This is a genomic window from Bradyrhizobium sp. USDA 327 (assembly GCF_041262065.1).
GTDB classification, from domain to species: Bacteria; Pseudomonadota; Alphaproteobacteria; order Rhizobiales; family Xanthobacteraceae; genus Bradyrhizobium; species Bradyrhizobium liaoningense.
This window is the reverse complement of sequence record NZ_JBGCCW010000001.1, coordinates 3,769,268-4,208,891: the sequence shown is the minus strand read 5'-3', so window position 1 is coordinate 4,208,891 and position 439,624 is coordinate 3,769,268. Positions and strand designations below refer to the sequence as shown.

Annotated in this window: 459 protein-coding genes, 7 tRNA genes, 5 pseudogenes and 2 riboswitches (1 of these 473 only partly in view); of the genes and pseudogenes, 265 read left to right on the top strand and 206 right to left on the bottom strand. The window is 64.4% G+C overall.

The genetic code is table 11. The features are described from left to right. The 3 genes in view from ntrB to cynS are tightly spaced (at most 14 nt apart) and all read left to right on the top strand, a layout consistent with a single transcriptional unit that may run on beyond the window. Positions 1-595, top strand: partial view of a nitrate ABC transporter permease gene (gene ntrB / locus ABIA42_RS19760; protein WP_271533005.1) — the 3' portion only. The gene continues 245 nt to the left of window position 1, outside the view; 595 of the gene's 840 nt are visible here — the last part of the coding sequence; its start codon lies beyond the left edge, outside the window; its stop codon occupies positions 593-595. Between the two features lie 5 nt (positions 596-600). Next, on the top strand, positions 601-1,524 hold the full coding sequence (locus tag ABIA42_RS19755) for an ABC transporter ATP-binding protein (RefSeq protein WP_239625000.1): 924 nt from the start codon (positions 601-603) through the stop codon (positions 1,522-1,524). Positions 1,525-1,538: 14 nt separating this feature from the next. Then, positions 1,539-2,027 (top strand): cyanase, encoded by a 489-nt coding sequence (gene cynS / locus ABIA42_RS19750; RefSeq protein WP_370122135.1) that lies wholly within the window; start codon positions 1,539-1,541, stop codon positions 2,025-2,027. Here the strand turns inward: cynS and ABIA42_RS19745 are convergent. Next, the gene (locus ABIA42_RS19745) at positions 2,014-2,841 is read right to left on the bottom strand and encodes an oxaloacetate decarboxylase (protein ID WP_370122138.1); all 828 of its coding nucleotides are present in this window, start codon (positions 2,839-2,841) and stop codon (positions 2,014-2,016) included. The two genes, cynS and ABIA42_RS19745, sit on opposite strands and share 14 nt — an antisense overlap. A gap of 105 nt (positions 2,842-2,946) precedes the next feature. Here ABIA42_RS19745 and ABIA42_RS19740 point away from each other — a divergent pair, with 105 nt between their 5' ends. Next, positions 2,947-3,915 carry a LysR family transcriptional regulator gene (locus tag ABIA42_RS19740; RefSeq protein WP_370122141.1) on the top strand — a complete coding sequence of 323 codons (969 nt, stop codon included), beginning with the start codon at positions 2,947-2,949 and terminating at the stop codon, positions 3,913-3,915. 5 nt (positions 3,916-3,920) lie between these two features. On the opposite strand, the gene ABIA42_RS19735 is transcribed toward ABIA42_RS19740, so the two are convergent. Continuing rightward, complete coding sequence (locus ABIA42_RS19735; RefSeq protein WP_271532996.1) at positions 3,921-4,244, bottom strand: DUF1476 domain-containing protein; 324 nt, start codon at positions 4,242-4,244, stop codon at positions 3,921-3,923. Positions 4,245-4,567: 323 nt separating this feature from the next. On the opposite strand from ABIA42_RS19735, the gene purC reads away from it, so the two are divergent. Together purC and purS are read left to right on the top strand one after the other, a co-directional pair. Then, the gene (gene purC / locus ABIA42_RS19730; protein ID WP_173015815.1) at positions 4,568-5,335 is read left to right on the top strand and encodes a phosphoribosylaminoimidazolesuccinocarboxamide synthase; all 768 of its coding nucleotides are present in this window, start codon (positions 4,568-4,570) and stop codon (positions 5,333-5,335) included. A 14-nt stretch (positions 5,336-5,349) separates the two neighbouring features. Beyond that, positions 5,350-5,592 (top strand): phosphoribosylformylglycinamidine synthase subunit PurS, encoded by a 243-nt coding sequence (purS, locus tag ABIA42_RS19725; protein WP_100176665.1) that lies wholly within the window; start codon positions 5,350-5,352, stop codon positions 5,590-5,592. A 10-nt stretch (positions 5,593-5,602) separates the two neighbouring features. Here the strand turns inward: purS and ABIA42_RS19720 are convergent, their stop codons facing one another. Further along, positions 5,603-6,619, bottom strand: a complete 1,017-nt coding sequence (locus tag ABIA42_RS19720; RefSeq protein WP_271532992.1) for a magnesium and cobalt transport protein CorA — start codon at positions 6,617-6,619, stop codon at positions 5,603-5,605. 169 nt (positions 6,620-6,788) lie between these two features. Between ABIA42_RS19720 and purQ the strand changes: the two genes are divergently transcribed. Next, positions 6,789-7,490: a phosphoribosylformylglycinamidine synthase subunit PurQ gene (gene purQ / locus ABIA42_RS19715; protein ID WP_197967337.1), complete on the top strand. Its 702-nt coding sequence runs from the start codon at positions 6,789-6,791 to the stop codon at positions 7,488-7,490. After that, a complete protein-coding gene (locus tag ABIA42_RS19710; RefSeq protein ID WP_370122147.1) occupies positions 7,487-8,464 on the top strand; it encodes a tripartite tricarboxylate transporter substrate binding protein BugD in 978 nt (325 codons plus the stop codon). Before purQ ends, ABIA42_RS19710 begins: the two co-directional genes overlap by 4 nt. A 12-nt stretch (positions 8,465-8,476) precedes the next feature. Here ABIA42_RS19710 and ABIA42_RS19705 read toward each other — a convergent pair whose 3' ends face one another. Then, positions 8,477-9,442 carry a DMT family transporter gene (locus ABIA42_RS19705; protein WP_271532985.1) on the bottom strand — a complete coding sequence of 322 codons (966 nt, stop codon included), beginning with the start codon at positions 9,440-9,442 and terminating at the stop codon, positions 8,477-8,479. A 76-nt stretch (positions 9,443-9,518) separates the two neighbouring features. Continuing rightward, positions 9,519-9,998, bottom strand: a complete 480-nt coding sequence (locus ABIA42_RS19700) for a PaaI family thioesterase (protein ID WP_370122150.1) — start codon at positions 9,996-9,998, stop codon at positions 9,519-9,521. 187 nt (positions 9,999-10,185) lie between these two features. On the opposite strand from ABIA42_RS19700, the gene purL reads away from it, so the two are divergent. After that, the gene (gene purL, locus ABIA42_RS19695; RefSeq protein ID WP_271532981.1) at positions 10,186-12,396 is read left to right on the top strand and encodes a phosphoribosylformylglycinamidine synthase subunit PurL; all 2,211 of its coding nucleotides are present in this window, start codon (positions 10,186-10,188) and stop codon (positions 12,394-12,396) included. Between the two features lie 119 nt (positions 12,397-12,515). Here the strand turns inward: purL and ABIA42_RS19690 are convergent, their stop codons facing one another. Continuing rightward, a complete protein-coding gene (locus ABIA42_RS19690; protein WP_271532979.1) occupies positions 12,516-13,703 on the bottom strand; it encodes an acyltransferase in 1,188 nt (395 codons plus the stop codon). Positions 13,704-13,881: 178 nt separating this feature from the next. Between ABIA42_RS19690 and ABIA42_RS19685 the strand changes: the two genes are divergently transcribed. Then, positions 13,882-14,055, top strand: coding sequence for a DUF1328 domain-containing protein (locus tag ABIA42_RS19685; RefSeq protein WP_061883064.1), 174 nt, complete (start codon positions 13,882-13,884; stop codon positions 14,053-14,055). A 136-nt stretch (positions 14,056-14,191) separates the two neighbouring features. Here ABIA42_RS19685 and ABIA42_RS19680 read toward each other — a convergent pair whose 3' ends face one another. Continuing rightward, positions 14,192-14,551 (bottom strand): DUF427 domain-containing protein, encoded by a 360-nt coding sequence (locus ABIA42_RS19680; RefSeq protein WP_271532977.1) that lies wholly within the window; start codon positions 14,549-14,551, stop codon positions 14,192-14,194. 214 nt (positions 14,552-14,765) lie between these two features. Here ABIA42_RS19680 and ABIA42_RS19675 point away from each other — a divergent pair, with 214 nt between their 5' ends. After that, positions 14,766-15,002 (top strand): BolA/IbaG family iron-sulfur metabolism protein, encoded by a 237-nt coding sequence (locus ABIA42_RS19675; protein ID WP_008139419.1) that lies wholly within the window; start codon positions 14,766-14,768, stop codon positions 15,000-15,002. 24 nt (positions 15,003-15,026) lie between these two features. Further along, positions 15,027-16,220 (top strand): low temperature requirement protein A, encoded by a 1,194-nt coding sequence (locus tag ABIA42_RS19670; RefSeq protein ID WP_370122157.1) that lies wholly within the window; start codon positions 15,027-15,029, stop codon positions 16,218-16,220. Between the two features lie 9 nt (positions 16,221-16,229). Here the strand turns inward: ABIA42_RS19670 and egtD are convergent, their stop codons facing one another. Together egtD and egtB are read right to left on the bottom strand one after the other, a co-directional pair. After that, entirely contained in the window at positions 16,230-17,201 is a 972-nt protein-coding gene (egtD, locus tag ABIA42_RS19665; RefSeq protein ID WP_370122160.1) for an L-histidine N(alpha)-methyltransferase, read from the bottom strand. 134 nt (positions 17,202-17,335) lie between these two features. After that, positions 17,336-18,634: an ergothioneine biosynthesis protein EgtB gene (gene egtB, locus ABIA42_RS19660; RefSeq protein WP_370122162.1), complete on the bottom strand. Its 1,299-nt coding sequence runs from the start codon at positions 18,632-18,634 to the stop codon at positions 17,336-17,338. Between the two features lie 238 nt (positions 18,635-18,872). On the opposite strand from egtB, the gene grxD reads away from it, so the two are divergent. The 3 genes from grxD (at position 18,873) to ABIA42_RS19645 (ending at position 21,147) form a co-directional block, all read left to right on the top strand. Next, positions 18,873-19,199, top strand: coding sequence for a Grx4 family monothiol glutaredoxin (grxD, locus tag ABIA42_RS19655; protein WP_271532970.1), 327 nt, complete (start codon positions 18,873-18,875; stop codon positions 19,197-19,199). Between the two features lie 4 nt (positions 19,200-19,203). After that, a complete protein-coding gene (locus tag ABIA42_RS19650) occupies positions 19,204-19,773 on the top strand; it encodes an O-acetyl-ADP-ribose deacetylase (RefSeq protein ID WP_370122165.1) in 570 nt (189 codons plus the stop codon). 111 nt (positions 19,774-19,884) lie between these two features. Beyond that, complete coding sequence (locus tag ABIA42_RS19645; RefSeq protein ID WP_370122168.1) at positions 19,885-21,147, top strand: serine hydrolase domain-containing protein; 1,263 nt, start codon at positions 19,885-19,887, stop codon at positions 21,145-21,147. On the opposite strand, the gene ABIA42_RS19640 is transcribed toward ABIA42_RS19645, so the two are convergent. The 9 genes from ABIA42_RS19640 to ABIA42_RS19600 form a co-directional block, all read right to left on the bottom strand. Further along, complete coding sequence (locus tag ABIA42_RS19640; protein WP_370122171.1) at positions 21,148-22,215, bottom strand: low specificity L-threonine aldolase; 1,068 nt, start codon at positions 22,213-22,215, stop codon at positions 21,148-21,150. A gap of 12 nt (positions 22,216-22,227) precedes the next feature. After that, positions 22,228-22,524: a type II toxin-antitoxin system RelE/ParE family toxin gene (locus tag ABIA42_RS19635; protein WP_370143814.1), complete on the bottom strand. Its 297-nt coding sequence runs from the start codon at positions 22,522-22,524 to the stop codon at positions 22,228-22,230. Next, positions 22,517-22,732: a hypothetical protein gene (locus ABIA42_RS19630; protein ID WP_271532961.1), complete on the bottom strand. Its 216-nt coding sequence runs from the start codon at positions 22,730-22,732 to the stop codon at positions 22,517-22,519. The genes ABIA42_RS19635 and ABIA42_RS19630 overlap by 8 nt, the downstream gene beginning before the upstream one ends. 68 nt (positions 22,733-22,800) lie before the next feature. Beyond that, on the bottom strand, positions 22,801-23,418 hold the full coding sequence (gene rpsD, locus ABIA42_RS19625; RefSeq protein WP_028181912.1) for a 30S ribosomal protein S4: 618 nt from the start codon (positions 23,416-23,418) through the stop codon (positions 22,801-22,803). A 280-nt stretch (positions 23,419-23,698) separates the two neighbouring features. Continuing rightward, a complete protein-coding gene (locus ABIA42_RS19620) occupies positions 23,699-24,466 on the bottom strand; it encodes an acyltransferase (RefSeq protein ID WP_271532959.1) in 768 nt (255 codons plus the stop codon). A 315-nt stretch (positions 24,467-24,781) separates the two neighbouring features. Continuing rightward, a complete protein-coding gene (locus ABIA42_RS19615) occupies positions 24,782-25,555 on the bottom strand; it encodes an HpcH/HpaI aldolase/citrate lyase family protein (protein ID WP_370122179.1) in 774 nt (257 codons plus the stop codon). 61 nt (positions 25,556-25,616) lie between these two features. Further along, positions 25,617-26,414 carry a glutamate racemase gene (murI, locus tag ABIA42_RS19610; RefSeq protein ID WP_239624961.1) on the bottom strand — a complete coding sequence of 266 codons (798 nt, stop codon included), beginning with the start codon at positions 26,412-26,414 and terminating at the stop codon, positions 25,617-25,619. Between the two features lie 109 nt (positions 26,415-26,523). Beyond that, positions 26,524-27,330 carry a Crp/Fnr family transcriptional regulator gene (locus ABIA42_RS19605; RefSeq protein WP_370122182.1) on the bottom strand — a complete coding sequence of 269 codons (807 nt, stop codon included), beginning with the start codon at positions 27,328-27,330 and terminating at the stop codon, positions 26,524-26,526. 254 nt (positions 27,331-27,584) lie between these two features. Then, positions 27,585-28,667 carry a preprotein translocase subunit SecD gene (locus ABIA42_RS19600; protein ID WP_370122185.1) on the bottom strand — a complete coding sequence of 361 codons (1,083 nt, stop codon included), beginning with the start codon at positions 28,665-28,667 and terminating at the stop codon, positions 27,585-27,587. Positions 28,668-28,895: 228 nt separating this feature from the next. Here ABIA42_RS19600 and ABIA42_RS19595 point away from each other — a divergent pair, with 228 nt between their 5' ends. Beyond that, positions 28,896-30,803, top strand: coding sequence for an acyl-CoA synthetase (locus ABIA42_RS19595; RefSeq protein ID WP_370122188.1), 1,908 nt, complete (start codon positions 28,896-28,898; stop codon positions 30,801-30,803). 120 nt (positions 30,804-30,923) lie between these two features. Here the strand turns inward: ABIA42_RS19595 and ABIA42_RS19590 are convergent, their stop codons facing one another. After that, the gene (locus ABIA42_RS19590; RefSeq protein ID WP_370122191.1) at positions 30,924-32,096 is read right to left on the bottom strand and encodes a M20 aminoacylase family protein; all 1,173 of its coding nucleotides are present in this window, start codon (positions 32,094-32,096) and stop codon (positions 30,924-30,926) included. A gap of 114 nt (positions 32,097-32,210) precedes the next feature. Next, entirely contained in the window at positions 32,211-33,518 is a 1,308-nt protein-coding gene (gene purB, locus ABIA42_RS19585; protein ID WP_370122194.1) for an adenylosuccinate lyase, read from the bottom strand. A 581-nt stretch (positions 33,519-34,099) separates the two neighbouring features. Between purB and ABIA42_RS19580 the strand changes: the two genes are divergently transcribed. Then, positions 34,100-34,687 carry a TetR family transcriptional regulator gene (locus tag ABIA42_RS19580; RefSeq protein ID WP_370122197.1) on the top strand — a complete coding sequence of 196 codons (588 nt, stop codon included), beginning with the start codon at positions 34,100-34,102 and terminating at the stop codon, positions 34,685-34,687. Positions 34,688-34,822: 135 nt separating this feature from the next. On the opposite strand, the gene ABIA42_RS19575 is transcribed toward ABIA42_RS19580, so the two are convergent. From ABIA42_RS19575 to ABIA42_RS19565, 3 genes are all read right to left on the bottom strand, one after another. Then, positions 34,823-35,128 (bottom strand): hypothetical protein, encoded by a 306-nt coding sequence (locus ABIA42_RS19575; RefSeq protein ID WP_370122200.1) that lies wholly within the window; start codon positions 35,126-35,128, stop codon positions 34,823-34,825. A gap of 110 nt (positions 35,129-35,238) precedes the next feature. After that, a complete protein-coding gene (locus ABIA42_RS19570) occupies positions 35,239-35,892 on the bottom strand; it encodes a response regulator transcription factor (protein ID WP_028180416.1) in 654 nt (217 codons plus the stop codon). 7 nt (positions 35,893-35,899) lie between these two features. Next, positions 35,900-37,267, bottom strand: a complete 1,368-nt coding sequence (locus tag ABIA42_RS19565) for a sensor histidine kinase (RefSeq protein ID WP_370122204.1) — start codon at positions 37,265-37,267, stop codon at positions 35,900-35,902. Positions 37,268-37,466: 199 nt separating this feature from the next. Between ABIA42_RS19565 and ABIA42_RS19560 the strand changes: the two genes are divergently transcribed. The 5 genes from ABIA42_RS19560 (at position 37,467) to ABIA42_RS19540 (ending at position 41,806) form a co-directional block, all read left to right on the top strand. Next, positions 37,467-38,237 (top strand): MotA/TolQ/ExbB proton channel family protein, encoded by a 771-nt coding sequence (locus ABIA42_RS19560; RefSeq protein ID WP_370122207.1) that lies wholly within the window; start codon positions 37,467-37,469, stop codon positions 38,235-38,237. Beyond that, positions 38,234-38,905 carry a hypothetical protein gene (locus ABIA42_RS19555; protein WP_271532935.1) on the top strand — a complete coding sequence of 224 codons (672 nt, stop codon included), beginning with the start codon at positions 38,234-38,236 and terminating at the stop codon, positions 38,903-38,905. Before ABIA42_RS19560 ends, ABIA42_RS19555 begins: the two co-directional genes overlap by 4 nt. Beyond that, entirely contained in the window at positions 38,898-39,503 is a 606-nt protein-coding gene (locus tag ABIA42_RS19550) for a hypothetical protein (protein ID WP_271532933.1), read from the top strand. The genes ABIA42_RS19555 and ABIA42_RS19550 overlap by 8 nt, the downstream gene beginning before the upstream one ends. A gap of 117 nt (positions 39,504-39,620) precedes the next feature. Beyond that, complete coding sequence (locus ABIA42_RS19545; RefSeq protein ID WP_370122211.1) at positions 39,621-40,361, top strand: metallophosphoesterase; 741 nt, start codon at positions 39,621-39,623, stop codon at positions 40,359-40,361. Between the two features lie 5 nt (positions 40,362-40,366). Then, the gene (locus ABIA42_RS19540) at positions 40,367-41,806 is read left to right on the top strand and encodes a serine/threonine protein kinase (protein ID WP_370122214.1); all 1,440 of its coding nucleotides are present in this window, start codon (positions 40,367-40,369) and stop codon (positions 41,804-41,806) included. 26 nt (positions 41,807-41,832) lie between these two features. Here ABIA42_RS19540 and ABIA42_RS19535 read toward each other — a convergent pair whose 3' ends face one another. The 5 genes from ABIA42_RS19535 to rpe all read right to left on the bottom strand — a co-directional run bounded on the left by ABIA42_RS19535 (position 41,833) and on the right by rpe (position 43,802). Continuing rightward, the gene (locus tag ABIA42_RS19535) at positions 41,833-42,015 is read right to left on the bottom strand and encodes a hypothetical protein (RefSeq protein WP_131871275.1); all 183 of its coding nucleotides are present in this window, start codon (positions 42,013-42,015) and stop codon (positions 41,833-41,835) included. 25 nt (positions 42,016-42,040) lie between these two features. Continuing rightward, a complete protein-coding gene (locus tag ABIA42_RS19530) occupies positions 42,041-42,220 on the bottom strand; it encodes a hypothetical protein (protein WP_271532925.1) in 180 nt (59 codons plus the stop codon). A 4-nt stretch (positions 42,221-42,224) separates the two neighbouring features. Beyond that, a complete protein-coding gene (locus tag ABIA42_RS19525; RefSeq protein ID WP_271532923.1) occupies positions 42,225-42,359 on the bottom strand; it encodes a hypothetical protein in 135 nt (44 codons plus the stop codon). A gap of 131 nt (positions 42,360-42,490) precedes the next feature. Next, positions 42,491-43,051, bottom strand: coding sequence for a hypothetical protein (locus tag ABIA42_RS19520; protein WP_370122218.1), 561 nt, complete (start codon positions 43,049-43,051; stop codon positions 42,491-42,493). A gap of 49 nt (positions 43,052-43,100) precedes the next feature. Beyond that, complete coding sequence (gene rpe / locus ABIA42_RS19515; protein ID WP_271532919.1) at positions 43,101-43,802, bottom strand: ribulose-phosphate 3-epimerase; 702 nt, start codon at positions 43,800-43,802, stop codon at positions 43,101-43,103. Positions 43,803-44,052: 250 nt separating this feature from the next. On the opposite strand from rpe, the gene ABIA42_RS19510 reads away from it, so the two are divergent. Beyond that, positions 44,053-44,838: an EF-hand domain-containing protein gene (locus ABIA42_RS19510; protein WP_370122223.1), complete on the top strand. Its 786-nt coding sequence runs from the start codon at positions 44,053-44,055 to the stop codon at positions 44,836-44,838. Between the two features lie 13 nt (positions 44,839-44,851). On the opposite strand, the gene ABIA42_RS19505 is transcribed toward ABIA42_RS19510, so the two are convergent. Genes ABIA42_RS19505 through ABIA42_RS19495 form a run of 3 tightly spaced genes read right to left on the bottom strand, consistent with a single transcriptional unit; the run spans position 44,852 to position 48,999 of the window. Continuing rightward, positions 44,852-45,064, bottom strand: coding sequence for a KTSC domain-containing protein (locus ABIA42_RS19505; protein WP_131871270.1), 213 nt, complete (start codon positions 45,062-45,064; stop codon positions 44,852-44,854). A 55-nt stretch (positions 45,065-45,119) separates the two neighbouring features. Then, positions 45,120-46,115 carry a P1 family peptidase gene (locus ABIA42_RS19500; RefSeq protein ID WP_370122227.1) on the bottom strand — a complete coding sequence of 332 codons (996 nt, stop codon included), beginning with the start codon at positions 46,113-46,115 and terminating at the stop codon, positions 45,120-45,122. 58 nt (positions 46,116-46,173) lie between these two features. Further along, the gene (locus ABIA42_RS19495) at positions 46,174-48,999 is read right to left on the bottom strand and encodes a PAS domain S-box protein (protein WP_370122230.1); all 2,826 of its coding nucleotides are present in this window, start codon (positions 48,997-48,999) and stop codon (positions 46,174-46,176) included. A gap of 237 nt (positions 49,000-49,236) precedes the next feature. Between ABIA42_RS19495 and ABIA42_RS19490 the strand changes: the two genes are divergently transcribed. Continuing rightward, the gene (locus tag ABIA42_RS19490; protein ID WP_271532909.1) at positions 49,237-49,623 is read left to right on the top strand and encodes a response regulator; all 387 of its coding nucleotides are present in this window, start codon (positions 49,237-49,239) and stop codon (positions 49,621-49,623) included. 83 nt (positions 49,624-49,706) lie between these two features. Here the strand turns inward: ABIA42_RS19490 and ABIA42_RS19485 are convergent, their stop codons facing one another. The 5 genes from ABIA42_RS19485 to ABIA42_RS19465 all read right to left on the bottom strand — a co-directional run bounded on the left by ABIA42_RS19485 (position 49,707) and on the right by ABIA42_RS19465 (position 54,799). Next, positions 49,707-50,825: a branched-chain amino acid ABC transporter substrate-binding protein gene (locus ABIA42_RS19485; protein ID WP_370122233.1), complete on the bottom strand. Its 1,119-nt coding sequence runs from the start codon at positions 50,823-50,825 to the stop codon at positions 49,707-49,709. 157 nt (positions 50,826-50,982) lie between these two features. Beyond that, the gene (locus tag ABIA42_RS19480) at positions 50,983-51,726 is read right to left on the bottom strand and encodes an ABC transporter ATP-binding protein (RefSeq protein WP_370122236.1); all 744 of its coding nucleotides are present in this window, start codon (positions 51,724-51,726) and stop codon (positions 50,983-50,985) included. Further along, positions 51,723-52,556: an ABC transporter ATP-binding protein gene (locus tag ABIA42_RS19475; protein ID WP_370122239.1), complete on the bottom strand. Its 834-nt coding sequence runs from the start codon at positions 52,554-52,556 to the stop codon at positions 51,723-51,725. Before ABIA42_RS19475 ends, ABIA42_RS19480 begins: the two co-directional genes overlap by 4 nt. Further along, entirely contained in the window at positions 52,553-53,854 is a 1,302-nt protein-coding gene (gene livM, locus ABIA42_RS19470) for a high-affinity branched-chain amino acid ABC transporter permease LivM (protein ID WP_370122242.1), read from the bottom strand. The genes ABIA42_RS19475 and livM overlap by 4 nt, the downstream gene beginning before the upstream one ends. A 27-nt stretch (positions 53,855-53,881) precedes the next feature. Then, positions 53,882-54,799 (bottom strand): branched-chain amino acid ABC transporter permease LivH, encoded by a 918-nt coding sequence (locus ABIA42_RS19465; protein WP_370122245.1) that lies wholly within the window; start codon positions 54,797-54,799, stop codon positions 53,882-53,884. Between the two features lie 292 nt (positions 54,800-55,091). On the opposite strand from ABIA42_RS19465, the gene ABIA42_RS19460 reads away from it, so the two are divergent. Both ABIA42_RS19460 and ABIA42_RS19455 read left to right on the top strand, forming a co-directional pair. Continuing rightward, positions 55,092-55,277, top strand: coding sequence for a hypothetical protein (locus tag ABIA42_RS19460; protein ID WP_063195310.1), 186 nt, complete (start codon positions 55,092-55,094; stop codon positions 55,275-55,277). Between the two features lie 201 nt (positions 55,278-55,478). After that, the gene (locus tag ABIA42_RS19455; protein WP_370157153.1) at positions 55,479-55,991 is read left to right on the top strand and encodes a hypothetical protein; all 513 of its coding nucleotides are present in this window, start codon (positions 55,479-55,481) and stop codon (positions 55,989-55,991) included. Here ABIA42_RS19455 and ABIA42_RS19450 read toward each other — a convergent pair. The 3 genes from ABIA42_RS19450 to ABIA42_RS19440 all read right to left on the bottom strand — a co-directional run bounded on the left by ABIA42_RS19450 (position 55,981) and on the right by ABIA42_RS19440 (position 58,666). Beyond that, the gene (locus ABIA42_RS19450) at positions 55,981-56,373 is read right to left on the bottom strand and encodes a carboxymuconolactone decarboxylase family protein (protein ID WP_271532893.1); all 393 of its coding nucleotides are present in this window, start codon (positions 56,371-56,373) and stop codon (positions 55,981-55,983) included. The two genes, ABIA42_RS19455 and ABIA42_RS19450, sit on opposite strands and share 11 nt — an antisense overlap. Before the next feature lie 127 nt (positions 56,374-56,500). Continuing rightward, positions 56,501-57,283 carry a 3-oxoadipate enol-lactonase gene (pcaD, locus tag ABIA42_RS19445; RefSeq protein WP_370122251.1) on the bottom strand — a complete coding sequence of 261 codons (783 nt, stop codon included), beginning with the start codon at positions 57,281-57,283 and terminating at the stop codon, positions 56,501-56,503. 27 nt (positions 57,284-57,310) lie between these two features. After that, complete coding sequence (locus ABIA42_RS19440) at positions 57,311-58,666, bottom strand: 3-carboxy-cis,cis-muconate cycloisomerase (RefSeq protein WP_370122254.1); 1,356 nt, start codon at positions 58,664-58,666, stop codon at positions 57,311-57,313. A 171-nt stretch (positions 58,667-58,837) separates the two neighbouring features. Between ABIA42_RS19440 and ABIA42_RS19435 the strand changes: the two genes are divergently transcribed. From ABIA42_RS19435 to ABIA42_RS19380, 12 genes are all read left to right on the top strand, one after another. Further along, positions 58,838-59,284: a carbon monoxide dehydrogenase subunit G gene (locus ABIA42_RS19435; protein WP_028179269.1), complete on the top strand. Its 447-nt coding sequence runs from the start codon at positions 58,838-58,840 to the stop codon at positions 59,282-59,284. A 133-nt stretch (positions 59,285-59,417) separates the two neighbouring features. Beyond that, positions 59,418-59,903, top strand: a complete 486-nt coding sequence (locus ABIA42_RS19430; RefSeq protein WP_028137319.1) for a (2Fe-2S)-binding protein — start codon at positions 59,418-59,420, stop codon at positions 59,901-59,903. A 27-nt stretch (positions 59,904-59,930) separates the two neighbouring features. After that, on the top strand, positions 59,931-60,737 hold the full coding sequence (locus ABIA42_RS19425; protein ID WP_271532885.1) for a xanthine dehydrogenase family protein subunit M: 807 nt from the start codon (positions 59,931-59,933) through the stop codon (positions 60,735-60,737). A 62-nt stretch (positions 60,738-60,799) separates the two neighbouring features. Then, positions 60,800-61,723, top strand: coding sequence for a MoxR family ATPase (locus tag ABIA42_RS19420; RefSeq protein WP_271532883.1), 924 nt, complete (start codon positions 60,800-60,802; stop codon positions 61,721-61,723). A 137-nt stretch (positions 61,724-61,860) separates the two neighbouring features. Next, on the top strand, positions 61,861-63,063 hold the full coding sequence (locus ABIA42_RS19415) for a VWA domain-containing protein (RefSeq protein WP_370122259.1): 1,203 nt from the start codon (positions 61,861-61,863) through the stop codon (positions 63,061-63,063). 10 nt (positions 63,064-63,073) lie between these two features. Beyond that, complete coding sequence (locus ABIA42_RS19410; RefSeq protein ID WP_007602422.1) at positions 63,074-63,397, top strand: XdhC family protein; 324 nt, start codon at positions 63,074-63,076, stop codon at positions 63,395-63,397. Positions 63,398-63,399: 2 nt separating this feature from the next. Next, positions 63,400-64,101: an XdhC family protein gene (locus ABIA42_RS19405; protein WP_271532869.1), complete on the top strand. Its 702-nt coding sequence runs from the start codon at positions 63,400-63,402 to the stop codon at positions 64,099-64,101. Next, on the top strand, positions 64,098-65,702 hold the full coding sequence (locus ABIA42_RS19400; protein WP_370122263.1) for an NTP transferase domain-containing protein: 1,605 nt from the start codon (positions 64,098-64,100) through the stop codon (positions 65,700-65,702). The genes ABIA42_RS19405 and ABIA42_RS19400 overlap by 4 nt, the downstream gene beginning before the upstream one ends. 198 nt (positions 65,703-65,900) lie before the next feature. Continuing rightward, complete coding sequence (locus ABIA42_RS19395; RefSeq protein ID WP_271532865.1) at positions 65,901-66,290, top strand: DUF4189 domain-containing protein; 390 nt, start codon at positions 65,901-65,903, stop codon at positions 66,288-66,290. A gap of 74 nt (positions 66,291-66,364) precedes the next feature. After that, a complete protein-coding gene (locus tag ABIA42_RS19390) occupies positions 66,365-66,775 on the top strand; it encodes a DUF2000 family protein (protein ID WP_028179262.1) in 411 nt (136 codons plus the stop codon). A 137-nt stretch (positions 66,776-66,912) separates the two neighbouring features. Then, positions 66,913-67,938 (top strand): alcohol dehydrogenase AdhP, encoded by a 1,026-nt coding sequence (gene adhP / locus ABIA42_RS19385; RefSeq protein WP_271532861.1) that lies wholly within the window; start codon positions 66,913-66,915, stop codon positions 67,936-67,938. Positions 67,939-67,957: 19 nt separating this feature from the next. Further along, complete coding sequence (locus ABIA42_RS19380; protein ID WP_271532859.1) at positions 67,958-69,238, top strand: alpha-glucosidase/alpha-galactosidase; 1,281 nt, start codon at positions 67,958-67,960, stop codon at positions 69,236-69,238. Positions 69,239-69,270: 32 nt separating this feature from the next. On the opposite strand, the gene ABIA42_RS19375 is transcribed toward ABIA42_RS19380, so the two are convergent. The 3 genes from ABIA42_RS19375 to ABIA42_RS19365 are packed head-to-tail and all read right to left on the bottom strand — an operon-like array spanning position 69,271 to position 70,493. Continuing rightward, the gene (locus ABIA42_RS19375; RefSeq protein WP_370122268.1) at positions 69,271-69,684 is read right to left on the bottom strand and encodes a GFA family protein; all 414 of its coding nucleotides are present in this window, start codon (positions 69,682-69,684) and stop codon (positions 69,271-69,273) included. Between the two features lie 15 nt (positions 69,685-69,699). After that, complete coding sequence (locus ABIA42_RS19370; protein WP_271532855.1) at positions 69,700-70,161, bottom strand: SRPBCC domain-containing protein; 462 nt, start codon at positions 70,159-70,161, stop codon at positions 69,700-69,702. Then, positions 70,158-70,493 carry a helix-turn-helix transcriptional regulator gene (locus tag ABIA42_RS19365; protein ID WP_011088398.1) on the bottom strand — a complete coding sequence of 112 codons (336 nt, stop codon included), beginning with the start codon at positions 70,491-70,493 and terminating at the stop codon, positions 70,158-70,160. Before ABIA42_RS19365 ends, ABIA42_RS19370 begins: the two co-directional genes overlap by 4 nt. Before the next feature lie 108 nt (positions 70,494-70,601). On the opposite strand from ABIA42_RS19365, the gene ABIA42_RS19360 reads away from it, so the two are divergent. The 6 genes from ABIA42_RS19360 to ABIA42_RS19335 all read left to right on the top strand — a co-directional run bounded on the left by ABIA42_RS19360 (position 70,602) and on the right by ABIA42_RS19335 (position 76,780). Continuing rightward, a complete protein-coding gene (locus tag ABIA42_RS19360; RefSeq protein ID WP_271532853.1) occupies positions 70,602-71,297 on the top strand; it encodes a TetR/AcrR family transcriptional regulator in 696 nt (231 codons plus the stop codon). After that, on the top strand, positions 71,294-72,211 hold the full coding sequence (locus tag ABIA42_RS19355) for an HlyD family secretion protein (protein WP_370143813.1): 918 nt from the start codon (positions 71,294-71,296) through the stop codon (positions 72,209-72,211). Before ABIA42_RS19360 ends, ABIA42_RS19355 begins: the two co-directional genes overlap by 4 nt. Beyond that, positions 72,208-73,140, top strand: coding sequence for an ABC transporter ATP-binding protein (locus tag ABIA42_RS19350; protein WP_370122273.1), 933 nt, complete (start codon positions 72,208-72,210; stop codon positions 73,138-73,140). The genes ABIA42_RS19355 and ABIA42_RS19350 overlap by 4 nt, the downstream gene beginning before the upstream one ends. Beyond that, positions 73,137-74,300 carry an ABC transporter permease gene (locus ABIA42_RS19345; protein WP_271532846.1) on the top strand — a complete coding sequence of 388 codons (1,164 nt, stop codon included), beginning with the start codon at positions 73,137-73,139 and terminating at the stop codon, positions 74,298-74,300. Before ABIA42_RS19350 ends, ABIA42_RS19345 begins: the two co-directional genes overlap by 4 nt. Positions 74,301-74,405: 105 nt before the next feature. Next, positions 74,406-75,713: an adenylate/guanylate cyclase domain-containing protein gene (locus tag ABIA42_RS19340; protein ID WP_271533709.1), complete on the top strand. Its 1,308-nt coding sequence runs from the start codon at positions 74,406-74,408 to the stop codon at positions 75,711-75,713. Positions 75,714-75,865: 152 nt separating this feature from the next. After that, on the top strand, positions 75,866-76,780 hold the full coding sequence (locus ABIA42_RS19335) for a PhzF family phenazine biosynthesis protein (protein ID WP_271532844.1): 915 nt from the start codon (positions 75,866-75,868) through the stop codon (positions 76,778-76,780). A gap of 146 nt (positions 76,781-76,926) precedes the next feature. Here ABIA42_RS19335 and ABIA42_RS19330 read toward each other — a convergent pair whose 3' ends face one another. Together ABIA42_RS19330 and ABIA42_RS19325 are read right to left on the bottom strand one after the other, a co-directional pair. After that, positions 76,927-77,388: a DUF488 family protein gene (locus ABIA42_RS19330; RefSeq protein ID WP_271532842.1), complete on the bottom strand. Its 462-nt coding sequence runs from the start codon at positions 77,386-77,388 to the stop codon at positions 76,927-76,929. 154 nt (positions 77,389-77,542) lie between these two features. Beyond that, positions 77,543-78,364 (bottom strand): DUF72 domain-containing protein, encoded by an 822-nt coding sequence (locus ABIA42_RS19325; RefSeq protein WP_271532840.1) that lies wholly within the window; start codon positions 78,362-78,364, stop codon positions 77,543-77,545. A gap of 114 nt (positions 78,365-78,478) precedes the next feature. Here ABIA42_RS19325 and ABIA42_RS19320 point away from each other — a divergent pair, with 114 nt between their 5' ends. From ABIA42_RS19320 to ABIA42_RS19305, 4 genes are all read left to right on the top strand, one after another. Beyond that, entirely contained in the window at positions 78,479-78,859 is a 381-nt protein-coding gene (locus tag ABIA42_RS19320; RefSeq protein WP_271532838.1) for a hypothetical protein, read from the top strand. A gap of 142 nt (positions 78,860-79,001) precedes the next feature. After that, entirely contained in the window at positions 79,002-79,205 is a 204-nt protein-coding gene (locus tag ABIA42_RS19315; RefSeq protein ID WP_271532836.1) for a hypothetical protein, read from the top strand. A 238-nt stretch (positions 79,206-79,443) separates the two neighbouring features. Next, the gene (locus ABIA42_RS19310; RefSeq protein WP_271532834.1) at positions 79,444-80,577 is read left to right on the top strand and encodes a glycosyltransferase family 2 protein; all 1,134 of its coding nucleotides are present in this window, start codon (positions 79,444-79,446) and stop codon (positions 80,575-80,577) included. A 6-nt stretch (positions 80,578-80,583) separates the two neighbouring features. After that, positions 80,584-82,086 (top strand): glycosyltransferase family 39 protein, encoded by a 1,503-nt coding sequence (locus ABIA42_RS19305; RefSeq protein ID WP_370122281.1) that lies wholly within the window; start codon positions 80,584-80,586, stop codon positions 82,084-82,086. Between the two features lie 191 nt (positions 82,087-82,277). Here the strand turns inward: ABIA42_RS19305 and ABIA42_RS19300 are convergent, their stop codons facing one another. Both ABIA42_RS19300 and ABIA42_RS19295 read right to left on the bottom strand, forming a co-directional pair. Continuing rightward, entirely contained in the window at positions 82,278-84,167 is a 1,890-nt protein-coding gene (locus ABIA42_RS19300; protein WP_271532830.1) for a CHASE2 domain-containing protein, read from the bottom strand. Positions 84,168-84,222: 55 nt separating this feature from the next. Beyond that, on the bottom strand, positions 84,223-84,747 hold the full coding sequence (locus tag ABIA42_RS19295; protein WP_271532828.1) for a FecR domain-containing protein: 525 nt from the start codon (positions 84,745-84,747) through the stop codon (positions 84,223-84,225). A gap of 607 nt (positions 84,748-85,354) precedes the next feature. Between ABIA42_RS19295 and ABIA42_RS19290 the strand changes: the two genes are divergently transcribed. Continuing rightward, positions 85,355-86,443, top strand: a complete 1,089-nt coding sequence (locus ABIA42_RS19290) for a tlde1 domain-containing protein (RefSeq protein WP_271532826.1) — start codon at positions 85,355-85,357, stop codon at positions 86,441-86,443. 7 nt (positions 86,444-86,450) lie between these two features. Here the strand turns inward: ABIA42_RS19290 and ABIA42_RS19285 are convergent, their stop codons facing one another. Continuing rightward, a complete protein-coding gene (locus tag ABIA42_RS19285) occupies positions 86,451-87,080 on the bottom strand; it encodes a glutathione binding-like protein (protein ID WP_370122286.1) in 630 nt (209 codons plus the stop codon). Positions 87,081-87,091: 11 nt separating this feature from the next. Further along, positions 87,092-87,685 carry a cysteine hydrolase family protein gene (locus tag ABIA42_RS19280; protein WP_370122289.1) on the bottom strand — a complete coding sequence of 198 codons (594 nt, stop codon included), beginning with the start codon at positions 87,683-87,685 and terminating at the stop codon, positions 87,092-87,094. Between the two features lie 129 nt (positions 87,686-87,814). Between ABIA42_RS19280 and ABIA42_RS19275 the strand changes: the two genes are divergently transcribed. Beyond that, positions 87,815-88,654, top strand: coding sequence for a LysR family transcriptional regulator (locus ABIA42_RS19275; RefSeq protein ID WP_271532821.1), 840 nt, complete (start codon positions 87,815-87,817; stop codon positions 88,652-88,654). Between the two features lie 137 nt (positions 88,655-88,791). Continuing rightward, positions 88,792-89,541, top strand: a complete 750-nt coding sequence (lepB, locus tag ABIA42_RS19270) for a signal peptidase I (RefSeq protein ID WP_271532819.1) — start codon at positions 88,792-88,794, stop codon at positions 89,539-89,541. 61 nt (positions 89,542-89,602) lie between these two features. On the opposite strand, the gene ABIA42_RS19265 is transcribed toward lepB, so the two are convergent. The 3 genes from ABIA42_RS19265 to groES all read right to left on the bottom strand — a co-directional run bounded on the left by ABIA42_RS19265 (position 89,603) and on the right by groES (position 92,045). After that, positions 89,603-89,890: a GIY-YIG nuclease family protein gene (locus tag ABIA42_RS19265; RefSeq protein WP_271532817.1), complete on the bottom strand. Its 288-nt coding sequence runs from the start codon at positions 89,888-89,890 to the stop codon at positions 89,603-89,605. A 154-nt stretch (positions 89,891-90,044) separates the two neighbouring features. Then, positions 90,045-91,685 carry a chaperonin GroEL gene (gene groL, locus ABIA42_RS19260; RefSeq protein ID WP_035696468.1) on the bottom strand — a complete coding sequence of 547 codons (1,641 nt, stop codon included), beginning with the start codon at positions 91,683-91,685 and terminating at the stop codon, positions 90,045-90,047. A 45-nt stretch (positions 91,686-91,730) separates the two neighbouring features. Beyond that, positions 91,731-92,045 (bottom strand): co-chaperone GroES, encoded by a 315-nt coding sequence (groES, locus tag ABIA42_RS19255; RefSeq protein ID WP_024340799.1) that lies wholly within the window; start codon positions 92,043-92,045, stop codon positions 91,731-91,733. A gap of 376 nt (positions 92,046-92,421) precedes the next feature. On the opposite strand from groES, the gene ABIA42_RS19250 reads away from it, so the two are divergent. Further along, positions 92,422-92,709, top strand: coding sequence for an usg protein (locus tag ABIA42_RS19250; RefSeq protein WP_028177340.1), 288 nt, complete (start codon positions 92,422-92,424; stop codon positions 92,707-92,709). 8 nt (positions 92,710-92,717) lie between these two features. Here ABIA42_RS19250 and ABIA42_RS19245 read toward each other — a convergent pair whose 3' ends face one another. Beyond that, the gene (locus ABIA42_RS19245) at positions 92,718-94,847 is read right to left on the bottom strand and encodes a tetratricopeptide repeat protein (RefSeq protein ID WP_370122297.1); all 2,130 of its coding nucleotides are present in this window, start codon (positions 94,845-94,847) and stop codon (positions 92,718-92,720) included. A gap of 219 nt (positions 94,848-95,066) precedes the next feature. On the opposite strand from ABIA42_RS19245, the gene ABIA42_RS19240 reads away from it, so the two are divergent. Next, positions 95,067-95,594, top strand: coding sequence for a cupin domain-containing protein (locus ABIA42_RS19240; RefSeq protein WP_370122300.1), 528 nt, complete (start codon positions 95,067-95,069; stop codon positions 95,592-95,594). 396 nt (positions 95,595-95,990) lie between these two features. After that, on the top strand, positions 95,991-96,677 hold the full coding sequence (locus ABIA42_RS19235; RefSeq protein ID WP_370122303.1) for a hypothetical protein: 687 nt from the start codon (positions 95,991-95,993) through the stop codon (positions 96,675-96,677). A gap of 26 nt (positions 96,678-96,703) precedes the next feature. Here the strand turns inward: ABIA42_RS19235 and ABIA42_RS19230 are convergent. Then, positions 96,704-97,450: pseudogene (locus ABIA42_RS19230) on the bottom strand (IS5 family transposase). Positions 97,451-97,702: 252 nt separating this feature from the next. On the opposite strand from ABIA42_RS19230, the gene ABIA42_RS19225 reads away from it, so the two are divergent. Then, positions 97,703-98,152 carry an SgcJ/EcaC family oxidoreductase gene (locus ABIA42_RS19225; RefSeq protein ID WP_271532807.1) on the top strand — a complete coding sequence of 150 codons (450 nt, stop codon included), beginning with the start codon at positions 97,703-97,705 and terminating at the stop codon, positions 98,150-98,152. 236 nt (positions 98,153-98,388) lie between these two features. Here ABIA42_RS19225 and ABIA42_RS19220 read toward each other — a convergent pair whose 3' ends face one another. Beyond that, positions 98,389-99,639: a NupC/NupG family nucleoside CNT transporter gene (locus ABIA42_RS19220; RefSeq protein WP_370122307.1), complete on the bottom strand. Its 1,251-nt coding sequence runs from the start codon at positions 99,637-99,639 to the stop codon at positions 98,389-98,391. A 344-nt stretch (positions 99,640-99,983) separates the two neighbouring features. Here ABIA42_RS19220 and ABIA42_RS19215 point away from each other — a divergent pair, with 344 nt between their 5' ends. Next, positions 99,984-101,267 (top strand): hypothetical protein, encoded by a 1,284-nt coding sequence (locus ABIA42_RS19215; protein WP_370122311.1) that lies wholly within the window; start codon positions 99,984-99,986, stop codon positions 101,265-101,267. On the opposite strand, the gene ABIA42_RS19210 is transcribed toward ABIA42_RS19215, so the two are convergent. From ABIA42_RS19210 to ABIA42_RS19185, 6 genes are all read right to left on the bottom strand, one after another. Next, positions 101,264-102,022, bottom strand: coding sequence for an SDR family oxidoreductase (locus ABIA42_RS19210; protein WP_319330426.1), 759 nt, complete (start codon positions 102,020-102,022; stop codon positions 101,264-101,266). The two genes, ABIA42_RS19215 and ABIA42_RS19210, sit on opposite strands and share 4 nt — an antisense overlap. A 26-nt stretch (positions 102,023-102,048) precedes the next feature. Then, the gene (locus ABIA42_RS19205) at positions 102,049-102,807 is read right to left on the bottom strand and encodes a proteasome-type protease (RefSeq protein ID WP_035678903.1); all 759 of its coding nucleotides are present in this window, start codon (positions 102,805-102,807) and stop codon (positions 102,049-102,051) included. A gap of 137 nt (positions 102,808-102,944) precedes the next feature. Next, positions 102,945-103,352, bottom strand: coding sequence for a carboxymuconolactone decarboxylase family protein (locus ABIA42_RS19200; protein ID WP_370122316.1), 408 nt, complete (start codon positions 103,350-103,352; stop codon positions 102,945-102,947). A gap of 67 nt (positions 103,353-103,419) precedes the next feature. Beyond that, positions 103,420-104,268, bottom strand: coding sequence for a transglutaminase domain-containing protein (locus tag ABIA42_RS19195; protein ID WP_370122319.1), 849 nt, complete (start codon positions 104,266-104,268; stop codon positions 103,420-103,422). Between the two features lie 118 nt (positions 104,269-104,386). Then, positions 104,387-105,331 carry an alpha-E domain-containing protein gene (locus ABIA42_RS19190; RefSeq protein WP_028177332.1) on the bottom strand — a complete coding sequence of 315 codons (945 nt, stop codon included), beginning with the start codon at positions 105,329-105,331 and terminating at the stop codon, positions 104,387-104,389. Positions 105,332-105,335: 4 nt separating this feature from the next. Further along, positions 105,336-106,754 (bottom strand): circularly permuted type 2 ATP-grasp protein, encoded by a 1,419-nt coding sequence (locus tag ABIA42_RS19185; RefSeq protein WP_028177331.1) that lies wholly within the window; start codon positions 106,752-106,754, stop codon positions 105,336-105,338. 282 nt (positions 106,755-107,036) lie between these two features. Between ABIA42_RS19185 and ABIA42_RS19180 the strand changes: the two genes are divergently transcribed. The 4 genes from ABIA42_RS19180 to ABIA42_RS19165 all read left to right on the top strand — a co-directional run bounded on the left by ABIA42_RS19180 (position 107,037) and on the right by ABIA42_RS19165 (position 109,532). Further along, positions 107,037-107,774, top strand: coding sequence for a molybdopterin-binding protein (locus ABIA42_RS19180; RefSeq protein ID WP_271532795.1), 738 nt, complete (start codon positions 107,037-107,039; stop codon positions 107,772-107,774). A gap of 121 nt (positions 107,775-107,895) precedes the next feature. Then, positions 107,896-108,423, top strand: a complete 528-nt coding sequence (gene gpt / locus ABIA42_RS19175; RefSeq protein ID WP_271532793.1) for a xanthine phosphoribosyltransferase — start codon at positions 107,896-107,898, stop codon at positions 108,421-108,423. A 110-nt stretch (positions 108,424-108,533) separates the two neighbouring features. Beyond that, positions 108,534-109,151, top strand: a complete 618-nt coding sequence (locus tag ABIA42_RS19170) for a hypothetical protein (protein ID WP_370122325.1) — start codon at positions 108,534-108,536, stop codon at positions 109,149-109,151. A gap of 9 nt (positions 109,152-109,160) precedes the next feature. After that, the gene (locus ABIA42_RS19165; protein WP_370122328.1) at positions 109,161-109,532 is read left to right on the top strand and encodes a hypothetical protein; all 372 of its coding nucleotides are present in this window, start codon (positions 109,161-109,163) and stop codon (positions 109,530-109,532) included. Positions 109,533-109,537: 5 nt separating this feature from the next. On the opposite strand, the gene ABIA42_RS19160 is transcribed toward ABIA42_RS19165, so the two are convergent. Next, positions 109,538-110,560 (bottom strand): methionine synthase, encoded by a 1,023-nt coding sequence (locus tag ABIA42_RS19160; protein WP_271532786.1) that lies wholly within the window; start codon positions 110,558-110,560, stop codon positions 109,538-109,540. Positions 110,561-110,694: 134 nt separating this feature from the next. Here ABIA42_RS19160 and ABIA42_RS19155 point away from each other — a divergent pair, with 134 nt between their 5' ends. The 3 genes from ABIA42_RS19155 to ABIA42_RS19145 all read left to right on the top strand — a co-directional run bounded on the left by ABIA42_RS19155 (position 110,695) and on the right by ABIA42_RS19145 (position 113,116). Beyond that, entirely contained in the window at positions 110,695-111,396 is a 702-nt protein-coding gene (locus tag ABIA42_RS19155; protein ID WP_370122333.1) for a glutathione S-transferase N-terminal domain-containing protein, read from the top strand. 134 nt (positions 111,397-111,530) lie between these two features. Beyond that, positions 111,531-112,139, top strand: coding sequence for a 2-hydroxychromene-2-carboxylate isomerase (locus ABIA42_RS19150; RefSeq protein WP_370122336.1), 609 nt, complete (start codon positions 111,531-111,533; stop codon positions 112,137-112,139). Continuing rightward, positions 112,139-113,116: an NADPH:quinone oxidoreductase family protein gene (locus tag ABIA42_RS19145; protein ID WP_370122339.1), complete on the top strand. Its 978-nt coding sequence runs from the start codon at positions 112,139-112,141 to the stop codon at positions 113,114-113,116. Before ABIA42_RS19150 ends, ABIA42_RS19145 begins: the two co-directional genes overlap by 1 nt. Positions 113,117-113,219: 103 nt before the next feature. On the opposite strand, the gene ABIA42_RS19140 is transcribed toward ABIA42_RS19145, so the two are convergent. The 9 genes from ABIA42_RS19140 to ABIA42_RS19100 all read right to left on the bottom strand — a co-directional run bounded on the left by ABIA42_RS19140 (position 113,220) and on the right by ABIA42_RS19100 (position 125,407). Then, positions 113,220-114,110 (bottom strand): crotonase/enoyl-CoA hydratase family protein, encoded by an 891-nt coding sequence (locus ABIA42_RS19140; protein ID WP_271532777.1) that lies wholly within the window; start codon positions 114,108-114,110, stop codon positions 113,220-113,222. A 302-nt stretch (positions 114,111-114,412) separates the two neighbouring features. After that, positions 114,413-115,834, bottom strand: a complete 1,422-nt coding sequence (locus ABIA42_RS19135; RefSeq protein ID WP_271532775.1) for an amidase — start codon at positions 115,832-115,834, stop codon at positions 114,413-114,415. Beyond that, positions 115,827-116,999, bottom strand: coding sequence for a M20 aminoacylase family protein (locus ABIA42_RS19130; RefSeq protein WP_197967681.1), 1,173 nt, complete (start codon positions 116,997-116,999; stop codon positions 115,827-115,829). Before ABIA42_RS19130 ends, ABIA42_RS19135 begins: the two co-directional genes overlap by 8 nt. A gap of 13 nt (positions 117,000-117,012) precedes the next feature. After that, positions 117,013-118,518, bottom strand: a complete 1,506-nt coding sequence (locus ABIA42_RS19125) for a M81 family metallopeptidase (protein WP_370122344.1) — start codon at positions 118,516-118,518, stop codon at positions 117,013-117,015. Between the two features lie 235 nt (positions 118,519-118,753). Continuing rightward, a complete protein-coding gene (locus ABIA42_RS19120) occupies positions 118,754-120,403 on the bottom strand; it encodes an ABC transporter ATP-binding protein (protein WP_271532771.1) in 1,650 nt (549 codons plus the stop codon). Between the two features lie 67 nt (positions 120,404-120,470). Next, entirely contained in the window at positions 120,471-121,358 is an 888-nt protein-coding gene (locus ABIA42_RS19115) for an ABC transporter permease (RefSeq protein ID WP_271532769.1), read from the bottom strand. 19 nt (positions 121,359-121,377) lie between these two features. Then, positions 121,378-122,319 carry an ABC transporter permease gene (locus ABIA42_RS19110; RefSeq protein ID WP_271532767.1) on the bottom strand — a complete coding sequence of 314 codons (942 nt, stop codon included), beginning with the start codon at positions 122,317-122,319 and terminating at the stop codon, positions 121,378-121,380. Positions 122,320-122,497: 178 nt separating this feature from the next. Further along, complete coding sequence (locus tag ABIA42_RS19105) at positions 122,498-123,799, bottom strand: D-amino acid dehydrogenase (RefSeq protein WP_370122349.1); 1,302 nt, start codon at positions 123,797-123,799, stop codon at positions 122,498-122,500. A 69-nt stretch (positions 123,800-123,868) separates the two neighbouring features. Beyond that, positions 123,869-123,987: riboswitch (glycine riboswitch) on the bottom strand. A 3-nt stretch (positions 123,988-123,990) separates the two neighbouring features. Continuing rightward, a riboswitch (glycine riboswitch) is annotated at positions 123,991-124,095 on the bottom strand. Between the two features lie 181 nt (positions 124,096-124,276). After that, on the bottom strand, positions 124,277-125,407 hold the full coding sequence (locus ABIA42_RS19100; protein ID WP_271532747.1) for a M20/M25/M40 family metallo-hydrolase: 1,131 nt from the start codon (positions 125,405-125,407) through the stop codon (positions 124,277-124,279). Between the two features lie 269 nt (positions 125,408-125,676). Here ABIA42_RS19100 and ABIA42_RS19095 point away from each other — a divergent pair, with 269 nt between their 5' ends. Together ABIA42_RS19095 and ABIA42_RS19090 are read left to right on the top strand one after the other, a co-directional pair. Next, on the top strand, positions 125,677-127,284 hold the full coding sequence (locus ABIA42_RS19095; RefSeq protein ID WP_271532745.1) for an ABC transporter substrate-binding protein: 1,608 nt from the start codon (positions 125,677-125,679) through the stop codon (positions 127,282-127,284). Positions 127,285-127,380: 96 nt separating this feature from the next. Then, entirely contained in the window at positions 127,381-128,988 is a 1,608-nt protein-coding gene (locus tag ABIA42_RS19090) for an ABC transporter substrate-binding protein (RefSeq protein ID WP_370122354.1), read from the top strand. Between the two features lie 348 nt (positions 128,989-129,336). Here the strand turns inward: ABIA42_RS19090 and ABIA42_RS19085 are convergent, their stop codons facing one another. After that, the gene (locus tag ABIA42_RS19085; protein ID WP_370122357.1) at positions 129,337-130,584 is read right to left on the bottom strand and encodes a multidrug effflux MFS transporter; all 1,248 of its coding nucleotides are present in this window, start codon (positions 130,582-130,584) and stop codon (positions 129,337-129,339) included. A gap of 137 nt (positions 130,585-130,721) precedes the next feature. After that, positions 130,722-131,303, bottom strand: a complete 582-nt coding sequence (locus ABIA42_RS19080; protein ID WP_370122359.1) for a TetR/AcrR family transcriptional regulator — start codon at positions 131,301-131,303, stop codon at positions 130,722-130,724. Between the two features lie 89 nt (positions 131,304-131,392). Between ABIA42_RS19080 and ABIA42_RS19075 the strand changes: the two genes are divergently transcribed. After that, positions 131,393-132,184: a crotonase/enoyl-CoA hydratase family protein gene (locus ABIA42_RS19075; RefSeq protein ID WP_370122361.1), complete on the top strand. Its 792-nt coding sequence runs from the start codon at positions 131,393-131,395 to the stop codon at positions 132,182-132,184. A 173-nt stretch (positions 132,185-132,357) separates the two neighbouring features. Here the strand turns inward: ABIA42_RS19075 and ABIA42_RS19070 are convergent. Next, a tRNA-Leu gene (locus ABIA42_RS19070) sits at positions 132,358-132,446 on the bottom strand. A 174-nt stretch (positions 132,447-132,620) separates the two neighbouring features. Between ABIA42_RS19070 and ABIA42_RS19065 the strand changes: the two genes are divergently transcribed. Beyond that, positions 132,621-133,037 (top strand): twin-arginine translocation pathway signal, encoded by a 417-nt coding sequence (locus ABIA42_RS19065; RefSeq protein ID WP_271532736.1) that lies wholly within the window; start codon positions 132,621-132,623, stop codon positions 133,035-133,037. A 33-nt stretch (positions 133,038-133,070) separates the two neighbouring features. Here the strand turns inward: ABIA42_RS19065 and ABIA42_RS19060 are convergent. Next, positions 133,071-134,271 (bottom strand): annotated as a pseudogene (locus tag ABIA42_RS19060) (FAD-dependent monooxygenase). 19 nt (positions 134,272-134,290) lie between these two features. Next, positions 134,291-134,536, bottom strand: coding sequence for a zinc-finger domain-containing protein (locus ABIA42_RS19055; protein WP_007602543.1), 246 nt, complete (start codon positions 134,534-134,536; stop codon positions 134,291-134,293). A 311-nt stretch (positions 134,537-134,847) separates the two neighbouring features. On the opposite strand from ABIA42_RS19055, the gene ABIA42_RS19050 reads away from it, so the two are divergent. Next, complete coding sequence (locus ABIA42_RS19050; protein WP_370122371.1) at positions 134,848-135,984, top strand: hypothetical protein; 1,137 nt, start codon at positions 134,848-134,850, stop codon at positions 135,982-135,984. Between the two features lie 116 nt (positions 135,985-136,100). After that, positions 136,101-136,856: an alpha/beta fold hydrolase gene (locus ABIA42_RS19045; RefSeq protein WP_370122374.1), complete on the top strand. Its 756-nt coding sequence runs from the start codon at positions 136,101-136,103 to the stop codon at positions 136,854-136,856. A 93-nt stretch (positions 136,857-136,949) separates the two neighbouring features. Here ABIA42_RS19045 and ABIA42_RS19040 read toward each other — a convergent pair whose 3' ends face one another. After that, positions 136,950-137,885 carry a LysR family transcriptional regulator gene (locus ABIA42_RS19040; RefSeq protein WP_271532728.1) on the bottom strand — a complete coding sequence of 312 codons (936 nt, stop codon included), beginning with the start codon at positions 137,883-137,885 and terminating at the stop codon, positions 136,950-136,952. Positions 137,886-137,993: 108 nt separating this feature from the next. Here ABIA42_RS19040 and ABIA42_RS19035 point away from each other — a divergent pair, with 108 nt between their 5' ends. Beyond that, positions 137,994-138,407 (top strand): hypothetical protein, encoded by a 414-nt coding sequence (locus ABIA42_RS19035; RefSeq protein WP_370122377.1) that lies wholly within the window; start codon positions 137,994-137,996, stop codon positions 138,405-138,407. A 240-nt stretch (positions 138,408-138,647) separates the two neighbouring features. Here the strand turns inward: ABIA42_RS19035 and ABIA42_RS19030 are convergent, their stop codons facing one another. The 3 genes from ABIA42_RS19030 to ABIA42_RS19020 all read right to left on the bottom strand — a co-directional run bounded on the left by ABIA42_RS19030 (position 138,648) and on the right by ABIA42_RS19020 (position 142,270). Then, complete coding sequence (locus tag ABIA42_RS19030; protein ID WP_370122380.1) at positions 138,648-139,685, bottom strand: cytochrome-c peroxidase; 1,038 nt, start codon at positions 139,683-139,685, stop codon at positions 138,648-138,650. A 100-nt stretch (positions 139,686-139,785) separates the two neighbouring features. Next, positions 139,786-140,505 (bottom strand): cytochrome b/b6 domain-containing protein, encoded by a 720-nt coding sequence (locus tag ABIA42_RS19025; protein WP_370157196.1) that lies wholly within the window; start codon positions 140,503-140,505, stop codon positions 139,786-139,788. Positions 140,506-140,833: 328 nt separating this feature from the next. Beyond that, entirely contained in the window at positions 140,834-142,270 is a 1,437-nt protein-coding gene (locus ABIA42_RS19020) for a hypothetical protein (RefSeq protein WP_370122386.1), read from the bottom strand. 279 nt (positions 142,271-142,549) lie between these two features. Between ABIA42_RS19020 and cysE the strand changes: the two genes are divergently transcribed. Then, positions 142,550-143,374, top strand: coding sequence for a serine O-acetyltransferase (cysE, locus tag ABIA42_RS19015; protein ID WP_028180886.1), 825 nt, complete (start codon positions 142,550-142,552; stop codon positions 143,372-143,374). A gap of 134 nt (positions 143,375-143,508) precedes the next feature. After that, on the top strand, positions 143,509-143,727 hold the full coding sequence (locus ABIA42_RS19010) for a DUF3126 family protein (protein ID WP_007602550.1): 219 nt from the start codon (positions 143,509-143,511) through the stop codon (positions 143,725-143,727). A gap of 26 nt (positions 143,728-143,753) precedes the next feature. Here ABIA42_RS19010 and ABIA42_RS19005 read toward each other — a convergent pair whose 3' ends face one another. The 3 genes from ABIA42_RS19005 to ABIA42_RS18995 are packed head-to-tail and all read right to left on the bottom strand — an operon-like array spanning position 143,754 to position 147,501. Next, positions 143,754-145,070, bottom strand: a complete 1,317-nt coding sequence (locus ABIA42_RS19005; RefSeq protein WP_370122389.1) for an FAD-dependent oxidoreductase — start codon at positions 145,068-145,070, stop codon at positions 143,754-143,756. Beyond that, positions 145,067-145,372 (bottom strand): 4Fe-4S dicluster domain-containing protein, encoded by a 306-nt coding sequence (locus ABIA42_RS19000; RefSeq protein WP_319330481.1) that lies wholly within the window; start codon positions 145,370-145,372, stop codon positions 145,067-145,069. Before ABIA42_RS19000 ends, ABIA42_RS19005 begins: the two co-directional genes overlap by 4 nt. Before the next feature lie 2 nt (positions 145,373-145,374). Next, positions 145,375-147,501: a molybdopterin-dependent oxidoreductase gene (locus tag ABIA42_RS18995; RefSeq protein WP_370122393.1), complete on the bottom strand. Its 2,127-nt coding sequence runs from the start codon at positions 147,499-147,501 to the stop codon at positions 145,375-145,377. A gap of 195 nt (positions 147,502-147,696) precedes the next feature. Here ABIA42_RS18995 and ABIA42_RS18990 point away from each other — a divergent pair, with 195 nt between their 5' ends. Next, a complete protein-coding gene (locus ABIA42_RS18990; RefSeq protein WP_370122396.1) occupies positions 147,697-148,596 on the top strand; it encodes a helix-turn-helix domain-containing protein in 900 nt (299 codons plus the stop codon). 224 nt (positions 148,597-148,820) lie between these two features. Here the strand turns inward: ABIA42_RS18990 and ABIA42_RS18985 are convergent, their stop codons facing one another. Next, on the bottom strand, positions 148,821-149,528 hold the full coding sequence (locus ABIA42_RS18985; RefSeq protein WP_370122399.1) for a hypothetical protein: 708 nt from the start codon (positions 149,526-149,528) through the stop codon (positions 148,821-148,823). Positions 149,529-149,749: 221 nt separating this feature from the next. Between ABIA42_RS18985 and ABIA42_RS18980 the strand changes: the two genes are divergently transcribed. The 4 genes from ABIA42_RS18980 to ABIA42_RS18965 all read left to right on the top strand — a co-directional run bounded on the left by ABIA42_RS18980 (position 149,750) and on the right by ABIA42_RS18965 (position 151,696). Further along, positions 149,750-150,079: a hypothetical protein gene (locus tag ABIA42_RS18980; protein ID WP_370122402.1), complete on the top strand. Its 330-nt coding sequence runs from the start codon at positions 149,750-149,752 to the stop codon at positions 150,077-150,079. Between the two features lie 79 nt (positions 150,080-150,158). Then, the gene (locus ABIA42_RS18975; RefSeq protein ID WP_370122405.1) at positions 150,159-150,689 is read left to right on the top strand and encodes a gamma carbonic anhydrase family protein; all 531 of its coding nucleotides are present in this window, start codon (positions 150,159-150,161) and stop codon (positions 150,687-150,689) included. A 169-nt stretch (positions 150,690-150,858) separates the two neighbouring features. Continuing rightward, on the top strand, positions 150,859-151,197 hold the full coding sequence (locus tag ABIA42_RS18970; protein WP_370122408.1) for a hypothetical protein: 339 nt from the start codon (positions 150,859-150,861) through the stop codon (positions 151,195-151,197). Positions 151,198-151,300: 103 nt separating this feature from the next. Continuing rightward, a complete protein-coding gene (locus ABIA42_RS18965; protein ID WP_370122411.1) occupies positions 151,301-151,696 on the top strand; it encodes a hypothetical protein in 396 nt (131 codons plus the stop codon). Positions 151,697-151,876: 180 nt separating this feature from the next. Here ABIA42_RS18965 and ABIA42_RS18960 read toward each other — a convergent pair whose 3' ends face one another. The 6 genes from ABIA42_RS18960 to ABIA42_RS18935 form a co-directional block, all read right to left on the bottom strand. Then, positions 151,877-152,371 carry a hypothetical protein gene (locus ABIA42_RS18960; RefSeq protein WP_271532700.1) on the bottom strand — a complete coding sequence of 165 codons (495 nt, stop codon included), beginning with the start codon at positions 152,369-152,371 and terminating at the stop codon, positions 151,877-151,879. Positions 152,372-152,734: 363 nt separating this feature from the next. Beyond that, positions 152,735-153,466: an aspartate/glutamate racemase family protein gene (locus ABIA42_RS18955; protein WP_370124039.1), complete on the bottom strand. Its 732-nt coding sequence runs from the start codon at positions 153,464-153,466 to the stop codon at positions 152,735-152,737. 20 nt (positions 153,467-153,486) lie between these two features. After that, on the bottom strand, positions 153,487-154,365 hold the full coding sequence (locus tag ABIA42_RS18950) for an ABC transporter permease (protein ID WP_035676823.1): 879 nt from the start codon (positions 154,363-154,365) through the stop codon (positions 153,487-153,489). Between the two features lie 3 nt (positions 154,366-154,368). Then, positions 154,369-155,322: an ABC transporter permease gene (locus ABIA42_RS18945; protein WP_370122416.1), complete on the bottom strand. Its 954-nt coding sequence runs from the start codon at positions 155,320-155,322 to the stop codon at positions 154,369-154,371. Between the two features lie 5 nt (positions 155,323-155,327). Beyond that, positions 155,328-156,617: a PotD/PotF family extracellular solute-binding protein gene (locus ABIA42_RS18940; RefSeq protein ID WP_370122419.1), complete on the bottom strand. Its 1,290-nt coding sequence runs from the start codon at positions 156,615-156,617 to the stop codon at positions 155,328-155,330. 41 nt (positions 156,618-156,658) lie between these two features. After that, positions 156,659-157,645, bottom strand: coding sequence for an ABC transporter ATP-binding protein (locus ABIA42_RS18935; RefSeq protein ID WP_370122422.1), 987 nt, complete (start codon positions 157,643-157,645; stop codon positions 156,659-156,661). 255 nt (positions 157,646-157,900) lie between these two features. Between ABIA42_RS18935 and ABIA42_RS18930 the strand changes: the two genes are divergently transcribed. Continuing rightward, entirely contained in the window at positions 157,901-158,608 is a 708-nt protein-coding gene (locus ABIA42_RS18930; RefSeq protein WP_370122425.1) for a GntR family transcriptional regulator, read from the top strand. Between the two features lie 12 nt (positions 158,609-158,620). Here the strand turns inward: ABIA42_RS18930 and ABIA42_RS18925 are convergent, their stop codons facing one another. After that, positions 158,621-159,340 carry a TetR/AcrR family transcriptional regulator gene (locus ABIA42_RS18925; RefSeq protein WP_370122428.1) on the bottom strand — a complete coding sequence of 240 codons (720 nt, stop codon included), beginning with the start codon at positions 159,338-159,340 and terminating at the stop codon, positions 158,621-158,623. 188 nt (positions 159,341-159,528) lie between these two features. On the opposite strand from ABIA42_RS18925, the gene ABIA42_RS18920 reads away from it, so the two are divergent. The 3 genes from ABIA42_RS18920 (at position 159,529) to ABIA42_RS18910 (ending at position 165,252) form a co-directional block, all read left to right on the top strand. After that, complete coding sequence (locus ABIA42_RS18920) at positions 159,529-161,016, top strand: efflux transporter outer membrane subunit (RefSeq protein ID WP_370124042.1); 1,488 nt, start codon at positions 159,529-159,531, stop codon at positions 161,014-161,016. After that, complete coding sequence (locus ABIA42_RS18915) at positions 161,013-162,128, top strand: efflux RND transporter periplasmic adaptor subunit (RefSeq protein WP_370122431.1); 1,116 nt, start codon at positions 161,013-161,015, stop codon at positions 162,126-162,128. Before ABIA42_RS18920 ends, ABIA42_RS18915 begins: the two co-directional genes overlap by 4 nt. 61 nt (positions 162,129-162,189) lie before the next feature. Then, positions 162,190-165,252: an efflux RND transporter permease subunit gene (locus ABIA42_RS18910; RefSeq protein ID WP_370122434.1), complete on the top strand. Its 3,063-nt coding sequence runs from the start codon at positions 162,190-162,192 to the stop codon at positions 165,250-165,252. Between the two features lie 108 nt (positions 165,253-165,360). Here ABIA42_RS18910 and ABIA42_RS18905 read toward each other — a convergent pair whose 3' ends face one another. From ABIA42_RS18905 to ABIA42_RS18895, 3 genes are all read right to left on the bottom strand, one after another. Next, a complete protein-coding gene (locus tag ABIA42_RS18905) occupies positions 165,361-165,987 on the bottom strand; it encodes a transglutaminase-like cysteine peptidase (protein ID WP_271532683.1) in 627 nt (208 codons plus the stop codon). 331 nt (positions 165,988-166,318) lie between these two features. Beyond that, on the bottom strand, positions 166,319-166,930 hold the full coding sequence (locus ABIA42_RS18900) for a PilZ domain-containing protein (protein WP_024340745.1): 612 nt from the start codon (positions 166,928-166,930) through the stop codon (positions 166,319-166,321). Positions 166,931-167,146: 216 nt separating this feature from the next. Then, complete coding sequence (locus tag ABIA42_RS18895) at positions 167,147-167,662, bottom strand: nuclear transport factor 2 family protein (protein ID WP_370122439.1); 516 nt, start codon at positions 167,660-167,662, stop codon at positions 167,147-167,149. An 85-nt stretch (positions 167,663-167,747) separates the two neighbouring features. Here ABIA42_RS18895 and ABIA42_RS18890 point away from each other — a divergent pair, with 85 nt between their 5' ends. From ABIA42_RS18890 to ABIA42_RS18880, 3 genes are all read left to right on the top strand, one after another. After that, on the top strand, positions 167,748-168,899 hold the full coding sequence (locus tag ABIA42_RS18890) for a zinc-binding dehydrogenase (RefSeq protein ID WP_370124045.1): 1,152 nt from the start codon (positions 167,748-167,750) through the stop codon (positions 168,897-168,899). Between the two features lie 230 nt (positions 168,900-169,129). Further along, complete coding sequence (locus tag ABIA42_RS18885) at positions 169,130-170,869, top strand: serine hydrolase (protein WP_370122442.1); 1,740 nt, start codon at positions 169,130-169,132, stop codon at positions 170,867-170,869. 14 nt (positions 170,870-170,883) lie between these two features. After that, entirely contained in the window at positions 170,884-171,297 is a 414-nt protein-coding gene (locus ABIA42_RS18880; protein ID WP_370122445.1) for a VOC family protein, read from the top strand. A 33-nt stretch (positions 171,298-171,330) separates the two neighbouring features. Here ABIA42_RS18880 and ABIA42_RS18875 read toward each other — a convergent pair whose 3' ends face one another. Then, on the bottom strand, positions 171,331-171,684 hold the full coding sequence (locus ABIA42_RS18875) for a cupin domain-containing protein (protein ID WP_370124048.1): 354 nt from the start codon (positions 171,682-171,684) through the stop codon (positions 171,331-171,333). Between the two features lie 542 nt (positions 171,685-172,226). Here ABIA42_RS18875 and ABIA42_RS18870 point away from each other — a divergent pair. Further along, positions 172,227-174,164 (top strand): DEAD/DEAH box helicase, encoded by a 1,938-nt coding sequence (locus ABIA42_RS18870; protein WP_370122447.1) that lies wholly within the window; start codon positions 172,227-172,229, stop codon positions 174,162-174,164. 78 nt (positions 174,165-174,242) lie between these two features. Here ABIA42_RS18870 and ABIA42_RS18865 read toward each other — a convergent pair whose 3' ends face one another. Together ABIA42_RS18865 and ABIA42_RS18860 are read right to left on the bottom strand one after the other, a co-directional pair. Then, the gene (locus ABIA42_RS18865) at positions 174,243-174,536 is read right to left on the bottom strand and encodes a hypothetical protein (RefSeq protein WP_370122449.1); all 294 of its coding nucleotides are present in this window, start codon (positions 174,534-174,536) and stop codon (positions 174,243-174,245) included. 126 nt (positions 174,537-174,662) lie between these two features. Continuing rightward, positions 174,663-175,169, bottom strand: a complete 507-nt coding sequence (locus ABIA42_RS18860; protein WP_370122453.1) for a GNAT family N-acetyltransferase — start codon at positions 175,167-175,169, stop codon at positions 174,663-174,665. A gap of 145 nt (positions 175,170-175,314) precedes the next feature. Between ABIA42_RS18860 and ABIA42_RS18855 the strand changes: the two genes are divergently transcribed. Next, positions 175,315-175,701: a hypothetical protein gene (locus ABIA42_RS18855; RefSeq protein WP_370122456.1), complete on the top strand. Its 387-nt coding sequence runs from the start codon at positions 175,315-175,317 to the stop codon at positions 175,699-175,701. A 64-nt stretch (positions 175,702-175,765) separates the two neighbouring features. On the opposite strand, the gene ABIA42_RS18850 is transcribed toward ABIA42_RS18855, so the two are convergent. Then, positions 175,766-176,899 (bottom strand): DJ-1/PfpI family protein, encoded by a 1,134-nt coding sequence (locus tag ABIA42_RS18850; protein ID WP_370122459.1) that lies wholly within the window; start codon positions 176,897-176,899, stop codon positions 175,766-175,768. A gap of 120 nt (positions 176,900-177,019) precedes the next feature. Continuing rightward, the gene (locus tag ABIA42_RS18845) at positions 177,020-177,574 is read right to left on the bottom strand and encodes a PAS domain-containing protein (protein WP_370122462.1); all 555 of its coding nucleotides are present in this window, start codon (positions 177,572-177,574) and stop codon (positions 177,020-177,022) included. 454 nt (positions 177,575-178,028) lie between these two features. Here ABIA42_RS18845 and ABIA42_RS18840 point away from each other — a divergent pair, with 454 nt between their 5' ends. Together ABIA42_RS18840 and ABIA42_RS18835 are read left to right on the top strand one after the other, a co-directional pair. After that, positions 178,029-178,835: a rhomboid family intramembrane serine protease gene (locus ABIA42_RS18840; protein WP_271532658.1), complete on the top strand. Its 807-nt coding sequence runs from the start codon at positions 178,029-178,031 to the stop codon at positions 178,833-178,835. Between the two features lie 191 nt (positions 178,836-179,026). Beyond that, positions 179,027-179,455 carry a CBS domain-containing protein gene (locus ABIA42_RS18835; protein ID WP_370122465.1) on the top strand — a complete coding sequence of 143 codons (429 nt, stop codon included), beginning with the start codon at positions 179,027-179,029 and terminating at the stop codon, positions 179,453-179,455. 18 nt (positions 179,456-179,473) lie between these two features. On the opposite strand, the gene ABIA42_RS18830 is transcribed toward ABIA42_RS18835, so the two are convergent. Continuing rightward, complete coding sequence (locus tag ABIA42_RS18830; protein WP_370122468.1) at positions 179,474-180,493, bottom strand: patatin-like phospholipase family protein; 1,020 nt, start codon at positions 180,491-180,493, stop codon at positions 179,474-179,476. Between the two features lie 251 nt (positions 180,494-180,744). Here ABIA42_RS18830 and ABIA42_RS18825 point away from each other — a divergent pair, with 251 nt between their 5' ends. Together ABIA42_RS18825 and ABIA42_RS18820 are read left to right on the top strand one after the other, a co-directional pair. After that, positions 180,745-181,818: a hypothetical protein gene (locus ABIA42_RS18825; RefSeq protein WP_370122471.1), complete on the top strand. Its 1,074-nt coding sequence runs from the start codon at positions 180,745-180,747 to the stop codon at positions 181,816-181,818. A 422-nt stretch (positions 181,819-182,240) separates the two neighbouring features. Then, positions 182,241-182,480: a hypothetical protein gene (locus tag ABIA42_RS18820; RefSeq protein WP_271532652.1), complete on the top strand. Its 240-nt coding sequence runs from the start codon at positions 182,241-182,243 to the stop codon at positions 182,478-182,480. A 13-nt stretch (positions 182,481-182,493) separates the two neighbouring features. Here the strand turns inward: ABIA42_RS18820 and ABIA42_RS18815 are convergent. Beyond that, positions 182,494-183,499: pseudogene (locus ABIA42_RS18815) on the bottom strand (zinc-dependent alcohol dehydrogenase family protein). 103 nt (positions 183,500-183,602) lie between these two features. On the opposite strand from ABIA42_RS18815, the gene ABIA42_RS18810 reads away from it, so the two are divergent. Both ABIA42_RS18810 and ABIA42_RS18805 read left to right on the top strand, forming a co-directional pair. Further along, entirely contained in the window at positions 183,603-184,463 is an 861-nt protein-coding gene (locus ABIA42_RS18810; RefSeq protein WP_271533703.1) for a LysR family transcriptional regulator, read from the top strand. 1,051 nt (positions 184,464-185,514) lie between these two features. Continuing rightward, entirely contained in the window at positions 185,515-187,977 is a 2,463-nt protein-coding gene (locus tag ABIA42_RS18805; RefSeq protein WP_370122476.1) for a putative bifunctional diguanylate cyclase/phosphodiesterase, read from the top strand. On the opposite strand, the gene ABIA42_RS18800 is transcribed toward ABIA42_RS18805, so the two are convergent. The 3 genes from ABIA42_RS18800 to thrS all read right to left on the bottom strand — a co-directional run bounded on the left by ABIA42_RS18800 (position 187,963) and on the right by thrS (position 191,994). Next, positions 187,963-189,231 carry a serine hydrolase domain-containing protein gene (locus ABIA42_RS18800; RefSeq protein ID WP_370122479.1) on the bottom strand — a complete coding sequence of 423 codons (1,269 nt, stop codon included), beginning with the start codon at positions 189,229-189,231 and terminating at the stop codon, positions 187,963-187,965. The genes ABIA42_RS18805 and ABIA42_RS18800 overlap by 15 nt on opposite strands. Positions 189,232-189,295: 64 nt before the next feature. Beyond that, positions 189,296-189,859, bottom strand: coding sequence for a nitroreductase (locus tag ABIA42_RS18795; RefSeq protein WP_271532644.1), 564 nt, complete (start codon positions 189,857-189,859; stop codon positions 189,296-189,298). Between the two features lie 92 nt (positions 189,860-189,951). Beyond that, entirely contained in the window at positions 189,952-191,994 is a 2,043-nt protein-coding gene (thrS, locus tag ABIA42_RS18790) for a threonine--tRNA ligase (RefSeq protein ID WP_370122483.1), read from the bottom strand. 185 nt (positions 191,995-192,179) lie between these two features. On the opposite strand from thrS, the gene ABIA42_RS18785 reads away from it, so the two are divergent. Beyond that, on the top strand, positions 192,180-193,355 hold the full coding sequence (locus ABIA42_RS18785; RefSeq protein ID WP_370122486.1) for an MFS transporter: 1,176 nt from the start codon (positions 192,180-192,182) through the stop codon (positions 193,353-193,355). Between the two features lie 90 nt (positions 193,356-193,445). Continuing rightward, the gene (locus ABIA42_RS18780; RefSeq protein ID WP_271532638.1) at positions 193,446-193,823 is read left to right on the top strand and encodes a hypothetical protein; all 378 of its coding nucleotides are present in this window, start codon (positions 193,446-193,448) and stop codon (positions 193,821-193,823) included. Positions 193,824-193,871: 48 nt separating this feature from the next. On the opposite strand, the gene ABIA42_RS18775 is transcribed toward ABIA42_RS18780, so the two are convergent. Continuing rightward, positions 193,872-195,203 carry an alpha/beta hydrolase gene (locus tag ABIA42_RS18775; RefSeq protein WP_370122489.1) on the bottom strand — a complete coding sequence of 444 codons (1,332 nt, stop codon included), beginning with the start codon at positions 195,201-195,203 and terminating at the stop codon, positions 193,872-193,874. 327 nt (positions 195,204-195,530) lie between these two features. On the opposite strand from ABIA42_RS18775, the gene ABIA42_RS18770 reads away from it, so the two are divergent. Next, on the top strand, positions 195,531-196,898 hold the full coding sequence (locus ABIA42_RS18770) for an APC family permease (protein ID WP_370122492.1): 1,368 nt from the start codon (positions 195,531-195,533) through the stop codon (positions 196,896-196,898). Between the two features lie 2 nt (positions 196,899-196,900). Next, the gene (locus ABIA42_RS18765) at positions 196,901-198,115 is read left to right on the top strand and encodes a hypothetical protein (protein WP_370122494.1); all 1,215 of its coding nucleotides are present in this window, start codon (positions 196,901-196,903) and stop codon (positions 198,113-198,115) included. A 21-nt stretch (positions 198,116-198,136) separates the two neighbouring features. Here the strand turns inward: ABIA42_RS18765 and ABIA42_RS18760 are convergent, their stop codons facing one another. Next, positions 198,137-198,694 carry a helix-turn-helix domain-containing protein gene (locus ABIA42_RS18760; protein ID WP_131871146.1) on the bottom strand — a complete coding sequence of 186 codons (558 nt, stop codon included), beginning with the start codon at positions 198,692-198,694 and terminating at the stop codon, positions 198,137-198,139. A gap of 355 nt (positions 198,695-199,049) precedes the next feature. Between ABIA42_RS18760 and ABIA42_RS18755 the strand changes: the two genes are divergently transcribed. Genes ABIA42_RS18755 through ABIA42_RS18745 form a run of 3 tightly spaced genes read left to right on the top strand, consistent with a single transcriptional unit; the run spans position 199,050 to position 201,888 of the window. After that, positions 199,050-200,363 carry an MFS transporter gene (locus tag ABIA42_RS18755; protein WP_370122498.1) on the top strand — a complete coding sequence of 438 codons (1,314 nt, stop codon included), beginning with the start codon at positions 199,050-199,052 and terminating at the stop codon, positions 200,361-200,363. 50 nt (positions 200,364-200,413) lie between these two features. Further along, positions 200,414-200,935: an MOSC domain-containing protein gene (locus ABIA42_RS18750; protein ID WP_370122501.1), complete on the top strand. Its 522-nt coding sequence runs from the start codon at positions 200,414-200,416 to the stop codon at positions 200,933-200,935. Further along, positions 200,932-201,888: a 2Fe-2S iron-sulfur cluster-binding protein gene (locus ABIA42_RS18745; RefSeq protein ID WP_370122504.1), complete on the top strand. Its 957-nt coding sequence runs from the start codon at positions 200,932-200,934 to the stop codon at positions 201,886-201,888. Before ABIA42_RS18750 ends, ABIA42_RS18745 begins: the two co-directional genes overlap by 4 nt. Position 201,889: 1 nt before the next feature. On the opposite strand, the gene ABIA42_RS18740 is transcribed toward ABIA42_RS18745, so the two are convergent. Next, entirely contained in the window at positions 201,890-202,096 is a 207-nt protein-coding gene (locus tag ABIA42_RS18740; RefSeq protein WP_028180055.1) for a hypothetical protein, read from the bottom strand. A 91-nt stretch (positions 202,097-202,187) separates the two neighbouring features. Beyond that, entirely contained in the window at positions 202,188-202,520 is a 333-nt protein-coding gene (gene yidD, locus ABIA42_RS18735; protein WP_370122508.1) for a membrane protein insertion efficiency factor YidD, read from the bottom strand. A gap of 229 nt (positions 202,521-202,749) precedes the next feature. On the opposite strand from yidD, the gene ABIA42_RS18730 reads away from it, so the two are divergent. Further along, entirely contained in the window at positions 202,750-203,649 is a 900-nt protein-coding gene (locus ABIA42_RS18730) for a hypothetical protein (protein WP_370122511.1), read from the top strand. Between the two features lie 114 nt (positions 203,650-203,763). On the opposite strand, the gene ABIA42_RS18725 is transcribed toward ABIA42_RS18730, so the two are convergent. Continuing rightward, positions 203,764-204,219, bottom strand: coding sequence for an iron-sulfur cluster assembly scaffold protein (locus ABIA42_RS18725; protein WP_370122514.1), 456 nt, complete (start codon positions 204,217-204,219; stop codon positions 203,764-203,766). Between the two features lie 241 nt (positions 204,220-204,460). On the opposite strand from ABIA42_RS18725, the gene folE reads away from it, so the two are divergent. The 4 genes from folE (at position 204,461) to ABIA42_RS18705 (ending at position 208,296) form a co-directional block, all read left to right on the top strand. Continuing rightward, positions 204,461-205,150: a GTP cyclohydrolase I FolE gene (gene folE / locus ABIA42_RS18720; protein ID WP_370122517.1), complete on the top strand. Its 690-nt coding sequence runs from the start codon at positions 204,461-204,463 to the stop codon at positions 205,148-205,150. A gap of 27 nt (positions 205,151-205,177) precedes the next feature. Then, entirely contained in the window at positions 205,178-205,600 is a 423-nt protein-coding gene (gene hisI, locus ABIA42_RS18715) for a phosphoribosyl-AMP cyclohydrolase (protein ID WP_271532619.1), read from the top strand. 215 nt (positions 205,601-205,815) lie between these two features. After that, complete coding sequence (locus ABIA42_RS18710; RefSeq protein ID WP_370122520.1) at positions 205,816-206,835, top strand: lytic transglycosylase domain-containing protein; 1,020 nt, start codon at positions 205,816-205,818, stop codon at positions 206,833-206,835. Positions 206,836-207,120: 285 nt separating this feature from the next. Beyond that, entirely contained in the window at positions 207,121-208,296 is a 1,176-nt protein-coding gene (locus tag ABIA42_RS18705; protein WP_370122523.1) for a DUF2336 domain-containing protein, read from the top strand. Positions 208,297-208,389: 93 nt separating this feature from the next. On the opposite strand, the gene ABIA42_RS18700 is transcribed toward ABIA42_RS18705, so the two are convergent. The 3 genes from ABIA42_RS18700 to ABIA42_RS18690 all read right to left on the bottom strand — a co-directional run bounded on the left by ABIA42_RS18700 (position 208,390) and on the right by ABIA42_RS18690 (position 210,420). Beyond that, positions 208,390-208,968, bottom strand: coding sequence for an Hpt domain-containing protein (locus ABIA42_RS18700; RefSeq protein ID WP_028180048.1), 579 nt, complete (start codon positions 208,966-208,968; stop codon positions 208,390-208,392). 28 nt (positions 208,969-208,996) lie between these two features. Further along, positions 208,997-209,542, bottom strand: a complete 546-nt coding sequence (locus ABIA42_RS18695; protein WP_008549760.1) for a response regulator — start codon at positions 209,540-209,542, stop codon at positions 208,997-208,999. Between the two features lie 98 nt (positions 209,543-209,640). Beyond that, positions 209,641-210,420 (bottom strand): NAD kinase, encoded by a 780-nt coding sequence (locus ABIA42_RS18690; RefSeq protein ID WP_370122526.1) that lies wholly within the window; start codon positions 210,418-210,420, stop codon positions 209,641-209,643. A gap of 238 nt (positions 210,421-210,658) precedes the next feature. Here ABIA42_RS18690 and ABIA42_RS18685 point away from each other — a divergent pair, with 238 nt between their 5' ends. Next, the gene (locus tag ABIA42_RS18685) at positions 210,659-212,227 is read left to right on the top strand and encodes a S10 family peptidase (protein ID WP_370122529.1); all 1,569 of its coding nucleotides are present in this window, start codon (positions 210,659-210,661) and stop codon (positions 212,225-212,227) included. A 40-nt stretch (positions 212,228-212,267) separates the two neighbouring features. Here the strand turns inward: ABIA42_RS18685 and ABIA42_RS18680 are convergent, their stop codons facing one another. Continuing rightward, positions 212,268-213,659 (bottom strand): serine hydrolase domain-containing protein, encoded by a 1,392-nt coding sequence (locus ABIA42_RS18680; protein WP_370122532.1) that lies wholly within the window; start codon positions 213,657-213,659, stop codon positions 212,268-212,270. Positions 213,660-213,766: 107 nt separating this feature from the next. Further along, the gene (locus ABIA42_RS18675; RefSeq protein ID WP_271532605.1) at positions 213,767-214,309 is read right to left on the bottom strand and encodes a lipopolysaccharide assembly protein LapB; all 543 of its coding nucleotides are present in this window, start codon (positions 214,307-214,309) and stop codon (positions 213,767-213,769) included. A 249-nt stretch (positions 214,310-214,558) separates the two neighbouring features. Here ABIA42_RS18675 and ABIA42_RS18670 point away from each other — a divergent pair, with 249 nt between their 5' ends. From ABIA42_RS18670 to ABIA42_RS18655, 4 genes are all read left to right on the top strand, one after another. Continuing rightward, complete coding sequence (locus tag ABIA42_RS18670; RefSeq protein WP_370122536.1) at positions 214,559-214,942, top strand: His-rich protein BRANT; 384 nt, start codon at positions 214,559-214,561, stop codon at positions 214,940-214,942. Positions 214,943-215,174: 232 nt separating this feature from the next. Further along, entirely contained in the window at positions 215,175-215,570 is a 396-nt protein-coding gene (locus ABIA42_RS18665; RefSeq protein ID WP_271533701.1) for a hypothetical protein, read from the top strand. 285 nt (positions 215,571-215,855) lie between these two features. Beyond that, on the top strand, positions 215,856-216,563 hold the full coding sequence (locus ABIA42_RS18660) for an outer membrane protein (protein WP_370122539.1): 708 nt from the start codon (positions 215,856-215,858) through the stop codon (positions 216,561-216,563). A gap of 244 nt (positions 216,564-216,807) precedes the next feature. Next, positions 216,808-217,050 (top strand): DUF6719 family protein, encoded by a 243-nt coding sequence (locus tag ABIA42_RS18655; protein WP_124157539.1) that lies wholly within the window; start codon positions 216,808-216,810, stop codon positions 217,048-217,050. 27 nt (positions 217,051-217,077) lie between these two features. Here ABIA42_RS18655 and ABIA42_RS18650 read toward each other — a convergent pair whose 3' ends face one another. Together ABIA42_RS18650 and ABIA42_RS18645 are read right to left on the bottom strand one after the other, a co-directional pair. Then, positions 217,078-217,332 (bottom strand): hypothetical protein, encoded by a 255-nt coding sequence (locus ABIA42_RS18650; protein ID WP_271532596.1) that lies wholly within the window; start codon positions 217,330-217,332, stop codon positions 217,078-217,080. 300 nt (positions 217,333-217,632) lie between these two features. Then, the gene (locus tag ABIA42_RS18645; RefSeq protein ID WP_370124052.1) at positions 217,633-217,947 is read right to left on the bottom strand and encodes a hypothetical protein; all 315 of its coding nucleotides are present in this window, start codon (positions 217,945-217,947) and stop codon (positions 217,633-217,635) included. On the opposite strand from ABIA42_RS18645, the gene ABIA42_RS18640 reads away from it, so the two are divergent. Next, positions 217,868-218,272 carry a hypothetical protein gene (locus ABIA42_RS18640; protein WP_370124113.1) on the top strand — a complete coding sequence of 135 codons (405 nt, stop codon included), beginning with the start codon at positions 217,868-217,870 and terminating at the stop codon, positions 218,270-218,272. The two genes, ABIA42_RS18645 and ABIA42_RS18640, sit on opposite strands and share 80 nt — an antisense overlap. A 3-nt stretch (positions 218,273-218,275) precedes the next feature. Here ABIA42_RS18640 and ABIA42_RS18635 read toward each other — a convergent pair whose 3' ends face one another. Beyond that, positions 218,276-218,503 carry a hypothetical protein gene (locus ABIA42_RS18635; RefSeq protein ID WP_194393277.1) on the bottom strand — a complete coding sequence of 76 codons (228 nt, stop codon included), beginning with the start codon at positions 218,501-218,503 and terminating at the stop codon, positions 218,276-218,278. 300 nt (positions 218,504-218,803) lie between these two features. Between ABIA42_RS18635 and ABIA42_RS18630 the strand changes: the two genes are divergently transcribed. Together ABIA42_RS18630 and ABIA42_RS18625 are read left to right on the top strand one after the other, a co-directional pair. Further along, positions 218,804-218,941 (top strand): hypothetical protein, encoded by a 138-nt coding sequence (locus ABIA42_RS18630; protein ID WP_271532590.1) that lies wholly within the window; start codon positions 218,804-218,806, stop codon positions 218,939-218,941. 73 nt (positions 218,942-219,014) lie between these two features. Then, complete coding sequence (locus ABIA42_RS18625; protein WP_370122544.1) at positions 219,015-219,728, top strand: class I SAM-dependent methyltransferase; 714 nt, start codon at positions 219,015-219,017, stop codon at positions 219,726-219,728. Positions 219,729-219,769: 41 nt separating this feature from the next. Here the strand turns inward: ABIA42_RS18625 and ABIA42_RS18620 are convergent. Next, positions 219,770-219,844 (bottom strand) — tRNA-Thr (locus ABIA42_RS18620). Positions 219,845-220,005: 161 nt separating this feature from the next. After that, on the bottom strand, positions 220,006-220,479 hold the full coding sequence (locus tag ABIA42_RS18615; protein WP_194393281.1) for a hypothetical protein: 474 nt from the start codon (positions 220,477-220,479) through the stop codon (positions 220,006-220,008). 282 nt (positions 220,480-220,761) lie between these two features. Here ABIA42_RS18615 and ABIA42_RS18610 point away from each other — a divergent pair, with 282 nt between their 5' ends. Both ABIA42_RS18610 and ABIA42_RS18605 read left to right on the top strand, forming a co-directional pair. Continuing rightward, a complete protein-coding gene (locus tag ABIA42_RS18610) occupies positions 220,762-221,247 on the top strand; it encodes a hypothetical protein (RefSeq protein WP_370122548.1) in 486 nt (161 codons plus the stop codon). Positions 221,248-221,291: 44 nt separating this feature from the next. Next, positions 221,292-221,798, top strand: a complete 507-nt coding sequence (locus ABIA42_RS18605) for a hypothetical protein (protein ID WP_370122551.1) — start codon at positions 221,292-221,294, stop codon at positions 221,796-221,798. 165 nt (positions 221,799-221,963) lie between these two features. On the opposite strand, the gene rlmB is transcribed toward ABIA42_RS18605, so the two are convergent. After that, positions 221,964-222,794 carry a 23S rRNA (guanosine(2251)-2'-O)-methyltransferase RlmB gene (gene rlmB / locus ABIA42_RS18600; protein ID WP_370122553.1) on the bottom strand — a complete coding sequence of 277 codons (831 nt, stop codon included), beginning with the start codon at positions 222,792-222,794 and terminating at the stop codon, positions 221,964-221,966. A 207-nt stretch (positions 222,795-223,001) separates the two neighbouring features. Between rlmB and ABIA42_RS18595 the strand changes: the two genes are divergently transcribed. After that, a tRNA-Tyr gene (locus ABIA42_RS18595) sits at positions 223,002-223,087 on the top strand. A gap of 121 nt (positions 223,088-223,208) precedes the next feature. Here the strand turns inward: ABIA42_RS18595 and ABIA42_RS18590 are convergent. Together ABIA42_RS18590 and ABIA42_RS18585 are read right to left on the bottom strand one after the other, a co-directional pair. After that, positions 223,209-224,240, bottom strand: a pseudogene (locus ABIA42_RS18590) (LLM class flavin-dependent oxidoreductase). A 93-nt stretch (positions 224,241-224,333) separates the two neighbouring features. Next, positions 224,334-226,391, bottom strand: a complete 2,058-nt coding sequence (locus ABIA42_RS18585) for an ATP-dependent helicase (protein ID WP_370122556.1) — start codon at positions 226,389-226,391, stop codon at positions 224,334-224,336. Between the two features lie 124 nt (positions 226,392-226,515). Between ABIA42_RS18585 and ABIA42_RS18580 the strand changes: the two genes are divergently transcribed. Beyond that, on the top strand, positions 226,516-227,106 hold the full coding sequence (locus ABIA42_RS18580) for a TMEM175 family protein (RefSeq protein ID WP_370124055.1): 591 nt from the start codon (positions 226,516-226,518) through the stop codon (positions 227,104-227,106). Between the two features lie 128 nt (positions 227,107-227,234). Here ABIA42_RS18580 and ABIA42_RS18575 read toward each other — a convergent pair whose 3' ends face one another. Then, positions 227,235-227,615, bottom strand: coding sequence for a YciI family protein (locus ABIA42_RS18575; RefSeq protein WP_061880604.1), 381 nt, complete (start codon positions 227,613-227,615; stop codon positions 227,235-227,237). 192 nt (positions 227,616-227,807) lie between these two features. On the opposite strand from ABIA42_RS18575, the gene ABIA42_RS18570 reads away from it, so the two are divergent. The 5 genes from ABIA42_RS18570 to ABIA42_RS18550 all read left to right on the top strand — a co-directional run bounded on the left by ABIA42_RS18570 (position 227,808) and on the right by ABIA42_RS18550 (position 230,070). Further along, positions 227,808-227,993, top strand: a complete 186-nt coding sequence (locus tag ABIA42_RS18570) for a hypothetical protein (RefSeq protein WP_370122560.1) — start codon at positions 227,808-227,810, stop codon at positions 227,991-227,993. 26 nt (positions 227,994-228,019) lie between these two features. Continuing rightward, complete coding sequence (locus tag ABIA42_RS18565; RefSeq protein WP_370122563.1) at positions 228,020-228,223, top strand: hypothetical protein; 204 nt, start codon at positions 228,020-228,022, stop codon at positions 228,221-228,223. 332 nt (positions 228,224-228,555) lie between these two features. Then, on the top strand, positions 228,556-229,542 hold the full coding sequence (locus ABIA42_RS18560; protein ID WP_370122566.1) for a phosphoadenosine phosphosulfate reductase family protein: 987 nt from the start codon (positions 228,556-228,558) through the stop codon (positions 229,540-229,542). Positions 229,543-229,551: 9 nt separating this feature from the next. Continuing rightward, positions 229,552-229,875, top strand: coding sequence for a hypothetical protein (locus tag ABIA42_RS18555; protein ID WP_370122569.1), 324 nt, complete (start codon positions 229,552-229,554; stop codon positions 229,873-229,875). Between the two features lie 21 nt (positions 229,876-229,896). Beyond that, complete coding sequence (locus tag ABIA42_RS18550) at positions 229,897-230,070, top strand: hypothetical protein (protein ID WP_370122572.1); 174 nt, start codon at positions 229,897-229,899, stop codon at positions 230,068-230,070. On the opposite strand, the gene ABIA42_RS18545 is transcribed toward ABIA42_RS18550, so the two are convergent. Next, on the bottom strand, positions 230,048-231,130 hold the full coding sequence (locus ABIA42_RS18545) for a helix-turn-helix domain-containing protein (RefSeq protein ID WP_370122575.1): 1,083 nt from the start codon (positions 231,128-231,130) through the stop codon (positions 230,048-230,050). The genes ABIA42_RS18550 and ABIA42_RS18545 overlap by 23 nt on opposite strands. A gap of 435 nt (positions 231,131-231,565) precedes the next feature. On the opposite strand from ABIA42_RS18545, the gene ABIA42_RS18540 reads away from it, so the two are divergent. Continuing rightward, positions 231,566-231,639 (top strand) — tRNA-Gly (locus ABIA42_RS18540). A gap of 190 nt (positions 231,640-231,829) precedes the next feature. On the opposite strand, the gene ABIA42_RS18535 is transcribed toward ABIA42_RS18540, so the two are convergent. Beyond that, positions 231,830-232,744: a LysR family transcriptional regulator gene (locus ABIA42_RS18535; protein ID WP_370122578.1), complete on the bottom strand. Its 915-nt coding sequence runs from the start codon at positions 232,742-232,744 to the stop codon at positions 231,830-231,832. A 100-nt stretch (positions 232,745-232,844) separates the two neighbouring features. On the opposite strand from ABIA42_RS18535, the gene ABIA42_RS18530 reads away from it, so the two are divergent. The 4 genes from ABIA42_RS18530 to ABIA42_RS18515 are packed head-to-tail and all read left to right on the top strand — an operon-like array spanning position 232,845 to position 238,319. Further along, the gene (locus ABIA42_RS18530) at positions 232,845-234,083 is read left to right on the top strand and encodes an NAD(P)/FAD-dependent oxidoreductase (RefSeq protein ID WP_370122581.1); all 1,239 of its coding nucleotides are present in this window, start codon (positions 232,845-232,847) and stop codon (positions 234,081-234,083) included. Beyond that, positions 234,080-235,702 carry a hydantoinase/oxoprolinase family protein gene (locus ABIA42_RS18525; RefSeq protein ID WP_370122584.1) on the top strand — a complete coding sequence of 541 codons (1,623 nt, stop codon included), beginning with the start codon at positions 234,080-234,082 and terminating at the stop codon, positions 235,700-235,702. The genes ABIA42_RS18530 and ABIA42_RS18525 overlap by 4 nt, the downstream gene beginning before the upstream one ends. Next, positions 235,699-237,336 carry a hydantoinase B/oxoprolinase family protein gene (locus ABIA42_RS18520; protein ID WP_370122587.1) on the top strand — a complete coding sequence of 546 codons (1,638 nt, stop codon included), beginning with the start codon at positions 235,699-235,701 and terminating at the stop codon, positions 237,334-237,336. Before ABIA42_RS18525 ends, ABIA42_RS18520 begins: the two co-directional genes overlap by 4 nt. Further along, positions 237,333-238,319 carry a Bug family tripartite tricarboxylate transporter substrate binding protein gene (locus ABIA42_RS18515; protein WP_370122590.1) on the top strand — a complete coding sequence of 329 codons (987 nt, stop codon included), beginning with the start codon at positions 237,333-237,335 and terminating at the stop codon, positions 238,317-238,319. The genes ABIA42_RS18520 and ABIA42_RS18515 overlap by 4 nt, the downstream gene beginning before the upstream one ends. Before the next feature lie 540 nt (positions 238,320-238,859). On the opposite strand, the gene ABIA42_RS18510 is transcribed toward ABIA42_RS18515, so the two are convergent. From ABIA42_RS18510 to ABIA42_RS18500, 3 genes are read right to left on the bottom strand one after another with little or no spacing between them, the layout of a single operon-like run. Beyond that, positions 238,860-241,496, bottom strand: coding sequence for a cation-translocating P-type ATPase (locus ABIA42_RS18510; RefSeq protein WP_370143828.1), 2,637 nt, complete (start codon positions 241,494-241,496; stop codon positions 238,860-238,862). Between the two features lie 39 nt (positions 241,497-241,535). Further along, complete coding sequence (locus tag ABIA42_RS18505; RefSeq protein ID WP_370122596.1) at positions 241,536-242,819, bottom strand: MgtC/SapB family protein; 1,284 nt, start codon at positions 242,817-242,819, stop codon at positions 241,536-241,538. Beyond that, positions 242,816-242,995 carry a hypothetical protein gene (locus tag ABIA42_RS18500; RefSeq protein WP_370122599.1) on the bottom strand — a complete coding sequence of 60 codons (180 nt, stop codon included), beginning with the start codon at positions 242,993-242,995 and terminating at the stop codon, positions 242,816-242,818. The genes ABIA42_RS18505 and ABIA42_RS18500 overlap by 4 nt, the downstream gene beginning before the upstream one ends. A 484-nt stretch (positions 242,996-243,479) precedes the next feature. Between ABIA42_RS18500 and ABIA42_RS18495 the strand changes: the two are divergent. From ABIA42_RS18495 to ABIA42_RS18475, 5 genes and pseudogenes are all read left to right on the top strand, one after another. After that, a pseudogene (locus ABIA42_RS18495) lies at positions 243,480-243,683 on the top strand (universal stress protein); the annotation flags it as partial. 46 nt (positions 243,684-243,729) lie between these two features. Further along, positions 243,730-244,467 (top strand): ABC transporter ATP-binding protein, encoded by a 738-nt coding sequence (locus ABIA42_RS18490; protein WP_271532553.1) that lies wholly within the window; start codon positions 243,730-243,732, stop codon positions 244,465-244,467. Continuing rightward, entirely contained in the window at positions 244,464-246,827 is a 2,364-nt protein-coding gene (locus ABIA42_RS18485; RefSeq protein ID WP_370122602.1) for an ABC transporter permease, read from the top strand. Before ABIA42_RS18490 ends, ABIA42_RS18485 begins: the two co-directional genes overlap by 4 nt. 2 nt (positions 246,828-246,829) lie before the next feature. Continuing rightward, positions 246,830-248,029, top strand: a complete 1,200-nt coding sequence (locus ABIA42_RS18480) for an HlyD family efflux transporter periplasmic adaptor subunit (RefSeq protein WP_271532550.1) — start codon at positions 246,830-246,832, stop codon at positions 248,027-248,029. A 240-nt stretch (positions 248,030-248,269) separates the two neighbouring features. After that, positions 248,270-250,564 (top strand): heavy metal translocating P-type ATPase, encoded by a 2,295-nt coding sequence (locus ABIA42_RS18475; protein ID WP_370124058.1) that lies wholly within the window; start codon positions 248,270-248,272, stop codon positions 250,562-250,564. On the opposite strand, the gene ABIA42_RS18470 is transcribed toward ABIA42_RS18475, so the two are convergent. The 4 genes from ABIA42_RS18470 to ABIA42_RS18455 all read right to left on the bottom strand — a co-directional run bounded on the left by ABIA42_RS18470 (position 250,561) and on the right by ABIA42_RS18455 (position 252,703). Then, complete coding sequence (locus ABIA42_RS18470; protein ID WP_370122606.1) at positions 250,561-251,178, bottom strand: hypothetical protein; 618 nt, start codon at positions 251,176-251,178, stop codon at positions 250,561-250,563. The two genes, ABIA42_RS18475 and ABIA42_RS18470, sit on opposite strands and share 4 nt — an antisense overlap. Before the next feature lie 6 nt (positions 251,179-251,184). Further along, the gene (locus ABIA42_RS18465; RefSeq protein WP_370157151.1) at positions 251,185-251,385 is read right to left on the bottom strand and encodes a hypothetical protein; all 201 of its coding nucleotides are present in this window, start codon (positions 251,383-251,385) and stop codon (positions 251,185-251,187) included. A 197-nt stretch (positions 251,386-251,582) separates the two neighbouring features. Continuing rightward, positions 251,583-251,819, bottom strand: coding sequence for a hypothetical protein (locus tag ABIA42_RS18460; RefSeq protein WP_028182355.1), 237 nt, complete (start codon positions 251,817-251,819; stop codon positions 251,583-251,585). A gap of 317 nt (positions 251,820-252,136) precedes the next feature. Next, positions 252,137-252,703 carry a hypothetical protein gene (locus tag ABIA42_RS18455; protein ID WP_370122609.1) on the bottom strand — a complete coding sequence of 189 codons (567 nt, stop codon included), beginning with the start codon at positions 252,701-252,703 and terminating at the stop codon, positions 252,137-252,139. 72 nt (positions 252,704-252,775) lie between these two features. Between ABIA42_RS18455 and ABIA42_RS18450 the strand changes: the two genes are divergently transcribed. Then, positions 252,776-253,117 carry a response regulator gene (locus ABIA42_RS18450; protein WP_271532540.1) on the top strand — a complete coding sequence of 114 codons (342 nt, stop codon included), beginning with the start codon at positions 252,776-252,778 and terminating at the stop codon, positions 253,115-253,117. A gap of 178 nt (positions 253,118-253,295) precedes the next feature. Here ABIA42_RS18450 and ABIA42_RS18445 read toward each other — a convergent pair whose 3' ends face one another. From ABIA42_RS18445 to ABIA42_RS18435, 3 genes are all read right to left on the bottom strand, one after another. Then, positions 253,296-253,724 (bottom strand): universal stress protein, encoded by a 429-nt coding sequence (locus ABIA42_RS18445; protein ID WP_271532538.1) that lies wholly within the window; start codon positions 253,722-253,724, stop codon positions 253,296-253,298. Positions 253,725-254,037: 313 nt separating this feature from the next. Further along, complete coding sequence (locus ABIA42_RS18440) at positions 254,038-254,703, bottom strand: dienelactone hydrolase family protein (protein WP_370122612.1); 666 nt, start codon at positions 254,701-254,703, stop codon at positions 254,038-254,040. Between the two features lie 18 nt (positions 254,704-254,721). Then, positions 254,722-255,150 carry a DUF2267 domain-containing protein gene (locus tag ABIA42_RS18435; protein WP_271532534.1) on the bottom strand — a complete coding sequence of 143 codons (429 nt, stop codon included), beginning with the start codon at positions 255,148-255,150 and terminating at the stop codon, positions 254,722-254,724. Positions 255,151-255,323: 173 nt separating this feature from the next. On the opposite strand from ABIA42_RS18435, the gene ABIA42_RS18430 reads away from it, so the two are divergent. Then, positions 255,324-255,890 carry an HPF/RaiA family ribosome-associated protein gene (locus tag ABIA42_RS18430; protein WP_271532532.1) on the top strand — a complete coding sequence of 189 codons (567 nt, stop codon included), beginning with the start codon at positions 255,324-255,326 and terminating at the stop codon, positions 255,888-255,890. Positions 255,891-255,917: 27 nt separating this feature from the next. Beyond that, positions 255,918-256,946: a ribose-phosphate diphosphokinase gene (locus ABIA42_RS18425; protein ID WP_370122616.1), complete on the top strand. Its 1,029-nt coding sequence runs from the start codon at positions 255,918-255,920 to the stop codon at positions 256,944-256,946. A 16-nt stretch (positions 256,947-256,962) separates the two neighbouring features. On the opposite strand, the gene ABIA42_RS18420 is transcribed toward ABIA42_RS18425, so the two are convergent. After that, positions 256,963-257,838, bottom strand: coding sequence for a hypothetical protein (locus ABIA42_RS18420; protein WP_370122619.1), 876 nt, complete (start codon positions 257,836-257,838; stop codon positions 256,963-256,965). Between the two features lie 293 nt (positions 257,839-258,131). Between ABIA42_RS18420 and ABIA42_RS18415 the strand changes: the two genes are divergently transcribed. The 11 genes from ABIA42_RS18415 to ABIA42_RS18365 all read left to right on the top strand — a co-directional run bounded on the left by ABIA42_RS18415 (position 258,132) and on the right by ABIA42_RS18365 (position 267,900). Next, entirely contained in the window at positions 258,132-258,797 is a 666-nt protein-coding gene (locus ABIA42_RS18415) for a phosphoribosyltransferase (protein WP_370122622.1), read from the top strand. After that, positions 258,794-260,176 (top strand): nicotinate phosphoribosyltransferase, encoded by a 1,383-nt coding sequence (locus ABIA42_RS18410; RefSeq protein WP_370122625.1) that lies wholly within the window; start codon positions 258,794-258,796, stop codon positions 260,174-260,176. The genes ABIA42_RS18415 and ABIA42_RS18410 overlap by 4 nt, the downstream gene beginning before the upstream one ends. A gap of 81 nt (positions 260,177-260,257) precedes the next feature. Continuing rightward, positions 260,258-261,970, top strand: a complete 1,713-nt coding sequence (gene polX, locus ABIA42_RS18405) for a DNA polymerase/3'-5' exonuclease PolX (protein WP_370122628.1) — start codon at positions 260,258-260,260, stop codon at positions 261,968-261,970. Positions 261,971-262,098: 128 nt separating this feature from the next. Beyond that, positions 262,099-262,272: a hypothetical protein gene (locus tag ABIA42_RS18400; RefSeq protein WP_246790101.1), complete on the top strand. Its 174-nt coding sequence runs from the start codon at positions 262,099-262,101 to the stop codon at positions 262,270-262,272. A 272-nt stretch (positions 262,273-262,544) separates the two neighbouring features. Then, on the top strand, positions 262,545-262,997 hold the full coding sequence (locus ABIA42_RS18395) for a DUF2231 domain-containing protein (protein ID WP_028181119.1): 453 nt from the start codon (positions 262,545-262,547) through the stop codon (positions 262,995-262,997). After that, a complete protein-coding gene (locus ABIA42_RS18390) occupies positions 262,994-264,328 on the top strand; it encodes a sorbosone dehydrogenase family protein (protein WP_370122633.1) in 1,335 nt (444 codons plus the stop codon). Before ABIA42_RS18395 ends, ABIA42_RS18390 begins: the two co-directional genes overlap by 4 nt. A 26-nt stretch (positions 264,329-264,354) precedes the next feature. Then, on the top strand, positions 264,355-264,558 hold the full coding sequence (locus ABIA42_RS18385; protein ID WP_061030115.1) for a hypothetical protein: 204 nt from the start codon (positions 264,355-264,357) through the stop codon (positions 264,556-264,558). 42 nt (positions 264,559-264,600) lie between these two features. Beyond that, the gene (locus ABIA42_RS18380; protein WP_271532511.1) at positions 264,601-264,771 is read left to right on the top strand and encodes a hypothetical protein; all 171 of its coding nucleotides are present in this window, start codon (positions 264,601-264,603) and stop codon (positions 264,769-264,771) included. A 120-nt stretch (positions 264,772-264,891) separates the two neighbouring features. Then, entirely contained in the window at positions 264,892-266,097 is a 1,206-nt protein-coding gene (locus tag ABIA42_RS18375) for an MFS transporter (protein ID WP_271532509.1), read from the top strand. Between the two features lie 180 nt (positions 266,098-266,277). Beyond that, on the top strand, positions 266,278-267,507 hold the full coding sequence (locus ABIA42_RS18370) for a CaiB/BaiF CoA-transferase family protein (protein ID WP_271532507.1): 1,230 nt from the start codon (positions 266,278-266,280) through the stop codon (positions 267,505-267,507). Between the two features lie 177 nt (positions 267,508-267,684). After that, the gene (locus tag ABIA42_RS18365) at positions 267,685-267,900 is read left to right on the top strand and encodes a hypothetical protein (protein WP_271532505.1); all 216 of its coding nucleotides are present in this window, start codon (positions 267,685-267,687) and stop codon (positions 267,898-267,900) included. 86 nt (positions 267,901-267,986) lie between these two features. On the opposite strand, the gene ABIA42_RS18360 is transcribed toward ABIA42_RS18365, so the two are convergent. Beyond that, a complete protein-coding gene (locus ABIA42_RS18360) occupies positions 267,987-268,652 on the bottom strand; it encodes a TetR/AcrR family transcriptional regulator (protein ID WP_370122639.1) in 666 nt (221 codons plus the stop codon). Positions 268,653-268,866: 214 nt separating this feature from the next. On the opposite strand from ABIA42_RS18360, the gene ABIA42_RS18355 reads away from it, so the two are divergent. From ABIA42_RS18355 to ABIA42_RS18340, 4 genes are all read left to right on the top strand, one after another. After that, positions 268,867-270,102: an acyl-CoA dehydrogenase family protein gene (locus tag ABIA42_RS18355; RefSeq protein ID WP_370122642.1), complete on the top strand. Its 1,236-nt coding sequence runs from the start codon at positions 268,867-268,869 to the stop codon at positions 270,100-270,102. Positions 270,103-270,242: 140 nt separating this feature from the next. Then, the gene (locus ABIA42_RS18350) at positions 270,243-271,301 is read left to right on the top strand and encodes a phosphotransferase family protein (protein WP_370122645.1); all 1,059 of its coding nucleotides are present in this window, start codon (positions 270,243-270,245) and stop codon (positions 271,299-271,301) included. Positions 271,302-271,703: 402 nt separating this feature from the next. Then, positions 271,704-272,045, top strand: a complete 342-nt coding sequence (locus tag ABIA42_RS18345) for an NIPSNAP family protein (protein WP_271532498.1) — start codon at positions 271,704-271,706, stop codon at positions 272,043-272,045. Between the two features lie 21 nt (positions 272,046-272,066). After that, entirely contained in the window at positions 272,067-272,693 is a 627-nt protein-coding gene (locus ABIA42_RS18340) for a LysE family translocator (RefSeq protein ID WP_370122651.1), read from the top strand. A gap of 73 nt (positions 272,694-272,766) precedes the next feature. Here the strand turns inward: ABIA42_RS18340 and ABIA42_RS18335 are convergent, their stop codons facing one another. The 3 genes from ABIA42_RS18335 to ABIA42_RS18325 all read right to left on the bottom strand — a co-directional run bounded on the left by ABIA42_RS18335 (position 272,767) and on the right by ABIA42_RS18325 (position 276,165). Continuing rightward, the gene (locus ABIA42_RS18335; RefSeq protein WP_370122653.1) at positions 272,767-273,117 is read right to left on the bottom strand and encodes an immunity 8 family protein; all 351 of its coding nucleotides are present in this window, start codon (positions 273,115-273,117) and stop codon (positions 272,767-272,769) included. A 127-nt stretch (positions 273,118-273,244) separates the two neighbouring features. After that, the gene (gene argE / locus ABIA42_RS18330) at positions 273,245-274,417 is read right to left on the bottom strand and encodes an acetylornithine deacetylase (RefSeq protein ID WP_370122656.1); all 1,173 of its coding nucleotides are present in this window, start codon (positions 274,415-274,417) and stop codon (positions 273,245-273,247) included. 962 nt (positions 274,418-275,379) lie between these two features. Further along, positions 275,380-276,165: an SDR family NAD(P)-dependent oxidoreductase gene (locus tag ABIA42_RS18325; protein WP_028182362.1), complete on the bottom strand. Its 786-nt coding sequence runs from the start codon at positions 276,163-276,165 to the stop codon at positions 275,380-275,382. A 133-nt stretch (positions 276,166-276,298) separates the two neighbouring features. Here ABIA42_RS18325 and ABIA42_RS18320 point away from each other — a divergent pair, with 133 nt between their 5' ends. Both ABIA42_RS18320 and ABIA42_RS18315 read left to right on the top strand, forming a co-directional pair. Next, positions 276,299-276,997, top strand: coding sequence for a histidine phosphatase family protein (locus tag ABIA42_RS18320; RefSeq protein WP_271532491.1), 699 nt, complete (start codon positions 276,299-276,301; stop codon positions 276,995-276,997). Positions 276,998-277,063: 66 nt separating this feature from the next. Further along, positions 277,064-277,831: an SDR family NAD(P)-dependent oxidoreductase gene (locus ABIA42_RS18315; protein WP_025037031.1), complete on the top strand. Its 768-nt coding sequence runs from the start codon at positions 277,064-277,066 to the stop codon at positions 277,829-277,831. A gap of 207 nt (positions 277,832-278,038) precedes the next feature. Here ABIA42_RS18315 and ABIA42_RS18310 read toward each other — a convergent pair whose 3' ends face one another. Beyond that, positions 278,039-279,274 carry a serine hydrolase domain-containing protein gene (locus tag ABIA42_RS18310; RefSeq protein WP_370122661.1) on the bottom strand — a complete coding sequence of 412 codons (1,236 nt, stop codon included), beginning with the start codon at positions 279,272-279,274 and terminating at the stop codon, positions 278,039-278,041. Between the two features lie 148 nt (positions 279,275-279,422). Here ABIA42_RS18310 and ABIA42_RS18305 point away from each other — a divergent pair. Further along, a tRNA-Trp gene (locus ABIA42_RS18305) sits at positions 279,423-279,498 on the top strand. A gap of 118 nt (positions 279,499-279,616) precedes the next feature. On the opposite strand, the gene ABIA42_RS18300 is transcribed toward ABIA42_RS18305, so the two are convergent. Then, on the bottom strand, positions 279,617-280,378 hold the full coding sequence (locus ABIA42_RS18300) for a glycosyltransferase family 2 protein (protein WP_370122664.1): 762 nt from the start codon (positions 280,376-280,378) through the stop codon (positions 279,617-279,619). 87 nt (positions 280,379-280,465) lie between these two features. Between ABIA42_RS18300 and ABIA42_RS18295 the strand changes: the two genes are divergently transcribed. The 46 genes from ABIA42_RS18295 (at position 280,466) to ABIA42_RS18070 (ending at position 322,331) form a co-directional block, all read left to right on the top strand. Beyond that, a complete protein-coding gene (locus tag ABIA42_RS18295) occupies positions 280,466-281,662 on the top strand; it encodes a methyltransferase domain-containing protein (protein ID WP_370122667.1) in 1,197 nt (398 codons plus the stop codon). 343 nt (positions 281,663-282,005) lie between these two features. Beyond that, positions 282,006-282,197 (top strand): preprotein translocase subunit SecE, encoded by a 192-nt coding sequence (gene secE / locus ABIA42_RS18290; protein ID WP_007611620.1) that lies wholly within the window; start codon positions 282,006-282,008, stop codon positions 282,195-282,197. Further along, positions 282,197-282,751 (top strand): transcription termination/antitermination protein NusG, encoded by a 555-nt coding sequence (nusG, locus tag ABIA42_RS18285; RefSeq protein WP_028146088.1) that lies wholly within the window; start codon positions 282,197-282,199, stop codon positions 282,749-282,751. Before secE ends, nusG begins: the two co-directional genes overlap by 1 nt. A gap of 134 nt (positions 282,752-282,885) precedes the next feature. After that, complete coding sequence (gene rplK / locus ABIA42_RS18280) at positions 282,886-283,314, top strand: 50S ribosomal protein L11 (protein WP_008136439.1); 429 nt, start codon at positions 282,886-282,888, stop codon at positions 283,312-283,314. A 6-nt stretch (positions 283,315-283,320) separates the two neighbouring features. Then, positions 283,321-284,013 carry a 50S ribosomal protein L1 gene (gene rplA / locus ABIA42_RS18275; RefSeq protein ID WP_370122673.1) on the top strand — a complete coding sequence of 231 codons (693 nt, stop codon included), beginning with the start codon at positions 283,321-283,323 and terminating at the stop codon, positions 284,011-284,013. A 90-nt stretch (positions 284,014-284,103) separates the two neighbouring features. Next, entirely contained in the window at positions 284,104-285,057 is a 954-nt protein-coding gene (locus ABIA42_RS18270) for a 2-hydroxyacid dehydrogenase (protein WP_370122676.1), read from the top strand. A gap of 586 nt (positions 285,058-285,643) precedes the next feature. Further along, the gene (rplJ, locus tag ABIA42_RS18265; protein ID WP_036041495.1) at positions 285,644-286,162 is read left to right on the top strand and encodes a 50S ribosomal protein L10; all 519 of its coding nucleotides are present in this window, start codon (positions 285,644-285,646) and stop codon (positions 286,160-286,162) included. A gap of 54 nt (positions 286,163-286,216) precedes the next feature. Then, positions 286,217-286,594 (top strand): 50S ribosomal protein L7/L12, encoded by a 378-nt coding sequence (rplL, locus tag ABIA42_RS18260; RefSeq protein WP_024342440.1) that lies wholly within the window; start codon positions 286,217-286,219, stop codon positions 286,592-286,594. A 482-nt stretch (positions 286,595-287,076) separates the two neighbouring features. Further along, positions 287,077-291,201 (top strand): DNA-directed RNA polymerase subunit beta, encoded by a 4,125-nt coding sequence (gene rpoB, locus ABIA42_RS18255; RefSeq protein ID WP_027574048.1) that lies wholly within the window; start codon positions 287,077-287,079, stop codon positions 291,199-291,201. 128 nt (positions 291,202-291,329) lie between these two features. Next, positions 291,330-295,526 (top strand): DNA-directed RNA polymerase subunit beta', encoded by a 4,197-nt coding sequence (rpoC, locus tag ABIA42_RS18250; RefSeq protein WP_028177961.1) that lies wholly within the window; start codon positions 291,330-291,332, stop codon positions 295,524-295,526. Between the two features lie 194 nt (positions 295,527-295,720). Further along, on the top strand, positions 295,721-297,775 hold the full coding sequence (locus ABIA42_RS18245) for an FAD-dependent oxidoreductase (protein ID WP_370122680.1): 2,055 nt from the start codon (positions 295,721-295,723) through the stop codon (positions 297,773-297,775). 133 nt (positions 297,776-297,908) lie between these two features. Further along, positions 297,909-299,915, top strand: a complete 2,007-nt coding sequence (locus tag ABIA42_RS18240) for an ABC transporter ATP-binding protein (RefSeq protein WP_370122682.1) — start codon at positions 297,909-297,911, stop codon at positions 299,913-299,915. 852 nt (positions 299,916-300,767) lie between these two features. After that, positions 300,768-301,139, top strand: a complete 372-nt coding sequence (rpsL, locus tag ABIA42_RS18235) for a 30S ribosomal protein S12 (RefSeq protein WP_007603006.1) — start codon at positions 300,768-300,770, stop codon at positions 301,137-301,139. Between the two features lie 15 nt (positions 301,140-301,154). Then, positions 301,155-301,625, top strand: a complete 471-nt coding sequence (gene rpsG / locus ABIA42_RS18230) for a 30S ribosomal protein S7 (protein WP_194393362.1) — start codon at positions 301,155-301,157, stop codon at positions 301,623-301,625. A gap of 33 nt (positions 301,626-301,658) precedes the next feature. After that, entirely contained in the window at positions 301,659-303,731 is a 2,073-nt protein-coding gene (fusA, locus tag ABIA42_RS18225) for an elongation factor G (protein ID WP_028177964.1), read from the top strand. A 40-nt stretch (positions 303,732-303,771) separates the two neighbouring features. Further along, positions 303,772-304,962: an elongation factor Tu gene (tuf, locus tag ABIA42_RS18220; RefSeq protein ID WP_028177965.1), complete on the top strand. Its 1,191-nt coding sequence runs from the start codon at positions 303,772-303,774 to the stop codon at positions 304,960-304,962. Positions 304,963-305,047: 85 nt separating this feature from the next. Further along, the gene (gene rpsJ / locus ABIA42_RS18215) at positions 305,048-305,356 is read left to right on the top strand and encodes a 30S ribosomal protein S10 (protein ID WP_002712302.1); all 309 of its coding nucleotides are present in this window, start codon (positions 305,048-305,050) and stop codon (positions 305,354-305,356) included. A gap of 98 nt (positions 305,357-305,454) precedes the next feature. Beyond that, the gene (gene rplC / locus ABIA42_RS18210; protein ID WP_024342448.1) at positions 305,455-306,168 is read left to right on the top strand and encodes a 50S ribosomal protein L3; all 714 of its coding nucleotides are present in this window, start codon (positions 305,455-305,457) and stop codon (positions 306,166-306,168) included. A 1-nt stretch (position 306,169) separates the two neighbouring features. Next, the gene (gene rplD / locus ABIA42_RS18205; protein WP_035709574.1) at positions 306,170-306,790 is read left to right on the top strand and encodes a 50S ribosomal protein L4; all 621 of its coding nucleotides are present in this window, start codon (positions 306,170-306,172) and stop codon (positions 306,788-306,790) included. Beyond that, positions 306,787-307,089, top strand: a complete 303-nt coding sequence (locus ABIA42_RS18200; RefSeq protein WP_007603019.1) for a 50S ribosomal protein L23 — start codon at positions 306,787-306,789, stop codon at positions 307,087-307,089. Before rplD ends, ABIA42_RS18200 begins: the two co-directional genes overlap by 4 nt. A 12-nt stretch (positions 307,090-307,101) precedes the next feature. Further along, the gene (gene rplB / locus ABIA42_RS18195) at positions 307,102-307,935 is read left to right on the top strand and encodes a 50S ribosomal protein L2 (RefSeq protein ID WP_092294147.1); all 834 of its coding nucleotides are present in this window, start codon (positions 307,102-307,104) and stop codon (positions 307,933-307,935) included. Positions 307,936-307,947: 12 nt separating this feature from the next. Next, positions 307,948-308,226 (top strand): 30S ribosomal protein S19, encoded by a 279-nt coding sequence (gene rpsS / locus ABIA42_RS18190; protein WP_008136357.1) that lies wholly within the window; start codon positions 307,948-307,950, stop codon positions 308,224-308,226. A gap of 10 nt (positions 308,227-308,236) precedes the next feature. Further along, positions 308,237-308,623: a 50S ribosomal protein L22 gene (gene rplV, locus ABIA42_RS18185; RefSeq protein ID WP_024342451.1), complete on the top strand. Its 387-nt coding sequence runs from the start codon at positions 308,237-308,239 to the stop codon at positions 308,621-308,623. 17 nt (positions 308,624-308,640) lie between these two features. Continuing rightward, positions 308,641-309,363, top strand: a complete 723-nt coding sequence (gene rpsC / locus ABIA42_RS18180; RefSeq protein WP_028177968.1) for a 30S ribosomal protein S3 — start codon at positions 308,641-308,643, stop codon at positions 309,361-309,363. 30 nt (positions 309,364-309,393) lie between these two features. Beyond that, positions 309,394-309,807 carry a 50S ribosomal protein L16 gene (gene rplP / locus ABIA42_RS18175; protein ID WP_008136349.1) on the top strand — a complete coding sequence of 138 codons (414 nt, stop codon included), beginning with the start codon at positions 309,394-309,396 and terminating at the stop codon, positions 309,805-309,807. 5 nt (positions 309,808-309,812) lie between these two features. Then, positions 309,813-310,019, top strand: coding sequence for a 50S ribosomal protein L29 (gene rpmC / locus ABIA42_RS18170; RefSeq protein WP_011088144.1), 207 nt, complete (start codon positions 309,813-309,815; stop codon positions 310,017-310,019). 13 nt (positions 310,020-310,032) lie between these two features. Continuing rightward, entirely contained in the window at positions 310,033-310,281 is a 249-nt protein-coding gene (gene rpsQ, locus ABIA42_RS18165) for a 30S ribosomal protein S17 (protein WP_028177969.1), read from the top strand. A gap of 84 nt (positions 310,282-310,365) precedes the next feature. Continuing rightward, positions 310,366-310,734: a 50S ribosomal protein L14 gene (gene rplN / locus ABIA42_RS18160; protein ID WP_007603030.1), complete on the top strand. Its 369-nt coding sequence runs from the start codon at positions 310,366-310,368 to the stop codon at positions 310,732-310,734. Further along, positions 310,734-311,048, top strand: a complete 315-nt coding sequence (rplX, locus tag ABIA42_RS18155) for a 50S ribosomal protein L24 (protein ID WP_028177970.1) — start codon at positions 310,734-310,736, stop codon at positions 311,046-311,048. The genes rplN and rplX overlap by 1 nt, the downstream gene beginning before the upstream one ends. Continuing rightward, a complete protein-coding gene (rplE, locus tag ABIA42_RS18150) occupies positions 311,041-311,598 on the top strand; it encodes a 50S ribosomal protein L5 (protein ID WP_018647250.1) in 558 nt (185 codons plus the stop codon). The genes rplX and rplE overlap by 8 nt, the downstream gene beginning before the upstream one ends. Positions 311,599-311,644: 46 nt before the next feature. After that, positions 311,645-311,950 carry a 30S ribosomal protein S14 gene (gene rpsN, locus ABIA42_RS18145; protein WP_035673563.1) on the top strand — a complete coding sequence of 102 codons (306 nt, stop codon included), beginning with the start codon at positions 311,645-311,647 and terminating at the stop codon, positions 311,948-311,950. A gap of 14 nt (positions 311,951-311,964) precedes the next feature. After that, complete coding sequence (gene rpsH, locus ABIA42_RS18140) at positions 311,965-312,363, top strand: 30S ribosomal protein S8 (RefSeq protein WP_027554158.1); 399 nt, start codon at positions 311,965-311,967, stop codon at positions 312,361-312,363. Positions 312,364-312,379: 16 nt separating this feature from the next. Then, a complete protein-coding gene (gene rplF, locus ABIA42_RS18135) occupies positions 312,380-312,913 on the top strand; it encodes a 50S ribosomal protein L6 (RefSeq protein ID WP_028177973.1) in 534 nt (177 codons plus the stop codon). An 11-nt stretch (positions 312,914-312,924) separates the two neighbouring features. Further along, on the top strand, positions 312,925-313,287 hold the full coding sequence (rplR, locus tag ABIA42_RS18130) for a 50S ribosomal protein L18 (protein ID WP_024342458.1): 363 nt from the start codon (positions 312,925-312,927) through the stop codon (positions 313,285-313,287). Positions 313,288-313,334: 47 nt separating this feature from the next. Then, entirely contained in the window at positions 313,335-313,931 is a 597-nt protein-coding gene (rpsE, locus tag ABIA42_RS18125) for a 30S ribosomal protein S5 (protein WP_014494507.1), read from the top strand. Positions 313,932-313,956: 25 nt separating this feature from the next. Beyond that, a complete protein-coding gene (rpmD, locus tag ABIA42_RS18120; protein WP_027554162.1) occupies positions 313,957-314,151 on the top strand; it encodes a 50S ribosomal protein L30 in 195 nt (64 codons plus the stop codon). Positions 314,152-314,226: 75 nt separating this feature from the next. Further along, a complete protein-coding gene (gene rplO / locus ABIA42_RS18115) occupies positions 314,227-314,712 on the top strand; it encodes a 50S ribosomal protein L15 (protein WP_271532407.1) in 486 nt (161 codons plus the stop codon). 148 nt (positions 314,713-314,860) lie between these two features. Then, entirely contained in the window at positions 314,861-316,192 is a 1,332-nt protein-coding gene (gene secY, locus ABIA42_RS18110) for a preprotein translocase subunit SecY (RefSeq protein ID WP_271532405.1), read from the top strand. Then, entirely contained in the window at positions 316,189-317,400 is a 1,212-nt protein-coding gene (locus tag ABIA42_RS18105; protein WP_271532404.1) for a preprotein translocase subunit SecY, read from the top strand. The genes secY and ABIA42_RS18105 overlap by 4 nt, the downstream gene beginning before the upstream one ends. Beyond that, a complete protein-coding gene (locus ABIA42_RS18100; protein ID WP_370122702.1) occupies positions 317,397-318,287 on the top strand; it encodes an adenylate kinase in 891 nt (296 codons plus the stop codon). Before ABIA42_RS18105 ends, ABIA42_RS18100 begins: the two co-directional genes overlap by 4 nt. A 185-nt stretch (positions 318,288-318,472) precedes the next feature. Further along, positions 318,473-318,841 carry a 30S ribosomal protein S13 gene (rpsM, locus tag ABIA42_RS18095; protein WP_028137012.1) on the top strand — a complete coding sequence of 123 codons (369 nt, stop codon included), beginning with the start codon at positions 318,473-318,475 and terminating at the stop codon, positions 318,839-318,841. 131 nt (positions 318,842-318,972) lie between these two features. Continuing rightward, positions 318,973-319,362 (top strand): 30S ribosomal protein S11, encoded by a 390-nt coding sequence (gene rpsK / locus ABIA42_RS18090; RefSeq protein ID WP_007603045.1) that lies wholly within the window; start codon positions 318,973-318,975, stop codon positions 319,360-319,362. A gap of 112 nt (positions 319,363-319,474) precedes the next feature. Next, on the top strand, positions 319,475-320,506 hold the full coding sequence (locus ABIA42_RS18085) for a DNA-directed RNA polymerase subunit alpha (protein WP_124157683.1): 1,032 nt from the start codon (positions 319,475-319,477) through the stop codon (positions 320,504-320,506). Between the two features lie 147 nt (positions 320,507-320,653). Next, a complete protein-coding gene (gene rplQ, locus ABIA42_RS18080) occupies positions 320,654-321,070 on the top strand; it encodes a 50S ribosomal protein L17 (protein WP_063682058.1) in 417 nt (138 codons plus the stop codon). Between the two features lie 168 nt (positions 321,071-321,238). Further along, entirely contained in the window at positions 321,239-322,027 is a 789-nt protein-coding gene (locus ABIA42_RS18075; RefSeq protein WP_271532396.1) for an SDR family NAD(P)-dependent oxidoreductase, read from the top strand. Positions 322,028-322,037: 10 nt separating this feature from the next. Then, complete coding sequence (locus ABIA42_RS18070; protein WP_370122708.1) at positions 322,038-322,331, top strand: DUF1330 domain-containing protein; 294 nt, start codon at positions 322,038-322,040, stop codon at positions 322,329-322,331. Positions 322,332-322,438: 107 nt separating this feature from the next. On the opposite strand, the gene ABIA42_RS18065 is transcribed toward ABIA42_RS18070, so the two are convergent. Next, positions 322,439-323,452, bottom strand: a complete 1,014-nt coding sequence (locus tag ABIA42_RS18065) for a zinc-binding alcohol dehydrogenase family protein (RefSeq protein WP_271532392.1) — start codon at positions 323,450-323,452, stop codon at positions 322,439-322,441. A 121-nt stretch (positions 323,453-323,573) separates the two neighbouring features. Between ABIA42_RS18065 and ABIA42_RS18060 the strand changes: the two genes are divergently transcribed. Beyond that, on the top strand, positions 323,574-323,951 hold the full coding sequence (locus tag ABIA42_RS18060; RefSeq protein ID WP_271532390.1) for a helix-turn-helix domain-containing protein: 378 nt from the start codon (positions 323,574-323,576) through the stop codon (positions 323,949-323,951). A gap of 43 nt (positions 323,952-323,994) precedes the next feature. Here the strand turns inward: ABIA42_RS18060 and ABIA42_RS18055 are convergent, their stop codons facing one another. Beyond that, positions 323,995-325,596: an OprO/OprP family phosphate-selective porin gene (locus ABIA42_RS18055; RefSeq protein ID WP_370122713.1), complete on the bottom strand. Its 1,602-nt coding sequence runs from the start codon at positions 325,594-325,596 to the stop codon at positions 323,995-323,997. Positions 325,597-325,906: 310 nt separating this feature from the next. On the opposite strand from ABIA42_RS18055, the gene ABIA42_RS18050 reads away from it, so the two are divergent. From ABIA42_RS18050 to blaOXA, 8 genes are all read left to right on the top strand, one after another. After that, positions 325,907-327,313 carry a DegQ family serine endoprotease gene (locus ABIA42_RS18050; RefSeq protein WP_271532386.1) on the top strand — a complete coding sequence of 469 codons (1,407 nt, stop codon included), beginning with the start codon at positions 325,907-325,909 and terminating at the stop codon, positions 327,311-327,313. Then, entirely contained in the window at positions 327,310-328,647 is a 1,338-nt protein-coding gene (locus ABIA42_RS18045; protein ID WP_370122717.1) for a replication-associated recombination protein A, read from the top strand. The genes ABIA42_RS18050 and ABIA42_RS18045 overlap by 4 nt, the downstream gene beginning before the upstream one ends. 52 nt (positions 328,648-328,699) lie before the next feature. Beyond that, the gene (locus ABIA42_RS18040; protein WP_271532379.1) at positions 328,700-329,914 is read left to right on the top strand and encodes an RluA family pseudouridine synthase; all 1,215 of its coding nucleotides are present in this window, start codon (positions 328,700-328,702) and stop codon (positions 329,912-329,914) included. A 69-nt stretch (positions 329,915-329,983) separates the two neighbouring features. Next, the gene (locus ABIA42_RS18035; protein ID WP_370122721.1) at positions 329,984-330,256 is read left to right on the top strand and encodes a hypothetical protein; all 273 of its coding nucleotides are present in this window, start codon (positions 329,984-329,986) and stop codon (positions 330,254-330,256) included. 135 nt (positions 330,257-330,391) lie between these two features. Beyond that, positions 330,392-331,186 (top strand): ATP12 family chaperone protein, encoded by a 795-nt coding sequence (locus ABIA42_RS18030; RefSeq protein WP_370122724.1) that lies wholly within the window; start codon positions 330,392-330,394, stop codon positions 331,184-331,186. A 54-nt stretch (positions 331,187-331,240) separates the two neighbouring features. Then, positions 331,241-332,812: a flagellar hook-length control protein FliK gene (locus ABIA42_RS18025; protein WP_370122727.1), complete on the top strand. Its 1,572-nt coding sequence runs from the start codon at positions 331,241-331,243 to the stop codon at positions 332,810-332,812. Further along, positions 332,809-333,072 (top strand): EscU/YscU/HrcU family type III secretion system export apparatus switch protein, encoded by a 264-nt coding sequence (locus tag ABIA42_RS18020; RefSeq protein WP_319327145.1) that lies wholly within the window; start codon positions 332,809-332,811, stop codon positions 333,070-333,072. The genes ABIA42_RS18025 and ABIA42_RS18020 overlap by 4 nt, the downstream gene beginning before the upstream one ends. Positions 333,073-333,145: 73 nt before the next feature. Continuing rightward, positions 333,146-333,964 carry a class D beta-lactamase gene (blaOXA, locus tag ABIA42_RS18015; protein ID WP_370122730.1) on the top strand — a complete coding sequence of 273 codons (819 nt, stop codon included), beginning with the start codon at positions 333,146-333,148 and terminating at the stop codon, positions 333,962-333,964. Between the two features lie 246 nt (positions 333,965-334,210). Here the strand turns inward: blaOXA and ABIA42_RS18010 are convergent, their stop codons facing one another. Further along, a complete protein-coding gene (locus ABIA42_RS18010; protein ID WP_370122732.1) occupies positions 334,211-334,615 on the bottom strand; it encodes a DUF4260 domain-containing protein in 405 nt (134 codons plus the stop codon). A 148-nt stretch (positions 334,616-334,763) separates the two neighbouring features. Here ABIA42_RS18010 and ABIA42_RS18005 point away from each other — a divergent pair, with 148 nt between their 5' ends. Beyond that, positions 334,764-336,296 (top strand): acyl-CoA carboxylase subunit beta, encoded by a 1,533-nt coding sequence (locus ABIA42_RS18005; RefSeq protein WP_028182322.1) that lies wholly within the window; start codon positions 334,764-334,766, stop codon positions 336,294-336,296. Between the two features lie 111 nt (positions 336,297-336,407). Next, complete coding sequence (locus tag ABIA42_RS18000) at positions 336,408-336,755, top strand: hypothetical protein (protein WP_370122736.1); 348 nt, start codon at positions 336,408-336,410, stop codon at positions 336,753-336,755. A gap of 21 nt (positions 336,756-336,776) precedes the next feature. Here ABIA42_RS18000 and ABIA42_RS17995 read toward each other — a convergent pair whose 3' ends face one another. Further along, positions 336,777-336,929: a hypothetical protein gene (locus ABIA42_RS17995; protein WP_370122739.1), complete on the bottom strand. Its 153-nt coding sequence runs from the start codon at positions 336,927-336,929 to the stop codon at positions 336,777-336,779. 95 nt (positions 336,930-337,024) lie between these two features. Next, positions 337,025-337,678: a glutathione S-transferase family protein gene (locus tag ABIA42_RS17990; protein WP_370122742.1), complete on the bottom strand. Its 654-nt coding sequence runs from the start codon at positions 337,676-337,678 to the stop codon at positions 337,025-337,027. Between the two features lie 123 nt (positions 337,679-337,801). Here ABIA42_RS17990 and ABIA42_RS17985 point away from each other — a divergent pair, with 123 nt between their 5' ends. Together ABIA42_RS17985 and ABIA42_RS17980 are read left to right on the top strand one after the other, a co-directional pair. After that, on the top strand, positions 337,802-338,116 hold the full coding sequence (locus tag ABIA42_RS17985; RefSeq protein WP_271532357.1) for a hypothetical protein: 315 nt from the start codon (positions 337,802-337,804) through the stop codon (positions 338,114-338,116). A gap of 112 nt (positions 338,117-338,228) precedes the next feature. Continuing rightward, positions 338,229-338,513, top strand: coding sequence for a twin-arginine translocation signal domain-containing protein (locus ABIA42_RS17980; protein WP_271533694.1), 285 nt, complete (start codon positions 338,229-338,231; stop codon positions 338,511-338,513). Positions 338,514-338,676: 163 nt separating this feature from the next. On the opposite strand, the gene ABIA42_RS17975 is transcribed toward ABIA42_RS17980, so the two are convergent. The 3 genes from ABIA42_RS17975 to ABIA42_RS17965 all read right to left on the bottom strand — a co-directional run bounded on the left by ABIA42_RS17975 (position 338,677) and on the right by ABIA42_RS17965 (position 341,020). Beyond that, positions 338,677-338,928 carry a GCG_CRPN prefix-to-repeats domain-containing protein gene (locus ABIA42_RS17975; protein ID WP_271532354.1) on the bottom strand — a complete coding sequence of 84 codons (252 nt, stop codon included), beginning with the start codon at positions 338,926-338,928 and terminating at the stop codon, positions 338,677-338,679. 188 nt (positions 338,929-339,116) lie between these two features. After that, the gene (locus tag ABIA42_RS17970) at positions 339,117-340,127 is read right to left on the bottom strand and encodes an alpha/beta fold hydrolase (protein WP_370122747.1); all 1,011 of its coding nucleotides are present in this window, start codon (positions 340,125-340,127) and stop codon (positions 339,117-339,119) included. A 194-nt stretch (positions 340,128-340,321) separates the two neighbouring features. Next, complete coding sequence (locus ABIA42_RS17965; protein WP_370122750.1) at positions 340,322-341,020, bottom strand: metalloregulator ArsR/SmtB family transcription factor; 699 nt, start codon at positions 341,018-341,020, stop codon at positions 340,322-340,324. A 71-nt stretch (positions 341,021-341,091) separates the two neighbouring features. Here ABIA42_RS17965 and ABIA42_RS17960 point away from each other — a divergent pair, with 71 nt between their 5' ends. From ABIA42_RS17960 to ABIA42_RS17945, 4 genes are all read left to right on the top strand, one after another. After that, positions 341,092-341,400: an NIPSNAP family protein gene (locus tag ABIA42_RS17960; protein ID WP_370122753.1), complete on the top strand. Its 309-nt coding sequence runs from the start codon at positions 341,092-341,094 to the stop codon at positions 341,398-341,400. A gap of 24 nt (positions 341,401-341,424) precedes the next feature. Further along, complete coding sequence (locus tag ABIA42_RS17955) at positions 341,425-341,775, top strand: antibiotic biosynthesis monooxygenase (protein ID WP_028178598.1); 351 nt, start codon at positions 341,425-341,427, stop codon at positions 341,773-341,775. A gap of 51 nt (positions 341,776-341,826) precedes the next feature. Beyond that, positions 341,827-342,636, top strand: a complete 810-nt coding sequence (locus tag ABIA42_RS17950) for an oxaloacetate decarboxylase (protein ID WP_370122757.1) — start codon at positions 341,827-341,829, stop codon at positions 342,634-342,636. Between the two features lie 213 nt (positions 342,637-342,849). Continuing rightward, positions 342,850-343,863 (top strand): IS5 family transposase, encoded by a 1,014-nt coding sequence (locus tag ABIA42_RS17945; protein WP_370113545.1) that lies wholly within the window; start codon positions 342,850-342,852, stop codon positions 343,861-343,863. A 252-nt stretch (positions 343,864-344,115) separates the two neighbouring features. Here ABIA42_RS17945 and ABIA42_RS17940 read toward each other — a convergent pair whose 3' ends face one another. Then, the gene (locus tag ABIA42_RS17940) at positions 344,116-344,541 is read right to left on the bottom strand and encodes a hypothetical protein (protein ID WP_370122760.1); all 426 of its coding nucleotides are present in this window, start codon (positions 344,539-344,541) and stop codon (positions 344,116-344,118) included. Between the two features lie 166 nt (positions 344,542-344,707). Here ABIA42_RS17940 and ABIA42_RS17935 point away from each other — a divergent pair, with 166 nt between their 5' ends. Next, positions 344,708-345,352, top strand: a complete 645-nt coding sequence (locus ABIA42_RS17935; RefSeq protein ID WP_370122763.1) for a trimeric intracellular cation channel family protein — start codon at positions 344,708-344,710, stop codon at positions 345,350-345,352. 173 nt (positions 345,353-345,525) lie between these two features. Here the strand turns inward: ABIA42_RS17935 and ABIA42_RS17930 are convergent, their stop codons facing one another. Continuing rightward, a complete protein-coding gene (locus ABIA42_RS17930) occupies positions 345,526-346,737 on the bottom strand; it encodes a cytochrome c (protein WP_370122766.1) in 1,212 nt (403 codons plus the stop codon). Positions 346,738-347,028: 291 nt separating this feature from the next. Between ABIA42_RS17930 and ABIA42_RS17925 the strand changes: the two genes are divergently transcribed. From ABIA42_RS17925 to ABIA42_RS17885, 9 genes are all read left to right on the top strand, one after another. Continuing rightward, on the top strand, positions 347,029-350,520 hold the full coding sequence (locus tag ABIA42_RS17925) for an indolepyruvate ferredoxin oxidoreductase family protein (RefSeq protein ID WP_370122769.1): 3,492 nt from the start codon (positions 347,029-347,031) through the stop codon (positions 350,518-350,520). 478 nt (positions 350,521-350,998) lie between these two features. Continuing rightward, positions 350,999-352,156 carry a thiolase domain-containing protein gene (locus tag ABIA42_RS17920; RefSeq protein ID WP_271532336.1) on the top strand — a complete coding sequence of 386 codons (1,158 nt, stop codon included), beginning with the start codon at positions 350,999-351,001 and terminating at the stop codon, positions 352,154-352,156. Beyond that, on the top strand, positions 352,156-352,545 hold the full coding sequence (locus ABIA42_RS17915; protein ID WP_370122773.1) for a Zn-ribbon domain-containing OB-fold protein: 390 nt from the start codon (positions 352,156-352,158) through the stop codon (positions 352,543-352,545). Before ABIA42_RS17920 ends, ABIA42_RS17915 begins: the two co-directional genes overlap by 1 nt. Positions 352,546-352,744: 199 nt before the next feature. Further along, positions 352,745-353,605, top strand: coding sequence for a MaoC/PaaZ C-terminal domain-containing protein (locus tag ABIA42_RS17910; protein ID WP_370122776.1), 861 nt, complete (start codon positions 352,745-352,747; stop codon positions 353,603-353,605). 152 nt (positions 353,606-353,757) lie between these two features. Next, positions 353,758-354,636 (top strand): SDR family oxidoreductase, encoded by an 879-nt coding sequence (locus ABIA42_RS17905; RefSeq protein ID WP_370122779.1) that lies wholly within the window; start codon positions 353,758-353,760, stop codon positions 354,634-354,636. A gap of 131 nt (positions 354,637-354,767) precedes the next feature. Further along, positions 354,768-355,721: a dihydrodipicolinate synthase family protein gene (locus ABIA42_RS17900; RefSeq protein ID WP_370122782.1), complete on the top strand. Its 954-nt coding sequence runs from the start codon at positions 354,768-354,770 to the stop codon at positions 355,719-355,721. 4 nt (positions 355,722-355,725) lie between these two features. Further along, on the top strand, positions 355,726-356,523 hold the full coding sequence (locus ABIA42_RS17895) for an NUDIX hydrolase (RefSeq protein WP_370122784.1): 798 nt from the start codon (positions 355,726-355,728) through the stop codon (positions 356,521-356,523). Between the two features lie 79 nt (positions 356,524-356,602). Then, on the top strand, positions 356,603-357,517 hold the full coding sequence (locus ABIA42_RS17890) for a DMT family transporter (RefSeq protein ID WP_370122787.1): 915 nt from the start codon (positions 356,603-356,605) through the stop codon (positions 357,515-357,517). Positions 357,518-357,640: 123 nt separating this feature from the next. Then, on the top strand, positions 357,641-360,328 hold the full coding sequence (locus ABIA42_RS17885; protein ID WP_370122790.1) for a PAS domain S-box protein: 2,688 nt from the start codon (positions 357,641-357,643) through the stop codon (positions 360,326-360,328). On the opposite strand, the gene ABIA42_RS17880 is transcribed toward ABIA42_RS17885, so the two are convergent. Next, positions 360,329-360,682, bottom strand: coding sequence for a GrlR family regulatory protein (locus ABIA42_RS17880; RefSeq protein ID WP_028178611.1), 354 nt, complete (start codon positions 360,680-360,682; stop codon positions 360,329-360,331). A gap of 261 nt (positions 360,683-360,943) precedes the next feature. On the opposite strand from ABIA42_RS17880, the gene ABIA42_RS17875 reads away from it, so the two are divergent. Beyond that, positions 360,944-361,441, top strand: a complete 498-nt coding sequence (locus tag ABIA42_RS17875; protein WP_271532324.1) for a hypothetical protein — start codon at positions 360,944-360,946, stop codon at positions 361,439-361,441. A 54-nt stretch (positions 361,442-361,495) separates the two neighbouring features. On the opposite strand, the gene ABIA42_RS17870 is transcribed toward ABIA42_RS17875, so the two are convergent. After that, positions 361,496-361,882 (bottom strand): VOC family protein, encoded by a 387-nt coding sequence (locus ABIA42_RS17870; protein WP_370122795.1) that lies wholly within the window; start codon positions 361,880-361,882, stop codon positions 361,496-361,498. A 179-nt stretch (positions 361,883-362,061) separates the two neighbouring features. Here ABIA42_RS17870 and ABIA42_RS17865 point away from each other — a divergent pair, with 179 nt between their 5' ends. From ABIA42_RS17865 to ABIA42_RS17855, 3 genes are all read left to right on the top strand, one after another. After that, positions 362,062-362,634, top strand: a complete 573-nt coding sequence (locus tag ABIA42_RS17865) for a hypothetical protein (protein WP_370122798.1) — start codon at positions 362,062-362,064, stop codon at positions 362,632-362,634. Between the two features lie 160 nt (positions 362,635-362,794). After that, the gene (locus tag ABIA42_RS17860) at positions 362,795-363,316 is read left to right on the top strand and encodes a hypothetical protein (RefSeq protein ID WP_370122800.1); all 522 of its coding nucleotides are present in this window, start codon (positions 362,795-362,797) and stop codon (positions 363,314-363,316) included. 150 nt (positions 363,317-363,466) lie between these two features. Further along, a tRNA-Arg gene (locus ABIA42_RS17855) sits at positions 363,467-363,543 on the top strand. A 73-nt stretch (positions 363,544-363,616) separates the two neighbouring features. Here the strand turns inward: ABIA42_RS17855 and ABIA42_RS17850 are convergent. Both ABIA42_RS17850 and ABIA42_RS17845 read right to left on the bottom strand, forming a co-directional pair. Next, the gene (locus tag ABIA42_RS17850) at positions 363,617-364,582 is read right to left on the bottom strand and encodes a helix-turn-helix domain-containing protein (RefSeq protein WP_370122803.1); all 966 of its coding nucleotides are present in this window, start codon (positions 364,580-364,582) and stop codon (positions 363,617-363,619) included. Between the two features lie 361 nt (positions 364,583-364,943). Further along, positions 364,944-365,222: a hypothetical protein gene (locus ABIA42_RS17845; protein WP_370122806.1), complete on the bottom strand. Its 279-nt coding sequence runs from the start codon at positions 365,220-365,222 to the stop codon at positions 364,944-364,946. Positions 365,223-365,487: 265 nt separating this feature from the next. Between ABIA42_RS17845 and ABIA42_RS17840 the strand changes: the two genes are divergently transcribed. Then, the gene (locus ABIA42_RS17840; protein WP_271529579.1) at positions 365,488-365,898 is read left to right on the top strand and encodes a DUF3775 domain-containing protein; all 411 of its coding nucleotides are present in this window, start codon (positions 365,488-365,490) and stop codon (positions 365,896-365,898) included. A gap of 39 nt (positions 365,899-365,937) precedes the next feature. Then, positions 365,938-366,399: a host attachment protein gene (locus ABIA42_RS17835; RefSeq protein ID WP_370122809.1), complete on the top strand. Its 462-nt coding sequence runs from the start codon at positions 365,938-365,940 to the stop codon at positions 366,397-366,399. 25 nt (positions 366,400-366,424) lie between these two features. On the opposite strand, the gene ABIA42_RS17830 is transcribed toward ABIA42_RS17835, so the two are convergent. Then, the gene (locus tag ABIA42_RS17830) at positions 366,425-366,688 is read right to left on the bottom strand and encodes a hypothetical protein (protein ID WP_271529560.1); all 264 of its coding nucleotides are present in this window, start codon (positions 366,686-366,688) and stop codon (positions 366,425-366,427) included. A gap of 301 nt (positions 366,689-366,989) precedes the next feature. On the opposite strand from ABIA42_RS17830, the gene ABIA42_RS17825 reads away from it, so the two are divergent. Both ABIA42_RS17825 and ABIA42_RS17820 read left to right on the top strand, forming a co-directional pair. Beyond that, positions 366,990-367,436 carry a hypothetical protein gene (locus tag ABIA42_RS17825; RefSeq protein ID WP_028178621.1) on the top strand — a complete coding sequence of 149 codons (447 nt, stop codon included), beginning with the start codon at positions 366,990-366,992 and terminating at the stop codon, positions 367,434-367,436. A 97-nt stretch (positions 367,437-367,533) separates the two neighbouring features. Next, the gene (locus ABIA42_RS17820; RefSeq protein WP_271529559.1) at positions 367,534-368,406 is read left to right on the top strand and encodes a DMT family transporter; all 873 of its coding nucleotides are present in this window, start codon (positions 367,534-367,536) and stop codon (positions 368,404-368,406) included. A 232-nt stretch (positions 368,407-368,638) separates the two neighbouring features. Here ABIA42_RS17820 and ABIA42_RS17815 read toward each other — a convergent pair whose 3' ends face one another. The 3 genes from ABIA42_RS17815 to ABIA42_RS17805 all read right to left on the bottom strand — a co-directional run bounded on the left by ABIA42_RS17815 (position 368,639) and on the right by ABIA42_RS17805 (position 371,216). Continuing rightward, positions 368,639-368,932 carry a histone gene (locus ABIA42_RS17815; protein ID WP_370122813.1) on the bottom strand — a complete coding sequence of 98 codons (294 nt, stop codon included), beginning with the start codon at positions 368,930-368,932 and terminating at the stop codon, positions 368,639-368,641. A 66-nt stretch (positions 368,933-368,998) separates the two neighbouring features. Continuing rightward, on the bottom strand, positions 368,999-370,438 hold the full coding sequence (locus ABIA42_RS17810) for a deoxyribodipyrimidine photo-lyase (protein ID WP_370143807.1): 1,440 nt from the start codon (positions 370,436-370,438) through the stop codon (positions 368,999-369,001). A gap of 118 nt (positions 370,439-370,556) precedes the next feature. Next, positions 370,557-371,216 (bottom strand): peroxiredoxin, encoded by a 660-nt coding sequence (locus ABIA42_RS17805; protein ID WP_370122818.1) that lies wholly within the window; start codon positions 371,214-371,216, stop codon positions 370,557-370,559. A 392-nt stretch (positions 371,217-371,608) separates the two neighbouring features. Between ABIA42_RS17805 and ABIA42_RS17800 the strand changes: the two genes are divergently transcribed. Beyond that, positions 371,609-372,193 (top strand): hypothetical protein, encoded by a 585-nt coding sequence (locus ABIA42_RS17800; RefSeq protein WP_370122821.1) that lies wholly within the window; start codon positions 371,609-371,611, stop codon positions 372,191-372,193. Between the two features lie 55 nt (positions 372,194-372,248). Here ABIA42_RS17800 and ABIA42_RS17795 read toward each other — a convergent pair whose 3' ends face one another. Together ABIA42_RS17795 and ABIA42_RS17790 are read right to left on the bottom strand one after the other, a co-directional pair. Next, positions 372,249-374,102 (bottom strand): alkaline phosphatase family protein, encoded by a 1,854-nt coding sequence (locus ABIA42_RS17795; RefSeq protein WP_370122824.1) that lies wholly within the window; start codon positions 374,100-374,102, stop codon positions 372,249-372,251. Positions 374,103-375,248: 1,146 nt separating this feature from the next. Next, a complete protein-coding gene (locus ABIA42_RS17790) occupies positions 375,249-375,530 on the bottom strand; it encodes a hypothetical protein (protein ID WP_370122827.1) in 282 nt (93 codons plus the stop codon). Positions 375,531-375,815: 285 nt separating this feature from the next. Here ABIA42_RS17790 and ABIA42_RS17785 point away from each other — a divergent pair, with 285 nt between their 5' ends. Further along, positions 375,816-376,262, top strand: coding sequence for a hypothetical protein (locus ABIA42_RS17785; protein WP_370122830.1), 447 nt, complete (start codon positions 375,816-375,818; stop codon positions 376,260-376,262). A gap of 92 nt (positions 376,263-376,354) precedes the next feature. Here the strand turns inward: ABIA42_RS17785 and ABIA42_RS17780 are convergent, their stop codons facing one another. After that, positions 376,355-377,197, bottom strand: a complete 843-nt coding sequence (locus tag ABIA42_RS17780) for a GNAT family N-acetyltransferase (RefSeq protein ID WP_370122833.1) — start codon at positions 377,195-377,197, stop codon at positions 376,355-376,357. A 114-nt stretch (positions 377,198-377,311) separates the two neighbouring features. Between ABIA42_RS17780 and ABIA42_RS17775 the strand changes: the two genes are divergently transcribed. The 3 genes from ABIA42_RS17775 to ABIA42_RS17765 all read left to right on the top strand — a co-directional run bounded on the left by ABIA42_RS17775 (position 377,312) and on the right by ABIA42_RS17765 (position 378,980). Continuing rightward, positions 377,312-378,016, top strand: a complete 705-nt coding sequence (locus ABIA42_RS17775; protein ID WP_370122836.1) for an SDR family oxidoreductase — start codon at positions 377,312-377,314, stop codon at positions 378,014-378,016. Between the two features lie 83 nt (positions 378,017-378,099). Then, positions 378,100-378,489, top strand: coding sequence for an ArsR/SmtB family transcription factor (locus tag ABIA42_RS17770; RefSeq protein ID WP_370122838.1), 390 nt, complete (start codon positions 378,100-378,102; stop codon positions 378,487-378,489). Then, positions 378,489-378,980, top strand: coding sequence for an SRPBCC family protein (locus ABIA42_RS17765; protein ID WP_370122840.1), 492 nt, complete (start codon positions 378,489-378,491; stop codon positions 378,978-378,980). The genes ABIA42_RS17770 and ABIA42_RS17765 overlap by 1 nt, the downstream gene beginning before the upstream one ends. Positions 378,981-379,049: 69 nt before the next feature. Here the strand turns inward: ABIA42_RS17765 and ABIA42_RS17760 are convergent, their stop codons facing one another. Genes ABIA42_RS17760 through ABIA42_RS17745 form a run of 4 tightly spaced genes read right to left on the bottom strand, consistent with a single transcriptional unit; the run spans position 379,050 to position 383,418 of the window. After that, the gene (locus ABIA42_RS17760) at positions 379,050-380,270 is read right to left on the bottom strand and encodes an ABC transporter substrate-binding protein (RefSeq protein WP_370122843.1); all 1,221 of its coding nucleotides are present in this window, start codon (positions 380,268-380,270) and stop codon (positions 379,050-379,052) included. A gap of 21 nt (positions 380,271-380,291) precedes the next feature. Further along, positions 380,292-381,278 (bottom strand): Bug family tripartite tricarboxylate transporter substrate binding protein, encoded by a 987-nt coding sequence (locus ABIA42_RS17755; protein WP_370122846.1) that lies wholly within the window; start codon positions 381,276-381,278, stop codon positions 380,292-380,294. Positions 381,279-381,332: 54 nt separating this feature from the next. Further along, on the bottom strand, positions 381,333-382,529 hold the full coding sequence (locus tag ABIA42_RS17750) for a CaiB/BaiF CoA transferase family protein (RefSeq protein WP_370122849.1): 1,197 nt from the start codon (positions 382,527-382,529) through the stop codon (positions 381,333-381,335). Position 382,530: 1 nt separating this feature from the next. Further along, complete coding sequence (locus ABIA42_RS17745) at positions 382,531-383,418, bottom strand: IclR family transcriptional regulator (RefSeq protein WP_370122852.1); 888 nt, start codon at positions 383,416-383,418, stop codon at positions 382,531-382,533. Positions 383,419-383,631: 213 nt separating this feature from the next. Here ABIA42_RS17745 and ABIA42_RS17740 point away from each other — a divergent pair, with 213 nt between their 5' ends. Further along, entirely contained in the window at positions 383,632-384,474 is an 843-nt protein-coding gene (locus ABIA42_RS17740; protein ID WP_370122855.1) for a hypothetical protein, read from the top strand. A 3-nt stretch (positions 384,475-384,477) separates the two neighbouring features. Here the strand turns inward: ABIA42_RS17740 and ABIA42_RS17735 are convergent, their stop codons facing one another. From ABIA42_RS17735 to ABIA42_RS17725, 3 genes are read right to left on the bottom strand one after another with little or no spacing between them, the layout of a single operon-like run. Next, on the bottom strand, positions 384,478-385,689 hold the full coding sequence (locus ABIA42_RS17735) for an ABC transporter substrate-binding protein (protein WP_370122858.1): 1,212 nt from the start codon (positions 385,687-385,689) through the stop codon (positions 384,478-384,480). Between the two features lie 41 nt (positions 385,690-385,730). Further along, positions 385,731-386,582 (bottom strand): fumarylacetoacetate hydrolase family protein, encoded by an 852-nt coding sequence (locus ABIA42_RS17730; protein WP_370122861.1) that lies wholly within the window; start codon positions 386,580-386,582, stop codon positions 385,731-385,733. A gap of 23 nt (positions 386,583-386,605) precedes the next feature. Further along, positions 386,606-388,114 (bottom strand): bifunctional 3-(3-hydroxy-phenyl)propionate/3-hydroxycinnamic acid hydroxylase, encoded by a 1,509-nt coding sequence (locus ABIA42_RS17725; protein ID WP_370122864.1) that lies wholly within the window; start codon positions 388,112-388,114, stop codon positions 386,606-386,608. Between the two features lie 174 nt (positions 388,115-388,288). Here ABIA42_RS17725 and ABIA42_RS17720 point away from each other — a divergent pair, with 174 nt between their 5' ends. Together ABIA42_RS17720 and ABIA42_RS17715 are read left to right on the top strand one after the other, a co-directional pair. Continuing rightward, positions 388,289-389,476, top strand: a complete 1,188-nt coding sequence (locus ABIA42_RS17720) for an ABC transporter substrate-binding protein (RefSeq protein WP_271529538.1) — start codon at positions 388,289-388,291, stop codon at positions 389,474-389,476. Positions 389,477-389,510: 34 nt separating this feature from the next. Continuing rightward, complete coding sequence (locus ABIA42_RS17715) at positions 389,511-390,689, top strand: cytochrome P450 (protein ID WP_370122873.1); 1,179 nt, start codon at positions 389,511-389,513, stop codon at positions 390,687-390,689. On the opposite strand, the gene ABIA42_RS17710 is transcribed toward ABIA42_RS17715, so the two are convergent. Further along, complete coding sequence (locus ABIA42_RS17710) at positions 390,686-391,477, bottom strand: DNA-binding transcriptional regulator (protein ID WP_028180324.1); 792 nt, start codon at positions 391,475-391,477, stop codon at positions 390,686-390,688. The genes ABIA42_RS17715 and ABIA42_RS17710 overlap by 4 nt on opposite strands. Before the next feature lie 146 nt (positions 391,478-391,623). On the opposite strand from ABIA42_RS17710, the gene ABIA42_RS17705 reads away from it, so the two are divergent. Both ABIA42_RS17705 and ABIA42_RS17700 read left to right on the top strand, forming a co-directional pair. Further along, positions 391,624-392,607, top strand: a complete 984-nt coding sequence (locus tag ABIA42_RS17705; RefSeq protein WP_370122877.1) for a VOC family protein — start codon at positions 391,624-391,626, stop codon at positions 392,605-392,607. Between the two features lie 37 nt (positions 392,608-392,644). Then, positions 392,645-393,607: an MBL fold metallo-hydrolase gene (locus tag ABIA42_RS17700; RefSeq protein WP_370122880.1), complete on the top strand. Its 963-nt coding sequence runs from the start codon at positions 392,645-392,647 to the stop codon at positions 393,605-393,607. A gap of 11 nt (positions 393,608-393,618) precedes the next feature. On the opposite strand, the gene ABIA42_RS17695 is transcribed toward ABIA42_RS17700, so the two are convergent. Continuing rightward, positions 393,619-394,266, bottom strand: coding sequence for a response regulator transcription factor (locus ABIA42_RS17695; protein WP_271529533.1), 648 nt, complete (start codon positions 394,264-394,266; stop codon positions 393,619-393,621). Further along, positions 394,263-395,645: a sensor histidine kinase gene (locus tag ABIA42_RS17690; protein WP_271529532.1), complete on the bottom strand. Its 1,383-nt coding sequence runs from the start codon at positions 395,643-395,645 to the stop codon at positions 394,263-394,265. Before ABIA42_RS17690 ends, ABIA42_RS17695 begins: the two co-directional genes overlap by 4 nt. Before the next feature lie 192 nt (positions 395,646-395,837). Between ABIA42_RS17690 and ABIA42_RS17685 the strand changes: the two genes are divergently transcribed. Beyond that, complete coding sequence (locus tag ABIA42_RS17685) at positions 395,838-396,704, top strand: DUF2380 domain-containing protein (RefSeq protein WP_370122884.1); 867 nt, start codon at positions 395,838-395,840, stop codon at positions 396,702-396,704. Positions 396,705-396,710: 6 nt separating this feature from the next. Here the strand turns inward: ABIA42_RS17685 and ABIA42_RS17680 are convergent, their stop codons facing one another. From ABIA42_RS17680 to ABIA42_RS17670, 3 genes are read right to left on the bottom strand one after another with little or no spacing between them, the layout of a single operon-like run. Further along, the gene (locus ABIA42_RS17680) at positions 396,711-397,742 is read right to left on the bottom strand and encodes an L-idonate 5-dehydrogenase (protein WP_271529530.1); all 1,032 of its coding nucleotides are present in this window, start codon (positions 397,740-397,742) and stop codon (positions 396,711-396,713) included. Between the two features lie 20 nt (positions 397,743-397,762). Beyond that, the gene (locus ABIA42_RS17675) at positions 397,763-398,530 is read right to left on the bottom strand and encodes a glucose 1-dehydrogenase (RefSeq protein ID WP_271529529.1); all 768 of its coding nucleotides are present in this window, start codon (positions 398,528-398,530) and stop codon (positions 397,763-397,765) included. 12 nt (positions 398,531-398,542) lie between these two features. Further along, a complete protein-coding gene (locus tag ABIA42_RS17670) occupies positions 398,543-399,742 on the bottom strand; it encodes a mandelate racemase/muconate lactonizing enzyme family protein (RefSeq protein WP_370122889.1) in 1,200 nt (399 codons plus the stop codon). A gap of 177 nt (positions 399,743-399,919) precedes the next feature. Here ABIA42_RS17670 and ABIA42_RS17665 point away from each other — a divergent pair, with 177 nt between their 5' ends. Together ABIA42_RS17665 and ABIA42_RS17660 are read left to right on the top strand one after the other, a co-directional pair. Further along, positions 399,920-400,687: a GntR family transcriptional regulator gene (locus ABIA42_RS17665; protein WP_271529527.1), complete on the top strand. Its 768-nt coding sequence runs from the start codon at positions 399,920-399,922 to the stop codon at positions 400,685-400,687. Positions 400,688-400,713: 26 nt separating this feature from the next. Then, positions 400,714-402,078: an MFS transporter gene (locus ABIA42_RS17660; RefSeq protein ID WP_028177361.1), complete on the top strand. Its 1,365-nt coding sequence runs from the start codon at positions 400,714-400,716 to the stop codon at positions 402,076-402,078. 48 nt (positions 402,079-402,126) lie between these two features. Here the strand turns inward: ABIA42_RS17660 and ABIA42_RS17655 are convergent, their stop codons facing one another. The 4 genes from ABIA42_RS17655 to ABIA42_RS17640 all read right to left on the bottom strand — a co-directional run bounded on the left by ABIA42_RS17655 (position 402,127) and on the right by ABIA42_RS17640 (position 407,599). Then, entirely contained in the window at positions 402,127-402,363 is a 237-nt protein-coding gene (locus tag ABIA42_RS17655) for a hypothetical protein (RefSeq protein WP_028177362.1), read from the bottom strand. Between the two features lie 121 nt (positions 402,364-402,484). Next, complete coding sequence (locus tag ABIA42_RS17650; RefSeq protein WP_271529526.1) at positions 402,485-403,735, bottom strand: arsenic transporter; 1,251 nt, start codon at positions 403,733-403,735, stop codon at positions 402,485-402,487. A 26-nt stretch (positions 403,736-403,761) separates the two neighbouring features. Beyond that, a complete protein-coding gene (locus ABIA42_RS17645) occupies positions 403,762-405,045 on the bottom strand; it encodes an MFS transporter (protein WP_370122894.1) in 1,284 nt (427 codons plus the stop codon). 76 nt (positions 405,046-405,121) lie between these two features. After that, positions 405,122-407,599, bottom strand: a complete 2,478-nt coding sequence (locus tag ABIA42_RS17640; RefSeq protein ID WP_271529524.1) for a PAS domain S-box protein — start codon at positions 407,597-407,599, stop codon at positions 405,122-405,124. Between the two features lie 215 nt (positions 407,600-407,814). Between ABIA42_RS17640 and ABIA42_RS17635 the strand changes: the two genes are divergently transcribed. The 4 genes from ABIA42_RS17635 to ABIA42_RS17620 all read left to right on the top strand — a co-directional run bounded on the left by ABIA42_RS17635 (position 407,815) and on the right by ABIA42_RS17620 (position 412,396). Beyond that, a complete protein-coding gene (locus tag ABIA42_RS17635) occupies positions 407,815-408,906 on the top strand; it encodes a putative zinc-binding metallopeptidase (protein WP_370122897.1) in 1,092 nt (363 codons plus the stop codon). A gap of 165 nt (positions 408,907-409,071) precedes the next feature. Continuing rightward, positions 409,072-411,087 (top strand): acetyl/propionyl/methylcrotonyl-CoA carboxylase subunit alpha, encoded by a 2,016-nt coding sequence (locus ABIA42_RS17630; RefSeq protein WP_271529522.1) that lies wholly within the window; start codon positions 409,072-409,074, stop codon positions 411,085-411,087. Positions 411,088-411,233: 146 nt separating this feature from the next. Next, entirely contained in the window at positions 411,234-412,100 is an 867-nt protein-coding gene (locus ABIA42_RS17625) for an oxaloacetate decarboxylase (protein ID WP_370122900.1), read from the top strand. Then, entirely contained in the window at positions 412,097-412,396 is a 300-nt protein-coding gene (locus ABIA42_RS17620) for an acylphosphatase (RefSeq protein ID WP_035675193.1), read from the top strand. Before ABIA42_RS17625 ends, ABIA42_RS17620 begins: the two co-directional genes overlap by 4 nt. A gap of 140 nt (positions 412,397-412,536) precedes the next feature. Here ABIA42_RS17620 and ABIA42_RS17615 read toward each other — a convergent pair whose 3' ends face one another. Beyond that, positions 412,537-414,054, bottom strand: a complete 1,518-nt coding sequence (locus ABIA42_RS17615) for an ATP-binding protein (RefSeq protein WP_370122903.1) — start codon at positions 414,052-414,054, stop codon at positions 412,537-412,539. A gap of 124 nt (positions 414,055-414,178) precedes the next feature. Further along, positions 414,179-415,033, bottom strand: a complete 855-nt coding sequence (locus tag ABIA42_RS17610; protein WP_271529519.1) for a LysR family transcriptional regulator — start codon at positions 415,031-415,033, stop codon at positions 414,179-414,181. Positions 415,034-415,147: 114 nt separating this feature from the next. Between ABIA42_RS17610 and ABIA42_RS17605 the strand changes: the two genes are divergently transcribed. After that, positions 415,148-415,570, top strand: a complete 423-nt coding sequence (locus ABIA42_RS17605; protein WP_271529518.1) for a 4-oxalocrotonate tautomerase family protein — start codon at positions 415,148-415,150, stop codon at positions 415,568-415,570. Between the two features lie 43 nt (positions 415,571-415,613). On the opposite strand, the gene ABIA42_RS17600 is transcribed toward ABIA42_RS17605, so the two are convergent. Together ABIA42_RS17600 and lipB are read right to left on the bottom strand one after the other, a co-directional pair. Further along, the gene (locus ABIA42_RS17600; RefSeq protein ID WP_370122907.1) at positions 415,614-416,327 is read right to left on the bottom strand and encodes a DNA helicase; all 714 of its coding nucleotides are present in this window, start codon (positions 416,325-416,327) and stop codon (positions 415,614-415,616) included. A 186-nt stretch (positions 416,328-416,513) separates the two neighbouring features. Then, entirely contained in the window at positions 416,514-417,263 is a 750-nt protein-coding gene (lipB, locus tag ABIA42_RS17595) for a lipoyl(octanoyl) transferase LipB (RefSeq protein WP_271529516.1), read from the bottom strand. Between the two features lie 68 nt (positions 417,264-417,331). On the opposite strand from lipB, the gene ABIA42_RS17590 reads away from it, so the two are divergent. The 3 genes from ABIA42_RS17590 (at position 417,332) to ABIA42_RS17580 (ending at position 419,358) form a co-directional block, all read left to right on the top strand. Then, a complete protein-coding gene (locus ABIA42_RS17590) occupies positions 417,332-417,574 on the top strand; it encodes a FliM/FliN family flagellar motor switch protein (protein WP_028177375.1) in 243 nt (80 codons plus the stop codon). 204 nt (positions 417,575-417,778) lie between these two features. Further along, positions 417,779-417,863: transfer RNA gene (locus ABIA42_RS17585), tRNA-Leu, on the top strand. Between the two features lie 139 nt (positions 417,864-418,002). Next, entirely contained in the window at positions 418,003-419,358 is a 1,356-nt protein-coding gene (locus ABIA42_RS17580; protein WP_304500828.1) for a DUF6538 domain-containing protein, read from the top strand. Here the strand turns inward: ABIA42_RS17580 and ABIA42_RS17575 are convergent. The 10 genes from ABIA42_RS17575 to ABIA42_RS17530 form a co-directional block, all read right to left on the bottom strand. Next, entirely contained in the window at positions 419,348-419,575 is a 228-nt protein-coding gene (locus ABIA42_RS17575) for a hypothetical protein (RefSeq protein ID WP_247314844.1), read from the bottom strand. The two genes, ABIA42_RS17580 and ABIA42_RS17575, sit on opposite strands and share 11 nt — an antisense overlap. After that, on the bottom strand, positions 419,572-420,078 hold the full coding sequence (locus ABIA42_RS17570; protein WP_304500827.1) for a hypothetical protein: 507 nt from the start codon (positions 420,076-420,078) through the stop codon (positions 419,572-419,574). Before ABIA42_RS17570 ends, ABIA42_RS17575 begins: the two co-directional genes overlap by 4 nt. After that, on the bottom strand, positions 420,071-420,289 hold the full coding sequence (locus tag ABIA42_RS17565) for a hypothetical protein (protein ID WP_304500826.1): 219 nt from the start codon (positions 420,287-420,289) through the stop codon (positions 420,071-420,073). The genes ABIA42_RS17570 and ABIA42_RS17565 overlap by 8 nt, the downstream gene beginning before the upstream one ends. Further along, positions 420,286-420,438: a hypothetical protein gene (locus ABIA42_RS17560; protein ID WP_304500825.1), complete on the bottom strand. Its 153-nt coding sequence runs from the start codon at positions 420,436-420,438 to the stop codon at positions 420,286-420,288. The genes ABIA42_RS17565 and ABIA42_RS17560 overlap by 4 nt, the downstream gene beginning before the upstream one ends. Next, positions 420,438-420,650, bottom strand: a complete 213-nt coding sequence (locus ABIA42_RS17555; RefSeq protein WP_304500824.1) for a hypothetical protein — start codon at positions 420,648-420,650, stop codon at positions 420,438-420,440. The genes ABIA42_RS17560 and ABIA42_RS17555 overlap by 1 nt, the downstream gene beginning before the upstream one ends. Further along, positions 420,637-421,128: a hypothetical protein gene (locus ABIA42_RS17550; RefSeq protein ID WP_304500823.1), complete on the bottom strand. Its 492-nt coding sequence runs from the start codon at positions 421,126-421,128 to the stop codon at positions 420,637-420,639. Before ABIA42_RS17550 ends, ABIA42_RS17555 begins: the two co-directional genes overlap by 14 nt. After that, positions 421,121-422,275: a DNA-directed DNA polymerase gene (locus ABIA42_RS17545; protein ID WP_304500822.1), complete on the bottom strand. Its 1,155-nt coding sequence runs from the start codon at positions 422,273-422,275 to the stop codon at positions 421,121-421,123. The genes ABIA42_RS17550 and ABIA42_RS17545 overlap by 8 nt, the downstream gene beginning before the upstream one ends. Then, on the bottom strand, positions 422,272-422,550 hold the full coding sequence (locus ABIA42_RS17540) for a hypothetical protein (RefSeq protein WP_304500821.1): 279 nt from the start codon (positions 422,548-422,550) through the stop codon (positions 422,272-422,274). The genes ABIA42_RS17545 and ABIA42_RS17540 overlap by 4 nt, the downstream gene beginning before the upstream one ends. Continuing rightward, entirely contained in the window at positions 422,543-422,944 is a 402-nt protein-coding gene (locus ABIA42_RS17535) for a hypothetical protein (protein ID WP_304500820.1), read from the bottom strand. Before ABIA42_RS17535 ends, ABIA42_RS17540 begins: the two co-directional genes overlap by 8 nt. Positions 422,945-423,044: 100 nt before the next feature. After that, a complete protein-coding gene (locus ABIA42_RS17530) occupies positions 423,045-423,743 on the bottom strand; it encodes an XRE family transcriptional regulator (protein WP_304500819.1) in 699 nt (232 codons plus the stop codon). 266 nt (positions 423,744-424,009) lie between these two features. Between ABIA42_RS17530 and ABIA42_RS17525 the strand changes: the two genes are divergently transcribed. From ABIA42_RS17525 to ABIA42_RS17480, 10 genes are all read left to right on the top strand, one after another. Beyond that, a complete protein-coding gene (locus ABIA42_RS17525) occupies positions 424,010-424,381 on the top strand; it encodes a helix-turn-helix domain-containing protein (protein ID WP_247314831.1) in 372 nt (123 codons plus the stop codon). Positions 424,382-424,393: 12 nt separating this feature from the next. After that, on the top strand, positions 424,394-425,176 hold the full coding sequence (locus ABIA42_RS17520) for an ATP-binding protein (RefSeq protein WP_208087364.1): 783 nt from the start codon (positions 424,394-424,396) through the stop codon (positions 425,174-425,176). Positions 425,177-425,219: 43 nt separating this feature from the next. Continuing rightward, positions 425,220-425,810: a DUF669 domain-containing protein gene (locus ABIA42_RS17515; protein ID WP_304500817.1), complete on the top strand. Its 591-nt coding sequence runs from the start codon at positions 425,220-425,222 to the stop codon at positions 425,808-425,810. A 102-nt stretch (positions 425,811-425,912) separates the two neighbouring features. Continuing rightward, complete coding sequence (locus ABIA42_RS17510; protein WP_370122923.1) at positions 425,913-427,025, top strand: hypothetical protein; 1,113 nt, start codon at positions 425,913-425,915, stop codon at positions 427,023-427,025. Between the two features lie 5 nt (positions 427,026-427,030). Further along, positions 427,031-427,288, top strand: a complete 258-nt coding sequence (locus ABIA42_RS17505; RefSeq protein WP_304500815.1) for a hypothetical protein — start codon at positions 427,031-427,033, stop codon at positions 427,286-427,288. Next, positions 427,285-427,920: an MT-A70 family methyltransferase gene (locus ABIA42_RS17500; protein WP_211433770.1), complete on the top strand. Its 636-nt coding sequence runs from the start codon at positions 427,285-427,287 to the stop codon at positions 427,918-427,920. The genes ABIA42_RS17505 and ABIA42_RS17500 overlap by 4 nt, the downstream gene beginning before the upstream one ends. Next, on the top strand, positions 427,920-429,869 hold the full coding sequence (locus ABIA42_RS17495) for a DEAD/DEAH box helicase (RefSeq protein WP_370122926.1): 1,950 nt from the start codon (positions 427,920-427,922) through the stop codon (positions 429,867-429,869). The genes ABIA42_RS17500 and ABIA42_RS17495 overlap by 1 nt, the downstream gene beginning before the upstream one ends. A gap of 11 nt (positions 429,870-429,880) precedes the next feature. After that, positions 429,881-430,147 (top strand): hypothetical protein, encoded by a 267-nt coding sequence (locus ABIA42_RS17490; RefSeq protein ID WP_035675166.1) that lies wholly within the window; start codon positions 429,881-429,883, stop codon positions 430,145-430,147. Beyond that, positions 430,134-430,484 carry a DUF6511 domain-containing protein gene (locus tag ABIA42_RS17485; RefSeq protein WP_370122929.1) on the top strand — a complete coding sequence of 117 codons (351 nt, stop codon included), beginning with the start codon at positions 430,134-430,136 and terminating at the stop codon, positions 430,482-430,484. The genes ABIA42_RS17490 and ABIA42_RS17485 overlap by 14 nt, the downstream gene beginning before the upstream one ends. Positions 430,485-430,496: 12 nt before the next feature. Continuing rightward, positions 430,497-433,004, top strand: coding sequence for a bifunctional DNA primase/polymerase (locus ABIA42_RS17480; RefSeq protein WP_370157148.1), 2,508 nt, complete (start codon positions 430,497-430,499; stop codon positions 433,002-433,004). Between the two features lie 16 nt (positions 433,005-433,020). Here the strand turns inward: ABIA42_RS17480 and ABIA42_RS17475 are convergent, their stop codons facing one another. From ABIA42_RS17475 to ABIA42_RS17415, 13 genes are all read right to left on the bottom strand, one after another. Further along, positions 433,021-433,230 (bottom strand): hypothetical protein, encoded by a 210-nt coding sequence (locus ABIA42_RS17475; RefSeq protein ID WP_166342954.1) that lies wholly within the window; start codon positions 433,228-433,230, stop codon positions 433,021-433,023. A gap of 52 nt (positions 433,231-433,282) precedes the next feature. After that, positions 433,283-433,585, bottom strand: a complete 303-nt coding sequence (locus tag ABIA42_RS17470) for a hypothetical protein (protein ID WP_253586914.1) — start codon at positions 433,583-433,585, stop codon at positions 433,283-433,285. An 18-nt stretch (positions 433,586-433,603) separates the two neighbouring features. After that, a complete protein-coding gene (locus ABIA42_RS17465) occupies positions 433,604-433,855 on the bottom strand; it encodes a hypothetical protein (protein ID WP_060910677.1) in 252 nt (83 codons plus the stop codon). A gap of 107 nt (positions 433,856-433,962) precedes the next feature. Beyond that, positions 433,963-434,379, bottom strand: coding sequence for a hypothetical protein (locus tag ABIA42_RS17460; RefSeq protein WP_028153911.1), 417 nt, complete (start codon positions 434,377-434,379; stop codon positions 433,963-433,965). A 138-nt stretch (positions 434,380-434,517) separates the two neighbouring features. Continuing rightward, positions 434,518-434,928 (bottom strand): lytic transglycosylase domain-containing protein, encoded by a 411-nt coding sequence (locus ABIA42_RS17455; protein ID WP_049832012.1) that lies wholly within the window; start codon positions 434,926-434,928, stop codon positions 434,518-434,520. 12 nt (positions 434,929-434,940) lie between these two features. Then, positions 434,941-435,288, bottom strand: coding sequence for an HNH endonuclease signature motif containing protein (locus ABIA42_RS17450; RefSeq protein WP_028153910.1), 348 nt, complete (start codon positions 435,286-435,288; stop codon positions 434,941-434,943). A gap of 10 nt (positions 435,289-435,298) precedes the next feature. Next, positions 435,299-435,505 carry a hypothetical protein gene (locus tag ABIA42_RS17445; RefSeq protein ID WP_038945745.1) on the bottom strand — a complete coding sequence of 69 codons (207 nt, stop codon included), beginning with the start codon at positions 435,503-435,505 and terminating at the stop codon, positions 435,299-435,301. Then, positions 435,505-435,756 (bottom strand): hypothetical protein, encoded by a 252-nt coding sequence (locus tag ABIA42_RS17440; RefSeq protein WP_038945744.1) that lies wholly within the window; start codon positions 435,754-435,756, stop codon positions 435,505-435,507. Before ABIA42_RS17440 ends, ABIA42_RS17445 begins: the two co-directional genes overlap by 1 nt. Next, entirely contained in the window at positions 435,743-436,000 is a 258-nt protein-coding gene (locus ABIA42_RS17435) for a hypothetical protein (protein ID WP_166342202.1), read from the bottom strand. Before ABIA42_RS17435 ends, ABIA42_RS17440 begins: the two co-directional genes overlap by 14 nt. Continuing rightward, positions 435,997-436,233: a hypothetical protein gene (locus ABIA42_RS17430; RefSeq protein WP_166342201.1), complete on the bottom strand. Its 237-nt coding sequence runs from the start codon at positions 436,231-436,233 to the stop codon at positions 435,997-435,999. Before ABIA42_RS17430 ends, ABIA42_RS17435 begins: the two co-directional genes overlap by 4 nt. A 1-nt stretch (position 436,234) precedes the next feature. Continuing rightward, the gene (locus ABIA42_RS17425; protein WP_370122943.1) at positions 436,235-436,972 is read right to left on the bottom strand and encodes a hypothetical protein; all 738 of its coding nucleotides are present in this window, start codon (positions 436,970-436,972) and stop codon (positions 436,235-436,237) included. A 44-nt stretch (positions 436,973-437,016) separates the two neighbouring features. After that, positions 437,017-437,292, bottom strand: coding sequence for a hypothetical protein (locus ABIA42_RS17420; protein WP_247314804.1), 276 nt, complete (start codon positions 437,290-437,292; stop codon positions 437,017-437,019). A gap of 11 nt (positions 437,293-437,303) precedes the next feature. Then, entirely contained in the window at positions 437,304-437,690 is a 387-nt protein-coding gene (locus ABIA42_RS17415) for a hypothetical protein (protein ID WP_370122947.1), read from the bottom strand. A gap of 496 nt (positions 437,691-438,186) precedes the next feature. On the opposite strand from ABIA42_RS17415, the gene ABIA42_RS17410 reads away from it, so the two are divergent. Next, positions 438,187-439,053 carry a hypothetical protein gene (locus ABIA42_RS17410; RefSeq protein ID WP_370122950.1) on the top strand — a complete coding sequence of 289 codons (867 nt, stop codon included), beginning with the start codon at positions 438,187-438,189 and terminating at the stop codon, positions 439,051-439,053. The last annotated feature ends 571 nt before the right edge of the window (positions 439,054-439,624 follow it).

Sequence of the window (439,624 nt, the reverse complement as noted above, 5' to 3'; positions counted from 1 at the left end):
GGGGCTCGGAATCCAGCTCGGCTATTCGATCGCGCGGGTCGGCACCGGCTATCTGCTGGCGGTGCTGGTCGCGATTCCGCTCGGCTTCCTGATCGGCATGTCGCCGCTGCTCAGCAAGGCGCTCGATCCCTTCATCCAGGTGCTGAAGCCGATCTCGCCGCTGGCCTGGATGCCGCTCGCGCTCTACACCATCAAGGACTCCTCGGTCTCGGCGATCTTCGTCATCTTCATCTGCTCGATCTGGCCGATGCTGCTCAACACCGTCTTCGGGGTTGCGAGCGTGCGCAAGGAATGGATCAACGTCGCGCGGACGCTGGAGGTCGGGACCGTCAGGCGCGCCTTCACGGTGATCCTGCCGGCGGCGGCGCCGACGATCCTGACCGGCATGCGCATCTCGATCGGCATCGCCTGGCTCGTGATCGTCGCCGCCGAGATGCTCGTCGGCGGCACCGGCATCGGCTATTTCGTCTGGAACGAGTGGAATAATTTGTCGATCACCAACGTCATCATCGCGATCCTGCTGATCGGGGTCGTCGGCATGCTGCTCGACCAGATCCTCGCGCGCTTCACGCGCATGGTCACGTTTCCGGAGTAGGGCAAGTGACCGACAAATTCGTCTCCATCGAAGGCATCGCTAAGCGTTATCCCGGTGCGGGCGGCGCCACGACGACCGTGTTCGAAAACCTGTGGCTTTCGATGGCGCGCGGCGAGTTCTGTTGCGTGATCGGCCATTCCGGCTGCGGCAAGACCACCGTGCTCAACATCCTCGCCGGCCTCGATGCGCCGAGCGAGGGCGCCGTCATCGTCGACGGTCAGGCGATTTCAGGCACCAGCCTGGACCGCGCCGTGATCTTCCAGAGCCACGCGCTGCTGCCCTGGCGCACCGTGCTCGGCAACGTCGCCTATGCCGTCAGCTCGAAATGGCGGAGCTGGGATCGTGCCAAGGTGAGGGCGCATGCGCAGACCTTCATCGATCTCGTTGGTCTCACCGGCTCCGAGCACAAGCGCCCTTCGGAACTGTCGGGCGGCATGAAGCAGCGCGTCGGCATCGCGCGGGCGCTGTCGATCACGCCGAAGATGATGCTGATGGACGAGCCGTTCTCGGCGCTGGACGCGCTGACGCGCGGCACGCTCCAGGACGAGGTCCGGCGCATCTGCCTGGAGACCGGGCAGACCGCGTTCATGATCACCCATGACGTCGACGAGGCGATCTATCTCGCCGACAAGATTTTCCTGATGACCAACGGTCCCGGCGCGGTGCTGGCCGAGGTGGTCGAGAACCCGCTGCCGCGGGATCGCGGCCGCACCGATCTGCACCGCCATCCGCTCTACTACGCCTTGCGCAACCACATCATCGATTTCCTGGTGACGCGCAGCAAGACCTTTGCCGCCGAGACACCCGATCACGATCCACGCAACGTGCCGATGGTGCACATCGGCAAGCCCGGATTGACGATCGCCTCGAACGGCGAGGAGCCACGCCAGACCTGGACCCCCGGGACCAGTCCCGGACTGACCGCCTGACACGGAGACCCCTGATGAAACGCGAAGACCTCACCGAAAAGCTGCTCGACATCAAGCGCGAGAAAGGCTGGAGCTGGAAGCACATCTGCGAGCAGATCGGCGGCTATTCCGAAGTGCTGATCGTCGGCGCGATCCTCGGCCAGATGAAATTGACGAAGCCGCAGGCCGCCAATGCCGGCGAGTTCTTCGGCCTATCGAAGGCCGAAGTTGCGATGCTCAACGAGGTGCCGATGCGCGGCACCGGCACGCCGATGCCGCCGACCGATCCGCTGATCTACCGCTTCTACGAGATGGTGATGGTGAACGGCCCGGCCTGGAAGGCACTGATCGAGGAGGAGTTCGGCGACGGCATCATGTCGGCAATCGACTTCGACATGGGAATCGAACGCGTCGCCAACCCGAAGGGCGACCGCGTCAAGATCACCATGAGCGGCAAGTTCCTGCCGTACAAATATTACGGCGCCAGCGGCAACGTGCCGGAATACGGTTTCAAGGAGGGCTGACCGCGGCGAAGGCGGCGCGCAACTCGCCGACCGCGGCCATCTCGCGGACATAGGTGAAGGATCCCTTGTCCTTCATCTCGCGCGCGCAGGTCATGAACGCGGCGAGCGCGTAGCGCGACATTGCCCCGCCGACGCTGATGCGCCTGACGCCGGCGGCGGACAATTGCGCAACCGTCAGCGTCGGATCGGCAAAGCCCATCACGTGGTTGAAGGGCTTGCCGAGCGAGGAGACGACCGTCCGGATCGTGGCGATATCGTACAGGCCGGGCGCATACAGGACATCGGCGCCCGCGGCCTGGAAGGCCTGCAGGCGGCGGATCGTGTCGTCGACGTCCTTGCGGCCGTGCAGGAAATTCTCGGCCCGCGCCGTCAGCGTGAACGGAATTGGCAGCGCACGCGCCACTTCCACCGCGGCCTGGACGCGCTCGACGGCATGGGAAAAGTCGTAGATGGGGCGATCGCGGTCGCCGCTGAAATCCTCGATCGAGCCGCCGACCGCGCCAGCCTCGGCGGCCCGCTGCATCGCTTCGGCGGCGCGCTTCGGCTCGTCTGCGCCGCAATTCTCGAGGTCCACGCTGACCGGCAGGTCGGTGGCTTCGACGATTGCGCGCGCGTTGGCGAGGATGACATCGAGACTGACGCCCCTGCTGCCGAGCATGTTGGCCACCCCGAGGCTCGTGGTCGCCAGGGCCTCGAAGCCCATCGCCGCGAGCAGCTTGGCCGTACCGGCATCCCACGGATTGGGAATGATGAAGGCCCCGGGTCGCTCGTGCAGGGCGCGAAACGCCGTTGCCTTGTCCAACTGGCTCGTCATGGCTGATCTCCCTGCTGTCGGTCCAGGCAGCCTTAGGAGCATTCTCGCCATCCGCCAAATTTGTTATTCTTTCCGGGATCATCAGCTTTTTGCATGAGCCTCGGGATGGACAGCGACGCCCTCAACACCTTTCTGACCATTCATCGCAGGGGTGGGATCTCGAATGCCGCGAAATTCCTGCATCGCTCGCAGCCGGCGATCTCGCGCCGTATTTCCTTGCTGGAGCAGGAGCTCGGCGTGCCGCTGTTCGAGCGGGTGGCAGGCCGCACGCGGCTCAGCGATGCCGGGCGCGTGCTGATCCCTTACGCCGAGCGCGCGGTTGCCGCGGCGCAGGACGCCGAGCAGGCGATACGCGCGTTGACCAAGCAGAATTCGGGGCCGGTTTCGCTGGCCGTGACCGGCACGCTTGCCGACGGCCGCCTGTCGACCATCATGAAGCGGTTTGCCAAAGAGAATCCGTCCGTCGCGCTGACCTTGCGGACGGCGACCAGTATCGAGGTCAGCGATCTCATCCGGCGCGGCGAGGCCACGATCGGCCTGCGCTACAACACCGACCGCTCCGGCGATCTCGCCTGCGAGCTGGTGCTGCGCGAGGCGCTGCAGGTCGTCTGTGCGCCCGATCATCCGCTGGCCGGACGGCGCGTGAAGCGCCTCGCCGAGCTTCACGGCGAACGCTGGATCGCCTTCCCGGAGACGCGCGGGCGTCGCGAGATCGCCGCGGCTCACGTGTTCGCGCTGTTTCTCACGCAGGGGCTCGGCGACGTGGAGTGGACGGCCGTGGACAGCCTCACCGCGCAGAAGCGGCTCGTGGAGTCGGGCTTTGGCCTCGCGCTATTGGCGCGAAGCCACGTGGCGGAGGAGTTGCGTGCGGCCTCGATCGCGACGATCGCCGTAGGCGATCTTGCCGCGGACCAGGACATCGTCCTTGTCACGCGTCGCGGCGGCTTTCTGAGCGCTGCCGCAGAGCGCCTGCTCGAGACCATCCGCCGCAACTATGCCGGGCTGGATGTCTCGACTACGCCCACAAAGAAATCGCCGGCGCGCAAGGGCATTGCGCGCCGGCGTGTGGGCTGAAGCGATTACTTCCCCGCCTTCACCTCGGTGGCCGCCACCGCGAGCAGTTCGCTCATCTTGGCGCGAATCGCCTGCTCGGTGACCGCGACGTTCTTGGCGGCGAAATCGGCCGTGATCTTGCGCAGGACGTCGGCATCGCCGGCCTCCTCGAAATCCGACGCGACCACCTCCTTGGCATAGGCGGTGGCGGCATCACCGGTGATGCCGAGCTTTTCCGCCGCCCACAGGCCGAGCAGCCGGTTGCGGCGGGCCTCCGCCTTGAACTTCTGCTCCTCGTCGAGGGCGAACTTCTTCTCGAAACCTTCTTGGCGCTTGTCGAACTCGCTCATGCCTTGTTCCAAATCCCCTGCTGAATGGCGCGGGAGCCTTCCGTTGCGGCGACCCGGCTGCATGCCTACATAGATAGCACGAATCGGCAAAACAACGGGCCGTTAAGCCGCAGGCAAGATGGTATAAGTTGGCGCCGGACGGCCGGATCGATTGTGCTGGGACAGCCAATCGGATAGGTTGCCTGAAGGCTTGGTTCCCGTTCTGTTTCCAAGGGTTTATAGATGGGTTCCCAGCCGTTCACGGCAGCTCCGCTGTGGGTCGTAATCCTAGTCAACCGGAGCACACCAAATTCATGGATTTCAACAAAACACGGTACATCCCCATGAGCCGTCGGCGTCGCATTTATGAAGGCAAGGCAAAGGTTCTTTACGAAGGTCCGGAGCCCGGTACCCTGATCCAGCACTTCAAGGACGATGCCACCGCGTTCAATGCGAAAAAGCATCAGGTGATCGAGGGCAAGGGTGTCCTCAACAACCGGATCTCGGAGTACCTGTTTCAGCACCTCAACGACATCGGGGTGCCGACCCATTTCATCCGCCGGCTCAACATGCGCGAGCAGCTGATTCGCGAGGTCGAGATCGTGCCGCTCGAGGTGGTGGTGCGGAACGTCGCCGCCGGCTCGCTGTCGCAGCGCCTGGGCATCGAGGAGGGCACGCAGCTGCCCCGTTCGATCATCGAATTCTACTACAAGAACGACCAGCTCAACGACCCCATGGTGTCGGAAGAGCACATCACCGCCTTCGGCTGGGCGACGCCGCAGGAGATCGACGACATCATGGCGCTCGCCATCCGCGTCAACGATTTCCTCACCGGCCTCTTCCTCGGGATCGGCATCCGCCTCGTCGACTTCAAGATGGAGTGCGGGCGCCTGTTCGAGAACGAGATGATGCGCATCATCGTCGCTGACGAGATTTCGCCGGATAGCTGCCGTCTGTGGGACATCAAGTCGAACGAGAAGCTCGACAAGGATCGTTTCCGCAGGGATCTCGGCGGCCTGCTCGAGGCCTATACCGAGGTCGCAAAGCGTCTCGGCATCCTCATGGAGAACGAGCGTCCGCAGGGCTCCGGCCCGGTGCTGGTGAAGAGCTGAGAGAGGATTTTGACGTGAAGGCACGTGTCACCGTTACCTTGAAGACGGGCATCCTCGATCCGCAAGGCAAGGCCATCGAAGGCGCGCTGAAGTCGCTCGGCGTCGACGGTGTCGCCAGCGTCCGCCAGGGCAAGGTGTTCGACATCGAGCTCGCCGCTGCCGACAAGGCCAAGGCCGAAGCCGCGCTGAAGGAAGCCGCCGACAAGCTGCTGGCGAACACCGTGATCGAGAATTATCGGGTGGAGCTGCTCGGGTGAGCAGGATGGCTCACAGCCACCCGACGCTGCGAAAACGCCAGTAGAGGGAGCCGCATGCCGTCAGCATCACGCCGAGCAGCATGTAGTAGCCGTACTCCCATTCCAGCTCCGGCATGTGCTTGAAGTTCATGCCGTAGATGCCGGCGAGCGCGGTCGGGATCGCGATGATCGCAAGCCACGAGGCGAGCTTCTTGGACACCGCCGTCTCCTGGGCCTGGCCGACCAGGAGGCTGGCCTCGAAGGCGAAGGCCAGCACCTCGCGCATGGAATCGATGCGCTCCTGGATGTTCCTGACGTGGTCGGTGACGTCGCGAAACAGCGGCTGCATGGCCTGCCGCACCATCGACAGCTCGTCATGCTCCAGACGGCGGCAGACCTCCACCAGCGGGCCAATCGCGGTCCTGAGCCGCAGCAGGTCGCGGCGCAGCATGTAGAGCCGCTCGATCTGCGCCTTGCTGAGGGGCTTGGAGAGCACGTCGTCCTCGATGCCCTCGACCTCCTCGTGGATGCTCTCGAGCACGGGCGAGTAATTGTCGACGATGAAATCGAGGATGGCGTAGAGGATGTAGTCCTCGCCGCGGGCGAGCGCCCGCGGGCAGCTCTCGCAGCGTTCGCGCACCGGTGTGTAGGACGTCGAAGCCCCGTGGCGCACCGAGACCAGATAGCCCTCGCCCACGAAGATGTGCGTCTCGCCAAAAGCGATCCGGCCCTCGATCAATTGCGCGGTGCGCGCCACGATGAACAGGGCCTCGCCATATTGCTCGATCTTGGGCCGCTGATGGGCGTGATTGGCGTCCTCGATCGCGAGCTCGTGCAGGTCGAACTGCTTCTGTACGGCGCCGAGCAGCGTCATGTCCGGCTCGTGCAGGCCGATCCAGACCACGTGGCCGGGCTTGGCCCGCCAGCTCGAGGCCTCGCTGATGGCGATATTGGCGACGCGCCGGCCGTCGACATAGGCGCCGGCGGCGACGACGCCCTCGGTGGACACCGGCTCGGAGGGGGATGTGGGCAGCGACGGGACGTTCATGGCTTCAATCCCGGGCAAAGCGACTGGCCGATCGGCATGCGACTATCGCCTGTGTACAAGGCGCTCGACCGAGGCTAGCACTGGTAAAATCCCCGTCAAATGGTTATGTCTCTTCACGAATTGGCCCTTCGGCCAGCCCCGATTCCCGCCCACCGTCGGAACCTCTGTCATGAAAGCCGCCATCCTCGTCTTTCCCGGAATCAACCGCGAGCGCGACATGGCGCGTGCGTTGAGGCTGATCTCGGGCAGCGAGCCCGCGATGGTGTGGCACGCCGAGACGTCGCTGCCGGCGGGCACTGATCTCGTGGTGGTGCCGGGCGGATTTTCCTACGGTGACTATCTGCGCTGTGGTGCGATTGCGGCGCGGGCCCCGGTGATGGATGCGGTGCGCGACTATGCCGCCAACGGCGGGCTCGTGCTCGGCGTCTGCAACGGTTTTCAGATCCTCTGTGAATCCGGCCTGCTGCCGGGCGTGTTGATGCGCAACGCGCGGCTGAAATTCATCTGCCATGACGTGCATCTGCGCGTCGAGCGTTCCGACACGCCGTTCACCCGTGGCTACAATGCCGGGCAGGTGATCCGCGTGCCGGTCGCCCATGGCGAAGGCAATTACGAGGCGGACGAAGAGACCATCAAGCGGCTCGAAGGCGAGGGGCGGGTGCTCTATCGTTATTGTTCGCCTGAAGGTGTGGTCGACGAGGCCCACAACATCAACGGCGCGGCGCACTCCATCGCCGGCATCGTCAACGACAAGGGCAACGTGCTCGGCATGATGCCGCATCCGGAAAACCACGTCGAAGACATCATGGGCTGCACCGACGGCCGCGGCCTGTTCGCCGGCCTGGTCCAGCACCTGGAAAAGGCTGCGTGATTTCGTTCGTGCTGAAGCGGCTGTCGGCCGCCGTTATTGTGCTCGCGAGCATTTCGTCGACCGCCGCATGGACACAGGATTTCCCGAAACGTCCGATCACCATGATCGTGCCGTTCGCGGCTGGGGGCACCTCGGACGTGATCGCGCGCACGGTCGCCGAGCAGATGGGCATCGCCCTCGGCCAGACCATCGTGATCGAAAACGTTGCCGGTGCGGGCGGTTCGACCGCGCTGGCGCGCGCCTCCCGCGCCGAGCCCGACGGTTACACCGTTGCGATCGGCAATGCCGGGACCAACGCCGCGACCTACACGATCTATCCAAAGCTGCCGTTCACGCCTGAATCCTTCGTGCCGATCGCCATGGTGGCGAAGACGTTCGGCATCATCGCGGTCCGCAAGGATTTTCCGGCGAAGGACCTCAAGGAGTTCATCGCCTACGCCAAGGCCAATCCGGGTAAGATCAATCTCGGCCATGCCGGCGTCGGCTCCTCGAACTATCTGATCTGCAAGAGCTTCGTGACCGCCGCCGGGATCGACGTGACGCTGGTCGGCTATCGCGGCGCCGCGCCTGCGCTGACCGATGCCGTCGGCAGCCAGATCGACGGCGTCTGCGATGCGGCGGCTTCCGTCTCGCAGTCGATCAACGAGAAATTGGTGAAGGGTCTGGTGGTCGGCTCGACCGTGCGGCTCGCCACGCTGCCGGATCTGCCGACCTCTGCCGAAGCGGGCCTGCCCGAATTCGAGGCACAGGGCTGGAACGGCCTGTTCGCGCCCAAGGGCACGCCGCCGGCAATCATCGCCAAGCTGAATGCCGCTGCACGCACGGCTGTGGAAACCGACGCCGTGAAGAAGCGCTTCGCCGACCTCTCGACCGTTACGCCCGATTCCGACGAGCACGCGCCCGAAGTGCTGCAGAAGCTCGTGACGCGCGACGTCGAAAAATATCGGAAGATGCTGGCCGACGACGGTAAATAGTAGCGTCTCGCGCTACCTCAGCTTCAGCTTCTCCGCCGGCACCGTCATGGCCGCAACGCCGGCCATGACCAGCAGCAGGCCCAGCGCCAGGTTCGACGGCACGCTCTCGCCGAGCAGCAGCACGGAGAGGCCGACGCCGATCGGGATGCGCAAATAGCCTTGCGCGTTGGTCGTCAGCGTGCCGAGCCGGCCGAGGCAGACGTAGAACAGCATCAGGCCCAATGCGCTGGAGATGATGCCCATGACGATGGTGGCGACAATCGCCGTCGGCGTCGGGTGCAGCGTCCAGGGCTGGTCGATGAGCAGCGAGGGCGGCAGCAGCACAAGGCCGCCGAACAGCAGCGAGCCGGCGGCCACCACCATCGGGTCGTACTCGGAGAGGCGGAGGCCGAAGATGGTCGCGCAGGCAAAGGAGATCGTGGCAAGAAGGATCGCGATCTCCGCCACGATCTCGCTGCCAAGGCCATGCAGGGCATCGAGCCCGACGATCGCGACGGTGCCGGCAAGCCCCAAAACCGCGCCGGCGAGCTTGAGCAGCGTCGCCGGCTCGTGCCGCGTGATCAGCGAGGTGATCAGGAAGGCGAAGATCGGCGTCGTCGAGGCCAGCACCACCGTGTTCGAGGCCGGCACATATTGCTGCGACCAGGTGATGATCAGGAACGGGAAGGTCGAGTTGATCAACTGCTGGGTCGCGAACAGCTTCCAGGCTTTCGCGTCGGTCGGGATCCTGACGCCGCGCATCCACAGGATCGCGAACAGGAAGGCGGCCGCGATCAGCGAGCGCGCCGAGATGAAGGTGATGGGCGGGATTGTATCCAGCGCCAGCTTCGCCAGCGGATAGGTCGAGCTCCAGCAGCAGGCTAGTGCCAGCAGCAGCGCGTAGTCGCGCCAGCTGCGCGCGCCGGTGGCGGCCACGGACGGCAACGGCGTCGATGCGGATGCCGCCGCGCGACCCGCCTCCGATGTGCTCTGCGGCACCTTTTGCTTGCTCCCCGGCGCGAACGCGCTTGCCGGGAAGTCTGGGCGAGGGCGCGCGAAAAGGGAAGCCGCCGAGCTATGCGTTTGGCTGAGGGAGCGCCTTCCGCTTCATCCGCTTGATCGTGCCGGAAAAGGTGAGCAGCACGCGCTCGGCGGACGTCATCTTGCCGCGCAGGAAGATCAGCGAGCCGCCGGCGCGGGTGACCTCGCCGGTGCATTCGATCAGCTCGCCCTCGCGTGCCGCGTCGAGGAATTCGCAGGCGAAGTTGGTCGTCACCGCCCGGCTGTCCAGGACATGGGTGGCGATCGCAAACAGGGAGTAGTCGGCAAAGGCCATGTAGCAGCCGCCATGGACGTTCCCGGAGCCGTTGAGGTGCTTCTTCTCGACCCGGAAGGCGCTGCGGACGCTGCCGTCCGCCTCGATCCGGTGCCAGAACGGGCCGACATGGGACTCGAAACTGTCGCGAATCCAGGTCCGCCAGCCCACAAATTCGCCCTCGGTGGCGACGTGGAGGTCGGGGCGGCGGGGCGGGGGTGCTTTGGTCAATTCGTGCAAAGGAAATCAGGCCTTCAATTGCGGGTCTTGAGCCCTTAAATCCGATCCGTCCGTGCCGTGCAATTCCCGTTCCCGCGGGGCCCCCGGCGCAAAACGTGGGACAGCGGGAAAATGCGCCATAAAGGACTTTTCGAAGCCGTCCGATGTTCCTAAGAACGGCCAAACCGCCGCCGAAAGCCCCGAATCCATGAAGAATGAACCCAAGATCACCCCCGAACTGGTTGCCGCCCACGGGCTCAAGCCCGACGAATATGAGCGCATCCTGAAGCTGATCGGGCGGGAGCCGACCTTCACCGAGCTCGGCATCTTCTCGGCGATGTGGAACGAGCATTGCTCGTACAAGTCCTCGCGCATCCATTTGCGCGGCTTGCCGACCAAGGCGCCCTGGGTGATCCAGGGGCCCGGCGAGAACGCCGGCGTGATCGACATCGGCGACGGCCAGGCCGTCGTCTTCAAGATGGAGAGCCACAACCACCCGAGCTACATCGAGCCCTATCAGGGCGCGACCACCGGCGTCGGCGGCATTTTGCGCGATGTGTTCACGATGGGCGCGCGGCCGATCGCCTGCCTCAATGCGCTCAGCTTCGGCGCGCCCGAGCATGCCAAGACCCGGCACCTCGTCTCCGGCGTGGTGGCCGGCGTCGGCGGCTACGGCAATTCCTTCGGCGTGCCGACCGTCGGCGGCCAGGTGCGCTTCCACACCCGCTATGACGGCAACATCCTCGTCAACGCAATGGCCGTCGGCCTCGCCGATGCCGACAAGATCTTCTATGCGGCCGCCTCCGGCGTGAACATGCCGATCGTCTATCTGGGCTCCAAGACCGGCCGCGACGGCATCCACGGCGCCTCGATGGCCTCGGCCGAATTCGACGACAAGTCCGAGGAGAAGCGGCCGACCGTGCAGGTCGGCGATCCCTTCGCCGAGAAGCTGCTGCTGGAAGCCTGCCTCGAGATCATGGAGAAGGGCTGCGTCATCGCGATCCAGGACATGGGCGCGGCGGGCCTGACCTGCTCGGCGGTGGAGATGGGCGCCAAGGGCGATCTCGGCGTCGACCTCGATCTCGATGCGGTGCCGACCCGCGAGACCGGCATGAGCGCCTATGAGATGATGCTCTCGGAAAGCCAGGAGCGCATGCTCATGGTACTCAAGCCCGAGAAGGAAAAGGAAGCCGAGGCGATCTTCAAGAAGTGGGGCCTCGACTTCGCCGTGGTCGGCTACACCACGCCGAGCAAGCGTTTCGTGGTCAAGCATGGCGGCGACGTGATGGCCGATCTGCCGATCAAGGAGCTCGGCGACGAGGCGCCGGTCTATGACCGCCCGCATGTCCCCTCCGCCGCGCTGCCGGTCGTGCACGCCCGCGACGTGTCGGCGCCGATGGGCCTCGGGCCTGCGCTGGAGAAGCTGATCGGCACGCCCGACATGTGCTCCAAGCGCTGGGTCTGGGAGCAGTACGACCACGTCATTCTCGGCAACACCATGCAGCGCCCCGGCGGTGATGCCGCCGTGGTGCGCGTGCAGGACGGGCCGAAAGGCCTGGCGCTGACCGTCGACGTCACGCCGCGCTATTGCGAGGCCGACCCGTTCGAGGGCGGCAAGCAGGCCGTCGCGGAAGCCTGGCGCAACATCACCGCGGTCGGCGGCAAGCCGCTCGCGATCACCGACAATCTCAACTTCGGCAATCCTGAGCGGCCCGAGATCATGGGCCAGTTCGTCGGCTGCCTGAAGGGCATCTCGGAAGCCTGCCGCACGCTCGACTTCCCGGTCGTCTCCGGCAACGTCTCGCTCTACAACGAGACCAACGGCCGCGCGATCCTGCCGACGCCCTCGATCGGCGGCGTCGGCCTGCTCGACGATTTCACCAAGTCAGCTTCGCTCGCCTTCAAGGCCGAGGGCGAGGCAATCCTGTTGGTCGGCGAGACCCATGGCTGGCTCGGCCAGTCGGTCTACCTGCGCGACATCTGCGGTCGCGAGGAGGGCGCGCCGCCGCCGGTCGATCTCGCCTCCGAGAAGCGCAACGGCGATTGCGTGCGCGGCATGATCCATGCGGGCACCGCGACTGCCGTGCACGACCTCTCCGACGGCGGCCTCCTGATCGCGCTTGCCGAGATGGCGATGGCGGGCGGCATCGGCGCAAAACTGCTCGCGGCGCCGACCGCGCTGGTGCCGCAGGCCTATTGGTTCGGCGAGGACCAGGCGCGCTATCTCGTCACCGTGCCGGAAGCGGAAGCCGGCCGCGTGCTCGCCAAGATGCGTGGCTGCGAAGTGCCGTGCGTGCGGATCGGCACCACCGGGGGCGATGCGATCGCGATCGCGGGCGAAGCGCCGGTTGCGATCGACACGCTGCGCAAGTCGTTCGAACGCTGGCTGCCGGAATATATGGGCGGCAAGGCGGCCTGAGACGGCGCGACATTCTCCGTCATTGCGAGGAGCCGTAGCCCGGATGAGCGAAGCGATATCCGGGTCTTTGTCGACATGTTTTCCCGGATGTCGCTACGCTCATCCGGGCTACGAATTACCTACAGCACGTGCGAGGCCCCCGGAATCTTCCGCAAGCCCGCCGTCACACCCCAGCTCAGGATCACCGTGAGCACGAAGCCGACCGCGGCCTTGACGATCGCAGGCAGGCTGTAGTCGTACAGCGCGTACTGGATCCACAGCGCGATCGGGTAATGCACCAGGAACATGCCATAGGCATCGGCCTGCATGCGGTCGAGCAGGTTCGGCCCCGGCGCTTTCGAATGCAGGAAGAAGGCGAGGATCGCGAGCATGATCGAGGCCGAGAACAGCACGAAGAACGTGCCGTAGAACACATCGTACCAGGGCGGCAGCGGATCGGGATTACCGAGAATCTCGCGCTTGATGTAGATCATGCCCCACATCAGGCAGTAGGGGACCAGCGTGATGATGACCCACTGCCAGCGGCTGTTCGGCAGCTGGCCCTCGGCGCCGAGGATGCCGTGATCGAGGTTCGCGGCACCGACGCTGGCGCCGATGAAGAAATAGGCGAAGTAGAGCAGGACACGGCTCGCCTGCACCGAGAACGGCCCGAACTCGAACCATTCGTTGACGCCGTAATAGACCAGCGCCGGAACGTAGGCGACCAAGCTGACGACGGCGAGCAGCAGCCAGAAGGCGGCCGGCTGTTCAAACCCACGCAGCGAGACGCGATTGACCGGATCGACCAGATGCGCCGAGACCCGGTAGAGCAGGCTTGCGATCAGGTCGAAGGCGAGCAGGACCCACACGAACCAGACCGGGCCGCTGGGCCACGGGCCTGATGTCACCGTCTTCCACCAGAACGCGGCGAAGGTCAGCTCGGGCTCCTGCCGCAGCGCGATCGCGTAATAGGCGAGCGGGATGACGGTGAGGGCGGCGATCACGAATGGCAGCCCCAGCCGCAACAGGCGGTCGCGCAGAAACACCGATGGCGCCTTCCGCTCGATGCCCGGCCAGGTGAACAGTCCCGACAGGAAGAAGAACATCGCCATGAAGAAGCTGTCGGTGGCGAGCACGATGATGTCGAAGCCGATCCAGGAGGTCGGATCGGTGTGGCCGAAATAGGTGTAGGGAATGACGGCGTGATGCAGCAGCACCACCAGCGTCAGGAAGGTGCGGGCGCGGTCGAGCGACAAATTGCGCGCCTTGCTCATTGGCGCGGCGTGAGCCTCCGCGCCCATTCTCGCTGAATGTGACACCGTGATCATGGCCGCCCCGATAGCGCTTCTGTCCCGGAGGGACTGTGCCGCCGGGAACCTGATTCAGCAAGGGTCAGAGCCTTCCCGGGCTCTGATGCGGTTAGGAACCAGTTCCGCATAGCGCAGTTAGCATCCGCGAAAAGGGCTTGAGGGGCCGCGAAGGGCGGCAGCAATTTCGGAGCTGGCCATGACGATCCTGAAATGGGCGTTGATCTTCCTGCTTGTCTCGATCGTGGCCGGCGTGCTCGGCTTCACCGACATTTCGGCCGCCTCCGCCGATATCGCCCGCTTCCTGTTCTACGTCTTTGTCGTGATCTTCCTCGTCCTGCTGATACTGGGACTCACGATCTTCAGGGCGTAGCCGCGCTTGCGTCAGCACCCGCAGTCGTCGTGCCCGGGGCTTGACCCGGGCATCCACGTCTTCGGTATCGCGACTATCAAACAAACGTGGCTGGCCGGGACAAGCCCGGCCATGTCGGCACGAGCCGGCGTGGAAACTACCCCACTTCTTCGATCTTCACCTTGTCCGGATAGAAGGCAAGATGCCCGGCAATCTCGGTCATGGCGGGGAAGGGCGTCTCATAGGTCCAGATTGCGTTGTCCAGCGTCTTGCCGTCGGCCTTGACGCTGAAATAGCTCGCGTCCCCCTTGTACGGGCAGTGGGTGACACGGTCGGTGCGCTCCAGCAGGGCCATCTTGGTGTCCTCTCGTGGCACATATTGCACCGCCGGATATTTGGCCTCCTTCAGGGTCAGCGCCTTGCTGGTCTCGGCGATGACGATGTCGCCGGCAGTCACCCGGACGCGCCGGGGATTTGGGGTGATGGTGATGGGGTGGTCGGGCCCTGGAAGCTTCATGATTTCACGCCTTTTCGATCAATCTGCCGCGCGCGGCACTTTGTCGTGCCTTTATCCTGATGGGATCACGGATATAGTGCCGGAAGGCGTGACGGAGAAGGCCGTTCACGCTAAGTTTGCGCTTGCCGGCGAGGGGACCCCGGCAGCGATTCGAACGCTTGGACCAGAAACGCTTGGACCAGAAAACGCTTGGACCAGAAGGAGCGAGACCCGAATGCCCATGGACGCCCACGATATCGAGGCGATGATCAAGGCAGCGATCCCCGATGCCGAGGTGACCATCCGTGACCTCGCCGGCGACGGCGACCACTATGCCGCGACCGTGATCTCGGAATCCTTCCGCGGCAAGTCGCGCGTCCAGCAGCACCAGATCGTCTACCAGTCCCTGCAGGGCCAGATGGGGGGCGTCCTGCACGCGCTGGCGCTGCAAACCGGTGTGCCCGGCACCTGACCTGATCGTGCCACGGGGGCGATGATGGCTGCGGACAATCCTCGCGGCGCGATGTTTCGCGTTATCGTACCGAGCCAGCACAGCCGCGTCACCTTTGTCGAGCTGTTCTTCGACCTCGTCTTCGTCTTTGCCGTCACGCAAATCTCGCACTCGCTGCTGCATCATTTCACGCCGATCGGCGCGGTGCACGTCGCGGTGCTGTTTCTCGCGGTGTGGTGGGTGTGGGTCTACACCGCCTGGGTCACCAACTGGCTCAATCCCGAACTGACGCCGGTCCGCCTCCTGCTCTTTTCGATGATGCTGGGCGGCCTCGTGCTGTCGACGACGATCCCGACCGCGTTCGAGGGGCGCGGCCTGTGGTTCGCGATTGCCTACGCGAGCATGCAGGTCGGACGTACCGCATTCTGGCTGTTCGCAACGCCGCGGCATCGAACGGCCGTGCGGCACAACGCGATCCGCATCCTGACGTGGTTGTCGATCTCCGCGGTCCTGTGGATCGCAGGCGGTCTGTCCGAGGGAGATACGCGGCTATGGCTGTGGATCGCGGCGGTGACATGGGAATACATCTCGCCGGCGGCACGCTTCTGGATTCCGAAGCTCGGGTTTTCCTCGCTCGAGGCGTGGGCCGTCGAAGGCGGCCACATGGCCGAGCGCTGCGCGCTGTTCGTCATCATCGCGCTGGGCGAAGCCGTCGTCGTCAACGGCGCCACCTTCGCCGAGCTCGAGTGGACCGCGAACAATATCCTGGCCTTCGTCTCGGCGCTGGTCGGCGCCATCGCAATGTGGTGGATCTATTTTCACAAGGGCGCGGAGGCCGGAGCCGAGCGCATCTCGAAGTCCGCCGAATCCGGCCGCCTGGCCCGGCTCGCCTACACCTATCTGCACACGCCGATCGTCGCCGGCATCATCCTGACCGCGGTCTCGGACGAGCTGGTGCTGAAGCACCCGACCGGCCATTCCGACACCCGCACCATCGTGAGCACGGTCGGTGGCCCACTGGTGTTCCTGGTCGGCACCATTCTTTTCAAGTACGCGATCCGCGGCTTCCTCCAGCTCTCGCACGGGATCGGCATCATCCTGCTGCTGGTGCTGTGGTGGTTCGCAGCCGACCTCTCGCCGCTGTGGCTGTCGGTCGCCACCACGATGATCCTGATCGTCGTGGCGGTGTGGGAGTCGGTGTCGCTGGGATCCGAGGCGGAAGAAGCGGCGGAGCATTGAGCCCCGGCGTTACTCCGCCACCTCGAGCGCGTGCACCGAGAACATGTTCGCCGCGTCCATCCAGCTCTCGCGAACGCGCCAGCCCGCGCCCTGCGCCAGCGCGGCGAAGCGCTCGATGCTGTATTTGTAGCTGTTCTCGGTGTGGATGCTCTCGCCCGGGCGGAACGAGAAGCTGGTGCCGAGCAGGCGCACGGTCTGGCTCTTCTTGCTGATCAGGTGCATCTCGATCCGGTGCCGCTCGCGATTGTAGATCGCGCGATGGGTGAAGGCGGAGAGATCGAAATTGCCGCCGAGCTCGCGATTGATGCGTACCAGCACATTCAGGTTGAAGCGCGCGGTGACGCCGGCGGCGTCGTTGTAGGCGTCAAAGAGGATCCGCTCGTCCTTCTCGAGATCGGCGCCGATGATCATCTGCGCGCCCTTGCCGAGTATCCTGCGGGCGCTCCTCAGGAAGGCCTGGGCCTCTTGCGGCTCGAAATTGCCGATGGTCGAACCGGGGAAGAAGCCGACCTTCGGCATGGATGCAACCTGCTTGGGCAGCTCGAACGGCGTGGTGAAGTCGGCGGCGACCGGATAGATGCCGAGCGTCGGGAAATCCCGCTTCAGCCCGTTCGCTTGCGCCTTCAGGAAGTCGCCAGAGATATCGACGGGGACATAGGCCGCGAACCTGCAATGATTAAGCAGCAGGCGGACCTTCGTGGTCGCGCCGGCGCCGAACTCGACGAGCGCCGCGTGCTCCGGAATGATGTCTGCGATCTCGCCGCCGCGCTCTCTCAGGATCGCAAGCTCTGTGCGCGTCGGATAATATTCCGGCAGGCGCGTGATCGCCTCGAACAGCTCCGATCCCGTCGCGTCATAGAAGTATTTCGGCGACAGCTTTTTCGGCTGCTGCGAGAGGTCCTCGATGGCCTCGCGGGCAAAGGCGGTGGTCTGCTCGTCGGGAAGATGGGCCTCGGCCAAAGCGCTGGCGTGCACATTCATGATACTCTCCTGAACGCGCTGTCCGGCGCGCATTGATCGTCGGATGAACCTGAAGCGCGATGAGGCCGCGCTTCAGGCTGTTGTTTGAGCATGACCTTTTCGGGAAACCGCTGCACACCTCTCCGGATCATGCTCTAGTCGTAATCGGCGAGCCGCAGTCCGGTGAACTGCCAGCGATGGTGCGGATAGAAGAAGTTGCGATAGGTGATACGGCTGTGGCCTTGCGGAGTTGCAAGCGAGGAGCCGCGCAGCACCAGCTGGTTGACCATGAACTTGCCATTGTACTCGCCGAGCGCGCCTTCGACGGCGCGGTAACCGGGGTAGGGTGAGTAAGAGCTGCGGGTCCATTGCCAGACGAGGCCGAAGGCGTCGTTGAGCTGGCCGGCGCGGGCCGCGACCTCCCATTCCATCTCGGTCGGCAGGTGTTTTCCGGACCAGCGCGCGAAGGCGTCGGCCTCATAGTAGCTGATGTGGCAGACAGGCGCGTCCGGATCGACCGGCTTGAGGCCGGCCAGCGTCATCACATGCCACTGGCCATCGACCTCGCGCCAATGGCCAGGCGCCTGCCAGTCCTCTCTGCTTGCCGCGGCAAAACCGTCCATCAGCCACAGCGTTGCGCTCCGATAGCCGCCGTCGTGCATGAAGGCGAGCCACTCGCCGTTGGTGACGAGGTTGCGTGCGATTCTGACGGGGCCAACGAGGGCGCGGTGCGCCGGCTTCTCGTTGTCGAAATGGAAGCTGTCGTCGACATGGCCGACGGTGTGGATGCCCTCGTTCAGTGCCAGCCAATCCACGCCGCCGCGGGTGGAAGCCGGAAAGCGCCAGTCCGGATCGTAGGCCGGCGAGACCGGATTCTGTGCGAAGGCATGCAGGATGTCGGTGAACATCAATTCCTGATGCTGCTGCTCGTGGTTGAGCCCGACCTCGACCAGGGGCGCGATCTCGCGAAGCTTGTCCGCACCGGCCCCACGGAAGAATTCGACGACGGCCGCATCGACATGGCGGCGATAGGCGCCGACCTGGTCGGCGCTCGGCCGGGTGATGTCGCCGCGATGATTGCGGGCATGTCGCGGACCGGCGCTGACGTAATAGGAATTGAACAGGAACGCGAAATCGGGGTGGAAGGGCCGGTAGCCCGCAACGTGCTCGCCGAGCAGGAATTGCTCCCAGAACCAGGTGGTATGGGCCCGGTGCCATTTGGTCGGGCTGGCATCGGGCATGGACTGGATCTGCTGGTCCTCTGGTGACAGAGGCGCGGCCCGCCGTTCGGTCTCATTGCGGATGGTAAGAAACGCCGCTTCCAGCCGCTGGGCGAGGTCGTCCGGATGGGAGGACCGTGACGAAAGCTGGGGGGCGGCCGTAGCTGAGGCTTGTTTCGTCACGTTTTTCTCCAGACAGGACAAGAGAACGTTGTTCGCGCGACCCGGTTCCATAACGAGGGTTCGTCCTAGATAGGGGCTCCGTTACGGTATGAAAGTCCTCTGCGGCGATGATATTGATGTCATCAGCCTATGGACCTGTTGGGCTCTGCACGGCCGCAAGGGGGCCTGTCGCCGCCATTTTACTTTGGATGCACAACGGTTTGGGCTACATATATGAGTAGGTATCGGGTTAAATCGGTCGAGCCGGCCCGAAATGACTGGTGAGGGCTCGGCCCAGAAGGACATGGATATGAGCATCGAGGAATTCATCGCCAACGAAGTGAAGTCGAACGACGTGGTCCTGTTCATGAAGGGCACGCCGCAATTTCCGCAGTGCGGATTCTCCGGCCAGGTCGTCCAGATCCTCGATCATCTCGGCGTCGGCTATAAAGGCCTCAACGTCCTCGAATCCGCCGAACTGCGCAACGGCATCAAGACCTTCTCCAACTGGCCGACCATTCCGCAGCTCTACGTGAAGGGCGAGTTCGTCGGCGGCTGCGACATCATCCGCGAGATGTTCCAGGCCGGCGAGTTGCAGCAGCTCTTCTCCGAAAAGGGCGTCGTCGTCGCGGCCTAAGGGCGTGACCGTGCTCTCGCGCCGGATTGGCGACGCGGAGCTCGACGTCGTCGTTGCCGACATCACGACACTGAGCGTTGATGCCATCGTCAACGCCGCCAACACGTCGCTCCTTGGCGGGGGCGGCGTGGACGGTGCGATCCATCGGGCGGCCGGGCCCGAGCTCGTCGCCGAATGTCGCATGCTCCACGGCTGCAAGACGGGTGACGCGAAGATCACCAGGGGTTATCGGCTCAGGGCCGCACATGTGATCCACACCGTCGGTCCGGTGTGGAATGACGGCACGCTCGGCGAGGACGATCTGCTCGCCTCCTGTTATCGCCGATCGATGGAGCTGTGCGGCAAGCACAAGCTGACCTCGGTGGCATTCCCCGCGATTTCGACCGGCATTTTCCGCTTTCCTGCCGACCGGGCGGCCGATATCGCGGTGCGCACGACGATCGAAGCGCTCGCTGCTGCGCCGTCCGTTGCTCGCGTGGTGTTCTGCTGCTTCGCCGAGCCTGGCGCCGAACTCCATGCCGAGGCGCTTGCGCGATATGGCGGCCCCGGCAAGATCGCCGGTGCCATTTCGTGATCGACCCGAGGCGGGACAAGTTCCTCGTCCTCCTGAAGCAGATCCCGACCGAGCGCCAGCGCGTGCAGCGAACATTGAAGCAGTTGATTTATGAAGCCATGGAGAAATGACATGCGTGGGCGCCGCGCGTTCATCGCGGGGCTCGTTCTTCTCGTCGGGGTCGTCGGTGCGAAGGCCGGCTCCGAGGGACGCACTGCCCGCACGCTCTCCACGGAAGGGCTGGCGAAGGTTTCCGACTACATCCGGAACGAGGTCGCTGCCGGCAAGATTCCCGGCGCCATCCTGCTGCTCCAGCAACACGGCAAGCCCGTCTACTACGAGAATTTCGGCGTTCGCGATGTCGGCACCCAGATATCGATGAGCGCGGATACGATCTTCCGCCTCTATTCGATGTCGAAGCCGATCACATCAGTCGTGGCGATGATGCTCGTCGAGGAAGGCAGGCTTTCGCTCGACGATCCCGTGTCCAAATACATTCCGGTCTTTGCCGGCATGAAGGTGGGCATTGAGAGGAAAGCAGCGGACGGCAGGGTTTCGCTGATGCTGGAGCCGCAGCAGCGTCCGATCACGATCAAGGACCTCTTGCGCCACACAGCGGGGCTGCCTTACGGCTTTCGTGGCGGTGGACTGGTGCGTGAGGTCCATGCTGCGGCGGACCTCTTCAACAGCGATCTTTCCAATGCCGAGTTCGTTGCGAAGCTCGCCACGCTGCCGCTCGCCGAGCAGCCTGGCACGGTGTGGACCTACGGTTTTGCCACCGACGTGCTCGGCCGCGTCGTCGAGGTGGTCTCGGGCAAGACGCTGCTCCAGTTCGAGAAGGAGCGGCTGCTCGATCCGCTCGGCATGACCGACACTGCATTCTACGTTGCCGATCCCGCCAGGTTTGCACGTATCGCCGAGCCGATGCCGGAGGACCGCAGCATCAGCCCGACCACCGAGGTCCGCGACATCAGGCGGTCCGCGAGATGGGAATCGGGCGGCGCCGGCATGGTCGGCACGATCGGCGACTACGCCCGTTTCGCGCAGATGCTGCTGAATGGCGGCACTTATGAGGGCCGTCGCTATCTGAAGCCCGAGACCATTGCGCTGATGGCTTCGGACCACATCGGACCCGAGACGAAGATCGCACGCGACCGGATGTACTATCCGGGGGAAAGCTCAGGCTTCGGCCTCGGCTTCGCGGTGCGCACCTCGGTGCCGCCGGGCACCTCATGGCCGCTCGGCGAATATCGCTGGGACGGCGTTGCCGGCACGTTCTTCTTCATCGATCCCGAAGACGATCTGTTCGGGATCTTCATGGCGCAGACGCCGTCGCAGCGCGGCCGGATTCAACTCGAGCTGAAGACGCTGATCTATCAGGCGATGGGGCGGTGATCAGGCGCGGCGCACGATCTCGCGCACGTATCCGATCGTTTCCTCGATCTGGCTCGCATTGACGTCGAGATGGGTGCAGGCGCGGATGCGGCCGTCCATCATCGCGAGCGTCACGCCGCGCTGACGGAGCGCGGTGACCATCTTGTCGCCGGGAATGCCGGCGCCATCGGGCCTGAAGAACACCAGATTGGTCTCGGGCTCCTGCACCTCGATGCCTGAGATCTGCGACAGCCCGCGAGCGAGCGCCCGCGCATTGGCGTGGTCGTCGGCCAGGCGCTCGACGTGATGGTCGAGCGCGTAGATGCAGGCCGCCGCGCAGATCCCGGCCTGCCGCATCGAGCCGCCGAGGCGCTGCTTCCATTGCCAGACCGCGTCGATGAAGCCGCGCGAGCCCGCGAGCACGCCGCCGATCGGCGCACCGAGGCCCTTCGAGAAGTCGATCCAGGCCGAATCCCAGCCCGCGGTCATGTCGCGCGGGGAGATGCCGCTTGCCACGGTGGCGTTGAGCAGGCGTGCGCCGTCCATGTGGGTGACGAGGCCGTGTTGCCTGGCGATCGCGACGATCTCGTCGAGCGCGGTCTTCTTCCAGATCGTGCCGCCGCCGATATTGGCGGTCTGCTCGACGCTGACGACGGTCTGTGGTGGCTGGTACCGCGTGCGCGGGTGCAGCGCCTTGCGAAGAGTTTCCGGCGTGAACTGGCCGCCCTCGCCCTTGAGCTGCGTGACCTGGAAACCGCCGATCGCCGCATGCGCGCCGCCCTCGCGCGCGATGATGTGCGCGGTCTCATGGGCGAGGATCTCGTCGCCGGGACGGCAATGCACCAGCGTCGCGGTGACGTTGCACATCGTGCCCGAGGGCATGTAGACCGCAGCTTCCTTGCCGAGCAGATCGGCCACGCGCTCGCACAGCGTATTGACGGTCGGATCGTCGCCGACCTGCTCGTCGCCGACCTCCGCCCGCGCCATCGCCTCGCGCATCGCGGCCGTCGGCCTGGTCTGCGTGTCCGACAGCAGATTGATGCGGACAGGTGGCGCCTTGGGATCGATCGGGGGAGGGGTGTAGAGCATGGCTGGTCTCGTCTAGTCGAACAGTTGCGGCCTGATGTCTTGTGCGCCGTGGAGAATGGCGCGGATTTCGACGTGGTCGGATTGCACCGTGTAGAAAATCAGATGTGATTGAAAGCGGAAACGTCGATAGCCAACGGCGAGTTCATCCACTTGTTGGCCAATGAGAGGGAAATCGGCGAGAAGCCCGAAGGAGCGGATCAGACCTGCATAGTAAGCCTCGGCCTGATATTTGCCGAACCGGCTCTCGGTGAAGTCGTAGATGTCGATCAGATCGGCTCGGGTACGCTCCGATAACCGGTACTCAGCCATGGCGGCGTTGAGCAACGCGTTGGCGTGCGGCAGCCAGGATGTCGTCCGGCGTGTCCGAGGTGAACTCGTTGCAATCGGGCTGCGCGAACAGCGCTTGATATCGGCGGACCTGTTCGTCGCGGGACAGCTTGGCCCACGCCTCAAGCTCCGCCTCGCTAGGCGTGGCGGATGGGGTGATTTTGGCGAGCTGGTCGGTCGTCCGGGACATCGACAGCACGTTACCACAACAAAAAGGCCCCGGATACCGGGGCCTTTGAATGTCGATCTGCCGAATGATCAGCGCGAATAGAATTCGACGACCAGATGCGGCTCCATCTGCACCGGGAACGGCACGTCGGAGAGGTTGGGGATGCGGATGTACTTCGCCGTCATCTTGCCGTGGTCCACTTCGAGATAGTCGGGCGTGTCGCGCTCGGGCAGCTGGCTGGCTTCGAGCACGTGGGCGAGCTGCTTGGAGGCTTCCTTGACCTCGACCACGTCGCCGACCTTGAGCTGATAGCTCGAGATGTTGACCTTGCGGCCGTTCACCTTGACGTGGCCGTGGTTGATGAACTGGCGGGCAGCGAAGATCGTGGAGACGAACTTGGCGCGGTATACGACCGCGTCGAGACGACGCTCGAGCAGGCCGATCAGGTTCTCGCCGGTGTCACCCTTGAGGCGGCTCGCCTCGACATAGATGCCGTGGAACTGACGCTCGGAGATGTTGGCGTAGTAGCCCTTCAGCTTCTGCTTGGCGCGCAGCTGCACGCCGAAGTCGGAGAGCTTGCCCTTGCGGCGCTGGCCGTGCTGGCCGGGGCCATATTCGCGGCGGTTCACGGGGCTCTTCGGGCGGCCCCAGATGTTCTGGCCCATACGGCGATCGATCTTGTACTTCGCCTCACTGCGCTTAGTCATCGCGTCCTCTTCGGTTGCATGGTTTGAGGAAACGCGCCCTCCTGTGTGACGGGCTTGGCCCGGCACCGACAGGTCCGATCCCCAAAGCTTAAGGGATTTGACCACGGGTCGCGAAACGCTTCGCGGGCCGAAATCGGCCCGCGAGCAGGCGGCTTTTAGGGGAGTTTGGGGCTGGCTGTCAATTCTTTAGCCGTCATTCCGGAGCGCCCGCAGGTCGGACTCGGAATCTTGAGATCCCGGGTTCGGTGCTGCGCACCACCCCGGGATGACCGCCGCGCCTTCAGGTCCCGACCGCGCGGATCGGTTTGGGGCCGGCCGCCCGCAATTCGGCAGCGATTTCAGTGTTCAGGACCTGCTCCAGCCGGGTCAGGACCCGGGCGATCGGGGCGGCGTCGGTGACCCGGTGGTCCCAGCGGATCACGACATGGATGGTCTGGTCGGGCTCGACGACCCCATAGCTGACGATATAGGGGCCCGGCGTGATGGGGTGGAGCTCGCCGCCGCCATAGGCGGCCACCGAACTCACCCCGAAGCTGCCGAACCAATTGCCCCGCTGGCGGCCGAAATTCAGACCGATGGCCCACGACAGCCGCCGGAGCGGTAGCGGCAGGCGGGTCGCCCGCATGATTTTGCGGAACATGGGGACGTCAGCGATCGGTGCTGTCTTGCCGCGTCGGATCTCGGCATCGATTGCGGCCAGCGACAGGGCCTCTGGGGCTGCGATTCGCTGCGGCATTACGCATTCCTCGCCGGCCTCGACCCGAGCAATCGCCACCAGCGCCACGCTCTTCGGCAGCTCATACAGGGCTGGCCAAGGCCATTTGGTGTAGACGGTGCGCAGGATCGGTTCGTCTCGGGCAACCAGGGCAAAGGCTTTGACGAATGTCGCAGCCCAGCCGGCGGGCGCGGTTGCGCCTGTGCGGGCCTCCAGCAGGGGGCGGATATTGAGCGAACGGGAGAGCGAAACGAAGGGCACGCCCATCGAAGCGTGCATGAGGTCGCAGATCAGGCGGCGCGGTAGCGAAATGGTTCTGGGCGTCCCGCGCATCGCTCTATGGTTCCTGCGGATAAGATTAAAATATGTGCAACGAGCGGATCGTCCGCTCGCCGCGTGCTCTTAGCATGAACCAACCGGCTTGCGACCGATCGGTTCGTCGTTTCAGGGCTCCGGCGAAGCCAGCGGTTTGGCCAACGACGTAAATATCTAATATTTTCAATTATTTGTCGCCGCAGGCATGGCCTTTTGAGGCAAGGCAAGCAGAGGACAGCGCGAGCAAGGTCTTCTTGAGCATGTTCCCTCTGAACTGCGGACCCTGGCAGCGCCGCGGTTCCCGGCAAGTCTGGCCACACGCGTTGCGGCGATTCAGCGCTTGATGCCCTCGAAAGCCGCCATGATGCCGCGCTGGAACAGCGACCAGTCGAAGCCGAGCGCGATCGCGCGGTAGCCGCGGTCGATCAGCCGGTTCGCCTGGTCGGCGGTGCGCGCCACGCCCCCGATCGGCACGCCGCTTCTGAGGATTCCGGCCTCGGCGCGCGCGATCAGTTCGAGCAACTCTGGATCGTCCATCTGGCCGCGCTTGTTGATGGAGGTGGCGAGATCGCCGGGGCCGATCACGGCGACGTCGATGCCCGGCGTCACCATGATCTCATCAATGCGATTGACCGCGTCGACATGCTCGATGGTGATCATGCAGATCATCTCGTCATCGGCGCTCGCCATGTAGTCCGGCATCGACTGGCCCCAGCGGAACGGGGCGTGGAACGGACCCCAGAGCCGGTCCCCGCGCGGCGGGTAGCGCACGCTACGCACCGCCTTCTCGGCTTCGGCGGGCGTGGTGATCATCGGGAAGTTGATGCCGAAGGCGCCGATGTCCATCGGGGCCTTCGCGAGCCACGGCTCGTTTGCGGCGATCCGCACCATGGGGGTGCAGGGCGTGCCGGTCGTGGCGGCGATCATCGCATGCGCTTCGGTCAAGCCGATCGGCCCGTGCTCGAGATCGACGATGATCCAGTCGAGCGAGCGCGCCATGATCTGCACGGTCTGCACGCTCGGGATCGTCGCAATGGCGCCGAAGGCGGGGCGGCCCTCGCGCCACAATTGGCGGAGGCGGTTGAGCGGCGTGGTCGGGATCGACATGGAGAAGCCTGCGGGCAGGTGACGATGGCGAAGCCTAGCAGCGCCCGGTTTTGGCGCAAAGTCAGGCCAGCGCGCGCCCGCCGAAGAACGGCGTCAGCGTGGCCGACAGGCCGTGCGCGCGGTTCGAGGTGAAGATCATCTCGGCGCCCGACTGCGCGAGTGCGCCGATCCGCGGGCCAAGCAGATCGGAGACGCGGCGGGCGATCGCCGGGGCCGGATCGATCCAGTCGACCGGCCAGGGTGCGAGCCGCCTCAGCCGATCGAGCAGCAGCGGATAATGCGTGCAGGCGAGCACCACCGTGTCGGTGCGCGATGTCGCGTCGGCGGGATCGCCGACGAAGCACGGGGCGAGTTCGGCGGCGAGGGCCTCGTCGCTGACCGGCGCGCCGCGGAGCTCAGCTTCGGCCAGCGACGCAAGCTCGGGCGAGCCGACCAGCGTCACCTCGCAGCCTTGCGCGAAATCGCGGATCAGCGCCTTCGTGTATTCCCGCTTCACCGTTCCCTTGGTGCCGAGCACCGAGACGCGGCGGGTCCTCGACTGCGCGCAGGCCGGCTTGATCGCCGGCACCGTGCCGACGAAGGGCAGGGAATACGCGGCGCGCAAGTGAGACAGGACCAGGGTGGAGGCCGTGTTGCAGGCAATGACGACGAGGTCGGGATCATGCGTGCCGATCAACTCGCCCATCAGCGGCACCACGCGCGCGATGATCTCAGCCTCGTCATGGTGCCCATAGGGGAAGAAGGCGTCGTCGGCGACATAGACGTAATGGGCACCCGGGCGCGCGGCCACGACCTCACGGAGCACCGTGAGCCCGCCAAGGCCGGAATCAAACACCAGGATGGTCTCAGAATTGGTCACGCCGATACCCTAGCCCGTCATGGTTACCATTCGGTTTTTAGGGCGATTTTGCGGCGGGGCCCCGCAAAGTCCCGGACGGAGGGCCGACGTCGCGTGTCCCGCGCGGCGGTCATGCGATCCTGTTCGTCGTCGCCGCGCGCTCCGCCGCCAGCTGCTTCTGCAGGCGATCGATGTTTTGCAAGAGGCGCTGGCTGGTCAGCACCAGGAAATAGTAGCCGAACTGCGGGTCCTGGAAGTAGATCTCGAGCAGCCGGTCATAGGTGATCGTCAGCACCTGGCCGTCTTCGATGCATTCGACCGTCCCCGTGCGCCGGTTGTCCGGCGTGAGGAAGCCGAGCTCGCCCATCAGCGCTCCCGGCCCGATCTCGACGTTGATCTCCTTGACCAGGAACTTGCCGGTGACCGTGAGGAACATCTCCTTCGCGGGATCGCGCAGCTTGAACAGCGTGTCGCCGCGCCGATATTTGCGCTCGGTCATGAACGGCTTGAGCCATTCGATCGACATGTCGCCTTCGGCCGCATGGCGCGCCTTCTTGACCAGCTTGAGCATCTGCCGCAGGCGCAGGGCGTTGATCGGAAGCAGCAGGAGATACAGGAGGAACGTCGCAACGTTGGCGGAGAGCGCGCCGAAGACGGCGAAGAACCCGCAGCCGATCATGTTGGCGACACGTAGCGGCACCATCGTCCGCATCAAGAGCGTCGCGACGAAGAATCCGGCGCCGACCGCGGCGAACAGATTGGCCAGCGTGATGTTCTGGACAAAGATCTCCAGCAGCCGATTGAAGATCGCGTCGTAGGTGACGTTGTTCGGGTCGAGGCCCATCTGGATCAGGATCTTGGCGATCCTGAGGTTGTCGGTTGCCGCATCGAGAATGCGGTCGAGGATCGACGAAATGTCTGCGCTGCCGGACGGCATGATCTGGTCCTCGCGTAAGGCCTTCAATCCTGGTCGGCACCCGTATAGCCGAAATCGAATGACGACCGCTTGAATGACGCTTCCGGCCGTCATGCTGCAAGAGGCAAATTTTAGCGTGATCGGGCGTTTCGGCAATTGCCCGTTGGTTGCGCGCCTGGCCGCGGCGTGGCCGTGATTCGGGGGTGTCGTGCGGGCTGCGGCATCGCGGACCGGCCGGGATGCCGATGCGGCCCGGGCGTGGCGCGACCTGTCGCTTAAGGCTTGGTGGCGGGCTGCACGACCTGCTGCTCGACGAGGCCGAGGCGCCCTGGCAGCGAGCCGGCGCGCAGCAGCATCGCGACGCTGTTGGCCTCTTCCAGGGTGAAGTTGCCGGCGATCTGGCCCGAGCCGCCGGTGATCGGCTCGCGGATCACGGGAGCGGAGATCACCTTGTCGTCGAGCACGATGGCAAAGGGCTTCCCGACGTTCTCCGCAGTGATGTGGGCGAAGCGCCGCGTGCCGCGGCCGTTGAAACGGAACGATGCAATTGGCTCCTTCGTGTCGCTCGTAAATCCCGGGCCGGCATAGCTGATGTCGTCGCCCTCGAGCGCGCTGTCCCTGGCGACGAGATAGGGAAGCCTGTCCTTGAAGCCGAGCAGGACTTCGGTGCCTGCCGGAGGCGCGCCGGATTGCGCCTGCTCCGCGGACATCGAGAGGTCGATCAGGCGGAATCCGACCTTGACCTTCCTGGCGAAGATCGCGGTGACATGCTCGGGCTCCATCACGCCGGGCAGGAAGATGCGGATGCGGTCCGTCCCATCGGGTTGAACGCTGGCAAGCTTGACGCCGGCGTCCTTGAGGCGCTGCTCGATCATGGCGATGGAATCTTCGACGAGGTCGCGCAGCCGCTCGGCGGATGCGGCATCGGTCGGTGCAAGCCTGATCAGACCGTCTCCGCCATCAGTCACGGTGAACGCATGCGCCGGCAGTCCCTCGGCCGCCGACGCGAGTTTGCGCGTGAGCTGTTCGCGACCCTTCGCGTCCGCGATCTTCACGTCGACGCCGCCGTCGCGGATCGCAAGGCCGGAGAAGGCGATCCGTCCCTCGCGCAGGGTCTTGTAGACATCGTCGCGCAGATCCGTGACGGCCGCCGCCCGCAAGCCGTCGGTGTCTACCTTGTAGACGATGCGGGACCCGCCCAGCTTCTCCATCTTGTCGGCGACGAAGGCTGCGATTTTGGCCCGCATCTTGTCGAACTGGGTGTCCGCGCCGAGAGTGGCAGAGGGCAGAGCGATTGCGAATACCGTCGCGAACGCGGCGATCAGCCGCGTGATGCGATTCCGCAGGGGCGTCGTCATGATCACCTCAAGTCTTGCGGCAGGACGCTGGCGAGCGAATTCAGTGCCAGTTCTTGGTCCCCGCATCAGCCGCAGAGGTTCAAGCGCCACAGCCGGTAGGCAATGGACGAACGCTCAATCATCCATCATTCTGTCCGCGCTCGGCCGGCCATCGGCCGAGGCCTCGCCGAACCAAGATGTCAGAAGATACGGGGGCGGGGACATGCATCTGAGGGAGGACGGAATTTCATGGCGGGCATCCACGCGCTCGATCGGTTCATCGGCAACGACTATCCGGATCTTTTGACGGACGAGGAGGTCCGGGCGTTCGAGCAGGTCCCTTACGCCGACCGCGTCGCGGCCGAGAGCACCTATGACGCGATCAGGTTAGGTGCGGCGCGCAATCCCGACGGGCCGGCGCTCCAGTTCCTGCAAAACGCCGATCCCGCCGACACGCCCGTCGTGGTCACCTATCGCGATTTCATCGCGCGCGTCACGCAGGCGGCCAACATGTTTCACGCCCTCGGCGTCGAGAAGGGCGACGTCATCAGCTTCATGTTGCCGCTGGTGCCCGATGCCTTCGTCACGCTGTTCGGTGCGGAGGCCGCCGGCATTGCCAATCCCGTCAATCCGCTGCTCGAGCCACACCAGATCGCCGAGATCCTGGAGGCCGCGAACACCAGGATCCTGGTAGCGCTCGGACCGATGCCGGGTACCGACATCTGGCAGAAGGTCGAGCAGATCCGCCCGCAGCTCAAGCACCTGAAGGCCGTCGTGCAGGTGTTCGGCGGCGGCGATCCGGCGAACGGGGTTTTTGCCTTCGGCGACCTGATCAAGCAGCAGCCGGCGGACCGGCTCGTCAGCGGACGCCAGATTCTGGGCAGCGACATCGCTGCTTATTTCCATACCGGCGGCACCACCGGCACGCCAAAGCTGGTGCGGCACACGCATGCCAACCAAGTCTATCAGGCCTGGGCGCTCAATCTGTTGTTGAAGGGGAAGCCCGGCGCCAATCTGCTGTTCGGCATGCCGCTGTTTCATGTCGGTGGATCGCTGACACAGGTGCTGACGACGCTGTCGAGCGGGGGCTCGCTGGTCGTGCTGTCGCCGAGTGGCTGGCGCAATCCGAATGCGGTGAAGAACATCTGGCAGCTGGTCGAGCGCTACAGGCCCGAAGCGCTGTCGAGCGTGCCGACGGTGCTTGCCGCCACGCTCGCGGTGCCGCCGGGCAACGCGGATATATCGAGCCTGAAATATGCGGCAGGTGGCGGCTCGGCGATTCCGGTCGCGGTCGGCTCGGCGATTCAGGAGAAGCTGAAGCTGCCGGTGGTCGAGGTCTATGGCATGACCGAGACCTCGAGCGTGCACACGCTGGCCTATCCGTCGCGGCCGATCCGGCTCGGCTCGGTCGGCCTTCCCATGCCTTATGCGCGCGTGCGCATCGTGCAGCTCGATTCCGAGGGACGCCTGATCCGCGACTGCGCGACCGACGAGATCGGCGTCGTCATCATGGCCGGGCCGGGCGTGTTCGGCGGCTATCTCAATGACGAGCACAACAAGGGTGCTTTCGTCGACGAGGTCTGGGTCAACTCCGGCGATCTCGGCCGGCTCGATGCCGACGGCTATCTCTGGATCACCGGCCGCGCCAAGGATCTCGTGATCCGTGGCGGCCACAACATCGATCCGGCGCCGATCGAGGAGATCATGTTCCGTCACCCCGCGGTGGGCTTCGCCGCGGTGGTCGGCCAGCCCGATGCCTATGCCGGCGAGCTGCCGGTGGGCTACGTTCAGCTGAAGCCAGGCGCCAAGGTCGAGCCGGGCGAGCTGGAAGCGTGGGTGCGGGAGCGCACGCCGGAGCGCGCCGCCGTCCCGGTGCAGGTCATTCCGATCGATCCGATGCCGGTGACGGGTGTCGGAAAGGTGTTCAAGCCGCAGCTGCGCTGGGACGCGGCGCAGCGCGTGTTCACCAAGGTGCTGGCGCCGCTGGTCGAGCGCGGCATCGATTGCAAGGTGAAGGTCGGCGCCCATGGCAGCCACGGCTCGATCGCAACCGTGACGCTGACGGGATTGCCGCCGGACCAGCGCGAGATGATCGCTGGCGAAGTGCACACGCTGCTCGCGCCGTTCGTGATGCGGCACGAAGTGGTGCAGGTGTAGACGCTTGCGTCGAATCGTAGCCCGGATGAGCGAAGCGATATCCGGGACTATGAGACTACCCGGTGTGGCTTCCCGGGTGTCGCATCGCTCACCCGGGCTACAAGCGCAGCGATTGCGGTCTTAACCCGCCGGCATCCGCGTTTCGACGAGGCGCGCCCAGAACGACGCGCCATGGCCGAGGATGTTGTCGTTGAAGATGTAACCCGGGTGGTGGCACTCGTTGCCGTCGCCCATGCCGACAAGCACCATTGCGCCGGGGCGTGCTTCCAGCATGAACGAGAAGTCCTCGGCACCCATCATCGGGATGAACTTGTCGTTGACGCGATCAGTGCCGACGATGTCGCGAGCGACGTCGGCGGCAAGGCCGGCCTCGCGGGCATGGTTCATCGTCACCGGATACATCCGCGAGTACTTCGTCTCGGCCGAGCCGCCATAGGCGCGGGCGATGCTGTCGGCGACTTCGCCGATGCGGCGTTCGACGAGATCGCGCACCTCGGGGTCGAGCGTGCGCACGGTGCCGCCGAGCTCGGCGACCTCCGGGATGATGTTGAAGGCGGTGCCGGAATGGAATTGCGTGATCGAGATGACCGCCGACTTCAGCGGGTCGACGTTGCGCGCGACGATCGATTGCAGCGCGCCCACGATCTGCGAGCCGATCAGCACGCTGTCGACGGATTTGTGCGGGCCTGCGCCGGCATGTCCGCCCTTGCCGCGGACGGTGATCTGGATGTTGTCGGAGGACGCGAGCATCGCGCCGGGCGTGGTCGCGAAATGACCCTCGGGCAGGCCCGGCATGTTGTGCATGCCGTAGACCTCCTGGATGTTCCAGCGCGTCATCAGCCCGTCCTCGACCATCGCCTTGCCGCCGCCGCCACCTTCCTCGGCGGGCTGGAAGATCATGATCGCGGTGCCGTCGAAATTGCGCGTCTCGGCGAGATATTTGGCAGCGCCCAGCAGCATGGCGGTGTGGCCGTCATGCCCGCATGCGTGCATCTTGCCGGGGACCTTGGAGGCATAAGGTACGCCCGACGTCTCCATGATCGGCAGCGCGTCCATGTCGGCGCGCAGGCCGATGGTCTTGCCGGAGCCCGACTTGCGGCCGCGGATCACGCCGACCACGCCGGTGCGGCCGACGCCCGTCACCACCTCGTCGCAGCCGAACTCGCGAAGCTTGTCCGCGACGATGCCGGCGGTGCGGTGGACTTCGTAGAGCAACTCGGGGTTTTCGTGGAAGTCATGGCGCCAGGCGGCCATTTCGTCGGAGAGGGCGGCAACGCGGTTGACGATGGGCATGGGGTGGGATCCGTTTTTGATTGATTGTAGCCCGGATGAGCGAAGCGCCATCCGGGATCTTTCGGAGAAATTTCCCGGGTATCGCTGCGCTCACCCGGGCTATGAAAGCGACGCTCAGCTCTCGCCGAACACGCGCTTGAAGATCGTGTCGACGTGCTTGAGGTGATAGCCGAGGTCGAACTGTTCCTCGATCTCGGCGTCGGTGAGATACTTCTTCACCTCGGTGTCCTTCTTCAGGAGCTGGAGGAAGTCGCCTTCGCCGCGCCAGACCGGCATGGCGTTGCGCTGCACGAGCTTGTAGGCGTCCTCGCGGCTCGCGCCCTTCTGCGTCAGCGCCAGCAGCACGCGCTGCGAATGCACGAGGCCGCCGAGGCGGTCGAGGTTCTTCTGCATGTTGGTGGGGTAGACCAGCAGCTTGTCGATCAGCCCGGCGAGGCGCACCAGCGCGAAGTCGAGCGTCACGGTGGCGTCGGGGCCCATCATCCGCTCGGCCGAGGAGTGCGAGATGTCGCGCTCGTGCCAGAGCACGACGTTCTCCAGGGCCGGCGTCACATAGGCCCGCACCATGCGCGAGAGGCCGGTGAGGTTCTCCGACAGCACCGGGTTGCGCTTGTGCGGCATCGCGGACGAGCCCTTCTGCCCCTCCGAGAAGAACTCTTCGGCCTCCAGCACCTCGGTGCGCTGCATGTGGCGGATCTCCACGGCGATCCGCTCGATCGAGGATGCGATCACGCCAAGCGTCGAGAAATACATGGCATGACGGTCGCGCGGGATCACCTGCGTCGAGATCGGCTCCGGCACGAGCCCCATGGCTTTCGCGACATGCTCTTCGACGCGCGGATCGATCTGCGCGAAAGTGCCGACCGCGCCGGAGATGGCGCAGGTCGCGACCTCCTTGCGCGCCGCGATCAGGCGCTCCTTGGCGCGCGTGAATTCGGCATAGGCATAGGCGAGCTTGAGGCCGAAGGTGACAGGCTCGGCGTGGATACCGTGGCTGCGGCCGATGGTCGGCGTCATCTTGTGCTCGAAAGCGCGCTTCTTGAGCGCGGCCAGCACCTTGTCGAGGTCGGCGAGCAAGAGGTCGGCGGCGCGGGTGAGCTGGACGTTGAGGCAGGTGTCGAGCACGTCGGAGGAGGTCATGCCCTGGTGCACGAAGCGCGCCTCGGGACCGACGATCTCGGCGAGGTGGGTGAGAAAGGCGATGACGTCGTGCTTGGTCTCGCGCTCGATCTCGTCGATGCGGGCGACGTCGAATGTGGCGTTCTTGGCCTTGGCCCAGACCGTTTTGGCGGCCTCCTTGGGGATGGTTCCGAGCTCGGCGAGCGCGTCCGCCGCATGCGCCTCGATCTCGAACCAGATCTTGAACCGGGTCTGCGGCTCCCAGATCGAGGCCATTTCCGGGCGGGTGTAGCGGGGGATCATCTGACGGCTCCAACAAGGTAGGCGGGCGGCCCAAGGGGGCTGTGCCGGCCAAAATGTTTTTTACGCCGTGATTTAGCAGAGCGGGGAGGCCTAAACAAACGGCCGGCGCAAGGTAGCGGGGGATGATTGGGCCGAGCAGGCAGCCAGCACCAAGGTTCAGCTGGCAGCGGTCTCCGGGAGGCGGCCGTCCCGGCCGCAGAAATCAGCGGTCAATCACGGATCATTGACTGACAGATATTGAAATCTGTCAGCGAGACGTGTATATCCGTTTCCGGACGCTCCAATTGGGCGTCCCGCGATAACCCCCGGGGAGCCCGACATCCGAAACAAGCTCGGATCGGAGGGCGGATCGAAGAACGGGGACCGCGGACGAATGGAGACTTACGACAATGACGACCGAAATCCTCAACTTCACCGGCGTGATTGGGCAATGGCTCAATTTGCTGGTGGCGCGCCAGATCGCGGCGCAGGCTGCAAAACTGCCTCATTAAGGCATAGGCTTTCCGAACGACCGGCAAGGGCGCTTCGGAAGCAGCCCTACTGCCGGGTAACTGAGCCCCAAACGGGAACATGGTGCTGGCATGAATGAAGCCGTTGTCTTGACGCCGGAGCGGATCCTCGAAGTCACCGAGGACGTGCTCAGGCGCTACGGACTTGCCAAGGCCACCGTGGTCGACGTTGCCCGTGCGCTCGATGTGAGCCACGGCAGCGTCTATCGCCATTTCCCCAGCAAGGCCTCGCTGCGCGAGGCCGTTGCCAAACGCTGGCTGGACCGCATCGACGCGCCGTTGCTGGCGGTCGCCAACGAGCAGGGGCCGGCGCCCGACAGGCTCGACCGCTGGCTGCGCACGCTGTTCGCAGCCAAGCGTTCGCGTGTGCTCGACGATCCCGAGATGTTCGAGACCTACCTGACGCTGGCACGCGAGGCCTGCGCGGCCGTCAAATGTCACAAGGACACCATGATCGACCAGATCGCCGCGATCCTGACCGATGGCGTGAAGCAGGACGAATTCGCCGTGGGCGACGTCAAGGCAACCGCGCGCGCGATCTTCGATGCGACCGTCCGCTTCCACCATCCGGCCCATGCCGACGAGTGGAAGGACGCTGATCTCTCCGCGCGCGTCGATGCGATGCTGGCTCTGCTGCTGCGCGGGCTGCGGAAGGCCTAAGGCGCGATGCGATCGGGATGAATCGTCATCCGCTTTAGGTTGTTGTTTAAGCATGATCTTTTCGGAGAACCGCTGCGCACCTTTCCGGATCATGCTTCAAGGCCGCAAGTCCCATTCAATCCCGGCTGCGGCCAATCAACCTTTCGCCTTTTGGAGAGCGGCGCCATCGCGAAGCGAGGGCGAGGAAGCCGAATGTTTTCGCGTGTGGAAGGCAGGATCGGAGGATGGCACGACCGGTGGGCTATGCGGGTATACATTGACTGCGATCTCGACGGCGTCCTTTGACCGCTTTCGAAGGCGGTAGAACGTCAGCTCCTGATCGAACATGGGGCAGCGAAAGTGGACGACGGCTGTGTCCGGCAGGCGGCAAAGTTCGTCGATGAGCTCGCCTACTGTGATGATCGGGGGATGGTCGACTGCTTTGTGGTGACCCTTACTCATGACCCTTACTCCTTCTCTGGCGTACTAACCGGAGCCGGATCGGCTCCGTTCCAATTTCGTTCAGCAGATTGAGAAGCTTCAAGGGACAAGGCAGTGCGGCAGCCCGGCTGCTAGATTCTCGTCAGCCCACAGGTCGCGGCCAGCCGCACCAGTTGCGCATCCGTACGCGCGCCGGTCTTGGTCTTGATCAGATAGTGATAGTTCTGCACCGTCTTGACGCTGAGATTGAGATGCGTCGCGATCTGCTCGGTGGTGGCGCCGCCGGCGAATTGGCGCAGGATCTCGATCTCGCGCTCACCCAGCTGGTCCAGCGCCGAATCCCTCGGCGACAGGCTGTCCTCGGCCAGAATATGCGCGATGTCGTCGCTCATGGCGCGCTCACCGCGCGCCACGCTGCGGATGGCGTGCACAACCGCGGACGGCTCGCTGCTCTTGGTGACGAAGCCGGAGGCTCCGGCGCCGAAGGCGGCCTTCACCAGCACGGCTTCGTTGTGCATGGTGAAGACGAGGATCCGCGCCCGCGGGCTGCGCGCGCGGATGTTGCGGATCGCCTCCAGCCCGCTCGCGCCGGGCATCGAGATATCGAGCACGACGACGTCGGGGTCATGCGCCTTGAACGCGCTGTAGGCGTCCGCGGCGTTGTCGGCCTCCGCCACGACATGCAGATCGCCCTGGCTTTCCAGCACGCGCCGATAGCCCTGCCGGACGATCGGGTGGTCGTCGACCAGCAGCACGGAGATGCCTGTTGCTGCAACCTCGCTCATCCCGGCCTCACGCAGCGAGCGGGATGGTGGCGGCAACGCTGAGGCCGCCGCGCGCCGGCAGGATCGACAGCGATCCGCCGGCCGCCGTGACGCGCTCGCGGATGCCCGTCAGGCCGAAACCGGCCGACTGCGCGACACGGGCCGCGTCGCCGCCGCCGTCGTCCTCGACGCGGATCAGCAGCGCATCGTCTTCGCCGGCACGGCGTTCGACGCGCAGGCTGATCTCGCGCGCCACGCCGTGACGCAGCGCGTTGGTCAGGCATTCCTGTGCCACGCGATAGGCTGTGTTGGCAGCCGAACCGCTGATGTCGGTGAGGTCACCCCTGAGATCGAGCTGGATCGTCGGCCGCGCCGCGCTCTGCGAGCGCCAGCTGTCGACGAGATTGACGAGGCTTGCCTCGAGCCCGAGCTCCTCGGGCAGCGGATTGCGCAGACGCTTCAGTGCATCGCGGAGCGAGGCCATCAGATGATGGGTGGCCTGCGAGATCATGCGCGCATCCTGAGCGATTCCCGTGCTGTTGTCCTTCGTGCTCGCTGTTTCGATTGTGTTGGCGAAGGCGAGGATGGCGGAGAGATTCTGCCCGAACTCGTCGTGCAGCTCGCGGGCGAGGGCGCGGCGCTCGTCGTCGCGGATTTCGATCAGGCGCCGCGTCAGGGCGGCGCGCTGCTCGGTGGCTTCCTCCAGCCGGTTGCCGAGCGCGCCGACGGCGCTGCCGATCATCGCCAGCTCCATCGAGCGGAAGCGCGGCAGTTTCGTGCGATATTGACCGCGCGCCATGCGCTGCAAGGCGGTCACGATCGTGCGCGCCGGCGCCAGCGCATGTGCGATCGCGAGCGAGGCCAGCAGCGCAATTGCCGCCGCCATGAGCAGCGCGACATCGATCACATTGAGGATGTACTCCCAGGCCAGCGAGACGGCCGCCGCGCCGTCCGGCGTCGCAACCACCGTGCCGGCAGAAGCGGCGCGGGGGCTGACGGGCCGGATGACCTCGGCGTGGCTGCCGAGGAAGGTGGGCACAATGGCGGCGAACCAGCGCGGCGGCGCCTTGCCCAGCCCCTCGCTCTGGCCGCAGAGCGGCTTCTCGAATGCCACGGCCGGCTGGAACTCGACGCAGACGCCGGGCGAGATCAGCTTCACCGTCTCCAGCGTGCGCCAGTCCGGAACCGGCAGGAGATGCTCGCGCGCTCTGCTGCTGCGCAACAAGAGCTCGCGCCAATACAGCGCCTGGAGCGCCTGCGCGACGCGCTGCGCCGACGCCGCGGTCGCCCGATCGACGCTGCGATAGGCGTCGAAGGTGGCCCACACGGTCGCGGCTCCGAGGCAGAGCACAACGATGAGCAGCAGACGGGCGACAAGCTGAAGCACGAGGCGCATGCGATCACCCCCGACGTTTGGTAAGGTCAGCCTAACAACGCCGCCGCGTCTTGCCAATTGCAGGGGTGGGCCGGATTGCAGCTCGGGCAAATTTCCCAAGCCGGATTGGGCATGGGTCTTTGGACCTGAAACGGCGGCTTTGATCTATTCGGTGGGGACACGCTGCAGGCCAGTGCCTGCAATCCAGGAGCGGTGCAGCATGAGTTCGATCACGATTGGACCGATCGCGGGGACTGCGACCGACCCGTCCGAGCGCAGTGCGCTCCTGTTCTGGATGATCTTCACCGGGCTCTCGATCTTCGCCGTCGTGCTGCTGTGGCGCTTCGGCCTGATCCACCTGATGCTGACCTCGGACCGGACCTACATTTCCAGCGTGATCGCGCTGCTTTATGTCCTCACCTGCGGCCATTGCTTCCTGCGCACGCGGGCGATTGCGCGTGAAGGCGCGGCGGCGCGGCGCTGCCGGGCGGTGCTGGCGGCGCCGGACGGCAGCAAGGCGCTGGATGCGAGCGCGGCGGAGCTGCCGCGCGGCCTCGTGCGCGACCACATCCAGAGCCTGGTGACGAAAGCCGCGGCGCAGGACTACCGGCCGGTCGACCAGACGCTGCTGTTGCGAAATCTCGCCGATCGGTTGCGCGGCTCCAACGGCTTCGGTGCTTTCGTCTCCGACACGCTGATGAAGCTCGGCCTGCTCGGCACCATCATCGGCTTCATCATCATGCTGGCGCCGATCGCGGGGCTGGATGCCGCCGACAAGGTCGCGATGCGCTCCTCGATGGGCTTGATGAGCGACGGCATGGCGGTCGCGATGTACACCACACTGGCCGGCCTCGTCGGCTCGATCCTGGTCCGCATCCAGTACTACATGCTCGACGCCGCGACCCAGCGGGTGTTCTCGGATGCGGTGCTGCTGACGGAGACCTATGTGACGCCGGTGCTGGAGCGCAAAGGTTCCGGTGCGCCGTCATGATGGATGATTTCGGTCTCTATCCGCGCGAGGAGCCGTTCGATCCCCTGGGCGTGATGCTGTTCAAGGCGCTCCAGGTGATCGCGTTCCTGTTCTTCCTGGCGCTGCTCGCTGTCTCGCCGGACGCCAAGGAAGGCAAGATCGACTCCAAGGCTGAGTTCATCATCACGATGGACTGGCCGGACAATCATCCGGACGATCTCGACCTCTTCGTGCAGGATCCGGCCGGCAACATCGCCTGGTATCGCCACCGCGAGGCCGGTTTCCTCACGCTCGACCGCGACGATCGCGGCGGAGCCAATGATTTCATCATCGTCAACGGCAAGAAGATCGCCTCGCCCATCCGCGAGGAGATCGTCACCGTGCGCGGCATCGTCGCCGGCGAATACACCGTCAACATCTCGCATTTCCAGGCAACGACCGGCGAGCCTGTGACAGCGAGCGTGAAGGTGCAGAAGCTCAACCCGACAGCGCAGGTGATCTTCGACAACAAGCTCGCGCTCAACCATACCGGCGACGAGAAGACCGCGGTGCGGTTTCGGCTCGATGCCGAGGGCAAGGTCATCAATGTCGACCAGCGGCCGAAATCGCTGATGGAGACGTTCCGCAACGTGCGCGCCAACGGAGCCGATATCGATCCCAAGACCGGCGTGAGGATGCGCCGTGAGTAGTCTGCAGACGGTCATCCTCAGCCTCTCGGTCGCCTATGCCGTGATCGGCGCGCTGCTGCTGGTGGTGCTGGTCTATGCGCGGCTGCACTGGTCGCTGAAGGCTGTCGCCGTGGTCGTCACCAGCGCCTTCTATGTCGTCAGCTTCACCGAAATGCGGGGACTGCTCGGCTGGGCCAGCTCCGACAGGATGCCTGCCGCCTTCAAGCTGCTCCAGGCCCGCATCGTCGAGCCGCATTCGCTGGAGGGCGATCCCGGCTCGATCTATCTGTGGGTCGAGGCGCTTGACGAGGACAATCGCCCGAGCGGCATCCCCCGGGCCTTCCGGGTGCCGTACGACGACAGGCTGGCCGACAAGACCCATGCAGCGCAGAACGAGATCGCGGCCGGTCATCCTCAAGGCGGACGCGCCGCGGATTTCGGCGGCGGCGACGGCAGCCTGATCGACATGGTCAGGGAATATGTAACGCCGAAGACGATCCTCGAGACCAGCGGCGGCGATTCATCGACGGGCGAATTCAACGCGCCGCCGGCCGGTGCGCAGGGCGCCGTGTTCACCCCGCTGCCGCCGCCCCGGATGCCGCCCAAGGACGAGCAATAGGCTCTTCACCGGCAGCGCGAGGCACGCTGGTAAACGGCGCGTCGCTGGCGCATGGTCTTGATCTCCCTCAATTTGGCCTTATCGGCTTTCAATATCAGTTCGAGGGGTGGAGGGTGCGTGCTGCTAGCTGTCTTCTCGGATATCCACGGCAACCGGCAGGCGTTTGAGGCTTGCCTGAAGATCGCCCGTGCGAAGGGCGCGGAGCGCTTCGTCTTGCTCGGCGATTTCGTCGGTTATGGCGCCGATCCGGAATGGGTGGTGGATACCGCGATGGAGCTCGTTGCGCAGGGCGCCGTCGCCGTGCGCGGCAATCATGACCAGGCGGTCAATTCCTCGGCCGAGACCATGAACGCCGAGGCGCAGATCGCGATCGAATGGACCCGCGGCCGGCTCGACACCGCGCAACGGCGGTTCCTGGCTGAGTTGCCGATGCTGGTGGAGGACAGCGACCGCCTGTTCGTGCACTCCGAAGCCTCTCATCCCCAGCGCTGGCACTATGTCCGCTCGACGGTGGACGCCGCCAAGAGCCTGATCGCGACGTCCGCCCATGTCACGTTCTGCGGCCACATCCATCGCCCCGCGCTCTATTCGATGTCGGTGACGGCCAAGATGACGAGCTTCGTGCCAAAGACCGACGTCCCCGTGCAGCTCCTGCGCGGACGGCAATGGCTCGCCGTGCTCGGTTCGGTCGGCCAGCCTCGCGACGGCGATCCCTCGGCGTCCTTCGTGCTGTTCGACACGGTCTCATGCCAGATCACCTATTGCCGCGCACCCTATGACGTCGCGACCGCGGCAAGCAGGATACGCGACAACGGACTGCCGCCCTGGCTGGCCGACAGGCTGTCGCAGGGGCGCTGACCGCGATGCCGAAACCCCTGGTCAAGTCAGGCGCGGAGATCGACGGTTACACCATCGGTGAATGCGTGCATGCCGGCGGCATGGCGACGCTGTGGAGCGTCACCCATCCGGGCATCGACGTGCCCCTGCTGATGAAGATCCCGCGGGTGTCGGAGGGCGAGGACCCCGCCGCGATCGTCTCCTTCGAGATGGAGATGATGATCCTGCCGCGGCTCGCGGGTCCGCACGTGCCGGCCTGCTTCGGCACCGGCGATTTCGCCCACCAGGCCTATGTCGTGATCGAGCGCATCCCAGGCGCCACGCTCTACAAGCGGCTCCCTGACCTGCCGCTGCCTTATGACGAGGCGCGGCAGCTCGTCGCCAAGATCGCGACTGCGCTTGCTGATTTACACCGGCAGAACGTCATCCATCACGATATCAAGCCGAGCAGCATCATGTTCCGCGATTCCGGCGAGGCGGTGCTGATCGACTACGGGCTGTCGCATCACAACCACCTGCCGGACCTCCTGCAGGAGGAATTCCGCCTGCCTTACGGCACCGCGCCCTACATGGCACCCGAGCGGCTGTCAGGGGTGCGCGACGATCCGCGCAGCGACCTGTTCTCGCTCGGCGTACTGCTGTATTTCTTCACGACCGGCGAGCGGCCGTTCGGCGAGGGCGAGACGCTGCGCGCGATGCGGCGCCGGCTCTGGCGCGACCCGCATCCGCCGCGCAAGATCCGCGCGGATTATCCGCCGTGGCTTCAGGAGGTGGTGTTGCGGTGTCTCGAGATCGAGCCGGTGTGGCGCTACCCGACGGCGTCCCAGCTCGCCTTCGATCTCGCCTATCCGGACCAGGTCAAGCTCACCGCGCGCTCGGAGCGGGTGAAACGTGATCCCCTCAGCGTCGCCTGGCGGCGTCGTTTCAATCTTGGCGCCATGGCGCCGCGCGCGAAATCGGATGTCGCGGCCCAGATCGCTTCGAGCCCGATCCTGGCTGTCGCGCTCGACACAGTGGAGGGCGCAGCGGAGCTGAACGAGGCGCTGCGCGTGACCACCGAGCGCATCCTCGCCACCTTGCCGTCGGCGCGGCTCGCCTGCGTCAACGTGCTCAAGCTGAGCCGGATTGCGATCGACCGGACGCTGGACGAGCAGGGCTCCAACAAGCATATCGACCGCCTCGTCGCGCTCAGGCATTGGGCGACGCCGCTCAAGCTGGATGAGAGCCGGCTGTCGGCTCATGTGCTGGAGTCGGTCGATCCCGCCGCCGCGATCCTGGAATTCGCCGAGGCCAACCAAGTCGACCACGTCATCATCGGCGCACGGCAGAGCTCGTTCAGGCGCATGCTGCTCGGCAGTGTCTCGGCCAAGGTGGCCGCGGAAGCGAGCTGCACCGTCACCGTGGTGCGGCCGCAGCGGCTGGCTGGCAATGGCGGCGGCTCAGATGCCGGCGACAGGGCGGGATAGCCCGCCTGGCGTCTTGCGGGTTTGGATCAGGCCGCGTGGGCGGAGCGCTTGCGGCGGATGGGCCAGGAGAATTCCGGGCCGGGTTCGCCGTGATCCGCGCCGCCGCCAAAATACTGGATGATCTCGCGGCAAGGCTCGCAACTGAACAGGTTACGCGACGCGGACGCCTTGGTCATTTCCTTCAGGCAGTTCGGGCAATGCGGCTTCATCAGTATCGAGTCCAATCCAGAATCTTCAATGCCGGTTCGGTGACCGGAGCGGGTAGTCCAGGTCCGACGTTTCCTCTCCCGGATCGTCCCGCATCTCGCCTTCGGCGAGTTCGAGCCGACCGAAGAAGTAGTCGAGGCCCGGATGCGGACGACGCGGGATACGGCACCTGCGCTTCGGCTGGCGCTTCACGAGCGCGAATTGCACGGCGTCAGATCCGGTTGCGACGGACGCCGCGCGCCGAACGTGCCGGGACCTGCACCGGTCCGGTCGAAGGGCCGAACAGAACAAACGCACTGAAACCAAGCCACAACGCCACGCCAGTCCAGACCAGGGTCGTCGTCATGATGTGCTCCCGTGAAAAACAGGCAGGAACCACTAGCAGTGATTTGCGCGAATCAGGGAAGTCCGGAGGAGTACGGAACGAGGTTGCAATTTTCAGCAATTGCCCACTGCAGCGCCTGGAGGCGCTCCAGTTTATTGCGCGGGCGACCGCCGCACTTTTCCGGCGCGTGCGCCCTCGAGGATATCCCGGATGCGCGGAGCGTTTCGAACACAGCGAAACCCGTAGCGGCCGGTGTAGTCGGTATCGGGCGAACGGGTCGATCGCCCTGATGCGAAGTTGAGGTGGCCGGCGCCGCCGCCGATGTCGAGGATTTCGAACGCAATGTCCATCGCCCGGAACGGCGTCTGGCTGACGGTCCGTCTGCCCCAGGCCGTTCGCAGGATCAGCGCGCGGCGATCGGTGATCACATAGAGCGTCTGCAGGTCGTGCAGCAGCATCACCAGCGGAGCCGCAACCATCGCAACTCCGAGCATCATGAGAGGTTGGGCCGCTTGGTCGATCCAATCGTTCCTGACGGCGACGGCGGTCAGCAATAGCCAGGGGAATCCCATCCACCACAGAAATCGCCACATGATCATCCGGGCAACGCCGTCGGGCTGGTCCTGCCAGACCACCTGCTCACCGTCCTGCAAGGTCTCGGCGAGCAGGCGCCGCAAGCCTGCCAGGAAGGGAGTGGCACGGATCTCATCCATTCCCATTGGTCGCTGCGGCCATAAGGCCGGTTCGGCGCGCGAATGGAGGTCAGATGGCCTCGCCGCGGGCTCCCAGCGCGGCGTTGCGGATCGCGGCGATGTTGGCCTTGTAGGCGTCCTGCGTGCCGCCCCTGAACACGGAAGTGCCGGCGACGAAGGCGTTGGCGCCGGCCGCCGCGAGCGCGCCGGCAACGTCGGGGCCGACGCCGCCGTCGACCTCGATGTCGATCGGACGGCCCGCCGTCATCGCGCGGATGTCGCGGATCTTGCCGATCGCCGAGGGGATGAAAGCCTGGCCGCCGAAGCCGGGATTGACCGACATCACCAGCACGAGGTCGACGAGGTCGAGGACGTATTCGAGCGCGCTGATCGGCGTCGCCGGATTGAGCGAGACGCCCGCCTTCTTGCCGAGCGCGCGGATCGCCTGCAGCGAGCGGTGCAGGTGGGGACCTGCCTCCGCATGCACGGTGATGTGGTCGCAGCCGGCTTTCGCGAAAGCCTCGAGATAGGGGTCGCAGGGCGAGATCATCAGATGCGCGTCGAAGATCTTCTGCGTGTGGGGACGCATCGCCTTGATGATATCAGGACCGTAGGAGATGTTCGGAACGAAGTGCCCGTCCATCACGTCGAGATGGATCCAGTCGGCGCCGGCGGCATCCACCGCGCGCACCTCCTCGCCGAGCTTGGAGAAGTCCGAGGCCAGGATCGAGGGCGCGATGGCCAGGGGGCGGGGGGCGAAGGCTTGGGTCATGGCGCGTTTTCCCGTGGCGGCCGTGAAAGATGGCCTCGCCTAACATGGGCCTCCGTGGCGGGCAATGCAGGGAAGGCGTGCTTCCTGTGGGCGGAAATTTCTGCCGCGGCCGGCACGAATTGCCGGTGTTCCACGGCGGCGCCAAGCGTGGCGGAGGCGGATTTCATTGAGCTTTTCACGATGGCACGACGCTTGCTGACGTCAGCCCGGAACATTGGCCGCGGCATGCCGCATCGGTTGGAGTTGTGCAATGTTGTTAGCCCTTGGTGCGGTATCGAGTGCGCTCGGCGCGATCCAGTCGCTGACGAACTCGAAATCGTCCTCATCGACGCAGAAGACGGGATCGACGCAAGGCGCGACCAATCCGTTCGCGATCGACAGCGGCAGCAGCACGACCACTGGCGCCACCTCGTCGGTCAATTCGGGCAGATATCCGCAGATCTCGCCGGAGACGATGAACGCGCTGTTCGCGGCGCAGGGCCAGTCGACGGACACGAGCGGCGCGACCAGCTCATCCTCGACTGGGTCGGCTTCTTCGACATCGAAGAGTCCCGAGGATGCGCTGAAGGACCTGTTCTCGCAGATCGATGGCGACGGTGACGGCAAGATCACCAAGTCCGAGTTCGAGGACGCCCTCGGCGCGGGCGGCACCAATCTGGCCAAGGCCGACGAGGTGTTCTCGAAGATGGACGCGAATGCGGATGGCGACATCAATCTCGGAGAGATGACGAAGGCGCTGCGGGGCGGCCACGGCGATCACGCGCAGGGCGCCGGCGGCTCGGGCGGTGGTTCGGACTCCTCGTCGCAATCCGGCGGCGGCTCGACGTCGACCACGACGACCAATGCCGATGGCTCGACCACCACCACCGTCACCTATGCCGACGGCTTCAAGATGTCGACCAACGTGCCTGGCGCCTCCAGCAGTTCGAATGCCAACGGCGGCGGCAATTCGCCTTATGACTGGTTCGGGCAGATGATGCAGCGTCAGGCGCAGGCTTCGGCGGGGTCGGCTTCATCAATGTCGATGAGCGTGTAAGCGCGCCCCAACGCTAACCCGCATATTCGTGCGTGATGTCACGATAGACATAACGGTCGCGGATCTCGCGATTGAAGAACGTCCCTTTTGAGCGCGCTTGACTGAATGCAGCGGCGGCCTCGGGCGGAACGTCCTCGTAGAGGTAGATCCTTCCGCTGACGAAAGTCACCTTCAGCTCGCGCGTGCCTGGCGCATATCGAAAGAAGCGGATCACGGACGACGGCATGGCGGAACACCTCGGTCCGCCGGGACAACGCCGTGTCCGCGGTTTCGTTTCTCGCCTAGCCGAACTTGTCCTTCCACGCCGGCAGTGCACCGGGGAACGGCAGCGCGGTCGCGCTGTACACGCCGCTTGCGATCGCGCGTGCGACCACGTTGGCGGCGACCATGCCGAGCTCGGTGAGCTCCACCAGCGGCTCGATCGGCTTCTCGCAAGTGGCCGCGGCGAACAGCACGTCGCCGTCGAGCGGGGCGTGCACCGGATAGATCGCGCGGGCAAATCCGGTCTGCGCGATCATCGCGAGCCGCTTGGCCTGCGCCTTGCTCAGAATCGCGTCGGTGACGACGAGGCCGATCGTGGTGTTCTCACGCTCGCTCGCGGCCGGCCCGCCCTTGATGCGCATCGCCAGCATGTCGGGCGTGAACGCAGGCGGCAGACCCCGTCCGCCGAACTCGCCGTTCTCCTCGAACGGCGCGGCCCAGAACCAGGGACCGTTGCCGACGGTGACGCTGCCGACCGCGTTCACCACCATGATCGCGGCGACCCTGACGCCGTTCGCCGTGACGGCCGACGCCGAGCCGATCCCGCCCTTGAAGGTGGCGGTGGTCGCACCCAGGCCCGCACCGACGCTGCCGAGCGCGAAGTCGGTGCCGGCGGAGGCGGCGGCGGCATAGCCGAGATCGCGATAGGGCGAGAAGCGGCCCCAGGCCTTGTCGCCGCCGTTGAGCAGGTCGAACACGATCGCGCCCGGAACGAGGGGGACCACGGCGTCCCGGACCCTGAAGCCGCGGCCCTGTTCGGCGAGCCAGGCCTGCACGCCGCCGCCGGCATCGAGGCCGAAGGCGGAGCCACCGGAGAGCGCGATCGCATCGACCCGCTCGACGGTATTGGCGACGTCGAGCAGCGAGGCCTCGCGCGTACCTGGTCCGCCGCCGCGGACGTCGATCGCCGCGACGGCCGGCTGGTCGAAAATGATGGCGGTCGTGCCGGAGGCCACTTCCGTATTCTCGGCATGGCCGACCCGGACGCCGGCGATATCGGTGAGAAGGTTTTTCAAGACGGCCTCGTCGTTGAGAGCATTTCGCGATCTGCGATAGCGCAGCGATGCCGCAGGCTCAACCGGCGAGCGCGGTCCTGAGCATCTTGGCGAGCTCCGACTTGCGGTAGGGCTTGACCAGCAGCAGCACGCCGGAATCGAGCCGGCCATGATGGACGATGGCATTTTCGGTGTAGCCCGAGGTGAACAACGTCTTCAGGTCGGGGCGACGCCGGGCCGCTTCGTCAGCAAGCTGGCGGCCGTTCATGTTCCCGGGCATGATGATGTCGGTGAAGAGCAGGTCGATGGTCTCGTCGCTGTCGATGATATTGAGCGCCTCGGCGCCGTTGGCAGCCTCGAGCGCGGTATAGCCGAGGCTCTTGACCTGCGTCACGACATACTGCCGCACCAGCGCATCGTCCTCGACGATCAGGATCTTCTCGTCGCCGCCGGCGATGGGCGCGTTCTGGAGCGCCTCGAACTCGGTCTCCTGCACCCCGGTCGAGCGCGGCAGGTAGATCTTCACGCTCGTGCCGTGGCCTTCCTCGCTGTAGATCTTGATGTGGCCGCCCGACTGCTTGACGAAGCCGAACACCATGCTCAAGCCGAGGCCAGTGCCCTTGCCGACCTCCTTGGTGGTGAAGAAGGGATCGAACACCCGGTCGATCAGCTCCGCCGGGATCCCGCTGCCAGTGTCGCTGACCGCAATCATCACATAATTGCCGGCAGCGACGTCGGGGTTCATGCTGGCATAGCCGTCGTCGAGGAAGATGTTGCGGGTCTCCAGCACCAGGGTGCCGCCATCGGGCATGGCGTCGCGCGCGTTCAGCGCGAGATTGAGGATCGCGGTGGACAGCTGGCCCGGGTCGACCAGCGTCGGCCAGGCATCCTCGGTGAGCTGCGGCATGATGGTGATCTGCTCGCCGAGCGTCGGATGCAGCAGCTTGGCGGCTTCGAGCGCCAGCGCATTGACGTCGATCTCGCGCGGCTGGAGCGGCTGCTTGCGGGCGAAGGCGAGCAGATGCCTGGTCAGCTGCGCGCCGCGCTCGGCGGCATCGTCGATCAGCTTGGTGATGGCGGCAAGCTCGGGCCGGTCGGCGACCGCATCGCCGAGAATGCCGATCGTGCCCGTGATGACGGTCAGCACGTTGTTGAAGTCGTGGGCGACGCCGCCGGTCAACTGCCCGATCGAATCCATCTTCTGGATCTGCCTGAGCTGGGCTTCGGCGGCCTGCTTGTCGGTGAGGTCGCGGCCGATGAAGTAATGGCGCTTCACCGGCTCGGACCAGCTGCCCATCCAGTTCAGCGTGACCTCGTGACCGTCGTAATGGTAGTAGCGCGCCTCGAAGCCGCGCTTGACCGCGCCGCGACGGGCTGCGCGCATCTCGTTTCGCGTCCTCTCGAGATCGTCGGGATGGATGAACTCGGTCGCGCTGTGCCCGACCATGTCCTCGGGGTTGTAGCCGAGAATGTTCTTCACGCTCGGGCTGACCTGGACGAAATTGCCATAGCCGTCGGTGACCAGGATCAGGTCCTGCGACGTCTCGAAGATGCGCTGGCGTTCTTCGGTCTCCCGGCGCAGCTTCTCTCTCGCCTGCTTCTCTTCGGTAATGTCGTGGGCGATCTTGGAGGCGCCGATGATCTCTCCCTCATCGGTCCGCAGCGGTGTAACGTTGAGGACGACGTCGAGCGGGCGGCCGTCTTTCCGGATCCGGATCGTCTCGAGCTGGGCGATCGACTCATTGCTGGCGATCCGGTTGAGGATGCTCCTGACCTCGCCCTTGAGATCCGGCGGCACGATGATGTCGATCGGCTTGCCGATGGCCTCGGCAGCGGAATAGCCGAAAAGATGTTCGGCGGCCTTGTTCCAGCCGGTGATGATGCCATCGAGCGATTTCGTGATGATGGCATCGTTGGACGACTCGACGACTGCGCCGTACAGCGCGAGGCGCTTGCCGTAATAGTCGCGTTCCGAGGCCGATTGCTGGCGCAGCCTGCCGACGAGGCCCACCGTATGGGCCTGGAGGCGGACATTCTCGATGAGAAGCACTGCGAGCACGAAGGTCGCCGCAGCGATGCCGTAGAGCCGTCCGGCATAGAAGCCGAGATCGAAGCGCGCGACGTTGACGATCGCCGACAGCGCGATGTCGAACAGCCAGGCGCACATGACCACCATGAGCCAGATGTCGATCACCGTATGCGGCTTGCGGAACCAGAGCGAGACCAGTGCGGCAAAGCTCAACGACCACACGAAGGACACAACTCCGATCATGGTTGGCGTGTACCGGCCGTCGCGCAACAGGACCGGCAGCAGATCGTGTTGCGCGGTCACGATCCAGGTGAAGACCGCTATCGCTGCGATGACGCCGAGCACGCTGGCGTAAATCGCCCGGCTTGCCGCGCCGCGGATCCGGGGGCCACCGTCCTTTTCCTTCAGCCAGGCATAACCCATCACGCACAGCGGAAAGATGGCGTGCCAGATCATGTAGAGCCAGACCGTGGTCTGCCGGCCCGCGCCGAAGAGCCCGGCGGGTGCGAACAGTCCGGGGAAGGTGAGGGCATGAACCAGCGCCGCCGCGGCGGTGAAGAGATAGCCGGTCGCGAGCCACAGCAGCGCGCGGGTCCGCAAGATCGCAAACTGCGACAGCAGCAGCACCGCCGTGACGATGTCGCTCACGGCGAGCGCCGATTGATAACTCGCGACGAAGGCCGGCACCGGCAGGAGCGGGGTACCTGCGAAGGGCACGGCCGCTGCGAACAGGAGCGAGGACACGCCGACGATCGTCGACGCTGCGGTGCGGTCGGCCGAAGTGGCCGGCAGGGTCGAGAGAAATGTGCTCCGGTCGACCGTCGCAGGCACATCCACCTCTCGCGGGTTGGTCTTGAGCTGGTCGGGTTTGAGCATCTCCGCACGTCTCATTCGGCCGGCAGTCCGTTCATGGTAGCGGTTCTGGGCGCGGATCGTGAACAGGACCGCCCACGACTCAACCAAAGGTTACAGCTTTCTTAATCTCGGTGGGAACACGGAATAGGACTTGGGTAAGGTGCCCTTTACTGAGGTGATGCCACAATGCCCCTCCGCCGCGGCGGGTTCCAGGTTTGAACCTGGCGATTCTGATCTCGATACCGGGAGTTGTTCCCCATGCCCCGCGTTCTCATCATCGACGACCAGAAGGACGTCCGTGCGATGGTCGCGATCGTGCTTCGGGTCAATCATTTCGAGGTCGTGGAGGCCGAAAGCGGCGCGGCGGGGCTGAAGGCCTTCGCGGAAAGCCCCTTTGACGCGGCGATCGTCGACATTTTTCTCGGCGACACCAGCGGCGCCGACGTCATCGCGACCCTGCGCGAGCGAGCACCGACGCTCCCCATCATTGCGGTCTCCGGGATGACGGCGCTCGACTTCGTGGACCAATCGCCCCACCTCGCCAACGTGGTCTGCCTGCAAAAGCCGTTTCGGCCGAACGATCTGCTGCAGGCCTTGCGGAAGGCCCAGGCCACGGCCGGCGGCAAGCTGGCCGCAGCCGTCTGATCCTGCCGCAAGAAGAAACGCCCCGGGCTAGGCCGGGGCGCGGTGATGATTGGATGGCGGTCTAAAGGCCCCGGCAAGCGCGCTCAGGTGCCGTTGCCGCTGATCTCGGCGTAGCCGCCCTTGGCGTCCCATTTGTAGACGACGTAGTCGATCTGCTTGATGTCGCCCTTGGAGTCATATTCGACCGGGCCGATCACGGTGTCCCACTTGCCGGCTTTCATCGCCGCCATGACCTTCTTGGCGTCGGTCGTGCCGGCCTTCTTGGCCGCCTGCGACCAAACCTGCATCGCCGCATAGGTGTAGAGGGTGTAGCCTTCAGGGTCGATGTTCTTGGCCTTGAATGCCTCGACGATCTTCTTCGCGGTCGGCTTGTTGCGCGGGTCGGGGCCGAAGGTGAACAGCGTGCCTTCGCCCGCGGGGCCGGTGATGGAGGCGTACTCCTTGTCGGCGAGCGCGTCGCCGGCCATCAGCACGGTCTTGAGGCCCTGGTCCCGCATCTGGCGCAGGATCAGGCCGCTCTCCTGATGATAGCCGCCGACATAGACGAGGTCGATGTTGTCGCGCTTCAGGCGGGAGACGATCGCGTTGAAGTCCTTGTCGCCCTTGTTGTAGGACTCGTACATCTTCTCGGTGACGCCGGCCTTGTTGAGCGCCTTCTTGGTCTCGTCGGCAAGACCCTTGCCGTAGGTGGTCTTGTCGTTGAGAATCGCGATGTTCTTGCCCTTGTAGTTCTTGGCGATGTACTGCGCGGCGATCAGGCCCTGCTGATCGTCACGGCCGCAGACGCGAGCCACGTTCCAGAGCTTGCGCTCGGTGAACAGCGGGTTGGTCGAGGCCGGCGTGATCTGGAGCACGTTGCCGTCGGCATAGGCTTCCGAAGCCGGGATCGACGACGACGAGCAATAGTGCCCGGCCACGAACGGGATTTTCGCGCCGGCGATCTTCTCGGCGATCGAGCGCGCCTGTTTCGGGTCGCAAGCGTCGTCTTCGACGGAGAGCGCGAGCTTCTTGCCGTTGACGCCGCCGGCGGCATTGATATCGACGACGGCCATCTCGGCGCCGTTCTTCATCTGGCGGCCGAAGGCGGACTCGCCGCCGGTCATCGGGCCTGCGACTGCGACGGTGACATCCTGCGCGAATGCCGCGCCCGAGAGCGCGATCGATGCGCCGAATGCCAGACCGATGAGCTTCAGTGATTTCATGAGATACCTCGCGGGTGGTCGCCTGTGGAAGTTGCCGGGATGCCCGGTTCAAACCGGCGCCATTCTTGAATGAATTCGAGGAGAAGTCACCGGCAAAATACGGGCATTTGCGGAGATATCTCGCCACATTCGGCCGCACTTGTCGGTCTTGGCTCGGTCAGCCGTGGCGGCCGCCTTCCAGATAGGCGGCGCGAATCTCCGGGCGCTGCAGCAATTCGGTACCGGTCCCGGCCAAGGTGATCAGGCCATTGACCATGACGTAACCGCGATGGGCGAGCTTGAGCGCATGGTTGGCGTTCTGCTCGACGATCAGGACGGTCAGACCGTCCTGCCGATTCAGGGTCCGGATCGCATCGAAGATCTGGCGTGCGATCAGCGGTGCGAGGCCAAGCGAGGGCTCGTCGAGCAGGAGCAGGCGGGGGCGGCTCATCAGCGCGCGGCCGATGGCCAGCATCTGCTGCTCGCCGCCGGACAGGGTTCCACCGCGCTGGGCATAGCGTTCCTTCAGCCGCGGAAACAGCGCGAACACGCGTTGCAGCGTCGCCTCGCGTTCGGCGTCGGTGCATTCGGTCGAGTCCGCGCCCATCTGAAGATTCTCCGCAACGCTCATGCGCGGGAAGATGCGGCGGCCCTCCGGCGATTGCGCGATGCGCAAATGCGCGATCTCGTGGGTGGGAACGTCGGTGATGTCACGGCCTTCATAGAGGATCTGGCCGGCGCGGGCGCGCGGCTTGCCGAAGATCGTCATCATCAACGTCGACTTGCCGGCGCCGTTGGCGCCGATCAGCGCGACGATCTCGCCGGCATTGATCTCGATGTCGACGCCCTTCAGCGCCTCGATCTTGCCGTAGGCGGCGCGAAGAGCGCGGATCGCGAGCAGGGGAGTGGGCGCCGATGTCACGTCCCGTTCTCCATCACGGCCACGGCCTCGTCCTCGTCGGCGCCGAGATAGGCGGCGATCACCTTCGGATCGTCGCGGACCTCGCGCGGCGTGCCTTCCGCGATCTTCACGCCATGGTCCATCACTACGATGTGGTCGGAGATCTCCATCACCACCGACATGTCGTGCTCGATCAGCAGGATCGAGGTGCCGAGCTCGTCCCGGATCGAGAGCAGGAGCTCGCTCAGGGCAGCGCTCTCGCGCGCGTTGAGACCGGCCGCGGGTTCGTCCAGGCACAACAGGGCGGGCTCGGTGCACATTGCGCGCGCGATTTCCAGCCGGCGCTGGTCGCCATAGGCGAAATTGCCGGCGGCGTCATCGGCGCGGTCGAGCAAATTGACCCGCTTGAGCCAGTCGGTGGCCAGATCGATCGCGCGCTTTTCGGCGTCACGGTAGGCAGGAACGCCAAGGAGGCCGAGAAGGGTCAAGCCGGAGGCGCGCATCAGCGCGTTGTGCTGCGCTACCATCAGGTTCTCCAGCGCGGTCATGCCGGGAAACAGGCGGATGTTCTGGAAGGTGCGCGCGACCTTGGCCTGCTTGGCGATGCGGAAATCGTTCAGCCGCTCCAGCGCCATCACCCTGCCGTCGTCGTGGGTGAGGCGAATGGTGCCGCCGCTCGGCTTGTAGAACCCGGTGATGCAGTTGAAGACCGTGGTCTTGCCGGCGCCGTTCGGCCCGATCAGCGCGGTGATCTTCTTCCGCTCCGCCGAAAATGACAGGTCCTGCACGGCAACGATGCCGCCGAAGCGCATGGCGAGCCGGTCGACGCTGAGAATCTGGTCAGCGCTCATCCGTGCCCTTCCTTGACGAGGTCGGACGAGATCGCCTTCGCCTTTCTCAGATACACGGTGGGTGCGCGATGGCCGATCAGGCCGCGCGGCCGCCAAATCATGATCAGCACCATCGACATGCCGAACACGAGCATGCGGTAGGTCTCGAGGCCGCGGAACAGCTCGAAGCCGCCGATCATGGCGAGCGCGGCAAGCGCCACGCCGAGCTGCGAGCCCATGCCACCGAGAACGACGATGGCGAGCACCAGCGCCGATTCCTGGAAGGTGAAGGATTCCGGGCTGATGAAGCCCTGGCGGGTGGCGAAGAACGCGCCGGCGAAGCCGCCGAACATGGCGCCGGTCGCAAAGGCCGTGAGCTTGGTGGTCGTGGTGTTGATGCCGAGCGCGCGGCAGGCGACCTCATCCTCGCGCAAGGCTTCCCAGGCCCGACCGATCGGCAGTCGGCGCAGCCGGATCGTCACCCAGTTGGTGAGGAGCGCCAGCGCCAGGATCAGGTAGAACAGGAAGACGATGCGGTGGGTCGGCGAATACTCGATGCCGAGCCTGGCGGCGAGCCCTTCGTCGCTGTTGTCGAGCGGGATGCCGAAGAAGGAGGGGCGAGGGATGCCGGAGACGCCGTTCGGACCGCCGGTCAGCTCCTGCCAGTTGATGATGACGAGGCGGATGATCTCGCCAAAGGCGAGCGTCACGATGGCGAGGTAGTCGCCGCGCAGGCGTAGCACGGGGAAGCCGAGCAGCACGCCCCAAAACGCGGCGAGGATGCCTGCGAGCGGCAGGCAGATCCAGAACGACCAGCCGAAATTGGTGGCGAGCAGTCCGTAGGAATAGGCGCCGACCGCATAAAAGGCGACGTAGCCGAGATCGAGCAGACCGGCGAGCCCGACCACCACGTTCAACCCCCAGCCCAGCATCACATAGGTGAGCACGAGGATCGCGAGGTCGAGGATGTAACGCTGGTCATAGAAGATGACCGGCACCAGCACCGTAAAGATCAGAAGTGCCGGCGCGAGGTAGCGGCCGATAAAGGACATGCCGCTCTGCACGGCTGGTGGCACCAGCTTCTCGGCGCCGGTCGGGCCGATCCATTGCCGCAGCAGCTCGATCACGATCGAGCCGCCGAACACCGCCCCGACGAGGGAGGCGAGTTCGCCGAAGCGAGTCCAGTAGGTGAGCTGGCCGTCGGAGCCCGCCTCGGTGCGGATACCGACCATCAATGAGAACAGCACCAGCGCGATCAGCGCGTTGATGAAAGCCGTCTTCAGGAGGGAGGCGATGCCCGTTGCGGGTTTTGCCGTCATGGTCGAGGGAGCTGCCACGCGTGACCGTCAGACTTTTTCGACTTCGGGACGACCGAGCAGGCCGGTCGGCATGAAGATCAGCACGACGATCAAAATCGAGAACGCCGCGACGTCCTTGTATTCGACCGAGAAATAGGCCGACCAGAACGTCTCGATCAGGCCGATCGCAAGCCCTCCGAGCATGGCGCCGGGCAATGAGCCGATGCCGCCGAGCACGGCAGCGGTGAACGCCTTGATGCCGGCGACGAAGCCCATGAAGAAGTCGACGAGGCCGTAATAGAGCAGGTACATCAGGCCGGCCACCGCAGCGAGCGCGGCGCCGATCACGAAGGTCATGGAGATGGTGCGGTCGACGTCGACGCCGAGCAGGGCCGCCATGGTCTGGTCCTGCTCGCAGGCGCGCATGTCGCGCCCGAGCCGGGTGCGGGAGACCAGCCAGGTGAAGATCGCCAGCAGCATGATGGTCGTGACGACCACCATGATCTGGATGTTGGAGAGCTGGATCACGAAGCCGTCCGCGCTCTCGTGCAGCGTGTAGCCGCCGGTGATGAAGGGCGGGATCGGCTTGACGCGCGCGCCTTGCGCCACCTGCGAATAGTTGGTGAGCACGAAGGACATGCCGATTGCCGACAGCATCGGAGCGAGCCGGAAGGAGTGGCGCAGGGGCCGGTAGGCGATGCGCTCGATGGTCCAGCCATAGAGCGCGGTGATCGCCATCGAGACCAGCAGCACGACGAGCAGGATCACGGGGATGGCGGTCAGCCCGAACGAGATCAGGATCACGAAGGTGATCAGGGCAATGAAGCCGCCGATCATGAAGACGTCGCCATGGGCGAAGTTGATCATGCCGACGATGCCGTAGACCATCGTGTAGCCGATCGCGATCAGGCCGTAGATCGAGCCCAGGACGAGACCGTTGATGAGCTGCTGGGCGAAATAATCCATGGGCTGCCGTTTACCAAACCTGACGCCGCTCAAAGGGAGCTATTCGAGAGAGAGGTCTAGAGTTTCTTCTCGGGCCCCGGCAGCCCTTGAGCATTCTTCAGGTTTTGTAACAGGAGGGAACTGGCGGCCGCAACTAGCGAAGCCGCGGCAGACGGGCTTGTACAAGGGTCATTTCGTTACGACTGTCGTCTTTTCCGGTTCCGCAACTGCGAGGAACCGGGTTCCCTCAGGCAACCAAAGTGGATGCCCGCCGTTGTCTCAGCTCTGACGTCCAACAAGGGAGTTTCCCGAAATGACGAAGCAGCAGAACCAGAATCCGGGCCAGCAGAGTCAAAACCCCGGCCAGCAGCGCCCAGGTCAACAGCCCGGGCAGCAGCAGGGCGGCGGCCAGAAACCCGGACAGCAGCAGCAGAACGACCCGATGCGCCAAGGCGATCGTCCAGGCCAGCAACAGGGCGGCCAGCGCGGTCAGGAATAGCGAGTTTGGGAGCCCAGGAGTGAGGAGGCCCTGCCGAGAGGCGGGGCTTCCCTTTTGCCACCCAAGTCCCTAGCACAGTTCCCCGTCCCCAGGGCAGTTAAGGTAAACAAAGAGTTTAAATTGCCGCCACGGTCTGATGCGAGTTAGCTCGGCGAAGCCGCGGCCTTTTCGTCGAAGGCCGGCAAACAGGCGGGAAGCGGCATGTTCGGGAATTGGCGGATCGGTTCGGTCAACGGCGCGCTGCTGGCGGCCTATTTCATTCCGGCCTGGGCGATGGTTGCCTTCAACATCATTGTCGCCCCGGTGCACGGCCTCTACGAGCGCCCGAGCGTTGCGGTCGCGCTGTTCCTGAGCGACCATCTCCAGATGGCGGGGATGGACACGGTGCGCGCCGCCTGGCTGCTTGCGCTGGGCCGGCTGACGGTCGTGGCGTTCTTTGCGATCTACCTCGTGCTGCTCTGCATTCCCCGAATCCGCAAGAACGGCGGCAGCGACGAGGCGCTCGGCATTGCGCTGGCGATCGGCAGCCTGATCTCGTTTGCCAGCATGGTGATGGCCTCGAAGGTCGGCGAGATGGCCGCGCTCCGGCTGCATGCCACCGAGCTCCTGCTCTTGCTCGGCGCCGCGATCGTGGTGGTGATCGAGAAGCCGGCGGCAGCGCCGAAGACGTCGGAGATCGCCGCGCCGCCAAGCCTTGAGCCCGCTAGGTCTTGAGCAGGCCTAGCTCCTGCACAATCGCTGAGGCTTCCTTGACGGCGTGGTTCACCGCCGGCACGCCGCAATAGATCGCCTGCTGAAGCAGGATTTCCTTGATGTCATCAGGCGTGAAGCCGCCCTCGGCGAGCGCCGCACGCACGTGCAGGCGAAATTCGTCCCATTGCCCGAGCGCGACCATGGTGCCGATCACCAGCACGCGCCGCGTGCGCTCGTCGAAATGCGGCCGCGTCCAGATCTCGCCCCAGGCGTAGCGCGTGATCATGTCCTGGAAGTCGGTGTTGAAGGCATTGCGGTTCGCGATCGACTTGTCGACCCAGGCATTGCCGAGCACCTTGCGGCGCACGGTCATGCCGGCATCGCGGCGCTTCTGGTCGTCCATGTGTTTCCTCCGAATGAGTCATTCCGGGGCGCCTCGAAGAGGCGAACCCGGAATCTCGAGGTTGCGAATGCCGATCGAGATTCCGGGTTCGATGCTGCGCATCGCCCCGGAATGACGAAGGTCGTTGCTAACGCTGCGTCAAAAATCCCACCACCGCATCGGTGAATGCATGCGGCTGCTCGACGTTGGAAATGTGCGCGGCGTCGATGATGGTCATGCTGGCGCCGGGAATGTTCGAGCGGATCAACTCGCCCGCCGAGATCGGCGTCGCCTGGTCGTGGCGGCCGGCGATCACGAGCGTCGGGCTCTTGATCCTCGGCAGCAACTCACGCTGGTCGAGCGTCGACAGCGCCTCGCAGCAGGCAAGATAACCCTCGACCGGCGAGGCGAGCAGCATCGACTTCATCCTCGCGGTGATCTCAGGCTCGCGCTCGCGGAAATCCTGGGTGAGCCAGCCCGCGATCACGGCGTCCGCGACTGCGGCGATGCCGCCCTTCTTCACGGCGTCGATGCGTTCGAGCCATCTGGTCGGCTCGGCATAATAGCAGGAGGTGTTGGCGAGGATGAGCTTGCCGAACCTTTCAGGCGCGTTGGCGCCGAGCCATTGCCCAACCATGCCGCCCATCGACAGGCCGCACCAATGAACTTTCTCGATGTTGAGATCGTCGAGGATCGCCAGCACGTCGCGGCCGAAACGCTCCATCGTGTAGGGGCCGGGCGGAACGCCGGACTTGCCATGGCCGCGGCGGTCGTAGCGGATGACGCGGAACACCTGCGTCAGCGCCTTCATCTGCGGCTCCCACATCTGAAGCGTGCAGCCCAGCGAATTGGACAGCATCAAGGTGGGCCCGCCGTCGCGGCCCTCGACGGAGACGTTGAGCAGGCAACCGTCGGCATCGATCATGGGCATGCGGCGTCTCCGTCGTATTTGCGGTTCTTATTCGCGGTCGAGGCTGTCGAGCAGCCGGTCGATCAGGGCTTGGGAGGCCCCTTGATAGGCCATCGGCTCGAACAATGCCGCAATTTTTTCCGGCGAAAGGTGCGCGGTCACCTGCGTATCGGCCGACAGCACCTCACGCAGATGCTTCCTCTCGGCGACCGCGCGCCTGCTCGCGGCCTCGATCAGATGATGCGCGTCGCCCTTGCCGATCTTTTCGGCCAGCGCGAAGGTGACCGCCTCGGCCATGATCAGTCCCTGCGTCGCATCGAGATTGCTGCGCATGCGCGCCGCATCGACCTCGAGACCCTCGGCGATGTCGACGATCGCCGCAAGCGCGCCGGAGGTGACCAGCATCAGTTGCGGCAGCGTCGGCCATTCCGCGTGCCAGGGGCCGGCGCTGCGCTCGTGATCCTGCACCTGCGCGGCAAAAATCGTGGCGGCGAGCTGCGGCGCCATGGTGGCGGCGCCCAGCGCGCTCGCGGCGGCGACCGGGTTGCGCTTGTGCGGCATGGTCGAGGAGCCGCCGCGGCCCTCGCCGGCGGGCTCGAAGGCTTCGGCGACGTCGGTCTGCATCAGCAGCGAGACGTCGCGCGCGATCTTGCCGCAGCTGCCGGCGAGAATCGCGAGGCAGGATGCAGCCTCGGCGATGCGGTCGCGATGGGTGTGCCAGGGCGCCTCCGGCAGCGGCAGGTCGAGCTCCTGCGCCAGCCGTTCGGCAACCGCGATCCCCCTGTCGCCGAGCGCGGCGAGCGTGCCGGCGGCACCGCCGAATTGCAGCGCCAGGCCCTCGCGGGAGAGCCGCCGCAGGCGGCAGCGGGCGCGGGCAAGGCTTGCGGCATATTCAGCCGCCTTCAGCCCGAACGGCATCGGCAGCGCATGCTGGAGCCAGGTCCGCGCCACCATCGCGGTGTTGCGATGGCTGCGCGCCAGTGCGGCAAAGCCCTTGATGGCGCGGCTGAGGTCGACATCCAATGCATCGATGCCGGCACGAAGCGTCAGCATCGTCGCGGTGTCGATAACGTCCTGGCTGGTCGCGCCCCAATGCACGTAGCGCGCGGCCTCCGCGTCGGTCTTGCCGACATGGGCGGTCAGCATCTTGACCAGGGGAATCGCGAGATTTCCCGATCGCGTCGCGGCCTCGGCCAGTGCGGCCATGTCGAAGCAATCGGCCTTGCACGCGGCCTCAATTGGACCGATGGCGGATGCCGGAATCACAGCCGTGGCGGCCTCGGCGCGTGCCAGGGCTGCCTCGAAATCGAGCATGTTCTGCAGGGTAGACCGGTCGTCGCAGACCGCGCGCATGGCGGCGCTCGACAGCATCGGCGCGAGCAGGGGGGAGAGGGATGTGCTCATCTTGCGCGCGACCTAATCATCATGGCCCGGCTGTGCCAATCCCCAACCGGCTCCACACGTTTTTTTGCAGTTGCGAATATGCATTGCACGTGACCCGGCCCCGCCCTTTCCTTTGCCGCGCCGCTGCGTTACTTGATCAGCACTATAGTTATCCGACCCGGGAGGCACCTCATGGCCATGACGATGAACGGCGAAGTCCAGCTTGCGGCGCCGCGCGAGGCCGTGTGGGCCAAGCTCAACGACCCCGAGGTGCTGAAGGTCTGCATCCCCGGCTGCGAGGAGCTGGAGAAGACCGACGACGGCGGCTTCCGCGCAACGGCTAAAATGAAGGTCGGCCCGGTGTCGGCGCGCTTCAAGGGCAAGGTCACGCTGTCCGATCTCGACCCGCCGAATGGTTACAAGATCTCCGGTGAGGGCGAGGGCGGGGTGGCCGGATTCGCCAAGGGCGGCGCGGTGGTCAAGCTCGCGGAGAAGGACGGCGGCACGCTGCTGTCGTACGATGTCGAGGCGCAGATCGGCGGCAAGTTGGCGCAGCTCGGCCAGCGCCTCATCAACGGCACCGCCAAGAAACTGGCCGACGAATTTTTCGCGAACTTCGCCAAGGCGGTACAAGGCTGACACCTATCGCTTTCGGCATGGCGCCTTGCGTTCCGGGCGATGTTGCCCCCGGGCATATTGGCCCATATGATGGGCTGGAATAATTATAAGAACCGCTTCGACGGCCCCGTCGGGGCGCTGATAGAGAGTGCTTATGGCAAAAATCTCCCTCATCGTGAACGGCAATCCTGTGACGGCCAATGTCGATCCACGCACGCTTCTGGTGCAGTTTCTGCGCGAGAATCTGAAGCTGACCGGCACCCATGTCGGCTGCGACACCTCGCAGTGCGGCGCCTGCGTCGTGCATCTCGACGGCAAGGCCGTGAAGTCCTGCACCACGCTTGCGGTGATGGCCGATGGCCACGAGGTCAAGACGATCGAGGGACTGGCCGCCGACGGCGCGCCGCTGCATCCGATGCAGGAGGCCTTTCGCGAACACCATGGCCTGCAGTGCGGCTTCTGCACGCCGGGCATGATCATGACCGCGATCGACATCGTGCACCGCAAGGGCCACGAACTCGACGACCACACGATTCGCGAGGAGCTCGAAGGCAATCTCTGCCGCTGCACGGGCTATCAGAACATCGTCGCTTCGATTTCCGCCGGCGCAAAGGCGATGGCGAAATCCGACCTCGCGTAACGCGCATCCCGCGATCAGGACATCCAGATGTACGAATTCAAATATCATCGCCCTGGGACGGTTCGCCAGGCGGCCAACCTCCTGGTGAAGAACGAAGACGCCAAGGTGATCGCCGGCGGCCACACGCTGATTCCCGTCATGAAGCAGCGCCTCGCAAGCCCCCCGCATCTGGTCGACCTCTCCCATATCGAGGGGCTCAACGCGATCGAGATGAAGGGCCGCGCGCTGGTGATCGGCGCCACCGCCAGGCACGCCGAGGTCGCGACCTCCGCCATCGTCGGTGAGGCGATCCCGGCGCTGGCGAACCTTGCGAGCCAGATCGGCGATCCTGCCGTGCGCCACAAGGGTACGATCGGCGGCTCGCTCGCCAACAACGATCCGACCGCCGACTATCCGGCCGCGGTGCTCGCGCTCGGCGCCACCATCGTCACCAACAAGCGCCGCCTGAAGGCCGAAGAGTTCTTCCAGGGCCTGTTCACCACGGCGCTCGAAGCCGACGAGATCATCACCAAGGTGATGTTTCCGTTGCCGAAAAAGGCAGCCTACATCAAGTTCCGCAACCAGGCCTCTCGTTACGCGCTGGTCGGCGTGTTCGTGGCGCGGCGTCCTTCGGATGTGCGCGTTGCCGTTACCGGTGCCGGCTCCGAAGGCGTGTTCCGCGTCACCGCATTCGAGGAGGCCCTGAAGAAGCGCTTCGCCTCGAAGGCGCTGGAAGGCATCGCGGTGCCGGCGGAAGGTCTCAACAGCGATATCCACGGCAGCGCCGAATACCGCGCGCACCTCATCGGGGTGCTGACGCGGCGTGCCGTCGATGCCGCCAACGCCAAGGCGTGAGGTGACCTCACGCATCGGCCCCGAACATGTCCCGATGAGGGCGTAGTAAGACTGGCTTTCTCATGACTTCAACGCCCAATTCGTCCGGTGCTTTGCCGGCATCGGTCGATGCGATGCTCGAACTTCTGACGTCGCGGGGCTACCTCGCCGAGCGGTCGCTTGCGACGGTGACCTACCTCGCCTTGCGCATGGGCCGGCCGCTGTTCCTGGAGGGCGAGGCCGGCGTCGGCAAGACCGAGATCGCCAAGGTGCTCTCGGCGGCGCTGGGGCGGAAGCTGATCCGCCTCCAATGCTATGAAGGCCTCGACGTCTCCTCCGCGGTCTACGAGTGGAACAGCGCCGCGCAGATGATCGCGATCCGGATGGCGGAAGCCGCCGGCGATACCGATCGCGACCAGCTCTCGAGCGATATCTTCGCCGACCGCTACATGATCAAGCGGCCGCTGCTTCAGGCGCTGGAGCCCGACGTCGCCGGTCCGCCGGTGCTGCTGATCGACGAGCTCGACCGCGCCGACGAGGCGTTCGAGGCCTACCTGCTCGAAATCCTCAGCGACTTCCAGGTGACCATCCCCGAATTCGGCACCGTGAAGGCGCCGCATCCGCCGATCGTCATCATCACCTCCAACCGTACCCGCGAGATCCACGACGCGCTGAAGCGGCGCTGCCTCTATCACTGGGTGGATTATCCTGCCGCCGAGCGTGAGCTTGCGATCGTCAAGATGCGCGTGCCCGGCATCTCCGCCAAGCTCTCGCAGCAGGTCGTGCGCTTCGTGCAGGCGCTGCGCAACCAGGATTTCTACAAGTCGCCGGGTGTCGCCGAGACCATCGACTGGGCGACCGCCCTGTCCGAGCTCGATGCCCGGTCGCTGACCCCGCAAGTGGTCGGCGACACGCTGGGTGCGCTGCTGAAGTATCAGGACGACATCACCCGGATGCAGGGCGATGCCTTGCAGAAGGTGCTGAAGGAAGCCACGAGCGAGAATTGACGCGCGTGCGTCATGACTAACTCGTCATTCCGGGGCGCGTCAGCGCGAGCCCGGAATCCATAACCACGATCGGGAGTATGGATTCCGGGCTCGCGCCAAGAGGCGCGCTCCGGAATGACGACCGAGAGTGTGGACCCATGGCCATCAACCACCTTGCCCCGGAGCAGACCGAGCAGTTCGCCGACAACATCGTCGGCTTCGCCCGCGCGTTGCGTGCCGCCGGCATTCCCGTCGGGCCGGGTGCGGTGATCGACGCCATGAATGCGCTCGAGGTGATCGACATCGGCAACCGCGCCGACGTCTTCACGACGCTGGAGGCGATCTTCGTCAAGCGTCACGAGCATGCGCTGATCTTCAAGCAGGCCTTCAACCTGTTCTTCCGCGCCTCGGAACAATGGAAGCACATGCTGGATTCGGTGCCGCTGCCGGAGCAGGCCAAGAAGAAGCCGCAGGCGGGCGCGCGCCGCGTGCAGGAGGCGATGTCGCAGCCGCGGATGACGGAGACGCCGCAGCACCAGGAGCAGGATCTGCGCCTGTCGGTCTCCGACAAGGAGATCCTTCAGAAGAAGGATTTCGCGCAGATGAGCGCGGCCGAGATCGCCGAGGCGCTCCGCGCCGTCGAGCGGATGCACCTGCCGCAGGCGGAGCTTCTGACGCGCCGGCGCCAGCCCGACCCCCGGGGCCTGCGGCTCGACCTGCGCCGCACGCTCCGCGCATCGCTCCGCACCGGCGGCGACATCATCGACATCCATCGCCTCGGGCGGGTCCAGAAGCCGGCGCCGATCGTCGCGCTGCTCGATATCTCGGGCTCAATGAGCGAGTACACCCGCCTGTTCCTGCACTTCCTCCACGCCATCACCGACGCGCGCAAGCGCGTCTCGGTGTTCCTGTTCGGCACCCGTCTGACCAATGTCAGCCGCGCGCTGCGCCAGCGCGACCCCGACGAGGCGCTGGCGAGCTGCTCGGCCTCGGTCGAGGACTGGGCCGGCGGCACCCGGATCTCGGCCTCGCTGCACAACTTCAACAAATTGTGGGCGCGGCGCGTGCTGAGCCAGGGCGCCATCGTGCTGCTGATTTCCGACGGGCTGGAGCGGGAGGCCGATTCCAAGCTGGCCTTCGAGATGGACCGGCTGCACCGGTCCTGCCGCCGGCTGATCTGGCTCAACCCGCTGTTGAGGTTCGGCGGTTTCGAGGCCAAGGCGCAGGGCATCAAAATGATGCTTCCCCACGTTGACGAATTCCGCCCGGTACATAATTTGAGTTCGATCCAGGAGCTGATCACGACGCTCTCCGGGCCGCTGCCGCCGCATCACCGCAGCCTGATCCGCTCCGCAGCTTGAGAGGCACCCAATGCTCGATCGCGACGAGGATATCCTGAAGGCGGCGGAGGACTGGCAGAAGGCCGGTCGTGGCGTCGCGCTCGCCACCGTTGTGGAGACCTGGGGTTCGGCGCCGCGCCCGGCGGGCTCGAGCCTCGTCATCAACGACGAGGGCACCTTCCTCGGCTCGGTCTCCGGCGGCTGCGTCGAGGGCGCCGTGGTGACCGAGGCCATGGACGTGATCCAGAGCGGCAAGCCGAGGATGCTGGAGTTCGGCGTGGCCGACGAGACCGCCTGGAATGTCGGGCTGTCCTGCGGCGGCACCATCCGCGTCTTCGTCGAGAAGGTCGGTTAGTCGTGAAGCTCGCAATCCTGCACGAACTCAATGCCGAGCGCGCCGCGCGCCGGCCGGTGATCCTGGTGACCGACACCGAGAGCGGCGAGCAGCGGCTGGTGAAGGCGAAGGATTTTGCCAGGGATCCCTTGCGCACCGAGCTGGAGAAGCAGCTTCGCATGGGCAAGAGCGCCAGTGTCGAGGCTGGCGGCAAGAAGCTGTTCCTCAACGTCTACGCGCCGACGGCAAAGCTCGTCATCGTCGGCGCGGTCCATATCAGCCAGGCGCTGGCGCCGCTGGCGCGCTCGCTCGGCTACGACGTGACTGTCGTCGATCCACGCACGGCCTTCGCAAGCCCCGAGCGCTTCCCGGACATTCCGCTGATCGCCGAATGGCCCGACACGGCGCTGCCGCCGCTCAACGTCGATGCCTACACCGCCTTCGTCGCGGTAACGCACGATCCCAAGATTGACGATCCCGCGCTGCTGCACGCCTTCGAGCGCAACTGCTTCTATATCGGCGCGCTCGGCTCGCGAAAGACGCATGCCAAGCGTGCCGACCGGTTGCGGGCGCAGGGCGCCAAGGAAAGCGACATCGCGCGCATCCACGCGCCCATTGGCCTTCCGATCGGCGCGGTCTCTCCATCCGAGATCGCGGTGGCGATCATGGCCGAGATCACCGCCGTGCTTCGGCTGCCTCCAAAAGAAAAAGAAGAAGCGGCATGAAGTTTGGACCGGCGAGCCCGAGGGATGCGATCGGCGGGGTGACCGTCCACACCCTGCGTCAGGGACCGCTGGTGCTGAAGAAAGGCACGACGATCGGCGCCGCCGAGGTCGAGGCGCTGGAGCGTGCCGGTATCAAGGACATCGTCGTGGTGCGGATGGAGGCGGGTGACGTCTCCGAGGACGTTGCGGCCGCCAGCATCGCGCTCGCCATCGGCGGCGAGGGTATTCATGTCGAGCGCGCCTTCACCGGCCGTGCCAATCTGTTTGCCGCGCAGCCCGGCGTGCTGGTGATCGACCGCGCTGCGGTCGACCGCATCAACAATGTCGACGAGGCCATCACCTTCGCGACGCTCACCGCCTACAAGCCGGTGGTCGAGGGCGAGATGGTCGGCACCGTCAAGATCATCCCGTTCGGCGTCGAGGGCGTTTTGCGAGATGCGGCAGTGAAGGCCGCCGGCAAGGACGTCCTTAAGATCGCCCCTTACGTGATCAAGCGCGTCGGCATCGTCTCGACGCTGCTACCGGGCCTGTCCTCCAAGGTGATCGACAAGACCCTGCGCGTCACCGCCGAGCGCCTCGCGCCGGCCGGCGCCAGCATCATTGCCGAGCGGCGTGTCCCGCATGAGGAGCAGGCGCTGTCGGCCGCGATCAAGGACTTGCTCGGCCTTGGTGCCGAGCTCGTCATCGTGTTCGGCGCCTCTGCGATCGCCGATCGCCGCGACGTGATCCCCGCGGCCGTTACCGGCATCGGCGGCGAGATCGAGCATTTCGGCATGCCGGTCGATCCCGGCAATCTGCTGCTGATCGCCCGCGCCGGCGGCGTCCCGGTGCTGGGCGCGCCGGGTTGTGCGCGCTCGCCGGTCGAGAACGGATTTGACTGGGTCTTGATGCGGCTCCTCGCCGGCATCAAGGTGACACGGTCCGAGCTGATGGGGATGGGAGTCGGCGGTCTCCTGATGGAAATCGTGACGCGGCCGCAGCCGCGCGCAAAGCCGGAGACGGAGGGCAACAGCCAGGTCGCGGCCATCGTGCTCGCGGCGGGCCGTTCGACCCGCATGGGCGGCCCGAACAAGCTGCTCGCCGAGCTCGACGGCAAGAAGCTGGTGCGCCTTGCGACCGAGCAGGCGCTGGCCTCGAAAGCATCGGAGGTGATCGTCGTGACCGGGCACCAGGCCGAGCTGGTCGAGCAGGCTTTGCAGGGCCTGAACGTGAAATTCGTCCGCAATCCGGATTTCGCCGGCGGCATCGCCAGCTCGGTCAAGGCGGGCATCGCAGCCGTGCCGGAGACCTGCGGCGGCGCCGTGGTGTGCCTCGGCGACATGCCGCTGATCGATGCCGGCCTGATCGACCGCCTCATCGACAGCTTTGCGCCCGACCGCGGCAATCTCATCGTCGTGCCCGTCAGCGAAGGCCGCCGCGGCAATCCCGTGCTGTGGTCGCGCCGCTTCTTCAAGGAACTGATGACGCTCGACGGCGACGTCGGCGCGCGCCACCTGATCGCCAGGCATGCCGAGGCGGTGGCCGAAGTGCCCGTCGACGGCGAGAGCGCCTTCCTCGACATCGACACGCCGCAGGCGCTGGAAGCGGCAAGACGCGGATGAGGGCGCCGTAGGGTGGATTAGCCGAAGGCGTAATCCACCACTGTATTTCTCTGCGGAAACAAACAGAGGTGGATTACGCTGCGCTAATCCACCCTACGCCACTTCCCAAGCCCACCAATTTTCAACCACCCGTTCACCATCTGGAAACGACCGCCGCTTAGAGTCGCCTCCACCTGCCTTGGGGGGAGGGGTTTTTCCATGGCTTCGAACGTCGTCGCGCGCCGTTGCGCGATGTTTTTCTTTGCGCTGTCCGTCTGTGTCACCGGTGCCCGTTACATCACCGAAGCCCATGCCGCCGGCGCCTTTGCGGTCGGTAAGTGCGGCGCTTATGGCCAGGCCTATGACTATGGCCACGAGCACGAGGCCCGCGCCGCGGCGCAGAAGCAGTGCAAGGGCGATTGCACCACGGTGACGATGAAGCGCGCCTGTGCCGCGATGTCGGTCGATATGACAAATCCCTGCGGCGCCTATGGCTATGCCGTCAAGCCGAAGATCTCGGCCTCGCTCAATGCCGCCACGCGCGAATGCTACAAGTACGGCGGCAAGGAATGCGTGATCCGCGCCTGGGCCTGCGACGCCAAGGGTTGATTCCATCCATCCCTCTTGCTGTCATTCCGGGGCGATGCGTAGCATCGAACCCGGAATGACAGCTAGGGATATCCATGCAGTTCGACACCAAGATCGCGGTCGTGATCCGCACCGATCTCCAAACCTGGCAGAAGCTCAACGTCGCGTCCTTTCTCACCAGCGGCATCGCCGCGGCATTTCCGGACTGCATCGGCGAAGCCTATGAAGACGCCTCGGGGACGAAGTATCACGCGCTGATCGGCCAGCCGATCCTGATCTATGGCGCCGACGGTCCGGCGTTGTCGCGAGCGCTGGACCGCGCGCTCACTCGGAACGTTACGCCGGCCGTCTATACCGAGGACATGTTCAAGACCACGCACGATGCCGCCAACCGCGAGGCGGTGAGGGCGGTCGCGCGCACCGAGCTCAATCTCGTCGGCATCGCCATGCGCGCGGAGCGCAAGGTGATCGACAAGATCGTCGACGGCCTGAAGTTCCATAGCTGACATTCAGCTGCGGAAGTCCTGTCACCGCGCTGTCATGACGGCAGCACGCTGCGCAACGATTGGGCGGTTTGACCCGGATCAAGTGCCGGCCGCGCGAGGCCGCTACTCTGCCATTCGCAATGCGAAGGAGCAGAGATATGCCGACCATGAAAGCCGCAATCGTCAAACAGTTCGGCAAGCCGCTGGTGATCGAGGACGTGCCGGTGCCGCAGCCCGGTCCCGGCGAGGTCCTGGTCAAGGTGAAGGCCTGCGGCGTCTGCCATACCGATCTGCACGCAGCCTCCGGCGACTGGCCGGTAAAGCCGGTGCCACCCTTCATCCCAGGCCATGAGGTCGCCGGCATCGTCGCCGCGCTGGGGCCCGGCGTGAAGAATCTCAAGGTCGGCGACGCCGTCGGCGTCGCCTGGCTGCATGATGCCTGCATGGCCTGCGAATATTGCGAGACCGGCTGGGAAACGTTGTGCGAGCACCAGCACAATACCGGCTACAGCGTGAACGGCGGCTTCGCCGAATATGTCATCGCCTCGGCCGCCTTCGCCGCGAAGCTGCCGGCGACGGTCGATTTCGCTGCCATCGCGCCGATCCTGTGCGCCGGCGTCACCACCTACAAGGGATTGAAGGAGACCGAAGCCAGGCCCGGCGAGTGGGTGGTGATCTCAGGCGTCGGCGGGCTGGGTCATGTCGCGATCCAGTACGCCAAGGCGATGGGGCTCAAGGTCGTCGCGGTCGACATTGCCGAGGACAAGCTCGCGCTTGCACGTGAGGCTGGCGCCGATCTCGCGGTCGATGCGCTCGCAGCTGGCGCTGTGGACAAGGTGCTGGCGGCGACCGGGGGCGGCGCCCACGGCGTGCTGGTGACGGCTGTCTCGACTGCCGCGTTCGCGCAGGCGCTGAAGATGGTGCGCCGCAAGGGCACCGTCAGCCTCGTCGGCCTGCCGCCGGGCGAATTCCCGACGCCGATCTTCGACGTCGTGCTCAAGCGCATCACCGTGCGCGGCTCCATCGTCGGTACGAGGCGCGACCTCGACGAAGCCATCGCGTTTGCCGCCGACGGCAAGGTGAAGGCCGAGGTGGCCAAGGTGCCGCTCGCGGAGATCAACCACGTCTTCGATCGGATGAAGGCCGGCAAGATCGAGGGCCGCATGGTGCTCGACTTCAGCTAGCCTCCCGAAGGAGCAGAGCATGGTCCGGCCAACGAAGATCGTCTTTCTCGGCGCGAGCAGCGCGTCCTTTGGGATGAGCATGTTCCGGGACCTGTTCTCGACCCGCGATCTGGCCGGTTCAACACTGGTCCTCGTCGGACGAAACGTCGACCGGCTCGGCCGGTCGATGCGGCTCGCGAAACTGCTCAACGAGAGATCCGGCGCCGGTTATGCCATCGAGGCCACGACGGATTGGCGCGCGGCGCTCGACGGGGCGGAGTTCGTCGTGCACTCCACCGCCATCGATCGCAATCGGCTGTGGCGGCTCGATTTCGAGATTCCGCGCAAATTTGGCATCCATCATACGCTGGGCGAGAATGGTGGGCCCGGCGGTTTGTTCTTCACGCTGCGCACCTTGCCGGTGGTCTTCGACTTCGTGCGCGAGATGGAGCTCCGCTGCCCGCGTGCGACCTTCATCAACTTCTCCAATCCGGAAAGCCGCATCATCCTGGCGCTCGGGCGCTACAGCAGGATTCGCAGCGTCGGCCTCTGCCACGGAATATTCCTTGCCCGCGGCGATGTCGCCCGAATCCTGGGGATGCCGGAAAGCCGGGTGGATGTGTGGGGCGCGGGCCTCAATCACTTCCAATGTCTGACCGAAATTCGGGATCGCGAGACGGGTGAGGACCTCTATCCGCTGTTGCGTGAGAAGGAGCGGGATTTCGATCCCACCTTCTCACCCCTGACGCGCAAGCTGTTGCATGCCTTCGGCTACTGGCTCGGCTGCGGCGACGGTCACGTCGGCGAGTATCTCTCGTTCGGCTGGGAGGCCGGCGAGGGTGGCTACAACTTTGACTGGGACGAGAGCGAACGCGCGAAACTGACGCGGATAATTGATGACGTGCTCGCCGGTCGTGCCGATGTGCCGGACTGGTGGTCGGTGCCGTCGGGGGAACGCGCGATCGGCATCATCGCCGCCATCGTTCATAACCGCAAGCAACTCATCGAATCCGCCGTCGTCCACAATCGACAGGTGATCCCGAACCTGCCGGCCGATGCCGCGGTCGAGGTGCCGGTGGTGGTAGATGCCGCGGGCATCCATCCTGTCTCGCTCGGGCCGCTGCCCGATGGCGTGGCCAAGCTGATGACGACCCAGGTTCAGGTTCAGCAGATGGCGGTGGAGGCGGCGATGCATGCCTCGAAGGAAATGGCGCTGCAAGCGCTGCTGCTCGACCCCGTCATCCATTCCGAGCAGGCCGCGCGCGGCCTGCTCGAGGAGTTGTGGGAGATCAACCGACCTTATATCCGGCCATGCATCTGAGCGACCGACCGCCGCCACTAGCGCGCCGTGCCTTACCCCGGCGGCATGCCCGCAAATTTTGTCAGGTCGGGGTCGAGACGATCCCAGCCGTGACCGCGCGCGGCGAAAGTGACTGCCTGCGGCCTGTAGCGGGCGGGTTCGTCGAGGCTTGCCGCCCGGATCGTGAAGACGTCGGGCTGTGCTGCGAAGGTCATGTAGACAGGCACGCCGCATTGCGTGCAGAAGCCGCGCGTCTTCACGTTGCCGCTGTCGGCGACCATGTCCCAATGCTTCGCTTCGCCGGTCAGCGTGACGCCGGCGCGCGCGAAGGTCGCGTACGAGCCGTGGCCGCTGCCGCTTTCCCGCTGGCAGTCCCGGCACTGGCAGTGATTGCTGAACAGCGGCTCGCCGGTGATCGAATAGCGGATCGCGCCGCAGGCGCAGCCGCCGGTATAGGGCTTTTCCATCGCGATATCTCCCTTTCACTCTTCGCCGCTGATTTCGTCGAGCTTGCGGACGACCTTCTTCCAGCCGCCGCTCATGACCGTGTAGGCCGACTCGTTCCTCGGCAGGACGAAGCCCGCATGGACCAGGCGGATCCGCGTGCCGGCCTCGACCGGGGTGAGGGACCACGTCACGATGGTGTCGAGCGGTGCGCCATAGCCGGTGTTGCGCTCGTCGCCGCCCTTCCAGGCGTAGACGAGGCGGCGGTTTGCTACGACCTCCAGAACCCGGCAATGGATCACGCCGTCCCAGTTGCCGCCCGGCGTGGTCTGGAACGTGAAGCTATTGCCTTCGACGGCCTCGAAGCCGGTCGGCTGCATCAGCCAGCGCGCGATCAATTGGGCGCTGGTCAGCGCCTTCCAGATGGTCTCGGGCGTGTGAGGGAAGACCTCGTCGATGACGATGTCCCTTGTTTCGGCTTTCAACGCGGCAGCACTCACGGATCGATCTCCTTCAAGAGGTCACGCAGGTTCTGGAAACGCTCGCGCCAGAAGACGCCGTAATGATCCATCCAGGTCACCAGCGGTTCGAGGCCTTGCGGTGCGGCGCGGTAATAGACGTTGCGGCCCTCTGCGCGCTCGGCGACGAGACCGGCCTGCTTGAGGGACTTCAGGTGTTGCGAGATCGCGCCCTGAGTGACCCCGCTGCCGCGCGTCAGCTCGGCGACGCTGATCTCCTTGCTCTCGAACACGCGCTCGAACACGGCGCGCCGTGTCGGGTCGGCGAGGGCGCGCATCACGGTGGTGACGGGGTTTGGGGCGGCTTCGATCATGCCGATCGATTAGCATTCGCTAATGCATTAGTCAATACTAATTTAATCTCAGGCGTGCGGTTGCTCGCCTTGCTTGACTATGACTGACCAGTCAGTCATATATTTCGAATGACCAGGAAACCGACCAAAGCCGCCTTGCCGCCAGCAACTCGCGCCAGTGCCAAGGGCCCTGTGCCTGCTCGCAGCGAAGAGGTGCCTGCCTCGAACCGTGCGACGCGCGCGGCGGAGCGGCGTGCGGCGATCGTGGAAGCGGCGATGGAGGAATTCATCGCGCGCGGGTTTGCGGCGACGCGGCTCGACGACATCGCCAAGCGCGCCGGCGTGGCGAAGGGGACGATCTACCTGCACTTCAAGGACAAGGAATCGATGTTCGAGGAGCTGGTGCGTATCGTCATCGTTCCTGTGGTCGCACGGCTGACTACGCTGCCGCCGCCGGCGGGCTCGGTGCGCGACCTGATCGAGGCTTTCGCAAGCAACTTCCTGAACGAGGTGATCGGCACGAGGCGTGGCGATCTGGTGCGCCTGATCGTGGCGGAGGGCCCGCGCTTTCCGTCCGTGGCCGACTTCTACTACCGGGAGGTCGTCTCGCGCGGGGTCGCCGCCATGCGCGCGCTGATCGAGCTCGGCATCGCCCGCGGCGAGATCCGGCAGAAGGACCTCGCGCGCTATCCGCAGATCCTGGTCGCACCCGCGATGATCGCGGTGATCTGGCAGAGCCTGTTTGCGCGGCACGCGCCGCTGGACGCGCAAGAGATGCTGCGTGTCCATCTCGATTTGATTTTTGGCGAACGGAGCACGACATGACGTCGTCGCACACCATCTCTCACCTCATCCTGAGGAGCGCGGAACGCGCGTCTCGAAGGATGCAGGCCCGGCTGTGGCTCCTCGCCCTTCGAGACGCTGCTTCGCAGCTCCTCAGGGTGAGGGATCGACAGCACAATCTGCCGCGCCTCGGTACGATCGTGGCGCTGGTCCTCGCAATCTCGCTTGCCGGGTGCACGGAGAAGCGCGATCCCGGCTTCCAGGGCTGGGTCGAGGCCGACATGATCTTCGTCAGCCCGGACGAAGCGGGGCGGGTCACCAAGCTCAACGTCCGCGAAGGCGAAGAGGTCAAGGTCGGCGATGCCCTCTATTCCGTCGACGACGATCTCCAGCGCGCCGATCTCAATCAGAACAAGGCGACGCTGGCGAACGCGCAGCAGACCTATGACCGGGCGTCCTCGCTGAGCAGGACCGGCTCGGGCACGCAGGCCAATCTCGATTCCGCCGTGTCGGCCTTGCGCGTCGCGGAAGCGCGGGTGGCGACGTCCGAGACGCGGATGGCGCGACGCAAGGGCTTTGCGCCCGTCGCCGGCACCATCCAGCAGATCTATTTTCGCGAGGGCGAGATGGTGGGGGCGCAGCGGCCGGTGCTGTCGATCATGCCGCCCGGCAACATGAAGCTGCGTTTCTTCGTGCCGGAGACCGAATTGCCGAAGCTCGCGATCGGCGACACGGTGCGCGTCTCGTGCGACAATTGCGCGGCCGACCTCATCGCAAAGATCTACTTCATCGCGACCTCGGCCGAATACACCCCGCCTGTCATCTACAGCCTCGATGAGCGCAACAAGCTCGTCTATCTGATCCAGGCGCGGCCCTCTCGTCCCGATGCCTTGCGCGTGGGACAGCCGATCGACGTCTATCTCAATCCGAAGACACCCGTGGCGGACAAGCGATGAGCAGCGGCAACGACATCGCGATCGACGTCAAAGGCCTGACTAAATCGTTCGGCGGCCGCGAGGTCGTGCACGATCTGTCGATGCAGGTGAAGCGCGGCTCGATCTACGGCTTCCTCGGACCCAACGGCTCGGGCAAGACCACGACCATCCGCATCCTCTGCGGGCTGCTCACGCCTGACAGCGGCGAGGGCACCTGCCTCGGCTATGACATCCGTCGCGATGCCGAGAAGATCAAGCGCCAGGTCGGCTACATGACCCAGCGCTTCAGCCTGTACCAGGATCTTTCGGTGCGCGAGAACCTCGAATTCGTCGCGCGGCTCTATGGCGTCACCGACGCGCGCGGCGCCGCACGCGACATGATCAGGCGGCTCGGGCTCTCAGGGCGCGAGGAGCAGCTTGCGGGCGAGCTCTCCGGCGGCTGGAAGCAGCGGCTGGCGCTGGGGGCCTGCACGCTGCCCAATCCACAATTATTGCTGCTCGACGAGCCCACCGCTGGCGTCGATCCCAAGGCGCGGCGCGATTTCTGGAACGAGATCCACGCACTCGCCGCCGAAGGCCTCACGGTGCTGGTCTCGACCCATTACATGGACGAGGCCGAGCGCTGCCACGAGATCGCCTACATCGCCTACGGCTATCTGCTGGCGCACGGCACGGTGGAAGAGGTGATCGCGAAATCCGCGCTGACGACCTACACCGTCACCGGCGAAGGACTGAACGAGCTTGCGGCCGCGCTCACGGGCAAGCCCGGGATCGACATGGTGGCGCCGTTCGGCAGCTCACTGCATGTTTCCGGCCGCGACGTCGCGGCACTCGAAGACAGCATAGCGCCCTGGCGCGAGAAGGACGGATTGCGCTGGCAGAAGTCGCAACCGTCGCTCGAAGACGTGTTCATCGAGCTGATGGGGCGCTCCAGGGACAATTTCCAATGAGCGCAGTCGACCATCGCGCACCCCGACGCGAAATCCGCGAGCGCTTCGGCTTTCTGCGGCGCTCCTATGCGATGCTGGTCAAGGAGTTCATCCAGCTCAAGCGCGATCGCGTTTCGTTCGCGATGATCGTGATGTTGCCCGTGATGCAGCTGATGCTGTTCGGCTATGCCATCAACACCACGCCGCGCCATCTGCCGAGCGCCGTGCTGCTCCAGGAGGACTCCGATCTCGCCCGCTCGATCCTGAAGGCACTGGAGAACACCGCCTATTTCCGCTTCCTCTATGAAGTGCACGACGTCGACGACTTCGACAACCTGCTGAAATCCGGCAAGGTGCTGTTCGGCGTCGAGATCCCGCGCGGCTTCGAGCGGGCCGTGCGGCGCGGTGACAAGCCGGCGCTGCTGGTCGCCGCCGACGCCACGGACCCGGTCGCAGCGAGCGCGGCGATCGGTTCGCTCGGCATGGTCGTGCAGACCGCGCTCAAGCACGATCTCTACATCGGCGATCCCCCGGAGATGCCGTTCGAGATCCGCGCGCACGCGCGCTACAATCCGGCCGCGGTGTCCAGCCTCAACATCGTGCCGGGGCTGGTCGGCACCATTCTGACCATGACCATGCTGATCTTTACCGCGCTGTCGGTTACGCGCGAGGTCGAGCGCGGCACAATGGAGAGCCTGCTGTCGATGCCGATCAAGCCGGTCGAGGTGATGCTCGGCAAGATCGTCCCTTACGTGCTGGTCGGCTTCGTCCAGGCCTTCCTGATCATCAGCATTGGCGTCGGCCTGTTCGGCGTACCCGTGCTCGGCAACCTCGTCCTGCTGGCGCTGCTCTCGACGCTGTTCATCACCACCAATCTGTCGATCGGCTACACCATATCGACACTGGTGCAGAACCAGCTCCAGGCGATGCAGATGTCGATGATGTTCTTCCTGCCCAGCATCTTGCTCTCCGGCTTCATGTTCCCGTTCGCGGGCATGCCGGCGTGGGCGCAATATCTCGGCGAGGGTCTGCCGCTGACCCACTATCTGCGCATCGTCCGCGCCATCATGCTGAAGGGCGCGACCATGCAGAACCTGCACTTCGACACGCTGGCGCTGGCGGCCCTGATGCTGCTCGCCATGACCATCGCCGTGACGCGCTTCCGTCGTACGCTGGATTGAGGCAAACTGCCCTGTGACGTCATTCCGGGGCGCACGAAGTGCGAACCCGGAATCTCGAGATTCCGGGTTCACGCTGCGCGTGCCCCGGAATGACAAGGGGGGATGATGGTTCGTTTTGCGAGCAGGAAGACACGGCAGCATGCAGTGCTCTCGAAGGATTTCGAGCGCGAGCTGACGCGGGAAGTGCTGCGCACCGAGCTGTTGCGGGTGCGGGCGCTGATCCTGACGGGGTGCGTCATGATGTTGTTCCTCACCGTGATCTATTTGCTCGATCCCACCGTGGTGAACCGGGTCTGGCGCGGGACGGAAGGGATCATCCAGGTCTACGGCCTTCTCCTCTGCTTCATCCTGTTCGAGGTCTGGGTCCACACCCAGATCAGGAAGAATCTCCGCCTCGATCGCGACCTGCCGGTGATCAGGCGCTATATCGGCACGCTGATCGAGACATCGCTGCCGACCGTCATCCTCATCCTGCAGATCCGGTCCATGGGCCCGAGCCAGGCTCTCGGTTTCGCAGTACCGCTCATGTACTTCATCTTCATCATCCTCTCGACCCTGCGGCTTGATTTCTGGCTTTCCACATTCACGGGTCTCGTGGCTGCCGCCGGGCTTCTGGCGGCCGCGCTGTACTACAACTTGACGAGCGAGACCGGCGAGCCCCTGATCTACTTCCACGCGGTGCGCAGCGTGGTCATCCTGATCTGCGGCGTGCTGGCGGGTGCCGTCGGAGCGCAATTGCGGCGGCAATTCGCCGCGAGTATCGCGGCAGCGACCGCGCGCGACCGCGTGACGAACCTGTTCGGGCAGCACGTCTCCCCCCAGGTGGTGGAGCGGCTGATGGCCGCCGGAGCCAGCGCGGGCGGCGATCTCCGCCGTGTCGCGGTGATGTTCGTCGATTTCCGCGGCTTCACCGCCGGCGCGCAGTCGCGCACCCCGCAGGAGGTGGTCGATCGGCTCGACGGCGCCTTTGCGGTCCTGGTCGACATCCTCGACCGTCATGGCGGCATCGTGAACAAGTTCTTGGGCGACGGCTTTCTGGCGTTGTTCGGCGCGCCGCTGGAGGCCTCCGACGCTGTACAGCGGGCGGTCGCCGCCGGCCGCGAGATGCTGACCGCCATGGACCGCATCAACGCACAGACGAGTTGGCCGCTTCGCATCGGCATCGGCATCCATTTCGGCGAGGTCGTTGCCGGCAATATCGGCTCGCCCCGGCGCAAGGAATACACCGTCATCGGCGATACCGTGAACTTCGCCTCGCGCCTGGAGGCGCTGAACAAGGAGTTCGGTTCGCAGCTCCTGATCTCCGCATCCGTGCGTGAGGCGCTGGGTGACGACGGCAGCGACGCCGTCGCGCTCGGTGAAGTCGAAGTGCGCGGCTACGTGCAGAAGATGCAGGTGTTTCAGCTGGGGTAGCGCGCATCATGCGTCGCCGCACGCAGGTCTCTTCCATCATCGGCGATTGCTCCGATTGCTCCGAATTTTGGGGCATGACGAGCGAGGCGGCCGGCTTGTAGAGTGCCGGCGAAGCGGCCGGTCGCGGCCGTCACTTGCATGAGGAAGAGACGATGCAGCGCCGCTACGTCACCGTCGACGTGTTCACCGACCGCGCCTTCGGCGGCAACCAGCTCGCCGTGGTGCTCGATGCCGGCGGGCTCACGACCGCGCAGATGCAGTCGATCGCCACCGAGTTTAACTATTCCGAGACGACCTTCGTGCTGCCGCCGCGCGACAAGGCCAACGACGCCGAGGTGCGCATCTTCACCCCGGTTCGGGAGCTGCCGTTTGCGGGCCATCCCAATGTCGGCACGGCCTTCGTGCTGGCAACGATCGCGAAAGAGTCGAAGCCGCGGCTGCTGTTCGAGGAAAAGGCCGGTCTGGTCCCGGTCGATATCGTGCGGGAGCAGGGCAGGGTGATCAGCGCCGAGCTCACCGCGCCACAGAAACTGGCGAGGCTTGCGCAGCTGTCCGCAGCCGACGTCGCCGCCTGCATTTCCCTGGCGGCGGATGACATCAAGACCGATCATCATGCGCCGCAAGTCGTCGGCGTCGGAACGCCGTTCGTGGTGGCGGAGGTGGGATCGCGCGAAGCCGTGCGCAGGGCCAAGCCCGAGGCGGCAGCGTTTGGCCGGATGCTCCCGCGCGACGGCGCTTTCTCGGTCTACTTCTACACGCGCGATGTTCCGGCAGCGGAGGCGCCCTGCGAGCGTCAGGCGCGGATGTTCTTTCCCGGCGCAAGCGGCCTGATCGAAGACCCCGCCACGGGCAGCGCGACGGTCGCGGCCGCCGCGCTGTTCGCCGATCTCGATCCCACGCGTGACGGCGAATTGAAGCTCACCATCGGCCAGGGCTTTGACATGGGCCGTCCGAGCATGCTTCTCACCCGCGTGCGCAAGCAGGACGGCAAGATCGTCTCCGCCCATGTCGGCGGAAGTTGCGTGCAGATGATGGAGGGGACGTTGAGGCTGGAGGGGGAGGGCTGAGGCTCTATCAGCTCGTCATTCCGGGGCAGCGCGTAGCGCTGAGCCCGGAATCCATCGGGCAGCAGAGAGGGTGAAGGAATGGATTCTCAGGTGCGCAATTGCGCACCGTAGCTCGCGCTGCGCGCGCCCCGGAATGACGGCGACGGCTACACCTGCCGTCCCGCCAAATTCCTCACCGTCACCCCGTCGCGCTCCTCGATGATCTCCGCGATCATCTGTCGGTGGCAGTGGGTGTGGTCGCGCTCGTAGCAGAGCAGGCAGACGGGGCCCGCCTTCTTCACCAGCGCCGAGAGCTCGTCCATCTCTTCCCGCGCCTGCGGCGTTTTCAGGTGCTTTGCGTAGATTTTCTCCAGCACGTCGTACTGCCCGCTGCGGGCGGCGAGGCGACCCTCTTTCGGCGTGCCGAGCGCGGCGAGATGGACATAGGCGATGCCGCGCTCGTCGAGGCCTGCCGAAAGCTGCTTCTTGGAAAAGCCCGGCCGGCGCGATGACGTCACCGCGCGCACGTCGACCACGAGCTTGACGCCGGCCTCTTCCAGTTCGTCCAGCACGGCCTTGGGCGGCGTCTGCTCATAGCCGATGGTGAAGAGCTTCCTCGCCTTTGCCATGGGGACTCCTCAGGTCACGACACGGGAGGTCGTCATGCCCGGGCTTGTCCCGGGCATCCACGTTCTTCGTGCCGCGCGGCAAGTCGTGGATGGCCGGGACAAGCCCGGCCATGACGTGAGGAAGCCTTGGTGCTCCCAATTGGCCATCGCCCGCTCAGCTCACCCGCGCGATCAGTTCCATGGCGCCGGCCGGGGCGCGCACCTTGCCCTCGTGGATGACATAGGCGAACACGTCCCGCGGCTCCTTCGTCGGCTTGCCCGTGTCAACCTTCGGAAGGTCGTCGGGTTCACCGCCCGAAGCCCAGTCCTGGAGGCGCTTGGCCCAGGCATCGAGCTGCTTCGGCGGATAGCAGGTCTTGATCTCGTCATTGCCCTTCTGGAGCCGCGCATAGACGAAATCGCCGGCGACGTCTGCGATGGCCGGATATTTGCCGTGCTCGGCGAACACGACGGGCGTCTCGAACTCGCGGATCAGCGCGACGAAGTCCGGCGTGCAGAAGCTGTCATGGCGCACTTCCACGACATGGCGCAGCGCGCGCCCTTCGAGCTTGCGCGGCAAGAGCTCCAGGAACTTGCCGAAATCGGCGCCGTCAAACTTCTTCGTCGGCGCGAACTGCCACAGCACCGGCCCGAGATGGTCGCCGAGTTCAAGCACACCGGAATCATAGAACCGCTTGATGGAATCGCCGGCCTCGGCCAGCACGCGGCGGTTGGTGGCGAAGCGCGGTCCCTTCACCGAGAACACGAAACCATCGGGAACTTCGCTCGCCCATTTGCGAAAGCTCTCCGGCTTCTGCGAACCGTAATAGGTGCCGTTGATTTCGATCGAGGTCAGCTTCGAGGCGGCATAGGACAGCTCCTTCGCCTGCGCCAGCTTCTCCGGATAGAACACGCCGCGCCAGGGCTCGAAGGTCCAGCCGCCGATGCCGATGAAGATGTTGCCGGATTTTTTTGACGCGGTTTTTGCTTTGGCCACGGAATTTCTCGCATCGACGGGGAGGGACCCCATCCTAGTCAAACCAGTTGTGATTGGCCAGTTGGCTCGGCCCGTCTAAGCTTGCGCCCGGACCCGCGAAAAAAGGAGAACGAGATGCGGATGCTGTCGGTGGGAGCCGCGCTCGTCATGATGACATCTGCTGCCATGACATGGCCCGCTTTGGCCGATGACGACGACGCGAGAAGCGCACAGAAGCTCGCCCAGCAGGGCCGCGACGATTACTGGCATTGCCTGGCGCGGGAATATTCGCGCGACTCCAATCAAGGCCTGTCGGAGCAGGATTTCGGCCGCTCGGTTGCGGGCGCCTGTCCATCGGAGCGGCAATATTACCGGGTCGCGTTGCTCGACTATCTCACCACGCAGTATCCGAACATCGATGCTGGCGCTCATCTCGCCACCGCGAACAGGGCGGTGGAGGCGGCGCAGAAGGACATCGTGACAGCCTTCGTCAAGCACCGACCGCCCGCCAGATAAGAAGTGGCGAATAGCGAAGGACGTAAGGCCGGTTTCCTCATTCGCTACTCCCCATTCGCTATTCGCCCCCTTTCGGCACCTCTTCCGGCCGCGCGCTCATCCATGGTATCACTCGCCGCATCTGGAGCAGGGATGGACTTGCATGTCGTCTGAGTCGATGGGGGGCATTCTGGGGGCGATCGTCGCAGCGATCGTGCTCGCGGTTGCCGTCGTGTTTGGGCCGATCGGCCAGTACGGCAAGCCGGCCAGGCCGGCGAAGGTCGAGCCGGCCCCTGCGGCGGCACCGGCCGCCCCCGCCGCGCCCGCGCCGCGCGGCCCGATAATCCGGGACGTGCCCAACCAATAGGGCACGAAACTGGGTTTCCGCCCCTTGCGAAGCGCTTCTGCCGTTCCCATCTAGCCTGTAACGGCGACGTTGAGCGAAGAACTCCGTTGCTGGGACGACCTTGGAATAGCTCAGGCCTGCGCCGGATGTACGCGCGGTCTGCCGTTCCGGGGTCGTTGGCATTTTAGGGCCCCTTTTCGGCCGTTCCCCAGAGACCCCGGCTTGGCAGCGCAGGACGCGGCGGATATACGCTGCCGTCATGAACGAAGCGATCAGACCCGGCGCCGACATCCCGCCGCAGGCTCAAGAGGGGCCGGAACTGTCGGTCATCGTCCCGACCTTCAACGAGCGCGACAACGTCACGGTGCTGTACCGGCGGCTGGAGGCGACGCTCGCCAATATCGCGTGGGAAGTCGTGTTCGTCGACGACAACTCCCCCGACGGCACTTGGGACGTCGTGCGCGCGCTGGCGCAGCGCGACAGCCGCGTGCGCTGTGTCCGCCGCATCGGCCGTCGCGGCCTCTCGGGCGCCTGTATCGAAGGCATCCTCGCCTCGAGCGCTCCCTATGTGGCGGTGATCGATGCCGACCTCCAGCACGACGAGACGCAGCTGCCGAAGATGCTGCTGCTCCTCGCCAGCGATCAGGCCGACCTCGTGGTCGGCAGCCGCTACATCGAGGGCTACAAGAGCGAAGGCTTCAACAAGCAGCGCGCCGGAGCCAGTGCGCTCGCGACCGAGGTCGCCAGGAAGATGCTGCGGGTCGAGATCGCCGACCCCATGAGCGGCTTCTTCATGATCCGCCGCGACCGTTTCGAGCAGCTCGCGCCAAAGCTCTCCGTGCACGGCTTCAAGATCCTGCTCGACGTCGTCGCGAGCGCGCACGGCAGCTTGCGCGCCGTCGAGATCCCCTACACTTTCGGTGCCCGCCAGCACGGCGAGAGCAAGCTCGATTCCATGGTCGCACTCGACTTCCTCGGTCTCGTGCTGGCCAAGCTGACCAACGACATCGTCTCGTTGCGCTTCATCCTGTTCGCCATGGTCGGCGGCATCGGCCTCGTGGTGCACTTGACCACGCTGTTCATCGCGCTTCAGCTGTTCAAGGCGCCGTTCCCAGAGGCGCAGGCCGCCGGCGCCATCGTCGCCATGACCAGCAATTTCATCCTCAACAACTTCCTCACCTATCGCGACCAGCGGCTGAAGGGTTTTGCGCTGCTGCGCGGCCTGATCGCGTTCTACATCGTGTGCAGCGTCGGCCTGCTCGCCAATGTCGGCGTCGCCTTCTCGGTTTACGACCAGGAGCCGATCTGGTGGCTGGCCGGCATGGCCGGCGCGCTGATGGGCGTGGTGTGGAACTACGCGATGTCCGGACTGTTCGTCTGGCGCAAGAAATAGCACGCGATGGGCGAGGCCGACGCGCGGATCGTCCGCAACACCGTGCTGTTGATTCTCGCGCTGATCGGATTGCGGCTCGTTGCGGCGGCGTTCACGCCGATCACGTTCGACGAAGCCTATTACTGGATGTGGTCGAAGAATCTGGCGGGCGGTTATTACGACCACCCGCCGATGGTCGCCTATGTGATCCGCGCCGGCACCATGATCGCGGGGGATACCGAGCTCGGCGTCCGCCTCGTCTCGATCCTGCTGGCGCTGCCGATGAGCTATGCGGTCTATCGCTCTGCCGCGATCCTGTTCGGCGGCGTGCGCGTGGCTGCGACCAGCGCCATCCTGCTCAACGTGACGCTGCTGGCCTCCGTCGGCACGCTGATCGTCACGCCCGATGCGCCGCTGCTGGTCGCCTCCAGCTTCGTGCTGTTCTTCCTCGCCAAGGTCCTGGAGACCGGCCGGGGCGCCTGGTGGCTCGCGGTCGGTGCGGCGGTCGGGGCGGCACTGCTGTCGAAATATACCGCGATGTTCTTTGGACCGGCGATCCTGATCTGGCTCGCGTCCGTGCCGAAGCTCAGGCGCTGGTTTCTCTCGCCCTGGCCCTATCTCGGCGGCCTCGTTGCCTTGGCGCTGTTCTCGCCGGTGATCCTGTGGAATGCGGACCATCAATGGGTCTCGTTCGCAAAGCAGCTCGGCCGTGCCAGGATCGAGGACTTCCGCCCCGTCTTCATCGCCGAGCTGATCCCGACCCAGATCGCGTTCGCGACGCCGCTGGTCTTCATTCTCGGCGCGATGGGCCTGCACGCGCTGACCTGGCAGCGCGCCGGCGCGCTGGCCTCGCGCGTGCTGATCGAGACGATGTTTTGGACCATCGTTGCCTACTTCGTCTGGCATTCGCTGCATGCCCGCGTCGAAGCCAACTGGTTCGCGCCGGTCTATCCGCCTTTCGTCATCGCCGCGGCGGCCGCCGCCAACCTCGTGCAGTGGAAGCCACGCCAGCGGCGCCTGGTCGATTTCTGCCTGCGGTGGGCGGCGCCAACGGGCATCGTGATGTTTGCAGCCCTGATCGTGCAGGCCAATACCGGCTGGCTGTCCGGATATCGCCGCGATGCCACGGTGCGCAGCGTCGGTGTCGGCTGGCGCGAGCTTGCCGCCGAGATCGAAACGGTGCGCGCGCGCAGTGGCGCGACCTGTGTGCTGGCGCAGGACTACGGCACCACGGGCTGGCTCGCGTTCTATCTGCCGCGCGGCACCTGCGTTGCGCAGCAGACCCAGCGCATCCGCTGGGTCAACATGCCCGAGCCCGATCCCAGGCTGCTCGCCGGCAAGCTGCTCTATGTCGACGAGCTGCGCGCAGGAGGCCATCCCGCCCTCAACGCTCTCTTTGCGCAGGTGACGCAGATCGCGCAATTGCAGCGCAAGCGCGGGCCGCTCGTGGTCGAGACCTACGGCATCGATCTGCTCGAGGGCGCCAAGGACGAGGTGCTGGATCGCTCGCCGCCGCCGGAAGCGCGGTAAGCCCTACTGTCCCCCCATCGTCGTCCCGGCGAACGCCGGGACCCATACCCCCAGGGAGAAGTTTGGCGAAGGCTGTTCGTGGCGGTTTTTCAGTTCGGTACGGCAACCTGCGCTCATCGATAGATCACGCGGTATGGGTCCCCGCATCCGCGGGGACGACGGCGGAGTGTTGGGCCGATGGCAATGGCTATTCAGTCGATCACCTCGGCCTTGGCCGCGGTCTCCTTGGGCGTGTCGTGGTCGCGCCAGAACCAGACCGTCACGATGCCGGAGCGGCCGCGGACCTGGGCGAGCAGGGGCCCGGACAGGACGCCGTCGGGAGCGCCGCTGAAATCGGCAGTGTCCAGCAGCGTATCGCTCAGCGCGAGCTGCGCATCGTTCTGGGCGGCAATCTCCATCAGACGGCTTGCGACATTGACGGTATCGCCTGTCGCCGTGATGTGCTGATGGCTTTCGCCGAGCCGGGACGCGACGATCGGGCCGCGATGCGCGCCGATCTTGAAACCGAGCTGACATACGATCGCCGGCGGCAGCGAAGCGATCCAGCGTTCGAGGCCGCGATGCAGATCGATCGCGCATTTCAGAGCGCGCGCCGCGTCGTCGGGCATCGCGCGCGGCAGCCCGAACAGGATCATCGCGCCGTCGCCGAGAAAGCCGGTGATCATGCCGCCGGAAGCGATCGCGGCCTTGTCGATCAGTGCATGAAACGCCTTCAGAAGATTCCTGAGTTCGTCCGGATCAGTCCGCTCGCTCAGCCCGGTGAAGCCGGAGAGATCGACGAAGACCACGGCTGCATCCTGCCGGACGGGCTTCGACAGGAAGTTCGGATCTCGCGCCAGCCACTCCTGCAGCGCCGGGGCCTGGAATTGCGCAAGCGACCTGCTCTTGGCGGCAAAATATTGCGTGCGGCGGCCTCCGGCCCACAGCTGCACGCCGGCAAAGACCGCAACCGGCGGCATTGCCGCGGCGAGCGTGGTTGCGGCGTTCAGCCAGACACCGTGCGTGAACGCGAACAGGTTGACCCCGGCCCAGGCGATCATCAACGCGGCCGCCGTCATGATGCCCAGCGCGCTACGCCGCCAGGCGAGCAGCCCGACCAGCAGCATCGGCAGCAGGATCGCAGTGAGCGCGTCGGCAATGCGGACCCTGCGGTCGCGCACCATGGCGTCGCCGGCGACGAGATGCGTGATCGCGGTCGAGACCACCTCGACCCCGGGCATCAGGGAATCGAAGGGCGTCGGATAGAAGTCGCCGCCGCCGGCGACCGAGGCGCCGATCACGACGATCCGGTTCTCGATCGCCGCGCGATCGAGCGTGCCGTCGAAAATGCTCTGTGCGCTGACGGTACGGATCGTGCGGCGCGGGCCGTAATAGGTGATCGGCAATGCCAGATCGCCGTCGGTCGGCACCGCGCGATCGCCCAGCATGAGATGGTCCGGCGCGACCGTCAGCGGCTCGTCGAGCGCGCGGGCCGCGACGCGCAAGGGGAACGACAGCTCGACCTTGTCGCGCGTCCGGAACAGCATCGGCACCGATAGTGGTGAGCCCGATTGTCCTGTCGCGACGTTGACGACGCCGACCTCGGCATGTTCGGCGAACGCGGGCAACGGCTGCAGGAAGCGCTCAGCCTGCGGCAGAACGGCGAGGGGACCTTCGCTGCTCGGATCCACGGTTTCGCTGGCGGTGGGGAAGATCGCCGCCGCGGCGAGCACCATGGGACCGGTGGCGAGCGTGCTGGCGAGCGTGGCATCGCCGATCGCAGCGCTGCGATCGACGAGCAGGAGATCGATCCCGACGACCTTCGGCTTGAACTGCACGATGGTGTCGACGACACGGGCGAGATCGGCGCGCGGCAGCGGATAGCTGCCGCCGCGCTTCACCACGGTGTCGTCGATCGCGACGATGGTGACGAGATCGGGTGGACGCCGCACGCCGCGGGCTTGCGTCCGCCAATCCGTCAGCGTGGCTTCCAGGCGGTCGAGAAAACGCAGACGGCCGTTGGCGTGCGCGGCAAAGATGCCCGCGCCCCACAGCGCGGTGAGGACGAGTGCCACCAGGATCTGAACGCGTCGGCTGCGCATGCGCTCGTTCTGCAATCTTCTATCGAATCCTATGGGCGAGCCTTGTGACCCGGTCTTATTGTCCGAGTCTTGCCATGAGCGCGTCGACGCGCGGCTGGCCCCAGGTCTTGACGGTCAACGGGCCGGTTGCCTCGACATCGACGCCTTCGCCGGGTCCAAGCACGACGCCGCGTCCACGGGCCCTTCGGGTCACGCCGACCCGGCCGTCGGCGACGAACACGGAGGTCTTGGCGTCAGCGACATCGACCGCCCATTTGGTGCCGCGCACCGCGGCGATCGCTTGCGGCGTCAGCACCTTGAACGGATTGCCCCGCGGCTTCCGGGGCACCTCGACCAGCAGGGCTTTGCTGCTCAACTCCACGGAGTCTATATGTCCGTCGCGGTTGGCGTCCTTAAGTTCAAATTTGGCGCCATTTTCCGCAACGATGGTGATGCCGTTGTCGCAGCGCCAGGTCTGCGTACCGGCGGCCGACGGCGATGCCGTGCAGCCCAAATCGGCACCCGGCTGTGCAGTCGCAGCTCCAATCAACATAAACGACCCCGCCAGGGTGAAAAACCCTGCGCGCGCGATCCCTCTCATGCCAGCCTCCGTTTGCGTGCGCGGCACAGTTCAGGGCAAGTCGATACGGTACCGTATCACGCGCAGAGGCTGCTGAAAAGTGCCGAGATAGGAGCTACTTGCTCGTGGCGGCGATTTCCAGAACCGACGTGATCAACTTTCGGTCACGGCGCGGTGCCGCGTGAGGGGCGCGGCCCACGGACGCGGAGCCCACCAGCCTCGCGCAACGCTTCCGCGCTACGGTCAGGGCCAGTTGGCGACCACGAAAATGACGTTGTTGAATGTCTCGTGGTTGCGGCCGCAAGCGTCGAAGAACCGACGTGAACCGGTCGAGAAACATGGTTAACAGATTCGAGTAAGTCCGTAGTCCTGCGGGCTTTTTCTCGAAACGGGACAGCGTTAACGCGTTGCCCCACATCCGCCCGAACTTAATCTGCATTTAACTAAAAGTCGCCTTAATGACGCTCCGACCCTCTGCGAGATGCTGTTCCCGGATCGTGACCAGCGGCACTTCGAAGGGGGACTGAGTGACACCGTCCTGGACGCAAGGCGAATGAGTACGAGTATCGCTGCGCAAAGTATCGCGGCACGGAAGTCCAAGAATTCTCTTCGGAAGCCTTCCCGGAAAATGACCACGGCCAATTGGCTGGGCACCGCGGCGATCGGCTGCGTCCTGATGGGCGCCGGCTGGATCATCTACACCAACATTCTCGGCGCGAGCGTCTACCCGACCGTCGGCAGCATCGGCTACGACGAGCCGGTGGTCAGGCGCGCACCCAAGGTCGTGCTGCGCGAGGCCGGCGAGGCCATCAGGGAAACCTTCGCGCTGCTGCCCGACCGGCTCCAGGTCGCAGCTCCGATCTCGCGCGAGATGTTCAACGAGCGCTTTGCCGCGGCCGCGACGCAAGGGGTGCCATCGAACGCGGCGAGCGCAGCGCCCCCGACCCAGGTTGCGCTGGCCAGGGAAACTTCGAAGGACGCCCCGAAGCAGAGCGTGGTCGCGAGGGTCGCCGACGCGCTGAAGCCGGCAGCCAAGGCCACTGACAAGACCGCGGACAAGGCCAAGCGCGCGCCCGATGCCCAGATGCAGCTGGCCTCCGCCGATCCGGCCCAGATCGTGCCGGCGCCCGAGGCGCAGCCGAAGTCGTTCGCCGATCGCGCCAAGGCCGCGGTGATGTCGATCACCGGACCGCGCCAGTCGATGGTGGAAAAGCTCTGGGGCAAGCGCGAGCCGTCCGGCGGGCTGCTCGCCTACGCCTCGGCCGATGCCAGCGTGACCGCGTCCATTGCGCCGAAGGAGCAGAACCCGATGCTCGGCGGCGCGCCGCCCTATGAGCGCGACACCGCGGTCTACGACATCACCGCCAAGACCGTGTATCTGCCCGACGGCACCAAGCTCGAGGCGCATTCGGGCCTGGGCTCCAATCTCGACGATCCGCGCTCCTCGAAGATCCGCATGCGCGGCGTGACGCCGCCGCACATCTACACGCTGAAGCCGCGCGAGGCGCTGTTCCACGGCGTGCCGGCGCTGCGCCTGACCCCGATCGGCGGCGAGAGCGCGATCCACGGCCGCGACGGCCTGCTCGCGCATACCTTCATGCTCGGGCCGAACGGCGACTCCAATGGCTGCGTGTCGTTCAAGGACTATTACGCGTTCCTCGACGCCTACCGCAACAAGGGCATCCGCAAGCTCGCGGTGCTGGCGCGGGTGGAGTGAGGCGCGCTCACGCCGCCATCGCCTTGCGCAGCGCGATCTCGGCCTCGATCGCGCCCCGCACGGCCGGCCGCGCCTGCATCCGTTCGAGATAGGCCGACAAGGACGGCCATCGTGCGATGTCGATCCCTGCGGGACGGAGCAGCAGCAAGGCCCAGGTGAGATGGGCATCCGCGACGGTGAAGCCGTTGCCGACGAGGAATTCGCGGTCCGCCAGATGCGCTGCCGGCACCGACAATGTCTCCGCGATCCGTGCCCGCGGCTTGGCGAGCGAGCCGTCGTCCTTGTACCAGAAGGTCGGAAACAGGAACGCCTTGTGGATCTCGGCGCCGATGAAGCTCAGCCATTCCTGCAGGCGATAGCGGTCCGGATGGCCGAAGCCGGGCGCGAGGCCTGCCTCCGGCTTCACATCGGCGATGTATTGCAGCACTGCTGCGCTCTCGGTCAGCCGCTCGCCGTTCTCCAGCACCAGGACCGGCACCGCGCCTTTCGGCGACACGGTACGGAAATCGCTGCCGTCGTCCACGACCTGCTTGGTCCAGATATGGGCGAGGTGATACTGCGCCTCGATACCGGTCTCCATCAGCGAGATGCGGCTCGAGAGCGAGCAGGCCATCGGGAAGAAATAGAGCTGCAGCATCGCATGCTCCATCAAGTCAGTGCTTCGGCTTGCGCGATGATCGCGAAGCGGTCCGACAATTCGGCCAACGCGACCTGATGGATCGTCCGGGCGTCCAGCGTGCCGCCGCGGCCGTCGGGCAGGTCGCGGGTGGCGCAGGCGTCGGCTGCGATCGTCGTGCGCAGGCCGAGGTCGAGCGCGGCGCGGGCAGTCGAACTGACGCACATGTGCGTCATGAAGCCGGCCAGCACGATGTTCTTGAGTCCGGTCGCGGCCAGCCGGGCCTGCAGGTCGGTGCCGGCGAAGGCATTCGGCAGCGCCTTCTCGATCACGGGCTCGCTCGCGAGCGGCGTCAGGCGCTCGACGATCGCGCCGCGCGCGGCCTCGCGGTCGAACAGGCCGCCGGCGCGGCCCTTGTGCGCGACATGGAAGATCGGAGCTCTGCTCTCCCGTGCGCGCGTGAGCAGGCGCGCAGCCGCGGCGATCGCGGGCTGCGCATCGGGCAGGGCCAGCGGACCGGCGCAATATTCGTTCTGGATGTCGATCAGCACGAGGCAGGCCTCGTTGAGCTTCGGCGGATTGAGATCGGCGCCGGCGAGTTCGAGCAGGGTCTTTGGAGCGGTCATGCTGGTCAGGCCTTCCAGGGGATGTCGATGAGGCGACACTAGCGCAACCGAAGCCTGCCATTGTGCAGGAATATTGCGGCATATGGCTGCGAATTTGCAGGAAGCGCCGCCGCCTGCTAGGCTTGCGGAATGAACTGGGACGACCTGCGCATCATCGCCGCGGTGAGGGACGAGGGCACTTACGCCGGCGCCAGCGCGCGGCTGCGCATCGACGAGACCACCGTCGGCCGAAGGCTCGCGCGCATCCAGCGCGACCTCGGCGTGCCGCTGTTCGACGCCGTGGACGGGCTGCGCCGGCCGACGCGACACTGCGAGGCGGTGCTCGAGCATGTCGGCGCGATGGCGGCGCATGCGGCGGCGATCGACCGCATCAAGGAGAGCCAGCCCGGCCCGGTCGGGCGGCTGCGCATCGCCTCGACCAATGCGGTCGCCGAAGAGCTGCTGGCGCCGCATGCGGCCAGCTTCCTGCGCGATCACCCGGGGCTGACGCTGCAATTCCTCACCTCCAGCGGCAACGTAAAATTCTCGCGCTGGCAGGCCGATCTCGCCATCCGCCTGCGCAAACCGGAGAAGGGCGACTTCACCATCTCCAAGCTCGGCGAGGTCAGGCTGTATTTCTTCGAGCCCGCGGACCGCAGCGGAGCCGAGCCGGTCGCGTGCGTCTATCCCGACGAGCTCGATGCGATCCCCGAGCAGCAGTTCCTGCGTGCCAAGCGGCTGACGAACGTGCGCTGCGTCACCGACAATGTCCGCATCATCCGCACCATGATCCAGTCGCATCAGGCCATCGGCGTGCTGCCCGAGCACAGCTGCGGGCCGCTGCTCGCCGACCGCAGCCTGCGCGCCACGCTGCTGCCGAGGCGTCGCGACGTCTGGCTCCTGGTGCAGAACCACCTCAAGCGCGATCCTGCGACCCGCGTGACGATCGACTGGGTACGTCACTGCTTCAGGGATTTGTCGCACGGCTGACCGCTGGCGACGTTCATGGCCTCGCATTGAACGCGGGCCGCGCGACGTGCGACCAAATTCGCAAGTTCGCCGGGGATTGCACGCGCGCGCAGGTTGCGTAATCTCGCGACGACTACGTCTTTGAACAGGGCAGCTGCATGACCACTCTTGAGCAAACGATCCGTCCCTCGGCACGATCGCGGGAATGGAAGGCGATCGTCATCCTGATCCTGCTGATCCCGGTGCTGTGGTCGCCGCCGTTCCTGTTTCGATACTTCCTGTATCAGCCGTTCAACATCCCCTCGAATTCGATGGCGCCGACGCTGATGGTCGGCGACTACGTCTTCGCGGCGAAATATGCCTATGGCTACGGCCGCTATTCCTTCCCCTTCGCTTCGTCCTGGATCTCAGGTCGCGTCTTTGCCGCCGAGCCCGAGTATGGCGACCTGGTCGTTTTCCGAACGCCAAGGGATACCTCCGTCGATTACGTCAAGCGCGTGGTCGGGCTGCCCGGCGACCGCATCCAGATGCAGCAGGGCCGGCTCATCCTCAACGACCGTCCGGTGACGCGCGTCGCCCTGAAGGAGGCACAAGCCGGCGCCGCCTGCGGAGGCGATGACGAAGCGAAGGTCAAGCGCTGGCGCGAGACGCTGCCGAACGGCGCGAGCTATGTGACCTACGACTGCGCCGCCGACAATGGCTTCCTCGACAACACCAGCGTCTACGCCGTGCCACCAGGTCATTTCTTCGTGCTCGGCGACAATCGCGACAATTCCACCGACAGTCGCATGGCATCCGCGATGGGCTTCATCCCGATGGACAATCTCGTCGGCAAGGTAACGCGGATCCTCTGGTCGCTCGACGATGACGGCGAGCCGCGCTTCGAGCGGTTGGGGAAAGTGGAGTGAGGCCCCGTCATTCCGGGGCGCGGCCACTTGGGCGCGAGCCCGGAATCCATAACCACAGGCCTTAGTTGGCGATCCCAGGATAAAGATCATCCCAGTTTGGGTTCTGCTCCTCGATCAGCCGCGTCTTCCAGTCGCGACGCCACTTCTTGAGTTCTTTCTCGCGGGCGATGGCGGTAACTGCATCGTCGTATATCTCGAACAAGACGAGCTTCGAAACGTCGTACTTCGTCGTGAATCCGGGAACGGCTTTGGTCTTGTGTTCGTACACCCGACGAACGAGATCGCTGGTCACGCCGATGTAGAGCGTGCCGTGCTTCTTACTTGCGAGGATGTAGACATAGTAGGCCATTCCATCCGCCGGTGGTTATGGATTCCGGGCTCGGCGCTGCGCGCCGCCCCGGAATGACGAATCCACCACCATCTTAGCGTGTATCACCTGAAAACAAAAACCCCGGCATCGCTGCCGGGGTTTCGCATGTCTCGACTTTGCCTGAGAGGCTGGATCAGAAGTCCATGCCGCCCATGCCGCCGCCCGGAGGCATCGCCGGACCGGCGCCGCCCTTCTTGGGCAGCTCGGCGACCATGGCTTCCGTGGTGATCAGGAGCGCGGCAACCGAGGCTGCGTTCTGGATCGCGGTGCGGACCACCTTGGTCGGGTCGATGATGCCCTTCTTGACGAGGTCGGCATATTCGCCGGTCTGGGAGTCGAAGCCGTAATTGTAGGCCTTGTTCTCCAGGATCTTGCCGACGATCACCGAGCCGTCTTCACCGGCGTTGATCGCGATCTGGCGGGCAGGAGCCGACAGCGCCTTGCGCACGATCTCGACGCCGGTCTTCTGGTCGTCGTTCTTGGTGCGCAGGCCCTTGAGCTGCTCGGAGGCACGGAGCAGGGCGACGCCGCCGCCCGGGACGATGCCTTCCTCGACAGCCGCGCGGGTCGCATGCATCGCGTCATCAACGCGATCCTTGCGCTCCTTCACCTCGACCTCGGTCGCGCCGCCGACGCGGATCACCGCGACGCCGCCCGCGAGCTTGGCGAGACGCTCCTGGAGCTTCTCACGGTCGTAGTCCGAGGTGGTCTCCTCGATCTGCGCCTTGATCTGGGCCACGCGCGCCTCGATGTCGGCCTTCTTGCCGGCGCCGTTGACGATCGTGGTGTTCTCCTTGTCGATCATCACCTTCTTGGCGCGACCGAGCATGTTGAGCGTGACGTTCTCGAGCTTGATGCCGAGATCTTCCGAGATCGCCTGGCCGCCGGTCAGGATCGCGATGTCCTGCAGCATGGCCTTGCGGCGATCGCCGAAGCCCGGAGCCTTGACGGCCGCGACCTTGAGGCCGCCACGCAGGCGGTTGACGACCAGGGTCGCGAGGGCTTCGCCTTCGACGTCCTCGGCGACGATGACCAACGGCTTGCCGGTCTGCACCACGGCTTCGAGCAGCGGCAGCAGCTCGTTCAGCGAGGAGAGCTTCTTCTCGTTGATGAGGATGTAGGCGTCGTCCATCTCAACGCGCATCTTGTCGGCGTTGGTGACGAAGTAGGGCGAGATGTAGCCGCGGTCGAACTGCATGCCCTCGACGACGTCGAGCTCGGTCTCGAGCGACTTGGCTTCCTCGACGGTGATGACACCCTCGTTGCCGACCTTCTTCATGGCGTCGGAGAGGAACTTGCCGATCTCCTGGTCGCCGTTGGCCGAGATGGTGCCGACCTGGGCGATCTCGTCGTTGGAGGTGACCTTCTTGGAGTTCTTCTGGAGGTCCGCAACGACGGCCTCGACCGCGAGGTCGATGCCGCGCTTGAGGTCCATCGGGTTCATGCCGGCGGCGACCGACTTGGCGCCTTCGCGCACGATCGCCTGGGCCAGCACGGTGGCGGTGGTGGTACCGTCGCCGGCCGCATCAGCGGACTTGGAGGCGACTTCGCGCACCATCTGCGCGCCCATGTTCTCGAACTTGTCCTCGAGCTCGATCTCCTTGGCGACGGTGACGCCGTCCTTGGTGATGCGGGGAGCGCCGAACGACTTGTCGAGCACGACGTTGCGGCCCTTCGGGCCGAGCGTCACCTTCACCGCGTTGGCGAGAATGTCGACGCCGCGCAGCATCTTGTCGCGCGCATCGACCGAGAATTTGACTTCTTTGGCTGCCATCTGGAATTTTCCTTGGAATGATTTGACTGGAGGGAGAGGGGGCTCTTAGGCCGCCTTCTTCTTGGACTCGCTGACCTCGAGAACGCCCATCACGTCGCTCTCCTTCATGATCAGCAGGTCCTGGCCGTCGATCTTGACCTCGGTGCCGGACCACTTGCCGAACAGCACGCGGTCGCCGACCTTCAGGTCGATCGGGATCAGCTTGCCGGACTCGTCGCGGCCACCCGGGCCAACGGCGACGACTTCGCCCTGGGAGGGCTTTTCCTTGGCAGTGTCGGGAATGATGATGCCGCCAGCGGTCTTCTCTTCTGCGTCGATGCGCTTGACCACGACGCGGTCGTGAAGCGGACGGAATTTCATGCAGTCCTCCTAAGCAATTGCACGTGTTGAGGATTTTGAGATTGTTAGCAGTCGTTGCCCGCGAGTGCTAGCACAGGCGAGGCTGAGATAAGCCAGGAATTTTGCGGGGGCAAGGCCTTCTAGCAGAAAAATTAGCACCCGAAAGCGCGGACTGCCAGAATCTCTTTGCCATCGTTAACCGACACCGGGCCCGTATTAGCACGGAGCTGTATCTGCTGCTAACGCATTGAATTTCAACAGCTTGTTAAACTTTTGGGCTTGAGATGGGTTGTCAGTTTGCGTCACATTTCTCTCATGTGAGCGCGTCGTTTCCGGGTGGCTCCCGGGGCACCGATCAAGCCACCCCCTGAATGCGCTCCTGCAAAGGAGGTTTGGCATGGGACTGCGGAGTGGGGGCGTTTCCGAGGATTTCCGGAAACAGATGCTGGGTTACGGGCTGACGACGGCACAAATTCTCTATCGGATGCCGGATCATCCGTCGCTGCTCCAGACCTACGTCTGGCAGAACTACGACATGTTTCCGAAATTTCCGGCGCTGAAGGATTTCCTGGCGTTCTGGCAGGAAAAGCTCGACGGCCCCCTGCATTCGGTCACGGTGGCGCATTCCAAGCTGATCAAGCCGGCCGAGCTGCGCGCCGTGGATGGCGTGTTCCGGCTGCATTGAGCCAGAGATCAGGCGCCACCGCTGCAATAGCGTATCCACATCGCGCGATAGGCGTCGTCTACGGCGCGCGCATATGAGATGGGGTTGCCGGCGGCCGCAGCGTTGATCTGTGCGGGCAGTTCGCGGCGCAATCGATCGAGATCGCCGATCCGCGCCGCGCGGCCGACTGCGATCTCGACATATGCCTCATCGCTGTCCGCCACCCAGTCCGGCAAGCCAAGCGCGGTGAGGATGGCGCCGGCGGCCCGGCTGGGCAGACTGCTCCCGAGCTTCGCCACCACGGGCACCCCCATCTGCAGGGCTTCCAATGTGCTGACGCCGCCGTTCTGTGGGAACGGGTCGAGCGCAATGTCGACGCGATTGAACGATGCCAGATGTTCGCTCCGCAAGGTGGCTCCGAGCAGATCGACGCGTTCGGCCGGCAATCGACAAGCCGTAAATCGCGCCAGCAGCTTGTCGCGGACCAGTTGATCGTCCAGCGCAACATCCTTGATCAGCAGTCGCGACCCCGGGACCCGGTCGAGAATCCTGGACCAGACTTCCGCGGCCTCGTCCGAAATCTTGCTGATGCGGTTGAAGACACCGAACGTGACGAAGCCGTTCGAGAGCGCTGGCGCCTGCGCCCGCGCAATCCCGGCCGGCAGCGGCGCCAGCGTCACGAAGCATGGCAGGTCGACAACGGTCTCCGCAAACAAATGCCGAACCGCGGCAGGAATCGCGACCGGATCCGAGAACAGATAATCGATCGTCGGCAGCCCGGTGCCGGTGCCGTGGCCCCAGCCGTGCACCTGGATCGGTGCCGGCTTGCGCGCAAACACGCCGAGGCGGTTTCCTCTGGTGTGGCCGGACAGGTCGATCAGGATATCGACGCGATCGGCACGAATCTGAGCGGCGAGGCGATCGTCGGTCCATTGCGAGGCGTCACGCCAGCGATCGGCGATCCCCTGAAATTCGCTTGTCGTCGTATCCATTTTTGACGAGCAGGAGTAGCACACGATCTCGAACTGTGCGCGGTCATGGTGTTGCAGGACGGGCTTGAAAATGAACGCGGCCGAATGCGCGTTGAAATCCGACGAGACATAGCCAAGCACCAGACGGCGATCCGGATCGCGGTTGTTGTCATGGGGCGCCGCCACCTCTGAAGCGATCTTCGCGCCGATCCGCTCCCACCAGATTTGCCGCGCCTGCTGATGCTGTTCGACGCTGGCGTCCGGCACGAAATCGAGCGTGAATATCTTGCTGGAGATCGCGCTCTGGAGGTCAGGCTGGACGTCAAGGGCTCTGTCGAAACTGACGAGGGCTTCGTCGACCCGGCCAAGTCCGGCGAGACAAAGGCCCAGCACCAGGTGAGCTTGAGCGGAATCGGGAGCGATCGCGAGCGCCCTCTCGCAATCGGCCATTGCCGGGGCAATTTGCTGGGTCTGGAGCAAGACATTGGCGCGCCAGAGCCACCCGTTCACGTCGTCGGGCGCCAGGGCGATTGCCCGATTGCAATCCGCCATGGCCTCGTCAAATCGCTGAAGCTCCCGCAATGCGACGGCGCGGTTCGCCAGCGCCGCGGCATAGTCGGGCTTGATCGAGAGCGCGCGGTTCAGGCTTGTAAGAGCCTCGTCATAGTTGCGCAGACGGCAGAGCGCAGAGCCCCGGCCGTTGTGGGCTTCGGCGAGGTTTCCGTCCATTGCGAGCGCCCGATCGTAGCTCTCGAGCGCTTCGAGGTGCAGATCAAGCGCCGCGCTTGCGTTGCCGAGATTGGACAGGGCCAGGGCGTAGTTGGGCTTTAAGGCGAGTGCCTTTCGATAGCTTGCTCGGGCCTCATCGTGGCGTTTCAGCCCGTTGAGCGCGACGCCCAGGCCCATGTGAGCTTCGGCGGATCGTGGATCCACGGCAACCGCCCGGCTCAGTAGAATTTCAGCCTGCTGATAGTTCTTGGCATCAGACTCCAGAACGCCGAGCATATGCAGCGCGATGAACTGATTGGGCGCGATCTGCAGGAGTTGTCGATAGGCGGCCCGGGCCTCGGAGAGAAGTCCCTTCTTGTGCAACTCGAGTGCGTGCCCGAGCAATGGCAGCACTTCGGCTTTTTGCCGTTTCTGAAGCCGGGCATTTTGAAATGCACGCTGACCGACGCTGCTGCCCATGAATCAATTCCCCCAGATCTCCCGGCGAGACTAATTCAGCGAGAGAATGAATACGAGACGATGGCCGCTCGCCACGACAGCTTGGGACAAGCTACGACCGGTTGGGTTCGTCGAGCTCATTGCACCAAGCCCCGCAATTGCTGCCTCGCCCAAGACTGGGTAATCTGCCTTCGGGTTGTTCCCGTCAGGCGGGCGCGGCCCGGATCAGGGAGGCAGACAATGGCCAAGCAAAAGGCATCAAGACCCGCAACGAAGACCGCGGTGAAGAAGCGGAGCGACGTGAAGGCAGCGGCGCGATCCTCGGCGCGCAAGGCGGTGAAGGCGAAGGCGCGCACCGTCGCTCCGAAGAAGCCCGTGCGGCCGAAGCAGCGTATCGTCGTCAGCCATCACCGCGAGGAAGACTTCAAGGCCGACGGCCTGCGTGCCTATGCCAAGTACCGCGATCTCGGCATCGCCGACGCGACCCATGGCCTCGCGCAGGCGCACGTGATCCGGCTGCAGGGTCCGTGCAATCCCTCGGAAGTGTCGAAGCTCCACTATCACGACGTCGAATTCCAGATGGTCTACGTGCTCAAGGGCTGGGTGAAGACCTATATGGACGGGCAGGGCGAGACCCTGATGAAGCAAGGCAGCGCCTGGACCCAGCCGCCGAAGATCAAGCACATGATCCTGGACTATTCGGAGGACGTGGAACTGCTGGAAGTGATTTTGCCGGCTGAGTTCAAGACGGTGGAGTTGAAGGCTTGATGTCATTCCGGGGCGCGGGTAGTGCGAGCCTGGAATCTATTTCACTCTTTGCGTTGCGGCCCGATTTGTGCGTGTCGAATGGAGCGCTATATGATTCCGCCACAAGGGAATGATTGCATTGTATGTGGCACAGCTGATGCGGCTGCGTCGATTGCAGGAAGCAAGACCCAATATAAGTGTCGTCGATGCGGCACGTTCGTCCTTACGAGTTCAGCGCAGCTTGAACTACCCGAAAAGCTCGGCAGCGATATGATTCGGAGGTCCAAGATGAGCCACGCGCTTCGCCGAGCGTAAGATTCGCAGGGCTTCGACGTTAAGCCGATTCAGACATATGACCTAGAAAGCTACTGGTCGCTCGATAGGCTTCCCAATCCAATCGAAGCCACTAACAATCTGGTGCTCTGGCTTGGCAAGCACCAAGTGTATCCACACCGATTGGTTACACCAACTGCTTCGGAGATCGCGGCTTACATTGGCTGGGTCATTGATCCCGGCGGCGGCGACATCGGCGCGCTCGATTGGTTATTTGCGATGATCGAACCAAGGGGGCTCATTCGCAGAACGGCGGGAGAAATCGGGCAACTTTCCATTCAACTTACGCCGGACGGGTGGCAGAGCTATACCGACTTGTTGCAAGCTCGTGTGGAGAGTCGGACAGCCTTCATGGCGATGCAGTTTGGCGATCCGGTTCTTGAGCAAATGGTCCAACATTGTTTCAAGCCCGCTGTTGCGCGTACCGGCTTTACGCTGCGCAAATTGAATGACGAACAGCCTGCAGGATTAATCGACAATCAGATGCGGTCGGCGCTTCTATCTTCGCGCTTTATTGTTGCGGATTTGAGCCACGCGAATCTCGGCGCGTATTGGGAAGCCGGTTTTGCGGAGGGACTCGGTCGGCCAGTTATATATACTTGTGAAAAGTCGATGTGGGATCAAAAGAAAACGCATTTCGACACCAACCACATGCTCACAATTATTTGGCAGGATTCGAATCGAAAGAGTGCAGAAGATCAATTAGTTGCCGCGATCAGGGCGACGCTTCGGTCGGAAGCCATCCAAACGGACGCGAGCCAATCTGGATAGCGAGACACCAAAGTCGGCTGGCCAGACTAGGGCGCGGACTCATAACGCGCGGCCAGCCAGAGGCGGATCGATGCGAGCTGGACGAAGGCAAGGTAGTTTCCTGCAAGTCTGTCGTAGCGTGTAGCCACCCGGCGGCATTGCTTGATCCTGTTGAAGAACCTTTCGACCTGGTTGCGAGCGCGATAGAGGTACGGACTGAAGCAGATCGGACCGCTGCGATTGCTTTTCGGCGGGATGTTTGCCCAAGCGCCTTTCTTCATCGCAAGCTCTCTGATCCAATCGGCATCGTAGCCACGGTCGGCAAGCAACATTGACCCCGACTTCAGATGAGAGAGCAGTTTTCCGGCAAGTCGAACGTCGTGCGCCTCGCCGGGGCTCAACGCAAGCCGTACGGCAGACCATTGCTATCGACCACCGCGTGGATTTTGCTCGTCAGACCGCCGCGTGACCTTCCCATCGATTGGCGCTGGTTCTTTGTGATACAGGCCCCATGCTGATGCACGCGGACAATAGAGGTGTCGATCATCTGGACAGCTGCATGATGGGCAGCGGCAAGTGCGTCTATGATACGGCCCCAGACACCAGCCCGCCGCCAACGGACGAAGCGATTGTAGCAAACATCCCGGGAAGATCACGCCAGGGAGCTCCTGATCGCAGGACCCAGAAGATGCCATTAAGGACACGTCGGTCGTTCACCCGAGGAACGCCACGCGGCTTGTTGGGCAGCATAGCTTGATGGCGATCCATTCATGATCGGCGAGTTCATAGCGCATGATTCGAGCTCCCAGTTTGGTAGCTTGAATCACAGGGGGCTGGCCGGACACAACGCTCCCAGGCAGGCCTCGGTTGGACGCTTACGAGGTAGAGGCGGACATAGGCCAACCGACCATCTCCGCTGAACTGTCGCCCATTGTGGACGACACTGTCGTTCTTCCTTCTTGTGGGCTAGGCGCGGGATGCTAGATTTGTGCGTCGCAGCTAACCATCTCCGCTATTGTAAACTCGATATCCAAATTGGGGGAACGATGAAAAGGACAATTACGGTCGCGATGTATCTTTGGGCCGGGGCATTTGCTTCAGATGCGCTTGCGGGACCCGCAGAAGAGGCCAATGCGGTAATTGACAAATGGTCGGCTACTTACACTGCAAATGACCGCGACGCGCTCGTCGGCCTATATGCTCCCGATGCAGTCCTGCTAGGAACGACCAGCCCTGTGATTTCCGAGGGTACAGAGGGCATACGGAAATACTTCCAGGAATTGCCAGGCAGTGGTCGAAAGAATGTGATCGTCGAGCGACGAATGATCATCCTGAGCGAGACATCCGTGGTGGGGACAGGTTTCTACAATTTTGCCCGAGCCGCGGAAAACGATACTCCCCGCCCATCTCGATTTACCTTCGTGGTTGTCAAACGCGACGGTCGATGGGTGATTGCTCACCACCATTCATCGCCGCTGTCATCCTCTCGGCAGTGATTTCCAATTTTGGTCGGTGATCGTGACGTCCGGCTTTGGCCCATCGCGACACGTTGCGCTGCGGCACGAACGTGGTCGCTATAGGAGCAAAGGGGACGTGTCATCAGTCACATGACGCCACCGAGTTTATAGGTACACGGCCTAGTCGACTAGCCCGGGAGATGCTGCGTATTCGGCGGACGCATTTTCCCGGATTGCGCGGCGCTCCATCCGGGCTACGGGCATCACCACGGGTGTCACGCGATGACCCCCACCACCGCTCCCATCAGACACGTCGTGAGCGTCCCCGATACGATCGACTTCAGGCCCAGAGCGTTGATCTCCTCGCGCCGCTCCGGCGCCATGACGCCGAGGCCGCCGATCATGATGCCGAGGCTGGCGAAATTGGCGAAGCCGCACATCGCGTAGAGCATGATCAGGCGCGAGCGCGGGTCGAGCGCGCCGGGTGGCAGCTTCGAGAAGTCGACATAGGCGATCAATTCGTTGAGCACGGTCTTGGTGCCCATCAGGCTGCCGGCGGTGATCGCCTGATCCCACGGCAATCCCATCAGCCAGCACACCGGCGCCATGACGAGGCCAAGCAGGCGCTGGAGCGAGATCGCGGCGCCGCCAATGTTCGGCAGGAGGCCGAGCATGGCGTTGACGAGATAGACCAGCGCCACCAGCACCAGCAGCATGGCGACGATGTTGAGCAACAATTCGAGGCCGGCAGTGGTGCCCTTCACGATCGCGTCCATCGTGCCGGATACATTCATCTCCGGATCCTCCAGCGCGCCGCCGGTGCGCTTGTCGGAGGTCTCGGGCACCATGATCAGGCTGACCAGGATCGCGGCCGGCGCGCCCAGCACCGAGGCGATGACGAAATGCGCGGCGGCGTCGGGGATGAGGGGAGCAAGCAGCGTCGCATAGAGCACCAGCACCGTGCCGGCGATGCCGGCCATGCCGCCGGTCATCACCAGGAACAACTCGCTGCGGGTCATCTGTGCCAGATACGGCCGCACGAACAGCGGTGCCTCGACCATGCCGAGGAAGACATTGGCGGCGGTCGACAGTCCGACCGCGCCGCCGACGCCGAGCGTGCGCTCTAGCAGCCAGGCCAGGCCGCGCACGATCGGTGGCAGCACGTGCCAATAGAACAGCAGCGTCGTCAGCACGCTCATGACCAGCACGATCGGCAGCGCCTGGAACGCCAGGATGAAATCGGCACCGGGCACCTTCAGATCGAATGGCAGGGCGCCGCCGCCGATATAGCCGAACACGAAGGCGGAGCCGGCGCGGGAGGCCGCCGAGATCGCGCCGACCGCGTCGTTGATGGCACCGAACGCATGCGCGACGACCGGCAGCTTCAGCAGCAGGACCGCGGTGACGAAGGTCGCGGCGAGGCCGATCGCCGCCTGGCGCAGCGATACCGCGCGACGATTTTCACTGAGCGCCCAGGCGATCAGCAGCAATGCGAAAATGCCCAGTGCCGATTGCAGCCGCAGCATGATGTTCCCAAACCCTCAATGATTATGGCCGGGCAGGCGCTGCAAAGGCAATGCCGGCAAGCGGCAGAGGGCGTCCTGCTGTTGACAAGCAGGTCCGCCTCAGCCACGCAGGGCGGCGAGATCAGGGCCCAAACCGATTAGGGTGACCCAGGGGACGACGCCAGAGCAGCCAACAGATCGCGATCGCGCTGCTCTGGATGAAGCTATTTCCGACGCTGCGAAAGGTGGAGCGCCTGGAGTAGGGGACGACCGGCGGCGACACCGTTTCCGGATTGCTAACGCCGCCACGGGCTTTTTCCGCTGTCATTGACCGCGGATTAAGCGCGCTTTGCTATCATCCCGGCATGATCCGGATCGGACCGCGCCAGTTCGAAGTGCCGATGTGGCTGTGGGTGGCCGTGCCGCTCGCATGGGCGATATATGCCGCGTACGGCTCTATCATTTATCTGCGCATTGCAAACCTTCCCGACGGATACTTCCTCCTGACCATGAAGCTCGGTGCGGGAGGAGCGCTGGCGGGCTTTATCTTCTCCGATCTTGCGCGCCGGTCGATCCTTCCCTGGTACGATCTGATTGTCCTGGCGGTGGCGAGCTTTGCGGCCTCGTCGCTAGCGATCGACTGGCTGGTGGTTGCCGTGGGGGAAGTGCCCCGCGTCATCGCCGGAGTTGCGATCAGAGCAGCGATGTCGATCGGTGTGGAGTTTAACGGCGCACGGCTGTTGTTCGCGATAAACACGATCGTACTGATCGGCTGTGGCCTCATCCTGGCGCTGCTGCTCACCCTTGCCAGCCGCTACTTGCTTGGGCTTCCGTGGTGGGCTGCGGATACACGTCGCGAATTCCAGGCAAATCTGGTCGGCGCATATGTCTGGCTAACGATCGCGTTCGGTGGCTATCTTGCCATTCGCTTCGCGTATCAGCTGCCGCTCGGTCATCCCGCCAGTGCCGTGCCGCGCTGGCTGCCCGTCGCCGGTGCTTGCCTCAGTGCGATTGCGGCGCTCACCGTGCAGCTATGGCTTGCCCATCGCGTGCGTCGCCAAGAACGTAACCCTCGCCATAGTTTGAAGATTGGGGCGTTGGCAGCGGCCTGTGCCGTCGCGTGGTTCTACAGCCCCGGCATATTCGGCCACGCAGGCCTCAAGCTCATGAACAACCAGGTACGCCCCGCTCTGCGCGCACTGCACATCCTGCCCACGCCCGATATCGCCGTTGCCGGATATCGCGTCAACGTTCCTTATCACGAGGTCGGAGTCTTCATGGGTCCTGCAATGCCCGACGGCGCGACGTCGTTTGTCGTGGTACCGTTGCCTGACGAATACGGGTTAAGCTCGAGCAGCCGCAATCCGCAGGTTCACATCGCGCGGCGCGACATCACGCTGCGGGAGATGACCAGGTTCTTCTGGTTCGATTCCCGAAAGGAGCTCGGCGAAATGCAAGCCACACGGCGCGGCGAGGACGCCGTCGTTCGAGTTCCGCTCGGCGCGATAGCCGCCCTCGCGTTTCGCAGCGACGAGTATCCTCTGGTGGACGTCAAGCTCATTGGATTTGATGCCGCGGTCCCGACGGAAGCGGCGGAGCAGGCGTTGCGTCGGTTTCTGCGCGAACGCCTGCAGCGCGTGAGCGGCTAGCCCCGTCCGACGAACGGCATCTTGGTCGCCATCACCGTCATGGTCAGCACGTTGGCATCGAGCGGCAGGCTGGCCATGTAGGCGACGGCATCGCCGACCGCTTTCGCGTCCATGCGCGGCTCGTGCTTGGTGGTGCCGTCGGGCTGAAGGACGCCGGGGCCGTTGACCATGCGGTCGGTCATCGGGGTCGCGGCATTGCCGATGTCGACCTGGCCGACCGCGATGTCGTACATGCGGCCGTCGAGATTGCTGGCCTTGGTCAGGCCGGTGATGGCGTGCTTGGTCGAGGTATAGGCCGCCGAGAACGGCCGCGGCGCGTGCGCCGAGATCGAGCCGTTGTTGATGATGCGGCCGCCGCGCGGGGTCTGGTCCTTCATGATGCGGAAGGCGTGCTGGGTGCACAGGAACGGGCCGGTGAGGTTGGTGTTCACCACCGCCTGCCATTGCTCGAGGCTGAGATCCTCGAAGTTCACGGCCGGCGCGCCCATGCCGGCATTGTTGAAGAGCACGTCGAGGCGGCCATAGGTCGTCTTCACCTTGTCGAACAGCGCGGCGATGGAGTCCGGCTTGGTCATGTCGGCGGTGACGCAGAGGCTCTTTCCGGCGGGGCCGAGCTTCGCCGTCTCCTCGAGCATGTCGAGCCGGCGCCCTGCGAGCACCACGGTGAAGCCGGTGTTCATCAGCGCCAGCGACGCTGCGCGCCCGACGCCGGTGCCGGCGCCCGTCACCAGGGCGATCTTTTTCGCTTCACTCATCGTTTCCTGCCTTTTCTCTTCTGCTGTCAGGTTTTGGGTTCTTTTTCGTTCTTGTAGGGCGGGCGTGGAATGTTCTGGTGCGCGGCGCGCAACGCCGCCGACCAGCGCGAGCGCAAATCGTGGAAATAAGGTTCGCCCGCTTCGATGCGGTGGTTGAGATCGGCTTCGCAGGCGTCCGTGCGCACCACCAGCACGTCGATCGGCAGGCCGACGCCGAGGTTCGAGCGCATGGTCGAGTCCATCGAGATCAGGCCGGTCTTCAGCGCCTCGTAGAGCTCGACGTCGTAATGCATGGCGCGGTCGAGCACCGGCTTGCCGTATTTGTGCTCCCCGATCTGCAGGTAGGGCGTGTCGGTGGTGCACTCGATGAAATTGCCGGCGGTGTAGACCATGAACAGACGCATGCGCGCGCCCTTGATCTGGCCGCCGAACAGGAAGGAGACGTCGAACGACACGTCCTCGGATTTCAGTGCCGGTCCCTCGGTGGCATGCACCGCCCGGATCGCCCGGCCGATGCGCTGGGCGGCCTGGAACATGGTCGGCGCGTTCATCAGCGTCTCGATTTCGCCCGTGTTGGGGTCTTCCAGGCCTTCGGTCAGGGTGGAGAGCACCGATTGGCTGATGGCGAGGTTGCCGGCGCTGGCGATCGCCATGATGCGCTCGCCGGGCTTGGAGAAGATGTGCAGCTTGCGGAAGGTCGAGACGTTGTCGAGGCCGGCATTGGTGCGGGTGTCGGCGATCATCACCAGACCGTCCCGAACCAGGATTCCGCAACAATAGGTCATTTCCAGTCCCCGAACGCGTTTGCGCGGAATTACTAGCCAATTTCAGGGAGCCATGAAACCCCCGATTCCCGCGGGGGAAGGCTGTCATTCCGGGCCCGCGCTGCGCGCGCCCCGGAATGACAGTCAGCTCTTGTCGCTCAATCCACTGCATCGACGAGAAACGCCTCGTCGACCGGCACGCCAAGCCCCGTGACCAGCCGGTTCGTCTCCGCAGCCATGCCGACGATCGCGAGCAGCTCGCCATATTCGGCCTCGGTCATGCCCTTGGCCCGTGCGGCGGCCGTGTGCGAATGGATGCAGTAGCTGCAGCCATGGGCGATCGAAACCGCGACGTAGAGCATTTCCTTGGTCTTGGGGTCGAGCGCACCCGGAGCCATCACGTCCTTGATGCTGTTCCAGGTCCGCCGCAGCGTCTTCGGATCATGCGCCAGCGCCCGCCAGAAATTGTTGACGAAATCCGACTTCCGCACCATTCGGATGTCGTCGAAAACGGCGCGCGCGTCGGCGGAGAGTTCGTCATCCGAAAGCAGTTTTACAGTCGCCATGGGCTACCTCGCTGGTCTGATCTGATCCTGCGATTGTAGCACGGCGCATGCGCTCGTCCGGCAGCATCTAGCTCTGCCGCTGGGACTGCGATTGCGACTGCCCGCTGCGGCCGGTCTGCTCGACCTTCACGGCCACCGCCAGCGTTTCCGTGCCGCCGCCATAGCGCGTGCCACGCACCGGGGCTGCACCGAGATAGTCGAGCCCGATCGCAACGCGCACATGGGCGTCGGTGGCGCAGATGCTGTTGGCGGGATCGAAGCCGACCCAGCCGAGATCGGCCACGTAAGCCTCCGCCCAGGCATGGCCGGCCTCCTGATGTACCGAGTCGTCCGATCGCAGAAAGTGCCCGGAGACGAAGCGCGCCGGCACGCCTCCGGCGCGGGCGCAGGCGATGAAGATGTGCGCGTAATCCTGGCAGACCCCGCGCTTGAGCGCGAACGCCTCCGCCGCGGAGGTGCCACTGTTGGTGGGGTCTTCGTCGAACGTCATGTGATCGGCGATCTGCGTCATCAGCGTGTGCAGGAAGCCCAGCGTGTCGCTCTCGGCCTCGCTGCGCAACTGGCGCGCCACCGCCGTCATCGCCGGATTGACGGAGGTGAGGTCGGTTGAGCGCAGGAACATCCCGGCCGGGAAACGCTCGTCCGTGCCGCGCAGCACGCCGCCGGTGTCGTGGGTCTCGATCAGCCCTTCTGCCGTGATCTGGATGTCGCCGACAGGTCCGCAGGACAGCACGTGGGTGACGTTGCCGAACGCGTCCTCATGCATGTCGAGCTTGGTGTCGGTGGAGACGTCGATCTGCCATTCCGCGACGTATTGCCCGTCATGACTGCCAGGCGTCATGCGCAGGATCTGGATCACGCTGGTGGCCGGCGGCTCGTAGCGATAGGTCGTGATGTGCTGGATTCGCAGGCGCATGGTGTTTTGATTCCGTCATTCCGGGATGGCGCGAAGCGCCAGACCCGGAATCTCGAGATTCCGGGTTCGATGCTTCGCATCGCCCCGGAACGACGAAAGGTGAAGGTTTCAGTCTCGGCTAGATCAAATACTGCTTCGTGATGATTTCGCCCAGCCTGGAATTGTCCGTGATGAATTCCTGAATGAATTCATGCACGCCATGCTGGAAAATGTCGTTCATATTGCTGTGTTCCAGCCGGTTGCGGATGCCGCGGGCGTGGCGCTGGGCGGGGCCCTGGCGGCCATAGGCGACGCCGATCTGGTCGAGGTTGCGCACGAGGTTGCCGTAGCAGCTGGCGAGCGAGCGCGGCAGCGTGTCGTTGAGGATGAGCAGATCCGCGATCAGCCAGGGCTTCAGCGTCTCGCGATAGACCCAGTGATAGGCCGTCAGCGCCGAGACCGAGCGCAGGATCGAGCTCCATTGATAGAAGTCGAGCGGGCCGCCGACATGCTCCTCCTCGGGCAACAGCACATGATATTTCACGTCGAGAATGCGCGCGGTGTTGTCGGCGCGCTCCAGATGCACGCCCATGCGCGAGAACCAGTACGCGTCGTTGCGCAGCATGGTTCGGTAGGCCGAGCCGTCGAAGCGCAGCGAGGTCTCCTGCACGAAGCGGAGGAATTTGGCGAGATCCTCGCGCGTCGAAGCGCCCTTGCTCCACACCGCCTGGAGCTCGATCCAGGCCGAGTTGATGGTGTCCCACATCTCGCTGGTGAGCGCGGTGCGCACCGAGCGCGAGTTCAGTCGCGCCGCCTCGATGCAGTTCCTGATCGAAGATGGATTGTTCGGCGAGAACGAGAGATACTCGACGACGTTGTGCTCGTTGGCCTCCTCGTAGGTCTGATAGAAGCTGGCGGCGACCCCGGCGGTGAGCAGCGCCGAATCCCATTCATTGGTCTTGCCGATATAGGCGGCGGGAAGCGCGGTGACGCGCAGCGTCGCATCGATGGTGCGCGCGAGATATTCGGCCCGTTCGACGTAGCGGGCGAGCCAGTAGAGGTTTTCGGCGGTACGCGACAGCATCTCTCTACTCGTCCAGGATCCAGGTGTCTTTGGTGCCGCCGCCCTGGCTCGAATTCACCACCAGGGAGCCTTCCTTGAGCGCGACCCGTGTGAGCCCGCCCGGCACGATGGTGGTGCTCTTGCTGCCCGTCAGCACGAAGGGCCGCAAGTCGACATGGCGCGGGGCGAGGCCGGATGCGGTGCAGGTCGGGCAGGTCGAGAGCGCCAGCGTCGGCTGCGCGATGAAACCTTCCGGCTCGCGCTTGAGCTTGTCCCGGAAAGCTTCGATCGTCGCCTTGGTCGCAGCGGGGCCGATCAGCATGCCGTAGCCGCCGGAGCCGTGCACTTCCTTGACGACGAGCTCGCTCAGATTGTCCAGCACATAGGCGAGGTCCTTCGGCTCGCGGCAGCGCCAGGTCGGCACGTTCTTCAGGATCGGCTCCTCGCCGAGATAGAACTTCACGATATCAGGCATGTAGGAGTAGATCGCCTTGTCGTCGGCGATGCCGGTCCCAACGGCGTTGGCGAGCGTGATGTTGCCGGCCGCGTAGGCCGACATCAGCCCGGGCACGCCGAGCACGGAGTCGGGACGGAAGGTGAGGGGATCGAGGAAATCGTCGTCGACACGGCGGTAGATCACGTCGACCCGTTTCAGCCCTTCCGTCGTCCGCATGAACACTTCGTTGTTCTTGACGATGAGGTCACGGCCTTCGACCAGCTCGATGCCGAGCTTGTCGGCGAGGAACGAGTGCTCGTAATAGGCCGAGTTGTAGACGCCGGGCGTGAGCAGGGCGACGGTCGGCTCGCTGGATGCGCTCAGCGGCGCGACCGAGCGCAGGGCTGCGAGCAGCTCGTCCGGATAGCGCTCGACCGGCGCCACCCTGTGGCGGGCGAACAGATCCGGAAACAGCCGCATCATGATCTCGCGGTTCTCCAGCATGTAGGACACGCCCGAGGGGGTACGGGCGTTGTCCTCAAGCACGATGAAGTCCTCGGCGTCGACCCGGACGATGTCGATGCCGGCGATGTGCACGTAGACGTCGTGCGGCACCTGCTGGCCGTTCATCTCGGGGCGGAACACCGGGTTCTGGAAGATCAGGTCGTCGGGCACGATCTCGGCGCGGAGGATGTCGCGGCCGTGGTAGATGTCGCGCAGGAACATGTTGAGCGCGCGCACGCGCTGCTTCAGGCCCTTCTCCAGTCGCGCCCATTCCTTGCCGGACATGATCCGCGGGATCACGTCGAACGGAATCAGGCGCTCGGTCGACTCGGAATCGCCGTAGACCGCGAAGGTAATGCCGATCCGGCGGAACAGGAGCTCGGCCTCCTGGCGCCGATATTCGAGGGCTTCGGGCGGCGTTTCCTTGAGCCAGCGCGCCAGCTCCTGATAGGCGGGGCGAAGGTCTCCGCCGGGAATATTCATTTCGTCAAACGCGACTGCCATAGAATCCGACTGTTCTCCCCCAGGCGTTGCGCCATTGATCAGGTCGTTTCGGCCTTGCTGAAGACCGCAACGTCCTGTGGCCATGCCGTGAGAGTGCATGACTTCCCTAGGAGGTAGCAAGGGCCGGGCCAGCGCGATAAGCATGGAGGAGGGGCATTTGCCGGGGACGGCCGGCGGCTTGCCTGAAAAAATGGCTGAGGACTGCTTATTTCAGAAGCAAAACCGCGTGACTTCAACGCGTTACCTCGGCAAAGTTGGCGTCACAGGTGAGGGACTTGAGGCATGAGCGACATCGTCACGGCGGGCATCCTGGTCATTGGGGACGAAATCCTGTCCGGCCGGACCAAGGACAAGAATATCGGCTTCATCGCCGAATACCTGACCAATATCGGCATCGACCTGAAGGAGGTCCGGATCGTCTCGGACGACGAGGCCGACATCATCGCCGCCCTGGACGCACTGCGGCATCGCTACACCTACGTCTTCACCACGGGTGGCATCGGACCGACGCATGACGACATCACCGCCGATGCCGTGGCCAAGGCGTTCGGCGTCGGTATCGACCATCACCCGGAGGTCGTCGCCCGCTTCCGCGAGCGCTGGAGCGAGCAGGACCTCAACGAGGCCCGCCTGCGCATGGCCCGCATCCCCGACGGTGCCGAGCTGATCCAGAGCGCGACCATCCTCGCTCCCGGCTTCAAGATCGGCAACGTCATCGTCATGGCCGGCGTGCCGTCGATCATGCAGGCGATGATGGATATCGTCTCGCCCAAGCTGAAATCGGGCGTGCGCATGCTCTCCGAATCGGTCCGCGCCAATGCGCGCGAAGGCGACATCGGCAGCCCGCTGCGGGCGATCGCCACCGCTCATCCCGACACCATCATCGGCAGCTACCCCTTCATGGACGAGGAGCAGAAGCCGAACACCAATCTGGTGGTGCGCTCGCGCGATCCGGAGAAGCTGGCGGCGGCGATGGCTGCGGTGAAGGAAATGCTGGCGGGATTGAACATCAACCGCTAAAGCCCCGGCGCGCCGGGCGCTATAGCGGTTATTTGAGCATGATCTTGTCGGAAAACCGCTGCACACTTTTCCGGATCATGCCGTGGCACGTGGATGCCGGCAGACGACGCAGGAGACGATGATGGCTGGTGAAGCACCGGAGCTGAGTGCGCAGGAGCGGGCGGGCAAGGCCTTTCCGGTCTCGTGGGACCAGTTCCACCGGGATTGCCGGGCGCTGACCTGGCGGCTCAACGAGGTTGGTCCGTTCCACGCGGTGATCGCGATCACCCGTGGCGGCCTGGTGCCGGCCGCGATCGTCGCGCGTGAACTCGGCGTGCGCGTCATCGATACGGTCTGCATCGCGAGCTACGACCATGACAAGCAGGGCGAGCTCCAGGTGCTCAAGGGGATTTCCGAAGCGGCGATGAATCTCGGCGGCGGCACCGGCAAGGGGCTGCTGATCGTCGACGACCTCGTCGACACCGGCAAGACCGGCAAGCTGGTGCGTGAGATGCTGCCTGATGCGCATTTCGCCACCGTCTACGCCAAGCCGAAGGGCCGCCCCCTTGTCGACACCTTCATCACGGAAGTCTCGCAGGACACCTGGATCTTCTTCCCCTGGGATACGGCGCTGTCCTACCACCCGCCGCTGCGCGACGGCGCGGCGTGATCGAAAGGTCATTCCGGGGCGGTCCGCAGGACAGAACCCGGAATCTCGAGATTCCGGAATCGACGCTTCGCATCGCCCCGGAATGACATCAGTGTAGTAGGTCGGCACCCATGCCGCTGCAAAACCGCGTCACGCCCACCGGCGACATCATCGCCACGCCGCATCGCGGCCTGTTTACCGGCAACCGCGGCATCATCCATGACCCCGCTACCAAGACGCTGCTGAGAAAGCGCTGGTCGACGTCGGCCTGGTTGACCTGCGTGTGCGAGTTCCGCGGCCGCCGCCGCGAGGTGATGGCGAACCGAAGCTGGACCGAGCTGTTCTTCCTCGATGAGGCCACCGCGCTCGCCGCCGGCCATCGTCCCTGCTTCTTCTGCCGCCGCGACGACGCCAAACGGTTTCGCGCCGCATGGGAGAAAGGCAATCGCCTCCACGATGTCCGCATGCACGATATCGATGAGGTCCTGCATCGCGAGCGGCTAGATCACGGCAGGAAGCGACTTCATGAGCTCGTGATGCCGATCGAGCAGCTTCCGGATGGGGCGATGGTGCTGCAGCGGGAAGCCAGTTTTCTAGTGACACGGGGCAGGGTGCTGCGGTGGTCGCCGGCGGGCTATGCCGGCGCTCAGGGGCGGCTCGACAACGCCAAGCTCTTGACGCCGCCCTCGACGGTGCGTGCGCTGAGCGCGGGTTATCAGCCCAGGCTGCATCCGACGGCACTCGGCTAGACGTGTACCATGAATTCCGATCGTGCCGCGCCGCCCGTATTCCTCATATTGCGAACTGTCGAGGCGCGGCGACATCTTATTGCTCTTGCGGGCAAGTCGTTCCAGCGACGGCTATATCGCCTTTATAACATCGTCCTGACGGTCCCATCGATCGGCTATACCCGGCAGCTTACCTTCTCGTGCAACATCGAGGAGAGTCAAATGCTGAACTTTCTGACCCGCATTGACAGATACATGACGAGCAACATGCACGAGCATGGCCAATATCTGCTCGGGCTGAAGTCGCTCGACGACCATGCTTGCAAGAGCGATCACCAGCAAGGCGCCGTCAGAACGCTCGAGCCCGCGCCCGGAGCCGGAACGTCGCTGCCGCGCCATTAGGTGTCTCACCCGAGCCGCTCGCGCGCCAGCGCGGCGCCGGCGCCGAGCGCCATCAGCTTGGCTTCGGCGATCTCCCGCCGCATCGGCGCCATGCCGCAATTGGTGGTGGCGATGATGTTGCTCTTGGGCACGAATTTCGACACCGCATCGATCACCTGGACGACGTCCTCGGCGGTCTCCACGGTGTCGCTGGCGACGTCGATCACGCCGGCCTGCACGATCTTGGTCTTGAGCAGTGCCAGGAGGTCGAGCGGCACCTTGGAATTGCGGCACTCGATCGCAACCTGCTGGATCGGGCTCGCGTCGATCGCCGGAAAGATCTGCTCGTACTGGCGCCATTGCGCGCCGAGCGTCTCCTTCCAGTCGGTGTTGGCCTTGATGCCGTAGCCGTAGCAGATGTGGACCGCGGTGGTGCAAGTGAGGCCCTGCGCCGCGCGCTCCAGCGCCTTGATGCCCCAGTCGTTGACCTCGTCCATGTAGACGTTGAAGGCTGGCTCGTCGAACTGCACGAGATCGACGCCGTCGGCCTGCAATGCCTTGGCCTCCTCGTTGAGCAACTCGGCGAAGGCAAAGGCCATCTTCACGCGGTCGCCATAGTAGCGATCGGCAATGGTGTCGATGATGGTCATCGGGCCGGGCAGGGTGAACTTCAGCTTCTTCCTGGTATGTGTGCGCGCCACGCGCGCCTCGAAGGCATGGACGCGTCCCTTGAGCCGGAGCGGGGCGACCACCTGCGGCACCATTGCCTTGTAGCGGTCCTTGCGGATGCCCATCTCGACCTTGTGGGCGAAGTCGATGCCCTCGATCTTCTCCAGGAAGCCGTGGACGAAATGCTGACGGGCCTGCTCGCCCTCGGTGACGATGTCGATGCCGGCGTCCTCCTGGATCTTCAGCCAGATCAGCGTTGCATCGCGCTTGGCCCGGAGAAGCTCGTCGCCTTGCGCCTTCCAGGGCGCCCAGAGCATATTGGGCTCGGCCAGCCATTCCGGCTTCGGCAAGGAGCCGGCGATCGTGGTTGGAAACAGCATGGCGGCCCTCCCGGTAGGTTGTGTTGCGCCTCTTCCTGCCATGACTTAACGTCAAGGTACAGAACAACAAAAGTCGCTCTCTATTCCGACGGCGACGACAGGGAAGGCCCAAAGGAAAGGCCAAGGGAAAGGTCGTGATCGATCTCTATTACGCGCCGACGCCGAACGGCTGGAAAATCTCGATCATGCTGGAGGAACTCGGGCTTCCCTACAGCGTGAAGCCCGTGAACATCCGCGCCGGCGAGCAGTTCAACCCCGACTTTCTCGCGATCTCCCCGAATAACCGTATCCCGGCCATCGTCGATCACGATCCTGCCGACGGCGGGCCTCCGTTCTCGGCCTTCGAGACCGGCGCGATCCTGATCTATCTCGCGGAAAAGACCGGCCGGTTCTTGCCGACGGACTTGCGCGGGCGCTCGACCACCATCCAATGGGTGATGTGGCAGATGGCCGGGCTCGGACCGATGCTCGGCCAGCATGGACATTTTGCGCTCTATGCCGCTGAGAAGATCCCTTACGCGATCGAACGCTATCGCGACGAGGCGACGCGGCTCTACGGCGTGCTCGATCGCCAGCTCGGCAAGACTGGGGCCTATGTCGCTGGTGACTATTCCATCGCCGACATCGCCTGCTTCCCCTGGACCATGACTCACAAGGCGCAAGGCTTTACGCTCGACGACTATCCAAACGTGAAACGCTGGTATGCCGAGGTTCGTGCGAGACCGCAGGTACAGGCCGGGCTCGCGATCGGCAAGTTCGTGAAAGAGCCGTTCGACGAGGAATCACGCAAGATCATGTTCGGCCAGCGTGCGAAGGAAGTGTTAGGAAAGACGTAGTGCCCGTTCCTCATGGTGAGGAGCGCCGCAGGCGCGTCTCGAACCATGAAGGCCCGACTATCGCGGGTGGCCATCCTTCGAGACGGCCGCTCCGCGGCCTCCTCAGGATGAGGTCCGTCAGCAAAGGAAACGCCATGATCGAATTCTTCTTCGACTGTTCCAGCCCCTGGACCTATCTCGCCTTCCACAACATCCAGCCGCTGGCGAAGGAGCTAGGCGCCGAGATCGTCTGGCGGCCGATCCTGGTCGGCGGCATCTTCAACACGGTCAACCCGAGCGTCTACGCCCAGCGCGAAAAGCCGGTGCCGCTGAAGGCGCGCTACATGACGAAGGATCTTCAGGACTGGGCGCGCTCGGCGGGGCTTGCGATCAAGATGCCGCCGACCGTGTTCCCCGTGAACAGCGTCAAGGCCATGCGCGGCTGCATCTGGCTCGGCAAAGACATTGTGCCGTTTGCGACGGCCCTGTTCGAGGCCTATTGGGGCGAGGACAAGGATATTTCGCAGGATGCGGTGCTCGCCGAAATCTGCAGGAAAATCGGGATCGACGAGCAGAAATTCTTCGCCGGCATTTCGGAGCAGGGGATCAAGGATCAGCTCAAGGCCAATACCGAAGAGGTCGTCGCCCGCGGCGGCTTCGGCTCGCCGACGATGTTCGTGAACAAGACCGACATGTACTTCGGCAACGACCGCCTGCCGTTGATCCGCGAGGCACTGCTGCGCAGCAGGGCGAGCGCGGCCTGATGGTACGCGCTGTTGTATGCCGCGCGCTCGGTGCGCCCGAGACGTTGCGGCTGGAGGAGTTTGCCTCGCGCGCCCTGAAGCCGGGCGAGGTGCGCGTTGCGATCCGCGCCGCCGGACTGAATTTCCCTGACGTGCTGATGGCGGCCGGCGAATATCAGCTCAAGCCTGAGCTGCCGTTCACGCCCGGGATGGAAGCTGCCGGCGATGTCACCGAGGTAGGACCGGAGGCAAGGGGCGTTTCGGTCGGCGACAAGGTCATCGTCAAGATGCGCCATGGTGCATTCACGGACGAAGCCGTGGTCTCGCCCTCGCAGCTCACGCCGATGCCGTCCACCTTCGACTATGCGGAGGCTGCGACCTACCTCGCCGGCCACGGCACGGCCTATCATGCCTTGATCGATCGCGGTCAGGTCGCGCCGGGGGAGGTGCTGCTGGTCCACGGCGCGGGCGGCGGCGTCGGCCTTGCGGCCGTCGAGATCGGCAAGATGCTGGGCGCGATCGTGATCGCGACGGCCTCGAGCGACGACAAGCTCGCCATTGCGCAATCGCGCGGCGCCGATCATCTCGTGCGCTATGACCGTGAGCCGTTTCGCGACGCGGTCAAGCATATCACCGACGGCCGCGGCGTGGACGTCGTGTTCGATCCGGTCGGCGGCCAGGTCTTTGAAGATTCCATGCGCTGCATCGCTTGGGGTGCCCGGCTGCTGGTGATCGGCTTCACCGGCGGCATCGGCTCGGCCAGGACCAATCTCCTGCTGATCAAGGGCGCCAGCGTGCTGGGCGTGCGCGCCGGCGAAGCCGTGCGGAAAAATCCCGCACTCGGCGAAGCGCGCCTCAAGGCGCTGCTGCAATGGGCGGAGGAGGGCAAGCTGCGTCCCAACGTCTCGCATCGACTGCCGCTGGAGGACTACGCGAAGGCGATGCGGCTGTTGATCGAGCGCAAGGCGATCGGGCGCGTGGCGCTGGTGATGGAGTGACGGTGCCGGGTGGGCAAAGCGAAGCGTGCTCACCATTCCGGTGTCGGTTGCTGATAGATGGTGGGCACGGCGCAAGAGCGCCTTTGCCCACCCTACGAGAGCGTCACTTATACTCCCGCTCCGTCCACCACGGGAAGTAATCCGGCATGTCGGTCGACACCTTGTCCTTGAACTGCGCGGGACGCTTTTCCAGGAACGACACCACGCCCTCCTTGACGTCGTCGGAGCGGCCGCGGGCGTAGATGCCGCGGCTGTCGACCTTGTGGGCCTCCATCGGATCGTCGGCGCCCATCATGCGCCACATCATCTGGCGGATCAGCGCGACCGAGACCGGCGCGGTCTTCGCGGCAAATTCCTTGGCGAGCGCGCGGGCGGTTGGCAGGAGATCATCCGGCGCGACGACCTTGCTGACGAGACGCCCGGCAAGCGCCTCCTGCGCCGGGAAGACGCGGCCCGAATAGCACCATTCCAGCGCCTGCGAGATGCCGACGATGCGCGGCAGGAACCAGCTCGAGGCGGCCTCCGGCACGATGCCGCGCTGGGAGAACACGAAGCCGAAACGTGCGGCCTCCGAGGCAATGCGGATATCCATCGCGAGCTGCATGGTGACGCCGATGCCGACCGCGGGACCGTTCACCGCGGCGATGACGGGCTTCAGGCACTTGAAGATGCGCAAGGTGACCTGGCCGCCGCCGTCGCGCACCTGGGGATCGCTGTAGTCGACCTTGCCGTCGGCCAAACGCCTTACAGGCCCGCGCCGTGCGTCGCGGTCGAACGTGTCGGCGCCGGACGAAAGATCCGCGCCCGCGCAAAAACCGCGGCCGGCGCCGGTGACGATAATGGCGCGGACGTTGTCGTCCTTGTCGGCGGCGTCGAACGCGTTGATCAGCTCTGCTTGCATCTGCGCGTTGAAGGCATTGAGCTTGTCGGGCCGGTTCAGCGTGATGGTGAGGATCTGCTCGGCGACCTCGTATTTGATCGTCTCATACGCCATGGCGGTTTCCTTCCTTGTTTCTTTTCGTTGCGTGAGCGGCAGAGGGCTTGAGTTTTTCTTACCCTCCCCTGGAGGGGGAGGGTCGATCGCGCGTAGCGCGAGCGGGGTGGGGTGATCTCTCCTCTCGGGCACTGTCGGACGCGGAGAGACCGTCACCCCACCCCGTCTCACATGTCGCTGCGCTCCACGTGAGCCGACCCTCCCCCTCCAGGGGAGGGTAAGCAAGAGGCTCCGCAGGTTGCCTGTCCCAGGTCATCCGGGCTTGCGCCAAGAGGGCGCAACCCGGAATGACGACAGTGGGATTAATTGGCCGGCGGCTCGGGCCAGAGCCGCTGCGGGCCACGCAGGCCCTCGAACGCCTTGGCCATGCCGAGCACGCCGATGTCGTCGAAGCGTCGGCCGACGATCTGCACGCCGATCGGAAACCCCTTGGCGTCGAAGCCGCCATTGACGGAGATCGCGGGGTTCTCCGACATATTCCACGGCACGGTATAGGCGATGTGCTCGAACGGCTTCATGGGATCGTTGGTCGGCGAGGCCCATTCCGCCGGATAGTTCACGTTCGGCGCAGTCGGCGAGATCACATAGTCGAGCTCGCAGAACAGCTTTGACGCCGCCGCGCGGATCGCCATGGTCTGGTTGAAGCCGCGGATCACGTCGACGCCAGAGAGCCTGGCGCCGGATTCGCCCCATTTGAAGATGTAGGGCAGCACCTTTGCCTGCTCGGCCGGCGTCAGCTTCGACAGATCGTCCCACATCCGCGCGCGCCAGAAATTGTCGAGGCCGTCGAGCATCTCGCGGGTGAGGATGCCGTCGACCTCGGTCACGACGGCGCCTGCGGATTCGAACGCCTTCGCCGCCTTCACCGCGACCTCGCGCACCGGTTTCTCCAGCGGCAGGCCGCAGCCGGGATCGAGCATCAGGCCGATACGCAGTTTTCGCGGCGACTTCTCCAGCCCCTTCCAGTTGAGCGGTTCGGCCGGCAGGCTCATGCCGTCGCGCCGGTCGGGTTTTGCGATCACGCTCATCATCAGGGCGCAGTCGTCGACCGTGCGCGTCATCGGTCCGGCAACGCGGCCGACATAGGTGGGATCGATCGGCACGCGGCCGAAGCTCGGTTTCAGGCCGACGAGGCCGCACCAGCCGGCGGGCAGCCGCACCGAGCCGCCGATATCGGTGCCGAGATGCAAGGGACCATAGCCGGCCGCTGCGGCAGCGCCGGCGCCTGCGCTGGAGCCGCCTGGATTCTTGGAGAGGTCCCAGGGATTGCGTGCCAGCGCATGGAAGCTGGAAAGCCCGGAGGACAGCATGCCGTAATCGGGCATGGTGGTCTTGGCGAAGATGATCGCGCCGGCCTCGCGCAGCCGCGCGGCCGGCGGGGCATCCTTCTCGGCCGGCACGAGCTTGACGCTGGCCGCGCCCAGCGGCACCGGCACGCCCTTGGTTGCGATGTTGTCCTTCACCGTGACAGGCACGCCGTCGAGCGCGCCGGACGGCTCGCCGCCGGTCCAGCGCGCGGTCGAGGCCTTTGCGGCCTCGCGCGCGCCGTCGGGATCGAACGCATAGAGTGCCTTGAGGTGCGGCTCCCACGCAGCGACGTGCGCGAGCAGGTCCTCCAGCACCTCGCTCGGCGAGAACTGCTTTGCACGATAACCCGCGATCAGATCAACCGCGGACAGATCGTGCAGCGAGGTGACCGCCTCTTCGACGCTCTTCTTATGCATGGGCTCCCACCGGCATGCGCGTCTCGATGATGCGGGCGAACATGCTGGCGCCGATCGGCAGGATCTTGTCGTCGAGCACGAAGCCGGGATTGTGCACGGGCACCGAGCCGTCATGGCCAACCCAGAAATAGGCGCCGGGGACGGTCTGCAGCATGTCGGCAAAATCCTCGCTGCCCATCTTCGGCTGGGTGCGGGTGATCACGTTGGCGGGGTCGACGATGGTGCGCGCGACCTCCTCGACCACCTTGGACTGCTCGACCTGGTTGACCAGCACGTCGAAGGTGTCGCGGATGTCGACGTCGATCACGCAACTATAGGCGCTCGCGATGCCGGCGCAGATCGTGCGGATGCGTTCGGCGATCAGGGTGCGGACTTCTTTCGAGAAGGTGCGGATGGTGCCGCAAAGATGCGCGTCGCCGGGAATGACGTTGTAGGCGGAACCGGCGTGAATCTGGGTGATCGAGATCACGGCGGCCTGCAGCGGCTCGACGTTGCGGCTGACGATGGTCTGGATCGCCTGCGCCAGCGTGGTCGCGATGATCACCGCGTCCTTGGAGCGTTCGGGCATCGCGCCATGCGCGCCGTAGCCGGTGATGCGGAGGTCGAAGAAGTCGGCGCTGGCCATCGCGGGGCCGGGCAGGATCGCGATCTCGCCGTGGTTGAGGTCGGGCGCGTTGTGCAGGCCGTAGAGCTCGTCGCAGGGAAACTTCTCGAACAGGCCGTCCTTGATCATGGCGCGGGCGCCGCCGAGGCCTTCCTCGGCCGGCTGGAAGATCAAATGCACGGTGCCGTCGAAATTCCGGGTCTCGGCGAGATAGCGCGCGGTGCCGAGCAGCATGGTGGTGTGGCCGTCATGGCCGCAGCCGTGGAAGCGGCCGGGGATTTTCGAGCTCCACTTCAGATTGGTGTTCTCCTCCATCGGCAGCGCGTCCATGTCGGCGCGCAGGCCGATGCGCTTGCCGCTCGAACCCTTGCCCTTGATGACGCCGATCACGCCGGTGCCGCCGAGGCCGCGATGCACCTCGATGCCCCAGCTCTTCAGCTTGTCGGCGACGATGCCGGACGTGCGCACTTCCTCGAAGCCGATCTCGGGATGGGCGTGGAGGTCGCGCCTGATAGCGGTGAGTTCGTCGGCGTAGCCGTCGATGCGGTCGATCGTGGGCATGTGTCCTGTCCAGTTAGCGTGAGGGAGGATCGAAAACAGGGCCGTTCGGCTTGATGCGGATGCCCGGCCGCAGCCGCGTCCAGGGCAGGGAAGCCGTGTCGGCCGGCATTGCGCCGGGGGCGGCGCAGATCATCAGCTTCTCCGCGATCGGCTCGAAATCGGCGCGGAAATGCACCGAGCTCTTGTTGACCAGGATCTTCTGTTCGGTCGGCTCGATGCCGACATAGCGGTACATCGCCTGGTCGGCGAGCTGCGCCTTGTGCGAAGAAACGACCACGCGGACGTCGCCGATGCGCAAGGCCGCGGAGGGACCCATCTCCATCTCGCGGCCGCCGTAATAGGGGCCGGGCGCGATGAAGCGGCCGTCGGAGAGCTGTTCGACCACGAAGGTCTCGCGATAGGGCTCATCGCCGGGAATGCCGGACTTGCCGCCGAGCGAGAGCGTCACGCTGGCGCCGACGCCGGCCGCGTGCGCGGCCCTGGCCGAGTCCGGATCGTAGATCGCGCCGGTGGCGGCGCTTGCCTTGTTGCGCACCAGCGCGCGCAGCATGCCTGTCGTGTCGGAATCGCCGCCGGCGCCGGGATTGTCCTGGGTGTCCGCGATGATGATCGGCTTGCTCGCATTCCTCGAAAGTTCCATGGCATGGCGCACGCCATCGTCAGGCGACCAGATCTTGCCGTCGAAATCGTCCTCGTGGCTTTCGATCAGCTTCATGATCGCATCGGCTGCGCGGTCGGCGTCCGCTTGCGTCCTGCCATAGGCGAATACACTCGGCCCGCAATCGCGGAAATCCGCGGCCGGGAAGCCGGGCGCGAAAGAGAGTGTCGGAACCGCATCGCCCTCCAGCGCGGCGAGCTTTTCGTAGATGCCTCTGGTCGGCTGGTCGTTGGTGCATTGCCAGCTGATCGGGATCAGGAACGGCAATTGCCGGAACGCCTTTGCGAAGCGCTGCTTCGTCTGCAGCAGCAGCGCCAGATGTCTTGCGCAGGCGCGGCCGGTCTCGGCCATGTCGACATGCGGATAGGTGCGGTAGGCGATCAGCGCGTCGGCATGCTCGATCATCTCGGGCGTGACGTTGGCATGGAGGTCGAGGCTGGTGACGAGCGGAACATCCTTGCCGATGACGCGGCGCACGCGCGCCAGGATCTCGCCCTCGCCGTCATCGAGATGCTCGGTCACCATGGCGCCGTGCAGGTCGAGATAGACCGCATCGATCGGCCCGGCGGCTGCGATGCCGTCGACCATCACCTTCACGATGCGTTCGAAGGCGTCCTTGGTGACATGGGCGGAGGGGCTCGCTCCGCAGGCAATCGTCGGAATGAGTTCCCAGCCGCTGTCTTCAGCGCTGTCGACGAAGCCGGCGAGGCCGACATTGATGCGCCGCATCACCTTCAGCACGTCCGAGCCTTCCGTCATCGCAGGCCAGCCGCCGCCATGCTGGAAGTCCGCAAATGTCGCCTTGGTCGGAGCGAAGGTGTTGGTCTCGTGCAGGAAGCCGCCGATGGCGATACGTGTCATTCAGTTCAGTCCCGATTGAAAGTGCGCGACGTTAGCCCCGGCCTTGCCGCAAGAGCAAGCTGGGAAGCAATCGCGCCATGCATAGGGTCAAGACGTTTTGGGAATGCTGCTGCGCTGTCATTCCGGGGCGCGCCCACTTGGGCGCGAACCCGGAATCCATCTTGCTGCAGTGTCTGCCGTCCGATGGATTCCGGGCTCGTCGCTTCGCGATGCCCGGAACGACGGAGGAGAGATCTTACGCGCTCGCCGCCAGGCCCTCGGCCACCGGCCGGAAGTTCGCAAAGTCCCAGTCGCGGCCGGGAGCGGCGTCCAGCAGCGCCTTGGTGTAGGCCTCCTTCGGATGCGTCAGCACTTCGGCTGCGGGGCCCTGTTCGACGACGCGGCCATGCTGCATCACCACGACCTCGTCGCAGATTTGCGCAGCGACGCGCAAATCGTGGGTGATGAACAGGATGGCGATGCCGAGCCGCTTCTGGATCTCGTCGAGCAGTTCCAGCACCTGTGCCTGCACGGAGACGTCGAGCGCGGAGACCGCCTCGTCCGCGACCAGCACGTCCGGATCGAGCGCGAGCGCACGGGCGATGGCGATGCGCTGGCGCTGGCCGCCGGAGAACTGGTGCGGATAGCGCGACACCGCATCTGCCGGCAGGCCGACGAGCTCAAGCAGCTCGCGCGCCCGCTTCATCGCATCGGCCTGGGAGACGCCGTAGTTGATCGGGCCTTCCGCGATGCTGTCGCCAACGGTCACGCGCGGGTTCAGCGAGCGGTAGGGATCCTGGAACACGATCTGGATCTTCTGCCGGTGCGGCTGGAGCAGACGGCGCGAGATGTCGGCGATCTCGCGACCGGCGAGTCGCACGCCACCGGAGGTCGGATCGATCAGGCGGACGATGCAGCGTGCCACCGTCGACTTGCCCGAGCCGCTTTCGCCGACGATGCCGAGGGTACGGCCCTTGCGCAGCGTCAGCGTGACCTTGTCGGCGGCGACGACTTCGCGGCCTTTGCCGAAGAAGGCGCGCTCTTTATAGACCTTGCTGAGCTCGTTGGCTTCCAGCACCACGGGCTCGCGGCTGTCCTCGCGCGGCGCTCGCGGCACCAGGCTCGGTACCGAGGCGAGCAGGTTGCGGGTGTATTCCATGGTCGGATTGCGCAGCACGGTGTCGAGCGGGCCGGTCTCGACCAGGCGGCCCTGCCGCATCACCGCGACGCGGTCGGCGATCTCGGCGACCACCCCCATGTCGTGCGTGATGAACAGCACGGCGGTGCCGTGATCGCGCTGCAGCTCGCGGATCAGCGTCAGGATCTGCTTCTGCGTGGTGACGTCGAGCGCGGTGGTCGGCTCGTCGGCAATGAGGAGCTTCGGCTCCAGCACCAGCGCCATCGCGATCATGATGCGCTGGCGCTGGCCTCCGGAGAGGCGGTGCGGATAGGAGGCGAAGATGCGCTCGACCTGGGGCAGGTGGACCTGCTCCATCATGTCGAGGATACGCTTCTTCCGCGCTTTCCCGTCGAGATCGGTATGCGCGCGCAGCACTTCGTCGATCTGGCGGCCGACCGGCACCACCGGATTCAGCGCGGTCATCGGCTCCTGGAAGATCATGGCCATCTTGGTCGCGCGCAGCTGGCGCAGGCGGCGGTCGGTCGCGGTGAGCAGCTCCTCGCCGACCAGCTTGATGCTGCCGCCGGTGGGAACCAGCGTGCCCTTCGGCAAGAGGCCCATCGTGGTGAGCGACGTCACCGACTTGCCCGAGCCACTTTCGCCGACGAGGCACAGCGTCTCGCGCTCGCGCACCTGGATCGAGATGCCGTCGATGATGTTCACGCCCTTCGGCTTCTTGCCGATGGAAACGACGAGGTTGTTGATGTCGAGGATGGTGTTGGTCATGCAATGTCTCCAACGTCGTTCCGGGTTCGGTGCTTCGCACCGCCCCGGAACGACGGAGTAAAAGATTTCACTTCCCCTCCCGCTGCTTCATGCGCGGATCGAGTGCGTCGCGGGCGGCGTCGCCGATCAGGTTGATGCTGAGGATGGCGATCGAGAGCAAGAGGCCCGGCCAGAAGATCAGCGACGGCTTGATCTGGAAATACTGGCGGCCCTCGGCCATGATGTTGCCCCAGGTCGGCGTCTCCGGCGAGATGCCGGCGCCGAGGAAGGAGAGGATGGCCTCGGTGAGGATGGCGCTCGCGCAGACATAGGTGCCCTGGACGATCAGCGGCGCGATCGTGTTCGGCATCAGGTGGCGCCACATGATCTTCGGCAGGCTGGAGCCAACCGAGATCGCGGCCTCGACGTAGGGTTCCTCGCGCGCCGACAACACGACCGAGCGAACCAGTCGCGCCACGCGCGGGATCTCCGGAATCGTGATCGCGATCAGCACGGTCCAGAGGCTGGCGCCGGACAGCGACACCACGGCGATCGCGAGCAGGATGCTCGGCATCGCCATCAGGCCGTCCATGACGCGCATCAGGACGGAATCGACCAGCTTGAAGAAGCCGGAGACGAGGCCGATCGCGAGTCCGATGGCGATCGACAGGATCGCCGAGCCGATGCCGATCAGAAGCGAGATGCGGCCGCCATAGATCACGCGCGACAACAGGTCGCGGCCGTAGGCGTCGGTGCCAAGCAGGAATTGTGTGGAGGAGGGCTTGAGCCGCTGCGACGGCGCGAGCTGGATCGGATCATGCGGCGCGATCAGCGGCGCGAGGATCGAGACCACCACGACCAGCGTGAGCAGGACCGTCGCAGTCGCAATGATGGGCGTCGAGGTGAGGAATCCGAATCGCGGCCGCAGCGGCGACGTGATTGGAATGGACGACTGGGGAAGGGTATCGACCGACATTTGTATCCTTATCCTTGCCTCAGTACCGGATCCGGGGATCGAGCAGGGTGTAGGCGACGTCGATGAGAAGATTGACGACGACATAGATCAGCGACGTCAGCAGGATCATCGCCTGGATCACCGGATAGTCGCGCGCCAGCACCGCATCAACGGTGAGGCGGCCGATGCCGGGGATGTTGAACACGCTCTCGGTGACGACGACGCCGGAGATCAAGAGCGCGAAGCCGGTGCCGATCACGGTGATCACGGGGACCGCGGCGTTGCGCAGTGCATGGCGCATCATCACCGCGACCTCGTTGATGCCTTTGGCGCGCGCGGTACGGACATAGTCCTCGCCGAGCACGTCGAGCATCGCCGCGCGCGTCATGCGCGCGATCAGGGCGATGTAGATGAAGGAGAGTGCGCAGGTCGGCAGGATGATACGCTCGAAGAACGGCCCGAAGCCGTTCGAGATGCTGCGGAAGCCCTGCACCGGCACCCAGCGCAGGTCGATGGCGAAGATCTGGATCAGGAGATAGCCGACCACGAACACCGGCACCGAGAAGCCGAGCACGGACAGGCCCATCACGAAGCGGTCGATCCAGGTGCCGTGCTTCCAGGCCGCGACCACCCCCAAGGGAACCGCGACGATGACTGCGAGGATGATGGTCGACAGCGCGATCGAGATCGACGGCTCGACGCGCTGGCCGATCATCTTCATCACCGGCAGGTTGGAGATCAGCGAGGTTCCGAGGTCGCCGTGCAGCAGCTTGTTCACCCAGGTGATGAACTGCACGATCAGGGGCTCGTTCAGGCCGAGCGAGGTGCGGATGCGCTCGAGCCGTTCCGGCGTCGCGTTGTCGCCGGCGAGAATCGCGGCGGGATCGCCCGGCGTCAGCCGCAGAAGCAGGAACACGAACAGCGCGACGACGCCCATCACGGGCACCGCGGCCAGAACGCGTCGAATAAGATAACCCAGCATGCACTTATCTCCGGCTACGGAACGTGTGGAACATCAAGGCTCCCGTGAACTCTGTCGTGTCTATCATGCCTAACACTTGGGCTGGAAAGGCCGCCCGGAGACGCCGTCCTCTTAGGGCAAATTGTGTGCCAAGGGCTGCGCCGTAGCAAGAGGCCGGCATGTCCCCAATATCGACCACTCAGGATGCATGTCGCAGTTCATGCTCAACCCCAAGTGAAGGTGTCGTCGGTGGAGCGTTGAGGCCGCGCCAGCCGTCGATGGTCTGGGCGATCATCTGCGCCGTCGCCGCCGACAGAGTCCAGCCGAGATGGCCGTGGCCGGTGTTGAAGAACACGCCTGGTATCCGCCCTGCGCGCACGACCGGCATCATGTTCGGCATCATCGGGCGCAGCCCGGCCCACGGCACGACGCGCGACGTTTCGACGGCGGGGAAGTTGTTGCGTACCCATTCGATCAGCGGTTGCACGCGGTCGGCGCGGATGTCGCGGTTGAAGTCGTTGAATTCGGCGGTGCCGGCGACGCGAAAACGATCGGCGCCGAGCCGGCTGGTGACGATCTTGGCGGCCTCGTCGAGCAGGCTCACCGTCGGGGTGGCGTTGCGGCTTTCGGCGCTGTCGAGCTGCACGGTGATCGAGTATCCCTTGACCGGATAGACGTTGACGCGGTCGTCGAGCAGGGCGGCGAAGTGACGGCTGGCAACGCCCGCGCAGACCACGACGCCGTCCGCGTTCAGTGCGCCGCGCGCGGCCGCGACGGCATCGCTCGCGGCCAGATCGGCCCAGCCGATGACGAAGCCGCTGCCGGCACGTGCGATCGAATCGATATTGGCCTCGTGGATGAAGGTCGCGCCACGCCGCTTGCAGGCTTCCGCCAGCCCGCGGGTGAACTTGTGGATATCGCCGGTCGCATCCGACGGCGTGTAGAAGCCGCCATAATAGTCCTTGCGCAGTGTCGGCTCGATCGCGCGGATTTCCTCCGACGTCACCGGGCGGCGGTCGAGGCCGCCTTCCTGCAGCAGCGTGTTGACGCGCAGACCGGATTCGAATCCGGCCTTGTCACGATAGATGTGGAGGATGCCGCGGCGTTCGAGATCGAAGTTGATCCCTTCGCGTGCCGCGATGTCGAACAGATACCTGCGCGCTTCGATCGCGAGCCGCGTGGTCTCGATGGTGTTGGCGCGGTAGTTGCCGATGTTGGCGACGAACTCGCTCATCCACGAATATTTGTGCCAGTTCGGCCGCGGGTTCATCAGCAGCGGCGCGTCGCGCCGGAACATCCAGCGCAAGCCCTTCAGGATCGTCGCGGTGCTGTTCCACACTTCGGCGTTCGATGCGGAGAGCTGCCCGCCGTTGGCGAAGGACGTCTCCATCGCGGCGTAGCGGTGCTTGTCGAGCACGGTCACCTTGTAGCCGCGTTCGAGCAGGGCATAGGCGGTCGTGACGCCGGTGATGCCGGCGCCGATGATGGCAATATGGGTCATGGCTAGGTTCGGGGCTCCCGTGAGTTAGAGTCGGCTGACCGCCGGCCGAAAGGCCGTTGGCGGCGCCCCATCTGTCACGGTTACCTGAGAGCTTGATCCGGCGCGCCACCTCTATCGAGGTCTTGCGACGGACTATCCCCTTCGGTGGACGTCACGACTGCCTGAAATCGCGTCGCCTCTCTCCAGATCGTCCTGACGAAACGGTCCTTTTGCCTGAGAGTTTCCGGGGCGGTTGCTCCGTCGGCGCCGCAACGAAAGCTGAAAGCCTTCGCCGCGATCTCTCCCGCATCATCGCGTGGACGGCCGAGCAGTACGATACGCCTCATTTTTAGACAAGGCTAAATTTCGACCGCGACTGCCGACGTATTGTGCAGTGCAAAGCCCGCCTCGTCGTCCCGGGGCGATGCGAAGCATCGAACCCGGGACCTCGAGATTCCGGGTTCGATGCTGTCGCATCGCCCCGGAATGACGAATTCACTATTCCAACGTCGCCAGCAATCCCGCCATCAGCCGGCCGCGCTCGACCAGGCTATCCACTTCGATGAACTCCTCCAGCGTGTGGCCATTGCCGCCGCGCACACCGAGGCCATCGAGCGTGGGGATTCCCATCGCGCCGGTGAAGTTGCCGTCGGAGCCGCCGCCGGAGCTAGCGTGCGGTAATTCCGCGCCGAGCGATTTGGCGATGCCGTGCGCCTTCTCATAGAGCGCCATGGTACCGGCATCCGGCTCCCAAACCGGACGCGTCACGCCGCGCGTGACCTTGAACGTGACGTCGTTGCTGGTGCCCGACAGCGCCAGCATCCGCTCGACACCGCGGTCGAGATCGGCCTGACGCTTGGCCATGGAGAGCGCTTCACCCGTTGCGGTCGTCGCAACGCAATTGACCCATTGTCCGCCGTGGACGACGCCGACCGAGAAGGTGCAGTCCTCCGTCGTCATCGCGTCGATCGCGAGGATCTGCCGCGCCATCTCGCGGATCGCCGAGCGTCCGGCCGACAACGTGGCGCCGGCGTGGCTCGGCCGTCCCGTCGCTTCGAGATTGAAGCGCGCGATGGCGTAGCGTCCGGTCGTGACGCCGTTGTCGGCGCGGCCGGGCTCCGGCACCAGCACGTATTTATTGCGCGCAGCTTCCGCCTCGATGATGTCCCGCGTCGAAGGCGTGCCGACTTCCTCATCCGGCGTGAACAGCACGGTGATCGGCAGCGGTGTGGTGAACGACGCGCGCGCCAGTTGCCGGATCGCTTCCAGCGAGAGGTAATTGCCGCCCTTCATATCGTAGATGCCGGGGCCGTAGCACTTGTTGCCCTCGCGCCGCCATTTCAGCTTCTCGATGGTGCCGACCGGATGAACGGTATCCATGTGTCCGGCGATCAGGATGCCCGGCTCGCCCTGCTTGGGATGAGGAAAGCGCGCGCGGATGACGCCACCAAAGCCCTGGCGGCCGGCGATGCGCTCGATCGTCGCACCCATGATCGCCATATCCCGCGCCGCGATATCGAGCATGCGGTCCACGGCGGCTGCATCCCAAGTCGGACTCTCGCATTCGACCCAGCCGCGCAGGCCCTCGAGCATCGCCTCGGAATCAAAGGGAAGATTGGCAGGATTCATCTTAATGTCTCTCAAGCTTCGAAAGATGGAACGCGCATTGCATCGGCGCGGGGCAGGACAAGCGGAAGGTGTTGTAGAGCCAAACCGATCTTTGTGGAGCCCGTGCGCGCGCCGTGAGGGCCTGCGACGAAACCGGATTGACGCGCTCGGCACTGTCTGCAAGTCTCAAAAAGATAAAGGCATTGCATGAGGTTAGTTCGCCCAACGAATGAACCGCATGCTCAACCAATGACCTGCCTTTGAACAGTTTCACGTCAGGAGAACTTTCTATGTTCCACTTCATGCGCCGGGGGCGTCGCGCGTTCGCCTCCAAACTTGCGCTGTCGGTCGTCGCGCTTTCAACCGCGCTGGCCTCGCCAGTGCTTGCGGCCGGCAAGACCATCACGGCGGTGATGCATTCGGATCTGCGCATCATCGACCCGATCTTCACCACGGCCTACATCACGCGTGACCATGGCTACATGGTTTACGACACGCTGGTGGCCCCGGATTCGAGCTTCAAGATCCAGCCGCAGATGGCGGACTGGAAGATCTCCGACGACAAGCTCACCTATACCTTCACGCTGCGCGACGGCCTGAAGTGGCATGACGGTGCGCCGGTGACGGCGGAGGACTGCGTCGCTTCGCTGAAGCGCTGGGCCGCGGTCGACGGCATGGGCCAGAAGCTCATGGACTTCACGGCGAGCATCGAGGCGACCGACGCCAAGACCATCACGCTGAAGCTGAAGGAGCCCTACGGCCTGGTGCTCGATTCCATCGGCAAGCCGTCCTCGCGCGTTGCCTTCATGATGCCGAAGCGCCTCGCCGAGACGCCGCCGGACAAGCAGATCCCCGAGCAGATCGGCTCGGGTCCCTTCAAGTTCGTGGCCTCGGAATTCCAGCCCGGCGTGAAGGCGGTCTACGTCAAGAACACCGACTACGTGCCGCGCAAGGAGCCGGCGAGCTGGACCTCCGGCGGCAAGGTGGTGAAGGTGGACCGCGTCGAGTGGATCACCATGCCGGACTCGCAGACCGCGGTGAACGCGCTGCAGTCGGGCGACATCGACTTCATGGAGAACCTGCCCTACGACATGCTGCCGGTGCTCGAAGCGAACAAGGAGCTCACGCTCGAGGTCTCCAACAAGTTCGGCTTCCAGACGCTCGGCCGGATGAACTTCCTGCATCCGCCGTTCGACAACGTGAAGGTGCGGCGAGCCGCCCTTCTGGCGATGAACCAGAAGGACGTTCTCGATGCACTCGTCGGCAACCCGAAATATCAGAAGATCTGCGGCGCGTTCTTCGTGTGCGGTACGCCGCTCGAGACTGACGTCGGCGCCGAAACCTTGATCAAGGGCAATGGCATGGCGGAAGCCAAGAAGGCGCTCGCCGAGTCCGGCTATGACGGCACGCCGATCGTGATCATGGCGCCCGGGGACGTCACGACATTGAAGGCGCAGCCGATCGTTGCGGCCCAGCTGCTGCGCGAAGCCGGCTTCAAGGTCGACCTGCAAGCGACTGACTGGCAGACGGTGGTGAGCCGCCGCGCCAGCCAGAAGCCGCCGAAGGAGGGCGGCTGGAACATGTTCTTCACCAACTGGGTCGCGGCCGACGTTGCGAACCCGATCGCCAATCTCTCGATCAGCGGCCTGGGCAAGAAGGGCTGGTTCGGCTGGGCGGAAGACGCCAAGATCGAGCAGCTCAAGGACGCGTTCGTCCGCGCATCCTCGCTCGACGAGCAGAAGAAGATCGCCGCCGAGATCCAGAAGGAGGCGTACGATCAGGTGATTTACATCCCGCTGGGGCAGTATCTGCTGCCGAGCGGCTGGCGCAAATCGCTGACCGGCCTGCTCGACGGTCCGGCGACGCCGCTGTTCTGGAACGTCAGCAAGTCGGAGTAGGCGAGGCGTTCTCGACGCAACCTTCGTCCGGATCGCCACGCGGCGCCGCTGATGTCAGCGGCGCCGCCCGCCAGGAAAGATTCCAGGAGAGCCTCGATGTTCCAACTCACGAGGGGGCGTTACGCGTTCGCCTCCAAACTTGCGCTGTCGGTCGTGTCGCTTTCGACAGCGCTGGCCTCGCCAGTTCTTGCCGCGGGCAAGACCATTACCGCCGTGATGCACTCGGATCTGCGCGTCCTCGATCCGATCTACACCAGCGCCTACATCTCGCGTGATCATGGCTACATGATCTTCGACACGCTGATCGCGACGGATTCGAACTTCAAGATCCAGCCGCAGATGGCGGACTGGAAAATTTCCGACGACAAGCTGACCTATACCTTCACGCTGCGCGACGGCCTGAAGTGGCATGACGGTGCGCCGGTGACGGCGGAAGACTGCGTCGCTTCGCTGAAGCGCTGGGCCGCGGTCGACGGCATGGGCCAGAAGCTCATGGACTTCACCGCGAGTATCGAGGCGACCGACGCCAAGACCATCACGCTGAAGCTGAAGGAGCCCTACGGCCTGGTGCTCGATTCCATCGGCAAGCCGTCCTCGCGCGTTGCTTTCATGATGCCGAAGCGTCTCGCCGAGACGCCGTCCGACAAGCCGATCCCCGAGCAGATCGGCTCCGGACCCTTCAAGTTCGTGGCGTCGGAATTCCAGCCCGGCGTGAAATCGATCTACGTCAAGAACACCGACTACGTGCCGCGCAAGGAGCCGGCGAGCTGGACTGCCGGCGGCAAGGTGGTGAAGGTGGACCGCGTCGAGTGGATCACCATGCCGGACGCCCAGACCGCGTTGAACGCGCTGCAGTCGGGCGACATCGATTTCATGGAAAATCCCGCCACTGAAATGTTGCCCACCATCGATGCCGACAAGGGGCTCAAGACCGAGATCCTGAACAAGTTCGGATTCCAGACGGGTGCGCGGATGAACTTCCTCCATCCGCCATTCGACAACGTCAAGGTTCGCCGTGCAGCACTCCTGGCGGTCAAGCAGAAGGACGTGCTCGATGCGCTGATCGGCGATCCCAAGTACTACAAGACCTGCGCCGCGATCTTCATCTGCGACACGCCTTTCGCGACCGACATTGGCGGTGAGACCCTCGCAAAGGGCGGTGACATTGCTGCGGCCAAGAAGGCGCTCGCCGAGTCCGGCTACGACGGGACACCCGTCGTGCTCATGGCGCCGGGCGACGTGTTGACGCTGAAGGCTCAGCCGATCGTGGTGGCCCAGCAACTGCGGGAAGCCGGCTTCAAGGTCGACCTGCAGGCCACCGACTGGCAGACGGTGGTGAGCCGGCGCGCCAGCCAGAAGTCCCCGAAGGAGGGCGGCTGGAACATGTTCATCACGAACTGGGTCAGCGCCGACGTGGTCAACCCGATCTCCAACGTCGCCGTCGGCGGGCAGGGCAAGAAGGGGGGCTGGTTCGGCTGGGCGGAGGACGCCAAGGTCGAGCAGCTCAAGGATGCCTTCGTTCGCGCGACCTCGGCGGAGGATCAGAAGAAGATCGCGGTCGAGATCCAGAAGGAAGTCTACGATCAGGTGCTCTACGTGCCGCTCGGCCAGTACCAGGGTCCGAGCGCATGGCGGAAGTCGATCAGCGGCGTGATCGACGGTCCGGCGACGCCGGTGTTCTGGAATATGGACAAGTCGGAGTAGGACAAGACCGAGTACGCAAAGGGTGCGTCTCGCACCCTTTCGTGCCAACGAACGCAGCGCCGCTGTCATCAGCGGCGCCGTTTTCGTCTGTCAGCTTCGCGTCAGCGATGCGGATGATTTCGGCCAGTCGGCGATGACCGAGTAGGCGTCGTGCTCAGCAGTGGCTGTCGCGCACCCCTTCGAGCCCCTCGCTCGCAAGCGGCGTGGTAAAGGTGGCCTGCTCAGCGCGCGGTTCGGAACGTTCCGTATTCTGCCGTTCTACCTCGGCGTGGTCTTCGCGGTGTTCCGGTTCCATTGCAGCGCCCTTTCGAATTGCTGCAGGACAACATCGAGGCCGCCGCGTTGTTCCTAGATGGGGCGATGATGCGGCTTGAACAGCCGCCCCTTCTCCACCACCAGCACGATCGCGAGCGCGGCGAGGGTCGACAGGAAGAAGCCGATCGAGAAGGGCAGCAGCGTGCCGTCGAAGCTCTGCCCGATCGCCGTGCCGACCACGATCCCGATCAGCGTCGTGATCGAGCCGTAAAGCGAAGAGGCGGTGCCGGCGATATGTCCCTGCGGCTCCATCGCGAGCGCAGTGAAGTTGGCGACCATCATGCCGAACGAGAACATCATCAGGGCGGAGAGCACCATGAACAAGGCGAGCGGCAGCACGCCGAGACTTTCCGTCAGCAGCATCACGCCGGCCACGACGGTGTAGAGCGTCAGCGCTCCGTGCGAGATCACGCGCATGCCGAGCCGTCCGACCAGCCTCGCATTGAGGAAGCCGGCAATGGCGGTGCCGGCGGCGATCGCCGCGAAAGCGAGCGGGAAGTAGTGGCCGAGATGATAGATGCCGGTGAAGACCTGCTGGGCGCAGAAGACATAGGCGAACAGTGCGCCGAAGACGCTGCCGGCGGCCGTGGCATAGCCGATGGTCTGGCGATTGGTCAGGGTCTGCCGAAACGCGGAGAGCACGTCGGCGGGGGCCAGCGACCGGCGCTCGGATTCGGGAAGGGTTTCAGGCAGCCGCAGCACGCACCATGCGAGCGCGAGTAGCCCGTAGAGCATCAGCACCACGAAGATGCCGCGCCAAGCCGTCACCAGCAGTACCGCCTGTCCGAACGAGGGGGCGATCACGGGCACCGCGATGAACACCATCATGGCGAGCGACATCACGCTCGCCATGCGGCGGCCGACATAACAGTCGCGCACGATCGAGGTCGCGATCACGCGCGTCGCCGAAGTGCCGAGCCCTTGCAGCGCGCGCGCCAGCAGCAGCGTCTCGAACGAGGGCGCCGCGACCGCCAGCACGCTCGCGACCGCATAGACGGCCATGCCGCCGAGCAGCACCGGCCGGCGGCCAAAACGGTCCGACAGGGGGCCCATGACGAATTGGCCGGCACCGAAGCCGATCAGGAACGTCGACAGCACCAGCTGGAGATGGTTCGCGACGGGAATCTCGAAGGCGGTGCCGATGTTGGGCAGCGCCGGCAGCATCATGTCCATCGCAAGCGGATTGAGCGCCATGATCGACGCGATCACGATGACGAATTCTGGAAAACCCATCGGGCGGTGTCCCGCGGACACCCAATCGTCGGCATTGACGTCAGACAAGAAGCTCACCCCTGAAATCGAGCGACTTTATCTCCGTGCATGCTGCGTTGCACAACCCATGTTTCGGGATGGCTGGCAGGCGGAACGGGGGCGGACAAGATTTGGTGAGAGCCATCGGGAGCCGACGGCAAATGAGGTCAGCGGGTGCTGCGGGCCCGCTCGATCAGGTCGAGCGCCAATTGTCCGGCAGTGTCGACATAGGCGAGATCGCGATGGATCAGCATCACGGTCGTGGCGCCGTCGAGCAGGATCACGAGCCGGCGCGCGAGTGCTGCTGCATCGGGAACGCCGTGGCCGCGCAACTCCGTTTCGAGCCACGCTTCAAAGCGCTTCTTGTGTGCCGCACCGGCTTTCACCGCCGGATGGGCGGGGGTGTTGGCAAGCTCGGCGATGGTGCGCAGGAATCCGCAGCCACGCCAGCGCGGCGTATCCACGGAGCGCCCGAGCTTCGTGAAGAGACCGCGGACCTTGTCGGCCACGGTGCCGTCGGTCTCGGCGAACCAGCGCATGTAGAGCTCCAGTGTCGGCTGATCCCTGGCCGCGATGGTTTCGGCGACGAGCTCGTCCTTGCTGGTGAAGTGATAGTAGAGGGTCTTCTTGGTGACGCCGGCCTTCTCGGCGACCGCATCCATGCTTACCGCCCTGATGCCTTCGCCATAGAACAGTCGCGTCCCCGCAACGACGATCTGCTGGCGCGTGGTGACACCCTTTTCCGACATCGTGTCGGATGTATACTGCCTAGTGAGTATACACAACAAGGCTGATGTGGCTGACTTCCTTGCCCGTTCGACCTGGAAGGAGCTGCGCCTTGTCCGACTTGATACTTTCTGAAACGCGGGGCGCCATCGCGCTGCTGACGTTCAACCGCCCGAACAAGCTCAACGCGCTGAGCTACGCCCTCATCGACCGCCTGATGGCCATTCTCGACCGCATCGAGGACGATGCAAACGTCAGCGCCGTTGTGCTGACCGGGGCGGGCGACCGCGCCTTCTCGGCGGGCGCCGACATTGCCGAGTTCTCGGAGAGCGTGAGGTGCGGGCCCGACATCGCAGTGAAGGAGTTCGTGCGCCGCGGGCAGGCGATGACGGCGCGGATGGAGGCGTTTCCCAAGCCGATCATCGCCGCCGTCAACGGCATCGCCTTCGGCGGCGGCTGCGAGATCACGGAAGCCGTGCATCTCGCCGTCGCGAGCGAACGGGCGACTTTTGCCAAGCCCGAGATCGCGATCGGCATCACGCCGACCTTCGGCGGCACGCAACGCCTGCCGCGGCTGGCAGGCCGAAAGCGGGCGCTGGAGTACCTCCTGACCGGCGATCCCTTCTCACCGCGGCGAGCCTACGAGATGGGATTGGTCAACCGCATCGCGCCGCACGAGGAACTGCTCGACGCAGCCTTCGCGCTGGCAGATCGCATCACGCGCCACTCGCACTTGGCCGTCGCCCGGGTCATCACGGCGGCCACACGCGGCCTCAACGTGTCGATTTCGGAAGGACTCGCGATCGAGCGCGAGCAGTTTGCACGCATGGCGGCGACCGCGGATACACGCGAGGTACTCGACGCCTGGCTGGCGCGCGCATCGCGGCAGGTGCAGCGTGGCTGACTTGTGGTCGCGGCGGTCGATGCGTATGTCGGCGGACTCGATCCCTGTTTCGTCAAGAACCTGGAGGGCAGCAAGTTCTCCTGCTCCTATCGGCCGGTGACGCTGGATGCCTTCCGTCGCTTCCGTCATGGATCCATGGCGCGGTCGCGCACGGCCTGTGCCGTCAGCTCCGTTGGTGCGGGCAGCCGGGGTCGAACCGGCACAGCGCTTGCGCACCGAGGGATTTTAAGTCCCTTGCGTCTACCAATTCCGCCATGCCCGCTTGATCCAACGAGATCAAACACTTAAGTCCATCTCCGGCCATCTGGAATTGGCGCGTTGCGTACCCGGAGGGACGGTTCTTCCTTAAGCGAGCCGGACGCACAAGGCAAAGCCTCAATCCGGACATCTGTTGTTGCTTTAGGCATTCTCAATCCACGGGGACTATTCATCCGGCATGGCTGCTTCGTTTTCCTCTTCGCTGCGCGGCTTTGGCGCGCTCCTGATGCTGCTTGTCGCCGGCGCCGCGCTCTCCGGCTGCGCCGGCATGAGCGAGACGATCGCACCGGCCTTTGCCGATCCCGCCAAATACGAATTGTACGACTGCAAGCAGCTGCAGGCTGAGCGCAAGCTGCTCGCCAAGCGCACCAATGATTTGCAGAAGTTGATGCAGAAGGCCGAGACGGGGACGGGGGGCGCGGTCGTGTCCGAGCTTGCCTATCGCAACGACTATATTGCGGTGCGCGGGCAGTCGCAGTTGGTCGAGGAGGCCTGGAGCCGCAACAAGTGCCGGGAGACCCCTGAGCCGGCACCGCCTGAGCCGCTGCCGCTGTCGCCCTCCGGCAAGCCCGCTTCGAAATCCGGAACAAGGTGACCTACTGAGGCGCCCCGCGGACGGCGCTTCGCATCAAGGACGCCAGCTGTAGATCCAGTCCTGCCGCGCCAGCATGCGCTCCGGGCCGAGCGCGCGGATCGCAAGATCCCGTGCGATCGCGAGCGGCCCGCCGAGATGATAGATCCTGCCCTGCTGCCGTGCGGTCCGCTGCACCCGAAGGACCCGCGCCTGGCGGGCACGGCCGTATTGCGTCAACGCGACGGCGATATCCTTGGTGCTCTCGGCGTCAGGGCTCAAATGGCGGGCGAGCACGGCGGCATCCTCGATCGCCATTCCGGCGCCTTGGGCTGCAAAGGGCAGCATCGCATGCACGGCGTCGCCGAGCAGGGCCACCGGACCCTTGCTCCAGGGGCAGCCGTCGGGCACGCCGAACAGCGCCCATTTCCGCCAGCTGTCGACCGCGGCGAGCATCATCCGCGCCCGGCGGCGGCCAGCGCGGGGCGGCAAAGGCGTCCATCACCTCGAGAGGATCGCCGGGCGTGCTCCAGCCGGGCCGGTTCCAGGTGCCGGGCAGCACCGCGACCACGTTGATCTGGCGTCCGCCGGCAATCGGATAGGCGACCAGATGCGCGTTCGGCCCCATCCAGAGCTGCACCCGGCGCGCGGCATAGTCCTTCGGCAGTTGCGCGGCCTCGAGCGTGCCGCGCCAGGCGATCAGCCCGGAGAAGCGCGGCTGCACCTCGGGAAACAGATGCTGGCGGACCGTCGACCAGATGCCGTCGGCGCCGATCAGGGCGCTCGCGAGATCGCTGCGGCGGATCGTGCCGCTGCGATGGACGACGGTGAGGCCCTTGGCGTGGGGCGCGACGTCCTCGAAGGTTGCACCCAGCTTCAGGTCGATGTCGGGATGATCGGCGACAGCGCCCGCCAGCGCCGATTGCAGGTCGGCGCGGTGCACCACCCAATACGGAGCGCCGGCACGCGCCGAAGCTGCTTCGCCGAGCGGCATGCGCAAGAGCTCGCCGCCGGCGCGCGCGCTCATGATCGAGACCGCTTCCGGGGTTACCGCGCGCGCCTTGAGGCGTTCGGTCAGGCCGAGCTCGACCAGCACGCGGCTAGCATTGGGGGAGAGCTGCAGGCCGGCGCCGACTTCCTCGAGGCGCTCGGCCTTTTCCAGCACGACGATGCGGAAGCCGCGGGCCGCGAGCGCAAGCGCGGCCGTCAGGCCACCGATACCGGCACCGGCGATGACAATCGTTCGGGAGAGCGCCACCCCTGACCGACGGAAGCGGTCAGGCCACCTTGTCCTTCAGGACGCATTCCGGCGGGCGGGCTTCGCCCGCCTTCAGGTCGGCCGCGAAGCGGTACAGCGTCGAGCAATAGGGACAGATGATCTCGTTGTCGTTGCCGAGGTCGAGGAAGACGTGCGGATGGTCGAACGGAGGGTTGGCGCCCACACACATGAACTCTTGCGAGCCGATCTCGATGACGGGGACACCGGCATCGTTATGGAAGTGCGGGACGACATGGTCGGACATCGTAACTCATCCTGGAGTGGCAATGGCGGCAGACACAATCAAGAACTGACGCGGCATCTTTGAGGCGCCGCGGACCATACTTACGGGTGCAGATGATTGCTAGTCCAGTGGAACCGAAAGGTTCGCAATTGCCCCATGCTCATTTGCTCATGCAAATTCGACACAATCTTGAGGCCTGAGAGAAGCCCTTCTTTCGTCGGGGACGTTGTGTCGCAATTTTGGCAAACTATCTCTATGGACGACTGCAAGTTGCGACGAAGGACGAATCGTCAGGCGCAGGCGATCCGAAGGGACCATCCAGGCTTTTCCGCATGAAGTGGTTGCGAATCAGCACAGCGTTGACCGGTATCGCGGCGTGCGGCTTCATGCTCGTGCAGGTCGCGCCGCATGCCCGTGAGGCCGGCGCCATCCTGGCTGCCCAGGATGATCCTTCCGCGCTGTCGGAGCTGAAGCTCGATGCGCTGCTGCGGCAGAACGACCGGCTGGTTCAGGACAATATCGAGGCCGCGCTCGCCGCTGATGATACCGATCTCGCCGATAGTTTCGTTGCGCTGGCGCGCGATCGCAACATCGCGCTCCCCGACGACCTCCTGAACCGTGTCGGCGACGCCGTCAAAGCGGAGAACTCCACCTTGCATTTCGCAAAGCGGTTCGCCACCGGTCTCGTCACCGGCAACGCGGACGACGTCGCGAGCCTGTCGGGAACGGTGGCCGGCGATCTGTTCGTGATCGGCGACGTCAGGGACGTGGTGCGCGAGGGCAAGCACCTTGCCATGGGCGAGGACACCGACCGCCTCGTGCTCGGGCTTGCGGCTGCCGGCCTTGCGGTGACGGCGGCAACCTACGTGTCCGTCGGCGGTGCCGCGCCGGTGCGCGCCGGACTGACGCTGGTGAAGGATGCGCGCAAGGTCGGACGGCTCGGCGAGGGGCTTGCCGCGTGGGCCGGCCGGTCGGCGCGCGAGGTCGTCGACACGCCGATGCTCCGGAACGCGGTGGTATCAGGCTCGGTGCTGCGGCCGGGCCAGACCGTGAGCGCGATCAAGGCCGCGTTCCGGGCCGAGAAGGCCGGTGCGCTGGTCCGGCTCGGCAAGGACGTCACGCGCGTCGCCGAAAAGACCGGCACGCGCGGGGCGATGGACACCTTGCGCATGGCCGAGGGTCCCAAGGACGTCGCGCGCGCGGCGCGGCTTGCGGAAGCGCAGGGCGGCAAGACGCGTGCGATCATGAAGCTCCTGGGCCGGGGCGCGCTGCTGCTCATCGGCGGCGCTTTCGATCTGGCGCTCGCGCTGTTCGGCGCGACACTGACGCTGTTCGGCCTTTTGTCCTCCATCAAGGCGACGACCGAGCGTCTCACCCAGGCCTGGTGCGATCGCAGGCGGGCGCGGCGGCTTCGCCGGGCGCAGATCGCAGCCGAGGCCGCTCTGGCCAGCGCGGGCACCACGGCCTGAAGTGCGACGCGCTTCAGGCTATTGTTTGAGCATGATGTTGCCGGAAAACCGCTGCACACTTTTCCGGATCATGCTCTAAGATCGACCTATCCCCACAAGACCCCACGGAACTGATGATGCCGAGCTTTCACAACGGCGCCGTTGAAATTGCCTATCTCGACGAAGGCGAGGGCGATCCGATCATGCTGGTGCACGGCTTTGCCTCCAGCAAGAACGTGAACTGGGTCTATCCGACCTGGGTTTCGGAGCTGCGCAAGAACGGCCGCCGCGTGATCGCGCTCGACAATCGCGGCCACGGCGAAAGCGCGAAGCTGTACGAGCCCGAACAGTATTCGATCCCGACCATGGCCGGCGACGTGGTCGCGCTGATGGATCATCTCGCCATCCCGCAGGCCGACATCATGGGCTATTCGATGGGCGGACGGATGGCGGCGTGGCTCTCCCTCAACGAGCCGCAGCGCCTGCGCTCGGCGATCCTCGGCGGCATCGGCATCGGCGGCCTGATCGAGGGCAGCGGCCCCGGCGAGAACGTCGCCAGGGCGCTGGAAGCGCCGGCGCTCGAGGACGTCACCGATCCCGTCGGCCGCACGTTCCGCGCGTTTGCCGATCAGACGCGCTCCGACCGCCGTGCGCTCGCCGCCTGCCTGCGCGGCACGCGCGATCTCATGACGAAGGACGAGGCTGCGCGCATCGACGTGCCCGTGCTGATCGCGGTCGGCAGCGCCGACGACGTCGCCGGCTCGGCCAGCGCGCTCGGCGCGATCATCCCCCGTTCTGAAGTGCTCGATATTCCCAATCGCGACCACATGCGTGCGGTCGGCGACAAGGTCTACAAGACCGGCGTGCTCGATTTCCTCTCCCGCCGCGGCTGAGTCGGCAAAGGGCCAAGAGGGGTCTTCGCCTACTAATCCCTAGGGCCTGGAGCTCAGTTGCTTGGCGCCTAAATTTCGGTGACGGCCGATGCTTCACACCGCCTTGTCGCTGAACGCGGCGGGAAGCGTGCTGAGGAATGACATGACGCGCTGTGTGCGCAGCGGCGGGCGGCGGCCCGAGGTGCGCAGCATCCATAGGGGTTCCCCAGGCGCGCGCCAGGGCGCAAGCACTTCGACCAGCCGGCCGGTGCGAAGGTCTTCGTTGACGAGCCACGCTGGCCCCCAGCCGATCCCAAACCCATTCGCGATCAAAGCGAGCGAAGCGTGCGCGTCGTCGCAAATGTGCTTGGGCTTGGGCGTGACGCGAATGGGTCCTTTGCCGCGCGGGTCGGCGAAGCGCCAGGTCAGGATCTGACCGCTCGCGGGATTGCGGAAGCCGACGTGGTCGTGCGCGGAAAGCTCGTATGGAGTCGCCGGCGCGCCGCGCGCGTCCAGATAGGCAGGCGAGGCGCAAGCGATCCAGGAGAACGTGCAAAGCCGCCGCGCCTGATGGCCGGGCGCGCGGTCGAGGGGCCCCGAGCGGATCGCGACGTCGACGCCTTCCGCCGCGAGATCGAGAATCTCGTTGCGGAATTTGACCTCGATCTCGATTTCCGGTCGCTCCCGCAGGAACGCGGGCAGTCGCGGCAGGATGCAGGCGCGCGCGAACGAGGCGGGGGCGGTCACGCGCACCCGTCCGCCATCGTCGCGAGCGACTTCGCCGAGCGCAGATTGGACACGGGCGAGACTTTCGACCAACGCGCGTCCCGCCGTCATCAGCCTGTCGCCCTCTTCGGTCAGCGCCAACGAATGGGTGGAGCGATGCAAAAGCCGCAAGCCGTGAGCCTTTTCGAAGCGGGCGACCGCCTTGGACATCGCCGAGGTGGTCGTCCCCGCCCGCCGCGCGGCTTCGGCGAAGGAGCCCGCCTCGACGACGCGGACGAAGGCGAGGAGACGCGAGAGGTCGGGAGGCAAAGTCGTTGTGGACATGCAGTCAACATATTCATGGCTATGCGGTCACTACAAGAGCCATTCCCGAATGGCTAAACAGGGAGCGTCAGCGCGCATTCTGCGGCGCTGGAAACCGCGGGAAGTCCCATGAACCTCATCGAAATCACCCTGCAAGCCCTTGACGCCGCCGAGCGGGCGATTCCACCCGGCCAGCCGGTTTATATGCTCAATCTGCTGCGCTACCGGACGCATGCGCGTTACGAGGACGGATTCGACGCCGCGCCCTGCTCGGGCCGCGAAGCCCTTCATGAACGCTACAGGCCGGCATTCCGGAGTCTTGCGGCCGGTAAGCCGCTCGTGCGGATGTTTTCCGGCCCGGTCCTGACGAGCCTCGTCGGCTCGCCAGGCGAACGCTGGGACGAAGCGGCGATCAATGAATACGGCGATTTCGCCACCTTCCGCTCGATCGTCGACACCGAGATTTACCGGCGCGAAGCCGCCCCGCATCGGCACGCGGCGCTCGAGGATTTCCGGCTGTTCGCGCTCGCCAAGGCGATGTGAACGCGTTGAGGCGAGGGCCTGCGCATTCGCCTTAGCGGAGCTTTAGCTTCAGTGATCCGGGATTTGTCTTCGAGCGCTTGCTGGCATGCTCCATTGCGGTGACCGTGCACAAAGTTGGCCCTGGCCAGCGCTCCGGATAGGCGCCGTGCGGAGATTAGTGCACTGGCACCGTAATTCACGGGAGCCGGGCTTCGTGAAATCGCCCTGAGGAATAGAGCGGGGAAGAACCGATAACCCCGATCACGGCTGCGGTCGGGGCGTGCTCACCACGCTTGGCGGAAGGATGGGGTACGTCACCTTCGGTTGTTCACCGGTCAAGCTGTCGAGGAAGGTGGTGATCTTGTTAATTTCATCGTCCGTCAGCTGAGTGCCTAACTGACTGGTTCCCATCACCGCGACCGCCTGGCGTAGATCCCAGGCTTTCCCGGTGTGGAAATAAGGCGCCGTCAGAGCGACGTTCCGGAGCGTTGGAACCTTGAAGACGTACTCATCACTCGGAATTTTGCTGACCAGGAAACGGCCCTTATCGGCGGGTGGCAGGAACTCGGCACCCGGCTTCTCAACCACGCCGAACGGGGCGTACATGCCGCCGCCGACGTTGATGCCGTTGTGGCAGGCCGAGCATCCCTTATCCATGAAGACCGCTAGGCCCGCTTTCTGCGTCGGCGAAAGCGCGTCCTGCTCGCCCCTCAGGAAGCGGTCGAACGGCCCGTTTGGCGTGATCAGCGTCGCCTCGAATACGGCGATGGCCTTTTGCGCATTGGCAAGCGTGATGGGGTCCGACTCGCCCGGGAAAGCCTTGGCGAATAGGTCGCCATAGCCCGGAATGCCTTTCAGCTGCTCGGCCACATGCGTCGTTGGCGACGCCATCTCGACCGGGTTGGCCATTGGCCCGCCGGCCTGCTGTTCGAGGTCTTTGGCCCGGCCGTCCCAAAACTGCACTTTGTTGAATACCGCATTCAAGACCGTGGGAGCATTGCGCCCGCCACGCTGCCAGCGATGGCCGATTGAGGTGGGTTCGGCGTCAGCACCGCCGAGCCCGATGCTATGACATGAGCTGCAACTGATGGCATGACTCGCGGAGAGCCGGGGGTCGAAGTACAGCATCTTGCCGAGTTCGACCTTACCGGGGGTCGCCACGTTACCCGGCAGATCTGGCGGAGCAGTCGGGATCGGCTCGAACTGCTGCTTCGCCTTCGCCAGCAGATCGTCCTGTGCCAGAGCGGAGGATGCAAAGAGGCAACTGACGGATAGCAATGCGACGGCGTATTTGATCATGGCGAGTCCTCATCTACTGGCGTTGGGCCTTCCTGCCGGACAGACGGGCGGCGCGAACGGGCATAATTCAAATACCCAAAGCGCCGGACTTCCTTCGAGCTTAAACGTCTTGCGGTGGGCGGTTGAGAATCTTTCGGCCAGTAAACATCGCCGACGTGATGCTTCCACCCTCGTGAATTTCGGTCACGATCACCGCTATCAGATGCAGCAGGATGACGCCCGCGAGCGCATAGAACGCATAAAGATGGATCGTCACGACGGGGCCTCGAAAGGCACGCATGGCCTTGTAGGCGGTTTGATCCAACGTCTCCGCGGCGAGGGGCGAGACCATTGCCGGATCAATCCCGGCTGCGGCGACCCAACTGGCGAACCATCTTCCGAATGGCGGCCAGAATAGATCGGTGCCCGCCAGGATCACACCGGTCGCGGCTTGCAGCACGAGCAGCAGCAGGAGAACTGCGATTGCGAGGCGTGCCGCGGGATTATGCCCGACATATTCTTGCGGCTCTCCGCTAAGAAAGGCACTGCCGTAAGCGCGCAGCTTGCCCCAAAAGCTGGAACCATAAGGCAGGATTGCGCTCCATCTGGCATAGCGGTTGCCGAAGAATGCCCAAACGAAGCGCCAGATCAAATTCAGCCCTATGACGTAGCCGAGCACGACATGGATTTCTTTGAGCAGGATCTTGCCGTTGGCGGCGAGCCCCAGCGCGTCGTCGTTCAGCAGGATGACTCCAACGATCATCAGACCGAGCGCGGTGAGCGCGTTGATCCAATGGAACCACCGCGTCGGGGCATTCCCATACGTCGTAGGCGTGAAGATGCTCGGTTGACGTGGGGAGCTGCGGCATCAGCGGACACCTGCCTCAATAAGAATGCGGCACGACTGTTTGCGGGCCGCCGCTATAACCGTGCGGCCTCCTTCGCTGCCATTGCGAAGGCAGAAAAATAACATCACAGAAATCGGCGAGCGCCGTGATGCAGATCAATGGGTCACTAATGTTCCAACCGGGACATTGCTCCCACCCTCTTGTCCGCTTCGGGTCACGAGCAGACGTGCAAGCCGGCCGCTCGAGAGCGCTTGGTGTCCGCCAAGGGCTGTTATCGGACTCTGGTGCTTTGCCGATGCGGAGAGGCTGTTGAACGCCAAGTCAGTTCTGGGTGCTTCTTTTCGATGAATGCGCTCGCTGCTCGGACGAAACCAAGCACGATGATGCTTCATCCCAATCTCGTCGCGCTTTGGCCTCGTCGCCAAAGCGGCGCGTCGCGGCGATCAGCACCACGAAGGTGGCGACCCACACCATCCGCGCGCCGTAGCGGTCGTGCGGGCCGGAGATCACGCCGCAGATGAAGGCGTTGCCGAGCAAGGCCAGCGTCACCGTCGCGGCCAGCAGCGTCAGGTCGTCCAGCCGGCGGCTTGCGAGAGCGTGGCCGAGCAGCGCGACCAGCCCCAGCATCGAGGCCAGCGCGACGGGGACGTGCAGCCAGTTGACGTAAGCGAAATCGATGTCCCAGTGCTGCTGCCGCGCCGCCCGCATCGGCGCGACTTGCGCGGGGATGTAGCGCTCGATGATGCCGTAGGTGTGCGGGATCCAGCCATTGGTGCCTTCGCCGGTCGCCACATGCAGCAATTGCTGTCCCATCGCGCGCAACGCCGCGCCGGCTTGCCAGGCCGGATAGTCCGCAAGCGAATGCACGACGATGTAGCTCATCTCCTCGTTGAGCCCATCGAAGCGGCCGAGCGTGTTGAACATGCTCTTGCCCCACAGGAATTCGTCGGCGCTCGCCGGCAGCTCGTTGCGATAGGGGCAGAGCTTGTAACGTTCGCGGGGGCAATGGTCGTTGAGATAGCGCGCAACGATGCCGTCCTGCATCATGCGGCCGAAGGCGACGCCGTAGCCGCCGGGCGTCCAGGCCAGCTTGCCGGACAGCGCGTAGTTTGCCGACACCAGCATCAGGCTGCCCGCAACGATGGTGAGGCTCGCCTGCGTCAATCCGGCGAGCGGAAGCCGGTTGCCCAGCAGCGGCCGTGCCATCCAGCCCGCGACGCAAAGTCCGAGCAGCACGCCGAGCGTGGCGCTGTGGGTTGCGGCAGCAAAGGCGGTGAAGGCGAACAGCGCAATCTTCTCGAGCGCCGAGGTGCGGCTTGCGCCGACCACCAGGAGGAACAGCGATAATACCGACAGTCCTGCAAAGATGTCGGTGAGCAGCAGGCTTGCAAGCCAGGGCAGGGCGGTCGACAGGATCAGGCAGAGGCTGATCGCGACGAAGCGGAAGGTCTGCATCAATCCGAGCACACGCAGGCAGAGCTGCAGCAGCCACAGCGTCGCGAGCGACTGGACGGCGAGGTTGATCCAGAAGCCAAAACTCTCGCCATAGTGCAGATAGAGGCCGAACACCGTGGAGCGGCTGGGGACGAGATAGCCCTCGTACCAGCGCGCCAGATAGCCGCCGGTATCCCATTGCAACAGCGGATAGCCGTTCCAGAACGCCGGCGCGATCAGCAGGAGGGGCAGGGCCGCCGCCGCGAGCCGCAGCCACAACGAGCCCGCGGCGCGTGCGCGCAATTGATCGGTGGTGATGGTCAAATCGGTTCCGTGCCCCTCGTTCGGACCTCGCCTGCAATAGCGGCTCGGAGCGAATTCACCAATAGTTTGATGCCGCCCCGCTTGAATTTGGCAGAACTCTGACCACTTTGAGCCGGCCTTGCCGCTTGGGGGCGTCAGAAGAAATGCTTGTGTTTCAAAGCCTTGGCGTACCCCCGCGGGGCAAGGGGCTGTTCACTCTCAGGCAAGCCCGTCAGGACTTTGTCGCCTAGACTGTGCTATACAGCCGGTAAAAGAGGCCAATTCGAGAGAGCAAATCGCATGGCAGTGCATCAGGTCAATCCGGGAGGAAAGCTCGCATCGCTCGATCCGATCTGGGACCGGATCCGGGGCGAGGCGGAGGACATTGTCCACCGCGAGCCCGAGCTTGCGACCTTCATCTATTCGACGGTGCTGCACCACAGCCGCCTCGAAGACTCCGTGGTCCATCGCGTCGCCGACCGGCTCGATCACTCCGCGCTGTCGGGCGATCTGGTGCGCCAGACCTTTGACGAGGCGCTGCGCGACGATCCCGATCTCGGCAACGCCTTCCGCGCCGATCTCGTCGCCGTCTACGATCGCGATCCCGCGACGTCGCGCTTCATCGATCCCTTGCTCTACTTCAAGGGCTTCCACGCCATCCAGACCCATCGCCTCGCGCACTGGCTCTATCTGAAGGGCCGCAAGGACTTTGCGTATTATCTGCAGAGCCGCGCTTCCGCGGTGTTCCAGACCGACATCAATCCCGCCGCACGCATCGGCCGCGGCATCTTCCTCGACCACGCCACCGGTTTCGTCTGCGGCGAGACCGCGGTGATCGAGGACGACGTCTCGATCCTGCATGGCGTCACCCTCGGCGGCACCGGCAAGGAGAACGAGGACCGTCATCCGAAGATCCGCCATGGCGTGCTGATCGGCGCCGGCGCGAAGATCCTGGGCAACATCGAGATCGGTCATTGCGCCCGCATCGCTGCCGGCTCGGTCGTGGTCAAGCCGGTGCCGCACAACGTCACGGTCGCAGGCGTGCCCGCCAAGATCGTCGGCGAAGCCGGCTGCGCCGAGCCGTCGCGCACCATGGATCAGATGATCAACGCCATGGGGCTTTGAGACGGACTTTGATGTTGCGAAGGGCCGGATTCTCCGGCCCTTGTCGTCCCCAAATTCTTTGGCAATTCATGCTGGCGGTTCGTCGCGTCTCGTCCTAAAACCCCGCCACGTTAGATTTCGATTGGAGACTTGCCGTGGACGTCAAGGAAGTAAGGAAGCTCGACGCGTATCTGAAGCGCGTATTCGGCAATCCCAAGATCCGCGTCGTGCCGCGGCCGAAGAAGGACGATTCCGCCGAAGTCTATATCGGCGAGGAGTTCATCGGCGTGCTCTTCGTCGACGACGAGGACGACGATCGCTCGTTCCAGTTCCAGATGGCGATCCTCGAGGACGATCTCGTCGATCAGGAGTAGAGCAGGCGCCCTGCAGTGCCTCGGAGTCACGCATCCATCGCTCCGAGCATGTCGGGAATGCTGACAAACTTCTCCCGGGGCTTGCCGATCACGGCTCCCCTGCGCCTCTCGGCCGCGTCGATCGTGCGCCAATCCAAATAGCTCACGATGCGTGCGACGCGGCCGGTCAGGCGCGCAAGCAGTGCGTCAGGCGTATCCGAGCGCGGCCGTCGATGGGTGATATCCGCCAGGACGGCCTCTGCGGTGGCAATCCCGCAGCCGCGATTGGTGCCGATCGTGCCGTTCGGCCCGCGCTTGCTCCATCCGCAGACATAGAGGCCCTCGATCACCGAACCATCGACCGCGACACGTCCGTCGACGTTCGCATGCACGCCGCGATGCGCGTCATAGGGAACCCCAGCCACCGGCGTGGTCTTCCGGCCGACGCTGCTGAGCGAGAGGCCGCATGCGATGTCCTCGATAGCGCCCGATTCCTGCTTGAACGCGATGGCCTCCAGGCGGCCTCGTCCTCGGAGCGCGACGGGTGACAGACGAAATCGAAAAACGCAGCGCCGCGGCTTCGTCACGGCGGCCTGCGAGAACGCGCGCAGCAACGACAATTTTTCGGTCAGCTCCGGATCGTCGGGAGATCGCGGCTCGAATTCATCGGAGCTGACGTTGCTCATGTCGACGCATGTGTCGCATGTGCTAAGTTCGAGAAAGTCACGCAATTCCTTTGCGGTGAATCTGGCCTGCGCCGGTCCGCCGCGGCCGACGACGTGGATTTCGCGGATCCGGCTCTCAGCCAGCACGTCGAGCGCGTGGCGAGCGATGTCGGTCCGGCGCAGCTCGTCCGCGGTCTTGCCGAGGATGCGCGCCACGTCGAGAGCGACGTTGCCATGGCCGATGACGATCGCGGTCTCATGATGAAGATCGAACCGCAGATCCGCAAACTGCGGATGTCCGTTGTACCACGCGACGAAATCGCCCGCCGTGTGGCTGCCCGGAAGTGCTTCGCCCGGGATGTCGAGCGCCCGGCTCAATTCCGCGCCCGTTGCCAGCACAACGGCGTCATAGGCCTCGCGCAGCTCGTCGATCGTGAGGTCGTTTCCGATCGTGACGCCGCCGATGAAGCGAAACCCGGGCATGGCGGCGATCCGGTCGAAGGCCGTTGTGACCTGCTTGAGCTTCGGGTGGTCGGGGGCCACGCCGAACCGCACCAGCCCGTACGGCACGGGGAGCCGTTCGAACATGTCGACCGTCACGGGTACGCCCGAGCGCAACAGGGCCTCGGTGGTGTAGAAGCCGCTCGGTCCGCTGCCGACGACGGCGATGCGGTGTTCCTTTGCAGAGGCCCCCGTCATCGGCCCAGCGCCTGCCTGCGTTCATCGGCCCCTGGCAGGGCCGGCAGGCGCGCACTGATGACGGGAGTCTCGGCCGCGCGCTTGCGGTTGACGTCGATCCAGTACTTCTTGTCCGCGGCGAGGCGATAGTCGGGCTCGATCGCGCCGACCGGGCAAGCCGGCGCGCAGCCACCGCAATCGATGCAGTTTTCCGGATCGATGTAGGTCATGGCGTCGTCGACGTGGAAACACTCCACGGGACAGACGGTCACGCATTCGGTGTATCGGCAGCCGCGGCAATTGTCGGTGACCACATATGTCATCGTCAGGCCCCGCTGACCTGAACGAGGATGTCCGAGAATGTTGGGGCACGGCCGAGGTCGGCGAAGGCGGGAGGCGTCAGCACGTGAACCGTGGCGCCCCGGCGATTGGACCGCTGCCAGTAGCCGGACGGGGCCACCACCACACCCGGCATGACGTCGGCCGAAACGGTCGCGAAGGCCTCGAACGCGCCACGGTCGTTGAACACGCGAATGGGCGCGCCCGCGACGATGCCGCGCTGTGCCGCATCGTCCGGATTGAGGAGCACCGCCTGTTCCTCGCCCGCCTGCGCGGTCTGCGCCGGCAGGTTGCCGTAGTTCGAATTCAGGAAGGCGTGGCTCTTCGGCGAGATCAGGCTGAGCGGATAGCGCGTTGCGAGCATGGGCGCGGTGCGCGGGTTCTCGTTCGGCGGGATGTAGTGGGGCAGAGGATCGACCGGCGCGGCGTCCTGATCGCCGTTGTAGCCCTGGCGGAACAGCGGCACCACGAAGTTGCCGCCGGCGGCGATGGTCGAGCTGAATTCGCACTTCCCCGATGCGGTCGGAAAATTGCCCTCGCGGTGCGGCGCCCAGTCGGCCGGCGCGGGCATGTTGAGGCGCGCATAGCCCTTGGCCTTGACGTCATCGAGCGTGATGCCTGCGAGCACCGGGCTGCTCCAGTCGAGGGAGGCCTCGATGATCTCGTCGTCGCTCCGGAAGAAGGAGGGGTCGGTGATGCCCATCGCGCGCGCGAGCCGGCGGAACAGCTCGGTGTTGGACACGGCTTCGCCGAGCGGCGCGATCGCCTGGTTGTTGTACGACAGATAGAGATGCCCCCAGGAGAACATGATGTCCTTCTGCTCGAGCTGCGTGGTCGCGGGCAGAACGATGTCGGCGTATTTGGCGGTGTCGGTCAGGAAGTGCTCGCTGACGACGGTGAAGAGATCCTCGCGTTCCAGTCCCTTTTCGAGCTTGCCCTGTTCGGTCACCATCGCCATCGGATTGGCGTTGTAGACGAACAGCGCCTTGATCGGCGGATCGAAGCCGAGCTCGCCCGTCAGCGCCGCTCCGAGGCGCCAGGAATTGAGCACGCGCATCTTCTCCGGCTGGAGATCGGGACGCATCAGCACGTCCCATCTGACCGGGAACGCCCAGATCGGGAGCTGGAGCAGCCCGCCGCCGACGTGCTTCCAGGCGCCGATCAGTCCCGGAAGACAGGCGATCGCGCGCACGGTCTGACCGCCGCCGGCATGCCGTTCGACCGCGACGCCAATGCGCACGACGGCCGGAGGTGTCGTTGCATATTCCCGCGCCAGCTTGACGATGTCGTCGACGGGAATGCCGGTTTCCTGCGAGGCGAATTCGGGTGTGTAGCTGGACGCCCGTTTGGCCAGCTCGTCGTAGCCCACGGTGTATTTGTCGATATAGTCGCGATCGACCAGATTCTCCTTGATGATGACGTGGATCATCGCGAGCGCCAGCGCGGCATCGGTGCCGGGACGGATCGGAATATGCCAGTCGGCGAGGCGCGCGGTGCGGGTGCGGACCGGATCGATCACCACGAGCTTGGCGCCGGCCTTTTTCGCCTGCTCGATGAACGGCCAGTGATGCGAGTTCGTGCTCAGCGTGTTGCAGGCCCACAGGATGATGTACTTCGAGTGCACGAAGCTCTCGGGATCGACGCCCGGCGTGTGCCCGATCGTCATCATGTACGCGGTGCAAGAGCCGGAATCGCAGAAGGTGCGCTCCAGAACCGTCGCGCCGAGCTTGTTGAAGAGGGGATCGCCGACGTTCAGCCCATTGATGATGCCCTGCGTGCCCAGATAGCTGTAGGGCAGGATGGCCTGCGCGCCGTCCTCGGCAATGACGGATGTCCAGCGCGCCGCGATGGTCTCCAGGGCTTCCTCCCAGGAGATCCGCTGGAACTGCCTGGTGCCCTTCGGTCCGACGCGTTTGAGCGGATACAGGACGCGCTTGTCACTGTAGACGCGCTCCTCGTAGTTGTTGACCTTGACGCAAAGCCGTCCACGCGTGAACGGATGATCGGGATTGCCGCGGACAGCGACGGCCTTGCCGTCCTCGACCGTGGTCAGAATCGAGCAGGTGTCCGGGCAATCGTGGGGGCATGCGCCGATGACCGTGGTCCTTGCCATGGATCTCTCCGCTTCCTGATTTGAGGCAATCCGAAGGATGCGGTCGCCGGGCCCGGCCTGGCTTTTCAAAACGTGCGGTGTTGTTGTCCCAGCCTGCTCTCGGCCGGTGGACGCCCGGGCCGGTCTCTGGCATGTTAATTGCTGGACCCGGCACTACCTTTACCCGCACATCGCGTTATCTGACGGAGAGACACGATGGGTATGCTCGGCAATTCTGTCGATAAATATGTTACCGGCAGAATGCTTCAGACCTCCAATGAGCGGCGATGGTCGCACCTGCTCGCGGAGCGGTGGAGCCATGATCCGGGCGATCTGCCGCCGCAATTGCCGCGCGACACCGAGATCGCGATCCTGCTGCGCGGCAACTCGGTCGTCGATCGGGAAGGTGCAGGCATGCGGCAGCGCACTTTCGGCAGAAGGGGCACCGTGTGGCTATGTCCGGCCGGCATCCGCGAGGACTTCATCCGCGTCGAGAACCAGATGCAGGAGTGCCTGCATATCTTTCTTCCCGGACACCCGTTCGACGACACAATGCTTCGGGATCTCGACATCGATCCGTCCGGAATGTCGATCCGCTACGAGAGCATCGACCACGACATCTTCATCGAGCACGTCGCGGACCGGATCCTCGGCGAGCTGGAACATGAGACCTCGACCGGCCGCCTCCTGGTCGAGAGCCTGGGGCGGGCCCTGTCGGCTCATCTGGTGCACAGCTATGCGGCCACCTCTGTCCGTCTGAAGCAATCCCATGCCGTCCAGAAGCCGCTCGATGCCAAGCGGCTGTCGCGCGTCACGGAGTTCATCGCGGCGTCCGTCGATCGCGATTTCACGGTGAAGGATCTGGCGTCGGTGGCGTGCATGAGCCCGGCGCATTTCTCCCGCAGCTTCAAGGCGGCGACCGGCGCGGCGCCGCATGAATATGTCAGCCGTCAGCGCCTCGACCTCGCCAGGAGCCTCTTGTCGACCAGCGATCGTCCGCTGGTCGACATTGCTTACGCCACGGGATTTTCGTCGCAGGCCAATTTCAACCGCGCCTTCCGCAAGGCGGTCGGGACGACGCCGAGCCTGTACCGGGCGCAGAAGGTTCGGGACTGAGGCCTCCCTCCGTCACGGGAGGGCGGACCTCGCCGCAAGAGCCATGTCTTGTCGAGAACGCGGAGCCGAGCGGTCGCCTCCGCGACCGTCACCCCATGCACGACGGGTCAGGATTGACTTCGAAAAATACGAATAAGCGCAACAACTTGGCTACTGTGCATGGGGTTGTTTTCGATGTTTTTGTTCAGGGAGGCTTCGATCTTGCTGCGGGCGAGCGGCCGAGCTCAGCTGTGCGGTCCGCGCAATTGCGCCGTCAGCCTGTCCATCGCCTCCGCCACGTCACGCCACTGCGACAGCCAACTGCGCGGAAAGCGGAAGGTGAGGTCGGCGCCGCCGACGCGGCGCTCTGAGAGGCACATGCCGGGTGTCGCCGCATCGCGGGTGCAGCGCGCGGTGAGCGCGGGGCTCGCAGCGGAATAGAGATCCTCGCTGCCGTAAGGCGTGTCGGTGCGGAACATCCGCATCGTCAGCCCGTCCACGGGCATGGTCGCGGCCTGATCGAGATAGCGCGGATAGATCGTGGCCGTCCGCTGCTCGGGCGAGAGCGCATCGTGATGGGCCGCGATCGACAGGAAGATGCGGTCGATCGATTGCACCGCCGCTTCCACCGTGTCGGCGGTGACGTGCTTCGGCGCGCCGGGCGGCTCCAGGGAGGGATAGAGGAAGTCGAGATCGATGCGCTCCTGCGGCCCCGAGTGCCGCTGGATCTTCATGCGGATCGCGGTCACCGGCAGGTTGAACAGCGTGCCGCCGATGCTCACTGGCAGCTTGTCCGGGGCGTTCGCGCCCCTGCTGCCCCAGGTCGGCCACAACAAATAGGCGACGAGCGCAACCGCGCATGCCGCGGCAGTGCCGGCGAGCACGATCGGGACGACATGCGCGCGGGTATGCGTGCGGGGGGACCTGAGGGGAGCTGCCGAAAACACCGTCATGAATTGCGCAAGTCGAGCCGGAAGTCGGCCGATGGCCGACGAATCAGCGGCGAATATGCCACGCGAGGGCGGTTTCGCGGAGCATTCCCGGCTGCGGGAGGCGGGGACGGCCCTGCGCGGGGCGGCCGGCCGCGTTAACCTTCCCTTAAGGATAATGTAGCGTTAACCGGCACTCTTTGTCACAGGTAGGCTCCGGCGTTGCGTAGATGCGGACTGCTCCGATGACACCTGAAGCTCTCAATACCTTCTTCTCGATCTGCATCGGTTTCGCGCTCGCTGGCGCGCTCGTGAACGGCTACCAGGCGCTCGCGCAACGGCCCGCCGGCTTCGGCCTGTTGCAGGATGGCGTGGCGCCGAAAACTTTCGCGGCGGTTGCGTTCCTGGTGTTCGCCGCGCCCTTCATCATCATGCGCAACACGCTGCGCGGCGTGCAGGTGGAAAGCCGCCGCGTGGAATTCGTGATGATGGCGACCGTCATCGCCGGCTTCTGGAGCATGATGAGCGGCACCTTCTTTCTGATGACGCTGCGCGCGGCCGGCATTCTGGTCTGACGCCGCGCTTTGAGCGGCCGGCCCTTTGCCTCCAGGCCGCCGTTTCGCTATGGCTGGGTCAACCCGACAGGAGACCTTGATGGCGATCTACGAGCTCGACGGGCAGGCGCCCGATCTTCCCGCCGACGGCGACTATTTCATCGCGGAGACCGCGACCGTGATCGGCCGCGTGCGCCTGAAGCCGGGTGCGAGCGTCTGGTTCGGCGCCGTGCTGCGCGGCGACAACGAGTGGATCGAGATCGGCGAGGGCGCCAACGTGCAGGACGGCTCGACTTGCCATACCGATCTCGGCTTTCCGCTTCACGTCGGCAGGAACTGCACGGTCGGCCACAATGTCATCCTGCATGGCTGCACCATCGAAGAGGGCGCCCTCGTCGGCATGGGCTCGATCGTGATGAACGGCGCCAGGGTCGGCCGCAACAGCATTGTCGGCGCCGGTTCCGTCATCCCCGAGGGCAAGGAATTTCCTGAACGTTCCCTCATCATCGGCTCGCCGGCGCGGGTGGTCCGCACGCTCGACGACGCCCAGGTGCAGCGAATGGGAGGCGCGGCCAAGTTCTATGTCGCCAACGGCCCGCGCTTCAAGAAGGGCCTGAAGCGGATCGGTTGACGCATCGCGATGCGGCTCGGAGTGGAGATCAGTTCCGCGGCTGCCCGCGAATGGGGCTCCAACGATGCAGACCGTGTATTGCGCGGCGAACGCGACAGCGTTGCGCCTGAGACGCCTGTACCGGAACCTGTCTTCACCGCGTCGGTTGACCGGTAAAGGAGGACTTCCGATGGCAAGCTCATCTGCAGGCGGTTCAATCAAGACTACGATCATGATCCTCGCACTCGCAGCGATGCCCGCCCTATCGTTCGCGCAAACGACCGGCGGGTCAGCCGGATCGAGCGGCGGCTCAGTGGGATCGACGGGAGGCTCGGTAGGATCGACCGGAGGCATTGCCAATTCGCCAGTTCCGCCGCCCGGTACCAACAGCCTGGGTACAGCTCAGTCATCCGGCCCCGGCTACGGAGTCACCACCGGCACCGGCGGAGGTGAGGCGGCTGATGCCACCGTGAACGCCGAGAACAAGCAGCTCGACAGGAAGATCAAGAGCATCTGCCGCGGCTGCTGACGCTCGCGCGGAAGTGAGACAGCGTGGCTGTCACGAGTTCCCAACTGACGTTAGCTTGGTCCTGCTTTGAAGCGTGGAGTGTGTCCACGCGGAGGATCGAGTGATGTTTCGCAAGATGATCGTGGCGGCGCTGACTGTGGCGGCGTTCGGACTATTGGCGCCGCAGGCGGCCGAGGCGCGCGGCGGCTTCGGACATGGTGGAGGCTTCCATGGCGGCGGCTTCCATGGTGGAGGCTTTCGTGGCGGTGGCTTCCATGGCGGAGGCTGGGGGCATCGCCCCTGGCGTGGCGGCGGCTTCTGGCCAGGTGTCGCAATCGGCGCGGGTTTCGTCGGTGCCGGCTACTACGGCGGCTATTACGGCTACGGTTATCCCTACTACGGGGATCCCTACTATTACGGCCCCGGCTACAACGACGGTTACGGCGGCTGCTATGTCGCGCGGAAGCGCGTCATGACGCCATCGGGATGGCGGTACCGTCGGGTCGACGTCTGCGAGTGAGACCGCAATAACCTGTTAAAGAACAAGGCCGTTGACGCAGTATACCGTCAACGACCTTGCCAGCCCCGGATATTGAAATCGGCTCACGCCATCCGGTAGCCGCCAACATCGCGCGGAATCCTACGGGCGAATGTGATCCAGTTCACAAGTGGCGAAAATAAAGTTCCCGCGGCTGTCGGCTCAGCTGCGCGACCGCTTGCGCGCGCTGGCCTGGACGCGGTGCCGCGCCGGTTTCCTGCGGGTAACCGACGGTGTCTCGACCTCGGTCGCCCGCGCACTGGCAAATGACTGCCGCAAGCCGTCGATGGATTCGTTCAGGGCGGTGACCTGCTCTGACAGGCGCTTGGTGTCGGCCTGTTGCGCGGCGAGCAGCCGCTTCATGGTCAGGAGCTGATCCTGCACCACCTGGAGCTGGTCGATCGATTCCTGCTGGGTCGCCTCCAGACCCTTGGTCTTCTCGACCAACTGCTCGGACGCCTGGGCCGCGCGGGCCTGGAGCTGCCGCGATGCAACCATGCGGTCGCTCTCAGGGGCGGCGCCGGTATAGGCACGCCAGATCGCGATTGAAGTCACGCCCGCGATCAGGAGCAGGAGGGCTGCAGCGGTCAGCGCAATGGGCTGGCCCCCAAGGCGAAGGAGGGAGGTGGACGGTGTGTCCCGGGCGAGATCGATCATCGCTGACAAAACCCAAATGGAAACTTGGTGAATGGCGAAGACCGGCAACCCAGAGGCCACCGGGGCGTCCCGAAAGCCTTAGGTTTCGGCAAGGAATAGGACCAAAAAGAGGCTGGTTGGGATTAATGGGACGGGCGGGTGCAAAAAGAGGTTCAATAACACCCTTTTTGCCGCTTTTTCGCGAGATTCGCTCAATCCGGTCGCAGGCGTCCCGAAGGACGCGTTGCTGATCCGGTCGTCGGGGCTGCGCTCGTCAGTGATTCCGCATCAGAATCGGTCGGCGAGGCCGACCGTCGCGGTGTGGGTGCAGGTCGGGCGCACTGACCCTGTGCTCATGCCGTCCATAGGTATCTGCTGCTGCGCCTACGGCTGAAACTGCGACAACAATCCATCATAGGGCTTCGATCTCGGCGCGGCATAGGGCCCGAGCCGGGAGGTCTTTAACCCCAGCCGCACCAGTGATTCCGCCAGCGTCACCGCAGCAGTGACGCCGTCGACCACGGGCAGGCCGTGCGTGGCGGCGAGTTCGGCGGCGAGGTCGGCCATGCCGGCACAGCCGAGCACGATGGCTTCGGCGCGGTCGTCGCGGATCGCGGCAGCGATCTCCGCCGAAATTTTGCCGAGCGCATCGGTGTTGCGCTCTTCCAGTGCCAGCACCGGCACTTCGGCCGCCCGGACGCGGGCGCAGCGCTCGGCGAGTCCGTATTTTCTCAGATTGTGCTCGATCGGCACGATGGACACACCGAGCGTCGTCACCACGGCGAAGCGCGCGGCGATCAGGCTCGCCATGTGGAAGCCTGCTTCGCCGATGCCGATCACCGGCGCCTTTGCGGCGGCGCGCGCAGCGTCGAGGCCGGTGTCGTCGAAGCAGGCGATGACGTGCGCGTTTGCACCGTCGCGGTCGGCTTCGCGGATGCAGCCGAGCATGCCGGGGACCGCGAAGGCTTCGTCGTAGAATCCCTCGATCGAGACCGGACCCATCGTCGGCTGACGCGCGTCGATCACCGTGCCGGGCAGGGCGACGCTGCGCGCCGCAGCGGCGATCTTCGCCGTCATCGACGCGGTGGTGTTGGGGTTGACGACGTGCAGCCGCATCGGATCAGACAAGTCCCTTGTCAGACGAGTCCCTTGCCGGCGTCCGAACCCTTGGCCGCCTGCCGCTTGTTGAGCACGTGGATGGTGCCGAGCGCAAGCGAGATCACGGTGAACGAGACCGCCGAGATCACGGTGCCGAGCGCATAGATGTCGGGGTTCGTCACGGTGGTGGTGAGTCCCTGCAGATCGAGCGGCAATGTATTCACCGCGCCGATGGCCTGGCTGGAGCGGGCGAGTTCGTCCCAGGACAGCGTGAAGCCGAACAGGCCGATGCCGATCACCGACGGCAGGATGATCGGGAGCACGACGTGACGGAAAGTCTGCCACGGTGTCGCGCCGAGATCGCGCGCGGCTTCCTCGAGGCGCGGGTCGAAACGGTTGAAGATCGCGAACATGATGAGCAGCCCGAACGGCAGCGTCCAGGTCAGGTGCGCGCCGAGCCCGGAGGTTAGCAGGCCCATCGAGGTTTCGAAATTCTCGTTCCAATGTGCCTTGATCAGATCGTCGATGATGCGGAATTCGAGCGAGATGCCGAGCGAGGTGATGATCGAGGGCACGATCAGGCTCGCGATCGCCGAATAGAACAGGATGCTTTGCGCCTTGAATTTGCGGCGGAACGCCATGCCTGCGGCGACCGACAGCACGACGGTGAGGACCATCACGACGAGGCCAAGCAGCAGCGAACGGCGGAAGGCCGCGCCGAGATCGACGATGCCGGTGCCTTGGAACAGTTTCGCGATCCAGAAGGTCGAGACGCCGTTCATCGGGAAGGTGAGGCCGCCCTGCGGCCCCTGGAACGACAGCACGTAGATCGCGATCATCGGGCCATAGAGGAACAGCACATAGGCCGCGAAGAAGATCGCGAGCACGTAGAAAGAGCGCGGGCGTCCTTCCGTCATGCTCTAGAGCTCCTTCTTGATGTCGACGATGCGCGACATCATGGTGATGATCAGGAAGGTGATGACGAGCAGGATCACCGCGTTCGCGGCGGCAGCCGGGAACTGCAGAGCATTCACCCGCGTCTCGATGATCTTGCCGGCGGCGGCGATCTGCTGGCCGCCCATCACGCCGATGGTGATGAAATCGCCCATCACGATGGTGATGACGAAGATCGAGCCGATCACGATGCCGGGCTTGGACAGCGGAATGATGACGTTGACGAGGGTCTGGAAGCCGGTGGCGCCGGCGTCATAGGCCGCCTCGATCAGCGACTTGTCGATGCGCACCATGGAATTGAAGATCGGCACCACCATGAAGAAGGTGAAGAGGTGCACCAGCGCCAGCACGACGGAGAACTCGGAGAACAGCAGCCATTCGATCGGATGGTTGATCAGGCCTGTCTTCATCAGGCCTGAGTTCACCAGGCCGTTGCGCCCGAGCAGCGGAATCCAGGCGATCATGCGGATCACGTTGGAGGTCCAGAACGGGATCGTGCACAGCAACGACAATCCCATCTGCCAGGTCTTGGACTTGACGTGGAAGGCGAGGAAATAGGCGACCCAGAAGCCGATGAACAGCGTGATGGCCCAGACCAGGAAGCACAGCTTCAGCGTCTTCAGATAGGTCTTGCCGATGGTGCAGAGATCGGGGAGCTGCGCGAGACAGCCCTCGAAAGTGTCGGTGTAGCCGCGGCCAGAGAAAGCCGGCAGCAGCTGGTATTCATTGTAGTCCCAGAACGATACGATGACGACGAAGAGGAGCGGAATGAGGAAGAAGGCGAGAAACACCAGCATCATCGGCCCGGCCTGGAGCCAGGAGATGAAGGACGGCGATAGGCGCGTCGGCTTTGCGGCGCGCGCTGTGCCCGACCCCGGGATCAAGCCCGGGGTTGCCTGTTGCAGAACTTCTTCCGACATGTCCGTTACGCCGCGATGAACTCATTCCACTTGCGGACCATGTAGTCGTTCTCGTCCATCACAGCGTTCCAGCACGCGACCGCGCCCATGCGGTCTTCGTAGGAGCCGCCGTCACGCACGGCGCCCGCCTTTTCCAAGAGCGAACCGTCGGGCGCCTTGATGTCCTTCTCGGCCGGCTTGCCTTCCATCCAGTACGCCCACTCGTAGGGCTCCATATGCGCCTTCGCGGTGGAGAGGACGGCGGAGTAATAGCCCTGGCGATTGAGATAGGCGCCGGCATAGCCGGACAGGAACCAGTTGACGAACTCATAGGCCCATTCGAGCTTTGCACCCGAGACGCCCTTGGAGACGCAGAAGCCGGAGGCCCAGGAGCGGTAGCCTTCCTTCAGTGGCTGGAAGGTGCAGGCGATCCCCATCGAGCGCACCTTCGTCACCGCCGGCGACCACATCGATTGGATCACGGTCTCGCCCGAGGCCATCAGGTTGACGCTCTCGTTGAAATCCTTCCAGAAGGCGCGGAATTGACCAGCCTTCTTGGCTTCGGTCATGACCTTCATGGTGAGATCGATCTCTTCCTTGGTCATGTTGCCCTTGTCGGCATATTTGTATTTGCCGGAGGCTTCCACGACCATCGCAGCGTCCATGATGCCGATCGAGGGGATGTTGAGGATCGAGGCCTTGCCCTTGAACTCGGGGTTGAGCAGCTCGGACCAGGAATTGATCGGCCGCTTGATCAGGTCGGGGCGGATACCGAGCGTGTCGGCGTTGTAAACGGTCGGGATCAGCGTCACGAATTCGGTCGCCGACGTCGCGAATTTCTTGGAGTCCTTGCCTTCGAGGTAGAGCACCTTCCAGGGCGCCGTGCCCTGGCCGCCGATCTTCTTGCCGCCGGGCGTCTCGCCCTTGGTGAAAACAGGCGTGATGTTGTCGAACTGTTTGATCTTCCTGGCGTCGAGCGCGAGGATGTTGCCCGACGGCACGATCTTCTTCAGCGAGAAATATTCGGTGTCCAGCACGTCGAAGGAGTTCGGCTGGGTCATCACGCGCTTGGTGACGTCGTCGGTGGTCGCGGTGATGTATTCGATCTTGATGCTGGTGTCCTTCAGGCACTGCTTTGCGATGTCGTCGCCCTCGTTGACGGCGGTGCCGAGATAGCGCAGCACCTTCGCGTCGGCCGACTTTACGTAAGGAAAGCCGGTGATCGCCCCCGAGCCGGCGGCAAGGCCGGTGAGACCTGCGGTGCCCTTGAGCAGCGTGCGGCGGCTGACGCCCTTCGTCCTGGTGGTCTCGGTCATGTCGTCACTCCTCTGTTGCGCATTCCGGTGATTGATCGGCGCTATTGCAGGGGTTGCGCCTTGGCGGGATCCCAGGTGGCCAGCACGCGATCGCCCGGACGGAACGGGTGGACGTCGAAGGCGGCCTCGGGAAGGTGGGAGAACAGGGCGGTGCCGTCGTCGAGCGTGAGCGAGACGGCGATGTAGGAGCCCTGGTACTCGGTCTGGGTCAGCAGCGCCGGCGCGCCGAACGCGCCGTCGGCGAACGGCGCGATGCCGAGCTGATCGGCGCGCACGGCGATGAGCTTGCCGGCGTCGCTGAGGACGTTGTGGCCGCCGATGAAGCGCGCCACGAATTCGGTGCGGGGATGGTGGAAGATCTCGCGTGCCGTGCCCTGCTGCTCGATCCGGCCGTGGTTCATCACCACGATGTGGTCGGCGAGGGCCATCGCCTCTTCCTGACCGTGGGTGACCTGGATGAAGCTGATGCCGAGCTCGCGCTGCAGCCGCTTCAACTCGCCGCGCATCTTCACCCGCAGGAACGGATCCAGCGCGGAGAGCGGCTCGTCGAGCAGGAGGATCTGCGGCTCGGTGATCAGCGCGCGGGCGAGCGCCACGCGCTGCTGCTGGCCGCCGGAAAGCTGCGCCGGGAGACGGCCAGCATATTGGCTCATCGCGACCAGCTCGAGCAATTCGCCGGCGCGCTTGTGCCGCGTCGGCTTGTCGATCCCGCGCATCTTCAAGGCGAAGGCGACGTTGTCGAGCACGCTGAGGTGCGGAAACAGCGCGTAAGACTGGAACATCATCGCCGTGCCGCGCTTGGCCGGCTCGAGGTCGGTGACGTTCTGCGCGCCGAGGATGATGTCGCCCTCGCTGACCGCCTCGTGGCCCGCGATCATGCGCAGGGTCGACGTCTTGCCGCAGCCGGAGGGGCCGAGCAGGCAGCAATAGGTGCCGGCCGGGATCTTCAGGTTGACGTTGTCGACCGCCAGCGTGGTGTCGTAGCGCTTGGTGACGGCGACCAGTTCGAGAGCGGCGGGAGTGGCCATGGCGTGTCCGAGCAGGGGCGATGCTTCCCGCCTCTCTCCGCAAGCTCCGTGCCAACACCCCTCAGCCAACCGATTTCAGAAAACTGTGCAGTGGAGTCAGATCGTTAGGTCAATTCCGGCCCCGGTCGGCTGGCCGACGCCGGCGCGCTCTTCTGCACACAAAACGGGCGACGATTGTATAAAGTTTCGCCTGTGATTGGATACAGCTGGTCGACTAACATTGGGCCGAACGTCGCCGATCGAGCCCTCACACCAATGGCCGCCAAGACCCGCCCGAAATCCGATGCGCCAGATGCGAGCGATCGCGTCAGCCGTATCCGGGAGGGCGTGACCGCCGCGATCCTCGAACATCGCCTGCTGCCGGGCACGAAGCTCGGAGAGGACGAGATCGGCGATATCTACGGCGCGAGCCGCACGCTGGTGCGCACCGCGCTGCAACAGCTCGCGCATGAGGGCATCGTCAACATCGAGAAGAACCGCGGCGCCTTCGTCGCGCGGCCTACGCCCGCCGACGCTCGCGAAGTGTTCGAGGCGCGGCGCCTCATCGAGCCCACCATCGTCGATCACGCGATCGATGCGGCGTCCCCGGCCTGGATCAATCGCCTGCAGGGCCATCTCACCGAGGAGCGCGAGGCGGAGCTGCGCGGCGACGCGCGCGCCTCGGTGCGGCTCTCCGGCGAGTTTCATCGTCTCGTCGCCGAGATGAGCGGCCACAGCATCTATCTCGGATTCCTGAAGGAGCTGATCGCGCGCTCCTCGCTCATCATCCTGCTCTACCGCCGCCACGACACGCCGGCTTGCGGCACCGATCACCACGCCGGGATCGTCGAGGCGATCGGCCGGCGCGATGGCGAGGCCGCGCGCGCGCTGATGTTGTCGCATCTGCAGGAGATCGAGGCCGAACTGTTCCTGAAAGAGCTCGACGCCGCGGATAGGCGGCTCGCCGACGTGCTGGGCGCCTGAGCGGTCCTGATATTAGCGGCGCGCAGATGCCTTCGCCGGGTTTCGCCGCGCCTGCTTCACAGCCGCGGGACGTCGCTCATAGGCGGCGAGAAACACGTTGATGCCATTCTCGATCAGCGCGCGATGGCGGGCCGGGCTCGGCGTCTTCATCGAGAGAGCCCATTTCAGGATCTCCTTGCCTTGGATCAGGCTGAGAAACTGCGTCGCCGCCATGGCGACGTCGGGAACGTCGACGAGGCCCTGCGCCTGCGCTGCACGCAGGAAGGCGGCCACTTCGGCGTCGCAGCGCTCCGGTCCGGACTTCATGAAAACCTCCGCCACGCGCGGATAACGCGAGGCGCAGGACATCACGAGTCTGTGCACGGCAAGTCCGCGCTGGTCGAGAAAGGCTTCGAGGAACGTCGTGCCAATGGCGTGAAGTTCTGCCCTGAGATCGATCTTGCCGCCGTGGTCGCGCCATAACGTCTTCGGCCCGAAGCGCTTGCACTCCTCATTCACGAGCGCCAGCAGCAGATCGTCCTTGTCGTCGAAATGAACGTAGAGCGTCGCCTTCGAGACCCCGGCCTCGCGCGCGATCGCGTCCATGCTGGTGGCATCGAAACCCTGATCGAGAAAAAGAACGCGAGCGCTGTCGAGAATCTGGCTGTGCTTGGCCCTGGCGCGCGGCTTCTGACTCGTATCGGCCAGTCCTTTGGTCTCTCGCATCTGCGCCTTATGCACTGTCGTCGTCATTAAACCCGTAACCCCACGGCTTGACTTTTAGTTCCAACCTGCAACATACAGCCTCCCGGATAAAAACTAAACGGTTTAGTTCTTTGACAGCTCCTCTTCCAGGCAGGCCCAGGCACGTCCCCGTCGTCGCAGGAGGGTGGCGGCCGGCGCGGGCCTCGGCCTGGGCCGGCGTCTCGCTCTGCGGCGTCGTGCTGGCGTCCTGTGCCGTCGGACCGGACTTCGTGTCGCCGGCCGGACCGGCCGTGGATGGCTACACACGTGAGCAGCGCCCGGCCGCCACCACCAGTGCGCCGGTGACCGGCGGCAATTCGCAGGGCTTCGAAACAGGCAGGGACATTCCCGGCGCCTGGTGGGCGCTATTCCGCTCGCGGCAGCTCAACGCCTTTGTCGAGGAAGCCATCCGCAATCATCCCGACGTGCAGGCGGCGCAGTTCGCCTTGCGCTATGCGCGGGAGAATGCGCTGGCGCAGCAGGGCAGCCTGTTTCCGCAAGTGTCCGGCAGCGCCTCGGCGGAGCGCGACCGGACGAGCACGTCGCAGTCGGGGGTGTGGCCGGCGCAAGGTTCGACCTACACGCTCTACAACGCTTCCGTCAGCGTATCCTACACGCTCGACATCTGGGGCGGCACGCGGCGTCAGGTCGAGGCGCTGCAAGCCCAGGCCGACTATCAGGGCTTCAAGCTCGAAGCGACCTATCTCGCGCTCACCGCCAACGTGGTGACGGCCGCGATCACGGATGCCTCGCTCCGCGATCAAATCCTTGCGACCGAGGAGATCATCAAGGCGGAGTCGGATCAGCTGGCGCGCATCCAGCGCCAGTTCGAGATCGGTGCGATCTCGAAATCCGACCTGCTGTCGCAAGAGGCCACGCTGGCGCAAGCCAAGGCGACGCTGGCCCCTCTGCAGAAGCAGCTGGCGCAACAGCGAAACCAGTTGATGGCCTATCTCGGCCGGTTGCCGAGCCAGGACCGCGGCGAGCATGTGCGGCTGGCCGATCTGCGCCTGCCCGGGCGGCTGCCATTGTCGCTGCCCTCGACACTGGTACGGCAGCGCCCGGACATCCGTCAGGCCGAGGCGACCTTGCATCAGGCGACCGCGACTGTCGGTGTCGGCATCGCCAACCTGCTGCCGCAGCTCACGCTTTCGGGCAGCTACGGCGCCACCAGCCCCGAGCGGCTGTTCTCGCCCGAGACGATCGTCTGGAGTGCTGCTTCCAGCGTCAGCCAGAAGATCTTCGATGGCGGAACGATGTACCACACCAAGGAAGCCGACGTGGCGGCGTTCGAGCAGGATCTCGCGCTCTACAAGAGCACGGTGGTGACCGCCTTCCAGAACGTCGCGGATTCGCTGCGCGCCATCCAGTACGACGCCGCGACGCTGAAGGCGCAGACCGCCGCCGAGAAGGCGACGGCCGACAGCCTCGCGATGGCGGTCGAGCAGTTCAAGACCGGCGCCGTGCCGTACGCCAACATCATCAACGCCCAGCAATCCTACCTCAACGCACGGGTGTCGCGCGTCAAGGCGCAGGCGACCCGTTTCACCGACACCGCCGCGCTGTTTCAGGCGCTCGGCGGCGGCTGGTGGAATCGCGTGGATGAAACGCCGGACGCGCTGCCGCGCGCCAATGCCGGTTACTTCGCCGGCACCGACAAGAAGACCGAGGACGCGTTGCGATGATCAAGCGGATGACAATCATGCTGTGCGGGATGGCGATCCTGTTCGGCGGGCTTTATGGATTCCAGACCTTCAAGGAGATCATGATCAGGAAGGCCATCGGCGCGTTGGCCAATCCGCCGCAGACCGTCTCCACCGTGGTTGCCGCGAATGCGCCCTGGCAGTCCAGCCTGAACGCGGTCGGCTCGCTGCGCGCCGTCAACGGCGCCGATCTCGCGCTCCAGGTCGCCGGCATCGTGCAGAGCATCGAATTCTCCTCGGGTGACAGCGTCACGGCGGGACAGACCCTGCTGTCGCTGGTCGCGACCGACGACCTCGCCAAGCTGCGTTCACTGCAGGCGACGGCGGAGAACTACGCGATCGTGCTCAAGCGCGACGAGGAGCAGATCAAGTTCAACGCGGTGAGCCAGGCGACGGTCGACAGCGACAGGGCCAACCTGAAGAACGCCCAGGCCTTGGTGGACCAGCAGAAGGCCCTGCTCGAGCAGAAGACGTTGAAGGCGCCGTTCTCCGGGCGCCTCGGTATCCGCGCCGTCGATCTCGGCCAGTATCTCTCCGCCGGGACCAGCATCGTCACGCTGCAGAGTCTCGATCCGATCTATGTCGACTTCTACCTGCCGCAGCAGGCGCTGGCCTCGATCCGCATCGGGCAGGACGTGTCGGTCGCAGTCGATGCCTTTCCGGCCGAGCGCTTCACCGGGCAGATCACGGCAATCAACGCCAAGGTGGATTCAAGCAGCCGCAACGTCCAGGTTCGCGCCACCTTGCGCAACGGCGAGGCCCGGCTGCTGCCGGGCATGTTCGCAAAGGTCGAGATCGCCGTCGGCAAGCCCGAGCAGGTCGTCACCCTCCCGCTTACCGCGATCGTGAACAATTCCTACGGCGATCTGGTCTATCTCGTCGACGATCTCCATGACGGGCAGGGCACCGCGCGGCAGATGTTCGTCAAGACGAGGCCTCCGAAAGGCGACCGCGTCGCGGTCAACGATGGGATCAAGCCGGGCGAGACCGTGGTCATCGCCGGCCAGCTGAAGCTGCGCAACGGCAGCCCGGTCAAGATCGACAATTCACACGTGCCGCAGGCCGAGGCCTCGCCAGACATCGTTGACCAATAGGCTTCGCGACGGCGCGAGGATACCGCAGGCAACGAGTGGCGACAAACGAGTTCAGGACAAGATGCGATTCACCGATGTCTTCATCCGCCGGCCGGTGCTGGCGCTCGTGGTCAGCGCCCTGATCCTCGTGCTCGGCCTGCGCTCGATGGCGACGCTGTCGATCCTGCAATACCCGCGCACGCAGAACGCCATCGTCACGGTGAGCACCGCCTATGCCGGCGCGGATTCCGACATCATCGCCGGCTTCATCACGACGCCGCTCGAGAATGCCATCGCCCAGGCCAACGGCATCGACTACATGACCTCGAGCAGCGTCACCGGCTCCAGCACCATCACGGTCAATCTGCGGCTGAACTACGATTCCGGCAAGGCGATGACGGAGATCAACGCCAAGGTCAATTCGGTCCTCAACCAGTTTCCGAGCGGTACGCAGCAGCCCACGCTGACGCTCAAGGTGGGTCAGACCATCGACGCCATGTACATCGGCTTTGCCAGCGACGTGCTGGCGCCGAACCAGATCACCGACTATCTGACGCGCGTGGTGCAGCCGCGACTCCAGGCCGTCGCCGGCGTGCAGACGGCCGAATTGCTGGGCGCCAAGAAGTTTGCGCTCCGGGCCTGGCTCGATCCCGACAAGCTGGCGGCTTACGGCCTCACCGCAAGCGAGGTATCGACCGCGCTGTCGGGCAACGACTACATCTCCGGCCTCGGCACGACCAAGGGCCGGCTCGTGCAGGTCGACCTTGCTGCCTCGACCAACCTCCATTCGCTGGAGCAGTACCGCAACCTCGTGGTCAAGACCGTCAATGGCGCCATCATCCGTCTGCGTGACGTCGCAAACGTGACGCTCGGCAACGACGATTACGACAGCGAAACGAAATTCAACGGCAAGACGGCGGTCTATATCGGCATCCAGACGGCGCCCACGGCCAATCTGCTCGACGTCGTCAACGGTGTGAAGGCGGTCCTGCCCGACATCAAGGCGCAGCTTCCGAACGGTCTGGTCGGCGAGGTGCTCTACGACTCCACCGACTTCGTCAATTCCTCGATCGACGAGGTCGTCCACTCGCTGGTGGAAGCGGTGCTGATCGTGATCGTGGTGGTGTTCCTGTTCCTGGGTTCGTGGCGATCGGTCCTGATCCCGGTGATCGCGATCCCGCTGTCGCTGATCGGAACATTCGGGCTGATGCTGCTGATGGGCTTCTCCATCAATCTGTTGACCCTGCTTGCACTCGTGCTCGCCATCGGGCTCGTGGTGGATGATGCCATCATCGTCGTGGAGAGCGTGCACCGGCTGATCGACGAAGGTGTCGCGCCGGTCGAGGCCGCGATCCAGTCCGCACGCGCGCTGGCAAGCCCGATCATCGCCATGACCGTGGTTCTGATCGCGGTCTACGTGCCCGTGGGATTCCAGGGCGGCCTCACCGGCGCGCTGTTCACCGAATTCGCCTTCACGCTCGCAGGCGCGGTCACGGTATCTGCGGTGATCGCGCTGACGCTGTCGCCGATGAACTGCGCCTGGCTATTGCGCAAGACCGAGCGCGATGCGACGAACTGGGAGGCGCGCTTGGTCCGGACGATCGACCACGTGCTGGAGTGGCTCTCAGGCGCCTATCGCCGCCGGCTGGAGGCCGTCTTTGCGATGAAGCCAGTCGTGGCCGTGTTCGCGCTGCTGCTGTTGGCCGGCATTCCCTGGCTCTACGCGACCTCGACCAGCGAGCTCGCGCCCGACGAGGACCAGGGTGTCGTGCTCTCGCTGACCACCTCGGCGCCCTCAGCGACACTTCAGCAGCGGCAATTCTACAGCCAGCAGATCTACGATCTCGTGGCCAAGCGCCCGGAAACGAAGACCCTCTTCCAGATCGACACGCCCACCCAGGCGATCGGAGGCTGGGTGCTCAAGCCCTGGGACCAGCGCAGCCTGACCACGAAGACTCTGCAGCCGGACTTCCAGAACCTGCTCAACACCATCGCCGGCACGCGCTCGGTCGCCTTCCAGCCGTCGCCGCTGCCCGGCAGCAACGGCCTTCCGATCCAGTTCGTGATCGGTACGACCGGTTCATACAACGAGCTCGACCAGGTCTCGCGCAACTTCATGGTGCAGGCGCTGAAGAGCGGCCAATTCATCTTCCTCGATACCGACCTGAAGATCGACAGGCCCCAGACGCTGGTCTCCTTCGACCGCGACAAGGCCGGTGATCTCGGCCTGAAGATGAGTGATCTCGGCGGTGCGCTCGCGACCATGCTCGGAGGGAACTACCTCGATTATTTCAGCCTGGACGGCCGATCTTACAAGGTGATTCCTCAGGCCAAGCAGAACGATCGGCTGACGGCAGACCAGTTGCTCGGCTATTACATCAAGGCGAGCGACAATTCGATGGTGCCGCTGTCGACCGTCGCCCAGCTGGAGAACAGGACCGTTCCGCAGTCGCGCAATCATTTCCAGCAGATCAATGCGGCGACGATCTCGGGCGTTGCGATGCCGACGGTGTCGATGGGCAGCGCGCTCGCCACGCTCAAGGATCTCGCGAAGACCCTGCCGGCCGGCTACACGGTGGATTTCGGTGGCGCCTCGCGGCAGCTCGAGCAGGAGTCGGGCGGCTTCGTCACCACGTTCGCTTTCGCCGTCATCATCATCTTCCTGGCGCTCGCCGCGCTGTTCAACAGCTTCCTCGATCCCGTCGTCATCCTGGTATCGGTGCCGATGTCGCTGGCCGGCGCGCTGATCTTCATCAGCCTCGGCATCGGCGGTGCCAGCCTCAACATCTACACCCAGGTCGGGCTGCTCACGCTGATGGGCCTCGTCAGCAAGCACGGCATCCTGATGGTCGAGGTCGCCAACGAACTGCGCCTCGAGGGCAAGGGAGTGACCGAGGCAATCATCGAGGCCGCGACGATCCGGCTGCGGCCGATCCTGATGACGACCGCGGCGATGGTGCTCGGCGTCGTTCCGCTGATCACCGCGAGCGGAGCGGGCGCGGTGTCGCGCTACAACATGGGCCTCGTGATCGCGACGGGGCTGTCGATCGGCACGCTGTTCACGCTGTTCGTGGTGCCGGTCGCCTATGCCCTGATCGCGCGGCCAGCGGCGGCTCCTGCTGCGAACGAGGCAGTGCCGGCATAGCCGAAAAAGTTGCGCCCAGCCATTGGGGGATGGCTGGGCGCGCGCGAACCGGTCTGGGACGGGGAGGGGTGGGGATGTGACCGGGCCGCGTAACTCGTTGTCTCGTTCCTACTGATCCTTCGCGCTGGCGGTGGAGACCGCCGGCTTGGTATCGCCCAGCGAGACCCAGACATTGGGATCGCTCTGCGACTGGCGCTTGACGAAGCGGTAGCCGGTCTCCGTCCAGGCAACGACGCTCTCGTTCTGATTGTCGAGAACGAACTCGCCCTTGTCGGTCTTCACCGTCAGCACCGCATGGCCTTCACCCTTCTTGTCGCGCACGACGGTGATCAGCAGGGCCTGGCGCGGCCATCCGGCGTCGATCAGCATCTTGCGCTTCAACAGCACGTAGTCTTCACAGTCGCCGTAGCCGTCTGATGGCAGCGACCACTTCTCGATCACGCCCCAGTGCTCCTGGTCGGTCAAAGGCTTGACGGTCTCGTTGACCCAGCGATTGACCTTGACGAGGTCGCGCCATGCGGCCTGCGACATCACGATGTCGCGTGGCTGCAGCGGTGCGCCCTGGCACTGGGCGGCGTTGTCCGCGCAGAACTCGACCCAGCCGATCGGCGCACGCGTGGTGTCACCGAGGCTCGCGTAGAGCAGACGGCTTTCGCCGGCCTGCGCCGCCGCGCTGATCCCGAAGAGCATGGCGGCCAGCGCCAGCCTCTTCCCCTGTCCCCTGAAGTCAAACATTGCGGTCCCCGTTTCTTGTTGGGACCACATTTCGCACGGAGCTTTTGCGTTGCCGCTAAGTCAGTCAAGTCAAGTCGAGACGAATGCAAGTAAAACGCGCGGCGAATTCGATCTATACTTGAATCGAACTCGCATAAAATTCGATATGACTGCAATCGATTCAAATTTTACCGATTAACGCGGAAACGCTGGCGGAAGCGGCGTTCGCGCCCATTCGCGACCGACGCGTTAACCGCAAGGCGGCCGCCCCGGGGACGTGAAAAAGGCGGCGTCCGCATCGCGGAGGCCGCCTTCGAGCCTGGAAATACCGAGGTTTTCGCGTCCGCGCGCTTTACCGCGCGGTAACGCTCTCTTCGAGTGTCTCGATCGGCTGCTCGTGCAGGAACTCCAGCGCGAAGCCGTCCTCGAGGTTTCGGACCACGCGGCCCTGGACCCGGCCGAGCAGAACGGTCGATTTCAGCGGCGGACGGTTCTCCGCGGCGATCGCGGCGCCCGACAGCGAGAGGTCGATGATGCGGCAGGTCATCTTGGTGCCGTCCTCGAGCGTCAGCACCGCGATGGGGTTGCGCGGCACGATACGGTCGTGGCGGCGGTCCTCCGGCAGATTGAGGATGTCGCGATTGGCGAGCCAGGTCAGCTGAGCCGCGAGCTTGTCGCGCTTCCTCGGCGTCGCACCGATCGTCATGGCGAAGCCGTTGTCGATGATGCGGGTGATCTTGCCCTCGACGCGGCCGATATGGTCGAGATAGGCGACCACGCGGTCGCCGACATTGCCGATGCCGGGCGCGAGCAAAGCGAGGCCGCCCGGCGACATGTTGATCACCTGGCAGGGGAATTCCCGGCGGTCCGGCAGCATGTAACGGCCGAGCAGGTGCACCTTCACCCGCTGGAAGCGCCTCCGCTCCTCGGCGGCCGGAAGAAATTTCTTGTTCGCCAACGCCATTTTCAACACCCGACCCCCCGCCCGGGCGGAGTCCGGGACGACCCTAAGGTGCATAGGGTTAATGTCGCGTTAGGATTGGATGCGGCGTTTCCGAACGGAAACAATGCGCTCGGAAGGCCACATCCCGAGACCCGGCGTCACCTGGCAAGCCGTCAGCGCGGATGGTCGCACGATGCCGGCATTGGATGATGCGGCGGGGATCGAACTTGGCGCTGCTCATTCCTTGCGGCGGGTCCAGCTTTCCTGGGGCTCGTCGGCCCATGCGGTCCCAAGACCAAGCATCGTAATCCAGGTCTCGGCCAGCTTGCCGCCTTCAATGCGGTAGCTTTGCATGCCGGCGCGGCTGCGCTGCTCGCCGGTCGTGGGATCGGGCCAAACGAAAGCAAATCGGAACCACGCGCGGTCAGTCGAGAAAGAATGGTCATACACCACGACGCGGATTCGGGGCCGGTCTCGATGCACACTCTGCAATTCCGCAGCATATTCGTCCCGCGTGACGGTCCGGTCGCCTCTTTCGTCATGACGGATGTAATGCGACCCCACGCAGTCCGGGATGAGGTCAAATCGCCCCTCGTGCCAAACCCGCTCCCAGCGATCGAAGAGCGCGCGTATGTTGTCGGTCATGGGCTCCCCGAAATGGAATTGGTGCGACACCGCTCGCGTCGTTGCAAATATCTTGCCGAAATGCGGACGCTTGCAGCGCAATGCGGGTGCGCCGGTCACATAGGCCACTTCCGCCTTCGCGGGCTGAGCTATGATACGCTTCGCGATACGCCCGCATCACAAGTCATAACAGACGGGCAGCGAGGAACGCATGATGGACCAAATCCGCGTCTGCACCCATGCAGGGCCGGGCTCAGAGCCCGTCATCCGTACCGTGCCGTGGCCGAAGGTCGGCCGCAAGGGCGCGCTGATCAAGGTCGGTGCCTGCGGGGTCTGCGGCACTGATCTGCATATTCTGAAAGGACATTGGCCGAAGCCGCTGCCGTGGCCGTTCACGCTGGGACACGAACTCGGCGGCGTCATCGTCGAATGCGGCGATGAGTTCACCGAGGACTTCATGAGCAAGCCGCTGGCGGTCGGCTCGAAGGTGATGATCCCGCCGCTGATGCCCTGCGGCCGTTGTTACTACTGCATCCACTATCCGCAGACCGCGAACAAATGTCTGACTCCGGTCTATTACGGCCGCTATCTCGGCTTCGACAAGGCGCCGCACCTGTGGGGCGGATGGGCCGAGTATGTCTATGTCGATCTCGACATGCTGCCGGGCACCAAGATCTACAAGCTGCCCGACGACATGTCGCTGCGGCTGGGCGCGTTGTCGGAGCCGCTGACCTCCTGCATCCGCGCCTTCAATCGTGCGACCCGCGCTGGCGGCTTCAGCTGGGGTGACACCGTGGTGATCCAGGGCTCGGGCCCGATCGGTATTTTGGCGGTCGCGGCAGCAAAGGAAATGGGAGCAGGGCGCGTCATCTGCGTCGGCGCGCCGGAGGAGCCGCGGCTCAAGCTCGCGCGCGAGTTCGGCGCGGAGGCGACGGTGAACATCGAGGAGCTCAAGTCGCCGCAGGAGCGCATCGATCGCGTGCGGAAAATCGTCGGCGGCTTCGGCGCCGATATCGTGATGGACTGCTCGGGTCATCCGACCGCCGGCCCCGAAGGCATCGAGATGCTGCGCGACGGCGGCACTTATGTCGAGATGGGCCAGTTCACCGACGCCGGCTCGATCGACACCTCCTGGCACCGCATCTGCACCAAGGATCTCAACGTGCTGGGATCCTGGGGCTTCACCGGAAACGACCTGCCGCTCGGCGTCGACATGCTTTATCGGACGGCGGGCAAATATCCGTGGCTGAAGATGCAGACGATCTACCCGTTCACGGAAGAAGGCGTCGCACAGGCGGTGAAGGACGCGATGGCGATGAAGACGGTGAAGTCGACCATCGTGCCGTGGCCGGAGTTGATAGAATAGCAAGCGGGTATGGTCTACAGCAACGATGTGCTCTTGATCGCTTCCATGGCGTCGAAACGATCTCGGGGAAGAACGGCACTCAGCTCTACGCGTTCGCCTATGGTGGTGGCGTGCTGCGGTAACTCCCGGCATTCGCCCTAGCTTCAATTCGCCGCCAAGACCTTCGCCGCGTATTTCTCTTTTTAGTTGATACAATTATACTACTCGCCTCGCAACTATTCTCACTTGCCATGAACATATCTGCCGACATCCCAAATCCATCGCTCGCGTCTCTCATTCCCGACATCGATCGGCTTGCTGCGGAAACGATGGCCGTTTGGAAGGTCCCGGGTGCCGCGCTCGCCATCGTCCAGGGCGGCGAGGTCGTGCTCACGCGAGCCTTTGGCCAGCGCGACGTCGAAGCCGACCTGCCGGTGACGCCGCACACGCATTTCGTGATCTGCTCGATCACGAAATCCTTCACGGCGACCGCGATCGCACTGCTGCACAACGGGGGCCTGCTCGACTGGGGCAAGCCGGTACGCGACTATCTTCCGGAGTTTCGGCTGCATGACGCGATTGCCACCGAGCGCGTCACCATTCGCGACCTGCTGACCCATCAATCGGGGCTGCCGCGGCACGACTGGCTTCACTTGCCCGGCGACCTTGCGCCAGCTGAAATGCTGCCACTCATGCGACACCTCGAATTGAGCCGCGACATTCGCACCAGCTGGCAATACAACAACCTCTGCTACAATGCCGCCGGTCTCCTGATCGAGCGGCTCAGCGGGAAGAGCTTTGAAGCCTTTGTGCGCGAGCGCCTGACGGATCGGCTCGGCATGACGGTTGGCTTCTCGCTGGACGAGCTCGAAGCCGTGGCCGACGCGGCACGGCCGTACATGATTCACGTCGACGCGCGGCTGCCGGGACTACGGTTGCCGATCCGGGTCACCGCCGCAGGCGCGATCAATACGTCGGTGATCGATCTCGCGAACTGGATGCGCCTGCATCTTGGCATGGGCGAGTTTAATGGTGAGCGCCTGCTACCGGCGGCACTGGTGGAGCAATTGCATACGCCTTTGGCACACGTCGGAAAGTCGGAATTCTCCGAGTTCGGCCACGGTCACTATGCATTGGGATTTCAGTCCAACACCTATCATGGCGATCGCCTAATGTGGCACGGCGGCGGATGGAATGGCTGGGGCTCACTGATGACGTTAGTGCCGAATGCCGGCATAGGGGTGGCCGTGCTTACCAATCGCAGTCCGAGCGCAGTGCCGCAGATCCTGACGTGGTACATTGTCGACCGGTTGCGCGGACGCCAGCCCGTAGACTGGTTCGCGCGCTTCCACAAGGTTCGTGACGACTTCATCGCACATATCCCGGCCGACAAGGAGGCGCGAGAGAAGACGCGCCACAAGGATACAAAGCCGGCGCATGCGTTGTCCGCCTATGCCGCCGACTATGCGCATCCGGCCTACGGCGTGATGTCGATCCGCATGCAGGATGGCGTGCTACATTGGTCGTGGCGCGGCATGCACGCGCCGCTCGCGCATCGGCATTTCGAGACGTTCGTGACTCCTGAGGTCGTCGAACGACTTCTACCCGACAATCTTCCGATTACGTTCCATACCGATCGCGACGGCAATATCGTCCATCTGTCCACGCCGTTGGAGCCGATGGTCAGGGATATCGTGTTCGAGCGGCGCGCTGCCGGTGATTGTACGGACCCTACCTTTTGTGAGCGCTGCGCCGGGCATTTCAAGAGCGGCGGCGTGAATCACCACGTGACTCTTGACGCTGACGCCCGGTTGATTCTGAAGTCCGACTTCCAGCCGGCCTATCGTCTTGAGCCGCAGCAAGGATGCAGGTTCCGCATTGTCGAGCTGGACGGCTTTGCCGTCGAGTTTCGCGGCGAAGATGGCGAAATTGATCAGATCGTCTTTCACCAGCCGAACGGCGTCTTCGTCGCCGACCGCATGGCGGATTAGGAGCGACGCCGACGATGGAGCCGCAGTCGAACAAGCCACGCTCTCCCTTCAGCGCCATCCGCGCGATCGACTACACCGTCATCTTCGTGCGCGACATGGCGGCGATGCGCCGCTTCTATGAGGATGTCCTCGCCTTCCCGCTGCTGCGCGAGCTGTCGCCGAACTGGATCGAATACGGCTTGGGCAGCAACACGCTGGCCTTGGCGAGGCCGAGTCGGACTGCCTCCGATACGCCGATCCCGGCAGGCAGCGCCTCGCTGCAACTGGCCTTCAAGGTCTCCGCCGCCGAGGTCGATCAATGCGCCGATGAACTGCTGCGGCAAGGCGTGCCGCTGCTGTCGCCGCCGACGGACCAGCCCTTCGGTCATCGCACGCTGTTCTTCCGCGATCCCGACGGCAATCTGCTGGAGGTGTATGCGGAGATCTGAGCGCACGAACGATGACGCCGAGCAAGTGGCTCTCTATGTGAGCTTGCGCGCCGCCGCGGTTGCCTTGTCGCCGGTATTCGGCGTCCCGGTCGGCTCGATCAGCAGAAGATGAACCTCCTCGCGAGCCACCGGGCGATGTTCAACGCCTTTGGGGACGACGTAGAGTTCGCCCGGACCCAGCGTCACCGTCCGATCCCGCAGTTCGATGTCCAAAGTGCCCTTGAGCACGAGAAAGAAATCGTCGGTGTCGTCGTGCTTGTGCCAGGTGAACTCGCCCTTCACCTTCACCACCATCACGTCGCAATCGTTGAAGGTCGTGACCGTGCGCGGCGACCAGAAATCGCCAAAGGTGGCGAGCTTGTCGGCAAGAGATATTCCGTCGGCCATGTATCCCCCAGTTTTGTTGTTCCGTGAGGCTCGATTTGGGATCGAATTGCCGATGCGACAAGGGCTCGCATCCAGCCGATCGCTCTCCTTCACCACCCTCGCGCCCACCACCTTCGTGCCCCAGCCAAGGCAGGCGAAGTCCTGGCATTCGCCTGGCCGCGCGGCGTAGATCGCGCAGCCGCGGCCGGGCTTGCAGTGCCGGCACCAGGCATTTGCGGGTTTGGCCAGCGCCTCGATGGCCATCACGTTGCAGCAGAACGTGCAGTCGCCGCAGACGCGTTTGACGGAGGACGTCACGCGGTCATTCCCATCACATCCGGTGGGTCTCAGGTTAATGGAGGTGGCCACGAAAATCCCCTGCAACCTTCAGGCGCGGCTCTTTCCGGCAAGCCATGCATCATAAGTATGGTGATTTCCGAGCGCTTGGCGTAAAGAGCGCCCAGATCAAATCGCCAGCGTGCGGCCAGGCCGTTCGCCGTGCATGCAGCTCAGGTCCGCCGGATCACCGTTCCGCGCCTGAATCAACCAAGGTTCTCCATCCCGTGTCCCTTCCGGCCCTGACCCCGCCGCTCGCCCGCGCTTTGGCTGAGCGGAACTATGATTCACTGACCCCCGTCCAGCTCGCCGTGCTTGCCCACGAAGCCAGCGGCCGTGACCTTCTGGTGTCGGCCCAGACCGGCTCCGGCAAGACGGTCGCCTACGGGTTGGCCATCGCGAAGAATCTTCTTGATGACGCCGAGGAGTTCGGACCCGCGGCAGCGCCGCTCGCCCTGATCGTGGCGCCGACCCGCGAGCTCGCGCTTCAGGTTCAGCGCGAGCTGGCCTGGCTCTACGGGCATGCCGGCGGGCGCGTCGTCTCCTGTGTCGGCGGCATGGATCCGCGGCGCGAGCAGCGCGAGCTGGCGGCCGGCGCGCACATCGTCGTCGGCACGCCCGGGCGGCTCTGCGATCATTTGCGGCGCGGCCGTCTCGACATCTCCGAACTCGCCGCCGTCGTGCTCGACGAGGCCGACGAGATGCTCAATCTCGGCTTTCGCGAGGACATGGAATTCATCCTCGAGACCACGCCGGAGACGCGCCGCACCCTGCTGTTCTCGGCGACGTTTCCGCGCGGCATCGTCGCGCTGGCGAGGCAATACCAGCGCGACGCCTTCCGGATCGAGGTTGCCGGCGACGAAGGAGGTCACGCCGATATCGAGTATCGCGCGATCCGCATCGCGCCCGCCGACGTCGAGCACGCCGTCGTCAACGTGCTGCGCTTCTACGAGGCGCCGAGCGCGCTGGTGTTCTGCAGCACGCGCGATGCCGTCAGGCATTTGCAGGCGGCGTTGCTGGAGCGCGGCTTTTCGGTCGTCGCTCTCTCCGGCGAATTGACGCAGAACGAACGCACCCTGGCGCTTCAGTCGCTGCGCGACGGGCGCGCCCGCGTCTGCGTGGCGACCGACGTCGCCGCCCGCGGCATCGACCTGCCGAGCCTCGACCTCGTCATTCATGCCGATCTGCCCAACGACGCCGAAGTGATGCAGCACCGCTCCGGCCGCACGGGGCGCGCGGGCCGCAAGGGGACCAGCGTTCTCCTGGTGCCGCCCGCACGTCGGCGCCGCGCGGAGCTGCTGCTCAACGTCTCCGGCATCGATGCGGCCTGGGGCACCGCGCCGCAGGCGGAGGAAATCCGCAAGCTCGATCATGAGCGCATGAAGGACGTTCTGTTCACCGAGGAGACGACGGCCGACGATCTGGTGCTGGCGCAGGCGCTGTTGGCCGAGCGCTCGGCGGAGGACATCGCCGCCGCGCTCGCGCGGCTTTACCGCGCGCGGCTGCCGTCGCCCGAGGACATCATCGATCCCGGCGAGCGAAGCGGCCGGACGCGCGACGATCGCGGTCGCGACAGATCTCAAGGCGCGGATGGCGAGGATCGCCCAGCGCGGCTCCGATCGAAGCCTGGTAAAGCATCGTCGAAACACGGCATGGCGGAAGGCAGCGTCTGGTTCCGCGCCGCCATCGGGCGGCGCAAGAATGCCGAGGCGCGCTGGCTGCTGCCGATGATCTGCCGCCGCGGCGGCATCGACAAGCACGACATCGGCGCCATCAAGATCATGGACACCACCACCGAGTTCGAGATTTCCGAGCGGGTCGCGGAGTCTTTCGCCGCCAAGATCAAGCGTCCGGACAAGGAAGACAGCATCCGCATCGAGCCGATGGTGGAGGCGCCGCGCCGGCCGGAAGCTTCGGAGGAGCGCCCTCACGCGCCCCGGCGCGAGGCCGGCGAACATCGTGAACGGCGCGACGATCGCCCGCGCGAGGCAGGTGGATTCAAGGCACGCAGCAAAGCTCACGGTGAGCGCGCGCCGAAGTTCGGCGCGCCTTCCTTCGGAAACAAGAAGCACAAGAGCAGGCCGGGCCCCGCAGAGCCGTCGGTCACGCCGTGGCCGGCGAAGGGCGCGCCGGGAAAGAAGGCCAAGAAGAAACGGCGAGGTTGATCGGCCACCGATCATCCCAGACTGCAATGATGCCGCCGGATTGCACCGGCGACATCATCTGAAAGGGCAGGTGTGGGCTCAGCGGCCGCCGCCGCCACCACCACCACCGCCTCCGCCACCACCGCCGGCATCACGCATCGACGAGCTGTAGCGGGGATCGGTCTGCTTCATGTAGATTGGCGAGGTGTCGCGATGGATTACTGTGGTGGGTTTTCTGCCCACGTTCGGCGTCTCGATCAGGAAGCCGCAGCCTTCGAAGAACGCGGTGTCGCAGCCATAGGTCCGGTACTGCGCCGCGGTGGCGCTGGTCGCGGTGAACGCGGCCGTCCCAACGCATGCAATCAAAGCAACTTTCGACAATGTGAGCTTCATGGATTCTCCAGCCTCGGTTCGGCGAGGCCGTAAGGGCTCGCACACACCTTCGACGGAGGCTGATCTGACTCGGTTCGAGAAGGCGGTTTCACGCCCGCGTGAGCCCGGGGCGGTCGGGGAGGGATGTTACGTCGCAGCGAGGTCGCGCAACATATAGGTCGCGCCTTCTCCGTAGGAGGCCAGCTTCGCCTGCAGCGACGCATCCGCCGCCACGGCACGGAAGCCGAGACGTTCCCACAGCGCCCGCGTGGCGTAGACCGAGACCAGTGCGAGCGTCGCGATGCCGGAGGCGCGCGCCAGCTCCGCGATCCCGGTCATATAGGCGCGCGCAACGCCGCCGCGCTGATCCGGCAGCACGGCGATATCGTGCACGTAGAGACAGTCTGCATCCTCGGGGAGTCGTTCCAGGAAACGATCGAGCGGCGGGATCTGATGCTGCTTCCAGGGATGTGCGAGCCCGTAGCCGGCGATCTCGTCGCCGGCGACAAGCACGCGGCATCCGCCGGGATAGAGCCGCATCTTCTCCGCGAACACCTCGGGGCGTTCCGGAAGATCAGGATGGATCCGCGCCGCAATGGCGCTGATCGCGGGCAGATCAGATGGGTGCGCGGGACGCCAATGCCGCTTGCTCATGTCACTTCGTCGTTCCGTCTCGGTTGGTTCAGTTTATTCCGCTGCGTTGACGCGCGCAGCGAAAAATATCTTTCTGCCGTCTGAGGAATACGTGGCCGGGCGCGGCGTCCTACCCATGCAAGCCAATTGCATGACAGGAGATATCATGACGTCCTCGATCCGCCTCGCGCTCGCGCTGGCAATATCGCTCGCGATCGTTCCCGCCGCCTTGGCCGCACCGCCGACCAAGACGGGCAAGACCGACAAGGGCAATGTGCTTACCGATGCCAAGGGCATGACGCTCTACACTTTCGACAAGGATGCGGACGGCAAGTCGGCCTGCAACGGTCCATGTGCGACCAACTGGCCGGTGCTGAAGGCCGAGGCGAGCGACGCCGCGGGAGACGGCTACACCATCATCACGCGTGACGACGGCTCCAGGCAATGGGCCTACAAGGGCAAGCCGCTCTACACCTTCGCCAAGGACCAGAAGCCCGGCGACATCACCGGCGACGGCTTCTTGAACGGCGCCTGGCATCTGGCGACGCCGTAACGGCGCTCTGCGCAAACACGGTGCGTCGGCCGTTGCACGCGACAGCCGACGTATTGCCGCGCCGTTATCTCGGATACTCGAGCTGCATCGCGACGAAGTCGGCCGTGCGCGGCCCGTAGCGCGCATCGATGGATTGCAGCGTCTGGTCCAGCGCTCGCGCCGGCGGCAGGTCGACGGCGGCCGGCGGCGTCTGCTTTGCCGGCCAGTCGGTCGCGATCTTGTCCGGCAGGATGCGGAGGCCGCTGCGGCTCGTCCGCGCCTCCGCCGTGGCGGCGAAGGTGAGAGCGTGCGAGCGAAAGGTGCGGGACCACGCATCGGCGATCAGCGCAAGCGACACCTCGTCGATATCAGGCGTCAGCGCGATGCCGAGTTGCTCGCGGTTCCAGAATGCGAGCGTGTTGGCGATCGCCGTCAGTGCAAAGGGGCGTGTGAACCGGAAGGCTTCGCTGCGGTGGCGCGCATCCCATTCCGCAAGTCCGATGTCGCGGGCGACGGCTAGCGCCTTGGCGCGGCCGGCAATGGCCTCGACCAGGGTCAGGGCCATCGGCATGGATGCGGTGATGCCGGTCGTCGTCGCGACGCCGCGGTCGACCACCAGCCTGCGGTCCGCGACATAGCGGATCGCGGGATGCTTTTGCAAATCGCGCACGGAATACCAGTGCGTGGTGGCCTGGCGGCCGTCGAGCAGCCCGGTATTGGCAACGACCTTGGCGCCGACGCAGACACCGATGACGATCGCGCCCTTGCTGGCCTGGCTTTTGATCCACTGCAGGGCCACGGCATCGTCTTCGCGGCTCATCGCCGGCACGATGACGTAATCCGCACCGTCGGGATGCGCAGCATCGAACTCGGCGATCGTCGCGTGCGGCTGCACCTTCAACGCGGGATAGAGTGCGACGGGTCCGGGCTGTGTTCCCAATGTGAGGACGTCGGCGACGTCGGCGCGCGCGAGGATGCCGTACGGCATCAGATAGTCGGTGGTCTCGCTCATCTCGTTGATGCCGACGATGGCGATCAGGGGACGTTTGCGCTTTGGCGGCTTCAACGCCGCAAGCGTCGCCTCGGTCTCGTCCTTGGATATCGCAGGCGCGGTCCCCTGAGCCGGCGAGCCAGGCAGCAGGAACAGCCACGTTCCGCCGATCGCCGCCAGCAGTGCCATGCAGCCGACGCCACCCAACGCCAGAATGCGCCCTATCATGACGATGTCACCCGCTCGTTGCTCACGCGAGGCGGAAGCTAACCGTTGGCAACGACATCAGGAATGACGCGGATCCGGCAAAAACGGCCATCCGCGCGTTGATGTGTCGTACGGCGGAGACTACCTCAGCCCCTCATACACCATCAGCCCGCGTGCGATCTGCAATTTGCGGATGGCGCGCGGCAGGAGTTTCTCCGGCTGGTGCAGATAGCGCCAGGAGGTGAGGGTGAAGGCGGAGAGCGTGCCGCATTCGTCGTCGAACGGCGCGAGCACGCCTGTCACGCTCACCGGTGTGTGCGGGCGGGCGTTGAAGGGGAGCAGCAGCAGTTCGAGATGCGCCTTGCTGCCGTCCTCGCGCACCGCGGTGACGCCGGCGATCGCGCCGAGCGTCTCGTCGGCGACGATTGTCGTGATCTCCTCGATCTCGCTGCGGCTCGCATCGGCGAACAGCGCCGCAAAGCTCTGGTCCTTGAGGTCCGTTCCTGAGAGCGCGCAGACGCGCGTGCCGGCGACGCGAAACGGGAAGCCGAGGTTCGGCTCGCAGGACAGCACGAAGATGTCGCCGAGCAGGCCGCGGACCGCAGCCGGATCGATGTCGGCCCGGTCAGGGGCTCGCGCAGTGCCGCGCTTCTCGTTCCAATACGCGAAGAACGCGCGGCTCGACGGATGTTTCATGATTGAACGCTCGCCCGGGGGCGCGACCTCACGGGACAAACCTGTCCCGCTTCAGTGCACCCGCGATCCCTTCTCTTGTTGTGCAGGAGGGGATTTGCAGCGTCCATGCCGCAGCGGCGTTTTCGGCCCTCTTGTGCCTGCCTTTGCGTCGTTAACGTTAAATTAACTATGCGCTTTGTGCCGGCTGCGTGCCTGCTATGGTGATCGCGGTCGCAAGCCTCGCCGCTTTCTCCAGGTTCTCGGCAAGGCCTGTACACAGGGCGTCAAACAGTTTGGTCACGGGCCGCGGGGAGGGGTGGGGATACTCCTTATCTCTCCGGCCACCGGAAGACCGACACGGACAGGCAGGGCTTTCCCAGGGCCCTGCCTTTTCCGTTTGCGCACTTGCGCAGGGACGGCAAAGGCGACTATCTCCAAGCCTACCGCTCCGATCGCGCCTGAAAGCGAAGCTGCCTTGGATTCCCCGCAAGATTCGTCACCGGACGTGCCTGCCGTCGTCGAGGAGGCTCCGCGCGAGCCGATCCTGACGCTGCCCGCTGCGCTGACCGCCTATATCCTGCTTTTGGCGGTGATCCATCTGCGGGTGTTGCTGCCGCCGGAGCTCGAGAACTGGACCATCGACGTGTTCGGCTTCATCCCGAAGCGCTACGATTCCTCGCTGCTCAATCTGGAGATCCCGGGCGGGGCGGGCGCGAAGGTCTGGACTTTCGTCACCTATTCGCTGCTGCACGCCAATCTGACCCATCTCGGCTTCAACGTGCTGTGGCTGCTGCCGTTCGGCAGCGCGCTGGCGCGGCGCTTCGGCGCGGTCAGGTTCTTCGTCTTCCTGGCGGTGACGGCGGCGGCCGGCGCGCTGGCCCATCTCATCACCCACGAGCATGCGGTGGCCCCGATGATCGGCGCTTCGGCCTCGGTGTCGGGCGCGATGGCAGCCGCGATCCGCTTCGCCTTCGTCCGCGGCAGCTTCCTGTCGTTCAGCCGCTCGGACGCCGATACCGCCGCAAAAGTTCCGGCGCTGCCGCTGTCGCGCGCGCTGCGCGACGGACGGGTGATCGGCTTCCTCAGCGTTTGGTTCGGCGTCAACATCATCTTCGGCGTTGGCGCGATCGGGATCGATTCCGAGACCACGAGCGTCGCTTGGCAGGCGCATATCGGCGGCTTCTTTGCCGGCTTGCTGCTGTTCGCCCTGTTCGATCCCGTGCCGCGCGTTCGAGGCGATGCTGCGGATGCGTCATCACAGGACATTTCAAACCGTATTTGAAGCGGCGCTTGCGGCGCGGCCCGAATTCATCCATCATTCCCGAGAACAATGTTTCGAAGCCGCAAGCTGCTAGCGGCGATGCTTCGCAACGCGCCTGAGCGTGAAACCGGCGCCAAAACTGTTAGTTGAAGACTCGAAGAACAAGTTCGGATCGCCTCAAGGGCGGACGGCTCCGATTCAGGGAGGCTGCAATGACGGTACGTTCCATTCTGAACACCAAGGGGCACCAGATCGTGAGCGTCGAGCCCGACGCCAAGCTGGCCGCCACGATCAAGCTGCTCGCTGAGAAGAAGATCGGTGCGGTGCTGGTGATGAACCAGAGCCGGCTCGAGGGCATCCTGTCGGAGCGCGACATTGTGCGCATGCTTGGCGAGCGCGGCGCCGGCGTGCTGGAGGCGCCGGTCTCGGAGGTTATGACCCGCAAGGTCGTGACCTGCAAGGAGACCGACACCGTGGCCGAGCTGATGGAGATGATGACGTCGGGCAAGTTCCGCCATCTGCCCGTGATCGACAACGGCAAGGTGGTCGGCCTGATCTCGATCGGCGACATCGTCAAGCGCCGGGTCCAGGAATACGAGTCGGAGCAGGAGGCCCTGCGCGACTACATCAAGACGGCCTGACCGACCTCACAACTGACCTCATTCCTGTGTTTTCGGCGCGGTGCCCTCGGGCGCTGGCGCCAGCACATGGATGGCCTCCTGGATCGAATCCAGCGCGCGCTCGGCTGCGCGGGTGCCGAAGGCGATGAGGTCATCGGCGCGGTGGAAGTCGAACCAGCCGATCTGGCCGACGCGTGGCGTGATCAGCATGTCAGGCGGATCGCCGGCGAGGCGGGCGCGGGTGATGCGGTCCTGCATGATGTTGAAGGCATCGACCATCACCGAGGAGATGCCGGGCCGGCCGCCGCCGCCGAAGAACTCGCGCTTCACGGTTTTCTCCGGCGAGAACAACCGCGGAAAGCGCCGCTTGACCGTCGTCTCCCCGGCACCGGGCGCCACCGTCTCCGGCATCGCGCCGTGCGAATAGATCGTCGTGGAATGGGTGAAGATGTCGCTGGAAAGATTTGCGGCGATGACGATTTCGGCACCGAGCGCCCGGGCGGCCGAAACCGGCACCGGATTGACCAGCGCGCCGTCGACCAGCCAGCGGTCGCCGATCAGCACCGGCGCGAAGATGCCCGGCAGCGCATAGGAGGCGCGCATCGCGTTGACCACGCGGCCGCGCGTCAGCCAGATCTCGTGGCCGGTGCGGACCTCGGTCGCCACGGCCGCGAACTTGATCGGAAGGTCCTCGATCTGGGTTTGGCCGCAGGCCTCCTCGAGCCGGATTGCGAGCTTCTCGCCGCCGATCAGGCCGGAGCCGTTGAGGCGGATGTCGAGATAGCCGAGGATGTTGCGCATGCCTTGCAGGCTGCGGCCCCATTCTTCCAGCGTGTCGAGCTGGCCGGCCGCATAGAGGCCGCCGACCACGGCGCCGATCGAGGTGCCGACCACGACGTCAGGCACGATGCCGTTGGCGAGCAGGGTCCTGATGATGCCGATATGGGCGAAGCCGCGCGCCGCGCCGCCGCCGAGGGCAAGCCCGATGACCGGCCGGCGAATGCTGCCGAGGCCCACCTTCTCGCCATTGGAGCCCCGACCCTTCAATCTGTCCAGCACCGAAACCCTCCTAACGCCGAGGCCAGCCCGTATCACCAGACTAGGCACCGCTGCTGCGCTCCGCCATATCAGGGGTGAAGCATGGTTTATGCCGCTTTGCGAAGGGCACGGGGCAGGAGTATGGCGAGGGATGGCTGGCTCCGGGGTAATCACGCAAGCGTCAATCGGGTTCCAGCGATCGCGCGCGAGGCCGTATTTCCTGGGGTTTCAGAGGCTTGAATTTGCCGCGTTTTCGGTGAAAAGCAGGGGGTATGACACGCGGGGGTGACGGCATCATCGGATGGCGGCGCAGCGGCAGGCTGCTGCCGGCGCTGATCCTTGTTGCGTGCCTCGTTACCTCAGGCCAAACTGCTGCGCAGGCGCAGCTTTTCTCCGATCGTCCGCCGCCGGTGCCGCCGGCATCGGTGCCCGACCCCGGCGGCGCCGTCAGCCTGGCGCCGCCCTCCGGCCTTGGCGCGGGACCCCCAAGCCTGCCGCCGACGCTGATGCAGCCCGCGACGCCCAGCATGCCGCCGCCCGCGGTTACGACCGTGCCGCCGGCCGCCCCGCTGAACGCGGCCGTGCCGGGGCAGGGCGTGCTGTCGCTGACGGCGAAATACGGCAAGGACTCTCCGCCCATCACCAGCGGCCTGGTCTGGCGCGTGTTCGCCGACCGTCCCGACGAGAACGGCACCTTCAAGCTGATCCGCGAGGACCGCAACGCCACGCCAAACATCGTGCTGCCGCCCGGCAATTACGTCGTGCATGTTGCCTTCGGCCTCGTCAGTGCGGTGCGCACCGTCGCCCTGAAGGCGGAGACGGACCGCGAATCCTTCGTGCTGCCGGCGGGCGGCCTGCGCATCGAGGGCCGCGTCGGCACCAGCCGCATTCCGCAGAACCAGATCTCGTTCGCGATCTACAAGGGCAGCCAGTTCGAGTCCGGCGAGCGCGCCTCCCTGGTGCCGAACGTCGCCGCCGGTGACGTCGTGCTGATTCCGGAGGGCACCTATTACATCGTCTCCAACTACGGCGACGCCAATTCGGTGGTGCGCTCGGACATCCGCGTCCAGGCCGGCAAGCTCACCGACGTCACCATCACCCACCGCGCCGCCGTCATCACCCTCAAGCTGGTCAGCGACAGGGGCGGCGAGGCGCTCGCCAACACCGCCTGGTCGGTGCTGACCCCCGGCGGCGACGTCATCAAGGAATCGATCGGCGCGTTCCCGCGCGTCGTGCTCTCCGAAGGCGAATACCGCGCCATCGCCAAGAACGAGGGCAAGGTCTACGAGCGCGGTTTCAACGTCGTCAACGGCGTCGACGGCGAAGTCGAGGTCGTCGCGCGCTGAAGCATGGTCCGGAAAGTGCACGGCGGTTTTCCGAAAAGATCATGCTTAAACAACAACCTAAAGCGCGATGACGATTCATCCTGATCGCATCGCGCTTTAGAACCCGGGCGGCGCTGCGCGCAGCCTGACTTGACGCGCCGCACGATCGTTCTCATCCAGCGCACGGACGTGCATCTCTTGGTACCGCCAAGTGCGTCCTAGGTGCTGGCAGCAACGGCTCTTCGCCACCACCACTCCGTTGTTTCGCCAAAATGGCCTCTTGGGGTCGAGTAAACACCGCTGACCAGGGCTTATTCCCGCACCTGCGGCTTCATCACACTCCGGTGCACGATACGAATTTCCGATCATCAATTTTATTCTCTTTCCACCGCGCTGGGTTATATGTCGGTCATCCATCTAATGGGGGTAGCCGGAGCAGGCCTGTGCGTTTGCGAGACCGGCAAGGAGCAGGGACCAAGCCCGTCGGCATGTTCGAAGTGATCCTTACCAGGCGCAAGCGGTTTGGCTGGCGGTGGCAGGTGTGCGACCAGTCCGGCAAGATATTTGCCGATGGCTTCGAGCGCACCCGGCCGTCTGCCAAATATCAAGGCGAGCGCGCGTTGTTCTTTCTGTTGTCGCAGGCCTATCTGCGCAAACGCTCCGCCGCGTCCAGCGAGGACTAGCGGAGCCAACGGGCTAGAGGCTCGCCTGGACATCGACGACCAGCTTGCCCTTCGCTGCGTGATCGCGGATCAGCGCATAGGCGTCGCCGACATTCTCCAGCGTGAAGCGCCTGGGATCGAGCAGCGGCACCAACTTGCCCGCTTCCACCAGGCGCGTCGCCTCCATCATGATCTCCCCATGATGCGCGCGCCCTTCGCCCGACAGCAGCGGCAGCAGCGTGAACACGCCGGAATAGGTTGCGGCGCGGAAAGACAACGGCGCAAGCGCATGCGTCCCCCAGCCGAGCGCACTCACCACATGGCCGAAGCGGCGCACCGCTTCAAAGGAGGCGTCGAGCACCTTGCCGCCGACGGTGTCGTAGACGACGTCGAAGCCACGGCCGCCGGTATGCTGCGCAACATAGGTTTCGACAGGCGTGTTGCGGTCGATGAACATCGCGCCAAAACCTTCGATCGTGGCGCGCTGCGCCGCCGAGCCGGTTGCGAACACGTTCGCTCCGAAGGCACACGCGATCTGGATTGCGACATGGCCGACGCCGCCGGCGCCGCCATGGATCAACACCTTCTGGCCGGCCTCTAGCGAGGCGCGGTCGATCAGGCCTTCCCAGGCCGTGATGAAGATCAGGGGCAGGGCTGCCGCCTCCCGCATGGCGAGATTTGGCGGGCTTCGGAGCCAGCAGGTCGGCATCGACTGCGGCGAATTCGGCCAGCGATCCCTGCACGCCGCCGACGCCACCGGTCATGCCATAGACTTCATCGCCCAGCTTGAACCGCCTCACCTCGTGCCCAACCTGCTCGACCACGCCGGCGAGATCGATCCCGGGAATTGCGGGCAGCGGATGCCGCGCATGCGGTGCCGCGCCGGCATGGATCTTGGTGTCGAGCGGATTGACCCCGCTCGCGCGCACCCGGACCAGCACCTCGCGCGGGCCGATTTCGGGCGTGGAGATGGTCGAGAGCCGCAGCGGCGCGTTGTACGCCTCCAACACGGCTGCGCGCATTGTCGATCGTTTGGTCATGATTGTTCTGCTCCGTTGTCGCCCTCCAATATGCCCATGAATTTTTGCATGGAAAGCAACGACGATGTACGATCACCGTGCATTATTGCATGAGGGCTGTTCGATGGACTGGAGCGATCTGCGCATCTTCCTGGCGATCGCGCGCGAAGGCACGCTTGGGGCCGCCGCGCGAAAGATCGGCCAGACCCAGCCGACCATGGGCCGGCGGCTTCGCGCGCTCGAACAGGCGTTGGGGCAGACGCTGTTCCAGCGCACCGCCGACGGCTTCGTCCTCACTGACGAGGGCACCGCCGTGCTGCGCCACGCCGAGCGGATCGAGGAGGAAGCGCTCGCGCTTCAACGTCACGCCTCCGGCGCGGAGACGCAGCTCGATGGCCTTTTGCGCCTGTCGTCGTCGGACTGGTTCGGGACGGTGATGCTCTCGCCGGTGATCGCCGCCTTCGGCAAGCGTCATCCGAGGGTGACCGTCGAGCTCCTGACCGATGCGCGCCTCTACAGCCTGCCGCGCCGCGAAGCCGATCTCGTCTTCCGCATCAAGCCGTTTAGCGAACCGGACATTATTTCCAGGAAGCTGCTGCACATTCCCTACGCGCTCTATGGCAAGAAGGGCACCAAGCCGCCGCGCGCCGGCGACGGGCGTGGCGTCCGCGTCGTGACCATGAACGTCGAATTCGCCGACATGCCCGATGCTGCCTGGCTGAAACGCGCGCTGCCCAACGCGGAGGTGGCTTCGCGCAGCAATAACAGGCAGGCGCAGGCCGAGCTCTGCGCGAGCGGCGGCGGATTGGCGGTGCTGCCGCGCCCGCTCGGGGACCGCGACCGCCGCCTCGTCGCGCTCGACATTGGTACGTCGCCGCCCGGCCGCGATACCTTCGTCGGCTATCACCGCGACCTCAAGCGCCTGGCTCGCCTGCGCGCGCTGCTGGATCTGGTGATCGAGCGGTTGGCGGGCACGCACCCGTAGCAACCCGGATGAAGCCAACTCCAGGGCTACAAGGCCTTGCGGTGCCTGTCGGGCAAGACACCCAAACCATCGGTCAAGGCGCCTAGCCGAAAATATTCTTCTTTACCGAAATTCGGAAACGGCGTATGTGTCGCCGCAGTCCGGCCCAAGGAAGAGGGGCGTATCGCGATCGTCACGAACGCGGGCCGGGCGGCGGTGGACGCAGATGGCGTTGGCGCGAACGGGCTTGCAGGGCGGGAGACCGTGAGCAAGATCGTCGCGCATACGACCGGTGCCATCAGCGTACGGCAAAATCGTGTGGTCCTGGCGCCCGGGGTCTGTGCGCCAAGTCTTGCGGTGACGTTGCGGCCCGACCGGGTTCGTACCGTCAGTCATCCGCAAGGCGACGGGGGCAATAGTGCATCGCTCCCCGGGGAGATCACGACATAAGCCGTTCCAACCACTGCGCAGGGAAGGCCGGGATGTCTCCGGTTGCCCTGTTACCCGCTGTGCATCGAAGCGCACGCAGTTTGCGTCTGGCATAGCGGTCCACGGGAGCCAACCGGCTCCCGGCCTTCCCTGCGCCCTCTTTCATCTGGGGGTGAGGCATCGACGCAAAGCTCGGGCGAGATGAGCCGCGAGGATGCGCCCGTGTGTCTTCAATGAAGATGCAAATCGAAAAAAGACGCCGTTACCCCAAACTCGGTCATTGCGAGGCGCGAAGCGACGAAGCAATCCGAGTCTTTCCGCAGCGGCAGTCTGGATTGCTCGCTACACTCGCAATGACGGCGCTGAGCCAGTGCATCCCAACAACACATCTCGTGCCCCGGACGCAGCGCAGCGCTTCTTCAGCGGTGCGCTGCAGAGCCGGGGCCCATGCGACAGCGCGTTGTGGCGTTGCGCCACACGTGAGTATCGCCTTTGCACAACTGTCATAGTCTCTAACGCCCACTAACCAACGCCTGACTTAAAACTGTCATAGTCGCCGAATGGAACCCGCGCCTGCGCGCTTTTTACACGTCGTTAAGCGCGTCTGCATTGGATGCGGCGGCAAAGTGCGTTGGGGACTGCCATGAATGCCGCGAAGAGGGTGTCGGGAACACCGGCCGCCGAAATGTTTGACGACATCCCGGTGCTTCAGCGCAAATGGCATGCGGCATTGAAGCCGGGCGAGCGGCTGCCGCGCTATGAGGACGTGATGCTCGGCAGCCTCGGACGGCTCGCCGACCACATCGCGCTGCTGAAGAACAACGGCGCGCTCGAATTGTCGCGCAGCGGACGTTACGTGCAGAAATGGCTCGGCGAGGAAGCCTGGGACATTCCCGTCGCCGAGCTGTCGCCCGATTGTGCCACGGCGCTGTCGGAAGCAGCGGCGAGCGCGCTTGCGACCGGACGGCCGCACCGGGGAAGAGCGCATTGCGTGCGCGACGGCATGGTCAGGACCTACGACGTGCTGGCGCTGCCGACGTCCTCGCGCTGGGGCGCGACGCTGGTCGGCGCCTATGTCAACGAGCGCGGCGCGCAGTACAACCTCCTCGACGCGATCTTTTCCTCGACCGACGATGCGGTGGTCTCCCTGGTGATGCTGCGCGATGCCGGCGGCAAGCCGTTCGATCTTCAGGTCGTGCATCACAACAAAAGCGCGGACACACTGCTGAAGGTTGCGAGCGGAAGCCTGTTGTGGCGGCGGATCGGCGAGGGCGGCACGCTGCTGGCCTTGCCCGAGGTGATGGAATTCCTGTTCAAGACCGTTCTGAGCGGCCGCGGCGAGCAGCTCGAGATCGAGAGCGAGGGACGCTACCTCAGGCTCAGCGCCACCGCCTTCGCCGACGTGGTTTCGCTGACGATCTCCGATGTCACCGCGCTGAAGCGGCGCGATGCCTCGTTCCGCCTGCTGTTCGACAATAACCCGATGCCGATGTGGGTGTTCGACGCGCAGACCAAGGCGTTCCTCAATGTCAACGACGCCGCGGTCCAGCATTACGGCTACAGCCGCGCCACTTTCCTGCGCATGAAGCTGCACGAGATCTGGCCGGAGGACGAGTGGGACAGCCACGCCGAGGCGCTGGAGCGCCTCGGCGACGCCTATCACTCCTCGCGCAACTGGCGGCATCTGCGCGCCGACGGCAGCGAAATCGAGGTGCTCACCTTCGGCCGCCGCGTCGCCTTCGACGATCGCGACGGCTACCTGGTGGCGGTGGTCGACATCACCGAGCGGCGCAAGGCCGAAGCCCGCATCGCCCATATGGCGCACCATGATGGGCTCACCGACCTGCCGAACCGCGAGTTCTTCCAGGAGCGCCTGAAGCAGGCGCTGGGCCAGGGCGATGGAAAACGGGTCGGCGTGCTCTACATGGATCTCGACCTGTTCAAGAACATCAACGATTCCTTCGGTCATCCGGTGGGCGATCGCCTGCTGAAGCAGGTCGCCGAGCGCCTGACCACCGCGGTCCGCGGCGCCAATCTCGCGGCGCGGCTCGGCGGTGACGAGTTCGCCGTCATTCTGGCCGCCGACGTCTCGCCGAACGAGGCCAGCGCCTGCGCGTCCTTGCTGATCGACATGGTGAAGGCACCTTATGATCTCGACGGGCAGGAGATGGTGATCGGCGCCAGCATCGGCATCGCGCTGTCGCCGGGCGACGGCACGACGCCGGAGGAGTTGATGCGCAATGCCGACATGGCGTTGTACCGGGCGAAGGCCGATGGCGGTGGCGTGCACCACTTCTTCGAGCGCGAGATGGATCTCCAGGCGCAGAGGCGCCGTGACATGGAGCTCGACCTGCGTCGTGCGTTCGCCAACGGCGAGTTCGAGCTGCACTATCAGCCGCTGGTGTCGATCGCCTCCGACCGAATCTCCGGCTTCGAGTCGCTGCTGCGCTGGCATCACCCCGACAAAGGCATGATCTCGCCGGCGGAGTTCATCCCTGTTGCCGAGGACATCGGCCTCATCATCCAGCTCGGCGAGTGGGTGCTGCGCGAAGCCTGTGCCGAGGCCGTCAAATGGCCTGCCGACGTCAAGGTCGCGGTCAATCTGTCGCCGGCGCAATTCCGCAGCCGCAACCTGGTTCAGGTGGTGATTTCGGCCTTGGCGCAGTCCGGCCTGTCGCCGAAGCGGCTCGAGCTCGAAATCACCGAGTCGATCTTTCTGGCCGAGACCGATGCCAATCTCGCGACCCTGCATCAGTTGCGCGAGCTCGGCGTCGGCATTTCCATGGACGATTTCGGCACCGGCTATTCCAGCCTGAGCTATCTCCGCAGCTTTCCATTCGACAAGATCAAGATCGACCGCTCCTTCGTCAAGGATCTGGCGCAGCGGCCCGACTGCGGCGCGATCGTGCGCGCGATCTCCGGGCTCGGCCGCAGCCTCAACATCACCACGACCGCGGAGGGCGTCGAGACCGAAGATCAGCTCGACTGGCTGCGCGCCGAAGGCTGCAACGAGGTACAGGGATTTCTGTTCAGTGCCGCGCGGCCCGCGGCCGAGATCGGAAAGCTCCTCGCCGATTTCGGCGAGCGCACCTCACGGGCGGCGTAGTGCGGGCGGGTAGCAGTCGTAGACAAGCGCCTTGAACGCGGGCGTGATGCGGCTGCGCTCGTTCTGGGTCTGTTGCATCATGAGGTAGACCATGTCGAGCTTGGGATCGACGCCGAAATAGGTGCCGCTGCCGGAGTCCCATTTCAGTTCGCCGAGCGAGCCCGGCGGCGGCGGCTTCGCGTTGCCGGGATCGGTCCGCACCGCAAGGCCGTAGCCATAGCCGAAGCCGTCGCCAGGGAAGTAGAAATAGTCGCGTGCGACGCCGGAGCCCGGCCCGATGTGATCGGTCGTCATGGCCTTGAACGCGGCCGGGCTGAGGTAGCGCCTGCCCGCGAACTCACCGCCGTTGAGCAGCATCTGCGAGAAGCGTTGATAGTCGGTGATGGTCGAGAGCAGGCCTCCGCCGCCGGATTGCCATTCGGGATGGTCGAGGCGCTCGCGTTCGCCGGCAAGCAGGATGAAATCGTTCGGCAGCGGCCGCGCCATCCGCGCAAGCTCGTCCTCGGTCGCGAGCACGAATTTGGTGCTGTTCATGCCGAGCGGGTCGAAGATGCGCTGCTTCAGGAATTGATACAGCGTCTGGCCCGAGACGATCTCGATGACGCTGCCGAGCACGTCGGTGGAATGGCCGTAGCGCCACAGCGTTCCAGGCTGCCGTGCCAGCGGTAGCCTTGCGATCCGGTCGGCGAACTCCCTGTTGTTGAAATGACCTTCGAAGATGTTGGCCGCCTTGTAGGCATGCTCGACCCATTCGGCTCCGATATAGTCGTAGCTGATGCCCGAGGTTTGCCGCAGCAGATCCTCGATGTTGACGGGACGGACCGGAGGCACGAAGTCAAGTTCCAGCTCGCCGTGCGGATCGGTGGTCTGGAGGCCCACCCTGGTCTTGGCAAAGAGGGGGACGTATTTGGACACGGGGTCGGTGAGCGCAAGCTTGCCCTCGTCGATCAGCATCATCGCGCCAAGGCACGTGATCGGCTTGGTCATGGAGTGGATGGCGAAGATCGTGTCCGGCGTCATGGCGAGGCCGGTCCTGGTGTCGCGCACGCCGAAGGTCTTCAGATAGATCGGCTTGCCGTGCTGCTGGATGAGGATCACCGCGCCCGGCAGTCGGCCGCTGGTCACCTCGTTGTCGAAATACGCCGTGATGCGGTCGAGCCCCTCGGACGAGGGGGCGGGAATATCGCCGGCCCGGCTTCGCACCATCGAGCCGGCGAGCATGGCGGCCCCGACAAGAAATTCACGCCGTCGCATCCGGGCTTCCTCCCTCGCCGGGATCAAAGCCGCACAACGTTTGGCGCGTCAACGAGCCTTCGAGCTAAAAGCGCGTCACAATTTCCGAAAGGCACGGTCGCGGACGGTCCTCGCTCGGTTTGGTCGGCGTGCCGATATGCACGAGGCCGGCGAGCTTCTCGTCCGGCTTGAGGCCGAGCCCATCAAGCACGTCGCGATCGAAGGCGAACCAGCCGGTCAGCCAGCAGGCGCCGTAGCCGAGCGCGGTGGCGGCCGTGACGATGTTCATGGCGCTGGCACCTGCCGACAACTCCTGCTCGAACGCCGGCACCTTCGGATGCGGCTTGGTGAAGCTGACGATGCCGATCACCAACGGCGCATCGGTGAGGCGCTTGCGCTCGATCTCGACGTCGGCCGCTGGCGCGCCCGGATTCTTCCGGGCGAAGACCCTCGCGATCACCTCGCCGGCACGCTGGCGGGCATCGCCCTCGAAGATGATGAAGCGCCAGGGCGCGAGCTTGCCGTGATCGGGCACGCGCGCTCCGATGGTCAGGATCGTCTCGAGTTCGGCCGGCGAGGGGCCGGGCCCGGTCATTTCGCGCGGCTTGACCGAGCGGCGGGTCTTCAGGAGTTCGATGGCGTCGGGCACTGCGATATCCTCTTCGGCTGGTCGTCGGGCGTGCCATGCCGAGATAGGCATGCACGCCCGCAACGGAAGCGAATTTAGATCGATTTCAGGGATCAGACGCCGCCACGCGCCCGCCGGATATCCGGCGGGGTCGCTTCCTCGACCAGCGCGGCGATGGCCTCCTGCGTCGTCATCACCTTCTGTCCGTCGCTGCCGAGGCGGCGGACCGAGACCGAATGCGTCTCGGCTTCCTTCTTGCCGACAACGAGCAGCGCCGGGATCTTGGCCAGCGAGTGCTCGCGGACCTTGTAGTTGATCTTCTCGTTGCGCAGGTCGATCTCGACCCGAAGCCCGGCGCGGCGCGCCTGCTCCAGCACCTGCTTGGCGTACTCGTCGCCTTCCGAGGTGATGGTCGTGACCACCGCCTGCACCGGCGAGAGCCAGAGCGGGAAATTGCCGGCATAGTGCTCGATCAGGATGCCGATATAGCGCTCCATCGAGCCGCAGATCGCGCGGTGCACCATCACCGGCGGCTTCTTGCCGCCGTCATGGTCGATGTAGAACGCGCCGAACCGCTCCGGCAGGTTGAAGTCCACCTGCGTGGTGCCGCACTGCCAGTCGCGGCCGATGGCATCGCGCAGCACGTATTCGAACTTCGGCCCGTAGAAGGCGCCTTCGCCCGGGTTGATCTCGGTCTTGATGTGATTGTTCTGCGACTGGATCTCGCGCAGCACGGTGGCCATCACGCGCTCGGCGTGATCCCACATCGCATCGGTGCCGACGCGTTTCTCCGGCCTGGTCGAGAGCTTCACCGTGAGATCGCCGGTGAAGCCGAAATCCGCATAGGTCGACAGGATGAGATCGTTGATCTTCAGGCACTCTTCGGCGAGCTGGTCCTCGGTGCAGAAGATGTGCGCGTCGTCCTGGGTGAAGCCTCGCACGCGCATCAAGCCGTGCATGGCGCCGGACGGTTCATAGCGATGCACCACCCCGAACTCGGCAAGCCGCAAGGGCAGGTCGCGGTAGCTCTTTAGCCCGTGCTTGAAGATCTGCACGTGACCCGGGCAGTTCATCGGCTTGAGCGCAAACCAGCGCTTGTCCTCGGCTTCGTCGCCGGCCGACTGCGCCGCGAACATGTTCTCGCGATACCAGCCCCAATGGCCCGAGGTCTCCCACAGGACCTTGTCGAGGATCTGCGGCGCATTGACCTCGTTGTAGTCGCCGGTCAGGCGTCGCCGCATATAGGCGATCAGCTGCTGGAAGATGGTCCAGCCCTTCGGATGCCAGAACACCACGCCCGGGCCTTCCTCCTGGAAGTGGAAGAGGTCGAGCTCGCGCCCGAGCTTGCGATGGTCGCGCTTTTCGGCTTCCTCGATCTGCTTGAGGTAGGCGTCGAGATCCTCCTGCTTGGCGAACGCCGTGCCGTAGATGCGGGTCAGCATCGGGTTGTTGCTGTCGCCGCGCCAATAGGCGCCGGCCACCTTCATCAATTTGAAGGCATTGCCGACCTTTCCGGTCGAGGTCATGTGCGGGCCGCGGCAGAGATCGAACCAGTCGCCCTGGTAGTAGATCTTGATCGGCTCGTTGCCGGGAATGGCGTCGACCAGCTCGACCTTGAATGCCTCGCCCTTGTCGCGGAACACCTGCTTGGTTTTCTCGCGATCCCAGACCTCTTTCGTGAACGGCTCGTCGCGCGCGATGATCTCGCGCATCTTCTTCTCGATCGCGGCAAAGTCTTCCGGCGTGAACGGCTCGTTGCGGAAGAAGTCGTAGTAGAAGCCGTTCTCGATCACGGGACCGATGGTGACCTGGGTACCCGGCCACAGCGTCTGCACGGCCTCGGCCAGCACGTGCGCGCAGTCGTGGCGGATCAATTCCAGTGCGCGCGGATCGTCGCGATTGACGAACTCGATCTTTGCATCATCCTCGATCGGGTCGTTGAGATCGGCGACCTCGCCATCGAGTGCCATCGCAACCGTGCGCTTGGCCAGCGACGGCGAGATGCCCTTGACGATCTCGAGGCCGGTGATGCTCTTGTCGAATTGGCGCTGGGCGCCGTCGGGGAAGGTGAGGGTGACTTTGGCGGCAGGGGTCACGGGCTTCAGATTGGACAGGCTGTACTGGAAGCCGGACTCGGATTTGGGCTGGTCGGTCATGCTTTTCTCCTGAGGCTCACTCCTGCGAACGAGCGCAGGTAAGCGGGAACGAGCGATATATCAGGCGATTCGGCCTGCGCAATCCGGCAAATCCAAGAAAGTGACGCGCAAAAGCCGGGACATTGCACCAACTATTTGGAGCAGCGCCCTTCAACTGGCCGCAAGCCTGCTCTACATGCACTTGCATGAAAAAAGCCCCCGCCGCCGGCCGTTTCGCGCCAACCGCCCTGATGCTCGGCAATCTCCTCACCGGCTGCTCGGTGCTGGCGCCGGCGGGCATGCTGCCGGAACTGGCGACGGGACTTGAGGTCAGCATCCACGCGGCCGGGCTCCTGATCACGTTCGGCGCGGTCACGCTGTGCATCGGCTCGCCGCTGACGGCCTGGCTCACCAGCCGCATCGAACGGCGGACGCTGCTCGCAACGACGCTTGCGGTGCTCGCCTTCGGCAATCTCGCTTCGGCCTTTGCGCCCGACTACGCCAGCCTCCTTGTCATTCGCCTCGTGATGCTCGCGGTCGGTGCGCTCTACACGCCGCAGGCCGCCGGCACGGCAGCGCTGATCGTGCCGGCGGAACGGCGCGGCAGCACCATTGCGTACATTTTTCTTGGCTGGTCGTTGGCAGCCGCCGTCGGCCTGCCGCTGATCACCTTCATCGCCAGCCGCTATGGCTGGCGCGCGGCCTATGGCGGGATCGGCGCGCTCGGCTGCATCAGCTTGCTGCTGTTGCTGCTGCGTCTTCCGGCGGGCCTGAAGGGCGCACCTGTGGATCTGAAGACATGGGCCGCGGTCGGCCGGAGCAGGACGATCCTGCTGCTGCTTGCGATAACGAAGTTGCAGATGTCGGGGCAGTTCGTCGTGTTCACCTATATGGGCCCGCTGCTCAACAAGCTCACCGGCGCGGGTGCCGATGCGATCGGCATGGTGTTCGCGCTTTACGGCGTCTGCGGCTTGCTTGGCGTTGTCATCGCGACCCGCATCGTCGACACCTCGGGGCCCTATCGTACCTCGTTGCTGTTCACCTGCCTGCTGCTTGCCGGGATGACCGGCTGGGCGTTCGGCGCGGGCTCGCTCGTCTTGATGGCGGTCGCGGTCGCGTCCTGGGGGCTTGGCTTCGCGTCGACCAATTCGATGCAGCAGGTGCGGCTGGTCGCGGCCGCGCCGCCGCTGGCATCGGCGACCGTCGCGCTCAATACCTCGGTCCTCTATATCGGCCAGGCGGTCGGCTCCGCCGTCGGTGGGCTGCTGTTTGCCCGCGAGCTTCTGCACACGCTCGGCTTCGTCGCGGTGGGTTTCGTCGTGCTGGCGCTGGTCCTGTTGGCGCTGACCCGGCCGCGGCCGGCTGCTGCCACAACCGCCTGAACGCCGTCTTTCCTGTGCGCAAGGTGCTTGGCAAACCTCGCGTGAGGGCGCTAGAAGGCCGGTCATGGGGACCAAAGAGAGTTGACTGAAATGAGGATGATTCTGGCGGTTGCCGCGGTGCTCTATTCGACCTCCGCATTTGCGCAAGCCGACAAGCCCCCGATGGTGGGGGACAAGCCGCTGGTCCAGGTCAAGCCCAAGGGGACCAACGAGGCCGCGGCCAAGCCCGCCGCGGCAGCGAAGGGCAAGCCGCAGTCGATTGCCGTCCGGCTCCAGGCCTGCCTCGAGATCGACGACGGCACCAAGGATCGCCTCAACTGCTACGACGCCGTGATCCCGCCGGCGCCGAAGCCGAAGCCGGCGAAGGCCAAGGGCTACGCAGATTGCCGTTTCTTCAAGGAAGAGGACGAGCGGCTGACCTGCTTCAACGGCTTTGCCGAGAGCATTCCGAAGCTGCCCAAGAACTGATATTCGCCAGGTCAGGGCTCAGTCGCTGATCGAGCTGAGCAATTGGGCCTAGCGGCTCGATGCGGATGGATTGGTCGAGGCGACGCGCGTGAGCGCTAGCGACGGCGTTGCCGACATCTTCACCAGCACGTCCTTGAGCGGATCCCGCGTCCAGGCGCGGGTCACGTAATCGCGATGGGTGATGCCGTCGCCGGTCTCCACGAACACCACGCTGCCGGGACGGAGCGGCTCGTCCATGTCCTCGGCGACGCTGATGCCCTTCTGCCGCAGCATGCTCATCAGCTCACGGTCGCGCCGCGCCGTGTAGCGGGTGTAGGAGCTGACGAAGAAGCCGGAACGGTGGCTCTCGATCCAGGAGGCGAACTTGTCCAGTTCGCCGTAGATGGCGTCGAGCAGCACCACGCCGCGGACGCGATCGCTGATGCCGCCGACCTCAAGGCTCCAGGCCGTCGGCAGGAAGCCGCCGCTGTAGCCGACGATCACGATCGGCATGTTGGCGAAAGCGCGCGCACTGTCGGGATCGCCGGTGAGGCGGGCGAGATGGTCGGCCGATTCCGCCATGAAGCGCTTGAACCCGCCCGGTTGCCAGAACTTGCCGGCGCTGGAATCGGCGGCATCGACGGCCATTTGCGGTGCAAGGAGCACGGCGTTGGCGCCGGATTCGCTGATCTGCTTGGGCACCAGCTGGCGGTCGCGTACGTCGCGCTCGAGCGTCGCGCCATTGCCGTGGAAGAACACCACGATCACACCCGGCTTGTGCACGTCGAAATGCTCGGGCACGTGCACCAGCACCCGGCTGTCGCTGTAGGTCTCGTCCTGCCAGAACACGCGACCGGAATAGCTGCGGTGGCCGCGGCGGTCGCCCTTGGAAATGTTGAGGAAGGGCGCGTCGGAAGCGGGGTTGTTGCCGAAGTAAGGGAAGGCCGACGATTTCATGCTGACGAGTGTCGTCAGGTCGTCGCGCGGCGGACGCTTGTAGGGGACCTGCGGCTCGAGCGAAGCGACCTTGTAGGACGCTTGCTCCGGCGGTTGTTGCTGAACGGCGCGCCTGGGCGAGAGGTCCGACATCTGCCGTTGCAGGAAGCTTTCGCTCGCCGAGGGAAAGCGCTCCTTGAACTGCGGGGCGGGGAAGCGGTCCTCGAACGTGTCGCCGCTTGCCACGCGTCCGTTGGAGGTTTGCGAACTGGTTTTGGCGACGACCTGGACATTCGCCTGCGAGTTCGTTGCCAGCGCCGCCGGATCGGGCGCCCTGCCGCATTGAACCAGCGACAGCGGCACCAAGGCCGAGATCAGGCCGACCCGGAGCGCACGACGGCGCGCACCGGACGTTGTCCGATCGGCACGACAGTCAGCTCTCAGTCTCGGAACGGCCCCGAACATCCACCCATGACCCCAAGTCACGACATCAAGTCCGTCGGCATGCTTTAAGACAATTGAGCCGACTGGCGTTTAGGCGACGTTAAGCGTCCGGAGCAACTTCCCCACATCCGGAACGCTCAAAAGGATCATGCAATCGTGTCCTGATTGTGGGGAGGGGGATCGGGAAATTCCGGGCAAATCCCGGCGTCATTGTCCAAAAGCGTGGTTAGTCGGTGTCTTGGTACCCGCTACCGTTGCCTCATTTAACCCTTGTTAACCCTGCTTGAATTGACTGGGCCAAATTGCACGATGGCCTACGAGGCGAGACGCCTGAGGTTAAGGACCGCGATGACGGCATCACATGCGGGAACCGCAGCCTGGATGGGCCGGCTGACCGGGAGCGGGGCCGGGGTCTCCGTTCCGGTCGCAACCGCCATCGTCGTGGCCGACATGATCGGGGTCGGCGTCTTCACCAGCCTCGGGTTCCAGGTCAAGGACATCCCGTCCGGCTTCTCGATCCTGCTGCTCTGGACCGTCGGCGGCATCGTCGCCTTGTGCGGGGTGTTCGCGTACAGCGAATTGGGCGCGATGTTTCCGCGCTCGAGCGGCGAGTACAATTTCCTCGGCCGCGCCTATCATCCGGCCTTCGGCTTTCTCGCCGGCTGGGTGTCGGCCACGGTCGGCTTCGCGGCGCCGGTTGCGCTCGCGGCGATGGCGTTCGGCGAATACGCCAAATCGGTTGTCCCGGATCTGCCGCCGATTCCGCTTGCCATCGGCGTGGTGTGGCTGGTCTCGCTCGTGCAACTGACCGGAGTCCGGCACTCCTCGACCTTCCAGCTGATCTCGACCATCCTCAAGGTCGTCCTGATCGTCGCCTTCCTGGTCGCCGGCTTCGTCATCGGCGTGCCGCAGCCGATCGCCTTCACGCCGCAGCCGGGCGATCTCGCCCACATCGTCAGCGCGCCATTCGCGATCGGCCTCGTCTTCGTGATGTATTCCTTCTCGGGCTGGAATGCCGCGACCTACATCATCGGCGAAATGAGCTTGCCGCAACAGAACCTGCCGCGCGCGCTGCTTGCGGGCACGCTGATCGTGCTCGTGCTGTACGTCGCGTTGAACGCGGTCTTTCTCTATTCCACGCCGGTGAGTGCGCTCGCCGGCCAACTCGACGTCGCCAGCGTCGCCGGCAGCGCCATCTTCGGCAGCCTCGGCGGCCGGATCGTCGGCGCCATGATTTGCGTCGGCCTGATCTCCTCGATCAGCGCGATGATGTGGATCGGGCCGCGCGTGATGATGACGATGGGGGAGGACATTCCGGCCCTGCGCGTGTTTTCGAAGCGATCGGCGAGCGGCGCGCCGGCATATGCCGTCCTGTTCCAGCTCGCCATCGCCAACCTGCTGTTGTTCACGCGCAGCTTCGAGGCGGTGCTCGACTTCATCCAGTTCGCGCTGTTGTTCTGCTCGTTCTTCACGGTCGCCGGCGTCATCAAGCTGCGCATCACCGATCCCGACCTGCCGCGGCCCTATCGCGCTTGGGGATACCCGTTCACACCGCTGGTTTTCCTGCTCGTGACCGCGTTCATGATGTACTACCTCCTGACCGAGCGGCCGGTGCAGTCGCTCTCGGGGATGCTCGTCATGCTCGCGGGCCTGTTGATTTATGCTGTGTTCCGCAGGCGGCCGGCTGCCGCTGGTACGTCAGACAATCGCGAATAGACATGGTCCGCCCCCTGAGAATTGTGGCCGTCGCCCTTGCCCTGCTGGCTGCGTCCGTCTCGTCCGTCCGTGCCGCCGACGTCACCTTCGACGACACCGCGCGCTTCCTTGCGGGCATGCAGCCTTCGGCGGACTCGCCGCTGGTGCCGCTCACCAGGGATCCGGGCTGGCAGCGCCATGCAAAGTTCTTCGATGGCGCTTTCGCCCAGCTCGAACAGCGGCAGCTCTCCAATATCCGCAGCTGGGCCGACGCCAATCTCGCCGCGCCCCGGCCGACCATGTTCTACATGTTCAGCGGCCCGGATTTCCTCTACGCCAATGCCTTCTATTCCAAGGCCAGCACGTATGTGCTCGGCGCGCTGGAGCCGGTCGGCGCCGTGCCCGACCTGACGCGGCTGCCGCGTGGTTCGGTCGCCGCCGCGCTCTACAATGTCGAGCGTTCGCTCGGCTCGATCCTGAGCTTCTCCTTCTTCATCACCAAGCAGATGAAGGTCGACCTGCACGCCAATCAGGTCAACGGCACCTTGCCGATCCTCTATGTCTTCCTCGCGCGCTCCGGCAAGACCATCCGCAATGTCGAGATGATCGCGCTCGACGACAAGGGCGGGGTGCATGTCGGCGACGACAATCCCGGACGAAACGCAACGCGCGGCGTCCGCATCACCTTCGCCGGCAGCGATGGGGAAGCGCGCACGCTGTATTATTTCTCGATCGATCTATCCAATTCCGGCGCGCGCGCCGCAGGCTTCCTGAAGTTCTGCGAGACGCTCGGGCCCGGCAACAGCCTGCTCAAGAGTGCGTCCTATCTGTTGCACTCCGGCAATTTCTCCGTCGTGCGCGACTGGCTGCTTGCCAACAGTGCCACCATCATCCAGGACGATTCCGGCATTCCGCTCGCGAATTACAACGCACGGCAATGGCGGTTCTTCCCGTTCGGCCGCTATCTCGGTCCGATCGACGAATTCCCCGGCCGCTACCAGGAGCGCTACGCCGAACTGTTCACGCGCGCCCAGCCGATCGATTTCGGCGTCGGCTATCGCTGGCGGATGCGCGAATCGAATTTGCTGCTGTCGGTGAAGGTGCCGGGCAGCGACACTGCGCCGACTGCGGAGACCACTTCGGCTACCGAGCCGCCGCCAAGGCCGCCGCGCCCGAAACGGCTGCGGCCGCCGGAGTCGGTCCCACCGTCACAGGGACGTTTTTTCTGGTTCCGGTAGGCTATTTGCCGAGGCTGGGCGTTAAGACGTCTGGGCCACGACGACCAGCACTTCGGCCTTCTGCCGGCCGAGGCTCCTGACCTCGTGCGGCGTCTCGCCTGAAAAATACAGGCAATCTCCCCTGCCGAGGACGAGCTCTTCGCCATCGAGCTTGATCGCGATCCTGCCGTTGATGACGAACAGCAGCTCCTCGCCCGCATGCGAGGCGCGCGTGGCCGCCTTGTGCGGCGGGCTCAGCAGAAACGGCTCCATCATCTTGCGGGTGCGACCGGTCGCCAGCGGGACCACGCCGAACGTGTCCTGGAATAGCGGCACATTGCCGTCCTGGCGGCGGAACAGCGTGTAGCGCGGTGCCGGCTCGGCGTTCGGGTCGAAGAAGTTCGCGACATTGACCTCGAGCGCGGCGGCCATCCGCAGCAGCGCGGCCAGGGAGGGGATCTTGAGGTTGCGCTCGACCAGCGAGATGTAGCCGCGCGTGAGGTCGCTTTGCCTCGCAAGCTGGTCCAGCGTCAGACCCTTGGCGATCCGCGCCTGGCGGATGTTGGCCCCGACCGCTGTCGCTTTGCTGACGTCAAGCACGCATGAGTCTCCCGAACTGCTGAAGCCTGTTTTGCAACAGAAGGCGCCGGACTGCCAGCCCGGCGGCCGGCAAGGCCCCGAGCCGGTCGCCCGCAGCGTATTCCATTGGAAAACTTCTGAGCAGAAATTTCGGGCAAGGGCGCGGATATTATGAGCAGGTGAATTGGTATAACGCGGAAAATCGCCGAACTTTGGTGCAATTCGCCCGCATTGCCGTGATTGTCGGCATTTGCCGCGTTCCACGGCGTTGATTTCTAGTAGTAAACATGATCGATTTTTACCGTCGCGGCTGCCGATGGGCACCGCGACCGCACCAACTGCTTTTCCCAGGCGCCGGTACCTTTTGGAGAGATCGATGACCGTAGCAGACGACGTAACCCTGAACGTAGCGCCGGACGAGGCGGCGAGCTTGCGACAGATCGTGTGGTCGAGCGTGATCGGCACCGCGGTCGAATGGTACGACTTCCTCATCTATGGCACGGCGACCGCGCTTGTGTTCAACAAGGTCTTCTTCGCCGCCGGCAACCCTGCGCTCGCCACCATCGCGGCCTTCGGCACTTACGCCGTCGGATTTCTGGCGCGGCCGCTCGGGGCTGCGATCTTTGGCCATTACGGCGACCGGGTCGGCCGCAAGGCGATGCTCGCGATCACGATCATGGTGATGGGCATCGGCACCTTCCTGATCGGCCTGCTTCCGACCTACCAGCAGATCGGCATTGCTGCGCCGGTGCTGCTGATCGGATTGCGCTTTCTCCAGGGTATCGGCCTCGGCGGCGAATGGGGCGGCGCCGTGCTGATGGTGGTCGAGAATTGCCCGACGCATCGCCGCGGCCTGCTTGGCAGCATGGTGCAGGTCGGCAACCCCATCGGCAATCTCGCCGCGATCGGCATGTTCGCGCTGGTGGCGAGCCTGCCGGAGAGCGACTTCATGACCTACGGCTGGCGCATCCCCTTCCTGATCTCGATCCTCCTGGTCGGCGTCGGTCTCTACATCCGCATCAACATGGAGGAGACCGCCGCCTTCCGTCAGGTCCAGGCCAAAAAGGAAGTCGCAAGCCTGCCACTGCTCGAGATCTTCAGGCATCACCGCCGGCCGTTCTTCACCGCAGTCGGCCTGAAGATCTCCGAGATCGCCTATGCCAGCATCGGCGGCGTGTTCGTGATGTCCTATGCCACCGCCAATCTCGGCCTGCCGCGCGCGGTGGTGCTGAACGGGGCGTTCGCCGCGTCGCTGGTCGCACTGCTCGCTATCCCGCTGTTCGGCTGGCTGTCCGACCTCGTCGGCCGCAAGACGATGTTCTATGCGAGCTGCCTGTTCTCGGCGCTGTTTGCCTTCCCGCTGTTCTGGCTGCTCGACACCCGCGATCCGACCATCGTTGTCTGCACCATCGTGGTCGCGATCACTTTCGGTCAGATGGTCATGTTCGGCATCGGCGCGCCCTGGTACTCCGAGCTGTTCACGGCTCGGCTGCGTTACAGTGGTGCTTCGCTCGGGTTCCAGGTCGGTGCGGCGCTGAGCGGCGGGTTGACGCCGCTGATTGCTGCCTCTCTGATGGCCTGGAGCGGCGGCGCGACCTGGCCGGTGTCGCTGCTGCTCGTCGCCTGCGCCGCCGTCACCGCGATCGCGACCACGTTCGCGCCGGAGATGGCGAACAAGGAACTGACCTGATCCCACGGCGCCGCTGCCGGCGGCGCCACGACTTCTCAAAAGGATTTGTCATGCTTGATACGATCAGCGCCGGTGCGGCGCAGGGCGCAGCACAGCTCGGGTGGCTCGGTGTGGTGCGCTTCCTCCATCTCACCCCGCGCGCGTTCCTGCCGATGCGCGCAGCCGAGACCATCACCCTCGTCGCCGGAAAAGGAATCGAGGGCGACCGCTACATGATCGGAAAGGAAGAGGGGTTTTACTCGCACAAGCCAGAAGAGGGCCGGCAGGTCACCCTGTTCGAACTCGAGACGCTGGTTGCACTGAAGCGCGACGCCGGGATCGAGCTCGGCCCGGAAGAGCATCGGCGTAACGTCACGGTGGAGGGCGTGCCGCTCAATCATCTCGTCGGCCGCCGCTTCTGGCTGGGCGAGACCCTGCTGGAAGCGACGCGGCTGTCGGTGCCGTGCCGGCATATCGAGGAGATCACGGGCAAGGCGATCTTCGATCCCCTGATCAATCGTTCCGGTCTCAACTGCAAGATCCTGCAAGGCGGCATCGTCAGGGTCGGCGATACCGTGCGGAATGCGGCATGAGCGCGCGACCGATCACGACGGTCAAGACGGTCGTCACCGGCATCGAGGAGGCGGGGGCAGGCATCAAACTGTTCACGCTGGCCGATCCCGACCGATGGGAACTGCCGCGGTTCAAACCCGGCGCGCATATCGATCTGCATCTGCCGAACGCGCTGGTCCGCACTTATTCGCTGTGCAACGAGCCCGCGGACAACACGCGCTATGTCATCGCGGTCAAGCGCGAAGCGGATGGACGCGGCGGTTCGCGGGCGCTGCACGACGAAATCGGCATCGGCGATGCCATCGGCGTGTCGTTGCCACGCGGCGGACTTGAGCCCCAAGCTCGCATCGCGCGCTACGTGTTCCTGGCTGGCGGCATCGGCGTGACGCCGTTCTTGTCCATGGCACGGCATCTCGAACGAACGAAGCAAGCCGACTTCACGCTGCATCTGATCGTGCGAGAGGAGGTGCCGCTCGCCGCGCATCTCGGCTCGCTGATCGAAGGGGGGCGCATCATCGTACATCGGACGTCCCGGAACGGGCGTCCCGATCTCGCGGCACTCGTCGGAGAGCGCGGATCTGAGACGATGGTCGCCTGCTGCGGCCCGGAAAGCATGATCGACGATTTCGAGCGGGTGACCGCAGCGTGGCCCGCGGCGAGCGTCCATATCGAGCGGTTCGTCGCACCACCACCGGTCGTCGATCCCGATGCCAAACCGTTCACACTGTCACTGGCGCGCTCGGGCGCCGAGATCGAAGTACGGGCCGGCCAGAGCATGCTGGCCGCATTGCAGGAGGGAGGCATCGAGATCGCTACCTCCTGCTGCGGCGGCATCTGCGGCGCCTGCAAGGTCGGATGGATCGAAGGCAAGCCGGTTCACCGCGACCGCATCCTGTCGCCCTATGAACGCGAACGCTATCTCATGGTTTGCGTGGCGGGCTCGGATGCCGAGCGGCTGGTGCTGGACCTCTGAGCTACCAATGCACGCTCTGGCTCGGCACGATGAACGTCGTCGTGCTTGGCTGTGTCGCGAAGCTCCTCGCCAGATACCAACCTGAGCCGAGGACGAGCGCGAGCAGCGCGATGACGGCGAGCAGGTCGATGGTTCTGGGATCGTGTCCCCTGTGACCGAAATTCGGACCAGGCCGGAAGTGAAAATGAGGGCTGATTTTCCAGCGCATTGTTGTTTCCTCCCGTGGGAGCATCGAAACAACGCGAGCGGAAAGTGCCGGTTCCGGTCAGGGCGGCGATGCACCATCACCGCAGCCTCCATCAGGGTGCATTGACCCCGCGCCAGCGGCCGTAACGCCAGGGCAGATACCAGCGTGCGCCTTGCGGCGCGGCGAGGGGTACGTTGTCGATGCCGGACGTGCCGAAGGGATGGCAGCGGAGCAGGCGCGCCAGCGTCATCCAGCCGCCGGCCCAGAGCCCGAACCGTTCGATCGCCTCATCGCCGTAGACGGAGCATGTCGGCAAGTGCCGGCAGTTGTAACCGACCAGGGGCGACAATGTGTGCCGATACAGCCAGATCAGCGCGCGGCCGAATCTGCGCGGCAGCCGGAGCACACCGGAACTGGAACAGTGCTCGCATGCTGAATGCTTCATGTGCGTTTTGCTGCGACCTTAAGCCAGGGGTTGCCCGGTTCCGGCGCAGGGAACCGTAAGCTGTTGTTTGCGCGCCCTATTTGCGTGCTTTTTGGGAGCAGTGCAGCAAGTATCTCTGGACGATCTGTATTCCCCCGGATACCATTTTTGTGACGTTCATGTGTAGACTCATTGAACGCGCAAAACGGGGCTTGCCTGAATCGCCTTGGGGCTTGGGGAAGGGACCAGTTTGAAACGTCTGACGTCGCTCAATCTTCGCGGCTGGTTGCTGGTGGGAACCGCCGTCTGTGGAATCGCGCTGGCTGGCGCCGTCGCGACTTTCGGGTCGTCGGCCCGGGCAGGCAACACCCTCGAAGAGCGCAAGCTGCCGATGAAGTTCAGCTGGGTCGCCTGCGAGCCGAACTGCCGCGGCTGGGTCAGCGCGGTTGGCATCATCACCGCCGATACGCCAAGGGAATTCGAAGAGTTTTCGCGCGGACGCCAGCTCGGGGGCGCGACCGTCGTGCTCGATTCGAGCGGCGGGTCCGTCAATGACGCGATCACGCTCGGCCGGCGCTTCCGCAATCTCGGGCTTTTGACCACGGTCGGCGTAAGCCTCCGCGGCGGGCCATCGACTCGCCCGGCGGTCGCGCCGGAAGCCTATTGCGAATCCATGTGCGTGTTCCTGCTGCTCGCCGGCAAGAAGCGCTACGTGCCGGAAGCCGCCCATGTCCGGGTCCACCAGATCTGGATGGGCGACCGGGCTGACGATGCCAAGGCGGCGAGCTACAGCGCGCAGGACCTGATGATCGTGGAGCGCGACATCGGCCGGCTCGCCAAATACACATTCGACATGGGCGGCGCCGGCGACTTGCTGTCGCTTGCGCTCAGTGTTCCGCCCTGGGAAGACTTGCACGAGCTCGACGCCGGCGAACTCAAGCTCACCAATCTGGTCACGACCGATCTCGTGGCTGATGTGCTCCCGCATGTGGATATTTCAGCGCCAGCAATGGCGGAACTGGCACCGAAGACGCAGGCCAGGTTCGGCGCGGAACCGGAGCAGGCGCAGCCTGCCAAATCAACCAAGACGGCGGAAGCCCTGGTGCCGACGGGTGGCGTGGCCGCGCCGGCTGCGGCGACGCAGAAGTAAGCTCCCCGCACGGTCATTCCAGGGCGTCGCAAAGCGACGAACCCGGAATCCAGATATTGCAGCGCAGGATTCCGGCTTCGCCATTTGCCGACCCGGAATGACGCCCCGGTTGGATCAGCCCTGCGCTGCGGCCGGCTGCTTGGCCTTGGCTTCGATCTGGCCGATGGCATCGACCACGGCATCGAAGGTCAGAAGTGTCGAGGCATGGCGCGCCTTGTAGTCGCGGACCGGCTCGAGGAACTTGATTTCTTCCCATTTGCCTTCAGGAGGCGCACCGTTCTCCTTCAGCATCTTGCGAACCGTTTCGCGTAACTCACGGAGTTCGCTCGCAGTCGAGCCGACCACGTGACTTGCCATGATGGATGAAGAGGCTTGGCCCAAGGCACAAGCCTTCACGTCATGCGCGAAGTCGGTGACGGTATCCCCATTCATCTTGACGTCGACCTTCACGGTCGATCCGCACAGTTTGGAGTGGGCAGTGGCGGAGGCATCGGGGTCCGACAGCCGCCCGAGGCGCGGAATATTCCCAGCCAGTTCGATGATCCGTTTGTTGTAGATGTCGTTCAGCATGTGATGGAGTCCAGGACTTCCGGGCCGGATCGGCCTTGGCGGGCGCCGTGCACGGTCCTATATAGGGACGGAACTGGTGGAAAAACAGTCCAGCGGTGCGATGGCGGTGATCCAGATATGCGCTGCCGGCGTTGTCGCCTCAGGACGTTCCACTGAAGCTTGTTCTGTTCAGGCGTCCGGCGGCTTGGCCGCCCCGTCTGCCGGTGACACTCCGGCCGCAAGGCCGTCGAACGGAGTCGATATGGACGCTGCAATCAAAGCCATCCGCCCCAACAAGCCCTCCGACCGGCAGCTTGAGAGCCGCCCGGCCGAGCTTGATCCCGCCGAATTCCTCGCAGCCGCCGTTCGTGCCGACCAGCCGCGCCCGGCACGCGCCGAGGCGGAAGCCGCGGTCAAGACATTGCTCGCCTATATCGGCGAGAACACAGAGCGCGAGGGCCTACTCGACACGCCGCGCCGTGTCGTCGAAGCTTTCGACGAACTCTATCAGGGCTACCACCAGTGCCCGGCCGAGGTGCTCGACCGCACCTTTGGCGAGACCGCCGGCTATGACGACTTCGTTCTGGTGCGCGACATCGAATTCACCTCGCAGTGCGAGCATCACATGATGCCGTTCTACGGCAAGGCGCACATCGCCTATACGCCGGTGGAACGTGTCGTCGGCCTGTCCAAGCTTGCGCGCCTGACCGACATCTTCGCCCGCAGGCTCCAGACCCAGGAGCACCTGACGGCGCAGATCGCGGCGGCGATCGACGAGGTGCTCAAGCCTCGCGGCGTTGCCGTGCTGATCGAGGCCGAGCATACCTGCATGTCGGTGCGTGGCGTCGCCAAGCATGGCGCTTCCACGTTCACCAGCCGCTTCACCGGCATGTTCCGCGACAACCCCGCGGAGCAGGCCCGTTTCCTGTCCCTGGTGCGAGGCACGCGCTGACCTCGCAAGTAGACTCGCGAGGCTCCTGTGTCCGCTCACTCCCATGAGATCGAAGAAGGTCTCGCCTTCCTGCCCAGGTTCGATGCGAGCGGCCTCGTGACCTGCGTCGCGACCGACGTCGCCACCGGCGACGTGCTCATGGTCGCACACATGAACGAGGAGGCGCTGCGCAAGACGATCGCGACCGGCGATGCCTGGTACTTCAGCCGCTCGCGCAATGCCTTGTGGCGAAAAGGTGAGACCTCGGGTCAGACCCAGCGCGTGGTCGAGATGCGCACCGATTGCGACCAGGACGCGGTCTGGATCCGCGTCGAGCAAGTCGGCGCGGCCTGCCATACCGGGCGCCGGTCCTGCTTCTATCGCAAGGTCGAAGCGGAGGGCGGGGGAGCGAAGCTGGTGTTCGCCGACGCCGAGCAGCTGTTCGATCCGGACGCGGTCTACAAGAAATAACTCGCTGTCATTCCGGGGCGCACCGCAGGTGCGAGCCCGGAATCCATTCGGCCGCGCGCAATGCCTTGCGATGGATTCCGGGCCCGCGCTGCGCGCGCCCCGGAATGACAGTGAGGGCTGAATTAACCCCGCATTAACCATGACTGTCCCACGGTGAGACGACGGGCGCCGAATTGCCGGCGTCGCTCAACGCCGCGTGGGGCGGGCATTTCATCATGTCGGTCGACAATTCCAGTGCCACCCAGACGGTCGGCCTCGATCCGTCGCGGGCGCGCGTCGCCGGTGCGATCAAGCAGGCCTCCAACATCTCCGGCGTCAGCTTCCAGTACATGCTGACCACTGCCAAGATGGAATCGGATTTCGAACCGACGGCGGGGGCCACCACCTCGTCCGCGCACGGGCTCTACCAGTTCATCGACCAGACCTGGCTTGGTACCGTGAAGGAAGCCGGCACCCAGCTCGGCTACGGCAGCTACGCCGACGCCATCACCAGAACCTCGGCTGGCACCTACACCGTCGATGATCCCGTGATGAAGCGGTCGATCATGAAGCTGCGCGACGACCCCGAAGCCGCCTCCAGCATGGCGGCGGCGCTGACGCAGTCGAACAGTTTCAAGCTCACCGGCCTGCTCGGCCGCAGGCCGTCCGACAGCGAGCTCTACATGGCGCATTTCATGGGCGTCGGCGGCGCGGCCAGGCTGATCGCCAATGCCGAGGACAATCCGCAGGCGGTTGGTGCGCGGCTGTTTCCCAACGCGGCGTCCGCCAATCGCTCGATCTTCTACGCCAAAGACGGCCGGGCCCGCAGTGTCTCCGAGGTCTATTCGGTGCTCGACGCGCGCTACGCCAGTGCAGCCAATTCGAAAGTGACGCGCAGCGCGATGGCGATGTATGGCGACACGCCGTCGACCACCGAGGTCGCGAGCGCGATCGGCGTGCAGCCGACGGCACCGGTCGTCGACAATGCCGTCTATCTTCAGACCTTCCCGAACACACGGGCCGCGACGCCCGTCAGTGCGACCTCGCCGGCGACGCTCGCGGACAATGCGCCGGGCACGCCGGTGTTTCGTTCGATCTATCAGCCTGGCGATGCCACGCAGCCGGTCTCGACAACGGTGCAGAAACTATGGGGCGACAACGCCTCGCTCACCTCGGTCGCGTCGGCGACGCCGGACGTGCGGCCGCCGCAGCCGCTCGATCTCTTCAGCGATCGTAGCGGCACGTTCTCGAGCTAGTCTCCGCTCCCATCTCGGACGCGCCGCAGTCTGAAGCCACTGCAGCGTGGAGCCGCGCCCATGCCGCGTGCGCCTCTCTCGAAGGGTGGGCCCGGCTCAGCGGCGCATCGCCAAAGGGCGCTGCGCCGGTACTCGCGGCACGTGTGGCTGGTGTCTTGTTCCATTAACAAAACGTCAATAAAACCAGTTGGTTATGGTGAACGCTTTGTTAAGCGTCGTGGTTTATTTTGTGTTGCAGGTGACGAGCCGTCACCATTTTCGTTTGTTGTGTAAGCCGGAAGCAGGATGATTGTTCGGCACTTCATTAATTGGATCAGGACGGCGCCCGCAGGCGAGCGGGCCGAGGCAACACGGGCGTTGGCCCGGGCCTGGCTGATCTCAGACCTTTCTGCAGACGACCGCATCGCCGCTGAAGGCGCGCTTCTGATGCTGCTCGACGATCCCTCGCCCCTGGTGCGGCAGGCGATGGCCGAGGCCTTTGCCCGCAGCGCCGAGGCGCCGGCCGCAATCGTGCGGGCGCTGTCGACAGATCAGCCGACCGTCGCGCTGCCGGTGCTCGAACATTCCCCGCTGCTGATCGACGCCGACCTCGTCGATATCGTCGCGACCGGCAACGAGGAGGTGCAATGCGCGGTGGCCCGCCGGATCGCGTTGCCGGTGTCGGTGTGCGCCGCGATCGCCGAAGTCGGCTGCGCGGCTGCCGCACTTGAGCTGATCGAGAATCCCCACGCCGAACTCGCCCCGTTCTCCTGGGACCGCATCGTCGAGCGTCACGGCCATCTCGCGGCGATCCGCGAGGCGATGCTGGTGCTGGAGGATCTGCCGGCCGCAACGCGCGCGGCGCTGGTGGAAAAGCTCTCGCAGACGCTGGCGCAATTCGTCGTGGCGCGGAACTGGCTGAGCGCCGACCGTGCGGACCGCATCACAATCGAGGCGCGTGACCGCTCCACCATGAACATCGCGGCGCGCTCGCGCGGCGAGGATATGCAAGGCCTGGTCAGGCATTTGCGCATCACCGGTCAGCTTACCGCGGGGCTGATCCTGCGTGCACTGCTCTCGGGCAACATCGATTTGTTCGACGCGGCCCTCGCCGAACTCGCCGATTTGCCGCTGGCACGTGTCTCCGCGTTGCTGCACGATCGCGGCGGCAATAGCCTGCACGCGCTGCTCCGTCGCGCCGGGCTTCCGGAGGCGACGTTTGCGGCGTTCCAGGTCGCGCTTGATGCCTGCCACGAGCAAGGCTTTGTCGATAGCGACGACGGCGCGGCGCGGCTGCGCCGGCGCATGGTCGAGCGCGTGCTCACCCACTGCGAGGCCGACCGGGGCGCCACTGAGCCGCTGATGGTCCTGCTACGCCGCTTTGCCACCGAATCCGCGCGCGAGGAGGCACGGCTGTTCTGCGACGAGCTCGTTGCGGATGATGCGGTCGACCTGGCTTACGACGATCTGATCGCGGCCTAGCCGGATCCACAAGCTCAGGAATTCAGAATTCCGCCGCGGAGGCAGTCTGGATCTTCGCTGCGCTCGCAATGACGAGAGTGGAGAGTTCGGCCCTCATTCCACCGGCGCGATGCTCGGGGCCAGGATGACCTCGAGATGCTCGGGGCGGTCGCGGTTGACGTTGGCGAGATAGTCGTCGGCGACCTTGCGCAGGCGGCGGCTGAGCTCGGCGGAGACGCTGAGGCTGTCGAGCCTGGTGTTCTCGTGCACGATGGCGAGAATGGCATTGATGTGGTGCGTGAACAGCTCGGCCGGCACCTTTTCCAGATCTGGCGCGTGCTCGATGACGCGGCACAGGCTCTCGGCGATTCCCGCTGCCGAAGGAAAGCCGAACGTCGCCGCATCGCCCTTGATGTCGTGCGCGGCGTGGAACAGCTCGTCGCGCAGCTTCTTCGTGAAGCCATCCTTCTGCACGGCAGTCCAGGCGGTGGACAGTCTCTGGACCTCGATCGCCATCCAGTCCTTGAACTCACCGGAGAGACTCGCGAGCGCTTGTTCGGCGCGGCCGACCGGATCGTCCATGTCCTTTTCTTCGACGCGGCGCAGGACCTTGCGGAGCGGGTTGGGCTGCGTGATGACGTGGTGCGTGGCGAAGGCCTTGACCTCGATGTCCTTTGCGCTGTTCTTCGCCATGATACCTGCCTCGTCTGAAGACGTTGCGCTAGATGGAGGAGCGGGCCTTGTCGAGCAGCGAGGGCTGCTGCAGCACCTCGTGCTTTTCGCCGACGCGGCGCTCGGGGCCCATATAGGCGGAGTTGGTGTTGCGGCGCCGGTCCGGCCCGAAATAGGTCTTGGTCTTGATGAAGGGGCGGGGATTGGCGACCACGTTGAGGATGCGCTGATAGAGGCCCTTGGCCGAGATCGGCTTGGCCAGGAATTCGGTGACGCCGGCATCGCGCGCGACCGTGACGCGACGCTTCTCGGAATGGCCGGTCAGCATGATGATCGGTGCGTAGGGGTTGCCCTTCGATTCGGGCTGCCGGATCATCTGCGCAAGCTCGAGCCCGTCGAAGATCGGCATGGCCCAGTCGGTGATGACGATGTCGGGCACGTAATGGCTGTACATTTCGAGCGCCGTGGCGCCGTCCTCGGCTTCATAGACCTCGCGCGCGCCGAAGGAATGCAGCAGCGTCCGCAGGATGCGGCGCATGTGCGGATTGTCGTCGCAGACGAGGAAGCGCAGCTTGTTGAAGTCGATGCGAAACATGACGTCCGGGCCAGAGCGGTCAACCTTCGTTAACCATATCGTGCCGGGAGTTAACGAAGGGTTGCGACCGGGTCCCCGGAGGCGTGGCGGCGGGCGGTTCAGTAGCCGAACTGCTCGCGCAGGATACGTTCTTCGAGGCTATGGCCGGGGTCGAACAGCATCCGCATCGAGATGGTCTTGTCGGAGAGCACCTCGACGCGGCGGACGTCGCGAACCTCGTCGTGGTCGGCGACCGCCGCTACGGGGCGCTTCTCGCCCTCCAGCACCTCGATCACGACATAGGCGGTGTTGGGCAGCAGCGCGCCGCGCCAGCGGCGTGGACGGAAGGCGCTGATCGGTGTCAGTGCCAGCAGCGCGGCGTTGATCGGCAGGATCGGTCCCTGGGCGGACAGGTTGTAGGCGGTGGAGCCCGCCGGCGTCGCCACCATGATGCCGTCGGCGATCAGCTCGGACATGCGCTCGCGCTCGTCGATCAGGATCCTCAAGCGTGCGGCCTGGTAGGTCTGCCGGAACAGGGCGACCTCGTTGATGGCGTGGTGCAGGTGCACGCGGTCGTGCATGTCGGTTGCGCGCATCAGGAGCGGGTTGATCTCGGATTCATGCGCGGCCTCGAGCCGTGCTCGCAGATCGTGCGTCGAGTACTCGTTCATCAGGAAGCCGACCGTGCCGCGGTGCATTCCGTAGATCGGCTTTCCCGTGTGCATGTTCTGGTGCAGCGTCTGGAGCATCAACCCGTCGCCGCCGAGCGCGACGACGACGTCGGCATCCTTCGGCTCGCAATTGCCATAGTCCCTGGTGAGCTGGCCGACGGCGGCCTGCGCCTCGCTGCTCGGGCTGGCGACGAAGGCGATCCGGTCGTATCGCGAGGGCTTGGTCATGGCTTCCCGGGCAGGTGCCGCTGGCTCGAGTAAGTTCCGCCGGGCTCGTCTATACGAGGTGGGCCTGCATTGTCGAGGAGGACCGCCCTCCAAAGCTAACGGAGACTGTCGCTCCGGGTGATTTGACCCTCTGCGGGCTGTTCAGGCCCCGCCAGACCAAGGATTCCCCAAAGCGTCGCAATTCCGGGCTAACCTTTCTGTCCTCACCGGCTGTCACAGCCGGGCAGGGAGAACGATCATGGTCACGAATTTGCCGGTGCTCCGTCGAACGGTCCTGGTGCTGGCGGTCTCGGCTTTCGCGCTTGCCGGATTTGCGCGCGCCGACGATCCGCCGAAGCCGCGCCCGGAGACAGCTGCTCCGTCCGGGCAGAAGGGCAGTCGCGGCGGTGGTCCGCAGAACGCGTCGCAGGCGTCGCCATCGGCGGCCGAGTTGCACCGTCTCCCGCCGGATTCGACCACGAAGCAGACGCTCGATCTGCCCGGCCGAACCCTCAATTTCGCCGCGACCGCCGGCTCGATCCGCGTGTTCGACGGCAAGGGCGAGCCGCTGGCCGACATCGCCTACACGTCCTATGAACTCGATGGTGCCGACCGCGCCACGCGCCCCGTGACGTTCCTGTTCAATGGCGGCCCCGGCGCGTCCTCGGCGTGGCTCCAGTTCGGCGCGGCCGGTCCGTGGCGGCTGCCGCTCGATGGCGAAGCCCTGTCGCCCTCGGCCTCGCCCGAGGTGAAGCCGAACGCGGAAACCTGGCTCGACTTCACCGATCTCGTCTTCATCGATCCCGTCAGCACCGGCTACAGCCGATTTGTCGCCAGCAGCGACGACGCGCGAAAATCCTTCTACTCCGTCGACGGTGACGCCAATTCGATCGCGCTCGTAATCCGCCGCTGGCTGGAGAAACATGATCGGCTGACTTCGCCGAAATACGTCGCCGGCGAAAGCTATGGCGGCATTCGCGGCCCGAAGGTCGTGCGCCAGCTGCAGCTTCAGCACGGTGTCGGCGTCAGGGGACTGATCATGGTGTCGCCGTTGCTGGATTTCCGCGAGTTCACCGGCACCAGCCTCCTGCAATATGTCGCGACGCTGCCGAGCTATGTCGCGGTGGCGCGCGAGGCCAAGGGACCGGTCAAGCGCGCCGACCTCGCCGACGTCGAGGCTTACGCGCGCGGCGAATTCCTGACCGACCTCGTCAAGGGCGAGGCGGACAAGGACGCCACCAATCGCCTGGCCGACAAGGTCGCCGAGCTCACCGGCATCGACCAGGCGGTGAGTCGCAGGCTCGCCGGCCGCTTCGACGTCGGTGAATTCCGCCGCGAGTTCGAGCGCAAGAACGGCAAGGTGACGGGACGCTACGATGCCTCCGTGCGTGGCTTCGATCCCTATCCGGATTCCAGCAGCTCACGCTTCGGCGATCCCTCCGGCGATTCGCTGCAGGCGCCGCTGACGAGCGCAGCGGTCGACGTGCTGACGCGCAAGCTCAACTGGCGGCCCGACGGCTCCTACGAAGTCCTAAACGGCGCCGTGGAAGGCCACTGGGACTTCGGCCGTGGCATCAACCCGCCGCAATCGGTGTCCGAGCTGCGCCAGATCCTCGCCACAGATGCGAAGCTGAACGTCCTGGTCGGGCACGGGCTGTTCGACCTCGCCACGCCCTATTTCGGAACGAAGCGGGTGCTCGACCAGCTGCCGGCCTTCGTGACGCAACGCGTGAAGTTCGTCGTCTATCCCGGCGGCCACATGTTCTACTCGCGCGACGGATCGCGGCAGGCGTTCCGCAACGAGGTCGAGGCGATGATCAGGGAATAGAGCAGGATCCGCAAAAACGTGTGGCGGCTTTCCGACAGGGTCATGCTCTAACTAGAGGCCGGCGTCGGCGCGGCTTGTATCTGCGCGCCATCTCTCGCGCGACGACTTTGGCCGGCTTCACGTTCGCGCCGGCGATCCAGATGTCGCTGATCTTGCCGCGCTTGTCACGGATCCGGCGCACCGGCTCGCCATGGCTGGAATAGCCGGCCGCCCAGGCCAGCCTGCCGGTGTCGCGGCCGGTGACTTCGATCTCGGCGGCGTCCATGAAGGGGTTGTTGAACTGCGGATTGGCGACGAGCACGCGGTTGCCCGCGGGGACGAGATCGGTCGCGCCCCAGATCGTCCACCATCGGCCGGTCCAGTCGCGCACGCGGCGGTCGGGTGCACCGTGGGTCCTGAAGGTGCGCAGGATCTGCATCGCGCCATCCATCCAGAACGGGGCCGCGCCGTCGATGGAGTTGCTGAGGATGCTGATCGCGAGCTCGCAAGCGGGAATGGAGCAGGTCCGGGAGATGTAGCCCTGGAAACCGCCGCCATGGCCGAACCAGTCCCAGCCGTCGGTCTTGCCGGCATTGACGCCCAAGCCATAGTAAGTCTCGAAGCTCTGCGGGATGCGCCAATGGTGTCGCGTCATCTCGCGGCGGCTCGCGACCGACAGCACGCTCTTCTTCGCGTTCGGGGCCAACTGCGCGAAGAAGCGGGCGGTGTCGGCGGCGGTGGCGACGAAGCCTGCGGCGGATGCCATCGCATGTGCGGGATTGTCGCCAGGGATCACGCAGCGTTCGCCCAGCGGGACTATGCGCGTATGACCGCACGCGAACGGCGTGCCCTTGGCAAGCGGTGCATTCGGCTCGGTTTCGCGCAAGCCCGCGGGTTCGATGATCTCGCGCTTGATCCAGACCGGGTAGGGCTCCCTGGTCACCGCTTCGATCACGAGGCCGACCAGCCCAAAGCCGTGATTGGAATATTTGAAGCGGGTGCCGGGCTCGATTGCGGTCGGCAGCTTCAATTCGGCGAGCAACTCTTTCGTGTCGAGATAGGGGCGGCTGTCGATGAACTGGCCGGAATCGGCGCCGTCGCGCGTCAATCCCGCGCTGTGCGACAGCACTTGCGCGATCGTCGTCTCGGCGACGCGCGGATGCAGGCCGCCGACATAATCGCCCACGGGATCGTCGAGCCGGATCTTGCGCTGCTCGCGCAGCCTCATGATGCCGGCCGAGGTGAAGCTTTTGGAGTGCGAGGCGATGCGGAAGCGGTGGCGTGGGGTGAGCTTCTCGCCGGTATCGAGATTGGCGAGGCCGAACGCATGCTCGGCGACGACCTCGCCGCGATGGGCGAATGCGACGATGACGCCGGGCTGCTGGATTGTCGTCAGTTGGAATTCGATCCAGGAGCCGATGTAGTCGATCGCGGATCGCAGCCACGTGTCCATTGCACACCAATCTGCAGGGAAGATTGGTGGCGGAGGCTAGCCGAGAAAGCGGAACGGGCACAACCCGAAAGGTTGTGCCCGTTCACTTCGTTCAAGGTCGCGATGTCTCAGTAGACCAGCGTCGCGCCGGTCGGCTTGTCGAGCGCTGCGGCAAGCGAGCGATACTCCGAGCTGTCGGTGCCGGCAAGCGAGGCGATCTTGTTCAGATGATACTGCGCCTGTTCGCGGTTGCCCTGTTCGAGCTGCCAGAGGCCGTAATACTGCCAGGTGCGGACGTGGTTCGGATCGTCCTTCAGCGCCAGCTCGTAATAGACCTTCGACGACTGGTAGTCGCCGAGCTTGCGATAGGAGTAGCCGATCAGATTGGCGACGTCCGCGACGTCGTCGCGCTTGAGCGACTTCAACTGGTCGATCGCGCCCGTGTAATCGTGATTGTCGTAGATCGCGGCGTAGGCAGTGCGATAGGCCGCCAGGAACTTGGGATCGCTGATGGAAGAGCTCTTCTTCTTGCCCTTTTTGGACGAGCTATCCGACTTCGGCGGCGAGGACGGCTCGTCGCTGCCCGCGGCGTAGGCGCTCGACAGTACCGGTGCCGCCGCCAGCGTCATGGCGACGAGGCCCGGCACAACAAGCATTGAGAGTTTGCGCATCGAAATTCTCCCGTATGGAACGTGGCGATCCTACACGATTGCCCAAAGACCGAACACCCGTCGCGCAAAAACATTCCCGCTTCACACGATCTATTCGCCCGGTCGCTGATGACAAACTTGTCATCGAGATGAACGGAAGCCTGCAAGGGGCTTCAGACTGGGTTCAATGTGCCCCGCCTAGGCTGCCACCTACGATCGAAGGGTGGGCGAGAGGGCGCCGCCTCGAGATCCTTCCAAGAGGAGACCACCATGTTGAAGACCATCTCCGCAGCCTTGCTCGCAGCGACCGTGATCGCAGCCCCGGCCTTCGCTGCCGAGGCCGGAAAGACCGCCACGACTGCCCCGGTGATCAAGGCGGACCAGAGCCAGACCAAGGCGGCGACCACCGCCGCGAAACCGGACGCCGGCGTCAAGGCCGACGCCAAGGCTGATCTCAAGCCTGCGGACGTCAAGGCCATCGACGCCAAGGTGGATTCCAAGTCGAAGGCGATGAACGCGAACGCTGCGGTCACCACCGGCGAGCACAAGACCGTGCGCAAGGATCGCCATGGTCACAAGCAGGTCTCGGCCAAGGAGTCGCAGAAGGCGCAGCCGGACGTCACCAAGCCGGCGGCATCAGACCAGCGCAACTGACGGCTGATCCCGCGCGGCGGCATCCCTGGCATTGCCCCGCCGCCGCACGCGGACTTCAGGCCCGGTCCGTTCGCGGTGTCTCGTGCGAAAGCCCGAGGTGTTGGCGGCGGGCCGGTGCGCTGCTTGCGCCGCTGCAAGCGAATTCCCTTCGTGCAGCCTTGGGGCTAGAACGTCTCCTGATCTGATCGAGCGGAGAGCGGGGCCTGTGGGGCGGTTGGCGAGATGTGCGGTGATATTGGCATTGCCCTTGGCACTTGCGGCCTGTTTCGGCAGCGACGGTGACCGTCCAACGCTGATGGGCGGGACCCAGGCCGGCGGACCGCAGCCGTTTCCCGACAATTTCCGGAGCGACACGCTGGCCCTGATGCGGACCTATCTCAACAATCCGGTCGGCGTGCGCGACGCCAGCATGGCCGATCCGGTGCAGCGCGAGGTCGGAGGCCGGCAGTTCTATGTGAGCTGCCTGCACTTCACCCCGCGCGAGACCGATGGCGGCTACAAGGCCATGCGCGAACGGGCCGTGATCTTTGTCAACGGCCGGGCGGACCGCGTGGTCGACAGGACCAGCGATCTCTGCGCCGGTGCGGTTTACGCACCCTTTCCGGAACTGGAAAAGATGACGCGGTAGCGCAAAGCCCGCCTTCATCGCCTGATGTTAGACAGACGCAGCCAGAGACGCTGGATCACATTTCGGCGAGCTTTGAACGGGGTGATTTCCTCTTGAGACAAATCGTTGCGCCAGGCCTTGTGCACGCGACAAAAACCGTTAGTTCAGGGCGGTGTGACGGAACAAAATCGCGTTGTTGCCACCCCGTCACAGTGACGAACGATCAACGTTCCGGCATCGCCGCGAAGCAACCCAATTCACGCCACGTTGTTTCCTGAGTGTCGTTATGAAAGAACGGGGATGATCATGAAGTCCATTTTGCTGGGTGCAGCCGCTGTGCTTGCGCTGGCCGCGCCGGCCGCCGCCGCGGATGTGCAGCCGCGCACCTACACCAAGGCTCCGGCCTATACGCCGCCGCAGGTCATCTACAACTGGACCGGTTTCTACATCGGCGGCCATGTCGGCGGCGCGTTTGCCGGCGACAGCAGCTTCCAATCCAGCGACGCCCGCTTCATGGGCGGCGTGCAGGGCGGCTTCGACTACCAGTTCGCGCCCAACTGGGTTGTGGGTATCGAAGCTCAGTATTCCTGGCTGCCGACCAACAACAACGGTGCCACCTTCCCACTGGGCACGCAGGTGACCTCCAACACCGACCAGATCGGATCAGTGACCGGTCGCATCGGCTACACTTGGGGACCGACGCTGCTTTACGCCAAGGGTGGTTATGCCTGGCGTAATAACGGCCTTGGCGTGAACATCGCCGGGGTGCCGCAGGCCTTCACCACCACCGGCAACAACAAGGACGGCTATACCGTCGGCGCCGGCCTCGAATACATGTTCGCGCCGAGCTGGTCGGCCAAGGCCGAGTACCAGTACTACAATTTCGGCAGCACCACCTTTACCTCCGGCCCGGCCGATATCGTCGGCGTTCGTGGCCGGGAGGACGAGCATACCGTCAAAGTCGGGGTGAACTACCGCTTCGGCTGGGGCGGTCCGGCAGGCTCCCGCTACTGACTGCCAGCGGCCATTGAAGACCCGACAAAGGCCGGCTCCGCCGGCCTTTGTTTTGCCGGTTTGTCAGCCCGTTGTTTGCTTTGCGTGAACCATCTGGCGCGTCATTTGCTTGCAAACGGTGGCTGGCGCGCCTTCTCACGCGCGTCATGGGGCCGGGGTAAAGCAAAAATAATTTTTGCGATCTACGGAACTCGCGCTCCGGAACGCGTTATATGACAATTATCGGGCTGGTGGGACGACGGACATGCGTATCTTGGTGTCGGCAGTGGTGCTCTCGTGCTTCTCCTGCCTCCCGTGCTCTGCACAGACAATCCTCAAATCCGAGCCTCTGATGCTGGCACCTTATGAGGTGGCCTTCGTCAAGGACGCTTCCTGTCCGTCGGGCAAGGTGATGAAGGTGACCGGCGCCATCCGTGGGTTACATCGCCGCAAAGCCTGCGTGGCCATGCCGGGCGAGCAGGCTTCGCTGGCGGCCGCGACGCCCTGAGCCTCCGCTCCGGTTTTGTGCCGGAACTCAGGAATTCAGCTCAAGCTCCATCCTCGACTGCTGGTCGGCCTCCGCCTTGTTCTTGGCGGGGTCCTCGCCCCGAGCTGCCTGGCACGGCGCGATCTCGTAGCCGTTGTCGAGCACCCGGCGCGGTCCCGGCCGCTCGTCGTCCGCAACCACGTCCACGACGAGACCGCTTCGCTGCGCGAGCTTCCAGACGTCCGACTCGCTCGGATAGGCCTTGCTGATCTGGGCATCGTTGCAGAATAGGGCGTAGGGCATTCTTCCCGCTCCAGGAAACCCCATTAACGAGCTGCCCCGTCAGGGGTTCCGGGCTGCGGTCCGATCACGGGGCCGTGACCGGCCGTCGCCGGCCCTGAGTCCTTAACGAGTCCTGAATCCCGGAAAAAAGAATCCCTGGGACTCGTCGGCCGGAATCAGCGGATGTTTTCCGCCATGACGAGCGACCTGAACACATCCTGCGGGCACATGCTCCTGCCGCTGGCGCTGGGGCTGTTCGGCGCCTGTGCGGCCAATCTCTGGCTGGTGTGGTCCTGGCTGTAGGCCCTTGACCGGGCGGCCTTATTTTTTGGCCGGCGGGCCGGAAACGTCGCGGATGGCGGCACGCAATCTGGTCAGGGTCGCCGCACAATATTCCTCACGCTCGCGCTCGAAGCGCTCCTGATGCTCACGGAAACTGGCAATGCGGGCCTGCATCTCGGTGCGGAAATCGCCGCCTGCCCGCAGCGCCGGGAAAGGTGCGGGCCGGGGTGGAAGCGGAACTTGCGGCGGCTCGATCTCGACGGCGACCGCCTCCATGGCGACGATCTCCACCGTGACGGGCGAGCCAACCGCGGGCGCATCCGGCTGCAGGACGTCATCCTTCCTGCCGGTCACCGACTGGACGAAGGCCAGTGTCTGCGCGATCAGTGCGTCGCGCTCCCTGATCCATTTCATGATCCACCTCAGCCGCGCTCATTCCAGCAAAGCGGCTGCATCGAATCAAGGAGGTTCGAAAGGGATTGCATATTTTTCCCGATCGCCCGACATTGAGAGAATGGTCGCGGGAGAAGAACGGTCGGACGAAGTGGAGGGGCTGAGGCTCATCCGCGCGTTCCTGTCGCTGCCGCCCGACAAGCGGGCGGAGGTGATCGCGTTTGCGGAAGAACTGGCGCGTGCCCACGCCCTGTCCGCGGAGGGCAGGGAGGCATCGCCGCGGTGAGCGCTACCGCTCGCGGGGATTGACGTTGGGCTCGAACGGCGCGCCGACCACCCGGACTGGAGCCTGGATCGATGTCCGGGCGACGTCGATCACAGCTCTCTCGGCGACGCGCTTTTCAGGGGCCGGCACCAGCTCCGGTTCGAACAGTGTCAACGTGCCGGCCACGGCGCCACAGCACAGCATCACTGTCACCAGCAGAATGATGTTTCGGTTTTCTTCCCTGATCCGCATGGGTCAAGAACGAGTGACGCACGTCTTTGGTTCCGGTCCGGCATTTCATCGACCTGTCGTGCCAGCAGAAAACCCGTTGCGATCGCGAACAGCACGGCCGTCATGACGACAGCCGTAACCGCACCGGCGGCGATCCTGGCTTTCTCTTTGACCGTGGTGGAGCGCATCGTACACGCACGCTACCTCATGTTGAACTCTGATCGAATTTATGGTCAGTAGCGGCGCCTGCGCTGCGAGCGGATCTGGGCCGCCTGGCACGGCATCCGAAGCCAGAACTGGCACCGTCCGCTCAGCACCTACATGACTCAGTTGCTCGATCACGGTCTCCAGTTGCGTCTGTTCGTCGAGCCGCAGCCGACAGGCGGCAGTCCCGAGCAGGTCGCCCGTCATCGCCGCGTGCCCTTCTTCCACGTCATGGAGTGGCAGAAGCCGGCCTGAGGGTAAGGCAGGCGATTTCGGCGGCGACGCATCGCCTGTACACTGGCTCGCGACTTGGCTCGAGGCTCGTCCGATGATCTCCTGTCGTCCTCCCGTGCTCGCCCACCAACGTTTCCTTGCCGACCGCGAGAATTTCGCGGGCCTCGATCTCGCCGCACGGTTCGAGCGCATCGAGCGGACCAACCTTTGGGGCGCGGCCACTTCGGTATCCGGCCTCGGCTCGGAGGATCCCGCGACCGCCGCGATCCGCGAGGCGCTTCCTGCGCTGCTGCGACGGCTCCGCGTGCGCTCGCTGCTGGATGCGCCCTGCGGCGATGCCGGGTGGATTGGCCGGCTCGAGCTCGATGTCGATTACACCGGCATCGACATCGTGCCGTCGCTGATCGAGGCCAACCGCCGGCGTGTCGCAGACGGCAGCTCGCCGGGCCGGTTTCTCGTCGCCGACATCACGCGCGATGCATTGCCGCGTGCGGACATCATTCTCTGCCGGGACTGCCTGGTGCATCTGAGCTTTGCGAACATCGATCGCGCCCTCGCGCAATTCCGGATGAGCGGGGCGCGCTTCCTGCTGGTCACCACCTTTCCCGAATGGGACGGCAACCGCGATTGTGAGGACGGCGACTGGCGGGCGCTCAACATGGAGAAGGCGCCGTTCAACTGGCCCGCGCCGGACGCGCTGATCAACGAGCGTTGCGAGGAGGGCGGTGGTGGCTGGCGCGACAAGAGCCTCGGGCTCTGGCGCCTGGATCAATTGCCGAATGCGAAGCCCGATAGCGGCTCGGAATAGCAGCGCCCTGAAGACTTCGAACTGAAACTGCGGTCAAGACGTGGTGCCGGCTGAGGGGATTGAACCCCCGACCTTCGGTTTACAAAACCGCTGCTCTACCGCTGAGCTAAGCCGGCGACGCTTGAAAGCAGAGCGGGGCCCGGCATATGCGCCGGTTGTCCGCCCGCGCGTCGCAATATCAGACTTGGTTGGAAAGTGCCAGAACCCGCGATGATTGGCGCAGGCACGAAACAGGCGGCCCGAAGGCCGCCTGATCCATCGCGCTCACGCTCGTTGACTACTGGCAGATGTGCCGGCGGCCGTCTTCGCCCTTGAACCAGGTACCGGGCGTACAGACGAAGCCGTTGCGCTGGGCGTAGGTGCGGGTGTCCCATCCACGGTTGTTCCAGCCGCGGTCCCACGAATTGTCATAGGCGTAGGAATTGTCCCAGGCGCGGAATGGGGCGGTGGCGATCGCGCCAGCGGTGCCGATCGCGGCGCCGGCAACGCCCGCTGCGACGTCGGTCGGCCAGAAGCCGGTGCGGCTCCTGTTCCAGTCGTTATTCCAGTCGCTATTGGTCTGACGATAGGACGCGCGGCGATGACGATAGCCGCTATCGGTGTAGGGGTTTCCCGGGCCGAGGTTCTGGCAGTTGGCGTTGGGGAATTGCGCCGCGCAGCGGCCGGGATTGGTGACGACCGCCTGCGCCATGGCGGAGCCTGCCAGCATGGTCGCTGCAATCGCTGTCGCCCCGAGAAGCTTGATGTTCATGGCTGTTCACTCCCATTTCGTTGACGGGGGCTAAACGCCGACGGCACAGGACGTTCCGATGCAACCGTGGATTTTCGCAGCTGAACAGTCAAACGGATGTGAGCACGGCCGCGCTGTTCCGGCGGCGGAGCCCCGCGCCGTTAACACTTCGCTAGCTTGCTTTGCAGCATTTGAGCGGCGCGCAACCCTTACACATTAGGCTTACCGGAAATTGGTGAGCAGGCCTTAACTCTCTCTGCGTGGCGATCGGTTAGGTTGTCGCCGGATAATCGGGGTCCCCTCATGCGCGCCGTGGCGCTCGCCGCCTTTCTGATCGGACTGCCTGCGACGGCGTTTGCCGGCGAGGGCTTCGATATCGTCGTTCCCGGCCGCCCCGGGGTGCCGATCATCATCAACAACATCGACGCGTCCTATGCCGTGGTCGAAGGCACCTGGGGCCTCGGCAAGAACCAGCAGGTGCAGCCCACGATCTATGGCGGACGCTATATCGCCGAGCGTCAACCCGACCATGTCGGCCACTATTATCCGACGCTGGGCCTGCGGCCGGGCTACGGCCGGCTCGAGGTCGAGCCGCCTGCCAACCGCAAATTACCCAAGCCCGCCGAGAGCTACCACGAGAGCTGGGGCGCCTCGTCCGCGCCGCTGCCAGCGCAGATGGACCCGCTGGTCGATCCGCCGCCGGTGATCTACGCGCCCGAGATCAACGATCGTCCTCGGCCCCCGCGGCCGCGGCCGCGTACAGAGCTACCCGGCAGGCGGCCGGGTTGAGAAACGTGACAATCCAAAAAAACGGAAATCAACAGGAGAGAGTAATGCGTCAGATGATTTCGGGACTGGTCGTGGCAGCCGCCGTGACGTTCGCCGCCACCGCGCCCGCCGCCGCCTGCGGCTTCACCACGTGCGCGCCGGTTGCGCCGGTCTATTCCGGCTGCAACACCGGCTGCGGCGGCTATGGGTACGGCTACGGCTACGGTTATGGCGCCTATGAGCGTCTCGTCGAGCCGACCACGCAGTATTATTACGTGAACCAGGGCCCGACCTATACCGGTCCGGGCGCGTTCGCGCCGTATCCGACCTACCGTGAGGACGCGGTCGTTGCGCCCGCCAATTACGGCTACGGCTATCGTGCCGCTGCGGTCGCGCCGCCGGCAGCTTACCCCTATCGCCGCCCGTACTACCGTCCGTATCGTTATGGCTACGGCCCCCGCTACGGCTATCTGCCGCGCGTGCACTACGGCCACGGTCCGCGCTATGGCTACGCTCATCGCCACGCGCCGCATTACTATGGCGGTCACCGCGCGCCGCGCCGCTATCACTGATCTCTGATCGGCTAGAGCTCAACGAGACGCCCGTCCGCGCGATGCGGGCGGGCGTTTTGTTGTGCCAAAGCGCGATGCGATTAGGATGAATCGTCATCGCGCTTTAGGTTGTTGTTTAAGCATGATCTTTCCGGAAAACCGCTGCACACTTTTCCGGATCATGCTTTAGCGCTTCATCAGGCCGAGCCGGCTCGCGCCCACGTAGAGCGCGAGCACGGCGGCGTTCGAGACGTTGAGGCTCTTGATCTCGCCGGGCATGTCGAGCCGCGCCACGACGCTGCAGGTCTCGCGGGTCAATTGCCTGAGGCCCTTGCCTTCGGCGCCGAGCACGAGTGCAAGCGGCTCGCGCAGCGCGACATCGCTGAGATCCTCGCTGCCTTCGCTGTCGAGGCCGACGGTCTGGAAGCCGCGCTCGTTCAGCGCCGTCAGCGCGCGGGCGAGGTTCTGCACCGTGACCATCGGGACCAGTTCGAGCGCGCCGGAGGCGGCCTTGGCCAGCACGCCAGTCGCCTCCGGACTGTGCCGTGCTGTGGTCACGATCGCCTTCACCGCGAACGCTGCGGCCGAGCGCAGGATGGCGCCGACATTATGGGGATCGGTGATCTGGTCGAGCACCAGCACCATGCCTTCCTGCGTCAGGGTCTCGATATCGGGCGAGGGCAGGGGATCGGCCTCGGCCAGGAGGCCCTGGTGCACGGCGTCGGGCGACAGCAGCCGGTCGATCTCCTGGGGCCGAACGATCTCCGGCGCTACGCGGGTCTCGATGTTTTCTTCCGCAAGGCGCCTTGCAGCGTTCTCGGTCAGCGTCAGCTTGCGGATCCGGCGCTGGGGGTTGGCCAGCGCCATGGTGACGGTGTGCCAGCCATAGAGGATGACGGGGCCGTCCAGTTGCGAATCACGGTCGTGCCGCGCCGAGCGGCCGGCCGATTTTCCGGGCCGGTTGAAGGGCTTAGCCCCGCCGCGAGCCCCCTTGGGGCCGAATTTTCGATCCTTCATGGGCTCGCTTCTGTCATGGGTTCCGGAATATGGCAATTTCGGTAGCTGCGAGCGCGATTTTAGCTGTTTGCCTCGGTTGACTTTGCCCCACCGCATCGCCCATAAACGCGCCCGGTCGCGCCCCGATCCGGGTTGTCGCGGCCTTCACGTTCCATGGCCGACTTCGGTCGCCGGCAAGGTCCGGCCGCGATTGTGCTGCCGTCGAGCGGGGGAGTGTCCCGAGTGGCAAAGGGAGCTGACTGTAAATCAGCCGCCTCATGGCTTCGCAGGTTCGAGTCCTGCCTCCCCCACCAGCCTTCGCTCGCTTCGCGAGCTACGGCTAGGCAAGCCACCATAAGTGCTCGTGGCGCGAAGTGAGCGAAGGCTGTCACGCCGTAGCCCGCAGGGCGTAGGCGGACCGGCTCCAGACGCAGGCTACCCCATCATCTCCCGCACCATCGGCACCACCTTCCGACCATAGAGCTCGATGCTCCGCATCAGCTTCTCGTGCGGCAAAGGTCCTGCCGAGTACTTCTACTGAAACCGTGAAATGCCGAGCGCCTTCGCGGTCTTCGCGATCTTCCGCGCCACCGTTTCCGGCGAGCCGACATAAAGCGAACCATGCTCGGCCTCGCTGACGAACTCGTCGCGCCCCATCGGCGGCCAGCCGCGCTCCCTGCCGATGCGGTCGCGCATGGCCTTGTAGTCGGGCCAGAGCTCCTCGCGCGCCTGCGCATCGGTCTCGGCGATGTAGCCCGGCGAATGCACGCCGATCGGCTTGGACGGGCGGCCGAACTCCCTGAAGGCGCGGTGATAGAGATCGACGTAAGGCGCAAAGCGCGCAGGATCGCCGCCGATGATCGCGAGCATCAGGGGCAGATCGTAATGCGCGGCGCGCACCACCGATTGCGGGCTGCCGCCGACGCCGATCCAGGTCTTGAGCGTGCCGTTCTCGACCGGCGGATAGACCAGCTGATCCCGCAGCGGCGGACGCAGCTTGCCTTCCCAGGTCACCGGCTGCTGCGACAAGAGCGCGGCGAACAAATCGAGCTTCTCCTCGAACAGCTCTTCATATTTGCGCAGGTCGAAGCCGAACAGCGGAAAGGACTCCGTGAAGGAGCCGCGGCCGAGGATCACCTCGGCGCGTCCGTTTGAAAGCGCATCCAGCGTGGCAAAGCGCTGGAATACGCGGATCGGGTCGTCCGAACTCAGCACCGTCACGGCCGAGCCGAGATGAATGCGCCGTGTGCGCGATGCGATCGCCGCCAGCACGGTCTCGGGCGAGGAGATCGCGAAGTCAGCGCGGTGATGTTCGCCGAGGCCAATGAAGTCGAGGTCGAGCTCGTCGGCCAGCACGGCTTCGTCCACGACGTTGCGGATCACCTGCGCATGCGGGAGCATGTCGCCCGCGGCGTCCCTTGTGACGTCGCCAAAGGTATCCAGTCCGAATTCAAGCGGTGCGGTCATCGATCAGGTCTCTGTGGGAGGATCGACCAGATCTAAGGGACGGCGGCCGGGTCACAAGCGCACATGTGGAAATGCTCGGTTTCCGTGGCCGGCCTACCGCCACATCCCGCGCATCTTCGCGCCGACGTCGATCTTCGGCCCCTGCGCCGCGGTGCGCGTTGCGCCGGCGGCTGCCTTCGGCCAGGCGGTGCGCTCGAACAGGTAGACCAGGGATTCCGGGATGAAGCGGGTGCGCGAGGCGTAGACGTGGCGATCGCCCTTGGCGGCCTGGCCGTGGACGAAGAAGCGCTGGGGAACGACGAGGTGGAGATCGTCCTTGGCGCGGGTCATCGCGACATAGAGCAGGCGGCGCTCTTCCTCGATCTCTGCGCTGGTGCCGGCGCCGAGATCGGACGGCATGCAGCCATCGACGACGTTGAGCACGAACACCGATTTCCACTCCTGGCCCTTGGCCGAGTGGATGGTGGAGAGGATCAGGTAGTCTTCGTCGCGCAGGGGTGGTCCGGATTTGTCGCTGGTCGCATCCGGCGGATCGAGCGTGAGCTCGGTCAGGAATTTTTCGCGCGAGACATAGCCGCTCGCAATCTGCTCGAGCTGCATCAGGTCGGCGCGGCGCGTCTCGGAATCCTCGTGGATGCGATCGAGATGCGGCTCGTACCAGAGCCGCACGCGCTCGAGGTCGACCGGCCATTCCGAATAGCGCAGATTTTCGACCGTGCGGACGAAGTCGGTCCAGTCGTCGCCGGTGCGCGCCGGCACCGGGAGCCGGCCGAGCGCGGCAAGCGGATCGGTGCTCTCCGCGATCTGGTCGAGTACGCGCTGTGCGGTCGCCGGCCCGATGCCCGGCAACAGATGCAGGATTCGAAAGCCGGCGACGCGGTCGCGCGGATTTTCGGCAAAGCGCAACAGGGCCAGCACGTCCTTGACATGTGCGGCGTCGAGGAATTTCAGCCCGCCGAACTTGACGAAGGGAATGTTGCGACGCGTGAGCTCGATCTCCAGCGGACCCGAATGCGAGGAGGTGCGGAACAGCACCGCCTGGTGCTTGAGCAACGCGCCTTGCTCGCGGTTCGCCAGCACCGCCTCGACGATGTAGCGCGCCTGGTCGGCCTCGTCGTGCACGGTGACGAGCTGCGGCTTCTGCCCGGAGGTGCGCTCGGTCCAGAGATTTTTCGTGAAGCGCTCGCGGGCGAGGCCGATGACGCCGTTCGCCGCCGCCAGCACCGCCTGCGTCGAGCGGTAGTTGCGGTCGAGCGTGATCATCTCGGCGCGCGGCGAAAAACTCTGCGGAAAGTCCAGGATGTTGCGCACGGTGGCGGCGCGGAACGAATAGATCGACTGCGCGTCGTCGCCGACCACGGTGAGGCCGCGCCCGTCGGGCTTGAGTGCCAGCAGGATCGAGGATTGCAGACGGTTGGTGTCCTGATATTCGTCGACCAGCACGTGGTCGAAGCGGCCGCCGATCTCTTCCGCGATCAGCGCATCGCTCATCATCTGCGACCAGTAGAGCAGCAGATCGTCGTAATCGAGCACGTGCTGTGCCTGCTTGGCCTCGACGTAAGCGGCGAACAGACCCTTCAGCTCGGCTGCCCAGCCGCTGCACCAGGGATAGTGCACCCCCAGCACCTTCTCGATCTCCATCTCGGCGTTGACGCAGCGGGAATAGATCGACAGGCAGGTGCCCTTGGCGGGAAAGCGGCTCGCGGTCTTGGACAGTCCGCGCTCGTGCCGCACCAGGTTCATCAGGTCGGCAGAGTCCTCGCGGTCATGGATGGTGAAGGCGGGATCGACGCCGATCCGCTCGGCATATTCGCGCAAGAGCCGCGCGCCGATGCCGTGGAAGGTGCCGGCCCAGGTGAGCGCATCGCGCATGATCGCGGCGTTGTTCTCGCCGAGCACCTTTCGGGAGATGCGCTCGACGCGGCCGGCCATCTCCGCCGCCGCGCGGCGCGAAAACGTCATCAGCAGGATGCGGCGGGGGTCGCTGCCTGCGACGATCAGATGCGCGACGCGGTGGGCCAGCGTGTTGGTCTTGCCGGAGCCCGCGCCGGCGATGACGAGCAGGGGCGCGCCCACGGTCGAGCCCTCGACCACGCCATGCTCGACGGCGCGGCGCTGCTCCGCATTGAGCGTGTCCAGATATGTCGCCACGAATCGCCCCGGTGAAAGGATGAGAGTCGGCGATCCCGGCGCGAATCGCAATGCGGCTGGACGGAACCGGAATTAGGATTTAGGGGGAAGACGGCCCCCAGTTCCAGCGCACCCCATGCCCGAGATGACCGAGCTCAAGCCCGACCAGTTCGAGATGCGACGGCTGGAATCGCTCAGCAACACCATTTTCGGTGTCGCCATGACGCTGCTGGCCTACGATCTGCCCAAGGCGGCGGTGTTCACCAGCGCGCCGGACTGGAACGACCTTGCCCGGGTCTATTCGGGCAAGCTGATAGGCTTTGCGCTCAGCTTCATCATCGCCGGCGTGTTCTGGATCAGCCATCACCGGCGGCTGGCGCGCCAGCCGGTCGGCAGCCGCGGCGACGTGATCCTCAACCTGTTCTTTCTGCTCTCGATCGTGCTGCTGCCGGTCACCAACGGCCTCTACACCAATTACGGCATGAGCAGCGCCGTCGCCGTGCTCTACGGCTTGCATTTGACCGCGATCGCGGGCCTAAATGCCTGGCTGTGGTGGACGATCCTGGGCGGCTGGCGTCAAGAAATCATGGCCGCGCTGTTTCCGCTGCTGGTGTTCATCCCGGGCACGATCGTTGCGGCGTTCGCGCCGCACGTCGCGCCCTTCCTGTGGTTCATCGCTTTCGGCGGAATCGTGATCCAGCGCTTCTACAATGCGCGGACCGGGCCGGACGCCTAACGCGCGATGCGATCAGGATGAATCGCCGTCGCGCTTCAGGTTGTTGTTCAAGCATGATCTCCGCGCAAACGCGTTCCGCGTTGTCGCGAGGGAAAACCGCTGTGCACTTCTCCGGATCACGCTTGAGCTCACCCCTCTGTCGCCCCGAACCCATCGGCCGGCACGTAAAGCTTGACCGGCCGGATTTCGTAGACCGCCGTCGGATTGACCGCACGCAGCTTCCGTGCCGCCGCGATTGCCTCATCCTCGGTGGCGCATTGCATCAGGTGGAAGCCCAGAAGCTGTTCCTTGGTCTCGGCAAACGGCCCGTCCAGCACCATTCCCGCGCCGGGGCCACGCAAGGTGCGGGCCTTTCGGGTCTCATCCAGGCGGGCCGCCGGTCCAAACTGTCCGCTTGCCCGGAGCGGCGCCTGAACCTCGATGACTTTGGCCACCACCGCGGCGTCCTGCTCCGGCGTCCAGGACAGGATCTCGTCTTCCACGTGGTAGGCCAGGATCGCGTAGAGCATCGTCACCTCTTCTTTTGCACAGGTCCAAGGACGTAGCACGGCAGCCCGTCCCGACAATCCCGAGACGAATATTGCGTGCCCGGCAAGCGGCGAAACGGTTCTGAAACCGGATTGCGGACCTGCCATGTGAACGCCGCCGGAGCGGGTCGCGACTGATGGACCATAAACAACAGGCTTTTGCTGGAGGCGGCGATGTCGGGTCACACCATCAAGATCATCTGCGACGCGCGGCGGGCGGGACAGTCGGAGCCGGCCGATCTGCACGACCAGGCCGGTCATCACCGCTATTACGGCAGCTCGGCCGAGAACGGTGGCGAGCGGATCGTGGAAAACCGGCGCGGCAAACGGCCGCGCGCGCTCAACATCTGCGGCTTCTGAAGCCTTTCGGCGAGCCGGTCGTTCAAATGAACGTCCTGCAATTGTCGATCGCGGCGATGCCGTTCCTGCTCGCAACGATGAGCCGGACGGGCAAGGCGGTCGTCCCGTGCCTTCTGACGAGCCTCTTCACGGTGCTCCTTGGCGGGGAGCCGCACCGTGCAGTCGTGGCCTGGTGCCTCGGCATGCTGATCGCCGCCATCGCGCTGCGCGAGCGGCTTCGCGCCGGTTGATCGGCTTCCAGTTTCAAAGAAATCGCAAGGAAAAGGCGCGGCGGGGAGGCCCCGTCGCGCCCGATTTCTTGCTCGCTGGTCCAGGGCTGAGAACGCCCAGATGCCAAGCCTTTACTCAAAGCTCAGCGGGCGATCCCAGCGAGGTGACAGCGCTTGAGATAAGACACTGGATGTTGTCCGATAGGGGCAGAAACGCCTGGTGAATCAATGACTTGTGGAAAAGTTCCATTCGCTTTGGGCGCTAGTTGGACGCATCTCGTAAATCACTGATCTTGCTGTCATATTTACGCAACTTAAGCGAGTGAGTTGTTCACTAGACATCCCGTAACAACATGCGAAGCCGTGCTTCGCCTATAATTCGTGAAACTACCCTGCTGCTCGCGAAACAAGCAGCGTCTGACATCTTGAACAAACTGCATCACGTCGTATCCGTCTCTGGCGGGAAGGACTCAGCGGCTACGCTGATGCTGGCTCTCGCCATGGAAGTGCCGAACCTGCGAGCCGCATTCGCCGACACCGGCCACGAGCACCCGCTGACTTACGATTACGTGGACTACTTGGAGCAGGCCACAGGCGTGCCGATCCAGCGCATTCGCCGAGATTTCACCGAAGACTTCACGACCAAGCGCAAATACATCGCCGAAAAATGGCCGAGCCTAGGCGTGCCGGCCGAGCGCATCGCCCGCGCGCTGGAGCTGATGCACCCTACCGGCATTCCGTTCCTCGACGCCTGTCTGGTGGCCGGCCGCTTTCCGTCGCCACTGGGTAAGTTCTGCACGCGCCAGCTAAAGGTCGAGCCGCTGATTGAGCAAGTGATGATGCCGCTACTGGACGATGGCGATGCTGTCTGGAGTTGGCAGGGCGTGCGCGCTGATGAATCGTTCGCGCGCTCGACGCTGCCTGAATTCGAGGTCGTTGGTGGTGGCTTGTTCAATTATCGGCCGATCATTCGCTGGGCCTGGCAGGATGTGTTCGAGGCTCATCGGTACATGGGCATCAATCCGAACCCGCTCTACGCCCAGGGGTGCTCGCGGGTCGGGTGTATGCCGTGCATCCATGCAACGAAGGATGAGATCTTGAACCTGGCGCAACGCTGGCCCGAATATGCCCAGCGCGTGGCTGAGTGGGAGTCGCTGGTCGACGAGGTGTCGCGTGGATCGTCGCCCGCGACGTTCTTCAACAACGGCACCGAGGGCGGGCTCAGCATCGTCGAGGCTGTCGAATGGTCGAAGACCGCTCGCGGTGGCAAGCAGTTCGATATGTTCCGCACGGTGGATGCCGCACCGTCGTGTAGTAGCTCTTATGGACTTTGCGGCTAAGGAGAACTTGTGGAAGTGAAATACGCTAGCCCATTCTGGGCCCGCATCTACATCGCTGGCGACCTGGAACAGGCGAAGCAGGCATGCCGAGAATGGTGCATGGAGGCTGGTGGCTGCGTCACTGTCGAGCCAGTCAGCTACATTTACACGGGCGGCGAAGAGGCTGGCATCGTAGTTGGATTCATCGACTATGCGCGCTTCCCTGCATCGCCAGAGAAGATCAAGGCCAAGGCGGAGGATCTGGCTGACAGGCTGATGATGCGCATGTGCCAGCATTCGTACAGCATCACCACGCCGGACGGTTCATCTTGGTACAGTCGGAGGCCGACGTAGTCGTGAAAGCATACTGCGAACATGCTGCTCATCATCAAATCCCGCCGGCCTGACGAGCCTGAGAAGATCCCGTTGCAGGAGAAGGTTCGCTTGATCCTGAAGCAGCAGATCAAGGAGGCGAAGACGGACGAGGATCGGAAGGCGGCGGAGCGGGAGTTGGCGAAGCTCGGTGCTACGCTACCCCGGGATGAGTGACGACATCGCCAGCCTGCGGCAGCTTCTTCGCCACAAATCGTGCGATTGCCTCTTTGGAGCCAAACGCCTTCAGCGCATCTTGAGGCTGCGTTCGGATGAAGTGCTCTAGAGCCTTAAGGCCCTCACGAGTTACGTACTTTCGTTTGAGCTTCTTCTCGTACAGGCAGTGTCGGTTGTCTTTGTCGATGCCGAGGTGCTGCAACAGCTTCGTGACCTGCGCGGGGTGAATCTTCGCTGGATCGCCCTGGTAGACTTCGCTCACAGTCGGAGAAAGGATCGCCGCCGCTTCCATTGGGATGTTCTTGTCGGCATCCTCAAATGGGGCGTGCACAATTTCCTTTGTGGTGATGTTGCCCATCATGACATAGGCAGGAGCGCCTTTCTCTTGAACGATGGTCGCCTTGTCAATGATCGCCAATCCCTTTGCTGTCTCGGCAGACATATAGACGCTGGATTGCGGGACCGACATGTCAACCACTCCGGCGTTCTCGAGGCCGACCTTCTGCACTACCTGGAGGGTTTCCATCATCTTGCGGAGGTAAAGTGACTCGCGCTCTGCAAGCATATTGCTGAGGTCGGAGTAATTGATGAGTCTGGTCTGGCCCGAATAGCGATAATAGATCGCGCCTTCCCTTAAAACTTCAACGTCCTTTTGGCCTTTGGGGCCTTGAACGGTTTTGCTGCGAGTCTTCTTGCACAGAATCGGTTTGTGCGCTGCCGAGCCAACGCCAACCACCTGCAGGGTCACGGCGCCGATGCGGTAGGCGCGGACAGCGAACGGGATTTCTGGGTCGAAGTCTTCGCGTAGCCGGTTAGCCCAATCCGCCTCGTCTGGAAACAAGGCGCAGCCCTCAACATGGCGAGGGCTGTCGCTTACGCCGAAGATGATGACTCCGCCCAAGGCGTTGGCAAATGAGGCCAACACCTTTGTGTAATCGGAGAAGTCCGCCTTTGAGAAGTCGCGCTTAAACTCCAGTCGCTTTCCCTCGCGGGTGGAAACCGCTCCGGTAGTGGTGTCGTAGGTTAGCAGCTCACCAATGTTCTCAGGCAATTCCAGCATTACGGCGCCCCGACGTAATATCTCAGGGTAAGGCTTCTACCTCGCTTTGCGCGCTCTTCAAAACGCAACCAGCGCGCCGATCACTCGACGCGCTGGCTCATCGCTTTGTCCAAAATCCTGGGGCGCAGGATGGGCGCACTAGCCCATGAATCCCAGTGATTTCGACTGATGCTCGATGATGTGGCCCAGGGCCTAAGTCGCTGAAATCCTTACAGCGGATGACCCAGCGTGAAGGTCCGGGAGCCTACTTGTTTGCCTCACTGGATCACCTCCTTTCGTTGGTTTCGGGAAACATCAATATAGACAGCCTTGCCGCCCCTGTTAAGGGTGGTGGGTCCCGAGGAACCGGGGGGGCCGCGAAGCCCGTGAGAGCCGAGAAAGCGACCTCCTCGGCAGTTGAGACCGCCGCCCGGCCGTGTTAGGGGATCGGCCGACGCGGGTGTAGCTCAATGGTAGAGCAGCAGCCTTCCAAGCTGAATACGAGGGTTCGATTCCCTTCACCCGCTCCAATGATTTCTCGCCCTCGCCAAACCGGGGTAGGCTGCTCCCATCACGCCGCAACATCAAACCGCCTGTCGGACGCAGCTCCTTGCTGGCTCGGCGACAGCGCGGGCCGGTCATGCGCTCGTCAGACAGATTGTCAGGTGTAGGACTTCTATGGCCTGGGAACCGTGCGTTCGCAAGTTCGTGTGCACGGAGTCACCCACCGCTGCGTGCCGCGCGTTGGCGCAGCAGCTTGGCGAACGCCTCCGCAGGCGGTGAGAGCACGAGCCCGCGTCGTTGATATATATAGTAGCGGCGGCGGATTTCCGGAGCGCGCAGCTTGATGAAACGCACGTCGAAATTCGGCGCGAACAGCCGTCCGTAGTCGGGAACGGCCGCCAGGCCGGTACCTACGCCCACCAACGCCAAAGCGGTGGTCAGATATTTGACCTCGACGGCGGTCTGCATGGAAAGCGAGGTATCGTGCGCATGCAGCAGGCTCTCCAGGTGCCGGTTGAACTCGCTGGAATAAATGACCCAGCGCTCGTCGCGCAGTTTTCTCCACGAGACGGCGCGTTGCCGCGCCAGCGGGTGCTGCGCTGAGCAGACCACTCGGATCGGTACATCCATCAGGAATGTGCTGGTAACATCCTCGCCGGTGGCGCGCTCTGGGCCAACGCCCAGTTCCGCCTCGCCCCGGCGCACCGTGCTCACCACCTCGTCCGCCATCGCGTCGGTCACGCGCAGGCCGACATCCGGATGGGCTTGCTCGAACTCGCCCAGCACTGCCGCCACCCACGTGCATGCCAGCATCTGCGGCGCTACCACGCGTAACAGGCCGGTGCGAAGGGAGCGAAGGTCCGAAGCGCCCGCTGCGATCTGTTGCACGTCATCCAGGATGCGGCGCGACAGGGGGAGCAATTGCTGGCCGGCCGCCGTCAACAACACGACCGCGCCTCGGTCGAACAGTTTCAGCCCGAGGGTCTCCTCGAGTTGCTGAACCAGCATGCTGACTGCCGACTGCGTCAGGTTGATCTGTCGCGCCGCCGCCGTGAAGCTGCCCGCTCGAGCGACAGCGGCAAAGGCGCGCATCTGGCGCAGGCTAAGAGTGGAGAGAACGGCGGGCCGCATCGCATATCCTCGCTCGAACGGATCGACTATCAGGAAACCTGATGACAATATTAAAAGAATTGGCTTGTGTGATGGGGGAATTATTTTTCAGAATTCCCGCATGCACATTGTCGTCATAGGAACCGGAATCGTCGGCGCTTGCACTGCGGCGTGGCTGCAGCGCGACGGTCACGCGGTGACCTTCGTCGACCCGCTGGACGCGGGCGAGGCCTGCTCCTTCGGCAATGCCGGCTCGCTTTCGCCCAGCGCCTGCCTGCCGGTGGGCATGCCAGGCATGTGGAAGAAGGTCCCGCGCTGGCTGCTGGACCCATTGGGACCGCTGACGGTGCGTTGGGCCTATGCCCCGCTCGTGGCGCCATGGCTGCTGCGCATGCTGCATCATTCATCACGCGAAGAGGTGACACGCATCGCCACCGCGTTGCGGACGCTGCTGTCGCCGATCTTCGACTGCTACGATCCGCTGGTGGCCCATGCCGATGCGCAGGAGTTGGTGCGACGGAGCGGTTGCCTGTACGTCTTTTCCTCTCGCGAGACAGCGGCGCAGTGGGCCTGGGGCATGAATCTGCGGCGATCGCTGGGCGTGCGGATGCTGGACGTGGAGCAGGACGAGCTGGAAAGCCTCGAGCCGGACCTGAAGGGACGTTTTCGGTTCGGCATTCTGGCGCCCGATAACGGCTCCACATCCGATCCATCTGCCCTCGTCAAGGCGATCTACAATCGCTGCATCGGCGACGGCGCGCGTCACGTCCGCGACCGCGTCCGCGGTTTCGAGCGGCAGGGCCGGCGCGTCACAGCAGTGCTGTTGGAGCGCGGCGAGCCGCTGGCGGCGGACGGTGTGGTGGTGGCAGCCGGGGCCTGGTCGGGCGCATTGGCGGCACAGCTCGACAGCCCGGTGATGCTGGAGACGCAGCGCGGCTACCACGTCACTGTGCAGAGCTCGAACCTGGCCCTGCGCCACACCGTGATGGCGGTGGAGCACAATCTGATGGTCAATCCGATGGCCATGGGTCTGCGGCTGGCCGGCACCGTGGAATTCGCCGGCTTGAAAGCGCCACCCAACATGGCGCGTGCCGATGCTCTGCTTCGTCAGGGACAGCAATTGTTCCCGCACCTGGACACATCGTCTTTCACGCGCTGGATGGGCCATCGTCCCTGTCTTCCCGACAGTCTTCCCGTGGTCGGTCCGGTCCGCGCGGCCGACAACGCCTGGCTTGCCTTTGGCCACGGCCATATGGGGATGTGCATGGGCGCGGCGACCGGCCGCGAGATCGCGCATCTGGTGGCCGGACGTCCGACGCAGGTGGACCTGACGCCGTTTTCGCCGGAGCGCTTCCGTTGAGCGCGTCCTGGTCGCTCGCCGTGGACATGGGCGGCACGTTCATCGATGCGGTGGCCTTGCGGAGCGACGGGCACGTTGCATCGCTCAAACATCCGCGCGCCGGACGCCGGCTGGCGGAGCCGGTCGTCGAGGCCCTCGATCGGCTGTGCGCGCAGGCGGGCATCGGGGCAGATGACGTCAGCCGCGTCGTGCACGGCTCCACCGTCATCACCAATCTGCTGCTGGAACTGAACGAGCCGCCGGTGGCCCTTGTCCTGACGCGCGGCATGCGCGACGTACCGGTTCTGGCGCGCCAGGACCGCAAGGAGCTGTATGAACCGGTGATCATGCCGGCGGTGCCCGAAGCAAAGCTGTTTCCGGAGCCGCTGCGCTTCGAGATCGGCGGGCGCATCGATGCCGAGGGGCGGGAGGTGGAGCCGCTCGACCTGTCGGCTGTTGACGCTATCGCGGATGCAGTGAGCGACGCCGGCGTGTGCGCGCTGGCGGTCGGTCTGTTGTTCTCGCACCGCAATCCGACCCATGAGCGCGCGCTGCGTGCGGCGCTGCATGCGCGCCTTCCGAGCTTGCACATTTCACTGTCCAGCGAAGTCGATCCGCAACCGCGGGAATTCGAGCGCTGGTTGACTACGGCGCTGGACGCCTATGCCAAACCGCTGGCAGCGAATTACCTGCGCGCGCTGGCCGACGCATTGAAGATACGTGGCTTGCCGCCGCTGCGCCTGATGCGATCGGCCGGCGGCACTGCGCCCTGGCATGATCTCGCCGAGCAGCCGATCGGCCTCGCCATGTCCGGTCCCTGCGCGGCGCTGCAGGGCGTGGCCGCCGGCCTCGCAGCATCCGGTCCCGCGATCGTTCTGGATATCGGAGGCACCAGCGCCGACATCAGCATTCTGCTCGACGGCAGGCCGACCTTCACCGACGCGCTGGAATGCGGCGGCTTGCCGATCCGTCAGCGCTGCGCGGATATCGCCTCCATCGGCATCGGGGGTGGCAGCGTGGTATCGGTGCTGCCGGGCGGCGCGCTGCGCCTGGGGCCGCGCTCGCAAGGAGCCTGGCCAGGACCGGCCGCCTTTGGTCTCGGCGGTGACTTGCCGACGCTGAGCGATGCGCTGTGCGTACTGGACCGCTTGCCGCACCGGCTGGCCGGCGGGATCGTGCTGGACCGCCCCGCGGCGGAGGCCGCGCTTGGCGGCGTGGCCGGCGCGCTCGGCTTGTCGGTGCTTCGAACCGCTGAAGCCGTCGTGAGCACGGCCGCCGCCGGGATGGCGGAGGCGCTCAAGACCCACGCCTTTCAGCGTAACCTGGATCCGGCGGATGCGGTGCTCGTCGCCATCGGCGGCGGCGGCGCGCAGCATGCGGCCGAGATCGCCGAACTGGCCGGTATGCGCCATGTGCTGGTCATGCCGCACGCCGGCGTGATGGCGGCGCTAGGCATGCTCTACAGTCCGGACGAGGGCGACGTCAGCCTGGCGACGAGCGAAAGCCCGTGGGATTCGCTGCCGCCGCAAGGCGAGGGGCCGCATTCTCTGTTCGCGCCGACGACCACCGCCTTCGTGCCGGCGGGCTGGTCCTGGCGGCTGACGCCGGATCAGACGCTGGCGCTGGAGGCGAAGGCATGATGCCGCGCGCGCGCGACGTCGCACCTGATCCGGTCATCGCCCTGCGCATGGAGCCGCTGCGTCTGGCGCTGCAAGGCACGGCCGACCGCATGCAGCATTGCATGATGCGCGCCGCCGTGTCGTCCATCGCCCGCGAGAGCGGCGACTGTGCCGCGGCGCTGTTCCTGCCGGACGGACGCCTGCTCGCCCAGGCGCGCTCGCTGCCGTTGTTGCTGGGATCGCTGATTCCGGCCGTTGCCGGTGTGCTCGCACGCTTTCCGCTCGCAACGATGTCCGAGGGCGACGCCTATCTGCTCAACGACCCCTGGTCCGGCGGCACGCATCTGCCGGACCTGGCTCTGGTCCACCCGGTCTTCCGCGATGGCGAGGTGATCGCCTTCGCCGCCGCCAATTTGCACCATCAGGATGTCGGGGGCATGGCCGCCGGCTCTATTCCGCCCGACGCAACCGAAGTGTACCAGGAGGGCCTGCGCCTGCCGCCCGTGCGCTGGCGCAGCGCCGAAGGCGTGCGGCCCGATATCGACGCCATCCTGGCCGCCAACTCACGCACGCCTGACAATCTGCGCGGCGACCTGGAAGCGCAGTGGATGGCGCTGACGCAAGGCGCGCGCGAACTGAAGCAGATCGCGCGTCACACCGGACCTCGTTTTGCCGACGTCTGCGATGCCTTGATTGCGCAGACCGAACGCATGACCCGCGCCGCCCTTGCGGCCGCACCCGACGGCGAATGGACCTGGCGCGATCAACTCGACGGCGATGGCAGCGACACCGCCCCGGTTTCAATCGTGGTGAGCTTGCGCAAGCAGGGTGACACACTGGTGATCGACTTCGAGGGGACCGCGTCGCAGGTGAGGGGGCCCCTCAATGCATCGCCGGCGGCGATGCTGTCGGCGGCTCTCTTCTTCATGCGCACGCTGGCACCGGACGCCCCCAACAATGCCGGCTGCCTTGCGCCACTGACGCTGAAGCTTCCACCCGGCAGCCTGGTCAATCCGACGCCGCCCGCGGCGGTCAATGCGCGCACGGCGACCGTGAAACTGGCGTGCAACGCGATTCTTGGAGCCTGGTCACAGTCGGCAAGCGGGATGGGCGTGGCGCCGCACGCCGGGGTGGCCACCGTCCTCGCGCTCAGCGGCACGCGGGTGGACGGGCGACGCTGGATGTTGACCGAGATCATCGCCAGCGGCGCCGGCGCCAGCGTCCACGCGCCCGGCCGCGCCGGCGTCTCCACCGACGTCGGCAATGCGCGCAATACCCCCGTGGAGGTGATCGAGACCGAAGCGCCACTGCGCGTGGAATGCTACGAGATTCGCCGCGGCAGCGGCGGCGCCGGTCTGCAATGCGGCGGCGACGGCGTGCGGCGCGCCTATCGGCTGCTCGAAGGTCAGGGGTGGATCGCCTATCGCGGCGAGCGCCATGTCGGCCGTGCGCGCGGTGCTCAAGGCGGCGGGGCCGGCGCAACGTCTATGGCCCGGGTTTTGCGTGTGGACGGAGCGGTCGAGCTCTTGCCTGCGCGCGCCCGCATCGCGTGGTCCGCCGGCGACCTGCTGATCATCGAAACCGCCGGCGGCGGTGGCTGGGGATCCCTGTCTCCAGCCGAAGCCGCCAATCCACCCGCAAGGAGTTGCCCATGATCCGCTTCCTGATTTCGCGCCGCGCGACGCTGGCGTTGGCTGGCCTCGCGATGCTGCTGCCCGCGCCGGGTCATTCGCAAGTCAACTACCCGAACAAGGCGATCCACATCGTCGTGCCTTTCGCACCGGGCGGCAGCACCGACGTGCTCGCGCGTCGTGTGGGCGACAAGCTCGCCGCGGCCTGGGGCCAGCCGGTCGTGGTCGACAATCGACCCGGCGCCGGCGGCGCCCTGGGCGCCGACTTCGTGGCCAAATCCGCCCCCGACGGCTACACCCTGCTGGCCGGCGTCACCGGCAGCAACGCCATCGCGCAGGCGCTGTACGCCAAATTGCCTTACGACGTGATCAAGGACTTCGCGCCGTTGTCGACGTTGGTAACTGCGCCGCTGGTGCTGGCCGTCAATCCCGACGTGAAGGCGAACACGGCAGCCGAGTTTCTCGCCCTCGTCAAGTCGAAACCGGGCGAGTTGAGTTTCGGCTCGGCCGGTAACGGCACGTCGATGCATCTCACCGGCGAGATGTACAAGCAGGCGGCCGATGTCTCGATGGTGCACGTTCCGTACCGCGGCAGCGCCGCCATGCTCACCGACCTGATGAGCGGTCAGATCCAGGTCACGTTCGGCGACGTCCTGGTGCTGATGCCGCAGATTCAGGCCGGAAAGATTCGCGCGCTGGCCGTCACTTCGAAAACCAGGCACCCCCTGCTGCCGGACGTGCCGACGCTGGATGAAGCGGGTCTGAAGGGTTTCGAGGCGCTGTCATGGCAAGGCTTGTTTGCGCCGGCCGGCACGCCGCCCGAGGTGGTCGAGAAGCTGAACTCGGAAGTGAACAAAGTCCTGCAATCTCCTGACATCAAGGACTACTTTGCGGCGCAGGGCTTCATCGTCCAGGGCTCGACACCTGAGGCCTTCAAGGCCTTTATAGCGAGCGAGGTGAACAAGTGGACGCCGATTGTGAAGTATTCGGGTGCCCAGGTGAATTGAGCTGGCACCTCCGGCGCGGTGCGGCTGCTCGCCGATAAGAAGAGAGAGCTCCTTGAATTTTCGGCGCTGTCGGACGTGTCTGTGATCTTGCCGCGAGACCAGGAGGTCAACTCACGTATCCTACGTGATCCGAAACGGACACGCCGCAACAGGTCCACGACGCCCTTGAACCACAGATCAGCGGTCTTGCTCCGCAGGAGCGCTTGGCAGTCAATTGCTGCATCAGCCGCCTGAGACGCATTTACCCGCTTTTTGGCGAGAGGGACGGCTTTGCATGTCGAACACTGCCGCCACGTGCGAAATTTACACTCGTTTCGCGGAATGAGTATAACCGGCCCGTCCTCGGATTTTCTGTTGATGCCGCAAATTCGAAACCTAACTCTCAAATCAGATCGTTCAATTCGCTCGCATCCTTGCTCAAGATGTCGGTGAGCTGAGTCTAAAGCGCGATGCGATTAGGATGAATCGTCATCGCGCTTTAGGTTGTTGTGTAAGCATGGTCTTTTCGGAAAACCGCTGTGCACTTTTCCGGATCATGCTTTAGCGACCTCGATTGGCAAGCACGATGATGGCGCGGCCGACCTGAATTAGCAGCGATGGTGCCAGGCTGCAGCCCACGATGACGGCCCACATCGCCGCCGTCGGGGGGGTGACGTGCAAGACCTCCGCCATCAGCGGCCAGTAGGGAGGAACCGCGAGCAGAGCGCCGCAGAGGCCGACGGCGGCCCAGATCCATGGATTGCGCGTGACCTCGTTGGCGACGACGCCGGAGCGGCTGCTGCGCATGTCGAAAACGTGCCAGAGTTGCGCGAACGCGATCGTCAGGAATGTGGTGGTGACCACTGCCTCGCCGGTCCAGCCGGCCGAAAGCGCCAGCCCAAGCGCCGCGAAAGTTCCGCCCGCCAGCGGAATGCTCTGCAGCACGATCGTTGTCCATTGCCGACGACCGAGGATCGGCTCCTTCGGATCGCGCGGCGGCCGCTCGAGAATATCGCGTTCTCCCTCGCCCATTGCCAGTGCGAAGGCGGGGAATACGTCGGTCACCAGATTCAAGTAAAGGATCTGCAGCGGCAGGATCGGCAGGGGCAGTGCCGCCGCGATCGCGATCCCAACAACCAGGACCTCGCTGATGTTGCAGGACAGAAGGTAAGCGGCGGCCCGACGGATATTGCCGAAGATGATTCTGCCTTCCCGAACCGCCTTGACGATCGTCGGAAAGGCGTCGTCGAGCAGGATCATCGCTGCCGCCTGGCGCGCGACGTCCGTTCCGCGCAGGCCCATGGCCACGCCGATGTCGGCCTGCTTCAACGCCGGTGCATCGTTCACGCCATCCCCGGTCATCGCGACGATATCACCGGACGCCTGATACGCGCGTACGATCGCAAGTTTCTCCGCCGGGCTGACGCGGGCGAAGATGCCAACGCGCTTCAATTCCTGCGGATGCTTTTCGACGAGAAGCTCGACATGGCGGCCTTCTGCTACATTGTCAGCCTCGAGCCCGATCGCACGGCCTATGCTGCGGGCCGTGACGGCATGATCGCCGGTCACCATGACGACGCGGATGCCGGCATGACGGCAATCGCGGATCGCCTGCGGAACGTCGGCGCGCGCAGGGTCTTCCAGGCCAACGAGGCCCACGAATATCAGCTGGCCATAGGGCTGAGCATCTGCCGATGTCGCCAGTTTGGTTGCGCAGGCGAGCACGCGCAGGCCGTGCTGTCCGAGCTCGGCAATCCGCCCGCTCCACAGACGGCGCGCGGCTTCGTCCAGTGTCGTCTCGCCGTTCTCGGTGAGCATGCCGGTGCACGCCGCGAGCACATGCTCCGGTGCACCCTTCACGGCATAGAAATACGCGCCGCCGTGCTGGTGCACGGTCGCCATCATCTTGCTTTCGTTGTCGAAAGCGTGCTTGGCCGCGATCGGAAAGCCGCGCAGCAGCTCGTGGCGATTCAAACCTGCCGCCCGGCCAGCCTGCAGCAGCGCCACTTCCATGGGATCACCGCTATGGGCTACTCCCCCATGGCCAAGCGAGGCCTCGTTGCAAAGTACCATTGTGTGCAGCAGCCGCTGGAGCAGCGCATCGCCGGCAAGCTCTTCCACGCCGGCCTTTTCGACTTCGCCGGATTCGACCCACAAGCGCCGCACGGCCATCCGGTTTTCGGTGAGCGTGCCGGTCTTGTCGGTCAGGATCACTGTGGTCGCGCCCAATGTCTCGACCGCGGAGAGCCGCTCCAGAAGTGCATTCTGGCGGGCCATGCGCCACATCCCGCGGGCAAGCGCGAGGGTGGCCACAATCGGCAGGCCCTCGGGAATGGCGGCCACCGCGAGCGCGATCGACGATTCCACAACCAGGAAAGCATCTTGTCCCTTGGCCATTCCAACCGCCGCGATCACAACGGTCAGAAGCCCGACCGCCCAAACGAGCTGCCCGGACAATCGTGCGAGCCTGCGTTCAACCGGTGAGCTCTCAGGCTCCGCTTCTTCGACGAGGTGAGAGATGCGGCCGAGTTCCGTCCGGGAGCCCGTCGCGACGGCAACGCCAAGGCCGCTGCCGCGGGTCACGGCCGTGCCCTTGAACAGCATTGATGTGCGCTCGGCGATTCGTGCATCTTCGGCGGCCGGCTCGGGCGACTTGTCGACCGGCACCGACTCGCCTGTCAGGGTCGACTCGTCGGCCGCAAGCCGCGAGGCTTCCACGATGCGCAGGTCAGCCGAGATCGCGTCGCCCGCCTCGACGAGGAGCATGTCGCCGGGTACGAGGTCCTCCGCCGGGAGCACGCGCGTGTGACCGTCGCGTCGTACGCGAGCCGATGTCCGGCCAAGCGCGCGCAGTGCCTCGATCGATCGTGCTGCCCTGATTTCGGTTACGAAACCGATAAGCGTGTTGAGCGCAAGAACCGCGACGATCGCCACGCCTTCCGCGAGTTCGCCGAACCAGAAGGCGAGCGCAGCGGCTGCCGCCAGCAGGGAGACCACCGGGCTCCGCAGCTGGTGAAGAAGTATGGTCAGGGCGCTGATCCGCTTCCTTGCAGCGATCGCGTTTGAACCGAAGCGGATGCGGCGCTCCGTCGCCTCGTGTTCCGCGAGGCCCTGCTCCGGCTCGACTTGAAGCGCGCGAAGGATCTCGCTCGCCGGCAACGAATGCGCGGTCGCTGGTGTCAGTCCAACCTCATGCATCAAATCGCTCTTCGGCATCAGACCTGCGCCTCTTCCCGGCTATCTCCGAAACATTTGGTGCGCGACATCAGGCCCGATTGCTCCGGCCCATGCGGCCACGATGACCAGCACGAGGCCGGGGATCAGCCGCAGCGCGAAGGAGCGCCCGCCGCTGACCCAGCCAACGACGATCTTGCTGAGCGTATTTGTCGACAGCGCCGCCAGAATCGGAGCCACAGCGTCGGCGGAGCTGATCTTTCCCGAGGCGGCGAGGGTGGCTGCGGCGACGGCTGGCGAATGCGTATCTGCGAACCCGGCTACGGCCGCGCTGACCAGCAGGCCGATTTCCCCAAACGCATCCCGCAGGCCGGCAGAGAGCACGAGGACTCCGGAGAGCGTCAAGGCCAGCAACAAGGCCGACGGCAGGCTGAAAGCACGTCCGAGCTGGAGCTCGGCGGGGCTCGTCTCTCGCATGCCCTTCACCGTGAAGATTGCGCCATAGAGACTTGCCGCGGCACCGGCACAGAGGAGCGGAACCATCAAACTTTGCAACGTAGCGAGATTTGTCGCTGCGAGCACCGCGACGAGCTGGACGATCGTTGCGACGGTCGAAAGCGTTGCGCCAGCGGTAGCGGCGCCAAGCAGCTCGGGTGCCCTGCGAGCCCGCGCGCCCATCGCTCCGATCGTGGCTGTGCTGGAGACAAAGCCCGAGGCGAAGCCTGAGATGGCGAGACCGCCTCTTGCGCCGAGCAGGCGTATTGCAACATGCCCGGCGGCGCCGATGGCCATCACCAGAATGACGATGATCCAGATCGCGCGTGGATTGAGCGCGCCAAAGGGGCCGACCGGCTGATCCGGAAGCAAGGGTAGGACAACGAGCGTGGCGGCGGCAAAGATCAGGCCGTCCTTGACCTCGTTGTCGCTGAGCACCGTACGGACGAAGTCGTGCAATGCCGCACGGCCTGCAAGCAGAATGGCCAGAATGACGGCAACGCCCGCGGCGAAAATGGGACGCTGGGTGGCCAGCCCGCCAAGCAGAACCGTCAGGATGAGTGCCGTCTCCGAAGTCAAGCCGGGATCGTCGCTCCTGGACCGGAGATAGGCGATCGCAGTCAGGGCCATGATCCCGGCGGTCACGAGCGCCAGCAGGCCCTTGCCCCCGATCATGACGCTGACGGCGCCGGCGAGTGATGCCGCGGCAAAGGTACGCAGCCCGGCAGGCGAGCGCCCCGGTCCCTCGCCCTTACGGCGTTCTCGCTCGAGACCGATCAAGAGCCCGATGCCGAGTGCAACGACGATGGCGATGACGTCGGGGCTTAGGCTCGGCTTCAGAAAATCCATCATGTGTACTGTACGGCGTCACGTTCTTGTGCTTGTGGCGGTGCTTCGATCGCGGCTGCTGCCCAACCCCGCCAGATTCGTATCAACGTCATGGTGACCGCCGACAGCAATAGATCAAGTGCCACGCCCGCTGGCTCGAGAAAGGTGAGGCCGACGACGACAGTAATGAGCGGCAGCATCGCATGCATCCGCCGCGAGCGTGCCGCAGATGCGACAGGATATCCCGGCACGGTATCCACCTTAAGTTATCTCATGCAAGGACCAGCGGTTGGAACTATATCGACGAGGTCGCCACGAGGCCTCTTGATTTCGGTCAATCTGACGGCCGCAGAGATGTCGCAAGCCCGCGAGCTCGTTAAAGTGGCTGAGAATGTTGCCGCTGATCTGATCGAGCGCGAGCTACGGCACCGCCGGGTGCGCGGGGATTGTTCGGAGGCACGACTCCCGGTCTGTGGAATGAAGCGCCGGTCCGCGTGACGAGCAGGAGGTTGTCGTGGGCCCGCGATCTGCCGTCTGGCCGACAGAGCAAGCCATCGGTAATCTGAGCTAGATCAAGCTGTCTGGAACTTGCTTGGATATCCTCTGGTAGCTTCAGTTTGGAGATTCCAAATGGCAGCCAAAGATTCAGGGCGACCGATTCTGGTGCTTCCGGAAGCCTCGGCGTATGGCATCGATGTGGTCGTCGAGGAGGTCGATGCCGCTGGACGGGTCATCGGCAAGGTTCTCACGCAGCAGGTTTCCTCCCGCAGGGCGGATCTCCTCGTCATGGGAGCGTACGGTCATTCCCGCTTCCGGGAGTTAGTATTGGGAGGCGCGACCCGGAGTATCCTGACGAAGCCGCCGATTCCAGTGCTGTTGTCCCACTGATCAGTCGGCAGGCAAGGCACTGAAAGGCGGCAAGCAGGGTACGCCCATGGACGCTCAACCGCTCGAACTGGATGGCAAGAGATCCCCGGTATTTCACGCGCAGGGGCTTTCGAAGACCTATCGAATGGGCGAGATCGACGTGCATGCGCTTCGCGACGTCGATCTCGACATTTTCGAAGGCGAGTTCGTCGTCCTCCTCGGGCCGTCCGGATCTGGCAAGTCGACCCTGCTGAACATCCTGGGGGGCTTGGACAGCCCGACCTCGGGCGAGGCCCATTGGCGCGACCACAATCTGGTCGGCGCGACAGATGCGGAGTTGACCCGATACCGGCGCGAGCACGTGGGCTTTGTCTTTCAATTCTACAACCTCATTCCCAGCCTGACGGTGCTGGAGAATGTCGCGCTGGTGACCGAGATTGCGGACAAGCCGCTCGATCCGCGCGAGGTGCTTGCCCTCGTCGGGCTCGAGAAGCGGATCGATCACTTCCCCTCGCAACTGTCCGGCGGCGAGCAGCAGCGCGTCGCGGTCGCCCGCGCCATCGTCAAGTCGCCGGATGTGCTGTTGTGCGACGAGCCGACCGGCGCGCTGGACTACGAGACCGGCAAGGTGGTGCTGGCGGCCATCGCGCGAGCCAATGAGCGCCTTGGCACCACAACGATCATCATCACGCACAATGCCGCAATTGCGGGCATGGCAGATCGCGTGCTGCGGCTCGGTGGTGGGCGGATCGTCGGCGAGGAGCGCAATGCACGTCGCCTCTCGGCAGACGAGGTGCACTGGTGAGCCTGCTCGATCGAAAACTGCTGCGCGACATCGCCGGCATGCGGGGCCAAGTGCTGACGATCTCGCTGCTGGTCGCCGCCGGCGTCGCCGTCTTCGTTGGCTCGGTCTCGACTTACGACTCTCTCAGCTCGGCGGTGGATCGCTTCTACGCGGTTGCACGATTCCCGCAGGTTTTCGTGACGCTGAAACGTGCGCCCCTGTCGATCGTTCCGCAGCTCAATGCGATTCCCGGCGTGGCCACCGTGGAGCCCCGCATCGTCCGCGAGGTCATCGTGGATTGGCCGGCCGCATCGCAGCCGGTGTCGGCCCGGATGGTGTCGCTCAATCATGCGGGCGACGAAAGGCTTGCGCGACTCCACATGCGGCGCGGCGCGGCGCCTGGACCCGGCTCCGCAAGGAGCGCAGCGGTCAACGAAGCGTTCGCCGAGGCCAACAGAGTGAATCCAGGTGACGATATCCGCGTGCTTCTCAATGGAAAGGTGGAGGCATTCCGCGTTTCCGGCCTCGCACTGTCGCCGGAATATGTCTATGCGGTCAAGCCGGGCCTGCCGATTCCGGACGATCGGCTCTATGCCGTTCTCTGGGTCGACCGCAGCGCGGCGGAAGCTGCCTTCGATATGAAGGCGGCCTTCAATGATGCCGTGATCTCGCTGGCGCCGGGTGCCGATCCGAAGCCCGTGATCGACGAACTGGATCGGTTGCTCGAACCGTACGGGTCGGTCGGCGCCGTCGCGCGACGGGATCAGCCGTCCAACCGGTTTCTCGAGGATGAATTGAACCAGCAGAAGGTGATGTCGACCACGATCCCGTTCATCTTTTTCGGGGTTGCGGCGTTCCTGCTCAATAGCGCTCTCGGGAGGATTGTGGCGGTCCAACGCGAGCAGATTGCCGCGTTGAAGGCACTGGGCTTTCCAACCGCGGCGCTGACCCTGCACTATCTCAAGCTCATCCTCATCATCGTGTTGATCGGATCCGCGCTTGGAATTGCGGCCGGCTGGGGCTTTGGAAAGGCGATGATTGCAAGTTATCAAGGCTTCTTTCGCTTGCCTGATCTGCCGTTCCGGCTGACGCCGTGGTCGCTGGCGCTCGGAGTTGCGATCAGCCTGATCGCGGCGTCGCTCGGCGTCCTGACTGCATTGCGGCAGGTCGTCCGCCTTGCGCCGGCGGTCGCCATGCGACCGGCCGCGCCGCTAGGTTTTCGCCGCTCGTGGATCGAAGCGCTTCTGCCAGGCACCGGGACCAGATCTCGCCGCCTGATGATCCTGCGGAATACCGCCGGACGCCCGTTTCGTTCGCTGTTGACCGTGGCCGGGGTGGCCTTTGCCGTTCCAATGATGGTGCTGGGAATCTTTTGGCGCGATGCCATCGACGAGATGGTTGATCTCCAGTTCAATCTGGTGGAGCGCGGCAATACGACGGTGACGTTTCCGCACCCCATGGATCGTTCCATTATGCGCGATCTGGCGCGCGAGCCAGGCGTTCTTGTGGCGGAGGGGCAGCGCATCGTGCCGGTGCGCCTTCGCGCCGGGCAGCGCAACTATCTGACTTCGGTGATCGGCCTGTCGGCAGGCGACCAGCTGCGCCGCCCCCATGACGCCATGCTGCGCCCGATCGCGGCCACGCCCGACGGGATTACGCTCACCCGGCGGCTTGCCGAGCGGCTCGAGGTGAAAGCCGGCGACCTCATTGCGGTCGAGGCGATGGAAGGGCGGCGGCGCAAGCGCGACCTGCCGGTTTGCGCCATCGTCGATGAGTCGATCGGAATGGCCTCGTACATGGAGATCGAGACCCTGAACCGCTTCACCGGCGAGGGCGCGGTGGTTTCGGCGGCGAGCCTGTATGTCGAGCCGACAGCGATGTCGGCGTTAGGGCGCAGGTTCAAGAACCTGCCGACCATCGAGTCTGTGACGATGAAGGCGTATACGCTCTCTTCGTTCATGGAGAAGATCGCCGGTCTCGTTTTGGTAACCGCCGGCATCCTTGCGGCCTTCGCCACGATCATCACGGTGGGGGTCGTCTACAACAGTGCGCGCATCAGCCTGCAGGAGCGCGCATGGGAGCTGGCCAGTCTTCGGGTGCTGGGCTTTACGCGCGGCGAGGTTGCGGGCATCCTGTTCGGCGAGTTCGCAATCGAGATCGTGCTGGGGATTCTGATCGGCCTACCGCTCTCTCACTTTGTTATAGGCCTGATCGCCAGATTTCACTCCAACGAGAGCTTCCAGATACCCGCCGTGATCGCGCCGCAGACTTATCTCATTGCAGTCGGTGTCGTGCTGGCTGCGGCCGCCGCCAGCGCCCGCATCGTCAAAGGCCGAGTTGATCGAATTGATCTGGTCGCAGCTCTCAAGACCAGGGAATAAGCATGCACATCACGGGCCGCCATATCGCGATCGCTGTCGGGCTTCTGGCCGCCGTCGGAATTACGGCCTGGTTCTTGAGCCCAGCACCAGTGCCGGTCGAGACTGCCGTCGTGACGAAGGGAAAGTTCGTTGCCACCGTCGATGAGGACGGCAAGACGCGCGTGCGCGAGCGATACGCGGTTGCCGCGCCGCTTGCGGGGCGGCTGAGCCGGATCCGCTTCAAGGTTGGCGATCAAGTTCAGGTCGACGACGTCGTCGCGACCATCACCCCATCCCCGGCGCCGCTGATGGACCCCCGGACCCGCCGCGAGGTCGAGGAAAGACTGGGAACGGCTGAAGCCAATCTCGAGCGCACCAAGGCGGTCGTCGAGCGGGCCCGGGCCCAGAGCGATCAGGCCAACACCGATATGGCGCGGACGCGGACTTTGGCCCAGCAAGGAGCCGCAACGACGCAGGCGCTCGAACGTGCAGAGCTTGCGGTACGGCTTGCCGACCGGGATCTGCGGGCGGCGGAATTCCAGAATCACGCGGCCGAGCATGAGATCAGCCAAATGCGCGCATTGCTGGCACGCTACGGTAACGACGGAAACGGGCAGCCGGACAGCTGGAACGTTGCGTCGCCGGTCGCTGGCGTGGTGCTGAAGGTCGCGCAGGAAAGCGAGACGATCGTGCAGCCGGGCACGCCCTTGCTGGACATCGGCGATGCCAGGGATCTCGAAGTCGTGGTCGACGTTCTCAGCACCGATGCCGTGGAGATCCGCCCCGGAGCCGATGTCACTATCGACCATTGGGGTGGAGAGGGAACGCTGAAGGGTAGGGTGCGCCGGGTTGAGCCGGCGGCTTTCACGAAGATCTCGACGCTCGGGGTCGAGGAGCAGAGGGTCAATGTTCTGGTCGACATCCTCTCGCCCCTGGAGCAGTGGGCTCGACTCGGAGATGCCTATCAGGTGGATGTTCGGATCACCGTCTTCGCGCGGGACGATGCCATGATCGTCCCGTCCGGCGCGTTGTTTCGTCGCGGGGAGGGCTGGAACGTCTATGTCGCGAAGGACGGGCGCGCCGAATTGCGCCAGATCGAGCTCCTGCGCCGTTCGGGTCGCGTCGCGGCCGTCGCTTCGGGCCTCACTCCAGGGGAGCAGATCATTGTGTATCCCAGCGACCGAGTTGCGCCGGGTATACGCATCGCGCGACGATCGGGCTGAGGAGACCGCACGGGATTTCGCTCGGGCCGCTGTGGATAGAACGCGAGACGTCGCGGTCTGTCAGCGGTGGCCCAGATTCTCGTTATCGCCCCGCATACGCCGGTTGCGCCTGGCCTTGCAATGATCCCTGTGAAGGAGCGCTTGCGAATTGGCGTTTCTTCATCTCTGCGGTTGATTCTGCTCAAACAACGGTGCTGGTTTCGGGAGAGAGTGACGTTCCGGCAGCTGTGGGACCAAACCATGTCGTTTGAGCGGGTCTTGCGATGGACCCTGGTTGCGATTGCAATCGCAGGATTGGCCGCGGGTATTCTTGCGCGGGCCGCCGGCCGCCTCGATCTGGCCGATCTCGCATGGGCGCTCGGCACTGCGCCCGTGATCGGCGGGCTGGCGGTCTCGATCGTCAGGGACCTACTGGGCGGCCGTCTGGGCGTGGACGCGATTGCCCTGCTGTCGATGAGCGCGGCGCTGGCGCTGGGCCAGCCACTTGCCGGCGCCGTGGTTGCGCTCATGTATTCCGGCGGCAATGTGCTGGAGGACATCGCGATCGCGCGGGCGGAGCGCGACCTGCGATCCCTGGTTGATCGGGCACCGCGGCAGGCTCACCGCAAGAACGACGAGCGGATCGAGGACGTGCCGATCGAGGAAGTCGCGGTCGGCGAGCAGCTCCTGGTGCGGGCAGGCGAGATTGTGCCGGTCGATGGTATCGTCGGCTCGGTCTCGGCCACGATCGACGAGTCCGCGGTAACAGGCGAACCCATTCCGGTCGAGAAGACACGCGGCAGCGCAGTGCTTTCAGGTTCACTGAATGCTGGTGAGACCTTTGAGTTGACCGTGACCGCGCCGGCTGGCGAGAGCACCTACGCCGGCATCGTGCGGATGGTGACGGCGGCCCAGACGGCAAAAGCTCCCTTCGTGCGAATGGCCGACCGCTATGCGCTGATCTTTCTGCCGGTGACGCTCGTCATGGCCTTCGTGGCGTGGCGCATCTCCGGCGATCTGACCCGTAGCCTTGCTGTGTTGGTGGCGGCGACACCTTGTCCACTGATCTTGGCCGCACCCGTCGCCTTCATCGCCGGCGTGGCGCAGGCCGCCCGCCGCGGCATCTTGGTCAAGGGCGGAGCGGCGCTGGAGGCGCTGGCGCGTGCGCACACCGTCCTGTTTGACAAGACCGGCACCCTGACCGTGGGAGGGGCGCGGTTGCTCTCTGTCGAGGTCGCGCCGGGGCAGGACGCGGACGAGGTCCTGACGCTTGGGGCATCGCTCGAGCAAGCCTCGCATCATGTGCTCGCGAAGGCGGTCGTTGCTGCCGCCGTCGATCGCGGTCTCAAGCTGAAGCCGCCGGAACACGTCAAGGAGACCATGGGGTCTGGCCTGAGCGGCCTGATCGATGGACGCCAGGTCACTGCAGGCTCGCGAGAGATGCTTCTCTCACATGCCGAGCTGTCGCCGTGGGAACTGCGCGCGATCCGGCGCGCCTCGTGGCGTTCGGCGTTGATCGTTTTCATTGCTGTGGATGGGCGTCCAATCGGCGCGCTGCTGCTGGCCGACGAGCTGCGGGCCGATACGCCACGGGCGATCCGGCTGCTGCGCGATGCTGGCATTGCGCGGATGGTGATGGTCACTGGCGATCGCGCCGCAGCGGCGCAGGCCATCGGTGCGGCGCTCGACCTCGATGCCGTGCTGGCCGACCGCGTCCCTTCGGACAAGGTCGAGGCGGTGCGTACCGAACAGCGCCTGCATCCGACCATCATGGTCGGCGACGGCATCAATGATGCTCCAGCGCTGGCCGTGGCCGACATCGGGGTCGCGCTCGGCGCTCGCGGCGCGAGCGCCTCGTCCGAGGCCGCAGATGTGGTGATTCTGGCGGACCGGCTCGATCGGGTTGGCGAAGCGATCGTGATTGCACAGCGGGCACGGCGTATCGCCCTGCAAAGCATTGTCGTCGGCATGGGGTTGTCACTGGTGGCAATGGTCGCCGCCACTCTCGGCTGGCTCGATCCCGTGCCCGCGGCGATCGTCCAGGAGGTGATCGATGTTGCGGTCATTCTGAACGCGCTGCGGGCGCTCACTCCGGCCCTCGTCAGGGGCGGTCCGCGCATCACGACAGAGCAAGGTTTGACCTTGCATCACGATCATCAGGCCCTCTTCAAGGATCTCGACCGCCTGCGCGAGATCGTCGACGCGCTGGACGACGTGACGCCAGAATCCGCCACGGCGTTGATTGGGGAAGCCCATCGCCTGGTTCAGAGCAGCGTCGTGGCTCACGAGCGCGGGGATGAGGACAGCGTCTATCCAAAGCTTGCCGAGGTGCTGCGCGACCGCCATGGCCTGTCTGCCATGAGCCGCGCGCATCGGGAGATCCTGCACCTTGCGCGGCTACTTGTCCGGATCGCGGAGGATCTGCCGTCAGAGAAGATTGACCGCTATCTGATCCGAGACGCTCAACGAGTGATTGAGGCGATTGAAACGTTGGTGCGCATGCACACGGCTCAGGAGGAGGATATCTACGAAGCGGTCGCCGAGGAACCGGCTTAGCTTGACTGTCCGCGAAAATCTTCCTTTGAACCGGCCCGACCGCCTAATCCGCTGGTTTCGCTCCGATCCGCAAGACGCGGCCGGGTTTCGATAACAGCCTTGGAAAGGCGTCGGTACAGATCACGCCGGCGAACGAGCGGCCACCAGTCATATAGAAAGATCTCCAACGGGCGCCAGTTCGCAACCCAGCCCAAGATCAAGAGGCTTTCCTCCAGGAGGCGCCGCAAGGGGTTGGCGAACAGCGCGCCAACAACGAGGTGCGCAAAGAGTAGACATGTGATCAGAATGGCGAGACCGATCGCCAGCGACCAGCGGCCTATTCTGAACAACTCGTTGATATCTCCTTGAGTTGCATTCGCTCGATCCGCGAAATAGTGACCAAAGGCTTCGCGGAGGTCCAGGGCTGCTTTCGCTTGCAGATCAGTGTCGGGATGATGGATTCGAATCCGGATCGAGGCCCGGCCCGGGAGCTCTCGCGCCCAGCCGACAATGTACTCCTCCGCCTCCCGATCGAGGTCACGCTCGCGAAACGGAAAAGGATCGAGCGTGTGAAAGAGCTGGGCGATGTCGTCGACCCGCAGTTCAATGACCTCCTCGGATGCTTCGGCATTCATTGAGTCTCACTGCTCCGAGGCGTTGCGTTCTCTTGTCGCGCGCACCTCGTCCGACGCGAGAGGCGCGTTCATGTCATGCCGACCGATGAGTTCGTGCCAGGTGAAACCGTCATTCTGGATGCCGGCGAGCCTCATCGGCCTGGTGCCGCTCATCGTCGCGCAGACAGCTGTCTGGATGCGCCTAGTACATATAGCGAGCGGCGACATAGTCATCTTCTTCCGGCTGCCCCAATAAGGTGACAAAAATCCAGTCGGGATGCTGGTCGCTCTTGAGCCGAAGGCAAGCATCCAGCGTCGCCGCTGCTATTGTTGTGGAATCGTATCAAGAGAGTGTCTCCGTCCCTTGCTGGGGCAGAGACGGCAGGCGGATCGCAAGACGAGCGCCCATCTCAAAGCACCCGGCCCTATTGCTTCAGCCGGGCGATCTCAAATACAAAGGCGGCCTGGAAGATTGGTCCACTCATCGTTCGAACCTCGATCGCCATGTGCTGGCGCTCATCGAGTGGGGGAAGGTCCTTGGCCAAATCGCCTAGCGCTCTTGCAGCTTCGATCTCGGCCGCCTTTTGATCGGCGAGATCAAGGCCCTCTTCGTCGGGGTAGAGGTCCTGGCCGTCTCTAATGTCGAAGTAGTACCGGGTCATCACGGCGCTCCCTCTGCAGGCGGGAGCGCGCGTGGTCTCTCAGTCACCGACGCCCATGGTTGGCTGATGTCGGTGATACCTGAAAATATGCGGCAAGAGGTCCGATGTTCCAAGCTAATTCTTCTTCGATCCGGGCTCGTCTGGAAGTAGGGAACTCGCGGTCGAACGATGAGTTGACTTGGATGGGCTTGCGAGCAGCCGCGCCCGAAGATGCCATGAGCGCAGCACTGTGGTGGCCAGCCACGACGATCGATCAAGCTGTTTGCACGCGCTATTTGCCTCAGACAATCAGGCAACGTGACCGGCGGGCGCCGCGTTCACAATCGAAGGATAACAAAATGAGGACGAATGACCATCGCACGGCTCGAGCGATGCGCGAGGCCAACAAGCAGTTCAAGCAGGTCGACTCGACGAAACAGCCGAGTGATTATGAAATAGCGCAACAGTCGTTTCAAGACAACCGCGAGCGCTTGAAGGCGGAGCGCCTGGCTCGGGAAGCCAAGTCGACTGGTCGACGCGAATAGGGACGTGTTCGGCAGTGCTGCTGTTTCGACGTCAGGGATGGGGAGGCGCTCATCGGTGGATGAGGAGCAATCCTCAGCGGCCAAACGCTGACAGTTGAAGCGCGATGCGCGCGCAATCGATGAGGCTGCCGGCCCCCCAACCTCGTGCTCCAGGAGGGAAATACCCGCCGATTCTGCTCCGCAGGCCTCCATCGCGAGCCGCACCAGGCGAGGCAGCACCGCTTTCGGATTATCGGCCATGTCATCCGCCGAATCCCGAAACGCAAGCTTCTCGCGCAGATGATCGGGCGGCTCCGAGGCCCTTTTTGCGAGTTCATCCGTGATGATGATTTCTGCGAGGGCCGTGGGGGCTGGCGCCATTTCTGATGGTCTCTGGAACCTAGCTCGAGCGGGGGACTTGGAAAGAATTGGTCTCATCTCAGGAGCGGGCCGTTGAAGATCTTGATCGTCGAAGACGAGCCCCTCATTCTCATGGATGTTGAAGTTCAACTCTTGGAAGCAGGCCACGAGGTGGCCGTGGCAGAGAACGCCGATATTGCCGTCCGGATGCTGGCGGAGAGCATGTTCGACCTGCTGCTGACCGATATCGACATGCCCGGTTCCATGGATGGACTGCAGCTGGCGAGCGCGGTGAGAGATCGATGGCCGCCCGTCAGATTGGTCCTGATGTCGGGCAAGAGGCATCCTCACGTAACCGAAATGCCCTCGCAAGCGCGATTTCTCAGCAAGCCACTGCAGCCAGCTGAACTCATGAAGGCCGTGGCGATTTGGTAGCGAAGCAAAGCCCACGAGGACAACCACGTTGCCTCACGTCTGGCCGTCCCGGCCCTCATCCCGAGGACGCTTGCCGTGCGCGTCGCGATCCCATGCTCGCTCCTTCGGGCGGCCTGTCGCGGGGCGCCGTCCGTTAATTCTGCGTCCGCCCCATCGACGGTTTGCGGCCGATCCCGCTTCAGGGAACGACGACCACTGCGCAAGGAGCGAGGCTGACGAGCTTTTGGGAGACGCTGCCGAGCAGCAAGCCCGTCAGCTGGCCGCGTCCGCGCCGTCCCACGACAATCATCTTGGTCGACGTCTGGGCCGCGAGATCGATCAGGGATTGGGTGATGTCGCCCCAACATGTCCGAACTTCGATGCGGATGGGACCTGCTTCGCGCGCACGGGCTTGCGCGGCCTTGAGGGTCTGCCCCGTCAAGGCTTCCAACAGGTCACCGGCGGTGGCTCCGCCGTGCGGAAGTTGCCGGACTTCTTCGCCCAGAAGTCGATCGGCAACCGTGACGATCAGGAGATCGCATGCCAACGCTCTGGCAAGCTCGGCTGCCACGTCGATTGCGCGGCATGCGCCGCTCGATCCGTCGGTTGCCACCATGATGTTCGTCATGAGAAAGTCCCCTGGGCCTTTTGAACATTCTGCCGGGGTTGATCGGCACCGTACTGATCCAGCTCAAGCCCTGCCGGGCCACCGAACAGCCTCTGGCCGCAAACCCGCGTGCGATTGGCGACTGTGATGGGCATCGCGAGCGGCTATCTGCGATACGTGCCGAACCAAAGCCAACCCTCCGGAGATTGCTGGTGGCCTGCTTCAGTCTGGTTTTCTGGGCCACGCTATCGACAAGGCCGCGTCGCAGGTGAGGCGCCGCGGAATAGCCGATCGGTCGGCAAAAGCGCTGGACAGGAGCTTCATGGTCTCTCCTCTAGTCTCCGGCGCGGACTGACGCTGGCGGCTGAAGATACCGCTCAAACCATCGGCCCGCATGTTCAATGACGGCGTCCATGGCGCCCGGCTCTGGAAACAGGTGCGTTGCATTAGGAATGATTTCCAGTGCCGTGGGTCCGCCAAGCCAGGTGAGCGCCTCCTCGTTGAGCTCGATCACGCCGAAATCGGCGCCGCCGACGATCAACAGGGTCGGCGCACGGACATGGGGCAGGGCTTCGCCCGCGAGATCCGGGCGGCCGCCACGTGAGACCACGGCGGCAATTCGGTGAGGCAACTGAGCGGCCGCGATGAGGGCGGCCGCGGCGCCGGTACTGGCGCCGAACAATCCGACAGGGAGGCAGGCAACCGCAGGTTCAAGCCCTTGAAGCCAGTCGACAGTCGCGACCAGCCGTTGTCCAAGCATTGCAACATTGAAGACGTTCGATCGATCCTGCTCCTCTTGCGGCGTGAGAAGATCAAACAGCAGCGTCGCGAAGCCGCGTGCATTGAGTCCCTGCGCGACCGCGATATTCCGGGTGCTGAACCGGCTCGAGCCGCTGCCGTGCGCAAACGCGACCAGGCCACGAGCCTTTTCCGGCAGCGTCAGCCTTCCTGCCAGCCCCAGCGGCGGAATGAGAACGTCGAGCGATTGATCGCGTTTCATGAACCGCCCACGGTCCGGTCAGCCCTGCAGATTCTTGAGCGGCGCCGGAAGATGGGCCATCAGCTTCTCGAATTCGCCGGGATCCAGCTTCTCCCACAGCACTTCGTAAACGCCGCGGGCTGCGCCGAGCGCAGTGAGCGGGAACTGCGGCGGAAGCTCCCTGGCGACATGTGCCGCAAACTCCTCGATATGCCGTTCCTTGGTCGGCGTTGCCGCCATATGCCAGCCCTCGTAGTAGATGCCTCGCACCATGATCGGGAGCTGAGCCCCGAGCTTGACGGCAACCTCCGGCGGCAGGCGATCGCGCAATGCATGCAGGACGGCTCGCAACGCATTGTAGGCTTGATGACGGTTCTCCAGGGCCAGCTGCTCGTCGATGGCCTTGAGCCAGACATTTGTCTCTTGGACCGAATGGTCCAACGCAGTCACACCAGTGGACGTGCTCATGATGTTGCTCCCGGATCAGAGACGATCGCTAACTATTGCAGGCTCGGGCTCGCCTGCTTTGACGTGCCGCAAGGTTCCCCACGGTGGATCGCCAATCGGATCGGGTTGATCTCGCGCAAAGCTCTGGGCGCATCGTGTGCTCAAATCCGGCATTTGATAGGAGGAGCGTAACCATGCAAACCCCGGCTCAAATCGAGTTCGAACACGTGACGCCGTCCCCGCAGCTGCAAGCTGCGATCGACGGGCACATCGCTGAGCTGGAAAAGCGCTACGGTCGAGCGACAGCGGGCCGCATCATCGTGAGAGGCCCCGGTGATCGTCACAAGACGGGCGGTCAGTACCAGGTGAGCATCCGGCTGTCCCTTCCCGAAGGGCGCGAGGTCAATGTCGGACGGACGCCCAAGGAGGACGAGAGGTACGCCGATCTGACCTTCGCGGTGGACGATGCATTCAAGCGCGCACGGCGGCAGCTGCAGGACCAGGTGCGTGTGATGCATGGCCAGACCAAGCTCCACGAAGGAGAGCCGGTTGGAACCGTCGTGCGTATCGATCCCAGCGGCGAGTTCGGCTTTCTGGAAGGGACCGACGGCCAAGAAATTTACTTCAATTGCAACAGCGTTGTGGAGGGGCGCGCGAACATCGCCGTCGGCTCGCGTGTGAGCTTTGTTGAGGAACTCGGAGAGAAGGGGCCGCAGGCCAGCACGGTCAGGGTTCTGAACAAGCACAGCTTGCGGACCTAGGTTCCATGACCAAACTCTGGAGTGGCCATGATGGACAGTAGTTGGATGCCTCGGACCGCATTGACGCGGAGCGATCGGCTGCGCCTGTTCGCCCTGGACGGCAGCGCCGAGTTGGGCGAGCACATCGCGACGTCGTTGGGCTGTACGCTGGCTGCCCACGAAGAGCGCAGCTTTGGAGACGGCGAGCACAAAATCCGTCCGCTCGATACGGTAGCCGGTTGCGACGTCTATGTCGTTCATAGTCTTCACGGTGGCCCCGTCGAGAGCCCGAATGACAAGCTTTGTCGCCTGCTGTTCTTGATCGGGGCGCTGAAGGACGCGGGCGCCACGAGCGTGACCGCGGTCACGCCATATCTTTGCTATGCGCGAAAGGATCGCCGAACCAAGGACAATGATCCCGTGACCATCCGCTATCTGGCGTCTCTGTTCGAGGCGGTCGGTACGAGCAGGATCGTGACGCTGGATGTGCACAACGAAGCTGCCTTCGAGAACGCCTTTCGCTGTCCTTCCGTTGCACTCACGACGGCGCCGCTGCTGATCGAAAAAATCAGGCCGATCGCGGGCGACAGGCCAATCAGTGTCGTGTCCCCGGATCTGGGTGGTGGAAAGCGAGCCGATCTGTTGCGCGAAGCTCTTGAGAAGGCGTTGCAGAGGCCGATAGGAAAGGCCTTCGTCGAGAAGCATCGTAGCTCGGGCCGGGTGTCCGGCGACCTGTTTGCCGGTGACGTGACTGATGCATTCTGTGTCGTGGTCGACGACCTGATCAGCAGTGGCGGAACCCTGGTCCGTGCGGCAAAGGCGGCGCGGGCGCATGGCGCAACAGCCGTCGTTGCGTGTGTTGCCCACGGCTTGTTCATGCCGGGGGCCGAGACGGCACTTGCGGACGCGTCGATCGATCGCATCATCGCCACAGATACCGTTCCGCCGTTCAGGCTTCCTCCCGGGCCTGTGCTTGCCAAGCTTGAGGTGATCTCGGCGGCTCCGCTGCTCGCCGAAGCCGTCAGACGGCTGCATCAGAACGAATCTCTTGCTGATCTGTTGATGTACCAGGCTTGACGAAGCCTTACTCCATTCATCGGGCGAGCAGCCGTTTGAGCTGCCTTGCGTCGGCTTCGGCGAGGGCGAGATAGGCACGCGCGAGGCGGGGCCATTTTTCGGGTGTGCGCGGGTGCGCATCGAACAAATGCGCGATGGACAAGCGTGCCCTCAGCATCGCGCGACCAATCCGATAAAACAGGAATACGCCGCTCGCGGGATCGTCGTGCAGCGTGCGTGCCAGCCGTCGGCGGATCGCGTCACCGAACCGTCGGCCGCCGAGCCTCTCGCATTCGAGATGCAGAAACGCGATCTCGTCCAATGCATCGCTGGCTCGCAAACGGGAATTGAACTCGAGACAGTCGATGATGGGATAAGGGGGCGTCAGCCAGATGTGCTCCGGTCTCAGGTCGCCGTGACCATCGACGACGAGCCTTCGCGAGACCCGTTCGATAAGTGTTTGAGCACTTTGTTCGAGAAATCGCCGTTGAACGGACGCAACACGCAGGATCGTGCCATGCGGCAGGCCGAAGCTTCGATTCAGGAGAACTCGCCAATCAAGGATCGCGGCTTCGTGCAGCGAGGCGAGGTAAGTCTCTGGCTCGATCAGGACCCGCGCGGCATGCGAATAGAAGCGGGCGAGAACCGCCGCGAGCTGCTCGGCGTCGGCGCTGCGAGTTTTGCCGCTGCGCAGCATGGCTTCGAGCGTTTCATCCTCGTTCAGGCGGCGCATCACGACAAGCCAGTCAGCGACTGGACCGTGGCCGCCGATCGCGTAACCCGAGGAACTTTCGGTCAGCGGCACGACGCCGAGATAGACGTCAGGCGCAAGCCGGCGATTGAGGCTGGCTTCCGCCAGGCATGCGGTCCCGCGGCGAGCCGACGTCGAGAAGTCGAGATAGGGAAAGCGCACCGGCTTCTTGAGCTTGTAGACCCGCGCGCCGTTCATGAAGACCCAGGACATGTGGGTCTCACGCGCCTGAAGGCGGTCGGGAACGGGGCTGTAGCTCTCGGGTCGGCTCAGGAAAGCGACCTTGCGGATCAAGGCAGAGATGCTGTCGTTCGCGGCATCCTCGATCAAAACTTCATTCTGGCGCTCCAGCATGACAACTTATTGCCAAACGAACAGCGATACGGTTTGACGCTGATCAACGATCCTGGCCGCCGGCGCAATAGTCTGAGCGAAATTCAAGCGGATCTGCCGATATGCTGTTTCGAGACAGAAACGATGCCGGCCGCCAGTTGGCCGAAGCCTTGGTGAAGTACAAGAACCGCCATCCCGTGGTCATGGCGCTGCCGCGCGGCGGCGTTCCCGTGGCGGCGGAGGTGGCGGAACGGTTGGAAGCGCCTCTCGATTTGGTTTTGGTGCGCAAGATTGGCGTGCCCATGCAGCCGGAACTTGCGATGGGCGCGGTCGTGGACGGGGAGCAGCCTGTCATCGTTCGCAACCAGGACATCTTCGATTTAACCGGCGTGAGCGAGGAGACGTTCGACGCCATCTGCAGGGAGGAGCTTGTCGAGATTGACAGGCGACGCGAACGCTATCTGGGCAATCGCGCCCGGTCCGACGTCAATGGACAGGTCGCGATCATCGTCGACGACGGTATTGCAACGGGCGCGACGACGCTCGCAGCGATCCGGGCGCTGCGACATCGGGGGCCAAAGGAACTGATCCTCGCGGTCCCGGTGGCGCCTCTCGAGACGCTGCAGCGGCTGCACGGAGAGGTCGACGCAATCGTTTGCCTGGATTCGCCGCGGGACTTTGGCGCGATCGGCTACTACTACCGTGATTTCAGCCAGGTCAGCGATGACGAAGTCGTCGCAATCCTGAAGCGGTTCCCGGCCAAGAAGACGACGGCATCAACCTCATGAGCTTTCAGGCTGCCGGGGAGACGAGAATTTCCGGGATTGGCGGGGACACGCCACCAAGCGCACTCCTGACCGATCTGTACCAGTTGAACATGGTGCAGGCCTACCTGGAGGCGGGCCAGACCGGGACCGCGGTCTTCGAATTCTTCGTCCGCAAGCTTCCGCCGCAGCGCAAATTCCTGATGGCGGCCGGGCTCGAACAGGCGCTGGAGTTCCTCCAGGGTCTGCGGTTTTCTGATGACGAACTGAGCTGGCTCATCCGCAGCGGCAGGTTCAGCGCGCGCCTGATTGACTATCTTTCCGATTTCCAATTCAGCGGCGACGTTCATGCTATGCCCGAGGGCACGGTGTTCTTCGCCAACGAACCGATCCTCCGCGTCACGGCTCCGCTCTCCGAAGCCCAGCTTCTCGAAACCCGGCTGATCAACGTGTTGCATTTCCAGTCGCTGATCGCGTCCAAGGCCGCCCGCATGGCGCTGCTCGCACCGGACAAGCTGCTGGTCGATTTCGGGCTGCGCCGGGCCCATGGCGCCGAAGCCGGTCTTCTGAGTGCGCGGGCCAGCTATATCGGGGGCTTTGCCGGCACTGCGACCGTTCTCGCGGAAAAATGCTTCGGGATTCCGACCTACGGCACGATGGCGCATTCATTCATCCAGTCGTTCGACGACGAGACGGCCGCCTTCGAAGCGTTTGCGCACGCGCGGCCGAAGGATCTCGTGCTGTTGATTGATACATACGACACCGAGGCGGCGGCCAGGAAGGTCGTGACCATGGCCCCGCGCCTGCAGGCGCTCGGAATTGCGATCCGCGGGGTGCGGATCGACAGCGGCGATCTGGTGGCGCTCTCGAGAAGTGTGAGGCGGATCCTTGATGAGGGGGGCCTCAAGGACGTGACCATCTTCGTCAGCGGCGGCATCGAGGAAGAAACGTTGTTGTCCTTTGTCCGCGAGGCCGCCCCTATTGATGGCGTCGGGATCGGCACCAGCCTGGCGACATCGTCCGACGTACCGGCGCTCGATTGCGCCTATAAGCTGCAGGAATATGCCGGCGAGCCGCGGCGGAAGCGTTCGACCGGCAAGGCAACCTGGCCCGGCCGCAAGCAGGTGTGGCGCCGCTACGATGCCGACGGCCATATGGCGTCGGACGTGCTGTCGACAGAAGACGACGTTCAAGAAGGAGAGGCCCTGATCGTCCCTGTGCTGCAACAGGGCCGTCCGATAGCGCGTCAGCCGTCGCTCCAGGACATCCGCGCTTACGCCCGGACGCAGTTGGAGCGATTGCCGAGGGGCTTTCAAGGCCTTCAAAGCCGCTCGTCCTATCCCGTCCATGTGGCGGCCCGGCTCGAACAATTGGCAGCCGCTGTCGACCTGAAAATGAGGTAGGCCTCTGCCGCAGGTCCTTCTGATCTGAATCAAAGCGAACGCCAGGTGTGCGCCTAGCGTATCATGGCATGGAGAGCGCCTGTGCCGGTTCAGAACGCTGAAATCGCCGAGATGTTCGACCAGACCGCCGAGCTCCTGGAGATCAAGGGCGACAATCCTTTCCGCTCCCGCGCCTATCGAAACGCGGCCCGTCTCATCGAGCGCCTGCCGAAGAGCATCACGAGCTTGCTGAAAGCAGGCGAGGATCTCTCCGAGCTACCGGGGATCGGCAAGGATCTCGCGGGCAAGATCGAAACCATCGTCGCGACGCACAAATTCGATGTGCTCGACCGGCTCAAGCGCGAGCTGCCGGGTGATCTCGGTGAGATCGCGGCGCTTCCCGGGCTCGGTCCCAAGCGCGTGAAGCTGCTGTACGACAAGTTGGCTGTCCGTTCGCTCGAGGATTTGCGGCGGGCGATCAGGTCGGGACGATTGCGGGAGCTGAAAGGCTTCGGGGCCAAGAGCGAGGAGAAGCTCGCGGCCGCGCTGGCCAAGCCGCAGGCGGAACGGCGCTTCAAGCTGTCAGAGGCCGAGGCTGAAGCGGAGGCGCTGTTGGATTATCTGCGCAGTACCAAGCCGGATCAGATCGCGGTTGCCGGAAGCTATCGCCGCAGGCGCGATACCGTGGGTGATCTCGACATCGTCGTGGCCGCGCACAACGGCGTGGCGATCGGCGACAAGCTCACCAGGTACGAGAATGTCGCCAAGGTCCTCGCGCACGGCCCGACCAGAACGACGGTAGTCCTCCGCTCTCGCCTTCAAGTCGATCTGCGGGTCGTCCCAAAGGCGAGTTACGGGGCGGCGCTGATGTATTTCACGGGATCGAAGGCCCACAACATCGTCCTGCGCGGCCTTGCCAATGACCATGGCTGGAAGCTCAATGAATACGGCCTGTTCGATGGCGAGCGACGCATAGCAGGCGCAAGCGAAGAGGAAATCTACCGCAAGCTCAGCCTTGCGGCGATTCCGCCGGAAATGCGCGAGGATCGCGGCGAGATCGCCCTTGCAAAGGCCGGCAAGCTTCCCAGGCTGATTGCACTCGACGATATCAGGGGCGACCTGCATGTCCATTCCAACTGGAGCGATGGTACGGCGCCGGTTGCGGACATGGCAGCCGCCGCGAAAAAGCGAGGCTACGACTACATCGCCATCACCGACCACAGCCGGCATGTCACGGTGGCCCATGGCCTGGATGCCGCTAGGCTGGGTCGTCAGATCGATGAAATCGACCGATTGAACGAGAAGCTGGACGGCTTTGTCATCCTCAAGGGAGCGGAGGTCGACATCCTTGCCGATGGGCGCCTCGACCTGCCGGACAAGATCCTGTCGCGGCTCGACATCGTCGTCGCGGCCGTGCACTACAAGTTCGATATGTCTCGTAAACTGCAGACCGAGCGCATCATCCGCGCGATGGACAACAGTCATGTGTCCATCATTGCCCATCCGACGGGGCGGCTCATCGGCGAGCGCGAACCCTATGAGGTGGACGTCGAGGCGATGGTCGCGGCCGCCGCCGCCCGCCGCTGTTGTCTCGAGCTGAATGCTGATCCCGACAGGCTGGACCTCACGGACCTTCACGCCCATGCGGCGAAATCGGCAGGCGTCAAGCTCGCCATCTCGACCGACGCTCATGCGGTGGCTGGATTCAACAACATGCGATTTGGTGTCGATCAGGCACGCCGCGGCTGGCTGGGGGCGTCCGACGTGATCAACACGCTGCCGTTGTCCAGTCTGCGAAGACTGCTGAGGCGCTGATTTGGCTCTTTGATCCCAGTCAACGTGACGTCGGGCCGCCGTGGAAATCTCATCGACGACTGAAACACGTGAGGTTTGCGATGCGGTGCGTTGTAACTTTGAAGGACGGGAGCGCAATGGAACGGGCCATGGGCGCGCTGGCGAAGTACCGGTACACAGCGGGCGGCGAACTCGCTGCCCCGGAGGGACATCCGCGGGAGTGGAGAAAGTGGCTGCTTGAGATCAACGCGGCAGAGCTCGAAGCGATCCGGGACCACGTCGATGACGGAGATGTTATCGACGTCAAGCCGATCAGCGGATGAGGCTGCGTCGAGTTGCATTGCCCTGGGGCCCGAATTCCCGATCTATGCACAAGACCTCTCGCGGGTTGGGCGTGGACTGTAAAGGACTTGGTCTGGCCGATGTTCCCGGCGGATATAGGCACGCGGGCGAGCCATGACTCGCTTCACGATGGCCAAGGCGCGCATGGGCGGCCTGTCAGGTCGCGCCCGGGTTGCGGCACAACAGTAGGAACCTTCATCGCTAGCCTGAGTTGGCCGCACGGGCAGGGGCCAAAAGTCACACGAGGCCAATCGTGCAAGAAGACGTGCGCGTGCGCAGCACCGCGCAGATCGCGGGTCATCCCATTCATCCGATGCTGGTGCCGATCCCGATCGCGTGTTTTGTCGGGGCGCTGCTGACCGACATCGCCTATGTCGTCAGCGCCGAGATCATGTGGGCGGATTTTTCGGCCTGGCTTCTGCTCGTCGGCGTCATCTTCGGCGTCCTGGCGGCCATCGCGGGCCTGACCGATTTCCTCGGTAACCGGCTGGTGCGGGCGCAGCCGCCGGCCTGGCCGCATTTGATCGGCAATGCGGTGGTGCTGATCCTGGCGATCTTCAACTCGATGATCCACACGCGCGATGCCTGGACCTCGGTGTGGCCGAGCGGGCTCGTTCTGTCCGCGATCACCGTGCTGATCCTGCCGATCACGGGCTGGCTCGGCTGGGCCATGGTCTATCGCCACGGCGTGGGAGTTGCGCGATGAAGCACTTGTTCACTCACACGCTGTTGTGCTCGTCGCTGCTGTTTCTGGCCGGCTGCAATGACGGCAGCGGCGATCCCAGGGCGCAAGTAGGCGCCAACCCGACACTCCCCGACATCCAGCAATATTTGGTGCCGCCGATCCATATCGCCCGCATCGTCGGCTGGAAGAAGGACGAGACGCCGACCGTCGCGCAAGGTTTGCAGGCCAAGGCTTTCGCCACGGGCTTGCAGCACCCGCGCTCGCTCTACGTGCTGCCCAATGGCGACGTGCTGGTGGTGGAATCCAAGGCGCCGAAGGGGGCTTCGATCAAGCGGCCCAAAGAGATCGTGATGGGCTTCGTCGAGTCTTGGGCGACCTCCGGTGGCGATACCGGCGCGAGCAATCGCATCACGCTGCTGCGCGACAGCAATGGCGACGGCGTGCCGGAGACGCAAAGCGTCTTCCTCGACCATCTCAATTCGCCGTTCGGCGTCGCGCTGGTCGGCAACGATCTCTATGTCGCCAACACCGATGCGGTCGTCAGATATCCCTACACGGAAGGGGATACGAAGATCACCGCGCCGGGCACGGTGCTGACGCCGTTGCCGGGCGGACCGATCAACCATCACTGGACCAAGAGCCTGGTCGCCAGTCGCGACGGCTCGAAGCTCTATGTCGGCGTCGGCTCAAACAGCAACATCACCGAGAACGGCATGGAGGCCGAGCACAACCGTGCCGCCATCCTCGAGATCGATCGCGCCAGCGGCCGCTGGCGCGTGTTCGCAAGTGGTCTGCGCAACCCGAACGGCCTCAGCTTCGAGCCGCAGACCGGCGCACTGTGGACGGTGGTGAACGAGAGGGACGAGCTCGGTCCCGATCTCGTCCCCGACTACATGACCTCGGTGAAGGACGGCGGCTTCTACGGCTGGCCCTACAGCTATTTCGGCCAGCACGTCGATCCCCGCGTCAAGCCGGAGCGGCCGGATCTCGTCGCCAAGGCGATCGTGCCGGACTATGCCCTGAGCTCGCATGTCGCACCGCTCGGGCTCGCCTTCAACACCGGCACCGGTCTGCCGGCCGCCTATCGCGGCGGCGCGTTTGTCGGCGAGCACGGCAGTTGGAACAGGCATGTGCTCAACGGCTACAAGGTCGTGTTCGTGCCGTTCACGGACGGCAAGCCGAGCGGTCCGGCGCAAGACGTCGTCACGGGCTTTCTCAACGGCGACAACCAGGCCCGCGGCCGCCCGGTCGGCGTCGCCATCGACAAGACCGGCGCGCTCTTGGTCGCAGACGACAGCGGCAACACGGTCTGGCGGGTGACGGCGGCGCATCCGCAGCTGACGCAACGTTAGACATTGAGAACGGGAGGAGTTCGACAATGGGCCTTGCTCAATATGCCATCGTGCCGGTGCAGGACGAATGGGGCGTGCTGCATGACGGCGACGTCAAGAGCCGATACGCCACCAAGGAAGCCGCCTTCGAGTCGGCGGTGGCCGCGGCGTCCCTGGCCCTTCGTGAGGGACATGAAGTCCATGTCAGCGTGCCTGGCCGCGAAGCCGGCGACAATGCGCTGGGTGTGTAGAGCGCTTGGCCGCAGAATAGCGTTCGAGAGAAGGAGGCCGCGATGACCAAGCTTCGCGAGCAGAACGGCGTCGAGCCGCCCCGGTCCGAGGACGACATCCAGCGCGAGCAGCTCGGTCCGCGCGGCGTGCCCGGTGCGCCTGACCCGGCCAAAATGACGCCGCAGCGCGCCAAGAAGACGCCGAAGCACATCGATCCCGGCCACACCTCCTGACAATCGCTCTGCGGCTGGCGCCGCGGTGCCATTCGGAACCGACATTCCCGCTCGTCCCGTATACCGGGTATGACGTGCCGCCGGGCGCGATCTGCGCCTCGTGGGCAGGCGACGTTTGGAATGCGGTTCTTGAAATCTGACGGCAGGCTCATCGGCGTCCTGCTGGTGCTCGCGATCACGCAGCTGGTCGGGTGGGGCACGATCGGCCTTCCCGCCATCGTCGGGCGCGATCTCGCCGCAGATCTCGGCATGAGCCTGCCGGCGGTGTTCGCCGGGACGTCGGTCCTCTACGTCTCGATGGGACTGTGCGGCCCGTTGCTCGCCAAATCGTTTGCGCGGCATGGCGCGCGGACGGTCATGATGGTCGGCACGATCGTCACTGCGCCGGGCTTCGTGCTGCTGTCGCTCGCGCGCGAGCCGATGCTTTATTTCGCCGCGTGGATCGTGCTCGGCATCGCCGGCAGCGCCACGCTGTCGACCGGCGCCTATATCATGCTGAACGAGGTCGCGGGGCGGCGGGCCAAGAGCGCGATCGGCGCGCTCATGCTGGTGACGGGCCTGTCCAGCAGCATCTTCTGGCCGACCACCTCGTTCCTGAGCGGTCACCTCGGCTGGCGGGGGACGTGCCTCGTCTACGCGGCGATGATGCTCGTCGTCAGTCTCCCGCTCTATGCGTTTGTCGCGCCGCGCCGGTCCGTCGCGAAGGACGATGGCGCCGAGCCAACAAGGCGGTCGCGGCCGCCTGCGATTCCAAGGAGCACGTTCGGCCTCGTCGTCGCCGCGATCACGCTGAACGCCTTCGTCACTTTCGGCATCAGCGCCATCCTGATCGAGCTCTTGCGGGCGGAGGGGCTGGCGCCGGCTCGGGCGCTGGCGTTCGGCTCGATGCTTGGCGTGATCCAGGTCAGCGCCCGAGGGCTGGATTTTCTCGGTGGAGGCCGATGGGACGGGATCACGACCGGGCTCGTTGCGGGCACCGCATTGCCGGTCGCCATGCTGCTGCTGATGATGAGCGATGGCGCCACCTGGGCGGTCGCGGTGTTCATCCTGCTCTATGGCGCCGGCAGCGGCGCGATGGCGGTGGCGCGGGCGACCATCCCGCTCGTGTTCTACGACCAGGCCGAGTTCGCCAAGGCCATGTCGATGATCGCGCTGCCGCTCAATCTGGCATCGGCGGTGTCGCCGCCGCTCCTCGTCGGCCTGCTGACCCAGTTCGGCAGCCGCGGTGCGCTCGCTCTCACCTTCGTCTTCTCCTGCGCCGCGGTGCTGATCCTGGTCCTGCTCGGCCGCCGCCGGCCGCGGGTGGTCGCGGCGGGCGCAACTTGAGACGTCGAGGCGATATTCGCGGTGCGGAAAGTTGCGGGCAGGAATTGGCGCTGCTGCCCGGCAGGAGATGGCCGTATGCCGTCAGTGCAGTGCTCAGGGCACGAAAATAGTGTATCCGCAGGGAGCGTGGCCTTTCGATCTCGCCGCCACGCCAAGATCAGTTCCCCGGAGGAAATCGACATGTCGGCCTTGCCGCTCTCAGGCATCAAGATCCTTGACCTCACCCGCGTGCTTGCCGGGCCTCTGTCGGCCCAGATGCTGGGCGATCTCGGCGCGGAGGTGATCAAGATCGAGCGGCCGGGCACCGGCGACGACGCGCGCGCCTTCGGTCCCCCTTACCTGACCGACCCCGAGGGCAAGGCCAACAACAACAATTCGTTCTACCTCTGCGCCAATCGCAACAAGAAGTCCGTCACCGTCAACATCGCCAAGCCGGAAGGGCAGGCGATCGTCCGGGAGCTCGCCAAGGACGCCGACGTCTTCATGGAGAACTACAAGGTCGGCGATCTCAAGCGCTACGGCCTCGACTACGAGACCATCAAGGCGATCAATCCCGGCATCATCTATTGCTCGGTGACCGGCTTCGGCCAGACCGGGCCGTATGCGCCGCGTGCCGGTTATGACGCCATCCTGCAGGCGATGGGCGGATTGATGAGCGTCACCGGCCATATCGACGGCGAGCCGGGCGAGGGCCCGATGAAGGTCGGCCCGTCGATCGTCGACTACATGACCGGCATGAACTCCTCGATCGGGATTCTCTCGGCGCTCTACCATCGCGATGCCAATGGCGGGCAGGGACAGCACATCGACGTCTGCCTGTTCGACACCGTCATCGCATCCTTGTCGCACTGGCTGCAGATCTATCTCGTCAACGGCAAGACGCCGCCGCGCCGCGGCACCTGGGGCAATGGCGGCATGCCGGCCGGCGTGTTCCGCTGCGCCGACGGCGAATTGATGCTGGTGGTCGGCAACGACGGCCAGTTTCAGCGCACCTGCGCGGTCCTCGGCGAGCCCGAGCTCGCGAACGATCCGCGCTTCGTCAAGAACAACGACCGTGTCGTGCACGGCAAGGAGATCATGGCGATCTTCGCCGGCCTGTTCCTGAAACAGCCGGTGGCCTACTGGCTGGAAAAGCTGGAGGAGGCCGGCGTGCCGTCAGGTCCGATCAACAATTTCGAGCAGGTGTTTTCCGATCCGCACGTCCAGTCGCGCGGCATGCGGGTGAAGGTCGACCACCCCTTCAAACCCGATCTTTCGCTGGTCCGCAACGCGCTGACCCTCTCGGAGACGCCGATCCAGACCTACCGCGCCCCGCCGCTGTTAGGGGAACATACCGAAGAAGTGCTCGGCGGCAAGCTCGGCTATGATGCCGGCAAGATCGAGCAGCTGAAGCAGCAGGGGATCATCTAGCCGGAGGGAGCGCGAGCCTCGGCGCGACCGTGCGACGGCGAGGACCCACGCGCCATGCCGGGGCTTGCCTGAGGCTTGCGCACAATCCCCAAATAATCCCTGTCCGTAGTCGCACAGGCTTCCCCTTCGCGCGAGACTCTGATTCGATCTCTCCACTTGAGTTCGGGAGGGAAGCAAATGTCCTACACGATCGGGTTCCAGGCCAAGGACCAGAAGGCCATTCTGGCGACTGAGGCGGCAACGGCCAATCAGGCCGTCGCCATCGTTGCTGCGCTGCGGCAAAGCGCCGACGAAATAAAGTTCATCCGCTCGCCGCAGGAAGGCGAGATGGGTATCGAGATGCTGCTGCTGCTCGCCAAGGAAGAGGCCGAGGAGATGCCGCAGCAGGCGTAACCGCTGTCGCTGCTACAGGCGGAATTCCGAGGGTCTTGCCGCAGGCGGGACTGACCTCGCGCGGCTTTCGACCGATCTTCGGTTGATCAACGCGCATCCCGCGCCAGGGCGCGCGGCTTTGCCTCGACCTTTCCCGCCGTCAGTGCCATCGTCGCGACGCTGACCACGCGCGCGACCACGTCCTCGACGTCGTCGAGGTCGCATTTGCCTTCAGACAGCTTCGTCAGCCGTTCGCTCTCGCGGATGGTGTGGTGCGCCATCGCGAGCGCGAAGTTGAGGCCCCAGTAGATATCGACCTCGCTGCGCTCGGGCAGGGCGCGGAGCATCGCGCCGGCGAATTTCCGCAAATGGTCGATCTCACGGTTCTTGATGCGGCGGATCGGCGGCACGGATTCGATCGAGGCGCGGATCATGAAGCGCGCGGCGGTGGAGCGCTGGTTCTGCGGGCCAAGGCAGCCGCGCAAGGTCGGCCCGACCAGCGCGCGCAAGATCACCTCGATCGGCGCGCGGCCGCCGCCTTGCTCTTCCGCCGCCTTCAGTTCGCGCAGGCGCTCGCGGTTGGTGGCGATCGAGCGTGTGACGAACAGCTCCGCGATCAGCTCGTCCTTCGAGCCGAAATGATAGTTCACCGCCGCCAGGTTGACATTGGCCTCCGCGACGATGTCGCGCAGCGTCACGTCGCCGAAGCCGCGATCGGCATAGAGCCGTTCGGCGGCGGCGAGAATGGCAGACCTCGTATGATCGCTGGCCATGGGAGCCCTCAGGGAGGGGAGTTGCAATTCAAACAGTTGTATGAAACCATCGTTTGAAGGTCGGGAAAAGTCAATCCGCAATCAGGACTCGTTCGCAACTGCGATGGGTTCCGGTGCGCCTCGCAGCTTCGCGCATTCGCGCTTGCGGGCCGCGCGCGGCGGGAGGACAGTCCGGCGCAAAAGGGTTTGCGAGAGAGAAAACGAGGAGCGTCCCATGGATTTTGATCTGTCCACCAAGCAGAAGGAATGGCTCGATCGCGTGCGGTCCTTCATGGCCAAGCACGTGCGCCCGGCAATGCCGATCTACGACCAGCAGGACAAGAGCGGCGACCGCTGGAAGGTCATCCCGATCCTGGAAGACCTCAAGAAGAAGGCAAAGGCCGAAGGCCTCTGGAACATGTTCATGCCGCCGAACGAGCATGAAGATGATGAATTCCGCGGTGCGGGATTGACCAATCTCGAATACGCGCTGTTGTCCGAAGAGATGGGCCGCATCACCTGGGCCTCCGAGGTGTTCAACTGCTCCGCGCCTGATACCGGCAATATGGAAGTGTTCATGCGCTACGGCACCAAGGAGCAGAAGCGCAAATGGCTGCGTCCGCTGATGGACGGCGAGATCCGCTCGGCCTTCCTGATGACGGAACCGGCGGTCGCCTCGTCTGACGCCACCAACATCGAGACCCGCATTGAGCGCGACGACGACCACTACGTCATCAACGGCCGCAAATGGTGGTCGTCCGGCGTCGGTGATCCCCGCTGCAAGATCGCGATCCTGATGGGCAAGACCGATTTCAAGGCGGCCAAGCACCAGCAGCAGTCGCAGATACTGGTTCCGCTCGACACCCCCGGCATCAAGGTCGAGAAGATGCTGCCGGTGTTCGGCTTCGACGATGCGCCGCACGGCCATGCCCAGGTGCTGCTCGAGAACGTGCGCGTGCCGAAGGAGAACATCCTGCTCGGCGAGGGGCGCGGCTTCGAGATCGCGCAGGGCCGTCTCGGCCCCGGCCGCATCCATCACTGCATGCGCACCATCGGCAAGGCCGAGGAGGCGCTGGAGAAGATGGTGAAGCGGCTCACCTCGCGCACCGCCTTCGGCAAGAAGATCGTCGAGCACAGCGTGTGGGAGCAGCGCATCGGCGAAGCCCGCACCAACATCGAGATGACGCGTCTTCTGTGCCTCAAGGCCGCCGACATGATGGACAAGGTCGGCAACAAGACCGCGCAGGCCGAGATCGCCATGATCAAGGTCGCCGCGCCCAACATGGCGCTGAAGATCATCGACGAGGCGATCCAGGCATTCGGCGGCGCCGGCGTGTCGGACGAGGCCGGCCTTGCCAAGGACTACGCCCACATCCGTACGCTCCGTCTCGCCGACGGTCCCGACGAGGTGCACAATCGCGCCATTGCCAGGCTCGAGGTTCGGAAGTATGCAAACTCTCCCAATCATTGAGAGGGAGGGCCGGGAGGCGCTCCCGATCTGAAGAAACGACAGGGCATGATGCGGTGACCGCTTGACGCAAGTGCGTCAGCGGTTACCGATTAGGATCATGCTCGACCTTTGATGGTCAGGACTGAAGAGGGAGCGTCACCGTGGCTGACGGCGTCAGGAAAGACGAGGAGTTCTCGGGCACCAAGCCGGTCGAGGAGCGGCATCGTTTCGACGAGATGCGGCTCGAAGCCTGGATGCGCGAGAACGTTGAAGAGTTCGAGGGTCCGCTGGTCGTCCTGCAGTTCAAGGGCGGCCAATCCAACCCGACCTACCGGCTCGACACCCCGAAGCGCTCTTACGTGATGCGCAGGAAGCCGTTCGGCAAATTGCTGCCGTCGGCGCATGCGGTCGATCGCGAGTATCGCGTGATCGCGGCGCTCGGCAAACAGGGCTTTCCGGTCGCGCGCGCCTATGCGCTGTGCCAGGACGACAGCATCATCGGTGCCGCCTTCTACATCATGTCGATGGAGGAGGGCCGCGTGTTCTGGGATCCGACGCTGCCGAGCCAGGCGCCGGACGACCGGCGCAAGATTTTCACCAGCAAGATCGAGACGCTGGCGAAGCTCCACATGTTCGATCCTGTTACGATCGGCCTCGGCGATTTCGGCAAGCCCGGAAACTATTTCGCGCGCCAGATCGACCGTTGGACCAAGCAGTATCGCGCCTCCGAGACGCAGCACATTCCCGAGTTCGAGAAGGTCGCCGAATGGCTGCCGAAGACCGTGCCGGAGCAGGCGCGCGTCTCCATCGTCCATGGTGACTATCGCCTCGACAACATGATCTTCCACGCGACGGAACCGCGCGTGCAGGCGGTGCTGGACTGGGAGCTGTCGACGCTCGGCGATCCCATGGCCGACTTCACCTACCTGTTGATGCAGTGGATCATGCCGGGGCTCGAGGGCGCCGACCTCAAGGCGCTCAACATCCCGACCCTGGACGAGGCGGCACAAATCTACTGCAACGTCACGAAGATGACGGTGCCCGATCTCAACTGGTACTTCTCGTACAATCTGTTCCGTCTCGCCGGCATCACCCAGGGCATCGCCGGCCGCGTCCGCGACGGCACCGCGGCGAATGCCAAGGCGCTGGAGTCAGCCAAGCGCACCGTGCCGCTGTCGAAGGCCTCGTGGGAATATGCGCAGAAGGCGGGCGCGGTGTAGGTAGAACGAAGGCGCGGCCGACGTGGCCGCGCCTTTTTCGTATTTTGGTGGAGCGCTCTCTCCACAGACTCTCTGTCATTGCCCCCGAAGGCGGGCAATCCAGTATTCCAGAGACGCGAGTGCTTGAACCGAGAAGCCGCGACGTACGGGATGCCCCCGGTCAAGCCGGGGCATGACACTGGTGATGAAGCGAGCTCATTCCACATTCATTGCGAGCGACTTGCCCGCCATAGCTCGAAGTGCGACGGCAGAAGCGAAGTAATCCAGGATATTTCCGCGGAGGAGGCATCCTCGATTTCGTTTCGCTCCATCGAGGCTACAAGGGTCCGCGCGTGCGTCGCGCCAGGCCCAGCTTGTCCAGCGACAGAACCTGACCATATCTCCTTTCCACGGAGAATGATCATGGTCCAGCAACTGCGCATCTACGAGATTTTCGAGAAGAACAAGGCCGCCTTCCACGCTCGTTTCCGCGATCACGCCGCCCGCATCATGCGAACCCGGTACGGCTTCCAGATCGTGGCGATGTGGGAGACAACATTCGGCGAACGGACCGAGTTCGCGTACCTCCTGGAATGGCCGGACGAAGCGGCCAAGATTTCGGCATGGGCGGCCTTCATGGCCGATGCCGAGTGGGCCGAGATCAAGCGGGTGACTCACGCGGAGCATGGACTCATGGTAGGTCAGATCGAGGATCGCTTGCTTGTGGCGGTGGACTACTCGCCGTCGCTCGGCCTCCCGCACTGATCCGTCTTCGGAGCCGCGCCTATGATCGATCACGCCACCCTCGTCACCTACGTCCTCATCGTGCTGGGCTTCGTCTTGATTCCTGGCCCGGCGACGCTGCTCACCCTGGCGCGCGCCGCAAGTTCCGGAACGAAGGCCGGCATCGCGACCGGTGCCGGCATCGCAGTCGGTGACCTGATCCATACCTCGATGGCGATCGTCGGCCTGTCGGCGATCGTCGCGACCTCCGCGCTGCTGTTCAGCATCGTCAAGTATGCGGGCGCTGCGTTCCTGATCTATCTCGGCATTCGCGCCATGCTCGACAGGGCGCCCATCGAGCTGAATGGCGGCACGCCTGCGATCAGCGCGGGCCGCGCCTTTCGGCAGGCCGTGCTGACCGAGGTGCTTAATCCCAAAACTGCGCTGTTCTTCTTCGCCTTCTTGCCGCAATTCGTGAGGCCGGAGCACGGTTCGACCGCAGTTCAGCTTGCGATCCTCGGGATCGTCTTCGTGCTGCTTGGCTTGCTTAGCACCGTCGTCTTCGCCGTCGGCGCCGGTCGTCTCGGCAGTCTCCTGCGCCGCCATCCAGCTGTGGTGAAGTGGCAGGGCAAGGTGGTCGGGACCATCTACTGCGCGGTCGGCGTGCGGCTGGCCTTGCAGGAGCGGTGAGGCGGGGCGCTCCGTGCCCGCACACTCCCCGTATTGCGAGCGACGGGGGAAGTTACTTTGCTGCCGTCGACGGCTAGGGAATGTAATCTTCGAACTCCCACTTTCCGAGGCGGCTCAGTTTTTCCGCCACTTCCTTCCAAGACGTTCCCGAGCATTCCGCACAATAGGCTTCGACGAACGCTTGGAGCCGGGGATAGTCGTATTGCTTCACGAAGACATAGTGCCTCCCGATCATGAAGTCAGCCTTCATGTTCGAACTAAACCAGTCGGGCGTGCAGAGCATGAAGTCGAAAGACTCTTGTCCTGGTCCGTCGGCCGGGCCGACGATAGCCATTACCAGGATTCCAAATGGTCCGTTTGGCGAGAAAGCCTCAAGCGGATCCGCGTCAGGACTGTGAAGAAATCTCAGTTTGGCAACAACCATGGATGGACCATCGTATGCGTTTTTTAGGTGAGCAAAGGGCGCGTAGCGCTGTGCCCACCATCCTTGTGATGGATACAGATTGTGGGCACGCTCCGCTTTGCCCACCCTACGGCAGCATCGCCTCCGGCTATCCCTTCGCACAATGCGCGATCAGCTTTTCCACGAAGCCTGCGCATTTCTCCAGCTCCGCCATCTCCACGAACTCGTCCGGCGTATGCGCCTGCGCGATCGATCCCGGGCCGATCACCACCGAGGGGATGTCGGCCATGCTGGCGAACAGGCTCGCCTCGGTGCCGAAGGCGACCTTGGCATGGTCGTTGCGTCCCGCAAGGCTCTTGGCCAGCGTGACGATCGCGGCGTCGGCCGCGGTGTCGAGCGCGGGATAGTCGAGGATCTCCTCGAAATCGATGCCGCACTCCGGGTGCCTTGCCTTCATCGCGGGCGCGAGCTCGGCCTTGGCCCAGGCGACGATCGCGTCCGTGACCTCGCGCGACTCGGTGATGCCGATACCGCGGCATTCGAAATCCACCGTGCAGGTGTCAGGCACGATGTTGAGCGCGGCGCCGCCATGGACGATGCTGGTGAGCAGCGTCGAGTGCGGAACGTCGTAGAGGCTGTCGTTCGCCCGCGCGGCCGCAAGCTTCTCGGCACGGCGGCGGATCTCGATGATCAGCTCGGCGGCATATTCGATCGCGTTGACGCCGTCGGGCGCGATCGAGGAATGCCGAGCGAGGCCGCGAAATGTGGCGCGCACGCCGTGCTTGCCCTTGTGGCCGATGATGACCTGCATCTGCGTCGGCTCGCCGATGAAGGCGCCGAGCGGCTTGATCTTCTTCTTGGCGACCTCGCGCAGCATCGGCCGCACGCCGACGCAGCCGATCTCCTCGTCATAGGAGATCGCCAGATGAATCGGTGTCTTGAGCCCGGCCTCCAGCATCTCCGGCACCATGGCGAGGCACACCGCGACAAATCCCTTCATGTCGGTGGTGCCGCGGCCGTAGAGCTTTCCGTCGCGCTCCACCAGCTTGAACGGATCATGACTCCAGTCCTGGCCCACGACGGGCACCACGTCGGTATGGCCCGACAGCACCATACCGGGACGATCCTCCGGCCCGATCGTGACCCACAATGCGGCCTTCTCGCCGGTCTCGTCGACGATGCGCTCACCCTTGAGGCCGAACGCGGCGAGATAGCTTTCGATATGGGCGATCAGGGGCAGGTTGGTGCGGTCGCTGATGGTGTCGAAGCCGACGAGGTCGGCGAGGAGTTTTCGGATCCGGTCGGGTCTTGAGCTTGGCATTGTCTCGTTCTGTCGGGGGAATGGAAGCTGAAACGCTTGCAGGAACCATACCAATGTGGCGCCCGGTCGGGCAAATCAACATCGCAACCGCCATCCCGGGGCGATGCGCAGCGAGCCCGGAATCCATCGGGCCGCATCACGCGTGGTGAAATGGATTCCGGGTTCGCGCCTTCGTCGCGCCCCGGAATGACGAGGGAAGAGCTACCAGATCTTGCGTTGCCCGTCGGGCAAAACACCCAAACCGTCGGTCAAGACGCCGCGCCGAAAATATTCCGCTTTACCGAAATTCGGAAATGGCGTATGTGGCGCCGCAACCCGGCCCAAGGAAGAGGGGCGTATCGCGATCGTCACGAACGCGGGCCGGGCGGCGGTGGACGCAGATGGCGTTGGCGCGAACGGGCTTGCAGGGCGGGAGACCGTGAGCAAGGTGTCGCGCATACGACCGGTGCCATCAGCGTACGGCAAAATCGTGTGGTCCTGGCGCCCGGGGTCTGTGCGCCAAGTCTTGCGGTGACGTTGCGGCCCGACCGGGTTTCGCACCGTCAGTCATCCGCAAGGCGACGGGGGCAATAGTGCATCGCTCCCCGGGGAGAGCGCGACATAAGCCGTAAAAACCACTGCGCAGGGAAGGCCGGACGTTTGGCTTCACCTGTATGCCGCTGTGCAAATTTCTGACTGCAACTTCGCACAGTGGACCGCGGGTGCCAGCCGGCGCCCGGTCTTCCCTGCGCCCTCTTTCACTTGAGGGTGAGGCGACGAAACAAAGCTCGGGCGAGATGCGCCGCGAGGATGCGATCCCATGTCAGTCATTCAACGACGAGGTCGTGCCCCGGACGTTGCGCAGCACGAAGTGATGCGCTGCAGAGCCGGGGCCCATCCATCAGCGCGTTGCGGAGCCTGCTGAATCCCGGCTCTGCGCAGCAGCGTAAGAACGCTGCTGCGTCCGGGACACGGGATCCCAATTAAACCGGCTTGCCCGTATACGGCATCGACGCCGTGAGGCCGCCGTCCACCGGGAACGCCTGGCCGTTGACATACGAGGCTTCGTCGCTCGCCAGGAACAGTCCCATCGCCGCGAGCTCGTGCGGCTGGCCGGGGCGCTTGAGCGGATTGAGCTGGCCGATCTTGTCCTGGGTGCCGCGCTCCTTGGCGCGGTCGAAGATCGGCTTGGTCATGCCGGTTTCGATCAGGCCGGGGCAGACCGCGTTGATGCGCACGCCGGTGCCGGTGAGCGAATAGGCCGTGGTCTGCACCAGGCTGATCACGCCGGCCTTGCTGGCGGCATAGGGATGGCCGCTGGCGCCGGCCTTGAGGCCTGCGACGGAGGCGGTCAGCACGATCGCGCCGGACTGTTGCTTGACCATGTGCGGCATCGCGTATTTCACCGCGAGGAACGGCCCGATCAGGTTGATGCGCAGGATCTCCTGCCAATGCTCCACCGTCTGCTCGGCGAGCGGAACGAGCCCGCCGGAGATGCCGGCATTGGCCCAGATCACGTCGAGCCGGCCATGCGCCTTCACCGCCTTGTCGATCACGGCGATGACGTCCTTTTCGGAGCCGGCATCCGCGATCATGGCTTCCGCGATGCCGCCGGCCTTCTTCACCTCCTCGACGGTCTCCTTCACCGCCTCGGTGCGATCGACTGCGATCAGCTTGGCCCCTTCCTTGGTGAACAGCAGCGCCGCCGCGCGACCGATGCCGCTGCCGGCGCCGGTGATGATGACGGATTTGCCTTGCAGGCGGCCCATGCGTTTCTCCCTTTTGCTCGCGCGCGACGCTTGCCGCGCGACGGAATTTCAAACAAGATTTCAAACGGTAAAGTGTCTTGAGACACGTTCGCTACTGACGTACAGCGACATCAAACGAGATGGAAGGGTTTCGATGGCAGGTGCAGACAAGCCAAATGTGGTCGTCACGCGATGGTGGTGGGTCCGTCACGCGCCGGTGCGCAATGACGGCGGCAACATCTACGGACAGTCTGACATCGCCTGCGACACCAGCGATACCTATGTGTTCAATGCTGTTGCCAAGGTGCTGCCACGCACGGCGGTCTGGTATTCGAGCAATCTGATGCGTACCCACCAGACCGCCGAGGCGATCTGGGCGGCCGGCTTCCCAAGGCCCGCGTCGATGAAGCGGGAAGCGGATCTCGCCGAGCAGAACCTCGGCCGCTGGCAGGGCATGAACCGGGCCCAGTTCATCGCGAGCCGCCCCGTCGGCGCCAGCTGGTTCGCCGACATCAACGAGCCCGCGCCCGGCGGCGAGAGCTTCATGGACCTCTACAACCGCACGCGCCGCACCATCGAGCGGATCACCAATGAGGCGGCAGGGCAGGACATCATCGCAGTCGCGCATGGCGGCACGATCAAGGCGGCGCTGGGGCTCGCGCTCGACGGCCAGCCGGAGCGGGGGCTGTCGTTCGACATCGACAATTGCTCGGTGACGCGGCTGGACTATTTTGCGAGTCCCGAGCGCACCGTCTGGCGGCTGCCGATGGTGAACCAGCAGCCGTGGATTGCGGATGCTGCGCACGCAGCGATGCACCAGCCGGCGGGGCCGGAAGTCAAGAAGCTCGCCTGAAGCGGCTGTCGCTCGCGCGAGCGACATGAGTTTCGGGCCAATCAAATCGTACTCAGGGAGAGACATATGACCTTGTTCGACATGAAGGGGAAAGTCGCCGTCATCACGGGATCGACGCGCGGCATCGGGCTTGCGATCGCCGAGCGCATGGCCGAGCACGGCGCCAAGGTGGTGATCTCCTCGCGCAAGGCCGACGTCTGCGAGCAGGTCGCCAAGGGGATCAACGACAAGTTCGGCAAGGGCACCGCGGTCGCGGTCGCCGCCAACATCTCGTCGAAGGAGAATCTGCAAAACCTCGTCGACGAGAGCAACCGCGCCTTCGGCAAGATCGACGTGCTGGTCTGCAACGCCGCTTCGAACCCGTATTACGGTCCACTCGCCGGCATCTCCGACGATCAGTTCAGGAAGATCCTCGACAACAACATCGTCGCCAACAACTGGCTGATCTCGATGGTGGTGCCGCAGATGATCGAGCGCAAGGACGGCTCGATCATCATCGTCTCCTCGATTGGCGGCCTCAAGGGTTCGACCATCCTCGGTGCCTACGCGATCTCGAAAGCCGCCGACATGCAGCTCGCGCGCAACCTCGCCTGCGAATACGGCCCGCACAACATCCGCGTGAACTGCATTGCGCCGGGCCTGATCAAGACCGATTTCGCCAAGGCGCTGTGGGACAATCCGGAGAACCTGAAAGCCTCGACCTCGCGCTCGCCGCTGCTGCGCATCGGCATCCCCGACGAGATCGCCGGCGCGGCGGTGTTCCTGGGCTCGAAGGCCGGCGACTTCATGACCGGCCAGACCATGGTGATCGACGGCGGCGCGACGATCAGTTGAGCGATAGAGTGTAAAAGAGGCACGCAGCCCATCCAACAACCGGTGTCATCGCCCGCGGAGGCGGGTGATCCAGTATTCCAGAGGCCTTCATTGGAGAGTTCGCTCTTACCACATCCGCCGCGGCGTACTGGATGCCCCGGTCAAGCCGGGGCATGACAGCGAATGTGAGGATGCGGCGTCACCGTGCGAGATTATGCAGACGCCGCCTCACTCCACCGCCGCGTAAACCAGATCCCGCACCAAGGTCCGCGTGTAGTCGCGCTGTCCGGGGCCCTGGCTCATGAACACCGCGAACAGATCCTCCTTCGGGTCGATCCAGAAGAAAGTGCCGGCGATGCCGCTCCAGAAATACTGGCCGACGCTGCCGGGGAACGGCGCGATGCCGGCCTCGCGGCGCACGGCGAAGCCGAGGCCAAAGCCGTGGCCAGGCGAGAGCAGGGTGCCGTTGATCGCAACGCCTGGCCCGAGGTGATCGGAGGCCATCAGCTCCAGCGTCTTGCGGCCGATGACCCTGTTGCCGTCGAGCGTGCCGCCATTGCGTAGCATCAGGCAGAAGCGCGCATAGTCCATCGTGGTCGACACCAGGCCGCCGCCGCCGGACTCCATCACCGGCTGCTCGAGCATGTTGAACAGCGCGACCTTGTCGCCGGTCCAGGGATCGGCCGCGAACGGCTCGGCGAGCCGGCCGGCATTGGCCTCGGATGTGGAGAAGCCGGTCTCGGCCATCTGGAGCGGCGCGAGCACGCGCTCGGTGAGGAAGGCGCCGAGCGTCCTGCCGCTGACGACCTCGATGATGCGGCCAAGGATGTCGGTGGAGCGGCTGTAGTTGAACTCGGCACCGGGTTGGCAGACCAGCGGAAAGCTCGCCACCAGCGCGGCGTGCTCGGCGTTGCTGATCTTGCGGCTGCGGACGCGGGACTCCTGGTAGAGCTTGTGCACGGGGCCGTCGCCCTGGTGCTCGTAGGTGAGGCCGGAGGTGTGGCGGAGCAGGTCCTGCACGGTCATGGGCCGCGTCGGGGGCACCAGCTCCAACTTGCCGTCCTTGACGACGCCGACCTTCTGGCTCGCAAATTCCGGGATGAATTTAGCGACGGCGTCGCCGAGCAGGAGTTGGCCATCCTCGACCAGCGCCATGATGCCGACCGAGACGATCGGCTTGGTCATCGAGAAGATGCGGAAGATCGAATCGCGCGCCATTGCTGCGTCGCCCGCGGGGCTCTGCTTGCCGAGCGCCTCGAACCAGCCGATTTGGCCGCGCCGGGCCACCAGCACGGTGACCCCTGGAACTGTTCCCTTGTCGATCTCGCGCTTGAAGGCGTCCGACAGGGCCTGGAGGCGGGGGCGCGACAGCCCGAGCGTCTCGGGGCGGGCTTCCGGCACAGGCGGGGTCTGGAGCGCGGTGGTGGCCTGTCGGGCCGCTGTGGCGGTCGCTGTCGCGGTCATGGGCACTCCCGGTTGTTTTTCGTTGTCGTCAACGGACTGTGGCCCAGAAACCCCGGCACAAACAAGCGAAGCCGGCGCGGTTCACCCTTGCAAACCGGCCGTCCCTTGTGCTTGAAAGCGCGCCTGATCCGCGGTGACGCGGGTTCGTAGGAGTGTAGCTCAATTGGTAGAGCACCGGTCTCCAAAACCGGGGGTCGCAGGTTCGAGCCCTGCCACTCCTGCCAGTAAAATCAGTCACTTAGATGAGATGCTGGCGGGGTAGGGACAAGGCGTCCCTCGTACGTATCGCCGACAGCCGGTCCAAATATCCGAGGTCCCGCGCCGAGGCCCGCGGGGCGCGCCTCAACGCGCGAGGGTCCGCTCCGCGTCGGGCGGAATTTGGCTGAAATCGACGTTCCGAATGGGAACGCGGCGCAGCAGAGAGACGATGGTGCCGACGAGCTCGAAATAGGTGCGCAGCCGCAGCGCGCGGGACGATCCCTTCAGCTCCGCATTCAGGCTCACGGGGACCTGGACGTAGGAGAGGCCGAGCTGGAGCAGCGAGATCAATGCGCAGATCTGATAGCCGTAGCCGTCGGCCTTGACCGCGATCTGGCGCAGCCATCTCACGGGGTAGACGATCATGCTGTGGTAGTCGGACAGCCAGAAGCCGAACAGGCAGTTCAGGATGAACCGCAGGGAGTGCGACTGGAGGGAGCGGTTGATGGAGCGGTCCGACTGGTTGTCGCGATAGGTGATGACGAGGTCGGCGGCGCCCGCCGCCTTGAACATCCGGGCGATCCCTTCGTTTTGAAAGGCGTGATCGCCGGGAATGAGCGTGATGGCATCGAACCTCGCGCGCGACAGGGCGAATTCGAAGCCGGCGCCGACACCCCGCCGTTCTGCGTTGTGATGCACGATGATGCGTGGCTCGCCGGCCGCGAACTCGTCCATGATCGCGCCGGTGGCGTCGGTGCTGCCATCGTCGATCAGGAAGATCTCGAAATCGTCGAGCAGCTCGCGGGCGAGCGGCAGCACGCCGTCGATGGTGTCGGCGATCTTGTCCTGCTCGTTCAGTGCAGGAATGACGATTGTAAGCTTTTTTGCCGCCCTGGAAGGTGTCATCTTGCGCCGCCGTTGCCGGCTACCCTTGACTGGTAGAACCCCGAGGCAACTCTAGGTCATTCGGACAAGCAGGAGCTGGTCGTTCCGATGGCAGGCATGCCCATCGGCACGCCGAACTTCCAGGTGCCGGACGCCAGCGTCGACGATCCCGTCTTCCGGGCCGCGGTACCGATGGCGCTGCATCTGTGCCGGGACTGCGGCCACCTCCAGATTCTCCATGTCGGCAATCCGGAGATCCAGTACCGCAACTACGTCTATACCACCTCGCTCTCGCTCGGCTTGCGGGAGCATTTCGCAGGCTATGCCAACGACGTCGTCAGCCGCTTCGGGATCGCGCCGGGCTCGCTTGTCGTCGAGCTCGGCAGCAATGACGGATCGTTGCTCGGCTTCTTCAAGGAGCGCGGCATGCGGGTGCTGGGCGTCGATCCCGCTGTCGACATCGCGCGGCGTGCGACGGAAGCCGGGATCGAGACCATCGGCGATTTCTTCACCGATGCGATCGGGCGCCGCATCCTGCAAAGCCATGGTGCGGCGAGCGTCGTTATCGCCAACAACATGATCGCCAATGTCGACAATCTCGATCCGCTGGTGATCGGGGTTCGCGACGTGCTCGCGCCGGACGGATTGTTCGTCTTCGAGACGCAGTACGGCGTCGACGTCACCGAGAAGAACCTGCTCGACACCGTCTATCACGAGCATCTGTCGTATTTTAACATCAAGCCGTTGACGCGGTTCTTCGCGCGGCTCGGCATGGAAGTGATCGACGTTCAGCACATCTGGACGAAGGGCGGCTCGATCCGCGTGACGGTCCAGCGCGCCGGCGGTGCGAAGAAGCCGTCAGCGGAGGTCGCGAAGTTCATCGCCGAGGAGGACCGGCTCGGCGTCGATCAGCCGGCCTACTACGCGCCCTATGTGAAGAGGATCGCGGCCATCCGCGACGAGCTGGTCGCGATGGCCGATGCCGCCCACGCGCGGGGGCAACTGGTCGCCGGCTACGGTGTCTCGGTCGGCACCACGACGCTGCTCCCGCAGTTCGGCCTGGAGAACAAGATCGACTTCCTGGTGGACGACGACCCCAAGAAGGGGAACGTGATGGCGGGCCCGGGTTACGACATTCCGATTCTGCCCCCGGCCGCCCTTTACGAGCGCAAGCCCGCGTTCGTCGTGGTCTTCGCCTGGCGCTATGTCGACCCGATCCGGGCCAAGCACGCCCGCTATTTCGCCGAGGGTGGAAAATTCGTGGTGCCGCTACCGGGTGTTTCCATGGTCGACCGGGCCGACTGATCCGGGCGGCGGGTTGATCAGGGAGGTTCCCGGGGGCCTTGATCCCGCCTCCGCTGGGACCGGGGAATAAGCCCTTGATCCTCCTTGGGCTGTGCTCGGTCGCCGAGGACGCCGGCTTCTCGCCGCGAAGCCCCCCATATCTTGACCTTTGGCCCCATCCGCAGTATTTACCCCGCACTCGCAGCCGGCCCGTTAGACGCGGATCTCCGGCGCGGCTTTGAAATCCCCGAACAATCGAGCCCGGTTTCCGGCTCATCCTTCAAGACAGAGGGCTGGGCTAACGGCGGCTGTTCGGATCCCCGAAATTCATTCGCGTCTGTCGATGGACGTTGGACATCAAACGATGGCAGTCAGCCCGTTCAAGTTCTTGCAGGAAGTGCGCTCGGAGACCGCCAAGGTCACCTGGCCGACCCGTCGTGAGACCACGATCACCACCATCATGGTATTCGTCATGGTGGCCGTCGCCTCGATCTTCTTCTTCGCCGCCGACCAGATCATCCGCTACCTCATCACCTTCCTCCTGGGCATTCACTGATGGCAACGGCAACCGCTCAAGTGTCCGACAAGCGCTGGTACATCGTTCACGCCTATTCGAACTTCGAGAAGAAGGTCGCCGAATCGATCCGCGAGCAGGCCAAGCAGCGCGGGCTCGAGGATCTGTTCGAGCTGGTGCTGGTTCCGACCGAGAAGGTCACGGAAGTGCGCCGCGGCCGCAAGATCGATGCCGAGCGCAAGTTCTTCCCGGGCTATGTGCTGGTCAAGATGAAGCTGACCGACGAGGCGTTCCATCTGATCAAGAACACGCCGAAGGTGACGGGCTTCCTCGGTGCGGAAAACAAGCCGATGCCGATCTCGGAAGCCGAGGCCATGCGCATCCTGCACCAGGTGCAGGAGGGCGTGGAACGCCCGAAGGCGTCGGTGTCGTTCGAGATCGGCGAGAATGTGCGCGTGGCCGACGGCCCGTTTGCCTCGTTCTCGGGTGTGGTCGAGGAAATCGACGAGGCGCGCTCGCGCGTGAAGGTCGCGGTGTCGATCTTCGGCCGCGCAACGCCCGTCGAGCTGGAATTCGGTCAGGTCGAGAAGGTCTGACCGGGTAGCGCGTGAAGCCGAGAGGTTTCGCGCAAAGAGAGGCCGTGGGAGGGAGAGGGCGGTTGCCAGCCGCATCCGACCCAGACCACGAACCTGAAACCGCCGGCGACATGCCGGCACAACAGGAGTGATACATGGCAAAGAAAGTGACCGGATACCTGAAGCTTCAGGTCCCGGCCGGCGCGGCGAATCCTTCGCCCCCGATCGGTCCCGCGCTCGGTCAGCGCGGTCTCAACATCATGGAGTTCTGCAAGGCGTTCAACGCCCAGACCCAGAAGGAAGAGAAGAACACCCCGATTCCCGTCGTGATCACGATCTACGCCGATCGTTCGTTCACGTTCGAGATGAAGACCCCCCCGATGTCCTTCTTCCTCAAGCAGGCCGCCAAGATCCAGTCCGGCTCGAAGGCGCCGGGCCGCGACAAGGCCGGCAAGGTGACCAAGGCGCAGGTGCGCGAGATCGCCGAGAAGAAGATGAAGGACTTGAATTGCGACACCATCGAATCGGCCATGAAGATGGTCGAGGGCTCTGCCCGTTCGATGGGTCTGGAAGTTGCGGGGTAAGCGGTCATGGCAATCGGAAAGCGTTTGAACAAAGCCCGCGAAGGCATTGATCGCGAAAAGCTTTACCCGCTCGCGGACGCCATCAAGATGGTCAAGGAGCGCGCGAAGGCGAAGTTCGACGAGACCATCGAGGTCGCGATCAATCTCGGTGTCGATCCGCGTCACGCAGACCAGATGGTTCGCGGCGTCGTGACCCTGCCGAACGGCACTGGCCGTACGCTCCGCGTCGGCGTGTTCGCCCGGGGCGCCAAGGCTGACGAGGCCAAGGCGGCCGGTGCTGACGTCGTCGGCGCCGAGGACCTGGTCGAGAAGGTGCAGAACGGCTCGATCGATTTCGACCGCTGCATCGCCACCCCCGACATGATGCCGCTGGTCGGCCGGTTGGGTAAGGTGCTCGGCCCGCGCGGCCTGATGCCGAACCCGAAGATCGGCACCGTGACCATGGACGTCACCGGCGCGGTGAAGGGTGCCAAGGGCGGCTCGGTCGAGTTCCGCGTCGAGAAGGCCGGCATCCTGCAGGCCGGCGTCGGCAAGGCCTCGTTCTCCGAGGAGAAGCTGGTCGAGAACATCAAGACCCTGGCCGATGCCGTCTCCAAGGCGAAGCCGGCTGGTTCCAAGGGTACCTACATCCAGCGCGTTGCGGTGTCCTCGACCATGGGCCCGGGCGTGAAGGTCGAGCCGGGCACCATTCTCGGCTAAGGTTTGGAAATTGCATGAGGCGAGGGGCGGAATTGGGCAACCGATTCCGCCCCTCGTCGTTTGTGGCGGCGCTCTCCGGAAGCAAGAACAATGGCTGACAAGGTCCTGATCTACTCGCGCTTTCCGAAAACGATGATGGCGCGTTTCGCCGAGCGGTTCGAACTGCTCGACACCGCTGGCAAGCCCGCGCACGAGGTTTTTCCGGCGGACGAGCTCAGGGGTATCCGCGCGATGCTGACTGCGGGCGGGACCCCGCTCGGCGCGGAGGCGATGGATCTGTTTCCAAAGCTCGGCGCCATCATCTGCTACGGCACCGGTTATGACGGTGTCGATCTGAAGGCAGCCGCCGCGCGCAACATCGCCGTCGGCCACAGCCCGGGCGCCAATGCGGCCTCGGTCGCCGATATTGCAATGACCCTGATGCTCGCGGCGACGCGGCGCCTGCTGGTCGCCGACCACTATGTCCGTAGTGGCGACTGGGCGGCGTCAAAACAGTCGCCAATGATGCGGCCTCAGGCCGGCATGCCCGGCCGCCGCATCGGCGTCTACGGCATGGGCGAGATCGGCCGCAAGATCGCCGTGCGCTGCGCGGCTTTCGAGAGCGAGGTCGGCTATTTCAGCCGCACCAGATACGATCTGCCCTATCGATATTTTCCCTCTCTGGAGGCGCTGGCCGACTGGTGCAGCGTCCTGATGATCGCGGTCCGGGCAGGGGCAGAAACCCAGCATGTCGTCAATGCCGATATCCTTCGGCGACTCGGCGCGGACGGCTATGTCGTCAACATCTCCCGCGGCTCTGTCATCGACGAGAAAGCCCTGGTCGCGGCGCTCACCGACAAGACCATCGCCGGCGCTGGCCTCGACGTCTTTGAGACGGAACCGCACGCCCCCGCTGCGCTGACGGCGCTGCCGAACGTGGTCTTCGCCCCGCATATCGGCGGCCACACCCTGGAATCGCACGTTGCCATGCAGAATTGCGTCCTGGGCAACCTGACCGCGTTCTTCGAGGGCAAACCGCTCCCTTACGCGGTCAAATCGTCATGAATCGGGCCTTGTCAGCCGAGATCAAGCCTGGCCGGCAATCGATTGGAACTGGTGTGAATTTTGCTCTTGGCAAGCAGGCAGAGAGCGGTTAAAGAACCGCCTCCGGACGTGCCGGCCTCGGCTGGCGCGTTCGTGCACGCATTCCGAAAACCTGACACGACAGGAGATCATTCCTTTTCAGGACGTCCGCAAGGATTTGCCCGAAAAGGAAGGAAAACCCGTCGGTGGGTGGGATGCGGGCAGAGGTCGGACGGTTCGCCGGCTGGCCTCGTCCTGTCCAAGACTGCAGGCGCCTGCGGGAAATTTCGATTTCTCAACGGCTTAATCGCATGGCCTGCATAGACGGGTGAAGACCGGATTTCACTTCGCGCCCAGCGTTAACGGTTGGGTTCGCGAAACGGGTCTGGTTCGGACCTCGACACGCCGTGGGCCTCCAAGGGGGCTCCCGGAGGGCAGGCTTTGAATTGTCGTCTTGCCCGGCGTGTCCGATGGGTTTTTGGCCCGGAGGTTCAGGTTCGGGCGGGACGATGGGTGCAACCCGGCGGTCCCGCTTCTCGCGATGACCGCCAACCGGAGAGAGCTTGCTGTGGAACGAGCGGCAAAAAAAGAGGCGGTCGAACAGCTCAACGAGGTCTTCAAGACCACGAGCGTCGCGATCGTTGCTCAATATTCCGGCCTCACCGTCGCCCAGATGCAGAAGCTGCGCCAGCAGATGAAGCAGGCGGGTGCCTCGGTGAAGGTCTCGAAGAACCGTCTCGCCAAAATTGCTCTTGAAGGCACTGACGTCGTTGCCATCGGCCCCATGCTGAAGGGGCCGACCGTGATCGCAACTTCCAACGATCCGGTAGCGGCGCCAAAGGTCGCCATCGAATTTGCCAAGGCGAACGAAAAGTTCGTCATCGTTGGCGGGTCGATGGGCAAGACCGTCCTGAATGTCGACGGCGTGAAGGCGCTTGCCTCGCTGCCGTCGCTTGACGAACTGCGCGGCAAGATCGTCGGCCTCATCGTGGCCCCGGCGACCAAGCTGGCCCAGCTCGCCAACGCGCCCGCGGGCAAGCTCGCGCGCGTCATCCAGGCTCATGCCTCAAAGGGCGAAGCGGCCTGACGCCCTTCGCAAAACTCAAACCCGAACCAGACTTACACTCAAGGAAACTGAACAATGGCTGACTTGCAGAAGATCGTTGACGACCTCTCGAGCCTCACCGTGCTCGAAGCTGCCGAACTGGCGAAGCTCCTCGAAGAGAAGTGGGGCGTTTCGGCCGCCGCGGCTGTCGCCGTGGCCGGCCCGGCTGCTGGTGGCGCCGCTGCCGCTCCGGCGGAAGAGAAGACCGAGTTCACGGTCGTTCTCGCCAGCGCCGGCGACAAGAAGATCGAGGTCATCAAGGAAGTCCGCGCCATCACCGGTCTCGGCCTGAAGGAAGCAAAGGACCTCGTCGAGGGTGCTCCGAAGCCGCTGAAGGAAGGCGTGAACAAGGAAGAGGCCGACAAGATCAAGGCCCAGCTCGAGAAGGCTGGCGCCAAGGTCGAGCTCAAGTAAGCAACGCTTGCTGGCGGGATCCCGGCCGCGCATCGGCGAGGTCCGGGATCCCGGTCCGCTCCTCAAGGGGGTGGACCAGATGCAAAAGGCGTGCGACGGAACGTCCCGACGCAGGCCGAACACGAAAAAGTGTGGGGATTTGAGGGTTTACCCCTCGAATCTGCACTATTGTCGCCCCATATCGGGTCGGCAGCACGAAAGCGCGGTGGGCAGGGATGCCGGATTTCCCTGTAAGCCGTTGGGAGAGCAGGCTATTTCGGGCTTTTGCAGTCCGTGAAGACGATCGTTGTGACGGGCGGGTGCGCTCTTGCGCCCCGCGCGTCGTTTTGCGTTTTGAAGGTCTGAAGAACAGATTCAGGACATTCAAGCCTGAAGCTGCGTCTCTGGCCCCCAAGGCGGGTTCGAAAATTCAACCCGGAGAGCGGTGGCAGCCGCGTTCCGGACGGCGCGCCCAGAGCGGGCGACGAAAATGAGAGGCCACGATGGCGCAGCAGACATTCACCGGTCGCAAACGTGTTCGCAAGTTCTTCGGACACATCAAGGAAGTCGCCGAGATGCCGAACCTCATCGAGGTTCAGAAGGCGTCCTATGACCAGTTCCTGATGGTCGACGAACCCCCGGGCGGCCGTCTCGACGAGGGTCTGCAGGCGGTGTTCCGCTCGGTGTTTCCGATCTCCGACTTTTCGGGCACCTCGATGCTGGAATTCGTCCGCTACGAGTTCGAGCAGCCTAAATACGACGTCGACGAGTGCCGCCAGCGCGGCATGACCTTCGCTGCACCTCTCAAGGTGACGCTGCGCCTCATCGTGTTCGATATCGACGAGGAAACCGGCGCGAAGTCGGTGAAGGACATCAAGGAGCAGGACGTCTACATGGGCGACATCCCGCTCATGACGATGAACGGCACCTTCATCGTCAACGGCACCGAGCGCGTCATCGTCTCGCAGATGCACCGGTCGCCCGGCGTGTTCTTCGACCACGACAAGGGCAAGACCCATTCCTCGGGCAAGCTGCTGTTCGCCGCCCGCGTCATCCCGTATCGCGGCTCCTGGCTCGACATCGAGTTCGACGCCAAGGACATCGTCTATGCGCGTATCGACCGTCGCCGCAAGATTCCGGTGACGTCGCTGATGTTCGCCCTCGGCCTCGACGGCGAGGCGATCCTGTCCACGTTCTACAAGAAGATTCTCTACAAGCGGACCAAGGAAGGCTGGCGCGTTCCGTTCGACGCCAACCGTTTCCGCGGCTACTCGACCGTCAACGACCTTATCGACGCCGACACCGGCAAGGTCGTGCTCGAGGCCGGCAAGAAGCTCACCGTCCGCGCCGCCCGCCAGCTCCAGGAGAAGGGGCTGAAGGCGCTGCGCATGGCCGACGAGGAGCTGGTCGGCAACTACGTCGCCGAGGATCTCGTCAACCCGAAGACCGGTGAAATCCACGCCGAGGCCGGTGAGGAAATCACCGACAAGCTGATGAAGGCGCTCAACGAGCAGGGCTACAAGGAGCTGCCGCTGCTCGACATCGACCACGTCAATGTCGGCCCTTACATCCGCAACACGCTGTCGGCCGACAAGAACATGACGCGTGAGGATGCGCTGTTCGACATCTACCGCGTGATGCGTCCGGGCGAGCCGCCGACGCTGGAATCGGCGCAGGCCATGTTCCAGTCGCTGTTCTTCGACGCCGAACGCTACGACCTGTCCGCGGTCGGCCGCGTCAAGATGAACATGCGCCTCGACCTCGATGCGCCCGACACCCAGCGCACGCTGCGCAAGGAGGACATCCTCTCCGTCATCAAGACGCTGGTGGATCTGCGCGACGGCAAGGGCGAGATCGACGACATCGACCATCTCGGCAACCGCCGTGTGCGTTCGGTCGGCGAACTCATGGAGAACCAGTACCGCATCGGCCTCTTGCGCATGGAGCGCGCGATCAAGGAGCGCATGTCCTCGGTCGATATCGACACGGTCATGCCGCAGGACCTGATCAACGCCAAGCCGGCGGCCGCCGCCGTGCGCGAGTTCTTCGGTTCCTCGCAGCTCTCGCAGTTCATGGACCAGACCAACCCGCTGTCAGAGATCACCCACAAGCGCCGTCTGTCGGCGCTCGGACCGGGCGGTCTGACCCGCGAGCGCGCCGGCTTCGAGGTGCGCGACGTGCATCCGACGCATTACGGCCGCATCTGCCCGATCGAGACGCCGGAAGGTCCGAACATCGGCCTGATCAACTCGCTCGCGACCTTCGCGCGCGTGAACAAGTACGGCTTCGTCGAGACGCCGTACCGCAAGGTCAAGGACGGCCGCGTTACCGACGAGGTGGTGTACCTGTCGGCGATGGAAGAAGGGCGCTATTCGGTGGCCCAGGCCAACGTGCCGGTCGACGCCAAGGGGCGCTTTACCGAAGACCTGGTGGTCTGCCGCTCGAGCGGGACCCGCGACGTCGTGCCGATGACGCCCGACAAGGTCGACTACATGGACGTGTCGCCGAAGCAGCTCGTTTCGGTCGCCGCGGCGCTGATCCCGTTCCTCGAGAACGACGACGCCAACCGCGCGCTGATGGGCTCGAACATGCAGCGCCAGGCGGTGCCGCTGGTTCGCGCCGAGGCGCCGTTCGTCGGCACCGGCATGGAGGGCGTCGTTGCTCGTGACTCGGGCGCTGCGATCGCGGCGCGCCGTTCGGGCGTGATCGACCAGATCGATGCGACCCGCGTCGTCATCCGCGCGACGGAAGATCTCGATCCGACCAAGTCGGGTGTCGATATCTACCGTCTCATGAAGTACCAGCGCTCGAACCAGTCGACCTGCATCAACCAGCGTCCGCTGGTGAAGGTCGGTGACATCGTCAAGAAGGGCGACATCATCGCTGACGGTCCGTCGACCGATCTCGGCGAGCTCGCGCTCGGCCGCAACGTGCTGGTCGCGTTCATGCCGTGGAACGGCTACAACTTCGAAGACTCGATCCTGCTGTCCGAGCGGATCGTGAAGGAAGACGTCTTCACCTCGATCCATATCGAGGAGTTCGAGGTGATGGCCCGCGACACCAAGCTCGGACCTGAGGAAATCACCCGCGACATTCCGAACGTCTCGGAAGAAGCGCTGAAGAACCTCGACGAAGCCGGTATCGTCTACATCGGTGCCGAAGTGCGCGCCGGTGACATCCTGGTCGGCAAGATCACGCCGAAGGGCGAAAGCCCGATGACGCCGGAAGAGAAGCTCCTGCGCGCCATCTTCGGCGAGAAGGCCTCCGACGTCCGCGATACCTCGCTGCGCGTTCCCCCGGGCGTGCAGGGCACGATCGTGGAAGTGCGCGTGTTCAACCGTCACGGCGTCGACAAGGACGAGCGTGCGCTGGCGATCGAGCGGGAAGAGATCGAGCGCCTTGCCAAGGACCGCGACGACGAGCAGGCGATCCTGGACCGCAACGTCTACAACCGGCTCGCCGAGCTCCTCGAGGGGCGGCAGGGCATTGCGGGTCCGAAAGGCTTCAAGAAGGACACCAAGATCACCCGTGCGGTGCTCGAGGAGTACCCGAAGTCGCAGTGGTGGCTGTTCGCTTCGCCGAACGACAAGCTGATGGCCGAAATCGAGGCCATGCGGAAGCAGTACGACGAGTCGAAGAAGGGGCTGGAACAGCGCTTCCTCGACAAGGTCGAGAAGCTTCAGCGCGGCGACGAATTGCCGCCCGGCGTGATGAAGATGGTCAAGGTCTTCGTCGCGGTGAAGCGCAAGATCCAGCCCGGCGACAAGATGGCCGGCCGCCACGGCAACAAGGGCGTGGTGTCGAAGATCGTGCCGATCGAGGACATGCCGTTCCTCGAAGACGGCACGCATGCCGACATCGTGCTCAATCCGCTGGGCGTGCCCTCGCGCATGAACGTCGGACAGATCCTCGAGACCCATCTCGGCTGGGCCTGCGCCGGCCTCGGCAAGCGTATCGGCCAGACGGTCGATGCGTACCTGTCGAAGCAGGATATCAAGCCGCTGAAGGAAACCTTGAAGAAGGTCTACGGCGAGGACGAGACGATCAAGTCGCTCAACGACAACGAGCTGCTCGAACTCGGCCATAACCTCAGCCGCGGCGTGCCGATCGCGACGCCGGTGTTCGACGGTGCCAAGGAAGCCGACATCGAGGAGATGCTGAAGCTTGCCGGTCTCGACGCTTCGGGTCAGTCGACCGTCTATGACGGCCGCACCGGCGATCCGTTCGATCGCAAGGTGACGGTTGGCTACATCTACATGCTCAAGCTGCACCATCTGGTCGACGACAAGATCCATGCGCGTTCGATCGGTCCGTACTCGCTCGTCACCCAGCAGCCGCTGGGCGGCAAGGCTCAGTTCGGCGGCCAGCGCTTCGGCGAAATGGAGGTGTGGGCGCTCGAGGCTTACGGCGCGGCGTACACGCTCCAGGAGATGCTGACGGTGAAGTCGGACGACGTCGCCGGCCGTACCAAGGTGTACGAGGCGATCGTGCGTGGCGACGACACGTTCGAGGCCGGTATTCCGGAATCGTTCAACGTGCTGGTCAAGGAAATGCGCTCGCTCGGCCTCAACGTCGATCTGCACAACTCCAAGATGGGACCGGCGCCGACGTCGGAAGCGGCCGAGTAATTCGACCTTTCATGCCCGGCCTTCGCGGCCGGGCATCGGCGCCTTTCCCGAGGCCTTGAGGGCAGGGCGCCTCGTTGAATGATTTTCGAATTTGCGGCCGGAGGCGACCGGCACGCGAGGAGAAGACGATGAACCAAGAAATTATGAATCTCTTCAATCCGACGACGCCGGCTCAGGTCTTCGACCAGATCCGGATCTCGATCGCGTCCCCAGAGAAGATTCTGTCCTGGTCCTACGGCGAGATCAAGAAGCCGGAGACCATCAACTACCGGACCTTCAAGCCCGAGCGCGACGGCCTGTTCTGCGCCCGCATCTTCGGGCCGATCAAGGACTACGAGTGCTTGTGCGGCAAGTACAAGCGCATGAAGTATAAGGGCATCATCTGCGAGAAGTGCTCGGTCGAGGTCACGCTGTCGCGCGTCCGGCGCGAGCGCATGGGCCATATCGAGCTCGCAGCTCCCGTCGCCCACATCTGGTTCCTGAAGTCGCTGCCTTCGCGCATCGGCCTCTTGCTCGACATGACGCTGAAGGATCTCGAGCGGATCCTCTACTTCGAATATTACGTCGTGCTGGAGCCGGGCCTCACCGCGCTGAAGGACCGTCAGCTGCTGTCGGAAGACGAGTATCTGAAGGCGCAGGACGAGTACGGCCAGGATTCCTTCACCGCCATGATCGGCGCCGAAGCGATCCGCGAGCTGCTCAAGGGCATGGACCTCGAGAAGCTCGAGGCTACCCTGCGTGTCGAGATGCAGGAGACCGACTCCGACATCAAGCACAAGAAGCTCGCCAAGCGCCTGAAGATCGTGGAAGCGTTCCGCCACTCCGGCAACAAGCCGGAATGGATGATCATGACCGTGGTCCCGGTGATTCCACCGGACCTGCGTCCGCTGGTGCCGCTCGACGGCGGCCGCTTCGCGACCTCCGACCTCAACGACCTCTACCGCCGCGTCATCAACCGCAACAATCGCTTGAAGCGGCTGATGGAGCTGCGCGCGCCCGACATCATCATCCGCAACGAAAAGCGCATGCTTCAGGAGGCCGTCGACGCGCTGTTCGACAACGGCCGCCGCGGCCGCGTCATCACGGGCGCCAACAAGCGCCCGCTTAAGTCGCTCGCCGACATGCTCAAGGGCAAGCAGGGCCGCTTCCGTCAGAACCTGCTCGGCAAGCGCGTCGACTATTCGGGTCGTTCGGTGATCGTGGTCGGTCCCGAACTGCGCCTGCATCAGTGCGGCCTGCCGAAGAAGATGGCGCTCGAGCTGTTCAAGCCGTTCATCTATTCGCGGCTTGACGCCAAGGGCCTGTCCACAACCGTGAAGCAGGCGAAGAAGCTGGTCGAGAAGGAGCGGCCCGAGGTCTGGGACATCCTGGACGAGGTGATCCGCGAGCATCCGGTGCTGCTCAACCGCGCGCCGACGCTGCATCGCCTCGGCATCCAGGCGTTCGAGCCCGTGCTGATCGAGGGCAAGGCGATCCAGCTCCACCCGCTGGTCTGCTCCGCGTTCAATGCCGACTTCGACGGCGACCAGATGGCCGTGCACGTTCCGCTGTCGCTCGAAGCGCAGCTGGAAGCGCGCGTCCTGATGATGTCGACCAACAACATCCTGCATCCGGCGAACGGCCAGCCGATCATCGTGCCGTCGCAGGACATCGTGCTCGGTCTGTACTACGTCTCGATCATGCGCGAAGGTCTGCCCGGCGAGGGCAAGGTGTTCGGCGACATGGCCGAGCTCGAGCACGCGCTGCACGCGAAGGTCATCCACCTCCACACCAAGATCAAGTACCGGTGGGAGGGCATGGACGAGACCGGCAAGGTCTCCAGGCGCTGGATCGAGACCACCGCCGGCCGCGTCATGCTCGGCAACCTGCTGCCGAAGAACCCGCGGATCTCGTACGAGATCATCAACAAGCTGATGACCAAGCGCGAGATCTCCGGTGTCATCGACCAGGTCTACCGCCACTGCGGCCAGAAGGAGACGGTGATCTTCTGCGACCGCATCATGGCGCTCGGCTTCTACAACGCGTTCAAGGCCGGCATCTCGTTCGGCAAGGACGACATGGTCGTGCCGCACGGCAAGTGGAAGATCGTCGACACCACCCGTACGCTGGCGAAGGATTTCGAGCAGCAGTACAACGACGGTCTGATCACCCATGGCGAGAAGTACAACAAGGTCGTCGACGCCTGGTCGAAGGCCACGGAAGAAATCGCCAAGGCGATGATGAAGGAGATCTCCGCCACCAAGAAGACGGCGAGCGGAGCCGACGCCGACATCAACTCGATCTACATGATGGCTCACTCCGGTGCCCGCGGTTCGCCGGCCCAGATGCGCCAGCTCGCCGGCATGCGCGGCCTGATGGCCAAGCCGTCGGGCGAGATCATCGAGACGCCGATCATCTCGAACTTCAAGGAAGGCCTCTCGGTGCTCGAGTACTTCAACTCGACCCACGGCGCCCGCAAGGGCCTCGCGGACACCGCGTTGAAGACCGCGAACTCCGGCTACCTGACGCGTCGTCTCGTCGACGTGGCGCAGGACTGCATCATCACGCAGAGCGACTGCGGCACCAAGCTCGGCATCAAGATGCGCGCCATCGTCGATGCCGGCACCGTGGTCGCCTCGCTCGGCTCGCGTATCCTCGGACGCACGGCCTGCGAAGACGTGCGTGACAGCTCGGGCAAGGTGATCATCAAGCGCGATACGCTGATGGAAGAGAGCCATCTGGAGGCCATTCAGCAGGGTGGCGTGCAGGAGGTGAAGATCCGCTCGGCACTGACCTGCGAGCTCGTCAACGGCATCTGCGGCAAGTGCTACGGCCGCGACCTCGCCCGCGGCACGCCGGTCAACCACGGCGAAGCAGTCGGCGTCATCGCGGCGCAGTCGATCGGCGAGCCGGGTACCCAGCTCACCATGCGCACCTTCCACATCGGCGGTGCGGCGCAGCTCAACGAGCAGTCGTTCGTCGAAGCCAATTTCGACGGCAAGATCGTGATCAGGAACAAGGCCATCGCCCGCAACAGCGAAGGCCACCTGATCGCGATGGTGCGCAACATGGTCGTCGCGATCGTCGATGCCGACGGCACCGAGCGTGCGACGCACCGTATCCAGTACGGTTCGCGCCTGCATGTCGACGAGGGCGACATGGTCAAGCGCGGCCAGCGCATCGTCGAGTGGGATCCCTACACCCGGCCGCTGCTCACCGAAGTCGAAGGCACCATCGGTTTCGAGGATCTGGTCGAGGGGCAGTCGATCTCGGAAACGCTCGACGAAGCCACCGGTATCGCCAAGCGCGTGGTCATCGACTGGCGCTCGACGCGCGGCGGCGCGGACCTGCGTCCGGCCATCGTGGTGAAGGGCAAGGACGGCAAGGTGCTCAAGCTCGCCCGTGGCGGCGATGCCCGCTACATGCTGTCGGTCGATGCCATTCTCTCGGTCGACATCGGTGCCAAGGTACAGCCGGGCGACATCCTCGCCCGTGTCTCGACCGAAAGCGCCAAGACGCGTGACATCACCGGCGGTCTGCCGCGGGTGGCGGAACTGTTCGAGGCGCGGCGCCCGAAGGATGCGGCGATCATCGCCGAAATCGCGGGCACCATCCGGTTCGGGCGCGACTACAAGAACAAGCGCCGCATCTCGATCGAGCCGATGGACAAGACCGACGAGCCGCGCGAGTACCTGATCCCGAAGGGCAAGCACATCCACCTTCAGGACGGCGACGTCGTCGAAAAGGGCGACTTCATCGTGGAGGGAAATCCGGCGCCGCACGACATCCTAGCGGTGAAGGGCATCGAGGAACTCGCGGCCTATCTGGTCAACGAGATCCAGGAGGTCTACCGGCTGCAGGGCGTGCTCATCAACGACAAGCACATCGAGGTGATTGTCCGTCAGATGCTCCAGAAGGTGGAAATCACCGATCAGGGCGATACGGACATGATCTCCGGCGAGCAGGTCGACAAGATCGAGTTCGACGCGCTGAACGCGAAGGCCAAGGAAGAGGGCAAGAAGCCCGCCACGGGAACGCCGGTTCTGCTCGGCATCACCAAGGCGAGCCTCCAGACCCGGTCCTTCTTCTCTGCGGCATCGTTCCAGGAGACCACACGCGTCCTCACCGAGGCGGCGGTCAACGGCAAGATCGATCCGCTCGAGGGCCTCAAGGAGAACGTCATCGTCGGCCGGCTGATCCCGGCGGGCACCGGCGCCTCCATGGCCAAGATCCGCGAAGTCGCCATGAAGCGCGACAAGCTGATCCTGGACGAGCGCGAAAAGCAGACGGCCGTCGTGTCGCCGGCACCGGAAGCTGAGCTTCCTGCGCTGCCGCCTGCGGAATGATCGTTCATCCGTAGGAATACCGAGGACAATGAAAAGGCCGGCTTTTGCCGGCCTTTTTGCTGCTTTCTTTGCTTGCTGCGATGCAGGATCAGCCTTTGTTCATCTTTCCTTCAGCCGTAAAAGCGCTTCTGCTAGGAGAGTTTGGACCGGTGGTCCCGTGATGGGGGGCAGCGCCGGAGGACCACGGAACTCACATGCTTGATCTCGCAATCGTAGGCGGCGGCCCCGGCGGGCTGATGAGCGCCTGGTATCTGAAGCGTAAGCTCGGCGATCTCTGCCGCGTCACCATCTACGAGGCCTCCGACCGGCTGGGCGGCAAGATCGTCACGCGCAAATTCGATTCGGCGCCCGCGATGTACGAGGCCGGCGTTGCCGAGATCTACGACTACTCGATGACGGGGCCGGACCCGCTGCGCGAGCTGATCCAGCATTTCGGCCTCCAGACCATTCCGATGGACGCCGAGCAGGTACATTTCGGCGGCGAGCTCCTCAATGACGTGCCCGGCATGCGCCGCAAATACGGCGCCAAGACCGCGGCCGCGATCGAGGCATTCCGCGAGCGCTGCACCGAGATGTTGTCGCCGGTCGAATATTACGAGGGCGTCGGCGCGCACGACAACGAGAATCCCTGGGCTTACAAGACCGCCGAGCAGGTGCTCGACGAGGAGGTCGAGGACGAGACGGCAAAGCGTTTCTTCAAGGTGATGGCCCGCTCCGACATCGCGACCGAGAGCCACAACACCAACGGTCTCAACGCGCTCAAGAACTATCTGATGGACGTCGACGGCTATATCGGCCTCTATTCCATCCAGAACGGCAACGAGCAGCTGATCGAGTGCCTGCAGTCGGAGGTCAATGCCGACATCCAGCTCAATCACCGCGTGCTCACCGTCGGCAAGGCGCCGACCGGCCGCTATCAGCTCAAGATGATGAACGGCAAGGGACCGGAGACGCGCGACTTCGATCTCGTCCTGGTCTGCCTGCCGCATTCCTGGCTGGCCACCCTGAGCTGGGAGGGCGAGCAGCTGCGCAAGTCGATGGTCAAGCACGTTGCCTATTTCGACCGCCCCGCGCACTATCTGCGCGTCTCGATCCTGTTCGACGAGCCATTCTGGGGCGAGAAGATTCCGGGCGCCTGGTTCATGTCGGAGGCTTTCGGCGGCTGCTGCGTCTACAACGAGGGCGCGCGCCACGACGTCGGCAAGCATGGCGTTCTGAACTGGCTCATTCCCGGCTCCGACGCGCTGGCTTTCGCCAATCTGTCGGATCAGGAGCTGATCGATGCCGCCCTGAAATCGCTGCCGACTTCTCTCGGCGATGCGCGTTTGCATTTCATGGAAGGCAAGATCCACCGCTGGCTGTCGTCGGTGAACGCGATTCCGGGCGGCTTGCCCGTGCGCGACGTGATGACCAACCACCGGCCCGAGCCGAAGGAGCATCCCGGCATCGTGGTAGTCGGCGACTATCTGTTCGACTCGACGCTGAACGGCCTGCTCGATTCTTCGGATGCGGCGACCGACATCATCCTGACCGAGATGATGCGCCTGCGCCGCGAACGCGCACAGGACGACAAGCCGCTGTCGGACAAGATCGATCGCGACTATTTCGAGAATTATCGCGGCCTCGGTCCCTACCACGAGGCGTGGCGGCACTTCACCGACCCCGATTACCTCAGCAGGCTGATCGGGATCGTCTGGGGCAAGGCAACGGGCGCCAAGCTGCTGGTCGCGGGGTCCGCCAGCGGTGAGCTGGTCGGCGCGCTGCGCGATCGCGGCATCGATGCATGGGGAATCGAGAACAACCGCGCCATCCACGCCAAGACGCCGAAAGCGCTGAAGAAGTACAACAAGCTCGGCTCGATCACCGACATGCCATTCAAGGACGGCACGTTCGACTTCGTGTTCGAGACCAGCCTCTGCCACGTTTCCCCGAAGCAGGTGGCCCGTGCGATCCGCGAGCTCAACCGCGTGGTCAAGACCGGCCTCGTGTTCGGCTCGGTCACCTCGGACATGGCGCCGGCCCTGATCGACCGCTACGACCTGCTGCGCGGGGTCAAGAAGCTCGGCACCTGGTGGGAATGGTCCGAACTGTTCTTCGGCAACGGCTTCGACCTGTCGATGCACCGCAAGGATTGCACCGATGCGCTCTGGGAGGCGACGCTCGCCGCCAACAAGGGGCCGGGGCAGTGGTACGCCGACGCCGACAGCTTGCGCTATTCCTTCTTCGACAAGGTCGAGGACGAGGACTAGCCGCGGGGCGCGGATCGAATCGGCCAATTGTTTTGCCGAATTCATCCTGATCGCATAGAATCGGTGCAATAGCGGTTGCCGCTATGTCCTGCTTTCTCTGCGGTCATGCCGGCCGTCAGCATCGGTTGGTTTCATGGCGTCCAAGCCTCTCTCGCCCGACAAACAGAAGCTCGCCGCGGAAGAGGCGGCAGAGCTCGACGACAAGCTCGCCTCCGCTGCCAAGCCGGACCTCGAAGAGGACGAGGACGGCGAAGACGAGGGGGATGACGCGCTCGACGATGATGATGACGATGAGGACGAGGACCTCGTCGTCTTTACCGCGCGCGAAGCAGCCGGCGCGCTCGCGACCATCGTCGGATTCGTCAAACCCTATCTGACGAACTACAAGCGGATGCTGTCATACGTGGCGTTCGGCGTCTTCGTGGAGACGCTCTTCAACGTCATCATGCCGCTCAGCCTCAAGTTCCTGATCGACGAGGCGCTCGGGGAGGAGGATTTCCAGGCGCTGTACAAGATCCTCGGCGTGCTTGCGGTCGCCGGCATCTTCACCTCGATCGTTGCCGTCTGGTACGAGCGCTGGGATGCGCGGCTCGCCGCCTGCATCATCTCCGACGTCCGCAAGCGGCTGTTCGAGCACGTCCAGGACCTGCCGGCGGGTTATTTCGGCCGCACCAGGCGCGGCGAGATCCTGTCGCGCTTTTCGGTCGATCTCTCGGCCTTTGAAGGCTCGGTCAAGACCTTTGCCAACAGTGCCGCGCTGCCGTTCCTGGAACTGGTCGCGGGCATCATCCTGATGCTGTTCCTGAACTGGCAGCTTGCCGTCGTCGCGCTGCTGGTGTTTCCGATCACGCTGATCGGCCCGCGGATCCTGACGTCCAAGGCGGTGCAGGCCAACTACGAGCAGAAGCTCAACGAGTCGGCGCTGCTCGGCATGGTGCAGGAGAACGTGGCCGCCCAGGCCGTGATCAAGGCGTTCAGCCTGCAACGCAAGATGTTCGGCTTCTTCACCTTGCGCAATGACGAGACCCGCAACAGGATCGCCTCGGCGGCGTTCCTCTCGACCATGGTGGAGCGGACGGTCACCATCTCGGTGCTCCTCCTGCACCTCGTGGTGCTCGCGATCGGCGCGTATCTCGCGACCAAGGGCCAGATCACGATCGGCACCTTCGTCACCTTCGAGAGCGCGTTCTGGGAGGTTTCCTACAACATCGCTCATGTGATGCATTTCATCCCGGTGTCGATCTCCTCGGCCGCCGCGATTCGCCACATCCAGGAACTGCTCGACGAGCCGACCCGCGGCGCCGATCGCCCCGGCGCGCCCGATCTGCCGCGTATCACCAACGACATCACTTTCGATCACGTCACCTTCCGGTATGAGGGCAGTCAGACGCCGGTGCTGGACAATCTCAGCCTCAAGCTCAATGCCGGCAAGCGCATCGCGATCGTCGGTCCAAGCGGCTCCGGCAAGAGCACGCTGCTCAATCTGATCCTGCGGCTCTACGTGCCCGACGAAGGTCGCGTCACCATCGACGGCGTCGACGTTCGCAAGGTGACGCTGGATTCGCTGCGCCGGAGCATGGCGGTGGTGTTCCAGGAGAACATGCTGTTCAACATGTCGATCCGCGAGAACATCCGGCTCGGCAAGGAGGGGGCGACCGACGCGGAGGTGGAGGAGGCGGCCAAGAAGGCCGAGATCCACCGCTACATCATGAGCCTGCCGCAGCGATACGACACGCCGGTCGGCGAGCGTGGAGACACGCTGTCCGGCGGCCAGCGCCAGCGTATCGCGATCGCGCGCGCAATCATCCGCAACCCGTCGGTGCTGCTGCTGGACGAGGCCACCTCGGCGCTCGACCAGACCACGGAAGCCGCGATCAACCGCACGCTGCTCAAGATCGCCAAGGGCCGTACCATGATCTGGTCGACTCACCGCCTGACCTCGGTGGTCGAGATGGACGAGATCATCGTGATTTCAGGGGGCAGGGCGATCGAGCGCGGCTCCCACGCCGAATTGCTCGCCAGGAACGGTGCCTATCGCAAGCTGTGGAACGACCAGATCCACCAGCCGCATGGCGCGCCGGCTCATGACGACGACAGAAGCGACGACGACGAAGACGATGACGAAGAGGGCGAGGAGTGACCGGGGCCGGGCACTGCAGCTTCCGGCTCGGTGATTCCCGGATGCAAATCGTTCGGCCGGAGCTGCGCCACTGATTTTTTGGCCTCCTTGGGTTGGCCCTATCAACTCCTGCCGACTGATCAGCGTTGCCCGGAGATCGCTGACGTGACCGGGTGTCACGGCGGCAATTGCGCTGGATCCCCGCCGCACAAGGCGGATTCGTTCAAAGGCGCGGAAAAGAGCTTCGGCTTGGTAATAAAAGTATATTTAATCCGGGTATAATTTCGTCGGAGCCGACAGAGCAGGCCCTTCGTTCCCCGATCGGGCTGGCGTGGTGAGGGCGCGGAAGAAGCTATTTCTGCAGGCGCATGAAGCGCTTTCTGACTGTCGTTTCGCCTTGACTGGACCGATTCTCGCCTATAGAAAGCGCCTCACTTAACGACAGGCGGTGAGCATCGCCAGCGTCGGAACGGGCCACCCGTTGATCCCAAAGGACTAGATCCACGAGGGATCGCTCAAGGCGGGCACCAACCTCGACGAATGCCGCTCAAACGCTGTCGATCATAGCTAGGCAATGCCAGTGCGACTTTAGTTCTCTTGAGCACGTTCTCTTGAGATCGAATTCGGATGCATGACCTCAGTGCGCGGGCCGCGGCTTTACGCTGAACGGCTTCGATACTGCGGTCCTCTGTGGCGTCGAAGCGCTTTCCGCTCGCTGATCGAGCGGTTGGCGCAATTTCGCTTTGTGCGGATTGTTCGCATGAGGTGGCCTCGTCGGGCGGGTGGCTCGAAAGAATTTGCGGTTCCGGCAACGGGCCGCGGCAAGACAGCGGACCCGGAGGGGGCCGCGGCAGAACAAAGGGTAAGGCCAGGATGCCGACGATCAACCAGCTGATCGCTCAACCGCGTGAAGTGCAGAAGTCGCGCAAGAAGGTGCCGGCGCTGCAGCAGTCGCCGCAGAAGCGTGGTGTTTGCACCCGCGTCTACACCACGACCCCGAAGAAGCCGAACTCGGCGCTTCGTAAGGTCGCCAAGGTGCGCCTGACCAACGGCTTCGAGGTGATCGGCTACATCCCCGGCGAGGGCCATAACCTCCAGGAGCACTCGGTGGTCATGATCCGCGGTGGCCGCGTCAAGGACTTGCCGGGCGTGCGCTACCACATCCTCCGCGGCGTTCTGGATACCCAGGGCGTCAAGAACCGTAAGCAGCGTCGTTCGAAGTACGGCGCCAAGCGTCCGAAGTAAGCGGGAACCAAGTCCATGTCTCGTCGCCATTCTGCTGAAAAGCGTGAAGTCCTTCCCGATCCGAAGTTCGGGAACATCATCGTCACGAAGTTCATGAACTCGGTGATGTACGCCGGCAAGAAGTCGGTCGCCGAAGGTATCGTCTACGGCGCGTTCGGCCTCATCGAAAGCAAGACCAAGCAGAGCCCGCTCGGCGTGTTCGAGCAGGCGCTCGAGAACGTCATGCCGACCATCGAGGTGCGCTCCCGCCGCGTCGGCGGCGCGACCTACCAGGTTCCGGTCGAGGTTCGTTCGACCCGCCGTCAGGCTCTGGGCATCCGCTGGCTGATCGCCGCTGCGCGCGAGCGCAACGAGAAGACGATGACCGAGCGGCTCTCGGCGGAGCTCCTGGACGCATCGAATAATCGGGGGAACGCCGTCAAGAAGCGCGAAGACGTGCACCGCATGGCGGAAGCCAACCGCGCCTTCTCGCACTATCGCTGGTAACGGCGCCACACTCGGACTCGCAAGGAACGACCCATGCCCCGCCAACATGCCATCGAGGACTACCGTAACTTCGGTATCATGGCGCATATCGACGCCGGCAAGACCACGACGACCGAGCGCATCCTCTATTACACCGGCAAGAGCCACAAGATCGGCGAAGTGCACGAAGGTGCCGCGACGATGGACTGGATGGAGCAGGAGCAGGAGCGTGGCATCACGATCACTTCGGCTGCCACCACCGCGTTCTGGAACGGCAAGCGCCTGAACATCATCGACACGCCTGGCCACGTCGACTTCACCATCGAGGTCGAGCGCAGCTTGCGCGTGCTCGACGGCGCCGTCTGCGTGCTCGACTCGAACCAGGGCGTCGAGCCCCAGACCGAGACCGTCTGGCGCCAGGGCGACAAGTACAAGGTTCCGCGCATCGTCTTCGCCAACAAGATGGACAAGATCGGTGCGGACTTCTTCAAGTGTCTGTCCGACATCGTCGACCGTCTGGGCGCGAAGCCCGTCGCGATCCAGCTTCCGATCGGTGCTGAAAACAACTTCAAGGGTCTCGTCGACCTCGTGAAGATGAAGGGCGTCGTCTGGAACGATGAATCGCTCGGCGCCAAGTTCGACTATGTCGACATTCCGGAAGACCTCGTCGACCAGGCTAAGGAATACCGCGAGAAGATGGTGGAAGCCGCCGTCGAGCTCGACGACGACGCCATGGCCGCCTATCTCGACGGCAAGGAGCCGGACGAGGCGACGCTGAAGAGGCTGATCCGCAAGGCGGTGCTGACTGGCGCGTTCTATCCCGTGCTGTGCGGCTCGGCCTTCAAGAACAAGGGCGTGCAGCCGCTGCTCGACGCCGTCGTCGATTATCTGCCGTCGCCGCTCGACGTGCCTGCGATCAAGGGCACCGATGACAAGGGCAACGAAGTCGTGCGCAAGGCGGACGACAAGGAGCCCCTGGCGCTGCTCGCGTTCAAGATCATGGACGACCCGTTCGTCGGCACCATCACCTTCTGCCGCATCTACTCCGGCATTCTGCAGAGCGGCACCGGCGTCGTGAACTCGACCCGTGAGAAGAAGGAGCGGATCGGGCGCATGCTCCTGATGCATGCGAACAACCGCGAGGACATCAAGGAAGCCTATGCCGGCGACATCGTCGCGCTGGCCGGCCTGAAGGAAGCGCGCACCGGTGACACGCTGTGCGATCCCGACAAGCAGGTGATCCTCGAGAAGATGGAATTCCCCGAGCCGGTCATCGAGATCGCGATCGAGCCGAAGTCCAAGGCCGACCAGGAGAAGCTGGGCGTGGCGCTGGCCAAGCTCGCCGCGGAGGATCCGTCCTTCCGCGTGTCGACCGACCACGAGTCCGGCCAGACCATCCTCAAGGGCATGGGCGAACTCCACCTCGACATCAAGGTCGACATCCTCAAGCGTACTTACAAGGTCGACGCCAATATCGGCGCGCCGCAGGTGGCTTTCCGTGAGCGCGTCACCAAGCGGGTGGAGCACAGCTACACCCACAAGAAGCAGACCGGCGGTACCGGCCAGTTCGCGGCCGTGTCGTTCATCGTCGAGCCGAACGAGCCCGGCAAGGGCTACGAGTTCGAATCGAAGATCGTCGGCGGCGCGGTGCCGAAGGAATACATCCCCGGCGTCGAGAAGGGCCTGGAAAGCGTGCTGTCGTCCGGCGTGGTCGCGGGCTTCCCCGTGGTCGACGTCAAGGTGACGCTCGTCGACGGCAAGTACCACGACGTCGACTCGTCGGCGCTCGCCTTCGAAATCGCTTCGCGCGCCTGCTTCCGCGAAGCGCTGCAGATGGGCAAGTCCGTCCTGCTCGAGCCGATCATGAAGGTCGAAGTGGTGACCCCGGAAGACTACACCGGCTCGGTCATCGGCGATCTGAATTCCCGGCGCGGTCAGATCCAGGGACAGGACATGCGCGGCAACGCCAACGTCATCAACGCGATGGTGCCGCTCATGAACATGTTCGGTTACGTGAACAATCTGCGCTCGATGAGCCAGGGTCGCGCGACCTTCACCATGCAGTTCGACCACTACGCAGAAGCGCCGGCCAACGTGTCGGCAGAAGTCCAGAAGAAGTTTGCCTGATTGTCGTCGGTCTCAAGCTGACGATTGAACGGAGAGTCAAATGGCCAAAGCAAAGTTTGAACGTAACAAGCCGCACTGCAACATCGGCACCATCGGTCACGTCGACCATGGCAAGACGTCGCTGACCGCGGCGATCACCAAGATCCTCGCCGAGACCGGCGGTGCGACGTTCACCGCGTACGACCAGATCGACAAGGCGCCGGAAGAGAAGGCCCGCGGCATCACCATCTCGACCGCGCACGTCGAGTACGAGACGCAGAATCGCCACTACGCCCACGTCGACTGCCCCGGCCACGCCGACTACGTGAAGAACATGATCACCGGCGCGGCCCAGATGGACGGTGCGATCTTGGTCGTGTCCGCCGCTGACGGCCCGATGCCGCAGACCCGCGAGCACATCCTGCTCGCCCGCCAGGTCGGCGTCCCCGCGCTCGTCGTGTTCCTCAACAAGTGCGACATGGTCGACGATCCGGAGCTGCTCGAGCTCGTCGAGCTCGAAGTCCGCGAACTGCTCTCGAAGTACGAGTTCCCCGGCGACAAGATCCCGATCATCAAGGGTTCGGCGCTCGCCGCTCTCGAAGACTCCGACAAGAAGCTCGGCCACGATGCCATCCTCGAGCTGATGCGCAACGTCGACGAGTACATCCCGCAGCCGGAGCGTCCGATCGACCAGCCGTTCCTGATGCCGGTTGAAGACGTGTTCTCGATCTCGGGCCGCGGCACCGTGGTGACCGGCCGTGTCGAGCGCGGCGTCGTCAAGGTCGGCGAGGAAATCGAGATCGTCGGTCTCCGCGCCACCCAGAAGACCACCGTCACCGGCGTTGAAATGTTCCGCAAGCTGCTCGATCAGGGCCAGGCGGGCGACAACATCGGCGCGCTGCTCCGCGGCACCAAGCGTGAGGACGTCGAGCGCGGCCAGGTTCTGGCCAAGCCCGGTTCGGTCAAGCCGCACACCAAGTTCAAGGCTGAGGCCTACATCCTCACCAAGGAAGAGGGCGGTCGCCACACTCCGTTCTTCACCAACTACCGTCCGCAGTTCTACTTCCGCACCACCGACGTGACCGGTGTCGTGCACCTGCCGGAAGGCACCGAGATGGTGATGCCGGGCGACAACATCGCGATGGAAGTGCACCTGATCGTGCCGATCGCGATGGAAGAGAAGCTCCGCTTCGCGATCCGCGAAGGCGGCCGCACCGTCGGCGCCGGCGTCGTCGCCTCGATCATCGAGTAACAAGCGAATAGGGAATGGTGAGTGGCGAATAGGGAATTCTATTCGCTACTCGCTACTCGCCACTCTACTCAAAGAAAGCACGGCAATGAACGGCCAAAACATTCGTATCCGTCTCAAGGCGTTCGACCATCGTATCCTCGATACGTCGACCCGCGAGATCGTGAACACGGCGAAGCGCACCGGCGCGCAGGTCCGCGGACCCATTCCGCTGCCCACGCGCATCGAGAAGTTCACCGTCAACCGTTCGCCCCACGTCGACAAGAAGAGCCGCGAACAGTTCGAGATGCGCACGCACAAGCGCCTGCTCGACATCGTCGATCCGACCCCGCAGACCGTCGATGCTTTGATGAAGCTCGACCTGGCCGCCGGTGTCGACGTCGAGATCAAGCTCTGAGCAAGACCCCGAGAAGTGGGCACCGGTTCTCTGACCGGATCTTGCTCACTACGAAGATTAGCTAGTCCGCAAGGACAGAAAGAACAGGAAGCAAGCCGATGCGCTCCGGAGTGATCGCACAAAAGGTCGGGATGACGCGGGTCTTCACGGAGGCCGGCGAACATATCCCCGTGACCGTGCTGAAGCTCGGCAATTGCCAGGTCGTAGGCCACCGCACCGAAGAGAAGAACGGTTACGTCGCGCTCCAGCTCGGTTCTGGCAGCCGCAAGACCGTTTACATGCCGAAGGCCGAGCGCGGCCAGTTCGCGGTCGCCAAGGTCGAGCCGAAGCGGCGGGTCGAGGAATTCCGGGTCAGCGCAGATGCGATGATCCCGGTCGGCGCCGAGATCCAGGCGGATCACTTCGTCGTCGGCCAGTTCGTCGACGTCACCGGCACCTCGGTCGGTAAGGGCTTCGCCGGCGGCATGAAGCGCTGGAACTTTGGCGGTCTGCGCGCCACGCACGGTGTGTCGATCTCGCACCGCTCGATCGGTTCGACCGGTGGTCGTCAGGACCCCGGCAAGACCTGGAAGAACAAGAAGATGCCCGGCCACATGGGTGTCGACCGCATCACCACGCTCAACCTTCGCGTCGTCCAGACCGATGTCGAGCGCGGCCTGATCCTCGTCGAAGGCGCCGTTCCCGGCTCCAAGGGCGGTTGGATCCGCGTGCGCGACGCCGTCAAGAAGCCGCTGCCGAAGGAAGCTCCGAAGCCCGGCAAGTTCAAGGTTGCTGGCGACGCGGAAGCCGCTCCGGCTGCGCAGGAGGCGTGAGATGGAATTGAAGGTCACCACCCTCGAAGGTAAGGAAGCCGGCTCGGTCCAGCTCTCCGACGCCATTTTCGGCCTCGAGCCGCGCGAGGACATCATCGCGCGCTGCGTGCAGTGGCAGCTCAACAAGCGCCAGGCCGGCACGCACAAGGCCAAGGGTCGCGCCGAGATCTGGCGCACCGGCAAGAAGATGTACAAGCAGAAGGGTACCGGCGGTGCTCGTCACGGCTCGGCCCGCGTGCCGCAGTTCCGCGGCGGCGGCCGTGCCTTCGGTCCGGTGGTGCGTTCGCACGCCACCGACCTGCCGAAGAAGGTCCGCGCGCTCGCTCTGAAGCATGCGCTCTCGGCCAAGGCCAAGGACGGCGATCTCGTCGTGATCGACAAGGCCGCGCTCGAGACCGCCAAGACCAAGGCGTTGCTCGGTCACTTCTCGGGCCTCGGGCTCACCAACGCGCTGATCATCGACGGCGCCGAGCTCAACAACGGCTTTGCCGCTGCGGCCCGCAACATCCCGAACATGGATGTGCTGCCGATCCAGGGCATCAACGTCTATGACATCCTGCGCCGTCAGAAGCTTGTTCTGACCAAGGCCGCCATCGATGCGCTGGAGGCGCGCTTCAAATGACGAAGAACATCGAGCCTCGCCACTACGACGTGATCCTGTCGCCGGTCGTGACCGAAAAGGCGACGATCGCCTCGGAGCACAACAAGGTGCTGTTCAAGGTGGCCGCAAAGGCGACCAAGCCGCAGATCAAGGAAGCGATCGAGAAGCTGTTCGACGTCAAGGTCAAGAGCGTCAACACGCTGGTCCGCAAGGGTAAGACGAAGATCTTCCGCGGCAATCTCGGCTCGCAGTCGAACTCCAAGCGCGCGATCGTGACCCTCGAAGAGGGTCACCGGATCGACGTGACCACCGGTCTGTAAGGTCGTACGACGATGGCACTGAAGACATTCAATCCCACGACGCCCGGCCAGCGCCAGTTGGTCATGGTCGATCGTTCGGCCCTGTACAAGGGCAAGCCGGTCAAAGCGCTCACCGAGGGCAAGAAGTCCTCGGGCGGTCGCAACAACACCGGCCGCATCACCGTGCGTTTCCGCGGTGGCGGTCACAAGCAGACGCTGCGTACCGTCGACTTCAAGCGCGAGAAGATCGACGTTCCCGCGACCGTCGAGCGGCTGGAGTATGATCCGAACCGCACCGGCTTCATCGCGCTGATCAAGTATCAGGACGGCGAGCAGGCCTACATCCTGGCGCCGCAGCGCCTGGCCGTGGGTGACACGATCGTTGCCGGCAACTATGTCGACGTGAAGCCGGGCAACGTCATGCCGCTCGGCAACATGCCGGTCGGCACGATCATCCACAACATCGAGGTCAAGATCGGGAAGGGCGGCCAGCTCGCCCGTTCCGCGGGCACCTATGCCCAGCTCGTCGGCCGCGACCAGGACTACGTCATCATCCGCCTGAATTCGGGCGAGCAGCGCCTGGTTCACGGCCGTTGCCGCGGCACGATCGGCGCGGTGTCGAACCCGGATCACATGAACACCTCGATCGGCAAGGCCGGTCGCAAGCGTTGGATGGGCCGCAGGCCGCACAACCGTGGTGTCGCGATGAACCCGATCGACCATCCGCACGGTGGTGGTGAAGGTCGTACCTCGGGCGGTCGCCACCCGGTCACTCCGTGGGGCAAGCCGACCAAGGGCAAGAAGACCCGCACCAACAAGTCGACCAACAAATTCATTCTCCTAAGCCGCCACAAGCGGAAGAAGTAAGGAACGCCGGACATGGTTCGTTCAGTCTGGAAAGGCCCGTTCGTCGAGGGTTCTCTGCTCAAGAAGGCAGATGCCGCGCGCGCGTCCGGCCGTCACGACGTCATCAAGATCTGGAGCCGTCGCTCGACGATCCTGCCGCAGTTCGTCGGCCTGACCTTCGGCGTCTACAACGGTCAGAAGCACGTGCCGGTGGCCGTCAACGAGGAAATGGTCGGTCACAAGTTCGGCGAGTTCTCGCCGACCCGGACCTTCCATGGCCACTCCGGCGACAAGAAAGCCAAGAAGGCTTGAGGATTACACGATGAGCAAACCTAAGCGCGAACGGAGCCTCGCCGAGAACGAGGCCAAGGCGGTCGCCCGGATGCTGCGGGTGAGCCCGCAGAAGCTCAACCTGGTCGCCCAGCTCATTCGCGGCCGGAAGGCGTCTGCCGCGCTCGCCGACCTGCAGTTTTCGCGCAAGCGGATCGCGGTCGATGTCAAGAAGTGCCTGGAATCGGCTATCGCCAACGCCGAGAACAACCATGACCTCGACGTCGACGATCTCGTCGTGGCGCAGGCCTTTGTCGGCAACGGCCTCGTGATGAAGCGCTTTGCCGCCCGCGGCCGCGGCCGCTCGGGTCGTGTCTACAAACCATTTTCGCAGCTGACGATCATCGTTCGTCAGGTCGAAGCCGAAGCAGCCGCTTAAGGGCGCAGGAGAACACGATGGGTCAAAAGATCAATCCGATCGGTCTGCGTCTCGGCATCAACCGGACCTGGGATTCCCGCTGGTTCGCCGGCAAGCAGGAATATGGCAAGCTGCTGCACGAGGACGTCAAGATCCGCGAGATCCTGCACAAGGAGCTGAAGCAGGCGGCCGTTGCCCGCATCGTGATCGAGCGTCCGCACAAGAAGTGCCGCGTCACCATCCACTCGGCCCGTCCGGGCGTGGTGATCGGCAAGAAGGGTGCGGACATCGACAAGCTGCGCAAGAAGGTCGCGGACATCACCTCGTCCGACGTCGTCATCAACATCGTCGAGATCCGCAAGCCGGAGCTCGATGCGACGCTGGTGGCCGAGTCGATCGCGCAGCAGCTCGAGCGCCGCGTGGCGTTCCGCCGTGCCATGAAGCGCGCCGTGCAATCGGCGATGCGCCTCGGCGCGGAGGGCATCCGCATCAATTGCTCGGGACGTCTGGGCGGTGCGGAAATCGCGCGGATGGAGTGGTACCGTGAAGGCCGCGTGCCGCTGCACACGCTGCGTGCCGACATCGACTACGGCGTTGCGACCGCGTTCACGACCTTCGGCACCTGCGGCGTCAAGGTCTGGATCTTCAAGGGCGAGATCCTCGAGCACGATCCGATGGCCCAGGACAAGAGAATGGCCGAAGGCGAGACGGGTGGCAGTGGTGATCGTGGCCGTCAGCGCCGCGACACGGCTGCAGCCTAAAGCCGCACAGGAATTTGAGGGCTTAAAGCCATGATGCAACCTAAGAAAACGAAGTTCCGGAAGGCGCACAAGGGCCGCATCCACGGCGTTGCGTCTTCGGGCGCGACGTTGGCGTTCGGCCAGTTCGGCCTCAAGGCGACCGAGCCTGAGCGCGTCACCGCGCGCCAGATCGAAGCCGCCCGTCGCGCGCTGACCCGTCACATGAAGCGCGCCGGCCGCGTCTGGATCCGCGTGTTCCCCGACGTTCCGGTATCCAAGAAGCCGGCCGAAGTCCGCATGGGTTCCGGCAAGGGTTCGCCGGAATTGTGGGTCGCGCGCGTCAAGCCGGGCCGGGTGCTGTTCGAGATCGACGGCGTCAACACCCAGACCGCGCGTGAGGCGCTGACCCTGGCGGCAGCCAAGCTGCCGATCAAGACGCGCTTCGTCGAGCGCATTGCGGAGTAATGGCCATGGCCCAGATGAAGATCGAAGACATCCGCGCGATGAGCCCCGACCAGCAGGATGACGCCATCCTGAATCTGAAGAAGGAGCGCTTCAACCTGCGCTTCCAGCGCGCCACCGGGCAGCTCGAGAACACCTCGCGCCTGCGCGAGGCACGCCGTGACATCGCCCGGATCAAGACCGTCGCCGCGCAGACGCGCGCCAAGAAGAAGTAAGAGGCTTACGAAGATGCCGAAACGTACTTTGCAGGGCGTGGTCGTCAGCGACAAGCAAGCCAAGACCATCGTGGTGCGGGTCGATCGCCGCTTCACGCACCCGATCTACAAGAAGACCATCCGCCGGTCGAAGAATTACCACGCGCACGACGAGAGCAACGAGTTCAAGCCGGGCGACATGGTGTGGATCGAGGAAACGAAGCCGATTTCGAAGTTGAAGCGCTGGGTCGTGATCCGGGGCGAACACAAGAAAAGCGCCTGATCTGTTGGCTCTAGCCGACTGACTTCAGGGAAATGTTGAGCGCCGGCTGGGCTGGCGCAAAGAGAAAGAGGACGAGGTGCATCAATGATTCAGATGCAGACCAACCTCGACGTGGCCGACAATTCTGGCGCACGCCGTGTCATGTGTATCAAGGTGCTCGGAGGCTCCAAGCGCCGCTACGCCACGATCGGCGACATCATCGTCGTGTCGATCAAGGAAGCGATTCCGCGTGGCAAGGTGAAGAAGGGCGACGTGATGAAGGCCGTCGTGGTGCGCGTCCGCAAGGACATCCGCCGCGCTGACGGTTCGGTCATCCGCTTCGACCGCAACGCCGCCGTCCTGATCAACAACCAGTCCGAGCCGGTCGGCACCCGTATCTTCGGGCCCGTGCCGCGCGAGCTGCGCGCCAAGAACCACATGAAGATCATCTCGCTCGCGCCGGAGGTGCTGTGATGGCTGCGAAGATCCGCAAGGGCGACAAGGTCGTCGTGCTGACCGGCCGCGACAAGGGCCGCACCGGCGAGGTGTTCGAGGTGCGTCCCGACGCCGGTACCGCGCTCGTGCGCGGCATCAACGTGGTCAAGCGTCACCAGAAGCAGACGCAGGCCCAGGAGGGCGGCATCATCTCGAAAGAGGCGCCGATCCAACTGTCCAACATCGCGTATGTCGGCAAGGACGGAAAGCCGACCCGCATCGGATTCAAGATTCTGGCGGACGGCAAGAAGGTCCGCATCGCCAAGAGCTCGGGAGCTGAGATCGATGGCTGAGGCCGCTTACACGCCGCGCCTGCGCGCGGAATATGATGCGAAGATCCGCACGGCTCTGACCGAGAAGTTCGGTTACGAGAACGTCATGCAGGTTCCGCGTCTGGACAAGGTCGTGCTGAACATGGGCGTTGGCGATTCCGTCAACGACCGCAAGAAGGCCGAGACCGCCGCTGCCGAGCTGACCCAGATCGCCGGCCAGAAGGCGATCGTGACCTATTCGCGTATCGCGATCGCGACCTTCAAGCTGCGTGAGAACCAGCCGATCGGCTGCAAAGTCACGCTGCGCAAGGCCCGCATGTACGAGTTCATCGATCGCCTGGTGACGGTCGCACTGCCGCGCGTCCGCGACTTCCGCGGCCTGAACCCGAAGAGCTTCGACGGCCGCGGCAACTACTCGCTCGGCATCAAGGAACACATCATTTTCCCCGAGATCGACTTCGACAAGGTCACGGAAGCCCGCGGTATGGACATCACCGTCTGCACCACGGCCAAGACCGACGAAGAGGCGAGGGCCTTGTTGACCGCTTTCAATTTCCCGTTCCGGCAGTGAGACGCTGACCTAGAGCCTCTCAAACGCGGATACCCAGGAGCCAAGCATGGCAAAGAAGAGTTCAGTCGAGAAGAACAACAGGCGCAAGCGGATGGTGAAGAACGCCGCCGCCAAGCGCGAGCGGTTGAAGGCGATCATCGCCGACAAGACGCTGCCGATGGAGGAGCGGTTCGCCGCGACCCTGAAGCTGGCGGAAATGCCGCGCAATTCGTCGGCGACCCGCATCCGCCTGCGCTGCGAGCTGTCGGGCCGCCCGCGCTCGAACTACCGCAAGAACAAGCTGTCCCGTATCGCGCTGCGCGACCTTGGCTCCAGGGGCCTGGTCCCCGGCCTCGTGAAGTCCAGCTGGTAAGGAGGGTCGTTTAGATGTCTACGCACGATCCAATCAGCGATCTGATCACCCGTATCCGCAACGCGCAGATGCGGTCGAAGACCAAGGTCTCCACGCCCGGCTCGAAGATGCGCGAGAACGTGCTCGAGGTTCTGAAGACCGAGGGCTACATCCGCGGTTACGCCACGCTCGAGCATTCCTCGGGCCGCAGCGAGATCGAGATCGAGCTGAAGTATTTCGACGGCGAGCCCGTCATCCGCGAGATTGAGCGCGTTTCCAAGCCCGGGCGTCGCGTCTACGCCTCGGTGAAGAACCTGCCGCGGGTGAACAACGGACTCGGGATTTCGGTGTTGTCGACGCCGAAGGGGATCATGGCCGACCACAGCGCGCGCGACGCGAATGTGGGCGGTGAAGTCCTCTTCACGGTGTTCTGAGAAGGATTTTTGATCCATGTCACGTGTTGGCAAAAAGCCTGTGACGGTGCCGTCGGGCGTTACTGCGACCGTCGACGGCCAGACCGTCAAGATGAAGGGGCCGAAGGGCCAGCTTCAGTTTATCGTCCATGACGACGTCGAGGTGAAGCTCGAGAACGGCCAGGTCAAGGTCAAGCCGCGGACCGAGACCAACCGCGCGCGGGCGCTGTACGGTACCGCTCGCGCCCAGGTCGCGAATCTGGTCGAAGGCGTCACCAAGGGCTTCGAGAAGAAGCTTGAGATCACCGGCGTCGGCTATCGCGCCGCGATGCAGGGCAAGAACCTGCAGCTCGCGCTCGGCTATAGCCACGACGTGATCTATCCGATCCCCGAGGGGATCACGATCACGGTGCCGAAGCCGACCGAGATCACGGTGGCGGGCAGCGACGTCCAGCGCGTCGGCCAAGTCGCCGCCGAGATCCGCTCCTATCGTCCGCCGGAGCCCTACAAGGGCAAGGGCGTGAAGTATGTGGGCGAATTCATCTTCCGCAAGGAAGGCAAGAAGAAGTAACGGAGCCGGTCATGTCGAAAGCCAAGGTTACGAATGCCCGGCGCAAGCGGAGTGTGCGGCTGAAGCTGCGCCGTTCCGCCGGCGGCCGTCCGCGCCTGTCAGTGTTCCGCTCGTCCAAGCACATCTACGCCCAGGTCATCGACGACCTGAAGGGCGAGACGCTGGCCTCTGCCTCCTCGCTCGAGAAGTCGATGCGCGACGGCGGCAAGACCGGCGCCGACATCGATGCGGCGAAGGCGGTCGGCAAGTTGCTGGCCGAGCGCGCGGCCGAGAAGGGCGTCAAGGAAGTCGTGTTCGATCGCGGCAGCTATCTCTACCACGGGCGCGTCAAGGCTCTGGCCGACGCGGCGCGTGAGAGCGGGCTGAGCTTCTAACAGAATTTGAGGATTGAGGCGCAAGCCTCTGAAGGATTGGAAAAACCATGGCAGCTGAACGCGAACAACGTGGTGGACGCGATCAACGCGGCGGCGGACGTGAACGCAGGGAGCGCGAGGAGCGCGACAGCGAGTTCGTCGACAAGCTCGTCCACATCAACCGCGTGGCCAAGGTCGTCAAGGGCGGCAAGCGCTTCGGTTTCGCAGCGCTGGTCGTGATCGGCGACCAGAAGGGTCGTGCCGGCTTCGGTCACGGCAAGGCGCGCGAAGTGCCCGAGGCGATCCGCAAGGCGACCGAGTCCGCCAAGCGCAACCTGACGCGCGTGTCGCTGCGCGAGGGCCGCACGCTCCATCACGACATCGCCGGCCGTCATGGCGCGGGCCGTGTCTACCTGCGTGCAGCTCCGGCCGGTACCGGCATCATCGCCGGCGGTCCGATGCGCGCCGTGTTCGAAACGCTGGGCGTCCAGGACGTGGTGGCAAAGTCGATCGGCTCGTCGAACCCGTACAACATGGTGCGCGCGACCTTTGACGCGCTGAAGCACCAGGATTCGCCGCGTTCGGTCGCAGCCCGTCGCAACATCAAGGTGTCCACCCTCCAGTCCCGTCGTATCGGCGGCGATGCCGAGGCGGCTGCCGACTAACGGAAGCTTTTCGGAGTAGACTCCTATGGCCAAGGCCGCAAAGACGATCAAGCTCGAGCAGACCGGCAGCGCGATCCGCCGCCATCACTCGCAGCGTTCGACGCTGATCGGGCTCAAGCTCAACAAGATCGGCCGTATCAGCGAACTGCCGGACACCCCGGCGGTCCGTGGCATGATCGAGAAGGTTCACCATCTCGTCCGTATCGTCGACGAGAAGTAAGCAAAGGCGCACGATCCCGAGGAGCGGGAAGCGGTTTTCGGTGAAGATCGTGCGCAAGACACAAGGAGAAGGGCGATGAAGCTCAGCGATATCGCCGACAACGCCGGCTCGCGCAAGAAGCGTATGCGCGTCGGCCGCGGCATCGGTTCCGGCAAGGGCAAGCAGTCCGGCCGCGGCGGCAAGGGCCAGACCGCGCGTTCGGGCGTGCGCATCAAGGGTTTCGAAGGCGGCCAGATGCCGATGCATCGCCGTCTGCCCAAGCGCGGCTTCAACAACATCTTCCGCATCGAGTTCGCCGAGATCAATCTCGACAGGCTCCAGGAAGCTGTCGATGCCAAGAAGATCGATACCGGCAGCGTCGTGAACGTCGAGGCCCTGGTGAAGGGCGGCGTGCTGCGCCGCGCCAAGGGCGGTCTGCGGCTGCTCGGCCGCGGCGAGCTCAAGTCCAAGCTCAACATCGAAGTGCATGGCGCCACCAAGACCGCAATCGCGGCGGTGGAGAAGGCCGGTGGCTCGGTGAAGATCCTCGCCCCTGCCAAGGAAGAAGGCGAGGCGGCGTAACAACTGCGTCATTGGCCCGCGGCTCGCGGGCCTTTACGCATGCGGGACGTGGACTTATCGAAGCCGAGCCCCAGATAATGTCCGGCGTCCGCTAAAGTAGCCCGGCCGCGGGCATGACGGCGCAACAGGCGGCGGGAGAAAGTCCAAGATGGTCTCTGCAGCGGAACAACTGGCAGCCAATCTCAATTTCGGCGCGTTCGCCAAGGCCGATGAACTGAAGAAGCGCATCTGGTTCACCCTGGGTGCGCTGCTCGTTTATCGGCTCGGGACCTACATCCCGCTGCCCGGCATCGATCCGAACATCTGGGAACAGGTGTTCCGGTCCCAGGCGGGCGGCATCCTCGGCATGTTCAACATGTTCGCCGGCGGCGGCATCCACCGCATGGCGATCTTTGCGCTGAACATCATGCCGTACATCTCGGCCTCGATCATCATCCAGCTCCTCACCACCGTCTCGCCGCAGCTCGAGGCGCTGAAGAAGGAAGGCGAGGCCGGTCGCAAGACGCTGAATCAGTACACTCGCTATCTGACGGTCATCTTGGCGGCATTCCAGTCCTACGGGATCGCGGTAGGCCTCGAAGGCGCCGGCAACGTTGTCAGCGAGCCCGGCATGTTCTTCCGCCTGTCCACGGCGATCACGCTGACCGGCGGCACCATGTTCCTGATGTGGCTGGGCGAGCAGATCACCTCGCGCGGCATCGGCAACGGCATCTCGCTGATCATTCTCGCCGGCATCGTCGCCGAGCTGCCCGCGGCGCTCGCCAACATGCTCGAGCTCGGCCGCCAGGGCGCGATGTCGACAGGCCTGATCCTGGTCGTCATCATCATGGCCGTCGCCGTGATCGCCTTCATCGTGTTCGTGGAGCGCGCGCAGCGCCGCCTCCTGATTCAGTATCCGAAGCGCCAGGTCGGCAACAAGATGTTCGAGGGCCAGTCCTCGCATCTGCCGCTCAAGCTCAACACCTCGGGCGTGATCCCGCCGATCTTCGCGTCCTCGCTGCTCTTGCTGCCGACCACGGTTGCGAACTTCAACGCGGGCAGCGGGCCGGAGTGGTTCCAGTGGATCAACACCCAGCTCGGCCATGGCCGTCCGCTGTTCCTGATCATGTATCTTGCGCTGATCGTGTTCTTCGCCTTCTTCTACACCGCGATCGTGTTCAACCCGACCGAGACCGCGGACAATCTGAAGAAGCACGGCGGCTTCATTCCGGGCATCCGTCCTGGCGAGCGCACTGCCGAATATATCGACTACGTGCTGTCGCGCATTACGGTGCTCGGCGCAATTTATCTGGCGATCGTCTGCTTGATTCCCGAGATCCTGATCTCCTACGCGTCGGTGCCGTTCTATTTCGGCGGCACCTCGCTGCTGATCGTCGTCAGTGTGACCATGGATACGGTGGCGCAGGTCCAGGGCTATCTTCTGGCCCATCAGTATGAGGGCCTGATCCGGAAGTCCAAGCTGCGTGGCCGCCGTAGATGAGCAGGGAGCTCGCGCGCCGAATCGCTTTCACGATCGGCGCGCTTCTCCTCTTCAGGCTGGGCACGCAGATCCCGATCGCGGGGCTGGATGTTTCGCGTCTCTCGTCGCTACCCGATTTCAACGGCCGCCTTTCGCTGTTTTCGCTCGGCCTCGTTCCCTATCTGACTGCGGCGATCTTCCTCCGGTTGCTGTCTGTCGTGTGGCGCGGCCTTAGTTCGCTCGAGCGGTCGGGCGAGGAGGGCCGACGCAAGGTGGCCCGTGCCACGCTCGGACTCACGCTGGCTCTTGCCGCTTTTCAGGCTTACGGCATCTCCTCCGCGCTGATTTCCATTCCGCAACTCGTCAGGAATCCCGACGGCTGGTTCGTGATGACGGCCACGGCCTCGATGATTGGCGGCGTCTTTGTGCTGGTGTGGCTGAGCGAACAGATCACCCGCTACGGCATTGGCAACGGTCTGGCGCTGATCTTGAGTGTCGGCATGCTCGTCTCTCTGCCGCGAGACGTCGCCGGCATCGCAGACGTCGTGCGGAGCGGGGCGATCTCGGGCAATCTCGTGCTCTTCCACGCCGTGTTATGGGTCGCGACCGTCGCTGTGATCGTGCTTGTCGAAAGCGCACGGCGAAATGTTCGGGTCGAGTTCGGCGCGCTCAATGTCGGCGCGCGGCAACTGCCGGTGCGCGAAGCGGTGCTGCCGATCAAGCTCAACAGCGCGGGGTTCCTGATTCCGGTCACCATGGCGCCATGGATCTTCTTTCTCCCGCTCGCTCTTGCGGGCGTCGTCATGGGCGCCGATCACCCCTTGGTCGCCGCGGCCTATCGCCATCTTCAACTCGGGCAGCCGGCGCACCTCATCCTCGTGTCCGTCGCGGTGTTCGTGCTGGCCTTCATCTACACCGCTTATGTCATCGATCCCGAATACACGGCCAAATCCCTGGCGCAACGTGACGGCATCATTTCCGGTGTCGCGCCCGGCGAGGCGACCGCCGCCTATCTCGATCGCGTCGTGTCATTGACGACGGTCGTCGGAGCCGTCTACCTGACGGCGTTGCAGTTGATTCCGGAGGTGTTCGACCTTTACGGGATCGGTCTGCCTTATAGTATGGTCGTCAATGGTGGTGCGGCGCTGGTTGTGGTTTGCACCGCTCTTGATATCAAAGCACAGGTGCGCGACGTATCGCTCACCAATCCGGGGGGCGTACGCCGATGAGAATTATACTTCTGGGACCGCCGGGGTCGGGCAAGGGGACCCAGGCGCAACTCTTGGTGCAGCGCTATGGCATCGTCCAGCTCTCGACCGGCGAGATGCTACGCGCGGCGGTTGCGGCTGGAACGCCGGTCGGGCTGAAGGCCAAGGAGATCATGGCCAGTGGCGGCCTCGTTCCGGACGAGGTCGTGGTCGGAATCATCTCCGACCGGATCGACCAGCCGGACGCCAGGAACGGTTTCATCCTCGATGGTTTCCCGCGCACCGTGCCGCAGGCCGAGGCGCTGGATGAGCTGCTCAAGCAGAAGCATCTCAAGCTCGACGCCGTGATCGAGCTCCGCGTCAACGAGAGCGCACTGCTGAGCCGCGTCGAGACCCGTGTCGCCCAGATGCGGGAGCGCGGGGAGGAGGTCCGGCTCGACGACACCCCTGAGGTCCTGACCAAGCGGCTGGCCAGCTACCGCAGCCAGACGGAACCGCTGATTCACTACTATTCCGAGCGTCGGAAGCTCTCGACCATCGACGGCATGATGGCCATCGACGAGGTCACCCGCGCCATCCACCGCCAGCTTCTGGCGCTCGGCGCGGTCGAGCCCAAGACCCACTCCAGAAGCGCGGCCAAGACGGCGCCGGCCAAAAAGGCCAAGGCGGCGAAGAAATCGGCCAAAAAACCGGCCAGAAAACCGGCCAAGGCAGCCAAAACGGCGGCCAAATCGGCCAAAGCCGCCAAAAAGGCGGTCAAGAAAGCCGTGAAGGGTTCCAAGACTGCTACTAAGGCCGCGACCAAGAAAACGGCCAAAAAGGCCGCAAAAGCGACCGCCAGGAAGGCTGTCAAAAAGGGTGCCAAAAAGACCGCAAAAAAGGTCACGAAAAAGCGAGCCAAGCGCTAGCAGCGGTTGACGAAAGCCCCCGGAATCCCCTAATAAGCCCCGCATCCAAGTCGGATAGTTTCAGACGATGCCGGGCCCCAGGAAGACCGGGGGTGGGCGTCGTGTTCGCGTTTGTGAACACCTGCCCGAGAACACAAGCACTTAAAGCCCGATCCTGACGAGGATCGGCGACAGGAGAGAAGGCCGTGGCCCGTATTGCCGGCGTGAACATTCCCACCAACAAGCGCGTGCTGATCGCGCTCCAGTACATCCATGGCATCGGTCAGAAGATCGCCAGTGAGATCCTGGAGAAGGTGAAGATCCCCGTGGATCGTCGCGTCAATCAGCTCAGCGACGCCGAAGTGCTCCAGATCCGCGAAGTCATCGACCGCGACTATCTCGTCGAGGGCGATCTTCGTCGCGAGGTCGGTATCAACATCAAGCGTCTGATGGACCTCGGCTGCTATCGCGGCCTGCGTCATCGTCGCGGTCTGCCGGTGCGCGGCCAGCGCACTCACACCAATGCGCGCACGCGCAAGGGTCCGGCCAAGGCCATCGCCGGCAAGAAGAAGTAAACTCGCGAATAGGCAATGGCGAATGGCGGGTAGGGAACATCCCTATTCGCCATTCGCTACTCACTATTTTCTTCCACAGGTGTAGCCGCTGGCATTACGGCGGCGTTTGAGATCTTCAGGAAAGGGACTCAATGGGCAAGGAAGCCACCCGCGTTCGTCGTCGTGAGCGCAAGAACATCGCCTCCGGCGTCGCGCATGTGAACTCGTCGTTCAACAACACGACCATCACCATCACCGACGCGCAGGGCAACACGATTGCCTGGTCCTCGGCCGGCACGATGGGTTTCAAGGGCTCGCGCAAGTCGACCCCGTACGCCGCGCAGGTCGCTGCCGAAGACGTCTCCAAGAAGGCGCAGGAGCACGGCATGCGCACGCTGGAAGTCGAAGTCGCCGGCCCCGGTTCGGGCCGCGAGTCGGCGCTCCGCGCGCTCCAGGCCGCGGGCTTCACCGTCACCTCGATCCGTGACGTGACAACGATCCCGCACAACGGTTGCCGTCCCCGTAAGCGTCGGCGCGTTTGATACCAAGTTGCGGGCGCATCGGCGCCCGCGATGACTTTACTAAGAAGCCGCGGGAATGATCTGCGGCCTTTCTCCAACGCCAGTATTTGAACTGTCAAATTGACTGGCCTGTATGGGTGAAACAGTGACGATCCAGAAAAATTGGCAAGAACTGATTCGGCCGAACAAGCTCCAGGTCACGCCCGGCAGCGATCCCTCGCGTTTTGCGACCATCGTCGCCGAGCCGCTCGAGCGTGGTTTCGGCCAGACCCTCGGCAACGCGCTGCGCCGGATCCTGCTCTCCTCGCTCCAGGGCGCGGCGGTGCAGTCGGTGCACATCGACGGCGTGCTGCACGAGTTCTCCTCGATCGCGGGCGTCCGTGAGGACGTCACCGACATCGTCCTCAACATCAAGGACATCTCGATCAAGATGCAGGGCGAAGGCCCCAAGCGCATGGTCGTGAAGAAGCAGGGCCCGGGCGTCGTCACCGCCGGCGACATCCAGACCGTCGGCGACGTGGTCGTGCTGAACCCCGATCTGCAGATCTGCACGCTCGACGAGGGTGCCGAGATCCGCATGGAGTTCACGGTTTCCACCGGCAAGGGTTACGTGCCCGCCGAGCGCAACCGTCCCGAGGACGCGCCGATCGGCCTGATCCCGGTCGACAGCCTGTACTCGCCAGTCCGCAAGGTCTCCTACAAGGTCGAGAACACCCGCGAGGGCCAGATCCTCGACTACGACAAGCTGACCATGACGATCGAGACCAACGGCGCGCTCACGCCGGACGATTCGGTGGCCTACGCTGCGCGCATCCTGCAGGATCAGCTCAACGTGTTCGTCAACTTCGAAGAGCCGCGCAAGGAAGTCGCCCAGGAGATCATCCCGGACCTCGCCTTCAACCCGGCCTTCCTCAAGAAGGTGGACGAGCTCGAGCTGTCGGTGCGTTCGGCCAACTGCTTGAAGAACGACAACATCGTCTACATCGGCGACCTCGTGCAGAAGAGCGAAGCGGAAATGCTCCGCACTCCGAATTTCGGTCGCAAGTCGCTGAACGAGATCAAGGAAGTGCTGGCCCAGATGGGTCTGCACCTCGGCATGGAAGTGCCGGGCTGGCCGCCGGAGAACATCGACGAGCTCGCCAAGCGCTTCGAGGATCATTACTGAGCGAATGGCGAGCAGGGAGTGGCGAATGGGGAAGAACTATTCGCTACTCACCATTCGCCACTCGCTGACTTGGGCGAACGCAGGCAGCCCACCTGAGCAACATGTCCGACGAACCGTCGCGGCAGTTCATATGTAAGGAATAAACACATGCGTCACGGCAAGGTTCATCGGAAGCTCAACCGCACGGCCGAGCACCGCCGCGCGATGTTCGCCAACATGGCGGCCTCGCTGATCAAGCACGAGCAGATCGTCACCACGCTGCCCAAGGCCAAGGAGCTTCGCCCGATCGTCGAGAAGCTCGTCACCCTCGGCAAGAAGGGCGGCCTGTCGCTGCGCCGCCAGGCGATCGCGGAGCTGCGCGACGTCGACATGGTCAAGAAGCTCTTCGACACGCTCGCGACCCGCTACAAGGACCGGCAGGGCGGCTACACCCGCATCATCAAGGCCGGCTTCCGCTACGGCGACAACGCCGCGATGGCCGTGATCGAGTTCGTCGATCGCGACGTCGACGCCAAGGGCCAGGATTCCGGTCCGGTGCAGGAGAAGGAAGCCGAGGCGGCGTAAGCCGATCGGCGGATATGAATTGAAGCGGCGCCTTTCCGGGCGCCGTTTTTGTTTGGACGCATAGGGCGGGTTCGCCCATGTACATGCGCTTCCTCACGCGTCAGTGAGCCCGATTGCGGCATCACAGGTCGCTCCCGATATCTCCGTCATCAGCCATGGAGACATCGCATGAACATCGACCTTACCGGAAAGACCGCCCTCGTCACCGGCTCGACCGCCGGCATCGGCCACGCCATAGCCAGGGGCCTTGCCACCTCGGGCGCGAGCGTCGTCATCAACGGGCGCGGCCAGGACAAGGTCGATGCCGCCGTGCGCAAACTGGAAGGGGCGGGCGCCAAGGTGCGCGGCATCACCGCCGACGTCTCGACCGCGGCGGGCTGCAAGGCACTCGTCGCGGCGTTGCCCGAGGTCGACATTCTCATCAACAATGCCGGCATCTTCGAGCCCAAGGATTTCTTCGATATCCCGGACGAGGACTGGAGCCGCTTCTTCGAGGTCAACGTGATGAGCGGCGTGCGGCTGTCGCGCGCATACATGAAGGGCATGCTCGAGCGCAACTGGGGCCGCATCGTCTTCATCTCCTCGGAGTCCGGGCTCAACATTCCCGTCGAGATGATCCATTACGGCATGACCAAGACGGCCCAGCTTTCGGTCGCGCGCGGCCTGGCGCAGCTCACCCGCGGCACCGGTGTCACCGTCAACTCCGTGCTGCCGGGCCCGACCATGTCGGAGGGCGTCGAGACGTTCGTCAGGGATCTCGCCAAGCAGAATGGACAGTCGGTGGACGAGGCTGCTGCGAACTTCGTCAAGCAGCATCGCCCGAGCTCGCTGCTGCAGCGCTTTGCCAGCGTCGAGGAGATCGCCAACATGGTGGTCTATGTCGCCTCGAAGCAGGCGTCGGCCACCAACGGTGCAGCGCTGCGCGCCGAGGGCGGCATCGTCAACACGATCGCCTGAGGCGACGCGCATGGCGGCCTATGTGATCTCCGAGGTCGAGGTGCGCGACAGAGCCGCGATGGAGGCCTACCGCACGCTCGCGGCGCAGACCATTGCCCAATATGGCGGCCGCTATCTCGCGCGCGGCGGCGCCGCTGACGTGGTGGAGGGCGGTCCGCCGGCGAAGTCGATCATCATCGTGGAGTTTTCTTCGTTGGCGCGGGCGCGCGAATGGTACGCGTCGGCCGAATATGCCGAAGCACTCAAGTTGCGGCAGACGGCGTTGGAGCAGCGGCTGATGTTCGTGGAGGGTGTTGCGCCGTAGCGAAGTTCGTCATGGCCGCGCTTGGCGCGGCCATCCACGACCTTCGCCACTCCACCAAGAACGTGGATGCCCGGGACAAGCCCGGGCATGACGAAGTGTTGCGGCTGCTACCACCCCTCCAGCACGATCTTGCCGCGCGACTTGCCGCTTTCGAGCAGCGCATGGGCTCGCTTGAGGTTGGTGGCGTTGATCGTGCCGAAGGTCTGGTCGAGCGTGGTGCGCAGCACGCCCTTGTCGATGAGGTCGGCTACATCATTGAGCAGATGATGCTGCGCGATCATGTCTGGCGTCTGGAACGAGGAGCGCGTGAACATCGATTCCCAGTGCACCGAGATGGCCTTGCCCTTGAACGTGCTCATGGCAAATTCCGGGGGATCGTCGATCAGGCCGAACTTGCCCTGCGGGGCCATGAAGTCCGCAATCGCCTTGTAGTGCTGGTCGGTGAAGGTCAGGCTCGCCACCAGCGCGACCGGCGGCAGCTTCAGCTTGTCGATCTGCTCCTTCATCGGCTTGCCGTGGTCGATCACCGCATGGGCGCCGAGATCGAGGCACCATTTCTGCGACTCCGGCCGCGTCGCGGTGGCAAGTACCGTCAGCCCGGTGAGGCGGCGGGCAAGTTGGATCAGGATCGAGCCGACGCCGCCGGCGCCGCCCGTGATCAGGAGCGTGCGCGGATCGACGCTCTTGCCGGGTACCGCGCCGAGCCGGTCGAACAGCAATTCCCAGGCGGTGATGGAGGTGAGGGGAAGGGCGGCTCCTTGCGCGAACGACAGGCTCTTCGGCTTGTTGCCGACGATGCGCTCGTCGACCAGGTGGAACTCGGCGTTGGTGCCCTGGCGCAGGATCGAGCCGGCATAGAACACCTCGTCGCCCGGCTTGAAGAGCGTCACGTCGGGTCCGACGGCATCGACCACGCCGGCCGCGTCATAGCCGAGGATCTTCGTCTCGCCCTCGGGCGGAGCTGCGCGCTTGCGCACCTTGTAGTCGACCGGATTGGCCGAGATCGCCTTCACGGCGACGCGGATGTCGCGCCCCTTGGGCTCGGGCTTGGCGGTCTCGAAATCGATCAGTGAATCCGCATCCTCGATCGGAAGCGATTTTTTGTAGCCGACGGCCTTCATGGCTTGTCTCCATCAGATGGGCTGTTCGCCTGCCGCTCTAACTGTCGCCCTGGCTTCAAATTGGCAAGTACTGTAAATTTGGGGATATAGTCCCTGTTTGGATACTACTGGGAAAACACGCATGAAGCGGCGCAATTTTGCCCGTCGTCCCGGCTGCTCGGTCGAGGCGACGCTGGACCTGATCGACGGCAAGTGGAAGGGCGTGATCCTCTACCACCTCCAGAGCGGCACCCAGCGTTTCGGCGAATTGCGCCGCCGGATGCCCGGCATCACCCAGCGCATGCTCACGAAACAGCTGCGCGCGCTCGAGGAGGACAAGCTGGTCATCCGCAAGGTCTATGCCGAGGTGCCGCCGCGCGTGGAATATTGCCTGTCCGAGCTCGGCGAGAGCCTCAGGCCTGTCATCGACATCCTGAAGGCCTGGGGCGAGAGTCATCAGGAACGGCTGTCCTGCGCGCCGCCGCCGGTGGTGGTGAGGAAGCCGAAGCGCGCGGCGTGAGTATCCGGGAGCGGATCGTACCGCTCCCGGAAAAAGGCGAGCCTCAGAACGCGAACTGCGTGCGCATCGCGACCGCGTCGAACTTCGAGCCGACATCGGCGGTCGAAATCGGCGAGGCCTGTCGCGACACCGTGCCATGCAGATAGTCCAGCATGAAACGGACATTGCCGTTGACGTACCAGTTGAGCGCGAGGGTGTAGACCGTCTGCCGGCCGCCGGCGACACCGGTCGCGGTCGCGAGCTGATCGTTGAGGTCAATCGTCGAGAAGCGGCCCGCGATTTCCCACGCCCCCCAGCCGCCGCCGTCGAGCGAGAACGGATGCGCGGGCTTGACGCCGTGATAGGCCGCGGCCGCGGCATTGTAGGCCCGGCTTTCTCCCGTCAGCACGTAGCCGGCCTGTGCGTAGCCACCCTGGAATTTCAGGCTCGGTGCGCCGACCAGCGGCACGCCGGTGTTGGCGGTGCGATCGACGTTGTACCAGAAGTACTCGCCCTGGACGATGAACGGCCCGTAGGTCGCCGCCGCTTCGACGCTGTAGACCTGTGCCCCCGAGACATTGGCGATGGCACCGGTGGAGATCAGGGTGGTCGGGTCGAGACGCAATTCCGGACGATCGCTGAGCGTGACCGTCTGCGTGTTGGCGATCAGGTTGCGCGGCGGCTGGATCAGCCATTGCGCGTCGGCGCCGATATGCACGGAGTAGTCCTTGCCGCTGATGGGATTGCCGGCGACGCGCGCCACGGCGCCATACTGCTCGCTCGTACCCGGCGGCGAAGCGCTCGAGGCGGAATGGATCGCGCCGGTCGAGGGTCCCGTGACATAGCCGCCGATCCAGAGCTGGTCGTTGAACCAGCGCGCACCGGCTGCGGAGCGGAAGTCGCCGGCGGCGATGTTGGTCGCGATCACACCGGGTGAGGCGCGTTCCATGAACATGATGTCGTTTGAGCTTGTCGCTTCGTCGAGCGTGTATGGCAGATCCATGATGCCGGCCTCGATCGCCATCTTGCCGCCGAACGGCTTCAAGCCGGTGTAGCTGAGATACGCGTTCTCGACGCCGGAGACGCCGCCGCCCGGCAGCGATCCCGGCGCGGCGCCGCCAAATCCGTCGGACGAGCCGCCGAAATCGTAGACCAGCGCGAAGTTCCAGTCGTTGAAGAACTTGCCGGCGACGCCGATGCGCGCGCGACGGACGTTCTGGCCGCTGTCGAGCTTCTGCGGCACAGTGGCCGCGGTATTGGGACGATAGTCATAGCCGCCGACATCCCAATGCAGGCGGCTGGTGATGGCAACGCAGTTGGCCTGGTCGGCGGTGCAGATCGTCGGGCGATTGTTCGGCATCGTCACGACGACGCCGGATGCCGGGGCCGGTCCCTTGACGGGGATCGCCGCATTGGCGTTGGCAACGACGGCCTTCGCCTCCGAACGCGCCTCGGCCTTCGCTTCAGCCCTGGCTTTCGCCGTGGCCGCCGTGTTCGCCGCGGTCTGACTCTGGAGCTTGTCGAGCTTCTGCTCCAGAATCTTCAACTGCTGCTTCAGCAGCGCGATCTCCTGCTCGCTGCTGCTCGCCGATTGGGCCTGGGCCTGCGAGGCCGCCAGCGCACCGGCGAGACCAATTGCCGTGGCTGTAATTCTTGTCCTGCTCACGTCATGACTCCATCGTTTGACGAACTTCCCCAAGTTGTTTGCGGAGCCTAGGTGTGATCGATGACTGCCCCGCGACGCTGCGCCCGGTTGCGCGGTTCCCACTGGTGCAAATTCGCCGCAACCGAATCCGCGTTACTCCACAATGCTGGATGACGCGCATCATGCCAATCCATCGCTCCGGCAGATTGCCGAATCGCACGCTGGGCATGCATTCGGGAGACACCGGAATGAGGCCGAATATTGCCGCCACGCGCCCTTCTATTGAGGGGCGAACGCGCCTATATTCCGACGTCTTTTCCAAGAGGTAGGAATGTTTCGATCGACCTGGACCGCCGTCGTCACGGCCTTGTGCATAGCCTTTTCGGCCCATTTCAATCCGGCCTCAGCGCAGGACCGCCGCGTCCCGTCATCGCCGGCCGAGCTGCGGCTGTCCTATGCGCCGATCGTGCAACGGGTGCAGCCCGCGGTCGTCAACGTCTATGCCGCCAAGGTGGTGCAGAACCGCAATCCGCTGCTGGACGACCCGATCTTCCGCCGCTTCTTCGGCGTGCCGGGTCAGCAGCCCGAGCAGATGCAGCGCTCGCTCGGCTCCGGCGTCATCGTCGATGCCTCCGGTCTCGTCGTCACCAACGTCCACGTCATCGAAGGCGCGGACCAGGTGAAAGTGTCGCTGTCGGACAAGCGCGAGTTCGAGGCCGAGATCCTGCTGAAGGATTCGCGTACCGATCTCGCCGTGCTGCGCCTGAAAGACGCCAAGGAAAAATTCCCGACGCTCGATTTCACGAATTCCGATGAGCTATTGGTCGGCGACGTCGTGCTGGCGATCGGCAATCCCTTCGGTGTCGGCCAGACCGTGACCCACGGCATCATCTCGGCGCTGGCGCGCACGCAAGTCGGCATCACCGACTACCAGTTCTTCATCCAGACCGATGCGCCGATCAATCCCGGCAATTCCGGCGGCGCGCTGGTCGACATGAGCGGCAAGCTCGCCGGCATCAACACGGCGATCTATTCGCGCTCCGGCGGCTCGCAGGGCATCGGCTTTGCGATTCCCGCCAACATGGTGCGCGTCGTCGTCGCATCAGCCAAGAGCGGCGGCAAGGCAGTGAAGCGGCCGTGGCTCGGGGCAAGATTGCAGGCGGTGACTCCGGAGATCGCGGAAAGCCTCGGCCTGCGCTCGCCGACCGGTGCGTTGGTCGCAAGCGTGGTGCCCAACGGCCCCGCAGCGAAGGCCGGTCTGAAATCCTCCGACCTCATCACCGGCATCGACGGCCAGGCCGTCGATGATCCCAACGCTTTCGACTACCGCTTCGCAACCCGTCCGCTCGGCGGCACCGCGCAGATCGACGTGCAGCGCGGCAGCAAGCCGATCAAGCTGACCGTGGCGCTGGAGACCGCGCCCGATACCGGGCGCAGCGAACTCGTCGTCACCGCCCGCTCGCCGTTCCAGGGCGCGAAGGTCTCGACCATCACGCCCGCGGTTGCTGACGAGCTGCGTCTGGACGCCGACACCGAAGGCGTCGTGATCACCGATATCGGCGGCGATACCGCGGCTGCCAATGTCGGCTTCCAGAAAGGCGACATCATCCTGGCCGTCAACAACCAGAAGATCAGCAAGACCGGCGATCTCGAGAAGGCCGCAGGCGAGCGGCCGCGGATCTGGCGCATCACGCTGGTGCGCGGCGGCCAGCAGATCAACGTCACGTTGGGCGGATGAGTCCGAAGCGACCACAGCAGACGCCGACTCTCTTTGCCGCGGCGGGGCTCGACCACGAGGCGCCGCATCCGCTGCCGGACCGGCTGCGTCCGCGCACGCTGTCGGAGGTCGTCGGCCAGGACCATATCCTCGGCCCCGACGGCGCGCTGACGCGCATGCTGGAGACGCGCACGCTCGGCTCGCTGGTGTTCTGGGGCCCGCCGGGCACCGGTAAGACAACGGTGGCGCGGCTGCTGGCGGATGCGACCGATCTGCATTTCGAGCAGATCTCCGCGGTGTTCTCCGGCGTCGCCGATCTCAAGAAGGCATTCGATGCCGCGCGCGCCCGCCGCGAGATGGGCAAGGGCACGCTGCTCTTCGTGGACGAGGTGCATCGCTTCAACCGCGCCCAGCAGGATTCCTTTCTGCCTGTGATGGAAGACGGCACGGTGGTCATGGTCGGCGCCACCACCGAGAACCCATCCTTCGAGCTCAACGCAGCGCTCCTGTCCCGCGCCCGTGTGCTGGTATTTCGTTCGCTCGATGCCGCCGCGATCGAAAAGCTGTTCGCGCATGCCGAGGCGGTCGAGGGCAAGAAGCTGCCGCTGGATGCGGAGGCGCGTGCGGTGCTGGTGCGCATGGCCGACGGCGACGGCCGCGCATCGCTGACGCTTGCCGAAGAGGTCTGGCGTTCGGCGCGGGCGGACGAGATTTTCAATGCCGCGCAGTTGCAGGACATCCTGCAGCGCCGCGCGCCGATCTACGACAAGTCGGCCGACGGCCATTACAACCTGATCTCCGCGCTGCATAAGTCGGTGCGCGGCTCCGATCCCGATGCCGCGCTGTATTACCTCGCACGCATGTTAGACGCCGGCGAGGACCCGCTGTTCCTGGCCCGTCGTGTCGTGCGTATGGCGGTCGAGGACATCGGGCTTGCCGATCCGCAGGCGCTCGTCGTCGCCAATGCGGCCAAGGATGCCTTCGACTTCCTCGGCCACCCCGAAGGCGAGCTCGCGATCGCGCAGGCCGTCGTCTATCTCGCCACCGCGCCGAAATCGAACGCGGTCTACACCGCCTTCGGCACGGCGATGCAGGTCGCCAAGCAGGCCGGCTCGCTGCTGCCGCCGAAGCACATCCTCAATTCCCCGACCAAGCTGATGAAGTCGGAAGGCTACGGTGCAGCTTACGAATACGACCACGACGCCCCCGACGCCTTCTCCGGCCAGGACTACTTCCCCGAAGCCCTGGGCCGCCAGACCTTCTACGACCCGCCGGAGCGCGGCTTCGAGCGGGAGATCCGGAAGCGGCTGGATTACTGGGCCAAGCTTCGGAAGGAGCGGGGCGGTTCGCGCTAGAGGCGACCATTTCGTCGTGACGAATGGCCGCTTTTAGGCTAGGCAGGCAATCATGAGCCGCCGCATCAAGAGAATGAATCCAAGGCCGCGTTCGCGAGACGAGCGCGAGGACGCGCGTCCACATCAGGCGCGCAGCGCGAAGAAGGCCGGGCCGCGGCCGGGCGGCAAGCCCGGCAGCAAGCCGCCGCGCTTTGCGGGCGAACGGGCCGAGCGGCGCGCGCCCAAAGCTGTGCTGGAAAAGGCCGTTCCGGCAAAGCCGGTCGAGGCATTGCTGCCCACCAAGGTCCAGACCGTCACCGTGACGGCCGACGAGAACAACATGCGCGTCGACCGCTTCCTCGAAGCGCGCTTTCCCGGCCTGTCGTTCTCCCACATCCAGCGCGTCGTCCGCAAAGGCGAGCTGCGCGTCGACGGCAAGCGCGTCGACAGCAAGGACCGCCTCGAGGAGGGGCAGAGCGTCCGCATCCCGCCGCTGAAGCTCGACGCACCGAAGGTCGTCGGGGAGCTCTCGGACGCTGCGCAAAAAACGCTCAAGGCGCTGCAGGAGATGACGATCTACGAGGACGACGACGTCCTCGTCCTGAACAAGCCGGCCGGCCTTGCCGTGCAGGGCGGGTCGGGCATGACGCGGCACATCGACCAGATGCTGGAGGTGATGCGCGACGCCAAGGGCCAGAAGCCGCGCCTCGTGCACCGCATCGACAGGGAGACGTCGGGCTGTCTCCTGATCGCCAAGACGCGCTTCGCCGCCTCGCACCTGACCGGCGCATTCCGCTCGCGGTCGGCGCGAAAGGTGTATTGGGCTCTGGTACCGGGCCTGCCGAAGCCCAAGCAGGGCCGCATCTCGACCTTCCTCGCCAAGGAAGAGAGCGAGGACGACACCATCATGCGCATCGCCCAGCATGGCGATGAGGGTGCGAGCCACGCGGTGACCTATTATGCGGTGGTCGAGACCGCGGGCAACAAGCTGACCTGGGTGTCGCTGAAGCCGGTAACGGGCCGCACCCACCAGCTGCGCGCCCACATGGCCCATATCGGCCATCCGATCGTCGGTGATCCCAAATATTTCAACATCGAGAATTGGCAGCTGCCGGGCGGCTTGCAGAACCGGCTGCATCTCTTGGCACGCCGCATCGTCATCCCGCATCCGCGCGGCGGCGTGATCGACGCCACCGCGCCGCTGCCGCCACATATGCAGCAGTCGTGGAACCTGCTCGGGCTGGATGCAACCAGATTTGATCCGATCGAGAACGCGCCTGAAGAATAATTAAGTCAGGTTGAACGGGGGCAGTCGGAGCACAACATATCGCCTATGAAACGGCTCGCGATATGTCTCGTGGTTCTGACCGCACTGTTCATGGGGCAGGGGGCTCAGGCACAATTGGTGCTGCCGGGCCCCTCGCAGGTCGTTCCGCTGCCTTCGCCGCCACCGCCGCCGAAGCTCGAGGTGCCGAAGATGCCGCAACTCGATGCGCCGCCGAGCTACAATTACCAGCCGCTTCCGCGTAATTCGTTCGGCGATCGCTTTTCGAAGTGCCTCGAGGATGCCGCAGGCGCGGGGCTGAGTCCCGGTCACCGTGGCACCTATGCGCTCAGATGCGCGAACTAGGGTCGATCTAGCGGCTAGGCCCGGCGAACAGGTCCGCAACGCCCGCCAAGTTCCCTCATGCCCGCCGCTCGCTTTATCGGCTGCCGGGTTTATCCTAAAAGCCTGGCATTCAGCGGCAGGGACTGAAGAACCGAGATGCGCGAATTGTTCGATGAAGCTGCGGGGCAAACCCCGCCCGATCCGCGCGAGGCGGCCCGCCGGTCGGCCCGCCCGCCGCAGCGCAAGCGCTTCTACAAGGAGGCGGGCGTGAGCGAGGCCGAGGGCGGGTATGCCATTGCGCTGGACGGCAGGCCGATCCGTACGCCGTCCGGTCGCCAGGTCGTGATCCCTTCGCGCGAACTCGCCGATGCGGTGGCCGCGGAATGGGCGGCCCAGGGCGAGACGATCGACCCCATGGCCATGCCGTTGACGCGGATGGCCAACAGCGTGGTGGAGGGGGTCATCGATCGCGTCGAGCTCGTCAGCAGCGACCTCGCCAGATATTTCGAGTCCGATTTGCTGTTCTATCGTGCCGGCCATCCCGAGGGACTGGTCGCCCGCGAGGCCGCGCATTGGGATCCCGTGCTGTTCTGGGCGGCGGGGACGCTGGGAGCGCATTTCATCCTGTCCGAGGGCATCATGCATGTGAAGCAGCCGGACGAGGCGCTTCGGGCGGCTCGCGCCGCGCTGCCGCAGGATGCCTGGTCGGTCGCCGCTCTCCATGTGGTGACGACCCTGACCGGCTCGGCGTTGCTGGCACTGGCGCTCGCCCATGGCGCGCGGGACGCCGACCAGGTCTGGACCGCCGCCCATGTCGATGAGGACTGGAACGCCGAGCAATGGGGCGTGGACGAGGAAGCAGCTAGCCGCCGGGCCATCCGCCTCAGGGATTTCGAGGCCGCCGTGGCTGTGCTGGCAGCCGTAAATCCGGCCGCAACCACAGGTCCTTAACGAGAGGTTTACGACGCAGCGTTACGGTAGCCGGCGCTCCCTAAGGCCGCTGAGATGCCGACGCCGGTCACTCCCATTGCTCCCGTCAGCGCCGCCAGCCCCTTGGCTGATGCGGCAACACCCGATCTTGTGCTCCAAGCCGGCAGCGTCGTCGATGCGAGGGTCGTCAGCGTCCTCGCCGACAATCTGGTGCGGATCGCGATCGCAAATCTTTCGCTCGACGTGATGTCGGAAGTCGCGCTGTCGCCCGGGCAAAATCTCCAGCTGGCGGTGTCGCGGAACGACGGCACCGTCCGTCTTGCCGTCGTGGGCGGGACAGGCGAGGCGGCCGCCGACGTGGTCACGCTGACGCCGCGTGCGGCCTCGCTGGTGGAGAGCCCGCCGCTTGCGCCGTCGGCGGGCGCCGCGCGCAACACGCTGACACCTCCGGAGCAAGTCGCCGTCACGGTGGCTTCGGCCGATGCCGTCACCAGGCAGGGCAGCCAGGCGCCGCTGTTTGCCAATCTGGCCGCCGTCGTCACCGGCAGCGATCTGCCTGCGGGCTTGAAGCAGGCGGTGCTGGCCGTGCTGGCTCAGCAGGCGCCGCTCGATACCGGGCTTGCCGGCGGCGATATCGAATCCGCATTTCAGAAGTCGGGGCTGTTCCTCGAGGCTTCGCTCGCCGCAGGCGCGACGCCGTCGTCAGGCACAATGCCCGATCTGAAGGCGGCGCTGCTGGTGCTGCGCCAGGCACTGGCCACGTTTGAGAGGGCCGTGCCATCGACACAAGGCGCCTCGCCGGCTCCGGCAGCAGGTGGGGCGGCGCAGGCGGGATCGCCATCAGCCGAAATCGCGCAACAGCCGCAAACGCCGCGCAGCGCCAATCCCGCCGCGGCCGTGCTCGCCGATATCGCCGGCGGCGCTTCGCAGGCGGCGACGTCGCGGACCATGTCCGCTGGCCTTGCCGCGAGCCTGCTGCAAGAGGCCACGCAGAGCCTGCCGCGCCTGACCGGCAACGTGCCGGGCTCGAACAAGGTCGTGCCGGATGGCCACGTCTTCGAAGCTGCCGCACACGCGACGCCCCCGCCATTCCGCGGTGCGCTGCCGGCGCCGCAGTCCATCGCCGCGCCATCGCTCGCGCCGGATACGCCGCTCGCTGCCACCGTGCATCGCCTGCTCGATGACACCGATGCGGCGCTCGCGCGGCAGACGCTCTTGCAAATTGCTTCGCTCCCCGATCGCATCGATGCCAGCGGGCACCGCATCGATCCGGCCGTGCCGCAGTGGAATTTCGAGATTCCGTTCGCGACCCCGCAGGGCACTGCGATGGCGCAGTTCGAGATCTCGCGCGATGGCGGCAACGAGTCCGCCGATCCTGCCCAGCGCACCTGGCGCGCGCGCTTCTCCCTTAATGTGGAGCCGGCCGGACCCGTGCATGCGCTGATCACGCTGAACGGCGACAAGACCTTCGTGCGGATGTGGGCGGAGCGGCCGGCGACGGCGCAGCAGCTCCGTGCCGGCGTCGGTGAGCTCAGCCAGGCATTGACGAGAGCCGAACTCAAGCCGGGCGACATCGTGGTCCGCGACGGCACGCCGCCGCAGCCGGCGCCCGCCCGCGCCGGGCACTTCCTGGATCGCGCGACATGAGCGATCCATCCAAGCTTGCGATCGCGCTCCACTACGAGAAGGGCACCAACGCGCCTGTCGTTGTCGCCAAGGGCAAGGGCACGATCGGCGAAAAGATCGTCGAGATCGCCAAGGCTCACGACATCCCGATCGAGGAGAACGAGATTCTGGCGGGCGCGCTGTCCAAGGTCGAGCTTGGTGAGGAGATCCCTCCGGATCTCTACAAGGCCGTCGCCGAGGTGCTGGTTTTCGTGCTGCGGCTGTCGGGCCGGGGGCGGTAAAATAGCCTGTCATCGTTTCACCACGTAGCGGCTGCATGGTCGCACGGCTTCTCACAGTTCACGGATATCGCCTTTGCTGACCCGTCGTTCCACCCTCGGTCTTCTCGCCGCAGCCGCGGTGTTGCCATCCCGCGCGCGCGCCCACGTCGCGCCGCCGCGCAATGAAATCCGTGAGAGTCTTGCAAAGCGCTTCACCGATCTCGGCACATCCGGCACCTTCGTCGGCTACAAGGTCGAGGACTATCTGATCGTCGCCAGCGACAAGGAGCGCTCGGGCGAGGGCAAGCTGCCGGCCTCGACCTTCAAGATTCCGAACGCGCTGATTGCGCTGGAGACCGGCGTGGTCGCTGACCCCGACAAGGACGTGTTTCCCTGGGACGGCGTCAAGCGCTCGATCGAAGCCTGGAACAAGGATCACACACTGCGCAGCGCCATCGCGGTGAGCGCGGTGCCGGTCTTTCAGGAGATTGCACGGCGCATCGGCCAGGAGCGCATGCAAAAATATGTCGACGAGTTCGACTACGGCAATCGCGACATCAGCGGCGGCATCGACCAGTTCTGGCTCACCGGCGCCCTGCGCATCGATCCGGTCGAGCAGGTCGATTTCGTCGACCGGCTGCGCCGCCGCGTGCTGCCGATCTCAAAGCGCAGCCAGGATCTCGTCGCCGACATCCTGCCGGTGACCAAAGTGGGCGACAGCATCATCCGCGCCAAGTCGGGCCTGCTTGGAGCCGAGCGCGGCGAGCCGTCGCTCGGCTGGATGGTCGGCTGGGCCGAGAAGGGCGAGGCGCACACCGTGTTCGCGCTCAATATGGATTGTAAGGAGCCGCGTCTCGTCGGCGAGCGCATGCCGCTGACACAGGCCTGCCTTGCCGAGATCGGCGCGATCTAGCTCCAACGCCGTTGCCGCCTGAGCTGGCTTGAAGAGCGCCTGCAAGAACTCCTCCACGGCGCCGGGGACGACCGTCGCGAGCATCTGGGCGATGCTTGCGTGATGCGCGGGCCAAGGTGTCGTGATCGCCGCCGTGCCGATTGGGCCCACGCCACATTCGGCGCCAGCCCGTGAGCGCGAAGCAAGCCTGATCGGCTGCCCGGTCAATCGGGCCGGAACACCGAGTCTTTCGAGGTCGCGCGCCAATCAGGCGGCCTTCTGCCGCCCGATCTGGCCGAGATGGGTAAAGGAGAACCCGGCGGAATATTTCAGGCCGTAGCCGAGCGCCCGGTCGATGCCGATATGGGCAAGCCAGATCAAAGCGATGGACAAAGTGAGGGGCGAGGCGAGGCCGAAGCCCAACGTCAGCAGCGCCACCGGCGCCATGTAGCTGTGGGCGGCGTTGTAGATCATCGCGCCGAATTTGGCGTCGGCAAGATAGCCCAGAAAGCTCAAATCCGGGGCGAAGAAGAGCACGGCGAAGACCAACCAGGAGCCGTCCCAGGCCCAGTAGAGCGTCACCATCCCTGCGAACAGGGTCAGGCCCTCCAGCCGCAGCAGGATGTTGACACCGCCCGTCGCCGCGCCCGTCTCGGCCGTTCCTTCGGTCATCTTCGTCTCCTGGGCAAAGCTCTGTAATTCCTTGCGCTTTCACGCTGCGGCAGGGCAGCCCTGCGACGCCGAAAGCCGCTTCCCGGCCCGCAAAATGCCGTGTTAGAACCCCCGGCGTCACTTAAGGCTTAAGAACTGGCGGGAGCAAATGAAACACATCCTGGACGCCCTCGAAGACCGTCGCGCCGCCGCAAAACTCGGCGGCGGGGAAAAGCGCATCGAGGCGCAGCACGCCCGCGGCAAGCTGACGGCGCGCGAGCGCATCGAACTGCTGCTCGACAAGGGGTCGTTCGAGGAGTTCGACATGTTCGTCGAGCACCGCTCCACCGAGTTCGGCATGGAGAAGACCAAGGTGCCTGGCGACGGCGTCGTCACCGGCTGGGGCACCGTCAACGGCCGCAAGACCTTCGTCTTCGCCAAGGATTTCACCGTGTTCGGCGGCTCGCTGTCCGAGACCCACGCGCTGAAAATTACAAAACTCCAGGACATGGCGATGAAGGCGAGGGCGCCCATCATCGGCCTCTATGACGCCGGCGGTGCCCGCATCCAGGAGGGCGTCGCCGCGCTCGCCGGCTACTCCTACGTCTTCCGCCGCAACGTGCTGGCCTCGGGCGTGATCCCGCAGATCTCCGTCATCATGGGGCCCTGCGCCGGCGGCGACGTCTATTCGCCCGCCATGACCGACTTCATCTTCATGGTGAAGAACACCAGCTACATGTTCGTCACAGGGCCCGACGTGGTGAAGACCGTCACCAACGAGGTCGTCACCGCCGAAGAGCTCGGCGGCGCCTCGGTGCACGCGACGCGCTCCTCGATCGCCGACGGCGCCTTCGAGAACGACGTCGAGACGCTCCTGCAGATGCGGCGCCTGATCGACTTCCTGCCGTCCAACAATACCGACGGCGTGCCGGAATGGCCGAGCTTCGACGACATCGGCCGTGTCGACATGTCGCTGGACACGCTGATCCCCGATAATCCGAACAAGCCCTACGACATGAAGGAGCTGATCCTGAAGGTCGTTGACGAGGGCGACTTCTTCGAGATCGCGGAAGCCTTCGCCAAGAACATCGTCACCGGCTTCGGCCGCATCGCCGGCCGCACCGTCGGCTTCGTCGCCAACCAGCCGATGGTGCTGGCCGGCGTGCTCGACAGCGACGCCTCGCGGAAAGCCGCGCGCTTCGTCCGCTTTTGCGACGCCTTCAATATCCCGATCGTCACCTTCGTCGACGTGCCGGGCTTTCTGCCCGGCACCGCGCAGGAATATGGCGGCCTGATCAAGCACGGCGCGAAGCTGCTGTTTGCGTATTCGCAATGCACCGTGCCGCTCGTCACCATCATCACCCGCAAGGCCTATGGCGGTGCCTTCGACGTCATGGCTTCCAAGGAGATCGGCGCCGACATGAACTACGCCTGGCCGACCGCCCAGATCGCGGTGATGGGCGCCAAGGGTGCGGTCGAGATCATCTTCCGCTCGGACATCGGCGATCCCGACAAGATCGCGGCGCGCACCAAGGAGTACGAAGACCGCTTCCTCTCGCCCTTCATCGCCGCCGAGCGCGGCTACATCGACGACGTCATCATGCCGCACTCGACCCGCAAGCGCATCGCAAGGGCGCTGGCGATGCTGAAGGACAAGAAGACCGAAATGCCGGCGAAGAAGCACGACAATCTGCCGTTGTGAGGACGTGTAGCCCGGATGAGCGCAGCGACGTCCGGGTTCTTTGTCCAAGTCCCGCATGTCGCTTCGCTCATGCGGGCCACTGGTTCCTTCTGATTTGGCATCCTCGATCCAATGACCGAAGACGATCCGACCGACGAAATCTCCGATATCGAAGATCGGATCGAGGCGCTCGCCGAGATCGCCGAGCGGTGTCGGAAGTACATCCTGGCGTCCAAGATCGCCATCGGCGGGGGAGCAGCGCTACTGTTGGTTACGATCCTCGGCCTATTTGGCACAGGTCAGACCGCGGCGCTCGGCTCGATCGCTCTGGTGCTCGGGGGGATCGTCTCCCTCGGCTCGAACGTCAGCACGCTGCGGCAGACGGATGACGCCATTCGTGTTGCGGAGGCGCAACGCGCGGCACTGATCGGACGCATCGACCTTCGCCTGGTCGCCGATGCTCCGTTGAAGCTGGTGTGACGCAACCAGCGCCGCCACGCCTCACGCGGCCGTCTTGAGCGTCAGCACCGACAATTCCGTGCGGCATTCAGCGGCGAAGGCTTGAAGTCGCTCGGCCGTCTGCCGGTCGAGGATGGCTTTTGCCAGCCGCTCGGCGCGGGCGATCTGTTGCTTGAGATATTCGATGGGAGCCATGGGTCACCTCTCAGCGGAAATAAACTCAGGCGAATTGCTTCATTCGGCGATGGCGACTCTATAGGCCAGGAGCTGGATTGAATGTGTGAGCCACATCACGCCTCGTGCGTCGCATCCGCCGCGGCGAAATGCGCCATCTGGTCGGCGTGGGCCTTGGCGAACGCCGGACGTCCGGTGGCGCGCGCGACGTAGGCGCGGCAGGCAGGGCTGTCCGTCAGCCCGTCGAAACCATCGACGACGCGCAGCACGTCCGCCATCAGGATGTCGGCGACGGAGAAGGAGCCCGCCAGCCATTCGCGGCTGCCCAGCACCGGCTCGAGATGCTTGAGCCGGAGCTTGAGGAAGTCGTCGACGAATTTCCACGCCGCCGTGTCGGTCGGATGGCCCATGAACTTCGACATGCCCCAGGGCAGGCTCGCCATCTCCACCGAATTGAGCGCCGCGAACACCCATTTCGTCGTCTCGCTGCGGCCGCGCGGATCGGATGGCATCAGCTTCTCGCTGAGCCCGCCGAGATGCAGCAGGATCGCGCCGGTCTCGAAGATCGAGATATCGCCGTCGGTCAGCCACGGCACCTGCCCGAACGGCTGGTGCGCGAGGTGTGCGGGCCCGCGGTCGCCGAACGGGGCGCTTGCGACGCGATAAGGCAGCGCCGCCTCTTCGAGCGCCCAGCGCACGCGAAGGTCGCGCACAAAGCCTCGCGGCGGTTCGGGAACCCAATTGAAGGTGGTCAAGGTGAGGTCGGCCATTTGCTGTCTCCGTGTTCGAAGCAAAGGACGAGCGAAGGGCGCCCGTCCCGACATCGGGGCCCGCTTTTTTGTCGCCGGCGGCTTAACCGGCTAGGCTCGCGCCAAACAACAGGAGGAAACCCGATGCCAGCAGCCTTTTTCGTCGTCCGCGCCATCGTCACCGATCCCAATAAGCGCGCTGCTTTCGACCGATGGTACGAGACGGAACACCTGCCCGATGCGGTGAAGGCGTTCGGCGTGAGCAAGGCCTGGCGGTTCTGGAGTCTGGACGATCCCTCGCTGCACCAGGCGATGTATCAGTTCGATGACGAGGCAAAGCTGAATGCGATGCTGAAAGGTGACGCGCTACGAAAGCTCGTCGCCGACTTCAACCGCGACTGGCCCGACGTGAAGCGCACGCGCGAAACGCTTGTGCTGGCGCAGGAATTAGCGAAATAGGCGGGAGACATCCGCAGCTCAATAAATCTGAACGCGCGATTCAGCTTCGGTTCATGTCGTGAACGCGACACTTCCTCTGCATCACAAGTCACGATGACCAAAGGAAGAAATGATGGAGCGCCGGAACTTTTTGAAACTTGCATTGGGGGTGACGGCGGGCGCCGCCGCCTTCGCCGCGACGGCCGCGCAGGCCGCGCCGCTGTCACCGCAGCCGGTCGGTGACCCCGCCCGTATGCCGCAGGGCAATTCCGACGCTCATCCCGCGGTCACCACCAGCGAGGAAGCCACCAAGCTGACGCCAGAGCAGGTACACTACGGCCATCACCGCCACTGGGGCTGGCACCGCCGTCATTGGCGCCGGCATCGCCGACGCTGGCACCGCCGCCATCACTGGTAAGCTCGCGACGTTCGCGGATTGGACGGGGATCGCCGCCGGCGGTCCCCGTTTCGATTCTGGAGGCGCTCCAGTTCCATGGCGGCCGAATTGTTGACAGCAACTCCCAAAAAAATGGCCGCGCTGGCTTCCGCCGCGCGGCCACTTTGAACGCAAATGGACGAGATCAGAACGGGCGGCAGCGGCCGGCGTACCAGCGGAAGCCGTAGGGGCACACGCGTGCGCGAGGCACAACGACGACCGGCGCCGGGGCGACCACCACCGGAGCGCGGCGAACGACGACCGGGCCGCGCATCGGACGGCAGCCGCCATAGGGGCCGCGATACCAACCCGGGCCGCAACCTCCGGCGGCGCTGGCCGCCTCGCTGAAACCGACGACCGCGCTGGCGAGCATGACGGCGGCAAACAGGTATTTCATTTGGTCTTCCTTCTCGTCCTTAGGCAGGCTAGGGGAACGGCGCTTGCGGCGCACAATGAATCAAGAGACACGATTCGACACGTTAAATCTGGGGCGTGCCGACACGTCGCGATCCAAACCTGCCAATCATGACCTGAATGCGGCATGAACGTTCCGCGCATCCTGCCTCAGACGACACGCAACTGTCGCTAGCGGCCGAGAAAACCAAGCACCAGCTCCTTGTACTTCTCGGGCGCCTCCAGAAAGACGAGATGCCCGGTGTTCGGGATCACCTCGGCCCGCGCATTCGGCATCTTCGCCGCCAGCGCCTTCGCCAGCTCGGCGTTCTGCCCCATCTTGGCCCGCAGCGCCTCGGGCGCGAGTGGCCGGCCCGGTGCGTTATGGTCGTCGGCCCCCATGATGAACAACGTCGGCAGCGCGATCAGCGGAATCTCGTGCGCCACCGGCTCTCGGTAGATCATCTGGCCTGAGCTGACGAAGGCGCGCAGCCAGCGCGGATAGTCGGGGCTGCCCTTGATGTTGAAGCGGGCATCGATGAACGGCGTGATCGCCTCGGCCGGCAGCTTGATCGCGTAATTGGTCTGGAGCTGCTTGCGATAGCCCTCGGCGGTGAGCTTGTCCTCGGTCTCGATTATCTTCTCGGTCGGCGTCGGCGGCACGTAGAGGCGGTAATCCTCCAGCCCGATCGGCGCGGTCAGCACCAGATGGGCGACGCGTTCGGGATAGGCGCGGGCGATGCGCACGCCCAGCATGCCGCCGAGCGAGTGGGCGACGATCTCGGCCTTGTCGATCTTGAGATGATCGAGCAGCGCGATTGTGTTGCGCGCCAGCGAGTCGAAATGCAGTTCGCCCTGCGGTTTGGAGGATTTGCCGAAACCAATCTGGTCCGGCACCACGACGCGGAAGCCGGCCTCGCTCAGCATCTTGATCACCGGCGCCCAATAGCTCGACGGGAAATTGCGCCCGTGCAGCAGCACCACGGTGCGGCCGTTCGGCTGCGCGGGCGACACGTCCATGTAGGCCATGCTGAGCTGCTCGCCATCGTTGACGACCGGCAGGAGGTGCACGGGGTAGGGATAGGCAAAGCCTTCGAGCGCGATGCCATAGGGCTCACGGGGCGGGCTGTCGGCGGCGATGGCGAAGGTGAACGGAGAGACGAGAAGGGCGGCGGCGAGCGCGGCCGGGAGGAGGCGGTTCATGGAGGGTCTCGTAATTGGAGCAGTCATTCCGGGGCGCGCGCAGCGCGAACCCGGAATCTCGAGATTCCGGGTCTGGTCCTTCGGACCATCCCGGAATGACAATGCGCATAAAGACGTCAACGGCCGGGTCAAGCCCGCCCACGACGAGAGCCCGCATTCACACGCAAACGTGCGAACCCACGCGCCCCGCGTGATCAGTCCTGCCCGCTGCCGAACAGCGTGGCGAACTGCTTCTCGCCTGTGCGGGTGAAATTCACCACGCGGCTGCCGGGCGTGGCATCGCGCGAGGCCCATTTCAGTTCGGCGAAGCGCTGCATCAAGGCGGCGCCCAGCGTGCCGGCGAGATGATGCCGCCGCTCGCTCCAGTCGAGGCAGGCCTTGCACACCGGGCGGCGCGGATGAGTCAGCATCTCGGGCGAGATCTGCAGATGCTTGACGAGGAAGCGCTCGCCCTCGGCCGTCAGCTCGATGTCCTGCTTCTTCTGCCTGACGAGGTTTCGCTCGCGCATGGTGTCGAGCATCTGCACGCCGAGATCGCCGGCGAGATGGTCGTAACAGATCCGCGCCCGCCGCAGCGCCGGATCCTTCGGTCCGGTGCGCACCCGCATGTGGCCGGTCCGCGCGGCGAGGCCCGCGAGGCCCTCCAGCACGCCGGCGACGTCGTCGTCGGTGAGGCGGTAATAGCGGTGGCGGCCCTGCCTCTCGGGCTCGACGAGGCCGCCGGCCTCGAGCTTCGAAAGATGCGAGCTTGCGGTCTGCGGTGTGATGCCGGCCTCCTGCGCCAACTCGCTCGCGGTGAGCGCGCGGCCGTTCATCAGCGCCGTGAGCATGTTGGCGCGCGCGGGGTCGCCGACGAGGGAGGCGACCATGGCGATATCAGGACCTGCTTTCATGCTTCGATGGTAGTCGAAGCATTGTGGCCGGGCAAGGGCGTAGCGTGTTGCTTCAAGCACAGGAACCCGTCATGTCCGTCACCGTCTTCATCCGTTACCAGCTCGATCCCTTCAAGCGCGCGCAGTTCGAGGAATATTCGAAGCGCTGGCTCACCATCATCCCGAGATGTGGCGGCGACCTGATCGGTTATTTCATGCCGCATGAGGGCACCAACAACATCGCGTCCGCCCTGATCTCGTTCGAGAGCCTGGCCGCCTACGAGGCCTATCGCAAACGGCTGCGGGCCGATCTCGACGGCATGGCAAACTTCAATTTTGCCGAGTCCGAGAAATTCATCCTCGCCGAAGAGCGCACCTTCCTGCGCAAGGTGGTATTGTAGGCCAACCAACAGCAGGAGATGCTCATGATTGCCGTGATCTTCGAGGTCTGGCCCAAGCCGGAACACCGCCAGGACTATTTCGACCTCGCGGCCGATCTGAAGCCGCTGCTGCAGACCATCGACGGCTTCATCTCGGTCGAGCGCTTCGAGAGCCTGACCGAGAAGGGCAAGATCCTGTCGGTGTCGTTCTGGCGGGATGAGGCAGCCGTGCAGGCCTGGCGCAACACGATGGAGCATCGCCGCACGCAAGCGAAAGGCCGCGCAAAGATCTTCGCGGACTATCATCTGCGCATCGCCAGCGTGATCCGGGATTACAGCATGACCGACCGCGAGCAGGCTCCGAAGGACAGCCGCGCCGTACACGACGGGCACTAGCGCACTTGAAAGGGCGCGCCTATCTCTGCGCGGCCAACTAGGGAGAGAAACATGCACGTGACGACCGCGGACAAGCGCGCGACGTTCAGGAAGATGCACGAGAGCGGCTGCTTCATCCTGCCCAATCCGGTCGATGTCGGCGGCGCGAAAGCCTTGCAGCATCTCGGTTTCAAGGCGATCGCGTCCTCGAGCGCAGGCTTTGCCTGGACCATCGGCAAGGCCGACAACCACGTCAGCGTCGAGGACGTCTGTCAGCACCTGGCAGCATTGAGCTCGGCCGTCGACATTCCCGTCAACGCCGATTTCGAGGGCGGCTTTGCCGTCGAGCCGGACAGGGTCGCCGACAATGTCGAACGCTGTGTGCGTACCGGCGTCGCGGGCCTCTCGATCGAGGATTCCACAGGCGACAAGGACAAGCCGCTCTACGACCGCGCGCTTGCGGTCGAGCGCATCAAGGCCTCGCGCAAGGCGATCGGCGACAGTGGCACGCTGCTGGTCGGCCGCTGCGAGGCTTACTTGTGGGGCGTCACCGACCTCAAGCTCGTCATCGATCGGCTCACCGCCTATGCCGATGCGGGCGCCGACTGTCTCTACGCGCCGGGCCTGAAGAGCCGCGAGGACATCGCCGCCGTGGTGAAGGCGGTGCATCCGAAACCGTTCAATCTCCTGATCGGCGCGTCCGGCCTGTCGCTGCAGGAAGCCCAAGCTCTCGGCGTGCGCCGCATCAGTGTGGGGGGCTCGCTCGCCCGCGCCGCTTGGGGCGGCTTCATGCGCGCTGCAAAGGAGATGGCGGAGAAGGGAACGTTCACAGAGCTTGCCGGCGGCTATCCCGGCGGCGAGTTCAACAAGATGTTCAGCTAAAGCGGAATGGCTTTAGGTTGAATCGATTGCCGCGGCTCCTTCACCTCTCCCGCTTGCGGGAGAGGTCGGCGCGAAGCGCCGGGTGAGGGCTTTCTCCTCTTGGGGATTGTCCCATTGCGGAAATACCCTCTCCCCGACCCTCTCCCGCGAGCGAGAGCTTTGCATAAAGCACGAATCTGCAATTCTCTCGGCTTGATTGGTAGGGGGCTGGGGATGGCATATCGGCAGGTTGGACAACCGAGCTTCGCGGACGCGCTGGTGTCGCGGCGAGGGAAAGGCAATCGGGTGCTGAGGCGGGTTGGCGAACTGGTCGATTGGGCGGCAGTGGCGCGCGTGCTGGGCGGTCTGCCGGAACCGGAGCGGGGCGCGCCGGCCTATCCGCGGCTGGTGATGTTCAAGGCGCTGCTGCTGCAGCAATGGTACGGGCTGTCCGATCCTGAGCTTGAAGAGGCGCTGGATGATCGCGCCTCGTTCCGCGATTTCTGCGGCTTTGTGCTGGGCGACGAGACCCCCGACCACGCAACGATCTGGCGCTTCCGCGACGCTTTGCAGCGGGCCGGCCTGGACGAGACGCTGTTCGGTGAGATCCTGCGCCAGATCGAGGCGCATGGGCTGGTGCTGCGGCGGGGCACACTGATCGATGCGAGCCTGATCCCGGCGGCGGTGAAGCCGCCAAAGCCGCCAGAGGACCCGCAGCCGCCCGGCCCGGACGGCCGGGCGCCGAGCAAACTGGTCAACAGCAAGCGCGATCCGGATGCGCGCTGGACCAAGAAGGGCGGCAAACGATACTTCGGCTACAAGGCGCATGTCGGCATCGACAAGGGCTCGGCCATCATCCGCCGCAACAAGCTGACCGATGCTGCGGTCAACGACACGGTGCCCGCCGACGAGTTGATCTGTGGTGATGAGAAGGCGGTCTACGCCGACCAGGCCTATGACAAGCACGAGCGCCGCAGCGGCCTCCGTGCGCGAGGCATCAAGCCGCGGCTGATGTTTCGGCCCAACAAGCATCATCCGCTGACCGAGCGGCAGAAGCGCTTCAACGACGCTGTGGGAAAGCGCCGCGCACCGGTCGAGCAGGTCTTCGCGCGCCTCAAGGGCAGCTACCGCTGGGCGCGCGCCCGCTATCTCGGCTTGGCGCGCAACCAGACGCGTCTGCGCCTGATCTGCCTCGCCATGAATCTCAAACGATGGGCAGTGCTGTCTCCTGCGGGAGCTGCGGCATGACCGCCGCCGCCCAACGCCATCGGTTGGCCGCGAAAACCCAACCATTCAACGCCCGCGCGCCGTCCGACCCCGCGCAAAAAAAGCCCGACATCGGGAACCAGTCCCTTACATCCAATTATGCAAAGCTCCCGCTTGCGGGAGAGGGAGTGCATCTCCGTCGTTGCAGCGATCAAGCCTCATCTCACCACAGCTAGGCCAACGAAAAGCGGCGGGATGTTGCATCCCGCCGCTCTCACGTCTCATTGCTAACTGTTACTTCGCGCCGTCAGACGGCGACTGCGAACCCGGCGCCGGCTTTGCAGCAGGCGTATCGGGAGCCGGGGCAGCAGGCCTGCTCGGCGCCGCACCCGTGGTCACGCCCGGCTCGGTGTTGTTGCGCGGCGTCACGTCGCGCACGCCAGGAGGCGCCGCCGGATTGGTCGGCTGCGTCTGCGCGGTCTGCGAGGCCGGCGTGTTGCTGGCCTCGTTGGTCGTGGTGGTATTGTTCAAGCCGTAGAACACGGCGCCCAGCACCAGGGCGACCGCTACCGCAAACAGCGCGATCTTGCCGCTGGAGGCAGGGCCTTCCCCGAGCTCAGGATCGGCTTGAAGGTCGGCATCCCGGCGCGCCGCGCGAGAAAACTCATCGTCGGCGAGGTTCGGGCGATACGGATCGTTGGGAAAACGGTCGTCAGCCATCGATTGGATCTCCTCGGTTATGACGTCGGGACAACCCTCAGGTGCGAGATTCCGTTCCGCGCCACCCCATGCTTTCGTCGCATGTTGCCCTCGTGTCGGGAATCGGGAACCTGTTCGCTCGGGAACTGGACGCGAGTTCCATGGCTGCGACGAGGGAACGAAACCGATGTGGAGTCTGCCGCCGACCGATAGCGTGCTGCACTTTCTGGCCCTCGTCGCCTTGACGGCAGAGGGCATGACGGCGGCACTGGCCGCGGGGCGGCGCAGCATGGACTATGTCGGCGTTTGTCTTCTCGCCTGCATCACCGCGCTTGGCGGCGGCACGCTACGCGACCTGTTTCTCGGTCACTATCCGCTGGTGTGGGTGGCCAACCCGATCTACCTTGCTCTGCCGGGTGGGGCGGCGCTGCTGACGATCCTGATCGCGCGCCTCGTCCACCGGCTGCACCTCGCCTTCATCGTGCTCGATGCCATCGGCCTCGTCGTCTTCACCATGATCGGCTGCAACGTCGCCTGGCAGATGGACGCCTCGCTGCCGATCGTGATCGTCTCGGGCATGGTGACGGGCTGCGCCGGCGGTGTGTTGCGCGATGTGCTCTGCAACGACGTGCCGCTGCTGTTTCGATCCGAGCTCTATGCCAGCGTCTCGGTCGTGACTGGCTTGTTCTACGCGACGGCGTTCGGCTTCAATCTCAATGCCGAGCTCTGGACGATTTTGACCTTCGCGCTCGGCCTCAGCTTCCGCCTGCTTGCGGTGCACTACAGATGGGAGATGCCGAAATTCGTGTTCACCGGGGATGAGGAGCGCTGACCTCCTCCGGGTGAGGGGAGTCCGCGCCAGTCGAGCTGTTCGCCGCACGCGCGCCTTTGTTGCCGTCGTCATGCGAGGCAACGGAATAGTCCGATATTTTTCCGCGGAGGGACTCTGGATTGCTTCGCTACGCTCGCAATGACGAACGGGGCCGTGGTGAGCGTCTTCCAATGTTACTGCTGTTGCTTTCTCGCCCTCGCCACCTGGGCCGGCGTCACCAGCAGGCCCGCATTGCCCCAGGAATTGCGGATGTAATTCGTCACCGCCGCGATCTCGTCGTCGGACAGTTGTTTGGCATATCCCGGCATCTCGCCGGTGTTGGGCGCGCGCGGCGTGGTCACGGTGTAGGCGCCGTCGAGGATGATGCGCAAGGTGGAGGATGGGTTGTTGGATTGCAGCAGCGCATTGCCTGGCAACGGCGGATAGATGCGCGGGGTTCCGGAGCCGTCGGCCTCATGGCAGGCGATGCACAGTTTGGCGTAGACGGCCTGGCCGGCCTTCATCTCGGCATCATCAGGCGGCGTCACGATCGTCTCGCGTCGCGTCGACGGCAGGCTCTTCAAGTAAATGGCGATTGCTCGCACATCGGCATCGCTCATCTTCGCGGTCGAGTTGACGACGACCTCCGCCATCGGCCCGCCGGCATGGCTTTTGGCGTTGCGCCCGCTTTGCAGATACTCCGTGATGTCCTCCTCGCTCCACGATTTCAGCCCGGTGCGGACGGCGCCATCGAGGCGGGGGGCAAACCAGCCGCCGACCTCGTTGCCGGATAGCGCCTGCGCGTCCCTGTCGGCGCCGAAATAGTTCTTCGGCGTGTGGCAGGCGCCGCAATGACCGAGCCCGGTGACGAGATAGCCGCCTCTGTTCCAGGCCGCGCTCTTGCTCTGGTCCGGCTCGAACAGCCCGGGCTTGAAGTACACGGCGTTCCAGAGCCGCATCAGGCCGCGATAGCCGAACGGCCAGCGCAGCTCCGGCGGCTTGTTGCGGTTCGCTACGGGCGCCAGCGTGGCAAGATAAGCGCGGATCGCCAGCGTGTCGTCCTTCGTCATTTTGGTGAAGTAAGGATAGGGAAACGCCGGGTAATAGTTCGAGCCGTCGGGCGCGATGCCGGTGCGCACCGCGCGCACGAAATCGGCATCCGTCCAGGCGCCGATGCCGGTGTCGCGGTCCGGCGTCAGGTTCGGCGCAAAGATCGCGCCGAAAGGCGTGTCGATCCGCTTGCCGCCCGCGAACGGCTTGGCCGGATCGGCGGTGTGGCAGCCCGCGCAGTCGCCGGCCTCGACCAGCTTCTTGCCATAGGCGATCAGTTCCGGTGATGGCTCGGCGGCAAGCGCCGCGCCAGCAACTGCACTGCACAACGCAATCAAAGCCAGAATCGTGCGCATGCTCGGCTTCTCCTGCGACCAATCGCCGTCATCGGGGCCATGGGGGCGGCCATTCATTTCGCGACGGCGGGGGTATGGTGACACAAATTGAAAATGCCCGGCGTGTTTGAGGCCACGAAATTGCGATTTTTACCCGGCGCGCCTTTTCGTCCAGATTTGTGGTGCGGATCATGAAATATCCGACATAGAGTGGCGGTGACGGTCGGCGCGCCCTAGCTAAAAACGACGGGAAGGCAACGGCTTAAGCGACCTTAAGTAACAAAGGCCTGAGCAGGGCCAAACGAGGACAGCATGGGCATCAACCAGGGTCCGATCAGTCTCGATCAGAAATACACCCAGCAGACCGGGCACGTCTTCACCACGGGCATCCAGGCCCTGGTCCGCCTGCCGATGGCCCAGATCCGGCGCGACCGCGCCAACGGCCTCAATACCGCGGGCTTCATCTCCGGCTATCGCGGCTCGCCGCTCGGCGGCTACGACCAGCAGCTCTTCGCCGCCCGCAAGCATCTGGAGCAGTACAACATCAAGTTCCAGCCCGGCGTGAACGAGGATCTGGCGGCCACCGCCGTCTGGGGCTCGCAGCAGCTCAACCTCTCGCCCGGTGCCAAATATGATGGCGTGGTCGGAATCTGGTACGGCAAGGGCCCGGGCGTCGACCGCTGTGGCGACGTGTTCCGCCACGGCAATGCGGCCGGCTCGGCCAAGAACGGCGGCGTGCTCTGCCTTGCCGGTGACGACCACGGCGCAAAATCCTCGACCGTCCCGCATCAGTCCGACCATGCCTTCATCTCGGCGCTGATGCCCTATCTCTATCCCTCGAGCATCCACGAGATGATCGAGATGGGCCTGCTCGGCATCGCGATGTCGCGCTATTCCGGCTGCTGGGTCGGCATGAAGGTGATCACCGAGACGGTGGAGACCACCGCCGAGATCGACCTCACCGACGAGATGAAGCCTTTCGTCATCCCCACCGATTTCGAGCTGCCGCCCGGCGGGCTCAATCTGCGCTGGCCCGACGACCGCTTCGAGCAGGACCGGCGCCTGCAGGACTATAAGGGCTTTGCCGCCATCGCCTTCGCGCGCGCCAACAAGGTCAACCGCGTCACCATGGATTCGCCGAACGCCCGTTTCGGCATCATGGCGTCGGGCAAAAGCTACGAGGACGTTCGCCAGGCGCTGCGCGAGCTGGGGATCACCGAGGAGGTCGCCGCCAAGATCGGCCTTCGTCTCTACAAGATTGGCATGCCCTGGCCGCTGGAGCCGGAAGGCGTGCGGCAGTTTGCTGTCGGCCTCGAGGAGATCTTCATCATCGAGGAGCGCCGCGAGATCGTCGAGAACCAGGTCAAGCAGGAGCTGTTCAACTGGCGCGACGACGTCCGCCCGCGCATCGTCGGCAAGATGGACGAGCACGACAAGCGCTTTTTGACCTTCGCCGCCGAGCTCAGCGTCGCCTCGCTCGCGACCTCGCTGACCGAGCGGCTGCTTCGACTTAATCTCAACCCTGAGATCGCGGAGATGCTCCGCGTCAAGGCCGACTGGTTCAACGGCCGCCAGGCGACCCAGATGCAGGCGGTCGCCCCCGTTTCCCGAACTCCCTACTTCTGCTCCGGCTGCCCTCACAACACTTCGACAAAAGTCCCCGAAGGCAGCCGCGCGCTCGCCGGCATCGGCTGTCACTTCATGGCGCTGTGGATGGACCGCTCGACCGAGACGTTCACGCATATGGGCGGCGAGGGCGTGCCCTGGGTCGGCATCGCGCCCTTCACCAACGAGAACCACATCTTCGCGAACCTCGGCGACGGCACTTACTTCCACTCCGGGCTTCTGGCGATCCGCCAGGCGGTCGCCTCCAAGACCAACATCACCTACAAGATCCTCTACAACGACGCGGTCGCCATGACCGGCGGCCAGCGCCATGACGGCGATCTCTCGCCGCAGCAGATCACCTTCCAGCTCCACGCCGAGGGCATCCGCGAGATCTATCTGGTCTCGGAGACCCCTGACGCCTATCCGGCCGACACCATCGCGCCCGGCGTGAAGAAGTATCACCGCGACGAGCTCGACAGCGTCATGAAGATGTGCCGCGAGTATAAGGGCACCTCGGCGATCGTCTTCGTGCAGACCTGCGCGGCCGAAAAGCGCCGCCGCCGCAAGCGCGGCCTGATGGAGGACCCGGCGCGCCGCGTCATGATCAACCCCGCCGTTTGCGAAGGCTGCGGCGACTGCTCGGTGCAGTCGAACTGCATCTCGGTGGAGCCGCTGGAGACTGAGTTCGGCCGCAAGCGCGCGATCAACCAGTCCTCCTGCAACAAGGATTATTCGTGTCTCAAGGGCTTCTGCCCGTCCTTCGTCACCGTCGACGGCGGCAAACCGCGTCACCGTGCGCCGGCCGAGCTCAGCGAGATCGGCGAGCTGCCTGAGCCGGCCTCGCGACCGACTCTCGACAAGCCCTACAACATCGCGGTCGGCGGCGTCGGCGGCACCGGCGTGCTGACCATCGGCGCGCTGCTCGGCATGGCCGCCCATATCGAGGGCAAGGCCTCGATGATCCTCGACATGTCGGGCCTTGCGCAGAAGGGCGGGGCGGTGCTCAGCCATGTCCGCCTGTCGGATCATCCGGCAGAGGTGACCTGCTCGCGCATCGTCACCGGCACGGCCGATCTCGTGCTCGCCGCCGACGAGGTGGTCGCGGTCGCCAAGGACACGATCTCGCTCTGCGATACCAGCCGCACCCGCGGCATCATCAACAGCCACGTCATTCCCACCGCCGACTTCGTCCTCAACCGCGACTTCAACTTCCAGACCCGCAAGCTGAACGGGCTGCTGGAGACGGCGCTGCACAAGGACTCCGTCTTCTTCGACTTCACCAAGCCGGCCGAGCAGCTGCTCGGCGACAGCATCGCCACCAACATGATGATGATGGGCTACGCCTATCAGAAGGGGCTGTTTCCGCTGGCGGCCGAGTCGATCGAGCAGGCCATCGAGGTCAACGGCGTCTCGATCAAGATGAACAAGGAAGCCTTCCGCCTCGGCCGCCTCGCGGTCGCGGACCCCGCGCGCCTTGCCGCGATGCTGAAGGGAACGGACGAGGTGGTCGCGCCGAAGACGCTGGACGCAATGTCTCTCGACGAGGTCATCGAGCACCGCGCCAAGCATCTCACCGCCTATCAGAATGGTCGTCTGGCAAAACGCTATCGCAAACTGGTGGATCAGGTGCGCGATGCCGCTGTGAAGGGCGGCTATGGCGATGCGCTGCCGCGGGCGGTCGCGGTGAACTACGCCAAGCTCCTCGCCTACAAGGACGAATACGAAGTTGCGCGCCTCTACACCGACGGCGCCTTCGAGCAGCAGCTCCGCGATCAGTTCGAGGGCGACTTCAAATTCAGCTTCAACCTGGCACCGCCGATTTTGGCGAGCGGCGTCGATGCGTTGGGACGCCCGAAGAAGCGCGCCTTCGGCCCGTGGATGCTGAACGTCTTCCGTGTGCTGGCAAAGTTCAAATTCCTGCGCGGCACGCCGTTCGACATTTTCGGCCGCAGCGCCGATCGCAAGCTCGAGCGCGATCTGATCACGGGCTACGAGAAGGACGTCGCCACCGTGCTCGGCCTGTTGTCGCCGCTCACGATCGACGCCGCCGTCGAACTGCTGTCGCTGCCCGACCGCATCCGCGGCTACGGCCCGGTGAAGGAGAAGGCGGTTCAGGACGCCAAGGCGCGCTACGCCCAGCTCGCCGCGGACCTCGCTAATCCGCCGCCCGCGCCAAGGCAGATCGCGGCCGAGTAGGGCATTGATTTGCTTGTAGCCCGGGTGAGCGAAGCGAGACCCGGGACGTTGCTCATGAGATCCCTGATGTCGCTTCGCTCATCCGGGCTACAATCGACCTTACGATTTCCTCTTTGAAATCAACCACCCTTCTACTGTGCATGGGGTTGTTTTCGCGGAAATTGAATATCGGTTGTGTCGTCGGGCAAAACACCTTTAGGATTTTGTGCAGTCGAGCTCTCGTGCCCCGGACGCAGCGCAGCGCCCTTGGCGGTGCGCTGCAGAGCCGGGGCCCATGTCACAACGATGAGCAGCCGCGTGGGTCCCGGCTCTGCGCAGCAACGCTGGAGCGTTGCAGCGCGTCCGGGACACAAGAACATCGTCCACTTGCGCCAACCCGCTGCCCTCTCGCGCGACGGAATATTTCCGCGCTTGCCAATCAGGCCATCGCGGTTCAGAAAAAACCGAGCAAGAAGAAGCGCAAGCGGAGACCTGAAGTTTGACCATCAAGGGCAAGGCCTACATTGCCGGAATCTATGAACACCCGACCCGGCATGCGCCGGACAAATCCACCGCCCAGCTCCATGCCGAGGTCGCCAAGGGCGCGATCGAGGATGCCGGGATCAGCAAGGACGATATCGACGGCTATTTCTGCGCGGGCGACGCGCCGGGCGGCGCCTGGCCGATGGTCGATTATCTCGGCCTGAACACCAAGAAGCTTCGTCATGTCGATTCCACCGAGACCGGCGGCTGCTCCTACATCATCCATCTCGGCCATGCCGCCGAGGCGATCGCCGCGGGCAAATGCTCGATCGCGCTCGTTACGCTCGCCGGCAAGCCGCGCACCGGGGCAATGCCGCCGCGCGCGGCGGGCGCCGAGGTTGATTTCGAGACAGCCTACGGCGCGACCACGCACAATGCCTATGGCATGTGTGCCATGCGCCACATGCACGACTATGGCACCACCTCGGAGCAGCTCGCCTGGATCAAGGTCGCGGCCTCGCACCACGCGCAATACAATCCGCATGCGATGCTCAAGGACGTCGTCACCGTCGAGGATGTCCTGAACTCGCCGATGATCTCCGATCCCCTGCATCGCATGGATTGCTGTGTCGTCTCCGACGGCGGCGGCGCGATGATCGTGACGACGCCCGAGATCGCCAAGAGCCTGAAGAAGCCGCTGGTGCGCCTGATCGGCCATGGCGAGGCGATGAAGGGCCCGCGCGGCGGCAAGGATCTCGACCTCACTTATTCCGCCGGCGTGTGGTCCGGTCCCCGCGCGTTCGAGGAAGCCGGCATCACGCCGAAGGACATCAAATACGCCTCGATCTACGACAGCTTCACCATCACCGTCTTGATGCAGCTGGAAGACCTCGGCTTCTGCAAGAAGGGCGAGGGCGGCAAGTTCGTCGCCGACGGCAACCTCATCTCGGGCGTCGGCAAGCTGCCGTTCAACACTGACGGCGGCGGCCTCTGCAGCAACCATCCGGTCAACCGCGGCGGCATGACCAAGATCCTCGAGGCCGTCAGGCAGCTGCGCGGCGAGGCGCATCCGAAGGTGCAGGTTCCGAATTGCGATCTCGCCATCGCCCACGGCACCGGCGGTTTGCTCGGCGTCCGCCACGCTGCCTCGACCGCCATTCTGGAGCGCGTGTGATGTTAGATGCAAAGAAATATCCGGCCCCGATGACGAACCCGGAAACCGCAGCGTTCTGGGACGCTGCGAAGCAAGGCAAGTTCATGATCAAGCGCTGCACCGCCTGTGGTGAGGCGCACTACTTCCCGCGCTCGATCTGCCCGTTCTGCTACTCCGACAAGACGGTGTGGGAGGAGGCGTCGGGCGAGGGCACGATCTACACCTGGAGCCTGATGCGGAAGTCGCCGACCGGGCCTTACGCGATCGGCTATGTCACGCTGAAGGAGGGGCCGTCGGTGCAGACCAATTTCGTCGACTGCGATCTCGAGAAGCTGAAGATCGGCCAGAAGGTGAAAGTGGTGTTCAAGCCGACCGACGGCGCGCCGCTGCCGTTCTTCACGCCGGCCTAGCATCTTCCCTTCTCCCCTTGTGGGAGAAGGTGGCGCGAAGCGCCGGATGAGGGGTTTCTCTCCACAGAGAGACTTTCACTGCGGAGCCACCCCCTCACCCAAACGAGTTTGCCGCACGGCTCTCGCGGCCCTCTCCCACAAGGGGAGAGGGCACTTCGACTGGCAGCGGCGCATAAGAATCCGGGAGGAAACAAACAAGATGTCCGCCAGATACGAAGAGCTCAAGGGCCTGAAGAACATCGGCCAGAAATACGCCTACACTGATCGCGAGGTGATGCTCTACGCCTACGGCATCGGCCTCGGCGCCGATCCCATGGACGAGAACGAGCTCGCCTTCGTCAACGAGGGCACGTTCACACCGCGACCGCTGAAGGTTGTGCCGACATTCGCGTCCGTTGCAGCGTGGGGCTCAGGGCCCGGCGAGATGAACCTCAACCGCGTCATGGTGGTGGACGGCGAGCGCGACATCACCTTCCATCAACCGATGCCGGTCGCCGCGCATATCACCGCCGATTCCTCCGTGCTCGAGGTTTACGACAAGGGCAAGGACAAGGGCGTCGTCATCGTTCACCAGACCGTGCTGAAGAACGAGAAGGGCGAGAAGCTGGCGACGCTGGTTGCCTCGCGCTTTGCGCGTGGGGACGGAGGCTTTGGCGGGCCCAACCTAAGTCAGCCCGATCCGCACAAGATCCCCTCGCGCGCGCCCGACAAGACCATCGAGATCACGACGCGCCCGGACCAGGCGCTGGTCTATCGCCTCTGCGGCGACCGCAATCCGCTACACTCCGATCCGGAGTTCGCCAAGAAGGCCGGCTTCCCGCGCCCGATCCTGCACGGCATGTGCACCTACGGCATCACCTGCCGCGGCGTGCTGCAGACCTATGCCGACTACGACGCGAGCGCCTTCCGCCAGCACGTCGCGCGGTTCTCCTCGCCGGTCTATCCCGGCGAGACCGTGACCATGGACCTCTGGAAGGACGGCAATGTGATCTCGTTCGAAGCCAAGGTGAAGTCGCGCGGCGTCACCGTGATCAAGAACGGCAAGACGGTGCTGGGGTGATGACGCCGCTCGGCGCGCTCTGAGTTATCTCGTCATGCCCGGGCTTGTCCCGGGCATCCACGTTCTTTCGCGCAGTTCGCGACCAAGGTCGTGGATGGCCGGGACAAGCCCGGCCATGACGGAGCAAGAAAAACAAACAGGGAGAAGCCACCATGGGACTGCTCGACGGCAAGGTTGCGCTGATCACCGGCGCGGGCGGGGGGCTCGGTGAGGCCTACGCAAGACTGTTCGCCCGGGAAGGCGCCGCGGTCGTCGTCAACGATCTCGGCGGGCCTCGCGACGGCTCCGGCGCCGACACCTCGATGGCGCAGCAGGTGGTGGACGCGATCAAGGCCGAAGGCGGCAAGGCGGTCGCCAACGGCGCCGACATCTCCACCATGGAGGGCGGCCAGTCGGTGTTTGACGACGCCATCAAGCATTTCGGCCGTGCCGACATCCTCGTCAACAATGCCGGCATTCTGCGCGACCAGACCTTCGCCAAGGCCTCCGAGGCCGACTGGGACAAGGTCATCAAGGTGCACCTGAAGGGCACCTTTTGTTGCACCCTGCCGGTGTTTCGCTGGATGCGGGAAAACGGCGGCGGCGTCATCGTCAACACCTCCTCGACATCAGGGCTGATCGGCAATTTCGGCCAGAGCAACTACGGTGCGGCCAAGGGCGGCATCTGGGGCTTGTCCAACGTGCTGGCCATCGAGGGCCGCAAGTACAACATCCGGGTCTGGACGCTGGCCCCGGGCGCCCTGACCCGCATGACCGCAGACCTGCCCCGCTATAAGGAGAACCCCGGCGCGGCGCTGGGGCCGGACGGCATCGCGCCGGCCGTGCTATACATGGTCAGCGATTTGTCGGGCGACCAGACCGGCAAGGTGCTGGGCGTGTCCGGGCCCCGCGGCGTGCGCGAAATGCGGATGATGGAAATGGAAGGCTGGAAACCGCCGCACACGGGCTGGAAGGCCACGGACGTGGTCGATCACGCCAAGGAGATCTTCTTCTCCGAGGAGCAGATCAAGATGGGGGCGCGGCGGTTTTAGCTACGCTGTCATTCCGGGGCGCGACGAAGTCGCGAGCCCGGAATCCATAACCCCGGCTTGTGGTTATGGATTCCGGGCCTGTCCCTTCGGGCCATCCCGGAATGACGAATAGAGAGAGACAAGGAAAGACGATGAAACTGACCGCCGACGCCAAGGGCACCTTCGCAATCGCGCCGACGCCGTTCCACGACGACGGCCGGATCGACGAGCGCTCGATCGACCGCCTCACCGACTTCTACGAGGAGGTCGGCTGCGACGGCGTCACCGTGCTCGGCATCATGGGCGAGGCCCCCAAGCTCGACGCGGCCGAGGCCGAGCAGGTGGCGGTGCGCTTCGTCAAGCGCGCCAGGAAGATGCAGGTCATCGTCGGCGTCTCCGCGCCGGGCTTTGCCACCATGCGCTCGCTGGCGAAGGCCTCGATGGATGCGGGCGCGGCCGGCGTGATGATCGCGCCGCCGCCCAGCTTGCGTACCGACGATCAGATTATCGGCTATTTCAAGCAGGCGGCGGAAGCGATCGGCCCGGACGTGCCCTGGGTGCTCCAGGATTATCCGCTGACCCTCTCGGTGGTGTTCACGCCCGCGGTGATCCGCAAGATCGTCATGGACAATACGAACTGCGTGATGCTCAAGCACGAGGACTGGCCGGGCCTGGAGAAGATCTCGGCGCTGCGCAACTTCCAGAAGGACGGCTCGCTGCGGCCGCTCTCGATCCTCTGCGGCAATGGTGGGCTCTTCCTGGATTTCGAGATGGAGCGCGGCGCCGATGGCGCCATGACCGGCTATGCCTTCCCCGAGCTTCTGATCGATGTCGTACGCATGTCGAAGCAAGGCAAGCGCGATGCCGCGCATGACCTGTTCGACGCGCATCTGCCGCTGATCCGCTACGAGCAGCAACCGGGCGCCGGCCTTGCCGTGCGCAAATACGTGCTGCAGAAGCGCGGCGTCATCGCTTCCAGCGCCCAGCGCAAGCCCGGCGCCACCATCACGGCGCCGGCGAAGGCGGAGGTCGAGTACCTGCTGTCGCGCGTCGCACGCGTCGACAAGCGCGCCAATCTCGGCCCGCAATCCAGCGCCGCAGGCTAGTTGAATGGCCGAGACATCAGCATCACGCCCGGCGTCGACGATCCTCCTGCTGCGCGACGGCGCAGCACGGGATATCGAGGTGTTTATGATGGTTCGCCATCATCAGATCGAGTTCAACTCGGGCGCGCTGGTGTTCCCCGGCGGGAGCGTCGATGCCGGCGACAAGGAGATCGTCGCGCGCTCGGACCTGTATTCGGGCGGCGAGGGGCTCAGCGAAGCCGACCGCGGATTTCGTATCGCCGCGATCCGCGAGACTTTTGAAGAGAGCGGCATCCTGCTGGCGCTGTCGAAGGAGACGGGCGCGCCGGTCGATGCCAAGCGCGCCGGCGAGGTCGCTGACGCACACCGGGTCGCGCTCAACGAGCACAAGATCAGCTTTCTCGACATTCTCGCCGACAATGGCCTCCAGCTCGCGCTGGACACGCTCGTGCCCTACGCACACTGGATCACGCCGGAGGGCATGCCCAAGCGGTTCGACACGTGGTTCTTCCTCGCGGCAGCTCCGCCCGACCAGCTCGGCGCCCATGATGGCCGTGAGTCCACCGATTCGATCTGGGTCTCGCCGCGCGAAGCGGTGGAGGGCGGTGAGAGCGGCCGCTTCAAGTTGCCGTTTCCGACCACGCGCAATCTGATCCGGCTTGCGAAGCAGCCGAACGTGAACGCGGCGCTGGAGCACGCCCGCGGCCTGTCGATCGTCACGGTGATGCCGGTCATGACCAAGACCGAAACCGGCCGCCAGCTCCGCATTCCCCGCGAAGCCGGTTACGACGGCGAGGTGTTCGAGGTCGGAGCGGTCGGCTAGTACACTTCGATAGGCAACGAAGTATTGGCGAGCGCGGACGCGCTAGGTTCCGTCCATCGAGAAGGACGGAATGCGCGCCATGGACAATCGGCAGGAGACCAATATCGCCGTCGAGCTGGCCCTGCTGGTTGCGCTCGCAACCCTCTGGGGCGGCTCCTATACCTTCATCAAGCTCGGCGTTGCCACCATCCCGCCGATCACGCTGATCGCGGCGCGCACCGCGATTGCCGGGCTGTTGCTGCTGGCCGTCATGTGGATACGTGGCATCAAGATGCCAACCGATGGGGCGACCTGGCAGCGCTTCGCGTTCCAGGCCGTGCTCAACAGCGTCATCCCCTGGACGCTGATCGCCTGGGGCGAGCGCCATGTCGATGCCGCGCTCGCCACCATCCTCAACTCGGCCGCGCCGATCTTCACCTTCCTGCTCACGGCGGCCGTCACCCGCCACGAAGCGACGACGCCGCGGAAGCTGTTCGGGGTCGTGGCGGGGATGGCCGGCATCCTGCTGATCGTCGGGGCGGATGCCTTTCATGACATCGGCAGCGGCCTCGTCGCCGAGGCCGCCATCGTCGCCGCCACCATCTGCTACGCCTGCGCCGCGATCTTCGGCCGCAGCTTCAAGGGCCTCGACCCCATGGCGCCTGCTGCCGGCTCGCTGCTGGCAGGCGCCGCGGTCTTGATCCCGGCCTCGCTGGCGCTCGAGCAGCCCTGGACGCTGTCACCTTCGCCGAGCTCCATGCTGGCACTGTCCGCGCTCGCGATGTTCTCGACCGCGGCAGCGTTCGCGATCTATTTCCGCCTGATCCAGACCCTGGGATCGATCGGTACCACCGCGCAGGCCTATCTCCGCGTTCCCATCGGGGTCGCCATCAGCGTCGCCTTCCTGGGTGAAGCCCTGAGCCGGACCGCCTGGATCGGCCTTGCCTGCGTCGTCCTCGGCGTCGCCGCCATGACCATCCCGGCCCGCAGGGCAGCCAGCGTCAAACTGTCGTAGGGCCGCGGCTGAAGAAGGCGGCAGGCCCCGATATTAAGGATATTCCGCGCCCCGAGGCATGTTCCCCCCGGGCGGCAATACGTCGTATATTGGGTCTCCAGCAGCCCGGTCCTCAAACCAGCAATGTCCGCCGAATTGACGCCGCCCCCTGAGAAAAGGCGAACATTTTCGCTCTCCATCGGCCAGCTCACCTTCGGCAGTTTTCTGTTGATGCTGGCGGTGATCATCGTCACCTCGACCGCGAGCGTGATCGCGATCCGGCACATCGACACGACCTTCGCCGAGCTGCAGCGGCTCCAGAGCGTCGGAGATCTCGCCGAGGATATCGATCGCCGCATGAACGAGCTGCGCGTCGCCGCGCGAGACTTCGTCACAGACCCCGGCGCCGGCATCCAGTTCCAGCAGGTGGGCGAGGCGGCCTCGACCCTGAGTGACATCCTGAAGAAGACCCGCATCGAGCTCGCGCCCGAACAGCAGGATATGATCGACGGGGTCACCGAGCGGCTTGCGACCTATCGCAACGGTCTGGAGCGGATCTCGACCCTGATCGACCGCCGCGCCCAGCTGCTCGCCGGCCTGCCGCCGCTGCGCGAACGGTTCGATGCAGCCATCGCAGGCACTGCGGACCGCGAGCTGGCATCCCGCCTGTCCGAGGCGCAGAGCCGGATCGCGGTCGGGCTGCTCGCGCGCAATCCGTCCGCGGCCGAGCAAGCCGCGCAGGGGATGCGGGCGCTTGATATTGGCGATGCCAAGCTGAAGTCGGCGGTGAACGACTATGCCGAGGCCATCATGGCCGTCGCCGTCCGCGAACGGCAGATCGTCGACATCGATCGCGAGGTGCTGGGCACCGAGGGCCGATTGATCGGCCGCGTCACCGAATTGCTGCGCGAGGTCAGCGCAAGGCGCGGCCACGTGCTGTCGCGCGACTTTGCTCGCACCCTGACCGAGGCGCGGTGGCAGAGCATCGTGCTCGGTACGATCGGCGTGCTGATCGGCATCGCCGCTGCGCTGTTCGTGGTACGCAGGACGGTGCGTCCGCTCGCCCAGATCGCCCGATCCATTCGCGCGCTTGCGGCCGGCCGGAAAGACACGTCGATTCCGTCCGCCGAGCTCGACAACGAGATCGGCGACATCGCACGGGCGGCCGAAGTGTTCCGCCGCGCGCTGGAGGAGGCCGACACGGCGCGCGAGGCGGCGGTGCGCGCGCTCACCGAGCAGCGCCTCGCCGAAGAGAGCTACCGCAAGCTGTTCGAGGGCTCGGTCGACGGCATCTATGTGACGACGCCGGCCGGCGACCTCCTCAACGCCAACCCGGCGCTGGCGCGGATGATGGGCTATGACAGCCCGCAGCAGCTGATCGACAGCATCAACGACATCGCCCACACGATCTACGTCCATCCCGAGGCGCGTACCGAATACCAGCGGTTGATGGCGCGCGACGGCATGGTGCGCGAGTTCGAGTACCAGGTGCGTCAGCGCAACGGCAACATCCTCTGGCTCTCCGACAGTGCCACGGGCGTGCGGGATGAGCAGGGCAACATCGTCCGCTACGAGGGTACGCTGCGCGACATCACCGACCAGAAGCGCGCGGAGGACGCCATCGCCGAAGGCCGGCGCCTGCTCCAGCAGGTCATCGACACCGTGCCCGCTGTGATCAACGTCAAGGACCGCGAGCTGCGCTACGTGCTGATGAACCGCTACATGGCGGGCATCTTCGGCATCGAGCCCGGCGATGCGCTCGGCCGCACCACGTCCGATCTGATGTCGCGCTATGGCGCGGCCAAGTCCGACGAGAGCGACAAGAGGGTGCTCAAGCTCCGCAAGGGGCTCGGCTTCTACGAGGAGGAGTACAAGGACGCGGCAGGCAACATGCGCCAATGGCTGGTCAACAAGCTGCCGCTCCTCGATGCCGAGGGCGAGATCGAGCGGATCGTGACTGTCGCGCTCGACATCGGCGAGCGCAAGCGCGGCGAGCAGGAAATGCGCAAGGCCAAGGAAGCCGCCGAAACCGCGCTGCGCAATCTGCGCGAAACCCAGGCGTCGTTGATCGAGGCGGAGAAGCTCGCCGCGCTCGGGCGCCTGGTCGCCGGTGTCGCCCACGAGGTCAACAATCCCGTCGGCATCAGCCTCACGGTCGCCTCCGCGCTGGAGCGCAAGACCGCGATGTTCACCGCCGAAGTCGAGCGAGGCGAGCTGCGCCGCTCCACGCTCAACGACTTCCTCAACACCAGCCGCGATGCGTCCTCGCAGCTCGTCTCCAATCTCAACCGTGCCGCCGAGTTGATCCAGTCGTTCAAGCAGGTCGCAGCGGACCGCAACTATTCGGACCAGCGTACTTTCGATCTCGGCGACCTCACCGAGCAGGTGGTGATGAGCCTGCGGCCGGGCCTGCGCAAGCACAATCTGACGCTCAACGTCGAGTGCCAGCCGGACCTGACCATGAACAGCTATCCCGGCCCATACGGCCAGGTGCTGACCAACCTGTTTCTTAATTCGGTGGCGCACGCCTTCCCGGACGGCCGGCCGGGAACCATCGAGATCCAGGTGCGCGAGTCCGGCAAGGACAATGTCGAGATCGTCTTCTCCGACAATGGCTGCGGCATGTCGCTCGACGTCCGCCGCCGTGCCTTCGATCCGTTCTTCACGACGCGGCGCGACCAGGGCGGCACCGGCCTTGGGCTGCACATCGTCTACAGCATCGTTACGAACCGGCTCGGCGGACGGCTCGATCTCGATTCCGAACCTGGCGGCGGCACGCGTATCCAGATCATCCTGCCGCGCGTGGCGCCGCTCGAGCAGGCTGCGGAATAGCTAATCGACCTCTGCTAGCTTGTGCAGGGTGGCGCCGAAAATCAGGCTGGCCTTGCCGACCAGCGCTGTGCCCGTCATCTCCGCGCGCGTGTCCGTGTAGGTGCCGCTGACGCCGATGCCGACCGGGGCAGGGCCGCCGAACAGCGGATTGTCGTCGCCCCGAGGCGAAGTGTGCCGTTGCACCAGCACCTCGCCTTTGAAGGTGTTGTTGTTCTTCACCGTGTAGCTGCCGGTGTAATAGAGGTAGGCATCGCCGCCAAGAATCTTGCCGTCGCGGAAAAGAATCACGCCGCTTCCCTTGCCGACTCGACCATCGAGCAGGGTCACGTGAATTGAATAGAGGCCGTTCTTCATAACGTCCCGTGGGCCGGCCGCCATCGCCCAATGGCGTCACCGGTCCGGCTTTTATGCCAAAGCCCATCCCCTCGCGCAACGCGGCAGTTTGCCGGCCGCTCGCGGAAGCCTGCAGCGGCGAGCCGTAGTTATCCCGGCTTGTGCGTGATGCCGTCATGACGCTCTGATGGTGAAGCGGGGCTCGCCGTTACGAATCGGAGTTGGCCCGCGAAATGCATAATCATTGTTGCACTGGCCGCGGGGTGCTGGAGCAAGACGAACGTGACCAACTGGATCGATTCCGGCGGTGATGAGCCGCGTCTGTACGGTGCGCGTCCCACGAACTGCAGAAGCGAACAACGGCGGATTGGCAGTGCGATACGCCGGCGAAGCCTGACAAGCTTGGCGTACGCCTTGACCTTGTTTGCGCTGGCAGCCCCCTTTGGGCACGCACGCGACCGCGGGCAGTTCGTCAACACCAATGCCGAATTGAAAGCATGGTTCGACGGTCTGCGCAGCGGCAAGGGGCCTTGCTGCTCCGATGCCGACGGTTCGGCGCTCTCGGACTCCGACTGGGACAGCAAGGACGGGCACTATCGCGTCCGCGTCCCGCGCTACGGCTACGCGCTCGACGGCCAGCAGCAGGAACTCGTCTGGGTCGATGTGCCCGAGGAAGCCGTGATCTCGGAGCCGAATCGGGTGGGGCGCACCATGGTCTGGCCGATCTACGGCTACATGGGCGTCACCATCCGCTGCTTTATGCCCGGTAGCATGACTTAGCCCCACGCGGCGTCACGTCGTTCCGGTGGCATGCCTGAGACGGCCGGCGCTGCGTCAGGTGTACTTCTTGTCGCGCTCGAGCAGCTCGATGGAGATGCCCTCGGGGCCGCGGATGAAGCAGATGCGCACGCCGGGGCGAATGGTCGTCGGCTCGCGCGTGAAGGTGACACCCTTGGCCTTGATCTCGGCGGCGACGGCGTCGATGTCCTTCACCGTCAGGCCAAAATGGTCGAGACCCTGATGCGGATGCGGGGGCGGCGGGTTGACGGCGCTGTCGCCCTCGAGTGGTGCGATGAAGATCCTGGCTCCGCCGAGGTTCACGTCGATCCGTCCGGGGGCGCGCACGATCTCGCCACCAAGGATGTCGCGCAGCCAGGCCGCCGTGGTTTCTGGATCGGGACTGCGCAGATGGACGTGATCCCAAGTGACGGCGATTGGCATTTCATGTTCTCCCAACGGGGTCCTTCGATGTTGCGGCGCATGTTAGCGGCCTCGGCCGGCGGTCGCCACCGTCCTTGCCGCCTCGCACAAGTGCGGGAACCTTAGTTCGTCGCCCGGATTAACGTAGCAGTGGCCCAGTCCATCCTTCATGGTGCTCGGCTGCGATCGGTGATGCAACCATGAGTGGCAGGCTCGACCGGATCGGATTGGAGCGCTTCGCCGGGACCGGCGAACGATTGGCGCGGGCCGTAACGATCGCGAGCGTCTCGTTTGGCCGTAGCCTTCTGTGGCTGCTGGCGGCAATCGTCGTCGGCTGCGGCATCTGGATGCTGCTGCCCCTTTCCAAAGGCACTAGTGCTGAGCCGGCGAGGCCGGAGCTGGCGGCTGTTGAGTCGGCTCCTTCGGGCGATGCGTCCGCGGTGGTGTCTTCGGCGTCCGAAGCGTCGGCACCTGCGAAGGCGGAACTCAGTCGGCTCAGGATTTCATCGCAGACCTGGCGCCGCGGCGGCCTCGGCTCCAAAGCCCTGGTGACGTTAACGCTGCGAAACGACAATGACTATGCCGTAAAGGATGTCGAGATCGTCTGCGCGTTTACGCGGCGCGACGGCAGTCATCTGACCAACCGTAGCCGGGTGCTGGCGAATGCAGTCAGCATGAAGAGCCGCAAGACCTTTGCGCGTATCCCCGTCGGCTTCGTTAACGTGAATGCCGATCAGGCGAAATGTTCGCTGGTCGCAGCGCGCCGCGCTTAAAGGCGGCACGTTCCGGTAGCGGAAAAGTTACTCTACGCGGACCTTGGCCAAGAAACTATGCATCGCCATTTGAACCAAATGGCTGGGTCAGGAACCAATTGAGAGATCGCCTGTTGAGGCGGAGAGCCCACGCGGGGATGCGGGGGGCGGAGTGCGGCCAATGCCCATCTTTAGGTATTTCATTTTTGTCGGTGGAGCCTTGCTCGCACTGTTGTTCGCGGCGGATTTCGTTTTCCCGGCAGCGCCCGTAACACAAGCCGTCGCGACCGCGGGCAACGACCAGCCCCTGATCCGAATCCGGTCCAATCGGCACCTGCCCGAGCGCGTCGTGCTCGACACCAGCCAGCCGACGATTGCCGCACCTGCGGTGAAGACTGCCGCTGTTGCGGCTCCCCAGCCGCCGGTACAGGACGACGTCTCGCCGGCACTAGCCGAGATCTCGGCCAAGACGCGGGTGCGCGAGACCTTCGCCCAGTTCACGCCGGAGCCGAAGGCCAATACCGCCGCCGCCAAGAAGGCAGGGGCCACTCAATCTCAGATTGCTCAGGCTCAAGCTTCTCCGGTGCCGGCTCCTCAGCCCAGGCGCAAGATCGTCAGGACGCATCCGGCGCCGCAGTCCGGCCGGCCGATGATGCAGGTCGCTCAGCAGCCGCATTTCGGTCTCTTCAACACGACCTGGTGACAGCGCCTTCGACCCGCCTCGATGAAGGCCGGAAGGGCTTTTTATTGGCCGGGCTCTCTGCTAATTCGAACCAATCCGAGCGCCGTCCGGTGTGCTGGTTCGTCACCGGCGCGGTCTGGCGAATCTCGGTGGCCCGGTGCCCGGGCCAGGGCGCTCGTAGCTCAGCTGGATAGAGCATCGGATTTCGATTCCGAGGGTCGGAGGTTCGAATCCTTCCGAGCGCGCCAGTCTTCCGTTGTTCTAGATATGTTCTGGAGCGGCGCTGATGCCGGATCGCGGTCGCGGTGCCCGCGGCGTCAATCAGCCCGCCGGGACACCGCTTCGCCGGCCGCGTGACAGCGTGTCGGAGGGGGCCTCGTGGAATATCGCGCGGTAGGCTGCGGCAAATTCACCGAGATGGTGGAAGCCGTGGGCGCGTGCGCAGGTGGCAACGGTGACGCCGCCGCCCTTGAGGAGGCGGGAGCGGGTCGCCCACAGCCTTTTCAGCCGAATGTACTGGTGCAGGCTCATGCCGCGCACCATGCTGACGGCGCCGCCGAGCGTCCGGATCGAGACGCCAAACGCGCGGGCGAGATCGGCTGTATAGATCGGCGTGGTCGGATAGGTCGCGACGTAATCGTCGATGCGCTGCACGAGCTTGATCGCCCGCTCGCCCTGGACCGAGGTGCTCCGATCCGGGGTCGAATCGATCCGGAACAGATCGTCGAGAGCGAGCAGCAGGCCTTCCTGGAGATGGGCCGCAACCTCGGTGGTTTCGAACAGGCCCGGCTGCACCGACGCGGTGCGCAGGATGTCGAGCAAGAGTTGTCGCGTGTGCAGCAGGGCGGGCCGGTTCGTGACATGCGCCTGCAAATCGTCGACGTGGTCGAACCAGCCCCGGTCGCTCAGCGCGGGGGAGAAGATGATCATGGCATGATGATTGGTCCGCGGCTCGACGAAATGGCACTCATCGTTGCCGCGGAGGGCAACGAAGAAGCGGGCGTCGAGATCCATTCCCTTGAAGTTGACCTGAAGGTCGTCGGTCATGGACAGGATCACCATCCCACCCGGCATGCGATAGGCGGTATCGAGGATGCGTGCGAACGATCTCATCATGATGATGCGGCACGCCGGCAGGGAGACGACGGCACGGGCCGCCGCGAAGTTCGGGATGTCCAATGGAATGCTTCTCGCATCTTCCATCGTCTCGATCGGCCGAAACGCATCGATATCGGAAAATCCGATCAGTTGAAGCGCGGAGGACGGAGCGAGGTCGTCGAACAACATGGTTCTGGCCGGCTGCTGAAATGAGATGATCAAATGAATGTCGCTGCATCGCCATCAATGGCGAAACATCGCGTTTCAGTAAACCGGATTCCGGACCGTAGTATTGCGGACATCATGCCATAAATTCCGCCGGATCAATGTCACCACCGCGTTCTCGGCGCGTCGATTCGCCGGAGGCGAGGTCGATGAAATGCTGCATGCAGGCGTGACGGGCGAAGGACGAAACTCCGTCGCTTCGTCACTATGTAGAATGACGGTATCGGCAAATTTCAACTTTGATCTAAATCAGATCCAGGCCGGGGACGGCCGCGCAAGATATGATGCTGCAAATACGAAGGGGCCCTGAGGGCCCCTTCAAACGTCACCAGCGGCGATAGCCGTGGTAACCATAATAGCGCGGGCCGTAATAGCGCCGCGGCCCATAGTACCGTGGGCCGTAATATGGCCGCGGCCCATAATACCCGTAGTAGTTCGGGCGCCACCAGCACCGCCCCCAGGCGTTGCAGACCATGCGGACCTGCTCGACGCCGGAGACCTGCGGTGTCGCCGGTGCGGGCGCGATGGGCATGGCGGATGCCGCCGACGATGCCGCGAGGGCGCCGAACAGGGACGTGGCGACAAGGCCAGTCTTGAGATTCATGATGTCTTCCTCCGCTTACGCGATGCAGGATATCGAAGTTGTTCGGATCAAATTGTGGCGGAGCCCAAATGTAATACTGATGAACAAACCTTCAGCGAGCTGGCCCGGCCCTGATCCCAGCTGGCCGGGGCTGCAGGGCAAGGTCATAACTTGGACCTTAGCCGTGACTTGGACCTTGATCCTGCGCAATTCGCAAGTTTGCCTTGGCCTTAGTGTCGCCGACATGGCAGCGGCGTTGTGCGTGCTGCCGGACAAGGTGAGCTGGATGCGAGTCATTCCAAATCTGTCGATCTCGCCGGAGAAGGTCTTCTTCGTCATCTCGAAGTCGCGCCGGTCCGACAGCGAAGCGGCCGGGAACGGTGTCATCCTGGAGTCCGGTGACGACGACATGAGCTTCGGCCGCGGCGGCCGCGGCGAAACCACCGATCGTGCCGAGCTTGCGGGCTTCATTCGCGATCTCAATGTCGACGAGCAGATCGATCTCGTGGCGCTGACCTGGCTCGGCCGCGGCGACGGTGATCTCTCCGATTGGCGCGAACTGCGCGCTCAGGCCGCGCAGGCGCACAACCAGCGCACGGCATCCTACCTGATCGGTACGCCCATGCTCGCCGATTATCTGGAAGAGGCAATGGCGCAATTCGGCAAGTCCTTCGAGGAATTCGAAGAGCAGCTCTGATGCCGAAGCGGCATCTGCGAGTGTCAAGGAGAAGTTGTGATGGACAAGATGAGGATGGCCAAGGGCGACTGGCTGGTCGTGTGCGACGGGCGCAAGGCGCTCATTCTGGAGAACCTCGGCGACGACAAGTTTCCGAATCTCCACACCAGAGAAGTGCATGAGCAGCCCAACCCTTCGACCACCGCGCAAGGCAGCGACGCGCCGGGCCGGCTGCAACCGGCGGCCGGCGGGGCGCGCAGCTCAGTGGAGCAGACCGATTGGCACGATGAGGCCGAGCGCGCCTTCTTGCGGAGACTGGCGGGCCGACTCGATGCTGCCGTCAGCTCCGGCGAGACCAAGGCCCTGACCATGGTGGCCTCACCGCGCGCGCTCGGCATGATCCGGGCCGACTATTCAGACGCCGTGCGCAAGGCGCTTCAGGGGGAGGTCAGCAAGGATCTCGTCAAGCTGCCGGTCTACGAGATCGAGAAGCAATTGCTGGTGTCGGGTGCCGCGAAATAGCGCACCCGTACGGGGCCGCGGCGCCTCAGTAGCAGGGGTGCCGCCGGCCGTCCTGGCCGATGTAAGCGGCCGCGCTGCGGTAGCAGTAGTTGGTCGACGGACCGTCGTAATAGGCGAAGGTGCCGGGGGTGATGCCGGGTCCGTAATTGTGCAGATAGCTGATCGGGTAGGGTAGCGGGTTGGCATAGGAGCGGTGGTGCCGGTGACGTCCGTGCGCCTCCGCAAGGCCAGGGGCCAGGATTGCAGCCGTCAGGGCCGCAACCGCGGCTACAAGCGTCAACTTGCTCATCTCGATTCTCCGGAACCCGCTCGAACAGATCAGCCATCTATAGCAATTTCGGGCGGTCAGGCATCGCTGCGGAGGCCCGAAATCATGGCCAGTCCTGCAGATTTCCGGGTGGGTGTGACAGAATTGCCGGACATGCGGTCGAAAGCTGCCCATTTTTGGCCTTTTCGGGATGCTTAACGAATTCCCCACACAAGTATGACCAAAGAGTATTCGCTTAAGAATCCTGCCGCCGTCCCCAAGGGATCACTTGCGGGTCCTTCGAGGTCGGCGCATTCCTGAAGGCCATCGCCGTTACCTTGCCATGCGCATCACGCTCCTGAGCCTGCTGTTGCTCTCCGTCGCCGCCGCTACGCCGGCGCGCGCCGAGCTGCACATCACCCGCGACCATGGTGGCTATGTCGAGGAGTACAAGGCCAAATACAAGCGCGTGCGCGAGAAAGGCGAGCGCGTCATCATCGACGGTATCTGCAATTCGGCCTGCACGCTCGTGCTCGGCATCGTGCCGATGAACAAGATCTGCGTGACGCCGCGCGCGAGCCTCGGTTTCCACCAGGCCTATTACGACAAGGCGTTCACCTTCGGCATCAAGGTCACCAGCGCCGAAGGCACCTCCGATCTCATGTCCTACTACCCCGACAAGGTGAAGGACTGGATTCGTCGCAATGGTGGGCTCACCACCGACATGAAGAAGATCAAGAACGGCGTCGAGCTCTGGAAGATCATCGATCCCTGTCCGGAAGAATGGTGATCAGCTGAGCTAGGCCGCTGTCATCCGCCGCAGCGCAGCATCGTCCGGATGAAATTCGCATTGCCGCATGGCCTCCGCTGAGGCAATGAGGGCGGCAATGAACCATAATCAAGAAAACCTGACCGCCCGCGCTGCGCCGATCCTGTTCGTGCTGCTCTGGAGCACCGGATTCATCGGCACCAAATACGTCGTCAACAATGCCGATCCCTTGACCTATCTCGCCATACGTATGGCGATCGTGGTCGGCCTGATGGCGATCATCGCAGGGATCGCGCGGCCGAAATGGCCCGACCGGATTGGCATCGCGCACAGCGCGGTCGCCGGCATTCTCGTCCACGGCTTCTATCTCGGCGGCACCGCGATCGCGATCGCGCATTCGATTCCGGCCGGCCTGTCCGCTCTGATTCCGGGACTGCAGCCGATCCTGACCTCGACCATCGCCAATCGCTGGCTCGGCGAGAAGGTGACGCCGGTGCAATGGGCCGGCCTCGTCCTCGGCCTCGGCGGCGTCGTGCTGATCCTGCACAACCGTCCCATGACCGGCGAAGCCGGGCTCGGCTGGCTTGCCTCGGTGGTCTCGCTGATCAGCATCACGCTCGGTACGCTCTATCAGCGCCGCTACTGCAACCACATCGACTGGCGAGCCGGCAATCTCGTGCAGTACGTTGCCGTCACCATTTTCTTCGCGATCGGGGCATTCCTGTTCGAAGACCGGGTGGTGCACTGGACACAGGAGTTCGTGCTCGCGCTCGCCTGGCTCGCTGTGGCGCTCTCGATCGGTTCGATCGGGCTGTTGTACTGGCTGATCCGCCACGCTGCAGCAACTTCGGTCGCGAGCCTGTTCTACCTGGTGCCCGCCGTCACCGCGCTGATGGCCTATCTGCTGTTCGGCGAAAGACTCGATGCGCTGGCGATTGCCGGTATGGCGATGTGCGCGGCGGCGGTGTTCGTCGTCAACCGGCGCTTCTAAAGCGTGATGCGATCAGGATGAGTCGTCATCGCGCTTTAGGTTGTTGTTTAAGCATGATCTTTTCGGAAAACCGCCGTGCACTTTTCCGGATCATGCTTTAGGCGGACAGGGCGGGGCGTCGGAATACATCCCTGCTGAGCAGGGCACGTTCGCCGTCAGCTGGACCGGCGCGGCGATCGGGCAGGTCTCCAGGCGCGTGTCCACTCCCGGAGACCTGTTCTGAGCGTCGTGATCAGCGCTTCGCCTTCTTGGCTTTCTTCTTCTTCTTGACGGCTTTCTTGGCGGCTTTTTTCGCAGATTTCTTGCTGGCCTTCTTCACGGTCTTCTTGGCCGCTTTCTTCGAGGATGTCTTCGCCTTCTTCTTGGCCTTCTTCTTGGACGTCTTCTTCGGGCCTACTTTCTTCGCGACCTTCTTGGCGGCTTTCCTGACTTGCTTGACGGCGGTGACCGCCGCGTCCTTGGTCGCTTCCACGGCGCTGGTGATCGTGTCCATCGCCTGTTCGGTGATCGGCTTCTCGTCGTCCATATCGTCCCCCGCGGTTTGACTGGAGCGATGACGATAGCGGGTTTCGAAATTGTGTCAAAGCGGCGCTCAACCTCTGCGGATCTTTGCGTAGGCGGCGAGCGCACGCTCGCGCCCCCTGGCATGATCGATGATCGGCTGCGGATAGGTCTTGCCGAGCGTGATGCCCGCGCTCGCAAGCTCGATCGGCGTTGCCTGCCAGGGCTGGTGGATCAGCTTGGCCGGCAGGTTCTTCAGTTCCGGCACCCAGCGCCGAACGTAGGCGCCATCCGGATCGAACTTGTCGCCCTGGAGCACGGGATTGAACACGCGGAAATAGGGCGCTGCGTCTGCACCGCAGCCGGCGACCCATTGCCAATTGGCAGGATTGCTGGCCGGGTCCGCATCGACCAGCGTGTCCCAGAACCAGGCTTCCCCCTCGCGCCAGTCGATCTGCAGGTGCTTGACCAGGAAGGAGGCGACCACCATCCGGACCCGGTTGTGCATCACCCCGGTGTGCCAGAGCTCACGCAGACCGGCATCGACGATCGGATAGCCGGTGTGCCCGCGCTGCCAGGCCGCGAGCGCCTCGTCGTCGCGCGTCCAGGGGAAGCCATCGAAGTTCGTCTGCAGGTTTGCGGTGGCGAGGTCGGGATGGTCGTGGAGGAGGTGACGGCAGAATTCGCGCCAGCCGAGCTCACTCAGAAATTTTTCGATGCCCGGCCCGAGCGCCGGATCTTCGGCCGCGGCGAACCGCGCGGCGTGCCAGACCTGGCGAGGGCTGAGCTCGCCGAACCTCAAGTGCGGCGAGAGCCGCGAGGTGCCCTCCCGGTCCGGGCGGTCGCGGTCGCCGACATAGACGCGTGCGGTGTGCTTGAGGAAGTCGCGCAGGCGCTCTCGCGCAGAGGATTCGCCCGGAGTCCATGTTTCGCGCAGGCCTTTGGCCCAATCAAGCTTGCTCGGCTCCAGTCCCCAACTCTCCAGCGCGTCCCCGGCGATCTTCGGCGCCGGGCCCAATTGCCTCGGAGCCGGCAGCGGTTTTGGTGGATCACCAAGCGACAACACGCGCCGCCAGAACGGCGTGAACACGCGCAAGCCCCGACCCTCCTTGTTGCGGATCGCCGAGGGCGGGACCAGGAGGTCGCCGGGGAAGCTTTGCGAGTCCACGCCGAGCTTGGCCAGTGCTGCTTCGAGTTGTCGCTCGGCCGCCCGATGCGGCGCTTGCGCGACCCCATTCCAGCAGACACAGCGGGCGCCAATCTCGCGCGCCAATTCGGGGATGACCGTGGTCGCCGCTCCCCTGCGCAGGACGAGCGATCCGCCGCGCGCGGCGATCGCCGCACCGAGCGCCCGCAGCGATTGCGCCAGCCACCAGCGCGCCGCGCCGCCCGGCGATCGCCCGACGCTGTCGTCCAGCACGTAGAGGCAGATCACCGTCCCGCCGGTCTTCGCGGCGGCGTGGAGGGCGGGGTGGTCGGACAGACGAAGGTCATCGCGGAACCAGACGATGACCGGCTGCGGGCCTGGCATAATCGGGAGTGCATCTCGCTGAGCAGGTTCTCAATATACGAGATGCATGAGCAAAGTTTCATCAGCAGTCATCCCGAGGATGCGAACCCCGGGATGATGCTCGCCGATCAAGCCGAAATCACTTGGGCTGCGGCACGATGCGGAGGTAGGGCTTTGGCTCCTTCCAGCCCTGCGGGTAGATCGTCTTGGCCTCGTCGTTGGAGACCGAACCCGCAATGATGACATCATCGCCCTGCTTCCAGTCGGCCGGGGTCGCGACGCGATGCTTGGCGGTGAGCTGGAGCGAGTCGATGACGCGCAGGATCTCCTGGAAGTTCCGCCCTGTGGTCATCGGATAGACCAGCACCAGCTTGATCTTCTTGTCCGGCCCGATGATGAAGACGTTGCGGACGGTCTGGTTGTCGGCCGGCGTGCGGGTGAGGGGATCGCCCGAGATCGAGGCCGGCAGCATGCCGTAGAGCTTCGAGACGTTGTAATCGGTGTCGCCGATCATCGGGTAGTTGGGAGCGGCGCCTTGGGTCTCCTTGATGTCTTCCGACCATTTGGCATGGTTGTCGACGGGATCGACAGAAAGCCCCATCAGCTTGACGCCGCGCTTGTCGAACTCCGGCTTCAACTTGGCGAGAGCGCCGAGCTCGGTGGTGCACACCGGCGTGAAGTCCTTGGGGTGCGAAAACAAGAGCGCCCAGCTGTTGCCGATCCAGTCGTGAAACTTGATCTTCCCTTCGGTGGTCTCGGCTTCGAAGTCGGGTGCAGTGGCGCCGATCGGAAGTGTCATGATTTTACCTCATCGCATTGAATTTACTGGAAGATTCATGTCTGGTCGTCACCGCAGTATAGGGCCCTTACAAGGCCAAGTGAACGACAACTGAACCGGCTCAAGTAAAATGTGAATTCCTTCCTTGAAGGGCCGATTTCCGGGCAACTTATTGTTACAGAGGCACCTGCGGCGAAACATCCCCATCCGGGGTCAGACGGTCTCGCTCGCCCCGATAAAGCCTTTTATGACTTCCATCACGCTCGCCCGGCGCGTCCCGGAACCAAAATGGTCCTGACAGCGACCAATTGGCAACCATCTAGAAAAGTCGCGATCCCCGTATCGAATCGTTAACCACCCCTTTACGCCGGCATGAAAATGCTGGCCGGTCAGAAGAAATCTGGAAGTGAACTATGTCTGCCGCTGTGCCCAAGTCCGCTGAGAAGTCTGTTGAGTCGCCGTCCCTCGAACCGTCCTGCCGCGACACCGCGGCTCATGCACTCTCCATCGTGCGGGACGGCGTGATCACGGGCGAAGGCCCGACCACCAAGGGCCGCGTCCACTTCTCCCGCTCGCTCGATGCCGATGACACCGCCTGGTGCGTGCGCATCCTGACCGCGACCGCCGTCAACGACCAGCCGGTCAGCCGCGCTGAAGCCGAACGTCTGTTCGAGATCAACGAGGCCGCGACCGAGCGCACCGATGGCGGCCGGTTCGACGACCTGCTCGCCAAGGCGGTTGCCCATTACGCGGCGAGCGCCTCGGGCCTGAAGGTGCCGCCGCGGAGCGTGGCGCTGTCGGCCGACACCGAGATCGAGAGCTGGGCGCCGTCCTATGCCGCCAAGGTCAACAGCGAGATGCTGGAGTGGATCGCCGGCCAGATGCGCGGCAAGCGGCAGAACAACCGTCGCTTGATGGCGATGGTGGCGACCTTCGTCGGCGCCACTGCGCTGCCTCTGGCAGGCCAGTTGCCGAACGTGTTCGACATCGGGATGTAAGAAACCGGGCATGTAAGATTTGTGCGTCACGCGAGGACGCGAGGGAACGGCGGGGTCATTTCCCCGCCGTTTTTTGTTTGCCGGCATCAGGCTCGAGCCCGAGCGTGCGGCCAGGGAAGCCGGCGGCATCGAAATAGCGCTGGCTGCCGACGCGCTGGAAGTTCAGCACCGTCATCAGGCCCCCCTCGGCGGGCTTCGACTTCAGCGTGCCGACAAAAGCCCTCGGCACGATGCCGTTGGGCATGGCTTCCGACATCACGCGGCCGATCAGGCCGCCGTTCTGCGAGCCGCGCAGGCCCATCAGCCGGGCGGCCGTCATGCCGACGTCGGCATTGCTGACGGGAATCTCGTCGACATAGCCCGCCTTGAAGTCCGGACCGATCGCCGCCATGAAATTCATGGTGTCGCCGCGGCTGAAGCTGCCATGCATGCCCTGGCCCTGGCGCAGCACGGTATCGGCGACCTGCACCGAGCAGTTGGTTGGCGCCTCGCCGCAATCGCTGGCATAGGAGCGGAAGTTGACGACGATCGAAGGCGCCGGCGTCGCCGCCTTGCCGCGCAGGTTGATGCTCGACAGCGGCAGCGTGCCGGGGAAGCGGCCGAGCGAGTCCTCGACGAACAGGCCGGAGACGTAATCCTGTTCGAGCAGTGCCTTGATCGTCTTCGCCGCCAGCTTCTTGTCCTTGTTCGGCAGATAGATCAGGTCGGAGCCGCCATTGGTGGCGACGACGAGATCGGGCTTCTCCGGATCCTTGCCGAGCACGCCGTTGCCCGCCCTGGGATGCTTGTTGCCTTCGACCTTCGCGTTCTTGTCGTTGGGATCGAACAGCGGCAGGTCGAGCGTCTTCGCAAGGTCGATCGCGAGGAATCCCATCGGCAGGAAATCCTTCGGCGTGTCGTCATAGCCGACCTTGGCAGAGGGGCTGGACTTGCTCTCCTTGGAGATGGTCGAGAAGCCGTGATCTGCGGAGACGATGATGTTGGTCGAGGCCGTGAGCCCGAGCTCGTCGAGCGCCTTGCGGAGCTGGGCGAGGTTGGTGTCGGCGTTCTTGATGCCGGCCATCGAGGTCGGCCCGTTGATGCCGGGCATGATCTGGTTGAGGCTGTCGCCGGTATTGTGCTGGCTGCCGTCAGGGTCGCGCGACCAGAACACCAGTACGAACGGCTTGTTGCGTGCCTTGAACATCGGCAGCACCACCTTGGTGGCGACGTCGGCGAAATAGGCCTGCTGCGCGACGTTGGCGACCGTAGTGCCCGGCGTCTTGGCATCGCCTGCCTTGGAGTTGTCGCCGCGCGGCGGCGTGGCGAGGGGCAGGCCGGCCTTGGTCAAGGCGTCCTTCACCTCGTCGGACAATGCGACACCGTTCTTGCCGCCGGTGGAATCGTCGAACACGATCGAATGCTGGCCGGGCTTTTCAGGCTTGTCGGTGTGGTCGAACTGGTAGGTCGGACCAACCTTGCCGATCGCCGCGGTGCTCAGCCCCTTGTCGCGGGCCATCTTCAGAATGGTCTCTTCGTTGAGATAGTCGCCCTTGAAATGCTCGTCGATGTCGCCGAGCACGGCGTCGTTCTCGATGAAGGGAACCACGGTATCGCCGGCGGGTGCGGAGGTGTAGTTGGTCCAGATCGTGTTGGAGAACACGCCGGTGTCGCCGAGATAATGGCCGGTCGACATCGCCGAGCCGTTGGCCATGGTGAAGGTCGGGAAGAGCGAATGCGGGTTCTTGAAGTTGACGCCCTTGTCGCGGACTTCAGCCATCGCCGGCGCGGTTTCCGGCGTGACCTTCAGCGCACGCAGACCATCGGGAATGAACAGGATCAGGTTGTGGGGCGTGTTGTTCTGGGCAGAGACCAGTCCGGTGGACAGCACGGTCAGTCCGGCGGACAGCAACACCAGTGAACGGCGCATCAATTCTCTCCCTGCGTGAGGCGGCGTGGCCGCGACCGCGGCCCCCCGGAGCTTCGTTTAGTTTCGCCGGATGACAGTTTTGTTACAAGGCCCGTTGCCGCTGCAGGGGCTGGGGAGGGGGCGCTGTCGTCACTCTCGTGTCCCGGACAAGCCGCAACGCGTAAGCGTTGCTGCGCAGAGCCGGGACCCAGGAGTCCGCGCGCGTGCTGTTGCATGGGCCCCGGCTCTGCAGCGCACCGCCGAAGAAGCGCTGCGCTGCGTCCGGGGCACGAAATGTGATGTTGGGATGCACTGTCTCAGCGCCGTCATTGCGAGTGTAGCGAGCAATCCAGACTGCCGCTGCGGAAAGACTCGGATTGCTTCGTCGCTTCGCGCCTCGCAATGACCGAGTTTGGGGTAACGGCGTCTTCTTTCGATTTGCATCTTCATTGAAGACACACGGGCGCATCCTCGCGGCTCATCTCGCCCGAGCTTTGCGTCGATGCCTCACCCCCAGATGAAAGAGGGCGCAGGGAAGACCGGGAGCCGGTTGGCTCCTGTGGACCGCCATGCCAGACGCAAACTGCGTGCGCTTCGATGCACAGCGGGTAACAGGGCAACCGGAGACATCCCGGCCTTCCCTGCGCAGTGGTTGGAACCGCTTATGTCGTGCTCTCCCCAGGGAGCGATGCACTATTGCCCCCGTCGCCTTGCGGATGACTGACGGTGCGAACCCGGTCGGGCCGCAACGTCACCGCAAGACTTGGCGCACAGACCCCGGGCGCCAGGACCACACGATTTTGCCGTACGCTGATGGCACCGGTCGTATGCACGACGACCTTGCTCACGGTCTCCCGCCCTGCAAGCCCGTTCGCGCCAACGCCATCTGCGTCCACCGCCGCCCGGCCCGCGTTCGTGACGATCGCGATACGCCCCTCTTCCTTGGGCCGGATTGCGGCGACACATACGCCGTTTCCGAATTTCGGTAAAGTGGAATATTTTTGGCTAGGCGCCTTGACCGATGGTTTGGGTGTTTTGCCTGTCGGGCAACGCAAGGGATTGTGCCCCGGAGACGCGACCGGTGCGGTCGGCTGCGCGAGCAGCAAGGCCGCTGACGCACGAAGGCCCACCGCCCGTTGTGGACGGTGGGCCTCACGTCAAGCAGCCTTACCAGCGATATCTGCCGGTCAGCGTGCCGTTGTTATTGCCGCCAGGGCCGACATCACCCTGCGTCGAACTCGGAGTTGGATGATTGGTGCCGTTGAGTGCGCCATACGGTCCGGCAACGTCCGGATAGTATGCGCGCGGCTGAACCGGTTCATAGGCGGGCGCAGTGCGGTCCCAGCCCACGGACGGTCTGTTCCAGTCGTAGCCCTGCGCCGAGGCGGCCGCAGTGCCCGCGACCAGCGATGCCGTGATCAGGCCGAGAAGTTTTGACTTGTTCTGCATTGGAGATGCTCCTTGCTTGTGCGGGGGCCAACGGTTGCAATGCGGGAGCGTTCCGGATGCATGGGCCGGGGGCGATCACCTTCGATCAACTGGTTATGATGCGCCTGTCGTGGAACGAAGTGGCTGAAGCGTAGATGCGAATCCCGGGCGTTCTGCCGCACCATGTTCCCCGTTAATCGCGTGCCTTAACCAACAATTAATTATACGTTTGCCGGTGGGCGAGGGCCCGGCCTAGCGTAGCCGCGGGGAGCCGCAATCGCGAAGCCAAACGAGTTGGTGCGTATCATGACGTGTAGAATGCATGGGGCGGTATTCGCCTCGCTCAGCGCAGCCGCGCTGCTCCTTGCCGCCAGTGACAGTATTGCCCGTCCCGTCAGCGCTGCGCCGCATGGAGTGGCTGCCGCGCCTTCCGGCGCAGTCACGCGTCCGCCGATTGGGCCGGGCGCCCGCTTCCATCGACGGAGCAGCCCCTGGGTCTACTGGCCGGGCGGCGGCGGGTTCTTCTACGACGGCGCGGGTTACAGTCAGCCCTTCCTCGATGCCGCCCAGCCGCTCTCCAGCGACGTGCGTTATACCTACACCTATGACGTTCCGTGGGACTGGACGCATCGCTATCCGCCGAACGTCGTGCCGTCCGACCGGCCCTATGTGCCGAGCTGCCCGACGGAGCAGGTGACAGTGCCCGGCCGCGGCGGCAGCGAGCACACCGTCACCATCATGCGCTGCTACTGAAGGGCGCAATTTTTACTTCAGCATCATCGTCTCGGAAAACCGCTTCACGCTTTGCGCTAACGCGGCCCTTCGGGTCCGGATCATGCTCCAGACTAGCCCAGCTCGAAGCTGGTCACGCCGAAGACGCGGTCGAGCCGCAGCGGTGCGATCGGCCCCGTGTACATCCGTGCCGTTTCGAACACCGGCTTGAGGCCGAGCGCCTCCGCGAGCGCGATCGCCTCGCGATTGGTGGCGGGGACATCGAGGAAGACCTCGCCGCCGCCCGCGCTTCCGAACAGGGCCTGCACGACCGCATCCGCTGCCGCGCGGTCGTCGGCGATGAGCGGGCCGATCTTGTAGCCCGTCCGGCACGGACGGATCACGCCCCATGCGGCGAGCTTGCCCTCGCGCAGCAATGCGCGGCCAACGTGACCTGATGTGTCGATCCAGGCGCGGAGGAAGGCGCTGCGCGCGGCAGGGAACACGGTGGCGTCATCAGCTTCAACGATTGCAAATGGGATCTTGTCGAGGCCGACGACACCGGCAGGTGATCTCGGTGGTGCGGCCACGACGCCGCCATAGCGGATATTGGCGTAAGCGAGCTGGAAGCCGGACCTCTTGTAATTGTCCTGCTGCGCCACGACGCCGTCGAGCCCGATCACGCGCGCGCCTGCATGCGCGATGGCTGCGTTCCAGATGCGCAGGCCATGGCCCGCGCCGCGAAAACGCTCGCGCACGATGTAGAAGCCGAGGAAGGCGAAGCGGTCGTCGTAATTGACGCAGGAGACGGTCGCGACCGGCTCGCCGTCGATTTCGCCGACGAAGAAGCCTTGCGCATCGGGGATGGCGAAGCAGGCGGCATCGGCAAGGCCGGGATTCCATCCCTCGGCCGCAGCCCAGTCGACGGCGAGGGCGATTTCGTCGGGGCGCAGATTGCGGATCTGCAATTCACTCATCTCGAGTCGCTCATGATGGATACCTTCGACCATGGACCTGCCGAGAGGTCTGGCTGTAGAAGGCCTCATGATAGTCCGAGCCTGCGGCTCGCCTCAACACAGGGATGATCGGTCATGGCAGCAGAGAAGGTTGCGCTCGTTACCGCCGGCGGCAGCGGCATGGGGGCGGGGGCTGCGCGGCGGCTGGCCGCGGACGGGTTTCGCGTCGCGATCCTGTCGTCCTCGGGCAAGGGCGAGGCGCTCGCCGCCGAGCTCGGCGGCTACGGCGTCACCGGCTCGAACCAGTCGAACGACGATCTGAAGCGCCTGGTCGATGCCGCGATGGCGAAGTGGGGGCGGATCGACGTGCTCGTCAACAGCGCCGGGCACGGGCCGCGTGCGCCCATCACCGAGATTACCGACGAGCAGTGGCACGCCGGCCTCGACACTTATCTGCTGAACGTGATCCGCGCGACGCGGCTGGTGACGCCGGTGATGCAGGCGCAGAAGGGCGGCGCCATCATCAACATCTCGACGGCCTGGGCGTTCGAGCCAAGCGCGATGTTCCCGACCTCGGCGGTGTTCCGCGCGGGCCTTGCAGCCTTCACCAAGATCTTCACCGACACTTACGCTGCCGACAATGTCCGCATGAACAACGTGCTGCCGGGCTGGATCGACAGCCTGCCGCAGCAGGACGCGCGCCGCGACAGCGTGCCGATGAAGCGCTACGGCAAGGTCGAAGAGATTGCGGCGACGATTTCGTTCCTCGCTTCCGACGGGGCGGCCTACATCACCGGCCAGAACGTCCGCGTCGACGGCGGCCTGACGCGCTCGGTCTGAGGCGGCGACTGCGCCGCCAAATTACTTAGCTTATGAGCTAACAATCATTGACGTCGCATGGCAGTGGCGCTATAGTTAGCTTCATGGCTAACCAATCGTCCCGCCTCGACCATGTTTTCGCGGCGCTCGCCGATCCGACGCGGCGGGCGATCGTGATGCGGCTCTGCGATGGCGAGGCCTCGGTCGGCGAGCTCGCCGATCCCTTCGACATGGCGCTGCCGAGCTTCATGAAACACATCCACGTGCTGGAGACGAGCGGGCTCGTTCTGTCGGAGAAAACCGGCCGCGTGCGCACCTGCCGTCTCAGTCCGGAGGCGCTTGTCGGCGCGGAGGATTGGTTCCAGCAGCAGCGCGCGGTGTGGGAGGCGCGGCTCGACCGCTTCGAGGCCTACGTGATGAAGCTCAAGAAAGAGAAGGAGAGGGCGGGCGCCAGGCGGCCGTCCCGAACAACCAAACGGAAAGGTTCCGAGTGATGACCAATTCTGCCAATCCCGCCCTGTCGCAATGGTCGCTCGACCGTGAGATCGTGATGTCGCGCGTGATCGACGCGCCGCGCGATCTGGTGTTCGAGGCGTGGTCCGACCCGAAGCATCTGCCGCAATGGTTCGGGCCGAAAGGATTCAAGGTCGAGACCTTCGAGATCGACGTGCGGGTCGGCGGCGTCTGGCGCTTCAACATGATCGGACCCGACGGCACGGTGTACCCGAACCGCATGCGGTTCCGCCGCATCGAGCGGCCTTCCCTGATGGAGATGGATCACGGCCTCGACCAGGACGATGATCCCGGCATGTTCCGCTTCACCGTCACCTTTGCCGAGCAGAGCAACGGCAAGACCGTTCTGATGATGCGCCAGCTGGCCTCGAGCACCGAGCAGCGCGACGGCATGATCGGCTTCGGCGCCGTCGAATACGGCTACCAGACGCTAGACAAGCTTGGAGCCTATGTGGCGGGCATGAAGAGTTAAGCCAGCCGTCATGGCCGGGCTTGACCCCGGCAAGCCCGGCCGTGATGGGGAGAGGTAGTGTGCTCCGCCTCACTCTTTCGCTTCGTCCGTCACGATGTCGCCGAGCTTCTGCCAGCGCAGGCCGTCGAACTGCACCATCTGGAACTGCTTGTTGACCCGGTAGTCGGTCGGCGAGGTCGTGACCGAGATTCCCGGAAGCGTCAGGTCGAGCTCGACGTTCTTGAGGTTGGCCGCCTGTCGCATGACGTTGTCGCGGGTGAGATCGTCGCCGCATTGCTTCAGCACCTGCACCAGCAGCTGCGCGGTGATGTAGCCGTAGACGTTCAGGTTCGAATCCTTGTCGCCGTCGGGATAGTACTTGGCCATGAAGGCGAAATAGCGCTTCATGCCGGGATCGTCCTTCCATTCGGGATCGGCGGCGTCCTTGACGTAGCCGACGCTGATGACGCCCTTCGAGTTGTCGAGCCCCGCGGGCTTCAGCACGGCGCTGACCGAGGAGGCGTTGATGTCGATGATGTGCAGCGGCTTCCAGCCGATCTCGGCGACCTTCTTGATCGCCTGGGCCGCCTGTTTCGGGGTCGTCGCGCTGAACAGCACGTCGGCACCCGCATCCTTCAACCGCAGGATCTGCGAGTCGATCGTCGGCTCGGTGATCTCGTAGGAGGTATCGGCCACGACCATGTTCGCCTTCTCGCCGAGGCCGGCCTTGAGGCCGGCGAGATAATCCTTGCCGAGGTCGTCGTTCTGGTAGAGCACGCCGATCTTCGCGTTCGGGTGGTTCTTCAGCAGGTATTGCGCGTAGATACGGCCCTCGACGAGGTAGGACGGGTTGAAGCCCATGGTCCAGGGGAAGTTCTTGGGGTCGGTGAAGCGCGCCGCGCCGGTCGCGGCGAAGAGCTGCGGGATCTTCCTGGCGTTGAGATATTTCTGGACGGCGACGTTCGGCGCCGTGCCGATGATCTGGAAGGTCAGCAGCACCTCGTCGCTTTCGACCAGCCGGCGGGTCTGCTCCACGGTTTTCGGCGGCGAATAGGCGTCGTCATACTGGATCAGCTCGATCTTGCGGCCGTTGACGCCGCCCTGGTCGTTGATCATCCTCATATAGGCCGCCTGGGTCTTGCCGATCACGGCGTAGGCCGAGGCCGGGCCGCTGAGCGGCACGGTCTGACCGACCTTGATCGCGGTGTCGGACGCGCCGGGGTCGTATTTCTTTTGCGCTTGTGCGGCCGTGATCGATAGCGCGAGAAAGAGCGTGGACGCCGCGATGCGTTTGACGAGATTACTTTTCATACCCGATTTCCCCCCTAATCGTTATTCGCCCTTGAGGCCGGCGTCGCGGATCAGCTTGGTCCACTTCTGCGTCTCGTTGTCGATGAACCGGCCGAACTCGGCCCCGGTGCCGGCTCGCACTTCGAGGCCCTGGGCAGTCAGCTTGTCCTTGATCGCGGGTTCGGCGAGCGCGCGCAGAACCTCGGCCTGGAGCTTGTCGACGATCGCGCGCGGCGTCGTGGACGGCGCCATGAAGCCGTACCAGCCGGCGGCGGCGACGTTGGGAAAGCCCTGCTCGCGCAGCGTCGGCGCCTGCGGGTAGAGCGCGCTGCGCTCGGCCGAGGCGACACCGAGCACGATGAACTTGCCGCTCTGGATGTAGGGCAGGGCGGTCGGCAGCGCCGTCAGCGTCGCATCGACGCGGCCGGCGAGCAGCTCGGTGTAGGAGGCTGCATCGCCGCGGAACGGGATGTTCAGCCCCTTGACGCCGGCGTCGCGGAACAGGAGTTCTCCGGCGAGGTGCGGTTGCGAGCCGGCGCCGGGAGAGGCGAAGGTCAGTCCATCCGGTTTCGATTTGCCGTAGGCGATCAACTCGGGCAGCGTCTTGAACGGCGCGTCGGCACTGATGATGAGGAACAACGGCGCGATCACCGCCATCGCGACCGGCTGCAGATCCTTGCGGTCATAGGTCAGCTTGCCGAACAGCGCCTCGGCGGTCGCGTAGGGCGCCGCGACGTACAGGATCGTGTAGCCGTCGCCCGGCGCATGGGCGACCATGTCGTTGGCGATGCGCGTGCCGGCACCCGGCTTGTTCTCGACGATGAACTGCTGACGCAGGCTGCGGCCGAACTCCTCGGCGAGCAGGCGCAGCGAGATGTCGTTGGAGCCGCCTGGCCCGTAAGGCGAGATCAGCCGCACCATGCGCGACGGCCAGGCGTCCTCGGCCTGGGACCTCAGGCTTGAGCCCGTGACCAGTCCGCCTGCGAGCGTGCCCAGCAGGGTTCGGCGTGTGACCTTGAATGATGCCACTGTTTTCTTCCTCCCTATTTTCTTCTCTGCTTTTTATTGGTCTTCTTGTTGCGTTCAGATCACCTTTCGCTCGGTGAGCCTTTCGACCTCCTGGTCGGAAAGGCCGAGCCAATTCCGAAACACCTCGTCATTGTCCTGGCCGACGTCGCCGGCGGCGTGGCGCATTTGCGCGGGATCATTTGCGAAGCGCGGGACGACATTGGTCATGGCAACCGTGCCGAAGTCCCGGTCGGGGACGCGGGTGATGACCTCGCGCGCTTTCACTTGCGGGTCGTCGGCGATCTGGTCGATCGAATAGATCGGGGCGAGCGTGCCTTGCGCGGCATTGAATCGCGCGAGAACCTCGTCGAGGGGATGGGCGGCACACCAGCCGGCGAAAATGCTGTTGAGCTCGGAAGCGTGCTGGACGCGCCGGTCGTTGCTGACAAAGCGCGGATCGGTGATCAGGTCGGGCCGTTCGATCGCCCGGCAGTTCGCGGCAAAGAGGGCGTTGGTCGAACCTGCCAGCGTCACCCAGTGATCGTCGCTGGTGCGAAACACGGCGGCCGGGGCCGAATAGCCGTTGGCATTGCCGATGCGGCTGCGAACGGTGCCGAGCTGATCGTGCTCGATGGCGAGCACGTCGAGCAGGCGGAAGGTCGCTTCGGTCAGCGAAAGATCGATCTCCTCGCCGGGCGCATCGGGGTCGCGCGCCCGCTTCCACAGCGCCGCGAGCACGCCGACGGCGCCGAACAGGCCGCCGATCGAATCCCCGATCGGGTATCCCGGATGGGTCGGCTCGCCGTCGCTTTCGCCGGTGATGTAGGTCAGGCCGCCCATGGCCTCGAAGATGCGGGCGAAGCCGGGGCGCTCGCGATAGGGGCCGTCCTGCCCGAAGGCGGTGGCGCGCAGAATCACGAGGCGCGGCTGGATCGACCACAGCACCTCCTTGGGAAGACCCCAGCGATCCAGCGTTCCCGGGCGAAAATTCTCGATCAGCACGTCGAAGCGCGGAAGGAGCTGCTTGAACAGCGCGAGCCCTTCCGGCGTGCGCAGGTCGAGCGTGGCAAACTTCTTGTTGCGATTGGCGGCCTTCCACCACAGCGGCTTGCCGTCCTTGAACGGCGGAAACGACCGCACGCCGTCGCCGTGCCCGGGCATCTCGATCTTGAGCACGTCCGCGCCGTAGTCGGCCAGCAGCGTGGCAGCGAACGGCGCGGCGATGATCGTCGCGATGTCGAGAACCTTCAATCCTTCGAGCGGCCCAGCCATGTCATGTCCCGCCGCTTGTGATCTTCTTGGTCTTGCGCGGCAGCGTCGTGGGCTCGGCCTGCCCGACGATGGCGCGGATGCTGTCGGCGAGCGCCGCGATGCGCGGGCCGATCTCGCCCTCGAGCTGACCTGGCTGGAGCCGGAAGGCGGGGATGCCGCAATTGATCGAGAACGACTGCTTCGATTCGCTGGCATGAAACAGCGGCGCGGCGACGGCATGGATCGAGGCCATGTACTCGCCCCAGCAGGTGCAGAAGCCGCGGTTTTTGCATTGCGCAATCCCGGCGCGGTATTTGTCCCGGAACGTCGGCCACAGCCCGGCGTCTTCGGCGGCGATGTTCCGTTCCAGCCGGTCTGCATCGGCCGGTGGCAAGGTCGACGCCGCGGCGCGGCCCATGGCGGTCATCACGACGGGAATGGGCATGCCGATGTCGGGCACGTGCGGGCCGACATCGCCGGAGCGCGCGGTCTCCACATAGATCATCGAGGTGGCGTCGAGCAGGCCGATCGAGACCGTGCCGCGGACGCTGTGCGCCAGCTCCTGCATCATGGGCCGCGCGACCTGGCGGAATTGCATTCCGGCGAGCAGGGGATGCGCCATCCGCAGCGCCCGCGCACCGACGCGGTACTTCGCCCGCTCGGCGTCGTAACGGAGATAGCCGAGCTCGGCCAGCGTATGGGTCAGCCTCGCCACTGTCGGCCGCGGGATGCCCGTCAATGTCGACAGCTCCATGTTGCCGAGCAGCGTGCTCCCGGCCTTGAACGCCTCGATCACGACGAGCCCCTTTGCCAGCGTCGTGGCGAAAGCAGCGTCGTCGGCGCTGTCCGCCAGCACTGCTGCGGCGGAGGAGGGCGGATGTCGTGGCTTGGATGAGCTCGTCGGGGCCATTCCTAATTATCAGACAGGCCCAGCTCAGATGTCCAATAGATTCGCAAATGGCGCGGATATTGTCCGATATGTGGACGCGACTGTGCTTGGGACACTTCCGTGAGAGGCAGCTCTCAAACGACCGAGCAGACAGATTTTTGTCGCGATTGCATGCCGTCCTGTGACAGGATTATTACGTCGGCATGTCAGATCGATAATTTTGCGGAGCGGCTCATGTTGCAGTGGCAGGCGCGGTCAAATCCCCTCGCGTGGTGGTGGGGATCCCTTACGCTTGTGAGCAGCGCCAATATTCTCGTCTGGTTCATGCTCTATCGGGAGTTCTATCCGACAGTGGCGGGCAGCATCAGTGGCGGCTCGGACATCGGGCTGATGTTCCTGCTGTGCGCCGGCTATGTCTTCGGCTGTGCCTTCCGCTCGGTACTGCCGCGCGCCGACGTGCAGCGCATCTGCCTGTTCGACACCTGGCTATCGAGCGTCTTCGTGGGACGCTCGGTCGCGACCGTCGCCGAGGTCTGCTTCGCGGCGCAATGGGCCATCATCCTGCATCAACTCGGCACCATGACCGGCGCCGAGACGGTGGTGAACATCGCGTGGGTGATCGTCCCGGTGATCATCATTGCCGAGTGCTGCTCCTGGTACGCGGTGGTGACCACCAACTATCTCTACAACGCGATCGAGAATTCGCTGTGGGCGGTGACCTTCTTCCTCGCCGGCATCGCGCTGTGCCGCCTGATGCCGGAATTCCAGGGCGTGGTGCGCTGGGCGCTGATGTCAGGCGTCGTCGGCATCGCCTGCTTCCTCGCCTTCCTCGTCACCGTCGACGTGCCGATGTATCTCAGCCGCTGGCGCATCGGGCACGCCGAGGGCAACAAGTTCCTCGGCTTTCTCGAAGGCCTGCATGACGTCTCGACGCGCTGGGTCGTGACCCACGACATCGCGCATTGGAAGGGCGAGCTGACCTGGATGTTCCTGTATTTCAGTGCCGCCGTGTGGTCGAGCCTCGCGCTCTGCGCGCTCTATGCGATGGAAGGCTATCTGACGCGCTATCTGGCCTAGCGATTATTTGCCGACCAGGCTGCACTTGCTGCGGTCGAGCGGACGAAAGGCCTGGTCGGGCGGGATCGTCGCGACCAGCTTGACGAAATCCCACGGGCCTTTCGATTCTTCCGGCGTCTTGACCTGAACCAGATAGAGATCGTGCACCATGCGCTGGTCCTCGCGAATGCGGCCGTTGGGCGTGTAGGCATCTGACACCGGGGTTGCCTTCATCTTCGCCATCACGGTCGCGCCGTCGTCGGAATCGGTGTCCTTGATCGCTTGCAGATAATGGCGCACGGCGGAGTAGACGCCGGCCTGGATCTGCGACGGCATCGCCTTGCGCCGCCCATAGAATGCATCCGAGAATTTTCGGGCGGCGGGCGAGACGTCCTCGAAGAACGAGGTGACGATGAGATCACCGCGCGTCGCCTTCAAGCCCACGGACTCGATGTCGACATTCTGGAACGACATTGGCACGATCTTCATGCCCTGGTCGGCGAGCCCGAATTCCTCAGCCTGCTTGATCGCGGTCGCGTTGTCGCCGGCGACGTTGATGGCCAGGATCTTGGCGCCCGACGACTGCGCCTGGAGCAGGAACGAGCTGTAGTCGGGCGTGCCGAGTTGCGCTTTCACGCCCCCAGCGACCTTGCCGCCGAGCGCGGCGATGCGGTCGCGCGCGGTCGCCTCGATCGAATGGCCGAACGCGTAGTCGCCCGTGATGAAGAACCACGGCTCCTTGCTGGTCTGCATGATGCCGGAGACCACCGCAGTCGCCGTGGAGTAGGCGTCCTGGGTCCATTGCACACTGGTCGGCGCGCAGGCCTCGTCGGTGAGCAGGTTTGCGCCGGCGCCGGAGATGAGGAACATCTTGCCATTGCCGCGCACCAGTTCTTGCACCGCCAGCGCCGCGCCGGAGCTGCCGCCGTCGGCGATTGCCTGCACCCCGTCGCTGAACCATTTTCGCGCGAGGGATGCCGCGAGATCCGGCTTGTTCTGGTGATCGGCCTGCAGGATCTCGATCGGCTTGCCATTGATCTTGCCGCCGAACTCCTCCGCCGCCATGCGCGCCGCCTCGACCGAGCCCGGGCCCATGGCGGTCGCGAACACGCCGTTCATGTCGGTGAGCACGCCGATGCGGATGGTGTCGCCCTTGATTTCGGCCTGCGCAGCGGAGCCGGCGAGCGCGAGTGTCATCAGCAGGGTGGCGGCGGAGGTGGTGCGGGGCGTGCCCATGGCGTTTCCTGATTTTATCGTTGATTGATCGGTCTTGACGGTCAGGCCGGTTCGGCGATCACCGTGTTGCGCAAGGTGCCGATGCCGGAAATCTCGACCTCGACGGTGTCGCCGGGGCGCATCCACAGCGGCGGCGTGCGCTTGGCGCCGACACCGCCCGGCGTGCCCGTGACGATGACGTCGCCGGGCGCGAGCGGGCAGATGGTGGAGATGTAGGCGATCAGGTCGGGGATGGCGGTGATCAGGAGATCCGTCGTGGTGTCCTGCACGACATTGCCGTTCAGCCGGGTCTGCAAAGTGAGCTTTGACGGATCGGGAATCTCGTCCGTCGTCACCAGCCACGGACCGAAACTGCCGCTTTCGGCAAAGGTCTTGCCGGCGAGGAATTGACTGGTGTGGCGCTGCCAGTCGCGGATGCTGCCTTCATTGTAGCAGGAATAGCCGGCGACGTGGTCGAGCGCGCGGCCGGCGGGAATGTGACGGCCCTCCTTGCCGATGACGAGCGCGAGCTCGCCTTCATAGTCGAAATCGTCGCTGACCTTCGGTTTCACGATGGGCTGGAGATGGCCGACTTGGCTGCATGGGAAGCGAACGAACAGAGCCGGCTTCTCTGTGACGGTGCGGCCGGTCTCGGCCACGTGGTCGCGATAGTTGAGGCCGACGCAGATGATCTTGCCGGGATCGGGGATCACGGGTGCGAAGGTGATGCTGTCGAGCGGATGGTCGGGGGCAGTGGAGGCTGCAAGCTTGGCCGCTTCGGCGACGCGGCCAGCTTCAAGCAACTGTCGTAGCGTTGTGCAGCCCGTCATGCGCGAGCCCAGATCGACGACGCCATTGTCCTTGACGGTGCCGAAGGAGGGGCGTCTGTCCATAATGAATGAGAGCAGCTTCATGAGATGTCCTTGAGAAGGTTCGGTCATGCCGCGGAGGGCACATGGGTTGGAGGCACGATGGCGGCGATGAGCCGGTCGAGTTCGGTCTCGTTGCAGGCGGTGCCGCGCACATAGCGGTCCGGGCGGACGAGCGCGGCGATGATGCCGTGCTCGCGCAGCCAGGGCCCAAGGCCGTTGGCATCGTCGCTGGTCAGGATCTTGATCCCTGCCTGTGAAAGCGCGAGAATCGATGAGAGTGCCGCCGCCGTCTCGACGAGCAGCACGTGGCTGTAGCCGGTCCGGTCGTCGCTGCGGCTGTCGTCGGCCAAGGTGAACTGCGGCGCCAGATGCCCGGCCAGCGGTAGATCCCCCAGGACCAGCCCAGGGCCGAGCAGAGGCTTCTTCACCTCGAGCTTCACGGGCGCGTTCTCGCGAACCTCGCCGGCGGCAAGGCCAGCTTCGATCGCCTTGGTGTTGATCACGCCGCCCAGCCGAATGGCGAGCTCGATGAATTCGCGCACATGCGGCTGGCGCTCGCTCTGATAGGTGTCGAGCAGGTGGGGCGGGGCGCCGTCGCGAATGACCGCGGCAAGCTTCCAGGCGAGGTTGGCGGCATCGCGGATGCCGGCGCACATGCCCTGGCCGAGAAAGGGCGGCGTCTGGTGCGCAGAATCGCCCGCGAGCAGCAGTCGATCGTTCCGCCATTGCTGTGCGATGACGGAATGAAAGGTATAGACCGCGGCGCGCTCGATCTCGGCATCGTCGGGCGTGATCCAGCGCGACAACAGCTCCCAGACCTTCGCGGGTTGCGCGATCTCCTGCGAATCCTCGTCGGGAAGGACCGTGATCTCCCAGCGGCGGCGCGTGCCGGTGCCGCGCACATAAGTCGCGGGCCGCCTGGGATCGCAATGCTGGAGGCTGTAATCGCCAAGATCGTCGCGCTCGCGTTTGAGCAGAACGTCGATCACCAGCCACCGCTCGTGGAAGCCGAGGTCGGCCATGCCAGAACCGATGAAGCGGCGCACCAGCGAGCGGGCGCCGTCGCAGCCGATCACATAGCCGGCGCGAACTTCCATGAGCTTCCCGCTGGAGAGGTCTTCGTAGCGGACGCGCACGCCATCCTCGTCCTGATCGAGCGCGAACACATCGCAGCGGTTGCGCAGGGTGACGTGTGGCCAGCGGGCGAGCCCGCCGATCAAAACGTCCTCGAGGTCAGGCTGGTGGAAGCGGTAGCTGAGATTCCAGCCCATCGGCGTCAGCGTCTGTGGACGGGACCAATCGAGCAGCATGCGACCGGCGGCATCGAGAAAGAGCATGCCGGGGCTGAGGATGACATGCGGCAGGATCGCGTCGGCGAGCCCGATGGTCTGGAACACGCGCATGCATTCGTCGTCGAAATGCACCGCCCGCGGCAGATGGTAGGTCCGCGCCTCGCGCTCCAGCACCAACGTCCGCACGCCGCAGAGGCCGAGCAGGTTGGCGAGCGTGGCGCCCACCGGGCCGCGACCGACGATCACGACGTCAAACTCTTCAGGGACGGATTTATCTTGCATGGGGCTATCTCTTCCCCAAGCCGCGCCACCCCTTCAACACCGCCGCGCCAAGTGTCCGCCCAGCGGACGGGCATGTTGGGTTGGTCCTTTGCGGCTGTCCACCAGCCGGACACCTCCGTGATGGCGCTACGCGCGGCGGCAGCGTTTGGCTAGGGAAAGAGAAAAGGAAGTAAAATGCAGGCTGCTTTCGGGCAGGCGATGGGAGGAATGGCGATGCTGCGAGCCGTGCTAGGCGTATGCGTTGCGCTGCAAATGCTGGCGTCACCAGCTTTCGCGGCCAATATCAAAGTCGGGATCATCCTGTCTGCCACGGGGCCGGCGGCCGCCATCGGCAATGCCGAGCGTAATGGTACCGCTTTTGGTCCTGCCGAAATCGCGGGCAGGAAGGTCGACTATCTCTTCCTCGACGAGGCTTCCGACAGCACGGCCGCGGTGGCTGCGCTACGCAAGCTGTTTCAGGAAAGCAGCATAGATATCCTGGTCGGTCCGACCACCACGCCCGGCTCGTTCGCCGCGATCGACCCTGCGGTCGAATACAAGCTGCCGGTGATCACGCTCGCCCCGGTCAATGCGCTGGTTGCGCCGGTCGACGCACGGCGTCGCTGGATCTTCAAAACCACGACCAATGACGATCACGAGGCCACGCCGCTCTTTGCCAACATGAAGAAGACCGGGGTCAAGAAGCTGGCGCTGATCGGCTTCGGCGACTCCTATGGCGACGCCTGGAGCAAGGTCAGTGCAGATATGTGTGCGGCCGCTGGCATCGAGCTTGTCGCCGATGAGAAGTACGCGCGAACGGATACTACGGTGGTTGGTCAAATCCTGAAGATCATCGCGGCGGGGCCCGATGCGGTGTTGATTGCAGCATCTGGAGCGCCGGCGGCCCTTCCGCTGCTGCAACTGCGCGAGAAGGGATTTGCGGGGCAGGTCTACGGCACGCTCGGCGCGACTTTCGGCGACTTTCGCAAGCTGACCGGCGTGCAAGGCAACGGCATTTTGGTGCCGCTGAGCCCGGCGGTCGGCGCAGCGTCTTTCCCGGACGACTATCCCGCGAAGAAAGCTGCGCTCGAGTTCATTCAACGTTACGAGGCCAAGTTCGGCCCCGGCAGCCGCAACATCTTTGCCGGCTCCGCCTATGATGCACTGATCCTGATCGAGCAGGCGGTGCCGGCTGCGCTGAAGGTCGCAGAGCCGGGCACGGCTGAGTTTCGGGAAGCGCTGCGTAGCGCGATCGAGGGTCTCAAGGGCGTCGCCGGCTCGCGCGGCGTCTATAGCTACGGCTCCAACGATCACACCGGGCTCGACCAGACGGCACTCACGCTTGGCAGGCTCGAAAACGGCGAGTGGATTGCCGTGCGCTGAGGCGGATCGTCATGATTTGAAGGAGCCGGGGACGATGCCGACCGTCACGAACTGTCCTGCCTACGACGTCGATCTCTACGACGACGAGGTCCTGCGCAATCCCTATCCCCACTATCGTGCGCTGCGCGAACTGGGCGCTGCGGTCTGGCTGCCGCGCAACAGCCTCTACGCACTGAGCCGCTTCGAGGACGTCCGCGCGGCATTGCGCAATCCCGGCTTGTTCTCGTCGGCCGAAGGTGTTGCCGCCAACGAGGTGGTCAATGAAATGTCGAAGGGCACAACGCTTGCAAGCGACGCCCCGCTGCATGACCGGTTGCGGGCGATCATCGCGGCGCCGTTGCTGCCGCGAGCGCTGGAGGACATCGGTCCCCGGATTCGTGCGGAAGCGAGACAACTGGTCGACGACCTCGTGAGGCGCGGACGGTTCGACGCGGTGGCGGATCTGGCGCGGCACCTGCCGCTGACCATCGTCTCCAAGCTCGTCGGGCTCGAGGATTACGGTCGGAGCAGTATGCTGCGTTGGGCGTCAGCGACGTTCAACGTCCTCGGCACCATGAACGAGCGTGGCTGCACGGCCATGAAGGACGTTCAGGAGATGCGCGGGTATCTCGGGAGCGTTGCGATCCGCGAGCGACTGCGACCGGGCAGCTGGGGCCAACGGATTTTCGACGCTGGTGATCGCGGCGAGGTCGAGCCGGAACGCTGTCCAGTCCTGATGCGCGATTATCTCGGGCCGAGCCTCGACACCACGATCTTCGCCACAGCGAACCTGATCCTGCTGTTTGGGCAGCATCCCGATCAATGGGACCTGGTGCGCCAGGACCCCGCGCTGATCCCGAATGCGATCAACGAGGCGTTGCGGCTTGAATCGCCGCTCCGCGGATTCACGCGTCACTTGACCGCCGACGCAACGATCGGCGACGCCGTCATCCCCGCCGGAAGCCGGGTCCTGCTGCTCTATGCGTCGGCCAACCGCGACGAACGGAAATGGCAGGATCCGGAGCGCTTCGACGTGCGTCGCCGCGCCAGCGATCATCTCGGTTTCGGCAACGGCACGCATATGTGCGCCGGCCTGCACTTGGCCCGGCTGGAAATGACGGCGCTTTTGGAGGTGCTGGTGGAGAAAGTGGCGCGCTTTGATATCGGTGAGCCCGTGCTGGCACTCAATAACGTCCTGCGCGGGCTTGCTTCGCTGCCGGTTCGCGTCTCCTAGGGACTGACTGGAATTGCGGCAGCGGTTTCGCTCATCAATGACACGAATTGTGAGATCGCATCTTCAGTTCCAAGTGCCGATCGAATCCAGATGATGGAGATACAGCCGAATACGGCGCCGTCGCGGACGATGGGGACTGCGATCGAAGCGGTTTTCGGATTGTATTCGCCCTCGCTGCGAATGGCGTAGCCGCGGGCCTGCGTCTCGGCGATCATGCGGTCGAGCCGGCCAGCCTCGAGGAAGGGGCGGTCGTCGGCCTCATCGATCCGGCGCAGATGGGTCACGATCAGATCGCGTTCGCGCGCAGGGCAGGCGGCGAGATAGGCGCGGCCCGCAGACGTGCGCAGCATCGGCAGGCGCTTGCCGATCATGCCGCGGTCAATCGAGAGCGGGCTGCGAGAGTGTGTGGTCTCCTGCACCACCATCGCCGCGTTCTCATAGGTGGAGAGATCGACCGGCCAGACCAGTTTCTTGCTGAGATCGGCGAGATAAGGCGCCGCCGCCTGGCAGATCACCACGCCGGGATCATAGCCGTCGCCAAGGCTCAGCGCGCGCCGGGTGACTCGAAATCGGTCGTCGCTGGCGCTGCGGGCGATATAGCCGAGTTCCTCCAGAGTTTCGAGGAGGCGGTAGACGGTGGGGCGAGGCAGGTCGAGCGCGCGGGCGACGTCGCCCGCGCGGATGCCGCCGGAGCGGTTGACCTCGTGCAGCACGTCGAGCCCGCGCTTGAAGGCGCGGACGCCCTCGGACTGCCGAGGCTGGCCGTTCCGCGTCCGCTCCTTGGACACTTCGTATTTCCTCCCTTGTGGCATATCGCGGCGCGGCTATCGTCGTTGCGAACGCGAAGCGATTGCGAACGCCACCGTAGGGTCGCGCGCGGCCGGTATCAAGCTCGCCGCAGTGCAGCGATCGCGATGCCTTCGGGAGGACGTCGATGGAAATCACAGCGCTCGGCTATATCGGGATCAGTTCATCCCAGCTCGACCAGTGGAACCAGATGGCGACCGGGCTGCTCGGCATGCAACAGGTCGATCGCGGCGCCAAGATGCGCGCCTTCCGCATGGACGACCGCAAGCAGCGGCTGATCGTCGACGGCGGCAGCGACGCCGGCCTCGCGGTGATGGGCTGGGAAGTTCCGTCGACCGCCGAACTGGACCGGTTGGCTGGACGGCTGGAAGGCCATGGCATCAAGGTGGTCCGAGGCTCGCGCGCGCTCGCTGACGAGCGGCATGTCGCCGAGCTGATCGCGTTTGCCGATCCAGCCGGCAACCGGCTGGAAGCTTTTTGCAAGCCGGAGCTTGCGAGCGAGCCCTTCAGGCCGGGCCGCCCGATCTCGGGCTTCCGCACCGGCGCGCTCGGCATGGGGCACGTCGTGCTCAATGTGGAGGATGTCGAGCCGCTCTTGCCGTTCTATCGCGACGTGCTCGGCTTTCACGTCTCCGATTTCGGGCTGAAGCCTTACGGGCTCTATTTCTTCCACGTCAACGGCCGCCACCACTCCTTTGCGATGGTCGGCTCGGGGCGGAAGGCGATGCATCACTTCATGGTCGAACTCGGCAGTCTCGATGATGTCGGGCAGGGCTACGACCTCGCGCAGTTGGACGAGGGGCGCATCGCCTACACGCTCGGCCGCCACACCAATGACCACATGACCTCGTTCTACGTAAATACGCCGTCCGGCTTCTTCATCGAATACGGCTGGGGCGGGCGCGTCATCGATCCCGAGACCTGGCAGCCGCACGAGACCTTCGACGGCCCCTCGCTATGGGGCCACGAGCGGCTCCATATGCCCGAGGAGCAGCGCAAGCGATTGCGCGACATGCGACTAGATGCGGCCGCGCGCGGCGTGCGCGTCGCCGACCCGCGCGTGCCGCCGCTCAACTGCGCATGGCTGGATTCGGTGATCGCGCGCGAATGATCCGCCGTCAATGATCCAACACTCAGGAAGAGAAGATATGCTCAAAACGCTCCTGCGGGCGGGCCTTGTGCTGCTCGCGTTCGCCACGGTCGCCTCCGCCGAACCGATGAAGGTCACGCTGCTCGGCACCGGTGTGCCGACGCCGCGACCGACCAGTTTCAGCGCGTCGACGCTGGTGGAGGCAGGGAGCGAAAAACTGCTGTTCGATCTCGGCCGCGGCGCGACCATCCAGCTCTACAAGCTGAAGATACCGCTCGGCGCGATCACCGCGAACTTCATCACGCATCTGCATTCGGACCACGTCGTCGGCCTGCCCGACATGTGGCTGACAGGGTGGCTTGCCACGCCCTGGGCTTCGCGTAAGGGGCCGATGAAGCTCTATGGTCCGAAGGGAACGGTCGCCATGGCGGAAAACCTCACCAAAGCTTTCGCCGACGACGTCCGCATCCGCATCGACGACGAGCACCTCGATCCCGTAGCTGTCACGTTCGCGGCAAAGGATATCGAAGCCGGGCGGGTCTATGAGAACAACGGCGTGACGGTCAGCGCGATCGAGGTGAACCACGGCGAGAAGATCAAGCCTTCGTTCGGTTACATCATCGAATATGGCGGCCACAAGGTCGTGCTGTCGGGCGACACCAAGTATGATGAGCGCATCGCGAAGGCGGCCGAGGGCGCCGACCTGCTGATCCACGAGGTCGCGGTGATCGAGCCGGAGCTGCTGGTCAAAAATCCCGTCTATAAGGACATCCAGGCTCACCACACCTCTCCGGAAGAGGCCGGCCGCATCTTTGCGGCCGCCAGGCCAAAACTCGCGGTCTATTCTCACATCGTGTTCGGCACGGTGAAGCCCGCGCCTGATATTCCCGAGGAGCCGCTGATCCTGCGCACGCGCACCGCTTACAAGGGGCCGTTGCTCGTCGGCCGTGACATGATGTCGTTCAGGATCGGTGACACGGTGGAGGCGTTCTCCCCTGACGGAACGAGGCTGGAGCCGTAAGGCAGCGGCAATCAGACTTCCGTCAACAGGCCCTGGCGCAGCGCCAGGCGGACCAGCTCGATGTCGGAGCCGACGCCGAGCTTGTCCTTGATCAGGGAATGCAGGTTCGCCACCGTCTTCGGGCTGACATGCAGCGTCTCGGCGATCTCCTCCGTCGTGTTCTCGGCGAGCAGCAGCCGCAGCACCTCGAATTCGCGCGGCGTCAGCACGTCGGCGGCCGAGCTCTCGCCGCTGATGCGGCTGAGCGCAAGCTCGTGGTCGATGTCGGGGCTGATGGCGATCTTGCCGGCGAGCACGTCCTTGACCGCGCGCACCAACGTCTCGGGCGGGCTGGTCTTGGTGACGTAACCCCTCGCACCGGCGCGGATCGCCTGCACGGCGAAGCCGGCATTCTCGTGCATGGTGAAGATGAGGATCCGTGCCGTCTTGTCCCACTGCCTGATCCGCCTGACGGCCTCGATGCCGCCGATGCCGGGCATGGTGAGGTCCATGATGACGAGGTCGGGCGCCTCGGATTTGTACAGACGATAGGCCTCCTCACCATCGGCTGCCTCGGCGACGACGCGCAAGCCCGGCTGCTTCTGGAGCACTGAGCGGTAGCCCTCGCGGACGACGGAATGGTCGTCCACCAGCAGGATGGTGGCGTCGGCTGCGCTCATGCCGCGTGCTCCAGCGCCTGCCGATCGGCGGCCGCGAGCGGAATGAACACGCGCAGCGCCGAGCCGTGAGGGCCGGTCTCGAAGCTCAGCCGGCCGCGAAGCGCGGCGACGCGCTCGCGCATGCCGAGCAGGCCCATGCCGGATTTGGCGGCAGCCTCGTTCGGCCGGCCGTCGTCCGCGATCGCGAGCGCGATCTCATCGTCGGCCATCGTCAGATGCAGGCTGACCTTCGTTGCGCCGGCGTGCTTGGCCGCGTTGGTGAGCGCCTCCTGCACGATGCGGTAGAGATTGGCGCTGACCGAGGCAGGCACGCTCTCGAAGGCACCGTCGAACCGGATATCGAAGCGGGTCTGTCCGCGGCTGCGGCCGTTCCACCCCGACACCAGTCCTTCGAGGCTCGCGACGAGGCCGAGCTCGTCGACATCGGGCGGCCGCAACCGGAACAGCGCGCCCCGCAGCGTCTCCATCATGCCGGTCGCGGTCCGGGCAATGCCATCGCACTCTCCGAGCAAGGCGGGACAGTCCTGCGCCGCAGTCTGGCGGGCTGACGCGGCAAGCGCGCGGATGGCGGCGAGCGACTGGCCGAACTCGTCATGCAGCTCACGCGCGAGATGGCGGCGCTCCTCGTCCTGGAGCGCGATCAGCTTCCGTGTCAGCTCGTTGCGTTCGGCAAGCGCGGTGTCGAGGCTTTCGGCGAGATGGTTGAAGACGTCCCGGATGGCGGAGAGCTCGGCGAGGTCGAACGCCGGCAGCCGCGTCGTGAGATCGCCGGCAGCGATGCGCGCGAGACCGTTGCCGATCATGCGGGTGGGGCGCAGGGCGCGGGCCAGCGCGGCATAGACCAGCGCGCAGAGCAGCGGCAGCGCGATCGCAAGCGCGATCATCAGGCGGCCGGCCTCGTGCCAGGCCTCGGCCGTCTGCACGGCCGCATCGACCGAGACCACGGTCTCGCCCAGCTTCGTTCCGCGGACGATCACAGGCCGTGCCGCCTCGCGGCCGGGGTCGAACAGGCTGCGGTAGAAGGCGGTGAAGGCCTGCGGCGGCGGGCTCGCCGGGGCAGGCGCGCCACTACAGAAGCGCTGGAGGATGTCGCCGCTCGTGCCGCGGAATGCCAGACAGAGGCCTGGCGTCATCACATAGGCAGATACAGGATCGAGGTTCGGAAAGTCTGAGCGCGGGCTGGCCACCCACTGGACCTTGCCCTGTTGCAACTCCAGCGACTTAGCCACGATGGCGGCGATACCGTCGATGCGCGCATGCGCGGCGCGGTCGGCCGTCACGAGGAAATAGGCGGAAATCGCGGCGAAGCAGGCAGCCGATATCGCGGCCACGCGCAGCGTCAGACGGATCTTGAGATCGAACCTCGGGCGGTTCCACATCGGCGGACACCTGGTGCGAACGGGTTTGTCGCTCCCGCATTAAAGGGCAGAACGCAGGCGGCGGGAAGCGTTCCCGCCTTACCGCAGTGCAACGTCGTGAAATTTTCCCGGCGTTGGTCGGGACGGTCACGGCTGCACGGCGTCAGGTAACCCGTCCAGATTTGCGGGCCGCTCCATCGACGAGGCCCGTTCATGCACCGCTTCAGCCTGATTCTCGTCCTTCTCCTCTTCGTCCTCTCCTGTTCGCGGGCCGATGCCGGGGACGCCATTGGCGTAGCCATGGACGATTTCAGCTATACCGACACCTCGGCCGAGCCGACCAACCAGACCGCCGCCCACGAGCGGCGGCTGGCGGCGTTCATGGCCGCGCTTCGAAGGGACATCGCTGCGGACCCGCGCTATCGGCTGGTTCCGTCCGCGCAGGACGGCGCGGCGTTCAAGGTGATCGGCGGCATCCAGAAGACGAGCACGCTGGTGCAATGGGCCAAGGTCGCCGTGATCGAAATCGGCGCCAAAAAGCTCGTGATGGACAAGCTCTACAGCTTCCGCGGCGACAATGATGAATCCTGGGAGCGCGCCGAGATCTTCGTCTCCCGCGAGATCATGGCCGCGCTCGCAACGCCCGCGCCGGTCGCGCTCGCCGTGTTCGATTTCGAGCTCGAGGATACGACTGCCGCCCCGGCCGGCACATCGGCGGCATCGGACGCGTCATACATGGCCGAAGTCACCGGCGGCGTGCGCGAGGCGCTGGGCCAATCCGGCCGCTACCGCATCGTCGACGTCAGCGGCGCGCGCGGCGAGGCGGAGAAGGGGCGTGCCTTGCGCGATTGCGGCGGTTGCGAGGCGGCGATCGCGAAAGAGCTCGGCGCGGATCAGTCGCTGATCGGCGTGGTGCGGCGGGTGAGCCGCACCGAATACACGCTCGGCTTCCAGGTGCGCGATGCCAGGACCGGCACGGTGCTGACGCGTGGTGACAGCGGCCTGCGCATGGGCGCGGACTATTCCTGGAAGCGCGGGGCCGTGCGGCTGGTCAGCGACCGGCTGATCGAGAGCCAGTAGCGCGGTTCAGAACGTCAGCTGCACCTTCATCGACTGCGAGCGGTCGCTGGCGAGCTCGAAGGCGGCGACGGCGTTCTCGAACGGCATGGTCGCCGTGATCAAAGGCTTGACGTCGATCAGGCCTTCGCCCATCAGGCGCACCGCCAGCTCGAACTCGGGATCGAAGCGGAAGGTGCCGCGGAGCTGCAATTCCTTGGCGACGATGGAGTTGATCGGCAGCGTCATTTCCCCGCCGAGGCCGAGCTGCACCAGCGTCGCGCCCGGCCTGAGCACGTCGAGCGCGGTGCGCAGCGCCGCCTGATTGCCCGAGGCCTCGAACAACGTGTCGAACACGCCCTTACCCGCGCGCCAGGGATCGAGCGCGGCGGCGTTGCTCGCGACGTTGATGGCGTGCGTGGCGCCGAGCTTCCTGGCAACCGCGAGCGGTGCGTCCGCCACATCGGTGACCACGATCTCGGCCGCGCCGCCGAAGCGCGCGACCAGAATCATCAACGCACCGATCGGACCGCAGCCGGTGATCAGCACGCGCTTGCCGAGGAGGGGACCGGCCTGCTTGCCGGCATGCAGGCAGACCGCGAGCGGCTCGGCGACCGCGGCTTCGGCGAGCGAGAGCTTGTCCGCGATCGGGGCGGCCTGCGTCGCATCGACCGTGATGAATTCGCGAAAGCCGCCCTGCACGTGGGGAAAGCGCATCGCGCTGCCGAGGAAGCGCATGTCGAGGCACTGGTTACGCATGCCCTCCTGGCAATGCAGGCAAACACCGCACGGCTTGCTCGGGTTGACTGCAACGCGGGTACCGGGCTTCACGCTGCTGACGCCGTCACCGACCGCCGCAACCACGCCGGCAATTTCATGCCCCAGCGCCATCGGCTGCTGAATGCGGACGACGCCGAAACCGCCGTGATGGTAATAGTGCAGGTCCGAGCCGCAGATGCCGCCATTGGCGATCTTGACGCGGACTTCGCCCGGACCGGGCGCCGGATCGGGATAGCTCTCGATCCGCAGGTCCTTTGGTGCGTGGATGACGACGGCGCGCATGAGCTGCTCCTGGTTCGCGGTCACATCGCGGCGATCATGCCGCCATCGACATAGATGATCTGACCATTGACATAAGTCGAGGCGTCCGAGGCGAGGAAGATCGCCGCGCCCACCAGCTCGTCCGGCTTGCCCCAGCGCTTCGAGGGGATGCGGCCCATCAGCCAATTGTTGAAGTCGGCGTTGTTGACCAGCGCCTCGTTCATGTCGGTCAGCATGTAGCCGGGGCCGATCGCATTGGCCTGGATGCCGTGCTGGGCCCATTCCACCGCCATCGAGCGGGTCAGGTTCTTGATGCCGCCCTTGGCCGCGGTGTACGGCGCGATGGTGGGACGCGCGAGCTCGCTGCCGAGCGAGCCGATGTTGATGATCTTGCCATGCTTGCGGGGGATCATGCGCTTGGCCGCCTCGCGGCCGATCACGAAGGCGCTGGTGAGGTTGGTCTCGATCACCTTGCGCCATTCGTCGGTGGTGAATTCCACCAGCGGCTTGCGGTGCTGGATGCCGGCATTGTTGACCAGGATGTCGACGGCGAGCCCTTCGCGGTCGAAGCGCTCGAAGGCGGCGACGATGGCGGGCTCGTCGGTGACGTTGAACGCGGCGCCTTCGGCTTGATGCCCGGCGGCGCGAAACTCGGCGACGGCCTGCTCGACGCGCTGGGGGTCGACGCCGTTGATGATGATCCTGGCGCCGGCCTTGGCCATGCCCTCGGCGATGGCACGGCCGAGGCCGCGGGAGGAGCCGGTCACGAGTGCGGTGCGGCCGGAAAGATCGAAAAGGGAAGTGCTCATCTCGGGAAGTCCTCAGACGTTGGAGCGGCGCACGGTAAGATCGGAGCGGTCGAAGACATCAGGCAGGAGGTCGACGCCGAGGCCAGGTCCTTCCATCGGATAGACGTAACCGTCCTTGATAACAGGCATCGTGGTGACGAGCTCATTGTACCAGCCCTTGTAGAAGGCGCGCACCGATTCCTGGATCAGCGTGTTGGGTTGGCTGAACGACATGTGGATGGCCGCGATGAAGCCGATCGGACCGATGCAATCGTGCGGTGCGAAGGGCCGGTGATAGGTCTCGGCCATCGCCGCGATCTTGCGGCCCTCGGTGAGGCCGCCGGTCCAGCACAGATCCGCCATCACCACGTGCATGGCGTCGCGGTCGAGCATGTCCTTGTAAGGGAAGCGCGAGCCCAGCGTCTCGCTGGCGCAGACCCAGACGTCGGTCGAGCGCGCATATTCGGCCAGCGCCTGCGGCGAGTTCATGCGGATCGGGTCTTCGTACCAGGTCGGCTTGTACGGCTCGAGTGCGCGTGCGATCTGCTTTGCGGTCGGCAGGTTCCACAGCGAGTGGAGCTCGACCATGATCTCCATCTTGTCGCCGACCGCCTTGCGGATCTTCTCGAACGGCTCGATGGCCTGCTTCATTTGCGCGGCGGTGATGTAGAGGCCCTTGTTCTCCTGCGCCGCCGGATCGAACGGCCAGATCTTCATGGCGGAGATGCCGCTTTCCAGAAGGCTCTCGGCGAGCGCGTCGGCGCGATGCATGAAACCGTCGAGATCCTCGTAAGGTCCCTTGGAGGCGCCGAGATTCCAGTTCGCGACGGGGCTGATATTGGTCGAGCGGACATATTGCGTGCCGGCGCAGGTGTTGTAGATGCGCTGCTTGTCGCGGCAGAGGCCGCCGAGCATCTGGTACACCGGCTGGCCGCAGACCTTGCCGAACAGATCCCACAGCGCGATGTCGATCGCCGAGGCGGCGCGATATTCGACACCGGTCGAGGACTGCGCCATCGGCAGGTTCAGCATGTCGCGATGGATGGCTTCGATGTGCAGGGGATTGCGGCCGAGCAGGCGGCCGGCAAAGGTGTCGTGGATCTGCGCCTCGACCGCGCCCGCGCCGTAGAACGTTTCGCCGAGCCCGATCACACCCGTATCGGTGTGAATGCGGACCCAGATGACGTTGGAAAATTCCTCCGTACGCAGCGTCTCGATCGACGTGATCTTCACGGCAATTGTCCTCCCATCACAGACGTCGCGCGTCCGTCGTCTCATTTTGCACTGCAGCATGTTGCAGGTCGCGCGGGAGTCTTACGCCGGCTTGTAATATATCACAACATGTTTTAAGGCTCGAACAAACAGGGCGCCATCCAGCAACGAGAGCGCGGGCCGACGGGAGAGAACGACATGGCAAAGCGCAAGCGCGCACTCGAGGTGGTGAGAAACGACGACGACGGCGAGGGCAAGCCCTCGCGGCGCAACCGGCTCAATTTCTTCGAGCTGGCCTACCAGAAGATCGAAGAGCTCCTCGTTCACTGCGAGCTCAAGCCCGGACAATTCATGACGATGCTGGAATTGCAGCACATCACCGGCTTCGGGCGCACACCGGTGCATCACGCCGTCAATCGTCTCTCGGCCGATACCCTGATCATCATCCGGCCCCGTCACGGTCTGCACATCGCGCCAATCGATCTGGCCCGCGAGCGCATGCTGCTCGGCCTGCGCCGCGACATGGAGCGCTTCGTGATCCGCCTTGCCGCCGATCGCGCCAGCCTCTCGCATCGCAATCAGGCGCTGCACATCGAGCGTGTCCTGCGCGAGCGCCGCGCCAGCCTGACCCTCGACGAATTCAACAATATCGACCGCCGCATCGACGCGCTGGTGCTGGAGGCGGCCGGCGAGCCGTTCCTGGTGCATACGATGCGGCCACTGCACACGCTGTATCGGCGCATCGGCTACATCCACCACCGCTTCATGCCGGGGCAGGCAGATCTGTCGGGCACGATCGATCATCATCTCGCCATTCTCGCGGCCGTCGCCAACCGCCGTGTCGAGGACGCGGTGAAGGCGAGCGATGCCCTGATCGACTACATGGACTCGATGTTTACGGGCATGGAGGCGGGGATCGATCCGCGCCTGCTCGATTGCAGCATCGAGCCGCTGCTCGGCGCGTAGAAAGTTTCGAAGAGAGGACCAAGAAAATGTCAACGATGGCGATGCCACATCCGACCGCGAGCGAGGCCGCGGTCCGCTACCTCATCACGAACTACAGCCCCAAGGGCAACAAGGTCGGCTGGCTGATGATGGCCTCGATCCTGGTCGAGGCCTGGGACCTCTATTCGATCGCCTTCGTGCTGATCTTCATCAAGGAGCAGTACAATCCCGATCCGCTGATGCTGGGCCTTGCGGCGGCCGGCACGCAAGGCGGCGCCCTGATCGGCGCGCTCCTCGGCGGCTGGCTGTCCGACAAGATCGGCCGCCGCGTCATGTTCCTGGTGACGATGGTGATGTTCATCGTGCTGGCGCTGGCGCAGGCCTTCGTGCCTGACGTCGCCTGGCTCGTCGTGATCCGCTTCCTGCTCGGCATTCCGCTCGGCTCTGACATCTCGACCGGCTACACCTACATCATGGAATCCATGGCCAAGGGCGAGCGCGAGGTCATGGGCAACCGCTGGCAATTCATGTTCGCCGTCGGCGAGGTCCTGACCATCGGCGTCATCGTGATCTTCCTCCTGATCGACATGAACCACGAGATGCTGTGGCGCGTGACGCTCGGTCTCGGTGCGGTGCCGGCGCTGATCATCCTGATCATGCGCCACGACGTGCCGGAGACGGCGGTGTGGCTGGTGCAGAAGGGGCGTTACCGCGAGGCCAAGCAGGTCGCGCGCGAGATGTTCAACGACAATCTCGACATGCTGCCGGACCGGGACGTCCAGGTGCCGAAGGTCTCGACCCGCGCGTTCCTCGCCGACCTCAAGAAGGACCCGATCCGCTGGCGTGCGACGATCTACGGCTGGATCGCCTGCTTCGCGCAAGGCAGCGAATTCTCGACCTTCGCGTTCTACCTGCCGGTGCTGTTCGTGATGGTCGGCGTGTCGAGCGTGCTCGGCAATAATCTGGTGACGATGGGACTGTTCTGCTTCGCCGCGTTGTCCGGCTGGGTCGGTCCGCTGCTGACGCCGAAGATCGGCCATCGCGGTATCGCCATCGCTGGTTTCGGCATCGTCCTGGTTTCGCTTCTGGTCGCGGCCTTCGCGCTCTACACCGACAACAAGATACTGCTGCCGTTCGCGGCCGCCGCCATGCTGTGGGGCCATTATTGGGATGCGTCGAACTGCATGACGATCCCGACCATGGTCGCCAAGCCGAGATATCGCGGCACCGCCAGCGGCTTCGCCTACATGTTCGTCAAGCTGCCGTCGTTCCTGGCGATCTTCCTGTTCCCGTCGCTGTTCGCGGCGATCGGGCAGGCCAACGCCACGCTGTTCGTCGCAATCTTCCCGCTGATCGGATTGCTCGCCGCGATCTTCATCCTGCCGGAAGTCTACGGCTACGAGAACGACTGACGTGTAATCCGATCGCGGCCCGTTGTGGCCGCGATCGGGCTCCTCCCGCTACGGGCTCAGGAAGACGGGATCGATCCCGGTGCCATGGCCGAGCAGGCCGATGGCCTGAAGCTGGGCCGTGTGCACGTCGATCTCCAGGATGGCGAACAAGGCCAGCAGCACCACAACGGAGAAGACGAGCAGCGGATGGGACGTCTCCGCGCGGCCTTTGCCGGGCGCAATGAAGCTCTGAATTCCGCGACGCAGCGAGAAGCTCTGCGGCAGCGACTTTGATCGAATCTGCATGATCAACCTTCCTTGCCGCGGCCTGTCTGGAGCACGCGACAAGTAAAGTTTAGCTGCCGCCGCACCGCCGGCATTGATGCACCGCAAACGGCTGTACTTATTTAGTCGGCGCCCTTTGCCGCTACCTGATGGCAGCCGCCAGTGCACCGATCAAGGCAGGCGGCGTCACCAGCAGACCGAGCTTGAGGAACGGCCAGGCGCCGACCTCGATCTTCTCCCGCCTGAGCGCGACCAGCCAGAGGATGGTGGCGAGCGATCCGGTCACCGACAGATTGGGGCCGAGATCGACGCCGATCAGGATGGCGCTGACGACAGGTGCGGGCAGATGATCGCTGGCGGCGACCGAGCCGGCGACGAGGCCGACCGGAAGGTTGTTGGCGATGTTGTCGGCGAGCGCGGTGGCGATGCCGACGCTCCAGGCCGCCTGGGGCACCGATTGCGCGACCGCCTGGTGCAGCAGCGCGCTCAGCTGCGCGATGACGCCGGTCTTCACCAACGCTTCCACCATGACAAAGAGCCCGCCGACCAGCGGCAGCACGCTCCAGGAGACACCGTGCAGCACGGGCAAGGGCGATTGCCGGTTGATCAGCAGCACGATCGCCGCCGTCGCGACGCCGCAGATGAAGGTCGGCAGGCCCAGTTGCCGGTCCAGCGCCGACGCGGTGACCAGCACGACGCCGATCGCGACGATGCCTATTGCCGTGAGCTTGCCGCCACGTCCAAGCTTCGGATGCGGCACGCTCCGGGCGATCGTTTCCTCCTTGAGCGCGCGGTGCTGGCTCAGGCGCAGGACCACGTAAGTGAGCAGGATCGAGGCCGCCGAGGGCAGGGCGAACAGGCGCAGCCATTCGGTGAGCTCGGGCATGCGCGCGCCGAACACGACGAGATTGGCCGGATTGGAGATCGGCAGCACGAAGCTTGCGGCATTGGCAATGAAGGCGCAGACGAACAGATAGGGCAGAGGCTTTGCGCCGGCCGCGCGCGTCGCGGCATAGACGGCCGGTGTCAGCACGATCGCGGTGGCATCGTTGGAGAGCAGCACGGTGACGAGGGTGCCGACGAGGTAGATCAGCAGGAACAGCCGCTGCGGGGAGCCACGTGCATACTCCACCGCAAGCGCGGCGAGATAATCGAACAGGCCTTCGAGCCTCGCCAGCTCTGCGATCAGCATCATGCCGATCAGGAAGAGATAGACGTCGACGCCTTTCTCGATACCTGTCAACGCATCCGGCCACGGCAGCAAGCCAAACAGCAGCAGCGCGCCGGCGCCGATCACCGCCCAGATCGCCTCGGGCAGGCGAAAGGGCCGGACGATGACGCCTGCGGTCGCGACGGCGATGATACTCCAGGTCCAGATCGCGTCAGGCGGCACGGTTCAGTTCTCGAATGGGAATGGATTCATTCGGCAGCGATAACCGATGCGGGCGCCGCTGTCTTCCCCTGCGGGCGCGGATCGCCGTCGTCGCTTTGCCGCGTCTCGGGCAAGGCGAGGAGGCAGATCACCGCACCGATCGCCGCCACGGCGCCGAGCGTGATGAATGCTGCGCTGTAACCGGCGCCGACCACGACCAGGCCCGCCAGTGTCGTCGACAGCGCTGCACCAATGCTCTGGGCCGTGATGACGGCGCCCTGTGCGACGTTGAAGCGGCCAGTGTTGCGCATGAGGTCGGCGACGATGACGGGGAAGATTGCCCCGAAAATGCCGGCGCCGACGCCATCCAGCAGCTGCACGCCGACCAGCCAGAACGGATTGTCGGAGAGCGTATAGAGCGCACCGCGGATCGGCAGGATCAACAATGCGGCAAGGAAGAACCGCTTGTGTCCCCAGCGGTCGGCCCGTGCGCCGACCAGCATCGCGAATGGCACCATCACCACTTGCGCCGCAACGATGCACGCCGACATCAGGCTGGTGCCGATGTTCTTGTCCTGGAGCGCGAGCTTTTGTCCGACCAGCGGCAGCATCGCCGCGTTGGAGAGGTGAAACAGGACGACGCAGATAGCGAATATGAGCAGCGGACGGCAGGTCAGGAGCACGCCAAGGCCCGAGGGGTGTTCGGGTGCGCCATTGATACGAGAGTGGTGCAGTCCGCGCGCGAGGTCGTGGTCGATGGCCCGTTCTGGGATCGCCAGGATGCTGACGAGGCTCGCGATCGCCATGGCGCCGAGAAGGTAGAAAACGACGGTCGGTCCGAACCAATAGGCGGAGAGGCCGGCGATGCCCGCCGCGACAGCGTTGCCGGCGTGGTTGAAAGTCTCGTTGCGGCCGATGCGCCGGGTAAACGCGGCATGCCCGAAGATGCCAAGCGAGACAGCGGCGATCGCCGGCGGGAAGACCACGGCAGCGGCTTGCGCGATGCCTTGCGAGATTATCACCGGCAGGAGGTTCGGGAACAACGGCAGCGAGAGCGAGGCGAGTGTCACCAGAATTGCAGCGGCCACCATCACCAGCCGCTTCGTCCGTGTGGCGTCAACCAGCGCACCGGCCGGCGTCTGCGCGACGATGCCGGCGATGGTTGCGATCGACATCACGAGGCCAATGCGAGCCTCGTTCCAATGCTGCTCGGTGAGAAGATAGACCGCGAGATAAGGGCCGAGCCCGTCGCGGACGTCGGCGAGGAAGAAATTGGCAGCGTCCAGCGCGCGGCCGGCGCGCCTCGCCTGATCAAGGTTTTGGCTCGACATGCATTCCTCGATCCAGGCTGGAAGGTCCCCGGCGAAAACCGATTTCACGGCAGCGTTGTTCCGTCAGGTGGCGTGTTCACCGCACCCCGGATAGCTTCTCGGTGATCGCCTTGCGCAATATGCGCGACAGCGATTCCACCGAATACGGCTTCTGGATCAGTTCGAAGCCGCGATGGGCGCTTTCGGCGAGCACGTTGCTGTAGCCGCTGGTGAGCACCACGGGCAGGCCCGGATAGCGCTCCCGGATGATGCCGGCTAGCTCGACGCCGTTCATTCCGGGCATGATGACGTCGGAGAACACGAGGTCGACGGCAAATTCGTTCTCGCCGAGGATCGCCAGTGCCGCGTTTGCGTTGGCGACGCGGCGGACGACATAGCCGAGGTCTTCCAGAAGCTCGGTCGAGAACCGGCCGACCTCGTCGTTGTCCTCGACCACGAGCACGCGGTAGCCGCGCCCGGTGGTCGCGGTCTCGCTGGTCAGCGCCGCCGCTTCCTTCTCGGTGGCCGGGCTTTGCGCCTGCGGCAGATAGATGGTGAAGGTCGCGCCTTTGCCTTGCGTGCTCGTCACCGCAATGTCGCCCTCGGACTGTTTTGCGAAGCCGAAGGCCTGACTGAGGCCGAGGCCGGTGCCCTTGCCGACCTCCTTGGTGGTGAAGAACGGTTCGAAGATCGAGTCGAGATGCTCTGGCGCGATGCCGCTGCCGGTGTCGGTGACGGAGATGGCGACGTAGTCGCCGCTGCGCGCCGATTGTGCGCGCAGCTGAGGGATACCCTGGACCTTGCGCACGGCGATGGTGAGGCGGCCTTCGCCATCCATGGCATCACGGGCGTTGATGGCGAGGTTGATCAGCGCGGCCTCGAACTGGCCGATGTCGGCCACGGTGAAGCAATCGGGATCCTGAACTTCCACAGCGATCTCGATGCGGCCGCCGACTAGCGGCCGGACCAGCTGAGCCACGCCTTCGACTTGGCTGCCGACATTGAATATCTGCGGCTTCAGCGGCTGCCGCCGCGCGAACGCCAGAAGCTGTGCCGTCAGCTTGGAGGCGCGCTCGACCGTCTCGGAAATGGCGTCGACATAGCGGCGGCGGCGTTCCTCCGGCAGCTCGCGGCGGCGCAGGAAGTCGGTGGCAGAGCGGATGATGGTGAGGAGATTGTTGAAGTCGTGCGCGACGCCGCCGGTGAGCTGGCCGATCGCCTCCATCTTCTGCGATTGCCGCAGCGCTTCCTCGCCGCGGCGGCGCTCGGTGACGTCGACCGCCTCGGGCACCGCACCGGTGATGTTGCCATGGCGGTCGAGCACGGGCCGCATGCCGAAATCGAAATCGCGCTCGCCGATGGGAAGGCGCAGGCGCATCTCCAGTCGCACCGCTTCGCCTTTGAGCACCGTGTCGAAGGCCTCTCGCACGGCGACACTCATGCCGTCCGTGCCGGCGAACCAGGGCGTGTCCCAGAACGGCTTTCCGATCACATCCGAAGAGCGTGCCTTGATGCCGTCCAGCGCGGTCTTGTTGGCGTAAACCAGCTCACCTTTGAGATTGACCAGGCCCTGATACTGATTGCTGGTCTCCAGGATCGCGCGCAGCCGTGCCTCGTTGGATTCGAGCTCGGCGGTGCGCTCGGCAATGCGCTGTTCCAGCGTCTCGTTGAGCTGCCTGAGCTCGATCTCGGCCTGCTTGGCGACGGTGATGTCGTGGGCGACGCCGATGAAGCCGATATGCTTGCCCGTCGGGTCCCAGCGCGGCTGCGATTCCGATCGGAGCCACCGCCATTCGCCGCTTGCGTTCTTGTAGCGCGCTTCCAGCACGAAGGGTTTGAGGGATGCTTCACCCTGGACGGATTGCTGGAGCACGTGCGGCAGGTCGTCGGGATGCAGCACCTTGCGCCAGTCGAAGTCGATGGCCTGATCGTAGGGCAATCCGACGAAATCGACATAAGCCTGGTTGGCGAAGGACCGCTTGCGGTCGAGCTTGGTGACCCAGATCGGTACCGGCGCGCTGTCGGCGATCAGCCGAAAGCGCTCCTCGCTCTCGCGCAGCGTCTCGCGCGCCAGCGCCTGGTCGGTGATGTCGATATGGGCGCCGACCAGGCGGATGGCGCGGCCATCCTTGTCGCGCTCGATCTTGGCGACGACCCGGATCCAGCGGGTCTCGCCGTCGCTGGGACGGATGATGCGGTATTCGGCGCTGTAGTCTTCGCTCGTTCCGGCGAGAGCCTCGAAGAAATGCTTGACGGCCGCGTCGCGATCGTCGGGATGGATGCGGTTGACCCAGGCCTCGTGCGTCTCGCCCGCGGCTTCCGGCGGCAGGCCGTGGATGATCAGATATTCGGGCGAGCGACGGTTCTTGAAGCCTTCGCGGAAATCGACCTCGACGCCGCCGACCTTGCCGATGCGCTGGATGCGTGCCAGCTCGGCCTCGCGCTCCTGCAGCGCGCGATAGGCGTTATCGCGCTCGCGCGCGACGTCTTCGAGGTGCTGGCGCAGCCTCTCGGCGGCGATGGTCTCGGGCAAGGGATCGTTCAAGGCATCGGCCGTTGTGATGCGGGTGCGCACGTGCCGAACCGATATTCACACAGACGGAGCGTGATGGCCATTGTCTAGAGGGCAAAGTATCGGAAAATAGGAGCGCGTGCCTGAACGCGAGGAACGACGCGGTGGCAACGCCTGGTCCGGCAATTTGTTCCGGAGACTGGAACGATCGGCTGATCGAGGCGTCTTCGCGAGGTGCCAACTCTCTCATAAAAATCCCTTTCCAAAGAGGCTAAATCTTGAAGCTCTTCGTCTGTCAGGCCTGCGGCAACGTTCTCTATTTCGAGAATCGTGCCTGCGAACGCTGCGGCCATCGTGTCGCCTTCATGCCGGAGAAGGAGACAATGTCGGCGATCGAGCCCGACGGAGAAGCCTGGAGGACATTGGTCGACAACGGCGAAAGCCGGATGCTGTGCCGGAATGCCGAATACGATGCCTGCAACTGGCTGACAGACACGGACGATACCACCGGCTATTGCCGCGCCTGCCGCCACAATGGGATGGTACCGAACCTCTCCGATCCGGCGCAGCTTGCTGGATGGCGTGAGCTGGAGGTGGCCAAGCACCGTCTACTCTATTCCCTGATCCGCTGGAGGCTGCCGCTCCAGACCCGGCAGGACAATCCCGGGCATGGGCTGATCTTCAATTTCCTTGCCGACGATCCGAACAGCGGACAGAGGGTCATGACTGGCCACGACAGCGGCCTGATCACGATCGCGCTCAAGGAGGCGGACGACATCGAGCGCGAGCGGCGCAGGCTCGAAATGGGCGAACCCTACCGGACGCCGCTCGGGCATTTCCGCCACGAGGTCGGACACTATTTCTGGGACGTGCTGGTGCGGGACGGCGGCAGGCTGAACCAATGTCGCGCCGTGTTCGGCGACGATTCCGTCGATTACGGTCAGGCCTTGCAGCGGCACTATGCCGAAGGCCCGCCGCCGGACTGGCAGCAGAGCTACGTCTCGGCCTACGCCACGACGCACCCCTGGGAAGACTTCGCCGAGACCTGGGCGCACTATCTCCACATCGTCGATACGCTGGAGATGGCCGCCGAGTTCGGCATGGAGGTGCGCCCCAGGGTCGACCGCGACGGGGAGTTGACGGCGCGCATCCGTTTCAACCCCTACGAGGCAAGGGATATCGAGGCGCTGGTCAACGCATGGCTGCCCTTCACCTTCGCCATGAACAGCGTCAACCGAACCATGGGCCTGCGCGACCTCTATCCCTTCATCCTGTCGCCCGCGGTGGTCGCCAAACTCGGCTTCGTTCACGGCCTCGTCCGGGACGTGGCCACGGCCGGGAAGCCCCGGGAAGCGGGACGGCGTCCCTAGGGCTCGCTGGGCCCATTTCGGTCTTGTGCTGGTACGCCAGAGGCCCCGGATTTAGACCGTTGCCTCCGGCCCATTTTGATGTACCACGGGAGCCACACGGCCCGTTCCCATAGGCCCCAACGGCCAGGAGACGGGTCCCGCCCAAGGTCGAGACTCAAGAAAAGCATGTTCAAACGGATTCTGATCGCCAATCGCGGCGAAATCGCCTGCCGGGTCATCAAGACCGCCCGCAAGATGGGAATTCAAACGGTTGCGGTCTATTCCGAGGCCGACCGCGATGCCCTCCATGTCGAGATGGCCGACGAGGCGGTGCTGATTGGTCCGCCGGCTGCGGCCGAGAGCTATCTGGTGATCGAGAAGATCGTTGAGGCCTGCCGCAAGACGGGCGCCGAGGCGGTGCATCCCGGCTATGGCTTCCTGTCCGAGCGCGAGGCGTTTCCGCGTGCGCTGGAGGCGGCCGGAATCGTCTTCATCGGCCCCAACCCCGGCGCGATCGCCGCGATGGGCGACAAGATCGAATCCAAGAAGGCGGCGGCGAACGCCGACGTCTCGACCGTGCCGGGCTTCCTCGGCGTGATCGAGGACGCCAAGCATGCGGTCAAGATCGCCGACGCGATCGGCTATCCCGTGATGATCAAGGCCTCCGCCGGCGGCGGCGGCAAGGGCATGCGGATCGCCTACTCGACCCAGGAGGTCGAGGAGGGATTTGGGCTGGCAAAAGCGGAAGCGAAGGCCTCGTTCGGCGACGACCGCGTCTTCATCGAAAAGTTCATCGTCGATCCCCGCCACATCGAGATTCAGGTGCTGGGCGACAAGCACGGCAACGTGATCTATCTCGGCGAACGCGAATGCTCGATCCAGCGCCGCAACCAGAAGGTGATCGAGGAAGCGCCGTCGCCGCTGCTCGATGAGGCCACCCGCCGCAAGATGGGCGAGCAGGCGGTCGCGCTGGCCAAGGCCGTGAATTATGACTCCGCCGGCACGGTCGAGTTCGTGGCAGGGCAGGACAAGAGCTTCTACTTCCTGGAGATGAACACGCGCCTCCAGGTCGAGCATCCCGTGACGGAACTGGTCACCGGCATCGACCTCGTCGAGCAGATGATCCGCGTCGCCGCCGGCGAGAAGCTCGCCATCGCGCAGAAGGACGTCACGCTGACGGGCTGGGCGGTGGAATCCCGCCTCTACGCCGAAGATCCGTTCCGCAACTTCCTGCCCTCGATCGGGCGGCTCGTGAAGTATCGCCCGCCGGCGGAAGCCAGCAAGGACGGCATCACCATCCGCAACGACACCGGCGTGCAGGAGGGCGGCGAGATTTCCATCCATTACGATCCCATGATCGCAAAGCTTGTCACCCACGCGCCGTCGCGCGCGGCTGCGATCGAGGCGCAGGCCACCGCGCTGGATTCGTTCTACGTCGACGGCATCAGGCACAACATCCCGTTTCTGTCGGCGCTCATGCACCATCCGCGCTGGCGCGAGGGACGGCTCTCGACCGGCTTCATCGCCGAGGAATTCCCCAAGGGCTTTGCGGTGCGCGTGCCCGAAGGCGAGGTCGCGCGGCGGATCGCCGCGGTCGGCGCCGCCATCGATCACGTGCTCGGCGAGCGCAAGCGGCAGATCTCGGGCCAGATGGGCGGCCGCATCGTGCAGCGAGAGCGACGCCGCGCGGTCTGGCTCGATCGTCAGGAGATCCTGCTCGAGGTCGGACGCGAGGACGAGGCGATCGCGATCCGCTTCGTCGATCCCGACGGCAAGGCCGGCAATGCGCATCACTTGCAGTCGGCGTGGAAGCCCGGCGATCCGGTCTGGCAAGGCACCATCGACGGTCACCTCGTCGCGGTGCAGGCGCGTCCGATCGCCAACGGCATCCGTCTCGCGCATCAGGGCGTCGAGGTGCCGGTCTATGTCTGGACCGAGGCCGAGGCGGCTTCCGCGCGGCTGATGCCGGTGACGACGGCCTCCGACACCGGCAAGAAGCTGCTGTGCCCGATGCCCGGCCTCGTGGTCTCGATCGCGGTGACCGAAGGGCAAGAGGTCAAGGCCGGCGAGACGCTGGCGGTGGTCGAAGCCATGAAGATGCAGAACGTGCTGCGCGCCGAGCAGGACGGCACCGTGAAGAAGATCCATGCCAGCGCGGGCGCGACACTCGCCGTGGACGCGCTGATCCTGGAGTTTGCGTAGGCGCTCGAAGCACGAAGCCGACCCTCACCCTGAGGAGCCGCGCTTGCGTGGCGTCTCGAAGGGTGAGGCCACCAGCCGGGCCTTTATCCTTCGAGACGCGCGCAAAAGCGCGCTCCTCAGGACGAGGAATTGAGAGTGAGGCAACCATGGCCTTTCGTTCCCGCCGCGAGAAACTTCGCTCCATCCTGTCGGGCGGGACCTGTGTCCATCCCGGCTCGGTCTACGACGCCATCTCGATCCGCATTGCGGAGGACCTCGGGTTTCCGCTCGGCATGTTCGGGGGATCAGTGGCCTCGCTCGCCGTGCTCGGCGATCCCGATGTCACGCTGATCACGCTCACCGAGCTTGCCGAGCAGATGCGGCGGATGTCGCGCGCCGCAACACTCCCCGTTCTGGTCGATGCTGATCACGGCTACGGCAATGCGCTCAACGTGCGCCGCACGGTGCAGGAGCTGGAGATGGCGGGCGCGGCCGGCCTCACCATCGAGGACACGCTGCTGCCGGCTGCCTTTGGCGAGACCAAGGCGCAGCTGATCTCGCTCGAGGAAGGCGTCGGCAAGATGAAGGCGGCGCTTGCCGGCCGCAGCGATCCGTCGCTGGTGATCATGGGCCGCACGGGCGCTGCCGCGATCACCTCGATCGAGGATGCTGTCCGCCGCGCCAAGGCTTATGAGGCCACCGGAGTCGATGCGTTGTTCTTCACCGGCATCAAGTCGCGCGCCGAGCTCGAGGCCATCGCATCTGGCACGCGCCTGCCGATCGTGCTCGGCGGTGCGCCGGACGAATTGAACGCGCTCGACTACCTTGCGAGCCAGCGCGTACGCATCGCACTCCAGGGCCATGCGCCGATCGCCGCCGCGACGCAGGCCGTCTACGAGACGCAGAAAGCGTTGCGCGAGGGCACGGCGCCGAAAAGCCTCAAGGGCTTGGCATCGCCGGAGCTGATGGCCCGTGTCATGCGCGAGGGCGAGGCCAGGGTGCGCAGCGCCGATGTTCTCGGACTGAACAAGTGAGCCGGGCAATTCTCCAGGTCATGATCCGCGGACGCGTGCAGGGCGTCGGCTATCGGGCCTGGCTCGAGTATCAGGCGACGACGAGCGGCCTCGAAGGCTGGGTCCGCAACCGTCGCGACGGCAGCGTGGAAGCGCTGTTCGCTGGCGCGCCGAAGCACGTTGCCGACATGGTCGCGCTTTGCCGCCACGGCCCGCCGTCCTCGCGCGTCGACAGCGTCACCAGTGAAACCGCGAGCGCGGATGAGCTGAATCTGCGCCGGGCAGGGGAGACGTTCTCGGTGCTGCCGACGGCGTAGCTTCAGAGAAGACCGTCATGTCCGGGCGCTGTCCCGGGCATCCACGTTCTTCGCGCCGTGTGGTTATGCGCGGATGGCCGGGACAAGCCCGGCCATGACGACGTAGAGGCTGAGGTGCCCCAAGCTCTCGATGGGAAATTTCACCTTGGCAGCTTGGCGATCGCCTCACTCAGCTCATGGATCTCATAGGGTTTGCGCAGGATCGGGAAATCGCCGCGCACGCCGGCGGCGACCTCGCTGTAGCCGGTGGCGAGCAGGATCGGCAGGCCGGGGCGGATCTGGCGGAGGCGATGGGCGAGGCTGAGCCCATCCATCTTGCCGGGCATGACGATGTCCGAGAACACGAAGTCGACGCCGTTGCTCTCGATCTCGCGCAATGCCGCTTCGGCATCGGCGACCCGGCGCACTTGATAGCCGAGCTGCTCCAGAAGACCGATGCTGACCAGAGCGACGTCGGGATTGTCCTCGACCAGCAGCACCGTGCCGCTGCCGCGCAGAGGCGTCCCCGATGTCTCGCGCGACGGCGCATCTGTGCCGCGCGGCAGGATGATGGTGAATGTCGTGCCCTTTCCGAGCTCGCTTGCGACCTTTATGGTGCCGCCGGCCTGATGAGCGAAGCCGTGCACCTGCGAAAGGCCGAGGCCCGTGCCTTTTCCGATCGGCTTGGTCGTGAAGAACGGCTCGAAGATCTTGTCGAGAACGTCGGAAGGAATTCCGAGCCCGGTATCCGTGACGTCGATCGCGACGAAGTCGCCGGCGAGGGGAGGTTCGTTGAGCACGACATTGCGCGCGCCGATCGTCACCGTGCCACCGTCCGGCATCGCGTCGCGGGCATTGATGACGAGGTTGAGGAGCGCGGTCTCGAGCTCGGAGACGTCGGCCTTGATCGGGCAGGTGTCGGAGCCGATGTCGAAAGCGAGGCCCACGGAACTGCCCACGCCGGCGTCGAGCACCTCGCGGATGGCCGCGACGCGTTCGGCGAAATCGATCGCCTGCGGGTTGACGCTCTGCCGCCGCGCGAAGGTGAGGAGCTGGTTCGTCAGCGCGGCGCCGCGTTTGGTCGCGGTCTCGATCGCGGACATGGCGCGCTCGAGCTTGGGGTCGTCGGCGGCGCTCTTCTTCAGGATGTGAAGGCTGCCGCTGATGATCATCAGAAGATTGTTGAAGTCGTGGGCAACGCCGCCGGTGAGCTGTCCGAGCGCATCGAATTTCTGCGACTCGGCGAGTTGCTTCTGCATTGCCTCGAGCTTGAGCTGGGAATTGCGGCGCTCGGTGATGTCGCGCGTGATCTTGGCGAAGCCGATCAGCGCGCCGCCCTCGTAGATCGGGTCGATCACCACGCTGGCCCAGAAGAACGTGCCGTCCTTTCGGACGCGCCAGCCTTCCTCCTCATATCGGCCCTTTTCCCGCGCAATACCGAGCGCCCGCGCGGGCTTGCCATTGGCGCGGTCGGTCTCGGTGTAGAAACGGGAAAAATGCTGGCCGAGGATCTCCTCGGGCGAATAGCCCTTAATGCGTTCGCCGCCGACGTTCCAGCTGGTGATGATCCCCCTGGGATCAAGCATGTAGAGGGCGTAGTCGGCGACTCCCTCAACCAACAGCCGGAAACTGCGCTCGCTTTCGAACAAGTCTCTCTGTTGACTGAACTTTTCGGACATTCCGGACCCGCCTCGACGGGGACAAACGCCGCACATGGCAGATTTGTTCCCATTCTATGGGACATTTTTAGGCAATATCGCGCACGGAATACAGAGGCCGCCGGGCGATCAGGCGCGGTGGCCGCTAGCTCGTCGCCAGGCTCCGGAACGTCGCGGCCACCGCGCGCAGGGCCGCGAGCTTGGCGGGATCGCCGACTTTCGAATGCAGCATCACCTTCGAGCTGCCGAGTCTCGGCAGCTTGTGCGCCGGCCCGAGATCGACCAAGCCCGGAGGCGCGATCCGCCGCGCCAGCGGCGCAATTGCAAGTCCGGCAAGCGCGGCCGCGACCACCGCCGTGACACCGCCGCCGACAAATCGCTCGCGCCAGGCGATGCCGGCCTTGTCCAGCGCGCGCACGGCGATGGCGCGGACGCCACAGGGCGGGGCGAGCGTTGCGAGCGGCAGTGCTTCGCCCTTCGGGAACGTGAAACGGTGTGACGCGAACCAGCCGAACGCGTCATCAGCCAGCTTCTCGCCGCCACGGCGGCTGCCCTCCTGGCGGACGATCACCGCGTCCAGCTCGCCCGCATCATAGGCCTCCTGCATCTCGCGCGAGAAACCGATGGTGACGGCAAGCGTGAGATTCGCGGATATCGCGTGCAGCCGTTCGAGCAGCGGCACCAGTTCAGGGCCCGCGGCGTGGTCGGAGATGCCGAGCGAAAGCGACTGCGCGGCGGAAGCCTCGCCGGAGAGCGCACGGTCATGCGCGTCCATGAGCGCGCGGGCGCGATCGAGGAAAGCAGCACCATCGGCAGTGAGCCGAACCGCGCGCGGCGAGCGTTCGACGAGACGTTTTCCGACCAACGTCTCCAGGCGTTGGAGCTTGAGGCTGACAGCCGCCTGCGTCGTGCCGAGCGCTTCGGCCGCGCGGGTAAAGCTCTGGAGGTCGGCGACCAGCAGGAAGGCCCGGACCGTGGCGATGTCGAGGGTGGCCGTCATTAGCAACTGTTATCACAGATATCAGATGAGATAAGATACCAAAATGAAGGGAGGAGGGCTAGCTTCCCAACGACCCCGCGCCGAAGCCCGCGCGGCATGCTGAGGAGAACGTCCATGCCCCTGATCACCGTGTCCTACACCACGTCTCGCCAGTCGCCGTCGCTGAAGGCCGACGTCGCCAATGCCGTGTCCGAGCTCACGGCAAAGATCCTGCACAAGGATCCCAGGGTCACCGCCATCATCGTGAAGTCCGTGGATGCGGGCGACTGGTTCGCGGGCGGCAAGTCGCTCGCTGAGCAGAAGCTCGCAAGCTACTGGATCGACATCCACGTCACGGAAGGCACTAACACCAAGGACGAGAAGGCGGCCTATCTCACCGCCATGTTCGAGCGCATGGCCGATATCCTGGGCCCGCTGCATCCCGAGACCTATCTGCATGTCGACGAGGTCAAGGGCGATGCCTACGGCTTTGGCGGCCTGACCCAGGAGCGGCGCTACATCGCCGGCAAGCTCGAGGTTTCGCTGCAGGCGGCGTGATGCCGGGGGCCGCGGGCGAGCCGTCTCACCCGCGGCCCGATCGTCAGCTTGCAGCCTGGAACTGAATTTCCGAATCGTTGATGAAACACGTCTTGTCGAACAGCTTCAGGTCCAGCGGGTTCGGCAAGCGGACATCGCTGAGATCAGGACAGGGCTTGACTGCGGGATCATAGGATCGGTCGATCTGCGAGATGAAGACGACGATCAGCCCCTTGTCGCGTGCGAACGATTTCAGCGCGCGCACCTGAACGGTCAGGTCGGGGTTTTCCCGCCGCTGGTCGAGCAGTTGCAGATAGTCGATCACCACGAATGTGCCGCGCGGGGCGGGGGCCATCTGCTTGACGACGTAATCGGCGCTGATCGCATCGGAGCAATCGAGCTCGAACAATTTGTCGAACTGCGCTGGCTCCACGCCGATCGCCCGCAAGCGGTCCAGAACGTCTCTCTCGGTGTATTCGAGCGAGAAGAACGCAGCGCGGCTGCCTTTCCTCATGGCCTCTACCGCAAATTCGAGGCTCATGAGCGTCTTGCCATGACCGGGTCGCGCACCGAGCAGCACCAGCTCGCCCGGCCGGAATTGAGGAAACAGCTTGCCGGCCGGCGTCTCCGCCGCGGCTTTTGCCGCGAGCAAGCTCCAGGCGGAGAACCCTTCCGCTGTGGCGACGCGGTCAAGCGCGTCGTGGAGTGGAATGCCTTCCTCGCGGGACAGGCGCTTCGCCTTGCGCTTGAGATGATAGATCGGCGCAGACAATCTCATCGTGAGAACCTCCCATTGCGAGCATGATCGCAATCCCTCCTTATGCCCAGCGCTCGAACAGTCGGTCCGATGATCAATTCGCCCGGCATGAAGTCTGCTTTCCCGGCGGAGGGGGGAGGCGTGGGCGACGCCGGAATTGAGCATAGCCGATTCCGCGTCTGCGGAGAACGGCCCGGTGCGGGCTCGCTAGGCGACCGCTTCCGGCAGCAGCGCGCGGGTTGGCCCGAACAATTCTTCGAACGTCTGCCTGAGTGCGATATCGACATCGGCCATGGTCACGAGCTGGCCGAGATCGACCAGAGAGGTGACGCCGTAGCGGGGATCTGCAACGCCGCAGGGCACGATGCCGGCGAAATGCGACAGCTCCGGCTCGACATTGATGGCGATGCCATGGAACGACACCCAGCGCTTCAGACGGACGCCGATCGCCGCAATCTTGTCCTCGTGATCCGCTCCCTTGTCGGGGCGCCTGACCCAGACGCCAACCCGGTCCTCGCGCCGCTCGCCGCGAATATTGAAGGCGGCCAGCGTGCGCAGGATCAATTCCTCCAGGCTTGCGACATAGGCCCGGACATCAGGCCGGCGGCGCTTGAGGTCCAGCATGACATAGGCCACCCGCTGACCCGGCCCGTGATAGGTGAGCTGCCCGCCACGCCCGGTTGCGAAGATCGGGAAGCGGGCATCCAGCAGATCGGATTGCTTGCCCGAGGTGCCCGAGGTGTAGAGCGGGGGGTGTTCGAGCAGCCAGACCAATTCCGGGGCCTCGCCTGCCGCGATCGCTGCGACCCGAGCCTCCATGGTGGCCACCGCATCCGGATAGGGCACCGGAGCATCCGAGATAAGCCACTCGACGGGCTCGCCGCCTGCGGCGGAAAACGACGTCAAATCGAGCTCTTGGCGCTGGTTTTGACGGGGGTTTTCGGGCGAATTAACCATTGGCTAACCATAACGTGGTGATGATCGCAGGTGCAAATGAAGAGTCCAAAGTCGCGGCGGTCCTGACAGTGCCCACTCTCGATAAAGTCACCGTGGATCTCATGGTCGTCCTCGGGACGACCACCATGCCGATCCATCAAGTATTGCGTCTTTCCCGCGGCGCCATCATCGAGCTGGATGCTACCGAGGCCGACGAGGTCAAGGTCCTGGCCAATAACCTGCCGGTTGCCTCCGGCGTCGTGCTGGTCGATCGCAACCGGATCGCGGTCGAGGTCAAGCAGATGCTGCCGCGCTCCGCGGGCACCCGGTAGGCCCCGGGGCACCAGCGGCAGCCGGCCCAGGGCAGGCGGCTGGCGGCCCGGCCACCCAGGAGGCCGATTCGGGCAGAAGGCTGGAACTTTCCTGCAAAGCTTGTGGAATTCAGGGCCTTTGCAGGCTTGTACCCCTCTGATGGATTTGTTAGATCGGCGCCGTTGATCCGGCTGGCCCTCAAGCCTCAAGCCGGCATCCCCAAAGCGCTCGTGGCGGAACTGGTAGACGCGCTGCCTTGAGGTGGCAGTGAGTAAAATCGTGGGGGTTCGAGTCCCTCCGAGCGCACCAAAAGCTTTTCCCTCCCAAATTGCTATCCACTTGAAAACGCAGCGAAATCCTCGCGGCGCGTTTCCGGCCCTTTCCGTTCTCGCGTTTTGTGTGATACAAACCGGGATACGTTCTGTGATACACGGGCTGGGAGCGCACCTTGTTAAGGCAGGAAAATCAGGACCACTTTCTGCTCTTGCGGGAAGGCGTCTACTACTACTGGCGGCGAGTCCCGAAGACCGTCGTCCATCTCGAAGACCGCGCGCCGGTGATCCGGCAGTCGCTCAAGACGGACGATCTGGCGAAGGCCAGGGCGCAGCGGGACATCCTCGAAGAAGCCGACAACCTCCTTTGGGCGTCGATGCTCACGGACGGCAAGACCGACGCGGCGATGGCCGCTTACAAGGTCGCTAGAGCCCGTGCGGAGGCTCTAGGGTTCGCCTACCGCCCGAACTTTGAGCTTGCGCAGCTTTCACTTGAAGAACGCATCAGGCGCGTCGCTGCGGTCTCTGATCTGCGGACGCCAGCGGCCGTCGAGACGGCCGTCCTGGGCGGCGTGGACCGGCCACGGGTCAAGGTCAGCGAAGCCTTCGAGATTTACTGCAATGAGATCGCGGCTGTCGAGATCGTCGGCAAGAGCGAAGAGCAGAAGAAGTCGTGGAAGAAGGTCAAGAAATACGCCGTCGAAGTCTTCACCAAGGTCGTCGGCGAAGACCTCTCGATGGAGGACATCACGCGCGACCACGCCAAGAAGATGCACGACCACTTCAAGGGGATGATCGCGCCGAAGGACGCGAAGGCGGCGAAGAAGTCGGCCTCGCTCGGCAAGCGCCGCATGGGCGACATGAGCATTCTCTACAAGCGCTACTTCGCCCATATCGGCGTCGAGGGTAGGCCCAATCCATTCGAGGGTCTGACCTTCAATCAGAAGTTCAAGAAGAGCCGTCTGCCGTTCCCGATTGAGTGGGTGCGCGACGTGATCCTAAAGCCCGGCGCGCTCGCGGGCCTGAACGACGACGCGCGCCATATCGTCTTGGTCTGCATCGAGACCGGCGCTCGCCCAATCGAGCTACGCTACCTGCGGAAGGATCGCATCAAGCTCCATGACAAGGTGCCGCACATCCTTGTCGAGCCATCGTTCGATCCTGACGAGCCGCATGAAGTGAAGACCGTTTCGTCGGTCCGCCGCATCCCATTAGTCGGCGTCGCGCTCGAAGCCATGAAGCTCCACCCTGACGGCTTCGAGCGCTACCGGGAAAACGGCAACACGCTGTCGGCGACCGTGAACAGCTTCCTCAAGGAGAACAAGCTACAGCCGACCGGCAAGGAAACGCTCTACGGTTTCCGGCACACGTTCGAGGATCGCCTGAAGGAAGGCAGGATCGACGACGAACTGCGGAAGATTTTGATGGGGCACAGCATTGACCGCGAAAAGTACGGGTCGGGCGGATCGCTGAAGCTGTATCAGGAAGAGTTGATGAAGATCGTCTATCCGTTCGATCCCGCTATCGTCTGACGCGGCGCAGAGCGCGGGTCATCGTGCTCTCTTGCGCTTTCAATCTCTCAATGTCAGCCTCGAAGCTCTCGAAGAGCGGAAGATAGACTTCTCCGCCTTGCGGCGCTCGCTCCATCGCGATAGCAAGCCGGTCGAGGCAGCGTTCGAGCAGTTCGATTGTGATCTCGCCATCGGCCGAAATCTTGCCGATGGCGTTGTCGTTAGCGGGCTTCCTCATGACACAACCACTTCGAGGTTGATCGGCACCGCGTTGAACGATGCGGGATCGCGCGGACGGTCGATGATTTCCATCACCTGGGCGGACGTGTCGCCGGTCGAGACCGCAGCGAGCGCAACAAACTCGTCCGACACCGCGCAGCTATGGCCCGGCTCATGAGGGGCGAGCATCGCGACGGCGAGGTCGAGCGCGCGCTTCGTGCAATCGAGTTGGTCGAGCAGCATTCCGATGTCTCGACCGTTGGTCATGTGGACGAAGCCGCGCGACTCCAACGCCTCGCCGATCTCGTCGAGCACTTCAGGCGCTTCGGCCATACGTTCGCGTTCCCGAGTCTCCGCGCGCTCAGCGAGAATGTCCGCCACTCGCCGCTTCAGATCGTCGAACGAGACCTGATACTTCGAAGCGATCATCTGCATGTCGGCATCGAAGCGATACGCGCCATCGTGCTCGTTGCTCGCGTCACACACCGCCTGACCGAGACGCGAATTGTAACTCTTACCCATTGATCTTCCCCAAATCGATTCCCCGGATCGCGTACTGGTCGAGCACCACTTCGCGCAGCACGTCGGCCAGACCATCGGTCGAGCCGAGTGCCTTCGCACGGTCGCAGTAGTCGAGCAGGAACATGCCACGCTCGATCTCGACGGCGCGATGCATTCCACATTCGAGCGTGTCGCGGATTTGGCGCACGCGGGCAGCCCGAGTCCAACTCATGGCCGCTTTCTCTTGATCTCGACGACGACGCCGCGCATGCGCTTGGCCTGCTTCGCAGCAAGAGCAACGCGGCGCTCGTCTGCCTTCGCCGGATCGACTGCGTCCCGGCGAAGTTGTTCCTTCAGCGCTTCGTTTGCGCGTCGGTCCATCACGCGACATCCAAGACCGGGAGGGTGACGTTGCGCGTGACGCCGCGCACGCCAGCGATCACGGCGTCGATCCGCATGTTGATCTCGAACGCGCGGAAGTGAGCATCGAGCAGAGCGAGCGCGACGGAGTCGATGTCCGGCTTCGCATTGCGCGATCTGCACGCCTCGATCATGCGCTGGGTGGTGATGTCGTTGATGTCAGTGAGCGACATTGGTCGGTGCTTCCTGCAAGAGCGAGTGCTGGTCGGGGTGAATCGTCGGCCGTTCTTTTCGCTTGCCCTTGAAACGCACCGGCCGAACCGCAGTCGGGTCGCGCAGGAAGGGGAAGCGTTCGTGGATGCCGGTGACGATCTCGATCAGAGCCGTCACCGTCTGCGGCATGGTCAGGCCGAGCTTGTCGGCGATGGGCTGAAGCTCGGCGCGGACTTCCTCGGGCAGAACCTTCGCGCGGGGCACCGCGACGAAGTCCCACCCCAGGAAGCCGAGCACCGCTTCGAGAGACTCGAGCCCCGGCCTGTTCTTGCGTCGCCACGCCTTGATCGATGCGCGGCGGACGCCAGAACCTTCCTCGGTCTCGTCATAGGTGACGCGGAGCCGCGCCATCTCTGCGAAGACAAGCTTCACATGAGGGCCGACGCGGTCCGGCATCGTCACCGTGCGCCGGTTGGCGCGGTCGCGGGTCCTACTCATGCTTCGGACCCGACGCGAGTTCGGTCGTGATGTTCATCATGGCGATGACGCCGGTCAGATGCTCGTCATCCGCCTGGAACATGATGCGACGATTGCGATGATCGGGATGGAGCGCGATGCTGCTCGCCCGGAACGAGTTGAGCATAGTCTTCATGAACATGCCGCTGATGCCGAACGCGGCGATCTCGCCGTTGATCGTCGCCTCGACCACGTCAACGCTGCCGCCGGTCTGGCTGCCGACCGCGATCACGAAGCCTTCCTCAGAACCGGCGCACTGCAAGCGGTGGCCCAATTCCTTCGAAGCGAAGGTTTCGAGCAGGGCCACGGTGGCCGCACACGATTCGCGGCTGACGACGATGCTCTCGGCTGCCGGGCTCGAAACGAGCGGCAGATAGTTCGGGTAAGTGCCGACCAACAGCGAAGAGCAGAAGCGAGTCGAGTCGGTGTAGAAGAAGACCGAGTTGGCGTTGACGACGACGTTCACCACGTCAGCGCCGCGATAGAGCCGCAACACGGCGTTGACGGTCTCGGCCGACAAGATCACGCCGGGGCGGTTGTCGTTCATGGGCATGTCGTCGGCACCATCCGGCGCGGGGACGGTTGCCTTGAACAGGATCGTGCCGGTGGTGCCAACCGCGGCGAGCCGCTTGCCGTCGTCGGCGACGTGAAGGAAGACGCCCTGCATGGGTGAGTTGGGCACGGTCGAAAGCGCCTGGGCGGTGTGGCCGAACAGCCGAACGAGGTCGGAGCCTTCGAGCGCGAACTGAGCGCCGTCCATGGCGTAGTCGCGAGCAGGCCAGTCTTCGGCGGCGAGGGTGGGGAAGGTGGTGCGCGACCGGCCTGCCTTGGCGATGAGTTCGTACTTCGCCGTGTCCATGGTGAAAGTGACATCGACGCCCTTCGGCAGACGATCCACGACTGCCTTCAGCTTCGTCGCATCGACGGTCGTCGCGCCATTGGTCTCGACCTCGCACGCGCCGGTCGCCTCGACCATCATCTCGAAGTCGGTCGTGGCGATGGAGATCGTGCCATCCTGCACAATGATGCGCGCGTTGTTCGCGATCACAGCGGGCGAGTTTTTCGGTGCGCTGGATACGCCGCGCGTTACAATGTCGGCGAGAGTGTCACGGTTGATCTTGAACTTCACAGAAGGCTCCCTTGCTTGGTCGTGTGAAAATGGCGCTCGCTGCCGACGTGCGCCTTGCACTCGTCAACGGACGGAAATTTCGGATGGGTGAAGAGATGCAGCCGGTGCATCGCGTCGTCGTGCAGACCGGCGCGGATCACCGCGTCGATCTCGTCACGGATCGCGATGGCTTCGAGCGTCGCGAGATGGCGGCGAGCGACCATCGAATCGCCGACGCTCAACGCGGCGTGCGCGCGCAGAAGCGCGAGCTTGTCGGTCGGCGAGGGCTCACGCATGGGCGGGAGCCTTCGTCTGATCAATCGCCTCATAGATGTTGAGCGGCAGAAAGTAGCGGCTCGGAAACTGCACGCGACCAAAGGCGCGCAGCTTGAAGGGGCGGCTTTCGAGGATGGCGCTATCGAGTGCCGCTCTCATGCCGTTCGACCATCCGCGATCCGTGTAGAAGACCGAGTATGCGGCGACGGATCGCCAAGCGAGACCGAGCGCGATCCCCAGCGCGCGCTCGTCCGGCTTCGTGTCGTCGAGAACTTGAGTGAGCAGAAGGTGCGATGCCTGGGCGCTCTCGCCGCGCAGTGCGCAATCCTTCAAGCAACGCCGCGCATAGGCGACATTGTCGTCAACCGCCCCAGCGTAGGGCGACTCCAAAACTACTAATTTGATGCTTTGCATGGTCCGTTGCCTCTCCCGAGCAGCAACGGACCATATGGGCTTCTATCCGTTATGTCAACGGATGGTGACGGATGGCAGCGGACAAAACAATCGAACTAATTCAAACTAATTCACAAGAACCGATGATGCGTTCCAGCGCCTTCACCTGGGAGCGGGGGATGTCGATGTCGGCTTCCCCGTTGAGGCACCGCACTGTGATCTTATCGGTTGCGATGGTGACGATCTGACGAATCGCAACGCGGTCGTCAGTCTGCCGCACTAGCGCGAAGCCTCCATGCACCACGGGCATGCTCGGGCTCACGAGGACGACTTCACCGATTCGGTAGCGCGGAGCCATGCAGTCGTCGGGAACAGTGATGGCGTAGGCATCGCGACTCGAAGTGACCGACGAGGTCCATGCTGTCCGACGATCCGGCCTCAGGGGGAAGAAGCCATCAGGATCGGTCAAGCCGATCTGGAACAATGGAATCGTTCCAGCGGGCGAGGGCGCTTCCGGCGCGGCCGACTCACGCATTGGGAGTAGGTTGGAAGGGGGAAGGTTTCGTGGGCTGGCCTGAGTCCCGAAGAAATAGTCTGCGTCGGTGTCTAAAACAGTTCCAAGCTTAGCGAGTGTTTCGCGTGTTGGATTGAGCGAACGTCCCGAAAGGATGTCGTTCGCGTATGTGAGTCCCAACTTCGCTCGAACCGAAGCCTCTCTTCCCGATAGTCCGGCGGCCACTAGACGTTCCGCAATCCTCGCCTTGATGGTTTCGAGCGCCGGATGCGCTTTGGCGCGCTTCTCATCTGCTCGCGACTTCATTCCCAACCCCCTACGCACTTTGCTGATCACCATTCCGATAGCCCCTTAATCTCTAAACTAGCTGTCTCGGGATCGCCACTCGACGACAAATGCCCTGTTACCAATGTCCGGCGACGGATCGTCCGATGAATTATGTTCTTCATCCGTTGCCATCCGTTGACATCCCTAACTCCGTCCGCTACAGAAAGTTCAACGGTTTCACGGAAAAGTTGCCAACTGTTCGGCATAAAGCCGGATAGGCGACGGATGTCAAGCGGTATCGACGGATGGAATTGGTTAACGAAACGAAAGAGGCACTGGTCGCGCGCGTCGGGGCGCTCGAACAGAGATTCGCCGATCTGCGCAACTCTATGCGCGCGTCCGCCGCTCTGCCCACCAACTGGCGGTTGACCCCCAAGGAACGTGATCTCTTCTTGTCTCTGCTCGCGAACGACACCGTCACGAAAGAGATGGCGATGCTCGTTCTGTACGGCACTGAAGATCGCCCGGATCACAGCGTCGCGATGTTCATGTCGCGCATCCGGTCGAAGACCGAGCCCCATTCCGTGAAGATCGAGACGATCAATCGCACCGGCTACCGGCTTGTTGACCGGCTGGTCTGGACGAAGACTTTGAAGCTCGACGCCGTCGAGCACTAACCGGGGAGCCGCATGGCAATCTCACTGAAGGGCAGCGTCAAGAAGAAGTCGGCTGCCGAAGACCAACCGATCATCACGATCTATGGCGTGCCGAAGATCGGCAAGTCGTCGCTGGCTGCGGAGTTTCCGCGTCCGGTGTTCATTCAGACGGCGGCTGGCGAAAGCGTCCCGGCGGGCATCGTCGCGGACACCATCGAAGTCCGCAACTACAACGACCTCTGCGAAGCCATCGGCGCGCTCGTCAACGAAGAGCACAACTACGCCACGGCGATCTTCGACTCGACGACCGGCTTGGAAAACATCATCCGCGCCGAAGCGTGCGCCCGCAACGGTTGGAAGACCATCGAAGAGCCCGGCTATGGCAAGGGCTACAAGATCGCGGCGACGATCTTCCTCGAATACATCGACGGCATCATGACGTTGCGCTCGCATCGCCAGATGGCCGTGGTGCAACTCGGTCACTGCGATATCAGCCGCTTCGAATCGCCGACGACCGACCCGTACTCGCGCTATCGCGTCAACCTGCACAAGGACGCGGCCGACATCATCGAGGCGAACAGCGACGTGATCGCGTTCCTCAACTTCAAGGCTTCGATCAAGAAGGTCGATGCGGGCTTCAACAAGCAGCTTACGCACGCTGAAGGCGGCGGCGCGCGTTGGATGTTCCTCGAAGAGCGTCCCGGTTTCATCGCTGGCAACCGCTTCAGCATGCCCCCGGAGTTGCAGTTCAAGAAGGGCGAAGGCTACGCGGCGCTCGCCAAGTTCCTGCCTGCGCCTCTCGCTGAAGCCGCCTAACGACCAACCATCACCGAACACTCGAACGCCATAGGAGATAAACATGGCACAACTGAACGTGAACCTCGCCGACGTGAACGAAAAGGACGCAGAAGGCGGCGGCGGACAAATCATCCCGCGCGACCGTTATCTGCTCAACATCGTCGAGGGCGAGGTCAAGCGCAACTCGAAGAACACCGGCGATCTGTTCGATTACAAGGCGGAAGTCGTCGAGGGCGATTTCGCTGGCGTGAAAATCTTCGGCAACATCAACGTCACCCATCAGACCGTGACCGCGCAGAAGATCGGTCAGGCTCAGTTGGCGGCGCTCGCCGAAGCGACCGGCATCGGCAAGGCCAACCTGACCGATACCGATCAGCTTCTGTTCCAGCCGTTCTATGCTGACCTCGATGTCGAGACCTACAAGGGTCGCGACAACAGCGACAAGGAACGCATGACGGTGAAGAAGTTCATCCACGCGGGCAATGCGAACGAGCCGCCGCCGAGCAAGGCCGCTGCGAACGACAACGTGAAGGCCAACTCGGCCGCCAACGACAACGTCAAGCAGACCCAGGCGACCTCCACCCAGGCGACGAAGCCTGCGCCCGCCGCCGGTGGCGGTGGTCGGCAGATGCCTTGGCAGCGCACCGCCTAAGACGCGACTAACGCCGGGGCTTCGGCCCCGGCACCTTCTTCCTCCCCCCTGACAATTCAGTCTGCAAAACGCGCTTCGGCGCGAACGATAGAGGCTTGCCTGATGGCCCCGCTGCCGAGACCCTTTAGCGCCACCACCGAAGCCATCTATGCGGCCTATGCAAAGTCGCGCAGCCAAGCTTGGGACTCTCTCGGCATCTCGATCTCGCTGCTAGGCGAAGAGTGCGAGCGCGCGCTTTGGTACACCTTCCGCTGGGCCTCGAAGCCCGAAGTGATCGACGGCCTGAAGGCCATCACGTTCGAGACCGGCGAGATCGAAGAGACGCGGCTGCTCAATGCGCTGCGCATGATCGGCTGCGAAGTGGACGAGTTCGACGCGCGCGGCAAGCAGTATCGCGCCACGGCGGTCTCGGGCCACGTTCGCGGCAAGACGGACGGCAAGGTGCTCGGCCTGCCGGAAGCGGCTGCGACTTGGCATGTCGTCGAAGCCAAGTCGATGAAAGACACCTATTGGGACAAGGTGAAGAAGCTCGGTGTCCGCGAGGGCTACTTCACGCATTGGGTTCAGTTGAACACCTATTGCCATCTCTTCGGCTTCGAGCGCGGCCTTTACATCTGCCGGAACAAAAACACCGGCGAAGTCTACAGCGAACGCATCGAGACGGACCACGCTGAAGCGATCCGGCTGCTCGCTCGCGCCGAGCGGATCATCAAGTACGCGAACCCGCCGCCGCGTCTGCACGACGATCCCAACGCGAAGATGGCCTTCAAGTGCCGGACGATGTGCAACCATCTCGCCAACTGTCATGAGCATTCGTTCGCTCGCATTTCGTGCCGGACCTGCATCCACGCGACGCCCGAGATGTTCGGCGACGCCGCTTGGTCGTGTGCCCGTTGGAACAAGCCGCTCTCGCTCGCCGAGCAGAAGCAGGCGTGCCCCGTGCATCTCTTTCTCCCGTCGCTTGTCCCAGGCGAATTGATCGACGCGAGCGATGAAGAAGAGTGGGCGCTTTACACGCTGCATGACGGCCGCGAGTGGCGCGATGGCGTGAAACCTGAGCCCGAGCGTCGCTACTGGCACCACCCCGAAAGCGGCAGCCTGTTCGCGACGCTCCCCGGCGAGCCCGATCCTCGCGACACCGAACCGCTCTGTGAAGAGATCACCTTCGCCGAGTTCATCCGCCTGACCGATCACTACGCAGCGCAAGGGGAATAACGCGCATGTCCGCCCATCCGTTCAAGATCCGCTTCATCGAGACGATGCGCGGTCAGTGCATGTTCTTCCTGCCTGGGCAATCCGGCATGCGAGGCTTCGTCTGCGGCGCGGCGACGACTGACGAGAAGTCGTTCTGCGACTGCCATCACAAGGCGACGCATCAGCCGATCAAGAAGGGGAAGATCACCTTCTTCGACCTATCGGCAGGATCGCGCGACGACGACACCGACCATGAGCCCGATCTGACGGAGGTTCTTCAGTGAGCTTCCCGTTTGTTTATGGCGACCCGGCTTGGATGTTCGAGACGTGGAGCGAGGAAGGCAAGGAGCGCTCGCCTGAAGAGCACTATGACTGCATGCCGTTGAACGAGATCAAGGCTTTGCCGGTGCGCGAGATCGTACCGGAAGACGCTGCCTGCGGCTTGTGGGTGATCGACACGATGATCCCCCAGGGCATTGAAGTGCTCAATGAGTGGGGCTTCGAATACAAGACAGTCCTGTTCTACTACGTGAAGGTCGGCCGTGCTCTGCGCCCGCACATGGGCATGGGCTATTGGACGCGCGCGAACCCCGAGATTTGCCTGTTCGGCACGCGCGGCAAACCGAAGCGTAACGGGAAGGGCGTTGAGCGCCTGATCCTCGACCTCGATCCGAACGACAAGACCATCCTCGCACCGCGCGGCGAGCACTCGGCCAAGCCGCTCGAAGCCTACAACCGAATCGAACGTCTGCTCGATGGCCCGTACATCGAACTGTTCGCGCGCCACGCTCGCGCCGGTTGGCATCAATGGGGCAACGAAGTCGGCAAGACCGGCGGCACCCCGAACCTCTTTCATCTGCCCGGTCATCCGGCTCGCGCAGCCAACGACAATTCACTGTTTGGGGCTGCTCTCTGATGGTTTTCAAGCTTCGCTACTATCAGCGCGACTCAATCGACGCTGTCTATGACTATTGGTCCGAAAAGCCGGACGGAAACCCGCTCATCGTGATCCCCACCGGCGGCGGCAAGTCGCCGGTGCTCGGCACCATCACAGAAGAGATGATCGGGTTCGAGCCGCAGACGCGCATCGTCATGGCTACGCACGTCTCCGAATTGATCGAACAGAACTACGCCGAACTTATGTTGCTTTGGCCGTTCGCCCCGGCGGGCATCTTCTCGGCTGGCCTCGGCCGCAGAGAAGCGCACGCGCAGATCGTCTTTGGCGGCATCCAAACGATGTGGCGGCGCGCGGCTCGCATCGGCCACGTTGACCTTCTGATCATCGACGAAGCGCACATGCTGCCGCCGGACGCGCAGACCATGTACGGCAAATTCATCGCCGCGCTGAAGCTGATCAATCCGAAGATGCTGATCCTTGGCCTGACCGCCACGCCGTATCGCACCAACTCTGGCATGCTCACGGATGGCGACGACGCGATGTTCGACGCCATCGTCTACGAAATCTCGATCCGCGAACTGATCGAGAAGGGCTTCCTTTGCCCGTTGGTCTCGAAGGCCACGGCCACCGCGAAGACGATGATCGATCTGAGCAAGCTTCGCCGATCTGGCGGCGAGTTCACCGACAAGTCGTTGAAGGCGGTGTTCGATCAGGGCGAGGTCACGAAGGCGGCGGTCGATGAAATCATTGGCTACGCCGCCAGCAACGAGAGGCCGCGCCGGTCATGGCTTCTGTTCTGCGCTGGCGTGGATCACGCATTCAGCGTTCGCGATGCGATCCGCGAGCGCGGCTATTCGTGCGAGACGGTCCATGGCGGCATGGAGAAGGGCGAGCGCAACCAGATTCTCGAAGACCTCAAGTCCGGCAAGCTCACGTCCGTCACGAACTTCGGCGTGCTCACGACCGGCACGAACATCAAGCGCCTCGACCTGATTGCTCTGTTGCGCGCGACGGATAGCACGCAGCTTTACGTCCAGATGTGCGGACGCGGGACGCGGCTCCTGGGCGACACTTACGAAGAGTCCATCCGCAACGGCAAGGAAGACTGCCTCGTTCTCGACTTCGGCGGCAACGTCCGGCGTCACGGCCCCATTGATCGGGTCACGATCAAGAAGCCGGGGAAGGGCGGGGGCGAGGCCCCGGTGAAGGAATGCCCGACGTGTCATTCGCTGATCTTCGCCGGTCTTAGCGAGTGCCCGGATTGCGGTCACAAGTTCGAGCGCGATGTCGAAAAGAACATCAAGCAGACCGCCGACGTGACGCCGATCATGTCTACGTCGAAGCCCGATTGGGTGCCGGTGAAGCGGCGAACGTTCTATCGCCACGACAAGCCGGGTGGCACGCCGAGCATCCGTGTCGAGTATCTGTGCGGCTCCGTCTCTCACAAGGAATGGATTTGCCCCGAGCATAAGGGCTATGCGCGCATGAAGTTCGAGAAGTGGTGGAAGCAGCACGGCGGCAATGACGATGCACCGTTCTCCATCGCCGACACCTTCACGCGCGCCAAAGAGCTTCGTGAGACCGCCGAGATCATGATCAAGGCGAACGGCAAGCATTGGGAAATCGTCGCGCGCAAGCTGGGTGAGGTCGCGCCGGAAGGTCAGTCGCAATCGGTCGTCGCAGCGCCGCCGCCGAACCGTGACGACATGATCGCCCGCAACTTCGAACTGAACGGGAAGCCGCAAGAGGCGGCAGCGTACCGCGCTCAAGTGGCCGCGAAGCCGAAGCCTTGGGCGACCAACCCTCCCGTGGCGAACGACAACAACCGGGCTGTGATGCCTGGGTATCAGAAGCCCGTCGCGCAGATTCGCACCACGGCTCCGTGGAATGCGCAGATCACGCCGCCGCTGATGCAGACGCGCGCGCCTTGGGACAACACCGATCTCGACGACGACATTCCGTTCTGAGGGGGACGATCATGGGGAATAACTTTCACAAGGCGATACGGCGCAATGAGTCGTATCAGAAGCTAAGCGCCTACCTGACGGCGCACGGCTACTCGTTCGAGCCGTTGATGGCAGGGAAGCATCCGTATGTTGTTGTGCAGCTAGGCGAGGGGAAGTCCTTCAAGTTCTTCTTCCCGTCGAGCGCCGGTGATGTCCGGTCTGCCGATAACTGCGTGTCGCAGATGAAGCGCGCGATCCGTCAACGTCTAGCGAGCAACGACAACAATGCGCGTGTTTGATCCTGAACCGATTTGCTGCGGCGTCTGCCGCCGCGAGGCAGCCGGACTTGGCTACGCCCCGAAGGGTGGCAAGCCGATCCTTTGGCTCTGTGAAGAGCCCGACTGTATCTCACTAGGAAAGGCCGTCTTCCACATGCCGCCGAAGTCTCTGACTGCGACCGAGAACCTTGCGCTTCAAGACGCTGGCGCTGACGCCGGTGCGTACCTCGAACGCCTGGGCAAGTTCAACCTGTCCGAACTGAGCGAGAAAGAGTGGGGCAACTTCCTGTCCACCATCCTCAATTCATACGGCGAGAACATGCGCAAGCGTGTCGCCGCTGGCACTGCCCCGTTCTAAGGATTCACGCTGATGATCGACTCGCCATTCACCCAGGCCGGACCGGGACTCTATGAGAACGGCTACAGCCCGATCCCGATTATGCCGAACAGCAAATTGCCGGGCACCTACGCCGACGAAAGCTGGAAGCCCGCGAAGGGTTGGAACGACTACTGCACCACGCGCCCGAGCCAGTTGCAGATCAACTATTGGTCGAAGTGGCCGAACGCCGGTGTCGGCGTGGCCTGCGGCCTTGGTCTGATCTGCATCGACATCGACTTCGAGCCCGCGATGGATGCGTTGCTCGAAATGCTGCCGCACTCGAACGTGCAGAAGAAGGGCCGCAAGGGCATCTCGCTTTTCTATCGCGGCAACACCGACGCAATCCGCTCGCGCAACTTCCGCACGCCCGAGCGTGTCGGCCTTGTCGATCTGCTCGCGGAAGGCAAGCAGACCGTGTTGCCGCCCTCGATCCATCCTGACACCGGCGAGCCTTACTATTGGTGGACCGATGACACGCTGCTCGACGTGAGCCTCGATCAACTGACGGAGTTGCCCGACGACATCGCGGAGCGCATCGGCGAAGTCCTGAAGGCGTATGGCTACAACCCGGAAGCCGACCGGCGCTATGAGCCGCCGAGCGAAGTCCCCGATGTCAGCCAGTATCATTCGACGGACTTCTTCCGAAAGCTGAACGAAGACGCGCTGTCGAACCTGCATGCGTGGGTCGGCAAGCTGGCGCTGCCGAAGGGCCGTTGGCTCGGGGCCAAGTACCGCGCAGTCGCTCCGTGGCGTTCGTCCGGCTCGGGCCGCGCCATGGCGAAGCGTCATCCGAACCTGTCGTTCGATCCGAGCGGCATTCAGGACTTCGGCACCATGGAGACCTTCACGCCTATCAACGTCGTCATGAAGACGATGGAGCTTGGCGAGGCGCAGCGTGACGCGGCCGTGCAATGGCTGGGCGAGCAGCTTGGCTATAACTTCGGCGTTGAGATCGACCTGCGCTCGCGCCGGAAGGAAGCCGCGCAGATGGCGGAAGCCGCTAACCGTGACGCTGCCCGGATCGCGGAGCCTGAGAAGGCCATCCTTGAGGCCGCGCCGAGCATGGAGCCGGGTTCGTGGGTCGAGCGCCAGATGGCGGCCGGGGCTACGCCGTGGGTCAAGACCAACCCGCAGCCCTATGAAGTGGCCGCGCTCGCAACGATCACTGGCGTGCTCGCTACGGTGCCTGCGGAGCCCGCTGGCGAGGCCGCTGAAGATCCTTCTACGGATGCCGGTCATAGCGAGATCGCGCCCACGATGGCGGAATTGGAGGCCCTGTGCCATCCGCCGGGGTTGGTCGGCGACATCATGGATTGGATGGCTGCGTCAACGTCGAGCCCGTCGCGTCCGCTCGCGCTCGGACCGGCGCTAGGCTTCGTGGGGACGCTCGCTGGGCGGCATCACGCCGGGCCTACCAATCTCCGCACCAATCTCTACATCGTCGCGCTGGCCCCCGCTGGCTACGGCAAGGACCATCCTCGCAAGGCACTGTCCCGGCTGGCCGTGGAGTCGGGCCTCGATCGCTATCTCGGGCCGGAAGGCTTCCTGTCTGACTCGGCGCTCCGCAAGACCATCGAGCACAACCCGTCGCAGTTGTCGCTCATGGACGAGTTCGGTGCCTTCATCGCGAAGATCATGGACCGGCGCGCCGGGACGCATCAGTCGAGCATTCGTCAGATGCTCATGCAGATGTTCACTTCGGCGGACTCGCTCTACAAGGGCACCGCGTCGGCGGCCGAAAGCGCCGTGCCGATCTATAACCCCAACTTCTCGGTCTACGGCACGTCCACGCCTCACGACTTTTGGCCGTCCATGTCGGGCAAGGGCATTTCGGACGGCTTCCTGCCGCGCTGGCTTGTCCTGACGATCACCGGCGACCCGGCGGACGGCATCGAGCCGAAGGCATCGCTCGAACCGCCGACCAAGCTGATCGAGGATTGCCGGGCGATCATCACCCACAACGGGGCTGGCAACCTGCCGGACTCGGCGTCGCGTCCGATCCTGCGGCCTCGCGTGGCCGATTGGGGCGTCGGCGCGAAGGAACGTTGGATGGAACTGCGGCTGGCGTTCAAGCGGCGAGGGGAGGCGTGCTCGCCCGATCTGGCGGCCTTGTGGACCCGCACCATGGAAGTGGCCCTGCGCGTCGCCCATATCGTCGCCATCGGCGTCGATCCCGAGCGGCCGGTGCTCACGCGCGATCTGGTCGATTGGGCGGCCAAGCTCATGGAGCTTTCGACCCGGCACTGCATCGTCGAGGTCAGCGACCGGCTGGCCCTCAACGATAAGCAGGCCGAGTACCTGAAGGTCCGCCGCTGGATCAAGGAAGCCGGATCGGACGGCGTGACTAGCTCGACGCTGAAGAAGATGGTCAACGGCGAGTTCGACCTGCGCCGTCTGAACGACATCACCCAACAGCTTCTCGAGTCCAAGCAGATCGAGCAGCGGTTCGCCTCGACCAAGACCGGCGGTCGCCCCTCGCATCGGTGGTTCGCACTGTGATGGAGCGGAGTGCTTCTTACAGCACTCCGGCTTTCACATCGCCGTAAGCCTCCATTACCCAACCGGACATGTGGCCGGTCCTGTAGGTGCGGCTCTGCCCTGTCTTCTTGCTCTTGATCGTGATGCTCCCCGAGACCGGGGAGATCACGTTTGCCTCGCGGGTGACAGGCTGCTCGGGCGTTGCCGAAATCTCGAACTCATCGAGCGAGCGCTTTTCGCGCTTCACAAGGTTCTCGAAGTCTTCAGATTCGGTCGGATGAACGTGGGCAATAGGCAAATCAAACCCTCCAAATGAGTAAACCATCAAATAGATGGGGCGGCCAACTCGCTCCCGCAAAAACATGGCGAGCCAAAGGGCCTAAGCCGTACAATATCGCGCACGGTACGCTACTGCCGACCACCATGATGACCGGATAGATCACGCCGTGCTCTTTAAGGCCAACGCCCGCAGCGCGGGGATTGACCAAGAAGAAAAGGACGGTCGCTGCCGCGCCTAGAGCGGGGATCGTCCAAAGTTCGAGGCCGCCCCAACCCGCAATCACGCAGCCGACGATCAATATCAGATAAAGCACGTTGCCCATGCGCCCCTCAATATCCGGCTAGTCAAAGAACGGCTTCGTTTGGCCCGATACTATGTCGAATCCGGTGATCATAGAGCGGGTCCATGAGATCGTTTCGAGTGCGTTCAGATCGTCGCTGTCCTCACGAATCTTCGTGTAAGCGGTATCGAGGTTGACGACGAATCCTTCGTTCAGGCCTGGAGCCGTATCCTCCAACGACTTCACTAGCGCCGCGAACATGATGGCGGTGGCCTTCTTCACATTGTCCAATTCGGTCGTCTTCTTGGTCATCTAGGATGCTCCATTTCCGGGGCCGGAAGCTAACACAACCTCGGATCGAGCGCATAAAAAAGCCCGCTTCGCAGCGGGCTATGATCTTTTCGAAGGGGTGTGGACGACTAGCCGTCATTGGGGAAAGCTGCGGCCATGCGTTGAGCCGCAAGCGACTCAGGCGAGATGTGCGGAAGGGGTTTGATCGTGCGGCGGACGAAATGCTCGAAGTGGGGAGCCGGGAGTTCCATCATTGAAACATCGGTGTTGCCGATTGATGATCCACCGACCGCCATCGTCCCGATCAATCCAGCGGCGATCAGCGCCGGAATCTTCATCATCCTCAAGGCACCCGCCTTGCGGTGCTCGTTCGCATAGAACTTGAGCGCTGCGACGCACATTGCCATGTCGGTCGGCCCAAGAGTCACCTCTTCCCCTGCGCTCAACGCTGATGCAAGCGCGAGCACGTTGCCCCGGTTATTCACGATTAACGGTCCTTTTCTGTCGGGCAGCCCCCGACTCTTTTTTCTTGGTGTGATGACCAAGTCACGGCGATTTCCGCCGTGGCTTGGATGTCTTAATGTTTCATCGGATGATCCGTCAATGAAACACGCGGTTAATTCATAGACAAAATGTCTCCGTATTGTGAAACGGATGTGCAGAAAGTGCAGCGGGCCGGTGCGCTAATGCATCGCTGCCATCACCTTCCGACCGTAGGCAGTGCAACGCGGTTTAGCGTAGACGCCACGCTGATAGAGACTTACGCCATCGCAGCCGGAACCGCCGCGCGAGATCGCGATGCGGAGGTAGGCCATGCCAGCGCGCGCACCGGTGGCGCAGTCGAACAGGTCTCCGGTAACACCGACCTCGCGGGCAGTGACAGGCTTGACCTGCATGATCCCGCGCTCGCCTGCGCTTCCGAGAAGATGGCAGTTGTAGTTGCTTTCGACCTTGACCACGGCATGGGCGAGGGCGCGAGGGATGCCCTGGGCGTCTGCGGCGGCGTCGATGATTGAGCGGAGGTCGGAGCCGAGCGCAGGCAAAGAGGTTTCCATCACGGCCGCGATTGCTGCCGCGCTCAGAAGGCACTTCATGTTGTCGTTCTCCTAAAAGGCCGCTACGGCTTCACACTCGAAGCGATTGGCCTTGTCTCGGCGACGCATATTCTCTTTGTGCGTCACCATTTCCAGATGATCCGGATTCACGCAGCGGCGTGTCCGGCAGCGATGATCGAGTTGCTTGCGTGGAGGGATGGGACCGTGTTCAAGCACGTACATCACGATATGGACGGCCATGGTGCCGCCATCGAGAGACATGCGCGCGTAGTCCTTCCCCCTGCCTTTGCTACCCGACGTTGGTCCGGTCCACAAGTGGCACGGCGTATCGAGAGGCCCTTCGACGATCTCGACGCGAGCCATAACTTTGTCGCGAATCCGGTCTCTGCGCGTGCTCATTTTGATCGCCCTAAGCGCGCGCCTGCCGCGTCTTGAGCGCTGCAATGTGGAAGGCGCGGTTGTGGGGCGTGTCATCGACGGGCCACGGCACGCGAGACAGAGCGTTGCGGGGCTGGCCGCCTTCGACCCAGGTATGCAGCAACTCGGCGAACGGATCGCCGTTCGCTCGAGTGCGGTTGACGATCTTCACGTCCACGCTGGTCAGGTTGCGCGCCATCACGCGGCTTCCTTGTCGCTGTAGACGCCGAGCACGGCCAGCTTCTCGTCAACGACGGCGATGCCCTGATCGATGACAGCCTTCATCTCGGGCAGCATGCGCGCGACCAGATCGGGACGGACATCCTGCGTGCTGAGCATCGGCGACTTCAGGGTGATCTTCAGTTCCGCGCCAATGCGGACGAGCAATCCTTGCAGGTAGTCGCGTTCCTTGATCAGTTCGGCGACGGCGTTGAAGTTAGCGAGTTTCACTGTTGTCGTTCCCCAAGTTGTCGAGTCCATAGATTTCGCGGAAGCGGTCGCGGCTGATGTCCCTCGGATCAACCTCGACGACGCCCGGCGGCATGAAGGCGTTCGGATCGGGCTCGACCGCGATGCCATCCATCGCGATCTCGCCGGTGGTCAGAAAGCAGTGGCCGTAGTCAGCGGCACGCAGCTTGGCGGCGATCTCGGCGAACGCCGCCTGGGAGATCGGGAGTCGGACGAGCGTCCTCATGCGTAGCCCTCCGCTCGCACGGCCGAGCGCAGGGCGTTGATGCGCTTCTCGCTCTCGGCCAGCTTCGCTTCGAGCGCCGCCGTTTGCTGTGCAGTGAAGCTGGCGATCTCGCGTGCGAGATCGGTGCGCTCGGCAGTAACGTACCCGAGTCCCATCGCCTTCTGACGTTCGTCGGCGCGAACGACATACTTGCGATCAACGCAGGCTTGCGCCTGAGCCAGCAGTGATTCCATGTCAGTATGCCTTTCCGCCGATTGCCATGCGGGCGCTCGCCTGATGGTCGGGGCGCGTGATGTTGAAGATGAACTTCTCGGAGGCAGCGACCCCCATGGGCAGACGCTTCGCACCGGCCAGATCGAAGATGCGGAAGAGCGCGTCAGCCATCTCGACCGTGAGGCCGTCGAACTGCGGAAGCTTGTCGTCGGGAAGCTGCTTGCGGTCGGCTTCCATGGCTTCGGCGATCTCGCTCACGGTCAGCATGAGCTTCGTCGGTACGATGTAGCGTTCGTTGCGCAGATCGGCGCCGGTGGCCGGGTCGGTCCACCAATGCTTGTTGGCGTTGTGGACGATGTCGGTCAGCCAATCGACACAGAGGCGAACGGCGAGGGCAGGGTCGTGATACTCGGCGAGCGCGTCGTCGATCATCTCGATCATGGCTTCGCGGCCCATGCCGTCGTGGAGTGCGGCGCGAGCACTGAGCAGTGCTTGGACGTACACGGCGGCGTCACACGAGCGCTTGGCGTTCGCGGCGATCAGCCAATCGATGTTGCGGCGAAGGATGTCGGTCTGCGACTTGGTGCCGATGGAGGCGCGCAGATCGAACCAACCGAAGCCGAGCAGGATCATGGTGGCGACGGTGAAGACGACGGCGGTCAGCGTGTAGCCACTGAGCGCGGCATCCGTGGCGATGGAGATGCCGAGCCCGGCGGTGACGAGCATGAAGTAGAGGCGGAACATGGTGGTGACTTTCATGAGAGGGTGAATCTGCAAGGATCGCTTGCAGGTTGGGGAAGGGGTCAGGCGGCGATGGGCAGGACGACGTGAGCGGGCGGCAGCTTCTTGCCGATGGCCTTGGCCCCGGCGGCCGTGACGGCGAAGACGCGCATCGAGCCGAAGTCGCGATCCGGGGTGGCGACCATGTAGCCCTTGCCGACAAGGCGCTGGGCGGTCGCGATGTCGTACCCGGTGTCGTGGACGGCGACGCGGTTGCGATTGACCGAGTTGCCGTGTTCGAGGCCGAGCGCCTTGCGGGTCAGCATCGTTTCGTTGTGCGTGAGCAGGAAGTCAGTCATGGCGCTCCCCCTCAACCGAACAATGCGTTCTGATCGGTGTGCATTGCCTGCGGCGCGGAGCGACGCGGCTTTGCGGGAGTCGCCTGGGGGAGATCGACGGCGGTCAGGCTGTCCTTGTGACGGAGGACGTGAGCCGTCATGCCGCTGACGTTGATGCGGCGGTCGGTCAGCTTGATCAGCGTGCCGATCTTGACGAGTTCCGAGACGCGGGGGCGGGTCGCGAGGACGCTTTCCTTCAGTTGCTTGGCGATCTCGTCCGCCGTCAGGCGGTAGCCGTTGAGCATCAGTTCGATGATCGCGATGCGGAGCATCGCAGCCCGGCTGACGACCTTCTCGGCGGCGTCCTTCGAAGCGCCCCCGCCCTTCGATCCCGGCTTGTTCGGATAGTTCTGAGACATAGACAAAGCTCTCCCGTTCGCCCCGAAGGGCGGTTTTCAGATCGGCGATGTGCGGTGTGGATTTCCCGTCCCGTCCGGCCTGAATCAGGCCGGGTCCGCTGGAATCAACGGATACACGATGGATGATCCGTCGCGCAAGGGTTTCGATAGGGATGTTGACGGATGGCCGCAGGCCGATGGTTAGCCAGCGGTTGAGAGCAAGCCGATCTCGCGCATGGAAATCACCAACTCCATATTATCTTTTGAGGGGGGTTTGGGTTTTCGAGGAATACCGTCGCAAAACTAAACCCCTCATTTTCGATAGGCTCTGGCCGACCATTGAAGGGTTTCTCCTATATATATAGTAGTAATATATACTTGTAATATATTCTGTAGAAGATATGTCTGTAGGTGGTTACTACTATATATAGGGGCGAAACCCCTCTAACCGGCAGTTGATGTTTTGCCCGATGACGGATGGGTCCGTCATTTCGACGGATGGAGTTGATATTATCCGATGCGCAGGAAGGTCATGTCGCAGTGGGACGCCAAGGCGGCGTTCCTCAACGTACCGGACGATGGATGGTCCTTCGTTGGCTTCGCCAACGCCTTGCCGTGCCATCCTAGCGAGGCAGAGGCCATCGCTCGGTATCTGCACCGGAAGCGGATGATCTGGCTCTCGATGCGCGCTGGGCACGGCAGGGTCTTCCCGGCGGCGATGCGTCCCGGTCGAGGTCGGCCGAAGGCGAGGGGAGTCGAGCAGCCGCCGTTGATCGACCCGCAACTGGCGGGCTTCCTCACCCAGGCGCATCCGACGTTCCTGAAGATCAGGCTGTTGCTCAGTCGCGATCCCGGCGGGGCATGGAATGAGAACCAGGCGGTCAAGGCCGAGATCAACTTCGCCATCGCGGTCGAGGCGACGAACCTGATGGCGCTCTGCCGGACGTTCGCCAAGGAACACCCCTCCATCCCCATTGCGGCGCTCCGTGACGCGCTATGGCTCGATAGGCCGCACACGATGCCCGTCGTCGCGCAGACGCAGCCCGACCTTGCCATGGTTGGCTCAGAGCAGTTCGTCGTGCAGCCCGTGGCGAAGACCCGGCTCTCGAAGAACCTGACCGACGAAGAGCGCATGATGTCCTACATCGACGCCGCTGGCGCATCAGGCATTGCCGTCTATGAGATCGTGAACAAGGGCAAGATCGCTCGCGACCGCGTCACGCAGATCGGCGAGATGTTCGAGAACATGGGCGCGATCCACTCGGCAGTGGTCCGCATGTCGGATCGCGGACGCACGGGAACGCGGTACTTTATGCGCAAGTACGGCGAGCCGGTGATCGGCGAGGGTGGCCGGCTACTTTATTGTCGCGACTTAGCGATCTGATAGGCACATAGGCTGATCGGCCGCGCGAGCCGCGTTGGCTGCAAGCACCGCAAGCGCTTGCGACCGCAGGGATGTGATGTGCCGATCAAAGCTCGACGAGCGAAGGTTTGGAGTGTTGATTGTCAATGCCCATTCGGACCCATAGTACAAGTTAGCGGCACGTGACTCGGCGCCTTGTCGGAAGCGCTGTCCCTACCACGCGCCGCTAACTTCACCACGGTCAGCCTCAAGCAGCGGAAGAAGCTGACCGGGGGGTATCATTCGGCGAGCGCCCTAGCACTGACGGCAGACGACGTCCTACCGCGCCCACGCTGCCGGGGAAGTTAGCGGCAACGTGAGTCTGAACGCTCACCGCTGGAGGACGGAAAGCGCTGTCCCTATCACGTGCCGCTAACTTCAGTAGTCAGCCTCGCAACAACAGGCCAACCACCCGGCCTTCCCGTGAGGGTGGTCACACCACAGGATAAAGTGGATTTTACCGGGAGAGGGGGCGTGGAGAACCTGCCAGGATTAGTAGGCTGTGTGGTGTTTCAGGAGGTTGTCCATTTGGTCTGAACCGGGGAGCTGAGGT

Coding starts and splice junctions, on each gene's coding strand:
- ABIA42_RS18745 (WP_370122504.1), top strand. CDS start 200,932: ATGAGCGCGCGACCGATCACGACGGTCAAGACGGTCGTCACCGGCATC.
- groL (WP_035696468.1), bottom strand. CDS start 91,685: ATGGCAGCCAAAGAAGTCAAATTCTCGGTCGATGCGCGCGACAAGATG.
- ABIA42_RS17560 (WP_304500825.1), bottom strand. CDS start 420,438: ATGGACCGACGCGCAAACGAAGCGCTGAAGGAACAACTTCGCCGGGAC.
- ABIA42_RS19640 (WP_370122171.1), bottom strand. CDS start 22,215: ATGCTCTACACCCCTCCCCCGATCGATCCCAAGGCGCCACCTGTCCGC.
- ABIA42_RS18345 (WP_271532498.1), top strand. CDS start 271,704: ATGGTCCAGCAACTGCGCATCTACGAGATTTTCGAGAAGAACAAGGCC.
- ABIA42_RS19195 (WP_370122319.1), bottom strand. CDS start 104,268: ATGCGCCTGCGAATCCAGCACATCACGACCTATCGCTACGAGCCGCCG.
- ABIA42_RS19590 (WP_370122191.1), bottom strand. CDS start 32,096: ATGCCCATCGTCAACCGCGTTGCCGCCCTCTCCGACGAAATGGCCGCC.
- ABIA42_RS17510 (WP_370122923.1), top strand. CDS start 425,913: ATGGCCCCGCTGCCGAGACCCTTTAGCGCCACCACCGAAGCCATCTAT.
- ABIA42_RS18535 (WP_370122578.1), bottom strand. CDS start 232,744: ATGCGGCCCGCCGTTCTCTCCACTCTTAGCCTGCGCCAGATGCGCGCC.
- cynS (WP_370122135.1), top strand. CDS start 1,539: ATGAAACGCGAAGACCTCACCGAAAAGCTGCTCGACATCAAGCGCGAG.
- ABIA42_RS18570 (WP_370122560.1), top strand. CDS start 227,808: ATGTCGGGTCACACCATCAAGATCATCTGCGACGCGCGGCGGGCGGGA.
- ABIA42_RS18300 (WP_370122664.1), bottom strand. CDS start 280,378: ATGACACCTTCCAGGGCGGCAAAAAAGCTTACAATCGTCATTCCTGCA.
- ABIA42_RS17965 (WP_370122750.1), bottom strand. CDS start 341,020: ATGAAAGCAGGTCCTGATATCGCCATGGTCGCCTCCCTCGTCGGCGAC.
- ABIA42_RS19240 (WP_370122300.1), top strand. CDS start 95,067: ATGGCCAAGCAAAAGGCATCAAGACCCGCAACGAAGACCGCGGTGAAG.
- ABIA42_RS18670 (WP_370122536.1), top strand. CDS start 214,559: ATGTTGAAGACCATCTCCGCAGCCTTGCTCGCAGCGACCGTGATCGCA.
- yidD (WP_370122508.1), bottom strand. CDS start 202,520: ATGAAGCATTCAGCATGCGAGCACTGTTCCAGTTCCGGTGTGCTCCGG.
- ABIA42_RS19205 (WP_035678903.1), bottom strand. CDS start 102,807: ATGACCTATTGTTGCGGAATCCTGGTTCGGGACGGTCTGGTGATGATC.
- ABIA42_RS18740 (WP_028180055.1), bottom strand. CDS start 202,096: ATGCGCTGGAAAATCAGCCCTCATTTTCACTTCCGGCCTGGTCCGAAT.
- ABIA42_RS18375 (WP_271532509.1), top strand. CDS start 264,892: ATGCGGTTCTTGAAATCTGACGGCAGGCTCATCGGCGTCCTGCTGGTG.
- ABIA42_RS19395 (WP_271532865.1), top strand. CDS start 65,901: ATGGCTTCGAACGTCGTCGCGCGCCGTTGCGCGATGTTTTTCTTTGCG.
- ABIA42_RS17745 (WP_370122852.1), bottom strand. CDS start 383,418: ATGGCCCCGACGAGCTCATCCAAGCCACGACATCCGCCCTCCTCCGCC.
- ABIA42_RS17605 (WP_271529518.1), top strand. CDS start 415,148: ATGCCCCTGATCACCGTGTCCTACACCACGTCTCGCCAGTCGCCGTCG.
- ABIA42_RS19605 (WP_370122182.1), bottom strand. CDS start 27,330: ATGCCGTCCGGCAGCGCAGACATTTCGTCGATCCTCGACCGCATTCTC.
- ABIA42_RS18045 (WP_370122717.1), top strand. CDS start 327,310: ATGAGTCCGAAGCGACCACAGCAGACGCCGACTCTCTTTGCCGCGGCG.
- ABIA42_RS19005 (WP_370122389.1), bottom strand. CDS start 145,070: ATGACGGGGGCCTCTGCAAAGGAACACCGCATCGCCGTCGTCGGCAGC.
- ABIA42_RS18465 (WP_370157151.1), bottom strand. CDS start 251,385: ATGTCGCCGCTCGCTATATGTACTAGGCGCATCCAGACAGCTGTCTGC.
- ABIA42_RS19080 (WP_370122359.1), bottom strand. CDS start 131,303: ATGTCGGAAAAGGGTGTCACCACGCGCCAGCAGATCGTCGTTGCGGGG.
- ABIA42_RS17960 (WP_370122753.1), top strand. CDS start 341,092: ATGTCCGTCACCGTCTTCATCCGTTACCAGCTCGATCCCTTCAAGCGC.
- ABIA42_RS18605 (WP_370122551.1), top strand. CDS start 221,292: ATGCGTCAGATGATTTCGGGACTGGTCGTGGCAGCCGCCGTGACGTTC.
- ABIA42_RS18960 (WP_271532700.1), bottom strand. CDS start 152,371: ATGATCGATCTCGCCCGGGACACACCGTCCACCTCCCTCCTTCGCCTT.
- ABIA42_RS19400 (WP_370122263.1), top strand. CDS start 64,098: ATGAAGTTTGGACCGGCGAGCCCGAGGGATGCGATCGGCGGGGTGACC.
- ABIA42_RS17785 (WP_370122830.1), top strand. CDS start 375,816: ATGACGTGTAGAATGCATGGGGCGGTATTCGCCTCGCTCAGCGCAGCC.
- ABIA42_RS18775 (WP_370122489.1), bottom strand. CDS start 195,203: ATGTTCGGGGCCGTTCCGAGACTGAGAGCTGACTGTCGTGCCGATCGG.
- ABIA42_RS17415 (WP_370122947.1), bottom strand. CDS start 437,690: ATGTCTCAGAACTATCCGAACAAGCCGGGATCGAAGGGCGGGGGCGCT.
- ABIA42_RS19170 (WP_370122325.1), top strand. CDS start 108,534: ATGCCGCTGCAAAACCGCGTCACGCCCACCGGCGACATCATCGCCACG.
- ABIA42_RS18340 (WP_370122651.1), top strand. CDS start 272,067: ATGATCGATCACGCCACCCTCGTCACCTACGTCCTCATCGTGCTGGGC.
- gpt (WP_271532793.1), top strand. CDS start 107,896: ATGGCTGGTGAAGCACCGGAGCTGAGTGCGCAGGAGCGGGCGGGCAAG.
- ABIA42_RS19130 (WP_197967681.1), bottom strand. CDS start 116,999: ATGCCCACGATCGACCGCATCGACGGCTACGCCGACGAACTCACCGCT.
- ABIA42_RS18550 (WP_370122572.1), top strand. CDS start 229,897: ATGCTGCTCATCATCAAATCCCGCCGGCCTGACGAGCCTGAGAAGATC.
- ABIA42_RS17905 (WP_370122779.1), top strand. CDS start 353,758: ATGGGACTGCTCGACGGCAAGGTTGCGCTGATCACCGGCGCGGGCGGG.
- ABIA42_RS18880 (WP_370122445.1), top strand. CDS start 170,884: ATGGAGCCGCAGTCGAACAAGCCACGCTCTCCCTTCAGCGCCATCCGC.
- ABIA42_RS18335 (WP_370122653.1), bottom strand. CDS start 273,117: ATGGTTGTTGCCAAACTGAGATTTCTTCACAGTCCTGACGCGGATCCG.
- ABIA42_RS18100 (WP_370122702.1), top strand. CDS start 317,397: ATGAGAATTATACTTCTGGGACCGCCGGGGTCGGGCAAGGGGACCCAG.
- ABIA42_RS19690 (WP_271532979.1), bottom strand. CDS start 13,703: ATGATCACGGTGTCACATTCAGCGAGAATGGGCGCGGAGGCTCACGCC.
- ABIA42_RS17835 (WP_370122809.1), top strand. CDS start 365,938: ATGGACAAGATGAGGATGGCCAAGGGCGACTGGCTGGTCGTGTGCGAC.
- ABIA42_RS19720 (WP_271532992.1), bottom strand. CDS start 6,619: ATGAACGTCCCGTCGCTGCCCACATCCCCCTCCGAGCCGGTGTCCACC.
- ABIA42_RS18500 (WP_370122599.1), bottom strand. CDS start 242,995: ATGCTGCCGCTCATTACTGTCGTCGTCGGCCTCACCTTTCTCGAGCCA.
- ABIA42_RS19450 (WP_271532893.1), bottom strand. CDS start 56,373: ATGGACGACCAGAAGCGCCGCGATGCCGGCATGACCGTGCGCCGCAAG.
- ABIA42_RS18855 (WP_370122456.1), top strand. CDS start 175,315: ATGACGTCCTCGATCCGCCTCGCGCTCGCGCTGGCAATATCGCTCGCG.
- ABIA42_RS19420 (WP_271532883.1), top strand. CDS start 60,800: ATGACTTCAACGCCCAATTCGTCCGGTGCTTTGCCGGCATCGGTCGAT.
- ABIA42_RS18060 (WP_271532390.1), top strand. CDS start 323,574: ATGAAGCGGCGCAATTTTGCCCGTCGTCCCGGCTGCTCGGTCGAGGCG.
- ABIA42_RS19220 (WP_370122307.1), bottom strand. CDS start 99,639: ATGCTGCGGCTGCAATCGGCACTGGGCATTTTCGCATTGCTGCTGATC.
- ABIA42_RS19580 (WP_370122197.1), top strand. CDS start 34,100: ATGAATGAAGCCGTTGTCTTGACGCCGGAGCGGATCCTCGAAGTCACC.
- ABIA42_RS17520 (WP_208087364.1), top strand. CDS start 424,394: ATGGCAATCTCACTGAAGGGCAGCGTCAAGAAGAAGTCGGCTGCCGAA.
- ABIA42_RS18975 (WP_370122405.1), top strand. CDS start 150,159: ATGGCGATCTACGAGCTCGACGGGCAGGCGCCCGATCTTCCCGCCGAC.
- ABIA42_RS18070 (WP_370122708.1), top strand. CDS start 322,038: ATGGCGGCCTATGTGATCTCCGAGGTCGAGGTGCGCGACAGAGCCGCG.
- ABIA42_RS18385 (WP_061030115.1), top strand. CDS start 264,355: ATGGGCCTTGCTCAATATGCCATCGTGCCGGTGCAGGACGAATGGGGC.
- ABIA42_RS18725 (WP_370122514.1), bottom strand. CDS start 204,219: ATGCTGAACGACATCTACAACAAACGGATCATCGAACTGGCTGGGAAT.
- ABIA42_RS19630 (WP_271532961.1), bottom strand. CDS start 22,732: ATGTCCCGGACGACCGACCAGCTCGCCAAAATCACCCCATCCGCCACG.
- ABIA42_RS17450 (WP_028153910.1), bottom strand. CDS start 435,288: ATGAGCACGCGCAGAGACCGGATTCGCGACAAAGTTATGGCTCGCGTC.
- ABIA42_RS19555 (WP_271532935.1), top strand. CDS start 38,234: ATGATGGATGATTTCGGTCTCTATCCGCGCGAGGAGCCGTTCGATCCC.
- ABIA42_RS19670 (WP_370122157.1), top strand. CDS start 15,027: ATGGCTGCGGACAATCCTCGCGGCGCGATGTTTCGCGTTATCGTACCG.
- ABIA42_RS18875 (WP_370124048.1), bottom strand. CDS start 171,684: ATGGCCGACGGAATATCTCTTGCCGACAAGCTCGCCACCTTTGGCGAT.
- ABIA42_RS19510 (WP_370122223.1), top strand. CDS start 44,053: ATGTTGTTAGCCCTTGGTGCGGTATCGAGTGCGCTCGGCGCGATCCAG.
- ABIA42_RS19030 (WP_370122380.1), bottom strand. CDS start 139,685: ATGATCAAATACGCCGTCGCATTGCTATCCGTCAGTTGCCTCTTTGCA.
- ABIA42_RS19425 (WP_271532885.1), top strand. CDS start 59,931: ATGTACGAATTCAAATATCATCGCCCTGGGACGGTTCGCCAGGCGGCC.
- ABIA42_RS17700 (WP_370122880.1), top strand. CDS start 392,645: ATGCTCAAAACGCTCCTGCGGGCGGGCCTTGTGCTGCTCGCGTTCGCC.
- ABIA42_RS19685 (WP_061883064.1), top strand. CDS start 13,882: ATGACGATCCTGAAATGGGCGTTGATCTTCCTGCTTGTCTCGATCGTG.
- ABIA42_RS18065 (WP_271532392.1), bottom strand. CDS start 323,452: ATGAAGGCCGTCGGCTACAAAAAATCGCTTCCGATCGAGGATGCGGAT.
- ABIA42_RS17925 (WP_370122769.1), top strand. CDS start 347,029: ATGGGCATCAACCAGGGTCCGATCAGTCTCGATCAGAAATACACCCAG.
- rpsS (WP_008136357.1), top strand. CDS start 307,948: ATGGTTCGTTCAGTCTGGAAAGGCCCGTTCGTCGAGGGTTCTCTGCTC.
- ABIA42_RS18245 (WP_370122680.1), top strand. CDS start 295,721: ATGCTTGATCTCGCAATCGTAGGCGGCGGCCCCGGCGGGCTGATGAGC.
- ABIA42_RS17885 (WP_370122790.1), top strand. CDS start 357,641: ATGTCCGCCGAATTGACGCCGCCCCCTGAGAAAAGGCGAACATTTTCG.
- ABIA42_RS18680 (WP_370122532.1), bottom strand. CDS start 213,659: ATGGACACGTGGCTGCGATCCGCGATCGACTACATCGGCTCCTGGATC.
- ABIA42_RS18980 (WP_370122402.1), top strand. CDS start 149,750: ATGACACCTGAAGCTCTCAATACCTTCTTCTCGATCTGCATCGGTTTC.
- ABIA42_RS18575 (WP_061880604.1), bottom strand. CDS start 227,615: ATGCTCTACGCGATCCTGGCCTACCACGTGGAAGACGAGATCCTGTCC.
- grxD (WP_271532970.1), top strand. CDS start 18,873: ATGAGCATCGAGGAATTCATCGCCAACGAAGTGAAGTCGAACGACGTG.
- rpsE (WP_014494507.1), top strand. CDS start 313,335: ATGGCAGCTGAACGCGAACAACGTGGTGGACGCGATCAACGCGGCGGC.
- ABIA42_RS19380 (WP_271532859.1), top strand. CDS start 67,958: ATGGTCCGGCCAACGAAGATCGTCTTTCTCGGCGCGAGCAGCGCGTCC.
- groES (WP_024340799.1), bottom strand. CDS start 92,045: ATGAAATTCCGTCCGCTTCACGACCGCGTCGTGGTCAAGCGCATCGAC.
- ABIA42_RS19615 (WP_370122179.1), bottom strand. CDS start 25,555: ATGTCGATCCCGACCACGCCGCTCAACCGCCTCCGCCAATTGTGGCGC.
- ABIA42_RS17850 (WP_370122803.1), bottom strand. CDS start 364,582: ATGTTGTTCGACGACCTCGCTCCGTCCTCCGCGCTTCAACTGATCGGA.
- ABIA42_RS19180 (WP_271532795.1), top strand. CDS start 107,037: ATGAGCGACATCGTCACGGCGGGCATCCTGGTCATTGGGGACGAAATC.
- ABIA42_RS18750 (WP_370122501.1), top strand. CDS start 200,414: ATGCTTGATACGATCAGCGCCGGTGCGGCGCAGGGCGCAGCACAGCTC.
- rpsH (WP_027554158.1), top strand. CDS start 311,965: ATGTCTACGCACGATCCAATCAGCGATCTGATCACCCGTATCCGCAAC.
- rpsQ (WP_028177969.1), top strand. CDS start 310,033: ATGCCGAAACGTACTTTGCAGGGCGTGGTCGTCAGCGACAAGCAAGCC.
- ABIA42_RS18565 (WP_370122563.1), top strand. CDS start 228,020: ATGAACGTCCTGCAATTGTCGATCGCGGCGATGCCGTTCCTGCTCGCA.
- ABIA42_RS17720 (WP_271529538.1), top strand. CDS start 388,289: ATGCAGGCTGCTTTCGGGCAGGCGATGGGAGGAATGGCGATGCTGCGA.
- ABIA42_RS19045 (WP_370122374.1), top strand. CDS start 136,101: ATGCCGAGCTTTCACAACGGCGCCGTTGAAATTGCCTATCTCGACGAA.
- adhP (WP_271532861.1), top strand. CDS start 66,913: ATGCCGACCATGAAAGCCGCAATCGTCAAACAGTTCGGCAAGCCGCTG.
- ABIA42_RS18865 (WP_370122449.1), bottom strand. CDS start 174,536: ATGAAGCTCACATTGTCGAAAGTTGCTTTGATTGCATGCGTTGGGACG.
- ABIA42_RS19315 (WP_271532836.1), top strand. CDS start 79,002: ATGTCGTCTGAGTCGATGGGGGGCATTCTGGGGGCGATCGTCGCAGCG.
- ABIA42_RS17655 (WP_028177362.1), bottom strand. CDS start 402,363: ATGCAGATTCGATCAAAGTCGCTGCCGCAGAGCTTCTCGCTGCGTCGC.
- ABIA42_RS19160 (WP_271532786.1), bottom strand. CDS start 110,560: ATGCTGTTTCCAACCACGATCGCCGGCTCCTTGCCGAAGCCGGAATGG.
- rpsD (WP_028181912.1), bottom strand. CDS start 23,418: ATGACTAAGCGCAGTGAGGCGAAGTACAAGATCGATCGCCGTATGGGC.
- ABIA42_RS18900 (WP_024340745.1), bottom strand. CDS start 166,930: ATGGCGTTGGCGAACAAGAAATTTCTTCCGGCCGCCGAGGAGCGGAGG.
- ABIA42_RS19290 (WP_271532826.1), top strand. CDS start 85,355: ATGACCACGGCCAATTGGCTGGGCACCGCGGCGATCGGCTGCGTCCTG.
- livM (WP_370122242.1), bottom strand. CDS start 53,854: ATGACGGCAAAACCCGCAACGGGCATCGCCTCCCTCCTGAAGACGGCT.
- ABIA42_RS17470 (WP_253586914.1), bottom strand. CDS start 433,585: ATGGGCAACGTGCTTTATCTGATATTGATCGTCGGCTGCGTGATTGCG.
- ABIA42_RS19560 (WP_370122207.1), top strand. CDS start 37,467: ATGAGTTCGATCACGATTGGACCGATCGCGGGGACTGCGACCGACCCG.
- ABIA42_RS17810 (WP_370143807.1), bottom strand. CDS start 370,438: ATGCCAGGCCCGCAGCCGGTCATCGTCTGGTTCCGCGATGACCTTCGT.
- ABIA42_RS18560 (WP_370122566.1), top strand. CDS start 228,556: ATGCGAAGCCGTGCTTCGCCTATAATTCGTGAAACTACCCTGCTGCTC.
- ABIA42_RS18910 (WP_370122434.1), top strand. CDS start 162,190: ATGCGATTCACCGATGTCTTCATCCGCCGGCCGGTGCTGGCGCTCGTG.
- rpoC (WP_028177961.1), top strand. CDS start 291,330: ATGAACCAAGAAATTATGAATCTCTTCAATCCGACGACGCCGGCTCAG.
- ABIA42_RS17515 (WP_304500817.1), top strand. CDS start 425,220: ATGGCACAACTGAACGTGAACCTCGCCGACGTGAACGAAAAGGACGCA.
- ABIA42_RS18430 (WP_271532532.1), top strand. CDS start 255,324: ATGCAAACCCCGGCTCAAATCGAGTTCGAACACGTGACGCCGTCCCCG.
- ABIA42_RS19090 (WP_370122354.1), top strand. CDS start 127,381: ATGTTCCAACTCACGAGGGGGCGTTACGCGTTCGCCTCCAAACTTGCG.
- ABIA42_RS18630 (WP_271532590.1), top strand. CDS start 218,804: ATGACTCAGTTGCTCGATCACGGTCTCCAGTTGCGTCTGTTCGTCGAG.
- ABIA42_RS18685 (WP_370122529.1), top strand. CDS start 210,659: ATGGTCACGAATTTGCCGGTGCTCCGTCGAACGGTCCTGGTGCTGGCG.
- ABIA42_RS18985 (WP_370122399.1), bottom strand. CDS start 149,528: ATGACGGTGTTTTCGGCAGCTCCCCTCAGGTCCCCCCGCACGCATACC.
- ABIA42_RS18025 (WP_370122727.1), top strand. CDS start 331,241: ATGCCGACGCCGGTCACTCCCATTGCTCCCGTCAGCGCCGCCAGCCCC.
- ABIA42_RS19620 (WP_271532959.1), bottom strand. CDS start 24,466: ATGCGCGGGACGCCCAGAACCATTTCGCTACCGCGCCGCCTGATCTGC.
- rpe (WP_271532919.1), bottom strand. CDS start 43,802: ATGACCCAAGCCTTCGCCCCCCGCCCCCTGGCCATCGCGCCCTCGATC.
- thrS (WP_370122483.1), bottom strand. CDS start 191,994: ATGACCGACCAGCCCAAATCCGAGTCCGGCTTCCAGTACAGCCTGTCC.
- rpsG (WP_194393362.1), top strand. CDS start 301,155: ATGTCTCGTCGCCATTCTGCTGAAAAGCGTGAAGTCCTTCCCGATCCG.
- ABIA42_RS18270 (WP_370122676.1), top strand. CDS start 284,104: ATGGCTGACAAGGTCCTGATCTACTCGCGCTTTCCGAAAACGATGATG.
- rpmC (WP_011088144.1), top strand. CDS start 309,813: ATGGCCCAGATGAAGATCGAAGACATCCGCGCGATGAGCCCCGACCAG.
- ABIA42_RS18075 (WP_271532396.1), top strand. CDS start 321,239: ATGAACATCGACCTTACCGGAAAGACCGCCCTCGTCACCGGCTCGACC.
- ABIA42_RS19430 (WP_028137319.1), top strand. CDS start 59,418: ATGGCAAAAATCTCCCTCATCGTGAACGGCAATCCTGTGACGGCCAAT.
- ABIA42_RS18835 (WP_370122465.1), top strand. CDS start 179,027: ATGACGGTACGTTCCATTCTGAACACCAAGGGGCACCAGATCGTGAGC.
- ABIA42_RS18050 (WP_271532386.1), top strand. CDS start 325,907: ATGTTTCGATCGACCTGGACCGCCGTCGTCACGGCCTTGTGCATAGCC.
- ABIA42_RS18655 (WP_124157539.1), top strand. CDS start 216,808: ATGCGTATCTTGGTGTCGGCAGTGGTGCTCTCGTGCTTCTCCTGCCTC.
- ABIA42_RS18695 (WP_008549760.1), bottom strand. CDS start 209,542: ATGTTTCGCATCGACTTCAACAAGCTGCGCTTCCTCGTCTGCGACGAC.
- ABIA42_RS18355 (WP_370122642.1), top strand. CDS start 268,867: ATGGATTTTGATCTGTCCACCAAGCAGAAGGAATGGCTCGATCGCGTG.
- fusA (WP_028177964.1), top strand. CDS start 301,659: ATGCCCCGCCAACATGCCATCGAGGACTACCGTAACTTCGGTATCATG.
- ABIA42_RS19310 (WP_271532834.1), top strand. CDS start 79,444: ATGAACGAAGCGATCAGACCCGGCGCCGACATCCCGCCGCAGGCTCAA.
- ABIA42_RS19225 (WP_271532807.1), top strand. CDS start 97,703: ATGAAAAGGACAATTACGGTCGCGATGTATCTTTGGGCCGGGGCATTT.
- ABIA42_RS18860 (WP_370122453.1), bottom strand. CDS start 175,169: ATGAGCAAGCGGCATTGGCGTCCCGCGCACCCATCTGATCTGCCCGCG.
- ABIA42_RS18690 (WP_370122526.1), bottom strand. CDS start 210,420: ATGACCAAGCCCTCGCGATACGACCGGATCGCCTTCGTCGCCAGCCCG.
- secE (WP_007611620.1), top strand. CDS start 282,006: ATGGCAGTCAGCCCGTTCAAGTTCTTGCAGGAAGTGCGCTCGGAGACC.
- ABIA42_RS17705 (WP_370122877.1), top strand. CDS start 391,624: ATGGAAATCACAGCGCTCGGCTATATCGGGATCAGTTCATCCCAGCTC.
- ABIA42_RS18545 (WP_370122575.1), bottom strand. CDS start 231,130: ATGCTGGAATTGCCTGAGAACATTGGTGAGCTGCTAACCTACGACACC.
- purB (WP_370122194.1), bottom strand. CDS start 33,518: ATGATCCCCCGCTACACCCGCCCGGAAATGGCCTCGATCTGGGAGCCG.
- ABIA42_RS18805 (WP_370122476.1), top strand. CDS start 185,515: ATGAATGCCGCGAAGAGGGTGTCGGGAACACCGGCCGCCGAAATGTTT.
- ABIA42_RS19135 (WP_271532775.1), bottom strand. CDS start 115,834: ATGCATAAGAAGAGCGTCGAAGAGGCGGTCACCTCGCTGCACGATCTG.
- ABIA42_RS17845 (WP_370122806.1), bottom strand. CDS start 365,222: ATGAATCTCAAGACTGGCCTTGTCGCCACGTCCCTGTTCGGCGCCCTC.
- ABIA42_RS19365 (WP_011088398.1), bottom strand. CDS start 70,493: ATGATCGAAGCCGCCCCAAACCCCGTCACCACCGTGATGCGCGCCCTC.
- ABIA42_RS18930 (WP_370122425.1), top strand. CDS start 157,901: ATGGCCGCCAAGACCCGCCCGAAATCCGATGCGCCAGATGCGAGCGAT.
- ABIA42_RS19745 (WP_370122138.1), bottom strand. CDS start 2,841: ATGACGAGCCAGTTGGACAAGGCAACGGCGTTTCGCGCCCTGCACGAG.
- ABIA42_RS18885 (WP_370122442.1), top strand. CDS start 169,130: ATGAACATATCTGCCGACATCCCAAATCCATCGCTCGCGTCTCTCATT.
- ABIA42_RS18105 (WP_271532404.1), top strand. CDS start 316,189: ATGAGCAGGGAGCTCGCGCGCCGAATCGCTTTCACGATCGGCGCGCTT.
- ABIA42_RS18915 (WP_370122431.1), top strand. CDS start 161,013: ATGATCAAGCGGATGACAATCATGCTGTGCGGGATGGCGATCCTGTTC.
- rpsL (WP_007603006.1), top strand. CDS start 300,768: ATGCCGACGATCAACCAGCTGATCGCTCAACCGCGTGAAGTGCAGAAG.
- ABIA42_RS19185 (WP_028177331.1), bottom strand. CDS start 106,754: ATGGCAGTCGCGTTTGACGAAATGAATATTCCCGGCGGAGACCTTCGC.
- ABIA42_RS19740 (WP_370122141.1), top strand. CDS start 2,947: ATGGACAGCGACGCCCTCAACACCTTTCTGACCATTCATCGCAGGGGT.
- ABIA42_RS19490 (WP_271532909.1), top strand. CDS start 49,237: ATGCCCCGCGTTCTCATCATCGACGACCAGAAGGACGTCCGTGCGATG.
- ABIA42_RS17725 (WP_370122864.1), bottom strand. CDS start 388,114: ATGCAAGATAAATCCGTCCCTGAAGAGTTTGACGTCGTGATCGTCGGT.
- ABIA42_RS18240 (WP_370122682.1), top strand. CDS start 297,909: ATGGCGTCCAAGCCTCTCTCGCCCGACAAACAGAAGCTCGCCGCGGAA.
- rpsJ (WP_002712302.1), top strand. CDS start 305,048: ATGAACGGCCAAAACATTCGTATCCGTCTCAAGGCGTTCGACCATCGT.
- ABIA42_RS18515 (WP_370122590.1), top strand. CDS start 237,333: ATGATCCGCTTCCTGATTTCGCGCCGCGCGACGCTGGCGTTGGCTGGC.
- ABIA42_RS19275 (WP_271532821.1), top strand. CDS start 87,815: ATGAACTGGGACGACCTGCGCATCATCGCCGCGGTGAGGGACGAGGGC.
- ABIA42_RS18810 (WP_271533703.1), top strand. CDS start 183,603: ATGGACTGGAGCGATCTGCGCATCTTCCTGGCGATCGCGCGCGAAGGC.
- ABIA42_RS18010 (WP_370122732.1), bottom strand. CDS start 334,615: ATGACCGAAGGAACGGCCGAGACGGGCGCGGCGACGGGCGGTGTCAAC.
- ABIA42_RS18660 (WP_370122539.1), top strand. CDS start 215,856: ATGAAGTCCATTTTGCTGGGTGCAGCCGCTGTGCTTGCGCTGGCCGCG.
- ABIA42_RS18955 (WP_370124039.1), bottom strand. CDS start 153,466: ATGCGGCTGCACGTCGTCAACCCCAACACCACCGCGTCGATGACGGCG.
- ABIA42_RS17695 (WP_271529533.1), bottom strand. CDS start 394,266: ATGAGCGCAGCCGACGCCACCATCCTGCTGGTGGACGACCATTCCGTC.
- ABIA42_RS19675 (WP_008139419.1), top strand. CDS start 14,766: ATGCCCATGGACGCCCACGATATCGAGGCGATGATCAAGGCAGCGATC.
- ABIA42_RS17820 (WP_271529559.1), top strand. CDS start 367,534: ATGAACCATAATCAAGAAAACCTGACCGCCCGCGCTGCGCCGATCCTG.
- ABIA42_RS19065 (WP_271532736.1), top strand. CDS start 132,621: ATGGCTGCTTCGTTTTCCTCTTCGCTGCGCGGCTTTGGCGCGCTCCTG.
- ABIA42_RS18020 (WP_319327145.1), top strand. CDS start 332,809: ATGAGCGATCCATCCAAGCTTGCGATCGCGCTCCACTACGAGAAGGGC.
- rplR (WP_024342458.1), top strand. CDS start 312,925: ATGTCGAAAGCCAAGGTTACGAATGCCCGGCGCAAGCGGAGTGTGCGG.
- ABIA42_RS17455 (WP_049832012.1), bottom strand. CDS start 434,928: ATGAAGTGCCTTCTGAGCGCGGCAGCAATCGCGGCCGTGATGGAAACC.
- ABIA42_RS17445 (WP_038945745.1), bottom strand. CDS start 435,505: ATGGCGCGCAACCTGACCAGCGTGGACGTGAAGATCGTCAACCGCACT.
- ABIA42_RS18295 (WP_370122667.1), top strand. CDS start 280,466: ATGGCAGGCATGCCCATCGGCACGCCGAACTTCCAGGTGCCGGACGCC.
- ABIA42_RS17495 (WP_370122926.1), top strand. CDS start 427,920: ATGGTTTTCAAGCTTCGCTACTATCAGCGCGACTCAATCGACGCTGTC.
- ABIA42_RS19305 (WP_370122281.1), top strand. CDS start 80,584: ATGGGCGAGGCCGACGCGCGGATCGTCCGCAACACCGTGCTGTTGATT.
- ABIA42_RS17915 (WP_370122773.1), top strand. CDS start 352,156: ATGTTAGATGCAAAGAAATATCCGGCCCCGATGACGAACCCGGAAACC.
- ABIA42_RS19375 (WP_370122268.1), bottom strand. CDS start 69,684: ATGGAAAAGCCCTATACCGGCGGCTGCGCCTGCGGCGCGATCCGCTAT.
- ABIA42_RS18040 (WP_271532379.1), top strand. CDS start 328,700: ATGAGCCGCCGCATCAAGAGAATGAATCCAAGGCCGCGTTCGCGAGAC.
- ABIA42_RS17690 (WP_271529532.1), bottom strand. CDS start 395,645: ATGTGGAACCGCCCGAGGTTCGATCTCAAGATCCGTCTGACGCTGCGC.
- ABIA42_RS19295 (WP_271532828.1), bottom strand. CDS start 84,747: ATGAGAGGGATCGCGCGCGCAGGGTTTTTCACCCTGGCGGGGTCGTTT.
- rplC (WP_024342448.1), top strand. CDS start 305,455: ATGCGCTCCGGAGTGATCGCACAAAAGGTCGGGATGACGCGGGTCTTC.
- ABIA42_RS19600 (WP_370122185.1), bottom strand. CDS start 28,667: ATGACGACGCCCCTGCGGAATCGCATCACGCGGCTGATCGCCGCGTTC.
- ABIA42_RS17840 (WP_271529579.1), top strand. CDS start 365,488: ATGCGAGTCATTCCAAATCTGTCGATCTCGCCGGAGAAGGTCTTCTTC.
- ABIA42_RS19360 (WP_271532853.1), top strand. CDS start 70,602: ATGACCAGGAAACCGACCAAAGCCGCCTTGCCGCCAGCAACTCGCGCC.
- ABIA42_RS17770 (WP_370122838.1), top strand. CDS start 378,100: ATGGCTAACCAATCGTCCCGCCTCGACCATGTTTTCGCGGCGCTCGCC.
- ABIA42_RS17825 (WP_028178621.1), top strand. CDS start 366,990: ATGCGCATCACGCTCCTGAGCCTGCTGTTGCTCTCCGTCGCCGCCGCT.
- ABIA42_RS19330 (WP_271532842.1), bottom strand. CDS start 77,388: ATGGCAAAGGCGAGGAAGCTCTTCACCATCGGCTATGAGCAGACGCCG.
- ABIA42_RS18625 (WP_370122544.1), top strand. CDS start 219,015: ATGATCTCCTGTCGTCCTCCCGTGCTCGCCCACCAACGTTTCCTTGCC.
- ABIA42_RS19100 (WP_271532747.1), bottom strand. CDS start 125,407: ATGAATCCTGCCAATCTTCCCTTTGATTCCGAGGCGATGCTCGAGGGC.
- ABIA42_RS19635 (WP_370143814.1), bottom strand. CDS start 22,524: ATGGCTGAGTACCGGTTATCGGAGCGTACCCGAGCCGATCTGATCGAC.
- ABIA42_RS19190 (WP_028177332.1), bottom strand. CDS start 105,331: ATGCTGTCGCGTACCGCCGAAAACCTCTACTGGCTCGCCCGCTACGTC.
- ABIA42_RS19140 (WP_271532777.1), bottom strand. CDS start 114,110: ATGGCGTATGAGACGATCAAATACGAGGTCGCCGAGCAGATCCTCACC.
- rlmB (WP_370122553.1), bottom strand. CDS start 222,794: ATGAAGGATCGAAAATTCGGCCCCAAGGGGGCTCGCGGCGGGGCTAAG.
- ABIA42_RS17675 (WP_271529529.1), bottom strand. CDS start 398,530: ATGAGCACTTCCCTTTTCGATCTTTCCGGCCGCACCGCACTCGTGACC.
- ABIA42_RS19145 (WP_370122339.1), top strand. CDS start 112,139: ATGGTACGCGCTGTTGTATGCCGCGCGCTCGGTGCGCCCGAGACGTTG.
- ABIA42_RS19575 (WP_370122200.1), bottom strand. CDS start 35,128: ATGAGTAAGGGTCACCACAAAGCAGTCGACCATCCCCCGATCATCACA.
- ABIA42_RS17630 (WP_271529522.1), top strand. CDS start 409,072: ATGTTCAAACGGATTCTGATCGCCAATCGCGGCGAAATCGCCTGCCGG.
- ABIA42_RS19570 (WP_028180416.1), bottom strand. CDS start 35,892: ATGAGCGAGGTTGCAGCAACAGGCATCTCCGTGCTGCTGGTCGACGAC.
- ABIA42_RS18520 (WP_370122587.1), top strand. CDS start 235,699: ATGATGCCGCGCGCGCGCGACGTCGCACCTGATCCGGTCATCGCCCTG.
- ABIA42_RS17805 (WP_370122818.1), bottom strand. CDS start 371,216: ATGACACTTCCGATCGGCGCCACTGCACCCGACTTCGAAGCCGAGACC.
- ABIA42_RS18380 (WP_271532511.1), top strand. CDS start 264,601: ATGACCAAGCTTCGCGAGCAGAACGGCGTCGAGCCGCCCCGGTCCGAG.
- ABIA42_RS19440 (WP_370122254.1), bottom strand. CDS start 58,666: ATGAGCACATCCCTCTCCCCCCTGCTCGCGCCGATGCTGTCGAGCGCC.
- ABIA42_RS17815 (WP_370122813.1), bottom strand. CDS start 368,932: ATGGACGACGAGAAGCCGATCACCGAACAGGCGATGGACACGATCACC.
- ABIA42_RS19245 (WP_370122297.1), bottom strand. CDS start 94,847: ATGGGCAGCAGCGTCGGTCAGCGTGCATTTCAAAATGCCCGGCTTCAG.
- ABIA42_RS17890 (WP_370122787.1), top strand. CDS start 356,603: ATGGACAATCGGCAGGAGACCAATATCGCCGTCGAGCTGGCCCTGCTG.
- ABIA42_RS17680 (WP_271529530.1), bottom strand. CDS start 397,742: ATGCGCGCCGTCGTCATCCACGCACCAAAGGACCTGCGGATCGAGAGC.
- ABIA42_RS18410 (WP_370122625.1), top strand. CDS start 258,794: ATGAGCTTTCAGGCTGCCGGGGAGACGAGAATTTCCGGGATTGGCGGG.
- ABIA42_RS17790 (WP_370122827.1), bottom strand. CDS start 375,530: ATGCAGAACAAGTCAAAACTTCTCGGCCTGATCACGGCATCGCTGGTC.
- lepB (WP_271532819.1), top strand. CDS start 88,792: ATGACCACTCTTGAGCAAACGATCCGTCCCTCGGCACGATCGCGGGAA.
- ABIA42_RS18825 (WP_370122471.1), top strand. CDS start 180,745: ATGACACGCGGGGGTGACGGCATCATCGGATGGCGGCGCAGCGGCAGG.
- rpsN (WP_035673563.1), top strand. CDS start 311,645: ATGGCAAAGAAGAGTTCAGTCGAGAAGAACAACAGGCGCAAGCGGATG.
- ABIA42_RS17730 (WP_370122861.1), bottom strand. CDS start 386,582: ATGAAGCTGCTCTCATTCATTATGGACAGACGCCCCTCCTTCGGCACC.
- ABIA42_RS17535 (WP_304500820.1), bottom strand. CDS start 422,944: ATGCAAAGCATCAAATTAGTAGTTTTGGAGTCGCCCTACGCTGGGGCG.
- ABIA42_RS17600 (WP_370122907.1), bottom strand. CDS start 416,327: ATGAGATTGTCTGCGCCGATCTATCATCTCAAGCGCAAGGCGAAGCGC.
- ABIA42_RS17935 (WP_370122763.1), top strand. CDS start 344,708: ATGTGGAGTCTGCCGCCGACCGATAGCGTGCTGCACTTTCTGGCCCTC.
- ABIA42_RS18615 (WP_194393281.1), bottom strand. CDS start 220,479: ATGAACATCAAGCTTCTCGGGGCGACAGCGATTGCAGCGACCATGCTG.
- ABIA42_RS19120 (WP_271532771.1), bottom strand. CDS start 120,403: ATGACCAACACCATCCTCGACATCAACAACCTCGTCGTTTCCATCGGC.
- ABIA42_RS19280 (WP_370122289.1), bottom strand. CDS start 87,685: ATGACCGCTCCAAAGACCCTGCTCGAACTCGCCGGCGCCGATCTCAAT.
- ABIA42_RS18360 (WP_370122639.1), bottom strand. CDS start 268,652: ATGGCCAGCGATCATACGAGGTCTGCCATTCTCGCCGCCGCCGAACGG.
- ABIA42_RS17910 (WP_370122776.1), top strand. CDS start 352,745: ATGTCCGCCAGATACGAAGAGCTCAAGGGCCTGAAGAACATCGGCCAG.
- folE (WP_370122517.1), top strand. CDS start 204,461: ATGGACGCTGCAATCAAAGCCATCCGCCCCAACAAGCCCTCCGACCGG.
- ABIA42_RS18705 (WP_370122523.1), top strand. CDS start 207,121: ATGATTGTTCGGCACTTCATTAATTGGATCAGGACGGCGCCCGCAGGC.
- ABIA42_RS17900 (WP_370122782.1), top strand. CDS start 354,768: ATGAAACTGACCGCCGACGCCAAGGGCACCTTCGCAATCGCGCCGACG.
- nusG (WP_028146088.1), top strand. CDS start 282,197: ATGGCAACGGCAACCGCTCAAGTGTCCGACAAGCGCTGGTACATCGTT.
- ABIA42_RS19165 (WP_370122328.1), top strand. CDS start 109,161: ATGAATTCCGATCGTGCCGCGCCGCCCGTATTCCTCATATTGCGAACT.
- ABIA42_RS17735 (WP_370122858.1), bottom strand. CDS start 385,689: ATGGGCACGCCCCGCACCACCTCCGCCGCCACCCTGCTGATGACACTC.
- ABIA42_RS18635 (WP_194393277.1), bottom strand. CDS start 218,503: ATGCGGATCAGGGAAGAAAACCGAAACATCATTCTGCTGGTGACAGTG.
- ABIA42_RS19000 (WP_319330481.1), bottom strand. CDS start 145,372: ATGACATATGTGGTCACCGACAATTGCCGCGGCTGCCGATACACCGAA.
- ABIA42_RS19095 (WP_271532745.1), top strand. CDS start 125,677: ATGTTCCACTTCATGCGCCGGGGGCGTCGCGCGTTCGCCTCCAAACTT.
- ABIA42_RS17940 (WP_370122760.1), bottom strand. CDS start 344,541: ATGGCTGACGACCGTTTTCCCAACGATCCGTATCGCCCGAACCTCGCC.
- ABIA42_RS17505 (WP_304500815.1), top strand. CDS start 427,031: ATGTCCGCCCATCCGTTCAAGATCCGCTTCATCGAGACGATGCGCGGT.
- ABIA42_RS18390 (WP_370122633.1), top strand. CDS start 262,994: ATGAAGCACTTGTTCACTCACACGCTGTTGTGCTCGTCGCTGCTGTTT.
- ABIA42_RS19410 (WP_007602422.1), top strand. CDS start 63,074: ATGCTCGATCGCGACGAGGATATCCTGAAGGCGGCGGAGGACTGGCAG.
- ABIA42_RS19125 (WP_370122344.1), bottom strand. CDS start 118,518: ATGACACGTATCGCCATCGGCGGCTTCCTGCACGAGACCAACACCTTC.
- ABIA42_RS19535 (WP_131871275.1), bottom strand. CDS start 42,015: ATGAAGCCGCATTGCCCGAACTGCCTGAAGGAAATGACCAAGGCGTCC.
- ABIA42_RS18945 (WP_370122416.1), bottom strand. CDS start 155,322: ATGTCGGAAGAAGTTCTGCAACAGGCAACCCCGGGCTTGATCCCGGGG.
- secY (WP_271532405.1), top strand. CDS start 314,861: ATGGTCTCTGCAGCGGAACAACTGGCAGCCAATCTCAATTTCGGCGCG.
- ABIA42_RS18530 (WP_370122581.1), top strand. CDS start 232,845: ATGCACATTGTCGTCATAGGAACCGGAATCGTCGGCGCTTGCACTGCG.
- ABIA42_RS17660 (WP_028177361.1), top strand. CDS start 400,714: ATGTCAACGATGGCGATGCCACATCCGACCGCGAGCGAGGCCGCGGTC.
- ABIA42_RS17985 (WP_271532357.1), top strand. CDS start 337,802: ATGCCAGCAGCCTTTTTCGTCGTCCGCGCCATCGTCACCGATCCCAAT.
- ABIA42_RS19300 (WP_271532830.1), bottom strand. CDS start 84,167: ATGCGCAGCCGACGCGTTCAGATCCTGGTGGCACTCGTCCTCACCGCG.
- ABIA42_RS17860 (WP_370122800.1), top strand. CDS start 362,795: ATGCCCATCTTTAGGTATTTCATTTTTGTCGGTGGAGCCTTGCTCGCA.
- ABIA42_RS19435 (WP_028179269.1), top strand. CDS start 58,838: ATGGCCATGACGATGAACGGCGAAGTCCAGCTTGCGGCGCCGCGCGAG.
- cysE (WP_028180886.1), top strand. CDS start 142,550: ATGGCAGTGCATCAGGTCAATCCGGGAGGAAAGCTCGCATCGCTCGAT.
- ABIA42_RS18370 (WP_271532507.1), top strand. CDS start 266,278: ATGTCGGCCTTGCCGCTCTCAGGCATCAAGATCCTTGACCTCACCCGC.
- ABIA42_RS19540 (WP_370122214.1), top strand. CDS start 40,367: ATGCCGAAACCCCTGGTCAAGTCAGGCGCGGAGATCGACGGTTACACC.
- ABIA42_RS19105 (WP_370122349.1), bottom strand. CDS start 123,799: ATGACCCATATTGCCATCATCGGCGCCGGCATCACCGGCGTCACGACC.
- ABIA42_RS19265 (WP_271532817.1), bottom strand. CDS start 89,890: ATGGCCTACTATGTCTACATCCTCGCAAGTAAGAAGCACGGCACGCTC.
- ABIA42_RS18480 (WP_271532550.1), top strand. CDS start 246,830: ATGCACATCACGGGCCGCCATATCGCGATCGCTGTCGGGCTTCTGGCC.
- argE (WP_370122656.1), bottom strand. CDS start 274,417: ATGCCAAGCTCAAGACCCGACCGGATCCGAAAACTCCTCGCCGACCTC.
- ABIA42_RS19390 (WP_028179262.1), top strand. CDS start 66,365: ATGCAGTTCGACACCAAGATCGCGGTCGTGATCCGCACCGATCTCCAA.
- ABIA42_RS19475 (WP_370122239.1), bottom strand. CDS start 52,556: ATGAGCGCTGACCAGATTCTCAGCGTCGACCGGCTCGCCATGCGCTTC.
- ABIA42_RS19495 (WP_370122230.1), bottom strand. CDS start 48,999: ATGCTCAAACCCGACCAGCTCAAGACCAACCCGCGAGAGGTGGATGTG.
- rplF (WP_028177973.1), top strand. CDS start 312,380: ATGTCACGTGTTGGCAAAAAGCCTGTGACGGTGCCGTCGGGCGTTACT.
- rplX (WP_028177970.1), top strand. CDS start 310,734: ATGGCTGCGAAGATCCGCAAGGGCGACAAGGTCGTCGTGCTGACCGGC.
- ABIA42_RS17950 (WP_370122757.1), top strand. CDS start 341,827: ATGCACGTGACGACCGCGGACAAGCGCGCGACGTTCAGGAAGATGCAC.
- ABIA42_RS17555 (WP_304500824.1), bottom strand. CDS start 420,650: ATGTCGCTCACTGACATCAACGACATCACCACCCAGCGCATGATCGAG.
- ABIA42_RS19035 (WP_370122377.1), top strand. CDS start 137,994: ATGAACCTCATCGAAATCACCCTGCAAGCCCTTGACGCCGCCGAGCGG.
- ABIA42_RS18700 (WP_028180048.1), bottom strand. CDS start 208,968: ATGGCGAAGAACAGCGCAAAGGACATCGAGGTCAAGGCCTTCGCCACG.
- pcaD (WP_370122251.1), bottom strand. CDS start 57,283: ATGCCCATGATCGATGCCGACGGTTGCCTGCTCAACGTCTCCGTCGAG.
- ABIA42_RS18755 (WP_370122498.1), top strand. CDS start 199,050: ATGACCGTAGCAGACGACGTAACCCTGAACGTAGCGCCGGACGAGGCG.
- ABIA42_RS17780 (WP_370122833.1), bottom strand. CDS start 377,197: ATGAGTGAATTGCAGATCCGCAATCTGCGCCCCGACGAAATCGCCCTC.
- ABIA42_RS19355 (WP_370143813.1), top strand. CDS start 71,294: ATGACGTCGTCGCACACCATCTCTCACCTCATCCTGAGGAGCGCGGAA.
- ABIA42_RS17685 (WP_370122884.1), top strand. CDS start 395,838: ATGCACCGCTTCAGCCTGATTCTCGTCCTTCTCCTCTTCGTCCTCTCC.
- rpsC (WP_028177968.1), top strand. CDS start 308,641: ATGGGTCAAAAGATCAATCCGATCGGTCTGCGTCTCGGCATCAACCGG.
- ABIA42_RS19150 (WP_370122336.1), top strand. CDS start 111,531: ATGATCGAATTCTTCTTCGACTGTTCCAGCCCCTGGACCTATCTCGCC.
- ABIA42_RS19505 (WP_131871270.1), bottom strand. CDS start 45,064: ATGCCGTCGTCCGTGATCCGCTTCTTTCGATATGCGCCAGGCACGCGC.
- purQ (WP_197967337.1), top strand. CDS start 6,789: ATGAAAGCCGCCATCCTCGTCTTTCCCGGAATCAACCGCGAGCGCGAC.
- ABIA42_RS18030 (WP_370122724.1), top strand. CDS start 330,392: ATGCGCGAATTGTTCGATGAAGCTGCGGGGCAAACCCCGCCCGATCCG.
- ABIA42_RS18610 (WP_370122548.1), top strand. CDS start 220,762: ATGCGCGCCGTGGCGCTCGCCGCCTTTCTGATCGGACTGCCTGCGACG.
- purC (WP_173015815.1), top strand. CDS start 4,568: ATGAGCCGTCGGCGTCGCATTTATGAAGGCAAGGCAAAGGTTCTTTAC.
- ABIA42_RS17945 (WP_370113545.1), top strand. CDS start 342,850: ATGGCATATCGGCAGGTTGGACAACCGAGCTTCGCGGACGCGCTGGTG.
- ABIA42_RS17435 (WP_166342202.1), bottom strand. CDS start 436,000: ATGAGGACGCTCGTCCGACTCCCGATCTCCCAGGCGGCGTTCGCCGAG.
- ABIA42_RS17565 (WP_304500826.1), bottom strand. CDS start 420,289: ATGAGTTGGACTCGGGCTGCCCGCGTGCGCCAAATCCGCGACACGCTC.
- ABIA42_RS18490 (WP_271532553.1), top strand. CDS start 243,730: ATGGACGCTCAACCGCTCGAACTGGATGGCAAGAGATCCCCGGTATTT.
- ABIA42_RS19645 (WP_370122168.1), top strand. CDS start 19,885: ATGCGTGGGCGCCGCGCGTTCATCGCGGGGCTCGTTCTTCTCGTCGGG.
- ABIA42_RS19340 (WP_271533709.1), top strand. CDS start 74,406: ATGGTTCGTTTTGCGAGCAGGAAGACACGGCAGCATGCAGTGCTCTCG.
- ABIA42_RS19415 (WP_370122259.1), top strand. CDS start 61,861: ATGGCCATCAACCACCTTGCCCCGGAGCAGACCGAGCAGTTCGCCGAC.
- ABIA42_RS18365 (WP_271532505.1), top strand. CDS start 267,685: ATGTCCTACACGATCGGGTTCCAGGCCAAGGACCAGAAGGCCATTCTG.
- purL (WP_271532981.1), top strand. CDS start 10,186: ATGAAGAATGAACCCAAGATCACCCCCGAACTGGTTGCCGCCCACGGG.
- ABIA42_RS18965 (WP_370122411.1), top strand. CDS start 151,301: ATGTTTCGCAAGATGATCGTGGCGGCGCTGACTGTGGCGGCGTTCGGA.
- ABIA42_RS17775 (WP_370122836.1), top strand. CDS start 377,312: ATGGCAGCAGAGAAGGTTGCGCTCGTTACCGCCGGCGGCAGCGGCATG.
- ABIA42_RS18710 (WP_370122520.1), top strand. CDS start 205,816: ATGTCGGTCGACAATTCCAGTGCCACCCAGACGGTCGGCCTCGATCCG.
- ABIA42_RS17540 (WP_304500821.1), bottom strand. CDS start 422,550: ATGCGTGAGCCCTCGCCGACCGACAAGCTCGCGCTTCTGCGCGCGCAC.
- ABIA42_RS18000 (WP_370122736.1), top strand. CDS start 336,408: ATGACCGAAGACGATCCGACCGACGAAATCTCCGATATCGAAGATCGG.
- ABIA42_RS17750 (WP_370122849.1), bottom strand. CDS start 382,529: ATGGCTGGGCCGCTCGAAGGATTGAAGGTTCTCGACATCGCGACGATC.
- ABIA42_RS18470 (WP_370122606.1), bottom strand. CDS start 251,178: ATGAATGCCGAAGCATCCGAGGAGGTCATTGAACTGCGGGTCGACGAC.
- ABIA42_RS18675 (WP_271532605.1), bottom strand. CDS start 214,309: ATGCGCAAACTCTCAATGCTTGTTGTGCCGGGCCTCGTCGCCATGACG.
- egtD (WP_370122160.1), bottom strand. CDS start 17,201: ATGAATGTGCACGCCAGCGCTTTGGCCGAGGCCCATCTTCCCGACGAG.
- rpmD (WP_027554162.1), top strand. CDS start 313,957: ATGGCCAAGGCCGCAAAGACGATCAAGCTCGAGCAGACCGGCAGCGCG.
- ABIA42_RS19110 (WP_271532767.1), bottom strand. CDS start 122,319: ATGCTGGGTTATCTTATTCGACGCGTTCTGGCCGCGGTGCCCGTGATG.
- ABIA42_RS17490 (WP_035675166.1), top strand. CDS start 429,881: ATGGGGAATAACTTTCACAAGGCGATACGGCGCAATGAGTCGTATCAG.
- ABIA42_RS17760 (WP_370122843.1), bottom strand. CDS start 380,270: ATGAAAAGTAATCTCGTCAAACGCATCGCGGCGTCCACGCTCTTTCTC.
- ABIA42_RS17740 (WP_370122855.1), top strand. CDS start 383,632: ATGTTGCAGTGGCAGGCGCGGTCAAATCCCCTCGCGTGGTGGTGGGGA.
- ABIA42_RS17830 (WP_271529560.1), bottom strand. CDS start 366,688: ATGAGCAAGTTGACGCTTGTAGCCGCGGTTGCGGCCCTGACGGCTGCA.
- ABIA42_RS18890 (WP_370124045.1), top strand. CDS start 167,748: ATGGACCAAATCCGCGTCTGCACCCATGCAGGGCCGGGCTCAGAGCCC.
- ABIA42_RS18505 (WP_370122596.1), bottom strand. CDS start 242,819: ATGATGGATTTTCTGAAGCCGAGCCTAAGCCCCGACGTCATCGCCATC.
- rplD (WP_035709574.1), top strand. CDS start 306,170: ATGGAATTGAAGGTCACCACCCTCGAAGGTAAGGAAGCCGGCTCGGTC.
- ABIA42_RS19215 (WP_370122311.1), top strand. CDS start 99,984: ATGATCCGGATCGGACCGCGCCAGTTCGAAGTGCCGATGTGGCTGTGG.
- ABIA42_RS18005 (WP_028182322.1), top strand. CDS start 334,764: ATGAAACACATCCTGGACGCCCTCGAAGACCGTCGCGCCGCCGCAAAA.
- ABIA42_RS19595 (WP_370122188.1), top strand. CDS start 28,896: ATGGCGGGCATCCACGCGCTCGATCGGTTCATCGGCAACGACTATCCG.
- ABIA42_RS19520 (WP_370122218.1), bottom strand. CDS start 43,051: ATGGATGAGATCCGTGCCACTCCCTTCCTGGCAGGCTTGCGGCGCCTG.
- ABIA42_RS17575 (WP_247314844.1), bottom strand. CDS start 419,575: ATGAGGAAGCCCGCTAACGACAACGCCATCGGCAAGATTTCGGCCGAT.
- ABIA42_RS19565 (WP_370122204.1), bottom strand. CDS start 37,267: ATGCGCCTCGTGCTTCAGCTTGTCGCCCGTCTGCTGCTCATCGTTGTG.
- ABIA42_RS19250 (WP_028177340.1), top strand. CDS start 92,422: ATGGGACTGCGGAGTGGGGGCGTTTCCGAGGATTTCCGGAAACAGATG.
- ABIA42_RS17995 (WP_370122739.1), bottom strand. CDS start 336,929: ATGGCTCCCATCGAATATCTCAAGCAACAGATCGCCCGCGCCGAGCGG.
- ABIA42_RS18905 (WP_271532683.1), bottom strand. CDS start 165,987: ATGTTTGACTTCAGGGGACAGGGGAAGAGGCTGGCGCTGGCCGCCATG.
- ABIA42_RS19735 (WP_271532996.1), bottom strand. CDS start 4,244: ATGAGCGAGTTCGACAAGCGCCAAGAAGGTTTCGAGAAGAAGTTCGCC.
- ABIA42_RS19455 (WP_370157153.1), top strand. CDS start 55,479: ATGTTCGGGAATTGGCGGATCGGTTCGGTCAACGGCGCGCTGCTGGCG.
- ABIA42_RS18460 (WP_028182355.1), bottom strand. CDS start 251,819: ATGACCCGGTACTACTTCGACATTAGAGACGGCCAGGACCTCTACCCC.
- ABIA42_RS18935 (WP_370122422.1), bottom strand. CDS start 157,645: ATGGCCACTCCCGCCGCTCTCGAACTGGTCGCCGTCACCAAGCGCTAC.
- ABIA42_RS18415 (WP_370122622.1), top strand. CDS start 258,132: ATGCTGTTTCGAGACAGAAACGATGCCGGCCGCCAGTTGGCCGAAGCC.
- ABIA42_RS19115 (WP_271532769.1), bottom strand. CDS start 121,358: ATGTCGGTCGATACCCTTCCCCAGTCGTCCATTCCAATCACGTCGCCG.
- ABIA42_RS17485 (WP_370122929.1), top strand. CDS start 430,134: ATGCGCGTGTTTGATCCTGAACCGATTTGCTGCGGCGTCTGCCGCCGC.
- ABIA42_RS18925 (WP_370122428.1), bottom strand. CDS start 159,340: ATGACGACGACAGTGCATAAGGCGCAGATGCGAGAGACCAAAGGACTG.
- ABIA42_RS19320 (WP_271532838.1), top strand. CDS start 78,479: ATGCGGATGCTGTCGGTGGGAGCCGCGCTCGTCATGATGACATCTGCT.
- ABIA42_RS17795 (WP_370122824.1), bottom strand. CDS start 374,102: ATGCGCCGTTCACTGGTGTTGCTGTCCGCCGGACTGACCGTGCTGTCC.
- ABIA42_RS19285 (WP_370122286.1), bottom strand. CDS start 87,080: ATGCTGCAGCTCTATTTCTTCCCGATGGCCTGCTCGCTCTCGAGCCGC.
- ABIA42_RS17975 (WP_271532354.1), bottom strand. CDS start 338,928: ATGAAATACCTGTTTGCCGCCGTCATGCTCGCCAGCGCGGTCGTCGGT.
- ABIA42_RS17420 (WP_247314804.1), bottom strand. CDS start 437,292: ATGACTGACTTCCTGCTCACGCACAACGAAACGATGCTGACCCGCAAG.
- ABIA42_RS17410 (WP_370122950.1), top strand. CDS start 438,187: ATGCGCAGGAAGGTCATGTCGCAGTGGGACGCCAAGGCGGCGTTCCTC.
- ABIA42_RS18845 (WP_370122462.1), bottom strand. CDS start 177,574: ATGAAACATCCGTCGAGCCGCGCGTTCTTCGCGTATTGGAACGAGAAG.
- ABIA42_RS18580 (WP_370124055.1), top strand. CDS start 226,516: ATGACCGAGCTCAAGCCCGACCAGTTCGAGATGCGACGGCTGGAATCG.
- ABIA42_RS18780 (WP_271532638.1), top strand. CDS start 193,446: ATGAGGATGATTCTGGCGGTTGCCGCGGTGCTCTATTCGACCTCCGCA.
- ABIA42_RS19200 (WP_370122316.1), bottom strand. CDS start 103,352: ATGGCGACTGTAAAACTGCTTTCGGATGACGAACTCTCCGCCGACGCG.
- ABIA42_RS17625 (WP_370122900.1), top strand. CDS start 411,234: ATGGCCTTTCGTTCCCGCCGCGAGAAACTTCGCTCCATCCTGTCGGGC.
- ABIA42_RS19680 (WP_271532977.1), bottom strand. CDS start 14,551: ATGAAGCTTCCAGGGCCCGACCACCCCATCACCATCACCCCAAATCCC.
- ABIA42_RS17930 (WP_370122766.1), bottom strand. CDS start 346,737: ATGCGCACGATTCTGGCTTTGATTGCGTTGTGCAGTGCAGTTGCTGGC.
- ABIA42_RS18425 (WP_370122616.1), top strand. CDS start 255,918: ATGATGGACAGTAGTTGGATGCCTCGGACCGCATTGACGCGGAGCGAT.
- ABIA42_RS17615 (WP_370122903.1), bottom strand. CDS start 414,054: ATGTCCGAAAAGTTCAGTCAACAGAGAGACTTGTTCGAAAGCGAGCGC.
- ABIA42_RS17530 (WP_304500819.1), bottom strand. CDS start 423,743: ATGAAGTCGCGAGCAGATGAGAAGCGCGCCAAAGCGCATCCGGCGCTC.
- ABIA42_RS18440 (WP_370122612.1), bottom strand. CDS start 254,703: ATGAAACGCGATCAATCGCTCGACGTTCTCATTCCGCCGCTGGGGCTG.
- ABIA42_RS18970 (WP_370122408.1), top strand. CDS start 150,859: ATGGCAAGCTCATCTGCAGGCGGTTCAATCAAGACTACGATCATGATC.
- egtB (WP_370122162.1), bottom strand. CDS start 18,634: ATGGAACCGGGTCGCGCGAACAACGTTCTCTTGTCCTGTCTGGAGAAA.
- rplE (WP_018647250.1), top strand. CDS start 311,041: ATGGCTGAGGCCGCTTACACGCCGCGCCTGCGCGCGGAATATGATGCG.
- rplN (WP_007603030.1), top strand. CDS start 310,366: ATGATTCAGATGCAGACCAACCTCGACGTGGCCGACAATTCTGGCGCA.
- rplO (WP_271532407.1), top strand. CDS start 314,227: ATGAAGCTCAGCGATATCGCCGACAACGCCGGCTCGCGCAAGAAGCGT.
- ABIA42_RS19050 (WP_370122371.1), top strand. CDS start 134,848: ATGAAGTGGTTGCGAATCAGCACAGCGTTGACCGGTATCGCGGCGTGC.
- ABIA42_RS18785 (WP_370122486.1), top strand. CDS start 192,180: ATGAAAAAAGCCCCCGCCGCCGGCCGTTTCGCGCCAACCGCCCTGATG.
- rplV (WP_024342451.1), top strand. CDS start 308,237: ATGAGCAAACCTAAGCGCGAACGGAGCCTCGCCGAGAACGAGGCCAAG.
- ABIA42_RS17970 (WP_370122747.1), bottom strand. CDS start 340,127: ATGAACCGCCTCCTCCCGGCCGCGCTCGCCGCCGCCCTTCTCGTCTCT.
- rplP (WP_008136349.1), top strand. CDS start 309,394: ATGATGCAACCTAAGAAAACGAAGTTCCGGAAGGCGCACAAGGGCCGC.
- rpsK (WP_007603045.1), top strand. CDS start 318,973: ATGGGCAAGGAAGCCACCCGCGTTCGTCGTCGTGAGCGCAAGAACATC.
- ABIA42_RS18940 (WP_370122419.1), bottom strand. CDS start 156,617: ATGACCGAGACCACCAGGACGAAGGGCGTCAGCCGCCGCACGCTGCTC.
- ABIA42_RS17525 (WP_247314831.1), top strand. CDS start 424,010: ATGGAATTGGTTAACGAAACGAAAGAGGCACTGGTCGCGCGCGTCGGG.
- rplQ (WP_063682058.1), top strand. CDS start 320,654: ATGCGTCACGGCAAGGTTCATCGGAAGCTCAACCGCACGGCCGAGCAC.
- ABIA42_RS17665 (WP_271529527.1), top strand. CDS start 399,920: ATGGCAAAGCGCAAGCGCGCACTCGAGGTGGTGAGAAACGACGACGAC.
- ABIA42_RS17865 (WP_370122798.1), top strand. CDS start 362,062: ATGAGTGGCAGGCTCGACCGGATCGGATTGGAGCGCTTCGCCGGGACC.
- rplB (WP_092294147.1), top strand. CDS start 307,102: ATGGCACTGAAGACATTCAATCCCACGACGCCCGGCCAGCGCCAGTTG.
- ABIA42_RS17800 (WP_370122821.1), top strand. CDS start 371,609: ATGTCTGCCGCTGTGCCCAAGTCCGCTGAGAAGTCTGTTGAGTCGCCG.
- ABIA42_RS19210 (WP_319330426.1), bottom strand. CDS start 102,022: ATGAGTGAAGCGAAAAAGATCGCCCTGGTGACGGGCGCCGGCACCGGC.
- ABIA42_RS18850 (WP_370122459.1), bottom strand. CDS start 176,899: ATGATAGGGCGCATTCTGGCGTTGGGTGGCGTCGGCTGCATGGCACTG.
- ABIA42_RS18455 (WP_370122609.1), bottom strand. CDS start 252,703: ATGGCGCCAGCCCCCACGGCCCTCGCAGAAATCATCATCACGGATGAA.
- ABIA42_RS17880 (WP_028178611.1), bottom strand. CDS start 360,682: ATGAAGAACGGCCTCTATTCAATTCACGTGACCCTGCTCGATGGTCGA.
- rpoB (WP_027574048.1), top strand. CDS start 287,077: ATGGCGCAGCAGACATTCACCGGTCGCAAACGTGTTCGCAAGTTCTTC.
- ABIA42_RS18320 (WP_271532491.1), top strand. CDS start 276,299: ATGGCAGGTGCAGACAAGCCAAATGTGGTCGTCACGCGATGGTGGTGG.
- tuf (WP_028177965.1), top strand. CDS start 303,772: ATGGCCAAAGCAAAGTTTGAACGTAACAAGCCGCACTGCAACATCGGC.
- ABIA42_RS17465 (WP_060910677.1), bottom strand. CDS start 433,855: ATGACCAAGAAGACGACCGAATTGGACAATGTGAAGAAGGCCACCGCC.
- ABIA42_RS17990 (WP_370122742.1), bottom strand. CDS start 337,678: ATGGCCGACCTCACCTTGACCACCTTCAATTGGGTTCCCGAACCGCCG.
- ABIA42_RS19460 (WP_063195310.1), top strand. CDS start 55,092: ATGACGAAGCAGCAGAACCAGAATCCGGGCCAGCAGAGTCAAAACCCC.
- ABIA42_RS18310 (WP_370122661.1), bottom strand. CDS start 279,274: ATGACCGCGACAGCGACCGCCACAGCGGCCCGACAGGCCACCACCGCG.
- ABIA42_RS17765 (WP_370122840.1), top strand. CDS start 378,489: ATGACCAATTCTGCCAATCCCGCCCTGTCGCAATGGTCGCTCGACCGT.
- ABIA42_RS17550 (WP_304500823.1), bottom strand. CDS start 421,128: ATGAGTAGGACCCGCGACCGCGCCAACCGGCGCACGGTGACGATGCCG.
- ABIA42_RS18510 (WP_370143828.1), bottom strand. CDS start 241,496: ATGCATGAGGTTGGACTGACACCAGCGACCGCGCATTCGTTGCCGGCG.
- ABIA42_RS19040 (WP_271532728.1), bottom strand. CDS start 137,885: ATGTCCACAACGACTTTGCCTCCCGACCTCTCGCGTCTCCTCGCCTTC.
- ABIA42_RS18800 (WP_370122479.1), bottom strand. CDS start 189,231: ATGCGACGGCGTGAATTTCTTGTCGGGGCCGCCATGCTCGCCGGCTCG.
- rplL (WP_024342440.1), top strand. CDS start 286,217: ATGGCTGACTTGCAGAAGATCGTTGACGACCTCTCGAGCCTCACCGTG.
- ABIA42_RS17570 (WP_304500827.1), bottom strand. CDS start 420,078: ATGGGTAAGAGTTACAATTCGCGTCTCGGTCAGGCGGTGTGTGACGCG.
- ABIA42_RS17955 (WP_028178598.1), top strand. CDS start 341,425: ATGATTGCCGTGATCTTCGAGGTCTGGCCCAAGCCGGAACACCGCCAG.
- ABIA42_RS17430 (WP_166342201.1), bottom strand. CDS start 436,233: ATGGAATCACTGCTGGCTCAGGCGCAAGCCTGCGTTGATCGCAAGTAT.
- ABIA42_RS18765 (WP_370122494.1), top strand. CDS start 196,901: ATGGTCCGCCCCCTGAGAATTGTGGCCGTCGCCCTTGCCCTGCTGGCT.
- ABIA42_RS17425 (WP_370122943.1), bottom strand. CDS start 436,972: ATGAAAGTCACCACCATGTTCCGCCTCTACTTCATGCTCGTCACCGCC.
- ABIA42_RS19345 (WP_271532846.1), top strand. CDS start 73,137: ATGAGCGCAGTCGACCATCGCGCACCCCGACGCGAAATCCGCGAGCGC.
- ABIA42_RS19335 (WP_271532844.1), top strand. CDS start 75,866: ATGCAGCGCCGCTACGTCACCGTCGACGTGTTCACCGACCGCGCCTTC.
- ABIA42_RS18475 (WP_370124058.1), top strand. CDS start 248,270: ATGTCGTTTGAGCGGGTCTTGCGATGGACCCTGGTTGCGATTGCAATC.
- ABIA42_RS17645 (WP_370122894.1), bottom strand. CDS start 405,045: ATGTCGAGCCAAAACCTTGATCAGGCGAGGCGCGCCGGCCGCGCGCTG.
- ABIA42_RS18650 (WP_271532596.1), bottom strand. CDS start 217,332: ATGCCCTACGCCCTATTCTGCAACGATGCCCAGATCAGCAAGGCCTAT.
- ABIA42_RS18770 (WP_370122492.1), top strand. CDS start 195,531: ATGACGGCATCACATGCGGGAACCGCAGCCTGGATGGGCCGGCTGACC.
- ABIA42_RS19350 (WP_370122273.1), top strand. CDS start 72,208: ATGAGCAGCGGCAACGACATCGCGATCGACGTCAAAGGCCTGACTAAA.
- ABIA42_RS19525 (WP_271532923.1), bottom strand. CDS start 42,359: ATGACGACGACCCTGGTCTGGACTGGCGTGGCGTTGTGGCTTGGTTTC.
- ABIA42_RS18950 (WP_035676823.1), bottom strand. CDS start 154,365: ATGACGGAAGGACGCCCGCGCTCTTTCTACGTGCTCGCGATCTTCTTC.
- rplK (WP_008136439.1), top strand. CDS start 282,886: ATGGCAAAGAAAGTGACCGGATACCTGAAGCTTCAGGTCCCGGCCGGC.
- lipB (WP_271529516.1), bottom strand. CDS start 417,263: ATGGTTAATTCGCCCGAAAACCCCCGTCAAAACCAGCGCCAAGAGCTC.
- ABIA42_RS18995 (WP_370122393.1), bottom strand. CDS start 147,501: ATGGCAAGGACCACGGTCATCGGCGCATGCCCCCACGATTGCCCGGAC.
- ABIA42_RS17895 (WP_370122784.1), top strand. CDS start 355,726: ATGGCCGAGACATCAGCATCACGCCCGGCGTCGACGATCCTCCTGCTG.
- ABIA42_RS17610 (WP_271529519.1), bottom strand. CDS start 415,033: ATGACGGCCACCCTCGACATCGCCACGGTCCGGGCCTTCCTGCTGGTC.
- ABIA42_RS18445 (WP_271532538.1), bottom strand. CDS start 253,724: ATGACGAACATCATGGTGGCAACCGACGGATCGAGCGGCGCATGCCGC.
- ABIA42_RS17870 (WP_370122795.1), bottom strand. CDS start 361,882: ATGCCAATCGCCGTCACTTGGGATCACGTCCATCTGCGCAGTCCCGAT.
- ABIA42_RS17480 (WP_370157148.1), top strand. CDS start 430,497: ATGATCGACTCGCCATTCACCCAGGCCGGACCGGGACTCTATGAGAAC.
- ABIA42_RS17715 (WP_370122873.1), top strand. CDS start 389,511: ATGCCGACCGTCACGAACTGTCCTGCCTACGACGTCGATCTCTACGAC.
- ABIA42_RS19465 (WP_370122245.1), bottom strand. CDS start 54,799: ATGGATTATTTCGCCCAGCAGCTCATCAACGGTCTCGTCCTGGGCTCG.
- ABIA42_RS18200 (WP_007603019.1), top strand. CDS start 306,787: ATGACGAAGAACATCGAGCCTCGCCACTACGACGTGATCCTGTCGCCG.
- ABIA42_RS19485 (WP_370122233.1), bottom strand. CDS start 50,825: ATGAAATCACTGAAGCTCATCGGTCTGGCATTCGGCGCATCGATCGCG.
- ABIA42_RS18315 (WP_025037031.1), top strand. CDS start 277,064: ATGACCTTGTTCGACATGAAGGGGAAAGTCGCCGTCATCACGGGATCG.
- ABIA42_RS17980 (WP_271533694.1), top strand. CDS start 338,229: ATGGAGCGCCGGAACTTTTTGAAACTTGCATTGGGGGTGACGGCGGGC.
- ABIA42_RS18085 (WP_124157683.1), top strand. CDS start 319,475: ATGGGTGAAACAGTGACGATCCAGAAAAATTGGCAAGAACTGATTCGG.
- ABIA42_RS18640 (WP_370124113.1), top strand. CDS start 217,868: ATGGCGACGATCTCCACCGTGACGGGCGAGCCAACCGCGGGCGCATCC.
- rplA (WP_370122673.1), top strand. CDS start 283,321: ATGGCAATCGGAAAGCGTTTGAACAAAGCCCGCGAAGGCATTGATCGC.
- ABIA42_RS18990 (WP_370122396.1), top strand. CDS start 147,697: ATGGGTATGCTCGGCAATTCTGTCGATAAATATGTTACCGGCAGAATG.
- ABIA42_RS18400 (WP_246790101.1), top strand. CDS start 262,099: ATGGGCGCGCTGGCGAAGTACCGGTACACAGCGGGCGGCGAACTCGCT.
- ABIA42_RS19055 (WP_007602543.1), bottom strand. CDS start 134,536: ATGTCCGACCATGTCGTCCCGCACTTCCATAACGATGCCGGTGTCCCC.
- ABIA42_RS18435 (WP_271532534.1), bottom strand. CDS start 255,150: ATGAGCACGTCCACTGGTGTGACTGCGTTGGACCATTCGGTCCAAGAG.
- ABIA42_RS18325 (WP_028182362.1), bottom strand. CDS start 276,165: ATGGGCCGCCTGCAAGGCAAATCCGTCATCATCACCGGCGCCGGCAGC.